The 461,373-nt window shown below is 53.4% G+C and carries 411 protein-coding genes, 10 tRNA genes, 11 pseudogenes and 1 CRISPR repeat array (2 of these 433 cut by a window edge); of the genes and pseudogenes, 187 read left to right on the top strand and 245 right to left on the bottom strand.

Annotation, left to right across the window (positions count from 1 at the left end):
- From M0644_RS08565 to M0644_RS08555, 3 genes are all read right to left on the bottom strand, one after another.
- Window positions 1-658: the 5' portion of a PstS family phosphate ABC transporter substrate-binding protein gene (locus tag M0644_RS08565; RefSeq protein WP_286625342.1), read on the bottom strand. It extends 389 nt beyond the left edge of the window; the window shows 658 of its 1,047 coding nt (coding positions 1-658); its start codon is at window positions 656-658; its stop codon lies beyond the left edge, outside the window.
- 80 nt (window positions 659-738) lie between these two features.
- Window positions 739-2,103: a glycosyltransferase family 2 protein gene (locus M0644_RS08560; protein WP_286625341.1), complete on the bottom strand. Its 1,365-nt coding sequence runs from the start codon at window positions 2,101-2,103 to the stop codon at window positions 739-741.
- Entirely contained in the window at window positions 2,024-3,031 is a 1,008-nt protein-coding gene (locus tag M0644_RS08555; protein ID WP_286625340.1) for a radical SAM protein, read from the bottom strand. Before M0644_RS08555 ends, M0644_RS08560 begins: the two co-directional genes overlap by 80 nt.
- A 256-nt stretch (window positions 3,032-3,287) precedes the next feature.
- Here M0644_RS08555 and M0644_RS08550 point away from each other — a divergent pair, with 256 nt between their 5' ends.
- From M0644_RS08550 to M0644_RS08540, 3 genes are all read left to right on the top strand, one after another.
- Window positions 3,288-3,599 (top strand): Mo-dependent nitrogenase C-terminal domain-containing protein, encoded by a 312-nt coding sequence (locus M0644_RS08550; protein ID WP_149819952.1) that lies wholly within the window; start codon window positions 3,288-3,290, stop codon window positions 3,597-3,599.
- A gap of 66 nt (window positions 3,600-3,665) precedes the next feature.
- Window positions 3,666-6,443, top strand: coding sequence for a preprotein translocase subunit SecA (secA, locus tag M0644_RS08545; protein WP_286625339.1), 2,778 nt, complete (start codon window positions 3,666-3,668; stop codon window positions 6,441-6,443).
- A 172-nt stretch (window positions 6,444-6,615) separates the two neighbouring features.
- A complete protein-coding gene (locus tag M0644_RS08540; protein ID WP_286625338.1) occupies window positions 6,616-8,271 on the top strand; it encodes a phosphodiester glycosidase family protein in 1,656 nt (551 codons plus the stop codon).
- Here M0644_RS08540 and M0644_RS08535 read toward each other — a convergent pair.
- Both M0644_RS08535 and M0644_RS08530 read right to left on the bottom strand, forming a co-directional pair.
- Window positions 8,268-9,422 carry a M23 family metallopeptidase gene (locus tag M0644_RS08535; RefSeq protein ID WP_286625337.1) on the bottom strand — a complete coding sequence of 385 codons (1,155 nt, stop codon included), beginning with the start codon at window positions 9,420-9,422 and terminating at the stop codon, window positions 8,268-8,270. The two genes, M0644_RS08540 and M0644_RS08535, sit on opposite strands and share 4 nt — an antisense overlap.
- 61 nt (window positions 9,423-9,483) lie before the next feature.
- A complete protein-coding gene (locus tag M0644_RS08530; protein WP_286625336.1) occupies window positions 9,484-10,809 on the bottom strand; it encodes a cobyrinate a,c-diamide synthase in 1,326 nt (441 codons plus the stop codon).
- Between the two features lie 156 nt (window positions 10,810-10,965).
- Here M0644_RS08530 and M0644_RS08525 point away from each other — a divergent pair, with 156 nt between their 5' ends.
- On the top strand, window positions 10,966-13,164 hold the full coding sequence (locus M0644_RS08525; protein ID WP_286625335.1) for a phosphoketolase: 2,199 nt from the start codon (window positions 10,966-10,968) through the stop codon (window positions 13,162-13,164).
- Window positions 13,165-13,170: 6 nt separating this feature from the next.
- Complete coding sequence (locus tag M0644_RS08520; RefSeq protein ID WP_190278035.1) at window positions 13,171-14,361, top strand: Coenzyme F420 hydrogenase/dehydrogenase, beta subunit C-terminal domain; 1,191 nt, start codon at window positions 13,171-13,173, stop codon at window positions 14,359-14,361.
- 72 nt (window positions 14,362-14,433) lie between these two features.
- Here the strand turns inward: M0644_RS08520 and psbA (M0644_RS08515) are convergent, their stop codons facing one another.
- On the bottom strand, window positions 14,434-15,516 hold the full coding sequence (gene psbA, locus M0644_RS08515; protein WP_149819938.1) for a photosystem II q(b) protein: 1,083 nt from the start codon (window positions 15,514-15,516) through the stop codon (window positions 14,434-14,436).
- 312 nt (window positions 15,517-15,828) lie between these two features.
- Window positions 15,829-16,911 (bottom strand): photosystem II q(b) protein, encoded by a 1,083-nt coding sequence (gene psbA, locus M0644_RS08510; protein WP_149819936.1) that lies wholly within the window; start codon window positions 16,909-16,911, stop codon window positions 15,829-15,831.
- Window positions 16,912-17,174: 263 nt separating this feature from the next.
- On the opposite strand from psbA (M0644_RS08510), the gene M0644_RS08505 reads away from it, so the two are divergent.
- On the top strand, window positions 17,175-18,362 hold the full coding sequence (locus M0644_RS08505; protein WP_286625334.1) for a TRC40/GET3/ArsA family transport-energizing ATPase: 1,188 nt from the start codon (window positions 17,175-17,177) through the stop codon (window positions 18,360-18,362).
- 19 nt (window positions 18,363-18,381) lie between these two features.
- A complete protein-coding gene (locus M0644_RS08500) occupies window positions 18,382-19,083 on the top strand; it encodes an ABC transporter ATP-binding protein (RefSeq protein ID WP_286649517.1) in 702 nt (233 codons plus the stop codon).
- Here the strand turns inward: M0644_RS08500 and M0644_RS08495 are convergent.
- Together M0644_RS08495 and purD are read right to left on the bottom strand one after the other, a co-directional pair.
- Window positions 19,080-19,373 carry a DUF3082 domain-containing protein gene (locus M0644_RS08495; protein ID WP_286625332.1) on the bottom strand — a complete coding sequence of 98 codons (294 nt, stop codon included), beginning with the start codon at window positions 19,371-19,373 and terminating at the stop codon, window positions 19,080-19,082. The genes M0644_RS08500 and M0644_RS08495 overlap by 4 nt on opposite strands.
- Window positions 19,370-20,674, bottom strand: coding sequence for a phosphoribosylamine--glycine ligase (gene purD, locus M0644_RS08490; protein ID WP_286625329.1), 1,305 nt, complete (start codon window positions 20,672-20,674; stop codon window positions 19,370-19,372). The genes M0644_RS08495 and purD overlap by 4 nt, the downstream gene beginning before the upstream one ends.
- 589 nt (window positions 20,675-21,263) lie before the next feature.
- On the opposite strand from purD, the pseudogene M0644_RS08480 reads away from it, so the two are divergent.
- Window positions 21,264-21,894 (top strand): annotated as a pseudogene (locus tag M0644_RS08480) (transposase).
- Here M0644_RS08480 and M0644_RS08475 read toward each other — a convergent pair.
- From M0644_RS08475 to M0644_RS08440, 6 genes and pseudogenes are all read right to left on the bottom strand, one after another.
- Window positions 21,847-24,715: pseudogene (locus M0644_RS08475) on the bottom strand (BPTD_3080 family restriction endonuclease). The pseudogenes M0644_RS08480 and M0644_RS08475 sit on opposite strands and share 48 nt — an antisense overlap.
- A complete protein-coding gene (locus M0644_RS08455; RefSeq protein ID WP_286625323.1) occupies window positions 24,715-26,652 on the bottom strand; it encodes an ATP-dependent endonuclease in 1,938 nt (645 codons plus the stop codon). Before M0644_RS08455 ends, M0644_RS08475 begins: the two are co-directional and overlap by 1 nt.
- A pseudogene (locus M0644_RS08450) lies at window positions 26,649-27,911 on the bottom strand (site-specific DNA-methyltransferase); the annotation flags it as partial. The gene M0644_RS08455 and the pseudogene M0644_RS08450, both read right to left, overlap by 4 nt.
- Window positions 27,912-27,938: 27 nt before the next feature.
- Window positions 27,939-28,400, bottom strand: a pseudogene (locus M0644_RS13135) (endonuclease domain-containing protein); the annotation flags it as partial.
- 810 nt (window positions 28,401-29,210) lie between these two features.
- The gene (locus M0644_RS08445; RefSeq protein WP_286625321.1) at window positions 29,211-30,044 is read right to left on the bottom strand and encodes a DNA methyltransferase; all 834 of its coding nucleotides are present in this window, start codon (window positions 30,042-30,044) and stop codon (window positions 29,211-29,213) included.
- Window positions 30,045-30,481: 437 nt separating this feature from the next.
- Window positions 30,482-33,325, bottom strand: coding sequence for a UPF0182 family protein (locus M0644_RS08440; protein WP_286625320.1), 2,844 nt, complete (start codon window positions 33,323-33,325; stop codon window positions 30,482-30,484).
- Between the two features lie 102 nt (window positions 33,326-33,427).
- Between M0644_RS08440 and M0644_RS08435 the strand changes: the two genes are divergently transcribed.
- A complete protein-coding gene (locus M0644_RS08435) occupies window positions 33,428-33,967 on the top strand; it encodes a peroxiredoxin (RefSeq protein ID WP_286625319.1) in 540 nt (179 codons plus the stop codon).
- A gap of 4 nt (window positions 33,968-33,971) precedes the next feature.
- Here M0644_RS08435 and M0644_RS08430 read toward each other — a convergent pair whose 3' ends face one another.
- Window positions 33,972-34,817 (bottom strand): lipopolysaccharide assembly protein LapB, encoded by an 846-nt coding sequence (locus M0644_RS08430; RefSeq protein ID WP_286625318.1) that lies wholly within the window; start codon window positions 34,815-34,817, stop codon window positions 33,972-33,974.
- A 122-nt stretch (window positions 34,818-34,939) separates the two neighbouring features.
- On the opposite strand from M0644_RS08430, the gene M0644_RS08425 reads away from it, so the two are divergent.
- The 3 genes from M0644_RS08425 to M0644_RS08415 all read left to right on the top strand — a co-directional run bounded on the left by M0644_RS08425 (window position 34,940) and on the right by M0644_RS08415 (window position 36,722).
- Window positions 34,940-35,167 carry a hypothetical protein gene (locus M0644_RS08425; RefSeq protein ID WP_286625317.1) on the top strand — a complete coding sequence of 76 codons (228 nt, stop codon included), beginning with the start codon at window positions 34,940-34,942 and terminating at the stop codon, window positions 35,165-35,167.
- Between the two features lie 21 nt (window positions 35,168-35,188).
- Window positions 35,189-36,214: an ABC transporter permease gene (locus M0644_RS08420; protein WP_286625316.1), complete on the top strand. Its 1,026-nt coding sequence runs from the start codon at window positions 35,189-35,191 to the stop codon at window positions 36,212-36,214.
- A gap of 70 nt (window positions 36,215-36,284) precedes the next feature.
- Window positions 36,285-36,722, top strand: coding sequence for a peroxiredoxin (locus tag M0644_RS08415; protein WP_286625315.1), 438 nt, complete (start codon window positions 36,285-36,287; stop codon window positions 36,720-36,722).
- Between the two features lie 68 nt (window positions 36,723-36,790).
- Here the strand turns inward: M0644_RS08415 and M0644_RS08410 are convergent.
- Window positions 36,791-36,877 (bottom strand) — tRNA-Ser (locus tag M0644_RS08410).
- A gap of 94 nt (window positions 36,878-36,971) precedes the next feature.
- On the opposite strand from M0644_RS08410, the gene M0644_RS08405 reads away from it, so the two are divergent.
- Window positions 36,972-37,655, top strand: a complete 684-nt coding sequence (locus M0644_RS08405) for an O-methyltransferase (protein WP_286625314.1) — start codon at window positions 36,972-36,974, stop codon at window positions 37,653-37,655.
- 33 nt (window positions 37,656-37,688) lie between these two features.
- Here M0644_RS08405 and M0644_RS08400 read toward each other — a convergent pair whose 3' ends face one another.
- Both M0644_RS08400 and M0644_RS08395 read right to left on the bottom strand, forming a co-directional pair.
- The gene (locus M0644_RS08400; protein ID WP_149819908.1) at window positions 37,689-38,042 is read right to left on the bottom strand and encodes a hypothetical protein; all 354 of its coding nucleotides are present in this window, start codon (window positions 38,040-38,042) and stop codon (window positions 37,689-37,691) included.
- The gene (locus tag M0644_RS08395; protein WP_286625313.1) at window positions 38,043-38,582 is read right to left on the bottom strand and encodes a HEAT repeat domain-containing protein; all 540 of its coding nucleotides are present in this window, start codon (window positions 38,580-38,582) and stop codon (window positions 38,043-38,045) included.
- 63 nt (window positions 38,583-38,645) lie between these two features.
- On the opposite strand from M0644_RS08395, the gene M0644_RS08390 reads away from it, so the two are divergent.
- Window positions 38,646-38,719 (top strand) — tRNA-Asp (locus tag M0644_RS08390).
- Between the two features lie 19 nt (window positions 38,720-38,738).
- Here the strand turns inward: M0644_RS08390 and M0644_RS08385 are convergent.
- The gene (locus M0644_RS08385; protein WP_149819904.1) at window positions 38,739-39,317 is read right to left on the bottom strand and encodes a M23 family metallopeptidase; all 579 of its coding nucleotides are present in this window, start codon (window positions 39,315-39,317) and stop codon (window positions 38,739-38,741) included.
- 107 nt (window positions 39,318-39,424) lie between these two features.
- On the opposite strand from M0644_RS08385, the gene M0644_RS08380 reads away from it, so the two are divergent.
- Window positions 39,425-39,688: a DUF3493 domain-containing protein gene (locus tag M0644_RS08380; protein ID WP_286625312.1), complete on the top strand. Its 264-nt coding sequence runs from the start codon at window positions 39,425-39,427 to the stop codon at window positions 39,686-39,688.
- On the opposite strand, the gene prmC is transcribed toward M0644_RS08380, so the two are convergent.
- Window positions 39,685-40,560, bottom strand: a complete 876-nt coding sequence (gene prmC, locus M0644_RS08375; protein ID WP_206200408.1) for a peptide chain release factor N(5)-glutamine methyltransferase — start codon at window positions 40,558-40,560, stop codon at window positions 39,685-39,687. The genes M0644_RS08380 and prmC overlap by 4 nt on opposite strands.
- A gap of 78 nt (window positions 40,561-40,638) precedes the next feature.
- Here prmC and M0644_RS08370 point away from each other — a divergent pair, with 78 nt between their 5' ends.
- Window positions 40,639-40,992 carry a hypothetical protein gene (locus tag M0644_RS08370; protein WP_149819898.1) on the top strand — a complete coding sequence of 118 codons (354 nt, stop codon included), beginning with the start codon at window positions 40,639-40,641 and terminating at the stop codon, window positions 40,990-40,992.
- Here M0644_RS08370 and M0644_RS08365 read toward each other — a convergent pair.
- Together M0644_RS08365 and M0644_RS08360 are read right to left on the bottom strand one after the other, a co-directional pair.
- The gene (locus tag M0644_RS08365; RefSeq protein WP_286625310.1) at window positions 40,989-41,903 is read right to left on the bottom strand and encodes a DMT family transporter; all 915 of its coding nucleotides are present in this window, start codon (window positions 41,901-41,903) and stop codon (window positions 40,989-40,991) included. The two genes, M0644_RS08370 and M0644_RS08365, sit on opposite strands and share 4 nt — an antisense overlap.
- Window positions 41,890-43,689, bottom strand: coding sequence for an aspartate kinase (locus M0644_RS08360; RefSeq protein ID WP_286625309.1), 1,800 nt, complete (start codon window positions 43,687-43,689; stop codon window positions 41,890-41,892). Before M0644_RS08360 ends, M0644_RS08365 begins: the two co-directional genes overlap by 14 nt.
- 136 nt (window positions 43,690-43,825) lie before the next feature.
- Here M0644_RS08360 and ftsH point away from each other — a divergent pair, with 136 nt between their 5' ends.
- From ftsH to purB, 4 genes are read left to right on the top strand one after another with little or no spacing between them, the layout of a single operon-like run.
- A complete protein-coding gene (gene ftsH / locus M0644_RS08355; protein WP_286625308.1) occupies window positions 43,826-45,754 on the top strand; it encodes an ATP-dependent zinc metalloprotease FtsH in 1,929 nt (642 codons plus the stop codon).
- Window positions 45,755-45,765: 11 nt separating this feature from the next.
- Window positions 45,766-47,913, top strand: coding sequence for an ATP-binding protein (locus M0644_RS08350; protein WP_286625307.1), 2,148 nt, complete (start codon window positions 45,766-45,768; stop codon window positions 47,911-47,913).
- A 31-nt stretch (window positions 47,914-47,944) separates the two neighbouring features.
- Window positions 47,945-49,033 (top strand): LOG family protein, encoded by a 1,089-nt coding sequence (locus M0644_RS08345; RefSeq protein ID WP_149819890.1) that lies wholly within the window; start codon window positions 47,945-47,947, stop codon window positions 49,031-49,033.
- Between the two features lie 56 nt (window positions 49,034-49,089).
- Entirely contained in the window at window positions 49,090-50,385 is a 1,296-nt protein-coding gene (purB, locus tag M0644_RS08340; protein WP_149819888.1) for an adenylosuccinate lyase, read from the top strand.
- Here purB and pyrE read toward each other — a convergent pair.
- Together pyrE and cysS are read right to left on the bottom strand one after the other, a co-directional pair.
- Window positions 50,382-50,951, bottom strand: coding sequence for an orotate phosphoribosyltransferase (gene pyrE, locus M0644_RS08335; RefSeq protein ID WP_149819886.1), 570 nt, complete (start codon window positions 50,949-50,951; stop codon window positions 50,382-50,384). The two genes, purB and pyrE, sit on opposite strands and share 4 nt — an antisense overlap.
- A 14-nt stretch (window positions 50,952-50,965) precedes the next feature.
- On the bottom strand, window positions 50,966-52,432 hold the full coding sequence (gene cysS / locus M0644_RS08330) for a cysteine--tRNA ligase (protein WP_286625306.1): 1,467 nt from the start codon (window positions 52,430-52,432) through the stop codon (window positions 50,966-50,968).
- A gap of 98 nt (window positions 52,433-52,530) precedes the next feature.
- On the opposite strand from cysS, the gene rpsN reads away from it, so the two are divergent.
- From rpsN to M0644_RS08315, 3 genes are all read left to right on the top strand, one after another.
- A complete protein-coding gene (rpsN, locus tag M0644_RS08325) occupies window positions 52,531-52,833 on the top strand; it encodes a 30S ribosomal protein S14 (RefSeq protein ID WP_011057663.1) in 303 nt (100 codons plus the stop codon).
- A gap of 43 nt (window positions 52,834-52,876) precedes the next feature.
- Window positions 52,877-53,164, top strand: a complete 288-nt coding sequence (locus M0644_RS08320) for a 4a-hydroxytetrahydrobiopterin dehydratase (RefSeq protein ID WP_286625305.1) — start codon at window positions 52,877-52,879, stop codon at window positions 53,162-53,164.
- An 85-nt stretch (window positions 53,165-53,249) separates the two neighbouring features.
- The gene (locus M0644_RS08315) at window positions 53,250-54,887 is read left to right on the top strand and encodes an acetolactate synthase large subunit (protein WP_286625304.1); all 1,638 of its coding nucleotides are present in this window, start codon (window positions 53,250-53,252) and stop codon (window positions 54,885-54,887) included.
- Here M0644_RS08315 and M0644_RS08310 read toward each other — a convergent pair.
- Both M0644_RS08310 and lepB read right to left on the bottom strand, forming a co-directional pair.
- Entirely contained in the window at window positions 54,884-56,623 is a 1,740-nt protein-coding gene (locus M0644_RS08310; protein WP_286625303.1) for an FAD-dependent oxidoreductase, read from the bottom strand. The two genes, M0644_RS08315 and M0644_RS08310, sit on opposite strands and share 4 nt — an antisense overlap.
- Complete coding sequence (lepB, locus tag M0644_RS08305) at window positions 56,620-57,267, bottom strand: signal peptidase I (protein ID WP_399374375.1); 648 nt, start codon at window positions 57,265-57,267, stop codon at window positions 56,620-56,622. Before lepB ends, M0644_RS08310 begins: the two co-directional genes overlap by 4 nt.
- 197 nt (window positions 57,268-57,464) lie before the next feature.
- On the opposite strand from lepB, the gene M0644_RS08300 reads away from it, so the two are divergent.
- The 4 genes from M0644_RS08300 to M0644_RS08285 all read left to right on the top strand — a co-directional run bounded on the left by M0644_RS08300 (window position 57,465) and on the right by M0644_RS08285 (window position 60,006).
- Window positions 57,465-58,019, top strand: coding sequence for a protoglobin domain-containing protein (locus M0644_RS08300; protein WP_149819878.1), 555 nt, complete (start codon window positions 57,465-57,467; stop codon window positions 58,017-58,019).
- Between the two features lie 79 nt (window positions 58,020-58,098).
- Window positions 58,099-58,494, top strand: coding sequence for a roadblock/LC7 domain-containing protein (locus M0644_RS08295; RefSeq protein WP_149819876.1), 396 nt, complete (start codon window positions 58,099-58,101; stop codon window positions 58,492-58,494).
- A gap of 17 nt (window positions 58,495-58,511) precedes the next feature.
- On the top strand, window positions 58,512-59,102 hold the full coding sequence (locus tag M0644_RS08290) for an ATP/GTP-binding protein (RefSeq protein WP_286625300.1): 591 nt from the start codon (window positions 58,512-58,514) through the stop codon (window positions 59,100-59,102).
- A gap of 22 nt (window positions 59,103-59,124) precedes the next feature.
- Window positions 59,125-60,006 (top strand): DUF4388 domain-containing protein, encoded by an 882-nt coding sequence (locus tag M0644_RS08285; protein ID WP_286625299.1) that lies wholly within the window; start codon window positions 59,125-59,127, stop codon window positions 60,004-60,006.
- Between the two features lie 84 nt (window positions 60,007-60,090).
- On the opposite strand, the gene M0644_RS08280 is transcribed toward M0644_RS08285, so the two are convergent.
- From M0644_RS08280 to M0644_RS08270, 3 genes are all read right to left on the bottom strand, one after another.
- On the bottom strand, window positions 60,091-60,954 hold the full coding sequence (locus tag M0644_RS08280) for a fructosamine kinase family protein (protein WP_286625298.1): 864 nt from the start codon (window positions 60,952-60,954) through the stop codon (window positions 60,091-60,093).
- 11 nt (window positions 60,955-60,965) lie between these two features.
- Window positions 60,966-61,193, bottom strand: a complete 228-nt coding sequence (locus tag M0644_RS08275) for a Calvin cycle protein CP12 (RefSeq protein ID WP_011057657.1) — start codon at window positions 61,191-61,193, stop codon at window positions 60,966-60,968.
- A 127-nt stretch (window positions 61,194-61,320) separates the two neighbouring features.
- Window positions 61,321-62,922: an NAD(P)H-quinone oxidoreductase subunit 4 gene (locus M0644_RS08270; RefSeq protein ID WP_149819868.1), complete on the bottom strand. Its 1,602-nt coding sequence runs from the start codon at window positions 62,920-62,922 to the stop codon at window positions 61,321-61,323.
- Between the two features lie 327 nt (window positions 62,923-63,249).
- Here M0644_RS08270 and M0644_RS08265 point away from each other — a divergent pair, with 327 nt between their 5' ends.
- The 8 genes and pseudogenes from M0644_RS08265 to M0644_RS08230 all read left to right on the top strand — a co-directional run.
- Window positions 63,250-63,591, top strand: a complete 342-nt coding sequence (locus M0644_RS08265; protein WP_149819866.1) for a cation:proton antiporter subunit C — start codon at window positions 63,250-63,252, stop codon at window positions 63,589-63,591.
- A gap of 9 nt (window positions 63,592-63,600) precedes the next feature.
- Window positions 63,601-65,025 carry a cation:proton antiporter gene (locus tag M0644_RS08260; protein WP_226972050.1) on the top strand — a complete coding sequence of 475 codons (1,425 nt, stop codon included), beginning with the start codon at window positions 63,601-63,603 and terminating at the stop codon, window positions 65,023-65,025.
- On the top strand, window positions 65,022-65,411 hold the full coding sequence (locus M0644_RS08255) for a Na+/H+ antiporter subunit E (RefSeq protein WP_149819862.1): 390 nt from the start codon (window positions 65,022-65,024) through the stop codon (window positions 65,409-65,411). Before M0644_RS08260 ends, M0644_RS08255 begins: the two co-directional genes overlap by 4 nt.
- Window positions 65,408-65,668, top strand: a complete 261-nt coding sequence (locus tag M0644_RS08250; RefSeq protein ID WP_181495024.1) for a hypothetical protein — start codon at window positions 65,408-65,410, stop codon at window positions 65,666-65,668. The genes M0644_RS08255 and M0644_RS08250 overlap by 4 nt, the downstream gene beginning before the upstream one ends.
- A gap of 14 nt (window positions 65,669-65,682) precedes the next feature.
- Window positions 65,683-65,961, top strand: coding sequence for a monovalent cation/H(+) antiporter subunit G (locus M0644_RS08245; RefSeq protein ID WP_181496944.1), 279 nt, complete (start codon window positions 65,683-65,685; stop codon window positions 65,959-65,961).
- Complete coding sequence (locus M0644_RS08240) at window positions 65,954-66,484, top strand: DUF4040 domain-containing protein (protein ID WP_149819858.1); 531 nt, start codon at window positions 65,954-65,956, stop codon at window positions 66,482-66,484. The genes M0644_RS08245 and M0644_RS08240 overlap by 8 nt, the downstream gene beginning before the upstream one ends.
- Window positions 66,481-67,140, top strand: coding sequence for a Na(+)/H(+) antiporter subunit B (locus tag M0644_RS08235; protein ID WP_286625295.1), 660 nt, complete (start codon window positions 66,481-66,483; stop codon window positions 67,138-67,140). Before M0644_RS08240 ends, M0644_RS08235 begins: the two co-directional genes overlap by 4 nt.
- 30 nt (window positions 67,141-67,170) lie before the next feature.
- Window positions 67,171-67,587: pseudogene (locus tag M0644_RS08230) on the top strand (DUF2887 domain-containing protein); the annotation flags it as partial.
- Window positions 67,588-67,623: 36 nt separating this feature from the next.
- Here the strand turns inward: M0644_RS08230 and hisH are convergent.
- A complete protein-coding gene (gene hisH, locus M0644_RS08225; RefSeq protein ID WP_149819854.1) occupies window positions 67,624-68,277 on the bottom strand; it encodes an imidazole glycerol phosphate synthase subunit HisH in 654 nt (217 codons plus the stop codon).
- A gap of 27 nt (window positions 68,278-68,304) precedes the next feature.
- Window positions 68,305-68,916, bottom strand: coding sequence for a cation diffusion facilitator family transporter (locus M0644_RS08220; RefSeq protein WP_286625293.1), 612 nt, complete (start codon window positions 68,914-68,916; stop codon window positions 68,305-68,307).
- Between the two features lie 533 nt (window positions 68,917-69,449).
- Between M0644_RS08220 and M0644_RS08215 the strand changes: the two genes are divergently transcribed.
- Window positions 69,450-70,130 (top strand): transposase, encoded by a 681-nt coding sequence (locus M0644_RS08215; RefSeq protein WP_286625292.1) that lies wholly within the window; start codon window positions 69,450-69,452, stop codon window positions 70,128-70,130.
- On the opposite strand, the gene M0644_RS08210 is transcribed toward M0644_RS08215, so the two are convergent.
- A complete protein-coding gene (locus M0644_RS08210; RefSeq protein WP_286625291.1) occupies window positions 70,113-71,018 on the bottom strand; it encodes a PD-(D/E)XK nuclease family protein in 906 nt (301 codons plus the stop codon). The genes M0644_RS08215 and M0644_RS08210 overlap by 18 nt on opposite strands.
- 340 nt (window positions 71,019-71,358) lie before the next feature.
- Between M0644_RS08210 and M0644_RS08205 the strand changes: the two genes are divergently transcribed.
- From M0644_RS08205 to fumC, 4 genes are all read left to right on the top strand, one after another.
- Window positions 71,359-73,113 carry a hypothetical protein gene (locus tag M0644_RS08205; protein ID WP_286625289.1) on the top strand — a complete coding sequence of 585 codons (1,755 nt, stop codon included), beginning with the start codon at window positions 71,359-71,361 and terminating at the stop codon, window positions 73,111-73,113.
- Window positions 73,114-73,348: 235 nt separating this feature from the next.
- Window positions 73,349-74,485, top strand: coding sequence for a hypothetical protein (locus tag M0644_RS08200; RefSeq protein WP_286625288.1), 1,137 nt, complete (start codon window positions 73,349-73,351; stop codon window positions 74,483-74,485).
- A 2-nt stretch (window positions 74,486-74,487) separates the two neighbouring features.
- On the top strand, window positions 74,488-80,220 hold the full coding sequence (locus M0644_RS08195) for a DEAD/DEAH box helicase (RefSeq protein WP_286625287.1): 5,733 nt from the start codon (window positions 74,488-74,490) through the stop codon (window positions 80,218-80,220).
- 232 nt (window positions 80,221-80,452) lie between these two features.
- Entirely contained in the window at window positions 80,453-81,856 is a 1,404-nt protein-coding gene (gene fumC / locus M0644_RS08190) for a class II fumarate hydratase (RefSeq protein WP_286625285.1), read from the top strand.
- Here the strand turns inward: fumC and M0644_RS08185 are convergent.
- The 4 genes from M0644_RS08185 to psbB all read right to left on the bottom strand — a co-directional run bounded on the left by M0644_RS08185 (window position 81,808) and on the right by psbB (window position 86,280).
- Window positions 81,808-83,073 (bottom strand): dihydroorotase, encoded by a 1,266-nt coding sequence (locus M0644_RS08185; RefSeq protein WP_286625284.1) that lies wholly within the window; start codon window positions 83,071-83,073, stop codon window positions 81,808-81,810. The two genes, fumC and M0644_RS08185, sit on opposite strands and share 49 nt — an antisense overlap.
- 3 nt (window positions 83,074-83,076) lie before the next feature.
- Window positions 83,077-84,483, bottom strand: coding sequence for a histidine phosphatase family protein (locus tag M0644_RS08180; protein ID WP_286625282.1), 1,407 nt, complete (start codon window positions 84,481-84,483; stop codon window positions 83,077-83,079).
- A gap of 146 nt (window positions 84,484-84,629) precedes the next feature.
- Window positions 84,630-84,728, bottom strand: a complete 99-nt coding sequence (locus M0644_RS08175) for a photosystem II reaction center protein T (protein ID WP_011057371.1) — start codon at window positions 84,726-84,728, stop codon at window positions 84,630-84,632.
- Window positions 84,729-84,747: 19 nt separating this feature from the next.
- Window positions 84,748-86,280: a photosystem II chlorophyll-binding protein CP47 gene (gene psbB / locus M0644_RS08170; protein ID WP_149819834.1), complete on the bottom strand. Its 1,533-nt coding sequence runs from the start codon at window positions 86,278-86,280 to the stop codon at window positions 84,748-84,750.
- A gap of 189 nt (window positions 86,281-86,469) precedes the next feature.
- Here psbB and M0644_RS08165 point away from each other — a divergent pair, with 189 nt between their 5' ends.
- Window positions 86,470-86,796 (top strand): 2Fe-2S iron-sulfur cluster-binding protein, encoded by a 327-nt coding sequence (locus M0644_RS08165; protein ID WP_286625277.1) that lies wholly within the window; start codon window positions 86,470-86,472, stop codon window positions 86,794-86,796.
- Window positions 86,797-86,800: 4 nt separating this feature from the next.
- Here the strand turns inward: M0644_RS08165 and M0644_RS08160 are convergent, their stop codons facing one another.
- Genes M0644_RS08160 through M0644_RS08150 form a run of 3 tightly spaced genes read right to left on the bottom strand, consistent with a single transcriptional unit; the run spans window position 86,801 to window position 89,418 of the window.
- Window positions 86,801-87,928, bottom strand: a complete 1,128-nt coding sequence (locus tag M0644_RS08160; RefSeq protein WP_286625275.1) for a DUF4350 domain-containing protein — start codon at window positions 87,926-87,928, stop codon at window positions 86,801-86,803.
- Window positions 87,925-88,548 carry a DUF4129 domain-containing protein gene (locus tag M0644_RS08155; RefSeq protein WP_286625274.1) on the bottom strand — a complete coding sequence of 208 codons (624 nt, stop codon included), beginning with the start codon at window positions 88,546-88,548 and terminating at the stop codon, window positions 87,925-87,927. Before M0644_RS08155 ends, M0644_RS08160 begins: the two co-directional genes overlap by 4 nt.
- A 15-nt stretch (window positions 88,549-88,563) precedes the next feature.
- Window positions 88,564-89,418, bottom strand: coding sequence for a universal stress protein (locus M0644_RS08150; RefSeq protein WP_286625272.1), 855 nt, complete (start codon window positions 89,416-89,418; stop codon window positions 88,564-88,566).
- 278 nt (window positions 89,419-89,696) lie between these two features.
- On the opposite strand from M0644_RS08150, the gene M0644_RS08145 reads away from it, so the two are divergent.
- From M0644_RS08145 to M0644_RS08135, 3 genes are read left to right on the top strand one after another with little or no spacing between them, the layout of a single operon-like run.
- Window positions 89,697-90,218 (top strand): photosystem I assembly protein Ycf3, encoded by a 522-nt coding sequence (locus M0644_RS08145; RefSeq protein WP_286625271.1) that lies wholly within the window; start codon window positions 89,697-89,699, stop codon window positions 90,216-90,218.
- Between the two features lie 10 nt (window positions 90,219-90,228).
- The gene (gene gatC / locus M0644_RS08140; RefSeq protein WP_286625270.1) at window positions 90,229-90,522 is read left to right on the top strand and encodes an Asp-tRNA(Asn)/Glu-tRNA(Gln) amidotransferase subunit GatC; all 294 of its coding nucleotides are present in this window, start codon (window positions 90,229-90,231) and stop codon (window positions 90,520-90,522) included.
- 11 nt (window positions 90,523-90,533) lie between these two features.
- The gene (locus tag M0644_RS08135) at window positions 90,534-91,004 is read left to right on the top strand and encodes a hypothetical protein (protein WP_149819820.1); all 471 of its coding nucleotides are present in this window, start codon (window positions 90,534-90,536) and stop codon (window positions 91,002-91,004) included.
- Window positions 91,005-91,007: 3 nt separating this feature from the next.
- Here the strand turns inward: M0644_RS08135 and M0644_RS08130 are convergent, their stop codons facing one another.
- Window positions 91,008-91,967 carry an ARPP-1 family domain-containing protein gene (locus M0644_RS08130; protein WP_149819818.1) on the bottom strand — a complete coding sequence of 320 codons (960 nt, stop codon included), beginning with the start codon at window positions 91,965-91,967 and terminating at the stop codon, window positions 91,008-91,010.
- Between the two features lie 162 nt (window positions 91,968-92,129).
- Between M0644_RS08130 and M0644_RS08125 the strand changes: the two genes are divergently transcribed.
- Window positions 92,130-92,729: a hypothetical protein gene (locus M0644_RS08125; RefSeq protein ID WP_149819816.1), complete on the top strand. Its 600-nt coding sequence runs from the start codon at window positions 92,130-92,132 to the stop codon at window positions 92,727-92,729.
- On the opposite strand, the gene folP is transcribed toward M0644_RS08125, so the two are convergent.
- Genes folP through M0644_RS08110 form a run of 3 tightly spaced genes read right to left on the bottom strand, consistent with a single transcriptional unit; the run spans window position 92,726 to window position 96,513 of the window.
- Entirely contained in the window at window positions 92,726-93,568 is an 843-nt protein-coding gene (gene folP / locus M0644_RS08120; protein WP_286625269.1) for a dihydropteroate synthase, read from the bottom strand. The two genes, M0644_RS08125 and folP, sit on opposite strands and share 4 nt — an antisense overlap.
- Entirely contained in the window at window positions 93,565-94,998 is a 1,434-nt protein-coding gene (locus tag M0644_RS08115; protein WP_286625268.1) for an MFS transporter, read from the bottom strand. Before M0644_RS08115 ends, folP begins: the two co-directional genes overlap by 4 nt.
- 36 nt (window positions 94,999-95,034) lie before the next feature.
- On the bottom strand, window positions 95,035-96,513 hold the full coding sequence (locus M0644_RS08110; protein ID WP_286625267.1) for a phosphoglucomutase/phosphomannomutase family protein: 1,479 nt from the start codon (window positions 96,511-96,513) through the stop codon (window positions 95,035-95,037).
- A 192-nt stretch (window positions 96,514-96,705) separates the two neighbouring features.
- On the opposite strand from M0644_RS08110, the gene M0644_RS08105 reads away from it, so the two are divergent.
- From M0644_RS08105 to cofG, 5 genes are all read left to right on the top strand, one after another.
- On the top strand, window positions 96,706-97,308 hold the full coding sequence (locus M0644_RS08105) for a superoxide dismutase (RefSeq protein ID WP_149819807.1): 603 nt from the start codon (window positions 96,706-96,708) through the stop codon (window positions 97,306-97,308).
- 203 nt (window positions 97,309-97,511) lie between these two features.
- Window positions 97,512-98,504: a CHAD domain-containing protein gene (locus M0644_RS08100; RefSeq protein ID WP_149819805.1), complete on the top strand. Its 993-nt coding sequence runs from the start codon at window positions 97,512-97,514 to the stop codon at window positions 98,502-98,504.
- Window positions 98,505-98,623: 119 nt separating this feature from the next.
- Window positions 98,624-98,869 (top strand): ferredoxin-thioredoxin reductase variable chain, encoded by a 246-nt coding sequence (locus M0644_RS08095; RefSeq protein ID WP_149819803.1) that lies wholly within the window; start codon window positions 98,624-98,626, stop codon window positions 98,867-98,869.
- 11 nt (window positions 98,870-98,880) lie between these two features.
- Window positions 98,881-99,114 (top strand): hypothetical protein, encoded by a 234-nt coding sequence (locus M0644_RS08090; RefSeq protein WP_149819801.1) that lies wholly within the window; start codon window positions 98,881-98,883, stop codon window positions 99,112-99,114.
- A gap of 58 nt (window positions 99,115-99,172) precedes the next feature.
- Complete coding sequence (gene cofG / locus M0644_RS08085; protein ID WP_286625265.1) at window positions 99,173-100,123, top strand: 7,8-didemethyl-8-hydroxy-5-deazariboflavin synthase subunit CofG; 951 nt, start codon at window positions 99,173-99,175, stop codon at window positions 100,121-100,123.
- On the opposite strand, the gene rsmI is transcribed toward cofG, so the two are convergent.
- The 3 genes from rsmI to M0644_RS08070 are packed head-to-tail and all read right to left on the bottom strand — an operon-like array spanning window position 100,104 to window position 102,046.
- Complete coding sequence (gene rsmI, locus M0644_RS08080; RefSeq protein ID WP_149819797.1) at window positions 100,104-100,949, bottom strand: 16S rRNA (cytidine(1402)-2'-O)-methyltransferase; 846 nt, start codon at window positions 100,947-100,949, stop codon at window positions 100,104-100,106. The genes cofG and rsmI overlap by 20 nt on opposite strands.
- Window positions 100,949-101,551: a precorrin-6Y C5,15-methyltransferase subunit CbiT gene (cbiT, locus tag M0644_RS08075; RefSeq protein ID WP_149819795.1), complete on the bottom strand. Its 603-nt coding sequence runs from the start codon at window positions 101,549-101,551 to the stop codon at window positions 100,949-100,951. Before cbiT ends, rsmI begins: the two co-directional genes overlap by 1 nt.
- An 18-nt stretch (window positions 101,552-101,569) precedes the next feature.
- Complete coding sequence (locus M0644_RS08070) at window positions 101,570-102,046, bottom strand: RNA-binding protein (protein WP_286625264.1); 477 nt, start codon at window positions 102,044-102,046, stop codon at window positions 101,570-101,572.
- 342 nt (window positions 102,047-102,388) lie between these two features.
- Here M0644_RS08070 and bchI point away from each other — a divergent pair, with 342 nt between their 5' ends.
- A complete protein-coding gene (gene bchI, locus M0644_RS08065; protein WP_255451636.1) occupies window positions 102,389-103,456 on the top strand; it encodes a magnesium chelatase ATPase subunit I in 1,068 nt (355 codons plus the stop codon).
- 13 nt (window positions 103,457-103,469) lie between these two features.
- Here bchI and M0644_RS08060 read toward each other — a convergent pair whose 3' ends face one another.
- Both M0644_RS08060 and ylqF read right to left on the bottom strand, forming a co-directional pair.
- Complete coding sequence (locus tag M0644_RS08060) at window positions 103,470-104,996, bottom strand: hypothetical protein (RefSeq protein ID WP_286625261.1); 1,527 nt, start codon at window positions 104,994-104,996, stop codon at window positions 103,470-103,472.
- A 43-nt stretch (window positions 104,997-105,039) separates the two neighbouring features.
- Window positions 105,040-105,888 carry a ribosome biogenesis GTPase YlqF gene (gene ylqF / locus M0644_RS08055; protein ID WP_286625260.1) on the bottom strand — a complete coding sequence of 283 codons (849 nt, stop codon included), beginning with the start codon at window positions 105,886-105,888 and terminating at the stop codon, window positions 105,040-105,042.
- Between the two features lie 412 nt (window positions 105,889-106,300).
- Here ylqF and M0644_RS08050 point away from each other — a divergent pair, with 412 nt between their 5' ends.
- From M0644_RS08050 to M0644_RS08040, 3 genes are read left to right on the top strand one after another with little or no spacing between them, the layout of a single operon-like run.
- Window positions 106,301-107,728: a form I ribulose bisphosphate carboxylase large subunit gene (locus M0644_RS08050; protein ID WP_286625259.1), complete on the top strand. Its 1,428-nt coding sequence runs from the start codon at window positions 106,301-106,303 to the stop codon at window positions 107,726-107,728.
- Window positions 107,729-107,781: 53 nt separating this feature from the next.
- A complete protein-coding gene (gene rcbX / locus M0644_RS08045) occupies window positions 107,782-108,162 on the top strand; it encodes a RuBisCO chaperone RbcX (RefSeq protein ID WP_149819785.1) in 381 nt (126 codons plus the stop codon).
- A 30-nt stretch (window positions 108,163-108,192) separates the two neighbouring features.
- Window positions 108,193-108,549: a ribulose bisphosphate carboxylase small subunit gene (locus M0644_RS08040; RefSeq protein WP_286625258.1), complete on the top strand. Its 357-nt coding sequence runs from the start codon at window positions 108,193-108,195 to the stop codon at window positions 108,547-108,549.
- A gap of 142 nt (window positions 108,550-108,691) precedes the next feature.
- On the opposite strand, the gene M0644_RS08035 is transcribed toward M0644_RS08040, so the two are convergent.
- The 5 genes from M0644_RS08035 to M0644_RS08015 form a co-directional block, all read right to left on the bottom strand.
- Entirely contained in the window at window positions 108,692-111,421 is a 2,730-nt protein-coding gene (locus M0644_RS08035) for a valine--tRNA ligase (RefSeq protein WP_286625257.1), read from the bottom strand.
- 25 nt (window positions 111,422-111,446) lie between these two features.
- Window positions 111,447-112,184: a 3-oxoacyl-[acyl-carrier-protein] reductase gene (gene fabG / locus M0644_RS08030; protein ID WP_286625256.1), complete on the bottom strand. Its 738-nt coding sequence runs from the start codon at window positions 112,182-112,184 to the stop codon at window positions 111,447-111,449.
- Between the two features lie 128 nt (window positions 112,185-112,312).
- Entirely contained in the window at window positions 112,313-113,266 is a 954-nt protein-coding gene (locus tag M0644_RS08025; protein ID WP_286625255.1) for an Rpn family recombination-promoting nuclease/putative transposase, read from the bottom strand.
- Between the two features lie 3 nt (window positions 113,267-113,269).
- Entirely contained in the window at window positions 113,270-114,259 is a 990-nt protein-coding gene (locus tag M0644_RS08020; RefSeq protein WP_286625253.1) for an Rpn family recombination-promoting nuclease/putative transposase, read from the bottom strand.
- A gap of 3 nt (window positions 114,260-114,262) precedes the next feature.
- The gene (locus tag M0644_RS08015) at window positions 114,263-115,180 is read right to left on the bottom strand and encodes an Rpn family recombination-promoting nuclease/putative transposase (RefSeq protein WP_286625252.1); all 918 of its coding nucleotides are present in this window, start codon (window positions 115,178-115,180) and stop codon (window positions 114,263-114,265) included.
- Window positions 115,181-115,302: 122 nt separating this feature from the next.
- Between M0644_RS08015 and M0644_RS08010 the strand changes: the two genes are divergently transcribed.
- Window positions 115,303-115,623, top strand: coding sequence for an MgPME-cyclase complex family protein (locus M0644_RS08010; RefSeq protein ID WP_011057339.1), 321 nt, complete (start codon window positions 115,303-115,305; stop codon window positions 115,621-115,623).
- Here the strand turns inward: M0644_RS08010 and M0644_RS08005 are convergent.
- Entirely contained in the window at window positions 115,620-119,111 is a 3,492-nt protein-coding gene (locus M0644_RS08005; protein ID WP_286625247.1) for an AAA-like domain-containing protein, read from the bottom strand. The genes M0644_RS08010 and M0644_RS08005 overlap by 4 nt on opposite strands.
- 10 nt (window positions 119,112-119,121) lie before the next feature.
- A complete protein-coding gene (locus tag M0644_RS08000; protein ID WP_149819765.1) occupies window positions 119,122-119,928 on the bottom strand; it encodes a helix-turn-helix domain-containing protein in 807 nt (268 codons plus the stop codon).
- Between the two features lie 141 nt (window positions 119,929-120,069).
- Between M0644_RS08000 and purC the strand changes: the two genes are divergently transcribed.
- Together purC and M0644_RS07990 are read left to right on the top strand one after the other, a co-directional pair.
- Window positions 120,070-120,801: a phosphoribosylaminoimidazolesuccinocarboxamide synthase gene (gene purC, locus M0644_RS07995; RefSeq protein WP_149819763.1), complete on the top strand. Its 732-nt coding sequence runs from the start codon at window positions 120,070-120,072 to the stop codon at window positions 120,799-120,801.
- 13 nt (window positions 120,802-120,814) lie between these two features.
- The gene (locus M0644_RS07990) at window positions 120,815-121,798 is read left to right on the top strand and encodes a glucokinase (protein WP_149819761.1); all 984 of its coding nucleotides are present in this window, start codon (window positions 120,815-120,817) and stop codon (window positions 121,796-121,798) included.
- 3 nt (window positions 121,799-121,801) lie between these two features.
- On the opposite strand, the gene M0644_RS07985 is transcribed toward M0644_RS07990, so the two are convergent.
- The gene (locus tag M0644_RS07985) at window positions 121,802-122,737 is read right to left on the bottom strand and encodes a DUF1517 domain-containing protein (RefSeq protein ID WP_149819759.1); all 936 of its coding nucleotides are present in this window, start codon (window positions 122,735-122,737) and stop codon (window positions 121,802-121,804) included.
- A 251-nt stretch (window positions 122,738-122,988) separates the two neighbouring features.
- On the opposite strand from M0644_RS07985, the gene M0644_RS07980 reads away from it, so the two are divergent.
- Both M0644_RS07980 and M0644_RS07975 read left to right on the top strand, forming a co-directional pair.
- Window positions 122,989-123,456 carry a DUF4079 domain-containing protein gene (locus M0644_RS07980; protein ID WP_286625246.1) on the top strand — a complete coding sequence of 156 codons (468 nt, stop codon included), beginning with the start codon at window positions 122,989-122,991 and terminating at the stop codon, window positions 123,454-123,456.
- A gap of 267 nt (window positions 123,457-123,723) precedes the next feature.
- Window positions 123,724-124,794, top strand: coding sequence for an ABC transporter ATP-binding protein (locus M0644_RS07975; RefSeq protein WP_226971912.1), 1,071 nt, complete (start codon window positions 123,724-123,726; stop codon window positions 124,792-124,794).
- On the opposite strand, the gene M0644_RS07970 is transcribed toward M0644_RS07975, so the two are convergent.
- From M0644_RS07970 to glgP, 18 genes and pseudogenes are all read right to left on the bottom strand, one after another.
- Window positions 124,791-127,025 carry a transglycosylase domain-containing protein gene (locus M0644_RS07970; protein WP_286625245.1) on the bottom strand — a complete coding sequence of 745 codons (2,235 nt, stop codon included), beginning with the start codon at window positions 127,023-127,025 and terminating at the stop codon, window positions 124,791-124,793. The two genes, M0644_RS07975 and M0644_RS07970, sit on opposite strands and share 4 nt — an antisense overlap.
- A gap of 54 nt (window positions 127,026-127,079) precedes the next feature.
- Entirely contained in the window at window positions 127,080-127,442 is a 363-nt protein-coding gene (locus M0644_RS07965; RefSeq protein WP_286625244.1) for a single-stranded DNA-binding protein, read from the bottom strand.
- Between the two features lie 132 nt (window positions 127,443-127,574).
- Window positions 127,575-128,573, bottom strand: coding sequence for an ABC transporter permease (locus M0644_RS07960; RefSeq protein WP_286625243.1), 999 nt, complete (start codon window positions 128,571-128,573; stop codon window positions 127,575-127,577).
- Between the two features lie 3 nt (window positions 128,574-128,576).
- Window positions 128,577-128,870, bottom strand: a complete 294-nt coding sequence (locus M0644_RS07955; RefSeq protein WP_190278328.1) for a DUF2103 domain-containing protein — start codon at window positions 128,868-128,870, stop codon at window positions 128,577-128,579.
- A gap of 2 nt (window positions 128,871-128,872) precedes the next feature.
- Entirely contained in the window at window positions 128,873-130,408 is a 1,536-nt protein-coding gene (locus tag M0644_RS07950) for a hypothetical protein (RefSeq protein WP_286625242.1), read from the bottom strand.
- 12 nt (window positions 130,409-130,420) lie between these two features.
- Window positions 130,421-131,506, bottom strand: a complete 1,086-nt coding sequence (locus M0644_RS07945) for a 5-(carboxyamino)imidazole ribonucleotide synthase (protein WP_399374372.1) — start codon at window positions 131,504-131,506, stop codon at window positions 130,421-130,423.
- 123 nt (window positions 131,507-131,629) lie between these two features.
- The gene (locus M0644_RS07940) at window positions 131,630-134,347 is read right to left on the bottom strand and encodes a bifunctional acetate--CoA ligase family protein/GNAT family N-acetyltransferase (RefSeq protein ID WP_149819740.1); all 2,718 of its coding nucleotides are present in this window, start codon (window positions 134,345-134,347) and stop codon (window positions 131,630-131,632) included.
- A 78-nt stretch (window positions 134,348-134,425) separates the two neighbouring features.
- A complete protein-coding gene (locus tag M0644_RS07935) occupies window positions 134,426-136,612 on the bottom strand; it encodes an amylo-alpha-1,6-glucosidase (RefSeq protein WP_286625240.1) in 2,187 nt (728 codons plus the stop codon).
- Window positions 136,613-136,765: 153 nt separating this feature from the next.
- The gene (locus M0644_RS07930) at window positions 136,766-139,231 is read right to left on the bottom strand and encodes an ATP-binding cassette domain-containing protein (RefSeq protein ID WP_286625239.1); all 2,466 of its coding nucleotides are present in this window, start codon (window positions 139,229-139,231) and stop codon (window positions 136,766-136,768) included.
- 124 nt (window positions 139,232-139,355) lie between these two features.
- The gene (locus tag M0644_RS07925) at window positions 139,356-139,955 is read right to left on the bottom strand and encodes an efflux RND transporter periplasmic adaptor subunit (protein WP_286625238.1); all 600 of its coding nucleotides are present in this window, start codon (window positions 139,953-139,955) and stop codon (window positions 139,356-139,358) included.
- A gap of 113 nt (window positions 139,956-140,068) precedes the next feature.
- Window positions 140,069-140,755 (bottom strand): two-component system response regulator RppA, encoded by a 687-nt coding sequence (rppA, locus tag M0644_RS07920; protein ID WP_286625237.1) that lies wholly within the window; start codon window positions 140,753-140,755, stop codon window positions 140,069-140,071.
- A gap of 12 nt (window positions 140,756-140,767) precedes the next feature.
- Window positions 140,768-141,622, bottom strand: coding sequence for a hypothetical protein (locus M0644_RS07915; RefSeq protein ID WP_286625236.1), 855 nt, complete (start codon window positions 141,620-141,622; stop codon window positions 140,768-140,770).
- A complete protein-coding gene (locus M0644_RS07910) occupies window positions 141,619-141,840 on the bottom strand; it encodes a hypothetical protein (protein ID WP_286625235.1) in 222 nt (73 codons plus the stop codon). The genes M0644_RS07915 and M0644_RS07910 overlap by 4 nt, the downstream gene beginning before the upstream one ends.
- Before the next feature lie 92 nt (window positions 141,841-141,932).
- Window positions 141,933-142,780, bottom strand: a pseudogene (locus M0644_RS07905) (IS630 family transposase).
- A 79-nt stretch (window positions 142,781-142,859) separates the two neighbouring features.
- Window positions 142,860-143,543, bottom strand: a pseudogene (locus tag M0644_RS07895) (efflux RND transporter permease subunit); the annotation flags it as partial.
- A gap of 59 nt (window positions 143,544-143,602) precedes the next feature.
- On the bottom strand, window positions 143,603-144,085 hold the full coding sequence (locus M0644_RS07890) for a hypothetical protein (protein WP_286625232.1): 483 nt from the start codon (window positions 144,083-144,085) through the stop codon (window positions 143,603-143,605).
- A complete protein-coding gene (locus tag M0644_RS07885) occupies window positions 144,079-144,384 on the bottom strand; it encodes a nucleotidyltransferase domain-containing protein (protein WP_149819724.1) in 306 nt (101 codons plus the stop codon). Before M0644_RS07885 ends, M0644_RS07890 begins: the two co-directional genes overlap by 7 nt.
- 12 nt (window positions 144,385-144,396) lie before the next feature.
- Window positions 144,397-146,988, bottom strand: coding sequence for an alpha-glucan family phosphorylase (gene glgP / locus M0644_RS07880; protein WP_286625231.1), 2,592 nt, complete (start codon window positions 146,986-146,988; stop codon window positions 144,397-144,399).
- A 38-nt stretch (window positions 146,989-147,026) separates the two neighbouring features.
- Here glgP and M0644_RS07875 point away from each other — a divergent pair, with 38 nt between their 5' ends.
- The gene (locus tag M0644_RS07875) at window positions 147,027-148,154 is read left to right on the top strand and encodes a hypothetical protein (RefSeq protein ID WP_286625230.1); all 1,128 of its coding nucleotides are present in this window, start codon (window positions 147,027-147,029) and stop codon (window positions 148,152-148,154) included.
- On the opposite strand, the gene M0644_RS07870 is transcribed toward M0644_RS07875, so the two are convergent.
- Window positions 148,058-149,062: an RsmB/NOP family class I SAM-dependent RNA methyltransferase gene (locus M0644_RS07870; RefSeq protein ID WP_286625229.1), complete on the bottom strand. Its 1,005-nt coding sequence runs from the start codon at window positions 149,060-149,062 to the stop codon at window positions 148,058-148,060. The two genes, M0644_RS07875 and M0644_RS07870, sit on opposite strands and share 97 nt — an antisense overlap.
- Entirely contained in the window at window positions 149,040-149,780 is a 741-nt protein-coding gene (locus M0644_RS07865; protein WP_286625228.1) for a DUF561 domain-containing protein, read from the bottom strand. The genes M0644_RS07870 and M0644_RS07865 overlap by 23 nt, the downstream gene beginning before the upstream one ends.
- Before the next feature lie 109 nt (window positions 149,781-149,889).
- On the opposite strand from M0644_RS07865, the gene M0644_RS07860 reads away from it, so the two are divergent.
- Window positions 149,890-150,834, top strand: a complete 945-nt coding sequence (locus M0644_RS07860; protein WP_286625227.1) for a GTP-binding protein — start codon at window positions 149,890-149,892, stop codon at window positions 150,832-150,834.
- Here M0644_RS07860 and M0644_RS07855 read toward each other — a convergent pair.
- Window positions 150,831-152,420, bottom strand: a complete 1,590-nt coding sequence (locus tag M0644_RS07855) for an iron uptake porin (RefSeq protein ID WP_286625226.1) — start codon at window positions 152,418-152,420, stop codon at window positions 150,831-150,833. The two genes, M0644_RS07860 and M0644_RS07855, sit on opposite strands and share 4 nt — an antisense overlap.
- A 136-nt stretch (window positions 152,421-152,556) precedes the next feature.
- On the opposite strand from M0644_RS07855, the gene recJ reads away from it, so the two are divergent.
- Entirely contained in the window at window positions 152,557-154,845 is a 2,289-nt protein-coding gene (recJ, locus tag M0644_RS07850; protein ID WP_286625225.1) for a single-stranded-DNA-specific exonuclease RecJ, read from the top strand.
- A 19-nt stretch (window positions 154,846-154,864) separates the two neighbouring features.
- On the opposite strand, the gene psb30 is transcribed toward recJ, so the two are convergent.
- Window positions 154,865-155,005, bottom strand: coding sequence for a photosystem II reaction center protein Ycf12/Psb30 (psb30, locus tag M0644_RS07845; protein WP_149819710.1), 141 nt, complete (start codon window positions 155,003-155,005; stop codon window positions 154,865-154,867).
- Window positions 155,006-155,158: 153 nt separating this feature from the next.
- On the opposite strand from psb30, the gene larE reads away from it, so the two are divergent.
- Window positions 155,159-155,971 (top strand): ATP-dependent sacrificial sulfur transferase LarE, encoded by an 813-nt coding sequence (gene larE / locus M0644_RS07840; RefSeq protein WP_286625224.1) that lies wholly within the window; start codon window positions 155,159-155,161, stop codon window positions 155,969-155,971.
- Here the strand turns inward: larE and M0644_RS07835 are convergent.
- Together M0644_RS07835 and M0644_RS07830 are read right to left on the bottom strand one after the other, a co-directional pair.
- Window positions 155,943-157,484: a helicase C-terminal domain-containing protein gene (locus M0644_RS07835; RefSeq protein WP_286625223.1), complete on the bottom strand. Its 1,542-nt coding sequence runs from the start codon at window positions 157,482-157,484 to the stop codon at window positions 155,943-155,945. The two genes, larE and M0644_RS07835, sit on opposite strands and share 29 nt — an antisense overlap.
- Window positions 157,457-158,950 (bottom strand): UDP-N-acetylmuramoyl-L-alanyl-D-glutamate--2,6-diaminopimelate ligase, encoded by a 1,494-nt coding sequence (locus M0644_RS07830; RefSeq protein ID WP_286625222.1) that lies wholly within the window; start codon window positions 158,948-158,950, stop codon window positions 157,457-157,459. Before M0644_RS07830 ends, M0644_RS07835 begins: the two co-directional genes overlap by 28 nt.
- A 347-nt stretch (window positions 158,951-159,297) precedes the next feature.
- On the opposite strand from M0644_RS07830, the gene M0644_RS07825 reads away from it, so the two are divergent.
- Window positions 159,298-159,603: a hypothetical protein gene (locus M0644_RS07825; protein WP_286625221.1), complete on the top strand. Its 306-nt coding sequence runs from the start codon at window positions 159,298-159,300 to the stop codon at window positions 159,601-159,603.
- 39 nt (window positions 159,604-159,642) lie between these two features.
- Window positions 159,643-161,523 carry a glutamine--fructose-6-phosphate transaminase (isomerizing) gene (gene glmS, locus M0644_RS07820; RefSeq protein WP_286625220.1) on the top strand — a complete coding sequence of 627 codons (1,881 nt, stop codon included), beginning with the start codon at window positions 159,643-159,645 and terminating at the stop codon, window positions 161,521-161,523.
- 123 nt (window positions 161,524-161,646) lie between these two features.
- Here the strand turns inward: glmS and M0644_RS07815 are convergent, their stop codons facing one another.
- Together M0644_RS07815 and M0644_RS07810 are read right to left on the bottom strand one after the other, a co-directional pair.
- Window positions 161,647-161,973, bottom strand: a complete 327-nt coding sequence (locus M0644_RS07815) for a 2Fe-2S iron-sulfur cluster-binding protein (protein ID WP_149819700.1) — start codon at window positions 161,971-161,973, stop codon at window positions 161,647-161,649.
- A 207-nt stretch (window positions 161,974-162,180) separates the two neighbouring features.
- Complete coding sequence (locus tag M0644_RS07810) at window positions 162,181-162,921, bottom strand: FHA domain-containing protein (protein WP_149819698.1); 741 nt, start codon at window positions 162,919-162,921, stop codon at window positions 162,181-162,183.
- Window positions 162,922-163,237: 316 nt separating this feature from the next.
- Here M0644_RS07810 and M0644_RS07805 point away from each other — a divergent pair, with 316 nt between their 5' ends.
- On the top strand, window positions 163,238-163,375 hold the full coding sequence (locus M0644_RS07805; RefSeq protein ID WP_024125599.1) for a hypothetical protein: 138 nt from the start codon (window positions 163,238-163,240) through the stop codon (window positions 163,373-163,375).
- Here M0644_RS07805 and M0644_RS07800 read toward each other — a convergent pair.
- A complete protein-coding gene (locus M0644_RS07800; protein ID WP_286625219.1) occupies window positions 163,372-166,134 on the bottom strand; it encodes an SMC family ATPase in 2,763 nt (920 codons plus the stop codon). The genes M0644_RS07805 and M0644_RS07800 overlap by 4 nt on opposite strands.
- 442 nt (window positions 166,135-166,576) lie before the next feature.
- Between M0644_RS07800 and M0644_RS07795 the strand changes: the two genes are divergently transcribed.
- Window positions 166,577-166,936 (top strand): hypothetical protein, encoded by a 360-nt coding sequence (locus M0644_RS07795; protein ID WP_286625218.1) that lies wholly within the window; start codon window positions 166,577-166,579, stop codon window positions 166,934-166,936.
- Window positions 166,937-166,947: 11 nt separating this feature from the next.
- On the opposite strand, the gene menD is transcribed toward M0644_RS07795, so the two are convergent.
- The 3 genes from menD to ftsH3 all read right to left on the bottom strand — a co-directional run bounded on the left by menD (window position 166,948) and on the right by ftsH3 (window position 170,749).
- Complete coding sequence (gene menD, locus M0644_RS07790; RefSeq protein ID WP_286625216.1) at window positions 166,948-168,636, bottom strand: 2-succinyl-5-enolpyruvyl-6-hydroxy-3-cyclohexene-1-carboxylic-acid synthase; 1,689 nt, start codon at window positions 168,634-168,636, stop codon at window positions 166,948-166,950.
- A gap of 148 nt (window positions 168,637-168,784) precedes the next feature.
- Window positions 168,785-168,855: transfer RNA gene (locus tag M0644_RS07785), tRNA-Gly, on the bottom strand.
- Window positions 168,856-168,910: 55 nt separating this feature from the next.
- Window positions 168,911-170,749: an ATP-dependent zinc metalloprotease FtsH3 gene (ftsH3, locus tag M0644_RS07780; protein ID WP_286625214.1), complete on the bottom strand. Its 1,839-nt coding sequence runs from the start codon at window positions 170,747-170,749 to the stop codon at window positions 168,911-168,913.
- Window positions 170,750-170,877: 128 nt separating this feature from the next.
- Between ftsH3 and M0644_RS07775 the strand changes: the two genes are divergently transcribed.
- Window positions 170,878-171,687: a pentapeptide repeat-containing protein gene (locus M0644_RS07775; RefSeq protein WP_286625212.1), complete on the top strand. Its 810-nt coding sequence runs from the start codon at window positions 170,878-170,880 to the stop codon at window positions 171,685-171,687.
- Here the strand turns inward: M0644_RS07775 and hisB are convergent.
- A complete protein-coding gene (hisB, locus tag M0644_RS07770; protein ID WP_286625210.1) occupies window positions 171,684-172,316 on the bottom strand; it encodes an imidazoleglycerol-phosphate dehydratase HisB in 633 nt (210 codons plus the stop codon). The two genes, M0644_RS07775 and hisB, sit on opposite strands and share 4 nt — an antisense overlap.
- A gap of 6 nt (window positions 172,317-172,322) precedes the next feature.
- Window positions 172,323-172,943, bottom strand: a complete 621-nt coding sequence (locus M0644_RS07765) for a hypothetical protein (RefSeq protein ID WP_206200315.1) — start codon at window positions 172,941-172,943, stop codon at window positions 172,323-172,325.
- 127 nt (window positions 172,944-173,070) lie between these two features.
- Between M0644_RS07765 and M0644_RS07760 the strand changes: the two genes are divergently transcribed.
- Window positions 173,071-173,985: a cell division protein FtsQ/DivIB gene (locus M0644_RS07760; protein WP_286625209.1), complete on the top strand. Its 915-nt coding sequence runs from the start codon at window positions 173,071-173,073 to the stop codon at window positions 173,983-173,985.
- A 49-nt stretch (window positions 173,986-174,034) separates the two neighbouring features.
- The gene (locus M0644_RS07755) at window positions 174,035-174,766 is read left to right on the top strand and encodes a peptidylprolyl isomerase (RefSeq protein ID WP_149819680.1); all 732 of its coding nucleotides are present in this window, start codon (window positions 174,035-174,037) and stop codon (window positions 174,764-174,766) included.
- Here M0644_RS07755 and M0644_RS07750 read toward each other — a convergent pair.
- Together M0644_RS07750 and M0644_RS07745 are read right to left on the bottom strand one after the other, a co-directional pair.
- Window positions 174,726-175,262 (bottom strand): DUF2062 domain-containing protein, encoded by a 537-nt coding sequence (locus tag M0644_RS07750; protein ID WP_286625208.1) that lies wholly within the window; start codon window positions 175,260-175,262, stop codon window positions 174,726-174,728. The genes M0644_RS07755 and M0644_RS07750 overlap by 41 nt on opposite strands.
- Window positions 175,263-175,340: 78 nt before the next feature.
- Complete coding sequence (locus M0644_RS07745; RefSeq protein ID WP_149819676.1) at window positions 175,341-176,552, bottom strand: MFS transporter; 1,212 nt, start codon at window positions 176,550-176,552, stop codon at window positions 175,341-175,343.
- Window positions 176,553-176,862: 310 nt separating this feature from the next.
- Here M0644_RS07745 and M0644_RS07740 point away from each other — a divergent pair, with 310 nt between their 5' ends.
- Window positions 176,863-178,266 carry a BCD family MFS transporter gene (locus M0644_RS07740; protein WP_149819674.1) on the top strand — a complete coding sequence of 468 codons (1,404 nt, stop codon included), beginning with the start codon at window positions 176,863-176,865 and terminating at the stop codon, window positions 178,264-178,266.
- Between the two features lie 6 nt (window positions 178,267-178,272).
- On the opposite strand, the gene M0644_RS07735 is transcribed toward M0644_RS07740, so the two are convergent.
- Both M0644_RS07735 and M0644_RS07730 read right to left on the bottom strand, forming a co-directional pair.
- Window positions 178,273-179,523 carry a hypothetical protein gene (locus M0644_RS07735; RefSeq protein WP_286625205.1) on the bottom strand — a complete coding sequence of 417 codons (1,251 nt, stop codon included), beginning with the start codon at window positions 179,521-179,523 and terminating at the stop codon, window positions 178,273-178,275.
- Between the two features lie 295 nt (window positions 179,524-179,818).
- Window positions 179,819-180,223 (bottom strand): hypothetical protein, encoded by a 405-nt coding sequence (locus tag M0644_RS07730; RefSeq protein WP_149819669.1) that lies wholly within the window; start codon window positions 180,221-180,223, stop codon window positions 179,819-179,821.
- 139 nt (window positions 180,224-180,362) lie between these two features.
- Between M0644_RS07730 and M0644_RS07725 the strand changes: the two are divergent.
- The 3 genes and pseudogenes from M0644_RS07725 (at window position 180,363) to cobA (ending at window position 182,347) form a co-directional block, all read left to right on the top strand.
- Window positions 180,363-180,846, top strand: a pseudogene (locus M0644_RS07725) (DUF29 domain-containing protein).
- Window positions 180,847-180,884: 38 nt separating this feature from the next.
- On the top strand, window positions 180,885-181,526 hold the full coding sequence (locus M0644_RS07720; protein WP_149819665.1) for an L-threonylcarbamoyladenylate synthase: 642 nt from the start codon (window positions 180,885-180,887) through the stop codon (window positions 181,524-181,526).
- Window positions 181,527-181,579: 53 nt separating this feature from the next.
- On the top strand, window positions 181,580-182,347 hold the full coding sequence (cobA, locus tag M0644_RS07715; protein WP_286625202.1) for a uroporphyrinogen-III C-methyltransferase: 768 nt from the start codon (window positions 181,580-181,582) through the stop codon (window positions 182,345-182,347).
- Here the strand turns inward: cobA and M0644_RS07710 are convergent.
- Both M0644_RS07710 and M0644_RS07705 read right to left on the bottom strand, forming a co-directional pair.
- Entirely contained in the window at window positions 182,321-184,207 is a 1,887-nt protein-coding gene (locus M0644_RS07710; RefSeq protein ID WP_286625201.1) for a chloride channel protein, read from the bottom strand. The two genes, cobA and M0644_RS07710, sit on opposite strands and share 27 nt — an antisense overlap.
- Window positions 184,208-184,280: 73 nt before the next feature.
- Window positions 184,281-184,961 carry an NnrU family protein gene (locus M0644_RS07705; protein WP_255451735.1) on the bottom strand — a complete coding sequence of 227 codons (681 nt, stop codon included), beginning with the start codon at window positions 184,959-184,961 and terminating at the stop codon, window positions 184,281-184,283.
- 175 nt (window positions 184,962-185,136) lie between these two features.
- Here M0644_RS07705 and M0644_RS07700 point away from each other — a divergent pair, with 175 nt between their 5' ends.
- Window positions 185,137-186,204 (top strand): AI-2E family transporter, encoded by a 1,068-nt coding sequence (locus M0644_RS07700; RefSeq protein WP_286625200.1) that lies wholly within the window; start codon window positions 185,137-185,139, stop codon window positions 186,202-186,204.
- 108 nt (window positions 186,205-186,312) lie between these two features.
- Here the strand turns inward: M0644_RS07700 and M0644_RS07695 are convergent, their stop codons facing one another.
- From M0644_RS07695 to accC, 7 genes are all read right to left on the bottom strand, one after another.
- Entirely contained in the window at window positions 186,313-186,501 is a 189-nt protein-coding gene (locus tag M0644_RS07695; protein WP_286625199.1) for a nucleotidyltransferase substrate binding protein, read from the bottom strand.
- 3 nt (window positions 186,502-186,504) lie between these two features.
- The gene (locus tag M0644_RS07690; RefSeq protein WP_286625198.1) at window positions 186,505-187,167 is read right to left on the bottom strand and encodes a Uma2 family endonuclease; all 663 of its coding nucleotides are present in this window, start codon (window positions 187,165-187,167) and stop codon (window positions 186,505-186,507) included.
- Between the two features lie 28 nt (window positions 187,168-187,195).
- Window positions 187,196-187,870, bottom strand: coding sequence for a Uma2 family endonuclease (locus M0644_RS07685; RefSeq protein WP_286625197.1), 675 nt, complete (start codon window positions 187,868-187,870; stop codon window positions 187,196-187,198).
- 79 nt (window positions 187,871-187,949) lie between these two features.
- Window positions 187,950-188,975, bottom strand: a complete 1,026-nt coding sequence (gene purM / locus M0644_RS07680; protein WP_286625196.1) for a phosphoribosylformylglycinamidine cyclo-ligase — start codon at window positions 188,973-188,975, stop codon at window positions 187,950-187,952.
- On the bottom strand, window positions 188,975-189,469 hold the full coding sequence (locus tag M0644_RS07675) for a low molecular weight protein-tyrosine-phosphatase (RefSeq protein ID WP_149819649.1): 495 nt from the start codon (window positions 189,467-189,469) through the stop codon (window positions 188,975-188,977). The genes purM and M0644_RS07675 overlap by 1 nt, the downstream gene beginning before the upstream one ends.
- Before the next feature lie 10 nt (window positions 189,470-189,479).
- Window positions 189,480-190,550, bottom strand: a complete 1,071-nt coding sequence (gene murG / locus M0644_RS07670; protein ID WP_286625195.1) for an undecaprenyldiphospho-muramoylpentapeptide beta-N-acetylglucosaminyltransferase — start codon at window positions 190,548-190,550, stop codon at window positions 189,480-189,482.
- Window positions 190,550-191,911, bottom strand: a complete 1,362-nt coding sequence (gene accC / locus M0644_RS07665) for an acetyl-CoA carboxylase biotin carboxylase subunit (RefSeq protein ID WP_286625194.1) — start codon at window positions 191,909-191,911, stop codon at window positions 190,550-190,552. Before accC ends, murG begins: the two co-directional genes overlap by 1 nt.
- A gap of 135 nt (window positions 191,912-192,046) precedes the next feature.
- Here accC and speA point away from each other — a divergent pair, with 135 nt between their 5' ends.
- The 8 genes from speA (at window position 192,047) to M0644_RS07625 (ending at window position 199,987) form a co-directional block, all read left to right on the top strand.
- Window positions 192,047-193,981, top strand: a complete 1,935-nt coding sequence (gene speA, locus M0644_RS07660) for a biosynthetic arginine decarboxylase (protein WP_399373731.1) — start codon at window positions 192,047-192,049, stop codon at window positions 193,979-193,981.
- An 8-nt stretch (window positions 193,982-193,989) separates the two neighbouring features.
- Window positions 193,990-194,376 carry a hypothetical protein gene (locus M0644_RS07655; RefSeq protein ID WP_286625193.1) on the top strand — a complete coding sequence of 129 codons (387 nt, stop codon included), beginning with the start codon at window positions 193,990-193,992 and terminating at the stop codon, window positions 194,374-194,376.
- Between the two features lie 49 nt (window positions 194,377-194,425).
- Window positions 194,426-195,544, top strand: coding sequence for an S-layer homology domain-containing protein (locus M0644_RS07650; RefSeq protein WP_286625192.1), 1,119 nt, complete (start codon window positions 194,426-194,428; stop codon window positions 195,542-195,544).
- Window positions 195,545-195,604: 60 nt separating this feature from the next.
- Window positions 195,605-196,429, top strand: coding sequence for a signal peptide peptidase SppA (gene sppA, locus M0644_RS07645; protein WP_286625191.1), 825 nt, complete (start codon window positions 195,605-195,607; stop codon window positions 196,427-196,429).
- Window positions 196,430-196,459: 30 nt separating this feature from the next.
- Window positions 196,460-196,891 (top strand): chorismate mutase, encoded by a 432-nt coding sequence (gene aroH / locus M0644_RS07640; RefSeq protein ID WP_149819637.1) that lies wholly within the window; start codon window positions 196,460-196,462, stop codon window positions 196,889-196,891.
- 2 nt (window positions 196,892-196,893) lie between these two features.
- Complete coding sequence (locus M0644_RS07635; RefSeq protein ID WP_149819635.1) at window positions 196,894-197,364, top strand: CBS domain-containing protein; 471 nt, start codon at window positions 196,894-196,896, stop codon at window positions 197,362-197,364.
- Between the two features lie 96 nt (window positions 197,365-197,460).
- Window positions 197,461-198,978 (top strand): CapA family protein, encoded by a 1,518-nt coding sequence (locus M0644_RS07630; RefSeq protein ID WP_149819633.1) that lies wholly within the window; start codon window positions 197,461-197,463, stop codon window positions 198,976-198,978.
- A gap of 604 nt (window positions 198,979-199,582) precedes the next feature.
- On the top strand, window positions 199,583-199,987 hold the full coding sequence (locus M0644_RS07625) for an NIL domain-containing protein (RefSeq protein ID WP_149819631.1): 405 nt from the start codon (window positions 199,583-199,585) through the stop codon (window positions 199,985-199,987).
- 1 nt (window position 199,988) lies between these two features.
- Here M0644_RS07625 and M0644_RS07620 read toward each other — a convergent pair whose 3' ends face one another.
- Entirely contained in the window at window positions 199,989-200,570 is a 582-nt protein-coding gene (locus tag M0644_RS07620) for a Uma2 family endonuclease (protein ID WP_286625188.1), read from the bottom strand.
- Between the two features lie 62 nt (window positions 200,571-200,632).
- Between M0644_RS07620 and M0644_RS07615 the strand changes: the two genes are divergently transcribed.
- The 3 genes from M0644_RS07615 to M0644_RS07605 all read left to right on the top strand — a co-directional run bounded on the left by M0644_RS07615 (window position 200,633) and on the right by M0644_RS07605 (window position 203,350).
- Window positions 200,633-201,286, top strand: a complete 654-nt coding sequence (locus M0644_RS07615) for a TIGR02281 family clan AA aspartic protease (protein ID WP_149819627.1) — start codon at window positions 200,633-200,635, stop codon at window positions 201,284-201,286.
- Between the two features lie 3 nt (window positions 201,287-201,289).
- On the top strand, window positions 201,290-201,874 hold the full coding sequence (rdgB, locus tag M0644_RS07610; protein ID WP_149819625.1) for an RdgB/HAM1 family non-canonical purine NTP pyrophosphatase: 585 nt from the start codon (window positions 201,290-201,292) through the stop codon (window positions 201,872-201,874).
- Between the two features lie 282 nt (window positions 201,875-202,156).
- Window positions 202,157-203,350 carry a hypothetical protein gene (locus M0644_RS07605; RefSeq protein ID WP_286625187.1) on the top strand — a complete coding sequence of 398 codons (1,194 nt, stop codon included), beginning with the start codon at window positions 202,157-202,159 and terminating at the stop codon, window positions 203,348-203,350.
- Here M0644_RS07605 and M0644_RS07600 read toward each other — a convergent pair.
- From M0644_RS07600 to M0644_RS07550, 11 genes are all read right to left on the bottom strand, one after another.
- Window positions 203,347-205,590: a glycosyltransferase gene (locus M0644_RS07600; RefSeq protein WP_286625186.1), complete on the bottom strand. Its 2,244-nt coding sequence runs from the start codon at window positions 205,588-205,590 to the stop codon at window positions 203,347-203,349. The genes M0644_RS07605 and M0644_RS07600 overlap by 4 nt on opposite strands.
- A 402-nt stretch (window positions 205,591-205,992) precedes the next feature.
- Window positions 205,993-208,200, bottom strand: a complete 2,208-nt coding sequence (locus M0644_RS07595; RefSeq protein WP_286625185.1) for a glycosyltransferase family 2 protein — start codon at window positions 208,198-208,200, stop codon at window positions 205,993-205,995.
- 3 nt (window positions 208,201-208,203) lie between these two features.
- On the bottom strand, window positions 208,204-209,457 hold the full coding sequence (locus tag M0644_RS07590; RefSeq protein WP_286625183.1) for an HlyD family secretion protein: 1,254 nt from the start codon (window positions 209,455-209,457) through the stop codon (window positions 208,204-208,206).
- A complete protein-coding gene (locus tag M0644_RS07585) occupies window positions 209,454-209,954 on the bottom strand; it encodes a gamma-glutamylcyclotransferase family protein (RefSeq protein WP_286625182.1) in 501 nt (166 codons plus the stop codon). Before M0644_RS07585 ends, M0644_RS07590 begins: the two co-directional genes overlap by 4 nt.
- Window positions 209,954-210,415, bottom strand: coding sequence for a tRNA (cytidine(34)-2'-O)-methyltransferase (locus M0644_RS07580; protein ID WP_149819613.1), 462 nt, complete (start codon window positions 210,413-210,415; stop codon window positions 209,954-209,956). The genes M0644_RS07585 and M0644_RS07580 overlap by 1 nt, the downstream gene beginning before the upstream one ends.
- A gap of 27 nt (window positions 210,416-210,442) precedes the next feature.
- Entirely contained in the window at window positions 210,443-211,249 is an 807-nt protein-coding gene (gene lpxA, locus M0644_RS07575) for an acyl-ACP--UDP-N-acetylglucosamine O-acyltransferase (RefSeq protein ID WP_315863029.1), read from the bottom strand.
- A 12-nt stretch (window positions 211,250-211,261) separates the two neighbouring features.
- Complete coding sequence (gene fabZ, locus M0644_RS07570; RefSeq protein WP_286625180.1) at window positions 211,262-211,723, bottom strand: 3-hydroxyacyl-ACP dehydratase FabZ; 462 nt, start codon at window positions 211,721-211,723, stop codon at window positions 211,262-211,264.
- A gap of 62 nt (window positions 211,724-211,785) precedes the next feature.
- Window positions 211,786-212,643, bottom strand: coding sequence for a UDP-3-O-acyl-N-acetylglucosamine deacetylase (gene lpxC, locus M0644_RS07565; protein WP_286625179.1), 858 nt, complete (start codon window positions 212,641-212,643; stop codon window positions 211,786-211,788).
- A gap of 11 nt (window positions 212,644-212,654) precedes the next feature.
- Complete coding sequence (locus M0644_RS07560) at window positions 212,655-214,688, bottom strand: BamA/TamA family outer membrane protein (RefSeq protein WP_286625178.1); 2,034 nt, start codon at window positions 214,686-214,688, stop codon at window positions 212,655-212,657.
- A gap of 118 nt (window positions 214,689-214,806) precedes the next feature.
- Window positions 214,807-215,388 (bottom strand): thioredoxin family protein, encoded by a 582-nt coding sequence (locus tag M0644_RS07555; RefSeq protein ID WP_149819602.1) that lies wholly within the window; start codon window positions 215,386-215,388, stop codon window positions 214,807-214,809.
- Between the two features lie 182 nt (window positions 215,389-215,570).
- Window positions 215,571-215,807, bottom strand: a complete 237-nt coding sequence (locus tag M0644_RS07550) for a hypothetical protein (RefSeq protein WP_149819600.1) — start codon at window positions 215,805-215,807, stop codon at window positions 215,571-215,573.
- Window positions 215,808-215,980: 173 nt separating this feature from the next.
- On the opposite strand from M0644_RS07550, the gene surE reads away from it, so the two are divergent.
- Complete coding sequence (surE, locus tag M0644_RS07545) at window positions 215,981-216,784, top strand: 5'/3'-nucleotidase SurE (protein WP_286625175.1); 804 nt, start codon at window positions 215,981-215,983, stop codon at window positions 216,782-216,784.
- Here surE and xth read toward each other — a convergent pair.
- Complete coding sequence (xth, locus tag M0644_RS07540; RefSeq protein WP_286625174.1) at window positions 216,734-217,555, bottom strand: exodeoxyribonuclease III; 822 nt, start codon at window positions 217,553-217,555, stop codon at window positions 216,734-216,736. The genes surE and xth overlap by 51 nt on opposite strands.
- Before the next feature lie 102 nt (window positions 217,556-217,657).
- On the opposite strand from xth, the gene M0644_RS07535 reads away from it, so the two are divergent.
- On the top strand, window positions 217,658-219,097 hold the full coding sequence (locus tag M0644_RS07535) for a DUF3084 domain-containing protein (protein ID WP_286625173.1): 1,440 nt from the start codon (window positions 217,658-217,660) through the stop codon (window positions 219,095-219,097).
- 97 nt (window positions 219,098-219,194) lie between these two features.
- On the top strand, window positions 219,195-220,262 hold the full coding sequence (gene cax, locus M0644_RS07530) for a calcium/proton exchanger (RefSeq protein ID WP_149819592.1): 1,068 nt from the start codon (window positions 219,195-219,197) through the stop codon (window positions 220,260-220,262).
- Here cax and M0644_RS07525 read toward each other — a convergent pair.
- The gene (locus tag M0644_RS07525) at window positions 220,259-221,104 is read right to left on the bottom strand and encodes a transglutaminase family protein (RefSeq protein WP_149819589.1); all 846 of its coding nucleotides are present in this window, start codon (window positions 221,102-221,104) and stop codon (window positions 220,259-220,261) included. The two genes, cax and M0644_RS07525, sit on opposite strands and share 4 nt — an antisense overlap.
- A 244-nt stretch (window positions 221,105-221,348) precedes the next feature.
- Entirely contained in the window at window positions 221,349-221,654 is a 306-nt protein-coding gene (locus M0644_RS07520) for a DUF3155 domain-containing protein (RefSeq protein WP_149819587.1), read from the bottom strand.
- A 273-nt stretch (window positions 221,655-221,927) separates the two neighbouring features.
- On the opposite strand from M0644_RS07520, the gene M0644_RS07515 reads away from it, so the two are divergent.
- Both M0644_RS07515 and M0644_RS07510 read left to right on the top strand, forming a co-directional pair.
- On the top strand, window positions 221,928-222,101 hold the full coding sequence (locus M0644_RS07515; protein ID WP_149819585.1) for a hypothetical protein: 174 nt from the start codon (window positions 221,928-221,930) through the stop codon (window positions 222,099-222,101).
- Complete coding sequence (locus M0644_RS07510; RefSeq protein ID WP_286625168.1) at window positions 222,102-223,304, top strand: anion transporter; 1,203 nt, start codon at window positions 222,102-222,104, stop codon at window positions 223,302-223,304. It begins immediately after the preceding gene.
- Here M0644_RS07510 and M0644_RS07505 read toward each other — a convergent pair.
- Both M0644_RS07505 and M0644_RS07500 read right to left on the bottom strand, forming a co-directional pair.
- Window positions 223,301-223,579, bottom strand: coding sequence for a hypothetical protein (locus M0644_RS07505; protein WP_149819581.1), 279 nt, complete (start codon window positions 223,577-223,579; stop codon window positions 223,301-223,303). The two genes, M0644_RS07510 and M0644_RS07505, sit on opposite strands and share 4 nt — an antisense overlap.
- A 68-nt stretch (window positions 223,580-223,647) precedes the next feature.
- The gene (locus M0644_RS07500; protein WP_149819579.1) at window positions 223,648-223,872 is read right to left on the bottom strand and encodes a replication restart DNA helicase PriA; all 225 of its coding nucleotides are present in this window, start codon (window positions 223,870-223,872) and stop codon (window positions 223,648-223,650) included.
- Between the two features lie 432 nt (window positions 223,873-224,304).
- Here M0644_RS07500 and M0644_RS07495 point away from each other — a divergent pair, with 432 nt between their 5' ends.
- Window positions 224,305-226,002 (top strand): N-acetylmuramoyl-L-alanine amidase, encoded by a 1,698-nt coding sequence (locus tag M0644_RS07495; protein ID WP_286625167.1) that lies wholly within the window; start codon window positions 224,305-224,307, stop codon window positions 226,000-226,002.
- Here M0644_RS07495 and rfaE1 read toward each other — a convergent pair.
- A complete protein-coding gene (rfaE1, locus tag M0644_RS07490; protein ID WP_286625165.1) occupies window positions 225,999-227,021 on the bottom strand; it encodes a D-glycero-beta-D-manno-heptose-7-phosphate kinase in 1,023 nt (340 codons plus the stop codon). The genes M0644_RS07495 and rfaE1 overlap by 4 nt on opposite strands.
- A gap of 183 nt (window positions 227,022-227,204) precedes the next feature.
- Here rfaE1 and glmM point away from each other — a divergent pair, with 183 nt between their 5' ends.
- Together glmM and M0644_RS07480 are read left to right on the top strand one after the other, a co-directional pair.
- Window positions 227,205-228,575, top strand: a complete 1,371-nt coding sequence (glmM, locus tag M0644_RS07485; RefSeq protein WP_286625164.1) for a phosphoglucosamine mutase — start codon at window positions 227,205-227,207, stop codon at window positions 228,573-228,575.
- A gap of 55 nt (window positions 228,576-228,630) precedes the next feature.
- On the top strand, window positions 228,631-229,563 hold the full coding sequence (locus tag M0644_RS07480; protein WP_286625163.1) for a methylenetetrahydrofolate reductase: 933 nt from the start codon (window positions 228,631-228,633) through the stop codon (window positions 229,561-229,563).
- Here the strand turns inward: M0644_RS07480 and M0644_RS07475 are convergent.
- Window positions 229,517-229,801 (bottom strand): DUF427 domain-containing protein, encoded by a 285-nt coding sequence (locus M0644_RS07475; RefSeq protein ID WP_286625162.1) that lies wholly within the window; start codon window positions 229,799-229,801, stop codon window positions 229,517-229,519. The genes M0644_RS07480 and M0644_RS07475 overlap by 47 nt on opposite strands.
- A 27-nt stretch (window positions 229,802-229,828) precedes the next feature.
- Window positions 229,829-230,551 (bottom strand): ABC transporter ATP-binding protein, encoded by a 723-nt coding sequence (locus M0644_RS07470; RefSeq protein WP_286625161.1) that lies wholly within the window; start codon window positions 230,549-230,551, stop codon window positions 229,829-229,831.
- 111 nt (window positions 230,552-230,662) lie between these two features.
- Here M0644_RS07470 and M0644_RS07465 point away from each other — a divergent pair, with 111 nt between their 5' ends.
- Together M0644_RS07465 and M0644_RS07460 are read left to right on the top strand one after the other, a co-directional pair.
- Complete coding sequence (locus tag M0644_RS07465; RefSeq protein WP_149819566.1) at window positions 230,663-231,793, top strand: polysaccharide biosynthesis/export family protein; 1,131 nt, start codon at window positions 230,663-230,665, stop codon at window positions 231,791-231,793.
- A gap of 16 nt (window positions 231,794-231,809) precedes the next feature.
- Entirely contained in the window at window positions 231,810-234,038 is a 2,229-nt protein-coding gene (locus M0644_RS07460; protein WP_286625159.1) for a polysaccharide biosynthesis tyrosine autokinase, read from the top strand.
- 7 nt (window positions 234,039-234,045) lie between these two features.
- Here the strand turns inward: M0644_RS07460 and M0644_RS07455 are convergent, their stop codons facing one another.
- From M0644_RS07455 to M0644_RS07425, 7 genes are all read right to left on the bottom strand, one after another.
- Window positions 234,046-235,116 carry a RuBisCO accumulation factor 1 gene (locus M0644_RS07455; protein ID WP_286625157.1) on the bottom strand — a complete coding sequence of 357 codons (1,071 nt, stop codon included), beginning with the start codon at window positions 235,114-235,116 and terminating at the stop codon, window positions 234,046-234,048.
- Window positions 235,117-235,168: 52 nt separating this feature from the next.
- A complete protein-coding gene (gene thrB, locus M0644_RS07450) occupies window positions 235,169-236,074 on the bottom strand; it encodes a homoserine kinase (protein ID WP_286625156.1) in 906 nt (301 codons plus the stop codon).
- Window positions 236,075-236,077: 3 nt separating this feature from the next.
- Complete coding sequence (gene upp, locus M0644_RS07445; RefSeq protein ID WP_149819559.1) at window positions 236,078-236,740, bottom strand: uracil phosphoribosyltransferase; 663 nt, start codon at window positions 236,738-236,740, stop codon at window positions 236,078-236,080.
- Window positions 236,741-236,798: 58 nt separating this feature from the next.
- On the bottom strand, window positions 236,799-237,548 hold the full coding sequence (gene uppS / locus M0644_RS07440) for a polyprenyl diphosphate synthase (protein ID WP_190278017.1): 750 nt from the start codon (window positions 237,546-237,548) through the stop codon (window positions 236,799-236,801).
- Window positions 237,549-237,570: 22 nt separating this feature from the next.
- On the bottom strand, window positions 237,571-238,449 hold the full coding sequence (cdaA, locus tag M0644_RS07435) for a diadenylate cyclase CdaA (protein ID WP_149819555.1): 879 nt from the start codon (window positions 238,447-238,449) through the stop codon (window positions 237,571-237,573).
- A 20-nt stretch (window positions 238,450-238,469) separates the two neighbouring features.
- Complete coding sequence (gene lysA / locus M0644_RS07430) at window positions 238,470-239,822, bottom strand: diaminopimelate decarboxylase (protein ID WP_286625155.1); 1,353 nt, start codon at window positions 239,820-239,822, stop codon at window positions 238,470-238,472.
- 131 nt (window positions 239,823-239,953) lie between these two features.
- On the bottom strand, window positions 239,954-240,793 hold the full coding sequence (locus M0644_RS07425) for a prohibitin family protein (protein WP_286625152.1): 840 nt from the start codon (window positions 240,791-240,793) through the stop codon (window positions 239,954-239,956).
- A gap of 106 nt (window positions 240,794-240,899) precedes the next feature.
- Here M0644_RS07425 and M0644_RS07420 point away from each other — a divergent pair, with 106 nt between their 5' ends.
- Window positions 240,900-241,556 (top strand): ATP-dependent Clp protease proteolytic subunit, encoded by a 657-nt coding sequence (locus tag M0644_RS07420; RefSeq protein ID WP_149819549.1) that lies wholly within the window; start codon window positions 240,900-240,902, stop codon window positions 241,554-241,556.
- Here M0644_RS07420 and M0644_RS07415 read toward each other — a convergent pair.
- The 5 genes from M0644_RS07415 to M0644_RS07395 all read right to left on the bottom strand — a co-directional run bounded on the left by M0644_RS07415 (window position 241,553) and on the right by M0644_RS07395 (window position 246,452).
- On the bottom strand, window positions 241,553-242,914 hold the full coding sequence (locus tag M0644_RS07415) for an LCP family protein (RefSeq protein WP_286625151.1): 1,362 nt from the start codon (window positions 242,912-242,914) through the stop codon (window positions 241,553-241,555). The two genes, M0644_RS07420 and M0644_RS07415, sit on opposite strands and share 4 nt — an antisense overlap.
- Window positions 242,915-243,104: 190 nt before the next feature.
- Entirely contained in the window at window positions 243,105-244,076 is a 972-nt protein-coding gene (gene sds, locus M0644_RS07410; protein WP_011057594.1) for a solanesyl diphosphate synthase, read from the bottom strand.
- Between the two features lie 94 nt (window positions 244,077-244,170).
- Window positions 244,171-245,244 carry an ABC transporter ATP-binding protein gene (locus M0644_RS07405; RefSeq protein ID WP_286625150.1) on the bottom strand — a complete coding sequence of 358 codons (1,074 nt, stop codon included), beginning with the start codon at window positions 245,242-245,244 and terminating at the stop codon, window positions 244,171-244,173.
- A gap of 3 nt (window positions 245,245-245,247) precedes the next feature.
- The gene (locus M0644_RS07400) at window positions 245,248-245,406 is read right to left on the bottom strand and encodes a chlorophyll a/b-binding protein (RefSeq protein WP_149819543.1); all 159 of its coding nucleotides are present in this window, start codon (window positions 245,404-245,406) and stop codon (window positions 245,248-245,250) included.
- 56 nt (window positions 245,407-245,462) lie between these two features.
- Entirely contained in the window at window positions 245,463-246,452 is a 990-nt protein-coding gene (locus tag M0644_RS07395) for a succinate dehydrogenase/fumarate reductase iron-sulfur subunit (protein ID WP_286625149.1), read from the bottom strand.
- A gap of 54 nt (window positions 246,453-246,506) precedes the next feature.
- On the opposite strand from M0644_RS07395, the gene M0644_RS07390 reads away from it, so the two are divergent.
- The 4 genes from M0644_RS07390 to M0644_RS07375 all read left to right on the top strand — a co-directional run bounded on the left by M0644_RS07390 (window position 246,507) and on the right by M0644_RS07375 (window position 248,723).
- Window positions 246,507-246,839 (top strand): YnfA family protein, encoded by a 333-nt coding sequence (locus M0644_RS07390; protein ID WP_315863028.1) that lies wholly within the window; start codon window positions 246,507-246,509, stop codon window positions 246,837-246,839.
- A 261-nt stretch (window positions 246,840-247,100) separates the two neighbouring features.
- The gene (locus M0644_RS07385; RefSeq protein WP_286625145.1) at window positions 247,101-248,225 is read left to right on the top strand and encodes a sodium-dependent bicarbonate transport family permease; all 1,125 of its coding nucleotides are present in this window, start codon (window positions 247,101-247,103) and stop codon (window positions 248,223-248,225) included.
- A 40-nt stretch (window positions 248,226-248,265) separates the two neighbouring features.
- On the top strand, window positions 248,266-248,598 hold the full coding sequence (locus M0644_RS07380) for a P-II family nitrogen regulator (RefSeq protein WP_149819537.1): 333 nt from the start codon (window positions 248,266-248,268) through the stop codon (window positions 248,596-248,598).
- Window positions 248,599-248,651: 53 nt separating this feature from the next.
- Window positions 248,652-248,723, top strand: a tRNA-Gly gene (locus M0644_RS07375).
- Between the two features lie 50 nt (window positions 248,724-248,773).
- On the opposite strand, the gene uvrC is transcribed toward M0644_RS07375, so the two are convergent.
- The 11 genes from uvrC to M0644_RS07320 all read right to left on the bottom strand — a co-directional run bounded on the left by uvrC (window position 248,774) and on the right by M0644_RS07320 (window position 261,302).
- Window positions 248,774-250,660: an excinuclease ABC subunit UvrC gene (uvrC, locus tag M0644_RS07370; RefSeq protein ID WP_286625144.1), complete on the bottom strand. Its 1,887-nt coding sequence runs from the start codon at window positions 250,658-250,660 to the stop codon at window positions 248,774-248,776.
- Between the two features lie 13 nt (window positions 250,661-250,673).
- Window positions 250,674-252,449, bottom strand: a complete 1,776-nt coding sequence (locus tag M0644_RS07365; RefSeq protein WP_286625143.1) for a M61 family metallopeptidase — start codon at window positions 252,447-252,449, stop codon at window positions 250,674-250,676.
- 30 nt (window positions 252,450-252,479) lie between these two features.
- Window positions 252,480-252,794, bottom strand: a complete 315-nt coding sequence (gene rpsJ, locus M0644_RS07360) for a 30S ribosomal protein S10 (RefSeq protein WP_149819531.1) — start codon at window positions 252,792-252,794, stop codon at window positions 252,480-252,482.
- Between the two features lie 100 nt (window positions 252,795-252,894).
- The gene (gene tuf / locus M0644_RS07355) at window positions 252,895-254,124 is read right to left on the bottom strand and encodes an elongation factor Tu (RefSeq protein ID WP_149819529.1); all 1,230 of its coding nucleotides are present in this window, start codon (window positions 254,122-254,124) and stop codon (window positions 252,895-252,897) included.
- Between the two features lie 17 nt (window positions 254,125-254,141).
- Window positions 254,142-256,217, bottom strand: a complete 2,076-nt coding sequence (fusA, locus tag M0644_RS07350; RefSeq protein WP_206200247.1) for an elongation factor G — start codon at window positions 256,215-256,217, stop codon at window positions 254,142-254,144.
- A 74-nt stretch (window positions 256,218-256,291) separates the two neighbouring features.
- Window positions 256,292-256,762, bottom strand: coding sequence for a 30S ribosomal protein S7 (gene rpsG / locus M0644_RS07345; RefSeq protein WP_149819525.1), 471 nt, complete (start codon window positions 256,760-256,762; stop codon window positions 256,292-256,294).
- Window positions 256,763-256,833: 71 nt separating this feature from the next.
- Window positions 256,834-257,238 carry a 30S ribosomal protein S12 gene (gene rpsL / locus M0644_RS07340; protein WP_149819523.1) on the bottom strand — a complete coding sequence of 135 codons (405 nt, stop codon included), beginning with the start codon at window positions 257,236-257,238 and terminating at the stop codon, window positions 256,834-256,836.
- Window positions 257,239-257,294: 56 nt separating this feature from the next.
- The gene (locus M0644_RS07335) at window positions 257,295-258,029 is read right to left on the bottom strand and encodes a 16S rRNA (uracil(1498)-N(3))-methyltransferase (RefSeq protein ID WP_286625142.1); all 735 of its coding nucleotides are present in this window, start codon (window positions 258,027-258,029) and stop codon (window positions 257,295-257,297) included.
- Between the two features lie 11 nt (window positions 258,030-258,040).
- Complete coding sequence (locus tag M0644_RS07330) at window positions 258,041-259,531, bottom strand: leucyl aminopeptidase (protein WP_286625141.1); 1,491 nt, start codon at window positions 259,529-259,531, stop codon at window positions 258,041-258,043.
- A gap of 55 nt (window positions 259,532-259,586) precedes the next feature.
- Window positions 259,587-260,006: a VOC family protein gene (locus M0644_RS07325; RefSeq protein ID WP_190278324.1), complete on the bottom strand. Its 420-nt coding sequence runs from the start codon at window positions 260,004-260,006 to the stop codon at window positions 259,587-259,589.
- Window positions 260,007-260,015: 9 nt separating this feature from the next.
- Window positions 260,016-261,302: an efflux RND transporter periplasmic adaptor subunit gene (locus tag M0644_RS07320; protein WP_286625138.1), complete on the bottom strand. Its 1,287-nt coding sequence runs from the start codon at window positions 261,300-261,302 to the stop codon at window positions 260,016-260,018.
- A gap of 145 nt (window positions 261,303-261,447) precedes the next feature.
- Here M0644_RS07320 and M0644_RS07315 point away from each other — a divergent pair, with 145 nt between their 5' ends.
- The 4 genes from M0644_RS07315 (at window position 261,448) to M0644_RS07300 (ending at window position 265,455) form a co-directional block, all read left to right on the top strand.
- On the top strand, window positions 261,448-262,749 hold the full coding sequence (locus tag M0644_RS07315; protein WP_149819513.1) for a valine--pyruvate transaminase: 1,302 nt from the start codon (window positions 261,448-261,450) through the stop codon (window positions 262,747-262,749).
- Between the two features lie 36 nt (window positions 262,750-262,785).
- Window positions 262,786-263,691, top strand: coding sequence for an Rpn family recombination-promoting nuclease/putative transposase (locus M0644_RS07310; RefSeq protein WP_286625136.1), 906 nt, complete (start codon window positions 262,786-262,788; stop codon window positions 263,689-263,691).
- 103 nt (window positions 263,692-263,794) lie between these two features.
- Complete coding sequence (locus M0644_RS07305; protein WP_206200238.1) at window positions 263,795-265,075, top strand: glutamyl-tRNA reductase; 1,281 nt, start codon at window positions 263,795-263,797, stop codon at window positions 265,073-265,075.
- Between the two features lie 5 nt (window positions 265,076-265,080).
- The gene (locus M0644_RS07300; protein ID WP_149819506.1) at window positions 265,081-265,455 is read left to right on the top strand and encodes a YraN family protein; all 375 of its coding nucleotides are present in this window, start codon (window positions 265,081-265,083) and stop codon (window positions 265,453-265,455) included.
- A 5-nt stretch (window positions 265,456-265,460) separates the two neighbouring features.
- Here the strand turns inward: M0644_RS07300 and M0644_RS07295 are convergent, their stop codons facing one another.
- From M0644_RS07295 to queC, 5 genes are all read right to left on the bottom strand, one after another.
- Window positions 265,461-266,888, bottom strand: a complete 1,428-nt coding sequence (locus M0644_RS07295; RefSeq protein WP_286625132.1) for a mechanosensitive ion channel domain-containing protein — start codon at window positions 266,886-266,888, stop codon at window positions 265,461-265,463.
- A gap of 125 nt (window positions 266,889-267,013) precedes the next feature.
- On the bottom strand, window positions 267,014-267,313 hold the full coding sequence (locus M0644_RS07290) for a TMEM165/GDT1 family protein (protein WP_149819503.1): 300 nt from the start codon (window positions 267,311-267,313) through the stop codon (window positions 267,014-267,016).
- A 10-nt stretch (window positions 267,314-267,323) separates the two neighbouring features.
- Window positions 267,324-267,488, bottom strand: a complete 165-nt coding sequence (locus M0644_RS07285) for a hypothetical protein (RefSeq protein WP_011057571.1) — start codon at window positions 267,486-267,488, stop codon at window positions 267,324-267,326.
- Window positions 267,489-267,693: 205 nt separating this feature from the next.
- Window positions 267,694-269,616, bottom strand: coding sequence for a molecular chaperone DnaK (gene dnaK, locus M0644_RS07280; RefSeq protein ID WP_149819501.1), 1,923 nt, complete (start codon window positions 269,614-269,616; stop codon window positions 267,694-267,696).
- Between the two features lie 125 nt (window positions 269,617-269,741).
- A complete protein-coding gene (gene queC / locus M0644_RS07275; RefSeq protein ID WP_286625128.1) occupies window positions 269,742-270,443 on the bottom strand; it encodes a 7-cyano-7-deazaguanine synthase QueC in 702 nt (233 codons plus the stop codon).
- 143 nt (window positions 270,444-270,586) lie between these two features.
- Here queC and M0644_RS07270 point away from each other — a divergent pair, with 143 nt between their 5' ends.
- From M0644_RS07270 to M0644_RS07260, 3 genes are read left to right on the top strand one after another with little or no spacing between them, the layout of a single operon-like run.
- Window positions 270,587-271,621 carry a Gfo/Idh/MocA family protein gene (locus M0644_RS07270; RefSeq protein ID WP_149819497.1) on the top strand — a complete coding sequence of 345 codons (1,035 nt, stop codon included), beginning with the start codon at window positions 270,587-270,589 and terminating at the stop codon, window positions 271,619-271,621.
- A gap of 60 nt (window positions 271,622-271,681) precedes the next feature.
- Window positions 271,682-272,119 (top strand): hypothetical protein, encoded by a 438-nt coding sequence (locus M0644_RS07265; protein ID WP_226971906.1) that lies wholly within the window; start codon window positions 271,682-271,684, stop codon window positions 272,117-272,119.
- 1 nt (window position 272,120) lies between these two features.
- Complete coding sequence (locus M0644_RS07260; RefSeq protein WP_286625126.1) at window positions 272,121-272,708, top strand: 4'-phosphopantetheinyl transferase superfamily protein; 588 nt, start codon at window positions 272,121-272,123, stop codon at window positions 272,706-272,708.
- A gap of 54 nt (window positions 272,709-272,762) precedes the next feature.
- Here M0644_RS07260 and ribBA read toward each other — a convergent pair whose 3' ends face one another.
- The gene (gene ribBA, locus M0644_RS07255) at window positions 272,763-274,406 is read right to left on the bottom strand and encodes a bifunctional 3,4-dihydroxy-2-butanone-4-phosphate synthase/GTP cyclohydrolase II (protein WP_286627175.1); all 1,644 of its coding nucleotides are present in this window, start codon (window positions 274,404-274,406) and stop codon (window positions 272,763-272,765) included.
- 232 nt (window positions 274,407-274,638) lie between these two features.
- Between ribBA and M0644_RS07250 the strand changes: the two genes are divergently transcribed.
- On the top strand, window positions 274,639-275,625 hold the full coding sequence (locus M0644_RS07250) for a methyltransferase domain-containing protein (RefSeq protein ID WP_286625125.1): 987 nt from the start codon (window positions 274,639-274,641) through the stop codon (window positions 275,623-275,625).
- Here the strand turns inward: M0644_RS07250 and M0644_RS07245 are convergent.
- The gene (locus M0644_RS07245; RefSeq protein WP_149819490.1) at window positions 275,610-276,245 is read right to left on the bottom strand and encodes a YqiA/YcfP family alpha/beta fold hydrolase; all 636 of its coding nucleotides are present in this window, start codon (window positions 276,243-276,245) and stop codon (window positions 275,610-275,612) included. The genes M0644_RS07250 and M0644_RS07245 overlap by 16 nt on opposite strands.
- A gap of 377 nt (window positions 276,246-276,622) precedes the next feature.
- Between M0644_RS07245 and M0644_RS07240 the strand changes: the two genes are divergently transcribed.
- Entirely contained in the window at window positions 276,623-277,042 is a 420-nt protein-coding gene (locus tag M0644_RS07240; RefSeq protein ID WP_149819488.1) for a photosystem I reaction center subunit II PsaD, read from the top strand.
- Between the two features lie 30 nt (window positions 277,043-277,072).
- Here the strand turns inward: M0644_RS07240 and M0644_RS07235 are convergent, their stop codons facing one another.
- From M0644_RS07235 to M0644_RS07225, 3 genes are all read right to left on the bottom strand, one after another.
- Window positions 277,073-278,161, bottom strand: coding sequence for a patatin-like phospholipase family protein (locus tag M0644_RS07235; protein ID WP_149819486.1), 1,089 nt, complete (start codon window positions 278,159-278,161; stop codon window positions 277,073-277,075).
- 2 nt (window positions 278,162-278,163) lie between these two features.
- A complete protein-coding gene (locus M0644_RS07230) occupies window positions 278,164-279,105 on the bottom strand; it encodes a diguanylate cyclase regulator RdcB family protein (protein ID WP_286625122.1) in 942 nt (313 codons plus the stop codon).
- Between the two features lie 134 nt (window positions 279,106-279,239).
- Window positions 279,240-281,648, bottom strand: coding sequence for a dynamin family protein (locus M0644_RS07225; protein WP_286625121.1), 2,409 nt, complete (start codon window positions 281,646-281,648; stop codon window positions 279,240-279,242).
- Window positions 281,649-281,976: 328 nt separating this feature from the next.
- Between M0644_RS07225 and M0644_RS07220 the strand changes: the two genes are divergently transcribed.
- Window positions 281,977-282,279, top strand: a complete 303-nt coding sequence (locus M0644_RS07220) for a DUF3181 family protein (protein WP_149819480.1) — start codon at window positions 281,977-281,979, stop codon at window positions 282,277-282,279.
- Window positions 282,280-282,281: 2 nt separating this feature from the next.
- Here the strand turns inward: M0644_RS07220 and acsF are convergent, their stop codons facing one another.
- Window positions 282,282-283,346, bottom strand: a complete 1,065-nt coding sequence (acsF, locus tag M0644_RS07215; protein WP_286625120.1) for a magnesium-protoporphyrin IX monomethyl ester (oxidative) cyclase — start codon at window positions 283,344-283,346, stop codon at window positions 282,282-282,284.
- Window positions 283,347-283,619: 273 nt separating this feature from the next.
- On the opposite strand from acsF, the gene M0644_RS07210 reads away from it, so the two are divergent.
- The 3 genes from M0644_RS07210 (at window position 283,620) to M0644_RS07200 (ending at window position 286,706) form a co-directional block, all read left to right on the top strand.
- A complete protein-coding gene (locus M0644_RS07210) occupies window positions 283,620-284,351 on the top strand; it encodes a heme oxygenase (biliverdin-producing) (RefSeq protein WP_286625119.1) in 732 nt (243 codons plus the stop codon).
- 38 nt (window positions 284,352-284,389) lie between these two features.
- Window positions 284,390-285,772 (top strand): oxygen-independent coproporphyrinogen III oxidase, encoded by a 1,383-nt coding sequence (hemN, locus tag M0644_RS07205; RefSeq protein WP_286625117.1) that lies wholly within the window; start codon window positions 284,390-284,392, stop codon window positions 285,770-285,772.
- A gap of 94 nt (window positions 285,773-285,866) precedes the next feature.
- Window positions 285,867-286,706 carry a fatty acid desaturase gene (locus M0644_RS07200; RefSeq protein ID WP_286625115.1) on the top strand — a complete coding sequence of 280 codons (840 nt, stop codon included), beginning with the start codon at window positions 285,867-285,869 and terminating at the stop codon, window positions 286,704-286,706.
- On the opposite strand, the gene M0644_RS07195 is transcribed toward M0644_RS07200, so the two are convergent.
- Window positions 286,703-287,446, bottom strand: coding sequence for a DUF928 domain-containing protein (locus M0644_RS07195; protein ID WP_286625114.1), 744 nt, complete (start codon window positions 287,444-287,446; stop codon window positions 286,703-286,705). The genes M0644_RS07200 and M0644_RS07195 overlap by 4 nt on opposite strands.
- A gap of 370 nt (window positions 287,447-287,816) precedes the next feature.
- Here M0644_RS07195 and M0644_RS07190 point away from each other — a divergent pair, with 370 nt between their 5' ends.
- From M0644_RS07190 to M0644_RS07160, 7 genes are all read left to right on the top strand, one after another.
- On the top strand, window positions 287,817-289,496 hold the full coding sequence (locus M0644_RS07190) for an alpha/beta hydrolase (protein ID WP_286625113.1): 1,680 nt from the start codon (window positions 287,817-287,819) through the stop codon (window positions 289,494-289,496).
- Entirely contained in the window at window positions 289,496-290,992 is a 1,497-nt protein-coding gene (locus M0644_RS07185; RefSeq protein WP_286625112.1) for a cobyric acid synthase, read from the top strand. The genes M0644_RS07190 and M0644_RS07185 overlap by 1 nt, the downstream gene beginning before the upstream one ends.
- Before the next feature lie 96 nt (window positions 290,993-291,088).
- The gene (locus M0644_RS07180) at window positions 291,089-291,442 is read left to right on the top strand and encodes a hypothetical protein (protein ID WP_149819466.1); all 354 of its coding nucleotides are present in this window, start codon (window positions 291,089-291,091) and stop codon (window positions 291,440-291,442) included.
- A 37-nt stretch (window positions 291,443-291,479) separates the two neighbouring features.
- Complete coding sequence (gene trpD, locus M0644_RS07175) at window positions 291,480-292,499, top strand: anthranilate phosphoribosyltransferase (protein ID WP_286625111.1); 1,020 nt, start codon at window positions 291,480-291,482, stop codon at window positions 292,497-292,499.
- Complete coding sequence (gene nadC, locus M0644_RS07170) at window positions 292,489-293,355, top strand: carboxylating nicotinate-nucleotide diphosphorylase (protein ID WP_286625110.1); 867 nt, start codon at window positions 292,489-292,491, stop codon at window positions 293,353-293,355. The genes trpD and nadC overlap by 11 nt, the downstream gene beginning before the upstream one ends.
- 53 nt (window positions 293,356-293,408) lie before the next feature.
- The gene (locus M0644_RS07165; protein WP_399373702.1) at window positions 293,409-295,052 is read left to right on the top strand and encodes an ABC transporter permease; all 1,644 of its coding nucleotides are present in this window, start codon (window positions 293,409-293,411) and stop codon (window positions 295,050-295,052) included.
- 72 nt (window positions 295,053-295,124) lie between these two features.
- Window positions 295,125-295,706 carry a DUF1997 domain-containing protein gene (locus M0644_RS07160; RefSeq protein WP_149819459.1) on the top strand — a complete coding sequence of 194 codons (582 nt, stop codon included), beginning with the start codon at window positions 295,125-295,127 and terminating at the stop codon, window positions 295,704-295,706.
- 7 nt (window positions 295,707-295,713) lie between these two features.
- On the opposite strand, the gene M0644_RS07155 is transcribed toward M0644_RS07160, so the two are convergent.
- Window positions 295,714-296,889: a hypothetical protein gene (locus M0644_RS07155; RefSeq protein WP_286625108.1), complete on the bottom strand. Its 1,176-nt coding sequence runs from the start codon at window positions 296,887-296,889 to the stop codon at window positions 295,714-295,716.
- 13 nt (window positions 296,890-296,902) lie between these two features.
- The gene (locus M0644_RS07150; RefSeq protein WP_286625107.1) at window positions 296,903-297,322 is read right to left on the bottom strand and encodes a hypothetical protein; all 420 of its coding nucleotides are present in this window, start codon (window positions 297,320-297,322) and stop codon (window positions 296,903-296,905) included.
- A gap of 203 nt (window positions 297,323-297,525) precedes the next feature.
- Here M0644_RS07150 and M0644_RS07145 point away from each other — a divergent pair, with 203 nt between their 5' ends.
- The gene (locus tag M0644_RS07145; RefSeq protein WP_286625106.1) at window positions 297,526-298,431 is read left to right on the top strand and encodes a polyphosphate kinase 2 family protein; all 906 of its coding nucleotides are present in this window, start codon (window positions 297,526-297,528) and stop codon (window positions 298,429-298,431) included.
- Between the two features lie 43 nt (window positions 298,432-298,474).
- Here M0644_RS07145 and radC read toward each other — a convergent pair whose 3' ends face one another.
- Entirely contained in the window at window positions 298,475-299,224 is a 750-nt protein-coding gene (radC, locus tag M0644_RS07140; RefSeq protein ID WP_286625105.1) for a DNA repair protein RadC, read from the bottom strand.
- A gap of 309 nt (window positions 299,225-299,533) precedes the next feature.
- On the opposite strand from radC, the gene M0644_RS07135 reads away from it, so the two are divergent.
- The 5 genes from M0644_RS07135 to M0644_RS07115 all read left to right on the top strand — a co-directional run bounded on the left by M0644_RS07135 (window position 299,534) and on the right by M0644_RS07115 (window position 305,294).
- Window positions 299,534-301,285, top strand: coding sequence for an iron uptake porin (locus M0644_RS07135; protein ID WP_286625104.1), 1,752 nt, complete (start codon window positions 299,534-299,536; stop codon window positions 301,283-301,285).
- 155 nt (window positions 301,286-301,440) lie between these two features.
- Window positions 301,441-301,776: a hypothetical protein gene (locus M0644_RS07130; protein ID WP_286625103.1), complete on the top strand. Its 336-nt coding sequence runs from the start codon at window positions 301,441-301,443 to the stop codon at window positions 301,774-301,776.
- Window positions 301,763-302,443: a 16S rRNA (guanine(527)-N(7))-methyltransferase RsmG gene (gene rsmG / locus M0644_RS07125; RefSeq protein WP_286625101.1), complete on the top strand. Its 681-nt coding sequence runs from the start codon at window positions 301,763-301,765 to the stop codon at window positions 302,441-302,443. Before M0644_RS07130 ends, rsmG begins: the two co-directional genes overlap by 14 nt.
- A gap of 179 nt (window positions 302,444-302,622) precedes the next feature.
- Window positions 302,623-302,913, top strand: a complete 291-nt coding sequence (locus M0644_RS07120; protein WP_286625099.1) for a DUF1816 domain-containing protein — start codon at window positions 302,623-302,625, stop codon at window positions 302,911-302,913.
- 95 nt (window positions 302,914-303,008) lie between these two features.
- The gene (locus M0644_RS07115; RefSeq protein WP_286625097.1) at window positions 303,009-305,294 is read left to right on the top strand and encodes a ComEC/Rec2 family competence protein; all 2,286 of its coding nucleotides are present in this window, start codon (window positions 303,009-303,011) and stop codon (window positions 305,292-305,294) included.
- On the opposite strand, the gene M0644_RS07110 is transcribed toward M0644_RS07115, so the two are convergent.
- Genes M0644_RS07110 through M0644_RS07100 form a run of 3 tightly spaced genes read right to left on the bottom strand, consistent with a single transcriptional unit; the run spans window position 305,291 to window position 307,109 of the window.
- A complete protein-coding gene (locus M0644_RS07110) occupies window positions 305,291-306,499 on the bottom strand; it encodes a GTPase family protein (protein ID WP_286625094.1) in 1,209 nt (402 codons plus the stop codon). The genes M0644_RS07115 and M0644_RS07110 overlap by 4 nt on opposite strands.
- Window positions 306,468-306,749 carry a DUF2973 domain-containing protein gene (locus M0644_RS07105; protein WP_149819439.1) on the bottom strand — a complete coding sequence of 94 codons (282 nt, stop codon included), beginning with the start codon at window positions 306,747-306,749 and terminating at the stop codon, window positions 306,468-306,470. The genes M0644_RS07110 and M0644_RS07105 overlap by 32 nt, the downstream gene beginning before the upstream one ends.
- Window positions 306,750-306,785: 36 nt before the next feature.
- Window positions 306,786-307,109 (bottom strand): DUF2605 domain-containing protein, encoded by a 324-nt coding sequence (locus M0644_RS07100; RefSeq protein ID WP_286625093.1) that lies wholly within the window; start codon window positions 307,107-307,109, stop codon window positions 306,786-306,788.
- Between the two features lie 184 nt (window positions 307,110-307,293).
- On the opposite strand from M0644_RS07100, the gene M0644_RS07095 reads away from it, so the two are divergent.
- Entirely contained in the window at window positions 307,294-307,830 is a 537-nt protein-coding gene (locus M0644_RS07095) for a phycobiliprotein lyase (RefSeq protein ID WP_190278015.1), read from the top strand.
- The gene (locus tag M0644_RS07090) at window positions 307,830-308,183 is read left to right on the top strand and encodes a VOC family protein (protein WP_149819433.1); all 354 of its coding nucleotides are present in this window, start codon (window positions 307,830-307,832) and stop codon (window positions 308,181-308,183) included. The genes M0644_RS07095 and M0644_RS07090 overlap by 1 nt, the downstream gene beginning before the upstream one ends.
- Here the strand turns inward: M0644_RS07090 and sfsA are convergent.
- Window positions 308,180-308,905: a DNA/RNA nuclease SfsA gene (gene sfsA / locus M0644_RS07085; protein WP_149819431.1), complete on the bottom strand. Its 726-nt coding sequence runs from the start codon at window positions 308,903-308,905 to the stop codon at window positions 308,180-308,182. The genes M0644_RS07090 and sfsA overlap by 4 nt on opposite strands.
- A 345-nt stretch (window positions 308,906-309,250) precedes the next feature.
- Between sfsA and M0644_RS07080 the strand changes: the two genes are divergently transcribed.
- The 5 genes from M0644_RS07080 to M0644_RS07060 are packed head-to-tail and all read left to right on the top strand — an operon-like array spanning window position 309,251 to window position 313,462.
- Entirely contained in the window at window positions 309,251-309,586 is a 336-nt protein-coding gene (locus M0644_RS07080) for a rubredoxin (protein WP_149819429.1), read from the top strand.
- A 25-nt stretch (window positions 309,587-309,611) separates the two neighbouring features.
- Entirely contained in the window at window positions 309,612-310,619 is a 1,008-nt protein-coding gene (locus M0644_RS07075) for a photosynthesis system II assembly factor Ycf48 (RefSeq protein WP_286625088.1), read from the top strand.
- A gap of 39 nt (window positions 310,620-310,658) precedes the next feature.
- Complete coding sequence (locus M0644_RS07070) at window positions 310,659-311,732, top strand: aromatic ring-hydroxylating dioxygenase subunit alpha (protein WP_286625087.1); 1,074 nt, start codon at window positions 310,659-310,661, stop codon at window positions 311,730-311,732.
- A gap of 57 nt (window positions 311,733-311,789) precedes the next feature.
- On the top strand, window positions 311,790-312,569 hold the full coding sequence (fabI, locus tag M0644_RS07065; RefSeq protein ID WP_286625085.1) for an enoyl-ACP reductase FabI: 780 nt from the start codon (window positions 311,790-311,792) through the stop codon (window positions 312,567-312,569).
- Between the two features lie 47 nt (window positions 312,570-312,616).
- Window positions 312,617-313,462 (top strand): PspA/IM30 family protein, encoded by an 846-nt coding sequence (locus tag M0644_RS07060; protein ID WP_286625084.1) that lies wholly within the window; start codon window positions 312,617-312,619, stop codon window positions 313,460-313,462.
- 6 nt (window positions 313,463-313,468) lie between these two features.
- On the opposite strand, the gene M0644_RS07055 is transcribed toward M0644_RS07060, so the two are convergent.
- The 6 genes and pseudogenes from M0644_RS07055 to M0644_RS07030 all read right to left on the bottom strand — a co-directional run bounded on the left by M0644_RS07055 (window position 313,469) and on the right by M0644_RS07030 (window position 317,051).
- A tRNA-Lys gene (locus M0644_RS07055) sits at window positions 313,469-313,540 on the bottom strand.
- A gap of 54 nt (window positions 313,541-313,594) precedes the next feature.
- Window positions 313,595-314,377: an HAD family hydrolase gene (locus M0644_RS07050; RefSeq protein WP_149819420.1), complete on the bottom strand. Its 783-nt coding sequence runs from the start codon at window positions 314,375-314,377 to the stop codon at window positions 313,595-313,597.
- 17 nt (window positions 314,378-314,394) lie between these two features.
- Window positions 314,395-314,466, bottom strand: a tRNA-Gln gene (locus M0644_RS07045).
- Between the two features lie 68 nt (window positions 314,467-314,534).
- Window positions 314,535-315,545, bottom strand: a complete 1,011-nt coding sequence (locus M0644_RS07040; RefSeq protein WP_149819417.1) for a sulfate/molybdate ABC transporter ATP-binding protein — start codon at window positions 315,543-315,545, stop codon at window positions 314,535-314,537.
- 217 nt (window positions 315,546-315,762) lie between these two features.
- A pseudogene (locus M0644_RS07035) lies at window positions 315,763-316,566 on the bottom strand (transposase).
- A 98-nt stretch (window positions 316,567-316,664) separates the two neighbouring features.
- Window positions 316,665-317,051, bottom strand: a complete 387-nt coding sequence (locus M0644_RS07030) for a hypothetical protein (RefSeq protein WP_286625081.1) — start codon at window positions 317,049-317,051, stop codon at window positions 316,665-316,667.
- Between the two features lie 448 nt (window positions 317,052-317,499).
- Here M0644_RS07030 and M0644_RS07025 point away from each other — a divergent pair, with 448 nt between their 5' ends.
- From M0644_RS07025 to M0644_RS07005, 5 genes are all read left to right on the top strand, one after another.
- The gene (locus tag M0644_RS07025) at window positions 317,500-318,039 is read left to right on the top strand and encodes a spore coat U domain-containing protein (RefSeq protein ID WP_286625080.1); all 540 of its coding nucleotides are present in this window, start codon (window positions 317,500-317,502) and stop codon (window positions 318,037-318,039) included.
- Window positions 318,040-318,220: 181 nt separating this feature from the next.
- Window positions 318,221-318,796 (top strand): spore coat U domain-containing protein, encoded by a 576-nt coding sequence (locus tag M0644_RS07020; RefSeq protein WP_286625079.1) that lies wholly within the window; start codon window positions 318,221-318,223, stop codon window positions 318,794-318,796.
- Window positions 318,797-318,902: 106 nt separating this feature from the next.
- Window positions 318,903-319,568 (top strand): molecular chaperone, encoded by a 666-nt coding sequence (locus M0644_RS07015; RefSeq protein WP_286625078.1) that lies wholly within the window; start codon window positions 318,903-318,905, stop codon window positions 319,566-319,568.
- Window positions 319,569-319,578: 10 nt separating this feature from the next.
- Window positions 319,579-321,843 carry a fimbria/pilus outer membrane usher protein gene (locus M0644_RS07010; RefSeq protein WP_286625077.1) on the top strand — a complete coding sequence of 755 codons (2,265 nt, stop codon included), beginning with the start codon at window positions 319,579-319,581 and terminating at the stop codon, window positions 321,841-321,843.
- Window positions 321,816-322,307 (top strand): spore coat U domain-containing protein, encoded by a 492-nt coding sequence (locus M0644_RS07005; RefSeq protein WP_149819404.1) that lies wholly within the window; start codon window positions 321,816-321,818, stop codon window positions 322,305-322,307. The genes M0644_RS07010 and M0644_RS07005 overlap by 28 nt, the downstream gene beginning before the upstream one ends.
- Before the next feature lie 14 nt (window positions 322,308-322,321).
- Here M0644_RS07005 and M0644_RS07000 read toward each other — a convergent pair whose 3' ends face one another.
- The 7 genes from M0644_RS07000 to M0644_RS06970 form a co-directional block, all read right to left on the bottom strand.
- Window positions 322,322-322,555, bottom strand: a complete 234-nt coding sequence (locus M0644_RS07000; RefSeq protein ID WP_149819402.1) for a DUF370 domain-containing protein — start codon at window positions 322,553-322,555, stop codon at window positions 322,322-322,324.
- Entirely contained in the window at window positions 322,549-325,851 is a 3,303-nt protein-coding gene (gene carB, locus M0644_RS06995; RefSeq protein ID WP_286625076.1) for a carbamoyl-phosphate synthase large subunit, read from the bottom strand. Before carB ends, M0644_RS07000 begins: the two co-directional genes overlap by 7 nt.
- Window positions 325,852-325,971: 120 nt before the next feature.
- Window positions 325,972-326,478 (bottom strand): DUF6790 family protein, encoded by a 507-nt coding sequence (locus M0644_RS06990; RefSeq protein WP_149819398.1) that lies wholly within the window; start codon window positions 326,476-326,478, stop codon window positions 325,972-325,974.
- Window positions 326,479-326,664: 186 nt separating this feature from the next.
- Entirely contained in the window at window positions 326,665-327,312 is a 648-nt protein-coding gene (locus tag M0644_RS06985) for a type II secretion system protein J (protein ID WP_286625075.1), read from the bottom strand.
- Between the two features lie 11 nt (window positions 327,313-327,323).
- Entirely contained in the window at window positions 327,324-327,830 is a 507-nt protein-coding gene (locus M0644_RS06980; RefSeq protein WP_286625074.1) for a GspH/FimT family pseudopilin, read from the bottom strand.
- Entirely contained in the window at window positions 327,808-328,599 is a 792-nt protein-coding gene (locus tag M0644_RS06975) for a prepilin-type N-terminal cleavage/methylation domain-containing protein (RefSeq protein WP_286625073.1), read from the bottom strand. The genes M0644_RS06980 and M0644_RS06975 overlap by 23 nt, the downstream gene beginning before the upstream one ends.
- 18 nt (window positions 328,600-328,617) lie before the next feature.
- The gene (locus tag M0644_RS06970) at window positions 328,618-330,333 is read right to left on the bottom strand and encodes a hypothetical protein (protein WP_286625072.1); all 1,716 of its coding nucleotides are present in this window, start codon (window positions 330,331-330,333) and stop codon (window positions 328,618-328,620) included.
- 402 nt (window positions 330,334-330,735) lie between these two features.
- On the opposite strand from M0644_RS06970, the gene M0644_RS06965 reads away from it, so the two are divergent.
- A complete protein-coding gene (locus tag M0644_RS06965; protein ID WP_226971901.1) occupies window positions 330,736-332,040 on the top strand; it encodes an NCS2 family permease in 1,305 nt (434 codons plus the stop codon).
- 49 nt (window positions 332,041-332,089) lie between these two features.
- Window positions 332,090-332,602, top strand: a complete 513-nt coding sequence (locus tag M0644_RS06960) for an adenine phosphoribosyltransferase (RefSeq protein ID WP_149819388.1) — start codon at window positions 332,090-332,092, stop codon at window positions 332,600-332,602.
- A gap of 18 nt (window positions 332,603-332,620) precedes the next feature.
- On the opposite strand, the gene M0644_RS06955 is transcribed toward M0644_RS06960, so the two are convergent.
- Window positions 332,621-334,318, bottom strand: a complete 1,698-nt coding sequence (locus M0644_RS06955) for a phospholipase D-like domain-containing protein (protein WP_286625071.1) — start codon at window positions 334,316-334,318, stop codon at window positions 332,621-332,623.
- A 122-nt stretch (window positions 334,319-334,440) separates the two neighbouring features.
- On the opposite strand from M0644_RS06955, the gene M0644_RS06950 reads away from it, so the two are divergent.
- The 7 genes from M0644_RS06950 to M0644_RS06920 all read left to right on the top strand — a co-directional run bounded on the left by M0644_RS06950 (window position 334,441) and on the right by M0644_RS06920 (window position 341,911).
- A complete protein-coding gene (locus tag M0644_RS06950; protein WP_286625070.1) occupies window positions 334,441-335,670 on the top strand; it encodes an acetate/propionate family kinase in 1,230 nt (409 codons plus the stop codon).
- A gap of 169 nt (window positions 335,671-335,839) precedes the next feature.
- Window positions 335,840-336,271: a hypothetical protein gene (locus tag M0644_RS06945; RefSeq protein WP_286625069.1), complete on the top strand. Its 432-nt coding sequence runs from the start codon at window positions 335,840-335,842 to the stop codon at window positions 336,269-336,271.
- A gap of 56 nt (window positions 336,272-336,327) precedes the next feature.
- A complete protein-coding gene (locus tag M0644_RS06940) occupies window positions 336,328-336,882 on the top strand; it encodes a L,D-transpeptidase (RefSeq protein ID WP_286625068.1) in 555 nt (184 codons plus the stop codon).
- Window positions 336,883-337,145: 263 nt separating this feature from the next.
- Complete coding sequence (gene pilM, locus M0644_RS06935; RefSeq protein WP_315862996.1) at window positions 337,146-338,225, top strand: type IV pilus assembly protein PilM; 1,080 nt, start codon at window positions 337,146-337,148, stop codon at window positions 338,223-338,225.
- Window positions 338,226-338,236: 11 nt separating this feature from the next.
- A complete protein-coding gene (locus tag M0644_RS06930) occupies window positions 338,237-338,938 on the top strand; it encodes a PilN domain-containing protein (RefSeq protein WP_286625067.1) in 702 nt (233 codons plus the stop codon).
- Entirely contained in the window at window positions 338,935-339,657 is a 723-nt protein-coding gene (locus M0644_RS06925) for a type 4a pilus biogenesis protein PilO (RefSeq protein ID WP_286625066.1), read from the top strand. The genes M0644_RS06930 and M0644_RS06925 overlap by 4 nt, the downstream gene beginning before the upstream one ends.
- Before the next feature lie 94 nt (window positions 339,658-339,751).
- Window positions 339,752-341,911, top strand: a complete 2,160-nt coding sequence (locus M0644_RS06920) for a secretin N-terminal domain-containing protein (protein ID WP_286625064.1) — start codon at window positions 339,752-339,754, stop codon at window positions 341,909-341,911.
- A gap of 65 nt (window positions 341,912-341,976) precedes the next feature.
- Here M0644_RS06920 and M0644_RS06915 read toward each other — a convergent pair whose 3' ends face one another.
- The 4 genes from M0644_RS06915 to M0644_RS06900 form a co-directional block, all read right to left on the bottom strand.
- Window positions 341,977-343,359, bottom strand: coding sequence for a ferredoxin:protochlorophyllide reductase (ATP-dependent) subunit N (locus M0644_RS06915; RefSeq protein WP_149819371.1), 1,383 nt, complete (start codon window positions 343,357-343,359; stop codon window positions 341,977-341,979).
- Window positions 343,360-343,392: 33 nt separating this feature from the next.
- Window positions 343,393-343,773 (bottom strand): DUF5331 domain-containing protein, encoded by a 381-nt coding sequence (locus tag M0644_RS06910; RefSeq protein ID WP_149819369.1) that lies wholly within the window; start codon window positions 343,771-343,773, stop codon window positions 343,393-343,395.
- A 44-nt stretch (window positions 343,774-343,817) separates the two neighbouring features.
- The gene (gene bchL / locus M0644_RS06905) at window positions 343,818-344,663 is read right to left on the bottom strand and encodes a ferredoxin:protochlorophyllide reductase (ATP-dependent) iron-sulfur ATP-binding protein (protein ID WP_149819367.1); all 846 of its coding nucleotides are present in this window, start codon (window positions 344,661-344,663) and stop codon (window positions 343,818-343,820) included.
- A gap of 66 nt (window positions 344,664-344,729) precedes the next feature.
- Window positions 344,730-344,987 (bottom strand): hypothetical protein, encoded by a 258-nt coding sequence (locus tag M0644_RS06900; protein WP_286625061.1) that lies wholly within the window; start codon window positions 344,985-344,987, stop codon window positions 344,730-344,732.
- A 294-nt stretch (window positions 344,988-345,281) separates the two neighbouring features.
- On the opposite strand from M0644_RS06900, the gene M0644_RS06895 reads away from it, so the two are divergent.
- Window positions 345,282-345,914 (top strand): CPP1-like family protein, encoded by a 633-nt coding sequence (locus M0644_RS06895; RefSeq protein ID WP_149819363.1) that lies wholly within the window; start codon window positions 345,282-345,284, stop codon window positions 345,912-345,914.
- Here the strand turns inward: M0644_RS06895 and dnaN are convergent.
- The 5 genes from dnaN to obgE form a co-directional block, all read right to left on the bottom strand.
- Window positions 345,911-347,020, bottom strand: a complete 1,110-nt coding sequence (dnaN, locus tag M0644_RS06890; RefSeq protein WP_149819361.1) for a DNA polymerase III subunit beta — start codon at window positions 347,018-347,020, stop codon at window positions 345,911-345,913. The two genes, M0644_RS06895 and dnaN, sit on opposite strands and share 4 nt — an antisense overlap.
- Before the next feature lie 96 nt (window positions 347,021-347,116).
- Window positions 347,117-348,685, bottom strand: a complete 1,569-nt coding sequence (gene murJ, locus M0644_RS06885; protein ID WP_149819359.1) for a murein biosynthesis integral membrane protein MurJ — start codon at window positions 348,683-348,685, stop codon at window positions 347,117-347,119.
- Window positions 348,686-348,751: 66 nt separating this feature from the next.
- Window positions 348,752-350,023 carry a HAMP domain-containing sensor histidine kinase gene (locus tag M0644_RS06880; RefSeq protein WP_315863027.1) on the bottom strand — a complete coding sequence of 424 codons (1,272 nt, stop codon included), beginning with the start codon at window positions 350,021-350,023 and terminating at the stop codon, window positions 348,752-348,754.
- A 2-nt stretch (window positions 350,024-350,025) separates the two neighbouring features.
- Window positions 350,026-352,551, bottom strand: coding sequence for a CHAT domain-containing protein (locus tag M0644_RS06875; protein ID WP_286625056.1), 2,526 nt, complete (start codon window positions 352,549-352,551; stop codon window positions 350,026-350,028).
- 38 nt (window positions 352,552-352,589) lie between these two features.
- Window positions 352,590-353,600 (bottom strand): GTPase ObgE, encoded by a 1,011-nt coding sequence (gene obgE / locus M0644_RS06870; protein WP_286625055.1) that lies wholly within the window; start codon window positions 353,598-353,600, stop codon window positions 352,590-352,592.
- Window positions 353,601-353,793: 193 nt separating this feature from the next.
- On the opposite strand from obgE, the gene M0644_RS06865 reads away from it, so the two are divergent.
- From M0644_RS06865 to M0644_RS06855, 3 genes are read left to right on the top strand one after another with little or no spacing between them, the layout of a single operon-like run.
- Complete coding sequence (locus M0644_RS06865; RefSeq protein WP_149819351.1) at window positions 353,794-355,161, top strand: LCP family protein; 1,368 nt, start codon at window positions 353,794-353,796, stop codon at window positions 355,159-355,161.
- Window positions 355,158-356,054, top strand: coding sequence for an ROK family protein (locus tag M0644_RS06860; RefSeq protein ID WP_286625054.1), 897 nt, complete (start codon window positions 355,158-355,160; stop codon window positions 356,052-356,054). The genes M0644_RS06865 and M0644_RS06860 overlap by 4 nt, the downstream gene beginning before the upstream one ends.
- A gap of 44 nt (window positions 356,055-356,098) precedes the next feature.
- The gene (locus M0644_RS06855) at window positions 356,099-356,701 is read left to right on the top strand and encodes a Uma2 family endonuclease (protein ID WP_149819347.1); all 603 of its coding nucleotides are present in this window, start codon (window positions 356,099-356,101) and stop codon (window positions 356,699-356,701) included.
- Here the strand turns inward: M0644_RS06855 and M0644_RS06850 are convergent.
- Window positions 356,698-357,861 (bottom strand): pyridoxal phosphate-dependent aminotransferase, encoded by a 1,164-nt coding sequence (locus M0644_RS06850; protein ID WP_149819345.1) that lies wholly within the window; start codon window positions 357,859-357,861, stop codon window positions 356,698-356,700. The genes M0644_RS06855 and M0644_RS06850 overlap by 4 nt on opposite strands.
- A gap of 96 nt (window positions 357,862-357,957) precedes the next feature.
- A tRNA-Glu gene (locus tag M0644_RS06845) sits at window positions 357,958-358,030 on the bottom strand.
- A 100-nt stretch (window positions 358,031-358,130) separates the two neighbouring features.
- Between M0644_RS06845 and M0644_RS06840 the strand changes: the two genes are divergently transcribed.
- Window positions 358,131-358,979 carry a glycosyltransferase family A protein gene (locus M0644_RS06840; RefSeq protein ID WP_286625053.1) on the top strand — a complete coding sequence of 283 codons (849 nt, stop codon included), beginning with the start codon at window positions 358,131-358,133 and terminating at the stop codon, window positions 358,977-358,979.
- On the opposite strand, the gene M0644_RS06835 is transcribed toward M0644_RS06840, so the two are convergent.
- Entirely contained in the window at window positions 358,976-360,970 is a 1,995-nt protein-coding gene (locus M0644_RS06835) for an elongation factor G (protein ID WP_286625052.1), read from the bottom strand. The genes M0644_RS06840 and M0644_RS06835 overlap by 4 nt on opposite strands.
- Before the next feature lie 232 nt (window positions 360,971-361,202).
- Between M0644_RS06835 and M0644_RS06830 the strand changes: the two genes are divergently transcribed.
- Window positions 361,203-362,204: a tetratricopeptide repeat protein gene (locus tag M0644_RS06830; RefSeq protein ID WP_286625050.1), complete on the top strand. Its 1,002-nt coding sequence runs from the start codon at window positions 361,203-361,205 to the stop codon at window positions 362,202-362,204.
- A gap of 3 nt (window positions 362,205-362,207) precedes the next feature.
- On the opposite strand, the gene hmpF is transcribed toward M0644_RS06830, so the two are convergent.
- The 7 genes from hmpF to M0644_RS06795 all read right to left on the bottom strand — a co-directional run bounded on the left by hmpF (window position 362,208) and on the right by M0644_RS06795 (window position 372,334).
- The gene (gene hmpF, locus M0644_RS06825) at window positions 362,208-363,893 is read right to left on the bottom strand and encodes a pilus motility taxis protein HmpF (RefSeq protein WP_286625049.1); all 1,686 of its coding nucleotides are present in this window, start codon (window positions 363,891-363,893) and stop codon (window positions 362,208-362,210) included.
- Between the two features lie 287 nt (window positions 363,894-364,180).
- The gene (locus tag M0644_RS06820; RefSeq protein WP_286625048.1) at window positions 364,181-365,377 is read right to left on the bottom strand and encodes a homocysteine biosynthesis protein; all 1,197 of its coding nucleotides are present in this window, start codon (window positions 365,375-365,377) and stop codon (window positions 364,181-364,183) included.
- 5 nt (window positions 365,378-365,382) lie between these two features.
- Entirely contained in the window at window positions 365,383-366,183 is an 801-nt protein-coding gene (locus tag M0644_RS06815) for a hypothetical protein (protein WP_286625047.1), read from the bottom strand.
- An 18-nt stretch (window positions 366,184-366,201) separates the two neighbouring features.
- On the bottom strand, window positions 366,202-366,945 hold the full coding sequence (gene rpaB, locus M0644_RS06810) for a response regulator transcription factor RpaB (protein ID WP_149821735.1): 744 nt from the start codon (window positions 366,943-366,945) through the stop codon (window positions 366,202-366,204).
- A 249-nt stretch (window positions 366,946-367,194) separates the two neighbouring features.
- Complete coding sequence (locus M0644_RS06805) at window positions 367,195-370,614, bottom strand: phycobilisome rod-core linker polypeptide (protein WP_286625046.1); 3,420 nt, start codon at window positions 370,612-370,614, stop codon at window positions 367,195-367,197.
- A gap of 221 nt (window positions 370,615-370,835) precedes the next feature.
- The gene (thiL, locus tag M0644_RS06800; RefSeq protein ID WP_315863026.1) at window positions 370,836-371,822 is read right to left on the bottom strand and encodes a thiamine-phosphate kinase; all 987 of its coding nucleotides are present in this window, start codon (window positions 371,820-371,822) and stop codon (window positions 370,836-370,838) included.
- A 2-nt stretch (window positions 371,823-371,824) separates the two neighbouring features.
- Window positions 371,825-372,334: a TIGR02652 family protein gene (locus M0644_RS06795; protein ID WP_149819327.1), complete on the bottom strand. Its 510-nt coding sequence runs from the start codon at window positions 372,332-372,334 to the stop codon at window positions 371,825-371,827.
- Window positions 372,335-372,511: 177 nt separating this feature from the next.
- On the opposite strand from M0644_RS06795, the gene thiO reads away from it, so the two are divergent.
- The gene (gene thiO, locus M0644_RS06790; RefSeq protein WP_286625044.1) at window positions 372,512-373,618 is read left to right on the top strand and encodes a glycine oxidase ThiO; all 1,107 of its coding nucleotides are present in this window, start codon (window positions 372,512-372,514) and stop codon (window positions 373,616-373,618) included.
- On the opposite strand, the gene rpe is transcribed toward thiO, so the two are convergent.
- Window positions 373,615-374,310, bottom strand: coding sequence for a ribulose-phosphate 3-epimerase (rpe, locus tag M0644_RS06785; protein ID WP_250681659.1), 696 nt, complete (start codon window positions 374,308-374,310; stop codon window positions 373,615-373,617). The genes thiO and rpe overlap by 4 nt on opposite strands.
- A 197-nt stretch (window positions 374,311-374,507) precedes the next feature.
- Between rpe and M0644_RS06780 the strand changes: the two genes are divergently transcribed.
- Window positions 374,508-375,197, top strand: a complete 690-nt coding sequence (locus M0644_RS06780; RefSeq protein ID WP_286625043.1) for a hypothetical protein — start codon at window positions 374,508-374,510, stop codon at window positions 375,195-375,197.
- A 2-nt stretch (window positions 375,198-375,199) separates the two neighbouring features.
- On the opposite strand, the gene M0644_RS06775 is transcribed toward M0644_RS06780, so the two are convergent.
- From M0644_RS06775 to M0644_RS06755, 5 genes are all read right to left on the bottom strand, one after another.
- Window positions 375,200-375,844, bottom strand: coding sequence for a tRNA-(ms[2]io[6]A)-hydroxylase (locus M0644_RS06775; protein ID WP_399373678.1), 645 nt, complete (start codon window positions 375,842-375,844; stop codon window positions 375,200-375,202).
- A complete protein-coding gene (locus M0644_RS06770; RefSeq protein WP_286625040.1) occupies window positions 375,789-376,280 on the bottom strand; it encodes a universal stress protein in 492 nt (163 codons plus the stop codon). Before M0644_RS06770 ends, M0644_RS06775 begins: the two co-directional genes overlap by 56 nt.
- Before the next feature lie 180 nt (window positions 376,281-376,460).
- Window positions 376,461-377,138 (bottom strand): bifunctional demethylmenaquinone methyltransferase/2-methoxy-6-polyprenyl-1,4-benzoquinol methylase UbiE, encoded by a 678-nt coding sequence (gene ubiE / locus M0644_RS06765; protein ID WP_286625039.1) that lies wholly within the window; start codon window positions 377,136-377,138, stop codon window positions 376,461-376,463.
- Window positions 377,139-377,147: 9 nt separating this feature from the next.
- On the bottom strand, window positions 377,148-379,430 hold the full coding sequence (locus tag M0644_RS06760) for a cache domain-containing protein (protein WP_149819312.1): 2,283 nt from the start codon (window positions 379,428-379,430) through the stop codon (window positions 377,148-377,150).
- 88 nt (window positions 379,431-379,518) lie between these two features.
- A complete protein-coding gene (locus M0644_RS06755; RefSeq protein WP_286627143.1) occupies window positions 379,519-384,216 on the bottom strand; it encodes a translocation/assembly module TamB domain-containing protein in 4,698 nt (1,565 codons plus the stop codon).
- A gap of 163 nt (window positions 384,217-384,379) precedes the next feature.
- Here M0644_RS06755 and M0644_RS06750 point away from each other — a divergent pair, with 163 nt between their 5' ends.
- Window positions 384,380-385,099: an SDR family oxidoreductase gene (locus M0644_RS06750; RefSeq protein WP_149819310.1), complete on the top strand. Its 720-nt coding sequence runs from the start codon at window positions 384,380-384,382 to the stop codon at window positions 385,097-385,099.
- On the opposite strand, the gene clpX is transcribed toward M0644_RS06750, so the two are convergent.
- From clpX to tig, 3 genes are all read right to left on the bottom strand, one after another.
- Window positions 385,096-386,418: an ATP-dependent protease ATP-binding subunit ClpX gene (gene clpX, locus M0644_RS06745; protein ID WP_149819308.1), complete on the bottom strand. Its 1,323-nt coding sequence runs from the start codon at window positions 386,416-386,418 to the stop codon at window positions 385,096-385,098. The two genes, M0644_RS06750 and clpX, sit on opposite strands and share 4 nt — an antisense overlap.
- Before the next feature lie 32 nt (window positions 386,419-386,450).
- Window positions 386,451-387,140 (bottom strand): ATP-dependent Clp endopeptidase proteolytic subunit ClpP, encoded by a 690-nt coding sequence (gene clpP, locus M0644_RS06740; protein ID WP_149819305.1) that lies wholly within the window; start codon window positions 387,138-387,140, stop codon window positions 386,451-386,453.
- 84 nt (window positions 387,141-387,224) lie between these two features.
- Window positions 387,225-388,679 carry a trigger factor gene (gene tig / locus M0644_RS06735; protein WP_286627169.1) on the bottom strand — a complete coding sequence of 485 codons (1,455 nt, stop codon included), beginning with the start codon at window positions 388,677-388,679 and terminating at the stop codon, window positions 387,225-387,227.
- A gap of 264 nt (window positions 388,680-388,943) precedes the next feature.
- Here tig and M0644_RS06730 point away from each other — a divergent pair, with 264 nt between their 5' ends.
- Entirely contained in the window at window positions 388,944-391,043 is a 2,100-nt protein-coding gene (locus M0644_RS06730; RefSeq protein ID WP_286627142.1) for a TIGR00300 family protein, read from the top strand.
- A 58-nt stretch (window positions 391,044-391,101) separates the two neighbouring features.
- Window positions 391,102-392,559, top strand: coding sequence for a glutamate--tRNA ligase (gene gltX, locus M0644_RS06725; protein ID WP_286627140.1), 1,458 nt, complete (start codon window positions 391,102-391,104; stop codon window positions 392,557-392,559).
- Here the strand turns inward: gltX and M0644_RS06720 are convergent.
- The 5 genes and pseudogenes from M0644_RS06720 to ileS all read right to left on the bottom strand — a co-directional run bounded on the left by M0644_RS06720 (window position 392,549) and on the right by ileS (window position 398,383).
- A complete protein-coding gene (locus M0644_RS06720) occupies window positions 392,549-393,043 on the bottom strand; it encodes a pentapeptide repeat-containing protein (RefSeq protein ID WP_286627139.1) in 495 nt (164 codons plus the stop codon). The genes gltX and M0644_RS06720 overlap by 11 nt on opposite strands.
- Before the next feature lie 46 nt (window positions 393,044-393,089).
- Window positions 393,090-393,894 (bottom strand): annotated as a pseudogene (locus M0644_RS06715) (transposase).
- Window positions 393,895-394,204: 310 nt separating this feature from the next.
- A complete protein-coding gene (locus M0644_RS06710) occupies window positions 394,205-394,708 on the bottom strand; it encodes a hypothetical protein (RefSeq protein WP_149819297.1) in 504 nt (167 codons plus the stop codon).
- Entirely contained in the window at window positions 394,705-395,505 is an 801-nt protein-coding gene (locus M0644_RS06705; RefSeq protein WP_286627138.1) for a site-specific DNA-methyltransferase, read from the bottom strand. The genes M0644_RS06710 and M0644_RS06705 overlap by 4 nt, the downstream gene beginning before the upstream one ends.
- 16 nt (window positions 395,506-395,521) lie before the next feature.
- Window positions 395,522-398,383, bottom strand: a complete 2,862-nt coding sequence (gene ileS, locus M0644_RS06700) for an isoleucine--tRNA ligase (protein WP_286627137.1) — start codon at window positions 398,381-398,383, stop codon at window positions 395,522-395,524.
- A gap of 97 nt (window positions 398,384-398,480) precedes the next feature.
- Between ileS and ruvX the strand changes: the two genes are divergently transcribed.
- Window positions 398,481-398,936: a Holliday junction resolvase RuvX gene (gene ruvX / locus M0644_RS06695; protein WP_149819291.1), complete on the top strand. Its 456-nt coding sequence runs from the start codon at window positions 398,481-398,483 to the stop codon at window positions 398,934-398,936.
- A 41-nt stretch (window positions 398,937-398,977) separates the two neighbouring features.
- On the opposite strand, the gene M0644_RS06690 is transcribed toward ruvX, so the two are convergent.
- Entirely contained in the window at window positions 398,978-399,703 is a 726-nt protein-coding gene (locus M0644_RS06690) for a hypothetical protein (RefSeq protein ID WP_286627136.1), read from the bottom strand.
- Between the two features lie 142 nt (window positions 399,704-399,845).
- Between M0644_RS06690 and M0644_RS06685 the strand changes: the two genes are divergently transcribed.
- A complete protein-coding gene (locus M0644_RS06685; protein WP_286627135.1) occupies window positions 399,846-401,012 on the top strand; it encodes an aminotransferase class V-fold PLP-dependent enzyme in 1,167 nt (388 codons plus the stop codon).
- 36 nt (window positions 401,013-401,048) lie between these two features.
- Here M0644_RS06685 and M0644_RS06680 read toward each other — a convergent pair whose 3' ends face one another.
- The 7 genes from M0644_RS06680 to M0644_RS06650 form a co-directional block, all read right to left on the bottom strand.
- Window positions 401,049-401,669 carry a hypothetical protein gene (locus M0644_RS06680; protein ID WP_286627134.1) on the bottom strand — a complete coding sequence of 207 codons (621 nt, stop codon included), beginning with the start codon at window positions 401,667-401,669 and terminating at the stop codon, window positions 401,049-401,051.
- Between the two features lie 148 nt (window positions 401,670-401,817).
- Window positions 401,818-402,459 carry a phosphoribosylglycinamide formyltransferase gene (gene purN, locus M0644_RS06675; protein ID WP_315863013.1) on the bottom strand — a complete coding sequence of 214 codons (642 nt, stop codon included), beginning with the start codon at window positions 402,457-402,459 and terminating at the stop codon, window positions 401,818-401,820.
- Complete coding sequence (locus M0644_RS06670) at window positions 402,449-403,684, bottom strand: S41 family peptidase (RefSeq protein ID WP_286627131.1); 1,236 nt, start codon at window positions 403,682-403,684, stop codon at window positions 402,449-402,451. The genes purN and M0644_RS06670 overlap by 11 nt, the downstream gene beginning before the upstream one ends.
- 94 nt (window positions 403,685-403,778) lie before the next feature.
- A complete protein-coding gene (locus tag M0644_RS06665; protein WP_286627129.1) occupies window positions 403,779-405,557 on the bottom strand; it encodes an iron uptake porin in 1,779 nt (592 codons plus the stop codon).
- 276 nt (window positions 405,558-405,833) lie between these two features.
- A complete protein-coding gene (locus M0644_RS06660) occupies window positions 405,834-407,516 on the bottom strand; it encodes a DUF3685 domain-containing protein (RefSeq protein ID WP_286627128.1) in 1,683 nt (560 codons plus the stop codon).
- Between the two features lie 11 nt (window positions 407,517-407,527).
- Entirely contained in the window at window positions 407,528-407,695 is a 168-nt protein-coding gene (locus M0644_RS06655) for an ion channel (RefSeq protein WP_149819279.1), read from the bottom strand.
- 21 nt (window positions 407,696-407,716) lie between these two features.
- Window positions 407,717-408,304, bottom strand: coding sequence for a Uma2 family endonuclease (locus M0644_RS06650; RefSeq protein ID WP_286627127.1), 588 nt, complete (start codon window positions 408,302-408,304; stop codon window positions 407,717-407,719).
- A 358-nt stretch (window positions 408,305-408,662) separates the two neighbouring features.
- On the opposite strand from M0644_RS06650, the gene M0644_RS06645 reads away from it, so the two are divergent.
- From M0644_RS06645 to M0644_RS06615, 7 genes are all read left to right on the top strand, one after another.
- Entirely contained in the window at window positions 408,663-409,676 is a 1,014-nt protein-coding gene (locus M0644_RS06645; protein WP_149819275.1) for a hypothetical protein, read from the top strand.
- Window positions 409,677-409,769: 93 nt separating this feature from the next.
- Window positions 409,770-410,921, top strand: a complete 1,152-nt coding sequence (locus M0644_RS06640; protein WP_149819273.1) for an NAD-dependent epimerase/dehydratase family protein — start codon at window positions 409,770-409,772, stop codon at window positions 410,919-410,921.
- A 6-nt stretch (window positions 410,922-410,927) separates the two neighbouring features.
- Window positions 410,928-411,764 (top strand): sulfurtransferase, encoded by an 837-nt coding sequence (locus M0644_RS06635; protein ID WP_286627126.1) that lies wholly within the window; start codon window positions 410,928-410,930, stop codon window positions 411,762-411,764.
- A 30-nt stretch (window positions 411,765-411,794) separates the two neighbouring features.
- Complete coding sequence (locus M0644_RS06630) at window positions 411,795-412,391, top strand: DUF3611 family protein (protein ID WP_286627124.1); 597 nt, start codon at window positions 411,795-411,797, stop codon at window positions 412,389-412,391.
- A gap of 24 nt (window positions 412,392-412,415) precedes the next feature.
- Window positions 412,416-413,120 carry an orotidine-5'-phosphate decarboxylase gene (gene pyrF, locus M0644_RS06625; protein WP_226972032.1) on the top strand — a complete coding sequence of 235 codons (705 nt, stop codon included), beginning with the start codon at window positions 412,416-412,418 and terminating at the stop codon, window positions 413,118-413,120.
- Window positions 413,121-413,172: 52 nt separating this feature from the next.
- A tRNA-Val gene (locus tag M0644_RS06620) sits at window positions 413,173-413,244 on the top strand.
- Window positions 413,245-413,298: 54 nt separating this feature from the next.
- On the top strand, window positions 413,299-413,631 hold the full coding sequence (locus M0644_RS06615; protein WP_149819267.1) for a hypothetical protein: 333 nt from the start codon (window positions 413,299-413,301) through the stop codon (window positions 413,629-413,631).
- Here M0644_RS06615 and glmU read toward each other — a convergent pair.
- On the bottom strand, window positions 413,628-414,977 hold the full coding sequence (gene glmU, locus M0644_RS06610; RefSeq protein WP_286627123.1) for a bifunctional UDP-N-acetylglucosamine diphosphorylase/glucosamine-1-phosphate N-acetyltransferase GlmU: 1,350 nt from the start codon (window positions 414,975-414,977) through the stop codon (window positions 413,628-413,630). The genes M0644_RS06615 and glmU overlap by 4 nt on opposite strands.
- A gap of 214 nt (window positions 414,978-415,191) precedes the next feature.
- On the opposite strand from glmU, the gene M0644_RS06605 reads away from it, so the two are divergent.
- Genes M0644_RS06605 through M0644_RS06595 form a run of 3 tightly spaced genes read left to right on the top strand, consistent with a single transcriptional unit; the run spans window position 415,192 to window position 417,818 of the window.
- The gene (locus M0644_RS06605) at window positions 415,192-415,920 is read left to right on the top strand and encodes an HpsJ family protein (RefSeq protein ID WP_149819265.1); all 729 of its coding nucleotides are present in this window, start codon (window positions 415,192-415,194) and stop codon (window positions 415,918-415,920) included.
- Window positions 415,921-415,957: 37 nt separating this feature from the next.
- On the top strand, window positions 415,958-417,127 hold the full coding sequence (locus M0644_RS06600) for a SpoIID/LytB domain-containing protein (protein ID WP_286627121.1): 1,170 nt from the start codon (window positions 415,958-415,960) through the stop codon (window positions 417,125-417,127).
- Window positions 417,128-417,179: 52 nt separating this feature from the next.
- Window positions 417,180-417,818, top strand: a complete 639-nt coding sequence (locus tag M0644_RS06595) for a histidine phosphatase family protein (RefSeq protein ID WP_149819261.1) — start codon at window positions 417,180-417,182, stop codon at window positions 417,816-417,818.
- Window position 417,819: 1 nt separating this feature from the next.
- On the opposite strand, the gene frr is transcribed toward M0644_RS06595, so the two are convergent.
- From frr to M0644_RS06580, 3 genes are all read right to left on the bottom strand, one after another.
- The gene (gene frr, locus M0644_RS06590) at window positions 417,820-418,368 is read right to left on the bottom strand and encodes a ribosome recycling factor (RefSeq protein WP_149819259.1); all 549 of its coding nucleotides are present in this window, start codon (window positions 418,366-418,368) and stop codon (window positions 417,820-417,822) included.
- Entirely contained in the window at window positions 418,355-419,083 is a 729-nt protein-coding gene (gene pyrH, locus M0644_RS06585) for a UMP kinase (RefSeq protein WP_149819257.1), read from the bottom strand. Before pyrH ends, frr begins: the two co-directional genes overlap by 14 nt.
- A 52-nt stretch (window positions 419,084-419,135) precedes the next feature.
- Window positions 419,136-419,209, bottom strand: a tRNA-Arg gene (locus M0644_RS06580).
- Window positions 419,210-419,274: 65 nt separating this feature from the next.
- Between M0644_RS06580 and nblR the strand changes: the two genes are divergently transcribed.
- Both nblR and M0644_RS06570 read left to right on the top strand, forming a co-directional pair.
- Window positions 419,275-419,964, top strand: a complete 690-nt coding sequence (gene nblR / locus M0644_RS06575; RefSeq protein ID WP_286627120.1) for a response regulator transcription factor NblR — start codon at window positions 419,275-419,277, stop codon at window positions 419,962-419,964.
- Window positions 419,945-420,457, top strand: coding sequence for a DUF192 domain-containing protein (locus M0644_RS06570; protein ID WP_149819253.1), 513 nt, complete (start codon window positions 419,945-419,947; stop codon window positions 420,455-420,457). Before nblR ends, M0644_RS06570 begins: the two co-directional genes overlap by 20 nt.
- A 24-nt stretch (window positions 420,458-420,481) precedes the next feature.
- Here M0644_RS06570 and M0644_RS06565 read toward each other — a convergent pair whose 3' ends face one another.
- Window positions 420,482-420,652, bottom strand: coding sequence for a hypothetical protein (locus M0644_RS06565; protein ID WP_190278275.1), 171 nt, complete (start codon window positions 420,650-420,652; stop codon window positions 420,482-420,484).
- Window positions 420,653-420,891: 239 nt separating this feature from the next.
- Between M0644_RS06565 and chrA the strand changes: the two genes are divergently transcribed.
- Window positions 420,892-422,121 carry a chromate efflux transporter gene (chrA, locus tag M0644_RS06560; protein WP_286627119.1) on the top strand — a complete coding sequence of 410 codons (1,230 nt, stop codon included), beginning with the start codon at window positions 420,892-420,894 and terminating at the stop codon, window positions 422,119-422,121.
- On the opposite strand, the gene M0644_RS06555 is transcribed toward chrA, so the two are convergent.
- The 8 genes from M0644_RS06555 to menB all read right to left on the bottom strand — a co-directional run bounded on the left by M0644_RS06555 (window position 422,118) and on the right by menB (window position 430,631).
- On the bottom strand, window positions 422,118-422,933 hold the full coding sequence (locus M0644_RS06555) for a ParB N-terminal domain-containing protein (RefSeq protein ID WP_286627117.1): 816 nt from the start codon (window positions 422,931-422,933) through the stop codon (window positions 422,118-422,120). The two genes, chrA and M0644_RS06555, sit on opposite strands and share 4 nt — an antisense overlap.
- A gap of 16 nt (window positions 422,934-422,949) precedes the next feature.
- A complete protein-coding gene (locus M0644_RS06550) occupies window positions 422,950-423,822 on the bottom strand; it encodes a ParA family protein (protein ID WP_286627116.1) in 873 nt (290 codons plus the stop codon).
- Between the two features lie 32 nt (window positions 423,823-423,854).
- Window positions 423,855-426,518 (bottom strand): ATP-dependent chaperone ClpB, encoded by a 2,664-nt coding sequence (clpB, locus tag M0644_RS06545; RefSeq protein ID WP_286627115.1) that lies wholly within the window; start codon window positions 426,516-426,518, stop codon window positions 423,855-423,857.
- A gap of 95 nt (window positions 426,519-426,613) precedes the next feature.
- A complete protein-coding gene (locus M0644_RS06540; RefSeq protein WP_190278274.1) occupies window positions 426,614-427,426 on the bottom strand; it encodes a hypothetical protein in 813 nt (270 codons plus the stop codon).
- 62 nt (window positions 427,427-427,488) lie between these two features.
- Window positions 427,489-428,013, bottom strand: a complete 525-nt coding sequence (locus M0644_RS06535) for an SRPBCC family protein (protein ID WP_286627114.1) — start codon at window positions 428,011-428,013, stop codon at window positions 427,489-427,491.
- Between the two features lie 4 nt (window positions 428,014-428,017).
- Window positions 428,018-429,337 (bottom strand): TrkA-related ion transporter, encoded by a 1,320-nt coding sequence (locus tag M0644_RS06530; RefSeq protein WP_255451725.1) that lies wholly within the window; start codon window positions 429,335-429,337, stop codon window positions 428,018-428,020.
- Between the two features lie 164 nt (window positions 429,338-429,501).
- A complete protein-coding gene (locus M0644_RS06525; protein WP_149819240.1) occupies window positions 429,502-429,750 on the bottom strand; it encodes a Ycf34 family protein in 249 nt (82 codons plus the stop codon).
- A 44-nt stretch (window positions 429,751-429,794) separates the two neighbouring features.
- Window positions 429,795-430,631 (bottom strand): 1,4-dihydroxy-2-naphthoyl-CoA synthase, encoded by an 837-nt coding sequence (gene menB / locus M0644_RS06520; protein WP_149819238.1) that lies wholly within the window; start codon window positions 430,629-430,631, stop codon window positions 429,795-429,797.
- Window positions 430,632-430,786: 155 nt separating this feature from the next.
- On the opposite strand from menB, the pseudogene M0644_RS13130 reads away from it, so the two are divergent.
- From M0644_RS13130 to rpmB, 6 genes and pseudogenes are all read left to right on the top strand, one after another.
- A pseudogene (locus tag M0644_RS13130) lies at window positions 430,787-431,014 on the top strand (hypothetical protein); the annotation flags it as partial.
- A 166-nt stretch (window positions 431,015-431,180) separates the two neighbouring features.
- Window positions 431,181-433,502: a DNA helicase PcrA gene (gene pcrA / locus M0644_RS06515; RefSeq protein WP_286627112.1), complete on the top strand. Its 2,322-nt coding sequence runs from the start codon at window positions 431,181-431,183 to the stop codon at window positions 433,500-433,502.
- 124 nt (window positions 433,503-433,626) lie between these two features.
- Window positions 433,627-434,073 carry a hypothetical protein gene (locus M0644_RS06510; RefSeq protein WP_286627110.1) on the top strand — a complete coding sequence of 149 codons (447 nt, stop codon included), beginning with the start codon at window positions 433,627-433,629 and terminating at the stop codon, window positions 434,071-434,073.
- A 62-nt stretch (window positions 434,074-434,135) separates the two neighbouring features.
- Window positions 434,136-434,219: transfer RNA gene (locus M0644_RS06505), tRNA-Leu, on the top strand.
- 59 nt (window positions 434,220-434,278) lie between these two features.
- The gene (locus M0644_RS06500; RefSeq protein ID WP_149819234.1) at window positions 434,279-434,917 is read left to right on the top strand and encodes an LON peptidase substrate-binding domain-containing protein; all 639 of its coding nucleotides are present in this window, start codon (window positions 434,279-434,281) and stop codon (window positions 434,915-434,917) included.
- A gap of 81 nt (window positions 434,918-434,998) precedes the next feature.
- Window positions 434,999-435,235 carry a 50S ribosomal protein L28 gene (gene rpmB / locus M0644_RS06495; RefSeq protein ID WP_149819231.1) on the top strand — a complete coding sequence of 79 codons (237 nt, stop codon included), beginning with the start codon at window positions 434,999-435,001 and terminating at the stop codon, window positions 435,233-435,235.
- Window positions 435,236-435,249: 14 nt separating this feature from the next.
- Here the strand turns inward: rpmB and M0644_RS06490 are convergent, their stop codons facing one another.
- Together M0644_RS06490 and psb27 are read right to left on the bottom strand one after the other, a co-directional pair.
- Window positions 435,250-435,960: a M15 family metallopeptidase gene (locus M0644_RS06490; RefSeq protein ID WP_286627108.1), complete on the bottom strand. Its 711-nt coding sequence runs from the start codon at window positions 435,958-435,960 to the stop codon at window positions 435,250-435,252.
- Between the two features lie 5 nt (window positions 435,961-435,965).
- Window positions 435,966-436,370 (bottom strand): photosystem II protein Psb27, encoded by a 405-nt coding sequence (gene psb27 / locus M0644_RS06485; RefSeq protein WP_149819226.1) that lies wholly within the window; start codon window positions 436,368-436,370, stop codon window positions 435,966-435,968.
- A gap of 171 nt (window positions 436,371-436,541) precedes the next feature.
- Here psb27 and M0644_RS06480 point away from each other — a divergent pair, with 171 nt between their 5' ends.
- Window positions 436,542-437,084 (top strand): NADAR family protein, encoded by a 543-nt coding sequence (locus M0644_RS06480; RefSeq protein WP_226972031.1) that lies wholly within the window; start codon window positions 436,542-436,544, stop codon window positions 437,082-437,084.
- On the opposite strand, the gene mutL is transcribed toward M0644_RS06480, so the two are convergent.
- From mutL to M0644_RS06465, 3 genes are read right to left on the bottom strand one after another with little or no spacing between them, the layout of a single operon-like run.
- Entirely contained in the window at window positions 437,026-438,636 is a 1,611-nt protein-coding gene (gene mutL, locus M0644_RS06475; RefSeq protein WP_286627105.1) for a DNA mismatch repair endonuclease MutL, read from the bottom strand. The genes M0644_RS06480 and mutL overlap by 59 nt on opposite strands.
- Complete coding sequence (gene coaBC, locus M0644_RS06470) at window positions 438,636-439,850, bottom strand: bifunctional phosphopantothenoylcysteine decarboxylase/phosphopantothenate--cysteine ligase CoaBC (protein WP_286627103.1); 1,215 nt, start codon at window positions 439,848-439,850, stop codon at window positions 438,636-438,638. The genes mutL and coaBC overlap by 1 nt, the downstream gene beginning before the upstream one ends.
- Window positions 439,837-440,052, bottom strand: coding sequence for a DUF2555 domain-containing protein (locus M0644_RS06465; protein ID WP_206200107.1), 216 nt, complete (start codon window positions 440,050-440,052; stop codon window positions 439,837-439,839). The genes coaBC and M0644_RS06465 overlap by 14 nt, the downstream gene beginning before the upstream one ends.
- A 144-nt stretch (window positions 440,053-440,196) precedes the next feature.
- Between M0644_RS06465 and M0644_RS06460 the strand changes: the two genes are divergently transcribed.
- Window positions 440,197-443,592, top strand: coding sequence for a bifunctional diguanylate cyclase/phosphodiesterase (locus tag M0644_RS06460; RefSeq protein ID WP_286627101.1), 3,396 nt, complete (start codon window positions 440,197-440,199; stop codon window positions 443,590-443,592).
- Between the two features lie 81 nt (window positions 443,593-443,673).
- Complete coding sequence (locus tag M0644_RS06455) at window positions 443,674-444,048, top strand: hypothetical protein (protein WP_149819218.1); 375 nt, start codon at window positions 443,674-443,676, stop codon at window positions 444,046-444,048.
- On the opposite strand, the gene M0644_RS06450 is transcribed toward M0644_RS06455, so the two are convergent.
- Window positions 444,045-444,521 carry a Dps family protein gene (locus M0644_RS06450; protein WP_149819216.1) on the bottom strand — a complete coding sequence of 159 codons (477 nt, stop codon included), beginning with the start codon at window positions 444,519-444,521 and terminating at the stop codon, window positions 444,045-444,047. The two genes, M0644_RS06455 and M0644_RS06450, sit on opposite strands and share 4 nt — an antisense overlap.
- Before the next feature lie 195 nt (window positions 444,522-444,716).
- Here M0644_RS06450 and M0644_RS06445 point away from each other — a divergent pair, with 195 nt between their 5' ends.
- The 3 genes from M0644_RS06445 (at window position 444,717) to asnS (ending at window position 449,541) form a co-directional block, all read left to right on the top strand.
- Complete coding sequence (locus M0644_RS06445; protein WP_149819215.1) at window positions 444,717-445,676, top strand: FHA domain-containing protein; 960 nt, start codon at window positions 444,717-444,719, stop codon at window positions 445,674-445,676.
- A 68-nt stretch (window positions 445,677-445,744) separates the two neighbouring features.
- Window positions 445,745-448,141, top strand: coding sequence for an endonuclease MutS2 (locus M0644_RS06440; protein ID WP_286627098.1), 2,397 nt, complete (start codon window positions 445,745-445,747; stop codon window positions 448,139-448,141).
- 11 nt (window positions 448,142-448,152) lie between these two features.
- The gene (gene asnS, locus M0644_RS06435) at window positions 448,153-449,541 is read left to right on the top strand and encodes an asparagine--tRNA ligase (protein WP_286627096.1); all 1,389 of its coding nucleotides are present in this window, start codon (window positions 448,153-448,155) and stop codon (window positions 449,539-449,541) included.
- Window position 449,542: 1 nt separating this feature from the next.
- On the opposite strand, the gene trpB is transcribed toward asnS, so the two are convergent.
- Both trpB and M0644_RS06425 read right to left on the bottom strand, forming a co-directional pair.
- Window positions 449,543-450,784, bottom strand: a complete 1,242-nt coding sequence (gene trpB, locus M0644_RS06430; protein ID WP_286627095.1) for a tryptophan synthase subunit beta — start codon at window positions 450,782-450,784, stop codon at window positions 449,543-449,545.
- A gap of 48 nt (window positions 450,785-450,832) precedes the next feature.
- Complete coding sequence (locus M0644_RS06425; RefSeq protein WP_286627093.1) at window positions 450,833-451,609, bottom strand: DUF1350 family protein; 777 nt, start codon at window positions 451,607-451,609, stop codon at window positions 450,833-450,835.
- A gap of 75 nt (window positions 451,610-451,684) precedes the next feature.
- On the opposite strand from M0644_RS06425, the gene M0644_RS06420 reads away from it, so the two are divergent.
- Window positions 451,685-452,905 carry a F420-0:Gamma-glutamyl ligase gene (locus M0644_RS06420; RefSeq protein ID WP_190278271.1) on the top strand — a complete coding sequence of 407 codons (1,221 nt, stop codon included), beginning with the start codon at window positions 451,685-451,687 and terminating at the stop codon, window positions 452,903-452,905.
- A 193-nt stretch (window positions 452,906-453,098) separates the two neighbouring features.
- Here the strand turns inward: M0644_RS06420 and M0644_RS06415 are convergent, their stop codons facing one another.
- The 5 genes from M0644_RS06415 to tyrS form a co-directional block, all read right to left on the bottom strand.
- A complete protein-coding gene (locus tag M0644_RS06415; RefSeq protein WP_286627092.1) occupies window positions 453,099-453,596 on the bottom strand; it encodes a hypothetical protein in 498 nt (165 codons plus the stop codon).
- A 94-nt stretch (window positions 453,597-453,690) separates the two neighbouring features.
- A CRISPR array of direct repeats spans window positions 453,691-456,243; the repeat unit is 35 nt; unit sequence TTTCCATTTGTTCGGCTGGGAAAGAATCCCAGCAC.
- 295 nt (window positions 456,244-456,538) lie between these two features.
- On the bottom strand, window positions 456,539-457,261 hold the full coding sequence (locus M0644_RS06410) for a cytochrome c biogenesis protein CcdA (RefSeq protein WP_149821714.1): 723 nt from the start codon (window positions 457,259-457,261) through the stop codon (window positions 456,539-456,541).
- A gap of 4 nt (window positions 457,262-457,265) precedes the next feature.
- Window positions 457,266-459,950: a pitrilysin family protein gene (locus M0644_RS06405; RefSeq protein WP_286627091.1), complete on the bottom strand. Its 2,685-nt coding sequence runs from the start codon at window positions 459,948-459,950 to the stop codon at window positions 457,266-457,268.
- A gap of 62 nt (window positions 459,951-460,012) precedes the next feature.
- Window positions 460,013-460,342: a hypothetical protein gene (locus M0644_RS06400; protein ID WP_286627089.1), complete on the bottom strand. Its 330-nt coding sequence runs from the start codon at window positions 460,340-460,342 to the stop codon at window positions 460,013-460,015.
- 57 nt (window positions 460,343-460,399) lie between these two features.
- Window positions 460,400-461,373, bottom strand: partial view of a tyrosine--tRNA ligase gene (tyrS, locus tag M0644_RS06395; protein ID WP_286627167.1) — the 3' portion only. The gene runs 253 nt beyond the window's last position; the window shows 974 of its 1,227 coding nt (coding positions 254-1,227); its start codon lies off the right edge, out of view — the gene reads right to left on this strand; it ends in the stop codon at window positions 460,400-460,402.

Genomic DNA, 461,373 nt, shown 5'->3' with positions numbered 1-461,373 from the left:
GCTGGTTCCCCAAGACATCTTGGACGAAAAACTCTACCGTTCCGCCATCTTCCAGCCGCCGTGAAAAGGGAGTAATGGCTAGATTCGGACCGCCCACTTGGCTCCAGTTCGTCAGTTTGCCCGTGTAAATATCAACCACTTGTTGCACAGTGAGACCGGGAATCTGGAGGTTGGGATTGACAGCGATCGCGATGCCATCGATCGCCACCGGTAGTTCCAGCAATTTTATCCCTTGGCTCTGCGCCTGCTGCCGCTCCTGCTCATTGAGGGGGCGGGAAGACTGGGCAAAGGCCAGTTGATTATTCATTAACATGCGAATGCCACTGCCCGATCCGGGGGTGCCGGTGGGGGGATTGGTGTAGCGCAGGCGAAAATTGGGCCAAGCTAACTGAATCAGGGGATCGACATCGCGGCGAATCGGTGCCCACGTCGTACTGCCCCCGTATTGAAACGTACCACTGGGAACATTGCTGACATCGCTGAAATTCGCAGCCGCCATCTCTGGCGTACTCTGGGGTACCCCCAAGTTTTCAGTCACCTGTTCAAGGGGATTTTGATTGCCCAGTAACCGAATCACGAGCACCGCCCCCACCCCCAATAGACCACAGGTGAGGACAAGAGACACCAGCAAAGGCAGCAGGTTGCTATTGCGAGACATGGCAGAACCAGTCAAAACTCTGCCTCTAGCCTAGCTCAAGGTTGTCCCCGCACGGATCTTTTTTTGGCCAATGTTTAGGTTTAGATGCCGTGGTGCACGGTTTTTACCCACTTGAGACGCTTGGCGCGTACGGCCATACGCAGTGTTGTTGTACTCACCACAGGCAACCAATGGAGCATGTAGAGGGTACCCCGCAAACTCTGCCAAAATAGTTGCCAAATCCCCAGCGACTGCGTTTGAGGAATCCCTCGCAGCATCCCCACCATTGAAAGCGTAAAGCTCAGTGTCGTCAGGGGTACTAGCATCGGGCTGCGGTGACGCAGTAGAGCCATCAGCAGGTCGGGAATTGTGGCCGTGGGAATGGCGTATTTGATCAAAAACCAGCAGAGCACATCCCAGCTTTTTTGCCAGCCAAGGCGATTGCGCAGCAAGGGTTGCCAGTAGTCGAGATAGCTTTGGTAGCCGCCCTCGCCCCAGCGATTGCGTTGGTGCCACAGTGCCACGAGTGTGGTCACGCCTTCTTCCTGTACCGCTGGATTCATCAGCACGTCAATCTGCCAACCGTGGAGATGTAGCTTCAGACTGAGATCCAGATCGTCAGTAATGGTTTCTTCATTCCAGCCACCACAGCGCTCTAGAGCTTGCCGCCGCACAAATTGGCCATTGCCCCGCAGTTCGCCCATACCGCCACAGGCCACCCGCTGCTGTTGATAGTAGGCATCAAGGATCATTTCTGCCGCTTGGCCTTGGGTCAGCAAATTGATGTCGGCATTACTAATTGCTTTGCGCACTTGCACCGCGCCAACACTGGCCACCTGAAAGCGGTTGACCACCTGTTGCAGTAGATCTTGGGGTACGGTGGCATCGGCATCAAAGACGCCAATAATTTCTCCCCGTGTCAAGGGCAGGACTTGATTGAGGGCACCGGACTTACCCCCGCCCGCCCCCGGCAGCCGCCGCAGCACTTTGAGGTGAGGATATTGCTTTTGTAGTTCACTCAAAATATCGGGGGTGCGATCGCTACTGTTGTCATCAATAATCCACACCTCGTAGTGGGGATAATCCAAGCGGCAAAGGTTTTTGACGAGGCGACCAATCACCGCCTCTTCATTTTTCGCCGCTACCACCAAAGACACCATTGGCTGCACACTTTCTGTGGCCTCTAATGCAGGTAGCGTTTGCGGCTTGGCTCGCCAGTAGCGCAGTGTTTGCAAGCTCATGAGCAGCGTTAGGGCATAGATCAGCCAAATGCCACCCACAATCAGATGCAGGGCGATCGTGCTCCCCCAAATCAGAGAGAGCGCTAGGAAAGCCTTGCGACGGCGACCCTCAGAACGCGGTTGTAATGGAGGACTCTCTGGGGCATCAACCCACTCCGACAGGAGTTCGTCGAGGGGATCGGCTTCGTTGTAGAAACTGTTTTCGGGCCAGGAATTCTCCGGCATAGGTCACCTGATTGAGAAACCAGTACTTATCCACTCCCTTAAAGAAGCTGGGAATGAGATAACACCACACTGTGCAGCCTTCGCAGACGGAGAGTCGGCCTTGGGAGCGGCGATACTCCTCTACCACCTTGGAGGACTTGTACAGCTCGTACAGGCGACCATTGATGGGGACTCCCTTCTGCGCAAAGTGGTAGCACGGTAGCAGCAACTCATCATTGGGGGAAATGGCAATGACTGCATCCACCGCCTTGCAACGGGGATTTTGGGTATTGTTTCCCCCCGCACGGATGAGGGCTAATGCTGCCTTATTGTAACCAACATTGTTATACTTCTTCGCATTTTGTTCAATGTGGTCGGCAATTTCAGGGGTGGGGTTCTTCTTGTCGTTGTAGTTTTCATGGGCGGTAAAAGCGGGATTCAACCAAACCCGTACCCCTAGACTTTGGGCAAATTCGGCCACCTCACCAATCCGTTCATAATTTTGGGCAGTGACGGTGTGATTCAGCACTGGATATTCACCAAGCTCAAGGGCAATTTTGACGGACTCCACCAACGTGTCAAAAATTTTCACGCCCCGCGACTGATCATGGGTGGCCGCATCAGGCCCATCGAGGGAGAAGTTCAAGAAATCCACCAAGCCCTGAATTTCCCTAGCACGGCGGGGATAGAGAATCGTATTTGTCGTCATGCTAGTCATGAAGCCGAGACGCTTGGCTTCCCGGTAGATGGCTGGGGCATCGGCACGCAGCAGCGGTTCACCCCCCGTAAAGTCCACATATTTGACCCCCAAACGTTTCAAATCGCGCAGATTGGTTTGGATGGCGCTAAAATCAGCTTCTTTGCCCGGTTCCAGTGCCCAAATGTCGCAAAAGTGGCAGCGGGCGTTACAGCGGTAGGTCAGGTAGTAGTTAGCAACCAGTGGACGCATGGAGTCTCTTCCTTAACGAATTCAAGCAAGGCCAAGATGAATAAAGCAGTCAATGAGTTTATGCAAGCAATTGAAAAATTTCTAGACAAAACTTCATCAGAGTTTGAGTTGCTGAACAGTTTAGCACTCTGCTGAGCTGAGGAATGGAGATCTATCCCTGAAGCGGCTGCAAGTTTAGCAATGCTTATTATTGATAAAGATTTTTTATATTAAAAGCGTATTACTATTTGCCTAGATTATCTTTTACCGTGAGGGTATGCGCAATTGTGAGGATAGCCCCATGAATCAACGCCTTGCCCAACGCACGCCTACTTCTTTAACGACCAAAATCCGTCAGTGGCTAATGACTTATCCGATCACAACGCCAGCGATCGCCCACCGCATTTGCCGCCTTATTCCAGCCCAATGTCCCTTTGCCCGCACCCTCTCCCTCTTTGGTCGGCCAGTCATCAGCATTCCCCCTCTGTGTAAACTCAATCCCTTTTATGAAGAAGTCGTGATGCTGCGGTTTCGTGCCCTCACCTACCTCAGCGATGTCTGCCAAGAGGACATCAGCCAATACGTCTAGGCAGCGAGGAACTTGCAGTTGCTATACGATTAAAATGTATAGCTCTGTATCCATGGTGCCCGTCGCATGCTGAAAGCCCTATTTGGCGATCCCAATCAGCGCAAGGTTAAAAAGTATCAACCCCTTGTGGTCGAGATCAACCTGCTGGAGGAGCAAATTCAGCCCCTAAGCGATAGTGAGCTACAGGCGAAAACGGCTGAGTTTCGGCAGCGACTCGACAATGGCGAGACCCTCGATGATTTACTGCCCGAGGCTTTTGCCGTGGTGCGCGAAGCTTCACGACGGGTACTGGGGATGCGCCACTTTGATGTCCAGCTCATCGGTGGCATGATTCTCCACGATGGCCAGATTGCCGAAATGAAAACGGGGGAAGGAAAAACCCTCGTGGCCACGCTGCCGGCCTACCTGAATGCCCTGACGGGGAAAGGGGTGCACATTGTTACGGTCAACGACTATCTGGCACGGCGGGATGCGGAATGGATGGGACAGGTGCATCGCTTTTTGGGTCTGACGGTCGGGCTGATTCAGCAGCACATGGCTCCCCAAGAGCGGCAGAAAAGCTATGCCTGCGATATCACCTATGCCACCAACAGCGAAATTGGCTTTGACTACCTGCGGGACAATATGGCTACGTCCATGGCTGAGGTGGTGCAGCGTCCCTTCAACTACTGCATCATTGACGAGGTGGATTCGGTACTGATTGACGAAGCCCGCACGCCCCTGATTATTTCAGGTCAAGTGGAGCGTCCCACCGAGAAGTACCTCAAGGCGGCTGAAGTTGCCCGCCTCCTGAAAAAGGACGAGCACTACGAGGTGGATGAAAAGGCTCGTAATGTCCTCATGACCGATGAGGGGTTTATCGAAGCTGAAAAACTATTGGGGGTAAGCGATCTCTATGACCCCCAAGACCCTTGGGCACACTATATCTTTAATGCCATCAAGGCCAAGGAACTCTTTCAGCGGGATGTGAACTACATCGTCCGCAATGGTGAAGTGGTGATTGTAGATGAATTCACGGGACGAGTCATGGTGGGTCGCCGCTGGAGTGATGGCCTGCATCAGGCGATCGAAGCCAAAGAAGGCCTCGACATTCAAAATGAGTCCCAAACCCTCGCCACAATTACCTACCAAAATCTCTTTTTGCTCTATCCCAAGTTGGCGGGGATGACGGGGACAGCCAAGACCGAAGAGGCAGAATTCGAGAAAATCTACAAGCTAGAAGTGACGGTGGTGCCCACCAATCGCCCCAGTCAGCGGCGGGACTTTCCCGATGTGGTCTATAAAACCGAGCGGGGTAAATGGCTGGCCGTGGCCTCTGAATGTGCCGAGATTCACGCTACGGGTCGCCCCGTGCTCGTGGGTACCACCAGTGTTGAAAAGTCGGAGCTACTGTCGCAACTGCTGCGGGAGTTGGAAATTCCCCACAACCTCCTCAATGCCAAGCCAGAAAATGTGGAGCGGGAGGCAGAGATCATTGCCCAAGCAGGGCGCAAGGGAGCGGTGACCATTGCCACCAACATGGCAGGCCGAGGCACCGACATTATCTTGGGGGGGAATGCCGACTATATGGCACGCCTCAAGGTGCGGGAATACTTTATGCCTCGCATTGTCATGCCCCCCAGTGACGACCCGATGATGCTATTGGGGCTGAAAATGGATCGCGGCGGTGGCCAAGGCTTTAGTCAGGCGGCGCAGAAAAACTGGAAAGCCTCACCGGGACTCTTCCCCTGCGAAATTAGTCAGGATGCGGAAAAGCTGCTGCGCCATGCGGTGGATGTGGCGGTCAAGACCTATGGGGAGCGCAGTCTGCCGGAGTTGCAGGCGGAGGATATGCTGGCGATCGCCTCGGAGAAAGCACCGACCCAAGATCCTGTGATTCAAGCCCTGCGGGATGCCTTTAACCGTATCCGCGAAGAATATGAGGTGGTCACCAAGAAAGAACATGAAGAAGTGGTGGCTCTCGGTGGTTTGCACGTGATTGGCACAGAACGCCATGAATCGCGGCGGATTGATAACCAGTTGCGGGGACGGGCAGGACGCCAAGGCGACCCCGGATCCACGCGCTTTTTCCTGAGCTTGGAGGATAACCTGCTGCGCATCTTCGGGGGCGATCGCGTCGCCAGTATTATGAATGCCCTGCGCGTTGACGAGGATATGCCCATTGAGTCGGGACTCCTTACCCGCAGCTTGGAAAATGCCCAGCGCAAGGTGGAAACCTACTACTATGACATCCGTAAGCAGGTCTTTGAATACGACGAGGTGATGAATAACCAGCGGCGTGCCATCTATGCTGAGCGGCGGCGAGTGCTGGAAGGGGAAGACCTCAAGGATCGGGTGCTGGAGTACGCCGAAAAAACCATGGACGACATCATTGCCGCCTATGTCAATCCCGATCTGCCGCCAGAGGAATGGGATTTAGAGGGCTTGGTGGCCAAAGTACAGGAATTTGTCTATTTGCTGTCGGATCTACGCCCTGAGCATCTGGCTCATCTCAGCGTACCGGAGATGCAGGCCTTTTTGCATGAGCAAGTGCGCACCGCCTACGAGCAAAAAGAAGCAGAAATTGAGCGCATTCAAACGGGTCTGATGCGACAAGCGGAGCGGTTCTTTATCCTACAACAGATTGACCTGCTGTGGCGGGAGCACCTACAACAAATGGATGCCCTGCGCGAGTCGGTCGGCCTACGGGGCTATGGCCAAGAGGATCCCTTGGTGGAGTACAAACGGGAGGGCTACGAATTGTTCTTGGACATGATGGTGATGATTCGCCGCAATGTCGTGTATTCTCTCTTCCAGTTCCAGCCCCAAGTGGCACCGGCATCCTCGTCCTCAGATCAGGCCTAGCTTCGTTTTCTCAGATCACCGTCTTTGGCTTGGAGCAATCTTTAACGCTGCGGGGTCAACTATACTGACGTAGTTTCAGTATGGATGTGCAGGGTTAAGTGTGGTTTCAAGGTCTGTTTGTTTAGTTTTTGGGAGTGCAATTGCTGTCGCGATCGCTCCCTCAACAATGGCAATGGCGCAGGTTATCGCCGGCGATCGCCTGAACTTAAATGGCCGCGACTATGCAGTGGCTTGGCAGCAGTGGCGCGATGACCAAAATCAACTGCGCATAGGGATTAGCGATGGTGGCCTTGCCAATCGCTTCGGGGTGCTCCTTGGGGATACTACAGACCCGTTTCAGCAACCAGTGGCTTGGTTTCAGCCGCAATTTAGCCCCTTGGCGGTGCGCTTTAGCCCCAACGGCATGTATCGCTACTTGGACATTACACCGTGGATTGAGCAATATCAGTGGCAGGTGCAACCCCAAGGCAATACGCTCCAGATCAGTACCCCCCCGGCACGGATTCTCAGTTGGCGGCAGGGACGACAACCTTGGGGCGATCGCTGGGTCTTTGAATTGGATCGCCCTACCCCTTGGCAAGTGAATCGGCTCACCTTTAGTCGTACTGGTCTCGCTCCCCGCGATCTTAGCCTGACGATTGAGGCGACGGGACAGTTGGCCACGATTCCCAATGTCAAAATTACAGCTACCCCCAATCGCACAGTCTTGGAAACACAAATTCCTAGCACAACTCGCCCAGTGGCCTCAATGCTGCTCAATCCACCGCGTCTGGTGATTGATTTTCGCAGGGATGCGCCCCCCCCGCGTACGATTCAATGGGCACCGGGGCTACGTTGGCAACAGCAAACCGTTACCCTCGGCAGTCGTCAGTTTCCTGTGGATCTGCTGATCATTAACCCTCAGCAGCCGGGGCTGCGTCTGCGTCCCCTCGGCATGACCCCCACAACCTTGGTGGGCTTAGCAACGGTGCCCGAACTGGCTCAACGCTGGCAAGCCGCAGCCGCCATTAATGCTGGATTCTTTAATCGCGATCGCCAAGCTCCCTTGGGGGCCATTCGCAGTGAGGGCAACTGGCTCTCAGGTCCGATTCTCAATCGCGGTGCCATTGGCTGGGACGATCGCGGCCAGGTGGTTGTCGGTCGCCTTAGTTTGCAGCAGCGGGTGAGGACGCCGGCCGGTACGGTGCCCATTGTCACGTTCAATTCTGGCTATGTCCAAGCCGGTCTTGCCCTTTATACCCCCAGTTGGGGCGCGAGCTACCAAGGGAAAACGGGCAGCGAAGTGGTGATTACGGTGCGCAATCAGCAGGTGGTGGGGCAGCAACCGATCAATAACAATCAAGCGATTCCTATTCCCGCAGATGGCTTTCTACTGGTGGCGCGTAACTTTAATTCCGCCTTGGCAAACTTCCCACCGGGAGCTTCCGTGCAACTGGAAACCACGGCTGTGCCCGCTGTTTTTAATAGCATTCCCAATATTGTTGGTGCAGGTCCCCTACTGGTGGATCAGGGGCGAGTGGTCTTGAATGCGGCACTGGAGCAATTTGGAGCGGGTTTAGATGCGCAGGCAGCCCCCCGCAGTGCCATGGGCAATCGCAATGATGGCAGCATTGTCTGGGTCGCCACCCACAACCGTGTTGGGGGTATGGGGCCAACCCTCGCCGAATGGGCACAAATTGTCCGCCAGTTGGGCTTGATCAATGCCGTCAATCTGGATGGTGGCAGTTCCACGGCTCTCTACATTGGTGGGGTCTTGGTGGATCGCCATTCGGTGACAACGACGCGGGTGAACAACGCCATTGGTGTCTTTTGGCAGCCAACCCCCTAGAGATAGGCCAAGGGATCGCTGGGTTCACCGTTCAGGCGCACTTCAAAGTGGAGGTGGGGGCCTGTTGAGAGTCCCGTCGAGCCAACCTCAGCAATGGGCTGTCCCTGCTGCACAAATTCACCTTCCCGTACGAGCAATCGCTGGGCATGGGCATAGAGGGTTGTCATGCCGCCGCCATGATCCAGAATCACAGTTTGGCCGTAGCCCCCTGACCAACCGGCAAAGATCACGGTGCCCGCTTCAGCAGCAAAGATGAGGGTGCCAAAATCAGCACCAAAGTCCACACCAGCATGAAATCGCCGTGTGCCTAAAATTGGGTGAATCCGCCACCCAAAGGGACTGGTCAGCGGTGCTTGAATGGGGTAGGCAAGACGACCACTGCGGGGAAGGGGTGGGGCGCCCCTAGGGACATAACCGAGGCGTTGGTTAATGAGCTGCTGAATGGCGGCACTATCACGGGCGAGTTGGGCTTCAATGGAGGCAAGGGCTTGGCGATCGCTCCGTAGGCGAGCAATGAGTTGCCGTTGGTTTGCAGCTTCGCGCTCATAGATGGCCTGTTGCTGTTGCAGTTGTTGGCGTAGGGCTTGAATGAAGCGCTGTTGCACTTGAATTTGTCGCTCCTGCTGCTGAAGTCGCTCGCGATCGCGAACCAAGGCGGCCAAGTGCTGGCGATCGCGCTCATAGACTTGACGCAGACGCCCCTGCTGCTCAAACCAGTCATTGAGCGTTTCCGCTTCAAAGATCATTGCCCACTGGGGAATCTCACGGTAGCGTTGGAGCCGCCGCAGGCGATCGCTAATCACGGCCACACTGGCTTCGTAGCGCTGGCTGAGGGTTTGTTGCTGTTCCTTGAGGTCTTTGAGCAGTTTTTCCGCTGCTTGCAGGCGATCGCTGGCCGCCATTAATTGCTGCGTTGTCGTATCCACATTGGTTTCCAAACTCTCAAGGCGATCGCTCGCCGCTGCCTCAAGGCGTTCGAGTTGTTGACGCTGCTGACCCACCGCCTGCTGGTGCTGCTGATGTTGTTGGATCACCCGCTGCCAATACGCCAAGTTTTGGGAGGGCGCCGTTGCCCAAGCCGCCAAAGTCACGCCTAGCATCACTAGCAGCCCAAGGCAAAGGTATAGCCCGTCGCGGTATTGCTTTGGCATTGACCTTCCCCAACACCACCCTACAAAAATACCTTCAAAAATTACGCTGCCGTGAGTCGCATTATCCAACCTTTGCTGCCTGCTGCAGAAAGCGAATCGCCCACTGCGGATGGCCGCCCCAATGGAGATGGAGATAACTGGCGTGGAGTTGAGAACTGCCCCAGCCCTCGGCTTGACCGTCCAATTGCCACAGCGGCGTTGGCGGCGACACACTCAAACAGGAATAGTGAAATTCATGGCCTTGAACCCTCTCTCCTGCCCGCAGACACACCGTTGTTTGCAAAGCCGTGGCTTGGCGATAGCCGAGGGTGAGTTTTCTACCCATGTGGGCAACCGTCGGCAAGTATCCCACCAAAGGATAGTAGTGTCCCTCGCAGGTTTGGATGCCTTGGCTGAGGTACATGAGGCCACCACACTCGGCATAGAGGCCTAAGCCCCCTTCAATGGCCTGCCGCAGTGATTCAAGGAACGAGTGATTCGCCGCTAGCTCTGGGGCAAACACCTCTGGAAAGCCACCCCCTAGGATCAACCCCTGTAGACCGGTGGGCAAGTGGGCATCCCGCAGGGGTGAGACCGGAATTAACGTTGCCCCTAAAGCGTGGAGCAGATCAAGGGTGTCAGCGTAGTAAAACTGAAAGGCGGCATCTTGGGCAATGCCAAGGGTGACTGGAGTCAGGGGGGAAACGCTAAAAGGGGGGGCTGCGGGGGTGGGGGCTGGGGCAAGGAGTGGCGTGAGGCGCTCCCAGTCAAAATAGGTGTTTCCTAAATGGGCAAGGCGATCGCCGAGGTGCTGAAATTCCCCTGATTCGTGGGGCGGCACTAAGCCGAGGTGGCGACTGGGGAGTGCCAAGGCCTGATCGCGATAGATGATGCCGAGAATGGGCACCCCAAGGGGGGCAAGGGCAGCTTCTAACATTTGCCGATGGCGATCGCTGGCCACGCGATTTAAGACCACGCCGGCAATCTGGAGGGAGGGATCATAGTGGCAAAAGCCATAGACCAAGGCCGCCACCGAAGCTGCCTGTTTTTGCACATCCAAAACCAGTAGGATGGGAGCCTGCAAGAGTTGGGCAATGTGTGCCGTACTGCCCTCATGGCTGCCCCCTCGGCCATCAAACAGCCCCATCACCCCCTCAATGAGCACTGCATCCATCCCCTGACTGTAATAGCCCACACAGGCGCGGACATAGTCAGCACTGGTCAAGACCACGTCAAGGTTACGGCAAGGCCGGCCACTGATAGCACTGTGAAACAGGGGATCAATGTAGTCAGGCCCCACCTTAAATGTTTGGACGCGCTGCCCCCGTGCCGTTAAGGCTGCATTCAAGGCCAAAGCAACCGTTGTTTTGCCGACACCACTGCGATCGCCCGCTATCACCAATGCCATCGTTAATCCCGTTCCCCAAGAAAAATCAATCTATGGCCACAATCCATCGCAATGCCTGCATTTCAGGGAGATTCCCTGCCCCAGCCGCCGTGAGAGCGCCCCCCACCCCTGTAAGATAGGAGACTAAGCGTGCAGTCAACAGTTGGGTCAGGGTCTATGACAGCGGTAACTTCGGTGCCCAGTTTCTGTGAAGGAATCCAGTATTTCGGCGACGATTGGCCAGATTGGCAACGGTATGGTCAAAGCCCCCTCCTCAATGACCAACAGAGCACCCTCACAGACTTAGACACCCCTGCGGCTGCCTATCAAACGCTCCTCTATGCCGACGCCCTGCGCTATCTAATTTTACAGATGACCGGCAGTAAAGCCTCAGGTCACCCCGGCGGGTTTGCCAGCCAAGCGGAAGCTTATGCCGCCCTAGTAATGCTGGGGCACAAGAACATCATCACCGAAGTAGGGCACCACGCCCCCGGCTTTTATGCCGCCCTGTTCTTGGATCGCTCCCTAGAAAAAATGGGTATTTATACGGTTCAAGACCTGCGCGATCGCTTCCGCGAAAAACATGGCCTCCTTGGCCACCTCTCTGGCTATATTCCGGGGGTTCTGGCCCCCGCTGGTCCCCTCGGACAGGGGCAGCACTTTGCCATGGCCGCCGCTTGGTTGCACCGCCAAACCCTCTTTCCCTGCACCTTGGGGGATGGTGGCCTAGGGGAACCCTATGTGATGAGCAGTATGGCCCACTTCCACACCGCTTTTCCTGAGGTGACCAACTTCCTGCCCATCCTCGTGTGGAACGGCTTTAGCCAAGAGCACCACAGTATGGTCTCCCGCAAAACCAATCCCGAAATGATGGCCTACTGGCACGGCAATGGCTTCCAAGAGGTGGTGCTGGTGGATGCCAAGGACTTTGACGACAGCGACCAAGAAGGGGATTACGTTGATAGCACGCTCTTTTCCTTTGGTCAGCGATTGGCCTTCATGCAGGCGGTGCTCAAGGGGGTACAGGAGGCGGCGCGATCGGCCCTCTCCGGCAAGTTAACGGTTTTTATCCTCAAACAACTGAAGGGCGCTGGCGTGCATGCCAAGGGGGCAAAATCCCACAATCTCTACGCCCAGCACACCCTCGACAACCCTGATATTGTCAATGCTCTCAAAGCCCGTGCCCTTTCCCCCGCTGCTTGGGAACTGGTGCGCCAAAACTGTGTTGCTGCGGCCGGTGGGCCAGCGGCGGAGGTGGTGGTTACTGAGCAGGTCTTAGATTTACCGCCCCTTGGGGAGATTGCCCTTGAGGCCTATGCCTTGGGGGAAAACAAAGTAGCCACAACGGCGATGGGGCGCATGGTGGCAGAAGTGGGACAGCGCGATCGCCGCTATCTGGTCACGAATGCCGATGGCAATGAGGCCTCTGGCATTGGCAACATCAACCAAGCCCTGAAGATCATTCACCCGACCACGGATCCCCTCTACAACCAAGTGCCCAATGGCCAAGTCTATGAACCCCTGAGCGAAGATGCCTGTGCGGGTCTGGCGGCAGGGCTGTGCTTGATGGGGAGCCGCAGCCTTTGGTGCTCCTACGAATCCTTTGCCATTAACGGCCTTCCCATTTGGCAAACGGTTACCCAAGCCATGGCTGAACTCCGTCGTCCCACACCCGCCACAGTGACCCTTTATACTGCGGGTGCCCTTGAGCAGGGGCGCAATGGCTGGACGCACCAACGCCCGGAAATTGAAGCCTACTACGCTGCCCTATTGCGCAATGGCAATGTCTTTGTCCTCTTTCCGCCGGATGCCAACAGCATTCAAGTGTGCTATCGCTGGGCACTCACAGCACAAAACAAGGGAATTGCCATCTTTGCCAGTAAAACACCCCTACCGGTGCGCACCACCTTTGCCCAAACCGAACAGGCCCTTGATGACGGTGCAGTAACCCTCTACGAGTCTGCCGCTGGTCGTGCCACATTGGTACTGGCGGTGCTGGGGGACATGATTTTGCAACCCGTGTATAATGCCCTGCCCCAGTTGGAGCAGCTTGGCTATCGGGTGCGGATTGTCTCGGTGATCAATCCCCGGCGACTGTACCGCCCCACGGATGTTGCTTGGCAAACCTGTGCTGAACCCGATGGTGGTTTTGCCGATGAGGCCACCTTCCAACGACTTTTTGGTGGTGATGCCCTTTTGGGAGTCACGGGCGGCCCTGCGGCACTGTTGGAGCCAATTCTTTTGCGTGCCACCTGTCCCCGCGATGTGTTGGCTTGGCAACGGGGAGAAACGACGGCTAGCCCCGCCGAACTCATGGCCTACAATGGCCTCACCCCCGAAGCGATTTGCGATCGCGCCCGTTCACTCCTGAAGTAAGTGCCCATGACTGCCGCCCATCAAAAAGCCCGTGCCCTCAAGCCCGGTAGCCCCCGCCCCGCCAAGGCGCTGTGCAGTGAGTGTGGTCTCTGCGACACCTACTATATCCACTACGTCAAGGAGGCCTGCGCCTTCCTCAATCAGCAGTTTGAGACTCTCGAGCAGCAAAGTCATGGCCGTGCCCGTGATCTTGACAATTGGGACGAGTGCTACTTTGGCGTTCACCAGCAGATGATAGCGGCTCGCAAAACCGAACCCATTGCGGGGGCGCAGTGGACGGGCATCGTCAGCAGTATTGCCATTGCCATGTTGGAGTCGGGACGGGTCGAGGGCGTTGTCTGCGTTCAAAATAGCGAAAGCGATCGCTTTACCCCCAAGCCCGTGATTGCCCGCACTCGTGAAGAGATTCTGGCCGCTCGCGTCAATAAACCGACCCTGTCTCCCAATCTATCGGTTCTCGAGCAGGTGGAGCAATGCGGCCTCAAACGCCTGTTGGTGATTGGGGTTGGCTGTCAAATTCAGGCGCTGCGAGCGGTACAGGACAAACTGGGTCTTGAAAAGCTCTACGTCCTGGGCACTCCCTGCGTGGACAATGTCACCCGTGCGGGTCTGCAAAAATTCCTTAAAACCACCAGCCGATCGCCCGAAACCGTGATTTACTACGAATTCATGCAGGACTTTCGGGTGCATTTCAAGCACAGCGACGGCTCCACAGAGACGGTGCCCTTCTTTGGCCTCAAAACGAATCAACTCAAGGATGTCTTTGCCCCCTCGTGTATGAGTTGCTTTGACTACGTGAATGGCCTTGCCGATCTGGTCGTGGGCTACATGGGCGCCCCCTTTGGTTGGCAGTGGCTGGTGGTGCGCAATGAGCTTGGCCAAGAAATGCTTGACCTCGTGCGCGATCAATTGGAAACGCAGCCCGTTACGAGTGCCGGCGATCGCCACGCTGCCGTGCAACAAAGCATTCCTGCCTACGATAAAGGCGTCACGCTCCCCATGTGGGCGGCGAAACTAGTCGGCCTAGTAATTGAGCGCATTGGTCCCAAAGGGCTTGAATATGCCCGCTTTTCCATTGACTCCCACTTCACCCGCAACTATCTCTATGTGCGGCGCAACTATCCCCAAAAACTGGCTGCTCACGTGCCCCCCTTTGCCAAAAAAATTGTTGATCAGTATCAACTCCCTGCTCAATAATCGCGACAAAAAAGCCCCCCTGTGGGGAGCGATATTTGGACTTATCACTAGAGAGGTTTAGGAGCGACCTGTTTAGGCTTCAATGCTTGGGGCAATCATCGCCACAGGAGCCGATTCACCGCTTGCCAAGTCGAGGGGGAAGTTGTGGGCATTGCGTTCGTGCATCACCTCAATACCAATGTTGGCGCGGTTGATGATGTCGGCCCAAGTATTGATGACATTCCCTTGCGCATCCACAACGGAGTGGTTGAAGTTGAAGCCATTGAGGTTAAAGGCCATCGTGCTAATGCCAAGGGCAGCAAACCAGATACCCACCACTGGCCAAGCGGCGAGGAAGAAGTGCAGCGAGCGGCTGTTGTTGAAACTGGCGTATTGGAAGATCAGGCGCCCAAAGTAACCGTGAGCCGCCACGATGTTGTAGGTTTCTTCCTCTTGACCGAACTTGTAGCCGTAGTTGGTGGACTCGGTTTCTGTAGTTTCACGGATCAGGCTGGAGGTTACCAGCGAACCGTGCATGGCAGAGAAGAGGGCACCGCCAAAGACGCCAGCCACACCCAGCATGTGGAAGGGATGCATCAGGATATTGTGCTCCGCTTGGAACACAATCATAAAATTGAACGTACCAGAAACCCCCAGCATCAAGCCATCAGAAAAGCTACCTTGACCAATGGGGTAGATCAACAGCACGGCAGTGGCGGCGGAAACGGGCGCAGAGTAAGCGACCGGAATCCAAGGGCGCATGCCAAGACGGTAGCTGAGTTCCCATTGGCGACCCATGTAGGCAAAGATACCGATAAGGAAGTGGAAAATAATCAGTTGGTAAGGGCCGCCATTGTAGAGCCACTCATCCAGAGAAGCAGCATCCCAAATGGGGTAGAGGTGCAAGCCAATGGCATTAGAGGAGGGTACCACTGAGGCTGTAATGAGGTTGTTGCCATAGAGCAAGGAGCCAGAGACAGGCTCACGGATGCCATCAATATCCACGGGGGGCGCCGCAATAAAGGCAATGACAAAGCAAATCGTTGCGGCAAGGAGCGTCGGGATCATGATTACCCCAAACCAGCCAATATAAAGGCGGTTTTCGGTGCTGGTAATCCAATCACAAAAACGCTCCCACAGATTCGCTGTCTGACGACGTTGCAGAACTGTAGTCATAGTCGTTATGAATCTATGAATAACAACAGAACTTAAGCAGCAGCAATGAACGCTGCAAGCTCTTATTTATTGATTATATGGTTATATTTCTGAACAGCAAGAGGTTTGAGGTCAACTTTTACAGAATCAAAAAACCTTTATCTATCCATTGACTTTTATCAATCTTTTAGATTGACGTTGGGCGGGTAGCAGCGTCTCTGAGACTTGGTTTTTTACCGTGTTGAGCGTGTTAATGCCTGTGGGCTATAACGCAATAAAAAACCGCCCCTAGTGCAGGAGCGGCTGTGTCAAAGTTCAGCAGATGAGCGTTACTTAGCCGTTGATGCTGGGAGCAATCATGGCCACAGGAGCAGACTCAGCGCTGGCCAAGTCGAGGGGGAAGTTGTGAGCATTGCGCTCGTGCATCACTTCCATACCCAAGTTGGCACGGTTGATGATGTCAGCCCAAGTGTTGATCACGTTGCCCTTGGCATCAATGACCGAGTGGTTGAAGTTAAACCCGTTGAGGTTGAAGGCCATCGTGCTGATACCCAGAGCGGTGAACCAAACCCCGACCACAGGCCAAGCGGCGAGGAAGAAGTGCAGCGCACGGCTGTTGTTGAAGCTGGCGTATTGGAAGATCAAGCGACCAAAGTAACCGTGGGCAGCCACGATGTTGTAGGTTTCTTCCTCTTGACCAAACTTGTAGCCGTAGTTGGTGGATTCCGTTTCGGTGGTTTCACGGATCAGGCTGGAGGTCACCAGCGAACCGTGCATGGCGGAAAACAGTGCGCCACCAAAGACACCGGCCACACCCAATTGGTGGAAGGGGTGCATGAGGATGTTGTGCTCAGCTTGGAACACAATCATGAAGTTGAAGGTACCGGAGATACCCAGGGGCATCCCGTCAGAGAAGCTGCCTTGACCAATGGGGTAGATCAAGAAGACCGCAAAGGCAGAGGCCAAGGGGGCAGAGTAGGCCACGCAGATCCAAGGCCGCATGCCAAGACGGTAGCTGAGTTCCCACTGGCGACCCATGTAGCAGGAGGCACCCAATAGGAAGTGGAAGACAATCAACTGGTAGGGGCCACCATTGTAGAGCCACTCATCAAGGGAAGCAGCTTCCCAAATGGGGTAGAAGTGCAAGCCAATGGCGTTGCTGGTGGGCACCACTGCACCGGTGATGATGTTGTTGCCATAGAGCAAGGAGCCAGAAACAGGCTCACGAATGCCATCGATGTCCACAGGGGGAGCAGCGATGAAAGCAATCACAAAGCAAATGGTTGCGGCCAGCAGGGTGGGGATCATAATCACACCGAACCAGCCCACATAGAGGCGGTTATCGGTGCTGGTCACCCAGTTACAAAACCGCTCCCACAAATTCGCGCTTTCGCGACGTTGGAGAGTTGTGGTCATAGTCGTGATAAGTCCAAATATATTTCCCGTTACAAACCCTTGAAAACAGTTATAAACTGCAAGGGCTTAAGCATTAACTTAATATTTGCCCCAAGGGATCGGGGAGAGGCCTAAATTATTGTTAGTAAAGCTAAATAAGTAGTTGTATTTATTTATTTTTCTTAATGATTTTATTTCCATTGATTGCGAGCGATCGCCCCCCCTGAGGACAAGCTCAAGGGTTAAGATGTTTTAAGCAACCGTGTTTAGGGCAGAGCCTTCCCATGCGCGTAATTTTAATGACTGGCAAAGGTGGTGTTGGTAAAACCTCAGTGGCGGCAGCAACGGGGTTACGCTGTGCTGAGTTGGGGTACAAAACGCTGGTGCTGAGCACCGATCCTGCCCACTCCCTTGCCGATAGTTTTGACCTCGAATTGGGGCATGTGCCTGTGCCTGTGGCCAAAAATCTCTGGGGAGCCGAACTGGACGCCCTCATGGAACTAGAGGACAATTGGGGCGCTGTCAAACGCTACATTACCCAAGTCTTGCAAGCACGCGGGCTAGAGGGCGTTCAAGCCGAGGAACTGGCAATTTTGCCGGGGATGGATGAAATTTTTGCCCTTGTGCGCATGAAACGCCACTATGACGAAGGCCAATACGATGTCTTAATTATTGACTCTGCCCCCACAGGCACAGCACTGCGGCTGTTGAGCCTACCCGAGGTGAGCGGCTGGTATATGCGTCGTTTCTATAAGCCTTTGCAGCGGATGTCTGTGGCCTTGCGACCGATTGTGGAGCCAATTTTCAAGCCCTTGGTGGGGTTCTCTTTGCCCGATCAAGAGGTGATGGATGCGCCCTATGAATTCTATGAGCAGATTGAAGCCCTTGAAAAAGTCCTCACCGACAACACCCAAACCTCAGTGCGCTTGGTCACCAATCCAGAAAAGATGGTCATTAAGGAGTCGCTGCGCGCCCATGCCTATCTCAGCCTCTATAACGTGGCCACCGACTTAGTCATTGCAAACCGTATTCTGCCGAACACGGTACAGGATCCCTTCTTTGCCCGCTGGAAAGAAATGCAGCAGCAATACCGTCAAGAAATTCACGACAATTTCCGCCCGCTACCGGTGAAGGAAGTGCCCCTGTTTGCTGAGGAACTCTGTGGTTTGGCGGCACTGCACCGCCTGAAGGAGACCCTCTACGCTGATGAAGATCCAGCTCAGGTCTATTACCAAGAGCAAACGATTCGGGTGGTGCCCAGTGATGGCCAGTACAGCCTTGAACTCTATCTACCGGGGGTACCCAAGGAAAAAATTGAACTGAACAAGACGGCAGATGAGTTGAATATCCGCATTGGTAACCATCGTCGTAATATGGTGCTCCCCCAAGGATTAGCAGCACTGCAACCGGTGGGCGCGAAAATGGAGGCGGACTACCTGAAAATCCGCTTTGCTAGTGCCACCAGTGGCTAATGCGGCTAATCAATGATTGATGAGACTTGCCACTGTGACAACAACTGGGCTGGCGATCGCCACCACCAATCTGACTAAAGTTTATCGTTCTGGCCATCACGAGACCCCTGTTCTTCAGGGCATTAACCTGCAAGTCCAGCGCGGTCATATCCATCTGCTAATGGGACCTTCGGGTTCGGGGAAAACCACCCTGCTCTCGATTTTGGCCGGCATTCTTGCCCCCACCAGTGGCCAAGTGGTTGTCTTAGGCCAAGAGATTACGCAACTGTCCAAGGCTGCACTGGCAAAATTTCGGCTGCAAAATATTGGCTTTGTCTTTCAGAGTTTTAATCTTTTCCCCGCCTTGACCGCACTGGAAAATGTTGAAATTGCCCTCAATCTTAAGGGCATTAAAGGTAAAAAAGCGAAGGAACAGGCAGCAGCGCTTCTCAAGGCCGTTGGCTTGGGCGATCGCCTTAACTTTGTGCCCGCAAATCTTTCTGGGGGTCAGAAACAGCGGGTGGCCATTGCCCGTGCCCTAGCGGGTGAGCCGCAGATTATTTTTGCCGATGAACCGACGGCTTCCCTAGATTCCCAAAATGGCCAACAGGTGATCAAAATTCTCTACAAGCTAGCAAAGCAAAAAGGCTGCACAGTGTTGATTGTTACCCATGATCCACGGATTACAGCCATTGCCGATCGCCTCACCAAAATCGAAGATGGCAAAATCAGCGACGGTTAAGCCTGTTCCCGTTGTCCCCAGCGTTCCCAAAGGAGTTGCAGCGTCAGCGCCACGAGACCCACGGCAATAATGCTAAAGACCCCCGTTGCGAGGGTACACAAGCCCACCACAAGGGTGCGCACGGCCACGGCCAAGCTATAAACCAGTTGATTGTGGTAGCTCACTGCGTGAGTGGCAAAGACGTAGGCGATCGCCCCTGTTAGCCGATAAAGGAGAATCCCCAAGGTGCCGGCAATGAGCGCACCGCTTAAACAGCGTAATGGGTTAGTTTTTGGGGGGAGAAGGGTCATGGACGGTATTCACCTTTGTGAGCCGATGATTCCAGAATACGGTAGCCAATGTCACGACGATAGTAGCAGTCAGCAAATTCAATAGCGCTGACGCCAGCATAGGCCTTGGCTTGAGCCGTGGCAAAATCAGGAGCCAAAGCGGTAATGTTCAATACCCGACCGCCATTGGTGTACCATTGCCCTTCCTGCCAGCGCGTTCCAGCATGGAAAACGAGAACCCCCTGCGCGATCGCTGCGGGAATACCCTGAATCACATCCCCCTTGCGGTAACTCCCCGGATAGCCCCCCGCCGCCATCACGACGGATAGAGCCACCTCATTGCGCCATTGCAACGCTCCCAAACTGGCTAAGCGTCCCTCGACACAGGCCAAGAGCACCTCAATCAGAGGGGTTTCCAAGAGGGGGAGGACGACTTGGGTTTCAGGATCACCAAAGCGACAGTTAAATTCTACCACGTAGGGATCCCCTGCGGACGTCACCATCAGACCGGCATAGAGCACCCCACAATAGTGGATTCCCCGATCCTGCAACGCCCCAAGGGCAGGTTCAAGAATCGTCTGTTGAATTCGTTGCATTAACTCTGGTGTCACCCAAGGGACAGGGGCATAGACCCCCATTCCTCCAGTATTTGGACCTGTGTCCCCTTCGCCAATGCGCTTATGATCTTGGGCGGGCAGCAGCGGCAGAATGGTTTTGCCATCGGTAACGGCGAGTACGGAGACCTCTTGCCCCTCTAGTACTGATTCAATGACCACCTGTTGACCAGCGGCGCCAAATTCACCCCCAAAAATCCGCTCGAGGGCAGCGATCGCCTCCCCTTCGGTGGCCGCTACCGTCACTCCTTTACCTGCCGCTAAACCATCGGCCTTAATGACAATGGGTGCCCCTTGGGCTTGAACATAACGAGAGGCCGCCTCATAAGTGTCAAACACTGCTGCTTTGGCCGTAGGAATCTGAGCCGCCTCCATGAGCGCCTTTGCCCAAGCTTTACTGGCTTCAATTTGTGCCCCTGCTTGGCTAGGACCAAAGACAGGAATCTTTAGCGCCTGTAGGCGATCGGCCAAACCCACTGCCAAGGGAACCTCTGGCCCGACAACCACTAAATCAACGTTATTCTCTTTGGCAAATTCACCAATACCCGTGAGGTCGGTGGCTGCAATGGCCACATTCTCACACCGCTCCAGGCAGGCTGTGCCCCCATTCCCCGGCAGACAATAGACCTGTGTCACGCGAGGAGAATCGAGTAATTTCCAAGCGATCGCGTGCTCTCGACCACCACTGCCAACGACAACGACCTTCACAGATGCACTCCAAAAAGATAAGCCATATTTTGAAATCAATCTTCAGGAGACTATCAAGTTTATCAGTCAATAGGCAACGTTCTCTCCAAAGGTAAAATGATTGGCTTATTCCTTTGCAGAAGTATTGAACAACAGTTTGAAGAGGTAGGAAAAAGAGAAGAAATATTGTATTCTTCCCTTAAAAGATTAAAAAACAGTCAATTTACTATGGCATCTTTTGGAGCTATTGTCAAGTCTATTCTCAGGCGCCTCAGCCCTTGCGACTATCCCGTCCTGAACTCACAACTGCTCTTCAAAATCTGGCTGACGTACATTTTGGACGCCAGCTTAAACAGTATGAGAGCCTTGTTTTATCGGCTCAATCAGTCAGGAATAACAGCCGTTTTCACAAGGATGACGAGAAACAGTAGTCTGGCTATGGCGTAAAGTTACGTCCTATCAAGATATTGACCCGAATAGGAAACGGCTGTTCAGGTAGATATAGCTATTTCGAAAGGGAGTGAGATATTTTCAAGAGGGATAGGCTATACTCAAAGCGTCATGAATGTTACTCAAGAACATGAGCTATAGCTTGGACTGACGAGAGCGGATTGTCTCCTACATCAAGCAAGGTGGCAAAATCAGTGAAGCGACTCAAATCTTTCAGGTCAGTCGCGCCACCATCCATCGCTGGCTGAAGCGAGAGGACTTAGCGCCCACGGTTGTCCCCCGTCATCCTTGGAAACTGGATTGGGCGGCCTTAGCAGCGGATGTTGCTACCCATCCCGATGACCGTTTAATCGACCGTGCCCAGCGATCGAGTGGAGTCTGAGTATGGGTGGTCAGCGCGAGGCCAACGAATTGATGGAGAGCGAGCGGGGAAGCGTCAGAAAAGAGAGAGTTGAGTCGCAGGACGGTATAGATACCAGAAAGACTTCATCGCCCCAATGCTGTTTTGCGGATACTTGAATGCGGTAGGGTTTGTGAGCTGGCTGAGTCAGTACTGTTTGCCGGCGTTAAAGAGACCGTCGTTGTTGATGATGGATAATGCACCGATTCATCCAAAAGGGGCGATTCAGGCAGTGGTGAAAGCGGCGGGTCACGCGGTGTTATTTTTACCGAAATACTCTCCTGATTTGAATGTGATTGAGCACGACTTCAGTGCGTTGAAGCGAGCGCGGATGTATGCAGGGTCAAACAGTTCGATTGATGAGGTGATTCGCAAGTATTGTGCTGGATGATGTCTCATTCTTTATTGGAATAGCTATATCCTGAATCTCACCGGGCGTCTTCGCTACTTCCGCGCGCCATCGCCCGAAGCCTCCGTGCGCGTTCACAGCTTCGCACCACTCTGCAAGATACTGACGCTTCGCCTCGTCCTGCTCCGTATCCTGACCCTTTGTTTCTAGAATCAGATGATCACCGTTCTTCAGCCGCACCAGGAAATCAGGCCGATACTTGCGCACCACACCATGATAAACGTAGAGCACTTCGAAGCCTAGGTGGTCATTCTTGACCCAGGCAGCCACCGCGTCACTGCTGTCGAGCGCGAAGGCGTCGGACGCTTCCCATGTGCTGTCGTAGACGCAGACGTTGATATGGGATTTCTCCGTGCGCTCGCAGGGCTTGCCCGTGTACCAAGTGCGCATCTCGCCTGTGGAGCGGATAGGATGATCGCGGTCGAAGACCGGCTCCAGCCGCCCGGTGGTTTCCTGCCGCACCGCCTCCCATATATGCTGCACCACCCGCGACAGGTTCAGCGTGATGATCAGCCGTCGGCGCAATTCGTCCTGCTCGAAAACAAGCGGCGAGATCACAATCCGGTCGGAGCGGATGAACTGCTCGACGATACGCACGAGCTGAGCCAACAACACCTCGCGGCTGCCCCGCCAAGTGCGCTTCATCTGGTCGAACACGTCCCGCGCGGTCTCGAAAATGATGCGTTGGGTGCGGAATTTCCCCGCCAGCCGCTCCAACTTGATGCGGTTGATCCGGGTGACGTCTGGCTTGCCTTCGAGGATCGGCGCCAGCTCGGCGACCTTCGCTGTCTGCGCCGCGTCCAGTTCCAATGGTCGCACCTTCGACCAGTCCAAGGTCAGCGTCGGTTGAAAGACGCGCTCGATGCGCACCACATTCGGCCAGCGGATCTCGAGCTGTGCCTTGGTCGGGTCTGGCTCAACGGCGGTCTTGGGCGTGGGCGGCGGTGGCGGGTCGTTCTCGCCGCCTTCGTGGGGCAAGAAGGTGAAGGGCACGCCGAAGATGTTGACGTATTCCGGCTCGAACAGCCCCGTTTCCGGGTCGACTTCGTACGAAGTGCGCCGCAAGCCGCGACCGACTACCTGCTCGCACAGCAGCTGCGACGTGAACGCCCGCAGTCCCATGATGTGCGTCACCGTCTTGGCGTCCCAGCCTTCGGAGAGCATGCCGACGGAGATGACGTTTTGGATTCTCTCGCCCGGCTGTCCCACCTTGCCCACCGTGTCCACCATCTGGCGCAAGCGCTCGGCCTGCTCTGCCTTGCTCAGCCTGCGCTCAATGGGGGCGTTATCCGAATCCGTCTCGTCTTCCTCGGTCTCCCTCTCCCCCTGAGAGAGGGCCGGGGCGAGGGCTTCTTCTTGCTTCTCCGCCTCATCGAGCACCTTCGAGTCGATATGCAGGATGCGCTCTGGGTCGCACAGTTCATCGATGTGGATGCGCCGCGAATCGAAGGCGTGCTTCACGCGCGCCGCGGTCTCGGTGCGGTTGCAGACGGTGATCATCACCGGCGGAACGGGCACTCCGGCTGTCTTCCATGCCTTCCACGTCTCGCACCAATCGTAGCCTAAAAGGTAGTAGGCGTTCAGCACTAGGTCGGGCAGCGGCTCCTCCGGCTGCGCCTTGCAGTTTAAGTCGTTCTTCACGTCCGGGTAGTTGTAGATGTGGTAAAGGTGCGACTTGTAGGTTTTAGCGTCGGGGACAGCATCGTCGCGCACCACCACGCGCGGGGTCTTGACTAGGCCAGACTCGATGGCGTCATTCAAGCCGAAGTCGCTAACGATCCAGTCGAAGAGCGCCTCTTCGCTGCTCTTTTTGCCCGAAGGCGTGAAGGGAGTAGCGGAAAAATCATAGCACCTGAGGATGCCCCGCGAGCGGTGCAGGCGATCCAGCCCACCGATCCACACCGTGGCCTCCGCGGCGCTATCCTTGAGATCCCGCTGCCGCAAATACTTTCCTTCCGCCTCCCAGTTCACACGCTAGGCGTGGTGAGCCTCGTCGTTGATGACCAGAAGGTTGCGCGCATTGGCCATCTCGCCCAGCACCTCGCGGGTATAGGCCTCGTCGCTTTTGACCCCGCGTTTGTCCACAGACTTGCGTTTCTTGATCTGTTCTTCGCTCTCCCAGGCGAGGGCGTGCCAGTTGCGCACCAGCACTTTGCCTTGGCGCAATTTCTCGAGCAAGGACGAGGGCTTCGTAGTAATTGCCGTCCGCGGCGGGGTAAAGCACTTCCAGACGCTTTTTGACCGTCAGCCCCGGGGCGATGACCAGCACGTTTTTGGAGAAACGGGCATCCTGCGGGTTGGCCACCTTGTTCAGGACCTGCCAGGCGATGACCAAGGCCATGACGATGGTCTTGCCCGAACCGGTGGCCATCTTGCAGCATTGGCGGATGTACTCGCCGCCATCGCCGAGGATTTCGATACCGATCCGCTCAGCGGGGGCGGCCTCGGTCAGCCAGATGAGCGTCTCCACCGCCTCCAGCTGGCAGAAGAAGAAGCGCCGCCGGTCAAAGTTTTCGGGGTCGGTCCAATGTTCCAGCAGCCGCCTGGTGATGCTGGTGACGCCCGGATAGCCCGCCTCGCGCTAGGCCTTGACGCGCGGGCGGATCTGGTTGACCAGCGGAATCTCGACGAAGATGCCCGGGTCATCGAAGGCTTTTGAGTCGGGCGTCGCCACCACGTACCCCGCCGGACGACGGCCTTCCACCAATTCGAAAGTGCGCGTCTCGCGGTCGTAACGCCAGTGCCGCTGCGGCTCCTCGTAGGGCGAGTTGATGATCAGGCGGTCAATGGTGGTGCTGGGCATCAATTTTCCTCTCTATTTTCATTCTTATTAGCAAACTCCATGATCTTATTGCAAAGCTTCTCGAGAGAATCCGATTTCTTGCCAGCATCCCAAGCTATCTGGAGTCTCGATGCAATGTGCAACGCGTTCTTCTGTAGATTCCCGGCAAACCCGTATTTAGCATCTGCCTCAGATCGAAACTCATCCCAGTTCTCTTTTCCAATCTCTTGCTCAACCACCTGCCCGATGTCTGAGGACCACATGACTACAGCGGCTCCCCAGAACGTACTGGTCGGGAACGGCTCAGGATCAGATACACCGCATAACTTGAGGATTGCGCTGTTGTTTCTGCGGCGTTGCTCCCTGCTTCCGTTTTTGTCCGGCTTGTCGCCGTCCGAATCCAGTACCGCGAGAGTCGGGATCTGCAGGCACCTGGCTACCGCGAGAGGTTGAAGCATCCGACTTTTTCCACCGGTGGGGACAATGTGACAGCCGAGTCGTCTGAACTCATCCCACCGGTTGAGCAAGTGAAGGTAGGTGGTCAAATATGCAGTATCCTCTAGCCCCTCGACGAATACGATCCTAGACGCGAAGAATATTTCGCTGAGCTGAGGCTGGAGTGCTTGATGGATCTTTGCCAACTGCTCGCTCGGTTCGACAGGTTGCTGGCCTTTCACAGCCGCAATTTGATTTGCCACCTCTTGATGGGTGGTCCTAGTAATAGACGAAGCACCATTGACCTTGCGGACCATCCGGACACTCTCGAATCTCTCACCTGATATGAAGTATGGACTGTGGGTTGTAACCAAGATTTGAGAGTTCTGTTCGCTCAGCTTCACGAGCACGTTATAAAGATGCCTTGCTTGTGGGGGATGCTGATAGAGCTCCGGCTCCTCACAGGCGAGAATCAGCCGTGGATCTGCGTCGTCTCTGTCAGAGAGTTCTTGGAGCAGTGCGAGAATAAACGAACGTTGAAGCCCGTGCCCGAAACGTGTAAGCTCCCCTTCAAACCCTGCCTCACCGAGAATGGCCTGAGCAAAAGGCTCATCAACACGTACCGCCTTTTCGGGGTCCTGGTACCATTGCACTCGAAGCGTTGCGTCTTGATGCGCCCACTGCACAAGCCGATTTCGCAGAGCTGTAGATATTTCGGTTAGCTGTGCCTGACTATCGGCAAGGAGTTGTCTGTACTTCTCCTGCATTTCCTTGCGGATGGGATCAAATGACTCGTTGAGGTTGACTTTGGACCGAACCGTGCGGCTCAAAAGCTTCCCTAGGGCTGTGTCCTTAGACTCTTTCTGCTCGCTAGCCGCTTCCTTCACTGCGGGCACGTACACCCACTGGATGTATTTCTCGAGAAGGTTTTTACCCTTTGATACACCATAGAACTCGTCCGCACTAGGGAGTTCTTCGCACAATTCCGGGTGCTTTTCTTCATACTCACGAAGTGCTTGGACCATTGCATCCTTTGTGCCAGGATGCGGAAGATCAGGGTACTTCTCTCGCACCCTGGTGTATATATCCTTCAGCTCAGCAACCTTTTTCCCAGCTTTTTCGGCTTCAAAAAACAGCGCGAAATCCTTGATAACCATCCGGCGACCGTACTGCTTTACTTCGGCTGTGTTTGCAACAGGATCAAATTGTGCCTCAACTGAGACAACCAATTGATCATGGCGCACATAATGCTGGAGTTCATTCTTAGCTTCCTCTGAGAAGTCTGTAAAAGTGATCGTTATCTCGATAGGATCCGTTGTGTTTTTGGCATGGAAATCCTCCTCACTGAGCGAACGCGTGTTGAGACCGGGTATCCCTGATTCACCAAAGAAGACGTTGAGGGCATGCAGGACACTTGACTTCCCTGAGCCGTTGGCTCCGACGAAGCACGTGTAGTCATCAAGTTCGATAGTCTGTTCCTTTATCGAGCGGAAGTTTCGAATGCGGACGGATTTGATCTTCATGTGTCAATCTCCATAATCTTCAAACTCTCGATCGGCTGGCCGATGAGCCAGAACGATTCGTTGCTGGCGCGCTTTTTCTTGAGGTCGTCGGTGAGCAGATCGGCGTTCATCTGCACCTTCAGAAACTGCATACCCGCGAGTTTCGGCTTCATCTCGTCAATATCCTTGGCGGCTTCCGGGTCGAACTGGAAGGCGGCGAAGACGATGAGCTTCGGCCTGGGCACCAGCGTATGCGCTTCTTCGATGGCCTGGGCCACCTGCCGCTGCTCCAGCGGTGCGTGCTCGGAACCAAAGGAGACCACCACGCGCATCGGGCTGTCGGCCGGGCCGGGCTCGCGCACCGAATCGGCACCTTCGTCGCTGGGGCGCGTCTCGCCGTCGGCGTGCAAAAAGCGGCAGCCGGGCAGCGGCTCTAGGCGCGCGAAGCGGATGTACTGCCCCGCCTTGCCGCGGATGCCGGCGCGCAGCAGTTCGTCGCGCCATTCGGCTTGGCGCAGCGTCTCGCCCGAGCGGGCGATGGATGTGTCGGCTGGTTGGGATCTGGCTTCGAGAATCTCCTCCGGCGACTTGACCGCCGGCGCGGGCACGGCCTCCACCGTGAACGGGCCAGTGACGCGCACCTTCTTGCGGTCCACGAAGGGCTGGTCGTAAAGGGTTTCCTGCGGCACGTGGCGGGCGATGGCTTCATCCATGGCTTTTTGCATGGCGCGGCGGGCGGCGTGAAATTCGTCAAAGGGCTTGCGGGCCGCTTCCGGCCAGTCGGCAGGGAACACAAAGGGCACCTCCCACTCCACCAGCTCATTGACCTTGACCACCTGGCCGGCGGGCATGGTGAAGGTGGCGCTGTCCGGCGCGGCAAAGTCCACGAATTGCCCGGCCCGGATGCCTTGCGTGACCTTGAAACGGGGATAGCCCTCACCCCCGGCCCACCTGCCCCCGTCAGGGGGTCTCCCAGCGGGAGAGGGGAGACGCAGCGCGGCGTTGAGGTCCGCCAGCGCCTGTTCGATGGCTGGGTGCATGCGGGCGTAGATGCCGTCGATCTCTGGGTTGTTGGCGATGGACTTGAGTGTCACATGCGGCACGGTCTTGTACTTGAAGCCGCTGCCCACCCCCTCTTCGGGATGCGCCAGCTCGTAGTAGTCGAAGACCGCGGTCATCAGGCGCTGGCGGGCGAGGGTGAGCGCCACGCGCGAGGTGTCGCAGGTGATCCAGCGCCGGCCCCACTGCTCGGCCACATAGGCCGTCGTGCCGCTGCCGCAGTTGTGTACGGCGCAGACTTCCGTTATAAACGAGTGAGCGTCCTCTACTTCTAAATCGTAAACCTCTTCCTCGGACAAGTCTCTAACCACCTCCACAACGCGCACGGGAACGCGGTCGGGACCGTGGAACAGGATGTCTCCCTCTTGTATCTGCTCTGCCTCCATCCACTGGGCATACTCTGGCGAAAGTTGCTCTTTACACGCCTGTTCAATAGCAGTGCAAACCCCTTCGAGATTATGCTCTACTTCTGCGGCGGGAACACGCAGCACTTTTAGATTCAGCGCGTGCATGAACTCATCGCGAACACGGTCATGTTCCATGGCGGCCGGAGTGCCATGAGCCATGGCGCCGTCCACTTCTACCACTAAGGCAGCTTCACGGCAATAGAAATCGGCGATATAGGGGCCAATAGGGTGCTGACGTCTGAAGGTAAAGCCCAACCCATTGCCTCGCAAGACTTTCCAAAGTTTCCGTTCAGGCGGAGTCATTTCCTTGCGGAGTATTTTGCTTCTGCCGCGCAGCGCTTTGGGAATACCTGACCAGTCGGAATGTCCACCCAGGCTGTGCGGTCGTCTGTGGGCCAACACCCTGTGATCGGGCGTAAGCCATAGGGTTTGCCCGCTAAGGTCGTGCCGGATGCCGATCATCACGCCGCGATACATTCGCCGTATCGTGCGCACGACGCGATGGGGCAAGCCGTCATGCGCCAGCAGGTAGTCGCCGGGGTGGATGTCTTCGATGGCGATGAGGGTAGCCCCCCTGTCATCCCCCCGCACGCGGGGGGATAGGGCTTCTCCCTCCCCACGTGTAGGGAGGGCCGGGGAGGAGCCGCAAACCCACACCCTCGTCCCCTTCCGCACACAGGTCGGGTCGAACACCAGGTCGCCAAGGTCGGTGGTCAGCGGCAGTATCATTCCAAAGGTTGTCAATCTGCTGGAGAGGAAAATCATCAAAGCATTGCTTGTATCTTGGAATGTTGCCGGTGTCGTATAGTCTGCAAGCGGTAATAAGGCGTTGCATTCCCTCCCTATGTGTGCGCCAGCTTTTCCTCTGTGCCGATATGATCCTTCCTGAGAACTCAAAGTCATAGGTGCAAGACTCGGTGTAACCAGAAGACTTGAGGTCACCCAAAGCCAGCCTCTTTGATCCTTCAATTTGGTCAAGCTCGGTTGACAATGCACGAATTGGTTTTACCTCTCCACTCGGCAACTCTACGAATCCAAACCAGGATTCATCAAGACTCTTCTCCGTGTAAAGCTGCCTATATTTCACGCCCTCCCTGTTTTTCGCATACCAAATTAATGATATCGTGAACTCTCGGTAATTCTCCAAACCCAAGAGGCGATGTTTTGCGGAAAGATATTTGTCTTACAAAAATTCCCCGCCCCGAACACCTCATCCATCAACTCCCGCACGTGGTGCACGTTCTCGTCACTGATCTGCACGAAGATGCTGCCGCTCTCGGTGAGCAGTTCCCGCGCCAGAAGCAGCCGGTCGCGAAGATACGTGAGGTAGGAGTGGATGCCCAGCTCCCAAGTATCGCGGAAGGCGCGGATCTGCTCCGGCTCGCTAGTTAAGTCCTCGTCCTTGCCGTCCTTCACGTCGCGCTTGTTGACGAAGGGCTGGAAGTTGGAGCCGTACTTGATGCCGTAGGGCGGGTCAATGTAGATCATCTGCACCTTGCCGGCCATGCCCTCCTTTTCCAGCAGCGAGTTCATCACCAGCAGCGAATCGCCGGCGATCAGGCGGTTGCTCCAGTCGTGCTTGTGTTGGTAGAACTCGACGACCTTGTGCAAGGGTTCTTGGCGCTCGACCTCGAACAACCCCAGTTGCACCGGTTCCTGTTGCCCATTTTTCTTGCGCACCGCCTCGATAATTGTGCGCGGGTCAATGCGCTCGTGCACGTGCAGCGACACCGTGGGCACTTCGAAGGAGGTATGCTCGGCTTTGCCCGCCCAGACCAGTTGCGGGTCGAGGTGCGGGTCGTAGGCGTAGCGCTTTTTCTGCTGTCCGGTGTCGGGGTCGGTTTCGGGCGTGACCAGCCCAACGGGCGGGTTGTTGACGCGCGCTTTGTCCCGATACTCGTAGGGTGCGATCGGACGCTTGGTCTCGGTCTTCTTTTTTCGGGCCATCAAGTCCTGTCTGCAGATTGGTGGTTTTGAAAGCTAAACAGTAATTAAACTGCAATAGTAGATACGTATGCAAGGACTTAATTTGTAACGATAAACAGCATAGAGACCCCATACTTAACCTGCTATCTAAGCAAAATACCCAAACAGAACAATGGCCTGAGTATCGAAAGTGAGTGCGCTTTTACCTGCATTTCTGCAACAAGTATGAGTCGGATTCTGGCAGCCTGCACTAGCTTCCAAGAGACAGACGGTGAAATAACAGGCTGAAGCCCAGCAGTCGATTGGTTATTACAGACCCCTCCTCTCGCCATTTAGTCAACCAAGGGGAAAAGCCCACTCCGAAACCATGGAATCTGTCACTGCTGATGAGAAATCAGGTGCTCCCATTACGGAAGTAATACCAATTAAACTATCTTTCAACGTTTCTGCGATGAAAGTTAATCAGGAAACAGTTTTTGCAAAGCCTCCTCTAGGGTAGGTGCCATCACAATCCGCTGGTTATCCATAACAATGACCCGTGCCAAGGTGGGCAGTTGATTTTGATCGGCTTCGAGGTAAATGGGTTCGACGTAGAGGAGCGATCGCTCGATGGGGATAATCAGAAGATTTCCCTGCACCGATCTTGACCCTTGGCGATTCCAGAGGGAAATTTGCTGTGAAATCATTGGGTCTTGATTGATCCGCGCCTCCATTTGTTCAGGGCCAAAGACCAGTTCTTGCTTGGGAAAGACGTACAGCAGGAGCTTGCCATAGTTTTGACCATCGGAGCGAGCCGCTAGCCAACCAATGAGGTTGGGGCGATTCACGGGCGTAAAGGGGACAAGCAGAATAAACTCCTCGGTGTAGCCAATGGGCAGCTTGGTAATGAGATAGTAAGGGGCAACGGCTTGGGGTTTTTCGCGGTAAATCTCCTTGGGAATTTGCCAGAGGTCTTCGCGGTTGTAAAAGACCACGGGATCCGTCATGTGGTATTTCAGGAGTTGTTCCGACTGCACCTGCATCAAATCAATGGGATAGCGAATGTGGCGGTAGAGGCGGTGGGGCATGGCACTCAGGGGATGAAAGAGGGTTGGAAAAACCCGCTGCCACGTGCGAATTATGACATCGTCGGGTTCCACCACATAAAACGTGACATCGCCGTTATAGGCATCCACCACCACTTTGACAGAGTTGCGAATGTAGTTAAAGGAGTGCTCGCCGGGATCGCCATAGGGATAGTAGCGACTGACGGTATAGGCATCAATAATCCAGTAGAGATAGCTCACCCCTGTGGCGCTAGGACTGGCGGCAATGTCCTGTTCAGAGCGTGGATCGGCGACCACAAGGTAGGGTTCACTGTCAAAACGTAAAAAGGGGGCGATCGCCCGCACCCGCTCTTGAATTAAGCGGCGAAAAAGCACCCGTGAGTCCGGTCGTAAATTGGGGGTCAACAGCAGTTGCCAGTCACCAAAATAGACACCGTAGACCAAGCGCCGCCACCAACTGGCAATGGGAACCCCCCCCGTACCGTCGTAGTGGTTATAGACATTTTCGGCGCCACGGGGAAAATCCAGCTCTGGAACCGCCGAAGGGGCAAAGACATAGGTATGGGTGAGTTCACCGTAGTAGATCCGGGGGTAGAAAAAGGGAATGCTTTCACGGATTTGCGGCGGATCGACCAGTAGCTCACCCGTATCGCCAATATCGCGGACAAAGTATTTGGGCAGACCATTGGCTTCGGCGGTATTCACGGGACTCATGGTGAAGCCATAGCCGTGGGTAAAGACCAAGTGCTCGTTAATCCAAGTACGGGCAAAGCGCTGAACCGCACTGTAGTCCACTTCGCGAGCGGCAATGAGGACTTGGCGAATTTCTGATTGGTCTTGCTCAGGGGATAGTTTGAGATAGTAGCGATCCAAAAAGGCCGCTGGAAACCGATAGTAGGAGCGCAGTTGTTGCAGTTGCCGGTTCGTTTCTAAAAGGGGGCGGGTATCCCAAAGGCGGATATTGCGGGTGGTGGCGGCGTTGGCAGCAATGATCTCGGCGTTGAGGTTATTTTCCGGCTGAAAGGGTTCGACCCGCATTTTTTCAAGGTTAAAGCCTTCGCGGGTGTGGGTAATGGTGCGTTGAATGTAGGGGAGTTCCCGTTGCAGTTGATTGGGTTGAACAATGGCCGCTTCAATGGCTGTGGGCAGGAGCCAATCGGCAATCAGGATGACCACCAAATAGCCCAATGTAAAGCCAAAGAGGCCGGGGGCGATCGGTCCTAGCCGCCGCTGCCCTTCGCCGCCCCGTCGAATCGCTGACCAAGCCAGTAAACAGGCGACGCCAAAAGCCGAGGCTGAAAGCCAACCATAGAGGGGTAAGCGTACAGTGACGTCGGTATAGCCGGCGCCAAAGGCAGCCCCATTGGTCGAATAAAGAAGTTTGTAGCGTTCTAGCCAGAAGCTAAAGGCCACTGTGGCAAAGACAAAGGCACTTAAGCCCTGTAAATGCCGCCGTTGCGATCGCACGAAGCCGAGGAATTTGCCATGACTGAGACTTTCATTGGCAAGGAGATAACCCAAGGCCGTTCCCCCTAAGCCGACAACACTGAGGTTCACCAGCCATAGGCGCAACAGTTCCCACAGGGGGATTTCAAACAGGTAAAAGCTAATGGAATGGCGAAATAGCGGTTCCGTATGGGGATCACTGGCGGCAAACAGTCCCTTGAGCACCACTGACCAGCTGAGGCTGGCGATCGCCCCCATCGCGAGGCTTAAGAGCATGCCCAATCCTTGAAAGAGGCGCACAGGCAACCACAGCCCCAGTAGCAATGCTGCCAAACTCGGCACTAATAGCCAAGGATTCTGCACCACTTGCAGTGATAGCTCTGCCACCCGCCAGACACTCAATTGCGGCAGCAGAGGGCTGTTAAAGGTGATTTCTGAACGCTGTTGCCACAGTTGCAGCGCGATCGCCCCAATGTGATAAGTAGCAACAATTAGCAGCCAAGTCAAACCGCTAGCACACAACAAAAGCCGCCACAGCCCCAGCCCCCGATAGGTACTCTGGGCGGTCAGGGTGGGATCGAGGGTTACGGTGCGTTGCCGCAGGAGCCAGCGTTGCTGCCAGCCATAGAACAGTGCCGATACCCCCGCAACCGCCAGAAACAGTAAAGCTTGGACACTCCAGCGCTGCCAGACCACCGCCAAATAGCCCAGTTGATCAAACCAGAGACTTTCGGCAATCAAGCGGCACAGCCCCACCCCAAGGGCGATCGCCAGCACGAGGCCAGAGAGCCAGCGCAACCAACGGGGCATAAACTGTATAGCGGAGAGCGACGGCATCAACCTCGAAAAATCGTTAAAACTACGGTACAGTGCAGCTAGATGCTTTCCTAAGGCCAGTTTAGCGATTTAGCCATGTTCTTGCGCTCACTACTTGTTGCCCTTTTGAGTTTGATTCTGTTTCTGGGTTCATCAGCCCCCACTTGGGCCCTCGGGGGTGAATTGCCGCCCCTCAATGCCCCAGCACCCAACTTTTCCCTTCCCAGCAGTGTCGATGGTCAGCCGATTTCCCTGAAGGACTATCGCGGCAAGTGGGTGGTGCTGTACTTCTACCCCAAGGACTTTACTGCTGGCTGTACCCTCGAAGCCCAACGCTTTCAGCGGGATATTGAGCAATTTCATGCCCACAATGCTGAAGTCATTGGCGTCAGTGCCGACTCCGTGGACTCCCACGAAGATTTCTGTGACAGTGAAGGCTTGACCTTTCCCCTCCTCTCTGACCCCGATGGCCGCGTCAGCAAGGCCTATGGCTCTTGGTTGGGGTTTGTCTCGCTGCGCCACAGTTTCATCATCGATCCTGAGGGGATATTGCGCGAGCGGTTTGTCAAAGTGAATCCCGCGATCCACAGTCAGGAAGTACTGGCTCGCCTAGAGGAACTGCAACAGCAAGTTTAGGCCTCTATTGCTGTGGCGGGGGTTCAGGGGTTGCTGGAGATTCATTTTGCACCTGCTGCGCTGCCTGCTGAATGGCATCTTTATATTTGGCGGGTGCAAGTTCCACGGCTTTGGCATACAGAGGCGCAGCTTCTGTCTTTTTCCCCTGTTCCGTCAGTGCCATCGCTTGGGCAAGCACCGGGCGAAAATCGTTGGGGTTTTCTTTGCCCAGATTTTGGAAGAGGGTCAGCGCCTCATCGTAGCGTTTTTGCGCCATATAGACATCGCCAAGGAGAAGTTGTACCGCCGTGACATCGACGCTCCCTGGTTGGACTTTGTTGGCTTGCTCTGCCCCTTTGAGGGTCTCTTCAATCAAACCAATAGCCGCTTGGGGACGATTTTCCTTGAGGTAGAGATCCACAAGCCCCCGCAGGGCATTGAGGTTCCCCGGAGATTTAGCAAGAACCCCCTGAAAGGTTTGGGCAGCCCCCTCGCGATCGCCCGTTTGCTGCTGTGCCTGTCCCAGCAGAATCGCATAATCGGTTTGTTCCGGTCGCTGCGCCGCCAAGCGCCGCAGGGGGTCAATAACACTGGCCATTTCCCCTTTGCCCAGTTGAATTAGTTGCAGCCGAGCCAGCAGCAAGCCTTCTAAAGCTGTGGCATTGTTGGGTTCACGCTCCAGCACCAGTTGGTAGCCTTTTTCTTGGGCTTGCAGTTCAGCAACTTTGTCAGTGGCGGCAGGACTGGTCACGGGGCTTGGCGTGGGTTGCGCTGGGCTAAAGGCACTGCTGAGCAGGGGCATCACCGAAATGGCGATGAAGGGAATCATCCCCAACACCAACACTAAAAGAGTGATCCATTTCTTGCGCATTCTGCCTCCTGCCCAACGTTTGCCTTGCCAGTACGATTCTAGCCTAGGGGGTAGGGCAATCATTGCCAATTTTTGCGTGGCTTCCCCTTGCTAAAATTTGAAGGATTCCTCGGAGAGCTGCCATGAGCGAACTAACGCCAGAAACGATTAATTGTGCAGAGGCCTGTGTCAATGGCTGTGTCCTTGGCGATCGCTGTCCCAACCGTGAGTACATTGCTGCCGCCACCAAGTTTATGAATGATACGCCCCTCGATCAAATTCTGCAAATTGCAGCGGATAGCTATCCCAAACGTCTTTTGGCCGCGATTGAGCGCGATCGCCAGCGAGCGGCGAACTCACCTCAAGAATAGCTATTTCCAGATGCTGTGATCATGTCTCGTCTGCGGGCATTGCAGGGGTACCTGCTCCTGCGGCTTTTACTGGCGCCGCTGATGCTGTGGACGATTGTCACCGTCGTCTTTTTGCTGCTGCGAGCCACGCCGGGGGATCCCGTGGATGCGATTTTAGGTCCCCGTGCTCCGGCGGCTGTCAAAGAGGCCTTGCGAGAACAATTGGGCTTGGCTCAACCCCTGTGGCAGCAATACTTGACTTACTTAGGGCAACTCCTGCGATTTGATCTGGGAACCTCCCTCACCAGTCAAGGGGAAGCCGTCACGAGTATCATTGCTCAGCATTTTCCTGCAACGGCAGAATTAGGCCTTGCGAGTCTGGCGATCGCCTTTGGTTTAGGGGTGCTCATTGGCAGTCTGGCTGCGGTCAAATCTGGCACTGCTTGGGATATCGGAGGGCGTCTCTTTGGCATCATCACCTATGCTTTGCCCCTCTTTTGGCTGGGGATGCTCTTGCAACTGCTCTTTGCGGTGAATCTGCGTTGGCTTCCCTTGGGTACCCGCTACCCAATCACGGAAACACCCCCCCAAGGTCCCACAGGGCTGTATCTGCTGGATGCGCTCCTGAATGGCAATCTCCACCAACTGGGAACTGCTTTTAGTTACTTGCTCCTGCCTGCGGTGACGCTGGCGATCGTCCTCAGTGGTATCTTTGAGCGCATTGTGCGGGTGAATCTCAAGCAAACCCTAGTGGCCGATTATGTGGAAGCCGCCCGTGCCCGTGGTATCCCTGAGCATCGGATTCTCATTCACCATGCCCTCAAGAATGCCCTGATTCCGGTGATCACGGTTTTGGGGCTGACCCTTGCGAGCCTCTTGGGGGGAGCCGTGTTGACAGAGGTGACGTTTTCTTGGCCGGGGTTGGGTCAGCGACTCTACGAGGCGATCGCGCTGCGGGACTATCCAACCGTACAGGGCATTGTGGTTTTCTTTGCCGTGATTGTGGTCGCCGCCAGTATTCTCGTTGACTTGCTCAATGCTTGGATTGACCCCCGCATCCACTACTAATTTTTTGGCACCTGCCGATAAAATAAAGAACAAGCAAGTAATAAAACTTAACATTAGGAGGTTATCCCCCATGGCTTTAGCCGTTGGTACACCCGCCCCCGCCTTTACTGCCAAGGACACCCACGGCAATACGGTGTCCCTCAGCGACTTTGCGGGCAAAACTGTGGTGCTCTACTTCTACCCTAAGGATGACACCCCCGGCTGCACCAAAGAGGCCTGTAGCTTCCGTGACAACTATGCCGCCTATCAGGGCAAAGAGATTGTCGTTTTGGGGGTGAGTACCGATGACGAAACCTCGCACCAAAAGTTTACCGAGAAATTCAATCTCCCCTTCCCCCTCTTGGCAGATGTGGATAAATCCATTATTAAAGCCTACGATGTGGACGGCGGCGGCTACGCCAAGCGAGTTACCTATGTCATTGACGGCAATGGCATCATTACCCATGTCTATACCAGCGTCAAAACCGATACCCACGCCACCGACCTTTTGGCGGATCTCGGCTTATAGGTGACTCTAAAAAGTCATCATTGGGTCAGGCGGCTGGAGAGGTTCTGGCTGCCTTTTTGTTGATTGAACGGAGAGAGAGGGATTCGAACCCTCGGTGACATCACTGCCACACTCGATTTCAAGTCGAGCGCATTCGACCACTCTGCCATCTCTCCCAGCATCCTATATTGTAACCTCAGCTAGGATAAGGTAGAGCCACAAGAAGTCGCTGCCGGAAATACTCCCATGAGTTTTAGTCCAGAGTACCTAATGACAACAGAAGCCTTAGCCCATAACCAGAAAAGAATGGACGGCTATTTTGGTGATTTTTTTGGCTTGATGCGGAAGGCACTTGTTGCTGGTGGCTCAGAACTGGGGTTGGGGATGACACTTTTTTCTCTGGCGGTGAGTATTCGTGCTACTCGCATCATTGAAATTGGCCGCTTTAAGGGATTTTCAACTCTCTGTCTAGCAAGTGCCCTACGATTCATTGATATTGGCTGGCAAGAACCACAACAACATAAGCAGCGACCTGACATCAATTACAACGAATTTGAAGCGCCGAAAAAACGACAACTGCTTTCAATTGATCCATTTCCAACCAAGGAAGCTGAGGAATTAATTCTTGAAGCAAATCTTGAAAACTATGTTGAATTTATTAATACCCGCTCAGATGAAGTCACGATTGACGGTTTAGTTGATCTCATTTTCATTGATGGTGATCACAGTTATGAAGGGTGCAAAGCGGATGTCTTCAATTATGTACCGTGGTATTTACGACCGGGGGGATACTTTATTTTACACGACTACTATGGCTGGTATGATGCCGCAGGGAATAATAACTCACCCGTTAAGCAGGTCATTGATGAATTGATTGCAGAGGAACTATTTGAGCATATCTTAATTGATACTGGCTATCAATCTTTTACCGTTTTTAGAAACTCCAATCCTTAGTAGACCACTTTCCTTAGCTTCTATGAGTCAACCCTAACTCTGAGATAGATATTCGTTAATGTTCAGTTCATCACTAACATTGATATTGGGGTTTTCCTCATCGGGATAGAATACAATTTCTAATCGTACTCTACCCTTATGCCAACCCGTCTTATCGAGCATCATAACTCTTGCTGAGCAACCTCTAACTAATGGTGGAATCAATCTAGCATCATTAAAAATAAGATTTAGAAATTCTTCTGGATAAGTAATATCAGTATTACGCTGTTTGTAAATAATCCTTGAGTTATCATCTTCATTCGGGATAAAACGAATGACCTCTTCGCGATCAAGAACATGGCAGTTTGTATTCATAAGTGCTGGTACAGATTTTATTGAGTCTTTCACTTAGTATAGCCTAATCCTTGTCAAAATTAGGTTTCCTGCCTCGCTGATGGCGACAATTTGGCGATCGCGCCCAAACAAGGCACATCCCACCTGTAATGACCGTCTGATGGGAGCAGCACAATGGGCATGGATATAGGTAATGGCGCGCTCATCAATGCGGTTGGCAATGTGGCTGAGAATCTCAGGTAAGGCTTGGGGAGCCATTGTTGCTAAAAATTTGAGGGCAGCCTCAACCGCTGGTGCTTGCCACACCTGATGCAGAATCTCTGGGTCTAAGCCTGCAAGGGCACAAAAGGCGGTGAGAATTTCCTGGCGAGCATCCGCAAGGTGGTGATCCGTTTCGCTGTCATGGAGCAGGCGATCGCGCAACAGGTCATGGGCTTGATCAAGGTTGACGTGCCTAAGGCTGGCAATTTGACTCACCGCAGCGTAGCGGACACGGGAATTTTCATCTTGGCTGAGGGGTTGAATGAGCCGAAAGGCATCGTTGGGGTCAAGGCTACGCAGTTGATTGATGCCCCGCAGGCGATCGCCCTGCAAGGCAAATTTAACCAGTTGACAAGGCTATGATTTTCCTGATAGTCTAAAAATCGCTCAAAAATTGGGACTGTAGTTCAATCGGTTAGAGCACCGCCCTGTCACGGCGGAAGTTGCGGGTTCGAGCCCCGTCAGTCCCGTTAGTTTTTAATCAGAAAGTTATCGCTGGGCTTGGCTACCATACATGGCCTGTAGAACCACGGCAGGGTTGACCAATTGCCCTCGGTGGCGGAGCGTCCAGTGAAGGTGAGGTCCGGTGGTGCGGCCTGTCATGCCCACGCGACCAATACGTGCCCCCGTGGGTACCCGCTGCCCCTCTAGGATGAAAAGGCCACCGGCGCGATCGACCATGGCTCGGCCTTGGGGGGTCTGCTCAACCCGCCCCATCATGTGGCAGTAAACGTGTTCCCAAGCCCCCGATTGAATTCGTACCAGTGTGCCACAGGCGGTGTGATCGGAAACTTCAATCACCTGCCCGACCCACCAATTACGGATATAGCTCCCTTGAGGAGCGGCAAAATCAAGGCCATTGTGAAATTCGGTCGTGGGTTCCCCTGTGGGCGATCGCCGGTAGCCAAAGGGAGAGGTATAGCCTTGGAAATTTTCCACAGGAAAGGAAGCATCGCTCCAGCGGAGTGTCCCTGCACCAGTATTTTGGGAGGGTTGACTGAGTTGGGGAATTGCAACCGTGCTACCCAAGGCGATCGCCAGTGCTACACTGATTCGCTGCCAATGCATATCAAACTCCTCACATCTCTTTTGGCCTACGGCCTTAGACCGTTATTGATGCACACCGTTCCCCATTGTAGGGACGTAGGATATTTTCAGGTGATGGGAAAATCAAAATGGCTACTCACAAACCCCAGCAATCGGCTGAAGTGACTCAATCAACCCTGCGCGATCGCCTGCGAGCCGAGGCAGTGGCTCCCTATCGGGGACTACGGCGCGTTTTCTATGCCGTTTTTGCCGCTTCCGGCCTCATGGGTGCCTTTATCCTTGGCCTCAAGGGATTGGCGGGCACTGCTGGTAACGATTTGGCGTGGAATCTGGCATTACAAATCGGAGTGGTTGCCCTGATGGTTGCCCTCTGGCGCTGGGATCGCGGCTAAACTGCTTGAGCGAGCAAAAAGCGATCGTGGCCACTGAGATCCCGAAGAATTTCCACTCGTTCATAGGCTTGGGTGGCCATTGCTAGCGCCGCCACAGCTTCCCCTTGGGTTGCCATCAATTCGATAAAGAGCCAGCCTTGGGGCTGAAGATACTCTGGCGCCGTCTCAACAATCTGACGAATCGCCTGCAAGCCATCCGCACCACCATCGAGGGCAAGGGGGGGTTCATGGTACTGCACCTCAGGTTGGAGAGTGGCCACTAGGCGGGTGGGAATATAGGGAGGATTACTGACGATGCCCTGCACCTGCCCTTGCAGATGGGTAAGGGGGGCAAACCAACTGCCAACATAGCAGCGCACGCGATCGCCCAAAGCGTACTTTTGAATATTGACTTGCGCAACCTCTAGGGCCTCAGGGCTACAATCTACAGCATGCACCAGCGCCGCCGCAAATAACCGCGCCAACCCAATAGCGATCGCCCCACTCCCCGTACCCAAATCCAGCCAATGCCCCTGTTGTTGCCAAGGGGGTACCGTTACTGCCACCACTTCTAGGAGTTCCTCTGTTTCTGGCCGAGGAATCAACACACTGGGGGTGACAACTAATTCCAGATCGTGCCAGTGAACCGTACCAATGAGATATTGCAGGGGAACCCGCTCCTGCCAGCGGCGTTGCCAACGCTCTTGGAGTTCTGCAAGGGGCAGTTTTAGAGGAATCTCGGGCGGAAATCGGCGCAGGGTGATGTCAAGGGGACTCAACTGTGTGAAGGCACTGAGAAATTGTTTTAACTCCCGTAGGCCACTCTCGCGCTCAGGGGCTGGAATGATCGCCTGTGCCCAGTGCCACCATGCTTGGAGTGCCTCGCTACTCACGAATATATCTTGACCCTTGTTTTCTGAGGATACTCGTATCAAAATAGCCCTAGAATTTCTAACTGTGCCTTATCCACTGTGGCAGATTTTCAGGAACAGCTTCAACGTCTGCAAGAGCAACTGCAACGGGCGCAGGCGCGAGCAAATGAACTGCCGTCACTGGTTCCTGAACCGCCCCAACCGCCTGTAGATCCCGAAGCCCCGGAATGGGCGGATGAGCGGGCACGGATTGAGGCCCGCGTGCGCAGTGAAACCTCTGTTGCCGAACTTCAGGCACAACTGATTGAAGCCCTCTTGGACAATGAACGGCTACGGCGTGCCCTAGAGGAGGAACGGCAAAATCATGCCCGTACCCGTGAGGGACTCATTACCGCCTTGGGGGATGCTTTGGATACCCTCAAACAGCGGCGGCGATCGCCGAAACCCCCCTAGGGACGAGGCCACAGTGCTACGCTTAAGCCCACCAGCACCAGACTGCCCCCCGTCATCACTGCCGTTGTCGGCACCTCACCAAACAGCAGCAGGGCAAAGAGACTCGCAGCAATCGGTTCTACCAACACCAGAAGGGTTACCCATGTGGGGGAGAGCCAACGCACCCCCCAATTGAGACTGGTGTGCCCCACCAACTGGGGGATCAAAGCCAGCAGGAGAATCGCACCATAGAGCTTCAGCGGCCAACCCGTGTAGGCAAAGCCAAGGAGGGGCGGCAAGGGGAGGAGCACCACAGCAGCAGTGGCATAGGCAACAAGGGCATAGTGGCGAATCGCCAGACCCGCCTTTTGAGCCGCTTGACCACAAATAAAGTAGGCACTGACCGCCCACGCCGCCGCGATCGCCAGCGCATTTCCGAGTAAGGGGTTCCTTGCCACAGCACTGGTCGGTTCTGCCGTTCCAATCAGGGCACTGCCACCAAGGGCGATCGCCATGCCCACCCAAGCACGGGGTTGAAGGGTTTGTCGCTGCCAAAGGTACCCGACGAGCGCCGACCAGATGGGCGTTGTGGTCACCAGCGTTGTTGAGGCTGCCACCGAGGTGTAGTTCAGTGACGTAAACCAGAGACTAAAGTGCGCCGCAAGGGCAACCCCAGCCGCCAGTGCCCAACGCAGATTTTGGCGAGTCAGGTCTAGCCACGGCCACGTGTAAAATTGCGGGATCAAAAAGAGAGCAGCCAAACTCAGGCGACCACTGGCCAAGAAAATACTCAACCCCACGGTCATGCCTAGGGAATCGGTGGCTAAACCAGCAACCCCCCAGCGCACCAGCACAGCAGCTGTAGAAACCGCCAACACGCCCACGCCGAGGACAAGGGCAATTTGCCAATGGGGCGGTCTATTTACCGACATCGGGAATGACGACGGGAGCCTCACCATCTAAACCAAAGGCCGTATGCACCGCCCGCAGCGCCCGCACCCCCTCGGATTCTGCCACCACACAACTCACGCGAATTTCCGAGGTGGCAATCATTTGAATGTTGATGTTCTCACGGGCGAGGGCAGCAAACATTTGGGCAGCAATCCCCGGCCGGTGGATCATCCCCACACCGACAATACTGACTTTGGCGATCGCTGTATCTATGAGGATGTCGCCGTAGCCCAATTGGCTCTGAACCCCCCTGAGCAGTTCCGTGGCTCGCTCGGCATCGGCAGAGGCCACCGTAAAGGCAATATCGCGGGTGATCACCCCCCCTAGGGAGCGCGATCGCTGGGATTGGATAATCATATCCACGCTAATGGCGGCATCCGCAAGGGTCTGGAAAATTGCCGCCGCCATACCGGGGCGATCGGGCACATCGCGAATCGCAATCCGCGCCTGCTTGGGATCAAGGGCAACGCCCCGCACCGCTGGGGCATCGGGGGTCTCTTGGGGGACAGTGGTGGCGGCTTCCACATCAAAGGTTTGGGAGAGAACAGCGATCGCTCGACCTGCATCCGCTGCGGCCACTGTACAACTGACATTCACTTCAGAGGTGGAAATCATTTGTAGGTTAATGCCCGCTGCCGCCAAGGCCGAAAACATCTGAGCGGCTACTCCCGGTCGGCCAATCATCCCTGCACCGGTGATACTCACCTTGGCAATGTCGGCATCCACGAGCACATCCGTCTCTTCAACCCGTGGATTCAAGCGGGGATAAAAGGCCACAGCAACAGCCTCGGCTTGTTTAAGAACGCGCTTTTGCACGGTGAAGGCAATATCGTTCGTTTGCCCTTCGTGAATGGATTGGATAATCAAATCCACATCAAGGTTTTGCCGTGCCAGTTCGCCAAAAAGCTGTGCCGCAACGCCGGGGCGATCGGCCACCCGCAGTAGTGCCACCTTCGCCTGATCCGTATCCAGCGCCACACCATCCACAGGTTTGCCCAGTTCAAGATTTTCCGCGGGACGCGGCGGCCGCGATGGTGCAATGACACGGGTACCGGGATCATCCGTCCAACTGGAGCGCACCACCAAATCCACGCCATAGTTGCGGGCAATCTCCACGGCGCGGGGGTGCAAGACCTTTGCCCCTAGGCTCGCCAACTCCAGCATTTCATCGCAGGTAATCTCGCTCATGAGTTGGGCATTGGGCACCAGTCGCGGATCGGTGGTCAAAATGCCGGGGACATCGGTGTAAATTTCGCAGCAATCTGCCCGCAGCGCCGCCGCCAAGGCCACAGCCGAGGTATCCGAGCCACCCCGCCCAAGGGTGGTGACTTCAAAATCCGCAGCAGCAGTAATCCCCTGAAAACCCGCCACAACCACCACTTGTCCTTCTTTGAGATGCCGTTCGAGGCGCTGGGTCTCAATGTGGAGAATGCGGGCACGGGTGTGGGCCGGTTCGGTGACAATGCCCACTTGGGCACCGGTGAGGGAGATGGCGGGTTCCCCCAAGGCATGGAGCGCCATCGTCAATAGGGCGATCGAGACCTGCTCCCCCGTGGAAAGCAGCATATCCATTTCCCGCTGACTGGGGCGATCGCTAATGGCATAGGCCAGTTGCACCAAGCTATCCGTAGTTTTGCCCATGGCCGAGACCACCACCACTACCTGATGTCCCGCTGCCACAGTTGCCTTGACCCTGCGGGCTACCGCTTGAATGCGCTCGACACTACCGACGGACGTGCCGCCATACTTTTGTACAATCAGTCCCATGGGCGTTCTAAAGAGAATGCTGTCCTATTTTATATTTAGGGCGGTGATTCTTGGCTGTGGCTGACCCAAGGCGCTAGGGAACTAAAAAATCGCTGTTAAACTGGAAATTAGAACTGAATTTCGGAAACGGGTGCCGATGAAATACGCTCAACGCCTTTCCCAACGGCTGAGTCAACTGGCTTTGGTCGTGGGTCTCTCGTTAGCTCCCACTCACATTGGTTTAGGGCAATCGAGCAATAACAACACCGTTTCCTACAGTCAATTCCTCAATGCCCTCAAGGCGGGTGAAGTCAGCTCCGTCGAACTCTATCAGGAACAGAGGCTAGCCAAGTTTCGCCGTAAAGATCAACCCGAACAATCTCCCCCCCAAGAGGTACGGCTCTTTGATCGCAATCCTGAACTTGTAGAACTGCTGCGCCAAGTGAGTACCCGCTATGACACGACGGTGCGGGTGGTGCCCTCTAGCAGTGATGGGGCAGTGGTTGGCGTCATTTCTAACTTGATGCTGGGCTTCTTTCTGCTGATTTTATTCCTGATGATTTTGCGGCGGGCAAGTAATGCCCCCGGCGGCCCTGGGCAGATTCTCAACTTTGGCAAATCCCGCGCCCGCTTTCAAATGGAGGCACAAACGGGGGTGACCTTTGGCGATGTGGCTGGGATTGAAGAGGCCAAAGAAGAGCTGCAGGAGGTTGTGACCTTTCTCAAGAATTCAGAGAAATTTACCTCCATTGGTGCCCGTATTCCCAAGGGGGTGCTGCTAGTTGGGCCACCAGGAACCGGAAAAACGCTCCTTGCCAAGGCGATCGCCGGTGAAGCCGGGGTTCCCTTCTTTTCCATTTCTGGTTCTGAATTTGTGGAAATGTTTGTGGGCGTCGGTGCCTCCCGTGTGCGGGATCTCTTCAGAAAGGCCAAAGAAAACGCCCCTTGTCTGGTGTTTATTGATGAAATTGATGCCGTCGGTCGCCAACGGGGTGCCGGCATTGGCGGTGGCAATGATGAGCGCGAGCAAACCCTCAATCAACTCCTGACGGAAATGGATGGCTTTGAGGGGAATACGGGCATTATTGTCATTGCGGCAACGAACCGCCCCGATGTTTTGGATGCTGCCCTACTGCGTCCGGGTCGCTTTGACCGCCAAATTACCGTGGATTTGCCCAGCTACAAGGGACGCCTGCAAATTCTCCAAGTCCATGCGCGGGACAAGAAAATTGCTCCCGAGGTGTCCCTAGAGGCGATCGCCCGCCGTACTCCCGGCTTTTCGGGTGCCGAACTTGCCAACCTCCTCAATGAAGCCGCAATTCTCACTGCTCGGCGTCGCAAACCTGCCATTACCAATGCCGAAATTGACGATGCCATTGATCGCGTGACGATTGGCATGACGCTCACTCCCCTCCTCGACAGCAAGAAAAAGTGGCTGATTGCCTACCACGAAGTGGGTCATGCTCTACTGATGACGCTTTTGAAACATGCGGATCCCCTCAATAAAGTGACCATTATTCCCCGGTCTGGGGGCGTTGGCGGCTTTGCCCAGCAGATCTTTGATGAAGAGCGGGTGGATAGTGGCCTCTATACCCGTGCATGGCTCCTCGATGAGATCACCATTCTATTGGGGGGGCGCGCTGCCGAAGTGGAAATCTTTGGCGATGCTGAAGTCACCGTGGGTGCCAGTAGCGACTTGCGAGCAGTGGCCAATCTGGCGCGGGAAATGGTAACCCGTTACGGCATGTCGGATTTGGGACACTTAGCCCTTGAAACGCCGGGCAACGAGGTCTTTCTGGGTCGAGATCTCATGCCGCGCGCTGAATATTCTGAAGCTGTGGCCGTGCAAATTGACCACCAAGTGCGCGAGATTGTTATGCACTGCTACGAGATTGCCCGCAAACTGATCCGCGAGCATCGGGTGGCCATTGATAAGCTGGTGGAGCTGCTCCTTGAGAAGGAAACCATTGACGGTGATGAGTTCCGTGCCTTGGTGCGCCAATATACTACCCTACCTGTCAAAGAACCCACTTGGAAGGCGACAGCGACACCAGTATCCTTTCGTCAGAGTGCCCAGCCGTCCTAGACAAGGAGGCAATGGTGAGCCATGAGCGGCAGGCGGTTCGCCACCTGTTAGTCCTCGAAGACAGTGAGGGGCGGCGACCCATTTTGCTAGAGGCGGCAACCTATTCCATTGGCCGTGATCCAACGAATTCGATTGTGCTTCACTCCAAGATGGTCTCACGGCAGCACGCGATTTTGTTACGGGTGACTAGTCCTGAAACCAATAGCCATCTTTTTCGCCTCATTGATGGTGATTTGCAGGGCAAGCGCAGTACGAATGGCACTTTGGTTAATGGCCAGCGGATTGTTGCCCATGATTTGCGTAGCGGCGACATGATTGTGTTTGGCGGCGATGTGCGTGCCCGCTACTTGACCTTGACCAACATGACGGATACGGAGTTTCAGGATTTTTGCCGCAGTACTGATGTCTTAGGATTTCTTTCCAAAAGCACCAATCCCTTTGCAACGCTTGTCCCCCTCAGTGACGGCAATATCGAGAATTTTAGTGAAGCGGCCTTAGTGCGTTTGGCCTCCTATCCGGAGCTGACGCCCAACCCAATTTTGGAAGTGGATTTAGAGGGGAGGGTGACGTATCTCAATCCAGCGGCAGTGATGCAGTTTCGGGATCTACAGCAACAGAAGTTGACTCATCCTCTATTGCTGGGATTGCCGGAACTCGCACGCTACATGAAGCAAACCCAAGAAAAAGTGCATATGCGGGAGGTGGAGTACCAAGGGCGCATCTACGAGCAATCGATTCACTACATCTATGAAAGTGAGCTGATCCGCAGCTATGTCATGGATGTCACCGATCGCAAGCGAGCCGAGGAACAACTGCGCAACCAAGCCCGCCGTGAGGCCATCATTAACCGCATCATTCAAGCCATGCGCACCACCATGGTGGCAGCGGAAGTCCTGCAAATTACCGCTGATTTACTCCTAGAAGCCTTGGGATCGACCCTCTGCCTGATTACGCAAACCCATGCGCCCAATAGCCCTACCTATGCCAGCCGTCCTCAATTTGTCAGCTTACCCAACCACTTGATTGCGCTGAACCAGCAGGCGATCGCCCTCTTTGAGCCTGCCCTCAGCAACGGTGAGCAGGTGGTCTTGGCGGCGAGTTGTACGGATTTACCGCAGCCGCTGCAAACGGATTTCAGAACCTTCAACGTCAACGCTTTGGTAATCACCCCGCTGATTTACCTCGGCCAACTCCTCGGCCAAATTACGCTCCTCGATTGGGAGTGGGAACCCAGTGAGGCAACGTCCGTTTTGGCGAGCGATCGCCAGCTTTGGCAACAAACTCTGCCCAAGTCTTGGACACCAGAAGATTTAAGCCTCGTCAAAACCATTGCCGATCAGTGTGCCCTCGCCATTCACCAAGCGCAGCTTTACCAACAGGTGCAAGAACTCAATGCGGATTTGGAGCGACAAGTGCGCGCCCGTACTGCCGAACTGGAACAGAAAATGCAGGAGCTAGAGCGGCTCAATGCCATTAAGGATGATTTCTTGAGCACCGTTTCCCACGAGTTACGTACCCCCATGGCCAATATGAAAATGGCCATCTATATGCTGAAGCAATTTGCCACCGACGATCGCCAGAAACGCTACCTCGACATTCTCGCCAATGAGTGCAACCGCGAAACGGAATTGATCAATGATTTGCTGGATCTGCAACGCCTAGAGGCAGGGCGCAGCCAGATTCAACAGGAGGTGATTGATCTCGACAGTTGGCTGCCCTCGGTGCTCGAACCCTTCCGCAACCGCATGCAACAGCGGCAGCAATCCCTTGAGATTTTGCGCCCCGCCACGTTGCCGCCCCTCCTCTCCAACCGCCATGCCTTAGCCCGCATCTTGGCAGAGTTACTCAACAATGCCTGTAAGTACAGCCCTGCTGGCGCACAGATTGTTGTCCGTTTTGGTCCAATCGGGGGCGATCGCCTGCAAATTCAAGTGAGTAATCCCTCAGAGATTCCTAGTGAGGAGCTACCGCGCATCTTTGAAAAGTTTTATCGCATTCCCAATGCCGATCCGTGGCAACAGGGGGGAACAGGTTTAGGCCTTGCCCTCACCCAAAAACTCGTGGAGCAATTGCAGGGTGAAATTAGCGCCGACAGTGAAGCGGGCATTACCACCTTTACCCTCAGCCTACCCACTGCATCAGGTGATCCCGCTGCCTGATAAAATAGGGTGCTAACGTTCTTAGGGTGCCATGACCCTTTCGCGAGTCGCTTTAAGTAGCCTACAGCAAGACCTTGAACAGTTAATTCGTCGCTTGGATAGTGTGCCCCACGGCGACGTGATTTACCAAGCCCTGCAACTTTTTCTGGATATTGCCGATGAGGAACTGGAACGACTAGATTGGAAGATTCTGCGTTCCTGCCTGCGGGATATGCACCAAGCCCTGCGGGTCTTTGCCCCCTATCGCCATACCCGCAAAATTTCGATCTTTGGCTCCGCCCGCACCCCCTCCACCGCGCCAGTCTATGAAATGGCGGTGCGCTTTGCTCAAGCGGCGAGTGCCACGGGGTTTATGATTATCACCGGTGCCGGGGGTGGCATCATGGAGGCTGGCAACAAAGGGGCAGGCCCCAATAAGTCCTTTGGCCTGAACATTGAACTCCCCTTTGAGCAGGGTGCCAATCCCTACATTGAAGGGGATCCGCGTCTGATTCACTTTAAGTACTTCTTTACGCGCAAGCTCTTTTTGCTCAAGGAAACCGATGCCATTGCCGTCTTCCCCGGTGGCTTTGGCACCCAAGATGAAGCCTTTGAATGCTTGACCCTCTGCCAAACGGGCAAAGCCCCCCCTAAGCCCTTGGTCTTGATGGACATTGCCGGTGGTACCTACTGGCAACATTGGGATCGGTTTATTCGTGAAGAACTGGCAGCCAAGGGACTGATTAACGGTGAAGATCAGGAACTCTACCGCATCTGCACCAGTGTTGAGGAAGGTTTAGCCTATCTGAGTGGCTTTTATCGTGTCTATCACTCTAGCCGCTATGTGGGCGATCGCTTGGTGCTGCGGTTGAACCAAGACATTAGTGATGCCGCCTTGGCAGAACTCAATCGCGATTTTCAAGACATCCTCGTGTCGGGGCAGATTGAACGCACTGAACCGTTGCCTCGGGAAGTGGAAGACGAGCAACCCATTAACCGCCCTGCCTTGACCCACACGCTCCACCTGCCGCGATTGATCCTGCACTTTAACCAGCGGGACTACAGCCGTCTTTACCAACTCATCTATCGCCTCAATGGCTTTGCCACGGCGGAAACTGTGTACCATCCCGAACGCAAATAGGCGATCGCCATTCGATTAGCTTGCAGTTTTTGATCACTCTAGATAAGCACACGCCCATGATCGAACGCTATACCCTTGCCCCAATGGGGAACCTCTGGACGGATGCCTACAAATTCAAAACATGGCTCGATGTTGAGATTGCGGTCTGCGAAGCCCAAGCCGAACTGGGACATATTCCTGCTGACGCCGTCGCTGAAATCAAAGCCAAGGCCAAGTTTGACCCCCAACGGGTGCTGGAAATTGAGGCAGAGGTAAAGCACGATGTCATTGCCTTCCTCACCAATGTCAACGAAAATGTTGGCGATGCCGGACGCTATATTCACCTTGGCTTGACCAGTTCCGATGTCCTCGACACCGGTTTAGCCCTGCAATTGGTGGCCAGTCTCAGCCTGATCCAAGAGCAGTTGGAGCAGCTCATTCAGGCAGTGCGCCACCGTGCCCAAGAACATCGCTATACGGTGATGGTGGGACGCAGCCATGGGATTCACGCCGAGCCAATTACGTTTGGTTTTAAGCTAGCTGGCTGGTTGGCGGAATTGCTGCGCCATCGCGATCGCCTGTGCCAATTGCAGCGCACCGTGGCCGTAGGCAAAATTTCGGGGGCAGTGGGCACCTATGCCAATGTGGATCCGCGTGTAGAGGCGATCGCCTGCCAAAAACTCGGTCTCCAACCCGATACCGCTTCAACACAGGTGATTTCCCGCGATCGCCATGCCGACTATGCCCAAACCCTTGCCCTCTTGGGAGCCAGCCTCGAGCGCTTTGCTGTTGAGATTCGCAATCTGCAGCGCACCGATGTCCTTGAAGTCGAGGAATTCTTCTCAAAGGGACAAAAAGGCTCCTCTGCTATGCCCCATAAACGCAATCCCATTCGTTCCGAACGACTGACCGGTCTAGCGCGGGTGCTGCGGGGGAATGCCTTGGCTGCCCTTGAAAATGTTGCCCTCTGGCATGAGCGGGATATTTCCCACAGTGCAGTGGAACGGGTGATTTTGCCCGATAGCTCAATTCTCAGCCACTTTATGCTGGTGGAAATGACTGACTTGGTGCAGACGCTACAGATCTACCCCGAAAATATGCGCCGCAATATGAACTGCTACGGCGGTGTCATCTTTAGTCAGCGGGTGCTTTTGGCGCTGGTGGAGAAGGGGCTGAGTCGCGAAGCCGCCTATGCCTTGGTGCAAAAACACGCCCATGCTGCTTGGAATCAACCCAATGGCGATTTTGCAGCCAACCTCAAAGGGGATCCAGAGATTCAGCGCTACCTGACACCAGAAGAACTCGAGGCCTGCTTTAACCCTGAACATCACCTCAAGCACCTCGAGGAAATTTACCAGCGGTTGGGAATTTAGACCGCATTGAGGTAGGCTTCGAGGTCGCTAATCCGAAAGAGCGATCGCAGGGGTATTCCTTGAGCGGCAAAGGCAGCTTCCCCGCCCGCTTGGCGATCGACAATGGCCAGAACCTCATTGACCACATAGCCTGCCTCTTGGAGCCGCAGCACCGCCTTGAGGGCAGACCCCCCCGTCGTGATCACATCCTCAAGCACCGTGACCACCGCCCCTTGGGGCAAGGGGGGACCTTCAATAAAGCTCATCGTGCCGTGGCCTTTGGCTTCCTTGCGCACAATCAGCGCTGCCCGATCCTGCCCCTGCACATTGGAGAGCACGCTCACTGCCACCACCAAGGGATCTGCCCCAAGGGTGAGACCCGCCACCGCCACCGCTTCAGGGGCTAACTGCGCCAAGAAGAGCCGCCCCACAAGGTAAGCGCCCCGCGCTGAGAGGGTCACGGGTTTGCAGTTGATGTAGTAGTGGCTTTTTTGGCCAGAGGAAAGGATAAACTCGCCGGCACGGTAGGCATCGCGGCACAGAAGCGCCAAGAGTTCCTGACGCAGGTCAGCAAGGGAATCGTGCATAGGGTTCTCCACAGTTAGGGGGTTGAGCCAGCGGGCACGCGAAACCAATGGGTGGTGCCGTCCTTTTGATCCACGAGTTTGACCCCTTGAGCCAAAAGGAGATCCCGCAGGCGATCGCTCTCCGCATAGTTCTTGGCTTGGCGGGCAGCGGTGCGAGCGGCAATCAGGTTTTGAATCTCCTCATCGGTGAGTCCCATCGTTGGCGAAGGTTTTGGCGCCTCTTTGGCCTCTAGACCCAAGACCTGAGCAAGGGCAACCAAGGTGTGCCAATCGCGACTCACCTCAGCGGGCGATCGCCCCCAGTCTCCCCCGTGGAGATAGCGATGCTGCTCACGATTCAGGATTTTGGCCAGTTCAAAGATGACCGCTAGAGCTGCTGCGGTGTTCAAGTCCTCATCCATGGCCTGACAGAAGGCTTGGGTACTGGGGTGAGCTTTTACCGCCTCTGGATCAATGACGGGCAGGGAGAGCTGCCGATTGAGCTGTAGCGCCTCCTGCAGGGTTTGCCAGCCCTTGGCAGCGGCGGTCAGTGCCTCTGGCGTGAAGTCCAAGGGTTTGCGGTACTGGGCTTGTAGAACCAACAGGCGTAGAGCCATAGGATGTACTCCCTGAGCCAAGAGGTCACGAATCGTCGTGAAGTTGCCCAAGGACTTGGACATTTTTGCGGCGTTTACGGTTACAAAGCCGTTGTGGAGCCAAAATCGCGCTAAGGGCTGCTGGGTCACTGCCTCCGATTGGGCAATTTCGTTCTCATGGTGGGGAAAAATCAAATCCATACCGCCGCAGTGGATATCCACCGTTGCGCCAAAGGCCTGCCGCACCATCGCCGAGCATTCAATATGCCAGCCGGGGCGCCCTTTTCCCCAGGGGGCTTCCCATGGCTCATAAACAGCCATTTCCTCCCGCTTTGCGGCTTTCCAGAGGGCAAAATCAAGGGGATGGCGTTTGCGCTGCTCCTCCTCTTCCTCAATGCGGCCACTGGCACCGGCCATGAGTTGCTCAAGCTGTCGCCCAGAGAGCTTGCCATAGCTGGGAAATTGTGCCACGGCATAGTAAACATCCCCGCCGGCCACATAGGCATAGCCGCGATCCAGTAGCCCTTGAATGAGGTGAATAATTTCTGGAATCACCTCTGTCGCGCGGGGATAAGCAGTGGCAGGTAGGATATTCAAGGCCGCCATGTCCTCGTGGTAGGCGGCAATGTAGCGATCGCTCACTGTGGCCATTGTCTCGCCGTTCTCATGGGCACGGCGCAAAATCTTGTCATCAATATCGGTAAAATTTTGCACATAGTGGACGTGGTAGCCCAAAAACATCAGATAGCGGCGCAGCACATCCCAAGCCACGTAGGAACGGGCATGCCCCAAGTGGCAGTAGTCATACACCGTAACCCCGCAGGCATAAATCGTCACCCGCTCTGGGTGCAGGGGCGAGAAGGGTTCAAGGCGGCGAGACAGTGTGTTGTACAGATGTAAGGGCACAGAAACACCCCGCAAGGATCAACAGTTGCAGCAACAAATCGCTCTTTGATAGGATATAGGATACCAAATTGATCATTATCGAGGACAAACACACCCCCATGGCCAAAAAAAGCATGATCGAACGGGAAAAAAAGCGGCAACGGCTTGTTGCTAAATACGCCAGCAAACGCCAAGAACTCAAGGCTCAACTGGCCAGCGCCGAAACCCAAGAAGAGATCATGAGCATCCATCGTCAACTGCAACGGTTGCCCCGCAATAGTGCCCCTTCGCGGCTGCGGAATCGCTGCTGGTTGACGGGTCGTCCTCGTGGTTACTATCGCGATTTTGGCCTCTGCCGCAATGCCCTGCGGGAAATGGCCCACCAAGGGCTACTGCCGGGGGTCGTCAAGTCCAGTTGGTAAATTACCTCTGCTACCCTAGAGCTAATAGGGTTGAGGCACAACCATGGCAGAGCGACTCTCCGCAGCCGATATTGAGGCACAACTAGCAAACCTAGCGGGCTGGAAATTGGCGGGCGATCGCCTTGAGCAAACGTTTGTTTTCAAGGATTTTCTTGGCTCCATTGCCTTTGTCAATCGTCTGGTGGATCCCGCTGAGGCGGCCGGACATCACCCTGATTTATCCATCTCTTGGAATCGGGTCACGGTCTGCCTCACCACCCATGATGCCGGCGGCATTACCCAAAAGGACATTGATCTGGCCAAGGTGATCTCCGATCTGGCCGCGGCATAAATTTCGTCAGCATTTGCCAACATTTAAGGATTGGGCGAAAAAGACAGAACTACGATAGGAAGTAGTGCCCGCGATCGCCTATCCTATGAATACCGCCGAATTACTCGTGAAATGCCTTGAAAATGAAGGCGTAGAATACATTTTTGGTCTGCCGGGGGAAGAAAATCTTGATGTCCTGCAAGCGCTGCGTCGCTCCCCCATTCAATTTATCACCACCCGCCATGAACAAGGGGCGGCCTTTATGGCCGATGTCTATGGTCGTCTCACCGGTAAAGCGGGGGTGTGTCTCTCTACCCTTGGCCCCGGTGCCACGAACTTAATGACGGGGGTTGCCGATGCCAACCTCGATGGCGCTCCTCTTGTGGCCATTACAGGGCAGGTAGGCACCGATCGCATGCACATCGAGTCCCACCAATATCTGGACTTGGTGGCCATGTTTAGCCCGGTAACCAAATGGAATGCCCAGATTGTCCGCCCCAGCATTACGCCAGAAATTGTCCGCAAGGCCTTTAAGATTGCCCAGAATGAAAAGCCAGGGGCGGTTCACATTGATGTGCCCGAAAACATTGCCGCCATGGAAGCTGAGGGCTATCCCCTCAAGCCTAGCCCGCCCGAAAAAACCTATGCCTCGTTCCAGAGCATTCTCAAGGCCGCTGAACTGATCAATGCTGCTGAGAACCCCCTGATCTTAGTGGGGAATGGCGCTATTCGTGCCCACGCTGCCGCTGCCCTCACCCATTTTGCCGAAAAGCTGAATATCCCCGTGGCCAATACCTTTATGGGTAAAGGGGTCATTCCCTATCAGCACTCCCTTGCCCTGTGGACGGTGGGACTCCAGCAGCGGGATTACATTAGCTGCGGCTTTGATCATGCTGACTTAGTGATTGCCGTTGGCTATGACTTGATTGAGTATTCCCCGAAAAGCTGGAACCCCGATGGCCGCTTGCCCATTATCCATATTGCGGCCACCCATGCAGAAATTGACAGCAGCTACATCCCTGTTGTTGAGGTCGTGGGGGATATTTCTGACTCCCTCTATGAAATTCTCAAGCGAGCCGATCGCCAAGATAAGCCCACCCCCTATGCCGTCCAACTGCGCCAAGACATTGTGGCGGACTATTGCCAATATGCCCAAGATGAGGGTTTTCCTGTCAAACCGCAAAAGCTTATCTATGACCTGCGCCAAGTGATGGGACCAGAGGACATTGTTATTTCTGATGTGGGTGCTCACAAGATGTGGATTGCCCGTCACTACCATTGCGATCGCCCCAATACCTGCTTGATTTCCAATGGCTTTGCCGCAATGGGGATTGCGGTACCGGGAGCAATAGCGGCGAAATTGGTCTATCCGCAGCGGCATGTGGTGGCAGTCACCGGCGATGGCGGCTTCATGATGAATTGCCAAGAACTGGAAACCGCCCTGCGCATAGGAACCAACTTTACAACCATCATCTTTAATGATGGCGGCTATGGCCTGATTGAGTGGAAGCAGCAGCGTTACTTTGGCGAATCCGCCTATGTCCGCTTTGGCAACCCCGACTTTGTTAAATTGGCCGCAAGCATGGGACTCAAGGGGTATCGCATTGAAACCACCGCTGACTTTATCCCAACCTTAAAAACCGCCTTGGCACAGGATGTCCCCACCATCATTGATGTCCCTGTGGACTACAGAGAGAATCTGCGCTTTAACCAACGCCTTGGGGAGCTAAGCTGCGACACTTAGGCCACGTGTTCCACCCGCATCCAAGGAGCATAGGGGTTGATAAAGCCCGTCACTGTGATCCGTTGCCCATTTCTATAGGTTTGCAGGCGATCGTTCACAGTGGGGTGCAGTGTCACCAAAGGCCAAGACTGTTGCTCAGTGCGCAGTTGATAGGCTTGCTCCCCCAGTTTGGCAAACTCGCCCGTGACAGTTTGCATTCTTGGGCTCATGGTCATCGGCGTGGGCTGGGCGATCGCCACTTCTGGGGGTAGGGGGACTGTGGGATCAAAGGTGTTTAATGTCTGGAGTTGCCAAGCTTCCCATTCGGGATGTTGCGGCGGCAGGTTAAAGAAGGGAAAGATTGCCTGTCGGCACTCCTGAATCAGGGGCTTCAGATCAAGGGTGCCCACCAGTTGATGCAGCGATTTCCCTTGGCGAATGGCTGTGGCGGCTAACCACCCTGCCCCCTGCCCAATGCCCATCACCAGCGGTTGCAAGCGGGTGGCACCATTGGCAATATGGGTCACCGAGATATTTTTCTCTGCCACTAGAAAGCCCTCTACCGTCTGGGGAATCAACGACGTATAGGCAATCACGAAGGGCGTTCCCGTCCAACGACCGCCCCAACGGATGGACTTAGGCATCAGGGGGAGTTCCATCCCCGGATAGTGGTGATCGTTCGGATAGTTGCCGATGGCAATGCCAGTGTAGTGACCTTGGGCATCAACGGGCGGTGGCGCACTGGGGAGAATATCCTGCTCGTGAATTGTGGTGACACCCATCAGGCGACGACTTTCGCGGTAATAGGGATGGAGGGCATAGGCTCCCCCCCCTAGCTGTCTGGGGAATTGGGGAAAGGTATCCTCCGCTAAACCATAGCGGCGACCCAACTGTTGCTGCACATAACGGGCAAAATCTTGGGCGTGCCAGCGTGCCTCTTGGCAAAAGGCCTGTCGCTCTTGGGCAGAGCTAATCAGCCGTTCCAGACCCACCCCATAGTCATTCCCCTGCTGCGGCCAGTTGAGCATAAAGCGGTTTCCAGGCAGGCGGCCATAGTTGAGAAAGTGCAGCGGGTCATAGCCTGCCCAAGCACCGTTAAACTTGTGCTCATCCCAAAGGGGGGAAGGGGGAATCTCTGGGGCAGTGGCACCCTCACCGTAGTCCTGTAGAACCACAATCCATGTGGGGGCTTGAACGGGATAGGTTTGAGTCAAGGCTGTGGGGGCTGACGGTGCGGAGGGTTCTTCGGTGTCTGCCTGCCACTCCCAGCCCCAGCGATGAGGAATTTCCCCCAAGGCAAGGAGATCGCCGAGTTCTGTGGCGTCAATGGTGATTTGGGCATGGAGGGTGAGGGTGGTCAATTCCACCCCGAGGATGCGATTGCCTTGGCGCAAAACCGCTTGGGGAACTTCACCAACAAGCCACGTCAGGTTGGGGGTTGCCTTGACCCACTCGGCAAAAAGATCAGCGGCGACCTTTGGCTCAAAGGTAAAGAAACTCACCCAAGCATGATCTAACCCCCCCGGCTGTCGCTGGGCGATCGCCCGCAGAAACTCGCCCCACAGCCCGGTTTGCCACGCCATGAGTTCATTGCCATCGGGCGCAGCCACCCCAGCACTCGTGAGCATGCCCCCTAGCCAAGGGGTTTCACTGACCAGCACCGTTTGTGCTCCCATGCGAGCCGCCGTTAAGGCAGCAGCTACCCCCCCTGTGCCACCACCCACAACGAGTACCTCGGTGCGCAGGGTTTGCCTCACTGTTGCGGTTCCTTGGGATCGGTAATCAACCCCCAACGATCGGGGGGCCAAAAGCGAATCGCCGCACGACCAATAATGTAATTGCGCGGTACCACGCCCCAGCAGCGGCCATCAAAGCTGTTATTGCGGTTATCCCCCAAGACCAAGTAGCTGTTGGCAGGAATCACTTGGGGTTGAGCCAGATAGGGCTGAATACCGGCACAGGTATCGACGGAGGTAAATGTCGAGGGAGCTAGATAGGGTTCGGGTAGGGGTTGATTGTTGATATAGACGCGCCCTTGGCGGAGTTCCACGCGATCCCCAGGCAAGCCCACCACCCGCTTGATAAAGGCATCACGAAAGCCTGCCTGCTGCAAGGCCGGAGTTGGATTGAAAACAATAATGTCGCCGCGATGGGGGGCATGGAAATGGTAGCTGATCTTTTCAATAATCAGGCGATCGTTAATCAGCAGGGTTTCTTCCATCGAGCCGGTGGGAATATAGCGCGCTTCTGCTACAAAGGTACGAATACCAAAGGCCAAGAGAGCAGCCAGACCCAAGGTTTTGGCCATCTCCAGCCACCAGGGTTCTGTCGTCTTTTCGGCCTTGGCTCTCATGGATTCAGGGGTAGAAGCATTTGTGGGTGGCAGTTTGCCATCGGCCATAGAAAGGAACTCCGCAAACAGTAAATCAACCCTGTACTCCACCATACCCCATCACCAAGGTAACAGCGCCCCGATGGCCAGAATCCAACAATTTTGAGAATCCAGTTAGAAGCGACAGGGTATTTACAGGCCTCAAGAAAGGTGCTAGCCTTTTGTCGGAAATTTCACGTCATCTTAGTATTGAAATCAAAAGTCCAATGGCTATCGATCCAACCGCCTTCATGGCAACTATGACTCGCCGTGTGCAGTTGACGGAAGAAGACAAATCGGTGCTTGCCCAAGCAGCACCTTGGGGTAAGGAAGTTGCCCCCGCCATGGCAGATGTCTTTTATGATTACCTTGGCAAAGATGAAGAGATGAATGCCATTCTCAACGCTACCGAAGGGCGAGTTCATCGCCTCAAACAAACGTTTGTGGAATGGTTTTACGAGATGTTTACTGGCATGGATCAGTGGGGAAAAAGCTACGCTGAACGCCGTTGGAGAATTGGACTTATCCATGTCAAGGTTGGGATTGGACCCCAGCATGTTGTACCAGCCATGGCAGTTGTAGTCAACGCTCTACGGCAAAAACTGCGCCAAGATAATCAATCGGAGGCTCTTGGGGATGCCTTAAGCAAAATTTGCATGATTGACCTTGCCTTTATTGAGCAGGCCTACTTTGAAGTCTCTTCCCAAGCAGTTCTTCAAGAGACCGGATGGACACAAGCGCTCTTTCAACGTTTAATTGCTCAAGGGGCAACCGCGATGTAGCAATTCTCTTCTTTATCTTCATTGGTATCTATTTGCTCTTGCCATCATTTATTCGATTTATTTTGGGCTAGGGGGTAAAATGGCCATTAACGCCGTCAAAATTGAAGCAATTCTGCAAAATTTTGTAGCCACTGCCAGCAATGTTCAAGGGGCAGCTCTGGTTTCTCCGGATGGCCTGACGCTTGCCGCTGTCTTGCCTAGCGGCATGGATGAAGAGCGTGTTGCCGCCATGTCAGCAGCCATGCTCTCCTTAGGTGAGCGGATTGGGCGGGAACTGAGTCGAGGACAAATTGAGCGAATTTTGGTGGAAGGCAACAGTGGCTATGGCATCCTGACTAGCTGCACCGAAGATGCAGTTTTACTGGTTCTTGCCGATGCTTCAGCCAAGCTGGGGATTATCAATCTTGAGATTAAGAACGTTATTGCCGATTTGCAACAACAACTCGTTAGTGTGAGTCCAACTGTTAGTCTCTAGCCTGAGGTCACTACCCAATGGAAATTATGCGAATCGTAGTGACCGGTGCAGTAGGCGCTGGCAAATCTACATTTATTCGCAAAATTAGCGAAATTGAGGCTGTAGACACAGATCGCAAAGCTAGTGATCATGTTGCTGATCTGAAGCCAACAACAACAGTAGCGATGGATTTTGGGCGCTTACAGTTTAGTGCTGATAAGGCACTTCATCTCTACGGTACTCCTGGCCAAGAGCGCTTTGATTTCATGTGGGACATTCTTATTCGCAAAGCCCACGCTTTCATTTTGCTAGTGAGTTCCCATCGTCCCCAAGACTTTCGGATGGCTCGGCGCATCGCTGCTTTCATGCGCCACCGCACTCAGATACCCATGGTCATCGGCTGCAGTCATGCTGATCATCCTGACGCTTGGCCGGTGGAAGAAATTGGGGTTGCCCTTGGCTATTTAGATCCCCAAAGACGACCACCAATGATGTCTGTGAATAGCTTGGATCGTTTTTCGGTTGCCACAGCGTTGACAACAGTTATTCAAGAATATGTCCGATTCCAAGCTAGACCAATCACTTCTCCGGATGCCACCGCTACAGTCAAAAGACAACAACTTGAGTGATTGAATTCAAGAGGAGATTCCCATGAAAATTAGCGGTTACTTTTCAGAATTTTCGCTAGGAGAGGTTTTTCGGTTGTTGGAACAAGGGCAGCGTACAGGATGCCTCTCCATAAAGTTGATCAATATGCCAAACATTTTAACCGTGCTACCGCAATCGCAAGAGTACTACCTCTTTTTTCGTTATGGAAACGTGGTAGCAGCAACCACTACACTCAACCAACAAGGTTTGTGGCAATTGATTGAGCAGCGGAAATTATTACACCCTTTGACCATTCAACGAGTGATGGACCGATATTCTCAAAATGTACCCTTGGGGATTTTCCTAAAATCCCAAGGAATCTTGGACACACAGCAACTTAGTTTACTATTCAGGCATCAAGTGCTGACGCCTGTTCCTTACCTGTTTAGCCTTGAAGAAGGCTATTTCGAGTTTGATGGCCGTCATCCCCTGCCGTTTTCTGAAATGACCGGTCTGAGTGCTTCACCCCAAGCGATTACCCTAGCAGGTCTGCGTTTATTACGCGACTGGACATCCTTGATGGATAAATTGCCCTCGGAGAGCTCGACGATTGTCGCTTTAGTTCATGAGCCACCCTCTGTGCAGTTAAGCGCAAAGGAGTGGCAGGTATGGGAGCAAATTGATGGCACAACAACAATTCAAGAGATTGCTAACACGCTAGGCTTGCACATCTTAGAGATTCAAAAAATCTGTTTTTGTTTTATAGTGATGGGCTTAGTAGAAGAAATCATTAGCATTTCTCCTCCGCCAGCAACTACCTTTCCTAAGCAGATTGACCTAGGCTTGTCCAATAGGGAAAGTGATAATAGGGCTGGCGCCGAATTGAGTTATTCCTTCCTTAATGGAATTGTTAGCTTTTTGAGAAACAAAGCAAAAGATAATTAAGTGTTCCCTTTCATGACATCCTTCCGATGCTTACCTAAAGTTGTGGAGCATAGGCTTACCGACTAAGAATTGCTTGGTAAGCGTCTATTGGTCAAGAATCGCAGCCATCATTTGCTCTGCTTGAGTCCCATAACTGCCGCCAAAGAGATTGAAGTGATTGAGGATGTGGTACAGGTTGTAGATAGTTTTCCGTTGCCTATAGCCAACTGCTAAGGGATAGGTGGCGTTGTAGCCCTCATAAAAGGCTGCAGGAAAGCCACCAAAGAGTTCACTCATGGCCAAGTCCACCTCGCGATCGCCATAGTAACTGGCGGGGTCGAAAATGACGGGTTCCCCCGTACGACAAAAGGCAGCATTTCCCGACCAGAGATCGCCGTGCACTAGGGTAGGGGTTGGCTCATGGTTCAGGAGTTCTGGAATGGCTGCTAGGAGCTTCTCCGCCTTGGGAAAGTGTCCACCCCGACGGCGAGCCAACTCCAGCTGATAGCGCAGGCGAGCATCGCGGAAAAACTCCCCCCAGTTGTCTGACCAAGGGTTGATTTGAGGAGTGGCACCAATGGTGTTGTTTTCGCACCAGCCGTAGCGATCGCCAGTGCCCTTGAGGTGCAACTGTGCCAGCTCTACCCCCATTTGCCACCAATCTCCGGCACTGGTGAGGGGCAAGTATTCCAACACTAAAAAACTCGCGTCCTCAACCACTCCCCATAGCAGGGGAAGGGGAACGCGAATCGCTTGAACCTTGGCGATCGCCCGCAGGGCATTGGCTTCGGCAGCAAACATGGCCTGCCGTTCAGGGCGATTGAATTTAACAAAGAGGGTTTGCTCAGGATGTTGCCACACATAGGTGGTGTTGATACTGCCGCCCCCTACCGCAAGGGCTTTACCCTCATGGAGCCGCTGACCCGTCGCTGCGGCAAATTGATCCCACAACTGTTGCCAGCGACCCACACCCTCAACCCTTAGTCGTCGTAAATGCGGCACTCAGCAGCATCAGGGTTGTCATCACAGTACTGCTGAAAGGAGGTTTTGTGATCTTGCTGCTCAGCGCGTTGGTGGGCAGCTTCCGCTTGCAGTTCCTCAAGGGCATCCCAAGCGGCGGCACACTGTCCAGAGGTTGCCCCTTCGGTATCACAGATTTTGTGGGCTTCCTCGCGGGCTTGTTCAATTTGTTTCTCGAGATTACTCATAGAGCCTTTATTGAATCACCGTATTCAGTTTATGCAATCTGCCCAAGGGCAGGAATGCCGTTACTCCACTCTAGCAATGAATGCCCTGAACTGCCAGTTGGAGACGGTGCATCCCCACCCCTCACCCCTAGAGGGTGCTGTCGGCAACAGTTGCTTCACTGACTAGGCTGGGGGCGGATTGGGTCAGTTGGGCATAGAGGGGCAGATGGTGCTGCGCTACCGCCGGCAGAGCCGCATGGACATGGCTAGCGATCGCTGTCGTGGTCACATCGTAGGTTTGGGTGGCTAGCTTGGGATACATCCCCACAGCAATAATCGGCACCAACAGGGACAGGGCAATGAAGGTTTCACGGGGATTGATGTCCAACAGCAGTTTGTCAAACATATCGCCCGCTTGTTTGCCCGTAAAGACACGGCGCACCATCGAGAGCAGATAGACGGGCGTAATAATCACCCCAACAGCGGCAAGGAAAATCACTCCCACTTTGAAACTCGTGGAGTAGGCATCACTATTGGTCAAGCCCAAAAAGACAGTGAGTTCACTGACAAAACCACTCATACCGGGCAGCGCCAGCGAGGCCATAGAGGCAGCGGTAAACAGGGCAAAGGTTTTCGGCATGGATTGGGCAATACCGCTCATTTTTTCCATGGCCAATGTGTGGGTGCGATCGTAGGTCACCCCGGCCAAGAAGAAGAGAACAGCCGCAATCAAACCGTGGGAAAGCATTTGCAGCATCGCCCCATTGAGACCAATGCCATTGAGGGCACCAATGCCCAGCAGCACAAAGCCCATGTGGGAAATCGAGGAGTAGGCCAGCCGCCGCTTCAGGTTTTCTTGGCCAAAAGCAGTCAGGGCACCATAGACAATATTCACGACCCCAAGGGCAATCAGCACCGGCGCAAAGTAGATGTGGGCATCCGGCAACATTTGCAGGTTGAAGCGAATCAGGCCATAGCCCCCCATTTTCAAGAGCACGCCTGCCAGCACCATTGACACGGGCGCCGAGGCTTCACCATGGGCATCGGGTAACCAAGTGTGTAGCGGGAAAATCGGCAGCTTGACACCAAAGGCAATCAGGAAACCACCATAGGCCAGCAGTTCCAGCGCCAAGGGATAGTCCTTGAGACCCAAGGCCGCCATGCTGAGCGTAAAGTCACCCCCATAGAAGGCCATCCCTAGGCCAGCAATGAGGATAAAGAGGGAACCAACGGCAGTGTAGAGGATGAATTTTGTAGCGGCGTATTGGCGTTTGGCTCCCCCCCAGATGGAAATGAGTAGATAGACGGGCACCAGTTCCAATTCCCAAATCAGGAAGAAGAGGATGAGGTCTTGGGCGGCAAAGACGCCAATTTGGGCACTGTAGAGCGCCAGCATCAAGAAATAAAATAAACGCGGCTTCTGCTTTACTTGCCAAGCCGCAAAGATTGCCACTGTGTTGACCAGACCCGTCAGCAAAATCAGGGGGACGGCAAGGCCATCAACCGCTAGGGACCAGTTCAGGCCGATTTGCGGCAGCCAAGGCACGGTTTCCACCATTTGGATCTGGGCGGATTGGGCATCGTAGTGCTGCCAGAAAACCATTGCCGAGAGGCCAAGTTCGAGGAGTGCGATCGCTAGGGCATACCAGCGGACTGTCTTCCCCTCACGGTCGGGCAACACGGGAATGAAAAAGGCTGCCCCTAAAGGCAGCAGTGTTAGTACAGTCAGCCAAGGAAATTGGACATTCATCAGACAACCCCCCAAGGGACGAGTCCAGTAATTCGTTCAAGTGTCTGAATAAGAATATATACCTATTTGCCAAATGTTGCAAATTGTTAAGCATTTTTCTAAATTATAAAGTTTGTGACACTGATATTGACAAAAATCTATTCTATAGAGAATTGATATTGATCTGAATAAAGTTAAGATGGGGGTTGACGGGCTTAAGGGTCCTCACCGTTGGTTGCGGCGGTGCAGTTCTATAGCAACAGGCAAGGTGTAACGGCAAAGCAGAATGTTACAGTTTGTTCTAAATACCTTTGTTCTAAATACCAAGGTGTCTGGGGGTGGGGTCTCATGATTTTCTTAGAAGCCAGTGTTTTTGTCACTATCCTCGTCGGGTTTCTAGCAACGATCGTCAAGAAAAACCTGCTAATGAAGATTGTGACGATGGATGTCATGAGCACCGGCGTAGTGGCTTTGTTTGTGGTCATTGCCACCCACAGTGGTCTGGTCACGCCCATTGCCCGTGGCGGAGCCTTTGATGCTGCCTATGCCGACCCCGTACCCCAAGCCGTGATTTTAACCGCAATCGTGATTGGCCTTTCGATTCAAACCCTGATGCTGGTGGCGGCAATGAAGCTAGCGCGGGATAACCCGACTTTAGAAACCCCAGAAATTGATCAAAAGTATCTGTAGGAAGTGGCAATGACGGCGCTGGCGATCGCTTGGATTTTGTTGCCTTTTGTGGCCGGCTTAACCCTTTATCTGCTGCCCCCCTTAGCGCGGGGTCTGACCCTAGCGATCGCCCTTGTTTCCCTCTGTGTCGGCTTAGGCATCACCATTAACCAAGTCAACACTGCGTTTGTCCTACTCGATAGCTTTGGCATTTCCCTGAGCATTGACCCCCTCAGTGGCTACTTTATTGTCACCAATGCCCTCGTCATTTTGGCAGCACTGTTACATACGTGGCAGGAGGGTTATAAAGCGTTCTTCTATGTGCTGCTGTGTCTGCTCCACGGCTGTGCCAACACCGTCTTTATTTCAGCGGATTTCCTCAGTCTCTACGTCAATATTGAGGTGCTGGGGATTGTTGTCTTTTTGTTAATTGCCTATCCCCGTAGCGATCGCCCCCTCTGGATTGGCCTACGCTACCTGATGGTGAGCAACGTGGCCATGCTCTTTTATCTAATGGGGGTGGCGCTCGTCTATCAGACAAACCATACCTTTGCCTTTAGTGCCCTGATGCAGGCACCGCCAGAGGCTGTGGCGCTGATTTTGATGGCATTGTTGGCCAAGGGCGCCATTTTCATTAGTGGGCTTTGGTTGCCCCAAACTAACGTCGTTGCTGCTCCCATTGTTGCTGCTCTCCTAGCCGGCATTGTCGAAAATGCTGGGGTGTTTAGCCTTGCTCGCGTCAGTCTGCTCTATAGCACCATTGCCGATATTGTGCGTCTGTTTGCCCTCGCCTCAATCTTTTTTGGCTTAATATTTGCCTTGGTGGCCGATGATGTACGACGGATGCTCAGCTTTAGTACCCTTGGCCAATTGGGATGGGTGATCATTGCCCCACCGGCAGCGGGTTTGTATGCCCTGATGCACGGCTTAGCCAAGGCCAGCCTTTTTTTGAGTGTGGGGGAACTGCGCCACTATCGTCTTAGTGAATTGCGCCAAGAGGGTCTGCCGCGCCCAGCGGCGATCGCCCTGATTATTGCCGGTTATGGCATTGTCGGTGTGCCCCTCCTTGCTGGATTTCCCGCTAAGGCTTTGACCCTAAGTTACCTTGACCCGTGGCAGCAGGGACTGCTCTATGGTGCTGGCTTTTTAACCGCCACAATTTACAGCAAATTCCTCTTTTTGCCTCGCTATCCTAGCAAGACCCCTATGGGCTATAGTGCCGCCACAATGGTGCTCTTGGGTGGGCTATTTCTGGCCAATGCCGGCTACATGGAAGCCTACAGTAGTGGCATGAGTTTGTTACGCGCCTTTTTGCCGCCCTTGGTGGGGTGTGGCCTAGTGGCTTTGGGGGTCTCCCGCTGGGAATCGCCATGGCGAGGGGCTTGGGAACGTCTAGAACATCTTCTAGGGGTGATGCTGTTACTCTTACTTGGCTTGGTGGGGTTAGCGCTATGAATTATTTGAACTTTGCCCTGCGCCTAACGATTTGGCTGCTGCTGACGGCGGACTTTGGCTTGGTCAATCTGGCGATTGGGATTTTGGTTTCGCTCCTGCTGCCCCAAGGGCGAGGGGGGATGGCAACACTGCGGCAGTGGCTGAGTACCCTAGGAAAAGTGGCGATGGCTGTTCCCCGTGCCTATATTGAAGCCATTGAAATGATGGTGCGTCCCCATCGCCATGAAGCGATCGTCCGTGAACCCGTTGATCCTACCCGTGCCCCCGGTCTGATTTTTCTAGATATTTTTACGATTACCTTCACCCCCAAGACGATCGTGCTGCACTACGACGAGGAGGGCTGGTTTGAAGTGCATCAACTAGTGGAGCGCAGACCCGAAAAATGACGGCCTTTTTAGTCATCATGCTGCTGATTCTGGGCATTCCCCTCTATGCTGCTTGGAAGGGGGAGCACATCTGGTCGAAGATGTTGGCCTTTGCCAGTATTGCCACAAAGGCAGCCATTATGATCTTGCTGGTGTCGGTGCAGCGGGATGATTGGATGATTGGCATTGTGGGGGTGATCATCCTTAGTGTGGGCAATGGTGCCCTGATGCTCTTGGCGCAGATTCTGCGGCGACTACGGGATGTCGCCAATCTTTAGGGAGGGGGTCAGTGATTTTACAGTGGATTAGTTATGCCTGTATTAGTTTTGGTCTCTTTCTTTGGCTGTGGGGAACATGGCCGCTGGTGGGTCGGCGATCGCCCCTCTATAAACTGCATTTTTTGTCAGTCTCCGATACCTTAGGTTCGATGGCAATCATGATCGGCGTCTTGCTGCGCATTCCCCGCGAATGGCCACTTCTGGTCTTGGCGTTGATCTCCCTCGCCCTCTGGAACACCATTCTGGGCTATGTTTTGGCCTACTGCTCCCAAGGGGAGGACACTGATGGATAGCTGGTTCATTGCTGTCACTGCACTCTTGCCTCTAACAGCTCTGATGCTGGTGTTTCAGGAGAATCCCTACCACGCCCTTGTCATTCGCGGCATTATTGGTGCGGTGGCGGCTCTCCTCTATGCCATTCTCGGCGCTGCTGATGTGGCACTGACCGAAGCCCTTGTGGGAACAATGCTCTCAATTATGCTCTACGCCGTTGCAGTACGCTCTTCCTTGGTGCTGCGATTGGGCATCTTAGCTTCGGCACTCTCCACCGATAGCTTGGATCATTTACTGGCAGCCATTCGTGAAGCCGTTGCTCCCTATCATTTGCGTGTTGAATTAATTATTTATCCCACCTTTGAGCAACTTAAAATAGCGCTCCGCGATCGCGAGATTCATGCCCTATGTGCTGAAGAAACCACTCAATTATTAACGATGACCCGTGTAGCACGCCTTTACACCATCCTCAAGCCCCACCTCACCAGTCTCACAGAACTCGTGTATTACCCCTTGCCCAGTGAAGAGGAGTCAGCGACATGATTTGGCTCTATGGCATTGCGGCAGTGCTGCTGCTGGTGAAAATGCTGATGATCCCCACCCTACCTGCGGTACCAACGCTTCCCATTGTCGAAACCCTTGTTAACCAGAGTGGCATTCCCAATGCCGTTACGGCTGTGATTTTGCGCAATCGCCTGTACGACACCATTTTTGAAGTGGTGGTATTCACTCTTGCCATCATGGGGGCACAGTATCTACTCAGCAATGAAAAACCCCTTGGCCACGTTAGCCGCTTTAATGATCAGCCCTCGATTGTTTTGGCAAGATTTGGCGCCACCATTTGCTCCCTTGTGTGTATTGAGTTGGCCTTGCGGGGGCACCTGAGTGCGGGGGGTGGATTTGCGGCTGGCGTTGCTGGCGGGACGGCGATCGGGCTTGTGGCCATTACCTCAGCTCCAGAATGGCTAGAGAGCATCTATCGTCGCTTCCATGCCGCCACATGGGAAAAAATCTCCGTGATTGTTTTCATTCTCTGCGGTGCCAGCCTGTTGATGGGGGTGGCCTTGCCGGCGGGTCAGTTTGGCACCCTCCTCAGTGGTGGCTGGATTCCTTGGCTGAATATCCTCATTGCCCTAAAAGTGGCCTTGGGGTCGTGGGCGGCAGTGCTGACATTTATTCGCTATCGCGGCCTGCTTTAATCCATGCTCCCGTGATATATTCCCTAGCCCATGCGCCGCGACTCCCTCTTTTACCAACTGTTTGCTCAACTGCCTCAGACGCTCTTTGAGCTGCTCGGAATTGACTATCCTAGAGGCTACCGCTTTGACTTCGTTGAACTCAAGCCAACCGCCTTCCGCATTGACGGTTTCTTTGTCCCCCCTGATCCCTCAGGAGTGGTCTATTTTTGTGAAGTCCAGTTTCAAAGAGATAATACCTTCTACGAACGCTTCTTTGCTGAAATCTTTCTCTATTTGCGTCTGTATCGCCAGACCTTCTCTGATGGGCAAGCCGTGGTCATTTATCCCAATCGATTACTTGCGCAGCGGAGTCAGCCAGAAACAGACCTGAAGCAGCAAGCCATAATAGAGTTAATCATAACAACTGTCCTGTACAAGTTCACCACACTAAGTCGCGAGGAGGTGCTGATGAGGTGATTCACAATTATTGTACTGGATAATATCTCATTCTTGATTAAAATGGCTATACTGGTGTTTGACGAGAGTGACAAAGTTGCGCAGTAGTTGCAGGCCGATCTTGCCCGACTTTTCGGGGTGAAATTGACAGGCAAAGATATTGTTGCGGGCGATCGCGGCTGTGACAGTTTGCTGACCATGACGGACGGTGGCGGCCACAAGCTCTGGATCATCAGGGGCGACAAAGTAGGAGTGGACAAAATACACCCAAGGGGTTGGCGGTAAATTCTGCCAGAGGGGACAGGCGGGTTGCGTTAGGGTGAGTTGGTTCCAGCCGATGTGGGGGATTGTGAGGCCGGGTTCAGACTGAAAGCGTTTGACTTTCCCCGCAAAAATACCAAGGCCGGGTTCTCTGCCTTCTTCGCTGCACTCAAACAAGACTTGCAGACCCAGACAAATCCCCAAAAAGGGCATCCCCTGCTGAATCACCCGCTGAATGACAGGCACCAGTTCCCGCTCGTGGAGATGGGTCATGGCGGGGTCAAAGGCACCGACACCGGGGAGAACCACGGCATCCGCAGCACAAATGTCACTGGCGCGATCGCTCACTAAGGGCGTTGCCCCCACGACATCAAGGGCTTTACTCACGGAATGCAGATTGCCCATATCGTAGTCAATGATGGCGATCGCTGGTCCGCTCACAGGAGACTTCCCCAAAAGTAACCCTACTTATTCTACAGGGGTGTTCATCACCGCCTGCCTTGCATCCCGCACAATACGAATTCCTCCCCAGAGCACAAGGCTGGCGATGCCAAAACCCACAATCAAATCAGGATAAGGGGATCGAAAGAGGGCGACCAGCCCGCCGGCGATAATTACGCTGACATTGGCAATCACGTCATTTTGGGTAAAAATCCAACTGGCGCGCATGTGCACCTCCCCTTGCCGATGTTTGGCAATCAAGTAAAGGCAGTAGCCATTGGCCACCAGTCCAAGGAGAGCGATCGCCATCATCCAATCGGCCTCTGGGGCACTACCGCTGACAAAGCGACGGATCACATCCAGCAAAATTAGGGCGGCTAGGGTTATTTGAAACAGGCCACTTAGACTTGCTGCACGGGTTTTCTGCTTGAGCGATCGCCCCACGGCATAGAGGGAGAGGCCATAGACGAGAGCATCGGCCAGCATATCAAGAGAATCAGCAATCAAGGCAGTGGACTGGGCAAGGACGCCAGTAATCACCTCCACAAAAAACATGAGCACGTTGATCAGCAGCACAATTCGCAGGGTTTTGCGCTCCGCCGCATTTCTTGCTTCGATGTGGCAACCACAATCGGACATGGGCTATTCCCAAACGTATCTAAATATCATGACTGAAGTAGCTATAGGGTTGCTAGACCTCGAATAGCACAATTGTTTAGCTAGTCAATGAAGATGTGACTTGCCGTACAACGGTCAGAGTTATTCTTTTAAATTAAACTGTCACAATTTTTGACGCAAAGTGGCTTTAACTAGCAGCTACAGCTACTTAGGGTACTAACCGGTATTCGATAATACAACAATAACATTGGCACTTTGATTGACAAGTAGGTCTGATTGTCACTTGATACGTTAATTTTTGTTGCAAGATTCAATATTTCTGCCTCAAATCAGATCATTTGACCATAGAATTTTTCTAGAACATCTTTTTTCAAGTGTTAAGACTGTATGACTCAGTAACACCAAGCTCTATACTGGTCAACTTTTGGGGCTATGCAGAGGTAGACTATAATGCAGAAGTGTTGAAAGGTAGTTTGAGAGGCTAGAAAAAAGGGAAGAAATGTCATATTCTTCCCCTAAAAGAAGAAAAAACAATCAACTTACTATACTATAGTATGGCATCTTTTACAACTCTTGTCAAGTCCATTCTCAATCGGCTCAGCCCCTGTGACTACCCCGTGCTGAACTCTCAATTGTTCTTCAAAATCTGGTTGACCTACGTTCTCGACCAAGGGTTAACCAGTATGAGAGCCTTATTTTATCGCTTGAATCATGCAGGGATTACAGTGGATATGTCCACGTTTTCCAAAGCCAACAAAACTCGGACAACCAGCTTATTTGAGGGGATTTACACTCAACTGATGTCTCAAGCTCAAAAGAGACATCGTACTTCAAGCATGACGCTGTTTCCTATCGATTCAACCATCATTACCCTGACCGGTAAACTCTTTTGGTTCTATAAATATCATCAAGTGAAGTTACTTACGGGATTTGATTTAACAGAGAACATCACGGGTAAAGCGGTAATTTCTTTTGGGGAGAGACATGACCTGAGCTTTCAAGAGGAGATTCTAGAAATGATCCCTGAGAATGCTGTTGTAATCATGGATAGAGGGTTTGCGAGCTGGCAATTTTTAGAGCGACTGAGTGAGAGGAAGTGCCCATTTGTTGTACGTATCAAGAATAACATGAGAATGAAGCTCAATCATGAGAGATATCGCGTGGTTCAATTTTTTGACGAGAATCAAAGGGAGTTTCGTATAGCGACAAAAGTCTCCTTACAAGCCCTCCACTGAGTCGGCATAACTATAGAGTTCAATCCCTAGCGCCTCAGCCACCGGTCGTGCGCGTGGATCAACCATTGGCGAAATCACAATTTTGCGGTCAATTTGGCGCTGGTGATGCCGCGCATAGAAATTCACCTTACGGTCAAAGATATACATCCCTGCCTTATCAATAGAAGATTTGATTTCACAGGCAATGGTTAAGCCATTTTTGATAATCAAGTCTAGCTCCACCTGATCAGGGCGACCAAAGACTTCACCCTCATGGTCGTAGAGGGTTAAGTTCAAAACCTCAACCCCAAAGGATTCCGTCAAAATGCCCGCGAGGGCGTTGCGAAAGCTGGTTTCTGAAGCAATTCCCCAGCGAGCACCAAGGGCTCCAATTGTACTGTCAAAGCGCTTGTCAAGACGCCGAATCTCTGCAAGTTGCTCATGCCACCTGCGATCCTGTTCTTCCCAACGCTTGGCCTGTTCTTGCCAGCGGCGGTCCTGTTCTTCCCAACGCTTGGCCTGTTCTTGCCAGCGGCGGTCCTGTTCTTCCCAACGCTTGGCCTGTTCTTGCCAGCGGCGGTCCTGTTCTTCCCAGCGCTTGGCCTGCTCTTGCCACCTGCGATCCTGTTCTTCCCAGCGCTTGGCCTGCTCTTGCCACCTGCGATCCTGTTCTTCCCAACGCCGGACCTGTTCTTGCCACTTGCGGTCTTGTTCCTGCCAACGGCGTGACTGTTCCTCGCGATCGCGCTGTAGTTCGCTGAGGATACGGTCAAACTTGATATCTGCCTCACGGCGAGGCAGAGAAACGTCCAAGACCATGCGCAGGATCAAATCTCTCAAGCTGGGATCTTGAGCCACAAGCTGCGGTAGCTCACGCTGAATGAGCGCAATAATTTCCTCTCGCTCCATTAAAATTAGCTACTCTGAAACCTGTAACCCTATTCTAAAGATTTTCGAGTTCGAGGTCATTGCCCTGCTGCCCTTAAAGGAGTCTGAGGAACTGGATCTAGCTGAAAAATGGTAGGGGTAAACTGTTTATTTACACATCTTAAAGGAGGAGCGTGACCGGTAAATTTAGGTCAGTTTTAATGATAGTAGCCAGCGAAGGAAAACCCGCATGGAATCTTCAAAAGAACATCAAACTATACCATTCTTCAGTCTACTCTCCATTTGCAACTGGAACTCAGTCGTCGCTGCTCGATAGTGCATTGGAGCTTTGATTGGCAGCCAGAGCTACTGGTCACTTAGGATGTTAATTTTTCTTGCAAGATTCAACACTTCTGATCCTGATCGTATGCTAAACTTCTCATATCATCAAAATTCAGTGACGGCGAGGATGAGCAATTATTCTGACTGGAATGCGTCTATCATCAGCTACTTCACCCAGAATGTGCCATATGGTACAAAAATCTACCTGAGCCTTGATGATGATACCTTAGGGAAAATTGGCAACAGTTTCAATCGCGACTGCAATCATGAATCATGGGTCACAAATTTCTGCCAAGCTGTGAGGGACGTCGTAGTAAAGGGTGAAGGAATAGACTTAGAGACTGTATCAGGCTTAGACGATTGGGGCTATCCGAAAGGGGTTGCTTTTTTAGGAATTATGGTCTTGGCGGCAAACCAAATGGCAGAAGATGAAGACAGTAAGTTAGACGAGACTAATTACTTCTCTAGGTTTCGGCAGATATTAAATTTACCTAAAGATGGGCAACCCAGCAGGCCAAAGGGATTACACATAAAACAAAATGAAGATGCTCCCGAGAAAGTGTTATGGGAAACATGGAATAGGTGGTTGCTTGAGCAGGGCTTCATTCCAACTGCTAAAGAAGGTTCTGGCAAGCAAAGAAAATACATCAACTATCCAATATCTCAATCATTACTTCGCAATACAGACAAGGATCGATTAATAAGACTCTTTACTAAAAAGCAATGGCAAACAAGATGGGATGAGCAAACATTATTTGCGAAAGTGGCTAGTGAATACTCAACATTTACTCAACATCTCAAAAAGTTAATAGATGATCGTAGTCGCTATGAATCAGTAGCTCAGGCAATTCATGAAACTTATGAAGATTGGCTGGCGAAAGGATCACCAAGCACCTTAACTGGTGGAACAAAGCATAGAGAATGGAGTCACCAGTTGTACACGGGGATATATCGCACTGAAGATTTTCTGGGAAATATTGAGTACTACCTGTATCCAAAGCAACAAAAAGGGCGATCGCTTGGTTCATTAACAGTAGAAGTCAATGGAGAACGATGGGATTTACGAGAAGATAGAGCGGGCTGGTATTTACCGATCGGACAACCTTTGTCGAGACAAGAAATATCCCAAGGCAAAACATATCAGATAAATCCCAATACCCAAGTTGAGAAGCTAATTTTACCCAAGCGAGACTTTTGGATATTAGTACCCGATCCAGATAACCCTGAATCAGGGGTATATGCAAGCTGGAGTAGTCCAAAATTGGGAGAGCAGTTTATTATCCTTTTTAGGGAATCATTATTTACAGATTTACAAAGATTGAGAGATGAAAACCTAATTCAATGGGAAGGCGATCGTGATACAAAATATCTAGTTTTTGGTGATAACTCAGATTGGTATGAGGTTTATCAGTGTCAAGTCCTTTCTAAAGCATGGGATGCAGTATTTATTCAATCAGCAGAATTGAAAAATGAACTACAACCGAAAACATCGCTATCTATTAGTTTTTCAGGAGGGTTAAGAGTACCCAAGAAGAATAATACATGGATCAGTGATCATCTCCCACAGGTAACAGTATTTGCATTTCATCCAACCGTTGCGGTAGAGATTACCAACATTACTACCAACGAAACGGTTTACTCTGATCAGTCTTTTTCAACTAATCAACGGCATTCAATTCCCAATTTGACTCAAGGTAGTTTTATAGTTAGTGCCACCTGTTCAGGGCAATCTGCTCAGGGACTAATAAAAGTTGTAACATGGGATGAAATTGATTTTACAAGTTTTAGTGCTTAATCAGCAAGGAGTTAGTCATGACCCAATCCAGACAAGAGAGAATAAGTAGACAAAGATTAGTGAGATGGTATATGGGATTTAAGCAAAGGACAAATAAATTAAAACCCGAACAGCTAATCGAAGTTATATCTAGGTCAGTTCAGTCTAGAAATCTTGTACAGTACATACCATTATTAAGAATCGAAAAAAACCAAAAGGGGAATATTACTTTTTTGTTGCCATTGAGAGCATAAAAATGGGGGATATTCCATCTGAAGTAGATAGTTTTATTAAAGACTTAAAGGAAATTTTTTTTAATTTTCCTGTTGACAAGAAACGCAACCAATTTACTATTGACGATATTAAACCAATGGTTGGGGCAGCACATGATGTCCAAGATTACACAAATCCTATTCCATACCGATCGCAACAAAAAATTATTCGTGAGAGTCCTTTAGACTTGGTTGATAGTACAAACACTCAAAACCTCAGCGATGAGCAAATTAGACAATTCTCAACTAAGCATGAACATCTGCTTTATTGGCTATCTGCTTCAGGAAGCGGCACATGGGAATCCTTTAAGAAAACCTGTGAAATTCTTGATCTCCCTGAGCCAAAGCGCATTTTAAGGCGGCTAAAACTACTGAATCATTTAATTACCTCTGATAATGGCTCTAAATGGCAAGTTAATCCGCCCTCTTTAGTACATGTGGGTACTGATTCTGAACCTAGCGATCAGACTTTTTTACTTCATGGTCAGCGTAGCCATCGCTTTTTACAGAGGCTTAGAGAATTTGGATCACTAGAGGAAAGACATCAGCCAAGAGGGGAAGCACCTCGCAGAATTGAGGTAATTTTACCTAGTCAAATTACCATTGAAATTCTAGCTCAAAAAACTGGGTATTCTATTAATTTAGCTGAATCCCCAAGTATTCTCAGTCTTAATGATTGGCAGAATAGTTTGAATAGAATTGATGGTGTTCTCCCTTTTAATTTTGATCTAAAGAGATTTGATGGAGCAAACTTTATTAATTGTATTTTCCAAAATGAAACGGGATTTTATCAGTTTTGGACAAAAGACTCTAGACAGCTTAGATATAGTTTTTTCTACAATCAAAATACACAATCATGGTTACAAGGTGATTATTATGGATTAAGATTTTTGGCAATTTTATCGCTTGGGCAGAATGTTGAGTTTTACTACGATCGCCAAGAAAAAACTTTGGCAATTCCTATATCTCAAAGGTTGCCAGAGATTTATGAATCTCATTTAGTTATGGCATCTGGCATGTTACCTACCTACCGAGATGGCTTCTTGATTTATAATAGAATTAGTTCACGGCTGGCTAGAGAAATTTCAAAAGCTCTCAAGATTACACTAACTGAGCAGTAGTTATGCATGACTTACTTGGCACATATCAAAGACTTGATCGCATTTATCAACTTTACATCAAGAGTGCATTTCCCTTGCGGTATCCTGCCCTAGGCAAAGAACGCGATCGCCGCTTGCAATTTCTTCGTGATCCCCATAATCCTGTCCTGACTATTCCACCATTAGTTGAGCCAGTACCAATTTATCCCTCATCAGGCATGAGCTTGTCTGATGCCGCAAGAAATTTACCAAGAGAATATCAAGAGTTAGACCAACTTGGACAAACTCTCTTTGATGATGGAATTCAGCTTTATCAGCATCAATGGCAAAGTTTACAAGAGGCGATTGTTAATCAAAGAGATATTGTGGTTACAACGGGGACAGGATCGGGTAAAACAGAGTGCTTTCTCTTGCCACTTTTAGCTGAGTTAGCCAAAGAATCTCAAAGCTGGACAGCACCTAATGCTAAACCTGCAAATCAACGTTGGTGGGATGAAACTGATAATCCTCGTGGTGATTGGGTTGCTCAAAGGAGCCATGAAACTCGTCCTGCGGCTGTACGCGCCTTGATTCTCTATCCCTTGAATGCTTTGGTAGAAGACCAATTACGCCGATTACGCAAAGTTTTAGATAGTCCTACTGTGCATGAATGGCTCGATCGTACTAGAGCAGGAAACCGCATTACCTTTGGACGCTACACAGGGCTTACCCCTGTACCTGGAACAAAAACTAGGCTAAACCGTAGAAATGAGCAGGTAACCAATTCAGTCAAGTTGAATGAATTAAGAACTATCATGCGAACTATGGAACAGGAATATCAAAATCTTCAAAATGGTATTGCAAGTGATCCATCAGTGCTTAATGACATGCCCGACTTACCCTTCTACTTTCCAAGATTAGATGGCGGTGAAATGCGATCGCGCTGGGATATGCAAGACCATCCCCCTGATATTTTGATCACCAACTATTCAATGCTGAATATCATGATGATGCGAAGTATCGAAAACAATATATTTGATGCTACAAAGAGATGGTTAGAAAGTAATTCAGAAAATAAATTCTACTTAATTATTGATGAGCTGCATGCCTATCGGGGTACACCGGGTACAGAAGTTGCCTACATCCTTCGCCTGTTATACTATCGCCTCGGTTTAACTGCTGATTCACCCCAACTGAGAATCTTAACGACCACAGCTAGTTTAGAAGCAGGACAAGAGGGAAACGACTTTCTGCGGCAGTTTTTTGGTCGGGGGGACTTTAGTTTGATTACTGGGGAGCAAACTCCACCTAGAGAAGGAGCACGGTTAAATATCAATCAATATAGCGATGTTTTTGCTCAGTTTGCTCGCTCAGTTCAGCCCGATCCATTTCGTCCCATGCAACCACCTGATATTGAATCATCACTGCCATACATAACTACTTTGGCAGAAAATTTAGGAACTTTCAGTAGTGACTCTGACCCACGCAGACAACTGGGTGAAGCTCTAGAAAATATAGAAGCGGCAGATGCTATCAGAGATGCTTGTAGAGCCGTCAATGGTAGTGTTCGTGCTACTGATGTAAGAGATTTAGATGATCAGCTTTTTCCCAATGCTAGAGAACTAGGACAGCTTACTTCTGATGCTATGCGAGGATTTTTAATGGCATTGGGAATGAGTACCTTGGCTAACGGCCGATCGCCCCAACCAGTGAGAGGTCATTTATTTTTTCATAACTTGCAAAATCTTTGGGCTTGTACTAATCCCAATTGTACCGATCCAGCCGTTGATCAAGAGTTACGAAATAGTCAGCCAAAACCAAGTAGACCAACTATAGGAGCAATTCATGCCAACCATAGTTTATCTTGCTCCTGCGGTTCTCGTGTCTTAGATTTAATTGTTTGTGAAGTCTGTGGCGAAGTCCTAGTGGGCGGATACAAAGCTACAAGAAAGGTAGGAAATACTACTGTGGAAATTCTCACTCCTGATCAACCTGACTTGGAAGGAATTCCAGATGCGGTTATATTAAGTCAAAAGTATGGCAACTATCGCATTTTTTGGCCCCTACCTAATGATCGCAATCCTTGGGAAACTCAACCTCAAGATGAGCAATGGACTCACAATGGAATTATGCGTAAATGGACTAAAGCAAAACTAGATCATGTAACTGGAATGCTTGATCAGTCGAATACACCGCCAAGGAAAAATCAGGTACCAGGTTGGCTTTATCAAGTGATGGGTAGTGGCTCAGATGAAGCTTCCGCTTTTCCGAGTAAGTGTCCCCGATGTGATGCAGACTACAGCAGAAGAAAAATATTTCCAACTCCACTGCATACCCATCGCACAGGTTTTCAGAAGGCTTGTCAGGTGATTGCAGGCGGCTTGTTGAGAGAAATGCCTGCACCTGCCCCTCAAAGTATTCGTTCTCCTCGTAAATTGGTGATTTTTTCTGATAGTCGTCAAGATGCGGCAAAACTGGCGGCGGGGATGGAGCGAGATCACTATCGAGATATGGTGCGATTACTACTAATTCAATCCTTTAAGGATTATTGGGGAGATTTATTATCATTTGTGAAACAAACCTGCACGAACCAAGATATTCTTGACAGAATAGAAGATTTGAATCCTAGGCTGAGAAATGATCTGAATCTACCTAATTCGTCAGATGACATGGAGCGGTACAAACGCTTTGCTAATGCCTATCCTACTCTCACAACAGAGGCACTTTTTTGGAGTATGAATCATCCTTCTGCCAACGAATCAGCAAGAAGTGAATGGCTAAGAATGCTCCGAGATTATCCAAATCGTGTCCCCCTCTTGGATTTAAGGCGCAGACTACGAGATTCTTTACTGCAGTATGGAATTTGTCCAGGTGGAACTGACTTCAGCGCCCTAAACTACTCAGTAGGTCAAAACAGTGGAAGAGAGTGGCATTATTGGTTTGAGTGCTACAACTGGGACACCGCAGTTGTTCCAATATCTCCTATTACTCCTGAACAAACTAATCATCTTGATCGTTTAGAAGGGAAGTTAGCTGATGAGATGATGTACGCTATATTCATTCATGTAGCTAGGGTACTTGAGAATATTGGACAAGAGTGGGTTAGCTATTCACCTGTCGGGAATGCCTCTGATGTTTTGGTTCAAGTCGTGGATGCTGTCATTCGCCAATTAGGTATCCGCCGACTTCATAGATACTCCAGTTATTTCCATCCAGGGACTAATCAAAACTTACCCGGCTATTCTGAAAGATATTGCAACCGTATCGCTAATGTTTCTTCCGCTGATGTTCTAAAACAGCTTGCTGGCTCTAATGCAGGCATAGCTAGTAGCCAGAGTCTTGCTCTCAATCCAGACAGACTTTATCTTGTACCTCCTCCTCCTACACAATTGAATAGTGATGGCACTCGCCCCGGTTATCGCTGTCCCCAATGCAATGCTTTTTATCTTCATCCTGCGGGTGGAATTTGTCCTGAATGCAATACTTCCAAAAATAAAAATGCGCCAATAGTAAGGCTTGAACCTAGCCAAAGCAGATCGGATTTTGATTACTACACTTATCTTTCGGAGCAGTCGGGGAATCCTTTTCGGATGAATGCGGCAGAACTCACAGGACAAACGGATAAGGATGAGCGACCAAAACGCCAGCGCTGGTTTCAAGATGTATTCATCAGTCAAGAAATTCCCAAGGTTCAAGGCATTGATCTTTTAAGCGTAACGACCACAATGGAGGCTGGTGTTGATATTGGAGCGTTATTGGCGGTGATGATGTCTAATATGCCCCCCCGCAGATTCAACTATCAGCAACGGGTAGGACGGGCAGGACGGCGTAGTGCAGGAGTTTCTCTAGCGGTTACTTTCTGTAGGGGTAGAAGTCATGACGATTTTTATTTCCAGCGTCCAGAGAGCATTACGGGTGATCCACCTCCCCCACCCTATGTGGATATGCGTAGTGAGGAGATTTTTAGGCGAGTGTTGATCAAGGAAGTTTTACGACAGTCATTTAAAGAAAAAGAGATTAGTAGCTCTTTGGAGCTAACTGATAGCGTGCATGGTGAGTTTGGCAAAGTTGAAGACTGGCATAAATACAAACCTCAAATTATTGCTTGGTTGCAGGATAATTCTAATGAGTCAAAAATTCTATCTATTTTAAAGGCATTAAAAATCCAAGTTGATTTAAGCACAGAAGACTCTCAATTTCTGACTTATCTTCGTAATGACCTTATTCCTGAAATTGATCGTATTGTGGCAGATGCTACCTACACTCAAAATAATTTGAGCGAGCGATTAGCAAATGCGGGATACTTGCCTATGTTTGGCTTTCCCACTAGGGTAAGGCTTCTCTACACCAAATGGTCAAATAAAGAAGCCATCGATCGTGATTTGGATATAGCGATCGGTCAGTTTGCGCCTGGTTCTCAGACTGTAAGAGATAAGGCAGTGCATACCGCCTGTGGAGTTGTGGAGTTAGTACCTCAAAATAATGGTAGCTATATTGATGTTAAGCCCGGTTTTTCGCCCCCTTTATCTGAGCCTAACCAAGCACTGGGGTTATGCAGTAATTGTCAAGCTGTAGTTTATCCCTATCAACCTGATCAACCTATTACTGGCAGTAACATAAATCAACTATCTGAATGCCCTGTGTGCCATCAACAAAGTTTGCGATCATTGGATGCTAGAGAACCAAAAGGTTTTTTTACGAATTTGAAACCAGAGGATTATGATGGGCAGTTTGAGTGGCAACCTCGTTCTACACGTCCCACTGTTAGTATCAATTCTCCTGCTGGTAATCCAATCTTAGTTTTGAACGCTAATGTTTCTTCTGTAAGCGATCGCATTATTTCAATCAATGATAATGGCGGGAGGGGAGGATTCGATTTTCAAAATGCCTCAGTATTCGGTAACCCCAAATCAGGAGCTTATGTAGTTGCCGATGCCATTGAAGGGAGCGATCGTGTTACTGGTTCAGGGCAGAAATATAAAATTGCACTTCTTTCACGGCGCAGAACTGACATTCTCTTGGTAAACATTGCCCGGTGGAGTGAGGGGGTATTTGCTGATCCAATGACGGTAGAAGGGAGAGCGGCATGGTATTCCTTCGCTTTTTGGCTCAGGATTGCCGCCTCTGCTTATTTAGATGTCGATCCGCTGGAATTGCAAGCAGGATTTCGTACATTAGCTCAAGATGGCAAAGTTGTAGGCCAAGCGTTTCTCTGTGACAGTTTGGAGAATGGTGCAGGCTACTGCAATTTTTTAGCCAATCCTCATCAATTTGAGAAAGTCATGGCTCAATCAGACCCTAATAATTCTCTGTCAATAGCCTACCGTTGGCTGAATTCTCAAGGTCACGGCAGAAACTGTGATACTTCTTGTAATGACTGTTTGCGGGATTATCGAAATCTTGCCTATCATGGTCTCCTAGACTGGCGATTGGCTTTGGATATGGCTCGATTGGTCAGAGACTCATCCGTTACTATAGACTTAGCCTCTAATTGGGGGAATTTCCCTAATCCTTGGCAAAGTTTAGTAACTGGTGCAATTTCTACAACTTTTCAACACCTTGGTTATGGCAGTCCTACTCAGTTTGCTAATCTAACTGGTTTTGTGAAAAATCAGAGAAACAACAGTGTGATTCGAATTATCCGCCATCCCTTGTGGAACGATCGGCATCCTGAATGGATAGAAGCTGTGGCAGATGCTAGAACACGATACCCTAACTATCAGATTGAACATGCTAATCCTTTGATTGCCCTCCGACGACCCGGAGATTATGTTTAGATGAGCACTGGTAAATTCATTTGATTTGATGAGAGATCAGGCAATAAAATCGGCTTTACAATATAACTTAAATCATTCCCAGCCAAATTTCCCGACGCTAAGTTCTCTGACTCGGAATATTGACTTAGACTATTTCAGTTGTTGCCACTCTATCTCTGATAGGTCTAAGGTAAGCATTGGCTCTTCTTCTGCAATGATGAGAGATGGGTTCTCCCCCTCGGTATGACGAATCATGACAATTGCAACTCGCCTAGAATACGACTCCCTCGGCGCCATTGAGGTACCAGCGGACTGCTACTGGGGTGCCCAGACGGCGCGCTCCCTAAAGTATTTTCCCATCAGTCACGAGCGCATGCCCCTCGAGGTTATTCATGCCATGGCACGGCTAAAGAAGGCAGCCGCGATCGCCAACCGCGATTTAGGGGTTTTAGCTACCGATAAAGCAGCATGGATTATGCAAGCAGCCGATGAGGTCATTGAAGGGCGCTGGGATGATCAGTTTCCCCTTTCCATCTGGCAGACCGGCAGCGGTACCCAAACCAATATGAATGTGAATGAGGTGATTGCCAACCGTGCCATTGAACTGGCGGGGGGCGTTAAGGGGAGCAAAACGCCAATTCATCCCAATGACCATGTGAACTGTAGCCAGTCTTCTAATGACACCTTTCCGGCGGCGATGCATATTGCCACGGTCATTGCCCTCCACCAGCGCCTGTTGCCGATGCTGTGGCACTTACTGGCGGTATTGCAGGAAAAAGTGACGGCCTTTGCCGACATTATTAAAATTGGGCGCACCCACTTGATGGATGCCGTGCCTCTCACCCTAGGCCAAGAATTCTCGGGCTATGCCAGTCAAATTGCTGCCTGTCAAGGCCATATTGAATACGCACTCCAGCATCTGTATCCCCTTGCCATTGGCGGTACGGCCGTGGGGACGGGTTTGAATACCCCCGCCGGTTTTGGCGATCGCGTGGCAGCGGAACTGGCAGAGATGACGGGGTATCCCTTCTGCAAAGCCGAGAACCCCTTTGCCGCTTTGGCCGCCCATGATCCCTTGGTGATGCTCAGTGGTGCCCTGAAAACATTGGCCGCAGCGATGATGAAAATGGCCAATGATATTCGTTGGTTGGCTTCAGGCCCCCGTTGTGGTCTAGGAGAACTGATCTTACCTGCTAATGAGCCAGGGTCGTCGATTATGCCCGGCAAGGTGAATCCCACCCAATGTGAAGCCCTAACAATGGTCTGTGTGCAGGTGATGGGCAACGACGCCGCAGTGGGCATCGCCGGCAGTCAAGGGAATTTTGAACTCAATGTTTATAAGCCCCTGATCATTCACAATGTGCTGCGCTCCATTGAACTGCTGAGTGATGCCGGGGAAGCCTTTACCCAGTTTTGTCTAGCGGGCATTGAACCCAATCGGGAGCAAATTCAGCGCCATTTGCAGCGATCGCTCATGTTGGTAACGGCCTTGAACCCCCACATTGGCTACGACAAGGCAGCAGCCGTCGCAAAAAAGGCCTACAGCGAAGGTAAAACCCTGAAGGAAGCGGCGGTGGAATTGGGGTATCTTACGGCTGAGGAATTTGATCAGTGGGTGCGGCCAGAGTTGATGCTGGGTGAAAAGGACACTAATTGACCCCGCAGGGAGTGCTGCCAAAAGGGCGTATTGTGAGCGCGCGATCGCAGGCTTTGGTGTGTCACTGTCCAAGTCACCGTCGGATCAAAAAGCACAAAGTGGCGACTGTTCAGTTCGAGGCGGGGTGGCTCAATGCTCAAAATCCGCGCCGGTGCCGTACTGAGGGCATGCCACAGGTCAAGGGCACTCAAGTATTCCTTGGCAACCAGTTCCTGCCAGAGGGCGGGTAGGGCTAATTCGAGACCAATGGCACCGGGGAGTGCCTCGGCAAAGGAAACCATTTTTTCTTCATAGAGCAAGGGGGTGTGGTCAATGGCAATCGCCTCAATAACCCCCGTTTTGAGTCCTTCGATCAAGGCTTGGCGATCGCTGGCCGTTCCTAGGGGCGGGTCAAGGCGCAGATGCGGATCGTAACTGGCTAGATCCTCAACCGTAAAGAGCAAATGTAACCACGACACACTGGCACTGACCTGTTCAGGTTTGTCCTTAGCGAGAATCTCGACACTGCGAGCGGTTGACAGGCGCATGAGGTGAATGGAGGTTGAGACGGTGCGTGCCAATTCCAAAATCGCCAATAGGGGAATGGTTTCACAGCAGACCAGTTGCTCCACCAATCCGAGACGAGTGGCTACCCCACTTTGCCGCGCCACCCCATTGGCGGCCAAGGCCGGGTCAAAGGGCCAAAGGGCAACGGGTTTGCCTAGGGGCTGGAGATAGGTGAGTGCCCGCTGCACCAAAGGCCAATGGGTCAACCCCCGATCATCACAAAAGCCAACTACCCCACTGGCGGCTAGTTCCGCTAAATCGGTTAAAGCCGTCCCTTGGCATCCTTGGGTGAGTGCGCCCCAAACCCGTACCTGTGACCAAGCGGTGGTTGGTATCTCCTGTTGCAGCGCTTGCCAAACAGCAGGATGGTCAATCACGGGGTTTGTGGTTGGTAAGAGGGTTAAATGCTGCACCCCCCCAGCAGCAGCGGCGGCCAAGAGTGTCTCAAGGGTTTCTCGCGCCTCATAACCGGGTTGACCACTGTGGCTGTAGAGATCCACTAAGGGGGGAGCCAACACCCATTCTGAGGCATCAATGATTTCGGCGTCAGCAGGCACCTCTTGGGGGGCGATCGCCACCAATTGATCCGCCGCCAGCAGCACATCGGCGCGTTGATCTTGGCGGTTGACCGGATCCAGCAGCCGCACCTGTTGCAACAGTCGCCACACCATGGCTTACAAGGCTCCCGCCGCCGTCCGATCCAGCACGCCCCCCAAATGGGTGGTGATATTCACTGCCTGCAATCGCGGCAGACCGCCCTTGAGGGGATAGTCAATTACCGTGACGCTGCCATTGCCCTGCTTAAAGAGCCAGAAGTTTTCAATGCCTAGGCCAACAATGTGGCAGAGCAAGACCTTATTAGTGGCATCATGAGCCACAACCAAAACATTGTGGGGGGTGGGAGCATTGGTTTTCCAGCGCTTCAGCCACTCTTCCCATGCCTTAACCACGCGATCGCGCACCTGTTCGAGGTTTTCCCCATTGGGCATTTGCACCAGGGCCGGGGTTGTGCGCCAGCGTTCCAGTTCCCCCGGATAGGCCGCCGCCACCTCCGGTTCAAACTTGCCCTCCCAATCCCCGTGGCTAATCTCGGCAAGGGCTGGTTCTAGCGCTAGCTCGACATCAGGGTGGTACTGCAAAATCGCCAAGGCCGTATCCTTGGGCCGCCGTAGGGGACTACTCAAGGCATGGTGAAAGGGCACCGCCTTGAGGAACTCGGCCACCGCCGCCGCTTGGGCACGGCCATTTTCATTCAGGGGCACATCAATTTGCCCTTGGAAGCGTCCCTCGCGATTCCAGTCGGTTTCACCATGGCGCACCAAAAAGATGCGCAGCGTTTGCTCCTTGAAACGGGGTTGCGGAAAGGGATCATTAAGATGGCTCGTGAGATTGAGGGCTTCTAGTTGTGCGGGTTGTCGCAAGCCGTTGCTGAAATTGAGGACACTAATGCCGCCATTGGCCTGCTGCAGCCGCAAATAGCCCTTGACCCCCAAGCCGAGACCCGTGCAAATCAGGGCACGATTCATACCGCTGTGGCCGACAATGACAATGGTTTCATTTTCGTGAGCCGTCAGCAGCGCTTCCAAAACCATGCCCGCGCGATCGTAGAGATCCAATAGCGGAAAAAACTCCTTGGTTTGGCCACTCTCCGTGGTGATTTTCATCATCAAGGTTTCTGGGGCTTCCTGCCAGCGGCGATAGTCCTCGGGAAACCGTGCCTTCACTTCGGCAAAGGGCAGATCTTCCCAAGCGGGCAGCGCAATCTCTTTGAGTAAATCAAGGGAATGGGGTGGCTTGAGTTGCGGGTCTTGGAGCTGAGCATGGATGCCCTCTGCGGTTTCCGTTGCCCGTTTCAGGGGACTGGTGTAAATCTTGCGGATGGGAATGCCCCGTAGAGCGAGACCCACTTGGGCTGCCATCCAATGACCGCGTTCCGTGAGCGAAGAGGCATCACTGTGACCTTGCACCCGCTCTTGGACATTAAACGTGCTTTCACCGTGGCGGACAATAATGACTCGGGTACTCAGAGGTTTCTCCTTAGCGATTGACAGACAACAAGCTTGGCCGTCCCACCGTGCCATAAAGACTGTACCAGAAACCGTGGCTTCAAGAGCGAAAGATTCAGGAATCGGCAGGCATCATCTCTTGAGCATCACATAAAAATCAAAAAACCGACCGCAGGGGCGATCGGCAAGTATTAAAGACCTATTCGCTGATGGATCAGAGGCTACTTCTTGGTGATCCGAGGAGGCTCACGGAAGAAGATGGCAAAGAAGAACAGCGCGATAATGCAGGCAAAGATGAAAACGTAGGTGATGGTTTCCATAGTAGTCCCCTAGGAATGACTAGACAGCTTCTTTGCGACGAGTGGTGACATCGCCCACTTTTTGGTAGAAGCCCCATTCCACTTGCTCCGGCGACAGTTCGGGATCAATCCCAGAGAAGACATCGCGGAACAGCGTGCGGGCACCATGCCAAATGTGACCAAAGAAGAAGAGCAAGGCAAACACCGCATGGCCGAAGGTAAACCAGCCACGGGGACTGGTGCGGAAAATCCCGTCGGAGTTGAGGGTTTCCTTATCGAATTCAAAGATCTCACCGAAGATAGCTTTACGGGCATAGCTCTTAACGGTGGGTGGATCGGTGAAGGTTTGGCCGTTCAATTCACCACCGTAGAAGCTGACGGTCACGCCTTGTTGCTCAAAGCTATACTTCGACTCGGCACGACGGAAGGGAATGTCGGCTTTGACAACGCCATTCTTATCGGTGAGGATGACGGGGAAGCTTTCAAAGAAGGCAGGCATGCGACGGACAAAGAGTTCTTCACCCTCTTTGTTGCGGAAGACGGCATGGCCTTTCCAAGCTTGGGCAATCCCATCCCCTTTGTTCATCGGGCCCGTACGGAAGAGACCTCCTTTGGCGGGGTTGTTGCCAATGTAATCGTAGAAGGCCAGTTTCTCTGGAATGGCTGACCAAGCCTCTTCAAGGGTGGCGCCACTGGCGAGGGAGGCCTGCACGCGGCGGTTAATTTCCTGTTGGAAGTAGCCACTGTCCCACTGATAGCGAGTCGGCCCAAAGAGTTCAATGGGCGTGGTGGCACTGCCATACCACATCGTGCCGGCAACGACAAAGGCAGCAAAGAAGACGGCAGCAATACTGCTGGAGAGTACCGTTTCAATATTCCCCATGCGCAGAGCTTTGTAAAGTCGTTGGGGTGGACGTACCAGCAGGTGGAATAAACCAGCAATAATACCGACAATGCCTGCGGCGATATGGTGAGCAACCACACCACCGGGGTTGTAGGGATTAAAGCCATCGGGTCCCCATTCGGGTGCCACAGGCTGGACACTGCCCGTCAAGCCATAGGGGTCAGAGACCCACATCCCAGGACCAAAGAGACCGGTCAGGTGAAAAGCACCAAAGCTAAAGCAGAGTAAACCGGCAAGGAACAGGTGAATGCCAAACATTTTCGGCAAGTCGAGGGCAGGCTCACCGGTGCGAGGATCGCGGAAGAGTTCCAAATCCCAATAGACCCAGTGCCAGCAGGCCGCCAAGAACAACAGACCTGACAGGACGATGTGAGCGAGGGCAACCCCCTCAAAGCTCCAAAAACCGGGGTCAATCCCTGTTTCGCCAGTAATACTCCAACCGCTCCAAGACCCCGTGACCCCCAACCGTGCCATGAAGGGCAACACAAACATTCCCTGCCGCCACATTGGGTTGAGAACGGGATCACTGGGATCAAAAATAGCTAGCTCATAAAGAGCCATCGACCCTGCCCAACCGGCGACCAATGCCGTGTGCATCAGGTGGGCCGCAATCAACCGCCCTGGATCATTGATCAGGACAGTGTGGACTCGGTACCAAGGTAGTCCCATTGACTACGCTCCTCCTATACAAAAATTTAGCGTTTGCATGAACAAATTTTATTAAGCAGCCGGATCACGGTCATAACCGCTTCCCTACTAAGAGTTTAACGGCCAATTTACCCGTAACTTCAGCTACGGTTGGGCAGTTTTTCTGCCAAAATGAGAATGTATTAAGAATGGTAACTAGCGTAGGTTCCTATGGCAAGCAAAGCTGAATTTGTGGCCACAAATATTAAGTTTGTTAACGAAAACAAAGAAATTATTGCTGCCAACGGCGCGAATCTGCGCTTAAAAGCAATGGAAGCGGGGGTTGACCTCTACACCCTCAAGGGCAAGTTCTTGAATTGTGGGGGCTACGGCCAGTGTGGCACCTGTATTGTTGAGATCGTCGAGGGTATGGAAAACCTTTCCCCCCGCACACCAGTGGAAGAACGCAAGCTCCGCCGTAAGCCAGAGAATTATCGCTTGGCTTGCCAAACTCTTGTCTATGGACCCGTGTGTGTGAAGACAAAGCCGAAGGGCTAGATTATTAGACAGCCCTTTTCAGAGCCTGTAGGGCACTGCCGGCCTGCTCTAGCCACTTGAGTAACTGAGAATCATCAATGCTGTGGGGAATACTGAGGAGGTCTTGCAGGTGTTGCGGCGATCGCCCCGTTGTGGTCTGCCATGCCTGAATGAGTTCTGAATCCCTAGGCAGATGGTGAGGATTGGCGGCAAGGCCGAGTTGGTTGGCTAAATCATAGCGAAAGCGATCTTGCAGCTGTTCTAGGACAAAGTGCCGCTGCTGTGCCCGCTCAAGAACGCCTGCGAGGGCTGCAATGTAGGCGGCACTATTACTGGCCACAGGTTCTTTTTCCAATAGGGGTGGGCCAAAACGTTGACTTTGCTGCCATAGCAAAAAGAGGAGCAAGAGGCTGAATTGCACCCCCACAGCCAGCCAAGGGGTACGACTGAAGTAGTCGAAGAGGGTTTCAGGCACCGTCTCCCTGACCACATCCTCTGGAGTGCGTTGGCGGTAGCCGTGGAGCCATTCATCAAAGTATATCGTTGCCCCTGGTTCGGCCACCTCCTGCAAGAGCTGAGCCACAACCGCAAAGTTGGCAAGGGCCGTTTCGCCGCCATAGACATTGGCCACCAACCAAGGATAGACGCCAAGGATACGCTGTTCATGGTTATGGGGACTATTAGAGCGTCTGAGATAGACAATCAAACCGTGATCATCCTTGAGGAGAGAGCGATCGCCCTGCTGGAAAGGAACGCGGCGGCGGGTTTCAATCAAGACCTTGCCCTGGGGCGTCGAGAGCCGTGCCGCAAAGGGGGCTGCGGTGGGTTCACCATGCCAGTAGAAGCGCACCAGCGTATTGCCCTGAGCCAGCCACTCCACAAGGGACGGTGACCAACCAATGGGACGACCACTAATCTGAATAAGAATGTGCCCTGTGCCCCTGAGGTTGTTATAGTTCCGCTGCCAGCGCTCCACCCGAAACCCCTGCTGCTCTAGGTAGGTATAAAACTGCTGCGTGCCCCAAGGGGAGGCATCAAAGGAGGAGCCAGCGCGGCTACTCGGCGCCGCCGCCAGAATCAGGAGGCCGACCACCAGCAGCACAAGGACAGCGAAGCCGAGGAAAAACCACTGGCGACGGTTGATCGCGATCATTGCTGGCGCTCCCGCAGGAAGGGGTCCACCTCAAAATAGGCGGCTTGACAGGTGGCTAGGGTTTGGGCATCCACCGCCTCGGCGCCATAGTAACTGCGACTGTGAACTTGAAAGAGGTGCTGAATACTCCGCCGCACGGCTGGCGATCGCTCCCCCAGTTGAAAGAGTCGCTCCAATTCCCGTAGATAGTCGCCATTGGTCCAGTGGGGCTGTAGCCGTAGCCAGCCCGCTTCCTGCAACCGATAGAGCAAGGCCATGTAGAGGGCACGACAAGCACCCCCATAATCCCCCGCCAATTGCAGGTCTTGAGCAAGTTCCAGCCACTCGCGCACAGGCCGCGGTCGCTCCTCAAGGGTAGAAACCAGTGTTGCTGAGGAGGATCGCGATCGCCGCTGCCACCATCGCCACAGGCTGCGCCCTAGGAAATAGAGGGCGAGTCCAAGGCCAACGAGCAAGACCCCTTGAAAGAACCAGCGTAGCCATGCCTCTAAGGAGGGGGAATCCTCCCAAAATGGCTCCGTTTGCTGGCGAAAGAGTTGGCGAAAGCTGTACTCAAGGGCTTCAGCCAATTGTCGCCCCTGGCGATCGCCCTGCCAGCGCAGATCATCAAAAAGGCTCACCGCCGCTAGCCCAGATTACGCCTCCAATTGTCGCACAAAGAGCACGGGGCACTCAGCATAGACCCGCACATAGTCTGAAAGGGAGGTGCCCAAGAGGCGATCTAAATCGGGCAAACTGCGGGCGATGGACGGACGCCGATCCGGGGAACCCAGAACGAGGAGATCGGCATTGGTATCAGCAGCAATGCGGCAGATTTCTTCACCGGGCTTACCGGTGGTCAGGACACACTGGTATTCCACACCCCGCTGCTTGGCCACCGTTGCGGCTTCCGAGAGAATCGGATCTTTTTCAGCAGCCGTGCTGGGGGTATCAGCATGACCCTTGAGGTCGGGATTGACGTGGGCAAGAATCAATTTACCGCCCTTGACCCCCTCCATCAGGCGTACGGCTAAGTCCAAGGAGGCCTTGGCTGCGGCGGAATTATTGAGCGCTACCATGATGCGGTTGATTTTCTTCACAAAGAGGTCATCGCGCACCAGCAACATCGGTCGGGAAGACAGTTGAAACACATACTGGCTGACGGAGTTTTCGAGAATGGATTGCAGGCGCTTGAGTCCCCGCGATCCCATGATGATTAAGTCGGCATTGATTTCATCGGCCACGTGCAACACGGTATCTTTGGGATCCCCCTCCCGCAGCATGGTATTGACACTAATCACTGGGTCAAGATGCAGTCGAGCAACGGCTTCCGCTAGGAGTTTGGCACCCGCTTGACGTTGTTCGGCCATCTCCTCGGCAGTAATTTTCGGTGGAATCACGTGCAAAACAGTGACGGCAGCCCGTTGAATCGCTGGCAACTCCATCAGCGACTTGAGCATTTGTTCGGATTGTCCAGTTCCTGAGTCTGCCAATAGAATATTTTCAATCATAAATCTTAAACTCCCAACATCTGGTGAGCATCAGGGCACGGATGGCCACTACAGCCCTTTTCCCAAGGATGGCACACGCTGAAAACAGTCAAAACTGCTGGAGGATAGGATGCTCTCCTCATTCGTACACGCCACATCTCAAGAAAAGGGCTGTATGACGATCTTAGGTCTGGGGTAGGGGCTTCTTGGTGGAATGCTACAAATCTTAGGCATTGGCTAGGGGGCGCCCTTGGGAGTGCTTTTGATACACTAAGCAAGAGACCGTTCAAGGAAGCCCTATGCCGCGATCACAACGGAACGACAATTTTATTGACAAAACCTTTACGGTCATGGCTGACCTCATTCTCAAGGTCTTGCCCACCAGTTCGCAGTCAAAAACCGCCTTTGCCTATTATCGCGATGGCATGTCTGCCCAAGCGGACGGGGAATATGCCGAGGCACTGGAGAACTACCAAGCAGCCCTAGAACTAGAGGAAGACCCCAACGATCGCAGCTACATTCTCTACAACATTGGCCTGATCCACGCCAGTAACGGCGATCATGAAAAAGCCCTAGAGTATTATCACCAAGCCCTTGAACTCAATCCCCGCATGCCCCAAGCCCTTAATAATATCGCGGTGATCTACCACTACTTGGGCACACAGGCAGAGGAGCAACAGCGTTCCGAGGAGGCTGAACAACTCTTCGATCGCGCCGCAGACTACTGGAAACGGGCGATTCAACTGGCGCCCAATAACTATATCGAGGCGCAAAACTGGCTGAAGACCACGGGTCGCTCCAGGATGGATGTTTATTTCTAAGGGAGTACACATGGCAACAAAAGTCATTACCGCAGAGGATGTGCGCAAGGTGGCTCACTTGGCTCGCCTCGCCCTTGAGGAAAGCGAGATTGAAGCCCTGACCCAGCAACTAGATAGCATCCTTGACTATGTGAACCAATTGAGTGAACTGGATGTCACGGATATTCCACCGACGACCCGTGCGATTGAAGTCAGTAATGTAACCCGTCCCGATGTGTTGGAGCCTTGGCCAAATCGCGAGGATCTACTGGCGATCGCCCCGGATCGCGAGGATGACTTTTTCCGTGTGCCCAAAATTATGTAAGGCATCAGGCTGTGCGGCGGCGTCAATCCCACCATTTACAACTGGACTTATTTCCCTTCCTCTCGATCTTGGCCTGCACCATTGGCACGCTGATCCTGCTGGTGGTGGTGATTAGTGCTAGTAGCCTTGGGCGAGAACGTACCAATGTGCAAATCTTGGCACGGGAAAATGCCCAAAATGACGGGCGTACCCCCCGCTATCTGGAGTGCCGTCGCGAGGGGGTGATCATCCATCCCCAAAAGGTGCTGGTGTCCAAAGCAGACCTCGGCAAGCCCACTTCCACGCTGGCCATTTTGTTGGCCAATCTCCGCCGTCAGAGCGATCGCGAGTACATTATCATTGCCGTGCGCCCCGATGGCTTTGACTGCTTTGAGGAGGTGCGCTACCAAGCAGAACGGGCGGGGGTGGCTCTCGGCTACGAACCCTTCAATGCGGAATGGGAGTTGTGTGTGCCGGCACCGGGGCGCAGCAATTGTCCCTAGGACTTAAATTTCCCAACCTGACCGCCGGCGTTTGGACTGGGTGATCTCGGTGGGAAAGGCGCTCAAGTGCACCACTCGCCCCTTGGCCACAAGGGCACTACCAATGACTTCGGGATGGGTGAGCCGCACATCTGTGCCTTCGGCCAAGGCCTCAAAGGTTTCAGCCGTTGCAGCCGCCACAGTCGTCAAAAAGGCTTTAGCATCGGCAGTTGTGACTTCTGAACCGTGAGAAAGAGAGGGTTTCAGGGCTTCAAGGCCGTAGCTGCGGCTGAATTTGGGGAGCAGTTTGCCAAAGGTAGCAGGGAAGTCAAAGAGTTCCAAGCCCAAAATTTGACCGTGCACGACGAAAAGCGCACCAATCTGCTGGGCGATCGCCCGAAATGCTTGGACGTACTCATCGAGGGAGTGGGCTTCTTTTTCATAAACATCAGCGAGGGCATCGGTGGCGGACTTGCAAGCAAAGAAAAGCAGATGGTCATCGACATCCGCCCAGATTTCCCCCTGATCAGCACGGCGGCTTCCCCTGTGTTTCAACGACTCTGTAACATAGCGGAGTTTCTTGGCGCGCCCTGTGGCATGGTAGGCGCGATCAGCAGCGGCAAACTCACGGCAGCGGTAGTGCCAGCGACCCCGTTCAACACAGGAGACGGGAATTTTCAGATCAGTGTGGGCAGGTACAAGTACTGTGAGGTTAAGAATACGGTTTTGCTTGGCACCGACGAGTTCTTCCCCATCCACAAGCAGTACCGAGCGATCGCTCCAGTTATGGCACAGGAGTTCAGGCACATGCCCCCCTTCAGACACCTCGGTAATCTTTAGCAGGTTTTGGTTCATTGCTTCCGTCAGCGTCCAATAGTCGGGTTCTGCCACAATCGGGCGCAGCAGGGGAAACAGCGTCATGCCACCAAAGGTTTGGGGAGTGCCAATTTCAACGGTTTGTAGGAGTTCTTGGAGAAGATTCATGGGATCACCTCGCAAGGGTATACATCTGGTTATCCATTGCTGTTGTTAGGGATATGCATCCACCCAGAAAATTTGCGATCGCCCCGCCAAACCATCTTAATTAACAGGTGCCTTTGTCCTTAGAAATCGCTTATGCTCAGGGTGAATTCTTGAGAGGTTCCAATGCTCCCAGTCGCGATCGCCTCCCTACTCTTTGGTTTTGCCACCAATATGGATAACTTTAGCGTGGCCGTTAGCTATGGTCTGCGCCGCTATCGTATGAGTTGGCTGGGGAATGTCCTGATTGCGGCTCTTTCTGGTAGCAGTACCTTTTTGGCCATGGAGTTGGGTGGGTGGGTAGAGCAGTATGTGCCGTTGATTTGGACACAGCGGCTTGGCAGTGGCTTGCTAATCGTCATGGGGGCATCGGCACTGGGGGGAGTCTTGCTCAACTTGAATCATCCCTCTAAAACCATAAAGCCGAACTTATTACCGATTCTTGACTATGCCTATGACTTCACGCTCTACCAGTCGCTGCTGTTGGGTTTAGCATTGACCCTGACGAACCTTGCCACAGGGGTAGCTGCGGGTTTGGCACAGTTACCGATCGCTAGTGCTGTGATAGCGAGTACAGTAACCAGTTGGGTCTGCATTGGCAGTGGCTTTTGGTTGGGGCAGCAACTACGGGAACAAGCCCCTCTGCACTTTACGCCCTACTTAGAAGGCGCTGCCAGTCTGTTTCTGATAGCCATTGGTCTCCTGAAGTGGTTTGAGTCCCTCTAGGGCGATCGCCAGAGCACATCGGCCATCCGACACACCTGCACCATTGCCGCCACATCGTGGACACGCACCATCTCGACCCCTTGGGCAATGGCATGACAGCAGACCGCTGCGGTACCCCAAACCCGGTCTTTAGGATTGGGCAGGTTCAGGATATCACCAATAAAGCGTTTGCGCGATGGCCCCAGCAGGAGAGGATAGCCAAGGCTGTGAAATTGCCGCAGTTCTCGTAAAAGGGTGAGATTCTGGGGCGTGGTTTTGGCAAAGCCAATACCGGGATCAATCATCAGATGCTCGGGGAGAATGCCGCTGGCAACTGCCCGCTGCGTTTGTTCCTGAAAATAGCGAAGCAAATCACCAATCAAATCCTCGTAGTCCGTTAATTGCTGCATGGTGGCTGGCGTTCCCCGCCGATGCATGAGGATATAGGGCACCCCCAATGCCGCTACCGTGGCAAACATTTCCGGATCCGCCTGCCCGCCTGAGACATCGTTGACAATATTGGCACCGGCTTCGACGGCTGCGCGGGCAACCACCGCATGGGTGGTATCAATGGAAATGGGAATCTGCGACTGCTGACGGATGCCCTCAATCACGGGCAACACCCGCGCTAACTCAGCACTAATGGGCACTTCACTGGCGCCCGGACGGGTGGACTCACCGCCGATATCAATGACATCAACCCCTGCCGCCACCATCTCAAGGGCATGGGCAACGGCACTGGCGGGATTAAAAAAGTCACCGCCATCGCTAAAACTGTCGGGGGTGATATTTAAGATCCCCATGATGTAGGTGCGCTTCCCCCAAACAAGGGCGCGATCGCCCACGTACCAGTCCTTCATGCACTAGCCTCTCCTTGCCGTTTAGCGTGCAGCCTTAAGAGAATCTCTTGGTGTACCGCTTGCGTAATGGGATAGAGGTAGGCTAAAACAATGCCAATAATGAGAAAAAAGGTTGGTAGCGGTCCAATGGCAATGCGGATTGCCAACAGTGCCGAGGGGGGCTGAACGGGGCGCGGTTCACCGGCAACGCTGGAGAGGTAGCCTGCCCACTGCAAGGCCTGACCGACGAGAAATAGCCCCAAGGCAAGACCAATTTTTTGCAGTAGCACCATAAAGGCATAGAAGATCCCCTCCCGCCGTTGGCCACTGTTGAGTTCATCGAGATCAATCACATCGGGAATCATTGACCAAGGGACAAGGTAGGCCGTTGAAACCCCAAACCCCGCCAGAATCGCGCAGATATAGACCAGCGTTGTTTGTCCCGGCTGCAATAAAAACAAGCCAGCTTGGGCAATAATCCACAGTGCCATGCCCATGTAATAGACCGCCTTCTTGCCAATACGCCGACTCACGGCACTCCAAACAAAAAGCATGATCATCGCCGTCGATTGCACCGCCAGCGCCACTTGCGTATATTCAGCGGGGGACATTTGCAACCAATCGCCAATAAAAAAGGGAATCAGCGAGGCAGTAATTTGCACCGCTAGCCAAGAACAGAGGTAAATGCCCATCACGAATAGGAAGGGCCGATTGCTAAAGACCAACCGCAGTTGCGTCTTCAAGGGTAAAAGACTTTGGCCACTGCTGGGGGTATGCCGTTCAAACTCCCGTACCCGTCCCCGTGTGCCCCAGACACACCAATAGATGGGCAGCACAGATAATACAGCGGCAATGCCCCCCAGGACAATGTACTGAGTTTTGGGTTCCTTAATGACTTGGAAGAGAATTTGCGCCAATAGGAGTGAGCCAATACTGCCGCCAATGGAAAAGGCAAAGCGAAAACTATTCAGACTAGTGCGTTCGTTGTAGTCTTCTGTCAGTTCTGGTGTTAGGGCGCTGTAGGGTAGGTTGACTGCGGTGTAAAACGTGTTAAAGAGGAGACCCATGAGAACGTAGTAGCCAAAGAGCAACCCTTGATCCGTCGTTGGTACCCACCAGTTCAAGAAAAAGCAAATGCCAAAGGGAAGGGCTGCTAGGATCATCCAGATGTGGCGGCGTCCCCACTTGCCCACAGGGGTGCGATCGCTCAAATAGCCGATGATCGGATCATTGATGGCATCCCAGATTTTGCCAATCATCAACACACTGCCTGCCAAGCCCGCATTGAGGCCAGCCACATTGGTCAAGAACACCATCAGGAAAAACACCTGTAAATTGGCAGTGATGGCGGTTCCGAGATCACCAGCACCAAAGGCAAGTTTTGTCCATAGGGAAAGGGGCGAACGGGCACTGGTGGCAGCGGAGTTTGGGCTGGATGGGTCTAATGGCATGATGCGTTGTCCATTGCGATTGTTTTTTTTTAACGATTAGCCAGCCACTGCAACTGCCCATTGACTTGCCCATTCTAAAATGCGCTGCACCTGTTCAGGCGTTTTCCCTTGGCAGTAGAGGCGCAGCAGGGGTTCGGTGCCACTAAAGCGAATCAGTAACCAACCGCCATCGGCCAGATGAAACTTGTAGCCGTCAATGCTCTCCCAGTGGCTCACGGGGCTATCCAAAATCTGGGTGAAGGGATGCGCTGCTAGGATTGCTTCTAGTTGTTGTCGCTGCGCTAAGGACGCGAGGGTGAGATCAACGCGATCGTAGGCACTGTAAAAGTTCGTGGTTGCCTGCAACTGCTGATAGTATTCCCCTACGCTCAAGCCAGATGTCACTAGGGCTTGTAGTAGGTACAGTGCTGAGAGTAAGGCATCTCGTTCAGGAAGATGATGGCCATAGCCAATTCCCCCTGATTCTTCACCGCCCAAGAGGACAGCTTCCCCTGCCAGCATGCGATCGCCAATGTACTTAAAGCCAATGGGCGTTTCAATCACCGCTAAACCATGGTGGGCGGACACTCGCGCCACTAGATCAGAACTGCTAATGGATTTGATCACGGCCCCTCGGTAGCTACTGTGTTGTGCCAGATGATCAATCAAGATGGGAATAATTTCTTGGGCAGTGTACAGCACCCCCTCGCCATCAATGACTGCTAGGCGATCGGCATCACCATCAAAGACTAAACACACTGTTGGGATGGCACTGTGTTGTTGCCGCAGTTGCTCTTGGGTTGCGGTTAAATAACGGCCAATGGGTTCAGGGGCACCTCCCCCAAAGAGGGGATCGCGATCGCGCCGAAACTCTGGTATCGCTAAATCCAACAAGCGCTCTAGCCCTCCTGCGGCCACCCCATGCATAACATCGGCACAGATCCGCAGCTTACCGCTGGCGATCGCCTCACGAATGGGGCTTGGATCAACATGAGTGCGCAAGGCCGCACAATAGCTGGGCCACGGATCAAAGACTTGATAGTCTGTTTTGGCCTCACCCACGGGTGGCGGCTCTCCCTGAGCTAACTGCGCTTCAATGGCTTGGGTGACGGTCGTGGGTACGGAGCCACCAAAGGCGCCCTTCACCTTCAGTCCCGCATAGATACCGGGATTGTGACTTGCCGTCATTACCAAGCCGCCAATGGCTCCCTCTGCTTTGACGGCCCAACTAAAGGCGGGGGTCGGTGCCGCACAATTTGAAAGCCACACCTCATAGCCTTGGCTCGCCAGTAATTGGGCAACGGCTGCGGCAAACTGTTCCGCTAAAAACCGGCGATCGTAGCCCACAATGATCCGAGGCGTTGTGCCCTTGCCATAGGTTTGATGGAGCACTGCCGCCGCTGCCTTGGCTGCCCGCAGCAGACGGTTAAAGGTAAACTCAGCGCCAATGATGCCGCGCCAGCCATCGGTACCAAAGCGAATCGGGGCATCCTCAGGAATCAAAACCTGATCTAGGCGAAGGACAGAAGCAACCATAGAACCCAAGACCCAAGAACCCCTCTGAACATATCATGCTGCGAGACAGCTCTTTTCTGAAGCGGAAAGGAGGATGATATAATTATTGCGAATTGTTAATTAGGCGATGGGCACTGCTGCTAGGTGCCTTTTGGCGATGACTGATCTCTAGTAGCCTAAACCTGCATCACCTTTAGAGAGGTATTGAGCACTATGGCATTTGTACAAGAACCCCTTCCCTTTGATCCGGGCGCCCTTGAACCCTATGGGATGTCTGCGAAAACCTTTGAATTTCACTATGGCAAGCACCATAAAGCCTACGTGGATAACCTCAATAAACTGACTCAAGATACGGAACTCGCTGACAAATCCCTTGAAGATGTCATTCGCATGACCTATGGCGATGCTGCCAAGGTGGGCATCTTCAACAATGCGGCTCAAGTGTGGAATCACACCTTCTTCTGGAATAGCCTCAAGCCCGGTGGCGGTGGCGCTCCTACGGGTGATGTGGCCGCCCGGATCAACAGTGCCTTTGGGAGCTACGACGAGTTCAAGTCCCAGTTCAAAAATGCAGCGGCGACCCAATTTGGTAGCGGTTGGGCATGGCTGGTGCTCGAAGCGGGTACGCTGAAAGTGACCAAAACCCCCAATGCCGAAAACCCCTTGGTTCACGGTCAAGTGCCCCTCCTGACGATTGATGTTTGGGAGCACGCCTACTATCTCGACTACCAAAACCGCCGTCCAGACTTCATTGATAACTTCCTCAACCAACTGGTGAACTGGGACTTTGTTGCTAAAAATCTAGCGGCTGCCTAAGTTTCCCAATTTTTTGTTCCGCTCTTACTGAATGACTTCACTGATTTCACTGATCCCCGTTCTGATCGAGCGGGGCTTTTTTTGCTGAGCCATGATTCAGCCACAACTATGGTTAAGTTAAAATTAAGATAAAAGTAACCTTGGTTAATAAACGTTAATTTAATAGTGGTATTCCTTTAGGCGTTGAGCAGGGAGGGGGTCTTATGGAAACCCTAGGGCATATCGCGTACGCCGCTTTTGAAAAGTACTACCGCAAAATTAGCAAACACGAGCCGGGGGTGATTCGCGATCGCGATGTTGAGGCAATTCACCAGATGCGGGTGGGCTTGCGCCGCCTGCGAACGGCTCTGGAGGTCTTTTGTAATACCGTACGTTTGCCCAAGGGAGTCTCCATTCAGCGGGTACGGGCGATCGCCGGCAGCCTCAGTCCCGTACGGGATTTGGATGTGATGATGCTGGCGCTCAAGGAGCAGTATTACCCTCACCTACCTCGCCCTGAGCAACAACAACTGGCAAAACTGATCAAAAAACTCGAAAAGCAACGGACAGAACTGCTACAAAAAGCCCTTCAATTGCTGCGCAGCGATCGCTATCGCAAATTGCAACAGGGGCTAGAAGAATGGCTAGCTGCCCCTCAATATCGTGAGATTGCCAACTTACCGACGGAACTGATTGCCCCAGATATTTTGTTGCCCTTGGTGTGTCAACTGTTGCTGCATCCGGGGTGGCAAGTGGCGATTGAATGGCAGGGCGATCGCCCCCTTTTCCTTGCGGTGAGTAACCCGCCCCAGTGGCTGCAAACAGCGGGTGAAGATCTCCACGATCTACGCAAGCAAGCCAAGCGGGTACGCTACCAAATGGAACTCTTTAGCAGTGTCTATGGAGACACCTTCACTGAACAGGTAGATGCCTTTGCTCAGTTGCAAGAACTCCTAGGCACACTTCACGATGGCGTTGTCCTCCATGACTTTTTCCGTACCCAACTTGGACTCAATCTTCGCCAAGCCTCTCCTTGCCTCGCAGAAATGATTGCCCTTGAGCAAACACGCCAGTGGCAAACTTGGCGCTCCGTCCAGCAGGAATACCTCAGCCCCGAAAAACGCCATCAAGTGCGCTCTCTACTCCTCATGCCACCAATGACAATAAGCGCCAATGGCAACTCCCTCGGTCATCCGATGATCTCCTCTGCCAACTGACAGAGGTCGGGCGGCAATGGTAACAATTGATGTTCAATTGTCCTAGGGCGATCGCCCTTGCCGATCCGTATGCGACGATAAAAACAAAACCCCTGCCAGTCGAGGAGAGCAAGAAACGAATGAGTGTTATGGAGCAACAAGCTTTAAGTGTCGGTCTGCGGGTACGCGTCAAGACCCCTACCATCGTCTATCACCATCCTGATCACCGTAACGAACCCTTTGACATTCAGGGCATGGAAGGGGAGATTTTCGCCATTCTCAGCGACTGGCAGGGCCGTCCCATTAGTCCCAACTACCCGATTCAGGTGCGGTTTAGTCCCAAGTTCATTGCCCATTTGCACCCCGACGAGCTGGAAGTGATTTAGGTACCCTCTATATGCCTCCCCGTTGGCCCCGTAAGCCCGATCGCCGTGATCCGAGCTATCGCCGTTTGGACGATCGCATGAATTTTGCGGTTCATGTTGCCCTTTTTGCTGCTTTTAACTCTGGTGGCTGGTTTTGGCATCAGGTGCAACCCACGGCAGTACCCTTTATGCCAACGGTAACGCTGGTGTGGTTAACGTTATTGGCAGGCCATGCCCTCTACGTGTTCGCGATCGCCCGTTATTGAGAAATTATCTCCTTGAACGCAGGGGTGCTGAGATAAGAGCACTTTTTCGTGAGTCTCCATGAGCGATGATCGCACCATCACCTATAGTCCAGCTTTTACTCTTGTACCGACGTACGAGTGTTTTAATCGCTGTACCTACTGCAACTTCCGTCAGGATATTGGCACGAGTGGTTGGTTGAGTTTAGAGGCGGCGGCTCAACAGTTGGCAGGGCTTGACCCCCAACAGGTGCGAGAAATTTTGATTCTCAGTGGCGAAGTTGCCCCCAACAGTCCCCAGCGTTCCCAATGGTTAGAGCGTCTCTATGATCTAGCCGCCTTAGCCTTGGATCAGGGATTTCTGCCCCATACCAATGCGGGTCCCCTCAATCGAGCAGAAATGGCCGCTCTCAAGGCGGTGAATGTCTCGATGGGACTGATGCTAGAGCAATTAACACCGAAGTTGTTGCAAAGCGTCCATCGCCATGCCCCTAGCAAGGATCCGCAACTGCGTTTACACCAACTGGAACAGGCCGGGGAACTGGGCATTCCCTTCACTACGGGCTTGCTCTTGGGCATTGGTGAAGAGCCGCAGGATTGGGCAGAAACGCTCACGGCCATTGCTGAGTGTCATCGGCGGTGGGGACATATTCAGGAGGTAATTTTGCAGCCCCACAGTCCCGGCCAGCAACAGGAAGCAGCATTGCCCCCCTTTGATCTGAGGCAATTACCGAACGTGGTACACTGGGCGCGATCGCTTTTGCCTGAAGACATCACGATTCAAATTCCTGCGAATCTGGTCACAGATCCAGAGGTCTTTCGGGCGTGCCTAAACGCGGGCGCTCGCGATTTGGGGGGCATCGTTCCCTTGGATCACGTCAATCCCGACTATCCCCACACCAATGTGGCAGCATTGAGGGAACAATTACAGGCGTGGGGATGGGAATTAGTGCCACGACTCCCCGTCTATCCCCAATTTGTGGATGGGTTGCCGTCGCCCTTGAGGGAGAAAGTTAAGGGGATGCCTGTTTGAGCTGGAGTCCCAGTTGATAGATGTCGCGCCGTGAAAGCCCTGTGAGATCTGCCAGTTGACGGCTGGCTTGGGTAAGAGAAAGGCCTTGGCTGAGAAGTGTCGCTAATTCGTCTGCGAGATGATTGGGATTCACGGCCACAGAGTGTTCAGGGGCACCGCCTAAAACCAGTGTGTATTCGCCACGGGGGGGATGCTCCTGTAGATAAGTGCAGGCAGTGCCGAGGGTTCCCCGCCAAAATTCTTCGTGGCGCTTTGTGAGTTCGCGGGCGAGGACGAGGGGGCGATCGTTCCCCAAGATTTGACATAACTCTGTTACCGTTTGCAGCAAGCGATGGGGGGCTTCGTAGAGAAGAATTGTGCGCGTTTCCTGTTGCAGTGCTGCTAATCGCTGCTGGCGATCGCGCCCCTTGGTCGGCAAAAACCCTTCAAAACAAAAGCGATTCATCGGTAATCCTGCGGCCATCAAGGCTGTTAAGGCAGCATTCGCGCCGGGAATCGGTGTGACCGGAATGGCTGCGGCAATACAGGCCGTGATCAATTCATAACCGGGATCCGACACCCCCGGTAACCCTGCATCGCTAACCAAGGCAATCTGTTGACCCGCCTCTAGGCGCTGAAGCAGTTGGGGCACGCGCTGTTGGGTATTGTGCTCATGGAGACTGATTTGGGGTGTGGTAATGCCAAAATGCTGTAACAGGCGGCCGGTGTGGCGTGTATCCTCCGCAGCAATGAGATCCACCGCCTTGAGAATGCGCAGGGCACGAGCGCTTATATCCTCAAGATTGCCAATGGGGGTACCCACCACCCACAGTTGCCCGCTGCCCATTAGGAAATTTTCTCGCCACTGAGAATAAAGATCGGTTCCACTGCTGCAAAAATTTGGTGGCCGCCCCGCGTTTCCAGACGATTGATCACTGATTGCACCACCTCTAGGCTGCGGGCTTGGACTGTCGCAAACCCTTCAGAGAGGGCATAGAGATTTTCTAAACTGCTGGCGATCGCCACCAAGCGACCACCGGGCGCAAGATACTCCCACGCTTGCAGCAAAACTTCCTTAATCGGGCGCCCCCCCTCGAGACAAATGCGCTGCGGTGTGCGACATAACTGGGGAAAGCAATCTGGAGCGGAACCGGCAACAATCTGCACATTCTTGACGCCAAAGCGATCGCAATTGCGCTGGATCAGATCAACCACTTCCTCGTCTCGTTCAACGGCAATCACCTGTCCCCGCTTCGCCAAGCGTGCCGCCTCAACAGCGATCGTACCCGTGCCCGCGCCCACATCCCAAAGACAAGAGTCCGGCTCAAGGCGCAAATAGGAGAGCATCAATAATCGCGTTTCCCGTTGGGTGAGGGGAATACCTGGTAAGCGCTCAAAGAGACCATCGGGGATACCCGGGGTCACAAATGGCCAGGGATCCGCCGTCATAGAAACTGCCTAAAACCTTTAAGCGTTGCTGCTTTGGGCAAGGAGTCGTTCCTTAAGCTGTGCTAGGGCATCTGCCCAGCGGGGATCCGGTTGAGCAGCTTCCGTATCCATGGAGCTATATTCAGCCGGCGCCGAATTGGCTTGGGTACGCCGCCCATTATTTTTATTATTTTTGCGATTATTGCGGTTGCTGGGAGTGGCTTTTTCGGCCACTGTTTCTTCTTTTTCCTTAGCTTCAGATTTCGGCTTGTCGTTGGCCTTCTCAATCTTGAGGGGATTGTCCTTAAAGGTGTAGCCGTTGAGTTTCTCAATCACCTGATCCGCCACTTCCTCGGATTCAACGGTGACAAAGCCGAAACCGCGGCACTTACCAGTCTTGCGATCGGTAATCAGTTTAGTGGTGCCTACTTCGCCCACTTCTTGGTTAAATAGGGCTTCTAGCTCTTCGCGGCTCAGTTCACGCGGCAGATTGCCCACATATAAACGCACGGACATAAAGAAACCTCCCTTAGGCAGCTTAAAAACAACACAATTGAAAAATGGACAGTCGGGCGTGAGAAACCGCTCGCAACTGAGGCCTACGTCCCCCAAGGGTACGCAAAGTCTCCGCCTTTATTAGTGGTGTAAAATGACTGGATGGGTTCACAGCGATTGTTGCTAATTGAGAACCTGCATGGATGTCGCAGAGCAAAAGCAATGAGAGCGCTTAAGCTCCTTAATTGTCCCTACTTAGGGTATCACAGTTCCTCCACCTAGGGCTAGGATTTTGCGGAAAAATTTTGCTGTGGCAGCGCAAGCCCAATGTGGCACAATAATCAATGCTGTTTTTGCGATGTGATGCCTGTGACTGCGACTGCTGTCCCTCGTCGGCCTGTTTTTCCCTTTACGGCAATTGTCGGTCAAGACGAAATGAAACTGTCATTGTTGCTCAATGTCATTGACCCCAAAATTGGTGGGGTGATGATTATGGGCGATCGCGGCACGGGCAAATCAACCACCATTCGCGCCCTCGCGGATCTGCTGCCGGAAATTGAGGTGGTCGCCGATGACCCCTTCAACAGTCATCCTAGCGATCCCGATCTGATGAGCGATGCGGTCAAGGTGGCCGTAGCAGCGGGTGAACCCATTCACACCATCAAGAAAAAAGTACCGATGGTGGATCTGCCCTTGGGGGCAACTGAGGATCGGGTCTGCGGCACCATTGATATTGAAAAAGCCCTTGCTGAGGGGGTGAAAGCCTTTGAGCCCGGACTCTTGGCCAAGGCCAATCGCGGTATTCTCTATGTGGACGAGGTGAACCTGCTGGATGATCACCTAGTGGATGTGCTGCTCGATGCCGCTGCCTCCGGCTGGAATACCGTTGAGCGCGAAGGCATTTCAATTCGTCACCCGGCACGCTTTGTCTTGGTCGGCTCTGGTAACCCTGAAGAAGGGGAACTGCGACCGCAACTGCTGGATCGCTTTGGCATGCACGCTGAAATTCGCACCGTCAAGGATCCAACCCTGCGGGTGGAAATAGTGGAACAGCGATCGCAATTTGATCAAAACCCCGCAGCCTTTTTGGCCAAATACCAAGCTCAACAGGAAGCGCTGCAAGCCAAGCTAGTTGCTGCCCAAGCCCTCTTGCCGAGTGTCACAATTGACTACGAACTGCGGGTGAAAATTTCCCAAGTCTGTGCCGAGCTAGATGTGGATGGCCTGCGGGGAGACATTGTTACTAACCGCGCGGCCAAGGCGCTAGCCGCCTTTGAGGGACGCACGGATGTTACCGTTGAGGATATTGCGCGGGTGATTGTCCTCTGTCTGCGCCACCGCCTGCGCAAGGATCCCCTCGAGTCCATTGACTCCGGCTACAAGGTGGGCAAAGTCTTCCAAGAGGTCTTTGGGGTGGAGATTGCTGCTTAGGCTGGGATTGGGATTACTTCAGTTGCTCTAGTCCCCACTCGTAGAGCGATCGCGCCACCCCTTTTTCTGGCATTTGTTCTTGATTGAGAACTTGGCAAAGGACATTTAACAGCCCTTGATGAATTTCACTTAGGGAGGCCTCTTCTGAAACGTCGGCTAACGCGGTTAGCTCTTGACGAGTGATTGCTTGATTCTTGTGAACAACGCCATTGCGATATTCATTGATCGTCTCCAGCTTTTTAACAAGGTCATCACCGTCCGATCGCTGCTCCACTTTTGCCCAGGCTCGCCACAGCACCCCCAATGGCAATTTCTTCGGATCACGATAGTTGCCCTCCTGCAAGAATGCCTCACCTAAGTGCCCCTGAGTGTGCCAATTTTCCTGTTCGCATCGCCAAAACAGGAGTCGTTCAATCATCTGGGCAAATTGCATAAAAGCTAGTGTATAGTTCGCCTGCTGCAAGCTCAGATCAATGAATAGCTCAAATTCCCAAATTTTCAAGAACTTGCTGGTGGCCGTTTCACTATTGGGACAGCGAGTGACCGTCGCGTCGCGCCACTGGTTCCGTTGAGCTTTGCGAGCCACTGGTCTCGTAGACTCTTGATCCAGCCAGCGTTGCCCCTGAATTCCCTTGAGAAAATCTTGAATACTCCAGTTTTTTGCTAAGGCAAGGCGATCGGCCAAGTGATAGAGCGCTTCATAGCGATCGCGATGGGCTTCAAGGAGTACCTTTGCAGCCGTAAAGTCGCCCCGTTTCCATGCTGTGGCAATCCGCTGGCGCTCTAGGGGCCAAAAGATCTCACCTAAAGAGACCACTTCAAAAGATTCAGCACTGCGAGCAGACTGATTGCTTGGATCAAAGAACGGTTTTGGCTCTGTTGGAATAATTTTGCAAACGGGATACTGACGCATGAGAACTGCTGCAATCATGTTCAAAGCATCTGCCATTTGAGGGACAGACCCCTTTGTTTGAATTTGCAACTGCCAATTGCTAGCCGCGTTCTCTGGCAAACGCTCAATATATTGCTCTAACTGCTTTTCCGTGAAGTCCCACAGGGCTTGCCTCTCATTCACATCAACTGGACAGTTCCAAACCGTGACGTTGAGGTGGGGATAGCGCTGCTGAATTGCCCCTGCCATCAACTGCGCCAGCCAACAAGTATCCATGGCGTAAAATTGCCAACCGACCGATTCTGGCTGATCCGTTCCCCAGAGAATCACGTCTGCGGTTTCCGTTGGCGTGGCATAGTGCTCCGCCAAGATTTGCTCATCCAGCAGCAAAACCACGGGTGAAAAGTCATTCTTGGCTTGACAATGCCGATAAACGATTTCACTTAAATAGCGCACGTTGTGGCGGTGCTTTGCCTCAGGATCATGAAAACCCCGTTCGATGCCAAATTCCGCGTACAACTCACTCAGGTGAGGTGGCGCATCCCCCTTACAGGCAGGATCACCATCAGCTCCAAAATTGCGCACAATACCATCCTTGCACCGCCAGCCCACCTGTCGGTTGCCCACAGTAATCATCAGTGTTTTCATGGCACAGCAATTAAAATTGCAGAAATACCTACATACTAAATACTTACATGCTATTTTGTAAAGGGGGATGCTCAAGGGCGATCGCCCCCAAGTAACCGCGGCGATAGTCTTGCAAAAGTTGACGAGCCGCCCGTTCTAAGTCCCCATGGTAGCGGCGAGTGGCGAGATCATGAAGATAGGTTTCACCCGTGTCGGTGACGGCTAGACCATAGCGATCGCTGAGGCGATCGGCCTGTCCCAACTGGTGCAGTAGCTCAACAAGAATTGGTGCCACGCGACAAGGGTCGTAGGCAGCTTGGCCAATGTCATCGCAAATGGCCAGTTTTACCGCCGCCTCTTGATTCTTAAAATTCATCGGCAAGACCCCGGGGGCATCCAAAAGTTCCAAGGTGGGAGACAAACGCACCCAACGCAGTTGCCGGGTTACCCCCGGCCGAGCGGCACTCTCGACCACCCGCTGCTGCAAGAGGCGATTGATCAGTGCTGACTTGCCCACATTGGGAAATCCCAGAACCACAGCCCGCACGGCTCTTACTTGCATGCCCCGCTGTTGGCGGCGTTGATTCATGACAGCCCCTGCCTGCACCGTCGCCTGTTGGAGACGGTAAATGCCTTCCCCACGCTGCGCATTGGTGAAAAAGACGGTTTCTCCTTGGGTCTCAAACCAAGTGAGCCACTCTTGGCGATCGCGATCGCTAATCCTGTCCATACCATTGAGCACTAAGAGGCGTTGCTTGCCACTGGCCCACTGCCGAATTTGGGGATGGCAACTGGCCAAGGGAATCCGTGCATCCCGCACTTCTAAGATCACATCCACCTGTTTCAGTTGTTCCTTGAGGGCACGTTCGGCCTTGGCAATGTGGCCGGGATACCATTGAATGATCGGACTCATAGAAATTCCACCCCCTTTTTTACAAAAACAATAGAGCGATCGCCCCCCATGAGTGCCATTCAATTGATTTCGGATAATCCTCAATCATTTTTGAATAGAGAGAAGACTATAGTTATGCGCCTCTGATTAGAAACCCATAAACAACTCTAAAGATTGATAACCCAAACCTATAGAATAATTAAGAATCTCCAAAGCAAAAGTTATTGCATTGGGTATCAACTAAGCTGATGCTAAGCATAAGACCTACGACCATATCACAGGCTTGCGGATGGTTGCATCCTCTCGCTGAGTTTTGCATTGCTCAATTTTGCCCCATTTTCGGGGAATCGTAGCGTTCACACTACCCATTGCAAAGGTTGCCCGTAGAGATTGCTCTACTTGGCACAGTAGCTGTTAAAGAGGAAAAATGTCTATGGCCTACACGCAATCTAAATCCCAGAAAGCTGGGTATCAGGCAGGGGTAAAAGATTACCGCCTGACCTATTACACCCCGGATTACACCCCCAAAGACACTGATATTCTAGCGGCCTTTCGTGTGACCCCGCAGCCGGGCGTGCCCTTTGAAGAAGCTGCTGCCGCCGTTGCCGCCGAATCCTCGACAGGGACATGGACCACCGTGTGGACCGACCTGCTGACCGACTTGGATCGCTACAAAGGTCGCTGCTACGACATCGAGCCCCTGCCGGGTGAAGATAATCAGTTCATCGCCTACATTGCCTACCCGCTGGATCTCTTTGAAGAAGGCTCGGTCACCAACATGCTGACCTCCATTGTGGGGAACGTGTTTGGTTTCAAAGCCCTCAAAGCGCTGCGCCTTGAAGACCTGCGGATTCCTGTGGCTTACCTGAAAACCTTCCAAGGGCCACCCCACGGGATTCAAGTGGAACGCGACAAATTGAATAAATACGGTCGTCCCCTCTTGGGCTGCACCATTAAGCCGAAACTGGGTCTGTCGGCGAAAAACTATGGCCGTGCCGTTTATGAATGCTTGCGCGGTGGTCTGGACTTCACCAAAGATGACGAAAACATCAACTCCCAGCCTTTCCAACGCTGGCGCGATCGCTTCCTGTTTGTCGCTGATGCCATTCACAAAGCCCAAGCAGAAACCGGTGAAATCAAAGGCCACTATCTCAACGTAACCGCTGCCACCTGCGAAGAAATGCTGAAACGGGCAGAGTTCGCTAAAGAACTGGAAATGCCCATCATCATGCATGACTTCCTCACCGCTGGCTTCACCGCCAACACCACCCTCTCGAAATGGTGCCGTGACAATGGCATGCTGCTGCACATTCACCGCGCCATGCACGCTGTGATTGACCGTCAGAAAAACCACGGCATCCACTTCCGGGTCTTGGCCAAGTGCTTGCGGATGTCTGGTGGTGACCACATCCACACCGGTACCGTTGTCGGTAAGCTGGAAGGGGATAAAGCCGTCACCCTAGGCTTTGTCGATCTGCTGCGGGAAAACTACATTGAGCAGGATCGCTCCCGTGGCATTTACTTCACCCAAGACTGGGCCTCGATGCCAGGAGTGATGGCGGTGGCTTCTGGTGGCATTCACGTCTGGCACATGCCCGCACTGGTGGACATTTTTGGTGATGATTCTGTGCTGCAATTTGGGGGCGGCACACTTGGTCACCCTTGGGGGAATGCACCGGGGGCAACTGCGAACCGGGTCGCCCTTGAAGCCTGTATCCAAGCTCGGAACGAAGGTCGTGACTTGATGCGCGAAGGCGGCGACATCATCCGCGAAGCCGCTCGCTGGAGTCCAGAACTGGCTGCTGCCTGCGAACTCTGGAAAGAAATCAAGTTCGAGTTTGAAGCGCAAGACACGATCTAGGTGGTGCAGTTGGGGTTCAATCGGAGCTACGGCAACGATTTCCCCGTAGGTCTATGGATGTCAAGCACATTGCGAAGCAAACCACCAAAACCCTGATGAGTTATCTCACCTATCAGGCCGTGCGAACCGTGATTGGGCAACTGGCCGAAACCGATCCACCGCGATCGCTCTGGCTACACCAGTTCACGAGTCAAGAAAGTATCCAAGACGGTGAACGCTACTTGGAAGCCCTCTTTCGCGAACAGCCCGATCTCGGTTTTCGCATCCTCACGGTACGCGAACATCTCGCGGAAATGGTGGCGGACTACCTGCCAGAAATGCTACGTGCGGGCATCCAGCAGGCCAATTTGCAACAACGCTGTCAACAACTGGAGCGAATGACCCAAGTGTCGGAAGCCAATGTTGAGAGCAGCAACCCAGAAACCCCTGAATAATTTGTTGACTGTGAACCAATTGAGGAACCTATGAAAACACTGCCCAAAGAGCGTCGTTACGAAACCTTCTCCTACCTGCCTCCCCTCAGTGACGCCCAAATTGCTCGCCAAATCCAGTACGCCATTGATCAGGGCTACCACCCCTGCGTAGAGTTCAATGAAAGCTCTGATGCTGAGATTCGTTACTGGACGATGTGGAAGCTGCCCCTGTTTAACTGCACCAATGCCCAAGAGGTGCTCAACGAAGTGCAGCAGTGCCGCTCGGAATATCCCAACTGCTTCGTCCGTGTGGTGGCCTTTGACAATATCAAGCAGTGCCAAGTGATGAGCTTTATTGTCTATAAGCCCAATCAGGCCAACAGCGGCTACGGCGGGTATCGCTACTAAGGCTGAGATTTTCTCAGTCCATTTCAGGGGGGAAACACCCCCCTATTTTTTATTGCTTTTTATTGCATGTTAACGAGGCGAGCGATCGCGCAAATAGGCTTCGACTGCTTGCGGTGCCGTTTTCTACTGATCAGAATTGGGTTTAGGCATCGGCACTCAGGGATTGGAGTCGGCGCTGAATAATCGTGAGTTGCTGTTGGGCAGCGGTCAATTGCGCCTGAGCCGTAGCCACCACCTCTGGTTGGGCTTTGTTAACAAAATTGGGGTTGTTGAGGCGAGCCGTTAAAGATTGAATGTCTTTGGTCAGGCGATCGCCCTCCTTCTGGAGTTTTGTTACCAAGGCCTCCACATCTACGACCCCCGCTAGGGGAATGAGCACCTCGCTTTTGCCAACCACACCACTAAACACCTGCTGCGGAATTTGCAGTCCAGTACCAATGGTTAGCGACTCGAGACGCGCTAGGTGTTGAATATCTGTCGCCCCAGCCTCAAAGATCGGTGCTTCCTCAGCACTGGCCTCAATCAAGGCCGTAATATACAACCCCGGCTTAATCCCCGCCTCTGCCCGCAGATTGCGAAGGGTGCGGATGGTTTCAATCAAAAGGCTAAATTGGGCTTCAAGGTCAGGGTCAATGGCGCGGCGATTCACTTTCGGGTAGGGTTGTACCGCTAAAACTTCCCTGTCTCCCACCTGATGCAGCGTGTGCCAAATTTCCTCTGTAATGTGGGGCATGAAAGGATGGAGCAGCTTCAGGATACCATCGAGAACCGTAGCTAGCACCTGTTGCGCCGTGCGCTTGGCTTTGGCGTTTTCCCCTTGCAAACGGGGTTTCACCAGTTCAATGTACCAGTCGCAAAAATCCCCCCAGATGAATTCGTAGAGTCCCTTGGCCGCCTCCCCAAGGCCATAGCTTTCAATGCGTTCGCGGGTGGTTTGAATGGCCGTGTGGTAGCGACTGAGAATCCAGCGATCGCTAGCCGCCAAGTCCCGCCGCCGCGGTGTCCCCAACTGGCTGGGGGTTTGCCCCTCTAGATTCAGCAGCACAAAGCGAGAGGCATTCCAAAGCTTGTTGGCAAAGTTGCGGCCAGATTCGACGGTTGCCGATTCATCGGTTTTGCGGTTGTACTCTAGGCGAATATCCTGTCCGGCGCCGACCACTTCCTTGACTAAGCTATAGCGCAGGGCATCGGTGCCGTATTTTTCAATTAAGATCAGCGGGTCAATGCCGTTGTTGGCAGACTTGGACATTTTTTTGTTGTTTTCGTCCCGCACCAAGCCGTGGATATAGACATCGCGGAAGGGGATTTTACCGGTGAAGTACTGCCCCATCATTGTCATCCGCGCCACCCAGAAAAAGATGATGTCAAAGCCGGTGACCAAGGTGGCAGTAGGGTAGTAGCAGTGATAATCTGGCGTATCATCCGGCCAGCCCAAGGTGGAAAAGGGCCATAGACCAGAGGAAAACCACGTATCCAGTACGTCCTGATCCTGCTGGAGCTGAATCTCCTTGCCAAATTGGGCGATCGCCTTGGCGCGGGCAGCGGCCTCATCCATGGCCACCACAAAGGGCGTGTCATCGCGCACTTCGCCCTCGGTTTCACTGACCACATACCAAGCGGGAATTTGATGCCCCCACCACAGTTGCCGTGAAATACACCAATCCCGTAAGTTCACCAGCCAATCGCGATAGACCTTTGCCCAGCGATCGGGGATAAAGCGGGGGGAGTGCTTTTTATCCAGTGCCTTGAGGGTGGCATCCGCGAGGGGACGAATTTTCACAAACCATTGGGTAGAGAGGAGCGGTTCAATGGGCACTTTGCCGCGATCGCTATAGGGAACGGTGTGTTTATAGTCCTCCACCCGTACCAAAAAGCCCTCTGCCTCTAGGCGAGCCACCACCTGTTGACGCGCCACAAAGCGATCCAGACCCGCAAACTCGCCAGCATTCTCATTGAGGGTGCCATCCTTATTCATCAGGTTAATCATGGGTAGGTGATGGCGTTGCCCCATGACAAAATCATTGGAATCGTGGGCTGGGGTGACTTTCACACAGCCGGTGCCAAAGGTCGGATCTACTAAGGGATCGCCAATAATGGGAATTTCCCGATTCATCAGGGGAAGCCGCAGCGTTTTGCCAATCAAATGGCGATAGCGATCGTCCTCAGGGTGAACCGCCACCGCTGTATCTCCCAGCATCGTTTCTGGCCGGGTCGTCGCCACCTCCAAATAGCCTGAGCCATCCGTCAGCGGATAGCGAAAATGCCAGAGATGCCCCTGTACTTCACGGTTTTCCACTTCTAAATCCGAGACCGCCGATTGACTGGCGGGGCACCAGTTCACCAAATACTTACCGCGATAGATCAGCCCTGCTTCATAGAGGCGATTAAAGGCGGTCAGCACCGCCCGCGACAACCCCTCGTCCATGGTGAAGCGTTCGCGCGACCAATCCACCGATAGTCCCAAGCGACGAATTTGGCCGACAATCGTATTGCCCGATGACTCCTTCCACGCCCAAGCCCGCTGGAGATAGGCCTCTCGTCCCAAGGCAAAGCGGTTGGTGCCCTCCGCCTGCAACTGTTGATCCAAAATCGTGCTAACAGCAATACTGGCATGGTCTGTCCCCGGCAGCCAGAGAACGTTGCGACCAATCATGCGGTAATAGCGAATCAGCACATCAATCAGGGCGTGCTCAAAGGCGTGCCCCATGTGCAAACTGCCGGTGACATTCGGAGGCGGAATGACAATGCAATAGGGCTTGCCGGGGTGGTTGGGATCGGCGTGAAAGACACCACTGCTTTCCCAAAGCTGTTGCCATTTGGCCTCGGTTTGCTTGGGATCGTATTGACTGGGGAGGGTAATCGCGTCGGTCATGGGTTGTTGCACTACTCCAAGGCGCCTAGGCCATCACCATACCACCATCCACATTGAAGACTTGCCCCGTAATGTAAGCGGCTGCCGGATCCAAGGCCAAAAAGCGCACCATCCCCGCCACTTCTGTGGGTTCACCATACCGCCCTAGAGGAATGAATTTAAGAATGTCCTCCGCCTTGAGTCCAGCGGTCATCTCAGTGGCAATAAAACCGGGGGCAACGGCATTCACGGTAATGCCCCGACTGGCGAGTTCTTTGGCCACAGTTTTGCTAAACCCAATCACGCCTGCTTTGGCAGCACTGTAGTTGGCTTGGCCAGGGTTGCCCATTTGCCCGGCCACAGAGGCAATGTTGATAATTCGTCCCCGCTTTTGCTTGAGCATCAGTTTACTCACCGCACGGGTACACAGGAAGACCCCCGTCAGGTTCAGGTTAATCACGGCCTGCCAATCCTCGAGGCTCATGCGCAGCAGCAGCGTGTCGCGGGTAATGCCGGCATTGTTGACCAGCACATCGACGCGGCCATAGGTGTCCACAGTTTTGGCCACAAGGGTATCGACCTGCTCAGGGACAGACACATCGGCAGCAATCGCGATCGCTGTTCCCCCTTGCTGTTCAATCATTTGCACCACTTCAAGGGCAGCTTCAGCAGAACGGGCGTAGTTAACCACTACCGTGGCTCCTGCTTTTGCCAGCTCGAGGGCGATCGCCCGACCAATTCCCCGTGAGGCACCAGTGACAATGGCAACGGCTGCTTCGCTCAAATCAGTTCTCTCCTAAGGGCAAAAATGCTGCACGTATGGATAATCCATCACAAATTTTAACAGCCGATGTTACCCCTCTTGGGTCTAGGGCATGTCAACCCAATAGATCAACACGCGAGGCAGTATTCTTAGGCGGAGTGATCGAGCCAATCAAACACTGCCTCTAGGTCAGTGAAGTCTAGGAGTGCTTCTGCCAACGCTTCGATTTGATCGGGAGAGAGCTGACGAATCCGTTCTTCAAGGTCATTGGGCACACTGCCAAACCGCCGCCTTAACTGCCGTAGGACAACGGCTGCTTCGCCTTGCTGTAGCCCTTGTTGCAATCCTTGTTGCAATCCTTGTTGCAATCCTTGCTGCAATCCTTGTTGCAATCCCTGCTGTAATCCCTGCTGTAATCCCTGCTGTAATCCCTGCTGTAATCCATCCTCTCGCGCCTCAGCATAAACCTCTTGATAAAACCGCGTCCGCTTTAGTTCCTCAGTGGTAAACCCCAGCATGCGCAGCACCTCCTCGCGACTCAGCTTGGTGAATTTGTACAACACAATGGTGGTGATCAACTCCATTATGACTTCTGGCCTTGGAACCGCCTCTATGCGAGTGCGTTCTGCCAGCAACCGTGCTGCTGTCGGCATTTCTGCTTCAGGTAACACTGTGAGCTGCATCAGCGCTAGGCTCAATGGCAACGCCTCAAGTGAACCGAGTTCATTCAAATAGACCCGACGCAGGCGATGACTATTCACCAACACCTCATAGGGGTCAAAGGACACTTGTTCTGCTTGACGATGGGGATAAATCACCACCGCTTGCCAGTCAGAAAAGGTGTGGCGATACAGCCGCAAATAGAGAAAGATTTCCGCAAAGAAGCGTTCATAAAAGGTGTTGTCCCGCTGAAACTGCACTTCACAAAAATAGACTATTCCCGAGGGGTCAGGGGGCACGAAGACGCCATCAATGCGAAAGGCCGTTTGCTTGAGTTCCACGGAGTCAAAACGATACCCCTGAGGGGTGTCTCTGCCCAAAAGGTCGAAGAGGGTTTGGGGTAGCTGGGCAAACAGTTGGTAAAAGAGGGAGTCGCGGTGCATGGGCTAGGAAGAGCGATTTAGCCACGCAAACACTGCCTCTAGGTCAGTGAAGTCTAGAAGTGCTTCTGCCAACGCTTCGATTTGATCGGGGGAGAGCTGACGAATCCGTTCTTCAAGGTCATTGGGCACACTACCAAACCGCCGCCTTAACTGCCGCAGGACAACGGCTGCTTCGCCTTGCTGTAGCCCTTGTTGCAATCCTTGTTGCAATCCTTGTTGCAATCCTTGCTGCAATCCTTGTTGCAATCCTTGTTGCAGTCCTTGTTGCAATCCTTGTTGCAATCCCTGTTGCAATCCCTGCTGTAATCCCTGCTGTAATCCCTGCTGTAATCCATCCTCTCGCGCCTCAGCATAAACCTCTTGATAAAACCGCGTCCGCTTTAGTTCCTCAGTGGTAAACCCCAGCATGCGCAGCACCTCCTCGCGACTCAGCTTGGTGAATTTGTACAACACAATGGTGGTGATCAACTCCATTATGACTTCTGGCCTTGGAACCGCCTCTATGCGAGTGCGCTCTGCCAGCAACCGTGCTGCTGTCGGCATTTCTGCTTCAGGTAACACTGTGAGCTGCATCAGCGCTAGGCTCAATGGCAACGCCTCAAGTGACCCCAGTTCATTCAAATAGACCCGATGCAGGCGATGACTATTCACCAACACCTCATAGGGGTCAAAGGACACTTGTTCTGCTTGACGATGGGGATAAATCACCACCGCTTGCCAGTCAGAAAAGGTGTGGCGATACAGCCGCAGATAGAGAAAGATTTCCGCAAAGAAGCGTTCATAAAAGGTGTTGTCCCGCTGAAACTGCACTTCACAAAAATAGACTATTCCCGAGGGGTCAGGGGGCACGAAGACGCCATCAATGCGAAAGGCCGTTTGCTTGAGTTCGACGGACTCAAAACGATACCCCTGAGGGGTGTCTCTGCCCAAAAGGTCAAAGAGGGTCTGGGGTAGTTGGGCAAACAGTTGGTAAAAAAGAGAGTCACGGCGCATGGGCTAGGAAGAGCGATTTAGCCACGCAAACACTGCCTCTAGGTCAGTGAAGTCTAGAAGTGCTTCTGCCAATGCTTCGATTTGATCGGGGGAGAGCTGACGAATCCCTTCTTCAAGGTCATTGGGCACACTACCAAACCGCCGCCTTAACTGCCGTAGGACAACGGCTACTTCGCCTTGCTGTAGCCCTTGTTGCCGTCCCTCTTCTCGTCCTTCTTCTCGCCCTTGTGCTCGCCCCTCTTGTAACCCCTCTTGTCGCCCTTCCTCTCGTGCCTCAGCATAAACCTCTTGATAAAATCGCGTCCGCTTTAGTTCCTCAGTGGTAAACCCCAGCATGCGCAGCACCTCCTCGCGACTCAGCTTGGTGAACTTGTAGAGCACAATGGTTGTGATTAACTCCATTATGACTTCTAGCCTTGGAACCGCCTCTATGCGAGTGCGCTCTGCCAGCAACCGTGCTGCTGTCGGCATTTCTGCTTCGGGTAACACTGTGAGCTGCATCAGGGCTAGGCTCAATGGCAACGCCTCAAGTGAACCGAGTTCATTCAAATAGACCCGACGCAGGCGATCGCTATTCACTAACAATTGATACGGCTCAAAACACTCTTGTTCTGTTTGGCGATCGGGATAAATAACCACCGCTTGCCAATCAGAGAAGGTCTGGCGATACAGACGCAAGTAGAGAAAGATTTCAGCAAAGAATCGTTCGTAGAAGGTGTTGTCCCGCTGAAACTGCACTTCACAAAAATAGACTATTCCCGAGGGGTCAGGGGGCACGAAGACGCCATCAATGCGAAAGGCAGTTTGCTTCAACTCGACTGAGTCAAAACGATACCCCTGAGGGGTGTCTATGCCCAAAAGGTCAAAGAGGGTTTGGGGTAACTGGGCAAACAGTTGGTAAAAGAGGGAGTCGCGGTGCATGGGCGAGGAAGAGCGATCGCTCCGACCAGAAACTTCAGAACTAGAGTGTTATGGAGGCAGGTGTTCCCCCTATGCTAAGCTGAGGACTGTATAGAATATGTTGTGGTTTTGCATAGATCCCTATGGCGACGTACTATTACATTCTCGCAAGCAAAAAGTTTTTGACTGAGGAAGAACCCCTTGAGGAAGTGTTTCGCGAGCGACAGCGTCACTACCGGGAGCAGGGTAAGGAGATTGATTTTTGGCTGGTGCCCGAGCCGGCGTTTTTAGAGCAGCCCCAGTTTGCTGAACAGAAGGCGCGTTGTCCACAGCCCGCCGCAGCCATTATCTCCACCAACCAGCAATTTATTCAGTGGCTGAAGCTACGCTTGGAGTATGTGCTAATGGGGCAATTCACCAGCGAGGAGGTTCCGAATCCCCTTGCTTCCCTTGCAAGCGTTTAGGGACAGGCTTGAGCAACAGCGGGATTTTGTTGACGGTAGTCCTTGAGCCAGTCACAGGCACTGGTTAATAACTGTCCTAGGGTGGCCAGCGGGCTAATCAAGACCTCGTCATCCTCGGTACCGATCGCCACATAAAGTTCGTCTTGGCCACTCACATCAACGCTGTAGGGAATGGCAGAAATACGATCAATCAGTGTAATGAGCTGGCCTCTTTGGTTCCAAACCCGCACACTGCGATCGGGGGAGGCGGTGGCGATCATTTCACCATCGGGGCTAAGACCGAGACTGACAATACTCCGCTGGTGAGCACGAAACACACGGGGGTTGCTGGGGGCAGTTTTGCCGTGAATTGACCACAAATAGACGGAGCCACTTTCGCCAGCCGCCGCTAGGAATTGGCCGTTGGCACTAAATTCAAGACTGGCCAGCCATCCTGCATCAGGGTTCAGGCGATAGGCAAGGCGATCGCCCTCAAAATTCCAGACCTCAATTGTGCCCGCAGACCCCGTACTCGCCAGCAGGGGGAGTGTCGGATGGAAGCTGAGGCTCCAAATTTCCCCTTCACTTTTGCGCTTTTGAATGTTCTCTGGCCGCTGGAGGTCAACAAGATAAATAGTGCCTTTTTCATCGCCTGCGGCTAAGTACCGTCGTTGGGGATCCATGGACACGGTGTAGAGGGGAGCCTCGATGGGCAGTTGCCAGATTTGCTGGGAGCGATCCGCAAGGTTCCAGATCACTAATTTTCCCCCTTTGGTGGCGATCGCCACCCGCTGGCCACTGGGACTAAAGAGCACTTGGTTGATGCCTTGAGGATCGAGAACTGGGGTTGTGGCAAGGAGCGTGCCATCCCGTCGCCAGTACTTGACGCGACCATCTTTGCCCCCCGTGACCACTGTGGCTGCTTGGGGATCTAAGGCCACTGTCCAAATACTTTCTTGATCGGCAAACCAGTGTTCCGTGCGGTGATGATCGAGGTACCACAGCGTCATTTGCCCCCCGCGATCGCTACTGAGGAGAACTGACCCCGTTGGATTAAAGCTGACGGTATTGATCAGGCGTTCATGACTCCCCAACTCAGCAATCAGTTCACCCGTTGGCTGCCACAGACGCATCGTGTTATCTGTGCTCAGGGTCAATAGACGATAGCCCACAGGAGACGTACCCACAAAATACACTGGGGCTGCACTGACACGCCATTGATTGATTTGCTGCCCCTTGGTGTTCCAAAGGCGGAGGGTGCCATCTTTGCCTACCGTCGCCAGTTGGCCATTGCTGAGATAGGTCAAACTGGTTTGGGGAACGGGAAGATCGGCTTGGACTTGCCATGCTTGGAGCAGTTCCCCCTGACGGGACCAAACCCGAATCCAGCCTTCTTCATCGGCAGTGGCCAAGCGATCGCCCCTGATGGCATAACTCAAGCTATTGATACTCTGGCTAGGGGTGGGAATAGTGGCCAGTAATTCCCCTTCAAGGCTCCAACGCAGCATATCCCCTGTAGTTGTGGTGGCCGTCAACTCCTGCCCCTCTGGACTAAAGCGAAAGTTATTGATCGGTAAGGCAGGCAAACGCCGTTCAAAGATAAGTTTTTGCACTTCGACACGCCACAGGGAAATTTCGCCCTTATTATTGAGCAGACCCACGCGATCGCCCGCAGGGCTGATCCGCGCCAGTTTGACATTGCCAATCTCCAAAGACTGGGCACTCAGTCGCTCGCCGTTCACTCGCCAAAATTCGACAAGGCCGCTTTCACTAATGCTGAACTGCTGACCATCAGCCGTCAAAAAGGCCGCCATCAGGGGGGTATTGTCACTCTGCCATTGGTTGCGGGCTTGAATGTGATCGAGGAAAAAATTGAGCACAAAGAGGGGGCGCGTCGTGGGGTATTGACTCAGGGGGCGATCGCCCACCAGTCGTTTTAAGTGGCGTCCTGCCTCAATACCTGCTAAAAGGGCGGGTAACTCTTGGGTTTGAAACTGTTCCAGAAGATCATTACTGGTTTGCTCAAGGGCTAGACTTTCTTGGGCGGCTTGCAGATTCGCATGGGTCTTTGCCAAAATTGCCGCTACCCCTAGAGAAATCACAGAAACAATACCAAGAGCCATGAGGGCGCGGCGGGTCAGACGACTGGCTTTTTGGCGAGCTGCCTCGAGAATGCGGTTGGCAGCACTGATCGCCTCCTTTTCTTGGCGCTCGAGCAGTAACGTGTCTTGAATCGCTTTCTGGTTGGCCTCCTGACTGGCAGAAAGATACTGATAATCCAGATCACTGAGACTTTTGCCACTGGCCCAGATCAACGCTTCCTCAAGGGCTTGTCCCCGCAGGAGACGGGAGCTATCACTCCCCCCAGAGCGCAGCCATGCTTGGAACTCCTCACTGTAGGGGCGCAGTTGTGCCAACTGTTGCTCCACCCACGCAGCGTCAAAAATATGGGCATAGATGGGGTTAAAGACTTGCAATTTGCCTTGGCGCTGACACACCAGTCCCGTTAGAGCGAGGGCACGCTGCTCACTACTGCCATCAAGGGGAATGCCCCCCGTTTCTAAAACCCGCTGATAGAGACCCAAGAGCCGACCGATGCGCTGTTCATCAGCCAGCAAGCGATTGCGAATGGTCTTGAGGTGTTCGGGTTCATCTTGCCGCTCCCAATCCTGAAGGATATGCTCTTGGACAAACTGGGCTAACTGCTGGGAGAGGGTTGACGTTGGCATGAATGACCCGTGGTGTTGCAGCAGGCGACAGAGTTTTTGGGTCAAGAAGGGTTGGCCACCCGTCCAATTGAGAATTTCCGCCAAGAGTTGATCGGGGTTGTCGCTAAGATGGGCAATGCCCTTGAGTAGGGGGGTGGCTTCCGCAAGGGTAAATCCCTGTAAATCAATGGCACAACCAATGTTAAAGGGGGTGCGTTGCTTATCTTGAATCAGTTGATCGGGAGTGGCCACGCCAAAGAGAGCAAAGGTTAAGCGCTGATATTCGGGATAATCTGCCCGTTGGTTGTAACAAGCGCGGATCCAAGCAAAAAAATCATCGGTGGAAAAGGGCAGACTCAACAAACTATCAATTTCATCAATAAAAATGACAAGAGGTTCACGGGTGTGGGCAAGCAGCACTGTTTCTACGAAATCACTGAGGCGCTGAATGGGTGACACCAGCTGGCGATCGCGCCACCAAGAGCGCAAGGAGACCACATCAGTTAACTGAAATCCCTGAATGAGGGCACCCACAAAGCTGGCATACCACTGCTCGGGTTGAATATTTTGGCTGCCAATTTTGGTAATGTCGAGGGCAGCACAGCGGTACCCCATTGTCATCAATTGCTGCGTCACCTGCACCCGCAAGCTGGATTTGCCCATTTGCCGCGAATTGAGAATATAGCAAAATTCGCCAGCGGTGAGGGCAGCCAACAGATCCGCATCCGCTTGCCGTCGGACATAGACTGCCGATGTGGTGGGTAAACTGCCCCCCACTTGATAGGTGGTTGCTGCATCCATTGAGGGTGACCTAGTTGGAAACGGTACGCTCAGGTGCTGTTGACGTGGTTGCCCTCTCTGAAGTGGCCTGACTAGCAAGAAATTCTTTTTCTGTCACTTCTCCCAGTTGCCCCATCGGTTGGGACGGACCATTATTGACACTCACCTTGACAGCGCCAGCATTCCCCGTGCGGACAATTAAACGTTCCTTGGCTTGCCAACTGCGCTCTGTTCCCGACTCCAAAATACCGGCATAGACAACTCGACCATCGGCTTCCACCTCGAGCCACGAGGCATCGGAGAGGGACAACTTGACCTCAACCGTTTCAGGGGTCGTAGGGCTGGGCGTCGGTGTTGCCGCTGCTGTGGGGGTGGGTGTGGGGCTGGGGGACGCGGTAGGGGTCGGTGCGGGGGCTAAATCGGTGATGCTTTGGGCTTGGGGACGAAAGAGATAGGCCAACCCAGCCACTGCCGCTGCCACGAGGGCAAAGTACATCAGGTAGAGGTGAATTGGGCGCAACTGCCAACCTATGCCACCCTTGGGAACACTGGGTTTATCGGGGCGCTCCACAGGGTCAGCCACTGTTGGAAAATTGGCGGCAATACTTTTGCCATCAAGGCCAAGGGCATCGGCAAAACGGCGAATAAATCCTTGGGTATAGACGGGTTCGGGTAACTCCTCAAGGTTGGCATTTTCAATGGCTGCAAGGATTGACTGGCGCACCAACGTTTTGGCGGCCAACTCCTCAAGACTTAGACCCACTTCCCGTCGCTTTTCGCGGAGGAAGGCACCAATTTCTGCCAGTTTTTCTGCCTGTTGATTACTGAAGTGAGGCATCGCTATCTATCTCCTGCCGTCAGTCTATGCCAATTTGCCGAAGAGGGGTTTAGCCATTGGGATTATCCTATAGCAAGCTGCTGTGGATTGGGGGACTGCCTTTGCTAGGCTAGATCTGGCTTTTAGACGCACCTCATTTTTATGACTCAGTTCTCTCCCTTGTACGAAGGCAAGGCAAAGATTATTTATGCCACAGCGGATCCAGACATCTTGCTGGCGGCGTTCAAGGATGATGCCACCGCCTTTAATGCTCAGAAGCGCGGCTCGATCCAAAACAAGGGAGTGATGAACTGCGCGATCGCCAGCCATTTGTTTCAGTATCTAGCGGCTCAGGGCATCCCCAACCATTTTATTGCCCAAGTGGCGCCAAACAAGATGCACATTCGGCGAGTAGAGATTATTCCCCTTGAGGTGGTGGTGCGCAATCGGGCAGCGGGAAGCCTTTGTCGGCAGACGGGATTGCCCTTGGGATTAGAACTCAATCCCCCCTTGGTGGAGTTTTACCTCAAGAATGATGATCTTGGTGATCCGCTGCTCACGGGCGATCGCCTGCGCCTATTGCAGATTGCCACAGATGAGGAAGTCGCAAAGATCAGGGAAATGGCCTTGGCCGTCAATACCCATCTCAGTCGCTTTTTTGCTGAGTGTGGCATTACCTTGGTGGACTTTAAGCTGGAGTTTGGCCGCAGTCCGACGGGGGAGATTCTCTTAGCGGATGAAATTAGTCCCGACAGTTGCCGCCTCTGGAATCAGGATGAAAGTGATCCTGAGAAGCGCATTCTCGATAAAGATCGTTTTCGCCAAGATTTGGGCGCCATTGAGGATGCCTACGCCCTCGTGATGCAGCGAGTGTTAGCCCATAGCGTGAGTTAGCAAGGGGTGGGCAATGACCGTTGTACTTGGCGCCGATGTGGGTGGCACAAAAACTCTCATCGAGTTATGGGATGTGGTGGGTAGCGATTGGCATTTGCTCCACAGGGCGAAATACGCCAGCCGCGATTTCCCTGACTTGACAGCTCTTTTGCAAATGTTCCTCAAGGAGAGTCCTGCCCATCCCCAGCGGGCTTGTCTGGGGATTCCGGGGCCTGTGATTGACCAAGTGGCTCAGGTAACCAATTTGGGCTGGCGGGTCAGTGGTGCTGAATTAGAAACGGCATTGCAGATCCCTTGCGTGACGCTGCTGAATGATTTTGCAGCCGTGGCCTATGGTGCATTGGTGTTACCGCCGACGGATTTTGTTGTCCTTCAGGAGCGACCGCGGCGCCCCCAGGCGCCTATTGCCCTATTGGGAGCAGGTACTGGATTAGGGGAAGCACTGATGATTTGGCAGGGCGATCGCTACCAAGTGATGCCCCTAGAGGGCGGCCACACCGACTTTCCACCCCGCAATGAACAGGAAATGGGTCTATTGCGCTATTTGTGGCAAACCTACGAGCGAGTTTCTGTGGAACGGGTGGTTTCTGGCGCGGGGCTAGTGGCAATTTACGAGTATCTCAAGAGTGTCCACTTTGCTCCCGAATCAGCAGTGGTTGCAGCAGCCATGGCAGAGGTGGAGGATCGCGCCGCCGTGATCAGTCAATACGGCCTTGAGGGGGATCCTCTGTGTGCAGAAGCCTTACGGATGTTTGTGGATGCCTATGGGGCAGAGGCTGGCAACCTTGCCCTGAAAAGTTTGCCCTTGGGGGGGGTGCTGATTGCCGGAGGGATTGCCCCGAAAATTCTGCCGAAAATGACCGATGGCACGTTTCGCCAAGGGTTTGTGAGTAAGGGACGATTTCGCCCCCTGATGGAGCAGTTGTACGTTGCAGTGATTACGAATCCAGAGGTGGGATTGCGGGGCGCGGTACATTTAGCCGCTCAGGGGGCCTAGGGGTTAGAGGTGCTTCAGTTGTGGATAGGCCATTAGCAACTCATCAGCAGTGAGGGTGTCACCAATGGCTTGGGGTTGCCAGAGCAATTCGACCGCCAGTAGGCGATCGCTACCAATGCCTCCCAACTGTTGCAGCGCTTGCCGTAGCTCTAGGTCATTATTGACTGCGGGCAGTTTCAAGCGACCCGTGGCAGCCACCACCAAAGTTACAACAATATATTCACCCACATCATTGCTCACCACAGGGACGATCGCTGTCTGCTTAATTTCACGGCGGTAGTTGGAGAGGGTTTCTGCACTGAGTTTGCTGCGCTCCGCAAGCGCCAGTTGGTTAAAGGCTGTTTCCGCTTGCAGCAGTTTCGTTTCTTGGCTGCTGGCGTGGGCATAAACCCAGTATTGGGGATGGCGCAGCAGAGCAAGCGTTGCCTCTTGCAGCACTTTGGTGAGACCTTCGGGACTTTGGGTATCAGCGGTGAGCGCTAGTTGATTCAGTTCCTCTTGGAGTTCGCGAGCTTGGGCGAGGAGTCCCACATGCAGCGTATGCAGCGAGACCACGGGGTTGTCTTGGTAGATCTCTGAGTCATCGCCGCTATTGCGGAAGTTGCGGAAGGTGGAGATCAAAATATTGGCCAGCACACCAATCATGATGATCGTGAATAGGCCGCCAAAGCCACCGCCAAAACCAAAGAAGGGAATCAGGAAGGGAAAGCCAAAACCACCGCCATAGACTGGAACAGGCTGAGCATAGCCGCCGTAATCACTGCGGGGGGCACGGTAGGAACGGGCGGGCGCCGGACGACTAAAGGAGCCACCCCCGACACGTCCACCACTGCGGGCTGCCCATGCGGCACCACTGTCAAGGACAAGATGGGCAATCAATACCCCCACTGCCACAATTGCTGTCACAGATTTGAGACGTTGCCAAAAAGTTTTCATCATAAATTGTGTTCCCAAGGATTGACACACCGAAGGAGAGGTCCTGCTCTCAGTCTAACGTTTTGTCATCTTTAGAACAGATGGGTAAACCCTACAGCCCTTTTCGCGGGGATGGAACACACTGGCAGCAGTCAAAATTACGGAAGCCTCGCGCCCCCTTGGTGTAGGCCATATTTTAGAAAAGGGCTGTATTACGATATGAAAAGCAAACTTTCGATGAATGCTTTGCCTGCCGAGTTCTGTTCACGAAAACAATGATTGAAATTCCTGAGCCTCTTAAGCCGGTGGTTACCTTTGCCCACCCGGTGCTGATGTGGATTCTTTTTGCGCTCACGCTTTATGCCATGTATTTAGGGATTCAAACCCGTCGCCTACGCTCCCTCAGCGGCGAGGAAAAGAAAGCACTGATCCAATCCAAGGTAAATATCAAACACCACCAAGTTGGCGCCATCCTATTGGCTTTGATGGTCATGGGGACGATTGGCGGGATGGCGGTCACCTACATCAATAATGGCAAGCTCTTTGTCGGACCGCACTTGATTGTCGGGCTAGGGATGACGGCATTGATTGCAATTTCTGCCAGCTTGACCCCCTTTATGCAAAAGGGCAGTGAGGCCGCTCGTGCCCTGCACATGACCCTCAACCTGTTTCTGGTGATCCTTTTTGGTTGGCAGGCGGTGACGGGTCTGCAAATTGTGCAGCGAATTCTCAATGCTAGTTAGATGCGGGTGGCAACCTAGGCAGCGAGCGTAGCAATTGCAAAATCTCTGCAACAAGCGAGGACTTTTGTGCCAGAATATGAGGAGCACTAGTTACAGCCCTTTTCACAGGGATGAATATGCTTAGCACTGCGAAAGCGCGTGTGGGTCAGCATTTCACTTACCTGACGTACCCAATATTTCAGAAAAGGGCTGTACTGCAAATAATTCCTAATGCAGTGGGTGCTCCTTCGCTTTACTGATTGCAGACAGTTCGCTTTCTGGGTGATCATGACCACACTTTCCCTGATGCCAACGCTTCAAACAGCCGTCCGGGTTGAGCACTTACATAAATCCTTTGGCCGCTTTGCTGCGATTTGCGATGTGAGCCTCTGTGTCCATGAGGGGGAAATTCTCGGGCTGTTGGGGCCTTCGGGTTGCGGTAAGACAACGCTACTGCGCTTAATTGCCGGTCTGGACACGCCAGATGCTGGGGAAATTTGGGTGGGCGATCGCTGTGTGGCAGCGGCAAATGTCTTTGTGCCCCCTGAGCAACGGTCTTTGGGCATGGTCTTTCAGGACTTTGCCCTGTTTCCCCATTTGACGGTGGCGGAGAATATTGCCTTTGGTTTGCAACAACAACGCCTGAGCAAGCAGCAAATTCAGGAGCGGGTGGCAGCAGTTTTGGCTCTAGTGCAGCTGGCGGATCTGAAAAAGCGCTATCCCCATGAGTTGTCGGGTGGCCAACAGCAACGAGTTGCCTTGGCGCGGGCGATCGCCCCCCAACCAGCGGTGATTCTCCTCGATGAACCCCTGAGTAATCTGGATGCCCAAGTGCGACTGCAACTGCGGGAAGAATTACGCACCATTCTCAAGGGCACAGGGACAACGGCAATTTTTGTTACCCATGATCAGGAGGAAGCCCTGAGTCTGTCGGATCGCTTAGCGGTGATGCGTCAAGGCAAGATTGAGCAGGTGGGTAACCCCCAAGACATTTATTGCCAGCCGGCCTCGCGATTTGTGGCAGGCTTCATTACCCAAGCCAACTTTTTGCCGGCCTGTGCCGAAGGGTCTCAGGTGCGCACGGATGTTGGTGTCTTTCCCCTGCCGGAAGCACTCCCCAAGAGGGAAGGGGAGGTGATGATTCGGGAAGAGGATGTGCAATTGCAGCCAGACACTGCGGCAACCAGCTGCTTTGTGATTCGCGATCGCCAGTTCCTTGGTCGCGAGTATCGCTACTGTATTCAACTGCCCTCCGGTCAAGATCTCCACGCCCGCCAGCCCCTTGCTGTGAATTTACCCGTTGGTACCCCTGTGAAAGTGGCCGCGCAAGCGGTGCGTTTCTTTCCCAAGGAACTCTAGTTTAGGGCACGCCCCATATATTCGCCCCAAAGAGCGGCAGCCAACCCACTACTGCCTTGGGTGGGGCTATTATCATCATTGCCCAGCCAAATTCCGGTGAGGACATCAGCAGCGGGCACGTAGCCAATAAACCAAAGGTCGCGGCCATCATTCGTGGTGCCCGTTTTGCCCGCCACGGAACGGCCAATGGCGGCGGCACGACCCGTCCCCCGGCTGACAACAGCTGTCAGCAAATGCGTCATTTCATTGGCGATCGCTGGGTCGAGCACCCGTTGAGGCCTTTCATCACTCGCGGCATAGATCAGGCGACAGGTCTGCCAGTCGTTTGTACTTTTACAATCACCGCCATCGCGCACCGAAACAATGGCATGGGGCGGAATGCGCTGTCCTTCATTGGCGAGTACGGCAAAGGCACCACTGATTTCAAGGAGGGTGACTTCACTTTGACCGAGAACAAGGCCGGGCACCGCTTGCAGAGGCGTCGTAATCCCCATTGCTCTGGCCAATCGAATGGTGGCCTCCAAACCAACGGCTTGGGCAAGACGTAAAGCAATCGGATTTTCGGAAAGGGCTAACGCTGTGGCTAAATCCATCGCACCACCGCCTGCACGACAGCCCTCAAATTGTTGCCCCTGCCAGAAGACGGGCGCGCAGGAAAAGGTTTCACCAGCCCTATGGCCTTGCAGGAGGGCTTCGGTATAGACAAACACCTTGAATGTGGAGCCCGGTTGACGCAGGGCAAGGGTGGCACGGTTAAACTGGCTTTTTTGGTAATCCACGCCACCCACGAGGGCAAGAATCAAACCATCCCTCGGCCGCAGGGTAATCAGTCCCCCCTGATGAACCCCATAGGCGCTGCCAGTGCTGGTGATAAAATTGCGCAGACTGGTTTCGGCCAGTTCTTGCCAGCGGGGGTCTAGGCCTGTCTCCACAATCAGGTTGCCCTCTTGGGCAAGGTTTTCACCGAGGAGTTGGGCAAGTTCCTGATAGACATGATCCGTGTAGTAGGGAAAGCGCTGGGAGGTGAGCAATTCCCGCGCCTTGGGACTAATTTCAATGCGGGAGCGACGGGCGCGATCGCCCTCTTCTTTGCTGATGTAGCCCTGCTGCACCATGCGCAAAATGACCCGATTGCGATAATCCACCGCCGCATCGTAGTCGCGCACCGGGTTAAAGCGGTTCGGTGCTGGCAAAATCCCCACTAGGGTGGCGGCCTCATTGAGTGTCAAGTCTTTGGCAGGCTTATCAAAGTAGAATTGCGCCGCATCCTCAAAGCCGCGATTGCCTAAGCCCAGATACACGCGGTTGAGGTAGGCCAACAGCAGCTCCTCTTTGCTGTAGAAAAATTCCAGCTTCAGGGCAACCGCCATTTCGCGCCACTTGCGGCCGAGGCTCTCTTCCATCCCCACATGGGAACGAAAGAGTGTACGTGCCAACTGCTGGGATAGGGTACTTGCTCCTTCACGTGTTTGGCGGGTTAATAGATTGGTCACCACCGCTCGCGCCATGCCCAGAGGATCAACACCAAAGTGCCAGTAGTAGCGCACATCCTCAGAGGCCAAGACCCCATGGACTAAGTAAGGGGAAAACTCATTGAGCCGTTGCAGTTCGCGGTGGGGGCGATCTTCGACTGGGTTGATCAGTTCCCCTTGGCGATCGAGGAGAATAATCGGCCCTTGCTCAATCGGAGGCAGGGGACGCACCGCCACTTTGCTAGCTTCGGCAGCTAGTAATCCCATTACAAGGCCACTGATGCCGATCGCCCCCCAAATGCTGTAGGTGACAGCATGAACCCAAGGGGGGAGTGGATTGTGGAAGCGGAGGGTAACAGCACCTTTAACCTCTGGGGGGCCAAGGGTAATGACATCGCCGTGGTGCAGTTCACTTGTTTTCAGGCGCTGCCGTTTGCGATAGATGCCGTTGGTGGAGTCTAAGTCTTGGATTTGAAAGACGCCTGTGGGGGTGAGCCGTTTGAGGCGGGCATGGGTACCACTGACAATCTCGGCATCGACAATAATATCGGCACGGCTGTGGCTACGGCCAATAACATAGCGATCGCCAACCAAGGGAAAGACTTGGCGTTGACCTTTGAACTCAACCCATAACTCGGGCGTGCGAGCATTTTCCCGCAGGGAGACCTGTTGCCAATCAAAGCGAGAGTGTACCGTTTGCACCGCTTGGGTGACGGTTTGAGTCATGGACTGCCAAAAATCTCGGGCAGGATTGGGCATGGCAGCAACGATAGGGACACTGTGATTTGACGAACAGGTAACTCGATTGTATCCCTACATTTCTGGCACATAGCCCGCTGGCACGGCACTCGGATCCGTATCCCGCTTGGAACTGAGAATATCCATTCGGTCAACTAAAATGACCGGCGAGGAGCGATCAGCCCCCGTGTTGCGATCTTGCCAGCGATCGAACTTCAGACTGCCCTTAATACCCAACAGCGTTCCCTTGCGCACATAATCAGCAGCCACCTGAGCGGTTTTTCCCCAAATTTCCAAGTTAAACCAATCGGGTTGATCGTCCTTGGTGGGGCGATTCACCGCCAATGTCAGCCGACACTTCACACTCCCCGACTCAAAATAGCGAACGTCGGGATCACTGCCGACACGACCCACTAGATGAACCACGTTTAGACCCATGGCTGACTGCCTCAAACTGCTCTTTGCCCCATTGTACATGGTTCCATTGGTGCTACTGCCTCAAAGCCCAGCCAGCGCCTTGCTCAGCTGTTGCCTCTCCATAGATTTTTGTAAAAATTGGGTTCTGCGGGGTTACCGAATGCGGGGGTCAGCCCATTTGAGCAGTAAATCCGCTAGGAGGTTGCCAATAATCAGCATCACTGCCCCCATCATCAGGCTGGCCATGACGACATAAATATCTTGGGCAGTTACCGCCTGTAAAATTAAGCGCCCCAGACCCGGCCAGTTAAAGAAAAATTCGGCAATAAAAGCACCACTGAGGAGGCTGGCAAATTCAAAACCCAACAGGGTAATGAGGGGGTTCACCGCATTGCGTAGGGCATGGACGTAGATCACCCGTGATTCCGGGAGTCCCTTGGCTCGTGCCGTTTGAATGTAGTTTTGGCGCAGCACATCTAGTAAATTCCCGCGCATGAGCCGCTGTAAACCCGCAAAGCTGGTGAGGGTGAGGGCAATAGTCGGTAAAATCAGGTGCCAGCCAATATCCAGAACTTTGCCCCACCAAGGGAGGTCGTCGTAAAACAAACTGGTCATGCCCCCCACCGGAAACAAAGGGGTGCTTTGGGCAAGAAAGAGCAGCAAGAGGGCGGTAATGAAGCTGGGAAACCCTTGGCCAATGTAACTAATGACCCGCAGCAGGCGATCGCTCCAACGATCTTGGGTCACCGCTGCCCAAATACCTAAGGGGATGGCTAATCCCCATGTGAGGAGAATCGAACTAAAAGAGAGCAGGAGAGTGGCGGGTACGCGCTCCCACAATAGGGAGGCCACCGATCGCTGATAGACAAAACTAGTACCGAAGTTGCCATAGCGAATAATTTGCCACAGCCAGCGAAAGTATTGCTCTACAGGGGACTTGTCAAGGCCAAATTGCCGCTCCAATTCCTGCAAGCGTTCCAAGGAAATTTGGGGATCCGCCTTGAGATTGTCCAGATAGTTGCCCGGTGCCAACTGCATAATGGCAAAACTCAACGCCGAGGCCAACAGCAGCGTGATCAGGGCTTCTCCCAAGCGTCGCAAAATCAGGCGGCTCGTTTCATTCCCTAAGCCTTGGCCAATGGATTTGAGCATGGATCATTTGGAAGCCAGCACGGCATCAATAGCAGCCTTGAGTTCTGCTTCACTCAGTTGGGTAATGACAAACACCTCCTGCACCGTTTTGCCTCGCCGCGCAATCACCTTAAACCCACCTTTGATGGGCACCGAAACCCGTAGGTGTAGATGGGGGGATTTCCCTTTGACAGGGGCAATGACACCGGGCGTGAGGGTACTAATCCCCGCCACTTTGGCCAATTTTTCCAAGACGGGAATCAAGCCTTCAATATGGGTAGAGTGATTCAGGACAACCCGACCCGTTCCTGCTGCCATTGTTAGGGTAACCACCGTGCGTGCAAGCCGGGTGCCAAAGGTTCTGGCATCCCAACGACAATTTTATCTTGATTTAATTCTAGGGGGAAAAGCCAAATTTGATGCTGTTGAGGGGGCAGTTGACGCGGTGGCGGGGGGGGTGCTTGGGGGTCAGTGGGCAGTTCTGCCAGATCACTGGGACTGGGGTTGACGGGGGCAGTCTCGCTATAGAGATCGCTATTATCCACCACATCGGGCATTTCCCGTCCCTCAACAGAGTCAACGGCCAATGTACGGCCATCGGGTGCCAAACTGAGGTAGAGTTCCTGCTGCGGGTCAAAATCCTTGAGCTTGAACAGTTCCTTGGTTTTCAGATCAAAGAGGGCAAGATAGGGAACTTCGCGGTAAGAGCCTTCCCCTTCAATGCGGGTGAGGATGGCATAGAGAAATTCCCCCTTGGGGTCAAATTGGCCGGCAATGATTGAGCCATTGATGGTTAGCAGTTCCCTATGCTCGCCAAAGATGTCCACCACATAGAGCGATCGCGAGAAATTGGGGTTAAACTTCACCGCTGCCACTTGCCGGCCATCGCGGCTAAAGTCCAGCACCATGCCATACTGGGGCAAAAAGTCAAAGTCACTCTCACCATTGCCGGCTTCTAGGGGCACAATCGCTAACCCCTGCCCTTGGGCAATGATTAAATGCTGGTTGTCGGGGGCAATGCGAAAATCACCGGCCGCCGCTTGGTTGAGCCGCCGAGGCTGAAAATTTTCATCGAGGAGCCACAGGGAGCTATCCGCAGGCTGGAGACGATTTACCCGCTGAACCACGATTTTGCTGCCATCATTGGCCAACTGAAAGCGCAGGTTTTGATACTCGCTATTGTCAAGGATCAGGGAAATTTCGCCCACGGGTCGAGGTTGCCGCCGGGGGGTTTCAGGGGCATTGAAGTATAGCCCGGTAGTCACGGTGTACAGTTGGGGGTCAAAACCCATTTGCTCGCCGCGCTCGCCGGCACTAAAGAGAATGCGATCGCCAGCAGGATAGGGCTGAAAGTCAAACACCCGTAGATTGGGGGGACTGAGGAAGGTCTTCTGTTGCAGCGTTAGGTTATAGAGGATGAGGCGCCCCTCTTCGACCCCGGAGCCAAGATAGACCAGCACGCGATCACGACTGCGAAACTGCCCCTGAAAGGGTTTGATCGGTTTCCCTTGGGGCACAGAAACGGCATCCTCGAGGGAGACTTTGAAGGTTTGACCGTAGGGAATCGGCTGTGTCAGCGTGTAGGCAAAACGACGCCCCGACCAACTGGCCTTGCCCTCAAGGGGTGGCTCAATCTTGAGATGCGCCGCCACCGATGACCAATCCATCAGCCGATTAAAGGCGAGGATAAAGGCGCGATCGTCAGACCCCACATCGCGGTTTTGCCATGTAAAGTCCCGCACTTGGGCTTGGGTGCGATCGCCTGCCCACAACAGCAAAAGGGTCAGCACCAGCGCCACAAGGAACACACTCAAAGCAGCGCGATCAAGGGGCTGAGGGAAGGAGTGAGAACGCATTAGCAGGAACGGTCACACAGCAACAGGCGTACTATACCAGAGGGCTTCAATGTGCTGGATCATGGGTAGGGCTGCCGCTGGTTCTGCCAACAGCACTGTAAGATGACCCAACTTGCGGCCCGCGTAGGTTTGACTTTTACCATACCAGTGAAGGTTCGCGTGGGGGAGAGCCGCCAAGGCCTGACATTTTTCCCCATAGTCAACCTGCGGTTCGGCTAAGCCCAAGAGATTTACCATCACCGCTGCCGGTACCTGCATGGCGGGACTGCCCAAGGACTGGCCACTAATGGCGCGCAAGTGCTGCTGAAATTGACTCGTGACGCAGGCATCAATGGTGTAATGCCCAGAATTGTGGGTGCGGGGCGCAATTTCATTCACGAGTACCTCACCCGTGGCTGTGAGGAAAAACTCAATGCCAAAAATACCCACAGCATCAAGTGCCGTTAGGATTTGGCGGGCAATCTGCTGAATTTGCTCACTCACTTGGGGGTCAACCGGGGCAGGGGCAATCACCCAGCGACAGATGGCAGCCACCTGCTGCGTTTCCACCACGGGGTATAGGGCAATGTCTCCTTGGGGCGATCGCGCTGCCATGATCGCCAGTTCTTTGACATAGGGCACAAAGGCTTCCACCAAAAACCCTTGGGGCGGAATTTCTGGCCAACGCTGCTGAAACTGCTGCCATGCCTGCTCATCGGAGATGACAAATGTGCCTTGGCCGTCATAGCCGTGGCGACAGGCTTTAATCACACAGGGAATGCTGGGCGGGCGATCGCCCAAATAGCCAAAGGCGGGTACAGGAATCCCCAGTTGTTGCAAAAAGTGGCGCTGCTGGTACTTGTTCAAGAGGGGAGCCAAGGAGGCAAGGCGGGGATAAAAACAAATCCCCTGCTGTTCAAGGCGCTGCAACCCCTCGAGATCGACAAACTCATTCTCAAAGGTCATCACATCAACCTGCTTAGCCAGGTGTGCTGTCGTTGCCACATCGGCAATCGCCCCATAGCAGACCCCCTCAGCAACCGCGACGGCTGGATCCGTTGCCGCAGGCGTTTGTACCCACAGCGAGAGTCCCATTTCCTTGGCCGCCAGCCCCAACATCCAAGCCAACTGACCGCCACCAATCACCCCAATCTTGGTTACGTTGTTCACGCTTCCTCTAATCGACTCAACGGAACCTATTGTCCTACACCAATGATCCTAGGGTTCTATGCTTTGTATCCCCTAGAGGGCAAGCTGCACCAACCAAACACTGGGGTCGTCACCCGCAGCAAACTCAAAGTTCAATTTGCGGCAAATACGAATCATTCCCTCGTTATCCTTGAGAACATAGGCGTGGATGGCACTGAGACCCTCATCGCGGCCAATTTGAATCAAGCGGCGTAGTAATTCAGTACCAAGGCCTTGCCGCTGCCAGCGATCGCTAATCAACATCGAAAACTCGGCTGTATTGCTAAAGTGATCCTTACTGAGGCGAGCCGCACCAATAATTTGCGGTTCACTGGCGCCTTGATGCTCCACCACCAGAGCCATCTCGCGATCGTAGTCCACAAAACAGATGCGCACTAGGCGATCGTGGGCAACCCGCTGCGACAACTTCATCAGGTGGAAATAGCGCAAATAGACACTCTGCTCCGAGAGGGTGGCATGGTACTGCCGCATTAGGGGTTCATCCTCTGGCCGAATCGGTCGAATCAGCACTGGGGTACCATCGCGCAACTGCCAAGGACTCACGTATTGGGTGGGATAGGGACGAATCGCAGGCTTGACAAAGGTGCTTTCCTCTTTGTGGAGCAGAATGCGGGCATCCAAGGCCATCAGGCGATCCGGGGGTGCCACCAAGAGGGGATTGATGTCAATTTCCTTAATCCACGGCTGCTCCACCACCAGCAGGCTAAAGCGCACCAGCAGATCTTCTAATAGGGCAAGGTTGACGGCTGGCCAGCCCCGCACGCCGGCAAAGGCACGGGAGATTTTCGTTTGCTGAATCAGACGGCGTGCCAAGGTGGTGTTCAGGGGGGGAAGGGCGATCGCGGTGTCTTCGAGGACTTCCACCAACTGTCCCCCCGTACCAAAGAGAATCACCGGCCCAAACTGAGCATCGGTGGAACTGCCCAAAATGAGTTCAAACCCCTTCCATGGGATCATCGGCTGCACGGTGACACCAGCAAAATGACCCGCGCCAGCAGCAGTGGTGACATTTTTCTCAATCTGTTGGTAGGCGGTAATGACCGCAGCGGCATCGGGAAGATTGAGGGCAACACCCCCGACATCGGTTTTGTGGGTAATTGTGGGCGAATAGAGCTTGAGAACTACGGGATACCCTAGGCGATCGGCAGCAGCCACTGCCTCTGCTTCACTGCGGGCAATACAGGTTTCCACCACCGGTAGGCCGTAGGCAGCAAGAACCGCCTTGGCTTCCCACTCCGTCAATAGGGTGCGCCCCTCACTGCGCACGTGCTCAAAGAGTTGACTGACAGCATCCCGATCCGGGGGGGTGGTGGTTAGGGGCAGCGAGGGGGTTTGGTAAAGCGCCTGCAAGTGATCGCTATAGCGCCACATATAACTAAAGATGCGGGCAGCGGTATCGGCATAGGCATAGGTGGGAATGCCCGCCTGATTGAGAATCGCTTCTCCCCCTTTGACCGTTGTGCCCCCCATCCAACTGGCCAAAATTGGCTTGGCACCACTGGGACGGTTTTTGGCATAGGTAGCGAGATCTTGGGCGATCGCCAGCGGATCCGTCATTGCTTGGGGCGTCAGCACCACCAGTAGGCCATCACTGTTGGCATCGGTTTCACAGTGTTGCAGTGCCTTGAGGTAGCGATCCGCAGTGGCATCCCCCAAAATATCCACGGGGTTACCGTGGCTCCAAGCGGGGGGGAGCACTTGATTCAGTGCCTGTAGGGTATCCCCAGAGAGGGGACTGAGTTTACCACCCGCCCGAATCAGGGCATCAGTGGCCAAGACCCCAGGTCCACCGGCATTGGTGAGAATCGTCAGATGGGGGCCTTTGGGGCGCGATTGCTTGTCCAAGACTTCGGCCATGTCAAACAAATCTTCAATGGTTTCCACCCGCAGCACCCCACAGCGTTCTAGGGCCGCATCCACCACTGCATCGGATCCCATCAATGCCCCGGTATGGGAAGCGGCGGCCTGAGCGGCGGCGGCAGTGCGTCCTGCTTTGATGACAATAATCGGCTTGACATAGGCCACTTCCCGCGCGGCGGAGAGGAACGATCGCGCATCCCCCAGAGATTCCATGTAAATAACAATGCAGCGGGTTTGCGGATCATCGCCTAGGTAGTAAATGAGGTCGCCCCAGCCCACATCCAGCATCGTGCCAATGGACACAAAGGCACTAAAGCCGACATTTTCCTGCAAACTCCAGTCCAAAATTGAGGTGCACAGGGCGCCACTTTGACTGAGAAAGCCGACATGACCCGATCGCGCCATTGTCGCGGCAAAGGTAGCATTCAGCCCCGTGGGCGGACACATTACCCCCAGACAATTGGGACCAATAATGCGCATCCGCGCCTGACGGGCGATGGCTAAAATCTCTTCTTCGAGGGCAAGACCCGCCGCCCCCACTTCCCGAAATCCCGCCGAGACAATAATTGCCCCCTTCACACCCGCTGCTGCACACTCGGCAACCACCGCTGGTACTGTAGCCGCAGGGGTGGCAATGACTGCGAGATCAACCGCTTCGGGAATCGCGGTCACACTGGCATAGGCCTTGATGCCCAACACCGAACTGCGGCGCGGGTTGACGGGAAAAACCGTTCCGCCAAAGGGGGTTTGAATCAGATTCCAGAGAAGGGTGCGGCCAACACTGCCTTCTTTTTCACTGGCACCGATGACAGCAACACTTTTGGGGGCAAAGAGGGGACGCAGGGGCTGATGACCGGCGCGCCAAATATCGTAGGCGGTGGTTCGTGTCATGCTGTTACTCGCGCTACAGAGGTTGAGAACTGAGCCACCTCTACTCTAGCGAGGGCGATCGCCCCTAGTTACGCTTCGTTACGCTGAGTGCACTTCCCAGTCACAGCCCTTCTCGCCGGTGCGCCAGAGCCGCAGATGAAAGCGACTGTCACCGACCCGCAAATTACGGAGGTGGAGTTCCTCGATACTGTTGGGCAACAGGGGCTGATGCACCAAAAACTTGCCTTGGGGCACATCCACCAGCGGCCAAGCCATGATCTGAATGAATTGAAACAGACTGCCCGTTGCCCAAGCTTGGGGAGAGCAGGCTACGGGATATTGCACCGGTTGGGGATAGGTCTGGCGATCGAAGCCACAGAAAAGTTCTGGTGGGCGCAAATCTGGCTGCCGACAGGCCATATCAAAAAGGGTATCCACTAAGGTCAGGGCAAAGTCACTATCACCAATGGCGCGCAGCCCCAAGGCAATCAGACCCGTATCGTGGGGCCAGACCGACCCCAAGTGATAGCCAATGGGATTGTAGGCAGGGGAGGTGCTGCTGAGGGTGCGAATGCCCCAACCATTGAATAGATCCGGCAGCCGCAGGCGTTGCCCTATCCGCTGCGCTTTCTCGGGGTCGCAAATGCCCGTCATCAAGCACTGCCCCGCATTAGAGGTGAGGCTATCCACCGGCTGACCGTCGCCATCGAGGGCAAGGGCATAAAAACCCTCTGATTCCAGCCAAAAGTCACGGTTGAAGCGGTCTTTGAGGGCAGCGGCTTCGTTTTGCCAGCGATCGCCCCACTCGCCATAGCCAAAGTCTCGAGCAAGGGCACTCAGACGGGTTTTGGCGGCATAGACGTAGCCTTGGACTTCACAGAGGGCAATGGGACTGTGAGCCAGTTGACCGCGACGGTTGACGATACAATTGCCAGAATCTTTCCAGCCTTGGTTGTCAATGCCCTTGGCTGCTTGGCGATCGTAGGTGAGGTAGCCCGTGGCGGCCATTTGTTGATCCACCCAGTTCATTGCCGCAAGGGCATGGGGCCAGAGCGCCTCGACCGTGGTGCGATCGCCCGTCCATGCGTAGTAGTCGGCATAGAGCATCAGCCACAGGGGGGTGGCATCCACCGTACCATAGTAGGGGGTATGGGGAATCTCGCGGTTGCGCGCCATCTCGCCAAAGCGCAGTTCATGGAGAATTTTCCCCGGCTGCTCATCGCGCTCAGGACAGACCTGTTTCCCTTGGTAATGGGCAAGGGTGCGCAGCGTATCACGGGCGATCGCTGGATTGAGGATCAGCGTCTGTATCGCCGAGATGATCGAGTCACGGCCAAAGAGCGTCGCAAACCAAGGAATCCCCGCAGTCAAAACCTTGCCATGGCCAAAGGACTGCAAGAGCATATAGAGATCCGCCATCCCCCGCCGTAGGATGCGATTCCACTGCGGATTTGAGGTGACAATTTCCGTGCAGTCTGACCACCATTGTTGCCGTTCCTGTTGCGCCGCTTGATCGGCAGCCGCTAGGGATGAAGGCACAGGGACATGGGCGGTGGGTGCCCCATTGGTAAAGGGACGGACGCAATAGTGAATGCTGTGGTAGCCTTGGGGTTCTAGCTTGAGGTGCCATGTGGCGGTGGTGTCATCAAGACGGTCGGGGGGGGTGCCCAAGAACTGCACTTGGGTCTCCATGAGGGCACCATCAAGGCCTTGGTAGGCAAAGCAGAGATCGGCGCGTCCTTTGGTGTGGCGCAATTCACAACTGACGGGTTGCAATGTCTGTCCTCGCTGCGGGCGACCACTGCCGTATTGGCGAATTTCAAATAAATCTTGAAAGTCTGCCGCAAAGGTTAAACTAATCTCCACGCTGGCCGGCTGCGCCTGATGATTGGTGATGAGAATCGTTTCAAAGAGGGCACCCCGCACCACTAGGAATCGTTCAATTGCTAAGGCCTCCGCGGGCAGAGAAGGTTGCTTGGAATTAGTGCACACCACCTTGAGCGCATGGCTACCCGTACAATGAAAACTCAGCAGAATCGGGCGATCGCCCCCCACGCGCAACTCCGCTTGACTGAGGAAGCGGGTATCCTGACAAAATAAACCTGTAATAGCCGTTTGCTGCTCATCATTGCAGATATTGCCCAATTCATCACAAATGAGCAGCACATCGTTGTCCTTGAGGACAGGAACAGTTTTCGGGTGAGTTCGAATTTTAGTAGCCGGCAGGGGCGGGGCGACAATGGGGATATAATCGCGCCCATACAGGGAAACAACATCGCTCTCCATGGGTGCGGCAGCAGTCTGTGTTCAATAGGAACAATTTTCGGTTATTCGTTAGATCATCTCGCAGGACAGCCATAATTGCAATAAGTAAATATGCACAATTGTAATGAGTAAATATGCGGTTGCCTCTGGTTGGAAGGTAAACCCCCGATGGCCTTAAGGTGGCGCTTTGCGCCATTGCAAATAGGTGGCCACGCCCGTGTAAATGAGGCTGTGGAGGATCAGCAGTCCCCAATTTAGCAGCAGATTACCCCAAGTGGGAGCATAGACAGGTGTCGGATCAAAGGGCTGAGGCGGTGGTTCAAACAGGCCAAAATCAAGGGGCGGCGGTACCATGCCATTCACGTCAATCAAGGCACCATAGGCACCCATTGTCCAACGGCCAATCGTCAGCCAAGAGAGTGCCCTTGCAATTCCCGTGAGCTTAAAGAGGACACCGGCAAAGATAATTTGCGGCAGGAGCAATGGCGGTAAAATCTTGCTCGCTTGATCGCTATTACTCACGGCAGCGGAGATCAAAAGTCCCAGACAGAGACTGGCCACCAGCGTCAGGAAGGTGGTGATGCCAAACCCCACCGGCCAAGGGAGGAGGGCACCCTGCGGCAGACCAAAGGCCAACAGTGCCACAAGGGTAATGAGCAGTGTTTGTACCAAAGCCATCCCCTTACCAAGGGTGAGTTTAGCTGCCATGTAAGCCCAGAGACTGAGATTGGCAAGACGTTCGCGGCGGTAGATGGCCACCTCTGTAATCAAGGCTTGCGCCCAGCCGGAGAGTCCCACCCAAAGACAGGCACAGGTAAAGACAAAGAGAATGCGCAGGGTTTGAGCCGCTTGCAGCAGGCCGGGGGGATCTTGGGGGACAAAGGGGGAGCGATCAATAGCAAAGCGGGTGAGCAGCAGGGCAATGGGGACGCTGATCAGATTCAAGACAAGGCTGAGGCGATCGCGCCACAGGAGTTGCCACTGGCGTTGACACAACACCCGCCATTGATAGAGGTGAAGGGGTGCTGGCTGTTGGGGAGGGGATTCGGCACTGGCACGGTTTTCGCCCCCCAAAACACTGGTGCTCTCATAGTGGTGCCCCATGCTGAGGTGGCTGGCAAGGTAGCGTTGATAGTCCGTGGATTGGCGAAATTTTTGACTCCATTCAGCACTATTTTCGGGAGTCAAGAGGGCATAGATTTCAGCCACGGAATTCAGGGGGCGATCAGGACTAAAGAATTGCCGAGCCTGATCGCCGGGGCCAAAATAGCAAAGACGCCCACCAGAGCCTAGAACCAGCAGGCGATCGCACAAATGCACATGACTCGTAGCATGGGTCACCAAGACAATCGTGCGTTCTTCATCTGCCAATTGCCGCAGCAACTGCATCAACAAAAAGTCTAGCCCCGGATCCAGACCCGAGGTGGGTTCGTCAAGGAAAAAGAGCTTGGGGTTGGCCAATAGCTCAACGGCAATACTCACCCGCTTGCGCTGACCGCCACTGAGACTTGCCACCAGTTGATCTTCAGTTCCCGTTAACTGCACTTGTTCAAGAACTCGCTGAATGGCGGCTTTGCGGTTTTGGGCATCGGTATCCGCTGGTAAGCGCAGTTGCGCCGCATAGTTCAGGACTTCGGCCACCGTGAGGCGGGCGTGGACAATATCATCTTGGGGTACATAACCAATTTGGTGACGGTAGGTGGCAAGATTGCGATGCAGATCGAGACCATTGAGTAGCACCTGTCCTGCCTGAAGGGGAGCCAGCCCCATCAACACTTTCAAGAGGGTGGATTTCCCCGTACCACTGCCACCGACAATACCCACAAGCTGCGTCGGCTCCGCCACAAAGGAGACCTCTTGCAAGAGGGAGCGATCGCCCGCTGGGGTTTTCACCCGTCGTTCCAATCCCCAAGCATCAATGCGAATGTGACTGCCCTGATCCGTAATCTCTAGGGTCTCGTGGCGGTAGAGCAGGACAAAAGGCCCAATGCGAATCTGATCCCCGTTGCGCAGCGTGTAGGGGTCTTTGAGGAGTTTGGCGTTGACATAGGTGCCGTTGCTGCTGCCCAAATCCCGTAGGACGTAGAGGCCGGCACTGGTGCGATCAATACTGGCGTGGCGCAAAGACACCGTGGGGGCATCCAGTTGCCAATGCTGATAGCTGTTGCTGGCTTCGCGCCCTAAAGTCAGCGGCCATTCTTTGAGGGTTTTGAGGACAAGGCGGCGCTGCTGCGGCAAAGGCGGTGCACTGGCCGTGCCTGAAAACTGGATCTGCACCAGCAATTGCACTTTGTTTTTCGGGTCTTGGCCAATTTCTAAGCGTAGGGTTTCCCCAAGGGCAAAGCCCTCTTCAATGCCGATGCGGCGTCGGTTGTAGAAGGTGCCATTGGTACTGCGGCGTTGATGGCCATCGCCATCCCAGAGGTAGTAGGTTGCCCCCTGTTGCTGAAAAACGGCATGGCGGCTGGAAATCACTGACCACAGTGGCTCATCGGGCACTACTAAATCCGCCCATTGGTAATCGCGTCCGAGGCGATGCTCCGGTTGGGTCAGGGAATAGGTCAACATTTTCCCCTGACTTTCGAGGGTGAGGGTGACGGTGGGGAGATCAACAACCGTTTTTGGGGGGGGCGATCGCATCACTATCTGCCTGTTCAAGGTGTTCAAAGCTCTAACTAATATCTTGCCTAGTTTGGCAGACACCCTGTCCTCGTGACGCACAAACCCCTCAGAATGGAGAAGATCGAGTGGCATTTTGCGATTTCTAAGGGTTGACCTTCGTGGGGGTAGAAGATTGAGAGGGTTCGGTATGAGCTGCGGAATTCAGCCGCTGTGTTCGATAGGCTTGCCAACCCAGACCTGCCCCAAATAGAGCGATCGCCCCAACAGCCGCCCCCAACCAAATCCACGGTGGAGAGTCTGTTTCCGGTTTTGTGTCTGAAGTAGCGGTTGAGGTATCCCCCCGCAGAGATTGGGCATAGAGTTGCATCGTACCTTGGGTAACAATACGATCGCCCCCATAAAGACCGCTAATTACTTCTACCTGATCGCCAACTCGCTGGCCAAGGGTCACTTCGACAGCTTCAAAGGCAGTACCATTCTGCACAAACACAAGGGGGGGCTGATCGACTGGCTCAACGATCGTGGACTGGGGAATCATCACGGCATTGCGAGTTTGGCGATCGTCAAAAATTTGGACAGTCGCAAAGCTACCAGGTTTGAGTTCTTGGCTGGAATTAGCCAAGCTGGCGCGTACCGCAACTCGCTGCGTGGCGGGATCAACGACACTATCAATGAGTTCAATACGACTGCGGAAAACACGATTGGGAAGTCCTGCAACAGTGATATTTACAGCTTGACCCACAGCCACCTGTGCTCGCTGTGCTTCTGTAAGGTAAGCAACCGTTGAGAATAGCGCTCATGGTGAGGGCATACCAGAGGGCAAGACGACTGCGGCTGTGGCGGAAGAGCTTATGATCAACCATGATCGACAACAAAGCGATAGCCTAACCCATGGACGGTTTCAATGCAGTGCTCTTGACCAAGGAGGGCGAGTTTGCGGCGCAGCAGGCGAATTTGTGCTGCCACTACATTACTACTGGGTTCACTGCCCACTTCCCAAAGCTGCATCATCAGTTGGTCGCTACTGAGAATCCGCTGGGGGCGTTTCATGAGGTATTCCAAGGTCTGGAATTCCTTAGCGGTTAACTGCACCTCAGTACCCGCCCTATTTCTCAGGGTGAAGGTACCATAGTCTAACGTTAATGCCCCTTGACACAATTGCTGGGGTTGGAATTGGGGCGATCGCCGCAGTAAAGCCCGCAGCCGCGCCAGCAACTCAGCCATTGCAAAGGGCTTAATCAAATAGTCATCTGCCCCCGCATCTAATCCCTGAACGCGATCGCTGAGGCCATCCCGTGCCGTCAGCAACAAAATGGGCACCGTGTAGTGGTGGATACGCAGTCGCTGACAAACCTCCAACCCCGACAGCCGAGGGACCATCCAATCCAAAATCGCAACACTGTAGTCCACCTGCAACTGCTCAATGTAGGCCCAAACCAGTTCCCCCTCCTGCGCCCAGTCCACCACATAGCCTTCCCGTTGCAACACCCGCTGAATGGCGGCTCCTAAATCCGGTTCATCTTCAAGCAGCAACACCTTCATCCGTGCAATCCCCTAATTCACCGTCACCCAAAAGGGAGCAGTAACAATTTGCTCACCCCGCTGGAACTGTCCCCAGAGCTTGTAACGTCCGGGCACAGGAAACTGGGTCATAAAACGGATCACCTCCTTAGGTTGATGATCCACGGCATGGGCATGGAGATAATCAGCAGGTTCGAGGGGAGTCGTGTCTCGCAAAATCACCAGATGCCCTGCTTCGCCAAGGTAGGGGCGCAGATCCCTAAGGGGTTGCTGGGTGGCAGCATCCCGTAGGCGAAAGGCCACTTCCACCGCTGATCCAGCCTTGAGGGGTTGAGGGAGTTTTAGTTCGACTGCCGTTGTGCCAATCACTTGGGTGGTTTGAGCGGTTGGCGTACTCGATGCGGGCGGCGTTCCTTCAGCCGCGATCGGGATCATCGCCACCGTTTCGTCAGCGCCAGCGGGTTTATAATCAGCAATGAGGGTGTAGCCTCCCCCCTGGGGCAATGTGGTTGTGACTTGAAACTGACCTTCACCCAGATAGCGGGGATGCAGGTGCTGAAACACTTGAAAATCATCACTGACGATGATCAGGTGCATTAGCGCCTCTTGAAAACGCTCAAACTGCGTCACTGCTTCACCAGTGTGGGTGCGAATCGCCAACGTAAAGGTGGTTGGTTGTTGAGGCGTAGGTGCGGGCGCATTCAGCAGTTCCATATGGGTCGTAGCAGAGCCGTCTGCGTGCTCATGGTTGGGACTGTGGTGCAGGTGATGGTGGTCATGAAGCATAGGCATTTGCCGTTGCTGGGCAATCCCAAGGGTGGCGATCGCCCCACTCAAGAGCATGGCCAGTCCCAAGAGGGTGGGTTGGATAAAGCGTGGTAGCATCATTCTTGTTTTCCTCCCTGATTGGGTTCATAACGAAAGCGAAAACGACTGTTAATGGGTTGACCATTGATGGGCCTAAGGAGAACAATACGATAGTCTCCTGCCACGGGATTGGCTAGCCGTGCGGTGTAGTGTTTGTCCCTAGGGGTATAGGTCATCGGTAGAGTGACCCGATCGCCCGTTGGCGTTTCAATATCAGCAGTAACGGTAGCAGTACCCACGGGAATATGGTCTTCCCCCTCTTGGATATAGAAGTCAATATAAGCATAATTGCTCGCTGTCCATTATAGCTATTCCAATCAAGAATGAGATATTATCCAGCACAATACTTGCGAATCACCTCATCAATCGAACTGTTTGACCCTGCATACATCCGCGCTCGCTTCAGCGCACTGAAGTCGTGCTCAATTACATTCAAATCAGGAGAGTATTTCGGTAAAAATAACACCTCGTGACCCGCCGCTTTGACCGCTTCCTGAATCGCCCCTTTCGGATGAATCGGTGCATTATCCATAATCAACAACGAAGGTCTCTTTAATGCCGGCAAACAGTACTGACTCAGCCAGCTCACAAACCCTACCGCATTCAAGTATCCGCAAAACAGCATTGGGGCGATGAAGTCTTTCTGGTGTCTATACCGTCCTGCGACTAAACTCTCTCTTTTCTGACGCTTCCCCGCTCGCTCTCCATCAATTCGTTGGCCTCGCGCTGACCACCCATACTCACACTCTACTCGAGAGTCAAACCCCGTCTCATCGATATAGACTACCGTTTCCTCCCCATGGCTCTCTACCCATGTGTCGAGCTGCTGTTGATACGCTTGCCGCTCTTCTTCACACCGTTCTTGGTAACGCATCTGTTTTTTTTTCGGGTGATGCCCATCTGGGCGAGGGCATAACTAATGGTGGAAACTTGAACGCCAAATCGCTGGGCACGGTCGATTAAACGGTCATCGGGATGGGCAGCAACATCGGCTGCTAAGGCCGCCCAATCCAGCTTCCAAGGACGACGGGGGACAACTGTGGGGGCTAAGTCGTCTCGCTTCAGCCAGCGATGGATAGTGGCGCGGCTCACCTGAAAAATTTGAGTCGCTTCACTGATTTTGCCACCTTGCTTGATATAGGAGACAACCCGCTCTCGTAAGTCCAAGCTATAGCTCATATTCTTGAGTAACATTCATGACTCTTTGAGTATAGCTTATCCCTCTTGAAAATATCTCATCTCCTTTCGAAATGGCTATAACACTGCCATCTCCCCGCGCTAAGGCAGGCCCTTTCGTGACTGTTGCCACATCCTGCACGCGAATTGGTTGGCCATTGCGGTGCGCCACAACGCCACCGCTAAATCAGCGACTGATGTTGCCCGACCAATGCCCCGCACAATTAACTCCTGATCGGGAGTGACAATGACCCCACCCGCTGCATTTTCATTGGCGCCACTCACCCCCGCCACCACGTCCTGCAAAGAGACCTGTTGTGCGGCGAGGCGATCGGAGGGCATACATCAAAATCGTGGCAATGGGGGAGGTAATCGGTGAAATTTGGGGTGAGGCATTAGGTGGTAGGCGATCGCGCACCTCCTGCAACCGCTCGGTAATCAGTTGCCGTGCTTGATAGATATTCGTTTGCCAACTAAAAACTACCTTGACAACAGATAAGCCAAGAGACGATGCAGAGCGCACAGTTTCGACCCCTGCCGTACCATTGACGACACTTTCAATGGGCAGCGTAATCAGCGATTCCACTTCCTCTGGTGCTAGGCCCGGTGCCTCCGTTTGAATTTCCACTTGGGGGGGCGCAAACTCTGGCAGTACATCAAGGGGCATTTGCCGCAGTTGAAAAATACCGAAAATCGTCAGGGCGATCGCCCCGAGCACCACCAACCAACGTTGGACAATTGACCACCAAAGAATTCGATTCAGCATTACCACAGTGTGTTACTAAGGCTGATTTTGGCAAAGGCACATGAAATAAAGATGAAAAGCTAGGAGTTGCCGGACGATTTGTGCTTTATTCGTTGGCAAAACCGAGTTGCAGTTTCAATCAGGACAGGAACAAACTCGTGGGCAGCTTGCAAACTCGTGGCTAAGATGGCTGCATCTCGAATGTAATCGTGAACCATTTGATTGCGCAGTTGCCGCATGGTAAACCAAGCATCTGCATCGGACACAAGGCCGAGCCGTTCAGCACGGTCAAGGTTTTCCAAGAAAGTCGCCACTGGTTCGCCAAAGGCACTCAGATAGGCGGGCAACAGCTTGCTCCCTAGGGTATCTTGAAGGCGACCAAAACGTGCCACAAAAGCATCCACCCGCTCCGCTAGGTCAATATCCTCCTCCAATTGTGCTGCCCGCCGTGCCGTAAATGGCTCCTGAAAGAGGCGTTGATCCGTCACCTGTAGGTGTGCCACTTCTCGCTCCACCAGTTGGCAGAGGTGATGTAGGCGTTCCTGAAGTTGAGGACTCAACATTGAAGGCGAACTCCCGTTTGTTGGGCCCAATCGTGAATCGGCTGCCGCTGGAGATTGGGTGCCCAGAGGAGAATGTCCACTTTACGACCTGCCATGGCGCGGCTGATTTTGGCACTGAGTCGAGCACTGACAAGGGCAGGATTCTCAACGGGGTGAGACAGCCGGATCAATAAATCCACATCGCCGCCCTTCAGGTCATCGTTCACCCGCGAACCAAACAACCACACTTCGGCTTCGGTACCTACCAGCGCCGCCACCGTCTGGCAAATTTGCTGCACTTGCTGATCCGTTAATCGCAACCTGATTCTCTCCTAAGCCCACAAAACCAGTCCCATTTCATAGGGATGACTCAAATAGGCGTGGCGCGGTAGCAGTTGGAGGGCAATGCCTTGGTGGCCACTCGTGTCGTAGCTCATCTCAGCGGTGTAAAGGCTACGGCCTTCAGGGGTGGTACCCACAAACGTCATCAGGGTAGGACAGGCCTCCTCTAGGGTGCCGGCCTCATTCACCCGCCCTTGGAACAAAATCACCTGCACATCGCTTGGCAATAGGGCACCGAGGGCAATCACGGCTTTGACTTCCACAAGTTCGTTAACCTCGAGGTTGTGCTCAGCCGAGGTTTCAACCCCGATAATCTGAATCGAGTACCAATGTTCAAAAATGTGGGCTTTCCAGCGAGCCAGTTCCTTGGCTGCGGCATAGTTATTTTCCTTGAGGATAAAGGAGCGATCGCTAGCAGGGAAATAGCCGCGATGGGCATACTCACGCACCATGCGGGCGGTATTGAACTGGGGCGTATTCAAAGAGAGGGCGGCTTTCATCTTTTGCACCCAGCCGCGCGGCACACCATTTTCATCGCGATCGTAAAAGAGGGGAATGACATCTCGCTCCAACCGTTCATAGAGCGCATTGGCTTCCACTTGATCTTGATAGTGGCGATCGTCATAGGTTTCGCCGTGGCCAATCGCCCAACCCGTTTTCACATAGTCCGCCTCGTCCCACCAACCGTCCAATGTACTTAAATTCGGTAGCCCATTCATAGCCGCCTTCATGCCGCTGGTTCCCGAGGCCTCCTGAGGCCGCAAAGGGGTATTCAGCCAGACATCACACCCCGCCACCATCATTTTTGCCACGTGCATATCGTAATCCGGGATAAAGGCAATGTGGTTGGCCATGCCCTCTTGGCGCGTAAAGTGAATAATTTCCTGAATCAGTTCTTTGCCGGGGTTGTCCTTGGGGTGCGCCTTCCCCGCAATCACAAACTGGACAATCGGCCGCCGCTGCTTCGCTCCCGTTTTCACCGGTACGGATCCCAATAAAATTCGCCGCAGCCGTTCCACATCCCGCAAAAAGAGAGTGGCGCGTTTATAGGTAGCAAAGCGACGGGCAAAGCCAATGGTCAAGGCGGTCGGATCCAGCACTTCTGCCGCTTGCGTCAATTCAGCACTAGAGGCGCCCTGCTCTTCAAGCATCCGTTGTAGGCGCGATCGCACAAACATCACCAACTGATAGCGGCAAATCTCATGGATACGCCACAACTCCTCATCGGGAATACTGCTGACCCGCGACCAGAGGGGATCCGCCAAGGGCGCATCAGACCACTGCGGCCCAAGGTAAATATCCAGCAGGTATTGCAATGGTTCAGAAACGCGACTGCGAGCATGGACGCCATTGGTAATCGAGGTAATCGGCACCTCCGTCGGCGGCAGATTGGGCCACAGACCTTGGAACATCTGGCGGGAGACTTCACCGTGGAGCGCGCTCACCCCATTGACAAAACTGGCGGTATGAATGGCTAGGTTCGCCATACTAAAGGGTTCTTGAAAAGCCCCCGGATTCACACGACCCAAGGAGAGAAACTCCTGCTGTGAGAGGTTAAAGGCCTCCGCATAGTGGCCGACATAGTAGGTCACTTTATCGGCAGGAAACAGATCAATCCCCGCAGGCACGGGGGTATGGGTGGTAAACAACTGGCTGGCCTTGACCACCTGCAAGGCTTCATCGTAGGTAAGCTGCTCTTCGGTGATCAGTTGGCGAATGCGCTCTAGGGATAAAAAGGCGGAGTGCCCCTCATTCATGTGATAAACCGTTGGTCGCAACCCCAAGCTGTGGAGCAGACGCACGCCACCAATGCCCAGCAACATCTCTTGATGGATGCGCATGTCCATGTCCCCACCGTAGAGGTAGTCGGTGATCTGCTGATCGTAGGTACTGTTTTCTGGCAGGTTTGTGTCTAAAAGATAAAGGGGAACCCGACCCACCTGAACTTGCCAAACCCGTGCTTGGACTTCTCGATTGGGGTAGTCCACTCGAATCCGATGCTCTTGACCTTGGCCAGTAGTGACCAGCTTGAGGGGCAGGGTATAAAAATCGTTGCTGGGATAGCGTTCCTGCTGCCAGCCATCGGCACTGAGGTACTGCGAAAAATAGCCCTTTTGATAGAGCAGCCCCACCCCCACCAAGGGCAGTCCCAAGTCACTGGCGGATTTGAGGTGATCTCCGGCCAAGACCCCCAAGCCCCCCGAATAGATTGGCAGGCACTCCGTGAGGCCAAATTCAAGGGAAAAATAGGCAATACACTCGCCGGGAGGCGCGTCCGTGCGCGTTTGCTGGTACCACGTCTGCACAGGCTGGGCATATTCTTGAAATTGGCTGATCACCCGCTCCATCTGTGCCAAAAAGCCGTTGTCGGCCGCCGCATCCAAGAGGCGATCTTGGCGAATGCGTCCCAAAAGGGCGACAGGGTTATGGTTTGTTTGCTCCCACAGTTCTGGGTCGAGGCGGCGAAAGAGGGCGATCGCCTCCGTGTTCCACGTCCAGTAGAGGTTGTAGGCCAGTTCCCGCAGGGGTTCCAAACGTTGCGGCAGGTGAGGACGAACGTTAAACGTGCGGATGGGCTTCATAGGGGCTGCCAGTGTCGTCGTTTCTATCTTAATTTCCTATGCGCTTTGAGTATGATTTGCTAATTGTGGCGGCGAGTCCTTTGGCATTGGACATTGCCTATCGGTGTGCGGCCTTGGGGCGGATTGGCCTAGTAATCCCAGCCGCTGATGCGCAGTGGCAATGGCAGTGGCAACGCTGGTGGCTGTCGCAGTTTCCCCCCCAAAGGTTGGACACTCAGCAGTGGCAGCACTTTCAAGCCCACCTCAGCCACGGACAGCGCCGCTATGCCCTTAGGGTCTTGGAATTGGTGGGGGTCGATGTGATCACAGGGGCGGGGGAATTTGTCTGGCAGCCCCGCTGTCATTTTCAGGTGGGGGGCGATCGCCTGTATGCGCAAGGCTATTTCCTCCTTGATGCGCCTGCGGCAATGGATGCTCAGGATATGGACGCCCTCAGCAGGATTGAGCTGGCCTGTTGGCACCACTGGTCTGGCAAAGCCTTGCATCCCGATGCACAAGGTCTGCCGCTTGTGGCCACAGAAGATGCGTGGTTCAACGATCGCCTGCATGCTGCCCTGAGTGGCCTCGGTCTAGGGGTTCCCCTCCTAGGAAGGCGCAAAGCCCCCGATCCAACTCCTTTGAACCTGCACCGCCTGCAGCGAGATGCTCAAGGGTGGTTGCGGATCAATTCCCAAGGGCGCACCAGTCATCCCCAAGTCTATGCCTGTGGCGGTTGGCAGCGGGGGTACCATTTGCCCTCCCTGACCTACTTTGAGGCCTTTGCGATCGCCCGCCAGATTTTGCAGCGGAAACCCATGCCCCTTGATTACTACCGTCAACCGTGGTGGATTGCCCTACCTGTTCCCATTGCCCGCGTCGGTTGGAATGCGCGGCAAGCCCAGCAACGCCTCAGGGAACCCGTTCAACTGTGGGAGATTCAGCAGTTTAGTTCCGAGGGTCAGAGCTTGGGTCAAGTGGTGATCAACCGCCAAGGACAACTGCTGGGAGCTACCTTAATGGGTCAGGACGCGATCGCCGGTAGTCGCATTTTTGGGCAGTGTTTAGGTCAAAATGCCGTTGCTGCCATTACCTATGCCGGTTGGGAATTCGATTGCCAGCGCCAGCGATCGCCCAAGGCGCAACCTTCAGCCAATTGCGGTAAAGGATTGGCTTCCCCAGACCCCTGATGCTGCCAGAGGATCGTAAAGGCGCCTGCCCCTTCTCCTTGGTGGGGCCACAGCCGATAGCAGGGAAAGGCTGCTAGATGGGATTGATAGGCCGCCAGTGCCGCCACAGGTTGAGGAACCCACTGCGGAAACCTTGCCATCAGCCAAGCCGCCACATCCTCATTTTCATCCTGACTAAAGGTGCAGGTGCTATAGAGCAACCATCCCCCCGGACGCACCAAGGCTGTTGCAGTTGCGAGAATGCGTTTTTGCCGCCGTTGGTTGTGGCGAATCGTCAATGGATGGAAACACCCTTCAGCTTTTTGCCCCTTGGCCAGCAGCGATTGCCCAGAGCAGGGAGCATCCACAATCACCACATCAGCAGCGCCTTGGAACTCAGCAGCCAGCACTTCACTATCCCAAGCGGTGACGCCCACTGGATGCACTCGACAGCGTTTGAGATTGCTAATCAGCATCCCCACCCGTTTGCCAATGGTTTCATTACAGATGAGGTAGCGGGGTTGCAGCGATCGCCACGCAAAGAGGCTCTTGCCGCCGGGCGCCGCACACACATCAATCACCAATGACGGCTCTTGGGGCAGCGTCAGCAGCGGAACCGCCGCAAACACCGATGAGCTATCCAAGCAATAATAAGCCCCGGCCTCATGGAGAGGGTGTTGACCGGTACGGCTGCCGGGGGCAAAGCGACTCACCCAAGGGGGCTGCCAAGAAAGTGGCGGCAACGGCTCAAAGGGTAAGGGGGACGCTGACTCGCGACACCACAGCACCGTGGCAGGGTAGGGCGGGGGGGTGGTGAGAGCCTCTAAAAAACGCTCCCGATCGCCGGCAGTCTCAAAGAGACGGTTGGCACAGGCCACAGCCAATCGGGAGAGCATCACCACAGGCTTAGCGGTGGACGGCGATGGCACCTTTGACCGCTTCCGCGAGGGCACGCACACTGGCCACCATAGCCACTTCACTATTGAGTTGGTTGACGGCAGAGCCGACCCCGACACCCGCAGCCCCAGCAGCGATCGCCAAGGGAATCGTCACTGTCGAAAGCCCCGAAGCACACAGCACCGGCACCGCAACGGCGCGGGAAATTTCGTAGGCTGCCGCCAATGTCGGGGCTGCTTTTTCAATGAGACCCAACGTGCCACTGTGGTGGGGTTGGCTACTGGTTCCCCCTTCGGTTTGAATCACGTCGGCACCAGCGGCCACCAAGGCCTCAGCAAGGGCAACCTGTTGATCCAAAGGCAGCGTGTGGGGCACGGTTACTGACAGCATGATTTGGGGCAGCAACTCGCGAGTTTGGCGCGTCAATACCAGCACTTCCTCAGCGCTAAACACCCGCCCCTGGGCATAGAAGCTATCGTAGTTGCCGATTTCCACCAGATCGGCACCAGCGGCAACGGCATTCAGCAGTTGTAATGGCTCCACCGCAGACACACAGATGGGCAGCATCGTTAGTTCCTTGGCAAGGCGCACCAGCTCAGGATCGGCAGCAATATCCACAAAAGTGGCACCCCCTTGATCGGCAGCAGTCACCACCGCCCGCACGCGATCGCGATCAAAATTGTTGAGGCCACTAATAATCTTGAGAACAGAACGCTGCTCAAAGGCAGCGGCTAAACGCGGATGCAGCATAGACTTGAAACTTTCCGTAGTTGTGCATTTTTTTATCCTACAGCCCTTTTCACAACGACTGTAACTGATATTTGATAGGCTCAAAGAGTCTCTAGCTGTTGTCCAGCCTATGACCGTTCCCGTTACAGTGCTCACTGGCTACTTGGGTGCCGGTAAAACCACACTCCTCAATCGCATTCTCACCCACGAACACGGCAAGAAGGTCGCTGTGATTGTCAACGAGTTTGGCGAAGTGGGCATTGATCATCAACTGGTGGTCAATACCGATGAAGAAATTTTCGAGATGAATAATGGCTGCATTTGCTGTACGGTGCGCGGCGACTTGATTCGCATTATTGGCAACCTGATGAAGCGGCGGCACAAGTTTGATCACCTTGTTATTGAAACCACGGGGCTTGCCGATCCCGCACCCGTCATTCAAACCTTCTTCATGGATGAGGACATCCGCAGCCAAACTCACCTAGATGCCGTGATTACCGTGGTGGATGCCAAGCACATTCACTACCACTGGCAAGCGGACGAAGCCCAAGAGCAAATTGCCTTTGCCGATGTGATTTTGCTCAATAAAACGGACTTGGTAAGCGAAGCAGACCTCGCCCAGTTGCGCGATCGCATTCATGCCATGAACCCCTTGGCCAAAGTGTATTGCACCCAGCAGGCCGCCATCCCCATGGAGCACATCCTCGATGTGGGGGGCTTTGACCTTGAGCGGGCCCTCGAACTCGACCCAGACTTTCTTGGCGAAGATCACCATGAACACGATGAATCTGTTGGTTCTGTGGCCATTGTTGCTGAGGGCAAATTGGATGGCGCTAAGCTGCAAACGTGGCTGAGCCAGTTGCTGCAAACCCAAGGCCCCGATATTTTCCGCATGAAGGGGATTTTGCACCTCGCGGAGCAGCCCCAGCCCTTTGTTTTTCAGGGGGTGCATATGCTCTTTGATGGTCGTCCCCTCGATCGCCCCCTTGGCCATCAGCGCAATGAACTCATCTTTATTGGCCGCAACCTTGATGAAAGCCAACTGCGCCAAGCCTTTAGAGCCTGTCTTGTTTAGAAGCTAAACGTAGTGCGGATCAGCCCTTGGAAAATGGGGCTATTGGTGGCGCTATTGTTGGCATTGGTGATTGCCATAAACACAGGCGTGATTGTGATATTATCACTGAGGGGATAGCGGAAAAAGAGTTCATAGTTGGTTTGGGTGGCATCATTGATCCCGGATGCTGATGCCAACGAGTTAATAAAGGGCTGACCCACCGCCGCTGCTAGCAATGATCCTTCCGCCAACAAGTCCCGATAGGCCAAACCCGCCATCCATGTTTGCGCGGTGGTGTTTACTTGGCCACCAGCGGGAAGGACAAAGACCCCCGGATCCACAGTAAAGGGCCCCAAGCCATTAATCGTTGCTCCATCGCCATAGAGTTTCATATCGGAGTAGGCATAGCGGCCAAAGAGGCCAAACTTACCGAGGGTGAGTTCCACATTGACACCGCCGGCATTCTGGGAAATATTCAGGGTTGAGGAGTTGGTATATTGCAGGCGCACCGCAAAGTTGTTCCGTTCATTGGCACCAAAGGCACGGGCAAACTCCAGTTCCACGGTTCCCTGATAGGGATCGCCAAAAAGACCTCCTCCCGTAGGGATACCCGTCGGTGCTCCTGCTGCAGCGGCCACATAAACACCGCGCAGTGTGAAGAATCCGCCTCCCGGATTCCATTCAATACTGACACCCGCCCCACCGGGATCATTGACGGCATAGGGCACAATCAGCGGGTTGTTGATAAAGAAATTGGAACTAAAATCCCTGAAAGAATCGTTGGCGTAGCTATTGGTATCCACAATATCACTGGGATAAAATTGCGGCCCAACGCCGATGGTCAAATCTTTTGTGGGCTTGAAGCTATAGAACAGTCGAGATAATTCCACATTTGCGCCAACACCACTGTAATCGGCAGCGCCACCGGCAATCAAGCCGTTAGTACCAATCCCCGTTGCCCCAAACGTATCTAACCCGTTGTTACCCACTTCGAGGGTCGTGGTCAGTAAATCCGTACCGCGAAAACTGGTATTGAGGTTAATCTCCACCTTGCTAATCACCGTCGGATTGTAGCTGCCCCCAGTGAACGTATTCCCAGAGACGGGGTCAACGACTTGGCGAGTATTGCCACCGGCTTGAAAGGCCATCACGGCATCCACAGAGAGCTTGGTGGTTGTTGAAAATTGCGTGGCCTCCAGAGTAGCAGTACGGGCTTCGAGGTTGTCCACCCGTCCGCGTAGGGTCGCTAGTTCAGCGGCAAATTCCTCAGAGAGCCGTTGCAAAGTGGCTAAATCTTCCTTGGTGGCAAAGCGATCGCTCACAACATCGAGGCAGGCATTCAAGGCAGCAGCCATCTCAAACCGTGTTAGGGCACGGTTGCCCCGAAAGGTGCCATCGGGATAGCCGGCAATACAGCCGTATTTTTCGACAAGGGAAGCAAGGGCTTGATAGGCCCAATCGGTGGGGCGCACATCAGACAGTTGGGAGACAGAGGTCACCTGTCCCATGCTGGCACCAGCGGACATCTGAGGTTCAGCAACAGCGGCTGGACTGAGTAGTGCAAGGTGAATGGCACCCACCATGACCGTTGTTAGGGATTTTTCCATCACTGACCTCCTTACCTCACACCAAGACACTGCCCCGGGAATTCACCAAGGCTAAATGAGAATGATAACGATTATTATTCTATTTTCTCGGCCTGTCAACCGAAGCCACGCTCAAGTTAGCATTGGGGTTATCGCTTTGCCTATCTCCCCCCGCCGCATCATGGGTGCCCTTCCCCAGCAACGTTGGCTCTTGCCACCAATTGATCCCGAGTCTTGTGACGCCTTGAGGCAGGCCTTGGGTTGTCCCGCATCACTGGCGGAAATTTATCTGCGGCGGGGTCTCACGACTCCCACAGCCGTCCGGGCGTTTCTTGAACCCGAAACCCTAGAGCTACCGCCTCCCAATACCGTCTTTCCTGACCTTGATTTAGCGGTGGAATTGTTGCAACGGGCGATCGCCCGCGGTGACAAAATGACCATTTGTGGCGATTACGATGCCGATGGCATGACCAGCACTGCCCTTCTATTGCGTGCGCTGCGCCATCTAGGCGCCGACATTGACTATGAAATTCCCTCGCGGATGCAGGAAGGCTACGGCATCAATGAGCGGATTGTTCAAGACTGCTACGAGCGCGGTGTGAAACTGATTCTCACGGTGGACAACGGCATTGCTGCCCACCAGCCCATTCTCAAGGCACGGGAACTGGGACTGACGGTGATCGTGACGGATCACCACGATGTACCGGAGCAACTGCCCCCTGCCCATGCCATTCTCAATCCAAAACTGGTGCCGCCAGCATCCCCCTACCATACCCTCGCTGGGGTGGGAATGGCCTATACCCTTGCTCTGTCCCTAGCACAGCGACTGGGCAACTGGCGCGAACTGGTGCGACCCTTGCGAGAACTGTGTACCTTGGGCACGATTGCGGATCTGGCGCCCTTGACGGGAGTGAATCGCCGCTGGGTCAAGCAGGGGTTGCAAACAATTCCCACCTCTTCTCTTGTGGGGGTGCAAGCGCTGATGCGGGTGGCGGGTTGTTTGCCTGCTCAGGATGCTGCTCTCAAGCCGACGGTGGTGGGGTTTCGCTTGGGGCCGCGCATCAATGCCATTGGCCGCATTGGCGATCCCCAAGTGGTAATTGACCTGCTGACCACAGAAGATCCGCAGCGTGCTCTGGAATTGGCCACCCTCTGCGAGGCAACGAACCACCGCCGTCAGGAACTCTGTGCTGAAATTGAGAGACAGGCGATCGCCCACCTTGAAGAGACGGGCTTTGATCCCCAACAGGAGTGGGTCTTAGTGATCGTCCAGCCCGACTGGCACCATGGGGTCATTGGCATTGTTGCCTCGCGGCTTGTGGAGCGCTACGGCGTACCGGTGTTTATTGGCACCTATGAAGATGAGACAACCATTCGCGGCTCAATTCGCAGTATTCCCGAATTCCATGTCTTTGAAGCCCTTGAAGCGACCAAGGATCTGCTCTTGAAATATGGCGGTCATAGGGCAGCCGGGGGGTTTAGCCTACGGGCAGAGCATTTAGCGACTTGGCGCGATCGCCTGCGAGCCTTTGCCCAAACCTGTCTCAAACCAGAGGATCTGCGTCCCCTTGTTACCCTTGATGCCGAAGTCTCCTTTGAGCAGCTGACGTGGGACTTTTACGCCCAAGTGGAGCAACTGCAACCCTTTGGCAGTGAGAATCCGCAGCCAATTTTCTGTAGTCGCGGGGTCAAGATTCTCGAACAAGCACCCATGGGTCAGCAGGGGGAACATCTGAAACTCACCCTAGAGCAGAATGGGCAGCAGATAACCGCTAAGGCTTGGCGCTGGGGACAATTTTTTCCGTTGCCCACCACGGTCGATATTGCCTATTACCTCACGACCCACACTTGGAATGGCGAAACCCAGTTGGAACTCGAACTCAAGGGGGTCAAACCCTCACTGGCGTGGCACGTCCCTGATCCGCCCAGTCACCCGCTTCCCCATTGGCAACCCCTACCGCCTTTGACAACCCTCCTGCCGCAGTTGCGGGACAATGTCTTGCTCTATGGCTATGGCCGCCCTGAGGTCCCCCCAAACTTAACCACGGCAATCATTCACTACGATCGCCCCCGCGATCGCTGTCGCACCCTCATTCTCTGGTCACTGCCGCCCTCTGCTACCCATTTGCGTTGGCTCTTGGCCATTGCCCAACCAGAAATGGTCTATGTAGGGTGCCAACGACCGGCGATCGCTCCGCTGACAACCCTCATCCTTTCAATTCAAAATGACCTTAAAGAACAGACTACGGTGAATCTTTTAGCCTTGAGTCAAACCTATTGGATTGCCCCCTGTACGCTTGTAGCGATCCTGCGCCATTTGGGCTATGGCTGCGAAGGATTTGCCCCCACCCTGAGCATTACCGCCGAACTGACACGATTGCAACGCTGGTATCAGCTGCAAGCTAAGGATTTGGCACGGCTAGCGCAAAGGTGGGAGACTTCCTAATTCTTGGCAAAACAATGGCCTACAAATTGCCGCGCCGCACAGCCAGTAGGAAGATAATTGCCGGCCCTGCAATGCCAATCATGGCAATCATGGTCAGTTGGGCAATCACCTCAAAGTTGATATTGCTAAGAAATTCAATAATGCCATTGAAAATTCCCATAGGTTCTCCCGAGCAATCAGCGGTTATCAGTTCGTGATTTTATTGTAGAGCAGGGGGGAGCACTCGCAGCATTTGGTTAATGAGGGCTTGAGCGTTCTTCTCTTATCCCTAAGCTAAACTGTAGGAGCAGAATTCTCGGAATATCGGTCGGTGATGGGCGTGGACAAACTAGCGGCCTTACGGGATCTCATTGGCGAACTCGATCGAGCCTTGATTGCCTACTCTGGTGGTATTGATAGTACGCTCGTGGCCAAGGTGGCTCAGGATGTCTTGGGCGATCGCGCAGTGGCGGTCACGGCGGTGTCCCCCTCATTATTTCCAGCGGATCTAGAGGATGCGCGTATTCAGGCAGCGACCATTGGCATTCGCCATGAGCTGATTGAAACCCATGAACTGGAGAACCCCAACTACGCCACTAACCCCGTCAATCGCTGCTACTTTTGCAAAAGTGAACTCCACGATCGCCTGCGGGAACTGGCTCAGGCGTGGGGCTATGACTATATTCTTGATGGCGTGAATGCCGATGATCTCCAAGACTATCGCCCCGGCATTGCTGCGGCCAAAGAGCGGGGGGTGCGATCGCCCCTTGCCGAGGTGGGGATTAGTAAACTCGAGGTGCGCGAAATTGCCAAATCCTTGGGTCTGCCGTGGTGGAATAAACCTGCTCAACCCTGCCTCAGTTCGCGTTTTCCCTACGGTGAGGAAATTACCCTTGCCAAGCTGCAACGGGTGGGCAATGCCGAATACTACCTGCGCAAGCAGGGCTGGGAACTGTGCCGCGTCCGCAGCCATGGCGATACGGCGCGCATTGAGGTGCCCCAAGAGCAGATTGCCCACTTTGTGACGATGACGGATCTGGAGAAGCTGGTGAACCACTTTCAGTCCCTTGGCTTTACCTATGTCACGTTGGATCTAGAGGGCTTTCGCAGTGGCAAACTCAACGCGGTGATTGGGCGCGATCGCTAACGCGGTTGTAGGGACTGAGACTCTGGAGAATTTCCCGGCCATAGCTGCGCTCCGTGAGCCGCCGATCCAAAATCGCCACCAGCGTTTCATCCTGACGCACAGGGGCAAGGGCACGATCCAGCACCGTCAAGCACTCTGGCAAGAGATACTGGCGAAACCAATCCTGTTTTTGCTGCTTGTGCCATTCAATGCGGGCACTTACCACCGCTTTTTCTGGCGAGGGCAAGGGCAACGTCGTTAAGACGAATAGCGCTGGGCAGGGCAACTGCGCCCCATGACGCAGCCAAAAGGTCTCCCCCGTCACTAAAATCGTGTTCGTGTCAAGGTTGGGGATCTCCACCTGTACCCGTGAACCGTAGAGGGCAGCCAATTGGGTGGCCAACTGTTCCCGTAGGGGCACATCGCTGACAAGGATCACCGCCCGCCGATGGCCAATCGTGCCAATGAGATCGTAGAGACGCCGCAGGACGGCTGGGGCAAATTCTGGGGTGTTAGGGAGAGGTAAGTCTTCAGCAATTGAGAGCGTAATCGCTTCACTGTGGCGATCGCCAGCAAATTTAATCGTGGTTTGGGGAGGAATGCCCAATTCCTGTTGCACATAGGCCAAGGGCGGGTCAGTCTCCGGACCGCTACCGATCAGAACAAAGGGAGCTTGTGACCAAATGCCTTGAAAATAGGGACGCAAATTCAGGGGGTGCCCTTGAAGCGTAAAGTAGCCCACCGTCGGGTGGCGGCGTCCCCAAATTGCCGTGTCACTGCGGTTGAGGTATTCACGCAGTTGTGACCATTGGGGAGGCAACCCCTGCGGCCATTGATTGAGTAGCTCAAGGAGCGGTTGTTGTTCCGTTGGCGTCAGCAGGTAATCGCCATAGGGGTTGTGGGGCCGTTGCAAGAGATGCTGCACCAACTGGGCATAGACTTGGCGAATGGCATCAACTGCACCGGGAAGAGCCAGTTTCAAATGCTCCCAATCGCTGGTGGTAATGGTGCAGGTCATCTGCTGCTGGGCAATTTGGGGCAAGGCTTCAATGCCATCAATGATCGTGACAACGTTGGGATGGACGGTGGTGTGGCGACACCAGTCCTCGAGGCTCATTACAAGCACCCCCTCAAAGGCTGGCTGCGGGTACTGGCTATGCTGAATCGGTTTCGCAACCGCAAGGAAGGTGAGGAGTTCAGGAATTTTTTGGTGCAGTAGTCGTGTCAGTCGCTCTTGGGGGACGACAAGCAGGGCAGGTTCAGGATACAACAGCAGCGGCAGCAGATAACTCAGGCCATAGCGATGGTGCAACACTGCCCGCTGAGTGACTTGAAGTAAACACCCCCGCTGCAGCCGTAGGGCACGGGCAACCAGCCGCGCCAAGGTGAGATGGTGAGGCCACCGGCGATCGCCACTGCTGCGTAAAAATGCCCGTAATTGGCGGTGAACCTCTGCCTCAATCACAATCTGCTCGCTGTGGAACAACAATCCCCTATTGTGGCACGTTAGCCCTGATCCGGTCGTTGTTTGCATCGCTGTTCGAGGGCAGTGCGGGCTTCCTCGCGATCGTCGAAGTGAACTTTTTCAGTCCCCAGAATTTGGTAGTCCTCATGGCCTTTGCCGGCAATGATCACGCCATCACCCGGCGCTGCGCTCAGAATGGCTTGCAGAATCGCTTGACGGCGATCGGCCTCAACAATCAGCGGCGTTTGTGGTGGGATACCGGCTAGGATGTCATCAAGAATGCGGCGGGGATCCTCGGTGCGGGGATTGTCGGAGGTCACCACCACTTGATCCGCAAGGCGAGCGGCAATGGTTCCCATCTGGGGACGCTTGGTACGATCGCGATCGCCCCCACAGCCAAAGACACAGATCAGCTTACCGGGAATAAAGGGACGGGCAGCTTTTAACAAGTTCTCAAGGCTATCGGGGGTATGGGCATAATCCACAAGAACCGTAATCTCTTGGTCTGGGCTAATGCGCACCTGCTCCATCCGCCCCGGTACCCCCGCAAAGTCACGAATGGCCTTCAGCATCGATTCTAGGGGGAGTCCCACCGCTGCCCCCATGGCGATCGCGGCCAGCACATTGGCCACATTAAACTGTCCCACCAAAGGCGAGTCTAGGGTGCCGCTACCGATAGGGGTATGAACCGTGCCCGTCACGCCATTGACACGATAGGTGAGATGCTCAGCCCGAAAATCAGCATTCTCGCCGAGGCCATAGGTCCAGTAGCGATCGCGCGGCAACTGTTGAGCCAGTCGCTGGCCAAAGGGATCATCGCCATTGAGAATTGCTCGACCCTTAAGATAGTCAGCAGTAAAGAGCTTGGCCTTAGCGGCAAAATAATCCTCCAGATCGCGGTGATAGTCCAGATGATCTTGGGTCAAATTCGTGAAAGCTGCCACCTCAAACTGGCAACCCCACACCCGATCCTGCGCCAAGGCATGGGAACTCACCTCCATGACCGCAAACCGACAGCCCGCTGCGACTGCTGCCGCTAATTGTTCCTGAAGGGTCACCGCAAAGGGCGTGGTATGACTGGCAATCTCACAGTGTCCCGGCCAACGACTATAGAGCGTGCCTAGGAGTGCCGTTGGGTAGCCCACACTGTTGAGGAGATGTTCCACCAAGTGGGTGGTGGTTGTTTTGCCGTTGGTACCCGTAACCCCTAGCAGGCTGAGATGCTGAGTGGGGTAATGATAAAAAGCAGCCGCGAGCCGACCACAGGCACGCTCAATATCGGGCACCACAATCACACAGGCATCTCCCTCACGGGGTTTGGCTTGCGGAGACACCACTGCCGCGATCGCCCCTGCCGCCAAGGCACTCGGCCAAAAATTGCCCCCGTCCACCCGCGTGCCGGGCATACCAATAAACAAAGAGCCACGCTGACACTCCCAAGAATTCGTACTCAGGGACTTCACCTCTTGATCGAGGGCAGGATGCTCAAAACTCGGCGTAATCGCTGCCGCTGTCAGGAGTTCCCGTAGGTTCATGGCTGTGCATCTCCAGTGATAGGCCGTTTAGGGTATTGTGGCACTACGGCACTCGCCGGTGAAAGATACGGAATTGAACGACCCCACTGTATGGATGAGGAATTCTGCGAGAGGAGATAAAGCCTAGGCACGTACCAGTTTGTGAAGTGTCTTGAGTTGCACTAAAAGCGCATGGACCCTAGCGGATTGGCGTAATTGCTCAACACAGCAGGTGACGGGAGTTATAGGCTGTCTCTCTGGCATCCTGTGACAATTTTTGTCCAAAGCTTGCCTTTTGTTAAAATTCCGATAATCTAGTTCATAAAAATCCAAATAACAAGATGTCATCAAGGTGTGGGTGTTGGGTGATGAGTGAGTGGCACAAAGTAGAGTGGAACATGGATGATCAAGAATGGCAAGCGATCGCCAATTCTCGCCGCCAGATTGAAACCTCTTGGCACAGGACAGTTTACCGCGTTCAGGTTCCCTCCAGAACCGCCTCGAAACCCTTAGACGCGATCACCATGCCAGCAGTTTCCCATCCGCGTTCGATTCAACCCATTGGCATTCAACCGTGGCAAGCCGAATTCACCAAAGAACGCTTTGCCTCCCGTTCGCGAATCCCCCTCAAACGGTCACAAGTGGAACTGCCGCAATTTGCTAGCCGTCGTTAGAGCACTCCTGTTTCTCTCAGCTTACGAGGTCTATAAATTATGTGTGGCATTGTTGGTTATATTGGCCCACAGCGAGCAGCCCAAGTCCTGCTTCAGGGGCTGCAAAAGCTGGAATATCGAGGCTATGATTCCGCTGGCATTGCCACACTCAATGAAGGCGAACTCCTCTGTGTGCGCGCCAAGGGCAAACTCCACAACTTGGCTGCAAAAGTTGAACAGCTTGACATTCTTGCCCATGTTGGCATTGGCCACACCCGTTGGGCGACCCACGGTAAACCAGAGGAACACAATGCCCACCCTCATCGCGACAGTCGCGATCGCCTAGCCGTGGTGCAAAATGGCATCATTGAAAACTACCGTGAACTGCGGGAGCAACTCCAAGCGCGGGGGCACATTTTCCGCTCCGAGACCGATACAGAAGTCATTCCCCACCTGATTGCCGAAGCGTTGCCTGAGACCCCCACCGCCAATGGCCTCCTAGCAGCAGTACGCCAAGCGGTTCATCAACTGGAAGGGGCGTTTGCGATCGCCGTTATTTGTGCGGATTATCCCGATGAATTGATCGTGGCCCGGCAGCAAGCCCCTCTTGTCATTGGCTTTGGCCAAGGGGAATTCTTCTGCGCCTCCGATACCCCAGCGATCATTCCCTATACCCGTGCTGTATTGCCGCTGGAAAATGGCGAACTGGCTCGGTTGACGCCCACAGGGGTTGAAGTCTATGACTTTGCGGGACATCGCCTACGCAAAACCCCTCGCACCCTCAACTGGAACCCCGTCATGGTGGAAAAGCAGGGCTTTAAGCACTACATGCTTAAGGAAATCTATGAGCAGCCGGGGGTGGTGCGCACCTGTTTAGAGGACTATTTGCGAGCCGATTGGGATGAGAACAGTTCCTGTAGCCCGGTGCAGTTGCACCTAGACCCCAGCCTCCTCGAAAATCTGCAGCACATTCAAATTGTTGCCTGTGGCACCAGTTGGCACGCTGGCCTTGTGGGCAAATATCTTCTTGAGCAAATCGCCCAGATTCCCACCAGTGTGCAATATGCCTCAGAGTTTCGCTACGCGCCGCCGCCCCTACTACCCCATACCCTCACCATTGGTGTCACCCAGTCTGGGGAAACAGCCGACACCCTTGCCGCCCTAGAGATGGAGCTAAAACGCCGCCAAGGACTCGAGGGTGCTCTCCAACCTCGTTTGCTGGGGATTACCAATCGCCCGGAAAGCAGTCTAGGGCATCTGGTGCCCCACATTATTGATACCCGTGCCGGCATTGAAATTGGTGTAGCCGCCACAAAAACATTCGTTGCCCAGTTGATGGCCTTCTATCTGCTGACCTTGGAGTTGGCATGGCAGCGGCAGTCTTGCGATCGCTCCCGCTTGGCGGAACTCGTCACTGGCTTGCGCCAATTGCCTGCCCAGATGGAGCAAATCTTAGAGAGCCAAGAACGCTATATTGAAGGTCTCTCCCATGACTTTTCCGAGACCCAAGACTTTATCTTTTTGGGACGGGGCATCAACTTTCCCATTGCCCTCGAAGGTGCCCTCAAACTCAAGGAAATTAGCTATATCCATGCCGAGGGGTATCCTGCGGGTGAGATGAAACATGGCCCGATCGCCCTGCTCGATGCCAAAGTACCGGTGGTCACGATCGCCATGCCTGGCAGTGTCTTTGAGAAAGTCCTCTCCAATGCCCAAGAAGCCCGTGCCCGCGATGCCCGCCTCATTGGTGTTACCCCCCTTGACGAAGCCGAAGCCCAGCACACCTTCGATAACCTTTTACCTGTACCCGAGGTCGATGAGCTTCTCTCCCCCATCCTGACGGTGATCCCCCTGCAACTGTTGGCGTATCACATTGCTGCCCGCCGTGGCTTAGATGTCGATCAACCCCGCAACCTCGCCAAGTCAGTAACTGTTGAATAACCTTAGTATTGCACCGACGGCAATGTCAATAACTAATAAAAGACCACCTAGCAAAACTTGTGGTCTTGCCCCTACGGGGTACTTAATTTTTGAGCGATAATAATGACGAAATTAACTAAAAGATTAAGTCAAGTTCAGTAAGTTATCTTCTTCGTGGGTTGAGATCACACAATCGGACGTGGGATAGGCTGCACACAGGAGCACAAATCCAGCATCCAACTCCTTAGGCTTCAAAAAGGAGTGATCCGACTGATCCACCGTGCCTTTGATGATCCGACCAGCACAGTTGACGCAGGCACCGGCGCGGCAGGAGTAGGGCAAAGCAATACCTTGGGCTTCGGCAGCATCAAGAATGTACTCGTCGGCATGAACACGAATGGTTTTATTCAAGCCTTTTGCTTCATTGACCAGTGTGACATTATAAACTTTGCTATGATCCCGCTTTGTCATTCAAGCTCTCCTAAAACTTGCTTTTGAAATGCCTGTCTGTTTGTCCGCTTAACCCATGGCTTTAGAGCGATCGCAACCCCACAGGCAGTTGTAGAACGCATTCTATATTGCTTTCATTTTAGCAAAGAGACTCAGGGGAACGACTGTTATACGGAATTGTTTATACTTTGAAACTATTTATCAAAGCAATGCAGGATCTGGGTTGAGCTAGTGGCGGGTTTGAGTGGCAGGTGGTGTACCCTGCGGTTGACTGGGGGAGAAGCCCGATCGCCAGACGGCTCCTGCGATAATGGCAACAACCACCAGGGCGATCGCCCCTAGACCCACGAGGCTGGTTTTTGAGCCTTGGCTCTCTTTTTCATGGACGGTTTCTTTGTTGTTCCCCTGCGGCTCCCTGTCGCTCTCACTGGCCAAGGTCTCTTTTGCGGGTTCGGCTTCAGGATGTAACTGCGTGGCTGCCGCTGCCACCAATTCACGGCTCGGGGTTCGCCGCAGTTCGCCACTTAGCTCCATACCCACAAGGGTTTCCTTGGCACCCCGCAGATCGGATTTAATGCTTTGGAAGGCAATGGATTGCAGATATTGGCTGAACTCGGTATCCGCCATCGAGAGCATGAGATAGGAAGCCTTGGCTTTACGACCAAAGAGAATCACATCGCCGTGCTGCAATTCATGGCTACTGATGCGCTTGCCATTGACAAAGGTGCCGTTGGTACTGGGCTTACCATTGGCATTGCCATCCACCAAACGATAGCGATAGCTGGTGGTACCGGGGACAGGTACCCGCAGGAGAATAGCGTGCTGGCGGGAAACGGTTTCAAAGTCAATAACAATGGCATTACTCTCATCGCGCCCAAGGGAGTAGGCCGCTGCCTCAAGGGCGATCGCCCGCCGGCCACCCACGGTATTCAAAATTAAGACGTGACGTTCCTGTTGCAGGCTATTCATTATCTCTATCCCCCGTGTTTCAACAGCCCTCAAGAACTCATCCCCTCTGCAAATCTGAACACTCCCCGCCTTCAGCTTGAGTTAGGGCAGGAGCAACGTTACAAAACGTGACACTTCAACAAGTGGTCTAGGCTGTGTGCTTACTTCTACCTTTGCCTGTTTCATCTAGGGCTGCTGTGATATTGATCACATTGAAGAGGGTTTTTAGGGAGCGCCACAAATCGTAACAAGTCGTTATCCTCAACCCCACTGCCAGAAGAACAGCCTAAAATTAATTTGGTTACTGTGGATTCAATGGTGCTTGGAGTTTATTCCTATGGCCACGGATTTTAATCGCGGCATTATGAAGTTTGATGGTGCCGACAGCCCAGCGATGATCGCGATTTCTGCCGTTTTGATTCTTGGCTTTATTGCGGCACTCATTTGGTGGGCACTCCACACGGCCTACGCCTAAGGGAGCGATCGCTCCAGATGGATCGTGTGCTCGGTGAGGGCTTCAAAGGTTGCATCGTGGCTAATCACAAAAAGTTGATGAAAACTTCTGAGATTGCTCAGGCTCTCGGCCAGTTGTTGGCGGCGCACCTGATCCATATTGGTGGTCGGCTCATCAAAGAAGGCAATGTCGGTGTTGACCAGTACCCGCAACAAGGCTAAGCGCACCGCAAGGGCAGCACACATTTGCTCACCGCCGGAGAGGCTTTTGAAGGGTCGCCAGTAGCCGCCTTCATTCACCTGAATCTCATAGTCCGATGTCCACTGGAGCGCCACATCGGGACGGTTGAGAAGTTCGCGCAGCAGGCGATCGGCTTCGCTGGAAACGGTGTGCAGATAGGCTTCACTGACGCGGGGGCCACTCTTTTTGAAAATCTCGCGGGCCGTCTCAATCAGAGAGTGGTGTTTTTGTGCCGCTACGAGCTTTTGCAGTGTCTTTTCCTGTTCGGTGGCGACTTCATCAAGATGCTTGAGGGTGACAAGGCAGGTTTGGTACTGCTTTTCTTTTTCAGGAATCGCACCAAGGAGCCGTTGATACTCGCGGTGTAGGTTTTCGTAGCGATCGCGCACGGCTTCCAGAGCGGCCAAATCCACCCGCTGCTCTTGGGCGTTGTACTCTGCTTGGACTTTGGCAAGGGCAGCTTGCAATTCATGGGCGGATTGGGTGGCTGTTCGCAGGGCAGCTTCATAGCTCTCTACTTGGGCGGCCTGCTGCTGGTGTTGGAGATAGGTATCATAGCTGGGACGCAAGCTAGCTAGTTCATCCCTAAGCTGTTGCCGCTGTTCCTCAAGGGTGGCGTAATGTTGGCGTTCCTCATAGAGGGGGGTGAGGCGAGCTTGTAGGCTGGCTTGTTCGCTGCCCAAACGTGCGTAGTCGGCTTCCAGTTGGGGGGCTGCTGCCTGCTGCTCCAGTAACAGTTGCCGCTGGGCATGGGGTTGACCAAGGTTAGCTCGTTCTTGGCGTAATTTTTGCAGGCGGCGTTCGAGATCAGGGAGTTGTTGACTCAGGGGTTCTAGGGCTTGCTGGCGATCGCCCAACTGCTTAAGCTCTGCTGCCAAACGGCTGCGTTCCTCCTCAAGGGCTTGGGCTTGCAAGAGAGATCGTTCTGCGGCGGCAGCACGGGCAATGTCAGTTTCTAACTGTTTTAACGTTTGGTTGAGGGCAGGAATAGCGGCAGGATCCGTGAGGGTTTGTCGCAGTGCCGTGAGTTGATCCAAAAGCCAACGGTAGTTCTCCTGCAGCTGTTGGAGTGCCGTTAGCCCCTGTTCAATGGCAGGGCGAACTAGAGCAAATTGCTGAGCAGCAGTGAGTTCGGCGATCGCTGCCGCTACAAGGGGATCCGTTTCCGTGGCTTGGGTTTGCGCTCTCTTGAGAATGGGATCGAGGGTAGCAGCAAAGGCATGGGCGGCGGTGGCGTGGCTGAGTTGGGCTTGGAGTCGCTCCCATTCTGCTTGTTTAGCGCTCAAGGTGGCGGCTATGGGACGCTGTTGCTCTAGGGCTTGCACCTGTTGCGCAATTTCCTCAAGGCGGGCTTGCAACGTTGCCGCTTGTTGCTTGAGGTGGCGCAGTTCTTGATCCGCCTGCTGGGCTTGTTGGTAGCGCGCCTCAAGGGGGGCAATTTCGGCATCGAGGGCGTCGGCAGCAGCAATTTGGGGTTCAAGGGCCGCGAGTTGGCTGGCAATGGTGGCGATCGCTTGACGTTGGCTTTCAATACTGGCCAATTGGGTAGCCAGCTTGTGTTGCTGTTGCTCTAGCTTGCGGATGTTCTGCTCAAGGGCAGCTCGTCCCCGCAGTTGCTGCTCGAGTTCTTGGTAGCGGCTCTCCTGCTGCCGATAGCGATCATAGTCGGATTGCAGTTGCTGGCACTGGGCTTGGCTATTGCGAGCTGCGGCCAACTGGCGCTGGCGATCGCGACACAGTTCCTCCTGCTGATGGAGTTGGGCTTCGAGGCGCTGACAGGTTTGCGCAAGACGGTTCAGGGTTTCAACGGCAGCTTCATATTGCTGTTTTTCAGTGGCTAAGGCCTGACATTGTTGGTGTAATTCCTCGCACTGCTGGCGATCGCGCTCTAGCTCCGCTGCCAAGGCGGTTGCCTGTTGTTCATATTGCGATCGCGTGGCCAGTTCTTGTTTTTGCACCGCCAACTGCCGCTCTAGGGACACCACCTGCTCTTGGGAAAAATTCACGAGGGGAAGGGCATTGTCAAAGGCTTGGCGATAGTCACTGACTTGCAAAATCGGTTCAAAAACTTGCCGCCGCTGGGCGGGTGGCTTGAGAAAATCCGCCGTGATCATCCCTTGGGGAATGCCAATGATCTGCTCAAAGAGATCCTTGAGGGGAAAGGCACTGCGGATACCAAGGTGCTCCCGCAACCATGCTTGGACATCTTCACGCAGTGATAGCCCCAGTTCTCCCACTTGGGGGTCAAAAATCGCGTACCCCATTTGCGTATTGCGCCGTACCACATAGGAGCGACCATCCACCGCTGAGATAAACTGCACCGTGGCTTCGGCACGTTTAGCGCCCTTGCGAATAATGACCTTATTAAAGCCACTGCCATACCCCGACGTAGCATCAAAGAGCACCCAAGCAATGGCTTCAAAAAGACTGGTTTTGCCCGCACCATTCTCGCCACAGATGACATTCACACCGGGCAGAAACTCAAACGTACGATCGCGGTGGGTCTTAAAGTTTTTTAGGGTTAGTCGCTGAATTTCCACTGTCCGTCTCCAAAGGCTGGGGCAGTTGATAGAACGTTGATCAACCCATATCAAACAACAAGTGAGAGAGTTAAAGCTAGCTACCCTCGCTCAGCCAAGTGTGAAGTTCTTTAGGAATATTACTTGTCGGCAGGTGTTCTGCATTGATAAAACAATCCATACTTTTACAAAAGTTTACTTGGTCTTAAGTCTTTTTGAAAAAGTTGCCATTGGCGAGTGACTTTCCCTAGGCTGGATCTATAGTAATATCCTTGTTTTTCGGCAAGCTTGGTCTCCGCACTCGATGCTCCTAGCTCTAGGCACCCTACGCTTGGAGAAATGCCTAATTTATCTTATCAAGCGTATTTCTAGTGCCTAGGGTTAGGAATGCCTTGCACCGCTATTTTCTCCAGAGGCAGTTGAGTTGACAACTACAGCATTTCACCACGAGAGGATTTGACCTGTGGATTTATTACATAAGCAGATTCTGGTTCTGAGTAACAAAATTGATGCCCTCTACCAGATCGTTGAACAACTCAACCAAAAGGTTTCTAAGGCCCTAGAGGAGGGGCGGCTCAAGCCTCTGCCCGTAACTTCCACTGAGCAGAATCCCCTGCCCAAACCTCGCCCCTTGGTGAGTACCCCAGAGCACAAGGATATTCTGGTGGATGATGACTATAGCCAAACACGCAACCTCAGTAGCGATCGCCCCCTGAGTCCAGAGATTCAAATTCAACGGCTCACGGCACAACTCACGGCGGCCTACAACCAGATTGCTGCTCTGGAGGAACAGTTGCTCTCCCACCACATCCACAGCCACTGAGATACCACAAGTCAGATCCCAAGGTGAGCCAGCACCTGCTGTCGCCATTGGGCGTTCTGGTGGCGATCGCTCCTAAATTCCAAAAGCCGTATTTTTGGCCAAGGGGCAAGGGAAAGTTGGGTTTGCACATCCGCCCAATCCTGTAAGCAGTGATAGGGAATACCGTAGGCCGCTGCAAGATGGGCAAAATTGACCGCTTGGGGGGTGGCAAAAAAGGCCTCAAAGGGTGGATCAAACTGCCGAATCGGTAGATGCTCAAAAATACCACCGCCGTTGTTATTGATCAGCAGTACAGTGAGACACCCCTGAAACTGTGGCGTGATCAGCCAACCATTGGTATCGTGCAAGCAGGCCAGATCCCCAGTGATCAAGAGGGTCGGTTGACCGCGATGGGCAACCCCAAGGGCACTAGATAATGTGCCATCAATGCCGTTGGCGCCTCGATTAAAGTAAAAACGATGGTGGCGATCGCTCGCCCGCCAAACCCTCTCAACATCGCGCACGGGCATACTACTGGCCACAAAAATCGCCGTTTGCGATGGCAACCACTGCGGCAGATGGTAAATCAGCTTGGCCTCACAGAACCAATCAATGGCCTCAAAGGTTCGCTGCAGTTGCTCATGTACTCGTTGATCGTGGTCTTGCCAGTCCTTGAGGTAGGGGTTGGGGGGTAGGGGGTCGGGGGGGCAGTCCACCGCTTGGGGGGCGATCGCCAGCGTCTGACAGCGACCATGGAGAGGATTGTTGTTATCGCCCGTGGGGTCAAAGCACCAGATCAGCGGATCGCAGGCACTCAGCCACTCCCGCAGGGTCTTACTGGTGGGCAGCGGTCCCAGTTGAATCACTGCTTCAGGACGCAAGGATTCCCGTAGGTGGGCATTTCGCAGTAGCAGATCGTAATGGGTAATACTGTGGGGCAGCCCCCGTGCGTAGGAGAGGGCATCGGCAAGCACTGGCCACTGCAGAAACCGACTCAGGCGATCAATCGCGGCAGCTTCCGCTAGAGAATCCACCCCATGACTAGGCCCCGCAATAATTAACCCCCGCTGCATCTGCTGCCATGTTTGCCAAGGGAGAGCGGTGACAACCCGAGGCGGCACAAAGGGCTGCACCTGATCAAAGAAGTTTTCAGGAAGTGCCCCATGAAAATTGGCCTCAGGGCGCAGGTCAAGGGGATCCCGCAGGGGAATATTCAAATGGACTGGCCCCGGATCTGGCCAGAGGGCAGTTTGCCAGCTATGGCAGAGGGTTTGCCGCAGGTAGGGCAGCAAAGCAAGTTCCGGCAGACTTAGTTCGCGATAGTGACGTACCGCCTGACCATAGAGATGCACCTGATCAATGGCTTGCCCCGCTTGGCAAAAGCGCAATTCGGGGGGGCGATCGGCGGTCAGCACAATTAACGGTAAATGACTGAGGCTTGCTTCAATAATCGCGGGATAGAAATTGGCCGCAGCGGTTCCTGAAGTGCAGACAAGGGCAACGGGTCGTCCCTGCTGTTGGACAAAGCCAAGGGCAAAAAAAGCTGCCGAGCGTTCGTCAAGAATCGGCAGGGCCTCAAGATGGGGATGGGCAGCAGCCGCGATCGCCAATGGTCCAGAACGTGATCCCGGCGAGAGAACGACTGTCCGCAGTCCCAAGCGATAGAGGGTTTCAAAGAGGACGCTCGCCCAGAGGACATTGAGATTTTCAGTGAGAATCATCTATCAATCCAGAAGCGCTACCCTAGCCATAGGCCACCAATAGAATAGGGTGCTAAATCCAGTTTGAGCCTATTTTGAGACTTTGAAAGAGCATCCCAGAGTCTTTGCCATACGCCAAAATGCAGGTTCTTCAAGGAGTTGAGTGTTAAGCGGGCAGCGGGAATCGAACCCGCGTCTCTAGCTTGGAAGGCTAGGGTTTTACCATTAAACCATGCCCGCAGTCCCAAGGAATACTACATTAGCACGACCCTTGGGGCGATCGCAAAGGGCAAGCCTAGGGAATCGTTGCCATCTTCACATCGTTGCGATCCAAGATGCTTTGGAGTTCCTCAGCATCGATCGTTTCTTTTTCAATCAGCACTTGGGCAATTTGGTCAAGGACATGGCGGTTGTTCACCAAGACCTCTTTGGCACGGCGATAGGCTTGCTCGACGAGATTGCGCACTTCGTCATCAATGGTGGCAGCCGTTTCCTCGGAGAAGTCCCGTTCTGCCATAATGTCGCGGCCAAGGAAGACATTCCCGGTTTGCCGTCCCAAGGCCACAGGTCCTAGGCGATCGCTCATGCCAAAGCGCGTCACCATTTGCCGCGCCACCCGTGCCACCTGTTGCAGGTCGTTTGAGGCACCCGTTGTCACCTCATCTTCGCCAAAGACAATTTCTTCCGCGATGCGACCCCCCAAGGCAACAGCCATTTGGTTTTGCAGGTAGGCACGGCTATAGAGACCCGAATCCATCTGATCTTCGTTGGGGGTAAACCAAGTCAGACCACCTGCCCGCCCCCGGGGAATGATGCTCACTTTTTGGACAGGATCGTAGTCGGGCATCAGGGCACCGACAAGGGCATGACCCGCCTCATGGTAGGCGACTAACTTCTTGCGGCGATCGCTCATGACGCGGTCTTTTTTCTCAGGGCCCGCGAGGACGCGATCAATGGCATCGTTAATCTCATCCATCGAGATTTCAGTCAGGTTGCGGCGAGCTGCCAGAATGGCCGCTTCATTGAGCAAGTTCGCGAGATCCGCACCGGTAAAGCCCGGCGTCCGCCGCGCAATTTTGTCGAGATCCACGTCCTTAGCGAGGGTTTTGCCACGGGCATGGACTTTGAGAATATCGAGGCGACCCTTGTAATCAGGACGATCCACCACCACTTGACGGTCAAAACGCCCCGGACGCAACAGCGCTGCATCTAAAACATCCGGACGATTTGTCGCGGCAATAATAATGATGCCCGTATTCCCCTCAAAGCCATCCATTTCCGTCAGCAATTGGTTGAGGGTTTGCTCCCGTTCATCATTGCCACCGCCCAGACCGGCACCGCGCTGGCGACCAACGGCATCAATCTCATCAATGAAGACAATACAAGGGGCATTGGCTTTAGCTTGTTCAAAGAGGTCGCGCACCCGTGAGGCACCCACCCCCACAAACATTTCCACAAACTCCGAACCCGAAATCGAGAAGAAGGGAACGCCCGCTTCACCAGCCACTGCCCGCGCAAGCAGGGTTTTACCCGTTCCAGGAGGCCCCACAAGGAGGACGCCCTTGGGAATTTTGGCGCCCACTTCCGTAAAGCGATCGGCGTACTTGAGGAATTCCACCACTTCCCCCAGTTCCAGCTTGGCCTGATCAATCCCAGCCACATCATTAAAGGTCACTTGGGTTTGGGGTTCCATCTGTACCCGTGCCCGCGACTTACCAAAGTTCATCGCTTGGTTGCCGGGACCTGCTTGGGCACGCCGCAGTAGGAAAAAGAGCAGTACCAAAAGACCAATGGGAACAAGCAAGCTGCTCAGGGCGCGGAACCAGAAGCCATCGTTGCTTTGGGGCAAGACAGCGATGTCCACATTGTTAGTTGTGAGAATGTCAAGGAGTTCAGGGTCATTGGGAAGATTGACGAGTACTCGCGTGCCATCTTGGGTTATAGCTTGAGCTTGGGAGCGGTCAGGGGTGATACTGACTTTGGTGATTTGCTTACTTTCGACCTGTTGGATGAACTCACTGTAGGGCCATGTCTGTTTGGTCGTGGGTTGGCGATCAAAGAAGGCAGTGGCCAAGGCCAGCACCACGATTGCAAGAAGAACGTATAAACCTGCGTTTCGCCATTGTTTATTCACCGATCGCCATCCTCCGCTAGGAAAAGTGAAAAGTCTTTACATAAGTTCATACTAACGCATTCTTTCGCAACCCTAGGTGAGCAGTCCCGTGGTTAAGATCATCAATATCCATGATAAGCCGTCAGAAAATGCTCGATTTAGACACCTGCTACCGGGTACTGGAGTTGGAGCCGGGGGCAACCCTCGAGGAAGTGAACCGAGCTTATCGGGATTTGGTGTTTATTTGGCATCCCGATCGCATCCCGAAGGACAACACACGACTAATCGAGAAGGCACAGGAGAAAATTAAGCAATTTAATGAAGCGCGGGATCAACTGCGGCAGCATATTGCCCGACACGGCAGCCAAACCTCCCAGCGGACTGCTAGCCAGCGGCAAACCTATCGTTCCTCGCCGCCACCCCCACGCTATCAATCCAATCCCTACACCTATCGCAGCTATCATGCGCCCCGTGAGCCGCAGCAAACCACGCAGCACACCTATAGTCAACACCACAACCACACCTACAGCACCTATCAACGCCAACGTACCGCAGCACCACCGCCCCCAGAACCACCGCGCACGACGCCTCCCCACAAGGATATGTCGGGGGTGAATTTACAGGGAGCCAACCTGAGTGAAAAGGACTTTGAGGGGCGCAACCTCAGCCATGCCAATCTCAGCTATGCCGATCTCAGTGATGCCTTTTTGCATCGGGTGATTCTCCACCGCGCTAACCTGCGCCACGCCAATCTCTTTCGCGCCAATTTGCTGCAAGCGGATCTCAGCTATGCGGACCTGCAAGAGGCCAATCTCATTGGTGCTGACTTGAGTGGGGCTGATCTGCGGGGTGCCGATTTACGGGGAGCAAAGATCAGCCAAGGCAATCGCCTCCTAGTGAAACTGACCGGGGCACGCCTCACGGGAGCGATTATGCCCGATGGGCACGTCCACGCCTAAGCTTGAATCACACCCTTAGAACTGGGAATTTGCTGACTGCGGCGCGGGTCAATGGCGATCGCCATGCGTAGGGCACGGGCAAAGGCTTTGAATGTCGCTTCAATAATGTGGTGGGAATTAATGCCATCCAATTGGCGAATATGCAGCGTCATGCGGCTATGGTTCACCAAAGCAACGAAAAACTCCCGCACTAGTTGCGTATCATAGGTGCCCACCCGCTGCGTGGGAATCTGCAACCCATAGCTAAGGTGGGGACGCCCCGAGAAGTCTAGGGCAACTTCCACCAAACTTTCATCAAGGGGCGCCACAAAGTGACCAAAACGATGAATCCCCCGGCGATCGCCCAAGGCTTGATCGAGTGCCATCCCCAAGGTAATGCCCACATCCTCATTGGTGTGGTGGTCGTCAATATGGGTGTCGCCTGTGGCCTGCACCCGCAAATCCACAAGGCCGTGGGAGCAAAGCTGATCCAGCATGTGATCGAGAAAGGGAATCCCCGTGTGATTGTCCGCTCGACCATTGCCATCGAGAACCAGTTCAACGTGAACGCTAGTTTCTTTGGTCTGGCGATCGATCGTGGCTTGGCGCAACAGAGGCGCGTGGCCATTACTGAGGAGAGAGTCATTCATGAAGAATTACTGACGCGGTTGGGGATTGGCAGAAGTGGCTGGCGGTGGACTCGCCGCAGGCGTTCCGGAAGGAATTGCCCCCGTACGCGGAAAGGGCACATCCACAAAACCTAATTCTAGCAATTGCTGATAGGCCTTTTGTCCCAGTTCACGGGTGGGGTTTTGGCTGCGGATAATTTCCACCAAAAGGGGCACGGCAAGCTCAGGTTGGTTATTGGCGCGATAGACCAAAGCCAGTTGAAAAGTTGCTTGATCGCGCAGTTGTGCTGCTTCTAGGGCACGGCGACGGTTGCTATCGGCAGCCGCAGTATCAATCCCCAAAAAGCTAGAGTTGAGGGACTGGTAAAAGTTCGAGAGTTGGTTCATCACCGTACGGGCTTCCAGCAGCTTGCGAGCGGCGACGGCATAATTTTGGCTATTGACTGCGGCGGCAGCCTCATCCATCAAGCGCTTGCCCCCCTCAAGGGTATAGATTGAGGAGCTGGGTGGGGGTGTGGGATTCACAATCTGGACATTGGGGCTAGAAGATTGATTCTGAGCAAACACTGCCCGCGGGAGTACCCCCAGTAGTAACACCCCAAGGAGCAGCGATGATCTTGAGCAGTGAGCAAATGTATTCAGGGGCATGGTGCGAACCCTTTACTAAGATAGAGGCAGTCAAGCGGACAATCAACATCGCGTATCTTATCACCAAGTAATGACAGCCCGTGCAGGATCCTAAGTTCCAATTTTCCTCAAGACTGAGGCCGTGGCCATGGTAAATCCCACTCCTCAGGGGACAACGGCTCATGATGCCATTCGGGAACGGCGCCGCCAATTGCAAAGTAAACGCCGCTGGCGGCAACTGGCAGGGCTTTGGCGTACCAGTGTCCTCTTGACCTTAACAGGGGGACTGGTTTGGGGACTGACGCTGCCGGACTGGGTTATCCGCCGCCCGGAGCAAGTGGTGATTCGCGGCAATCAACTGCTGAAAACGGAAGCGTTGCAGGCACAATTGCCCCTTGAGTATCCGGAGTCACTGCTGCGTTTGCGGCCACAGGAGATCATTCATGCCTTAGAAACGACGCTGCCTCTGCAACGGGTGACGATCGCCCGCCAACTCTTTCCGCCGACACTGATTGTCGAAGTCCAAGAACGCAAGCCTGTCGCAGTGGCCACCTGTAATCAATGCTGGGTAATGAGTGCAACCGGGCAGCTGCAAGGGCCTGCCAGTCGCTGGTTGGTGGATGGTCTCGGATTTGTTGCCCCGCTGAGTAGCTATCAAGCCAGTGCCGTGAAGCCAATGCCCACACTCCAGTTGCAGGGGTATTTTGTACCCGTTAAGGATGCGCCGCGCCCGCAGACATTGGCCGTGGATGGCGATCGCCAGCAGCAGTGGCAGCAAATTCACCAGATTCTCCAGCAGCAGGATCTACCGATTACGGGTTTAGATTGGCGCAATGAACAGAATCTAATTGTCCAAACCCCCCTCGCGCCGGTTCACCTTGGGGTGGTGCAGTGGCATAGTCCCACATTTAAGAAACAACTCAGTGCCCTAGCCAGCCTCAAGCAGTTACCTCAGTACTTGGATCCCCGCCAAATGGTCTTTATTGACTTGGTGAACCCCGATGAACCCTTGGTGCAACTGCGGCAGCAGCCGACACAGCAACCCCTTCCCCGCAGTCATTAAGGCGCAAGGGCACGGCATAATAGAACGGTTAGCTTGGAGTGGCTGGTCAATGAAACCCCTGAAGTTCGGCACAAGATTGCCCCGATTTCTGCCACAGTTGGTGATGGTGCTCGGTGTGCTTCTGCTGGTGAGTTGCGCGTCACTCTCCTCAGTGGCTGACACCAGTTCAATTCCAGGAGCACAAAGCCCAACCCCTATGGCCAATTTACCTCGACTCAATGGCGATGCAACGGTTGTACTGACAGTCAACGATCGCCCGATTACGATTCAAGTGAAGGGGGATGCTGCCCCGATTACCGCTGGCAATTTTGTGGATTTAGTACAGCGGGGGGTCTATGATGGCACGATTTTTCACCGCGTCGTCCGTGAACCCCGACCCTTTGTGGTTCAAGGGGGGGATCCCCAGAGCAAAGACCCCAGTGTGTCGCCGCAACTCTACGGCACGGGTTCATTCATTGACCCCGCGACCAATCGCCCCCGCTACATTCCCCTAGAAATTCTTGGTCAGGGCAGTGACACCCCCACCTATAGCCAAGCGGGCAAAGTCTCACCCGTTCTGAATCATACGCGCGGTGCGGTGGCCATGGCGCGATCGCAACTCCCCGATTCGGCCTCAGCCCAGTTTTATATTGCCCTTGATCAACTGGATTTTCTGGATGGCAATTATGCCGTCTTTGGCTATGTCACCGATGGTATGGACGTGGTGGACACGATCCAACAGGGCGATCGCCTGCAATCCGCTAAGGTTGTGGCCGGTTTAGAAAATTTACAGCAGCCATAGCAGAACGCCGCCGAAAGCGTTGCCGCAGGGTGGGTAACAGCCGCAAACACAGGGCGTAGGTGAGGAGTCCGGCAATCACGCCCACCCAAACACTGCCAAAAATCAGAATCGTTGCCATTTGCCCCCCCTGTTCGAGGAGCTTTTCCCAAGATTGCCACTCGCCAAAAGATAGGGCAGGCTGCCCCATCAGCCACCAGCCCACCTGAAAGTTAAACCAATACAAGGGCACATAGGTAAAGGGATTGCTCACCCAAGTGGCAAGGGCGGCCAAGGGCTTATTTCCCCGCACGAGGAGCGCTACACTGACCGCAATGAGCATCTGACCCCCAAAGAGGGGAAGCATGCCAGCAAAGACCCCTGCCCCAAGGCCACGGGCAATACTCTCAGTGCTACTGTGGGAGCGCATCAAGCGCAAATAGTGATAGCGGAGCGATCGTCGCCAAGCATGGAGCCAACGGGGCTGTCGAGAAGGCTGAGGAAAAGACAACCGCATCATAGGTGAGCTTCGAGAGGGTTCAAAGGTTGAAAAAATGGGCGAATAAAGGTCTTTGCTTAGCAGTTTGACATATTTTGCTTAGAGAGTGCTAGGGGTCGCATCCTTGGGCTTGCCCAATCCCAGCGCCAAAAAGCCAAGGGCGATCGCCATCATCACACTACTTTGCCAAGCGGGCGCCACCCCACCCCAGCGATCGAAGACCCACCCTGCCCATGCCGGTCCAGCAATCCCCGCCACACTTTGGAGCGATTGGCTAGCGCCAATAATTTTCCCCTGATCTTGATCTCGCACCCGATTGGAGATCACCCCTCGCAGGGAGGGCAACATGATGCCCACCCCAAAGGCCAAGCCCACAACACAGCTGTAGAGGAGCGGCACGCTGAAACTGCCCCGACTGGGAACAGCGGCAATCCCCAACAAGGCCAAGGCCACCAGTAGCAATCCCCCCAAGCTCAAGCGCTGCTCGCCAAAGCGAGGAATCAATGAGCGAATCAAGCCCGCCTGCACAATCGTACTCACCACGCCAATAATCACAAAAATGATCCCCGCTTGGGCAGGTCCCCAACTCAATTGCCGCTTCAAGAAGAGGACGAAGATGCTGGTAAAGCCAGCAAAGGCAAAGTTGAAAATAAAGAAGGCCATGAGTAAGGCTTGGAGGGTGCGTTGATTGAATAGCTCCAACCACTGCTGCTGCAAGGCAAAGCTCTTTAGGGTCAGGGGCGATCGCTGGGCTGCGGGCAATGACTCCGGCAAGATGAAGTAGGCCAACACCACATTGACCAGTGCCAAAACAGCGGCAAACCAAATCGGCAACTTGAGATCAATGGCTGCTAGACTGCCGCCAATGGCCGGCCCAAAAATGAAGCCAATGCCAAAGGCTGCCCCCGTTAAACCAAAGTTCTTAGCCCGATCTGCTGGAGCGGAGGTGTCGGCAATATAGGCCTGAGCCGTTGAAACCACGCCCCCCGTGAGGCCATCAATAATCCGCGAGACAAAGAGCAGCCAAGGCACCGTTGCCACAGCAAAGAGAATGTAGGACAGAGCCGTGCCGGCAATGCAAATCAGCAACACCGGGCGACGTCCCCAGTGATCCGAGAGGGCACCCAGTAGCGGAGCAGCAATAAATTGAGCAGCGGCAAAGGCAGAAAATAACAGCGTCAAGCTCAAGGCATCAAAGTTAAATCGCTCCACAAGGAAGGGCAAAATGGGGAAAATCAGACTCTCACCCAAACGGTCGATGACAATTGTGAGTAAAACAATGAATAATGGTGAGCGTAGGTTGATCCCCATTGATGTGATACGTCCTGATGTAATGGATGCCTGCCCTGTCGGGTTTAGACCCCCAGAAAAAAGGCAGTACAATAAAAGACTACAACTTAACACAATACAGTCCTTTTCCCATCGATTGGACACAGCCCAAAACATCCTACTGATGAGGTGATGCCACCCATGTCTGCTTATACGGAATCTTTGAAGCGATCGCTCTTTTTGACACTGATTGCCCTAGTTGTATCATTGACGATTTCCTTCTTGATGGCAATCTAAATTTGCCCTGAAAATCATTTATCATCTTCTATCAGTGATGTGAGTTGAGTGAGGTATGGCCACTCGTTCTGCCGCTGCACCCCCGCCGCTGCCCCTGTGGGTCATGTTTCGCTTGGGTCTGTTTCAGATGGCACTGGGGATGATGTCGATTCTGGTGTTGGGGGTGCTCAACCGCATCCTGATTAAAGAACTGGCGGTGCCGGCCACATTGGTGACGCTGACGATCGCCATGCATCAATTTGTCTCACCGGTGCGCGTGTGGTTTGGCCAGCTCTCCGATGCCCATCCCATTGGCGGCTATCATCGCACGGGGTATGTCTGGGGTGGGGCTTTGGCCTTTACGTTGGTCACCTACGCGATTGTTCAAGTGATCTGGCAGGTGGGGCAGAGTTTAGATCAAGCGGGCTGGAGTCTCGTCACCCAAGGGTGGATTGGCCTATTGGGATTGCTCTTTGCCGCCTATGGCATTTGTGTCAGTAGTAGCTCGACCCCCTTTGCTGCCCTGCTCGTGGATGTCTCCGAAGAGGAAGATCGGGGCAAATTGGTGGGCATTGTCTGGTCCATGTTGACCGTGGGCATTGTTGTCGGTGCCATTCTCAGTAGTGTGCTGCTGCGGCAGTTGGAGCTAGACACCCCCATTGAACTGCTGCAACAAAGTGTGAATCGCCTCTTTTTGGTGGTTTTGACAGTGGTCTTTGCACTCGCGATCGCCAGCACCTGGGGGGTTGAGGCCAAGTATTCCCGCTACCGTGTGCGCAGTCGTGCCTGTGACAACCCGGAAAACATTACCCTTGGTCGCGCCCTGAAAATTCTCACGGCCAACTCCCAAACGTGGCGCTTTTTTCTCTTCCTTGTCCTGATGACCCTGAGTTTATTTATTCAGGAACCGATTCTGGAACCCTTTGGCGGTGAAGTTTTTGGCATGACGATCGCCGAAACCACCCGCTTGAATGCCTACTGGGGCATGGGTACCCTTGTGGGTCTAAGTTTCACCGGATTTTTGATTGTGCCCCGCCTCGGCAAGATCCGCACCACCACCTATGGCTGTTGGGGGGTGGCCTTGATGTTCTTGCTCTTGATCATCTCAGGCGTCACGCAGCAGGTGTGGCTCTTTCAGTTGCAACTCTTTCTCTTTGGCATTGCCGCTGGGGTGACAACAACGGGTGCCCTCAGTCTCATGCTGGACTTAACGGCGGCGGAAACAGCGGGGACATTTATTGGCGCTTGGGGCTTAGCGCAGGCCATTGCCCGGGGATCAGCGACTGTTGTCGGCGGAACGGCCCTTGATATTGGGCGTCAACTGTTTGGCGTGCCGATCCTCGCCTATGGCTTTGTCTTTTGTCTGCCGATGCTGGGAATGCTGGCCGCTGTCTTACTTCTGAAACGAGTGGATGTCAGTCAATTTCGCCAACAATCTCAGGTGGCGATCGCCAAGGTCTTGGCTGAGGACTTGGAATAGAGTCACCTACCAGCGGGCAAAGAAGGAAAAATCCAACTTACCAAAGTGGGTGACATGGGCGATATTAAAATACTCTAGGCAATTCACCAGCCAGCGTACCTTGCCGCGACTAAAGGACTGATAGTGGTTAAACAGGATCGCAAAGCGTTTTTCAAGGTAGGGTTTTACTTTCTTGCTGAGGAGCACAACCTTGAGCAATAAGCCAATCGTTGCCGCTGTGCCGATGGTATTGAGCAAGTCAACAAAAACCAGATGGTTAGGATTTTGGGCGCTATCCACCACTAAGTAGTTGAGGGTTTGGCTACAGGTGCGCACAATCGTAAATTCATTCAGAGGTTGTGGCTGCTGAAAGATGGGCAGCGTTTCCAAATACTGGTAAAAGCGCTGGCGAAAGCGACCCCGCCCCACATCCGCTGTGGTGTCCGTCAAGTAGTGGAAGAAGGCATCCCGAAAGTCGCGGGTGGATTTCAGGCGTTGCAGCCGCTGTCCAAATTGACTGGCCAAGTCGCGATAGGTGTGGCGGCCATCCACCTTACCGACAAAGTGTTGAATCGAGGTTCTGACTTCCTCAGCAGAGAGCAACGTGGGATTTTTCACCAGTGGGATATTGTTATGCCCCTGAGCACGGCGAAACTCACTCGTGAGGTATTGACTCAGGTTCATTTCAAACTGCTGAGTGGCCTTTTGCTGAAAGTCTTGAATGTAGCGCAGGTCTTCGGGTGTCGTGTCATCGCCCACCAAGCAGTGGTTATAGAGATAGGGATAGCGGCGAATTAAGGTAGCAAGGGGGCGATCGCTATTTTGCTGAATCTGTGAAACGTCTTGGGCATCTTCTTGCAGAAATTGCACCATGCGCTGGAGCTTCTGAAAGGCTTCACTCTCTAAATAATCCTTCAGGAGCAGCCGCAGCTTACGCACAATCGGTGCCCGGCTCAGACCCCCCGCCGGCATCGCCACAGGCGTTTGCAGCATAGCCAGAAATTCGGGAACTGCCCCTTGGAGCAAAGGACGCGACTGCCAGCGGTTAATCAAAATGTGGCAGCAGCGGTTCATAAAGGGACGAAAATTATCTGCCACCCGTGCCCCCGTCACAATCCGATCCATCGCCTCTTGAATCTGGCGATCGGGATAGGTATAGCCCATGAGAAAAAGGGCACGAAACCGCTCAATGACTTGCTGCGGACTCTCGTGCTGCACACATTCCAGCAAGTGGTCGTAAATCAGTTGGTAGTCGTTTGCCTTTATCCAAGTATTCATGGGGAATATGCGCTCCTAAGCCACGCCGCTACCGACCGTGCTGGAATTCAGGGGCACAACTGCGAGGTTCTAACATACCTGCATCATAAAAGGCAACATATCGTTAACTGGTGATCGAAAGCACGTTTTTCCCGTGATCCTAATCACAAGAATGACTTAAGTACCTTTGATCGCTGACTAGCGCAAACGCCCTACTACTTTTTGATGATAAACAACAAGACAATCAATTGACAGCCGACGATAAAAATTGGTACCAAGTTCTCTCCTCATAAAGAGTTTTTAGGCTTCAAGAGCATTAGCGCCCCTGATACCCCGAAAGCTGAGCTAGACCCTCTAGGGGATAGACCCCCTCATAGCGTTTACCGTTGATTTCCCATGTGGGGTAGGCACGGATATTGGCCTGTTTGCACAGTTCTGGCTGGCCATTGGTACCGCGCGCATCGCACTCAATATAGTTGATACTTTTGAAAGCGCTGCCAAAGAGTTCTTTTTGCTTCATGCAAGCGGGACACCAGTAGGCACCGTACATCTTGGCATTGATTTTCTTGAGGTGGTTCGCCAGCCCTTGGGGGGAAATGGTTTGACTGGTTCCCTGCGCCATGACCATATCGGGAGAGTGCAAAACAGGTAAACGGGGCACAAGGGCGATCGCCAACCCCACACCCAAGCCAAACAGGAGATAGCGCAAGGAGTTTTTCATTGAGAACCATCCACTAACCCAATCTAGTGTACTGTACTCTACATAGTGCTAGAGCTAAAGACCGCGAGTACCGTCTTGTAGTTCCGCTATTCTGAAAATTGCATCTAAGAATCATGCTGGCACGCCTTATCTAGGAACAATGAAGCAGCAGTACGATCAAGATTACAGTGCATGGATTGTAGAAACAGTGGCATTATTGCGAGAAGGACGATGGCAAGAGTTGGATCTGCCCCATCTCATTGCTGAGGTAGAGGACTTGGGCAAAAGTGAACGGCGCGCCATCAATAGCCAGTTAACTCGTCTGTTGCTACACCTCTTAAAGTGGCAATATCAACCCCAGCACCGCTCTGATAGTTGGTTGGATGCGATCACGGATGCCCGCACTCAAATTGAGCTGACTATAGCTGATAGTCCGAGCTTGCGGGATTATCCAGCCAGCCAACTTGCCACAAGCTATGAGCGCGCTCGCCGCCAAGCAGCAGCGCAAACGGGTTTACCGCTGAGCACTTTTCCTGAAACCTGCCCTTATCCCCTTTTTGACCCAGAGTTGGCTCCCCGAAACGGACACTGAGTTCAAAACACTAGATGAGGTGCATTCGCCCGTGCTATTGCCGTTAAACTAAAACTACGTTATAGCGGCAGTGCCCTTGCGGATCTTTGAATGGCAGCGATTTTTGAGCTTCATCCCGTTAACCCCCAGCCCCGCACGATCGCCCAAATTGTTGAGGCTCTCAAGGAAGGGGCAGTCATGCTCTACCCCACGGATACCGTCTATGCCATTGGCTGCGACATGAACCACAAAGGAGCGGTGCAACGGGTACGCCAACTCAAGCAACTCTCCAACGATAAACCCGTCACTTTTTTGTGCTCTTCCCTTTCCAACATTGCCCAGTATGCCTATGTCAGCGATGCCGCTTATCGCCTCATGCGTCGCCTGATCCCAGGCCCCTACACCTTTTTGCTCCCCGCTACCAAACTGGTGCCCCGCCTTGTCCAAAATCCCAAACGCAAAACCACGGGGATTCGCGTACCTGACCACGTTGTGAGCCAAGCGCTGTTGACCGCCTTGGGGAATCCGATTATTTCCACCTCAGCACGACTGCCTGACGACGAGACGTATTACGTGAATACCGCAGATCTCTTCGATGCCTTTGACAAACGGGTGGATTTAATGATTGATACCGGCGACCCCCCCGGACAGCAAATGTCGAGTATCCTTGATCTCACCGTTGACCCCCCGCTACTGGTACGCAAGGGACAAGGGTGGGAAGCGCTACCGGCAGAACTGGTGACTGCTGAGTGAGCCACTCTAGCTTTTCGGCAGATAGAAACCGTTATACAAGGTTTGATTTAAGAATGACTTCATCGCAATTAATTGGCAAAGTATATTTAGTGGGCGCAGGCCCCGGCGATGTGGGGCTACTGACGGTGCGTGCCAAGACGCTACTGGAGTGGGCGGATGTGGTGCTCTACGATACGCTGATTAGCCCCGCAATTCTTAACTTGATCAACCCCGAAGCGGAAAAAATTCATGTGGGCAAGCGGCGGGGCAACCATACCCTGTCCCAAGGGGAGATTTGCCGCCTGTTGATTGACTTGGCTCAGCGCCATGCGGTGATTGTGCGCCTCAAGGGGGGTGATCCCTTTGTCTTTGGCCGAGGGGGTGAAGAGTGTCTTGCCCTTGTCGAGGCTGGCATTACTGTCGAAGTGGTGCCGGGGGTCACCAGTGGGGTGGCTGCACCTGCCTATGCGCACATTCCCCTCACCCATCGGGATTTTAGTTCTTCGGTGGTTTTTGTCACAGGCCATGAGGCTGCTGGTCGCTATCAACCGCGTGTAAATTGGTCGGCTCTGGCTACGGCGGTGGATACGATTGTGATTTACATGGGACTCCACCATCTGGGGGAAATTGTGCCGCAACTCTTGGCGGGTGGGCGATCGCCCCAGACGCCCTTGGCCTTTATTGAATCAGGGACAACACCGCAGCAACGGGTGGTGGTGACAACCCTAGAGCGAGCGATCGCCACCTATGACGAGGCACAGATTCAAACGCCTGCCCTGATTGTCATTGGCGAGGTCATTCACCTGCGCTCCCAGTTAATGGGAGGTCTCCACCAGATCTGAAGCAGCGGGTTCTAGGGGCAGCGACAGCATCGCCCACTCTAAATAGGGCAAAAGCTTACGTCGCGTTTGATCCAGAGAATAGGCAAGGCGGATATTCTCTCTGGTGAGTAGGCCTAACACCCGTTGCGGGTTCTGGCGATCGACCACGGGCAACTGCCTTAAATCCCGCGCTGCCATACGATCGAGGGCGTCCTTCAGGGGTTCATCCCCATAGGCCAGTAACAGATCTCGCGTACAGACACTCCCCACCGTTTGCGTTTGATAGGCGGTTGTTTCCTGATCTGCTTCCCAACGGGTCAGCACCCGATTAATATCCCCAAGGGTGACCAACCCCATCAAGTCCTGCTGACTATCGGTCACAAAGGCGCAGTAGGCTTTTTTTTCGATGAGTTGTAAGCCAGCTGCAACCACAGGCGTCGCTTCGCTAAGAAACAGCACCTCCGATTGCATGGCTTCCGCCACAGAAAGATTGGGGGGAATTTCCTCCTGCTCCTCCTTCTGGGTCTGAGCGCTGGGTGCCAATGCGGGCAGTTCGCCCCGTTTTTGAACACTCAAACTATTCACTAGCCAGACACTCAAGCCCACCGCTGCCATCAGAGGCAAAATAATGCGATAGTCCCGCGTCATTTCAAAGAGTAGCAAAATGGCGGTTAAGGGGGCATTGACGCTAGCGGCAAGGACGGCGGCCATTCCCACCGTTGCGTAGGCGGCAGGAGCAGCAATACTGTTGGCAAACATGGGTAGCAGGATCGGCAACACCTTACCGTAGGCAGCTCCGAGGGAAGCCCCCAGAAATAGGGCTGGTGCAAAGATGCCCCCCACCAAGCCACTGCCAAGACTCACTGCCGTCAGTACCATTTTGGCCAGCAGCAATACCAACAACAAACCGAGGGAGAGGTTCACATCCCTGAGAATTGCTTCCACCGTTTCATAGCCAACGCCCAGCACTTGCGGTAAATGCAAAGCCACAAGGCCAACACATAACCCACCCACAAGGGGACGCAGCAGTAGGGGAATGCGACCTAAAAACTGCAGGGGGGGTATCTTCCCCTGAAAGACTTGGGGGAGCGACTGGAGCAAGTGGGTATAGGCAACGGCGACACCGTAGGCCAACAGTCCCAAGCCCAAATACAAGGGCAACTCAAGGGAACTGCGCACCTCATAGGTGGGCAAATCAAAGGCGGGTTGTGCCCCCAAGCCAATTTGGGTAATCAGGGCAGAAATCACAGCGGCCAAAAGCACCACACTCACAGCCGTTGTTTCAAACGTGGTGCCCAATACCACCTCTAGGGCAAAGAACACGCCAGCGATCGGGGCATTGAAGCCTGCTGCCAACCCTGCCGCTGCCCCTGCACCGAGGAGCAACTTTTGCCGTTCTCGGGAAACCTTCAGCGCTTGACCAAGGAGAATACCGATGTTGGCGCCCACTTCCACACTGGGGCCTTCTGGACCAAGGGACGCACCTGTACCAAGGGAAATCGCCGCCGCAAGGGTTTTGGCCATGGGACGAATGAAGGGAATTTCCTTGCCCGCTTCTACGGCACCCATCAATGACACCAAGTTGGGACTAAACTCTTGGACAAACTGGCGGATGATCCCCACCAGCAAGCCCCCTAATGCAGGAACACAGGCCAGTGTCCAAGCGCCCCATCGACCCATCAGCCCCATCAAGTCTTCAAGGGCCATGTGATGAATTGTCTCAATCAGGTAACGAAACAGCAGCACACTCAGCCCTGCACTACCGCCAATCAGCACTGCCAAGACCAGTACGACGGTTTCCGGGGGCGGTTGTAATTGATTGAAAAGTCGAGTGAGGCGAGATTCAGCAGTCAGGGAAGGAGGGGAGGATGGGGAGGACACTGTTGCAAAGGGGTGAGAAAAAGTTGCTTAAAATAGCTCCATCTTCAATTATGCGGAATTTCCAATGGAGAAGCTAAAAGGGCAAAATTTGCGGCGTGACTTGATAAAAGTAAGGATGTAGCCACCACAGCAAACCGACAAAGATCGCTACTCCCCCATAGGCGGGGCGCCAAAATTCCCGCCACACGAGTTGTTGCCTACCTTCCCAAATGGCTTTGAAGGGAATGATTGAGGTGCGGGCTTTCAGAGCAGTAAACGCTTCTCCATGCCGTGCGTACCAGCGGCGATCGCCATGCCAAACCCCAAAGCAGTGATGGGCAATCAGCCCAAGGGAGGTCAGCAGTGTAAAGGACGTGCCCAACCACAGCGTATGCGCCACACACCAGATCACCTGTCCCCATAACTGCGGGTGACGGGTAATGCGAATAATGCCCGTTTCGTAGAGGTGCACTTCTGGCTTTTGTACAGCGGCAATCTCTAGCAAGTTAAATGTGGCCGGATAAAGAAAGAGAAACGAGATCGCCGATAGCCCCCACACGAGCGCCCCCATCCCCGGTACCCCTTGGAGTTGCCACAGTTGCACGCCGTCGTAGCGATGGGCCAAAAAGTAGAGAATCAAGGTTGTCGCTAAGGGCAGACTCACTAGGGCAAAAAAAATGCGATAAAGGCGGGCACCGACGCGCTTTTCTGCCCAAGGACGTAGGCTTGCCAATCCACTGTGGGCGATCGCAAACAAGAGCAATAACCCCACCATGATCCACTGCGAACTGGTTTGCCAACTGTGCTGATCCACGCCGATCTACTCCGTACGATTAAAACCCCATCCCATGATCCCAAAGGGTCAGACGCTTTGTAAAGTAATGTAACTGAGCCGCAAAACGCAGCCTATGAGCTATAGTCAAGGCGTTGAGGGCATCCGACATCAATCTATGTTCAATTGGCTCGATCGCCTCGAAAACCGCCGCCTACTGCGCCTGCTGCTGCTCTTTGCCCTTGGCTGGATTGGCGTGCAACTTTTGCACTACTTTGCCTACGTCTTACTGATCTTTCTTTTTTCGGCCATTCTGGCGTTTTTACTCAACTATCCTGTGGGCTGGCTCAAGCGTTACTTGCCCCATAGTTTGGCGGTTACCATTGTGTTTCTGGGGACATTGGCAATTCTAATCGGCTTGGGGATTACCCTTGGGTTGGCGATCATTGGCCAGTTGCAGGACTTGATCACCAATTTGCCTAGCCAAATTGATCTGTGGATTGACTCCCTTGAGAGGATGCAGCAGTTTCTGGCGCGATGGAATCTAGACATCAATTTCCAGCAACTGGAGTCAGAATTGCGCAACTTTGCCCTTGCGGGGATTCAGTTTGGCTTTGGTAAGCTCCAGTCCATCTTTGCCCTCTTCCTAAGCGGCATTATTGTTGCTGTGATTACCTTCTTTATGCTGCTGGAGGGGGAGCGGCTATGGCAGTACCTACTGAGTTTTTTGCCTGATCTGTGGCGCGATCGCGTGCCCCAAGCCTTAGAGCGGAACTTTTTGGGCTTCTTTAGTGGCCGTTTGCTTCTCTCTCTCTTCTTTGGTACCGCCACATTCCTTGTCTTGCTGGTGTTACGTGCCCCCTATGCCCTTGCCCTTGGGGCGATCGCCGGTGGCTTGGATCTCATTCCAGGGATTGGCTCAACGATGGGCATTTCCCTCATCTGCTTGATCCTGCTGCCCAAGAGTATTGCCCTGAGTGTACAAGTGCTAATTAGCTGTATTCTGCTGCAACAGGTGGAAGAAAATATTCTCATGCCCCGTGTGATGCGCAACTCCGTCAACCTGAATCCAGTGGTTTTATTTTTTTCCCTCCTAGTAGGGGCAACAGTCGCAGGAATTGTCGGTATTTTCCTTGCCATTCCGATGACGGGGACGATCGTCAGTTTGCTAGATCTCAAAGCCTTGCAGGCAAGCAGTGAGGCTGATCCGAAATCCTCGCAGGGCAAACGCATACTCAGGCAGTAGCAAGGAGATGAGCGAGGTAGTCATCGTCTGCTCTCAAACGTTTTGCCTTGACGCCGACCTTCACAAAGGTGTCCTGACGCATTCACAATTATTGTGCTGGATAATATCTCATTCTTGATTGGAATAGCTATAGTCCCTGAGCAGGTTCCACGCCAGTTCAAACGTGTACTCAAATCCTTGAATCACTCCCTGCTTTTCTATATTGCTCAAGGGGCGAGTACGGCACAGTTCCACCCCTTCCTGAAGCCTCTGAAACGCTTTTTTATAACTCTTGAGTCGCCACTGCCAGTGTTCCATGATCTATCCTTCACTGAGGGGGTGATCACTTCTTGTTGCCAACCCCTGTTGCAATGTGAGCATCACCTTTTTCATATCCCCTTGTAAAAGGGCCGGCAAGTTCAGCCAGAGGCCGGCAAATTCCTGACTACGCAGCACTCCCTCGCGATCGGGCTGTTGTTGAACGTAGCTCCCCTGCTCGCGGTGATACCAGTAAAAGGCCTGTTCTGAGACCACCCACACCAGATATTCCTTGACGCCAAAACGGCAATAGAGGTCTTTCTTGTCGTGGAGATCGTAGGCGGCACTGCTAGAGGCAATTTCAATCACTAACTCTGGTGCCCCTTCGATGTAGTCATCGGCACTAATGCGTGATTGTCCCCCCGCCGATGCCTCAAGGCGCAATAGCACATCGGGTTGGACTTCATTGCTGTCATCCAGCCGTACAGTAGCATTGTCACACATCATCAAACTGGGCATCAGTGTCGCATAGGTACCCAGCCACACAACCATGTGTCCGTGAGGTTGAGCGTGCTTTCTTACTCTAATTGGGGAGGCCACAAACACGACTCCATTGATCAGTTCCGCTTTTTTAATGTGGGGAGAGTGCTCATAGCGGTATTCAAATTCCTCGCGGGTCAGGCGATCGCCACTTTCAAGGGGGATGATATTAACTAATTGAGTCATTCCGTAGCCTCCGGGGGCAACGCTAAATTTATTGTGATTGCCGCTTTAAGGCTTCAGCAAACCGATGGCATTCAGGGGAAGCTAGCCCCTGTTGTAATGTGATCATTACGCTTTTCATATTCCCTTGTAAAAGGGCAGGCAAATTCAACCAGAGACCGGTAAACTCTTGACTACGCAGCACTCCCTCGCGATCGGGCTGTTGCTGAACGTAGCTCCCCTGCTCGCGGTGATACCAGTAGAAGGCCTGTTCTGAGACCACCCACACCAGATATTCCTTGACGCCAAAACGGCAATAGAGGTCTTTCTTGTCGTGGAGATCGTAGGCGGCACTGCTAGAGGCAATTTCAATCACTAACTCCGGTGCCCCTTCGATGTAGTCATCAGCACTAATGCGCGATTGTCCCCCCGCCGATGCCTCAAGGCGCAATAGCACATCGGGTTGGACTTCATTTTGGTGATCAAGCCGGACTGTGGCGTTATCGCAAACCATGAAGGCGCTAAATTCAATGCTGTAGTGAAAGAGCCAGCCAAGAATGTTGCTATGGGGCTGGGCGTGGTTTCTAACCCGAATTGGTGAGGCCACAAACACGACTCCATTGATCAGTTCCGCTTTTTTAATGTGGGGAGAGCGGCCATAGCGGTCTTCAAATTCCTCGCGGGTCAGGCGATCGCCACTTTCAAGGGTGAGGAGAGGAGCCGTCATTTTTCGCAACCGTCCGTGATAGCAGCCAGCACCTTTATTCTAGGCGTCAGTGAGATGGTGAATGGTACACGCGCATCAACTAAGCAGCAGGTAATCCCAGTACCTCACCGGTGCCCGCAACAACGGTGCCAATTGGCCAACTCTCAACCCCCCACTCGGCAAAGCAGGCCTGCGCCGCTGCAACCGCTGACGGCGGTAAAACCACGGTGTACCCAATCCCCATATTGAAGGTGTTGAAAAGTTCGCCCAAGCTGACTTCCCCCATCTCCCCCAGCCAGTGGAAAAGCGGTGGAATCGGCCAAGCCTGAGGATCGAGTTGAGCTGATCGCCCTTCGCCCAAGCAGCGGGGCAAATTTTCCGGCAGACCACCGCCGGTGATGTGAGCCATGCCGTGGATGGGAATCCCTTGCGCCAAAGCAGCACGAATGGGTTGGACATAGAGGCGCGTCGGTTCTAAGCACAGCTCGCCAAGGGGGGTGGAGCCAAGGGGGGTATCCTGCCAACTGAGCTGGCGATCGCCGACAATTTTGCGTACCAAACTAAAGCCATTACTGTGCAAGCCAGAACTGGCTAAACCCAACACCACATCCCCCACCTGCACCTGCGTGCCATCCAGCACCTGATCCTGCTCAACGACACCAACACAGAACCCCGCAAGGTCATAGACCCCTTCGGCATAGAATCCCGGCATTTCCGCTGTCTCCCCCCCCAAGAGGGCACAACCCGCCGCTTCACACCCTTGGGCAATACCCGCCACCACAGCGGTCATAATCTCTGGCGCCAGACAACCACAGGCAATGTAGTCCAAGAAAAAGAGTGGCTCAGCACCGCAGGTGAGGACATCGTTGACACACATGGCCACCAGATCAATGCCAACCGTATCGTGGCGATCAAGCGCCTGAGCCAGCTTTAGCTTCGTGCCCACCCCATCAGTTCCCGACACCAAAAGGGGCTGACGATAGCCCTTGGGAATTTGACATAGCCCAGCAAAGCCTCCCAGTCGTCCCACCACTTCCGGTCGTTGGGTGCGCTGCACCAAGGGGCGAATTTGCTCGACAAAGGCACGGCCAGCGGCTACATCTACACCGGCACTGCGGTAGTCCATCAATGCTGCTCCTGTAGTTGGGGGTAGTGAGCCTTGAGATACTCTAGGAGGCCTTCACAGGCATCGGTGAGCAGATCCAACACCTTCTCAAACCCCTGACGGCCACCGTAGTAGGGGTCGGGCACTTCCCTCGCGTCGTGGTGACGGCAAAAATCACACATTAACCGCACTTTATCGCGGTATTTCCCTTCGGGGTCAAGGCGCAAGATATCATAGTAGTTTTCCCGATCCATCGCCAAAATCAGATCAAATTCCTCAAAGTCGGCGGCATGAAATTGGCGTGCTCGATGGGTCAAGGGCAGTCCCCGTTGCCGTGCCGTCATCACCATGCGGGCATCCGGTGGATCGCCAACGTGAAAGTTGCTGGTGCCGGCGGAATCACACTGAATCTCATGCTCTAGGCCGGCCTTTTTGATCAGATCCTGCATGATCCCTTCGGCAGCAGGGGAGCGACAGATATTACCAAGACAAACAAAAAGCAGACGGATGGGCATAGCGCGTTTCCTAGGGGGCGGGAATCAGCGTACGAATGAGATCAGCGACCTGCTGACTGCTGTTGGGCATGGCCAATTGGCGGGCATTCTCTGCCATGGCTTGTAATTTTTGGGGCTGCCCTAGCCATTCTAAAATGATCCGTCCGAGGCGATCGCCCGTCAATGCCGACTGCGGGATCATTTCAGCAGCGCCGGCACTCACCAGCACTTCAGCATTCACCGTTTGGTGATCTTCAGCCGCATAGGGATAGGGAATCAACAGCGCTGGGGTTCCTGTGAGGGTTAGTTCCGCCAAGGCACTGGCGCCAGCTCGACTAATGACGATATCCGCGCGGTGCAGCAGGGGTCCCATGGGTTCAAAGAAGGGAAAGACGAGATAGTGGGGATGCTGAACACTTTGGGCATCGGGATCATTGTTGCCCGTGAGATGCACCACCCAAGCCCCCGCCTCGAGCCAGCGGTGAACCGTTTCCCGTACAAGGCGATTGATGGCCACTGCTCCTTGACTCCCCCCCATCACTAGAATCAGGGGTACCTCCTTGGGAATCGGCAACTCCAAGTCGCCGGGATGGAGAATATCGGGACGCACCGGCGTGCCCGTGACCCGTAGGTTCAGCCGTTTGGATTTGAGGTAGGCTAAACTCGCGGGGGTACCCAAGGCAACCAGCGTACACCAAGGCGCCAGCCAGCGGGTGACTTTGCCCGGTAGGGCGTTGGATTCATGGAGCAGGGCGACACGCCCCAAACTGCGAGCCGCTAAAATAGCTGGCGCTGCAATGTAGCCACCGGTGGTAAACACCCCTTGGAAGTGTCCCTGTTTTAATAACTGGCGCGTTTGCCAAAAAGCTCCCCAAAATTGCCAGAGGGGGCGCAGCCTTGCCCAAGGGGTCTTGCCTTGGACACCAGCGAAGTTGATCGTATGCAGGGGGTAATGGGGCGGAATTAGTTTCTGTTCAAGGCGATCGCGCACCCCCAACCAATGGATGTCATATTCAGGTAACTCTTCTGCTACTGCTAGTGCGGGAAAGAGATGCCCGCCGGTACCACTCGCTGCAATCAGTAGTTTCCTTTGCCCCAGCATTAAACATTCCAGCCCAATGTGGTCATGAGCTTATCGACAAAGTTGGTATAGACAATACCGCTGCGAAACTCTGGTGTGTCCATCACCTGCTGATGAAAGGGAATGGTGGTCGGCACCCCCATAATCGCACATTCTCTTAGGGCACGCTTCATGCGGGCAATGGCAGCGGGGCGATCGCTCCCCCACACCACCAATTTACCGATCAGCGAATCATAGTAGGGGGGGATTTCATAGTCGGTATAAACATGGGAGTCCATGCGCACCCCAGGGCCACCGGGGGGCAAATAACCGCTAATACGACCGGGATGGGGACGGAAATTGCGCTCCGGATCCTCGGCATTGATGCGGCACTCGATCGCGTGTCCGCGCAACTCAACCTGCTCTTGGGTCAAACTGAGGGGTTCCCCTTGGGCAATGCGAATTTGCTCCGCAATCAGATCCAGCCCCGTAATCATTTCTGTGACGGTGTGCTCCACCTGAATGCGAGTATTCATTTCCATAAAGTAAAAGTTGTCTTGGCCGTCGAGGAGAAATTCAATGGTGCCGGCACCGACGTAGTTAATGGCTTTGGCGGCAGTGACAGCAGCAGCTCCCATCTTGGCACGCAGTTCTGGGGTGAGGGCAGGGCTAGGCGCCTCCTCAAGGAGCTTTTGATGACGCCGCTGTACAGAGCAATCGCGCTCCCCAAGGTGAATGACATTGCCATAGCTATCCGCCAGAATCTGGAACTCAATGTGGCGGGGATTTTCAATAAACCGCTCCAGATAGACGCCGGCATTGCCAAAGGCGGCTTCCGCTTCCCCTTGGGCGGCACTGAGAGCCCGTCCTAAATCTTCAGCAGAGCGCACCAAGCGCATCCCCCGGCCACCCCCCCCAGCCGTGGCTTTAATCATCAGGGGATAGCCAATTTTGCGAGCGATCGCCCGCGCGGTTTCCTCATCCTGCACCAGTCCATCACTGCCGGGAATTGTTGGCACCCCCACCTGTTGCATCGTCGCTTTGGCGGTGGATTTATCCCCCATAGCACGCATGGCAGCGGGACTCGGCCCAATAAAGGTAATTTTGTGGTCGGCGCAGATCTCGGCAAAGCGGGCATTTTCCGCCAAAAAGCCATAGCCCGGGTGAATCGCCGAGACATGGCGGGTGAGGGCAGCAGCAATAATGTTGGGAATATTGAGATAGCTGCGGCTACTGGGGGCTTCGCCAATGCACACCGCCTCATCGGCCAATTGCACATGCAGGGCATGGCGATCTACGGTGGAATAGACGGCAACCGTTGCAATGCCCAATTCCTCACAGGTACGCAGAATCCGCAGTGCAATTTCGCCACGATTGGCAATCAAAATTTTCGTAAAGGCCATGGCGGTCAACGGTAGGGGAAGCGATCCCTAATGCTACCATGCCAGCCGAACGCTTCCGAAAAGGCGACGGCAATTGCATTGGTGCCACTGGCAAAAACAAGTTAGGATCAGCAGGGTTTTATTTGGGAGCGCACTATGGCTGCTGTGTCACCCACGATGGCCTTGACCGTTACGAAAACCAGCAATTGGACAATTGAGGACAGCGAGCAGCTCTACCGCATTCAGGGCTGGGGCGAACCCTACTTTGGGATTAATGCTGCGGGTCATGTCACCGTCTCTCCCAAGGGCGATCGCGGTGGGTCATTGGATCTCTATGAATTGGTGCAGGCGCTCCAACAGCGCAACATTGGCCTCCCCCTGCTACTGCGGTTTTCCGATATCCTTGAGGATCGCATTGAGCGACTCAATGCCTGCTTTGCCCGTGCCATTGCCCGCTATGGCTATCAGGGCACCTACAAGGGGGTCTTTCCCGTTAAGTGCAATCAACAACGCCACATCATTGAAGCCCTCGTGCGCTTTGGCCAGTCCCATCAGTTTGGCCTAGAGGCAGGATCAAAACCGGAATTGCTGATTGCCTTGGCCATGCTCAATACACCGGGGGCACTGCTGATCTGCAATGGCTATAAGGATCGCGGCTACATTGAAACGGCTATTCTGGCGCGTCGCCTCGGCCACACCCCGATCATTGTCCTTGAGCAGCCTGAAGAAGTCGCGGAAGTGATTGCTGTCAGTCAGGCTTTGGGCATTGAACCCATTGTGGGGGTGCGGGCAAAACTCAGTACCCAAGGGGTGGGGCGTTGGGGCACTTCTGCGGGCGATCGCGCCAAGTTTGGTCTGACGGTGCCAGAGATTTTAACAGCGGTTGAACAACTGCGAGAAGTAGGAATGCTCAATTCCTTGCAACTGTTGCACTTTCACATTGGCTCGCAAATCTCTGCCATTAGCGTCATTAAGGATGCCATTCGCGAAGCGGGGCAAATTTATGGCGAGCTGGTGCGCCTCGGTGCCAATATGCAATACCTCGATGTGGGCGGTGGCTTAGGGGTGGATTACGACGGCTCGAAAACCAATTTCCATGCCTCGAAAAACTACAGTATGCAAAACTATGCCAGTGATGTGGTGGCCGGCATTAAGGACGCCTGTCGGCAGCGGGGCATTCCCGATCCCATTCTCATTAGTGAGAGTGGCCGCGCCATTGCCTCCCATCAATCGGTGTTGATTTTCAATGTCTTGGGGGTCAGTGAAGTGCCCAAAATTACCCCCGAACCGGCCACGGAAGAGGAGCACCTGATTATTCGCAATCTCTACGATACCTACCAAACAATTGATGAAAACAACTACCAAGAGGCCTACAACGACGCCCTGCAATTTAAGGGAGAAGCCATCAGTCTCTTTAACTTTGGCTACTTGAGTTTGCCAGAGCGGGCACGGGCAGAGAGTCTGTTTTGGGCCTGTTGTGCCAAAATCCTCGGCATTGCTCGCCAGCAGGAATATGTGCCCGACGATCTCGAAGATCTTGAGAAAATCATGGCTTCGATTTACTACATCAATCTGTCGGTGTTTCAATCGGTGCCCGATAGCTGGGCGATCGATCAACTGTTTCCAATCATGCCAATCCACCGCCTCGATGAAGAACCCACAGAACGGGGCATCCTTGCGGATCTCACCTGCGACAGCGACGGCAAAATTGACCAGTTCATTGACCTGCGGGATGTGAAATCGGTCTTGGAACTGCATCCCTTTCGCCTAGGGGAACCCTACTACCTTGGCCTTTTTCTCAACGGTGCCTACCAAGAGATCATGGGCAACCTCCACAATCTCTTTGGGGATACGAATGCCGTCCATATCCGTCTAACCCCCAAGGGCTACGAAATTGAGCATTTGGTGCGGGGCGATACAATGCAAGAAGTCCTCGGTTATGTGCAGTACCAAGGGGATGCCCTCCTCGAGAAAATTCGCCGTCGTGCCGAGGCTGCCCTTGCGGAGCAGCAAATTACATTGGCAGAAGCGCAGCACCTACTGGAAAACTACGAGCGGAGTTTGCGCAGCTACACGTATCTATCCTCTTAGGGAAAGCCATGCTGGGAACATTTCAATCAAGCCATTTGCGCATTGAAGTGCCGGCCACCGCAGACCAACTGCGGGATTATTTGACGCAGCCAGCACAGTTACGGCAGTGGTTGTGGCCCCTACAGATTCAGACGACGGGCGATCGCCTGCAAGTGGGGGATACCTTCAGCAGTGAATTCCTGTGGTTAAAACTGGAACATCGCGTGGAACTACTCACAGCAGAGCGACTGGTATTGGTGCTGCGGCAGACCATTGAGGGCTGGCAAGAATGGTCGTGGGGAGAGGGCTGGGTACAGTCCTGTATTGAGGGGGTGACACCGCTGCCTCTAGAGTTGGGGCAGACTTTCCTTCTATGGCGGTTGAAATCAGTGCTGAGTGAAACGGTAGCAAGCTGAGGGTCGAAGAACGTTGAAGCGATCGCGCCAATTGGGATGGATCTTATTCTTGAGTGCCCTGCTTCTCAGCAGTTGTGAGGGCAGTGGGCTACAAAGTTGGTTTGCTGCTGACCCCAATGCTGATCAATGGGCGGGGAAAGCACCCACGCCAGAACCGACGACAACGCTACCAGAGAATTTACGGTTTCCTAATGCGATGCTTGTAGCCAATCAGCCCCAAGCGGGGTCACCCCAGACGACGGAAACCCGCTGGCAAGCACCCGCGCCGGCGATCGCCATCCAGCAATTCTATAGCCAACAATTTCAGCAGTCGGGCTGGCAACTGGTGGAGCAACAGGTAGCCGACAATACGATCACCCTCAGGGGGCGCAGTGCTGAACTGGAAGTGAGCGTCACCATCAACACGGTGCCAGAAAATAACCTGACAACCTTCACCGTGGCCTACACATCCACCAATAGCACCACGGCCACACCGTCTCCCCAGCCCACCCATTCCTCCCCCCAAACGTTCGCTGATCTAGAGGACGCCCCTGCCCCCCTACAGCCGGCCATTCGTGACTTGGCAGAACTGGGGGTTCTCAGCACCACGGGCGATCGCCTGCAACCCAATACCCCCATCAGTCGTGCTCAGTTTGTGCGTTGGTTGGTGACCACCTACAACCGCTTTTATGCCGATCGCCCCGCACGCCAAATCCGCTTGGGCAGCCGCAACGACACACCCATTTTCCAAGATGTGCCCCGTGATAATCCCGACTTTCCCTATATTCAGGGACTGGCGATGGCAGGATTTTTGCCCAGCCCCCTCACCGGCGATACTAGTACCCTCTTTCGCCCCAATGCTCCCCTTACTCGCGAAACGCTGTTGCAGTGGAAAGTGCCCCTTGATCAACAGGGGCGGCTCAGTCCCAGCACGATTGACCGCATTCAGCAAACATGGGGCTTCAAGGACAGTCAACGGATTGCTCCCCCCGCCATCAATGCCGTGGCCGCTGACTATCTCGCGGGGGATCTCTCGAACATTCGCCGCGTTTGGGGAGAAACCCTCTTGCTCCAGCCCCAAAAACCCGTCACCCACGCCGAAGCCGCAGCAGCCCTGTGGTATATCGGCAACGGTACCGAGGGACTCTCAGCAGCGATGGTGAAGCAAGCACCGCCCTCTGCCTCCTAGAACCTTGCTAGATTAGAAATCCGAGTCAATTGTTACGATTTGCTGAACTGATTGCTACCTATGCCTTGGCCCTTATCCCGTGGTTACCATCGTCAAATTGCCCGCCTCGAAATTACGGGGGCGATCGCTGGGGGTACTCGCCGTCGTGTCCTCAAAGCCCTGAAAACCATTGAAGAACGGGGCTATCCGGCACTACTGGTGCGCATTGACAGTCCCGGCGGGACCGTGGGGGACTCCCAAGAAATCTATGCGGCTCTCAAGCGTTTGCAGTCGAAAATGAAAATCGTTGCCAGTTTTGGCAATATCTCTGCCTCTGGCGGGGTCTATATCGGTATGGGGGCACAGCACATCATGGCCAACCCCGGCACCATTACGGGCAGTATTGGCGTCATCCTGCGGGGCAACAATTTGCAACGGCTCCTCGACAAGGTGGGGGTCTCATTCAAGGTGGTCAAGTCTGGCCCCTACAAGGACATTCTTGCTTTCGATCGCGACCTTACCGAGGAAGAAATCCGCATTCTCCAAGACCTCATTGACACCAGCTATCACCAATTTGTCCAAACCGTGGCCGAAGGCCGTAACCTCGATGTCGAAACCGTGCGCAGTTTTGCCGATGGCCGTGTCTTTACGGGTGAACAGGCCCTTGCTCTCGGACTGGTGGATCGCCTAGGAACCGAGGAGGATGCCCGGCGCTGGTTAGCGGAACTGGCCGGACTTGACCCCGACAAAACCAAGGTGCAAACCATCGAAGAACCCAAGTCCCCCTTGGCTCGGCTGTTTCCGCGTCAGCAGGAACGATTCCCCTTTCCCTGGCAAGCGGGTCTCGACTGGCTGGAATTTGAAATGGCCACCAATGGACTTCCCCTATGGCTCTATCGCCCCTAAGCTGGATACAGTACCCTTGCGGATATCTTGATGGAGGAGCACACTGTGGGCTGGCGCGTCCGAGCAATTCGTGGAGCAACTACCGCCACTGAAAATTCAATTCCAGCAATCCGTGAGGCGGTTTTGGAACTCCTCGGCGAGATTGAGCGGCGCAATGCCCTCGATTTCTCGGAAGTGATTAGTGTAACCTTCTCTGTGACCCGTGACCTCGATCAAATCTTTCCGGCGGCGATCGCCCGGGAATGTCCCCATTGGCGCAACATTCCTCTCCTCGATGTTCAACAAATGCATGTGGAGGGAGGCTTACCCCGCTGTATCCGCTGCTTGATTTACTTCAACACCCCCAACCCCGATCAACCGATTTACCATGCCTACCTGCGCCATGCCCAGAGCCTCCGTCCCGATCTGGCAATGCACGGCGACTACCATCCCCTCCATCTGTCCTCTCATTCCCTAGGTTAACTATGACCGCTCTTGTCCGTGACTACATGACCCCCAACCCCTTTACCATTCCTACCGATGCCCCGATTTCTGAGGCAGTTCGCCTGATGGAAGAAAAACAGGTGCGCGGCCTCCCCGTGGTGGATGATAAGGGCAAATTGGTGGGCTTGGTGTCTGAAGCTGACCTGATTGTGCGCGAAGCGCCTCTCGAGCCACCGTTGTACATTACGTTCCTCGGCAGCATTATTTACTTTGAGTCTCCAGAATCCTTTCATCAACACCTCAAGAAAACCCTCGGCCAACAGGTGCAAGATGTGATGACCCCCAACCCCCACACGATTAACGTCGATGCACCCATTGCTGAAGCGGCTCGCCTCATGGTGAATCACCACATTAGTCGCCTGCCGGTCTTGAATGCCCAAGGAGAATTGGTCGGCATTATTAGCCGTCATGATCTGTTGCGAGCCTTGCATACCCAAGAAACTTCTGCGTGACGTTTGTCAAATTGACCTGACACTAACTTTCAAGATTGGTGACTTCCCATAGAATAACCACAGGTTCGCTCGCGATCGCCTGAGGGTTCTTTGATCATGACCGCTTCCCTTGATTTGATTTGGCAGCAGGCACGGCAGGGTCAAGCAGAGGCCATTGCCCATTTGATGAACCGCACGCTTCAGGCCAAGGGAGTGCGTGCCCTCGTTCGGCGACGGGGTGACTGTTTACAAATTATGTTTGAAGCGGCGCGATCGCTCCCTCCCCAAGTCTGCGTTCAGTTTGTTTGCCGAGGCCTCAAGCAATTGGCGCCCCAAGGCGTTCTACGTGTACGGCTCCATGCTCGGCTCCTTGGCGAAGAATGGCCAGAATGGACACAGACCATTGACTTACAGGAGACCTTACCAGCGGCGCCGTCTGTGCAGACAAGCTCAAATCCAACGACACCTGCCACCACGCCATCCCATCAAGCGGTCAGTGCTTTTGCCCTCAGTTTATTGGCGATCGCGGGCACGGGTGCCGTTGCCCTTACCCTGCAAAATCAACTCAGTGTCGATGCCCCGCCGAGTGCGGAACCCAGTCCAGCCATTACAACCCCTGAACCCGACGTTCCCCTTGTGCCCCCCCCACCCGCCCCGAGCGATCGCCGTTTGCGGATTAAGGCCGTTGGCGATATTGTCCTTGGCACCAATTTTCCGAGTAACCGCTTGCCTGCGGATCCACAAAAGCTCTTTGCCCAAGTGAAACCCTATCTTCAGGGGGCAGATCTCCTCTTTGGCAATTATGAAAGTACCCTCACCGATCATCCCCATCCCTTCAAAAACACCAGTAGTGGTCGCAGTTTTGCCTTTCGCTCACCGCCCAGTTATGCACAGGTGTTGCGCCAAGCTGGTTTCAATGTCCTCAACATTGCCAACAACCACAGCTACGACTTTAATGAGCAGGGATTTCGCGATACGATTCGCCACATCAACGCCGCTGGCATGACCGCCATTGGTGATCTCAATCAAATTACCTACCTCGAAGTCAATGGCCTGAAAACCGCATTTATTGGCTTTGCCACCTACTACGGCCAAAATCGCATTCAAGACCTCAAGGCCGGTGCTGCTCTTGTCCAGAAGGCCAAGCAAAACGCTGATATTGTGGTTGTTAGTTTCCATGGTGGCGCCGAAGGCAGCGATCAAATTCACACCCGCGATCGCACCGAGTACTTTTATGGCGAAGACCGCGGCAATGTGGTTCAGTTTGCCCGCACCATGATTGATAACGGTGCCGATTTAATCTTAGGTCATGGTCCCCATGTCCCCCGTGCCCTCGAATTGTATAAAGGCCGCCTCATTGCCTATTCCCTAGGGAACTTTGTCGGCTATCAGACCCTGAGCAGTCACGGCACCCTTGGCAAGTCCTTAATCCTCGATGTTGAACTCGATGGTTCTGGCCGCTTCCTTCAAGGTAAAGTCATTCCTGTACGCCTCAATGCCAAGGGGATTCCCCACATTGATCAAAACTTTGCCAGTGTGCAACTGATTCGCCGTTTAACCCAAGCCGACTTTCCCAACACTCCCTTGCAGATTGAACGCCTCGGTGAAATTGTCAGCACCGATTCCCAATCCTAGTCTTCCTCTGGTCGATGAGACAACTGTTGGTGCTCAATTTTGACCGGTAGAAACTTAGGAATTTGCGTAATAAAGGATTCGGCTGTCGAACTATTTCCTCTTTGATTTCAATGTTACTCCTTGAGACATATTCAACTAACATTTCATTTCGTTTATACAATCCCCAAAACCAATATTCTTTAACTAAGCACTGGGCAGTGGCGGTCATATCTTTCGTTTCAGTGCGCTGACAACTCAACTGTACTGAAAGGGTGGGAGAAAAGTATAATTTTAAGAAAATGATTATCAAGCCAGCAAGCGTCCATAAAAGAGCCATTTCATCAGCAACGGATGAACCTTCTAGCTTGATTTGAGATTCGCTTTTCTTTGCAATGTTCATTTTTTAATAATTTATTAAATTTTGATAAAAATTCTCTATCTCATCCTATCTAGCAGGGTAACAATTTCACTTTGGAGATGGCTTTTAGGTTTATAGACTAGTAAACAAAATTTAATGGTTTTTCATTTTCAATTCCTATGAAAAGGGCTGTGCGCTAACTTTCACAGCGTTGCGAGTGTGCGATACTTGTGGAAAGGGCTGTACTGCGATGCAAAGCTTCAACCAGTGAAAAAGCGAGTCACATTGACATTCCCTCGACGGACGATTCAAATGCCCGTCACCTATCGCCTAGCCAAGGACTTTAACATTGCTGCCAATATCATCCGCGCCCAAGTGGCACCTAACCAAGTGGGCAAACTGGTTCTAGAGTTGGCTGGGGACATTGATCAAATGGAGGCCGCCCTAGAATGGTTACGACAACAGAATATTGAGGTTTCCCTTGCCAGCCGTGAAATTGTGATTGATGAGCAGGCCTGTGTCCACTGTGGCCTCTGTACGGGGGTATGCCCCACTCAGGCGCTGACGCTCCATCCAGAGACGTTTCAACTCCAATTTAGCCGCTCCCGTTGCATTGTCTGTGAGCAATGTGTGACCGCGTGCCCGATGGAGGCGATTCACACCAACTTTTAATTCAACTCCTCAACTCCTCCTCAAGGGTCACGTCTTGATAGATATCAGACAAGTGGCCTTGCCAAGCGATGCTCTTGAGTTCAACCGAATTTTGTGGCGGGGAATAGCCCTGCCAAACCCATAAGCCCGAGGTACTGCGACGAAAGGTCTCTAGCCGCTGCTGACGAGTATTGACCAGCACGTATTCCTCTAGCGTCTCAAGGCTTTGATAGTCAAGGAACTTATCGCCGCGATCAAAGGCCTCTGTTGAAGGAGAGAGCACCTCAATCACCAAGCAAGGGAAAGATTTATAGAGAGAGGTTTGCCGATCCCGTGGATCGCAGGTAACAAAAAGATCCGGATAGTAAAAGCAATTTCGCTGCTCCAGACGCACTTTCATATCTGAAATGTAGAGACGACAGCCCCGTTGGCGCACCGTTGGTCGTAGCAGAGTTGCCAAATTTAAGGCTAAGGTGACATGGGCATCGCTTGCCCCTGCCATTGCGTAGATCTGACCGTTGATGTATTCGTGCTTGACCCCACTTTGGGTTTCCCGTTGCAGATAGTCTTCAGGACTCAGTTGTGGCGAAGGTTGCGTGCTCATTGGCAGCCTAGAATAGCCAACGCTTATCTCGCTACTATTGATCCTAGGGTACGAAGAAAATTATGACCCAACAACACGGATATTGGGCACTGGCAACGCTGGCAGGGATGATGCTCCTGATTGCCCCGGCCAAGGGGGTGCCTGCGGTGGCACTGCCAGAAAGTTTTTATCGGGCGATCGCCAACCAAGACTGGGCAACAGCGGTGCAAATTCTCGATCAGGTCATTCGTGCCCATCCCCAACAGGCGCCAGCCCTTACTAGCTATCGTCAAGAATTGGTGCGGCTGCAACAACTTCCCCGAACCCCTGCTCCGCCCATGGCAACAGTGATCACCCAGCCCAGTGGCATCGTACCGATTCTGCGGCGGCAGGGAGGAATTCCCGTTATCCCAGTGATGTTTAATCAACGGTTACGGTTTGAGATGCTAGTGGATTCAGGCGCCAGTATGACAGTGATTACGCGATCGATGGCACGCGCTTTAGGCATTACCCCCGCTCAAGTGGTGGATAATCGCCTGTTTCATACCGCGAATGGTCAAGTGGTGCTGCCAGTGGTCTATGTCCAATCCATCAGCGTCGGCGGTTTTCATCGGAAGCAAGTGCCCGTTGCTGTCGCTGGGCCTGAAATGACCATTGGCCTATTGGGGCAGGATTTTCTGCAGCACTTTGATGTCAGTTTGCGGCAAGATCATATTCAGTTGCAGCGTCGTCCTTAGGAAATGCCCATTCTCGCCCAAGCGGTCTTAGCCAGTCACAATGCCGGTAAAGTCAGAGAGTTTCAAGGCTGGTTACAGCCATGGATTGGGGAGTTGCTGCCCCTGCCAGCCACGATTGAGATTGCTGAAACTGCGGATTCCTTTGTGGGCAACGCCTGTTTGAAGGCCATCACTGCCGCTCAGGAGCTGGGAAAGTGGGCGATCGCCGACGACTCGGGGCTAGCCGTTCATGCCCTTGAGGGGGCACCGGGGATCTACTCGGCTCGCTACGGTGCGACGGATGCTGAGCGTATTGAGCGTCTATTACGGGAAATGGCCGGTGTCAGCGATCGCGCCGCTGAATTTATTTGTGTCATTGCCCTCGCGCGTCCCGATGGCACGATTGCCGTTACGACCGAAGGACGGTGTGCAGGTGAGATTTTAACGGCGGCCCGCGGTCAAGGGGGGTTTGGCTACGATCCTATCTTTTGGGTGCCCAGTCAGCAGCGTACCTTTGCCGAGATGAGTCCCACTGAAAAGCAACAGGTCAGTCATCGGGGTCAGGCATTACAGCGGCTGCGGGAGTATTTGCAAACCTTTCATCCGTAGATTCACGGTTGTTGGCAGCAAGCTTTTTGTCCTACACTGACGCCAATAGTGTTCCTCAACCAACCTGTGGCTCCTATGCAAGAACGGGTCTAGCATCACAAAGTTGCATTAGACAATGCTTCCTATAGAAAGAAATTCACAGGGAATATAATGAGAACAAGGGGGCACGTCCCGTAGGCCCAGTGGCTGGTAGTCTTCTTGCCGTGATTCAAAGCAAAAACTATGGGCGATCGCGAATTAATAGACCAATTTATTAAAGACTTAATTCAGAAAAATTCGCGAATGCTCTCGAATCGGCACCTGCGCGTAGAAACAACCTTTGATGAAGTTCAGTTGATTTCCTACAAAGATGGCATCGTTGCACGGGTGAAAACAGATGCCCCTACCCTTGCCATTGAAGTACGGGATGCATCGCCCTATCGGCCTCTAATTCAAGAGGTAATGGTGGATTATGGTATCTTCCAAGTCGGTGTGGCTCAAACCCCCGGATTTTTACGTTACGAACATCGCACCGTTCCCGAAGGCTATGTGATCCAGTACACCGAAGCGGGAGTGCTGTGGAAAGACCGCTGGGCACGGGGTAAGCGACGCGGCGCTCTGACAGGGGGTAACTCCCTTGGGATGGATGCGATGATTCTCTATCGGGGTACGTGGTATCCCATTCAAAGCGTCAATGCGGCCAATGGCTTTGTTGCTATTCGTACCTTGGGCGGGGAAGCCACCTACAGTGCCTCTGACTTTTTGGTGTGGCTGAAAAAAGAGGAAAAAGACACCGCCGAGAGTCCCAGTCAGATCAGTGCCTACAAACGGGGAGAACGCATGGGAGACATTGACAGCGCCCCCACCCAAATCCTCGATGCTACGGAAATTATGGCTGCCAAGGCCAGTAGCACCCCATCAACGCCAATTGACTCCCCTGCTGGCGAACCGGAGAAGGAAGAAGATCACGCCGTCATTTTGCCGTCAGCGCCACCAGTACCTGCGGTTGCAGCAACAGTTTCAACGCCCCCTGAGCCTGCGCAACCGGTTGAAGCCACCCAAGGGTATCCAGCGGCCAACTACGAGCACGCCGTCGGCTATTCTCACCCCAACTATGATTATTCCCAAGGGTATCCAGCGGCCAACTACGAGCATTCCGTGGGTTATCCCCACCCCAACTATGATTATTCCCAAGGGTATCCAGCGGCCAACTACGAGCATTCTGTGGGCTATCCCCACCCCAACTATGACTATTCCCAAGGGTATCCAGCGGCCAACTACGAGCACTCCGTTGGCTATGCCCATCCCAGTTATGGTCAGCCCTACCCGCCCCAAACCTACCAGCACATTGATCCCAACATTCAGATGGCCTTAACCTATCTCCAATCCAGCTTGGCCTATCTGCTGCAAGTCGAGCCAAAGAATGCCAACGTTCAAGCCGCAGTTCGCGCCACTAGTATGGCGATTCAAAATCTCCTCACCCTTCTCAATGGTTAGCGGCTCTCGGCGAGGGGATGCAGGCGAAGGACACTTTGAATCATTGCCCAAGCGGTTTTAATCTCAGGCACACGAACTTCATCCCATTGGCCGGGTTGACAGTAAAGATAACGAATAAAGCGACGTTGCTTTGGCAAAGAAAAGGGAAGAAACTGCACACCAATCTCTAAAGCCGTGGCGTTTTTTCCTAACGCAACCATTCTTGACCACCGCAGTTGGATCGGTAAGCGCAAGTAGACCAAAGGGCTCGGCGCCAGAAAGTGCAGTTCGCCTCGGGGGTCATCTAACAACTCCGCCGGCAACCTATTGAGACGTATTCGTGCCCCCTCCTCAGACAGGTCAACCGTTTGTCCGCCATAGCAGTTGTCCCCAACGATGAGTTCACAGGGTTCAGAACGCAGGAACCGCGGATGTCGTCGCTGCGGCACATCAATGGCCACCAGAGCACAGACCAAAATCAAGAGAAAGTTGTAGCTAGACCAGACCATGTTAATGGCCAAACTATCGGGATTGACCAGCGTCTCTTGCAAAGGCGAACTCCGCCAAATGAGACCAAACATCATTAGAGCGGCAATGATTAACAAGGGACGAATGACTGGCCAATTAACATTGATGCGATGGGGATCCACAATCCCCTTGGGCGTGACTTTGAAGGTTTTGCCCCTAGGACTGATCAGGGTGCGGATCACTGTGATAGCCATGGGAAAAACAATGATGGTTTCATAAACATCGGACCAAAAGGCGGAGCGGCGGCCTTCGGTGAGCCAAGAAAAGGCCATGATATTGCCCAAATAGTAGGGACAGTAAAAGTACACTACCTCGTTAATTGTGGCGCGCAGCGGCGCCAGCCCAAAGAGCAAAAAGGCCAAGGGCGCCAGCAAAAAAATAACGCGGGGGATCGACAGCAGCCAATAGAGCACGCCAAGGCTATGGTAAAAACGCTGCAGGAAGTTGAGGTTAGGAATGGTAAAAAAGTTGTCCTTGAGGAACAGTATTTGCAGGGTACCTTGTCCCCACCGCAATCGCTGGTTAATATAGGCGCTGATGGTTTCTGGCGACATTCCTGCTGAGAGGGCTTCATTCAGGTATTTGATCTGATAACCACGCCCCTGCAAATAGAGTGAGGTGAGGTAGTCTTCGGTGATACTGTCGGTGGGAATGCCGCCAATTTCATCGAGGGCACTACGGCGAATCACAAAACAGGTGCCACAACACACAACGGCGTTAAAGAAATCGCGGCTGGGCTGAATGAAGCGGAAAAACAGCGTCTGCTCGTTGTTGAGAATCCCCTCTAGCCCCAGATTCACAGTCACTGGATCCTCATTGAAAAAGTGTTGGGGGGTCTGTACCATTGCCGTTTTCGCATCTTGGAAAAAACCCACCGTGCGGGTGAGAAAGTTGCGACTGGGAACAAAGTCGGCATCAAAGACGGCAATCAACTCCCCCGTGAGCGTGGGCAGTGCATGGTTAATGTTACCGGCTTTGGCATGGCGGTTGTCGGGGCGATCGCGATATTCACAGCCGAGTTCTGCAGCTAGGGCACGCACCGCCGGCCGTCGGGTATCGTCCAGCAAGTAGATGCGCTTGTGGGGGTAGTCCATGGCTTGGCAGGCAATGACTGAACGCCGCAAAATGTCCACCCCTTCGTTGTAGGTGGGCAGAATCACATCCACCCAAGGCAAATACTCCCCCCGAATCACAGCTTGGCTTAGGCGATCGGCCTCAGGGCTGCGGTCTTTAGAAAAGATACACAGGGCAAAAAAGCAAATGGTATTTGTTAGGGTCAGTAGTTCAGCGATAAATAACAGAATCGAAATCGTGCCATTGAGGGGATCATCTAGGTTGAGGCTGTTAAAAAAACGCCAGAGGATATACCGCAGTGCCAACAGGGTCAGCCCCAAACCCACAATTAAACGCGACCAAAAATTGGGCTTGGGGGAGATCTCCTTCAGGAAGAACGTAATGGCAATCCAGACTAGTGTGGGCAATAGGAGTGCTTGAAGCGTCGTGCCGTCAGCCCGCAGCAGTGCTTTCCCCTCGTGCCAAAGACCGACTAAGTTGGGTAGAAAGTTTTGCCAATCCAGTTGACTCAGCAGGACGGCCAGAAATGCGCCACTGCCCAACAGTAAAAGCCACAGATCAGGGCTAATACGTCGCGATCGCGCAGGTGCCTGTGGCGTAGGCGGCCTCGATGGCTGAGAAACCCTAGGGGATAGGTTGTTAGTTTCAAGTAGCTTCATGGGAACACAGTCAGTTGGGATGAAGCTCTACATCCTGTACTCACTCAGAGTTGAACAACGCCACGACCTCAAAATTACGATCGGGTGAGCAACTCTTTAGATTTCAACTATTTTCAATGCTTTGATCAATGAGTCTTGGATGTAGCAGTGGTGTTAATTGATTTGATGAATAACAACGCTTCTAAATGCAAGATTAATTATCAGCAAAATTTCTGACTGCCTAGAATAATTGCAGCGAATTCGTAGGCTAAAAAATATGGCCGCTTTGGCTTGACAAGAATGGGACAGATGTAATTTTTCACCATGGTGCTAATCCATTTAGGGAACTTACCTCTAGTGTACCCAATGCTTTAGCAAAACTAAGCCTATACCGAAAAATTAAAGCAAAATTTCAACAATAGGCTAGCGACTTTCGGCAAGGGGATGCAGGCGAAAGACACTTTGAATCATTGCCCAAGCGGTCTTAATTTCAGGCACACGAGTTTCATGCCATTGCCCCGGTTGGCAGTAGAGGTAGGGGATCAGGCGACGGTGCTCTGCCAAGGATAGATCCACAAAGCGAATTCGCATTTCGACAGGGTTGCTGCTCGCCCCCTGCTGAAGTTGAATCAGGCGCTCCTGATCGTGCCAGCGCAGCTCTGCCGAGAGCCATAGATCTGCGAGTTCGCTAGGAGGCAAGAGGCGAAATTGGGCACTATAGGTTCGCAATCCCTGCGGCGAAGCATGGTTTTCCTGACAAGTGTCACAGCGGCGGATTTGTAAGCGGGCGCCCTCTTCAGAAATATCCACAGTTTGCCCGACGTAGCGATCGCCCCCAACAATGAGTTCACAGGGTTCAGCCCGCAGAAAGCGAGTAAAACGGCGCTGCGGTACATCAATGGCCACCAGCATACACACCAACAGCAGCGACAGATTATAGATTGACCAGACGATATTTACCGCCAAGCTATCGGGGTTGACAATCGTATCCTGCAGGGGAGAACTGCGCCAGATCAGGCCAACAATCGTCAAAATGGCAATGATCATCAGGGGACGAATCAGCGGCCAGTTGATATTGATGCGATGGGGATCCACCACCCCTTTGGGGGTCACTTTAAAGGTTTTACCCCTCGGACTAATGAGCGTGCGAATCACCGTGATCGCCATCGGAAAGGCAATAATCGTTTCATAGACATCCGACCAAAAAGCGGAGCGGCGACCTTCGGTGAGCCATGAAAAGGCCATGATATTCCCCAGATAGTAGGGAAAGTAAAAGTAAAGAATCTCGTTCACCGTTGCTCGCAAGGGAGCAATACCAAAGAGCAAAAAGGCCAACGGTGCCAAAAGAAAGATCACCCGCGGAATGGAAAGAAACCAGTAGATAATACTCAAGGAATGGGAGAGGCGCTGCGTTAACCGCAGATTAGGGGCAGTGAAAAAGTTTCCCCCCAAAAAGAGCATTTGCAGTGTGCCCTGCCCCCAGCGCAGCCGTTGGTTAATGTAGGCACTAATCGTCTCCGGGGACATACCCGCCGCCAAGGCTTCATTGAGGTATTTGACGCGATAGCCAAGGCTTTGCAGCTTAATGGTTGTCATGTAGTCTTCGGTGATACTGTCTGTGGGAATGCCACCAATTTCATCGAGGGCACTACGGCGAATCACAAAACAGGTACCACAGCAGACAACGGAGTCCCAGTAGTCACGACTGGGCTGAATAAAGCGGAAGAAAAGGGTTTGCTCATTGTTGAGGATGCCCTCAAGGCCGAGATTGACGGCAACGGGGTCTTCATTGAAAAAATGCTGCGGCGTCTGCACCATTGCCGTCTTGGGATCTTGGAAAAAGCCAACGGTGCGGGTGAGGAAGTTGCGGCTGGGGACAAAATCAGCATCAAAGACTGCTATGAGTTCACCACTAAGGGTGGGCAGCGCATGGTTAATGTTCCCTGCTTTGGCATGGCGGTTGTCGGGGCGATCGCGATATTCACAGCCGAGTTCTGCGGCAAGGGCACGCACCGCTGGCCGACGGGTATCATCGAGCAGGTAAACCCGCTTGTTGGGGTAGTCCATGGCTTGGCAGGCAATCACCGAACGCCGCAAAATATCCACCCCTTCGTTGTAGGTCGGCAAGATCACATCTACCCAAGGCAGATACTCACCGCGAATCACCGCTTGACTGAGGCGATCGGCTTCGGGAGCGCGGTCAATGGAGAAAATACAGTGAAAGAAAAAGGCCACACTATTGAAAACCGTCAGCAATTCTGCCAAAAAGAGAACGACGGAGATCGTGCCATTGAGGGGATCATCCAAGTTCAAACTGCCAAAGAAGCGCCACAATTCATAACGGATTCCCAGTAGGGCAATGCCGATGCTGACGATCAGCCGTGACCAAAAAGTGGGTTTAGGGCAGAGTTCCTTAAGAAGAAACGTGATGGCAAGCCACACAAAGGCAGGCAACAGCAGTGCTTCAAGGGTTGTCCCCTGAGGGCGCATGATGGCTTGTCCGCCCTGCCAAAAACCGACAAGATTCGGCAGCAAATCTCGCCAATCGACTTGCCACAGCAGTACCCCTAGAAGGCCGAGAAAGCCTAGGATCAAAAGCCAGCCATCGGCTTGCAACGACTTGAGGCGCATGATTTAGCTTCCAAAGATCACTTCAACACTTTGACCCACACCACAGAAACGCTCAGCGCTTAAGTCTTCAGGTAGGTTGTTCAGTTGAACGTCAACTGCCAGTTCGTTACGTACCAAGTCGGGAGGGGGCACAGCCACATTTTCACCCACTTCGACTTTGCCCGGCCCGCCGCGAATGGCACGGACAATCCCCGTTAGCCGGCGATCGCTCCCATCCAATAAGCGCACTGTTGCTTCCTGACCCACCCGCAGGCGAGGATTATCCCGCTCCGCCACCAAGCCCGTTGCCCAAACATCGCTACAGTCGAGAATTTTAACGATCGGATCCCCTGCGGTCAGGGGAATACCCAAATCCCCTGTTTTGTGGATCACTGACCAAACCACTGCGGTCGTCGGTACTTTCACGGGGGCAAGGCGTTGCAGGGAGAGTTGCTGTTTGATATTGGCAATTTCACGGCGTAACTCGGCAATCGTTGTGGCCACTGCCAAAAGTTCAACATCAATATCAACCAGTTCAGTTTCTAAATCAATGAGGCGGATTTGGGGAAAGCTAAAAGTACGCGAAGCATCCAGTTGCAATCCTTGGCGAGCCGCTTGTAGGGCTGTTTGTTGGCGGCGCAGTTCGGCCTGTTTACTCTCAACAAATTTCGCTGCTTGCTTGGCACGGGAAACGGCTTCATCGGCGAGTTGGCGCGCCACAGCCCCTGTTTCCACTAAGCTGGTATAGCGATCGGCTTCAATGCGGGCAATGGCCAGAGCTTCTTGGGCTTGGCGCAGTTCGCCTAGGGTACGCTGCACTGCCTCTTGGGCAAAGCGAACTTCAAGGGTTTGCTGACTCTGCTGATAGCGATCGAGTTGAGAAATCAGAGCCATACGGCTGTTGCGTTTCTGTTGCAGTCCCCGTTGTTGGGAAAGGGCGACATTGAGTCGAGTTTCAAGGTTCTGGCGATCGGTTTCCAGTTGGGGATTGCGATCGTTGCGAATCGTCCCAATTTCCGTACCGGCACTCAGGAGTTCGCCAGGGCGCAGTGCTCTTAGGGTTAAGGTGCCGGGAATTCTGGCATAGAGGGTAATAATTGTGCCATTGAGGTAGCCGACCCGACTGACCACATTGCGCTGTCGCCACCACAGGACATACACAGCTAAGCCAATGAGTGTCACCCCCAAGCCAATCCGCACTATCCGAAAAATGCGGCGCCGTTTCTCAGTTTGTGGGGGTTTGGTGGCAACTGCACGGGAAGATGATGAGGTATTCATATTCGGTTTTTCCACTCCCCCAACTCAGCAACATACTCAACAGGAAGCCCATGCTCCTTTGCCCCTTGGAGAATTGTCTCTAAATAGTCGGCTGAAGGCCACAGGGTTTCATCAATAAAATCCTCCCCTGCCACATAGGTCAGAGCCGTTATCGCCTGACCCGTGGACGTTATGACTCTAACAAATTCATGGCGGTAATGTCCCCACTTAACACCTTCGTAAAAATCTAAGCGTTCAATGTCTGCTTCTGTGCAGCGATAAATCACACCCCAAACAGAACGGTGAGGATCAGGGACAACATTTGCTTTGCCAGTGCCATCATTACTGCGTTTATTGAACACAAGGCGATAGCCCCGCAGTTCAGCAACTTCAGCAGTGGGGACGGTACCGATGCGACGTTTTTTTTGGGCGGTACAGAGGTTGCTGCCGTAGGCAAAGTACCAGATACAGCCGTTGTCTAAAATATGGGAATCATCAAGGGGGAGTGATTCGGTCATCAAGCAGTTGAGGAATAGAGTTGGCGGTAAACTTCCATGAGGGCGATCGCCACCGAAGCCGAGAGATTCAAACTGCGCACCGCCGGCTGCCACATGGGAATTTTCAAAAAGGCGTCACAGGTCGCTAAGACTTCGGCGGGGATGCCATCGGGTTCGCTGCCAAAGATCAGCCAATCACTCTCAGCAAAGCTAAAGTCCCAGTAAATCTGTTGGGCTGAAGGCTCAAAGGCAATCAGACGCCCCCCGCTATGGGTGGTTTTGAGGAACGTCGGCCAGTCGGGGTGGCAGTGCAAGGTGACATAGGGCCAGTAATCAAGACCAGCTCGCTTGAGGTAGCGATCGCTGAGTTCAAAGCCCAAGGGTTCAATCAGATGCAGTGGTGTGTGGGTGGCAGCACAGGTGCGGGCAATATTGCCTGTATTCGGGGGAATTTGGGGATGGACAAGCACCACAGCAGGCATGGCGTTGAGTCAGTGGCAACTAGAGACTTAATCCGTTGTCGCCCGGCCACTGGGGGTTAAGCCGCGCCGTCCCTCTTCGCGGGCATAGGTTAAAAAGCGCTGTAGATGCTCTAAATGCTCAGAAGGGGGTAGGGTTGCTAATTGGGCGATCGCCTGGGCAAGAGGTAACTCACGACGATAGAGAATCCGAAACGCCTCCTTGAGGTCGCGCATTTCTGCGTCTGTGACGCCTGCCCGCCGCAGTCCCACCTGATTGAGGGCACGAACCCGCGCCGGATGACCTTCCACCAGCATATAGGGGGGCACATCCCGATCTACCCGTGCCATGGCTCCCACCATTGCCAAGCGACCAATATGGACAAACTGATGAATGCCCACCATACCGCCAATGCGGGCCTTTGATTCAATGCAAACATGGCCAGCGATCGAGGCCGCATTCGTAATTACCACCTGATCCTCAATCACACAATCATGGGCCACATGGACATAGGCCAGCAGTAGATTATGGTTACCAATGATCGTGGCATCCCCTTCACCATTGGCGCGGTTAATCGTCACAAACTCGCGAATCGTGTTGTAGTCACCAATGCGCAGGGCACTATTGGCACCCGTATATTTTTGATCCTGAGAAGCCGTGCCGATGATCGCTCCCGGAAAGATACGATTACCTACCCCCACCTCCGTTGGCCCTTCAATAATCACGTGGGCACCAATTTCGGTATGGGCACCAACGCGCACCTGTTCACCAATCACGGCATAGGGGCCGACCCGAACTGTGGGATGTAGCTCGGCACTGGGATGAATGACAGCAGTAGGATGGATCAGTGTTTGCATCATTGATTGTGACTAGTCCACCAGCGAGAACATCATCTCGCCCTCACAGACCAATTGACCATTCACCTCAGCCCGTCCTTGCATTTTGCCGATGCGCTGCTGCTTGACAACAAGAAGCTCGGCCCGCAGGATTAACTGATCGCCGGGGACGACGGGACGGCGAAAGCGCACCTTATCAATGCCCGTAAACACAGAAAGCTTATCCTTTGCCCAGTTCATCTGCATCAGGACAACCCCTCCCACTTGGGCAAGGGCTTCCACAATGAGCACCCCCGGCATAATTGGGCGACCGGGAAAGTGCCCTTGGAAAAAGGGTTCGTTGATCGTGACGTTTTTCAGCCCCACGGCATACTTTTCTGGCACATAGTCAATGATCCGATCCACCAGCAAAAAGGGGTAGCGGTGGGGAAGCAACTGCTGAAGATCGGTAACCGTCAGCACAGTGGTCGGTGGGGAGTCAGTCAACGTTGGCATAGGGGTAGGTGTCGGCTGCAAATCAAAGATATAAACAAATCATAGGGGAGAATGGTTTTCTACTAAACCATCTGTTGGGCGATCGCCCGTGCCAATTGGGTATGCAGATGATGACTCGCCCGATAGGCGACATAATGCGCGATGGGGGGTGTCCCTAGGAGGGCTAAATCTCCCCAAAGATCGAGTAACTTGTGGCGAACGGGTTCATCGGCAAAGCGTAACGGCGGGTTGACCCAACCACTGGCACTGCACACCAGAGCATTCTCTAAACTGCCCCCCTGAATCAGGCCTTGGCTGCGCAGATACTCCACTTGTTCGGCAAAACCAAAGGTACGGGCAGGGGCAACGGCCACCGCTAGTTCTGAAGGGGTAAAGCTACACCACTGGCGACCAATCGCCGCATAGGGGAAGTCAATGCCATAGGTGAGGCGCAGCTCAGGAGCAGGAATGGCACTGACAAAGGCTGCCCCTTCGTAAATGGTGACAGGTTCCTTCAAGATGACTGCTGGCCGAGGAATCTCCTGAGGGACAACACCGACCCTTTGAATGCCTTCTAACCAAGGTTGCGCCGAGCCATCGAGCACCGGCACCTCAGCGCCTGTGATCTCAATCGTGACATTATCAATACCAGCGATCGCCAGCGCTGCCAAGAGATGTTCAACCGTGCGCACACTGGCGCCATTGGCGACCAACTCCGTTGCCAACTGAGTGGATTGAACCGCATCAATCTGAGCAGGAATCACGGGCTGTCCCTCCAGATCAAGGCGCACAAAGTGCCGTCCCGTGTTGGCGGGTGAGGGTTTCAAGGTCACTTCAACTGATTGACCAGAATGCAAACCTACCCCTGACCATTGGGCAGCCTTTCCAAGAGTTTGCTGTGCAGTTGCAGTCGGTGCCGTTGGTACAGAGGTCGTTACCATGGGTATTTCTCCTAGAAGCGTTCGCCAATGCCAAAGCTGAAGGCGCTGCCCCCTTCATTATTCCAGCCAAAGTCAATGCGGATATTGCCTAGGGGGGTATTCACCCGCAGGCCGCCGCCATAGCCTAGCCCCTCGCCGGGTTTACCGCGCACAATCCCCGGCTGACCGGGTACGCTGCGTTGGGTACCGAGCAAACTGGCTCCATCCACAAAGAGGGCGCCACCAACAATATTAAAAATTGGGAACCGATACTCTATTGTCCCTTGCACAAAGGCGCGCCCGGAGCCGATCGCCCCCTCTTCCCAACCGCGCACAGAGTTGGCACCGCCAATCGTAAAGGATTCATAGGGGGGCAAATCACCAAAAATATTGCCCGCTTGGATATTGAAGGCAAGGGTTTGTGGCCCCTCAATCCGCAGAAACTTCACGGGGATATAGAAGCTATAACTGCCCCGCACCCGATTCATGAGAATATTGCCCGCCCCAATGGGAAGCGACTGATCTACCCCCAAACGGATCACTTGGCCACTCGTCGGCCGCAGGGGATCATTACGCAAGTCCCGCAGAATTGCTGCTTGCACCGTAAACAGGTCATTAAAACCACGGCAAACACCATTGTCTGGAAAGGTTAAGCAGTTGCCTAAAGCATCCGTATTAAAGCGGCTAAAACCACTGTCTAGGGAGGTAACCCGCTGATATTGCAGCCCCAAGGAACCGGTCCAAGCGGTGCGTATCTGATCCCGATCCTTCGTAAAGGGTCGCGTAAAGAAGACGGCACTCCCCAAGCGGTTAATCCGCGGAAAGTCACCATTGGCCAAGCGAACATCAATTGGGCCATTGGTGAAGGTGGTGGGCACTGTCAGGCGGTTAAAGGCACTCACGGTATAGGAGGTGCGGTAGGGATCCCCCTTAATCCAAGGATCGGTAAAGTTAATGTCAAAGAGAAACTCCCCTTCAGTCCCCCCTTGGGCTTCAACACCAAATTTCCAGTTGCGACCAAAGAGGTTGTTTTGTTGGAATGCCACTGTGCCAAATAGCCCTGCAGCGGAACTATACCCCGCCCCAGCGGAAATACTGCCCGTATTGCGCTCTCTGATATTGAGAATTAGGTTCACTTTGCGTGGGTCTTGACCCGGTTCAAGGGCAACTTGCACATCTTCAAAGAGTCCCAGTTCAAAGAGGCGTCGCAAATCTGCTTGCACAGTATTTTGGTTGAGGACAACGCCGGGCTGGGTGTCCATTTCACGGCTAATCACAAAGTCACGGGTACGCTGTTTTGTCGGCTCTCCTTCTTTATTAAGGAAACGATAGGTGACCGCTTCAACCACCCCTTCAGCCACCTGCAACGTCACGACGCCATCGGGATCCACTTGGGGCGTGCCAACCACCTGCCCCAAGATATAGCCATTGTCCCTATAGAACCGGTTGATTTGCTCAATGCCAGACTGTAGCTCTCTGAGGTTGAGCGTGCGACCAATTTGCGGGGCAAAAATCTCGTTGACTTTTTCTGGGGTGAGTACCTGATTGCCCGCTACTTGAACGGCTCGCAGTACTGGATAGGGGCGCACGACAAATGTAATCCGCACACCGAGGGGGGTATCGCTGGGGACGGCATTGACATCAGCAAAAAAGCCCGTGGCAAAGATGGCGTTGGTATCCTCTTGTAGTTGCGTGCGGGTGGTGGTACTGCCAGGGCGAGTGCGAATGACTTGATACACCAATTGTTCAAGTTCGGGTGTGGCACCTTCAACCACCACTTCCGCAATCAGAACTTGGGGTTCATCAGCGGGGGGCTGACTCACAGGCGGCGGGGTGGGCGGTGCTGGGGTTGCTGCGGGAGGGCTTTCAGGCGCAGGCTCTACCGCTGGTGGCGTTGGGGATACTGGAGCTTCCGCAGGTTGGTTTTCAGGCGGAGGGGCTTCTTGGCCACGACTGGGACTCAAAGGACCGAGGGCGATCGCCACGGTTGCCATTGCCACTGCTACCGTTTTCAGGGCAGCCCCCATTGGCTGCATTCGCACTGGCGAAAAAAGTTGGTTATTCACTGCTCACACCTAAAAAACAAATCGCGTCAATACAGCCAAACCCATTGGCATTGATATAACAGTAGGTTAACGACTCAAAAGCGGCAATAAAAGTGCCCCTCTCTTTACCTTTCCAACATTAGCCGTAATAGGCGGGTTCATTCCCCGGTTTCCACTTGATATTACAGCCAAGACTCGGTTTTTGATCCTCGCTGGGGGTTTGACCAGCTAACACGGCATCAATGGCTGCACGCAAGTCTTTCCCAGTCACCGGTAAGCCATTCTGGGGGCGGCTATCATCGAGCTGTCCGCGATACACAAGCTTGCGATCGCCATCAAAGAGGAAGAAGTCGGGTGTACAGGCTGCCGTGTAAGCCTTGGCCGTTTCTTGGCTCTCGTCGTAACAAAGCGGAAATGTAAACCCTAGTTCAGTGGCCATCGCCTTCAGGGACTCTGGGGCATCATCGGGATAGTTGGCAGCGTCATTGGCACTAATGGCAACAATTCCTAGGCCAGTGTCTTTGTAGTCGCGCCCCAGCTTCGCCAATTCCTCTTGGACGTGTTTTACATAGGGGCAGTGGCGACAAATAAACATCACCAGTAGGGCTTTCTTATCGGCAAAGCTACTGAGGGAAATCGTTTGCCCACTCACCACATCGGGCAGCTGAAAATCGGGAGCAACAGTACCAAGGGCAAGCATCGTGGACTCTGTCCGCGCCATAAAACCTCCTGAGAACGCTGGCAAGAGTGTTACAAATAGCAATATCGTCCCTAGTGTACTCTGTTGCGATCGTTCCTCAAAGTGGTGAGAGGAGCAACTCCCCTAACCAACGCAAAAAGCAGCAAGATCACTCCTGCTTAGATATCATAGGTTTTAATTTTTGAGCACAGAGAAAAATTGCTTTAGCCAATATAGCTTTGACGGGAGACGTGCTTCTCAAAGGTGGCTTGGGTTTGATGGAGAAGTTGCTCGCGGCTGTCGCTGGTGTGTTTCAGGGCAGGCACCAAATTGCGCGCTTGGAGTGCCATGTGCAGTTGCAAATGGGCAACGTATTCGCTGAGGTCTTCACGGAGTAACGGATGACTTTGATGCACAGACACAGTGTTCTCCTTCAACTGATGGTTCAGTAGGCGTTCCATAGATCCTATCAATCCCTAAAGGCGGTCATGTCAGGAATGGTGCGTTCAAACTGTTCGGCAGGGTGGGGTGCGTCACTTAACCCTTTTAGAGGTTAACATTTCTCAGGGAGGGTGTTGCGATTTGCAATCAACTGTAATGTTTTGCCAATACTTCACGATTCAGGGGGCAGGAAATGCGGTTACTCATTGCCAATGATGATGGGGTCTTTGCCCCCGGCATTCGGACGTTAGCAGATACGCTGGCGATCGCTGGCCATGAAGTCGTGGTTGTGTGTCCGGATCGCGAACGCTCTGCTACAGGGCATAGCCTCACGGTCTTTGATCCGATTCGCGCCGAAGTCGTTAGCGATCGCTTTCACCCTAGTATTAAGGCGTGGGCCTGCTCCGGTACCCCCTCTGACTGTGTCAAACTCGCCCTTGGTGCCCTCCTAGAGGCACCCCCAGATTTTGTCGTTTCTGGGATTAACCAAGGCTCCAACCTCGGCACGGATATTCTTTACTCCGGCACGGTGTCTGCTGCCATGGAGGGGGTGATTGAGGGAATTCCCAGTATTGCCATTAGCCTCACCAGTTTCACAGTTCATGACTTTCAGCCAGCCGCTGACTTTGCCAGTCGTCTGCTCAAGGCACTGGAAACCGCCCCCCTGCCCCCAAAGATGCTCCTCAATGTGAATGTGCCGGCTCTGCCTGCCAGTGAAATTGCTGGCGTTGTCATTACACGACAGGGGATTCGCCGCTACCATGACCTGTTCCAGAAGCGCATTGACCCTCGCGGCAAAACCTACTACTGGCTCGCTGGTGAAGTGGTTGAAGAATATCCCCAAGACCCCAATCAAGCCCCCACGGATGTGGAAGCCATTGCCCAAAATCTGATTAGTATCACACCGCTGACCTTTGATCTCACCTACGGCCAAGGGGTTCAGGATTTAACCGAGTGGCTGCGCCAGCCCACTGTACAGCCCCTTTTCAATCTCTAAAACCACCGGTGCATGGTCACTGGGTTTCGCTAACCGCCGAGGGGCAGTATCAATATAACAGTTGCAGGCACAGGCTTTGATGCCAGGGGTAATGTAGAGGTGATCAATGCGCCAGCCGTGATTGCGGCGAAAGGCATTAGTGCGATAATCCCACCAAGAGTAGTGCCCAGGCGCCTCGGTAAAGTGGCGAAAGGCATCGTGGAAGCCAAGGTCGCGAATGGCCGCTAACAGGTTGCGTTCGGCATCGGTGGCTCCCACTTTTGTGGCGCGATCGCTGGCATCAAAAAGGTCTTTATCTTCTGGGGCAATATTAAAATCACCACAGAGAATCACCTCCCCTTGGGCAGTGAGCTGCTCGAGATAGACATGGAGGGTTTTTAACCAGTGCAGCTTGTAGTGGTATTTCTCACTGTCGTACTCTCCGCCGTTGGGAATATAGACATTTACCAAGGTGACATCAGGGGCTAATTGGGCGCGAATCAGTCGTTTTTGCGTATCCAACTCACTGTGACTGGGTAATTGGGGGGCAAAGCCTGCTTCTACGCCCGCAAGGGGCTGACGACTGAGAATGGCCACCCCGTTGTAGGCCTTTTGGCCACTACAATAAACTTGATAGCCACGATCCAGAAAGGGCTGACGCGGGAACTCAGCATCTGTGACTTTGGTCTCTTGAAGACAGAGATAGTCCACTCCAGTGGTGTCTAACCAGTGGCACACATGGTCAAGGCGGGTGCGAATTGAGTTGACGTTCCAAGTAGCAATTTTTGGCATCGGTTGATTTCAGTCAAAGTGATTTGCCCAAACCGTTATAGGGGGCAGCATCGGCACATACTGTAGAAAGTATAGTTGGGGAGTGGCAGCAGTACCCGAAATATGGCTGGGTATGTTTTGGTCTTGGCCGTGATTATTCTTGGGGGCGCGATCGCGACAGTGGGCGATCGCCTAGGCTCAAAAGTGGGCAAAGCCCGATTGAGCTGGTTTAATTTGCGGCCTCGCCAGACGGCTGTCCTGATTACCATTCTCACAGGCAGCTTAATTTCTGCCTCCACCCTTGCCATCCTCTTTGCCCTCAGCCGTGAATTGCGCGATGGCGTGCTGCGCATTGATACGATTCGCCGTCAACAAGCGGCTGCGGAACAAGAACTCGCCGAAACCCGTGCCCAAAAGGATGAAATTGAGGCGGAACTGGCACAATCCCAAATTGAACTGGCCAACATTCGCCAACGCCTTAGTCAAACCAACCAAGTCCTAGAGCAGGCCGTCAATCGTCAAACCCTCACAGAAGCAGAACTCAAGCAACTTCAAGACCGCTACACCCAAGCCCAAAAAGACCTCGAAAACTTTGAAGCCCAAGGGGCACGCCTGCGGCAAGAAATTCAGCGTTTGCAACGGGAGCGACAAGCCATCCAAGGCCGCCTCGAGGATGTGGCTGGCCAAAAAGCAGCCCTAGAAACCGCCATTCGCACGGCTCAACAGCGCCTTGCCGAGGTGGAAGGTCAAAAGGATCGTCTCCAAGCAGAGATTGATCGCATTCAGGATCAACTGGCCGTTGCCAATCAGCAGCAGCAGGTGTTACGGAATCAACAGCGCACGCTTCAGCAGGAAATTGCTGCCCTTGAGGCCAGTCGCCAACGCCTTGAGGAAAACGTGAGCATCCTTTTGCTAGGATTACGGCGGGGGACGATCGCCATTCGCACGGGGCAAGTCTTGGCCTCTGCGGTGATTCAAAATGTCAAAGATTCGGCTCAAGCCACCCAAGTCATTGAAGAACTCCTGCGGCAAGCGCGGCGCAATGCCATTGTCCTGAATAGTCCCCAAAACGTCAAACCAACGGATCAGGTGATTCAAATTACCACCGAAGACGTGAACCGCCTGCGCAGCCAAATTAGTGATGGCCAGCCCTATGTGGTGCGCATTTTAGCTGCAGCCAATTATCTACAGGGAGAAAGCAATATTCTTGTAGTGCCCCAAGTGGCGCGCAATCAGGAGGTTTTCCGCGAGGGTGAGAATCTGGCTACCATTTCCTTGGATCCGAGCCAGATGACCGATGAGCAAATTTTGCAACGCTTGGATCAGTTGTTTACGGTCAGTAATCAGCGGGCGATCGCCTCTGGCGTGCTCCCAGATCCGGTCACTGGCAGTGTTGGCTCCTTTCGCCAAATTGAGCTGGTGAAATTTGTCCTCGACCTCAAAGATCACCAAGGGACGATTGATATTAGCGCGGTCACCCCCACGTCCGTTTATACCGCTGGCCCTCTCACCCTCTCCCTTGTTGCCCGCCAAAATCAGCGAGTGATCCTGCGCAGTGGTTAGGCATCAGCATCATTGCCCACGAATTGGGCTGGATTCATCAAACCGCAGGCTAGGATAGAGGAGATTTTTCTCCGTTCACCATGTAAGGGGTGCCCCCATGAAGCGACTGGTTTCGATTGGTTTTTTGGTGTTCATTCCCCTCTCCATTGCTGCTGAAAAATTGGAATGGGGCGCCCTCACGGTTTTTGTTTTGGCGGCACTGGCGATCGTGCCCTTGGCGATTTGGTTGAGCACCGCAACGGAGGAGGTGGCTCTGGCCACTGGACCAACCATTGGTGGCCTCTTGAATGCCCTCTTTGGCAATGCAACGGAACTGATTATTGCTATTGTGGCGCTGCAAGCGGGTTTAGTGGATATTGTCAAAGCCAGTATTACGGGCACCCTGATGGCGAACCTTTTGCTGGTGATGGGGTTATCCATGCTGCTGGGGGGCATTCGCTACAAGGAGCAATCCTTTGCCCCAGTGGTGGCACGGGTGAATGCTTCCTCGATGACGGTGGCGATCGCCGCGATTCTCCTACCGGCAATGGTCATTTACACCTCCAGCAGTGTGCCGCCAACCGCAATTTCCAAAATGTCAGTCGTGGCCGCAATCATTCTGATTCTGGTCTATGGACTAACGTTACTCTTTTCTTTGAAAACCCACAGCTATCTTTACGATGTCAGCCAGGTGGAACTGGGGGACGAAGCGGGGCACCATGAAAAGCCGAACCTGCCCCTGTGGATCACGGTTCTAATGATTGCCACGATTGGCGTAGCCTTTGAGTCAGAAATTTTTGTCGGCGCAGTTGAAGCAGCAACGGAGGGCTTGGGTCTAACGCCCCTATTTACTGGGGTCATCCTCTTGCCGTTGGTGGGTGGTGCAGCGGAATATGTGACTGCGGTGGGGGTTGCCCTGAAAAACAATATGGATTTGTCCGTGTCCATCGCCTTGGGTTCATCCCTCTTGGTGGCGCTCTTGGTGGCACCTGTGCTGGTGCTGATTGGCCAGTTTATTGGTCAGCCGATGGATTTAAACTTTAGTCTTTTTGAAGTGGTGACGGTGATTATTGCGGTCGTGATTGCTAATGTGATTAGCCTAGATGGCCGCTCCAACTGGCTAGAGGGGGCGCTGCTGTTGGCCACCTATGGGATTCTCGGCACCGCCTTTTTCTTCCATACTTAGGAGAGGCGCTGAATCTGTAGTTGATAGGTCATGGTTGAGGTCACCCCCTGTCCCCGCAGGGCACCTTGAATGGGGGCAGCATCTGCCGGATCAGCGGCAGCCACAAGGGCAATGTGGCGATCGCTCACCGCTAGGCCGTGGGTGGGATCATAGCCGCGCCAGCCTGCCCCCGGCAAATACACTTCTACCCAAGCATGGAGGTGCCGTTCAGGATTATCCAAGTCTCCTTCCTGATAGCCACTGACAAACCGCGCCGCTAAGCCCACAGCCCGACAGGCATGGATAAACAAGACGGCCGTATCGCGACAGGAACCCATTTGTTTTGCCCAAGTCACACAGGGGGGCCAAGGGGCACCGGTTTCACGAATTTGGTGCTGACAGATACGGTAAATTTTGTTATTGAGGTCACTGAGAAATGTGAGGACACTGCCATCGCCACTGGCTAAAATTTGCCAAGCCAATTCATAGGCAACAGGATCCACTGACGGTGATAGATAGGGATGCAGGCTAGTTGCCAGTCGCTGCGGATAGTTAAAAGGGAGGGTGACTGCCCACGAGTCAAGCAGATAGTTAAAGGGGTTGTCGCAATAGGTTTCTACTTCAGAGGTGACCTGAATCATCAGGGAGGTGGTGGGCTGTGGTGACCACCAGTAGCGTTGAATGTGATTGCCATGGACATCGAGGACAGTACTTTGGCCTTGGGGAGTTGGTAAAATTTGGAGGGAGAGCGATCGCAGGCGTTGGTGGCCATCACTACGCGGGATCAAGCGTAAATCATGGGGGGCAAGGGCAACAGGGGCGCTGTAGGTGTAGGTAGTTTGATGATAAATGCGATATTCCATTTCATATCTAAAAGGAAGCCGCCCGAACCAATAACTGTCCAGGCGGGGTGTGGTGTGAGGAGTGAACGGAAACGTGCGTCTCCGCTATTTCTATTGTAGGGGACAGTTTCCAAATTGCCATAAGTAAATGGCGCAAAAAGATCAAATCTTTAGACCACACCCTAGATCCTCTCACTACCAAAGCAAAAAGAGTCAAGAACAGATCCTGACTCCTCAATAAAACAGACGTTTGTAAAAAAACAGCCTAACGAGTCGTGGCTGCCATTTTCTCTTCTGCAAGTTCCCTTAGGCTAGGGAATAAAAAGTGGTTTTCTTCAACGTACTGCGCACCAAACAAGCCCTTTTCTGCCCAGAAGTAGCGATCGGTGGTGTGCTCATTCCGCTTAACAAGAAGTAAAGCGGGTGGGGTGATCCCCTTGGCTTGAATAAATTTTCGTGCCGCTGTCACAGGTTTATCTTCGCCACTTTCGATGCTATATTGAGGTACGCACTCAAGGATTTTGCGTCCTTCGAGACGCCGCCGGCTCTTCCGCTTCCGTCTTCTGGCCAAGTTGCCTTACCTCCTTTGCCTTCAAAGAACTGTTATTGAGTTTACAAAAGTCGCCCTTTAGTATATCTGGTGTATTCTAGAATTTCAACTTTCCTTAATTTATCGAAACACGATTTATTGACGGGACAACGATCCCCAGCTTAGGATCAACGCTTTGCTGATCCCAGTGCCCCCACTATAGCAAATTGTGCCACTTGAGAAAGTGGTTCCTTCCATTTGCCCCACAGCCAATGGGCTACCCTAGAGAACGACTGTCTAAGCTGCTGAACCCCTATGATGATCCAACGCTTAGTGCAACGGGTGCTCGAAACCCAAGTGTTAACCTCAGCCATTGAAAACCAAATTTCCCAACTGTTGTGGAAGCGGGAATATGACGGTGATGACATGGCGGCTCTTGGGGAATTGCTCGATGCCCTAGAGGCCAAGAAAATTCAAACCCAACAGTAGGTGCTGCGGTCTCTCCTGCAACTTCTGATCCTTGCCCTCAGCTACGGTGCCTTAGCCCTTGGGGGGGTGCCGGGGCTATGTATGAATCGCGCAACGATCGCCCTTGTGAGTGCGGCTCTTTTGATTGCCTTAGGGGCGATTGATCTACCCACTGCATGGCAAGCCATTGATCCCCAAGCCATCGTGTTCTTGCTCAGCATGATGATTGTCAATGCTTATCTGGGCTTGAGCGGCTTTTTTCAAATAGCGATGGTGACGGTGGTGCGCTTTAGTGGCAGTCCCTTGGGGTTGTTGGTGTTTCTCGCTGTGGCGACGGGAATGCTATCGGCGGTCTTTCTGAATGATACCCTTGCCCTTGTGACGACGCCTTTAACCCTGCGCATTACCCATGTCTTGGGCTTAAATCCAGTGCCCTATCTGCTAGCGATCGCAGCGGCAACGAATATCGGTTCTGTAGCCACCCTCAGCGGCAACCCCCAAAATATCCTCGTGGGATCGTTTTCCGAGTTAGGATATCTGCCGTTTGCCCAAGTGATGGTTCCCGTCGCAGTGCTGGGGTTAGGGCTGCAAGTGGTTTGGTTGGGGTGGCTCTATCCGGAGGTGCGATCGCGCCAACCCTGTACATTGGCTACGCTCCAACCGGTGCAGGTGCAAAAAGGGTTACTCCATAAGACACTGATTGTCTCTGGGCTGATGTTTTTGGCCTTTCTGCTCGGCTTTCCCTTGGCAGAATCCTCTCTTTTGGCGGCAGCAGCTTTACTGGTCACCCGTCGGGTGAAGCCAGAGCGCATCCTTGCTCAGGTGGATTGGTCACTATTGGTTCTGTTTGCGGGTCTGTTTATTCTTACCCGCTGTATTCAAAACTTTGATTTATTAGCCGTTTTGCGCCCTTGGGCGAATCAGCCCTTGCCCCTCGTGGTGATTACAGCACTGCTGTCAAATTTAATTTCTAACGTGCCCACGGTGCTGCTGCTCGCACAGTTTATCCCCAAAGGTGCCGATCAACTCTGGTACCTACTGGCAGCCACAAGTACCCTCGCGGGCAATCTTACGCTTTTTGGTGCTGTGGCTAATTTAATTACCGTTGAGGCCGCTGCTAGCTCAGGACAGCGGTTTTCCTTTTGGCAGCACTTGCGCTTTGGTGCACCGCTCACAGTGTTGACGCTGGCAATCGCCTACGTTTGGATCGTGAGTCAGACCTAGGGGCTAAAGGTTGGGGTCGTTGCTCCAGAGGCACTCTCAAAGTAGGCCACATCAGACATAATGACAGGCGCATCGGATTCAGGAATGGGCTGCCCTTGACTGAGATAGCCGACACAGCCATTCATCAGGCTATAGACAAAAATCACACCTCCCGCTGAGATGGCCACGAGGCCACTGGCCAGCAGTAAGGAAAAATCCCGGAGGCGGTAGGCACCGTGGAGGAGTCGCACCGACCACAGCACCAATGCCAGTACCAGTAGAAGTAAGATAGCCATATGTAAACTATCTTAACAACTCTCAGGATTTTCCTCATCAATCTTTAGATTCTTCTAATGAATTCTTGCTAGCACAGTGCCCGTGTTCGCTCTATGGTGCAGGTGAGGTTGGCGCCATACTGACCCACATGAGTAATTTCAGGCGTGTAGGCCTCTAGCACCCGTCCTGTGCGATCGCACATCGTTAGGACGTAATCACAGTGGGGACACTGGGTGTGACTCACGGAGCCATAGCGTTGGCGAAGGGCTAATTTACCACAGTGAGGACAGTGAATCGTTTGCATGGTAACCATAGTTAAATAATCCTTAAATTCTTTTTGATGGACATGAACTTGTGATAAAAGGCGCTGCGCAAACTTGCGTTTCAAAATAACAAGACCAAAGAAATAGTATTGCGCAACATTAAGGCAATTTATGAGAGAGGACATTTTTTATTATGGATGGATTTCCCAGAGATGGCAATGATCCCAATGTTAAAAAATATGCTAATCTAGCGGGGATCAACGAATTCCATAAGTAGCCTAAGAGAAAACTTTTTCTTTTTTCTGAGAAGTGATTGACTTTTATAACACTCCTTTTCACAAGGATTAAACAGAACCACAATAGGCAAAACGGCATCATGGGCACCCCGCATCTTAGAAAAGGGCTGTAATCTGAAGAAAGGATTAAGAAATGTATGAGGGTTGGGGGTAAATAGGTTGAGTTTGAGTTTCTTTGGTGCACTCATGGTGAGTTCACTCCAGCCAGCAACAGCACAGGGTTCGCTACAAGTGGTTTATCCGCCGCGAGAGCACACCACCAGTGCCCCTCAGATTTTCTTTATTGGCACAGCACCGCCACAGGTCGTGGTGACGCTCAATGGTCGAGTGATTGGCGATCGCTCGCCAGCGGGACACTTTGCCCCCAAGCTTCCCCTGCAACCCGGATTGAATCACATCACCCTCCAAGCTGGAGATCAGCGCCTTGACTTTGCCATCACCCGCACGGTGCCCCAAGTACCGACCACCCTACAACCCCTAGAGCCAACAGCCGATTTAGTGCGCCTAGCCAATGAAATTGTTTGCTTTACTGCTGCTGCCCCCAGCGATCGCGCCGTGCAAGTCCAAGTGGGCCAGCGCATTCTGCCCCTAGAACCCCTACCGCCCCAAGTGCAACTGCCCTCTAATCTGGCTGCGCTGATTCATCAAGCGGATGTGGTTACTGCTCGCCCTTCTCTCTATCGCAATTGCCTCCAGCTCACCGAAGTGGGCGACTATGGCCCGATTCAATGGCAATTAGGAAACCAACGCCAACTGGGTGCCCGCATTCGTGTGGCTGAGCCAACGCAATTACCTGTTGTTGAAGTCACCCGCTCCCTTGGGGGGGTGGCACGCACAGGTCCTAGCACTGACTATTCCCGGCTGACGCCCTTGCCAGTGGGAACACGCGCACGGGTACGCGGACAAACGGGGGATTGGCTGCATTTGGACTATGGGGGTTGGATCCGCGCCAATGAAGTGCGGTTCCTCTCCAGTGCTCTGCCGACAACAGCCACCATCCGCAGTATTACCAGCCGTCAGCTTGCGGGTTGGACAGAAATCAGCTTTCCTTTGGATGTGCCCGTACCGATTTCGATTCAGCAGGGCGATCGCCAGTTCACCCTGACGCTCCACAACACGATTCCCCAAACCGACATCATTCGCCTCAATGCCGATCCCGTCATCCAGCGCCTGGACTGGTACCCCCTTGATCAAGACCGGGTGGAGTATCGCTTGACGCTGCATCATCGCCAACAGTGGGGCTATCGCGTGGCCTATGAGGGCAATCGACTAGTGCTGCAACTGCGTCATCCACCCCAACTCCAACGGGGGACACAACCCCTGCGGGGGATTAAAATTCTCCTTGATCCCGGCCATGGCGGGCCTGAGGACTTGGGAGCACGCGGCCCAGATGGTACCCCAGAGAAGGTCGTCACATTGGCACTGGCCCAAAAACTGGCACCCGAGCTAGAACGCCTTGGGGCAACAGTCATTTTGACGCGCACAGAGGATATTGATCTGGACTTGCCCGATCGCTTTCTCGCCATTGAATCAGCCCAACCCACCCTTGCCCTCAGCTTGCACTACAATGCTCTCCCCGATGCTGGCGATGCCCGTAATACCCAAGGAATTGGCACCTTTTGGTATCATCCCCAAAGCCATGACCTTGCCGTTTTCCTAGAGGGGTATCTCAGTCAGCGACTGCGGCGGCAGCAGTATGGTGTGTTTTGGAATAACCTTGCCCTGACTCGTCCGACAATTGCCCCTGCGGTGCTGCTGGAACTGGGCTTTATGATTCACCCTGAAGAGTTTGAGTGGATTGTTAACCCCCAAGCCCAAGCCGAGCTTGCCCATACCTTGGCTCAAGGGATTCTGGAATGGTTGCAGCAGGCGACGCGGGATTAATCTTCCAGCAAATGGTGAAGGGCTGCCGCCATCTCGGCGGTGGATGTGGTGGCTGTGCCAAACTGACGTACGACAATACTGGCAGCCAAATTGCCTAAAACTGCCGCCTCCCAAAGACTGGCACCCGCCACAAGGGCAAGGGTTAAAGCAGCAACAACGGTATCGCCTGCGCCAGTGACATCAAAGACATCCGTACGGTTAAAGGCGGGTAAATGGTAGGGCGCCGCCTCGCGACTAAAGAGACTCATACCAGCATCCCCCCGCGTAATCAGCACATATTTAGCCGCCGTCAACTCCAGCAGGTCTTCCCCAGCTCGCAGTACCTCCGCCTCTGTGCGAATCGGGTAGCCCACCGCTGCCTCTGCTTCTGGCAGGTTTGGCGTAAATAGGAAAGCACCGCGATAGCGAGCTAAATCCCGTTGGGTATCAACAATCGTGCGCTCATGCTCTAGGGCAGCCGCAATCACAGGGGGCGTAAAGACACCATCGCCATAGTCGGAGCAAACCACGGCATCGGCAGTCCCCACCTGCTGACGAATAAAGGCCGCTAGCGCCTCCTGAAGGGCTGGGGCAGGCAGATCATCGGACTTGCGATCCACGCGCACAATTTGCTGCGTCACCGACTGGCGAGCATGGCCAGAAATACGGGTTTTCGTCACGGTGGGGCGATCGCGATCCCTAAAAATTCCTTGGGTATCAATTCCTGCCCTTTGAAAAATCTCACACAGGGCTTGCCCTTGAGAATCCTCACCCACCAGACCCACCGCCTGCACCTGAGCACCCAACTTGGCCAAATTGTAGATGGCATTGGCACCGCCGCCGGGCACTTGGCGGGTAAACTCATGGCGCAAAATCAGAACAGGGGCTTCCCGCGAGAGGCGTTCCACCTGACCCGTGAGGAATTCATCGAGGGTGAGATCCCCCACCACCAGTACCCGTGCTGAGGAAAAGGACTCCAAAAAGTGTAGGAGTCGCCCTTGGGACGATTGCAATTGCTGGCGCAGGTCGGGTGGTAACATTTGGCTTTGCCTCAATTCCCGCTGATCCAGAATACTCCTGTGGGGGGACGTTGATGTGGCAGCAAAGGTTCATAGAGGTGCTATAGTCCAGAGAGAGTGAATAAATGTTAAGAATCGTCTCCTGCATAGCCAAGGGGATCGACTAGAAAATAGTGAGTATTGGTGTGGCGTGAGGAATCAACCATGATTGGGCAGCAGCCGATTCGGTTCGGAACCGATGGCATTCGTGGGCGGGCGGGGGAGTTGCTAACCCCCAACTTGGCCTTAAGCTTGGGATATTGGGTGGGAGAAGTGCTGCGACAAAGGACGGATGCACCCCAAGGCCCTTTTATCATTGGTCAAGATTCCCGCAACTCCAGTGATATGTTGGCCACAGCCTTGGCCGCCGGCTTAACCGCCGCTGGTTTTGAAGTGTGGAATGTAGGCTTGTGCCCGACTCCCTGTATTGCCTATTTGACCGCCACCACAGAGGCGATGGGCGGCGCCATGATTTCCGCCAGTCACAATCCCCCCGCCGATAACGGCATTAAAATTTTTGGCAGCGATGGCAGCAAGCTCAGCCCTGATCTGCAAAAAGAAATTGAAGCCCACCTAAATGCTGGACTATTCCTCCCCTCTACCCAACAGTGGGGACATTTGCGCCATCGTCCGGAACTGCTGCAGCGCTATCGCCATGCGGTGCAAGCCCCCCTTGAGGATCGTCAACCGCTGCGGGGACTGCGGGTGGTGTTGGATTTGGCTTGGGGATCTGCAGTAGCGGTGGCACCGACGGTGTTCCATGCCCTAGGGGCTGAGGTGATTGCTCTCCACGATCGCGCCGATGGCGATCGCATTAATGTCAACTGCGGTTCGACCCATTTAGAACCATTACAACAGGCTGTCCGTGAAACCCGTGCCGCTATGGGGTTTGCCTTTGATGGCGATGCCGATCGCGTGCTAGCGGTAGATAGTCAAGGGCGGGTGGTTGATGGCGATCACATTCTCTACTTCTGGGGACAACGGCTTCAGTCGCAGGCACAACTCCCTAAGGATTTGATTGTCGCCACTGTGATGTCGAATCTCGGCTTTGAGCGAGCTTGGCAAGCGCGGGGTGGACAACTGGTGCGGGCAGCAGTGGGCGATCAATACGTCCATGCAGAGATGCTGCGCCACGGTGCCATGCTAGGGGGAGAACAGTCGGGACATATCCTCTGCCGTCACTATGGTGTGGGGGGGGATGGCTTGCTCACAGCGGTTCATTTAGCGACCCTAGTTCAGGATTCCCGTCTATCCTTGGCACAACTGCGAGACCAAAGTTTTACCGCCTACCCGCAAATTCTCCGCAATGTCCGTGTTGAGGATCGGCAGCGGCGGCTCCACTGGCAGGAGTGTGAACCTCTGCAGCAGATGATTGCCAAAGCGCAACTGGATATGGGCGATCGCGGGCGAGTCTTGGTACGTGCCTCTGGGACAGAACCCGTTATCCGTGTCATGGTGGAAGCCGAGCAGCAAAGTGTTGCTGATTATTGGACAGAGACCTTGGTGCAGACGGTGACCGCTTATTTAGCGGCCTAGGAACAGGCGTCACTAGCTTGTATGATAATTGCCTAGTCGCGCTCTAGCCATTTCCTTGTCAGTCTCGCGTTTTCAAGCTGCCTGTGAGCAGAGTGAGTTTCTCATCACCGCAGAGGTTTGCCCCCCAAAGGGTAGGGATGCCACAGCGATGTTGCGCCAAGCAGCCCATCTCAAGGGGCGGGTTCATGCGGTTAATGTCACCGATGGCAGTCGCGCTGTGTTGCGCATGAGTTCTTGGGCAGCCGCCTATTTGTTGCAACAGCAGGGGTTTGAACCCATTTGCCAGATCGCCTGTCGCGATCGCAACCGCATTGCCCTACAGGCCGATCTTATGGGCATTGCTGCTCTAGGTTTGCACAACATTTTGGCACTCACAGGAGACCCGGTCAAAGCTGGCGATCATCCCCAAGCCAAGCCCGTTTTTGATTTAGAGTCTGTACGTCTATTGCGCATTATTGGCCAACTGAATCAAGGGGTGGATAGCGAGGATCGTCCCCTACCCGATGGCGCCACTCAATTTTTTGCTGGCGCTGCGGTTGATCCTCAGTCTGCCAGTTGGTCAGGACTGCAACAACGGTTTGAACGCAAATTGGCAGCGGGTGCTCAATTTTTCCAAACGCAGTTAATTACCGATTTTGAGCGGCTAGCCAAGTTTATGGATCAGATTGCCGCTGGCTGTGGGCGACCCATTCTTGCTGGAATTTTTCTCCTCAAGTCGGCCAAAAATGCCCTGTTTATCAATCGCGCTGTGCCGGGGGCTTCGATTCCGCAGCACCTTATCGATCGCCTTGCCGCTGCCGCTGATCCCCTCGATGAAGGGATAACTATTGCTGCCGAGCAAGTGCAACAGGCACGGGAACTCTGTCAGGGAGTGCATTTAATGGCGGTGCGCCGTGAGGATTTGATTCCGGAAATTCTCAACCGAGCGGGAATTGCTCCCCTTAGTGCGTCACCTGCACCCCGCGCCAAAACGCCACATAGCCTTTGATATTGGCTGCCGCCGGCTTGGGATCGGGGTAGTACCACGCAGCATCACGATTCACCTCACCATTGACAACAACGTGGTAGTAGCTGGCTGTGCCTTTCCAACCACAAACGGTGTGGGTATCGCTGGGCTGAAAATAGGCCGGATTGAGTGCCTCTGGCGGAAAATAAACATTGCCTTCGACCAACTCATAGCGATCGCTCTCGGCCAAGGTTGCGCCTTTCCAAACTGCTTTTGCCATTGCTTTTTTTCTCAGTCGCTCCCCTTCTTAAGATAAAACAGGTGCTGTCAGCGGGGTAGGCACGTTGGGGCGATCGCAAAGAATTTGACCGTCACGAAACTGAATAATGCGGTGCGTGACAGCCGCCACATCGGGTTCATGGGTCACCATAATTACCGTCATGCCCGCCGCATTGAGTTGCCCAAAGATAGCAAGAATTTCTGCCGTGGTGTGGCTATCGAGGGCACCGGTGGGTTCATCGGCGAGCAGGAGTAGGGGCTGATTGACAATGGCGCGGGCGATCGCCACCCGTTGTTGCTGTCCTCCCGAGAGTTGATTGGGGCGATTCTCAAGGCGGTGACCCAACCCCACCTGTTCCAATGCAGCGATCGCGCGATCGCGCCGTTCCTTGGGGGGAACCTGGGCATAGACCATGGGTAGCATCACATTTTCCAGTGCCGTTAGCTGCCCCAGCAAGTAAAACTGTTGAAAGACAAAACCAATCTTGGCATTGCGAATATGGGCGAGTTCATCATCACTGAGGTGTGCCACATCTTGGCCATCGAGAAAATAGCGACCAGAGGTCGGGCGATCCAAACAGCCCATAATATTCATCATTGTGGACTTCCCTGACCCCGAAGCCCCCATAATTGCACAGTATTCTCCCCGCTGAATGTTGAGATTCACCTCCCTAAGGGCGTGAACTTCCGTTTCCCCTTGGCCATACACTTTAGAAATCTGTTCTAGGCAAATGAGTGGCGAATCCAGCATTACAATGAGGTAACAAGGCCATTTGCACTCATTCTAAAGCCTTTTTTCATGACCTTGGTGGCGAATAGATGGCGTATGGTAGAACAAACAAGTGAGTGAGGAGAATGAACCATGGGGTGCAAATCATTGCCAAGGCTACACAACACCGTCATCACGCTGGCGATCGCCAGTGGATTCACCCTTGGGGCAACACTGATGGTACCCCGCTCGGCCACTGCTCAACCCATGCCCCTCAGTCCAAGCTCCTATAGTTTTACCAGCATTAACCCCCTTCAGGACTATCTCCTGGGTGCAGGGGATGTGCTTTTCATTGAAGTGGTCAACCTGCCAGCCAGTGTTACTGGTCAGCGACAATTCACTGTTAATCTCGATGGCTCAGTCACCCTACCTTTGGCAGGGCGCGTCATGGTGGGCGGCTTAACTCTCCCCCAAGCGGAGCAGGTGATTCTGAACGCCTATAGTAAAGTCATGCGCTTTCCAGCAGTAACGGTTACATTGCAGACGCCGCGCCCCATGAAGATTTTGGTGGCAGGTGAGGTGAGCCGTCCAGGCTCCTATGTTGTTCCTTTTACTTCTGTATCAGCTTCTGCCCCCGGTATCGGCCTTTCCGGTGGCTTAACATGGCCTCGCCTGAGCCAAGTCCTTGCTCAAAGCGGTGGAATTACCCAAGAGGCCGATATTCGCAACATTGAGATACGCCGCCAACTGGGGAATGGCCAAACAGCCGTAACCAGAATTAATCTTTGGGAGATGATTCAGTCGGGGGATGCGAACCAAGATATCACGCTGCGCAGTGATGATGTGATTGTGGTGCCCAAGGCGAAGGAAGTGAATGCGGCTGAAGCCGTACGGGTGGCCTCGGCAACGTTTTCGCCACAGGTGATTCGGGTGCAGGTTGTGGGCGAAGTATTGCGACCGGGCTTGGTCGAAGTGCCAGCCAATGCCACGCTCACTCAGGGAATTGGGGCGGCTGGCGGATTCAATGTGCAACGTGCCAATATGTCTAGGGTGACGCTGGTGCGGCTGAATCGCGATGGCACAGTCAGTCGGCGACGGATTCCCTTTAGCTTGGCGGCTCAACCCAATGCCAACAATAATCCTGTGTTGCAACAGGGGGATGTGATTGTGGTGGAACGGTCAGGGCTAACGCAGGTGGGGGATACGATTGGGAATGCCCTGCGGCCGATCGGCGCCTTAGGAACCTTAGGAGTGTTCCTCAACTTAGTTAACATATTTGATTAGGAATGGCGTACTACTGATGTCGCTCCCACAAAAGATACCCAATTTACGGGTCGTTGATCGCGAAGTGCGTCCTGCGGGCGATCGCCAGCGAAATCCATCACGGTTCAGCACCAGAAAAAGTTCTAACAAGGGTGGGCTGCAAGCTTTTAGCGATCGCTGTCGGCGACGGTGGCGACTACTGTCAGGAACGGTTTTACTCTCATTCTTGGTCATGGGGGGGTATGTTTTCTGGCAACCCGAAATGTACGAGGCCTATTTTCGCCTCCTGATGGAACCAGTGAAGGAACCACAGCCTGCGCCAACCCTGACCCCCCGTGATGGCATTGCCAGTACCCTCCCCTCCCCGCCGCCAACCACACCCCCTCCAGTGGATGTGGGGGCACAGATTCTCGTTCTAGAAAGTGACAAAGTACTGGCACCCATTGCCCAGAAACTACAACAGCAGTATCCCCATCTGACCACGCGGGTCTTAGCTGAGCATCTGGAAATTCGACCAGTGGTTAGTTCCGCCACAGAGCAACTGCCGACCCAAACAAAAGTGCTAGAAGTGGCCTATCGCGATCGCCAGCCAGAAATCGTGACCGCAGTATTAAAGGCCGTGGCAGAGGCGTTTGTTGACTACAGTCAGCGCGATCGCCAAGAACAACTCAATCGCACCCTAGAGCAACTGGACAAAGACATCAATCAGCACCTTACAGAATTAGAGCAACTCCAGCAGCAACTCCAAGCCAGCCAACCCCAAGGCACGAGCCTGCAACCCTCAGAACAACTGCGCTTTTTAACAGAACAGTATCGCCAAATCCATAGCCTGCGCCAAGCGGCTCGCCTGAAGGCCGTGGAAGCCTACGGTCGTTTTCAAGGGTTTCAAGAACAACTCAAGATGACACCCGCCGAAGCCCTAGCAGCAGCGAATTTAAGTACCTCCCCTGCTTATCAGCAACAGCTGGCACGCATTCAAGAACTGGATCAAGAAATTGCCAAGAATCTAGCCATTTTTCGGGAAGGGACACCCGTTATCCAAGCTCTTGAGGAACAGCGGCGAGTTTTGGTGGAGCAATTGCAGGCGATCGCCCGCCAAGTGATTGGTGAGCAATATCAAGTGGACAACCCCACGGCTCTGGGCTTTCAGGGAACAGTGTCACAAACGCTGATTACCAACTACATTACGGCGTGGATTGAATACGAAAACCAGCGGCGCTATGACGCCGAATTGGCTGCCCCTCAAAGGACAGTTGCCCAACAATTACAACAACTGAGTAGCCAACTCCCCGCCATTGATCGCCTTGAACATCGGATTCGGACGGCCAACCTCTCCCTCGAGATGCTCAATCAAGCCCGACAGGCAGTGCAACTACAACTAGCACAGAATAACTTTGCTTGGCAGGTGTTGACGGATTTAGAGAATCCCGCTGTCCAACCCACCTTCCCGCGCTTACTGCTGTTGGTGCTAGGGGCGATCGCCAGCCTTGTGTTGGGGGTTCTGGCTACTTATGTTGCAGATGCAGCCGCCAATACGTTTGTCAGTCCAGCCCAAGTGGAAGATGCCCTAGGCTTGCCCCTCCTTGGCAAAATTCCCAAGGCAACCCCCCAAACTAACCTCCGCCTAGAGCGCGTGGTGAAGGGCAATTCAGGGCTGTGGCAGGTGACTCAAGTCCTACCCTCTGTCGGGGAATGGGTGAAGTTTCAGGAAGCCTTTCACCATGTGTTTGCCAACCTCCAGGCCGTGGGTTTGGGGCATTCGTTAGCCGTGATTTCAGCCCTACCCACTGATGGGCGCACCACCGTTGCTCTGCATCTTGCCCTTGCTGCCGCAGGCACGGGTCAGCGGGTTCTGCTGATTGATGGGGATTTACGGCGACCCCAGATTCACCGCTATCTCGGCCTGACGAATGAACAGGGCTTGGCAGATTGGTTAATTCATCGGCGGCACTGGTATAGCGTTGCTCAGGCGCGGCGCGGTCTGGCAATTTTAACCGCTGGTGAGTTGCGGCAACAGCCGATGCGGCTCCTCAGCCAAGACACGCTCAAACAGTTCATGGCTCACCTGCAAAACTATTTTGATCTGGTGATTGTGGATACACCCCCCTTGGCCAACTTTGCTGATGCCAAACTCTGGTCGGGACTGGTGGATCAGACCCTTGTGGTAGTGAATCTGAAGGCACCCCAGCAGCCGGTGCGACTAGCCTTGGCAGATTACAGTTTGGGAAGTAGTAGCGCTCTGGGCGTTGTGGTGAATCTCGCCTAAAGTTAAGCTATTCCTCAAAGAACCAAAGTTCCTTGTTGATACTCTCATCCAGCACTTGGGGGGGGCGTAAGACGAGCAGGAGTTGGCCAAGAATTGGCGCTGTAGGGGGTTCAGGAAACCAAGCCAGTTGGACAGGATCGCTGGCCCTAGGTGCAATCAACAGATAGCGATCGCGCTCCCATTCTGGAAGACCACGATCCACAATCAGGAGCACTTGTTCAATGGGGAGTCCCTCAGGCGTGGGCGGTAATTCTGTGGGTAGGTCTGCCACTGGCCAAAGCACCCCGACTGGGTCAACAGCATTCAGGAGAACCTGCCAACTGGGGAGAGCCACTAGGGTCATGGGTTGAGGAACAGCGACTAATTGAAAAGCACCTGTAGAAGTTAACTGCGGTACTTGATTAAAGGCTGCAGCAGCGAGGGGGGCTGTTCCTGCCATGGGAACGAGGTAGGGCAGGTCTTCAGCGGAATCCAAGCGGTAAAGGGGGAGTCGAGGTTGGCTAGCAGCGGGAACCACGGTCAAGTCCGTCAGCAGTTTCTCAAGCGCTTGGCGACCTGTGGCGGATTCAACAAAGCGAAAGCCCTGAGCAATAAGGCGCGATCGCTGGGCTAAATCGCGTTGCTGCCGCGCCAGTTGCCAATAGTAGCGACCAATGCGATCGCCCACACTCTCACCAAAACCTGCACTGTCATCCTTTTGATAGCTCACGGCCTTGAGGGCACGGCAGACCTCATGAACCGCAGTGACATCCAGTTGTTTCTCAACAATGAGGGTGGCTGCTGCAAGGCGATCGCCCGCTGATAAGACCCGCAGTTCATAGAGCAGATCGCTGCCCCGCGTTTGAAAATAGGCACGCACAGATTCAGGGGCTTCCCGTAGGCTCTGACTCACTTGCAGGGCAATGATCAGTTGATTTTGGTGGATGGGTTCAATGCCCGTGGCCTCAAAAATCGCTTGGGGAGATAGCCCCTGTTTTTGCAGTTGCTGGCATCCGGCCCCCCAATCCTGCCAAGTGCCCTCCTTGCGGCGTAGGCGTTGCAGCACTTCCGTTGTCAGGGCATCCTGTTCTTGACTCATTTAATCACCTCCTATTGACAGGGAAGCATGCTATACAATTGCCTAAGATTGCCTAGCGATCGCGCACCGTTGTCCCTTGGCGTTGAATGGCCAGCACCTCCACCCGTGCCTGCACATCAAACTTTGCCCAAGTCTCCTTGAGGGCAGTGGCAATGGCGGAAGCGGTAACGGGATCCCCAAGGGCTAAAAGCGTGGGGCCTGCGCCACTAATGACCAAACCGTGGGCACCCGCCTCAAGAGCCGCCCTGTGGAGGTCGGTATAGCCTTTGATCAGACTTTGGCGGTAGGGTTGATGCAGGCGATCGCCCAAGGCCAGTTGCAGCCACTCCCGTTGACCCGTTTCCAAACCCCGCAGCAGAGCACCAAGGTGACTGATATTAAAAACTGCATCACCGTAGGTACAGTGGGGGGGCAGCACTTGCCGCGCTGTTTCCGTGGCTAGCTCAAAGTCTGGAATCGCCACAATCGGCACCACATCTTGATCCCAAGGAATCTCTAGCCAATGCCATCCCCCTGCACTCCCTTGGACAGCAAGACGACAGCCCCCTAGCAAGGCCGGCACCACATTATCGGGGTGGCCTTCCATTTCAATGGCCAATTCCAGAACCTCGGTATGACTGAGGGGAAAGCCCGCCAGCCGATTGGCCCCTACTAAGCCGCCAATAATTGCGGTTGCTGAACTGCCGAGGCCCCGTGCGAGGGGAACCCCCAGATCAATCTCTAAATACACAGGTGGGGCTTCACGCCCTAGATATTGATAGAGACGGTGGTAGGCACGATAGGCCAAATTGTCGGAGCTACTGCTGACACCAGCTGCTTCAGTGCCCCGCACATTGACATGGGGGCGATCGCTCAAGGAAAAGGTAAACGTATTGGTGAGGGTGAGAGCCGCTCCCAGACAATCAAACCCCGGACCCAAATTAGCCGTTGTTGCTGGCACAGTCACCACTGTCATCATCGGTTACACTTCCTCCCCGGTACCAAAGGCGCGATCGCCCGCATCCCCCAAGCCGGGCACAATAAAGCCCTGCTCATTCACTGTCTCATCAATCGTGGCCGCATAGACTTGCACTGCGGGAAAATGGGCACCGAGTTTCTGCAAAGCTGGCGGCGCAGTGACCACGGAAATGATTCGCACCAAGGCTGGGTCAATCCCCCGCTGCACCAATTCCTGCATTGCTGTCATAATTGAACCTCCCGTTGCCAGCATCGGCTCACTAATAAGGACACGGGTTTGCGGGTCAAACTGCGGGGGCAACTTATTGAGATAGCAACTGGGTTCAAGGGTGGCCTCATCCCGCACAATCCCTAAGTGGTACGTCTTTGCTGTGGGTAAGACCCCTTGGGCACCGTCGAGCAAGGCTAAACCCGCCCGCAGAATGGGTACCACCACGACGGGTACTTGCGGATTCACCACCAGCGCTGCACAGGGGGCAAGGGGCGTTTCAACCACTGTTTCCACCGTTGGCAACCATTCCCGCGCCGCCTCATAGGCCAGCCACCGCCCCAGTTCTGTCATTGCCACCCGAAATAAGGGAGTGGGCGTGTTGCGATCGCGAGCCACCGTTAGCCAGTGTTGAATGAGGGGATGAGGGGGGACATAAATGCGCAATTGGGGGGTCACAGTATCGCTCCAATACGTACCCGGCGGGCTTTCCTATTCTCCACTGAAATCGTCCCCTTTAGACACGGCCAAATCGCCGCTGTCGCTGTTGGTAATCCCGGAGCGCCTCATGGAAAGCAGCGCGGTCAAAATCCGGCCAGAGGGTCTTGGTGACGTAAATTTCTGAATAGGCCACCTGCCACAGCAAAAAGTTACTGACGCGCATCTCGCCACTGGTGCGAATCAACAAATCGGGATCCGGTAGGCCGCCCGTGTACAAATGGCGTTCAAAGAGTACTTCATCAATATCGGCGGGGTCAAGGCGTCCCGCTTTCACTTGGGCTGCAATCGAACGGCAAGCGTGGATAATTTCCCGTCGCCCACCATAGTTGGTTGCCACCACAAATTTAATTTTTTGGTTATTGGCCGTAGCGGTCATCGCTCGCTCAATTTCCGCTTGTAGGGAGTTCGGCAAACACGCCAAGTCACCCACAAAGTGAATTTGCACGCCCTCGGCAACCATTTCCGCCAGCTCCCGCCGCAACACTCGCTCAAAGAGGGTCATCAGAAAATCCACCTCCGGCAGGGGGCGCCCCCAGTTTTCTGTGGAGAAGGCGTAGGCGGTCAGGGCTTCAATGCCCCAATCTTTGCAACAGCGCAGCAGATCCTTGAGGGTGTCCACCCCGCGTTGGTGTCCCATAATGCGCGGTAAATTGCGCTGCTTTGCCCAGCGGCCATTGCCATCCATAATCACCGCCACATGGCGAGGTAGGCGATCGCGATCCAAATCAGCGGGTAACTCAATGAGTGACTGGGGCTGTAGCGTCATAGACACATCCTACTGGCGGAAATTAGCGCAGTGGCCATACCGTTTTCCAAAATTTTAAGCTGTGCCGACGTTGACGGGGTTGTGAAGTTCCCGTTTCTTGATCCTGCACATATTGCCGCAACAATTCCCCTAGTTTACTGCTTGTGAGGGGACGTTGAAGCTCCCCCTTAAAGGCAAGGGAAATTGACCCCGTTTCCTCAGAGACCACTACACAGACACAGTGGCTAATGCGTTCGGTAATCCCTAGGGCGGCGCGATGGCGAGTGCCCAACTGCCAAGGCCCCGTGCGATCCGAGAGGGGCAGGATCAACTTTGCCGCAATCACTTCAGCACCCCGCACCCAAATTGCCCCATCGTGCAGGGGGGAACTCACTTGAAAAATTGAGGTAATGAGTTCTGGCGAAAGGCGGGCATTGAGAGCGATCCCTGCATGGGTAAAATCTTGGGGGCTGAGCTTTGTATGGGTTTCCAAGAGAATGAGTGCCCCCGTACGATCCTGAGATAATCCCTTCACGGCCGTCACAATCAAATCAACGGCATCATTGGTGAGACTCGACTCGGCCACGGGCTGCACAAAGCCGAAAAACTGTCCTCGTCCCAACTGTTCCAGAAAAATGCGAATTTCCGATTGCAGAATAACGGCTAAGGCCACCGCAGAGCCAATCACTAAGTTGTGCAGCACAAAGCTCAAAAACTGTAGCTCAATGGCACGACTGAGGGAGGTTGCCAAAAGGAGGAAGATAAAGCCCCGTATCATCCAGAGGGTTCGCCGCTCGGCCACAACCCGCAAAATAGCGTAGGTTAGGGTCAAGACCAAAACCACATCCACGACTGTTCGCACCTTGGCCAGTGTCTCCGAGGACAGCAGCAGCCACGACAAGTTACCTAGGAGGCTTATCATCCCATTGTGCTCGTCACCTCCTAGGGGGCGGGGGTGCTCAATCGCAGGGGCAAGACATCATGGGCCACCAAATCAGCGTAGGTTTCCCGTTGCAGGATCAGGTTGGCTTCCCCCTCACAGACAACTACCGCCGCCGGCCGGGGCACGCGATTGTAGTTGGAGGCCATGCTGTAGTTGTAGGCACCCGTACTGGCCACCACTAAAATATCATTGACTTGCAGGGGGGGTAGGGTGACTTGGGGCAGCAGAATATCGCCCGATTCGCAGTGCTTACCGGCAACACGTACGGTTTCTGTGGCGGCAGTGGTCATGCGATTGGCACACAGGGCTGTATATTGCGCCTGATAGGTAATGGGTCGGGGATTATCGGACATGCCCCCGTCCACCGCAATGTAGGTGCGCACTTCAGGAATCACCTTACGGCTGCCCACGGTGTAGGCCGTCACTGCCGCAGGTCCAACGATGGAGCGACCCGGCTCACAGATGAGTTTGGGTAAGGGAAGATGGTGTTGCTGACAGGCTTGGCTCAGTTGATGACTAATGGCCTTTGTCCAGTGGGCGATCGCCGGTGGATTATCGGAGTCTACATAGCGAATGCCAAGACCACCCCCCACATTCAGTTCGCGCATGGGTAGCATCGCTTCACGGGCTTGAGCCAGCCAATCCACAAGGACATCACAGAGGTCTAAATGGGGTTGTTCCTCAAAAATCTGTGAGCCAATGTGGGCGTGGAGTCCGACCCAGTCTAGTTCGGGATGCGCCTTAGCAAACTGAAGCAACTCTGGAAACTGTTGCGGGTCAAAGCCAAATTTGCTGTCTAGATGTCCAGTGCGGATATATTCGTGGGTGTGGCATTCAATCCCCGGTGTCAACCGCAACATGACGCGCGGTGGGGTCGAGAGATCATGCTCCTCAACGTAGGCAGCAAGGCGCTCTAGTTCTAGCCAGTTATCGGCAACAATCGTGCAATTGACCTCAAGGGCATAGAGGAGTTCTTGGGGGGACTTGTTATTACCGTGGAAGTAAATGTGGCTGGCGGGGACGCCGGCACTCAAGGCAGTGTAGAGTTCACCCCCGGAGGCCACATCAATCCCCAAGCCTTCACTGTGGGCAAGGGCGCAGGTGGCCAAGCAGTTCCAAGCCTTTGAAGCGTAGAGCACCAAAAATTCACCACCGTAGGTCTGCTGGAGGGTGTCTTGGTATTGACGGCAGGCGGTGCGAAAGGTGAATTCATCAAGGATGTAGAGGGGAGAGCCAAACTGAGCCACTAACTCCACCACATCACACCCACCAATGGTGAGATGGCCGCGGGCATTGGTTTGCGCAGTCAGGGGTAAAATTTGTTGATTGGCAGCAAGCGGGGTGGAGATCATGGGTCAGTATCGCGAGAAATCAAAGAATAAAAGAACAAATCGCTATTCTCAATTCTAGGGGGATTTGGGCGATCGCTCCCTTCATCTGTTGAGTCTCTGCTGAGCCTGTAGTTCATCGAACCGTTCCTCAGCTATTTTGCTGCTGTTCCTGTCCAATTGAGGAAAAAGGGGGGTAGCCCTTCTTGGCCGTTGATCACAATCACTTGGGGCACTTGGGCACCGCCTTCGCGCCATGCTTCGATCGCTTCCTTTTGCAGCACTAACTGGCCCCCCGGAGCTTTGAGGGTTTCGGCAAGGAGGCGTTGGGCTTCCGCTTTCCCTTGGGCACGGTTAATTTCCGCTTGCGCCTGTTGAGCTGCCTCTTGGGCAATATAGACCGCCCGTTGTGCCCGCTGCTCAGCAATTTGCTTATCCTCGACGGCCTTGGAAAATTCCTCGGAAAAGTCAAGGTTAACGACACTGGTATCCAGTACGAGAATGTGGTACTTGGCTAGGCGATCGCCAAGGGCATGATCAAAATCCTCCTTAAGTTCATCCCGCTTGGTAATGGCCTCCTCCGCCGTGCGACGGGCAGCAGCAATTTTGAAGGCCTCTTGGGTCTGGGGAGCAATGATTTTGGCCACGATATTTTCCAGGGTCCCTTGGGTGCGGCGCACATCCACGATGGCCATGGGGTCTAGGCGAAAGTTGATGGCAAAACTGGCGGTAATGTCCTGCAAATCTTTGGTGGCACTTTCCGCTGGCACTTCAAACTTCTGTACAGTTACGTCATAGACATCCACACTGGCAATAAACGGCGGTTTCCAGTGAATGCCCTCGAGGAGGGGAGTATCCTGAGCTTTACCCAAAATACTCAGCACCCCTGCTTGGCCAGGATTAATAATCACCACGGCATTCAAAAGGACAACCAGCAAGACAATGGCGATCGCCACCACTGAGGAGGTGAGCCGCGAACTGGGGAGTTGATTCATGACCCAAGAATTGGATTTCTGCTTTGATTATAGGCGGTGCTTCCCACCGATCCGGAAGGCAATTCCTTGCTAGAGTACAGATAGTCTGTCATTTGCTGAGCGTCCTATGCGGTTGCCCCTTACTGCTGCCCAAGCGGCCTACTATGGTGATGCCTACTATCGCACTCCACCCCCCGATCTCCCTTCACTGCTGTTGAAGGAGCGGATCGTCTATCTCGGCATGCCTTTGGTGCCAGCGGTTACGGAGCTGATCATTGCGGAACTGCTCTATCTGCAATACGACGATCCCGAAAAACCCATCCGCATTTACATTAACTCGACGGGAACCTCCCGCTACGATGGCGAACCCATTGGCTTTGAAACAGAAGCCTTTGCCATCTGCGACACCATGCGCTACATTAAGCCCCCTGTGCATACGATCTGCATTGGTCAAGCGATGGGGATGGCCGCCATGTTGCTCTCGGCCGGTACCAAGGGGTGTCGCGCCAGCTTACCCCACGCCACGATTGTCCTGCACCAAACCAAGAGCTATGCCCAAGGGCAGGCCACCGATATCCAAATTCGTGCCAAGGAGGTTCTGGCCAATAAGGCGATGATGGTGGAAATTTTGGCGCAAAATACCGGTCAACCCCCTGAGCGGATCACCCGTGATATGGATCGGCTGCTGTACATGACCCCACAGATGGCGAAGGAGTACGGCATCATTGACCGCATCCTTGAACCAGAGGCTGTTACCAAGAAACTGCCAGCAACCTTGACCTAGTGCAACACCGCCGCCCAGTCACGGCCAATGCGAATGGTGATGTCAGAGGAAAGGACGCCAGTGGAGTTAGCAGAGACACGCCCCATGCCAAGGACAGAGCGGATCATTTGGGCGGCGCTGAGGTCTCCCTGTTGGGCGACAATTTCCGTTTCAGGGGTTTGCTGATACCACTCTTCACTGATGATCACATTGGTATAGCCATGGTGGGCGAGAAAATCCGCCATATCTTGAGCAGCCTCACGACTGCCGGAGGCATTTTGCAGGGCAATCCGCAGGGTGCCACTGTCGCCCCAAGTATAGTTGACTAGTTTTGAGGGGCGATCGCTAAAGTGCTCAGCAACCACCCGATCAATGCGGTCATCGTCAGGGAGCCAGTAGCTGACCGCATAGCCATCACCACTAAAGCGTCCCGGCAGCAGAATCAAACGCAGGTTGTCTGGCTCAATGCGCAGACTAAATTGGGCGATCGCCATCAGTTCGGCAAAGGTTAAATCCGTATCCACATATTTTTGCAGGACGCTGTAGATTTTCGGCAACTGAGTCAGCATGACGGGATTGGCCAGTTTCTTTTGCAGCGCCTTGATCAGCATTTGCTGCCGCTGGGCACGGCCAATATCCCCCAGTTCATCGTAACGAAAGCGAACAAAGCCCTCTGCTTGCTCCCCGTTCAGGGTTTGCAGCCCCGGTTGAAGATCAATGTAAAGTTTTTGGGTGTGATCGGTATAAACCATTCGCTTGGGCACGTTGACCTCGACACCGCCCACTAGATCGACCAATTCTCGAAATGCCCTCGTATCAATGCGAATGTAGCGATCAATGGGGGTATAGTTGAGGATTTCGCTGACCACCCGCACCGTTAGATCGACCTCTCCATAAACATTGGCGGCATTAATTTTGTCGATGCCATGTCCGGGAATTTCCACACGGGTATCACGGGGAATACTCAAGACCGTAATCGTGCCATTTTCAGGGTTAAACCGCGCCAGCAGCATCGTGTCGGTGCGGCCACGAAACCGTTCAGGGGAGCCGGGAGGAGCCCCTAGAACCTCATCCACCCCCAATACCAAGAGGTTCACTGGCCGACTCATGCCATATTGGAATCCCCGTGTCATCATTTCCAGCCAAGAGGGATCCCGTTGGCCACGATGGTTCGTGCCCTGAAAGGGTGACATCAAAACAAATGTCATGCCCGCAAAGGCAGAGACCAAGGACACACCACTAAAGGCAGCAATCCAGCCTAGGGTACGCCATAGCGAAGGGCGCGATCGCTGACCCCTGCTTTTTTGAGATACTTTTTGCCTTCCCCGACTACCCACAGTAGAACTCACCAGTTTACGCTGTTGAACGCCTCGTGCCACAAATTCACTCCCGAAATAAAAACAAACTGCAGGCTAGTCGGGTAGACGCAATCCCTGTCTCTAGTGTAGGGGATTGATTACTGATCCCGCACTTATACCTATTGGACTGCCCCAAGCAAGGCTTGTTTCTATTTTTCGGCCAATTCCTGAGATTTATGCGCTGGGCATTGGAGACCGTTCTGCTGGCAGCTTAATAGAGCCGCTCAAGGACATAATCTGTTAACTGGCTGAGGGCCTGACGCGGTTCCGACGGGGGTAGCACTTCAAGTGCCGGTAGAGCCGCTTGGGCATATTCCTTGGCTAAATTGCGAGCGTCTTCAATGGCACCACTTTGGCGCACTAGGTTGAGGGCGGTTTCTAGATCGCCTTCTTCACTGAACTCGCGCTCGATGAGGGTATGCAGATAGGGGGCTTTGGGTAGGGCAAAAAGGACGGGTGCCGTTAGGTTGCCATCCCGCAGATCTGAGCCAGCAGGTTTCCCTAGTTCTGCGGTGGAGCGAGTGAAGTCAAGGATGTCATCCACGATTTGAAAGGCTAGGCCCAAATTTTTGCCGTAGGTGTACATGGCTTCGATGGTTTCTGGGGGCGCTTCACTGAGAACCGCTGCCGCCTTGGCACTGTTGGCAATGAGGGAAGCTGTCTTGTAGTAGGTTTTCAGTAGATAGTCGTCTAGGGTAATGCTGGTGTCAAAGCGGTTAAAGCCTTGGCGAATTTCCCCTTCAGCAAAGTCTTTGATCACTTGGGAGAGGAGTTTCACCACTTGCAGGTTATCCAAATCCGCTAAGTACCAAGAGGCTTGGGCAAAGAGAAAGTCTCCCGCTTGAATGGCCACCCGATTGCCAAAGACACTGTTGACGGTGGGCACACCGCGCCGTAGTTGCGCTTGATCCACCACATCATCGTGAAAGAGACTGGCGGTATGAATCATTTCCGTAATTTCTGCCAAGCGGCAGTGCCGGGGAGTAATCCCCTGATCGGGCAGCGTGGCTCGCGACACCAAAAAGACAATGGCGGGTCGGATGCGCTTACCACTGGCAGCAAAAAGATGTTCGGCGGCAGCAGAGAGTACGGCGTGTTGTGCTCCAATCAGTGCCTTCAGGTTCTCCGTTAGTACACAGAGATCCGCTTCGACAGGTGAAAAAAGAGAGGTTACCGAAGTCATGGACGGGCTGGCCGCAGAAGTTACGAAATTTTACAGAATCCTAGTTGTATTCTAAGCGAACCCTCCAATCTTGGGTAAGGGTTCCGATGAATTTTCAGCTAGGCTCAAAATTGAAAGCCACCCCGCTCGTAGGGTCAAACAGATAAAGATGGCAAGCCTGCAACTGGAGAGGGTCACCCATTTGAGGGATTTGGTGATTAGGGGCTAACCACAGCAGTTCTTGGGAACTATCCATGAGGCGACAGCGGACAATGGCTTCGCGGCCTAGGGGTTCAACGAGGGTGGCGATCGCCCCCAAGCCCTTCTCACTGATAGACAAATGCTCTGGGCGAATGCCCACGGTGAGGGGTTGTTCACTTTTTAGCGGCCAATGGGGGGTGTCCGGACAGGGTAAGGGCTGCTGCGCTATCCACAGGCGGCTGCCATCCCAGCGAGCGGGCAGTAAATTCATCGGTGGGGTGCCCAAAAATCGCGCCACCATGGTATTGGCGGGTTTGTCGTAGAGATCAGCAGGGGTGCCAATTTGCTGGATTTGACCGCGATCCAGCACCACAATGCGATCGCCAAGGGTCATCGCCTCCGCTTGATCGTGGGTGACATAGAGGGTGGTAATGCCCAGTTGTTGATGCAATTGTTTTAGTTCAGCACGGGTTTGTTCGCGCAATTGGGCATCAAGGTTGGAAAGGGGTTCATCGAGGAGAAACACTTGGGGCGATCGCGCCAAGGCCCTTCCCAAGGCCACCCGCTGTTGCTGACCACCGGAGAGTTGACGCGGTTTGCGCTGCAGCAGGGACTCAATCCCGAGGAGCTTAGCCACTTGGAGCACCCGTTGCTGCCGTGTGGCCGGATCAACACCGCGCATTTTCAGACCAAAGCCAAGGTTTTCGGCCACGGTCATGTGGGGATAGAGGGCATAGTTCTGAAAGACCATTGCCACATCGCGATCGCGCCCACTGCGGCCATTGACACAGGTCTCCCCAATATAAATCTCGCCACTGGTGGGTTGCTCCAAGCCAGCAATAAGCCGCAATAGGGTAGATTTGCCACAACCCGAAGGCCCGACAATCACCCAAAGCGCCCCTGCGGGCACAGTTAGAGAGAGTGGACCAATTCCCACTCCTAGAGCAAATCGCCGCGTGACTCCCTCTAAGCGCAGTGTTGCCGCCACAACCTATCGCCAGCCCACCCACGTAAAGAAATCTTGGCCAGTCACCCACTCGAGCACCAGCAGGGCAATAAAGCCAATCATGGCAAAGCGGCCATTGATCAGCTCCGCATAGCGCGACCAACCAAATTGCGGGGTCAAATCATCGGGCGTCGGTTCACTCATGGTGTTAGGTATGCAAAACAACTTCTTTAGCTTGGCATAGAGCCTTCACTTTGTAATCACATTTTAGAAGAGAGCTGTTGCTGCTGTAGGGCGGTGATCACTGCCTTAATTTGGGCTTGAGCGGCAGACTTTTCAAATCGCAGTGGAAACTTGCCGCGCCGCAATAACCGCCAGCCTAAGGGGGCAAGGCTGACAACTCCACCGACATCTCGAAAGCGATTGCCCACCACCCGTAGGCCAAATTGCCGCTCATCCACCCAGCCACCGTCTTTCACTAGTTCCAAGAGCACTTGCCGATGGCGCACAGGACGGTCTTGATTGCGGGTTGCTGTTGTTGAGCGTGCTAGGATCGCCTGCTTGATCTCACTAATGCGATCGAGGGGTTGCACGCCCACGGGACACACTATATTGCAATTAAAACAACGGGTACAGCCCCACACGCCACTGGTAGAAGTGTTGTATTGGTCTAGGCGTTGGTCAGTTTCGCGATCGCGGGTATCGGCCACAAGGCGAGCTGCTTTGGCAAGGGCATGGGGGCCAACAAAGTCGGGATTCACTTCCACGGCATTGCAGGCACCGTAGCAGGCACCACAGAGAATACAGTTACCCGCAGCATTGAGTTTGGCGCGATCGCTGGGGGATTGGAGAAACTCCCGCTCAGGCACTTGTCGTGCCGCTGTACCCACATAAGGATTGACGGCTGAAAGTTTTTGCCAAAAATCGCTCATGTCTACGACAAGGTCTTTGAGGACAGGCAAATTCCCCAAGGGGGCGATCGCAATTTGGTTGGGAACAGGACTATTGGCTAACTCGGCATGAATACTTTGCTGACAGGCAAGGGCAGAACGACCATTAATCGTCATCGCGCAACTGCCGCAGATGGTGTTTCGACAGTTCTTGCGAAAGCTAAGACTACCGTCTTGGTATCCCTTGATTTGAATGAGGGCATCAAGAATGGTGAGGGAAGGATCAATCTCTAGTTCAAAGGCTTGCCAATAGGCGCTCTTGTTGGGTGCTTGGCGGCGAATCGTCAACTGAATTGTCATATGCTGGCGTCAGCCCAATGTAGTTTCCAGTGTATAGCAAGCACTGCGGCGATGATGAAAGTTGCAAAATCCCTACTTTACTTTCTGATCACAGGCCTCCTAGAGCTGGGGGGAGCCTATCTTGTCTGGCTGTGGCTACGGGAGCATAAAAGCATTTGGTATGCCTTAGCAGGGGCGATCGTCCTTTTTATGTATGGCATGGTACCGACGCTGCAACCTGCGCATTTCGGTCGTGTTCAGGCTGCCTATAGTGGCATTTTCCTGCTGGTGGCTCTGTTTTGGGGTTGGGGAATTGATAAGGTGCGCCCCGATAAGTTTGATTTGCTCGGTGCTGGGGTTGCCCTCCTCGGAACGCTGATTATCATGTACGCGCCAAGAAGCCATTGACAGCGTCGCGATCGCCCCAAGGTCACTCTATAAGCTGGGCTTATTTAATCTATTTGAAAGTAATGTTTATTAAATGTGTGTTTTGCTGAAGAATTTGCTATAGAGTAAGGCAAGCAAATCAAAAAGATTGAATAGATAAAAGACTATATTTGCGCCGTTGACCGACGGATGCAGGGGTGGCAATCGCCCAAATAGTCTTCTATCAACTTCAACATCTACAGCCCCATGGATAGCCCCTGATAATTAAGAAGAAATAGTACTGTGGATTTTCCCGGTCAGTTTTTGCAAGATTTTGTCAAGCAATTACAGTCGCCTACCCTTGGCTTCTTGCTGGGGGGCATGGTCATTGCAGCGCTGGGCAGTCAACTTCAGATTCCCGATGCCATCTATAAGTTCATTATTTTTATGTTGCTAATGAAAGTCGGCCTCAGCGGTGGGATTGCGATTCGCAGTTCCAACCTACAGGAGATGCTCTTGCCAGCACTCTTTGCTGTGGCGATGGGGATTCTCATTGTATTTATTGGCCGTTATACCTTAGCAAAGCTGCCGAAGGTCAAAACCGTTGACGCGATCGCTACCGCAGGTTTATTTGGGGCTGTGAGTGGTTCGACCATGGCAGCAGCGCTAACGGCTCTGGAGGCGCAGAAAATTAGCTATGAACCTTGGGCAGCCGCACTGTATCCGTTCATGGATATTCCGGCTCTGGTGACAGCCATTGTCGTTGCCAGCATTTACCTCAAGAAAAAACAGGAGAAAAAGGCGCCGGCTTCCCTCAGCGCCGTTGGTGCCTATGCGGGTGCAGGGAGCGCCACAGGTTATGCCGGGAGCACGAGTGAGTACCCCAGCAGTGCCAGTGAGTACCGCAGTCAACAAAGCAAACGAGTCAGAATCTGGCCGATTGTCAAAGAAAGTCTGCAAGGGGCAGCCCTTTCGGCACTGCTGCTGGGTGTTGCTTTGGGCATCTTTACCCGTCCCGACAGTGTCTATGAGAGTTTTTACAACCCTCTGTTTCGCGGTTTACTCTCGGTGTTGATGCTCGTTATGGGGATGGAGGCTTGGTCACGCTTGGGTGAGTTGCGCAAAGTCGCTCAGTGGTATGTGGTCTATGCCGTCGTAGCACCGCTGGTGCATGGCCTGATTGCCTTTGGTTTGGGAATGATTGCCCACTATGTCACTGGCTTTAGCCTTGGGGGTGTGGTGATTCTAGCCGTGATTGCCTGCTCTAGTTCCGATATTTCTGGGCCGCCAACATTACGGGCAGGGATTCCCTCCGCTAACCCTTCCGCCTATATTGGTGCTTCCACCGCGATCGGGACTCCCATTGCCATCGGCCTAGGAATTCCGCTTTACCTTGGCCTTGCCCAAGCAATCATGGGCGGCAGCTAGTGACCCAAACGCGCCAATTTCACTCAAGGAGGAACTCAGAATGGCCAAGCCAGCAAAGAAGCTCGTGATTGTGACCGAGAAGATTCTCTTGAAAAAAATTGCCCAAATCATTGATGAGGCCGGGGCGACTGGCTACACCGTGATGGAAACCAGCGGCAAAGGGAGTCGCAATGTGCGCTCCTCTGGTCAACCCAGCGTTTCCGATACCCAAGCCAATATCAAGTTTGAGGTACTCACCCAGACGCGGGAAATGGCGGAAAAAATTGTGGATCGGGTGGCAGTCGAGTTTTTCAACGACTATGCAGGCATTGCTTACATCTACGATGCCGAAGTGTTGTACGCCCACAGCTTTTGTGGTCCTGAGGGCTGCTGAAATTTCTGGGGCTTGACAAGACGCCTCCTAATTTTTTAAGCTAAAAATCTGTTGCGGGTATAGCTCAGTGGTAGAGCGCAACCTTGCCAAGGTTGATGTCGCGCGTTCGAATCGCGTTACCCGCTTTTGAGATAGCAAGCGATCGCCCTTTTTTTGAAAAGCACTTAGCTCTTTGCTAATCGGTATCAGCATGAAAATAGCGGTAAATTTTTTCCGCTAGACGGGGGCCGACCCCATGTACCTGCGCCAACTGTTCGGGCGTGGCCATGCGGATGTAGTCAATGGAACGAAAGGTGGCGAGGAGTTCCTTTTGGCGTTGATAGCCCAAGCCGGGAATTTGGTCGAGGTGCGATCGCCGTTGGCGTTGGGCACGTTTTTGACGGTGGAAGTTCAGGGCAAAGCGGTGAGCCTCATCGCGGACGCGGCGTAGCAATTGCACCCCCGGTTGCTCTGGATCGGTCGGCAGAGGTTGGGGGTGGTGGGGTAGGAAAATCTCCTCCCGCTGTTTGGCCAAGCTGAGAAGGGTGAGATCATCTAGGAGTGGCTCCAAGACCTGAACCACGGCGGACAGTTGCCCCTTGCCGCCATCAATGAGGATCACATCGGGCCAGTCATCAGCCTCTGGAGGGTCACCCTTGCCCTCAAGATAGGGGGCAAAGCGGCGGCGGAGAATCTCAGCAAGACTGGCAAAGTCGTCGGAGTGGCCAAGTTTTACTTCAGGGTTGCGGATGTTGTAGTGGCGATAGTGCTGCTTGGCGGGCAAGCCATCAATAAAGACAACCCGTGAGGCCACGGCGTCAGACCCTTGAATGTGGGAAATGTCGTAGCCCTCAATGCGGTGGGGAAGGGTGTCAAGGCCAAGGAGTTGGGCTAAATCTTCAAGAGCCGTTTGGGTGCGATCGCTGGCCTGTTGAATGCGTGCCAATTCTAATTCTGCATTGCGTTGCACCATGGCAATCAGTTCGGCTTTTGCTTGGCGTTGGGGGACAGTGAGGGTGACGGCGCGGCCTTTCTTTTCGCTCAAGTAGGTACGCAGCAGATCCGCCTCGGGGAGGGGATGTTGCAGCAAAATTTCACTGGGAATTTCTACATCATCCACTTGGGCATAGTGTTCTTCAAGCACCCGTTGCAAAATCGTGCCGACACTGCCACTTTGGGCATCGGCAACAAAAGCCAAACGTCCCACCAAGCGACCCGCACGAATTTGAAAGAGTTGAATGGCTGCATGGCGATCGCCCAAGGCAAGGGCAATGGCATCCCGTGACACCGTGTCATCAGGCAAGGACACCTTTTGATCCACGCCTAAATGCTCAAGGCCACGAATTTGATCCCGCAGTCGGGCTGCCAGTTCAAAATTCAGATCCGCCGCCGCTTGCACCATTTGTGCCTGCAACTGTGCCACCAGTTCCCCCGTGCGCCCCTGAAAGATCATGGCCACCTTGTGCAGCGTTTGCCGATACTCCTGCGGTGAAATCAGCCCTTGGCAGACCCCCGGACAGCGGCCAATGTCATAGTTCAAACAGGGGCGATCCTTGAAAAGGGGGCGGGGACGTTGCCGCAGTGGAAAAAGCCGCTTCACAAGGGCAAGGGTTTGGCGCAGGCGAAAGCTATCCACATAGGGGCCATAGTAGCGATCCTTGGGAGCATCACTGCTGGTATCGCCGACATTACCCAATTGGCGTTTGCGGGTAATGAAAATGCGGGGATAGGGTTCTGACCACGTAATACAGACGTAGGGATATTTCTTGTCATCCTTGAGGAGAACGTTGAAGTGGGGCTGATGCTGCTTGATTAAATTGGCTTCGAGGGCAAGGGCTTCGGCTTCCGTATCGGTGACGATGAATTCAATGTCCGCCACCTGATAGACCATTAATTCAAGGCGCGGCCCCAATTGGGCTGGCTCACGAAAATAGGAGCGCACCCGCGATCGCAGGCGTTTGGACTTGCCAATGTAGAGAATTTGATCCGTCTTGTCCTTGAAAAAATAAACGCCGGGAGTCAAGGGCAGTTGCCGCAAGATCTGTTCCAAGCGATCGCGATCCTGAATCAAGGGCTGAAGCATACTGCCACCTCCCCTAGAGCTGCGCCGCTGTGGCTCCCAACCAAGCTTCTAAATGTGCCCGCTGACTCGGCGTGGCATCGGCACGGCACTGCACCTGATAGCGGGGCTGAGGGTCTCCCAACATCAATGTTCCTGAGTGCAATTGCTGATCATGGAACCATGTCAAGTGAATCGTCTCTCCCACTGGGTATTCCCGCAATCGCTCTGACCAGTCCTCCGCCTTGACGCGCCACCCATTGAGGGCAATGATTTCATCCCCAGCCACCAAGCCTGCCTGTTCAGCCGGGGAGTCCCGCAGCACTGCCTTGATTTGCAGAGCGCCATGTTCCTGCTTAAACTGAAGTCCCGTATAGGGCAGCGCGTCTTGGGGCACCAGTTCCAAACCCACTTTAGCCAAACACTCCTGAAGGGGGAGTTCTACGGTTCCTTCAATGAATTGCTCGCGCCATGTGCCAAGGTTTTCATCGGCAACGGTTTCAATCGTTTCCCACAGCTCATCGGGAGTATAGCCCTGACCTGTCTCGCAATACTGCTGCCACAACCGCCGCAGGACATCGAGGAGCGATCGCTGGTGATTAAAATTAAGGCGAATCCGCAAATCCAGCAGTAGTGCCACTAGCTCTCCCTTTAGGTAGTAGGACATCTGCGAATTAATGCTATTTTCATCGGGGCGATAGAGCTTAATCCACGCATCAAAGCTAGCAGCACTAAGGGACTGAACAAAACGACCAGGGGTGTGTAAATAGCGATTCAGACTTTCGCTCAGCAGCTTAAGATAGGCCGCAGCATCAAATAACCCTGCCCAGAGGGGAATCAGTTGGTCGAAATAACTGGTTATCCCCTCCACAAACCAGAGGCTGGTGGTGTAATTTTCGCTGTCGTAATCAAAGATTTCAAAGGCTTGGGGGCGAATGCGCTTGACATTCCAAAGATGGAAAAACTCATGGGCCACTAAACAGAGGAAGCGGCGATACTGCTCCGCTTGCTGAAAGCCAAAGCGATGGAAGATCAACGAGCAGCTATTGAGATGCTCCAGACCGCCGTAGCCCTTGTGGGTAAGGTGCAAAATAAAGACATAGCGATCGTAGGGCAGGCCGCCAAAGAAACTTGCCTCTGTTTCAATGATCCGCTGCATGTCGGCGATCGCCCGCTGCGGCTCAAAATTGCCCTTGCCCCACACCGCCAATTCATGGGGTTTACCGTCCACCTCAAAGGCATAAACAGGGTGGGTACCCACCTCAAAGGGGCTATCCACCAGCAGATCGTAATTTGCTGCCCAAAAGGTGAAGCCATCCTCGCCAAAGGGTTCAAGCGGAGTCGTCACCCGCCAGTGCGGCGGTGCAGCAATGGTTACTGTTAGGGGCCGATCGCGATATTCTGGCACATAGAGACAGACCGCTGCCGGATTGAAGTAGGCATGGCTGGGATCAAAATGATTGGTGCGCACTGACAGTTCATGGGCATAGATGGCATAGCGCACTTCTAGTTCTAGACCCGGTGTGCAGGCCACCTGCCACTGGTTCTTGGCACACTTCCACCATTCCAAGGGGGTACCGTCGGCGGCCGTTACTGTAAAGTCCTGAAGATGCCTCGCATATTCGCGCACAAGGTAGGAACCCGGCGTCCACACCGGCAAGTGCAGATCAAGAACATCGGTTTGCGGTGCCGTTAGCCGCAGCGTTACCCATAAAAGATGCGTATGCCCCTGCTGGCAGTTGATTCTGTAGGCCATGGCAGGGGGCTGAAGAGAAGACTCAGAGGGGGAAGGATGAATGATCGTATGCGTCATACCCCCCAGTGTAGTGAACTTTGGCGACGCTTACAATTTCACTTCAATATCTACGCCCGCCGGCAAGTCCAACTTCATCAGGGCATCAATCGTTTTCGGTGAAGGTTGGTAAATGTCGAGTATGCGACGGTGGGTACGGGTTTCAAAATGCTCCCGTGAGTCCTTATCCACGTGGGGCGATCGCAGGACGCAATAGATTCGACGGCGAGTGGGTAGGGGAATTGGGCCAACGGGGGAAGCGCCGGTTCTTTTTGCAGTATCGACAATGCGATCGCAGGAAGTATCGAGCAAGCGATGATCAAAGGCCTTAAGGCGAATACGAATTTTCTGTTGTAGAGCAGCCATAGGAATCTTCCTTACTTGTCAAGGTTCAGAGACAATCCGACAAAATTCAGACAAAAAAAGGCCGCCAACACCACAGAAAGGCTAGCGGCCATAAGATCAACTACTTCAGGATTTTGGAGACAACACCCGCACCAATCGTCCGGCCACCTTCACGGATGGCAAAGCGCATCCCCTGCTCAATGGCAATGGGCTGGATCAGTTCCACGGTCATTTTGATGCGGTCACCAGGCATCACCATTTCAGCGGCGCTACCATCATCAGCGGTGAAGGAGGTAATCGTACCGGTCACATCGGTGGTACGCACATAGAACTGCGGACGGTAACCGGCAAAGAAGGGGGTTTTACGGCCACCCTCTTTTTCAGTGAGCACGTACACTTCACCCTCAAATTGGGTGTGGGGCGTAATGGAGCCGGGTTTGGCAATCACCATTCCCCGTTCCACATCCTCTTTTTTCAGACCGCGCAGGAGCAAACCAGCGTTGTCACCGGCAATCCCCTCTTCGAGGCTCTTCTTGAACATTTCAATACCGGTGACCGTCGTTGTGCGAGTTTCCCGCAGACCCACGAGTTCAACCGTTTCGTTGAGCTTAATGCGACCCCGCTCAATCCGACCCGTGGCCACGGTACCCCGACCGGTGATGGAGAACACGTCTTCTACAGCCATCAAGAAGGGCTTATCCACATCCCGCTCAGGGGTAGGAATGTAGTTATCCACGGCATCCATTAGCTCGTAGATTTTATCGACCCACTCATTTTCACCGCGTTGGGTTTTCGGGTTGGCGGTCATGGCTTCAAGGGCTTTTAGACCCGAACCACGGATGATGGGCACTTCGTCACCGGGGAATTCATATTCGCTGAGGAGTTCCCGCAGTTCCAGTTCCACCAGCTCCAGCAGTTCTTCGTCGTCCACCATATCCACTTTGTTCAGGAAGACAACAATGCTGGGCACCCCCACCTGACGAGCCAAGAGAATGTGCTCTTTGGTTTGGGGCATCGCACCATCAGTAGCGGCCACCACGAGAATAGCACCGTCCATTTGGGCGGCACCCGTGATCATGTTTTTCACATAGTCAGCGTGGCCGGGGCAATCCACGTGGGCATAGTGACGTTTTTCAGTCTCATACTCCACGTGAGCCGTGTTGATGGTAATCCCACGGGCTTTTTCCTCAGGGGCAGCATCAATTTCATCGTATTTGCGAGCTTGGGCTTTCCCTTGGGCAGCCAATGTCATGGTGATGGCTGCGGTCAGTGTGGTTTTACCGTGGTCAACGTGACCAATCGTACCGATGTTAACGTGGGGTTTGGTTCGTTCAAATTTAGCGCGTGCCATGTTGTTCCTCGTATAGACTATGCGTTCCCTTTATTTTTGGCAATGATCGCCTCAGCCACATTACGGGGGACTTCCTCGTAATGGCTAAATTCCATCGAGAAAATTCCCCGACCTTGGGTATTCGAGCGAATGTCAGTGGCATAACCAAACATCCGTTCGAGAGGGACTTTTGCCGTCACTTTGGCAATGCCATTTTCCACGGTTTGTCCCTCAATTTGACCGCGACGGGAAATGAGGTCTCCCATCACTGTCCCAAGGAATTCTTCTGGAACCTCGACCTCGACCTTCATCATTGGCTCCAGCAGCACCGGATTGGCTTTCATTACTGCCTCTTTAATGGCCATGGAGCCAGCAATTTTGAAGGCCATCTCTGAGGAGTCAACCTCGTGGTAGGAGCCATCCACTAATGTGACCTTGAGGTCAATCACTGGGTACCCTGCCAAAATCCCCGATTCACAGGCTTCCTTCATCCCCTGCTCAGCAGGTGGAATGTACTCTTTGGGAACGACACCACCAACAATTTTGGAGACAAATTCAAACCCAGTACCGGGTTCGGCAGGCTCTACTTCAATCACAACGTGACCATACTGGCCTTTACCGCCACTTTGACGGATAAACTTGCCTTCGGCACGGACGGGTTTGCGAATCGTTTCGCGGTAGGCCACTTGGGGTTGGCCAATATTGGCTTCCACTTTGAACTCCCGCTGCATCCGATCCACAAGGATCTCGAGGTGCAGTTCCCCCATCCCCGCAATCACGGTTTGGTTGGTTTCAGGATCAACGCTGACGCGGAAGGTGGGGTCTTCCTCAGAGAGGGCTTGCAGGGCTTTGGAGAGTTTTTCCATGTCCTGCTTGGTTTTGGGTTCCACAGCCACGGAAATCACTGGCTCTGGAATGTACAGCGATTCAAGAATCACGGGCGAGCTTTCATCGCAGAGGGTATCCCCCGTGAAGGTTTCCTTCAGACCCAAGGCAGCTCCTAAATCGCCGGCTCGCAGTTCATCTACTTCAATCCGCTCATCGGCTTTGAGCACAATCAAACGAGAAATGCGCTCTTTCTTGCCCTTAGTGGCATTGAGGACATAGCTGCCTTTTTTGAGAACACCAGAATAAACGCGCACGAAGGTGAGGCGGCCATAGGGATCCGACATGATTTTGAAGGCTAATGCCGCTAGGGGTTGATCATCGTCGGCAGCCCGCTCTACCTCTGTGCCATCGGGCAGATGACCTTTAATCGCTGGAATGTCAATGGGCGCTGGCAGATAGTCCACCACGGCATCAAGGAGCAATTGCACGCCTTTATTTTTGAAGGCGGAGCCACAGAGCATCGGCACAATGGTGCCAGCGATCGTCCCTTTGCGTAGGGCGGCGCGGATTTCCTCTTCTGTGAGTTCTTCCCCCTCAAAGTATTTTTCCATGAGGGCATCATCGGTTTCGGCAACTGCCTCGATGAGCTTGGTGCGATACGCTTCCGCCAGTTCAGTCATCTCGGCAGGAATTTCAGTGTCTTCGATTTCCTTGCCAAGGTCGTCTTTGTAGATTTTGGCGCGCATCCGCACCAGATCAACGATGCCTTTGAACTGATCTTCAGCACCAATGGGCAACTGAATCGGCACAGCATTTGCCCGCAGGCGATCGCGAATCTGGTCATAGACTTTGTAGAAGTTTGCCCCAGTGCGATCCATCTTGTTGACAAAGACGATGCGCGGGACGCTGTAGCGATCGGCTTGCCGCCACACGGTTTCTGACTGGGGTTGCACACCACCGACGGAGCAGAATACCGCAATCACCCCATCGAGAACCCGCATGGAGCGCTCCACCTCAATCGTGAAGTCCACGTGGCCGGGAGTGTCAATAATATTGATCTGGTGGTCTTTCCAAGAGGTGCTGATGGCGGCGGCTGTAATGGTGATGCCCCGCTCCCGCTCCTGTTCCATCCAGTCGGTAACCGTGGTACCCTCGTGCACTTCGCCAATTTTGTGCACCACACCGGAATAGAAAAGAATACGTTCAGTTGTGGTTGTTTTACCCGCATCAATGTGAGCGGCAATCCCGATGTTTCGCACTCGCTCTAGCGGGGTCGTCCGTGCCACAGCTACCTCCTTGTTTGTTGCATTACGTTAGAATTCTTAAATAATTGTATCCAACTCTTGAACCGTGTGACGGTTTAGTAGCGATAGTGGGCAAAGGCCTTGTTGGCTTCTGCCATTTTGTGGGTTTCTTCCCGTTTACGAATGGTGCTGCCGGTTTCGTTGGCGGCATCCATCAATTCATTGGCCAGCTTGGCGGACATCGAACGACCGGCTCGTTTGCGGGAAAATTGCACTAACCAGCGCAAAGCCAAGGCGACGCCGCGATCGGGACGAACTTCCATCGGCACTTGGTAGGTGGCACCCCCCACACGGCGGGCTTTCACTTCCACTAGGGGCGTTGCATTTTTTACTGCACGCTCAAAAATTTGCAGAGCATCCTCGCCGGTGCGCTCCTGTACGGTTTTCATCGCGTCATAGACAATGCGGCTGGCAAGGGATTTTTTGCCATTGAGCATAATCCGCTGGATTAACATATTCACCAGCACGTTGTTATAGACGGGATCAGGGGCAGTAGGCCGTTTTTGAGCGCGAGTGCGACGAGACATAGGTGTTTGCTGTTTGCTCTAGTGAAGTTTAAGATTTCAAGGGTGGACTCAAGGAGATAGGAGAACGGAAATTACTTCTTCTTGCCGGTAGCAGCAGCCTCACCGGGTTTGGGACGCTTGGCACCATACTTGGAGCGACCTTGTTTACGGTCTTTGACGCCAGCGGTATCCAACGTGCCACGGATAATGTGGTAGCGCACACCGGGCAAATCTTTAACCCGACCGCCGCGAATCATGACCACAGAGTGCTCCTGCAAGTTGTGGCCAATTCCCGGAATATAGGCGGTGACCTCAAAGCCAGAGGTGAGACGTACCCGTGCCACTTTGCGCAGGGCAGAATTGGGCTTTTTGGGGGTTGTGGTATAAACCCGTGTGCATACCCCACGCCGTTGGGGGCAGCTTTTGAGGGCAGGAGATTTTGTTTTCTTTTTCAACAGTTCCCGCTCTTGGCGGATCAGTTGCTGGATGGTGGGCATTGCTGCTTACGTTAATTTCACCGAACTTCTAGTGTATCGAGGTAGCCGTGGCGTTGTCAATGCTGTTGTGCCGTTGCGCAGTGCCTCTCAGTGTAATGGCTCACTAAGGTCAGGCTGGCGATCGCGGCGGTGACGGCTCTCAGGGTACGCCGCCCCAAGGAAAATGCTTGCCAACCAGCGGCCAAAACTTGCTCCACTTCTGAGGCTGTCCATCCCCCCTCGGGTCCGATCGCCAGATAAATTGGCTGAGATAGATTCATTTGGGGCAAGCAGTCCCACAGGAGCTGTGAGGCATTCAAACTGGCAATGTAGCCCTTGGGGGTGAGGCTGACCATTTCGGCAACGGAGAGGGGATCACTAAGGGTGGGGACATAAAGACGCTCACTTTGCTCGGCGGCCTCTTGGAGAATGCGCTGCCAACGCTGGTATTTATTGGCACTGGGTTGCAGGAGCGATCGCGCTGTTTGAATCGGAATAATACGCTTGACCCCCAATTCCGTTGCCTGTTGCAGCACTTGCTCAAAGTTTGCCACCTTCAGTAGAGCTAGACAGAGCATAATTTCTACACTGAGCTCCGTCTTTTGCTGTTCAGCCTCCAATAATTCGACAGTCTGCCCATTCACACCAAGCGTGCCCCGCCATCGCTGTCCTTGGCCATCCAAAATCGAGATGACATCGTTATCTTTTAAGCGCAGGACATGGCGGAGATAGTGGACTTGCTCAGGAGTGAGCCACACCTGTCGGTCTTGGATTTGTGAGGGTGAGACGACTAACCGCTGGGGCGATCGCATTCAATTTCTATCTAACTGAGACTGCATAGCCACTCCACCAATGTGCGCACAGGGTAGCCCGTCCCACAGGGATTATTGTAGCCATCCTCTTTTTCAGCCCAAACAGGACCGGCAATGTCAAGGTGTGCCCAAGGGGTGTGATCGACAAATTGCTGAAGGAATAGGGCGGCGGTAATTGATCCGGCCGATCGCGGACCGGTGTTTTTCATATCGGCCACTTGGGACTTCATGCCCTCAAAGTATTTATTTTCAAGGGGCATTTGCCAGAATTTTTCACCGGAGCGATCGCTGGCCTTTTGCAGAGCTTGCGCCAATTCTGAATTGTTGCTCCAAAGACCGGCAATATTATCCCCTAAGGCAACAATACAGGCACCGGTCAGCGTTGCCAAATCAACAATGGCATCTACGCCTAGTTTTTCGGCATAGACCAAGGCATCGGCAAGGGTGAGGCGGCCTTCAGCATCGGTGTTGTTGACCTCGATGGTCTTACCGTTGGAGGCGGTGAGAATATCCCCCGGATGCAGGGCACGGCCACTAATCATGTTTTCAGTGGCAGCAATAATAAAGTGAACTTCAATGCCAGCGGGTTTGAGTTGACCGATGACCTTGGCGGTTCCCAAAACGGCTGCGGCTCCCCCCATGTCCATTTTCATGGTTTCAATGCCCCCTTGGGTCTTGAGGTTGAGGCCACCGGAATCAAAGGTTAACCCCTTGCCAATGAGGGCAATTTTCTTCTGGACATTTCCGGCGGGAGTGTAGGTGAGGTGAATAAATTTCGGCGGTAGATCAGATGCCTGGGCCACTCCCAAAAAGGCACCCATACCCAAGGCGGCACACTCATCGCGCTCCAAAATTTTTGCCGTGAGGCCGTAGGTAGCCGCCAATTGCTGAGCCGTTTCCGCAAGGGTGACAGGCGTCACTTCATTGGCCGGGGCATTCACGAGTTCGCGCGCCAAAATCACCCCATCACAAATCTGCTGGGCACGGGTCAAGGCTGCTGTTTGCTCCCCTAAACCCAACAGGCTGACGGATTCTGGATAGGGCAGGAGTTTACGAGCTTCGGGATCCGACTTAAAACGCACATCACTGTGGAGGGCAAGGAGAACTCCTTCGGCAATGGCTTGGGCAGCATCCGCCACTTCTAAAGTCTCATGGGGCAGTGCCATGCCTAATGTTTTTGCGCGTTCACGGCGAGCCGTACGGGCAATGGTCGCAGCAGTGCGGCGCAGGGTCTCTAGGTTAAAGTCATCGCGATTGCCTAAGCCGACAAGGAGGAGTTTCTTAACGGGGAAGTTGGGCAATAGGCGCATGAGCAGGGAGGTGCCAGATTTGCCTTGAAACTCCCCTTCGCTGATGAGTTCTTGTAAGAGGCCATTGAGGCGCTGATCGAGGGTCGTATAGGGATCTGTAAGGGTGAGGGTGCCTTCCGTTTGAAAGACGGCGATCGCCAGTAAATCACCAGACCAGTCTGGAATTGCCGTAGTGGTTGTTTGCAGTTGCATGCCTATGGACGACCCAAAAATCTCTCGACCCCCTTATTTTATCGGGGTTTAGACTTCAGCAGGAACCAAGACACTGCAAAAACTCAAGGGGTAGACCATCACAATCGCGGATAAAGGCGACGTGATAGAGGTGGGAACCAATCACCTGTTGACTAGGCTTCAGGAGTAGCTCAAAGGGCAATTGCTGGGCAGCCAAGGTTTGCGCCACTTGCTGGAGCCAGGTTTCTAGAGGATGCGGATGATTACTGAGATCAAAGGAGAGGTGATAGTAGCCAACATAGTGCTCATCGTGAAAAGGGTCAGCAGCAGGGTGGGGTTCAGGGACTTGCACAAGTTCAAGGCGGGTGTGCCAGCCCTTGAGCCAACAGGCAAGGGTATAGCCCGTGGTAAAGCGGACATCCATCGTAAAGCCTAGGCATTCATAGAAGGCGATCGCCCGCTGAATATTGGCGGTGCGAATGGAAACGTGGTGCAAGCCCATAAACTACTCCTGTTTTGGCCGCAGCCGTTCCGGAAAATCAATAAAGACCCGCTCACCCGCCCTCAGGCCGCTGATAATTTGCGTTTGATCCTGCCAGCTACTGCCGATGGTGACAGGGCGAAATTTTGGTCGATTGTCTTCCCCCACCACATAAACACCTGTTTGGCCACGCTCAACGGCAATGGCCACGGTGGGTACCAGCAGAGCATTGTTAATTTTTTGTCCCAGAAAATCTAAGTCCACATTCATCCCAGAGCGCAGCTTCTGCAACCCAGTAACAAGGGAGACCCGCACCTGAAAGAACGTCACATTTTGCTCCACCACGGCTTCGGGTGCCACTAAGCGCACTCGTCCTTCAAAGGTTTCCCCCGGATAGGCATCGGCACGGATTTCAACAGGTTGCCCCACAAGCACTTGGCCAATGTCCACTTCTGGGACTTCGGCAAGAATTTCTAGGCCTTGGGCTATGGCCACAATTGAGGTGGAAGTGGCAGAGGTCGTGGCAGAGGCGGTGGTGGTGGGTGTCACAAAGGCTCCCGGATTGGCGTACTTCTGGGTAATAATGCCCGTAAAAGGAGCGCGAATCACTGTATCTTCAAGAGCTGCACGGGCAGCTTGGACTTGGGCTTGGGCAGCAGCCACGGCCGCTTCCGCTTGACGGATCTCTTCAGTGCGGGAACCCCGCTGTAACAGTTGCAGACGCTTCTGGGCTTCCTGCAGACTGGCGATCGCGCTATCCCGATTGGCTTTTAATTCATCAAGGGTATCGCGGGGAATCGCACCCTCAGCCGCGAGCAATTCATTGCGTTTCAGGCGTTCTTCTGCCAATTGAGCACGGGTGGCGGCTGCTCGCACTTGGGCTTCGGCTTGGGCAATTTCCTCGGCACGGTTACCGGCAACCACGCGATCGCGACGGGCAATGGCATCGGCGAGGTTGGCTTGGGCTTGGGCAAGTTGCGCCTGCTCATCGCGGTTGTCCATACGGGCGATGATTTGACCCGCCTTGACCTGATCGCCCTGCTCAACGTAGAGTTCGGCGAGAAGACCTGCCCGTTTTGGACTGATATTGACGGTTTGTACAGGGACAACTTTGCCCGTGGCAGCGATGCGAGCGACTAAATCGCGACTGTCTTGAACGGGTACGGTGTAGCGATCTAAATCAAGGGGCGTTTGGCGCGATCGCCACAGCAGTAGGCCACCACTGCCAATCAAACCAGCAGCAATCACCCCAATCACGAGCGATCGCCAAGGGGAAGAAGGTTTACCAACAAAGGGGATAAACGCTGCCATGAATGCCTTACAGTTCTTGGCCTATTCTAACGTTATGTTACAGTGACCCACCGAATAGCAGCATTGACCGTGTCTATTGGTTCCATCTGTCCCTCAATAGAAGCGCAGATGCTATCCTAACCAATACTGTCTATGTCCTTTGCCTATGAATCCTGCACTCTCCCAGATTGGCCAGCAAATGTCCCAACTGACGGGAGTTCGGGCAATCATGAAGGATATTATTGAGACGTTGCGCCTGAATCGCGGTCAAGACCTGATTAACCTGAGTGCAGGTAACCCCCTCATTGTCCCTGAGGTGGAGCAACTATGGCGCGACTGTACCCACGAGCTAATGGCCAGCCCAGAATTTGGCCAAGTGGTCTGCCGCTACGGCACAAGCCAAGGGTATGAACCGCTAATTGCTGCCGTTGTCGATGATTTTAATCGCCGCTATGGTTTGAACCTGACGGAGCGCAATGTCCTTGTCACCCCCGGCAGTCAGGCCATCTACTTCTTTGCTGCCAATGCTTTTGGGGGCTTTAGCGCCAACGGTGAATTAAAGAAAGTCGTTCTCCCCTTGAGTCCAGAATATACGGGTTATGGTGGCGTCAGCCTTACCCCTGATACCGTTGTTGCCTATCGTCCGCGCCTTGAGATTTTTGAAGCGGATCACACCTTTAAGTATCGTCCCGACTTTCAACAACTCCACATTGATGAGACGACTGGATGCGTCATCTTCTCTCGTCCCTGCAATCCGACGGGAAATGTGCTCACGGATGTCGAGGTGCGGCAAATTGCTGATCTCGCTGTCCCCTATGGCGTTCCAGTGTTGATTGATGCTGCCTATGGCCCCCCCTATCCCAGCTTGAACTTTACGGAACTAGCACCCGTTTTTGGCGGCAATATTGTCCACTGCCTCAGCCTCTCAAAAGCAGGACTACCGGGGGAACGGGTGGGGATTGCCATTGGCGATCGCGAGATTTTGAGTGTTCTCGAAGCCTTTCAAACCAATGCCTGTATTCATGCCTCGCGCTACGGTCAGGCGATCGCGGCCTTAGCCATTGCCAATGGTGCCCTAGCCGAAGTATCCGTCAATGTCATTCGTCCCTTTTATCAGCGCAAGTTTACAGTTCTCGAAGAAAACCTACGAACTGCTTTGCCCAAGGATCTTCCTTGGTTTTTGCATCGCGGTGAGGGGGCAATTTTCGCGTGGCTGTGGCTACGGGATTTACCCATGACAGATTGGGAATTATATCAACACCTGAAGCGAGCAGGGGTGATTGTGGTTCCCGGCAGTTCCTTTTTCCCCGGTTTGACCGAGCCATGGCGCCACAAACAGGAGTGCTTGCGTATTAGTCTCACTGCCAGTGATGAGGAAATTGCCCTTGGCATGCAACGGCTCGCCGCCACTATTACACAGGTGTATCAAGAGTTCCCTAGCCGCTCCTATTCTGATGTCCTCGCTTAAGCCCTCCTTCATGGGTAAGTACTTCCTCATTTCTCAATGCGCCGTGACTCCCTCTTTTACCAACTGTTTGCCCAGCTGCCCCAGACACTGTTTGACCTTTTGGGAATCAATCCCCCGCAGGGCTACCGCTTTGACTCCGTGGAGCTGAAGCAAACGGCCTTTCGCATTGACGGCGTCTTTCTCCCCCCTGACCCCTCAGGAACCGTCTATTTCTGTGAAGTTCAGTTTCAGCGGGACACTACCTTCTACGAACGCTTCTTTGCTGAGATTTTTCTCTACTTGCGCCTGTACCGCCAAACTTTCTCTGATTGGCAAGCGGTGGTCATTTATCCCCATCGCCAAGCCGAACAAGTTTCCTTTGAACCCTATGACGTGTTGGTCAAGAGCGATCGCCTGCGGCGGGTGTATTTGAATGAACTGGGGTCGCCAGCGGAATTGCCCTTGAGCCTTGCCCTGATGCAGTTGATGGTGGTACCAGAGGCAGAGATGCCCAGAGTCGCCCGATTACTTGCCCAGCGCAGCCAGACCGAAAGAGCGCCAAACTTGGAAGCCATAATAGAGTTAATCACTACCATTGTGCTGTACAAGTTCACCAAGCTGAGTCGGGAGGAGGTGCTGCGCATGCTGGGGTTTACGACGGAGGAGCTGAAGCGGACACGGTTTTACCAAGAGGTCTATGCCGAGGCACAAGAGGAAGGGTTACAACGGGGCTTACGGCAGGGATTACAGCAGGGATTACAGCAGGGATTACAGCAGGGATTACAGCAGGGAGAGGTACTTGTTGTCTTGCGGCAGTTAAGACGGCGGTTTGGCGATTTACCAACTAGTCTTGAAGAGCGCATTCGCCAGCTCCCTCCCCATCAGATTGAAGCGTTGGCAGAAGCTCTCCTTGACTTTGCGACCCTAGAAGACCTGAGGGGCTGGCTCAGGAATCTCGGTTAGGGAGAATCCTCCTTTAGTAAAGACTTGCAAACAAGCGTGAAGGAGGCTCAAGAATCCTGATACAACAATTGATGGAGTTGCAGCCGAACGTCAACCGATTCCTATGAATATTGCTGTCATTGGCTTGAGTCACAAAACCGCCCCTGTGGATGTGCGCGAAAAATTGAGTGTGCCAGAGGATGTGCGGGAGCGGGCACTGCAACATCTATGCGGCTACGCCCATATTCAGGAAGCGACCATCCTTAGCACCTGTAACCGCTTAGAAATTTACATTGTTACTAGTGACACTGAGGTGGGCGTGCGGGAAGTGCATCAGTTTCTCAGTGAGTGGAGTCATATTCCCCTGCCCCAACTGCGTCCCTACCTCTTTATCCTGCTGCATCAGGATGCGGTGATGCACCTCATGCGGGTGGCCTCGGGTTTGGATAGCTTGGTGATTGGCGAGGGGCAAATTCTCTCCCAAGTGAAGCGCTGTCATCAGTTAGGGCAGCAGTACAAGTCCATTGGGTCTATTCTCAATCGCCTCTTTACGGGGGCGATCGCTGCCGGTAAACGGGTACGCACAGAAACCAGCATTGGGACGGGGGCGGTCTCCATTAGCTCAGCGGCGGTGGAACTCGCCGACTTGCGGTTGCAAAATCTCCAGAACTGCCGCATTGCCATTGTCGGTGCGGGCAAAATGTCCCGCTTGGTGGTGCAACACCTGATTGCCCGAGGGGTGAAAGAAATGAGCATTATCAACCGCTCCTTGGAACGGGCACAGGAACTGGCGCAGCAGTTTCCCGAAGTACGCTTTGAACTCTTTACGATGACAGATCTACTGCCGATTGTGGCAGCAATGGATTTGGTCTTTACGGGCACAGCAGCGACACAACCTCTCTTGGATCGCGAGAATTTAGGGTCGGTGCTCACAGGCGATCGCCCCCTATCCATCATTGATATTTCCGTGCCCCGCAATGTCCATGCCAACGTGACAGAATTGGCCTCCGTGCAACTGTTTAATGTGGATGATCTCGAAGCAGTCGTCGCCCAAAACCAAGAGGCGCGACGCCAATTGGCTCAAGAGGCCGAGGGTATCCTTGAGGAAGAATTAGAGACCTTTTTGGCTTGGTGGCACGCCCTAGAAACGATTCCCACCATCCGCAGTCTGCGCCAAAAAATGGAAGCGATCCGTACCCAAGAACTGGAAAAAGCCCTCTCCCGACTAGGCAGTGAGTTTGGTGAGAAACATCAAGGGGTGATTGAAGCAATGACGCGCACGATTATTAACAAAATTCTCCATGATCCAACAGTACAACTGCAATCACAGCGGGATTTAGAGAGTCGTCAACGCGCTATGCAGACCCTCCAAGACTTGTTTAATCTCGAACCCATTGAAGCCTAGGGCCTATGCGCCACGTGGGCGATCGCGGCGAAGCGGTAGTTGTCGCGTGGCTACAAACCCAGCAGTGTCAAATTTTGGCTCAGAACTGGTCTTGCCCTTGGGGTGAGCTGGATATTGTTGTCTGTGATCCGCGGGGAGTGGTGCGCTTTGTCGAAGTGAAAACCCGCCGTTCCCACAACTGGGATTATGATGGCCTTGGCGCGATTTCCCCTAGCAAGCAACGCAAACTCATTTTGGCCGCCCAAGCCTTCCTAGAACGTCAGCCCCAGTGGCAGGATCATCCCTGTCGCTTCGATGTGGCCTTGGTGCGATACCAAGCAGGTACCTATCGGCTGCATCAATACTTGGAGCACGCATTTACGCTGGACGCCACCGATTGAGCACTTTACCAACTCAGGAGTTTTTGCAGGCGATCGCGAATCCAGTTAATCGGACGACTTTGATCCGACTCTTGGCAACTCAGTTGCTGAAGCTCCTGTTGATGTTGCGCCAACACATCCTGACGGCGGGCGATCGCCACCGCAATCTCATCAGCAAGGGAAGGATGTTCTTTTAGCAACTGTTCAAATCCCTCCCGTGGTAGGACAAACAAGACCGTATCCGTCATTGCCATCATCGTTGTTGGGCAGGCCACCCCCAGCATCAGTGGTAGCTCGCCAAAGTGCTCCCCCGGGTTAAACGTCATCATCGGCTTGAGCTCGCCATTCTCTTCATAGACCGCCGCCATCTGCCCCTGCAATACGATGTAGAAGTTACTGATTGCCTCCTGAGCACGGAACAAAATTTCCTTCGCTGCCAAGTGCTTGCGGTAGCCCGATTCGATGAGAAAGCGTAATTGCAAGTCATTCATGCACTGAAAATAGCTCACCTGCTGAAGCAGCGACTTTAAGGAGGGCGTTGCCGGTGCCAAGGGCATGCCTACCATTTCGGCTGGCTCACTGAGGGGAGAGAGCGCTGGCGCATTGCGGATCCAGATGTCCCGTTGCGGGAAAGGAATCGAGATATTATGCTGCCGAAAGTAATAATCAATCTTGAAATTGAGACTGCTCTTGATGAACACTCGCCGCTCAATGGCATCCGTCCATACCCAGAGTTCAAACTTAAGGGCAGAATCGCCAAATTCACGGAAAATCACCCGAGGGGCTGGCTCCCTGAGGACATCTGGTTCAGAATGGGCAATGTTGAGCAAGACTTCCGTCACCAAAACTGGATCTGTCCCATAGGCCACCCCAATGGGAATATCAATACGACCGCGATGGGTTTCGTAGTACCAATTCAGCACCGGACTATCGGCAAGGTAGGTATTGGGCACCACCACATTTGAACCGTTAAAGGTTTGAATCACCGTGGCTCGCATCGAGACTTCCTGAACGTAGCCGCTGATGTTTTCAATTTCCACAAAGTCGCCGACACGCACTTTGCGCTCAATCAGCAGCGTCAGGCCACTGATGAGATTGCGGGTGACATCCTGCAAACCAAAACCAATCCCCACCCCCAAGCCACCGATAATCACCGCAAGGGAATCGAGATTAATCCCCACTGCTTGCAAAACAATAATGTAGCCCAGTGCTCCCCCGGCACCACTCATCACAGTGGAAATGGCCTCACGGTTGCCTAAATCCAAACCAAGGCGCGGTAGGAGTTGATTTTTCAGCACCCCCTTGAAAAAGCGCGCTAAAATGGCAACGAGGATGAGCAACAGCACCACTTGAAACAGCCAACGCAGGGAAATCGTTTCCCGCCCAAGGCGAAACAACGGTGCATCGGCAATACTAACGAACGATGACCACAGTTCAATGACTTGGGATGGCATTCTCCACAGTCTCCTCAGGGGTTCACAAACTTAGACAGTGCCTAAGCTAACCCCCTCACTTTAGCAGGGGGCGATCGTCAACTGAAGGAACTTTCTCGCGCCATTAAGTGGCGATATTTTGGTCATCAAAGGCTTGGGTGCAGCATATCCCACAATAGCCAAAGGGCGATCGCCAAGAGACTACTGCCGGTCAGTGTTTGTAATCGTTGTTCTGAGAGGTACTGTGATAGCCAGCGACCAATCAATACCCCAATCAAACTAGTGGTTACTAAGGCCAAAGCTGCTCCCAAAAACACCAACCAAGGGGAGGCAGCGCGGGCGGCCATGAAAAATACAGCAATTTGAGTTTTATCGGCAAATTCAGCCAAAAAAACGGTTAAAAACGCAACCCCGAACTCTCGCCATGGCAACGCGCGCTTGATCACCGACTGCCCTCTAGGCGTCCGTCATTTCCTCAACCGTCTCGGTGGTTTTCGTCTCTGGGCGATTCTCCGTATTTAGGCGGCGGCTGTAGCGACCCGAAGAACGCTTGCGAAACTTGCGAGCATAGGCTTGGTTACGAAGAGCTTTTTCTTTCTTGGGATTGCGGCGTTTGGCCATGCTTACCTCAATGGTGGGGTGGTCTCAGCACTCAACAAAAATTAAGGACAGAAACTTTATTGTATCGGAATTTTTCCCCTAGCACAAGAAGCCTGTGATCGAAAAAACGGTGACTATACCCCCTCACAAAAATGAGAAACCCCCTAAGCTTTCACCTAGGGGGAGGAGGAGTCTTGTTCTGGCAGAAAGTTGCCAATGGGCGGGACTATTTGGTTTCCGAGAACTCAGCGTCAATCACTTCATCATCACCGCCACTACCACTGCTACCGCTGCTGCTGGAGCCAGTTCCATCACTGGACTGCGCACTTTGGTAGACACTGGAGCCAACGCTGTAGAGGGTTTGTTGCAGATCCTGCATCAGCGATTTCACCCGTCCAAAGTCAATGGACTCAATGGGTTTCTTCTCAGCTTCAGTGCCGATTTCCGATCGCAGGTTAGCAATGAGGGAGGTGAGGCGGTCTTTGTCGTTGGTCGAGACTTTGTCACCTAATTCGGATAGTTGTTTCTCCGCTTGATAGCAGAGTTGCTCCGCTTGGTTTTTGGTCTCAATTTTCTCGCGTTTGGCTTTATCGGCAGCGGCATTCATTTCCGCTTCGCGCACCATGCGTTCCACTTCATCCTTAGGCAGCGTTGAGGCGCCGGTGATGCTAATGGACTGCTGTTTGCCGGTGCCTTTGTCGCGAGCGGTGACGTTGAGGATACCGTTGGCATCAATATCGAACGTGACTTCGATTTGGGGCACGCCACGGGGTGCCGGCGGAATGCCATCCAAACGGAAGGTACCGAGGCTCTTGTTATCGGCGGCCATTTCCCGCTCCCCTTGCAGGACGTGGATCTCCACATTGGTTTGACCATCAACCGCAGTAGAGAAGACCTCAGATTTTTTCGTCGGGATCGTGGTGTTGCGGGGAATAATTTTCGTCATCACACCCCCAAGGGTTTCCACCCCCAAAGACAGCGGTGTGACATCGAGGAGAAGAATGTCTTTCACTTCCCCTGCCAGCACCCCAGCTTGAATAGCGGCACCCACCGCCACGACTTCATCGGGGTTCACACTCTGGTTGGGGTCTTTGCCCAATAGCCGTTTGACCAGCTCTTGGATGGCAGGAATGCGGGTGGAACCGCCGACGAGCACCACTTCATCAATCTGCTCTTTGCTGAGTTTGGCATCCCTGAGGGCTTGCTCAACGGGTACGCGACAACGGTCAATGAGGTCAGAGCAGAGTTCCTCAAATTTGGCGCGGGTGAGCGTCATGTCGAGGTGCTTAGGCCCATCCTGCGTTGCAGTAATGAAGGGCAGGTTAATTTCCGTTTGCATGACGCTGGAAAGTTCAATCTTGGCTTTTTCTGCCGCTTCCGTCAGCCGTTGCAGCGCCTGTTTGTCTTTGCGCAGGTCAATGCCTTCTTGGGCACGGAAGGACTCAGCCAAGTAGTCCACAATTTTCTTGTCAAAGTCGTCACCACCAAGGTGGGTGTCCCCGGAGGTGGCGAGCACTTCAAAAACGCCATCACCGACTTCAAGGATGGACACGTCAAAGGTACCACCGCCAAGGTCAAAGACGAGGATGGTTTCATTGGCTTTTTTATCTAGGCCATAGGCCAAGGAAGCGGCGGTGGGTTCGTTGATGATCCGCAGCACTTCAAGACCGGCAATTTTGCCAGCGTCTTTGGTGGCTTGGCGCTGCGAGTCGTTGAAGTAGGCGGGCACAGTAATCACCGCTTGGGTGACTTCCTCGCCAAGATATTTGCTGGCATCCTCTTTTAGTTTGCGCAAGACTTGAGCAGAAATTTCTTCGGGGGCAAACTGTTTGCCAAGGGCAGGGCAATCCAGCTTAACGTTGCCATTGACGTTCAAAACTTTGTAGGAGACCTCGGTGGCTTCGTGGGTCACTTCATCAAAGCGACGGCCAATAAAGCGCTTCACAGAATAAAAGGTATTTTCGGGGTTCATCACTGCTTGCCGTTTGGCAATTTGACCCACGAGGCGATCGCCATTTTTGGTGTAGGCAACAACGGAGGGCGTTGTCCGAAACCCTTCAGCATTGGCAATAACCGTGGGCTTGCCCCCTTCCATGACGGCCACACAGGAGTTGGTGGTCCCCAGATCAATTCCGACAACTTTTGCCATAGCGACGAAAACTCCCTTTGCAGGCTAACTTCGATGCGGGGCACAGCACCCATATTGGGCTTAACCCTCTCTCCTTCCTATAGTGCGATCGCTGCTGCCATGAGCAAAAGGGGGATTTACCGAACCTAGAGCGGGGGGTGAACCGCGTAGGGCAAGGGATCCCCTAAACCCAACTCGGCAAAGGCCGCTAAACGCAATCGACAGGCATCGCAGCGACCACAGGCCTGTTGGTCATCGCTGTAACAGGACCAAGTTTTTTCCCAAGGAACGCCGTACTCATTCCCCAGACGAATGATGTCTTTTTTGTGAAGTTCAATGAGGGGGGTGACAATTTCAATGGGCTGGCCTTCACGCCCCTGTTTGGTACCCAAGCGATAGACCTCCTGCATTGCGGCAATATAGTCGGGGCGACAGTCGGGATAGCCAGAGTAATCGAGGGCATTGACGCCAATGTGCACAGTTTGCGCCCCTAGGGCTTCGGCATAGGCAAGGGCAACACTCAAGAAAATTGTATTGCGGGCGGGGACATAGGTAATGGGAATCTCTTGGCTCATGGTGGCCAGATTGCGATCGCGGGGCAAGTCAATCGTCAAATCAGTCAAGGCAGAGCCGCCCCATAACTGCAAATTCAAGGAGAGGATTTGATGCTGAATCACCCCCGCGGCACTGGCAATGGCGATCGCGGCTTCTAATTCCCGCCGATGGCGCTGCCCATAGTCAAAGGAGAGGGCATAGCAAGCATAACCCAGTGCCTTGGCACGAAATAACACCGTGCTGGAGTCTAACCCCCCTGAGAGCAACACGACGGCCTTTGGTGTCGTCATCATAGCTGTCTATCAAAACCTTTACATTTGGCAATGCTGTGGTAGCATCTTTCTGAAAATGTTCATTCTGTGAGTTTCTACTTACGGCGGGCGATCGCCAACACCAAGCCCTTCCCCGGTTGCGTAGAGGAGTGAAATAACTAGACATGAGTTCTGCCGTCCGTCCCCAGCCCGAACCACTGCGCATTGGCGTCATCGGTGTTGGCAACATGGGTCAGCACCACACCCGTGTTTTGAGTTTACTCAAAGATGTCGAACTTGTGGGCATCTCTGACGTGAATCTGGAGCGGGGCATTGATACCGCTAGCAAATATCGGGTGAAATTTTTTGAAAACTATGTTGATTTGCTGCCCCACGTTGAGGCGGTGTGTATTGCCGTGCCCACCCGTCTCCACCATGAAGTAGGCATTACCTGCTTGCGCCACGGGGTACATGTCTTGGTGGAAAAACCGATTGCCGCCAGTATTAGTGAAGCAGAATCCCTCGTCAACGCAGCAGCGGAGTGCCAGTGCATCCTCCAAGTCGGACATATTGAGCGATTTAACCCTGCATTTCAAGAACTGAGCAAAGTTCTGCGCACGGAGGAAATCCTTGCCCTTGAAGCCGATCGCATGAGTCCCTACTCCGATCGCGCCAATGATGTCTCAGTGGTTCTCGACTTAATGATTCACGACATTGACCTGTTGCTGGAACTCACCAATTCCCCGGTGGTGCGCCTAACGGCCGCCGGCAGTCGCTCTGCCAACTCTGGGTATCTGGACTACGTGACCGCCACATTGGGCTTTGCCAACGGCATTATTGCCACCCTCACAGCCAGTAAAGTCACCCACCGCAAACAACGGCGCATTGCTGCCCACTGCAAAAATTCCCTCACGGAGGCAGATTTCCTGAAAAACGAGATTCTCATTCACCGCAAAACCACCGCATCGTGCAGTGCCGATCATGGCCAAGTCCTTTACCGCCAAGACGGTCTCATTGAGAAGGTCTATACCAGCAATATTGAACCTCTCCATGCCGAGTTGGAGCACTTCGTCAACTGCGTCCGTGGCGGTCAACCCCCCTCGGTGGGTGGGGAGCAGGCACTCAAAGCATTGCGCTTGGCCAGTCTCATTGAGCAGTTAGCCCTTGATGGCCACAGTTGGGGACAGTTGGATGCTTCCTTGGCGGCACTGATTCGTTAGCACGCATCGCCCTCGTTTCCTTGCGCTAGGGTAGTAAGTACAGCAGCGAGGGTTGTGTCAATGACGGATCTGGAAGGTTGTGCCTTTTTGGCAGCCCAAGCAAAGGTGAAGTCCTATCTCGCCTACTGGTTTCAGCTGGGCAAACGACTGTGTATTTGGGGCGGAGCGCATACGGTGCTGCCGCAACCTGTCCTTCAGGGCGATCGCTACAGTCAAGCCTTTGAGGCCTGCTGGGCCTATGTGATCTCTGGTCAGGCAGGAGACTGCTTTCTTGAGGACACGGCGGAGACGATTACGCAACTCTTGAGCGACTGTTGGGACATTACCCCCTGTGCTCGCTGCCAAATGCCTGTGCCTCTACCCTGTCATGGGTTACCCCCTGTACACTGTCCCTGTGCCAGTCTGCCCAATTGGCCGAATTTTGAGTTACCGCTGCCCCGCAGCCCCATTAATCCCCGCACTCACCTATTGTCACTAAAAAAACGCCTCAGTCTCTAATGTGTGGGATTTCCCCCTACCCCCGATTGTTGCCCCTCAATGGCAGGCGCCACACGACAATCTCACCTTGTATTCCCATGCGCTGCATCTTTGGTGGTTAACGCTTCCCCCTGATGTGCCCCGTGAGGTTACCCTGCGCGCCTATTTACGACGCTATCAGCCGAATCTTGGCGAGAAGCCTCTACCGCGTACCGCTGGGGGTAAGCCCTATTTGGATGCTTTGGAATTTAACTGGAGCCATAGTGGTAACTTAGCAGTGTTGGCTGTGAGTGGCCGGGCGGCTGTAGGGGTAGATGCAGAGATCTTGCGCCCCTGTCCTCAGCGTTCAGCCATTAGTCGGCGGTTTTTTGGGGCGGCTCTGCAACAAAGGATATTAGAGGGGAGCGATCGCTCGTTTCTCCAGGCATGGACATACTATGAAGCGTGGCTCAAGGCTCAGGGGATCGGGGTATGGCAGCGAACAGCAGCTCAGCCTTTAGAACATTGGGCAGTCAGTTTCCCCGTGGGCGATCGCGCCATTGCCAGTGTTGTTGTGCTAACGCCAACGCCGCTCCAGTGTGTCTTTTTTCGGCCAGAAGTAGTGGGATAAATGAATGTTCACACTTGAAAACGGCGTAAATCTTCCAAGATACCCATCGACGCTTTAACCTGCTACTGCTGACCATGAATAGATGAGATGAGGCTGCCACTCACTGGGGGGCTGTTGGGTGTAGGCTTGGCGATCGAGAGCCATGGGTAGGTTGAGCATTGGATCACTGCCTGTCGCTACGAGAAACTCAAATCCCTTGAGAGTGGGCCATTGGCAAAATTGCCGCAGCAGGGTTTGCACCGCAAGCACATAGGGGTGTTCCGGCTGCTGATACCACTGGCGATCGGCCACATGGGGTTGGTCAAAGCCAAAGTGAACAATCAGGTCAGGATGTCCAAAGATGGCCTGGGCAACGGGCCGAGCTTCTTCGCGCACTAGCAAATGGACGCCTGCGGCCAGATGACGTATTTTTTCCAACCGCTCATAGCGATCGCCCGCATCTAATTGCAACTCCTGCCAGCGAAAGGCCACTGTGATCAGGTAAGTTTGTAGCAGCAGATGCCCCAGTTTCTCCGCCTTAGTCGTCAAGTAGGGGGTGTTGTAGGGCGTCGCTTCAATCAGCAGGGGCACCCGATCCACCACTTCGAGGCCATAGCCCTTGAGGCCAGCAATTTTACGGGGGTTATTGGTAATCAGGCGAATCTGCTTCACTCCCAAGTCATTGAGCATTTGGGCGCCAACACCATAGTTACGCAAATCCGCTGGGAAGCCGAGGTGCTCATTAGCTTCCACGGTGTCCATCCCTAAATCTTGCAGGGAATAGGCACGTAGCTTGTTGACTAGGCCAATGCCACGACCCTCTTGGCGCAGATAAACCACCACACCGCGTCCTGCCGCGTTAATCATTTTCAGAGCCGCTTGCAGTTGCATCCGACAATCGCAGCGCAGTGAACCGAGGGCATCGCCCGTCAAACATTCAGAATGAACGCGCACCAGCACGGGTTGCTCGCTAAACGTGGCAGGATCTCCTTTGACAATGGCGACGTGCTCCGATTGATCGAGGGAATTGCGATAGCCATAGATTTGAAATTCACCGAACTCCGTCGGTAGCTTGGCCACAGCTTCGCGGCGGACAAAACGCTCATGCTGGAGACGATAGCTAATTAAGTCGGCAATGCTAATAATCTTCAGTTGGTGGGTGCGAGCATATTCAATGAGTTGGGGCAGCCGCGACATGGTGCCGTCGGGATTTTGAATCTCACAGATGACCCCCGCTGGATACAGCCCTGCCAACCGTGTCAGATCGACGGCGGCTTCGGTATGGCCGGCTCGCTTGAGAACCCCCCCAGGGCGCGATCGCAGGGGAAAGACATGGCCGGGGCGACGTAAATCTTGAGGCTGGGTCGTCGGGTCAATGAGGGCTTGAATGGTGCGGGCACGGTCTTCGGCGGAAATGCCTGTGGTCACGCCCCAACGCGGGCCGGCATCCACACTGACCGTAAAAGCCGTTTGATTGCTATCGGTGTTTGTTGTTACCATCAAGGGCAAATCCAATTCATCGAGGCGATCGCCCTCCATGGCGAGGCAAATCAGTCCTCGGGCATGAACCGCCATAAAGTTAATCATGGCTGGGGTCACACGCTCAGCGGCACCAATGAGATCCCCCTCATTCTCACGATTCTCATCATCCACCACGACGATAACTTCACCCCGCCGCAGGGCATCCAACGCAGATTCAATGGAGTCAAACACAGGCACATCCGCCAAGGCAGTTCCTTCCAGAATTTTTAAGGCTCCTTATTATTAAGTTACAGCCTTTTTCACGAGGATTGGGTGCCCGCAGCACTAGCAGGCAGGATTGCACCAACTTTTCAAGATAGTATTGAACAGCGTACGATCTCCCACGAAAACCCATCTGTGGCTCTTTCCCTTGTGGAAATGCTAAAAACCTCGTCATCATAGTGAAAGGTTTCACCAGCCAATCTGCTACATGTCTCATCTATTGCTCATACTGGTTATCATTGTTGGCGCGTTAGTCCTCGTGGGGTTAGCGCTTTATCTCCTGTTTCCTCGCAAGTACGAGTCTGCCCGCTCTGTCGCCGAGTCCTATGACGACTGGACCAATGACGGCATTCTTGAATTTTACTGGGGTGAGCATATTCACCTTGGCCACTATGGTTCGCCCCCCCGTCCCAAGGACTTTCGCCAAGCAAAGGCAGATTTTGTCCATGAAATGGTGCGCTGGGGGGGTCTCGATCGCCTGCCGCCGGGGACAACGGTTTTGGATGTGGGCTGTGGCATTGGCGGGAGCAGTCGTATGCTAGCGCGTGACTATGGCTTTCACGTGACGGGAATTACAATCAGCCCTGAACAGGTACGGCGGGCGCGGGAACTCACTCCTGCCGATCTCAATGTGCAGTTTCAAGTGGATGACGCTCTAGCCTTGTCATTTCCAGATGCCAGCTTTGACGTGGTTTGGTCAATTGAGGCAGGCCCGCACATGCCCGATAAACAGCAGTTTGCTAAGGAATTACTCCGTGTCCTAAAGCCGGGGGGGATTCTTGTGGTTGCCGATTGGAACCAAAGGGACGATCGCCAGCACCCCTTGAACCTCTGGGAGCGGCTCATTATGCGGCAGCTCTTGGATCAATGGGCACACCCCGCCTTTGCCAGTATTGAAGGCTTTGCCGAAGCCCTTGCCGCAACAGGTTTAGTGGCTGGAGAGGTGATCACTGCTGACTGGACACAGGAAACGCTCCCCTCGTGGCTAGATTCGATTTGGCAGGGAATTGTGCGACCAGAGGGGCTGATTCGCTTTGGCCTACCGGGGCTAGTGAAATCTTTGCGGGAAGTACCCACATTTCTGTTGATGCGGCTTGCCTTTGGCATGGGACTGTGCCGCTTTGGCATGTTTCGCGCTGTGCGAGCAGAAATTCCTGCGGTCTCCCTTGACCCAGCCTCTCAAGTTAACTGCTGATAGATGATCGGATACATCATGCCCCAAATGGCCGGCTGTACGTCCTTGAGGGCGTGATCACTGTCCAATTCCACCCGACTCACCCAAGGGCGGCCTTCACAGTAGCGACGACTGGCTTCGATGGGAATCACCTCATCCTGAAGACCATGGAAAATGAGGGTGGGCACAGGCCGCTGCAGCTGGCGATCGTCGTACTCCAGTAAATCCTTGGCAAAGCCATAGCTAAGGGGCAGCAGGCGTTCTTTGGTGTAGTGATACACCTCCAGCACACCCGTTTCTTGCCAGCGGCGGTATTGATCGCCCAAGCGCGGCAGCCAATGGATCGCAAACTCAAAGGCAGGAGCAAGAAGAAAGAGTTGCACCACTTGGGGATGCTTTTCGGCTAGCCAAGCAGCCGTCAGGCCACCAAAACTGGAGCCAATCAATGTGACGGGTTCCTCTGGGGCGAGCAGCGCTTCTACCTGGTCAATTTGACGACTCAGGGTCAAGTGAAAAAAATCCCCTTGATTGAGATCAGGAATGAGTAGCGGTTGACCGAGTTCCGCAAAGCGATCGCGAAAATACTGGGCCTTCGCAGAGCGAGGCGACGAGGCAAATCCATGGAGGTAGAGATATTGCATTGCTCAACCATTCCCTGTGAGGAGTGGACATATTTTTGCTGCACTTTGTCAATAATCTTAACCAATTTGCCCTTCAAACATCGGCTTAAGACTAACGGCAATTGAGGATAGCCGTGGATCTCCATCGAAAAAGCCTATGACAGCGCCTACTTGGAGGGAACTGTTACAGTTTCTCACAACTCGCGTCAACACCGCGATTTCAATGCTACGATGCCGTTGAATCTGGCTACAGCCCTTTTCGCAAGGAGGGCAAACGCTCAAAACTGCGAAAGCCCTTGGGAGAAGATTGCATCCCCTTGATGTATCCCATATCCAAGAAAAGGGTTGTCTCTGGCCGATCTTAAAGATGAAAACGTGAGAGATTGAGGATCGAACGCATGACAACACTCACTGGGCAACCCCCGCTCTATGGTGGCAGCACCGGCGGCCTCCTCAGCGCAGCGGACACCGAAGAGAAATACGCCATCACCTGGACAAGCCCCAAAGAGCAGGTTTTTGAAATGCCGACGGCTGGGGCTGCGGTTATGCGTGAAGGGGAAAATCTTGTTTACCTTGCCCGTAAGGAGCAGTGCCTTGCCCTAGCCGCTCAGCAACTGCGTCCCCGCAAAATCAATGACTACAAAATCTACCGCATTTTCCCCGATGGCGAAACGGTGTTGATCCATCCCAAGGATGGTGTTTTCCCTGAGAAGGTGAACCAAGGGCGTGAAGCCGTCAACTCAGTGCCCCGCTCCATTGGCCAAAATCCCAATCCCTCGCAACTGAAGTTCACCGGCAAGAAGCCCTACGATCCATAGGTCGGTGCTGAGCTATCTCCTGATGACCCCCTATGGATCAACCATGGGGGGTATTGATTTTAAAGTAACGTTGTGATTGAGCAGTGCTGCTGTAGAGGTTTTTAACTCATCGGGATTCAAGAGTGCTGCCGTAGAAGCCTTTAACTCCCCATGGGTTTGGCGCAGGGTTCTCAGGTTCTGCACAAGGGTGAGGATCGGCTCAATGGCTGCCTTGGCATCGGCATACCCCTGTGCTTGCAGGGCGGCAATGCGATCGCTCCGGAAATCGAGCAAGCTTTCTAGACTCCCCAGTACAACCGTGTTTGAAGTATTCAGCACTGTCTGTGGTCGAATCTCAATGATCGTCAAATTAGGGAAGTCATAACGATTCCAAGGCACCCCATCCTCAAGGTGAATGACAATGGCATGGGTACAGCCCCGCTGCGCCAACGCTCCCAAGGGCACATTATCTTGAAGTGCCCCATCCACATAGGTTTGACCATTGACCTGTCGCTGCGGAAAGGCCAAAGGAATGGCCGCACTCGCCAGCAGCAAGTTCAATAACGTCTCTGGGTCATCCATATCCTGTGCCCGCAGCCACTCAGCTTTTGTGCCTGTCCAAACGCGACACATGTCAATCAATGTCATCAACAGGTTATAGCCCAGACCCGGAATTTGCAATGAGGGAAAAACCGTTACCCAAAGCTCCGTACCCCGTTTCAGTTGGTTGTAGTTTACATAGGAGCGCACAAGTTCTTCGATCGGGCGCGGGTCAAAGACGGAATGGCATTTGGGGAGAATCCCCGTCACTGTCAAAAAAGTATTGATCCATCCCCCAAATTCAGGTAAGGCAGATTGGATGCCATAGCTGATGAGAATGCTGAGCCAGTTGGGGTTGGCGGAGATGATATTGGCGGCACCAATCTCACGCCAAATCTCCTCGAGCTTGCTCACACCCCGAGCCAATTGCTGGGGATAGCTGGCAATGATGGCGCCATTGAGGGCACCGATACTGGTACCTGCAATAATGTGCGGTTCAAATCCCTGTTCAGCGAGGTAGCGCAGTGCCCCCACTTGGTAAGCCCCTTTGGCACCACCACCCGTGAGTACTAAACCAACTTTTGAACCAGTGTTTAGCATAATCACTCCTTGGATTTCAGAGACTGGAGGGAATGCAACGTTGCAGCGGCAGTTTCATGAACAATCCGTTGAATGACTTCTTTGGCATCTAGGGTATAAGGAGGGTGCTGAGGGACAAAGGAAGGCTGCTGTTGGCAGTATAGTGCTGACATATTGTGCAGCAAGGGATAGGAGTCTGAATAGCGGCAACTCGCCAGAATGTCGTAAACGATCTCTGTATCCTCTTGTGCTGTTGCTTGCCGAGTTACTTTTAGCAGCGTTGCGGTACTGAAGAAATGCTTGGGTAAGTCGTGCCGCTGGTGCGCCAAAATTTCATTCACCAGTAGGTCGCGATAATAAGTGACTTGTTGTTCAAGTTCTAGGTAGGCAATGGAACTGTTGTAGATTTCGCGGGCTAAAAATAGGATTTGGATAGCCCAAGGGAGATCGTGATAGCTTTGGCCACTTCGCCAGAGAGAGAAAATGCGATCGAAATCTTCCCGTGCCGTCACTCGCCGTTCAAGGGTAGCAATGCGTTTCTCTTGCTCTTGAAACTTGCGATCGCAGGTCTCAATTAAACTATTCAATAAACTATTCAATGCCTGCGTGTTGTGATTAAGCCCCTCACGAGTTTCTCGGAGAGAGTGCTGCGTAGCTACAAGACATTCACGAGTTTCTCGGAGAGAGTGTTGCGTAGTGACAAGGGCATACTCATTAAATTGCAGCTTTTCAATCAGTTCATTGGTAATGCTCAGTAATGCTTCCTGTCCTCGGGTCAAGTTTTGGGCAAGAAGGGTATCTTGCTGGTAAGTGCGACCTGTTAAACTATCCAGTAGCCTACCCCAAAAACCTCGATTGGCGCGATACGCTATCAAAGACTGATTCGTGTGAATGCTGTTAGCTAAATCAATCAGTAGTTGATCATTGGCAAGAGGGATTCGCTCTTCAATGGCTGAGTAATTCATAGAATCTACAACGCAAAAAGTACTTTAATCGACATAAATAAATCGGCATCATCTGCAGTCAGGGAGTACTGGGGGCTAGGTTAGCATAAAAGATAAAAAGTGTTGACACTGTACGGCAAGGAAAGCTAAATTAATCACTGATTAGAGAAATTTGCTGGTGAATCGCAGGAAGAACCATAATTTTCCAGAACTTCCTCTACTCGACGCGAATAAATTGGAATATCACACTTCGCTTTTTGAGCATCCTCCTCGAGTTGCTCTAGTTGCTTCATCACTTCTTCTTTTTCAACAGCAGACTTTCTCTGATATTCTTGGCTCTCAATCAGGGTTGTTCGATAATCCTTGAGATAGCTACTGAGATACTCGATGTATTGTTCTGCTTCTACTTTAAAACCGTTTTCTAAATAATTATTAACTTCTTGTTCTATTTGATTCGCTTGGGTGTCTATTTGTCGATTGATTTCCTCAACGACTTTATTGAGATAGACTACATATTCTTGAATAGTCTCTGTATAAATTTCATCCACTTCCTTAGGAATTAGCCAAAGCCAGTGCCACCAAAATCTCTTTTCCACTTTTCGAACTTTATAGACAGTCCTAGTTAAAGCTTCGGGTCGAAGTTCAGAATTGCCAAAACTAGCCTTTGAAACCTGAAAATCAGGAAGGCTTAATTGCACATTAAAAGTCATCTGGAGTCGTTCTCTTGCTTTTTCTAGGATAGGCTGAGTTTCTTCCTCTATTTCTTTCTTTAATCCAAGGATTTTTTCTCCTACAAATTTTTCAATCTTTTTCTGGGTATCACCAAAAAACTTTTCTGCTTCTTGTGAAACTAGGTTAAATATTTTTCCCTGAAAATCTTCAGCGTCATGCCTTGAGCTAAAAGGAATCCTTAAATGATCCTCACGAGACTTGTCGTTGGTTAATTTGTGTGCAAAGTCTGTGAGAAAAAGCATTACTTTTTTGAGAACATCAGCCTGCTCATACTCTTTTTGAGAAAAAAGATGACTAACGTCTGCTCTTGCCTTGTTCTTCAATTCAGAGACTTCACTGGCAATCTGATTCTTAATTTCTTTTTGATACTCCTCGATAATATTCAAAAGATTAGCCGAATTTTCAATTTTCTTAATATCTTGATTTAGTTGCTTAATTTCATTCTCAAGTGTACCTAGGGCTGCTTGATAGCTTCTTTTTCGCAAATTAATGTCTTCAAGAAGCTTATGAATAAAGCCGTGAGTGATGTTTAGAGATTCTCTGATTACTTTCGGTGCAGCAATTTTAATGAGTTCACTAATCACTTTAGTGAAAAACTGATAAAATCCTGAGCGTTCATACCACTGCTTTCTAGCTTTCTTAGTAAACGCGTCTTTGTCAATATCTTCTAAGTCTTCTTCCCAGTCATCCCCAAGAATTTCTCTTGCCAAATCTCTGGCTTCAGGTCGAGTCCGCCAGTCTTCTCCTAAGTCATGCTGCTTCAGGAAACGAGCAGCACAATAGGCCCGTTGGGCAGATAGCTCAAAAACATGAGAGCTAGGAATTCTAAATTCCTGCTGCACAAACTCCCGCACTTCTGCAGGAGTCATATCCCCTGTGCGTCGTTGATCAACTTTGTTTACGAGGGCATAGATATTTTCAGTTCCACCACGAATCTCAGCAATTGCCTGAACGGTTTCTTGAACACTTTTAGCCGCTTCGGTCTTGAGCTGGGTAAAGTCTAGGACAACCAAAATGAGACTACTACGCTCAAGTTGTTCAGCAAAAATATTCTTGATTTCTAAGTTCTCGCCTGCTTCGTTAGGACCTGGAGTGTCAATAATCACAAGGTTGCCCAAAGCGGTGTTGATAGCCTCGCCTTCAGAGGTAAAAGGTGCTACTCTGATCTGGGGTAGCTCCCGCATCCGCTTTACAGGGTTGTAGGCAGGAACTATTTGGCTGGCTAAACGTACCAAATCATTCATTAGTTGCAGGGCTTCACGCACACTTTCGACACCTGTTGTTTCTTCTTTGAACAAAGTGCCGTCATTCCTGATAATGTTTTCAAATGTGGTGTAAAGATGAGGATATTTCTGTAACTTAGCTTTAACGTTGTCACAATTCCTATTGTATTCTTGGCGGATTTTCACCGCTGCCTTTTTGAATAAAGTGAGGGTTTCTTCGGGGACAAAGAGAACAGGTTCAGGGTAGTTTGTATCTAAAACGATTTCCGTTGCAGTAGCGGTCATGGCAGTATTGCGGGCAGGCAAAAGCGGTTGACCGACAATTGCATTGATAATCGTGGATTTGCCGGCTTTCATGGGGGCGACCACGGCCATGCGTAGAGCCATTTCCTCAACGTTGGTGAGGGCTTGCCGAATCGCTGCTGTACCTGAAAATTCTGTTTTTTCTTGAGATGAATCCCTCTCTGCTGTTTTATGGAGGCTGTTGTAGCGTTCAACAATGCCAACGGTCTGTTTCAGCAAATGAATGACATCCTGGCGCAAGTTTTCTAGTAGGGTCTCACTTGGCTGAATGTCTTGGGGAATGCCGGGGGGGATAGTCGTAGCCATACAATCAGCAATTAAGAGCAATTAAAAGAGAACTGATGCCTATGGTAGCACAAAGAATAAAAACTGTTGTAATCTACAGCTCTTTCCTAAAAGAAAAAGGACATGCTCCCTGTAACCATTGATTTTGGCTGCTTTGAGCGCATTCAGCACTTAGGGAAAAGACTGTTAGGGTTTTAGTTCTTAACAAAAATTAATGATTGGCCTTCTATGGGTGAGCCTGATCCTTGTCCACAGGTGTTTTCCCGATTACTATCCCATGATCGGTCTGTTTTAGCGATCGCCCCCTTTGACTGGTACAAATAGAGTGAATGAAAAAGCGGTGTTCTAAATGAGTCGTACCCCCTTAATTGAACGTCTTGCGGCTGAAATTGGCCGTGATATCTATATGGATGTGGCCAAATGGCATCTGTATCTCGCTGATGCAAAGCTGGCAACCCCCCTCGCCGAAGCCTTTTTGCCCCTCCTAGAGCAGGGGGAGGTTAATTCGGCACAGGTCACGAGTGTTTTGCAGGAGGTTTCAGTTCCCCTCGGCGGGGGTCAGCAGTCCCTTTCCCTCGATCGCCTGATCCCCAAGGCCAACCAAGAGCTGCTGGTGGAACTGCTCAACCGTTTTCGCCAAGAGGAGCTTTAGCCCTAGTGCACGGTGCCCCATTCCTGTTGGGCATTGACGGGGGGCAACAGATAAATGCGCAGGAGATGACCCGCGATCGCCAACTGGTGAGGAAGCTTCCGCAAGGCCTTCAGCCACTTGGGTTGATTACTGGCTTCAATGGCTTGGAGTTTTTTATGGATTTCGACACAGCGTTGCAGCCGCGGATAAAAGTCAGGGTGATCGACATTGAGCACCACCGAGAAGGTGCGAGCGGCCGTTTCATTGGTTTTGGCAATGACCTCGCGATCGAATTCCGTGGCATCAAGACCAAGGGCTTCATAGAATTTGGCACGCTCATGCACCGTCAGCGTATGGGTGGCAAACACCGTCAGCAGGAAGAAGCGCATCCATAGTTTGGCACCCCAGCCTTGAATCAATTGGGGTTGGGAGTGGATCAATGCCTTGAAAATATCGCCGTGGCGGTTTTCGTCTTGGCACCAACTTTCAAAGTAGTTAAAGAGGGGATAGAAGGAATGTTCGGGGTGCTTTTCTAGGTGACGGTAGATGATGATGTAGCGCCAGTAGCCAATTTTCTCCGATAGATAGACGGTGTAGAGCACCCATGGCAGGGGGAAAAACGTGTAGGTGCGCGCCTTGGAGAGATAGCCCAAGTCCATGGCATGGCCAAAATCCATCATTGCCTTGTTGAGAAACCCTGCGTGTCGCGCTTCATCCCGTGCCATGAGGTGAAAGATTTCCGCCAAGAGGGGGTTGCGATTCTTCAGCTTGCGCGAGAGTTCCTTAAAGAGCAAAAACCCTGAAAACTCAGAGACACAGGAACGCTCAAGGTAATCAATAAAGGCTTTGTGGGTCTCTGCATCCAAGGTGTCCCATGTGCCTTTGAAGGAGTCATCGCGGACAAAGTGATGGCGGTTGTAGTCTGCCCGCATTTCCGCCAACATTGCTTCGAGTTGTTCCTGCTGGCGACTCAGGTCAAGTTTTGCTGCGTGTTCAAAATCTGTTGTGTAAAAGCGGGGGGTTAAAAGGTTTTCACGAATGGTTTTAACGCTCTGACTCGCATCGGGATTGGGGGCGATCGCCACCATAAGCTGTTCACTCCTATAGAACTAAACCTATGTAGGTCATACCGTTTTACTATACTATATCCCTCAGGACGGTCAATAACCGTCTTGACGATTTTGCAAAAGTAGGCAGTTTTGTAATGTTTTTTGAAGTTTCACTTGACAGCCATATGGTCAAAAAGTAATACTCACCCTTAGTTTGCCCTTCTGCCCCCGTTCAGCCCACGGCCATTCGCCGCTGGCAGGATGGCTTTGCCTCAAAAAAGATTGTTAAAACTGATTTCAGGAGTTACAGGTATGACCGTGCTCTCTCTTGCGCTGCGGGAAGGAACTGCTGAGGCTCACACCTTGGCCGAACACACCGCCTTCATGAAATGTTTTGTCCGCGGGTTGATTACGCCGAGCCTCTTCCGCCAGTTCTTGGCCAATCTCTACTTTGTGTACACCGACCTCGAAGCTGCCTTAGCCAGTGCTACGGGCGATCGCCTGCGAGCCATGTACTTCCCCGAACTGAACCGCAGTGGCCAACTGGCCGAAGACTTGGCCTTCTACTATGGCGAGGATTGGCGCGATCAGATTACCCCCCTCACGGCCACCCGCGTTTACCTCAGTCGTATTCATGACCTCGCCCAAAGTGATCCTCTGTTGCTCATTGCCCATTCCTACACCCGCTATATGGGGGATCTCTCTGGGGGACAAGCCCTCAGCAAAATTGTGCGTTCGCAGTTGACCCTCCCCGCAGGCAAGGGCACCGCCTTTTACGAGTTTCCAGCCCTGCCAACCCCAGAAGACAAGAAAGCCTTTAAGCAGCGCTATCGGGAAACCTTGGATAGCCTCAGCCTCGATGAGGTCGCGATCGCCCGCATTGTCAAGGAAGCCAACTTTGCCTTTGCCCTCAACTGCCACCTCATGCACGCCCTTGAGTCGGAGTTAAAAGCCACCATTGGCGATCAGATGTGGCAGTCCGTGGTGATCGAGAATCAGCCCAGTCGGCGTGAGCAATCCCGTCCTGAAGCCGTTGCCGTTTAAGGCCCACTGTTGATCTTGTTAGGAGCTTGCAAATATCCATGAGTGTGATTCAGCCGATTCAATTTGATGGGGCACTACTGCAAAAATACGATCGCCCCTTGCCCCGCTATACCAGTTACCCCACGGCTGCCGAGTTTACTGCTGACTTTGATAGCCACTGTTTCCAACGGGAACTGCTGCGGAGTAACGAAGAGCACCTGCCTCTGTCCCTCTACGTGCATATTCCCTTTTGCCAGACCGCCTGCTATTTTTGCGGTTGCAATGTCATCGTCACCCAAAGCCAAACCATTGCCAAAACCTACTTGGATGCCTTAGCAGAGGAAATTGCCCAAGTGGCGGCACGGCTGGATCGCACTCGTCCAGTGATTCAAATGCATTGGGGCGGCGGTACCCCCAACTATCTCACCATTGAGCAAGTGGAATCTTTGTGGCGGACGCTCACCCACCACTTTGAATTTGCCAAGGATGCCGAAATTTCTATTGAGGTGAATCCCCGCTATATCAACCGCGAGTATCTCTTTCGCTTGCGCGATCTGGGCTTCAACCGCATCAGCTTTGGTGTGCAAGACTTTGATCCTCAAGTTCAACTTGCCGTCAATCGGGTGCAGCCAGAGACGTGGCTGTTTCAAGTGATGGAGTGGATTCGCGCTGCCGAGTTTGAGAGTGTCAACATTGACCTGATCTATGGCCTGCCTTTTCAAACGGTGCAATCTTTTGAAACCACGATTGCCAAAACAGTGCGCCTTGACCCCGATCGCATTGCGGTCTTTAACTTTGCCTATCTTCCCAATTTGAAACCCATCCAAAAGCGAATTGACCCCGCTACCCTACCCGATGGCACGACCAAACTGGCCATTTTGCAGCGGGTCATTGAAACGCTGACTAGCCAAGGTTATCAGTACATTGGCATGGATCACTTTGCTAAGCCCACCGATGAGCTGGCGATCGCCCAAGCAGCTGGAACCCTCAAGCGCAACTTTCAGGGCTATACGATCCTGCCCCCCGCAGATTTGATTGGCTTTGGTCTCACCTCAATTAGCATGTTGCAGCAGGCCTATGCCCAAAACCAGAAGCACCTAGCCACCTACTTTAGTAACATTGCGGCGGGGCAATTGGCCACAGAACGCGGGATTCAATTACACCCTGAGGATGTGCTGCGCCGCACCATCATCATGGAGCTGATGTGTCAATTTACCTTGGACAAGGGGGCGATCGCCCGCCAGTTCAATCTCGATTTTGATACCCACTTTGCCCCTGAGTTAACTGCACTGCAGGAATTGGCTGCCGATGGTCTCATTCACTTGGGGCGCGATCGCGTGGAAGTTACCTCTGTGGGTCGGCTCCTGATTCGCAATGTGGCTGCCCTCTTTGATACCTACCTGCAACACAAATCTGGTAAGACATTTTCTAAGGCCATTTAGGCTCAGCCGAGGATTGTCTTGGTGGCTCAAATTCTCTAGATTACACTTGATTTCAACTTGCGTCTAAATCTGCAAACGGTGTTGAGGAGTGCCCATGTCATCATCCCTAGAATTCCAACCTGAAACTGCCCGCCTCAATTGGGCTTTTGTGCTTTTTTTAACGACGGTCCATGGCTTAGCCGTAGTTGCCCTCTTCTTTTTCTCTTGGTCAGCCTTGGCGGTCACCATCTTTCTGCACTGGCTCTTTGGTAGTATCGGCATTTGCTTGGGATACCATCGCCTCTTGAGTCACCGCAGTTTTCAAGTGCCCCAGTGGTTGGAGTACATCATTGCTGTTTTGGGTGCCTTGGCCATGCAGGGAGGTCCCATTTTTTGGGTTGCCGGTCACCGCTTGCACCATGCCCACACCGAAGATGAAGTCAAAGATCCCTACTCAGCGCGGCGGGGCTTTTGGTGGAGCCATATGCTCTGGCTGGTCTATCCCCACCGCCAATTTTTTGATGCTGAGGAGTATGCCCGCTATGCCCCGGATTTGACACGAGATGCCTTTTACCGCTGGCTCGATCGCTACTTTTTGCTGCTGCAAGTGCCCCTTGCGTTGCTGCTCTATGGCCTAGGGGGTTGGTCATGGCTGCTGTGGGGGATGTTTGTGCGGGCGGTCTTCCTCTGGCACAGCACTTGGTTTATCAACTCCGTGACCCACAAATGGGGCTACCGCCGCTTCGATACGCCGGATAACTCCCGCAATCTCTGGTGGGCAGCACTCCTTACCTATGGTGAAGGTTGGCACAACAACCACCACGCCTATCCCCACGTGGCCAAGGCCGGCTGGTACTGGTGGGAAGTGGATCCCACATGGTGGGTGATTCGCACGCTCCAAGGACTGGGTCTTGCTTCTAAGGTACAGTTGCCCCCGCCCACAGCATTGTCCTAATTGCCTCGGCTCCGTTGGGCGATCGCCAAATTGCTCAGGCGCTTGAGGCCAACCTCCTCAGCGGTCATTAACTCTGTCCACAGGGCATTCACCTTGGGGTTAGTTGGCTGTTGGTGCCGCAGTTTGACCAATGTCTCGAGGGCATCGTACCACAGACCATGGCTAGCCAGCAGGTTATAGCGTTCTACAGGACTGGTTTGGCGCAGTTGCTTGTTCAAGGTCGCTGGTAGTGCCACCCGCTGTACCCAACCTTCCACAAAGCGAATCTGTGATGGATCAGGATCCCGGGGATTACAAATGAGACTCACCGTCCAGCGGTAATCCACCCCCTCCTGTAGGGGCGGTACGTCACCCGCCAACGTAATACTGTCTAGGCGCGGGCGATGGGCCATCGGAAACTGCTGCTTGTAAATTTGCACCTGCGTCCCATCGGCAAGGTTCTGAAAGAGGGCAAACTCCAGAGCTTGGTAATTATTGGCGGGTAAATACCAGTAAAACGTGGGACGATTGGCTGCCGTTAAACCAATATTGCTTGCTGGTACTAAGGCGGTTAAATCCGGTTCGTTCGCCGCTGTTTGCACTCTACAGACGCCGCGAGTGGCTGCCCCCTCCCGATTCCCCGGCCGGGATAGGTTTTTCGGGGGCGTGAATCCCGCCCAACTCAGACCCGCATCGAGGATGAGTACGGCCAAGCTCCAAGGAACGAAATATCGCAGTGACGTGAACATAAGGCGTTTCATAGGTCAAGATCCTTAATGAAAAGCGGTAGCGGGAAGTGTTAGGGGGGCTTATCGTTAATCTTTGGTCATTTCCCTACCTGCCACACTACTACCATAGGAGTTGGGTGTGGGCTGCGGGGTGATAGCGCCAACGAGAGGGTGATGATGTCCATCACGTACTGGTATTGCGCTGGCTCACAACCTGAGTAGTTTTCCAGACGAGGACAGCACCCTAGCAGTTCCAAAGTGGCGCGGGCATGATGTCAGCAGCAGGCATATTAGCAAAGGGCTATCTCTATACTGGAAAGTACCTATAGAATTTTTGCGCTGAGCGCTGTTCCCACTACTTTTCTAAATTTCTTGATCTAGTGGTGTTGCGTGACTCCTCGCTGTGAACACTCTCTCCCTTAAGTGGTTTCTCTTGCCCCCCCTCAGTGTTGTGGCGGGTCTCAGCATCTTTTTGGCGGGATCAAGGGGGCTGTCGGCAACGGCAGCAGAACGGATTATTTTTCGCTATGGCCCTTTGGAGCGATCGCTCCCCATTGCTGATTTAGAACGCTTTGCTACCACTGGCCAAGCCTCCCCAGAACTCGCCAGCTATTTACGGTTATTGCCGCCTGTGCATCAGCAGCAATTGCGGTTGGCCTTACAAGAACGGCTGCGATTGTCCCCCGTGGCTGTTGCCCAACTGTTGTACTCCCCCCTAGGTCAAGAATTGATGGTGCAAGCGGGTCGGATCCTCGAAACCCAAAGCCGTCAAGAAAATGCCCTTGCCCTGCGATCAGCCCTGATTCTCGCTGCCACTGATCCCAAGGGTCTCACCGCGTTGAGTGTGATGCGCCATTACCCCTCCCGCAGTATCCGCTTTGACCTCAAGGAAGGACTCGTGATTCTCAAAAACTTCCAGCAGACAATCCGCGAAACAGAGACAATTCTGGATGTTGTTCGTCAACAGGCGATCGCAAATCAGCCAGAATCTATTCCTGCCAGTGTGCAATCACTGCTCCAACCGGGGCCTTGGCGGTGGCTAGAGATGCCTTGGACAGCAGTGGATGAATCGCCTCGGCGGTTGCAGTTGACGGGACATTCCCGCCCCATTGCAGCGGATCTCTATCTACCCATCGTTCCTGCGGGACAGCGGGTTCCAGTGGTCATTGTTTCCCATGGACTGGGGGCAAGTCGCTACAGCTATCGCTATTTGTGTCAACATCTGGCCTCCCACGGTTTTGCGGTGATTGCCCTTGAGCACGTTGGTAGCTCGACCCGGCAGGTACTGTCCTTTCCCATGGGCTATGTCAGTCCAAGGATGGCGGCCCAAGAATTTCTGGATCGCCCCCTCGATGTCACGTTTGTCCTCAATCGTTTAGGGACATTTCCTGAGCAACTCTATCCTTGGGCAGGGCGGCTAAATTTGGAGCGGGTGGCAATGATTGGTCAGTCCTTTGGCGGCTACACGGCTCTCACCCTCACGGGGGCACCGTTGGATTTTCAACAACTGCGGCGACATTGCACAAGAAGTGTTCTCGACTCGTTTAATGTGTCACTGCTGCTCCAATGCCAAGCGCAAGCATTACCACCAAAGGTCTATTCCCTACAGGATCCCCGTGTGCAAGCGGTGATTGCTGTTAACCCGATTACCAGTGCTGTCTTTAGTCCTGAATCCTTGAGGCAGTTGAAAATTCCCGTTATGTTTGTGGCTGCCAGTGACGATACGATCGCCCCAGCGGTCGAGGAGCAAATTTATCCCTTTACATGGCTGACGACGCCCGATCGCTACTTGGTGTTGATAGACGATGCCACCCATTTTTCAACCATTGGTGAGGCGGGTCAAAATGAACCGGTGTTGCCTGTGCCCCAGTCACTTGTCGGTGCCATGCCCCCGCGATCGCGCACCTATCTGCGAGGATTGAGCTTAGCCTTTTTACGCTTGCACCTTCTAGGGGATGAACAGGCACGGCAATGGCTGACACCGGCCGCAGCAATGGCGTTGAGTTCGCCCACCCATGGCCTGAACCTGACCCAATCCCTAGCCCCAGAACTGTTGGAAAAGGTTCCACAGGCAGCGAAGTAATGATCAACTCGACTGTGAATGCTAAATCCCTGATGGTAGTGGGAACCACGTCCCATGCGGGTAAATCTCTCCTCACAGCGGTGATTTGTCGTTGGCTGGCGCAGCAGGGCTACCGTGTCACTCCCTTTAAGGGACAGAATATGGCCTTGAATGCTTACGTCACCCGTGAGGGCGGTGAAATTGGCTATGCCCAAGCAATGCAGGCCTGGGCGGCAGGGATAGAACCCGAAGTGGCGATGAACCCGATTCTCCTCAAGCCCCAAGGCAACATGACCTCCCAAGTGATTCTCAAGGGGCAGGTGGCGGGGGTCACCCAAGCAGCAGACTACTATCGGGACTATTTTGAGCGGGGTTGGCAGGCGATTACCGAGGCCTTGGCGGATCTGCGACAACGCTTTGACTGGATTGTGTGTGAAGGTGCAGGGTCACCCGCAGAAGTCAATCTCAAGCACCGCGATCTCACCAATATGCGGGTGGCCACCTATCTTGGGGCACCGACGATCCTTGTGGCGGATATTGATCGGGGGGGCGTCTTTGCCCATATTGTCGGGACATTGATGCTTCTTGATCCTGCTGAGCGATCGCTCATTCAGGGGATTGTCATTAATAAATTTCGTGGCCAGCGATCGCTCCTTGACAGTGGTGTGCAATGGCTAGAGGAGACTACAGGAGTACCGGTTTTAGGGGTGATTCCCTGGCTCGAGCACCACTACGCTGCCGAGGATTCTCTCGATCTGTGGGATCCGCGTCCCCAACGCCAAGGCGCCGACCTCAAAATCACCGTCATTCGGCTGCCGCGCATTGCCAACTTCACCGATGTGGATCCCCTCCTAGCGGAACCCAGTGTTTCCCTTGAGTTTCTACCCCCCCATCGTCCCTTGGGGCAACCCGATGCCGTGATCCTGCCGGGGACGAAAACGACGATTGCTGATCTCCACGTCCTACGGCAAACGGGGATGGCAGAGCAACTACAAGCCTACGCTGCCCAAGGGGGAACCATTCTCGGTATTTGCGGTGGGTGGCAGATTTTGGGTATCACCATCAGCGATCCTCTAGGCCTAGAGGGCTGCCCCGGCACCTATAAAGGACTGGGACTCATGCCACTGCACACGCAATTGGGGGTAAGCAAATGTACCCAGCAACAACAAACCCAATCCATTTATTTCCCCTGTCCTGAGCCGATCGTGGGCTATGAACTTCACCAAGGCCAAAGTGAATACACAGGTGATCTCAACGGTTGGCAGCCCCTTTTTTCTGCTTCAGAACTCGGCCTTGTTAACACAGCGGGCACGCTTTGGGGCACCTACCTGCATGGGCTATTGGAAAATGGTGCTTGGCGTCGCCATTGGCTAAATGGGTTGCGATCGCGCCGTCAACTGCCCCCCCTACCCACAGCCATTCCCCACTATGCCGAGCAACGGACTGTTGCACTGGATCAACTTACAGAAGCCGTGATGGCTCATCTGAACCTAGAGAGCATTTGTAAATTATGTTGATGTAAAAATTTCAAATTGTTAGCAATTGTCATCCCTTGCAAATGACTCCCCTAGACTGAGGAACGATGTGCTGATGATAGGGAGTGCAAAAGAACAATGACAGTGGCTGCTTCTTGGTCAGTGGGAATCTTAATTGTTTCAGCGATCGCCGCTCTGAGTGGCTTAAGCTGGCTCTTGTACACAGCTTATCAAGAGGAAAAACAATGTCCCCTGCGGGAGTATTCCCCCCAAGAGGCCTATGGTGAAACCCTTTGGCGCATGATCTTTGTCTATTGGCTCGTCTATTGTGGTGCGCGGGGTCTGCAAATCGCTGTACCATTAGAAGGCACCGATTTAGGTCAAATGTGCAAAATCACCGCACTCTTGGCCTTTTTGCTCACCACCTCTTCGCTGCTTTGCTTACCGATGCACTATTGGCAGGCACGTCAGCGCCAGCAACAACTCAATTAAGTCTAATTCAGTCTCGATTCTCTGCCGACACAGTTCAATGTGGTCTGACCTGCTCCAACAACTCCTCGATCGCCAAGCCCTGACGCAAGAGCAGGCCACCCAGTTAATGCAAGGATGGCTGGCAGCAGAAATTCCCGATGCCCTCGCCGGTGCCATTCTCACGGCACTCCAGTTCAAGGGGCTGACAGTTGAGGAACTCACGGGCATGGCCAAGGTATTGTTGGCGCAGTCCGCTGGTGCGCCGCTAAATTTAGCCGAACCCCTCATTGATACCTGCGGCACTGGGGGCGATCGCGCGGGTACCTTTAATATCTCCACAGCGGTTGCCTTTGTTGTCGCAGCAGCCGGTGTCAAAGTGGCTAAGCACGGCAATCGTTCCGTCTCTAGCCGCGTCGGTTCAGCGGATGTCCTTGAGTGCCTTGGGATCAATCTTGCCCACAGCGATCCCGCCTTTTTGCTCAAGGAAGTGGGGATTACGTTCCTCTTTGCCCCCGGTTGGCATCCCGCCATGAAAGCCGTGGCTCCCCTGCGCCGTACCCTGAAAATTCGCACCGTCTTTAATCTCCTCGGTCCTTTGGTGAATCCGCTCCACCCCACAGGGCAGGTGATTGGTGTCTTTAGCGATCGCTATCTTGAAGCCATGGCCGGCGCCCTCCAACGTCTCGGACGCCAACGCGGGATTGTCCTCTATGGTCGCGAAGGAGTGGATGAAGCCACCCTCGGCAATATGACCGATCTTGTCATGTTTAGTAGCCCTGAGGAATCGCTGCGCCAAGAAGTCCTTGATCCCCAAGCCTTGGGACTCGCCAGTGCCCCCCTGAGGGATCTGGCTGGGGGAGATGTCCAGACCAATGCCGAGATTCTTACCCAAGTTCTGCAGGGCAAAGGCACAACGGCTCAGCAGGATGTGGTGGCGCTCAATGCCGCCTTAGCTCTCTACGTGGCAGCAGTCGTTCAAGATTGGTGGGAAGGGGTGGATCAGGCAAAGGCGATTCTGGCCAGTGGCGCCGCATGGGACAAGTTACAGACATTGGTGACGCTCTCCAATGAATCCTAGGGTGTTTGCCTATTTGCCGCCGTGGTGTGTCTTAGATCCCCTCTTGGATCAATGGTTACAGGAGGACATCGGTCGGGGCGATCGCACCACCCAAGCCCTGCATCTTCAGGATCGCCAAGGAAAAGCCCACATCCGTCTCAAAAGTCAGGGAGTGATTGCCGGTCTGCCCATTGTGGAGCGGGTGTTTCAACGCCTGACAGCAGCAGTAGTATTTACCTACGAGCAGGCTGAGGGCACCCTTTGTGAGGCGCCGACAATTGTTGCTCGCATTGAAGCTCCCCTAGAAACCTTACTCCTTGGCGAACGGCTGGCCCTCAATTGCTTGATGCGCCTCAGTGGCATTGCCACCCTCACCCATACCTATGCCCAGCAAATTGCTGACTTGCCGACGCAACTCGTCGATACCCGCAAAACAACGCCCGGACTGCGCCTGTTAGAAAAATATGCAGTGGCGGTGGGGGGCGGTGTCAACCATCGCTTTGGCCTTGACGATGCAATTATGATCAAGGACAACCACATTGTGGCAGCGGGGGGCATCACGGCTGCGGTTGAAAAAGTCCGCCAAGCCAGTCCCTTTCCCTTGGCGATTGAGGTGGAAACCGAGACCCTAGAGCAGGTGCGTGAAGCGGTTTCCCTTGGGGTGGATGGGATCATGCTCGACAATATGCCGATTCCAGAGATGGCAAAAGCCGTGGCCTTGATTCGTGCTGCAGCTCCCCACATTAAAATTGAGGCCTCTGGCAATATCACCTTGGAAACCTTGCGCTCGGTGGCCTTGACGGGGGTAGACTACATCTCCACCAGCGCGATGATCACGCGTTCCCCTTGGCTAGACTTTAGTTTGACCATTCTTTGAGTCCTGTCCACCTCTTGCCCACAACGTCAGTACCTATTTTGGGAGGTTGCCCGATGTTGAAATCCATGAGAATGCCGCAGCTGGTTCAGCTCAAACCCTGGGAGTTAGTGGTGTCGCTGATTGCAGTGGTGATTGCGGTACCGATTTTGGTCATTCTCAGTCAACTCTTTGTGAATACGGGTGACACTTGGCACCATTTGGCCACAACCGTTTTACCCGACTATTTACTCAACTCCCTCTGGCTGATGTTGGGGGTGGGAGCAGGGGTGATTGTCATTGGTGTCAGTACTGCTTGGCTGGTCACCAACTGTCAGTTTTGGGGGGTGCGCTGGTGGCAATGGCTACTGTTAACCCCCTTGGCAGCACCCGCCTATGTTTTGGCCTATACCTATACGGAGTTTTTCGCCTTTGAAGGTCCCATTCAGGGGTGGCTACGGGAGGTGACAGGCTGGGGCTACGGTGACTACTGGTTTCCCAATATCCGCTCCCTTGGCGGGGCGATCGCCATGCTCACCCTCGTTCTCTATCCCTATGTCTTTCTCTTGGCGCGGGTAGCCTTTTTGGAGCAGGCCACCTGTAGCTTAGAGGCCAGTCGTTCCCTTGGCTGTGGGCCTTGGCGCAGCTTTTGGACGGTGGCGCTGCCCCTTGCTCGGCCAGCGATCGCTGCGGGTACAAGCCTCGCCCTCATGGAAACCCTGAATGATTTTGGTACTGTGCAGTACTTTGGTGTGGATACCTTCACCGTCGGCATTTACCGCACTTGGTTTGGCATGGGCGATCGCGTGGCGGCGGCGCAGTTGGCCTCAGTTTTGGTGGTGATTGTTTTTGCCCTGCTGCTCGTGGAGAAATGGTCTCGGGGCAAGGCACGCTATTACAATCGCGGGGGCGATCGCCCCATTCCCTACGTGCTCAAAGGCTGGCGAGCCGCTTTGGCTTGGCTGGTCTGTGCCCTACCGGTGTTCTTTGGTCTTCTACTCCCCGGCGGGTTACTCCTCTACTTGGCCATCAGCTACCAACAACTGCACCTCAGCCGTGAATTTTTAGAACACGCCAGCCACAGCTTGATTTTGGCCACCCTCTCTGCGGTTTTGGCGGTGGGCATTGCCCTGCTCTTGGCCTATGGGCATCGCTTGCTGCCAACGGTTTGGGTGCGTTGGGGAACACAGATTGCGGCGATGGGCTATGCCATTCCCGGTACGGTGATTGCGGTGGGGATTCTCATGCCCTTGGGGTGGCTAGATAACGTCATTAACGATGTCACTGAGCACCTGTGGGGGGTGGAAGTGGGCTTGATTCTCAGTGGCACAATCACAGCCCTGATCTATGCCTACTTGGTACGCTTTTTGGCGGTTTCCTTGGGCAGTGTGGAGGCCAGCCTAGTGAAGATTCGTCCGTCCTTGGATGAGGTGGCGCGGACATTGGGGCGATCGCCCTGGAATATTCTGCGCACGGTTCACTTGCCGCTGATGGTGCCCGGCCTTTTTACCGCTGCCCTGATGGTCTTTGTCGATGTGATGAAGGAATTGCCTGCAACATTGGTGATTCGTCCCTTTAACTTTGATACCCTAGCCATACAGGTTTACCGCTTTGCCTCTGATGAGCAACTTCCCGAAGCCGCCTTAAGTGCTTTGGCCTTGGTGGTCGTCGGTCTCATTCCGGTCATTTGGCTGGGACGGCAAACCCGCTGGGCAGATTAGGGAGTTCGGTTTACCGTTTACCAATCTTCTTAATAATTCGTTACATTAGAAACAACGTTCGCTAGGTGTGCTATGTACTTAGAATTTAAGGCCAGCCAATCTGTGCGCCTCAGTATTGAAACACCCACGGCTCCCTTGCAGCACTACCTGCGCCAACCCCAGCGGCTTGTCTATGCCCTCACCGATCCAACCCGAGTGGAATTTTTGGGTAGCGATCGCTTTCGCCTCAAGATGCGTCCCCTTAACTTTCTCATGGTCAGCTTGCAGCCCACGGTGGATCTGGCTGTCCATGCTAATAGCGATGGCTCTTTACAATTGCGCTCCCTCGGCTGTGAAATTCGCGGCGTGGACTACATTAATCGCCGCTTTCACCTTGCCCTCGAAGGTTACTTGTCTCCCCAAGCAACGGCAAACGGCACGGATTTGATTGGTCTAGCTGACTTGCAGGTGGGCGTGGATATTCCGCCGCCTTTGGATCTCACACCGCGCCCGATTCTCGAAGCCACCGGCAATGGCTTACTCAAGAGCGTTCTGTTAACGATGAAACAACGCCTCAGTCAACACCTTGTCGCCGATTATCAACGCTGGCTCACGGAAGTGGAAACCAATGGCAGTGGCGATTGGCTCACGCCTGTCCCTGTCAGTTCCAGCTAAAACTTCCCTACAGATAGACCTGCTTGGTGCTGAGTAATTGCCCAAGGCCAAAGAGTCCCCGCTGGCAACCCCTTGCAGCAGCACCAATGGCCAAGGCATCCAAGCGCTCTAGTTGGGGGGGACGATTGACAAAGACAAGGGGGGTTTGCACCTGCTGATAAAAGGCACGGCAGTCTTCGTAGCTGCTGGCAATAATCCCACTGGCGGCGCTGCCATACTGGTGAATCCAATGCACTGCGGCGGTGAGATCCTCTTCGTAGTGCCACGCCAAGCGTTGATCCAGATAGGGGAGCGGCCACTCACTGGCGTCCACGAGGGGAATTTCGGGATAGTTGCGGTGTAAGTGCTCATCCACCCCCTGCTTGTAGCCCGCTTGGGTCAGTTCATTGATCACAAATGCCAGATGGGAGGGATTGACATTACCGAGCACAATGACCTTTTCAATGGCAAGGGCGCGATCGGGATTGGCTTGGTGGCTGTGCTGAATACAGTTGAGGACACTCTCTGGCGACACCGAACCATCCCAAACCAGATAGGTATTCCCAAGGGAAAGAGAGACCAAGGGACAGCGAGCAGCAGCGCGTTGCTCGGCCACAAAGCGGGAGCGGCCATAGACAAGGGCGAGATCAACAGCGACGGGATCCGCAAGCCAACTGGTTGGACTCAGGGAGAGGGTTTGAATGGTGGCTTTGGGCAGACTGGTTTTACTGAGGGCGGCCTCGATGAGACTGGCGATCGCCCCAGCAGTATAGCGGCTACTTTCACCACTCCAGAGCACAAGGGCATTTCCCGTTTTGAGGGCCATGCCCGCCAGCATCAAACTTAAAGTAGGTAGCCCTTCATAGACCAAGGCCACCACCCCTAGGGGCACGGCATACTGAAACCGCTCGGGTCGCGTTGGCAATGATTGCTGCCATGGATCTGCAGCATGGTAGAGGTGCTCTAGCCACTGGCGAATACGGTGCAGGCGCTCATGGGTCAGCCGTAGCCAGCCAAGAACAATCTGGGACACTGCTAAATCGCGGCTAGATTCAAGATCGAGCGTATTTTGCTCCAACAGGAGGGGTTCTGCTGTTGCCAACTCCTCAATCAATCGCCGAAGAGCGTCCTGACGGAGGGCATAGCTAACTTGGCTGAGGTGTGTACTGGCGACCCGCGCCCCCCTTAGCGGCTCAGGCAACATGGCCGTAGCGCATTCAACGACGGGAGAGGGCAATCCAGACTAGAAATGCCGGCATCAGTGCAATCAGCAGGGAGGCAATGATCCATAGCAGCCCTTCAGGTTTTAAGGACAATTGTAGAAGTAAGGGCAGCCAGAGGAGAATAGGCATCAATAAAAAGAAGCTCAGGCCAATCGCAAAATACCAATAGCTTTCTGAGAAGCCCCGCTGCAACTGATTCCACTGCAATCCTGTCCAATACCATGCGCGTTTGTAGGGATAGGTGGTGGCCAACTGCTCAATCGAATAGCCATCGGGACGGACGACAAAAATTTGCTGACAGCGCCGACAGCCAAAAGCTTCCGTGAGGGCGATCGGCATCAACTCCCCTTGGCGACGACAGGGGCAGGGGTAACTTGCATCGAGATCCAGTTTGTGAGGTTTAATCGGAGCCACGGTGGCTGTCCAAAACGCAAACGACAGAAAATGATTCGATGGCGGGCGATCGCTCGCCTACTGATACAGCATACAAAGAGAATTCTGTTTTGCCTGTGACTTATACAATTTGTTAAAGATAGCCGCGAAAGGGGGATATTTCGATTTTTCTGCAATGAGAGAATGTATGCTAGGATACAGTTCTGCCGCAACCCCTCCTGATCATGATTCCCCAAGATTTTCTCGACCAAATTAACCCCGATCGCTACATTGTTCCCGTGGGGGGGAAATTTCACTGGCAGGACTATGATCCTGCGGATACCGCTGGCCTCAAAAGCAAAGTCGAAGCCCAAGAACTCCTTGCCGCTGGCATTAAGAAGCTAGCCGCTTACCAAGATGTTCTCTATGCCCAGAATATCTATGCGCTGCTGATTATTTTCCAAGCGATGGATGCAGCGGGCAAAGACAGCACGATCAAACACGTCATGAGTGGCATTAACCCCCAAGGCTGTCAGGTGTATAGCTTTAAGGCACCGAGTGCCGAGGAGTTGGATCATGACTTTTTGTGGCGAGCCAACCGCGCATTGCCAGAGCGAGGCTGTATTGGTATTTTTAATCGCTCCTATTACGAAGAAGTTCTTGTGGTGCGGGTGCACCCCGATTTGCTCAATCGCCAGCAACTTCCCCCCGAAACCAAGACCAAGCACATCTGGAAAGAGCGCTTTGAGGACATTAATCACTACGAACGTTACTTAACCCGCAATGGCATTCTCATCCTCAAGTTTTTCCTGAATATCTCCAAAGCAGAGCAAAAAAAACGCTTTTTGGAGCGCATTAGTCGCCCGGAAAAGAACTGGAAATTTTCGATTGATGACGTGCGCGATCGCGCCCACTGGGACGACTATCGAGCGGCCTATGCCGATGTCTTTCGCCACACCAGCACTGAATGGGCACCGTGGCACATTATTCCCGCCAATCGCAAGTGGTTTGCGCGGCTGATGGTGGCTCACTTCATTTATCAAAAGTTAGCGAGTTTGAACCTACACTACCCAATTGTTAGTGAAGCCCACAAAGAGCAGTTACTGGAAGCCAAGGCATTACTGGAAAACGAACCTGACGACGAGGAATAACGGCTGCCACTGCCTCCCGAAATCGAGGAGCTTGGGAACATCCTTAGGCAGATCCATCCCCTTGGGGAACCTCTTGCCATAGGGAGGTTGTTTCCCGGAGGCTTTGGTAATCGCCATTGCCGAGAATCAAATGATCCAGCACTGGAATCCCGATGAGCTGTCCCGCTTGCAGAATTTGTTTGGTTAAGTCCAGATCCGCTTGACTGGGAGAGAGATTGCCTGAGGGATGGTTGTGGGCAATGATCAGGCGGCTCGCATTGCGACGCACCGCTTCACGGAAAACTTCGCGGGGATGGACAAGCGTTTCTGTGGCGGTTCCCACGGTAATCACATGAGACCCCAATAGGCGATGGCGCACATCCAGCAAGAGAACGGCAAAGCGTTCCGTCGGTTGCCACATGAGATCAGTACTGAGGACAGCGGCAGCAAGGGCAGGATTATCAATGATCGTTTGCTCCCCCGGTCGCGACTGAAAGACCCGCTTCCCCAACTCCACAGCCGCCAGAATGGTCGTGGCTTTGGCGGGGCCAACACCAGGGATGGCCATCAATTCCTCTGGGGTAATGTCGCGTAAAAGGCTCACGGCATCGGTACTGTTACCACTGCGCTCCCCCAACTGTTTGAGGATAAATTGTCCTAAGCCCACGGCTGAGAGTTTGCCCGCCCCTTGACCAGTCCCCAGTAAAATCGCCAACAGTTCTGCGGAACTGAGATAGCGGGCACCTTGGCTGAGTAGCTTTTCACGGGGGCGATCGCCGACGGGCAGATCAGCAACACGGAGGGAGTAGGACATGACAGCAGCGATCAACAGAGTTGCTAAAAAGCATACCAAGGTTTCCTCACAGCAGCGTTGGGACTGGTTTAGAGAAATTTGCAAGAAGTAGTTGACTTTTATTTGCAAGTAGTTCAAGCTAAAGAAAGTAAAGAAACCGTTTTCCTCTGTTCAGCCTCAATGAACGTATTGCGAATCTACTCCTAACTTTTCCTAGGGGGCAGGTGAGAGTTGCCTGTTCAGAAGTGCTGGGGGCGATCGCCCGATTGCCCTTGAATATCCTATAAATCGAGGCTTGCAGATACTTTGATCATGATTGAGGAGTGAATAATGGCGAGATCGATCGCGGTCTGGCTGGGGCTAGCTTTGGCTCCTGCGTGGGGAATGTCAGCAGCATTAGCTGCGAATCAGTTACAAGACATACCCCATACGAATGATGTGAGTGCTTCTGGATTTCTTGATGATAAGTTGCAACAAGTCACTCGTTCAGTAAAATCCCCCTTGCAAGTGGCACAAGTGCCAGCAGTGGCGGACTTAGAGGCTCAAGCTCCCCGACTCCCTGCCCCCGCGCCGTCTTTGGGAATGCAGCGGACAATGCCGCAAGTGACCTCAGTGAATCAACTCTCGGATGTGCGCCCCACGGACTGGGCCTATCAAGCCTTGGCCTCACTGGTGGAGAAATATGGCTGCATTGCCGGTTATCCCGATGGCACTTTCCGTGGCAATCGTGCCGCCACACGCTTTGAGATGGCTGCAGCCTTGAACGCCTGCTTGGATGTGATCAGCGATCGCTTTGCCAGCAAGGAAGATCTGGCCACCCTTCAGCGGCTAGCAGAGGAGTTTAGTAGCGAATTAGCGGTGATCAAGGGACGGGTGACAAATCTAGAAGGTCGCGTTGCCAACCTTGAAGCAACCCAATTTTCCACCACTACTAAACTACGCGCTTCAGTCATCTTCAATGTGTCCGATGTTCTCACAGGGACTCGCTCCCTGCCAGCACCCAATCGCGGGCCCACCATCGAGGACAATACCGTTGCTACCTACCGCGCTCGGCTGAACTTTGACACCAGCTTCTATGGCAGAGATGTCCTGCGAGTGCGTATCCAAGCGGCCAACATGCCCAGATACGACGGTGCTAATCTTACAAACACAAATATGGCGCGTCTTGGCTACGATACCAACACCAATGGGCAATTCCGAATCGACGACCTTTACTATCGCACCCCCCTTACTAGGCGCCTATTCCTTGCCTTTGATGCATCAGCAGGCAATTTCGACAAGAACGTCTTCACCTTTAACCCTCTCTTGCAGTCCGGTGAAACGGGAGCCATTAGCCGGTTTGGTCGCTTTAACCCCCTCTATCGCTTTGGTGGCGGCGCTGGCTTAACACTGCGCTATACCCTCCTTGAAAATAGAGAGCGGGGCACTGGCCTAACCCTAAATCTGAGCTATCAGGCACCGAACGCAGCTAATCCGGATCGAAATACACCAAATACTAATGGTCTCTTCGACGGTGCCTATGCCGCCTTGGCCCAACTCGACTGGCGACCTGCGAAGAACCTCGCCATGGGATTTACCTATGTGCGCTCCTTTGGTGTCGGTGTTGCTGGCGGAACGGGAAGCAGTGGGTTTGCCGGCTCTGCTGCCAACCCCATCGGCAATAACGCCAATGCAGCCGCCGATAACTTTGGCTTTCAGTTTACCTATCGCCCCATTCAAAAATTCAACATTGCAGGCTGGGTCGGCTACTCCAATGTCTATCAGGTACAAGGATTCACAGGCCCACGGCGAGAAGCAGAAGTCTTAAACTGGGCCGCCACCTTTGCTGTACCGGACATCTGGCGCAAGGGCGATGTTCTGGGTTTAATTGTCGGTCAACCCCCACAAACCATTAGCGTTCGCAATGTAGCGGGTGCACCGGGGGCAACCTTTAACTCCTATCACATCGAAGGGCTATACCGTATTCCGATCTCGCGGAATATTTCAATTACACCTGGCCTCATTGCCGTGGTCAATTCCAACAGCAACAGTAACAACGCGCCGCTGCTTCTGGGGGTTGTGCGAACGACATTTAGCTTCTAGCTGTCCCTAGCTAATGAGGAAATGGACGCCCTACCCCTAGGGGGGTGGGGTTTTTGTTTGCGAGTTGCTGCAAAAGATCAAAGGCAGCATTTGCTAAGGTAAGGGTACCAGTTGTGCAGTTATGAATGAGTGAGTACGTTTAGGAGCCTACCGCCATGTCTGAAGAACAAGTTCCACCCACAACCACTGAAGAACCGGTTGCTGCTGCCGAGTCATCCAACCCTGAGCCCGCTGGAGAAACCGTCAGTGCTGAGGAGGTGATTGAAGCAGCCAAAGAACTGCTGGCGGCTCTCCAGCGCTTTGCCGCCGCTCAGTTAAAAGCCCTGCCAGCGGATGTACAGAAAGCCCTTGAAACGGCGATCGCAGAGCTGAAGTCGAATGCTGATACCGTCTCTAGCCATGTCAAGGATTTTGAGGAGCGACTCAAAGCGGCGTGGGAGGTGCTAACAGCAAAGAAAGAGTTGCCCAGTGGTGGTGATGGCGAGTCCTAGGCCGTTATTGCTTGAGCCATTCCCTTGGCAGGAGACCCTCCAGTGGCAACCCACACCCCAACAGCAGGAACAGTTCCAACGCTTCTATGGGGCAATCCTCGCAGCCAACCAAGGGATCAACTTGACGCGGATTACGGCAGTCCCTGATTTCTGGGAGAAGCACCTCTGGGATTCGTTGCGGGGGATTTTGCCATGGCTTCAGCCTACTGGGGGAACACCTTGGGGAACTAAGATTCAACAGGTCATTGATATTGGCAGTGGCGGTGGTTTTCCGGGGGTACCGGTGGCGATCGCCCGCCCCGATTGGTCAGTGACACTCCTTGAAGCAACCCAAAAGAAAGTCAAATTTTTGCACTCTCTCCCTTCAAGTGTTGGTTTGGCCAACATTCAGCCGCAATGGGGACGGGCAGAAGCCCATGAGCGCCGCTATGATTTGGCCTTGATTCGAGCCGTCGGTGATGTGGCTCGTTGTTGTGCCTATGGGTTACCCCTATTGCGATCGGGGGGCATTTTAGTCCTGTACCGAGGTCAGTGGAGCAAAGAGGATGCCCAAACCCTAGGAACCCTGCTGCCGCGATACCGCAGTCAACTCCTAGAGATTCAGGCCTTTGCCACCCCCTTGAGCCATGCCCAGCGCCACTGCGTTTACCTTCAGCGTCAGGGTTGAATGAGTGATCTTGTCCTCGTGGGGACTCTTGATGTAAATAAATATGACAATTGATGGTTTGGAATTTTCGCCATACACATTTAGGGGGGGATCAGTTATACACAAATAGAGAGCAAACCAACAGATGTATTGAATTGATTGGTTGGGGCAATTTGGCAAGTTTCGGAGGAATACCGTCAATGTTTAGCGATAATAATACAGGTTTTACAAACTGGCTCGCCGATCTCGTCAATGGTATGGGTCTGGCATGGTGGGTCAAGATAGAAACGAAAACCCCCCCCTGCACCTACTACTTTGGCCCTTTTCTGACACCCATGGAGGCGGAAAAAGAGAAGGATGGCTACATTGAGGACTTGAAGGCTGAGGGCGCAGAGGGACTTGAGGTCAGTGTCGTGCGCTGCCGTCCTGAAGAGGTGACCATTGACGCCGAAAAAAAGACGCGGGTGCCCCTTAGTGTTGGCATGACATAGGTTAAAGTCTGAATTGGTTCTAAAACTCTGTCCCTACAGCATGATGCCGTCTTAAAGTTTCTCCTAAGTCTCTGGACGCCAACCCCAACAAGGCTATGTTCAGCATTACCAAGGCGGATGGAATTCTCTGGGCGATCGCCTTTATTACGGGGTGTGTTTTCAGTCTCTTTCAGTGGGGTTGGCTGGGGGTCTTGGCCCTAGGAGGGATGCTCTACAGCGGGCGGCGCTGGGGCGGCAAGATTTGGCTGCGCCTGCCTTCGAGTCAAAGTTTCGCGATCGCCACCGGGGTTGCCCTTTTAGCGATGGCCTATGTGTGGCTGCGCACGCCCCAGCCGGGGGTGAATGACATCAGCAGTTTAGTGCCCCGTCTTGAGGGGTTGAACCTACCGTCAACGGTGCTCGTCGAGGGGCGTGTTGAAACCACACCACTACCTAATCGCGCTGGGCGACGACGCTTTTTCCTAGGGGTGGAGCGCTATCAAAATCTCAGTCAAGTACCGGCCCAAAGTGAGGTGCTGCAAGGGAGAGCCAGTGGCCGCCTCTATGTGACACTGCCAGCAGCGGAAGGGGCAAAGCTACATCCCAGCCAACGGATCCAGATTTCGGGGCGGCTCTATCTGCCTCGTGGGGGGGGCAGTGAGTTTTTTCGTGCCTTTAACTTTCGGCGGCAGCTTCAGTTACAGCACACCTTTGCTGGCTTAGCAGGCAACAAGGTCACGATTTTGGATCAGGGATCACCTTGGGGGTTGTGGGCACTGCGGCAGCGGATTATCCAAGTCCATGCCCAAGGGTTGGGCGATCGCTATGGTGCGGTGGTCTCGGCAATGGTGCTGGGGAACCGCGCGGTGGCCATTCCCTTTGAGGTGCGCGACAGCTTTCGGCGCGTGGGGCTATCCCATGCTCTGGCGGCCTCGGGGTTTCATACGGCGATTTTGTTGGCAGTTGTCTTGGCGGTGACGCGTTTCCTGCCGCAGCAGTGGCGCTATGGTTTGGGGGCTGGGGTCTTGGTGCTCTTTGCCTGTTTGAGTGGGTTTGCCCCCTCAGCAATTCGCGCTGTGTTGATGGGCTTGGCGGGTCTGGTGGCTTTGGTGAATGGTCAAAAGGGGCAACCCCTCGTGATTCTGCTGGCGATCGCCACTGCCATGCTGATCTACAATCCCCTGTGGATTGAGGACATTGGCTTTCAGTTGAGCTTCCTAGCCACCTTGGGTCTCATTGTCAGTGCTCAACCGATCAGCGATCGCCTCGATTGGTTGCCAACACCCCTGCGCAACTTTGTCGCGGTACCCCTCGCGGCCACCCTCTGGGTACTGCCCCTCTCTTTGGCAATCTTCGGTATTTTCCCGGTGTATGGTCTGCTGGCTAATGTCCTTGCCAATCTGCCCCTGGTTCTCTTGACGGTTGGCGGCTTCATCAGTGCCATGATCGGCCTCCTCGTTCCGCCTGTGGGATCGGCGCTTGCTTGGCTCCTCTACTACCCCACAGCTTTCCTCCTGTGGCTGATTCAAACCATCGGCCAGTGGCCGGGGGCAACGATCGCCCTTGGCAGTTTGGGTTGGCTGCAAGTTGTTGTTCTCTATGGCCTGATTGTCCTTGGGTGGCTGAGTCCTCGCTGGCGGCGCCGTTGGTTTTTGCTGTTTACCCTTGGTGTCACTCTGGTTCTCGTGCCCTTTATTCTGCGCCAAAATACCCTCTTTCAAGCTACGGTTCTCGCCAATACACAGGTGCCGACACTGGTGATTCAGCAACCAGCGGGGACAGTCGTCATTAATGGGGGAGATCCCCAAGGGCTAACGGCTTTCTTGGCTCAAGAGGGCATTAACCGCATTGATTGGGCGGTGGCCAGCGATCGCCAGTACCGTCAACAACAGGGCTGGCGCGAGATTCATGGGATCACCCCAATTCGCCAGTTTACGGATGTGCCAACGGCCAAGAGTGATCCTGCCTACCGGGAAATGTTGACCACCCTCAAGGTGCCCCATCAATCGCTTCCCCTGCGGCAACCCGTTCAACTGGGTCAGGTGAAAATTACTGTCCTGCGGGCGGATCCGGCTATCTTGACCTTGGAGATGGGCAACAGTCAGTGGCTCTTTGTCAGTGATCCCAGTCGCGATGCCGCTCAAACGGATTGGCTGGCCGTGACGCCCGTGGAGCCACCGCAGGTTCTCTGGTGGTGGGGGCGAAAATTAACGCCACGCCTCTTTGAGATTGTCAAGCCGCGCAGTGTCATTCTTAGTCGCAACGCCCTTGATCCCGCGATCGCCCGCTATCTAAAGGAGAAAGAAATTCCCTATTTTGTGGTCGGAGAAGCCGGGGAAGTGCGCTGGCAGGCCGATGGCTCCCTGAAGGCCAATGCCCCTCAAAACGATGGCTTGATTTAGGACTCGCTTTGGCGCAAGCGTAAATGTGCGGTTGCCAATGTTTCTTGGAGTACCTGCTGAATGCGCTGCGGATCGGGGGTTTTGCCCCCCATCACGTCGCCAAAATAGACACAGGCGGCTTCCCCCAAGGCCCAAGTATAGGCCGCCGCCCAAGAGGCAGACAGCACCGATCCCAAACCCGGAATCAATTTAATCAACTGTTGCCCCACCAACCGCGCCACAAATCCGCCGCCAATTGTGGTCAAGATGCCCCCGGCTTGGGAAGGCGAAAGGGTCTGACCGTACAACTGCCCCAGCAGCACCACCATCACCACCTGCACCCCCACAAGGACTGGCATCGTGGCAAAGGGCAAAGGCACTGCCGCCAAGGTTCCCGCCATCACTGCAAAGGGGGCAATGTAGCGCCGCCCCACCTGACGATAGAGGGGAGCCAGTTGATCACTGAGATGGGATTGGGCGATCAGCTCGCGGAGCAGTTGGGCTTCTGCTTTGGGCAGCACTGCCTCTAGGGTTGTAGCAAGGGTCTCAAAGCCATAAAAAACAGGGGTGTAGCCGTCTTCCTCCAACGTAAAGTCAAGGGGAATGACGCGATCGCTAATGTCAGCAAAGCGCTCCTTATGGCCAGCGATCGCCAAATTAACCTCAGGAATCTCTGGGGGATAGGGGGGATGATTTTCTTGGTTGGGGGGATACAGCTCGTGCAGACAGGTAATGGCCAAAATAAACGGAATCTCTGGATGAGCCTTCTTCAGTGCCTTTGCCACTTGGTGCAGGCGATCGCCCGCAAAATCCGTTACCTTGACCGTCAAAATAATCACTCGTGCCCGTTGACTTTGCTGCAACAGGTGATCCAATTCCGCCACCACCTCAGCCGTTTGCGCTGGCGTTTCCCCCAAGCCCACTGTATCCGTGAAGGTGAGCAGTGGCAGTTCAGCCGTGGGATAGTCATAGCGCTGTGTTTGCCGCGTATGGGGACGAAACCCCGCCCCGACAATACTGGCATCGGCACCCGTCATTGCCCGCACAATCGAACTTTTCCCCGATTGAGGTTTGCCAATCAGCAAGACCTCCGTCGCCGCTAATTCCTGCCGTGCCCTAGCCAAGACCTCCGCCAGTGCCGTTGCATCCACCTGAAACCAGCGGGTCAGGAACTGCCCATAGGAGCCTAAGAATTTAGGCTTGGGTTTCTCCACGGGCGTCGTCACCGTAGCTGGGGGATTCGCGGTAGATCGCATCCAGTTGGGCACGGGCATCCTCCACACTGAGAGAGCGCATCACCAACAGGGGCTCATCAATCACATGACCATCGCTATCTAACAGTTCGGGATGGGTCACCCGTGGCGGTGAAAATTGGCGTTGTGATTCAATGCCGAGGGTCAACAAACTGCGAATCAGATTAGCCATGGCCAGTAGTGCCAAGACCGTAAAGGCAACAATATAGATCAACTGCAACATGAAGAGAGCACCTCCGAGCCAAGCGCCGAGAATGGTTTAAGCGTCACAAGATTTGGATAAGCGATAGTGGTGGGCAACCTGCCAGCACTCCATCAAGAGCGTATGCCACTGCATCAGTACCTGTGTATCAACCCCCACTTGGCCGTCCGTTGCCCGAAAGAGGCTTTGGGTAGCAATCACATCATTGAGGGCCGTCTCCACCCGTTCAAGGAGTGCCTGCTGTTCCGCCACGTTCAAGAAGGGAATCACTTCTGTCTGCAAGAGCGATCGCGATCGCGTGAACCAGTACTGAAAATCTTCGAGTAGCGGCTCCAGCAAGACCTTAAGCAGTTGAGGTTCAGGTAAATTTGAGTGCAGCATAGGGATTGATGAGGGCGACCTACTTCTATCTTAAATCTTAAACTCGTTTACATATTGTTACATTGTTAATCTTTGACTGCATCTTTCCTCAGCGCGATCGTTTGGAAGGAATCGAAGAGACGGTGTACCCTAAAAAAAGACTCAAAAATACTGCTCTTGTCCCCATTACATAGTGTGCGCAGGTATGGACATCCGCGACTTTTTTGCCCAAAGTGCTGGCCGCTGGTTTTCCCAACGTACCAGTCATCACTTGGCCTTTAAGCAAACTGAGTCAGGCAAGTCTCAGTTAACCATTGAATTACTGTCTGTGGATGATCCTGCGGTCATTGCCCTGTGTCAGCAATATGACATGGATCCCGCTTGGGCAGTGTGCGGTGCACGGGTCAGTTGGGACGGCACGATGGAATGGGACAGCGAGAAGCACGAAGGCTCAACGGTACTGGTGCCGATCATGGATCAGGGGTCACGGATGGAAGGCAAGCTCCTGCGGGAAATGGGCTATGCCGAAAAAGCACCGGTTGCCGGTCGCTTCAGTATGGGCAGTGATGGTGCCCTAACACTGATTACCGAATACGAAACCATGTACTCTGAAGAGCGCCTTTGGTTTGCCAGTCCCAATCTACGCCTGCGCACTAGTATTCTCAAGCGCTTTGGTGGCTTTAGTATGGCCTCCTTTTGCTCAGAAATTCGCTTAGGGGTGACGCAACCCGCCAATTCCTGATGGTCTTTCTCCACGTTGCTATTAACGTCACGGATTTGGAGCGAGCTGCGGCCTTCTATGAAGGGTTGCTGGGTCTTACCCCCGTCGATCGCCCCCTGAAATTCCCCGGCCGCTGGTATCAAATCGGTACGGTGCAAATTCATCTCATCCCAGCGGAGCAGGTGGTTGATCCCTGTCAAGATCAGCGGTGGGGACGTAACCCCCACTTTGCTCTTGGCGTAACTGATTTAGCCAGTCTCGAACAACGCCTAGTGGCAGCCCAAATTCCCTTGCAGCGCAGTGCCTCAGGACGAACCGCAATCTTTGTCGCAGATCCCGATGGCAATCTGATTGAACTTAGCCAAGTGTCCTAGAGTACCAGCTTGGCCGTTCCCAAAAACTGAATGCCCGTTGGCTCAATGGCAAAACGATAGGGCAAAATTTCCACCCCTTGGTTGTAGGCGGCGCGTAAGAGTTGTCCATAGGTGGGATCGGCACTGTCTCCCGGCGCAAAGCGATCGCAATCACCGCGATTAATAAAGTAGAGCATACACACACGAGTGTCAGGTTGGGTTTGCCGTAGCCATTGCAGTTCCCGCAGATGCTTTTGACCTCGCATGGTCACCGTATCAGGAAACAGGGCTAACCCCCCTTGCGCCCAAGTGGTATTTTTCACCTCAACATAGGCAGGGGGCTGTTGGGGATGATCCGCCAAGTAAAAGTCAATGCGGCTGCGCTCTTGACCATAGGCCACCTCTCGCTGCTGAGTGCCGTACCCAGCTAGTTCCGGTAGGATGCCTGCCGCCAATGCGGAAGCAATCACCCGATTCGGCAAACTCGTATTTACCCCCACCCACGTGCCATCAACGAAAATCATTTCCCACGTATAGGCCAGCTTGCGCTTGGGATCTGCATGGTAGGAGACTTGAACGGGGGCACCCACTTGGCAGATTCCTGTCATCGGCCCTGTATTCGGGCAGTGGGCTGTGATGCGATCGCCAGAGGTCAACTCAATCTCCGCAAAAAATCGCTGATAGCGCCGACAGAGAATTCCTGCTTGGAGCGGTGGATAGTGCCAACACAATGTGGGAGTCACAGGCGACCCGTAGAAAGTGCAGGTCTCTATTCTACCCCCAAAAGTAAAATGCCAGCCCCCTTGGTGATATGGAAGCCAGCATTCTACGGAATATTAAAGGAGATTTAAGGTTAAGGTCTATATGGGCTGACCTCAATTGAATACCCCTATCATGGCATCACTTCTTGGCAGGGCTGGCTTCCCTAATCTTTTCTTTATATTTATGTTGCAAAGGTCTGATCTTTCGTTACATGTCTTAGAGTTTCGCAGTATTGTCCTGAAAACTCCCCTGTCCTCATCACAAGAAACGCCCCTAAATCCCGTAGTATTAAGATGTATGTCGCAAATCTTAAAAATTTCTGAGGTATGACCGCCGAAACCCCTGATGTTGCGCCCTTAGATCGGTTTGAGTGCCGTGCCTGCGGCTACATCTATGAACCCTCAAAGGGAGACGAAAATCGCTCGATTCCGCCGGGGACAGCCTTTGCTGATCTCCCCGTAAACTGGCGGTGTCCAGTGTGCAGTGCTCCGAAAAAGCAATTTAGCAACATTGGACCTGTGGGATCCCCCTCAGGCTTCAAGGAAAATCTGAACTACGGCTTGGGTGTGAATCGCCTCACCCCCGGCCAAAAAAATATCCTCATTTTTGGTGGTCTTGCCCTTGCCGTTCTTTTTCTACTGAGTTTCTATAATGTTCGCTAAACAAATTGACAGTTATTGGCAAAAAATGAAAGGAATCAAGTTCCTGCATTGGCTACTGGTGACCGTTGTCCTCTGGATGAGCCTGAGTACCTCTGCCCTTGCCATCCCCGCCTTGGACTACAACCCTTGGGAAGCCATCCAACTACCAACCACCTCAACCATTCTCGATATGAGCTTTATTGACCGTAATCACGGTTGGTTGGTGGGTGCCAATGCCACACTGATGGAAACTCGCGACGGTGGTCAAACTTGGGAACCCCGTACGCTGGTTTTAGATAATCCCGACTATCGCTTCAACAGCGTTAGCTTCCAAGGGAACGAGGGCTGGATTGTCGGTGAGCCACCCATTATGCTGCACACGACCGATGGTGGCCAATCTTGGAGTCAAATTCCCCTCAATCCCAAACTCCCCGGCTCACCCCGCCTGATCAAAGCCCTCGGCAATGGCGCTGCGGAAATGATGACCGATGTAGGCGCCATTTACCGTACCAAAGACAGCGGCAAAAACTGGCAAGCATTAGTCCAAGAAGCCATTGGGGTCATGCGCAACCTCAACCGTTCGCCCTCTGGGGAGTATGTGGCTGTCTCCTCGCGGGGGAGCTTTTACTCCACGTGGGAACCAGGACAAACCGCTTGGCAACCCCACAATCGCACCACCTCGCGCCGTGTCCACAATATGGGCTTTACCCCGGATGGTCGGCTCTGGATGATTGTCAATGGCGGTAAAATTGCCTTCTCTGATCCAGACAATTCCGAAAACTGGGGAGAACTGCTGAGTCCCCTGCGTCGCAATAGTGTTGGCTTCCTTGATCTGGCCTATCGCACACCCAATGAAGTATGGCTAGCAGGGGGTGCTGGGGTACTGCTCTGTAGCCAAGATGGTGGCCAAACGTGGCAGCAGGATGTGGACGTGAAAAAAGTCCCCTCCAACTTTTATAAAATTCTCTTCTTTAGTCCTGATCAAGGGTTCATTATTGGCCAGAAGGGGATCTTGCTGCGGTATGTGACTGACTTGACGGCTGCTTCGGCGTAACGTAGAAAATAACTGCCGAGCATCTGGTAGAGTCTGGTTATGAACTCCCGCAGCACTTCATTCTCCCTCCATGAGGGTAGTAGTTTCTTGCGCAATATCTGGTACTATGGCCTGCCAGCCGCTGACCTCAAGCCGGGTCGCTGCCAAGCCAAGGTGCTTTTAGGGGAGCCTATTCTCTTCTGCCGTACCACTTCAGGCAAGCCCTTTGCGCTGCGCAATCTCTGCCCTCACCGTGGCATTCCCCTGCACTATGGTCACTTTGATGGGGAAGAGGTGGAGTGCCCCTACCACGGCTGGCGCTTCAATGCCCACGGCCACTGTACGCTGATTCCCTCCCTGACCAGTGATAGTGATGTGGATCTCAAGCACTTTGGTGTGTTGAGTTATCCCGTACGCGAGGTGCAGGGCAATCTCTGGATTTTTTTGCCGGCCAATGAGCGCAATGTTAGTGAACCCACGCTAGAGGTTCCCCTTGTGCCCGGATTTAGCGCCGAGACCCAACCCCAAGCGGTGCAAAAATTCATCTTTCCGGGACATCTGGATCAGGTGTTTATTAACTTTATGGATCCCTCCCATGCGCCCTTTGTCCATGGGGCGTGGTGGTGGCGCAAGCGGGGCAAGCTCTTTGAGAAGGCAAAAACCTTTGATCCGTCGCCCTATGGCTTTACCATGCGCCGCCATCCCCTGTTGCGCAAGTCGTGGGCACACCATATTTTAGGTGGCCATCCTGAGGTGGAAATTATCTATCGGCTGCCGGGGATTCGCATCGAAACCAACTATAGCGATCGCCACACCTTTTGCTTTCTGATTACCCTTACCCCCATCAACGATCAGGAGACTGAACTCACCGCCACCTACTACTGGACTTTTCCGTGGCTCGCCCCCCTGAAACCGCTACTGGCTCCCTTAGCGCGGGAATTTCTCAACCAAGATTTGCGCATTGTGGCCAAGCAAAGCGAAGGCCTAAAGTACAAGCCACCGTTGACGCTTATCAAAGAGGCCGATTACCAAGCTAAATGGTATTACCAGCTTAAGCGGGAGTACGAGAAAGCCACCCAAGAGGGACGGGAATTTGTCAACCCCTTGAAAACCCAAGTCCTACGCTGGCGCTAAAGGCAGCAGCCCCTCTGGTACGATCAGAGGGTTAGATCATTCACACTGGCTGTACCTATGCTCCTAGACCTATCGGGAAAACGCGCCCTTGTGACCGGCATTGCCAATAATCGCTCCATTGCTTGGGGGATTGCCCAACAGCTCCATGCAGCAGGTGCTGAACTGGCAGTGACGTATCTTCCCGACGAGCGGGGAAAGCTGAAGCAAAAGGTCGAGGAACTGACTGCTCCTTTAGACCCCAAACTGCTTTTACCCCTAGATGTGCAGCAACCTCAACAAATTGACGAAGCCTTTGCTGCCATTGCCTCTACTTGGGGTGGCTTAGATATTTTGATTCACTGTTTGGCCTTTGCCCAAAAAGAAGATCTCAGTGGTGACTTTTCCGCCGTCTCCCTTGAAGGCTTTAATCTCGCTCTCGACATCAGTGCCTACTCCCTGATCTCTCTCAGCCGTGCCGCTAAACCATTGATGACCAACGGCGGGTCAATCATTACCCTGACTTATTTGGGGGGTGTGCGGGTTGTGCCGAACTACAATGTCATGGGGATTGCCAAGGCAGCCCTAGAAATGAATGTGCGCTACCTCGCGGCAGAATTGGGGCCTCAGAATATCCGTGTCAACGGTATCTCCGCTGGTCCAATTCGCACCTTGGCTTCCTCAGCAGTGGGGGGCATTCTCGATATGATCCACCATGTGGAAGCCACGGCTCCGCTGCGGCGCACAGTGACCCAAACAGAGGTGGGCAACACAGCAGCTTTTCTTGCCAGCGATCTAGCCAGTGGCATCACTGGTCAAATTCTTTATGTGGATTCGGGCTACTGCATCATGGGGATGTAGAGGGCATGCGCTAGAGTAGAGTCAACGAGTTATTGACGAGGCAAAGCATGGGTTTACTTGATCGTGTCGGCATGGTGATTCGCTCTAATCTCAATGCCATTGTCAGTGCTGCTGAAGATCCAGAAAAAATCCTTGAGCAAACGATTATTGATATGAATGCCGACTTGGTGAAGTTACGCCAAGCCGTTGCTCAAGCCATTGCTGCTCAGAAACGACTAGAGCAGCAGTACGCCCAAAATCTTAAGGATGCCCAACAGTGGGAAGAGCGGGCACGCCTTGCCCTCAGTAGAGGAGATGAAGCCCTCGCGTTGGAAGCCTTGAACCGCAAGAAAACTGCCGCAGATACCGCTGCCGCCCTTAAAGCCCAAGTGGATCAAATGGCAGTCCAAGTAAAAACCCTCAAGGACAACTTGACTGCCCTTGAAAGCAAAATTTCTGAGGCGAAAACGAAGAAGGAAATGCTCAAAGCGCGTGTCCGGGCAGCCAAAGCCTCTGAGCAGATTCATCAGGCAGTTAGCAAGGTGGGCACCTCCAATGCGATGGCGGCCTTTGAACGCATGGAAGATAAAGTTCTACAAATGGAAGCCCGCTCCCAAGCGATCGCTGAACTGAGTGGCGATACTCTCGAAAGTAAATTCCAAGCGCTCCAAAGCAGCGCCAACAAACAGGATGTGGAATTTGAACTGCTGGAAATGAAGCGGCAGATGGGCTTGTTGCCCGATGCTTCCTCCGCGGGGACACTCCCCCAGACCTCCAGTGGCAGCAGTCAGTTAAATATTAATATCAACGTCTCTACTCCCGAAGTGCAGGACGCACCACGCCCCAGTTCATCCTCTCAGAGTAAATCTATTGATGACGATATGGCAGAACTCCGCCGGCTATTGGATAGCTAGTTGGAATGGGTCGCCTGGGATTCGAACCCAAGACCAATCGGTTAAAAGCCGAGTGCTCTACCGCTGAGCTAGCGACCCGCGCTGTTGCGCAGCTTTTCCAGTATAGAGAAAACCACCTTGAAAGACAAGGGGTTAGGGGCAAAGCCAGTGGGGAAATTCACAAAATTGTTCTCGGCTGAGGAGATGGATGCGCGGATGTGCCTCGGCTTGGGCGCGATCGCCAGCAGTGGTATAGCCCCATGTCGCCAAGAAGAGTTCTGTTTCCTCTAGTTCCGGTGTAGCCGCAACCTGTAACAGTGCCCCGAGGCGATCCTCAACAAACCACAGGGGAGCACCATAGGTTGACTGAAGCGCCTCAAGAATCACAGGTTTTGGCTGCTGTTGGTCTTTGCCATAGATCGCCCTTGGGGGAAAGGAGATGCCCGCTTGCTCTAGCAAATACGTAACAAAGCGCTGCTCCTTGGTGGTGACAATGGCGAGGGGTTGACCTTGAGTCTGCCAGCGTTGCAAAGCGGCTACGACACCGTCATAAAAGTCATGGAGCGCCAGCCAGCTTTGCCAGTCCGTTGCAATCCAGCGATCGCGCAGGCCGTCCACTCGTTCTCCCAAATCGGTGGCAGTGAGATGGTAGGTAGCAAGTAGGCGATCGCGCACCTTTGGCCAGTTTTGGAGAATCTCTTGAGTAGAGGTGCCTTCAACAATTGCTCGCAACAGGAGCGGCATTTCCCAACCCACCGTAATCACAGGGCGCAATTGACCAAATTGCCTTTCTAGTTCCTCTAGGGAAAGCACAAGGGGCTGCTCAGGCCACACCTGCTGATACACCTGCCAACTGGTTTGAAAATATTCTCGCAGGCCGTTGCAGAGGACGCCATCAAAATCTAAGGCCAGTAATGAAGGTAATATTCTTGGCATTGATGTCTATAACCTAACTGGGGCGGGAGGATTCGAACCCCCGAATGGCGGGACCAAAACCCGCTGCCTTACCGCTTGGCGACACCCCATTGCGTTGCTTTGTTAGCATAGCAAGTTTGACCCCCTTTGTTCAAGGGATGAACGGATTTTTTGGTGCCTAAATACTGTAGTAAAGGGGAAAGGACTTTGCCTCCCTTGGCTTAATAAAGACCTGTTGCTGGGGTTCAAGGCGCAGCTCGTCAAATCGCTCTCGCGATAGGTGAGCCATCAGCTCCTGTCCATCATCTAGGCGCAGTTCCACCTGAATTTCCCAACCCAAGTGAATGATGCGGTGAATGCGGGCTGAGACGGTGTTACCATTGGGACTCGTCTCAATGATGATGTCGCGCGGGCGCAGAAAAATATCGCAGTGGGCAGCCGTGCCTTCGCTTTGCTGAAAGACGCGGGAGCGCAAGACGTTCACAGGGCCAATAAAGCTCATCACAAAGGGGCTAGCGGGATGGTCGTAAATTTCAGCGGGGGTGCCCACCTGCTCCACTTGGCCTTTGTTCATGACAACAATTTGATCCGCGACTTCCATAGCCTCCTCTTGGTCATGGGTCACGAAGACCGTTGTCACATGGACATCATCGTGGAGGTGGCGTAGCCATGCTCGCAGTTCCTTACGTACCTTGGCATCGAGGGCACCAAAGGGTTCATCCAGCAATAGCACCTTGGGTTCTACGGCAAGGGCACGGGCAAGAGCCACCCGCTGGCGTTGTCCCCCAGAGAGCTGAGAGGGGTAGCGATCGCCCAAGCCACCCAACTGCACCAACTCGAGCAACTCCTCAACCCGAGCTTTGATCTTGGCACGGGGCACCTTGCGCAGCTCTAGGCCAAAGGCGATATTTTGGCGCACAGTCATGTGCTTAAAAAGGGCATAGTGCTGAAAGACGAAGCCAATATTACGTTCTTGGACACTTTGATAGGTGGCGTCCTTGCCCGTGAGCAGAATTCGGCCAGTGTCGGGCATCTCTAAACCCGCAATCAGCCGCAGTAAGGTTGATTTGCCGGAACCTGAAGGCCCCAACAGCGCCACCAAAGAGCCACTGGCAATATCCAAATCCACCTGCTTGACCGCTTGAAAGGAGCCAAAGGACTTAGAAACGTTTTCAATAGTGATGCCCATAGCACTGCTAGCAATACTCTAGTTTCTCTATAAGATTACCGTAGTTTTGAAGCCCTGTGTCTTTGCCCACAGGGCAAACGCATACTCAGACAATGGCATGGCAACGCACCGCCTGCGCCAACCGCTCTACCCCACCGTCAAGACTGAGTAGAATACAGATGCCGTGGATTGCCCTTGAGGCTCAAAACATATAGCTATTCCAATAAAGAATGAGACATTATCCAGCACAATACTTGCGAATCACTTCATCCATAGAACAGTTTAACCCTGCATACATCCGCGCTCGCTTCAGCGCACTGAAGTCGTGCTCAATCACATTCAAATCAAGAGAGTATTTCGGTAAAAATAACACCTCGTGACCCGCCGCTTTCACCACTGCCTGAATCGCCCCTTTTGGATGAATCGGTGCATTATCCATCATCAACAACGAACGTTTCTCTAACGCTGACAAACAGTACTGACTCAGCCAGCTCACAAACCCTAACGCATTCAAATATCCTGAAAACAGCATCGACGCTATGAAGTCTTTCTGGTGTCTATACCGTCCTGCGACTACACTCTCTCTTTTCTGACGCTTCCCAACTCGCTCTCCATTAATTCGTTGGCCTCGCGCTGACCACCCATACTCACACGCCACTCGAGAGTCAAACCCCGTCTCATCGATAGACACCACCGTTTCCTCCCCATGGCTCTCTACCCATGTGTCGAGCTGCTGTTGATACGCTTGCCGCTCTGCCTCACACCGTTCTTGGTAACGTATCTGTTTTTTTTCGGGTGATGCCCATCTGGTCGAGGGCATAACTAATGGTGGAAACTTGAACGCCAAATCGCTGGGCAGGGTCGATAAACGGTCATCGGGATGGGCAGCAACATCCGCTGCTAAGACTGCCCAATCCAGTTTCCAAGGACGACGGGGGACAACCGTGGGCGCTAAGTCGTCTCGCTTCAGCCAGCGATGGATGGCGGCGCGACTGACCTGAAAGATTTGAGTTGCTTCACTGATTTTGCCACCTTGCTTGATATAGGAGACAACCCGCTCTCGTCAGTCCAAGCTATAGCTCATATTCTTGAGTAACATTCATGACGCTTTGAGTATAGCCTATCCCTCTTGAAAATATCTCACTCCTTTTCGAAATTAATAGGAGCTGATGCAGGTGGTCTGTTCACCTGTTGCTTGAGGCCATCTATTTTTCGCTGAATACTGGAAACAGCAAAAAAGGGGAGTAACGGGATTGACCCCAAAAAGCCGATAACTAGGCAGCTAAAGACCACATCTTGCCACTGGTGTAGAATACCGTTCGCCACCAAAAATAGGGGAATAGCAGTTACACCAAGATACAGAAGAATAAATAGCCCCTGCAAAATCCTTGGCCAGACCCAGTTCCCTAGAGAAATGTCAACCACGATGACAATAATGCCCAGAACCGCCATTTCCCACTCGGTTAGGGTGTCAATATTACGCAAACTCTGAAGCAAAGCATCAAAACTTGGCAAGTCTGGCAACACAGCAATCACTCCAAATCAAAGGGCTACAAAATTTTCCTAGGCACTAGCATACACTCAAATAAAATGGGGTCAATCAACATTACAAAAATATTTTTGAGACTGCCTTCGATGGCGATCGCATGCCATCAACGATGATCCTGACGCTTGGGGGTGCCAATCTTTAGATTAACTTTTGTTGCGTAGTTAAAATTCTCTGTTCATAAGTCCTGTAAGTGGTGTAGGGTTGACAGCATCCCTCTAACGGCTGCAATTGTGAATTCGCCGCACACCTTCACATTAGGCTTGCGTAAGCTTGGCCTACGAGTCATGACTGAGTGCTCTCCAAATTCATAATTAGCAATTTGTAGGCTTCACTCTAGCAATTAAAATACTGATGAACTGTTGGGAGAAGAGTCTTATGCATCGCCCCTGTTTTCTGAGGCTAAAGCTCTACCCAATAAGTTTATTTTTGACTGCTGCCAGTGGTCTATTGCCACTCCTAACGGCTCAGCGCGCCCATGCTCAAACTTCACCTCAAACCAGTAACATCAACGTTCAGGCGACGGTGAAGGCAGCCTGTGTGATTAAGGGCGTTCAGGATATTAACTTTGGCACCTATGATCCCCTCGGTACCCACTACACCCAAGCGCTAGATGCCCAAGGTCAGGTGAGTGTGCAATGCTTACCGGGCACCCAAGCAACCATTCGGCTGAATCAGGGGAGTTATCCTGCTGCTTTGTCCAGTTGTCTTGTACCGCTGCGGCGTATGGCTTTTGGCTCCGCTCGCCTTCCTTATTTTTTGTATCGGGATAGTTCTTACTCCCCTCTTGACATTTGGGGCTGTAACTTCCTGAATGATGTGGACTACAGTGCGACCAATGCTAGCGTCAAAGACATTATCGTGTACGGCCGCATCCCATCGGGTCAAGCTCTTGCACTTTTAGGGACTCTGAATCAACTGACACCGGGTACTTATACCGATACGGTTCAGATTATTGTTTCTTTCTAAAGGAAAGATAAAACCTCCGTGAAATCACGGTAGGCAAGGGGGGTATGCTGTAGTATTGTTACTGCTAGTGTGTGTTGCAAGCTCACCGCGAGTCATCCCTAAAGGCTTGCTACATTCAGTATCAGAGTAACATCAAAGATTGAAGTGTAAACTTTTTGTTGTTCTCATAAGGGGTTTGGCGATGACTTTCTCATTCCTGCTCAAACGGATTCTTCTCAGTCTATTTCTTGCCGCTGCGGGGGGAGTGTTGCCTCTATTAATGGCACAGAGGGCAAAAGCCCAAACTTCGCCCCAAACAGCTAACATTCAGATTCAAGCAAAAGTCAACCCAGCTTGCAAAATTACGGGTACTCAAAATATCAACTTTGGCACCTATTCTCCATTGGGTGCCCACGCAACAACGCCCCTAGATGCCCAAGGCAAAGTCAGCGTTCAGTGTTTACCCAAGACCCAAGCAACTATCAAACTGAGCCAAGGAAATAATTCTGCATCAGGGTCTTCCTGCGCCAGTCCCAAGCGCCAGATGGCCAGTGGTACCGCCCGTCTTCCCTATGGACTATACAAAGATTCTGCAGCAACGGGGATTTGGGGATGCGATGCCAGTAATGATGTCGAGTACACTGCACCTAATGCCTTGCCCAAAAACTTCACCATCTACGGCCGGATTCCAGCAGGAAACAACCTACCCGCAGGCATCTTGAATCAACTGACACCGGGAACGTACGGTGATACAGTTCAGGTCATTGTCTCGTTCTAAGGTCTGTTTTCCATTCGGGTGGCGGTTTGCCCTGCTAGCTACTCTCTTTGCTCTTGGTCTGAGTTCAAGAGTAGCTGCACAATCCTCAGAGTTTTATCTGAATGCGGTGCAGGTGTTTCTCTCACCGCGTCAGCGAACGGCATTGTTGACCCTGACCAATACGGGGCAGGTGCCGATTAACTTTGAGATTAGTGTCCGCCGCTGGCAGCAAACCGCCGATGGTCGAGAAGAGCTTACAGAAAGCGATGGCAATGTCGTGGCTTTCCCTGTCTTGCTGTCGGTACCGCCGGGAGAACAGCGGACTTTACGGGTTGGGGTACGGCAACCGGCAACCACTGAAGAGCAAACCTATCGTCTGTTGGTGACAGAACTGCCCCCAGCCAATGTCTTAGAAACCCAAGGGGCAGCCATTCGCATTATCAAGACCTTTAGCTTGCCAGTTTTTGTCCAACCCGCCAATATCCAGCGCCAAGGCGAAATTTTGAATGGTCGCGTCGAAGGGGGCAAATTAAGTTTTGTCCTGCGCAATAAAGGCAATGTCCACATTCAAACCCTTGGTATCACTGTTCAGGGGCTGAATGAGCAGGGAACAGTGGTGTTCGAGCGAATGCTGGAGTCGGTGTATGTGTTGGCCGATCGCGATCGCCCCTTTAGGAATATTCCTCTACCACAAACCAACTGTGCCCAAGTGCGCCAAGTCAAATTACAGTCTGTGGGCACCAACCCCTCCCTTACAACTGAAATTTCTACTCCCAACGGCGTTTGCGCTTAGTAGCCTCCTGATGGCTGCTCCAGTCTCTGCCCAAGCAGAAGTCTCTGCCATTTATACCCTTGAGGTGAATCGCGTTACCAAGGGGGATGTGATTGTTTTGGTGCGTGGCGACGATGTGCTCATCCCTGTGCAGGATCTAGTGAATGCCGGTCTGAGGGAGATTGGCGGTCGCCGCGAAATCATCCAAGGCATTGAGCACGTCTCCTTGCAGTCGTTGGCACCGCAGATGACATTCCAGCGGGATGATGCCAACTTAGTGCTACGGTTACAGGTGGGAGCAGCCCAACTGCCACAAACGGTCATTGACTTTAACCCGAGTAATGAACCGCCGGGGATTCGCTATAGCCAACCCTTAAGTGCCTACCTGAACTATGGCGTTTTTTGGAATAACTTTGAACAACTGACGGCTGCCAGTGAAGTGGCGATTAGCTTTGGTGGCAATGCCCTTACCTCAACGCTGGGGTTGACTGCCGATGGCAACCTGCAACGGGGACTCACTGCTTTTAGATTGGATCATCGGCGCCATCTCACGACTTTGACCCTAGGGGATGCGTTTATCAGCAGTGACCTGTTGGGCGGGGGTGGCCTTTGGGGGGGCATTGTTTGGGAACGCAACTTTGGCCTTAGCCCTTACCTGATTCGCCAACCCGCCTTTGACTTTCGGGGTGAGGTAACCACCCCCAGCAGCGCAGAAATTTACCTGAATAACTTGCTGATTCGGCAGGTGACGTTACCGCCGGGGCCGTTTATTCTCAAAAATTTGCCCGCCTTTGGGGGCTTTAATCGCTTGCGAATTGTGATAAAGGATGCTGAGGGCAATCAACAGGTCTTTAGCCGTAATTTTGTCCAGTCGTTTACGTTATTGCGCCCCGGACTATCGGAGTTTATTGTGGCTGCCGGTGCCGAGCGGGAAAATTTTGGCACGGAGAATTTCAGCTACGGAGATCAGGGGCAATTTTTGGCGGCCTATCGGCAGGGCATTTTGAATAACTTGACCCTGGGGGCACGTCTGGAAGGCAATGGCGATCTTTTGAATGCGGGCTTGAACCTGAGTACGGCGATTCCCATTGGCACGCTGGATGTGGCGGCGGCGGTGAGTACCACTGAGGGAAAATTGGGGAGTGGGATTGCTGTTGGCTACAACTATCCGGGGCGGCGGCTGGCCTTTGGTGGTGGGGTGCGCCTGCTCAGTGGCAACTATGTCAATACTGGCTTGGGTTTGGGGGACGATCGCCCGCAGTTAGAGGGCTTTGCCAATGCTACCCTCAGTCTGGGGTCGCGGCTAACAATCAGTGGTCAGTACTTTTTTACCAACCCCCGCGATCAAGGGGTGCGGCAACAGGCAACGATTCTCGCTCAAGTGCAACTCCGTCGCAATCTCAGTCTATACCTGCAAGGTTCGCGCTTCCTCTCTGGCAGTGATCAGCCAGTGAACCAAATCAGTGTTACATTTAACTACTTTCTGAACAATGCGGTGACACTTAACACCGGCTGGCTGCAACAGGGAAATCAGGGGGTTCCTTTCCTCAAGGTCTCGCGATCGCTCCCAGCGGGCGTCGGCTATGGCTATCAGGGACAGGTGCTTCAGGCCAATGAGCAGGCCTTTGTCAGTGGCACATTTTCTTACAATGCCCCTTGGAGCCGCTACCAAATTGGCTACGCGCAGGCAGGGGATACAGGACAGGCGCAAGTGGTGGTGGAAGGGGGATTCGTCACAATTGGCGGTGAAGTTTTTGCCACGCGACCGGTGCAGGGGAGTTTTGTCTTGGTGGATGTGCCCAATGTGGGGGGTGTGCGCACCTACTTAAGTAATCAAGAAATTGGTCGCACGAATCGTCGCGGTAAAATTTTGATTCCAGACTTGCTGCCCTACTACGGCAATGCCTTGCGGATTGAGGATCAGGATATTCCCATTGATTTTGCCATTGGCCGCACCGAGCTACTGATTGCACCGCCTTTTCGTGGGGGAGCGATCGCCCGCTTTGATGTCCGCCCCAGTCGCAACTATGTCGGACGAGTGGTGATTTTGCGGGGCAGTGAGCGGATCATTCCCAATTTGGGACAACTCACCCTAGAACGCAACAAGGAAAAAATCCCATCGCCCCTCTCGCCAAGGGGAGAATTTTACTTTGATACCCTAGAGGCAGGAACCTACACTGCTGAAGTGACCTACGAGCAACTGCGCTGTACGTTCCAACTGACACTGCCACCCAGTGACGATCTCTTTACTGACGTAGGGGAAGTTTCATGTTCGTTGCCCGACTCGCCACGATAGGATGCATCACTGGCCTCAGTTGCCTTGGGTATTGGGCAGCCGCCCAGGCGCAGGGGACGGGTTGTCAGTTTCAAAGTGTGACCGGTTTGAACTTTGGGAGCTATGATCCTTTTTCGCCCATTCCTCTGGATACCACTGGTCAAGTCCAATTTGTCTGTGTGGGGGGTGGGGCTGGTCGCTTTAACAACCGCCCCGTAACGGTTCAACTAAGCCAAGGGGGCAGCAATAGTTTTACGCCGCGACAAATGAGCAGTGGGAGCGATCGCCTGAACTATAACCTCTACCTCGATGCTAATCGCAGTATCATTTGGGGCGATGGCACTGGGGGCACACAGCAACGGGGACCGTTTATTCCCGGCAACAATGTCCTCAATACACTGACGATCTACGGTCGCATTCCTGCCCAGCAGTGGGTTGCCCCCGGCCTCTACACCGACTCACTGCGGGTGACGATTATTTTTTGATGTTTTGGAGACGTCTAGGGGGGTGGGTTGAGTCGCGCCACCAACGTTTCAGGATGCAGCGCCGAGAGAACGACAATCTCCCCATCCAAGACCAGTACGGCACGAGTCCGCCGGCCGTGGGTGGCATCAATGAGGTGATGATGCTGCCGTGCTTCGAGAATCAGGCGTTTAATCGGGGCAGAGTCGGGGCTGACGATCGCCAGCAGTCGCTGCGGCGAGACATAGTTGCCAAAACCAATGTTTAGCATTCCGCCCGATGGTAGTCCTGAAGTGCCCGTACCCCGAGGGTTGAGGTTTGCAGGGTTTTAATGGCGGCAGCCGTCGCCTTGGCACCGGCGATTGTCGTCACAATCGGAATCTTGTAGGCAAGGGCGGTGCGACGAATCAATTGGGCATCGGTACGGGCTTCCTGACCCGAAGGCGTATTCAGAATCAGGTGAATCTGCTCATTTTTAATCGCATCGAGGACATGGGGACGCCCTTCATGAAGCTTGAGGATGAGTTCAATATTACTCAGACCCGCCTCAAGCAGAGCATTGCGGGTTCCTTCGGTGGCAATAATCCGAAAGCCGAGGGACTGCAACTCCTGCACCACGGGCACAATCGCTGCCTTGTCGCGATCGCTCATCGATACAAAAACGGTTCCTTTCAAAGGTAACCTTTGATTGGCCGCCAGTTGAGACTTGGCATAGGCAGCACCAAAGGTCATGTCAATCCCCATCGCCTCACCGGTGGAGCGCATCTCAGCTCCTAGCACCGTATCGGTACCGGCAAATTTTTCAAAGGGCAGAACCGCTTCCTTAACAGCGACATGGTTGGGAATCTTCTCATCGAGGAAATTGAGTTCTGCAAGCGTTTTGCCTGACATCAGGCGGGCAGCCATTTTAGCAAGGGGAATGCCAATCGCCTTGGAGACAAAGGGCACCGTACGGGATGCCCGCGGGTTGGCCTCCAAAATATAGACCTGCTCCCCTTGTACTGCCAGTTGTAGGTTCATCAGCCCCACCACTTTGAGGGCCTTGGCGAGGGCAATACTCCACCTGCGAATGGTCTCCAACACGGTAGGAGAAAGGGATTGGGTGGGCAAGCTACAGGCAGAATCCCCAGAGTGAATCCCGGCTTGTTCGATGTGTTCCATAATCCCGCCAATTACCACGGTACCGCTGGCATCAGCAATGGCATCCACATCCACTTCAATGGCGTTTTCCAGATACTTATCAATGAGAATCGGTCGCTCTGGCTCCACCTGAACGGCTTCGTTCATATAGCGCTCCAATTCGGCATCAGAATAGACAATTTCCATGGCGCGACCGCCGAGCACATAACTGGGGCGCACCACTACGGGGTAGCTAATGCACTGGGCAATACTCAGGGCTTCGGCATAACTGCGAGCGGTGCCATTGGGGGGTTGGGGGATATTCAGCTCCCGCAAGATTTTCTCGAAGCGTTCGCGGTCTTCGGCAATATCAATGGAGTCGGGCGAGGTACCCCAGATTTGCGTTCCGAGGCGATCGCCATGGGTTTCGAGGTACTGCTGGAGGGGTAAGGCGAGTTTCAGGGGGGTTTGACCGCCAAACTGAATAATAATGCCGATGGGGCGCTCCACCTCAATAATGTTGAGGACATCTTCCTTCGTCAGGGGTTCAAAGTAGAGGCGATCGCTGGTGTCGTAATCCGTGGAAACCGTTTCAGGGTTGGAGTTGACCATGATTGTTTCATAGTCATCCGCCCGCAGCGCGTAGGAAGCATGGCAGCAGCAGTAATCAAATTCAATCCCTTGACCAATGCGGTTGGGGCCAGAGCCAAGAATCATTACCCGCGGCTTGCGGGGGGGCAATACTTCCGATTGCGGCGGCAGGGGTTCAACCTCACCCGTCTCCGGGTTAATCTGTTCCACCGGCCGCTCATAGGTGGAGTAGTAGTAGGGGGTGTAGGCCTCAAACTCGGCGGCACAGGTGTCCACGGTTTTATAGACGGGAACAACACCGAGGGATTGGCGATAGGCACGCACCTGATCATCGGTGGTTTTGGTGGCGTAGGCAATTTGGGCATCACTAAAGCCCTGCTGCTTGACCCGCCAGAGATCATCAGCGGTGAGTTGCTCTAGTTTGCTGCGCTTGAGGAATTTTTCCGTTTCTAGGAGTCCCTGCATCTGCCGCAGGAACCACGGATCAATGGCCGTCAGTTCGTAAATCTCCTCAACGGTCATCCCCAAAAGGAAGGCGTGGCGAATGGCAAAGATGCGATCGGGATTGGGTGTGCGCAGTTTCCCCCGCAGTTGCTCAAGGCTGGGGAGTTTTTCGGGGCGATCGCACCCCCAGCCGGCGCGTCCCGTTTCCAGCGATCGCAGGGCTTTTTGCAGGGACTCTTGGAATGTGCGGCCAATGGCCATGGCTTCACCGACGGACTTCATTTGGGTGGTCAGCACCGGCTGCGAGCCGGGAAACTTCTCAAAGGCAAAGCGGGGAATTTTGGTGACCACGTAGTCAATCGTGGGTTCAAAGCTAGCGGGGGTTTTCTTGGTAATGTCATTGGGGATTTCCGGCAGGGTGTAGCCCACGGCCAATTTCGCCGCCATTTTGGCAATGGGAAAGCCAGTTGCCTTAGAAGCGAGTGCTGAGGAGCGGGAGACGCGGGGATTCATTTCAATCACGATCACTTCCCCTGTTTCCGGGTTAACGGCAAACTGAATGTTTGATCCGCCCGTTTCTACGCCAATTTCCCGAATGATTTTGATGGCAGCATCCCGCAGCCGCTGATACTCTTTATCCGTCAGGGTTTGCGCTGGTGCGACAGTGATGGAGTCCCCGGTATGGATACCCATGGGATCCACGTTCTCAATGGAGCAGATAATGACCACGTTATCGGCCATGTCCCGCATCACTTCCAGTTCGTATTCTTTCCAGCCGATCAGGGATTGCTCAATAAGGATTTGTGAGACAGGACTGGCATCGAGACCGGCAGCGGCAATTTCTTCAAATTCCTCTTGGTTGTAGGCAATGCCGCCCCCAGTGCCGCCTAGGGTAAAGGCGGGGCGAATAATCAGGGGATAAACCCCAATCTCTTGGGCGATCGCCCGCGCCTCTTCGAGGGTATTGGCCAAGCCAGAGGGACACACCCCCACACCAATGCGCTGCATTGCCTCCTTAAAGAGCTTGCGATCCTCGGCCATTTCAATGGCTGGCAACTTAGCCCCAATCAGTTCCACCCCATAGCGATCGAGAACCCCCGATTTTGACAGTGCTACCGCCAAGTTCAGGGCCGTTTGTCCCCCCATTGTGGGCAGTAGGGCATCGGGGCGTTCGGCGGCAATGACTTTTTCCACCATTTCCGGGGTGAGGGGTTCAATGTACGTGCGATCAGCGGTCTCAGGATCCGTCATGATGGTGGCGGGGTTGGAGTTAATCAGGATCACCTCGTACCCTTCCTCGCGCAACGCCTTACAGGCTTGGGTTCCCGAATAGTCAAATTCACAGGCTTGACCAATGACAATCGGACCCGAACCAATAATGAGAATTTTTGAAATATCGGTACGACGAGGCATAGGGACAACGCAGCCAAAGGATTTCAATCACGCCTTCCCTATCCTACACTCCCCCTTGCGATCGCGCCTGTTCTGTTAAGTTGAAAATCACTCGGTCACCAGCTCTGAGGGCGATTGGTGTTAGGATTTACTCACATTCCTATGAGGGTGGGACACATTCCAGCGACTGCGGCCCCACAGCAATGTCAAGATCAACGACGGTACGCCAACATCGTAAAGCCAAATCCCCCAGCCAGCATTGTAGGGGGCAAAATTTCCCAGCAACATCTGTTGGTAGTGGCCATAGGCACATCCCAACACATAGACCGAGAAACCAATCCCTGTTGCTGACCAAAACAATCCTCGTTGCCAAATACAGAGCAGGCCAAGAATCCCAAAGGCCAGATTCGCCATTGCGACCTCAAATTGGAAAGGACTCCCCGGTAACCAGCCAATTTTGCGAGCCGTCGCTGCAGCATCAAACGTATGCACCAACGCACTCATCACCCCCCCAATTCCCACAAAAATAACCAGTAGGTACAGCAAGCTGACATGGATGATCCCTGCCCGTGTACGCTGGTGAGGCTGTCGCCACAAATGCAGACCAATGCCAAGAATAGTCATCAGACTATAAAAAAGCCAAATCATGGTTGCATCCCTATAACAGCCGCAATAGAAAAACGATGACCCTTTTGTCAAACAGGGGGTACGTAAAGTAAAGGGGAGGTCATCCCGTTCCCTAGGAACTTTCACCGTTTTGAACCTATTCTATCCGAGTGAAGAGGAGAAGCTATCAGTGTTCCCAAAAGTACCTCTCAAGGAATGCTGCTGCCGCTAGGGAGTAGGGGTCGCAGATCCGGATCGCACGGCGGCAAGGGTTTCTGCTTGGTAAACCGTACCCGTTGACTCCACCAAACCGGCAATGCAGAGCTTAACGTTGCGGTTGTGCTGCACAAAAACTCGAAATCCACCCTTGTTGGTGCCACTATCCGTCGCGCCCGGCAAGTTATTGGTGCAGTTGGGACTCGTGTTGGCAATGCCATCAATTAACGCATTGGGGGTAGAGTCACCAATTTTTTGGCGATAGAGAATCATCGGGCCTCGCCACACCACATTGCTTGTCTTGGGACGGGTGTAATAGGCCACACGGGTTGTGCTGGCCAAAGTGCCGTTGTCCTGCTCCTCGAGGTTATCCGCTGGTTTTTCCATAAACATCACCAATTGGTAGCCACCACTTGGAATCGTCCAATCGGAGGGTGCCGTGGTTGAAATGCGAATGGCTGAGCGAATATCATCGGAGATAAAGTCGAGGGCGCGGCTCAGGTTCATGCGGGTAATTGCCTGCTCTTCAACACGACGATTGTTTTGCAGGATAGCCACCATTGCCCAACCACTCATGGCCACAACAATACCGCCAACGGCAGCCGCTACCAGTAACTCCGTCAATGTAAAGCCGCGATTGCCTCTGCGCCAGACCTGCATCTCCCTGCTCCTTAATCGCGCGCTTGACAGTTAGCGGCAGTTGCACCCGTGGTGTCCGTTGCGAGGTAATTGCCCGTACGCATTATCCCCAATCCTAAAGACACCACCAAACAGCGCTGAAGGGTGGGATTATTGGTAGAAGCAATGACAATAGTACCTGTACTACTGGTGCGCCCCTGAAAGCCAAACCGTACGGCGGCAGTTCCTATTCCTCGACGCAGGGTCACGTTTTCCAGTTGGCGGGAGCCATTGGGCAGACATTGGGGTGGATCCCCCGCGATAGTGGGATTGGTGCCTGTGTTAATCGTCACTCGACAGGTTTGGTTGCGCCGCATTGCCTCCCGTTGCGCTTCCCGCAGTGCCCCCTCTAGGCTTTCAAGGGCTTGGTTGACCCGCTGCGTTTCTAGCCAATAGAGAAAGCTCGGCGTGACAGCCACCGCTAAAATCGCTGCCACCGTCAGGACAATCAAGATTTCAATCAGGGTCATGCCCTGCTCACGGACAGCGGAAAAATGCATTGGGCACCACCTCGGTTGATAGTTGAGCAACGACGCGGTTGTTACTATTGCGCACAGAATAGGCCAGTTCTAGGGTTTGGAAAGGTGCCTCAGCACGGGTGGTGGGTGTGCGCGTCATCGTAAACGTGTCATTGACAATGGGGCGACTATTATTGCTGCTGTTCATCGGCGGAATCAAGGTTTGCAGGTAGGCACCAAAGCCACCATCAATGCCATTGGTTTCATTGGCTTGAATCCGACAGCGGGCATAGACACGAGTACCCGCCCCCCGATAGCCCCCTACTGGCGAGTCCAAGGTAATCGTGTTGGCTGACATAGAGAGAATACGGCGTGTGCCCGAGTCCGAACCAATGAGAACGCGATCGCCCACTCGAAACCCATCCGTGGGTGAAGTTACTGGACAGGCACCCCCGGTGCGATACTCTGGGGGCATGGCTTGATCGTAGTCACTTTCACCGGGTTCGATGAGCGCCAACGTGAGGGTTGTATCCGTGCTTTGGGCAGAAGCGGCCAATTTGCGTTGGGCAAACTTTGTCTGGCACAGATCGTAGGCAACAATTTTGATATTTTCCAGATCGTCTTGGATCCAGTGACTGGCCTCGGCAAATTTGCGGGCATCCGCTTGGAAAAAGGCGGCCACCACAATGGCCTGCATGGCAGCGATGGTAAAGAGGCTAATCACCAGAATAGAAGCCAAAACCTCCGCAAGGGTAAAGCCTTGGGAACGTTGCTTTACCAGCCAGTGGAAACAGAGTTTATGGTGAGTCATCAACATCGCCTCCGGCGTTTAGTACTGGGCTAAGCGGTTCCAGTTGCTGGCTTCCGTGGTGCGTGCCACCACAATTGAAGCATTGGTATAGTTGCCCCCTAGGGCTTCAGGCAGGCGATCGGGCACCGCAATTTCCGCATTGTTGGAACTGGAACCATTCCACTCCTTGGCCCAAACAGCCCCAAAAATATCAGGTGTTCTGCTGCCGCCATTAATCCCCACTTTGGCATCCGGGGCATAGACAAAGACACTCCCTGCTGTGGCACCACCGCTGAGAGTAAAGGATTGATCAGGCGTGCTGTTGTTGGGGTCTGGGGGGTTGCCATAGATCCGCAGACGATCCGGTGTGCCGACACCAGAGGGAAGTCCCATATTAGCGCCGGTACCGCAGGTGGAACTATTGGGGCTACAGGTGTTGTCAATCCCTGCATTACCACTGAGGGAGATGTTGCCACTGACGTAGAGGCGAATGGCATAGTTCGTCGTATTAAATGTCACCCTCTCGTTACCACTAAGGTTAATGTTGTTAATGCGGTAGGCGTAATAGACTTTCTCTGGGTTGACAATTCGCTCCCCGGGGCGTAGGGGATCAGGGATAAAGAAGGGAATGTTGGGATCGGGGTCAACGTAGGGGCGATCGTCGGGACGGGGAAAGTTTTGGTCAGTTGTCCTACCTGTAACGTCCTGTGAGTTTTGGGGAGGATTTCTGCCCTGTCCTGGAATCGGAAAGTTGGCGTAGGCACCCTGACTATAGCCGCCTGCCGCTTCTAGGGCTTCCCTAAAGTCAGTGACTTGACTGGAGGGTAACCAACTGGGCAGCGTGGTCAGGGGAACACTCCCTAGCACGGAACCACCCACCGCATTGGGTGCTTCAGGAAAAGGCGGTAGGTTAATCTTGTTGATGGCGATCGTCCCCTCAATAATCGCGTTATTGAGCGCTCCGATGGCACTGCGCAGTCCCTGTTGGGTCGGCTGGCCATTTTGGCACTGGGCTTGGGGAACCACACAGTTGGCAGGATTGGTGCAGATCACGTTGCCGTTGACGGTGCCAAAGACATCATTGTTGCCGAGGTTAATGCTTTGTGCCAGCAGGCCAGGGAAGTTGGAGGGCACGCTGCGATCCGTAATCACCATCTTTTGCAAGATGAAGGCATTCGCCGGCGAGTTATTGGGCAAGCGACCTTCGATCAACAGGTGTCCTGTTTGCGTTGGCGCATCGTAGAGATAGGAGAGAATACGGTAATTGCCCTGCACAGGGGTGCCAATTGTGCCGTTGAGGACAATCGTATTTAGGTTATCGAGGGTAAAGCAGGGGGGCGCATCAGAACCAAGGCTCGCCGCTGTCCATTCATTCACAGCAGGAACATTCAAACCCGTGGTATTGGGCTGACCCACTTTTGTTGCATCCGCTGCGCGACTGATCAGGTAGGGGCGGGCAGGATTAAAGTTCGTATTGTTAGCGGGGTTATAGGTGCGGCGCAGCAGAATCTGGTAGTTGCCATTGAGTAAGCCAAGGGTACGGGCCATACCGCCTTCAGCCACCGCAAAGGCCTGCTGAGTTTGTTTTTGCAAGCTAGCAGTGCTCACATCCAGTTGCGATCGCGAGAGCAGGGTTAGGGCAACCACAATCATGATCAGTCCCATGCCCAAGACCAAAGGCAGAGTAAACCCCCGCTGCCGATACCCCGAACGGGGATAGCGACGTTTCAGTGAGCGCACCAGTTTTTTCATCATTGGCCTGTCCTTTATTGCCCCAACCTTTGCTCTATCAATATATCTTGACTACAAGAACTTCGTTGCTGCTGATGCTGAGTTGAATATGCCCTCAATTTTTAGCTTTTATACACAGTTGATATAATTTAACCGCAAACTTGAGAGAGGTGATGTAATCTCGCTCACATCCATGTCCTGCTCCCTATATTATACCTTTCCCCAAATATTATACCTTTCCCCAAAAGGCTCCATTTCAAGAGTACTCCAGCATAGAAGTGGCGAATCTCTCTGTTAGGGACAAGTCCAAACCTTATCAAATTCACTCATACTGGGCTTCAGTGTAAATAAACTTGAATAACTCTTGCACAAAGGAGCAACCTCTTGAGGAGACATGGGTACTTACGCTTTAGGGATTGGTTCAATTTGCAGCAAGCACACACCTCACTCCCTACCGAGGCACTGGCGGCACTGACAACATTTCTAACGATGGCCTACATCCTGCCGGTGAATGCGCAAATTCTTTCCAATGCTATTTTTTTAGCGCAACCACAGGATTTGCAGGGGGAGTTAGTGATTGCAACCGCAGTATCGGCGGCAGTGGGTAGCATGCTGATGGGGATTTGGGCAAATTACCCGATTGCGTTGGCCCCCGGCATGGGGATCAATGCCTTTTTTGCTTTTGCGGTGGTGGGGCAAATGGGGTTGCCTTGGCCATTGGCGTTGAGTGCTGTTCTCCTCGAGGGCATTGTGTTTGTGCTGCTGACCCTAACGGGGGTGCGATCGCTGATTGTAAATATGATTCCCATGTCCTTGAAGGTGGCGATCGCTGCCGGGGTGGGGCTATTTATCGCCTACATTGGCCTTAGCAATGCGGGAATTATCATTGCTGATGCTGCTACGAAAACAAAACTCACCACCTTTGACACATGGCCACCCATCCTCGCTGCCCTTGGGATTCTTTTGACGGCGTTTCTCTGTGCTAAGGGGGTGCGGGGCGCGATTTTTTGGGGAGTGATGATGACTGCCTTGGCTGCATGGCTAGTGGGAGCTACCCCTTGGCCGACAGGTTTGATCCAATGGCCGCAATGGCCGTCCCATCTCTTTGGTCAAGCCTTAGTGGGTTTTGGACAATTACAACCGCAGCAGTTGGGGTCTTTTCTCTTGGTCACCTTGGTACTGCTTTTTACCGATATGTTTGACACCGTGGGCACGCTCTCTGCGGTGGGGGTACAGGCGGGGTTTCTCAATCAGCAGGGACATTTCCCCCGCGCTTTGGGAGCCTTTATGGCGGATGCAGTGGGGACAATTGTTGGCGCCCTCTTTGGCACTTCCACCGTGACCACCTATATTGAATCGGCAGCAGGCATTGCCGTGGGGGGACGGACGGGGCTAACGGCGCTGATGGTGGGGGGCTTGTTTTTGCTCTCACTGCTGTTTTTGCCGATTACGACCGCCATTCCCAGTTTTGCGACGGCACCGGCCTTGGTGCTGGTCGGTGTCTTTATGGCGCGATCGCTCCCAGACATTCCTTGGTCTGATCTCACGGAAGCGATTCCTGCTTTTTTAGTGGTGTTGGTGATGCCCTTGAGCTACTCCATCAGTGAGGGGCTAGCGGTGGGATTTATTAGCTATCCAATCGTGAAATGGGCGGCAGGCAAAGGGAGAGAAGTGCATCCTGCTCTCTGGGGATTGGCGGTTATCTTTATTGCCCACTACTTTTGGCGTTAGACAGGATCTAAGATAGGATGCTTCTGAACTGATTGGAACCTAACTACCTATGGATCTCAAATCCCTGATTCGCGATGTCCCAGACTTCCCTAAGCCGGGCATTTTGTTTCGGGATTTAACAACGCTGCTGCAAAATCAGGCGGGGCTGCGCTACGTCATTGACCAATTGGTGGAAAAACACGCCAACGATGGCATTGACTATGTGGCTGGCATCGAGTCACGGGGATTTATTTTTGGCGCTCCCTTGGCCTATCGCTTGGGAGCCGGCTTTATCCCTTTGCGCAAACCGGGTAAACTCTGCGCGCCGGTCTATGCTGTGGAGTATGAGCTAGAGTATGGGCGCGATCGCCTCGAGATGCACCAAGATGCCATTGAACCAGGGCGGCGGGTGTTAATTGTCGATGACTTGATTGCCACAGGGGGCACAGCAGCAGCGGCGGCGGGTCTGATCCAAAAAGCACAAGCTGAACTCCATGGCTTTGCCTTTATTGTTGAGCTGACGGACTTGGGAGGACGGCACAAACTTCCCAATGTGCCAATTACCACCCTTGTAACCTATTAGGTGTGGCTTGCGAGGACATTACCACGTCACGCGATCGCGCAAGCGTTCGAGGAGCTTCGGCCCGACACCGGGGACAGCATCTAGATCGGCCAAGGATTGAAAGGGCTTTTGCTCGCGGGCACGGATAATTTCAGCCGCTAGTTTTGGGCCGACGCCCGGTAGGGTTTGCAGTTCCTCTGCGGTGGCCGTGTTCAAGTTCACCCGTGTAGTCGGTGTGCTGGCACGATTTCCTGAAGAGGGGGCAGGTCGGGTGGCAATCTTACCGCCACAGGCGGTCAACTGCTGCTGAATGCGATCGCGAATATGCTGCGGCAGACCCAAACGACTATTGCTATAGAGCCGCTCAAACTCCCGTTCGTAGTGAGCTGCAACTGTAGGATGCTCGATGACCAGCAAGAATTCATCATTGCCGCGGTTGGCCGCCTCGGACCAGTTGTGGGAACCAACAATGACGGTGCGATCGTCGACCACGCCATACTTGTGGTGCAGCTTATCGCCCTCTGGTAGTAGGGGGGTGCCCACCGTTTGAATGGGGTTTTGCCATGGGCGGTTGCCGGCTTCGTAGTAACAGTTGCCTTGACGGGCTTGGGCAGTATTGGCCATCGCCACCCCCATCATATCGAGGGCTTCGCTAAAGTCACGGTAGATAAATCCTGAGTCAATGAGGGCGCGAATACTAACCCCTTGGTTATGGCGTTCCTCTAAAACGTAGGATAGTTCTTGATCTGAAAAGACAAAAAGCGCCATGTCAATTTTTTGGCGTGCCCAACGTAGTGTTTGGCCAATCAAGCCATTGGTGGAGACAGACCAAGGTTGCGATCGCGGGGTTGGCGAAAAGCGCACCGTAACCATGGCATCGCCCACCGCTACTGGTTGAGGGGGACGCACTGGCTTTTTGACCCCAAAGCGACTGTTGGGCTGACCACCGGGACCATCCCCCCACATGATGTTGAATTCCTCAGTAAATAGGCGTGCCACGGCGGGACTATCAATCACCAAGAGGGAGTTGGCATTGCCACGGGTATCGGGTCGTCCCAAGTCGCCGTGGACATCACTGAGGGTAAAGTTCGCCGTAGTCGCAATCACTTGGCGATTGTCAATCACAATAAACTTGTGGTGCATGAGCATACTGCCTTTGGAGCCATCGGCAGTGTCATCAATCCAAGGAATCTTCGCTTCGTTGAGAATCGTCTGCACATCGCGATCGCTGAGTTCGGCAGCACTGAGTTGGCCATCGCCGTTGGTATCCACCAGCGCTTTCCAGTCGTTATAGCGCTCCCGCATCCTTGGATCCATGGCACTCACCTGCCCAGCACTGTATGTTGCCCAAGGGGCAGTGTAGGTATTTTCCATCACCACCCGTACCCGCACCCCCGTCTGCTGCCGTGCTGCTAGGGCCTTGGCAAGATTGGGTAAGCGAAACTCCTGCACCGCCACATCAATCGTCTTTTGTGCCTTGGCAATCTGCTCAATCATGATTGCCTCAAGGTCTTCCCCTTCACGGGTATAGGGGCGATAGGGTTCTTGATAACTGTGGGCTTGGGAGTGATTCATGTGTACCGCGATTTGCGGATGTTGAGGCAGCGGGTCTAGGGCAGGGCGGAGAATTGGGTGCGATCGCAATTGAGTGAGCACCACAGCCGCAATCAACAGCCCCAATAGAAACAACAGCAGATACACACCGTGTCGCCGCCATTTAAGCTTTTGCCAAAACACGCTGACTTCCCCAATGCTTGTCCCAATTCTAGGGCTATCTTTTTCGCCTCAAGGTGTTCTGCGCTGCATCGGTTGCCACGGGCGCTTGGCTAGGATAGAGGCGATGCTTTTGCGGGCCTGCCATGATCACGGTGCTGGTGTTAAATGCTGGCTCTAGTAGCCTCAAAGCCTGTTTGTATCGGTTAGCACCTGAAATGGCGGCAACGGCTGCCACACCCCCCGCTCCCCTTTGGCAAGGCCTGCTCGATTGGGGACAAGACCCAACGGTGGCGCGGCTCAAGGTCACAACTGCCGACCAGCGCTACGAAGCCAGCCTAACCCACCCAGAGGGGGGAATTGCAGGCCTACGGGACTGGCTCAAAACTCTCTTAGAAACCCTCACCAGCGGTTCGACAACGCTCCTAGAAAGCCTTGCAGAGATTACGATCATTGGTCATCGCGTGGTTCATGGGGGTAGCCGTTACCAAGCAGCGGTGCGCGTGGATGGGCAGGTGAAAGCAACAATTACCGAATTTAGTGAATATGCGCCGCTCCATAATCCAGCCAACTTACTGGGAATGGAATTAATGGCCGACATTTGTCCCCAAACACCCCAAGTTGCTGTGTTTGACACCGCTTTCCATGGGCAACTGCCAGCAGTGGCGCGCACCTACCCTATTCCCTATGAATTGACCACCGCTGGTATTCAACGCTACGGCTTCCACGGCATTAGCCATCAATACGTCAGTGAACGGGCGGCCACCCTATTACAGCGTCCCTTAGCAGCGTTACGCCTAATTACCTGCCACCTTGGCAATGGCTGTTCCCTCACTGCGGTTAAGGGGGGAGTCTCGGTGGAGACCACGATGGGCTTTACACCCACGGCGGGAGTGATGATGGGGACGCGCTGTGGCGACATTGATCCGGGAATTTTGCTCTATCTGTTGCGGCGGGGCAAGACAGTTGAAGACCTCGATCGCTTGGTGAATCGGCAATCGGGCCTGTTGGGAATCTCTGGGGTGAGTAACGATTTGCGCCAGATCTTGGCAGCGATTGATCAGGGGAATGCCCAAGCGCAGTTGGCCTATGACTGTTTTATCTACTCCCTGCAACGGGGCACTGCGAGCCTTCTGCCGGCTCTTGGTGGTCTCGATGCGTTGGTATTCACAGCAGGAATTGGTGAAAATGCCGCCGGTGTGCGCCGCGATGTCTGCCGAGGGCTAGGTTGGTTGGGAATTGAGTTAGATAGCGCAGCTAACGAAGAGGGTAAAGGCGATCGCGACATTGCGCTGCCGACTGCTCCCGTACGGGTTCTCGTGGTTCAGACCCAAGAGGATTGGGCGATCGCTCGCGCCTGCATACAGCTTCTGTAAGCTGAATTTGCTGAAGAAAACATAAGAAAACATCAAGATTTATGCTCTAGCCTTGACGCCCCAAGGTTGGCGTACGTAGAATGCGGGTAATTATTCACTCCTCAGTATTCAGTTTTCAGTATTCAATCTTTAAATCGTCCAAAGACAAAAAAACATCAGGAGTTGAACTGTGTTGAATCTGCGTCGTACCGCTCTTGTTGCCTTGGCCGCAATGGCAACCTGTACCACTGTTTTACTTTCTCCCGCCGAAGCCAAGCAGGTGAAGGCTGTGCGGGGCGTTGTCACCAACATTGATGGAGATAATGTCACCCTGCGGCAACCTTGGGGTGAAGAGATTGTGGTGGTGTTTGATCGCAAGCACCGTCAGCGCCCCTTCCGCAAGGAAATTGTTGAAGGTCTGGATGTGGCAGTGATTTTGGATCCAAAGGCCAGTGTGCCCACCGCCAAAATCATCTGTGCCGCCATCGTGCCTGCCCCTGAGTATGTCGCGGTAACCCCCATTCGAGTGCCTCAAGTGGGTGGCTCAGCACCGGCTCCGCGTCCGGCTGCCATTCCCCCCGCAGCACCACCACCGGCACCGCCAACACAAATTCTGTTCTAAACATCCTGAGAGAGATCGGAGTTGTTCTCATGTTGGGCTGGGTCAGAGGAAAAACCTTGGGTTTAGCACTGGGGGCGACCGCTATCCTGCCTATGGCTGCTGTGGGTGCTGAAGAATTGAAGGTGAGCCGTGCCTCTGAGTCAGAGCCGTACTTGCCGACCACCTTAGCGCCCTTGGCACTTCCCCCCCTTGGTGAGGCAACTCCGTTTCTACCCGCTTTAGAACGCAAAATTGTCCTGCGCTTGCGGCAGCGCCGCGTCTTTCTCTATGAAGGTGATCAAGTATTAGCCAGCTATCCCGTGGCTGTGGGCAAGCCGGGCTGGGAAACGCCCCAAGGTAATTTCAGAGTGCTGCACAAAGTCGTCAATCCCCAATGGCGTAATCCCTTTACGGGGGTTTTGGTTCCGCCGGGGGGTCGCAACCCTTTGGGCGATCGCCTGATTGTCTTTGCCCCCATGGGAAATAACAACTATGCTGGCTTCCACGGCACAACGAATGAATCTTTGATTGGCCAAGCCGTTTCCCATGGCTGTGTGCGGATGCGCAACGATGATATTCGCGCCCTCTTTGAAAAAATTGAGGTGGGCACACGGGTGATTGTTCAGCCCTAGTTGATCTTAATTAAGAAAAACTGATACCATCATTGAGCGATCGCTGGTGACTTTCCCCAAGAGCGATCGCTCAAGTTTTGCATAAAGCCACTTTGCAAACCATACCAATGCATTGGAAAGAGCCGATGCACATTGGTTATGATCGCCTTAGCAACACAGGTGTTTCCATAACCCTGTCAGGTTAGGGTCTGGCCTCGTTCTGAAATTCACTCTTCACGCCATCTCGCTAATGCAAACTTGACCGTTCACTGGTGGGTGATATTGTGCTGGGAAATCTATTTGCAAAACCAAAGCAGGGCTTGGGGATTGAACTCACCCCAGAGCGGGTCAATATCGTACAGCTTCAGCGGCAAAAGCAGGGTCTGAAAATGACCGCTATGGCCTCAGTGCCCTTGAGTGAAGGCGCCATTGAAGAAGGCCGCATCATTGACACCACCGCCGTTGCCGATGCCATCCGTCAAGGGATTGAGGATAAACGCATCAAACAAAAAGAGGTGATCAGTGCTATTCCCATGAATGAAGCCGTGATTCGCCTGATTCGCCTGCCTGCGGAATTACCCGACTACGAATTGCGGGAAGTGGTTCTCATGCAGGAAGCCCCACTGTACCTTCCCTTTCCCCGTGAAGAGGCCGATGTTGACTATCAAAAACTGGGAACCTCCCTTGATGAAGATGGCATTGAGCGGGTAGAAATTTTGCTCGTGGGCACGCCCCGCGAAGTGACCGATGCCTACATCAATGCCTTTACCCAAGCCGGTTTACAACTCACCGCCCTTGAAGTGACCAATTTTGCCCTCATGCGTACCCTGCGGGATTCACTACAGCAGTTTGTGGGCGAAGCAGCAGCGATTATTGATATAGGCGACGAGGGCACAGAAATTAGCATCGTCAAAGATGGCATTCCCCAGTTCAACCGCAAAGTGCCCATTGGCAAAGAACGGATGCAAGAAGCCATTAGCCGCGCCATGAACTTGCCGCCTTCGATGGGCGTTGACCTGATTGAGAATCTGACCGTTCCCCTAGAGCCGATGGATGTGACCGGAGCACTCAACCCCAGTGGTGCCGCTATTTTGCGAGTGCTCTCCGATCTAGCAGACGAAATCCGCCGCTCTATTGACTTTTACCTCAACCAAGGGGAAAGTCTAGAGGTCTCGCAGTTGCTGCTTGCCGGTCCCGGTGCCAGTATTGGTCAAGTGGATGAGTTTTTTAGTCAGCGGCTCAACTATGCCACCACTTTGGTTGACCCCATTAGTTTGCTGGGACTGCAAACCCTAGAAGAGATTCCCCTCGAAAAACGCCCTGCCCTCGGCACGGTGATTGGTCTTGGTCTGCGTGGCGCTTAGGAGCATCCCCGATGTACTCAATTGAGATTAACCTCCTTAAAGAACGTCCCGAAGTGGGGGGCATGGCTGCTACCACAGCCGCAGCGGCAGGAATGAGTAATGTGCCGATTATTCTTGGCTCTGTAGCGGCGCTCTTTTTTGTAGGGCTTGCACTCCTCGGCTCGGTGGGTGCCAACCTCTGGCTGCAACAACTGACGAGTAAGCAAAAAAGCATTCAGAATCGCCTTGCAGCGATTTCTCCAAACCTGCAACGCATGGATGAAATTAAAAAAGAGCAGGAGCAGGTTACCGCGGAAACCAAAGCCCTAGCCTCGGTGTTTAATCAGGTCAAACCTTGGTCGGCGGTGATGCGCAATATGGCAACTCAAACGCCAGCAGGGGTACAAATTCGGCGGATTACCCAAGGCGGACAAACAGGCCAAGAGCTAACGATTGAAGGCACAGCCGTATCCTTTGATGCAGTCAGTGACTTTCTTTTGCTCTTGCAAAATCGCTCTCCCTTCTTTGATGGCAAGGCCACTCAGTTGGTGAAGGCGGAACGGGCAAATCAACAGGGTGAGGAAGAGACAACCGCAAGGGTTTCCTTCAATATCAAGACGGCGATCGCCAGCGTGCCGGCATCGGAACTCCTTGAAGAACTCGCGGCCAATGACGTTGAAGGACTGGTGGCGCGCATTCAATTTCTCAAAGAAAAAGGAGTGGTACAGGAATGACCCTAACTGGCGATTTTGGCGGCCCCCCGATTGAGGAACCCGCACCCAATTATCCGACGGTCTTTGGCATTACCCTGACACCCGTCGTCAGTGGTGTCCTTATTGCCTTGGTAGGTTTGGGAGCAGCGGTTTACTTGGGGAGTCTTCTCATTGCCCCCAAACTGGAGGAAGCGGCCAAGTTACAGGAGGAAATTGCCCAACAGGAAAATGACCTCTCCCAGCGGGAAGTGATCCTGAAGCAACTCAATGATGTAGTCGCGGGGTTAGAGCGCGCCAAGCAGCAAAATCGTGATGTGCGATCGCTCTTTGCCACACAGGAAGCCCTAGACACCCTCCTCCTTGACATTAACCGCCTGATCTTGACCAGCGGCGCCCAACTGACCACATTTGAACCCGATAGTGCAGCTTCAGGAATTGTCCAAGATGGCTCCCTTGGCCCCGAATTAAATGCCAAACTAAAACAACAGGTAACCAACGTTACGATTCAAGGGCCATTTCCCAGCATTTTGCAGATCATGCAAAAAATTGATCAGCAGCAGAACTTCCTCGTGATTAACAACCTAACGATGGAACTGATTGCTGACAAACCCGGTGAAGTGATTACCACGTTTAAGCTCATGGCCTATGTGCCCCTAACCCCTGAGGAAATTGCCGCTTTGGCCCCCCCACCCCAAGGAGGTGAGCAGCAAGGACAACCGCAACAACAACAGCAGCAATAGCGCATGGCAAGCCAAAAAGCAGCGTAGAGTGTCTTGGGAGTGAGTTGTATTCTCTTTTCATACATTTGGTGGCATTTGTGAGGAGTCAAGCATCGTGAGTCAGCTTTTACATCGTCTCGGCCTAGGGGTGGCCACAACGGCCCTTGTTGCTGCCAGTCAAACCCCCACTTGGGCCACAGCAACGGAAATTACGGGAGTTCGTCTAGTAACAGCTCCCAACGGCATTCAACTCCTCTTCAACGTGCAGGGGAATCTACGGCCAGCAGTTTTCACCGTCAATCGCGGCAATGCCTCCATCGCAGATATTACCAATAGCCAACTGCGCCTGCCCCAAGGGGGTGCCTTCCGCCAAGATAACCCCGCCCCCGGTATCTCCTCCGTCGAGGTGGTGCAACTGGACGCCAAAACCATCCGCGTCACCGTAAATGGCATTAGTGCTGCTCCCATTGGTGAAGTCATCCGCGAAGGACGCGATGGCCTGCAAATTAACTTCATTACGGCTCAAAGCCCCGCTGGTCCTCAAGTGTCCCCCAGTGGTCAACCCATGGCCATGCCCCCCGGCTCTAGTGCGGTGCCGCCTTTTCTACCGCGGCCAGTGCCACCCCCTGTTGGCGATATGCTAACTAGCCCCCTCAATGCAGATCCGGATGTCATCCAACTGGGCACGAACCAACGGATTCCCCGTTTACTCTTGCGGGAAGCCCCTGTGCGGGAAGTGCTTTCTTTACTGGCTCGCGCCGCCAATATGAACGTTGTCTTTCCGGAAGGCAATGGGGAAGCAGGCGGCGTCACCATCTCCCTCGATATTGAGAATGAATCCGTTCAAGACGTATTCAACTATGTGCTGCGGGTCACTAACCTCAAAGCCAATCGCCAAGGCCGCACTATCTTTGTGGGCCAAGCCTTGCCACCCGCTGCCCAAAACCGCATTGTCCGCACCATTCGCCTCAATCAAATGCGCGTCTTTGGAGCGGGTTCAACGACACGGGAAATTAGCTCCCTTGCCCAAACCGGCGGCACCATCGGGGGCGGAACTGGGGGTGCCCAAGCTGCAACAACCGCCCAAACTGCTCTCAACCGTGAAACTCGAGTTCGCGAGGGTGACTTACAATTGGGTGCCGTACAACTGTTGGAAATGTATGGTGCAAATTTGCCAGATACTGGTCGCCAAGATGCACCAACGGGCTGTGAACAGCTTCAAGTCCCAGCAGCAGCTGGCGGTGTGGTTAACCAAATTTGTCGTAGCTCCCTGCTAAAAGGCTTAGAAGTTGTCGGTGACCCCCGCACCAACACAGTGACATTGATTGGCACCCCCCGCAAAGTGGAAATTGCTACGCAATTGATTCAGCAATTTGACATCCGCAAGCGACAGGTGATGGTTAATGTCAAGTTTATTGATGTGAACCTGTTGCGAGGGCGGAGAGCAAATGCAGACTTAATTACTAATTTTGGCAGCAGCCTTTGGGGAGCTATCTTCAACGCTGATGGACTCACTGTTATCCGTGGCACCACACCTAACGTGGGTGGTTTGACCCCTGCCCCCCTCACTGGCGCACCAGTCAGTACACCCGTGGGGAATCTACTGAGTGACTTTTTTGCGCAGCTTCAACTTTCTATTGAAACTGGCAATGCCACAATTCTGACCAACCCCACCCTTGTCATTCAGGAGGGGAGTGCTGCGCAAGTCAATTTGACCCAAGAAATTTTCTCTGGCATTGAATCCACTGCTGATCAACAAGCCACTGGCGGCGGCGGGGCGATCGCGACTCAACAGATTCGCCCAATCCTGCGGCCTGTGGGGGTGATTTTTAATGTCACCGTAGAGCAAATTGACGATAATGGTTTTATAACGCTGCAATTGTCCCCAGAGGTGAGTGCTCCCAGCGGTACCTATGATGTGATTTTCCCAGGAGCGCCGACGGGTTCCACGGGGACACTGATCTCGCAGCGGCGGATGGAGTCGGGGCGGATTCGCTTGCGGGATGGCCAAACCTTGATGCTGGCGGGCATTATCCAAGATCAAGATCGCTCGTTGGTGAGTAAGATTCCAATCCTAGGAGACATTCCCTTGTTGGGGCGGTTGTTCCGCCGCGAGAGCAACCAGCGTCAACGCAATGAACTGGTGGTGATGGTGACGCCGAAGATTGTTGATGATACCCAAAATGCCGGCTTTGGCTATCAGTACACGCCAACACCCGGGAGTATGCCGCCAAATATTCAAAATCAGATTCTCCAACCTCCACGGCAACGCTAACACTTCTGAGTAGGGATTACCCCCTCCGAGTCTGTTCAGAGGGGGTTCATTTTTTTAGTTGGCCTTTAGTTGGCAACCAGTTTTTGCCAACCTAACCCTGCAAGGGCTTGATTGCGCCGCAGCGGACGGGTAACGAGTTCTAGAATGTCACGGGCATTGCCAAAGCCGTGAATTTGGGCAAAGGTGAATTCCACAGACCACTTGGTGCTGATGCCACGGGCTTCGAGGGGATTGGCATGAGCCATACCCGTAATCACAAGGTCGGGCTGGAGCGCCTTAATCCGCTGAAGTTGATTGTAGTTATCGGGTTTTTCAACAATGGTGGGGAGGGGATGCCCCATCTCGCCACAAGTCTTCGTCAAGAGTTCTAGCTCAGCTGCTTGGTAACGTTTATCCATGTAGGGGATGCCAATTTCTAGTACCCGCATACCACAGCGAATCAAAAACCGCGCTAGGGAGATCTCTAGGAGATTATCCCCCATGAAAAAGACCGATTTGCCTCGCACCAATTCAAGGTAGTCGCTCAGTTTTTCCCAAGTTTCGGCTTCGCGCTCCGCTAGGCCTTGGGGCTGAATCCCAAAAGTGGTACAAATCTGTTCGATCCACGCGCGGCTACCATCAGGGCCAATGGGAAAGGGAGCCGTAATGAGTTGACATTTGCGGCGGCGAATCAAGGTAGTGGCGGTACGACTGAGGAAGGGATTCACACCAGCAACGTAGTAGCCCTCATCAATCACTGGCAATTCGGTATAGCGTTTGGCAGGCAGCCATCCTGACACCTTGATGCCCTGTTTTTTTAATTCCAAGGTGAGTTGGGTCACCACGGGATCGGGCAGGGAGCCAAAGAGAATAAGGGGTGGGTGGTCGTGGTACTGGTGGGATTCAGCTTGGAGATCCTCTTTTTTCTTGCCAAAGTTGAGAAGGCGCTGGATGGGGTTGCGTTCCTCTGGATCGCTCACCGCTGTGGGCGTGGGACAACGGGCGGCCATGGCTGCTAGCACCGTATCTTCCCCTTGGGTAAAGGCATAGTCCAGACCATTGGCACGAGCCACAACAATGGGAATGCCAATTTCGGCTTCTAGTTTGGGCGCCAGTCCCTCCAAGTCCATTTTGATAATTTCCGTGGTGCAGGTGCCAATCCAGACAATGACACTGGGGTTGCGATCGCGCTTGATTTGGAGGCAGAGGCGCTTTAGCTCTTCATAATCATTGAGTTGCGCCGAAATATCTCCCTCTTCGAGCTCCGCCATGGCATAGCGGGGTTCGGCAAAAATCATCACCCCCATCGCATTCTGCAAAAAGTAGCCACAGGTCTTGGTGCCAATGACCAAAAAGAAACTGTCTTCAATTTTTTGGTACAGCCAAGCCACACAGCTGATGGGACAAAAGGTGTGGTAATTGCCCGTTTCACACTCAAAGTTGAGGGCATTGGGAGCAGTCGCAGTCATAGGGAGAGCCTCCAAATTTAGAAACGATTGGAACTAGGTTTGATGACTTTGAGCAGCCTCCTCACCGTGTTCTTCAGCCCGATTACTGACAAAGGGCTTAGGGGGTAGTAAGCGAGGTTCTGGGGGCAGTTGAGGAGGGTTATCGCCGTTGGCCCGTTCTTCGTCGGGGTTGAAGTTCAAGCCCAAGGCAGAAATAATGCGATCGGGATCGTTGCTGAGTTCGACAATGACGGGTAGAGCATCCAGTAAGCGCGGTTCCAAAGCCGTCAGCACCCCCAAAATAAAACTTGAGGAGGGGCGCCGTTGACCGCGATAGGTACTCCAAATCGCCAAGCGGACAATCCAATGGTGGTTTTCTTGGTAGTAGGCCAGCCACTTACTGCGTGCGCTTTGCCGTAATTGCTCAGGGTTCATACTCACTCCAGCGAAGGGGTTCCGTGGAGTATTCTAGGAGAGTTTTAGACCGCTGCAAGTGACCGTTCTGACCCCTGTGGGTTTAAGTAGAAGTCGGAGAGCAGGGCAAAAAGGTCGCGATCGGGGGCATCCTTGGGCACCACCCCCTCAGGCCGCGCCAAAATTTGATCGGCAATGTTCAAGTAGTAGTCACAGACATAGTTGAGACTGGGATCGCTTTCGGCCATCTCAAAGAGGGTTTTGCCCTTGACCCGTGACACGCGAATATCCTCAATCAGCGGCAGCACTTCAAGGATGGGCATGGGCACGGCTTCCACATATTTTTCAATGAGATCCCGCTTACTGGTGCGATTGCCAATGAGACCCGCAAGGCGCAGGGGGTGCGTGCGCGCTTTTTCACGGACGGAGGCGGCAATGCGATTCGCCGCAAAGAGGGCATCAAAACCATTATCGGTGACAATCAGGCAATAATCGGCATAGTTAAGGGGGGCCGCAAAGCCACCACAGACCACATCCCCCAGAACGTCAAAGAGAATGACATCGTATTCATCAAAGGCATTCAGTTCCTTGAGGAGCTTGACCGTTTCACCGACCACATAGCCGCCACAGCCTGCCCCAGCCGGGGGGCCACCCGCTTCGACACAATCCACACCGCCATAGCCTTTGTAGATCACATCCTCTGGCCAGACATCCTCGTAGTGGTAGTCCTTGGCTTGGAGCGTGTCAATGATGGTGGGAATCAGAAAGCCTGTCAGGGTAAATGTGCTGTCGTGTTTGGGGTCACAGCCAATTTGCAGGACTTTCTTGCCCCGCCGCGCCAGCGCCACTGAGATGTTGCAACTGGTGGTGGATTTGCCAATTCCGCCTTTACCGTACACTGCGAGTTTCACGTTGACTTTGCCTCCTAAGTAATGGAGCGACACGATGACCTAACTGCTATTCTCGGCCAGCGATCGCTAGAAGTCGCAGCGGTCAAGAAAATTATTTTTGTGTAATAAAAATTCAGCTGATTTGAGGATGGGCAAACGCTTTTTCGAGTTTGGGAAGTCTCTCAGGAAACTAGCGGTTCTTTGAGAAGTTATCTTTAATTTTTTTGCTGTTAGTTTTTTAGTTAAATTAAACAAAAATACAAAAATTCCCGCCGCCAAGTCATCCCCTGACCAATTGGCCTCAAGGCTAAAATTTACCTGCCCAGCGATCGCGCCAAAAAACATCTGAAAAAAGAAACGTTTCTCCTAGGGGGCGATCGCCCGCATCGTTGTAAAGAATTATTAAAAATCTCGAAAGTAAATGATTTGTTACAATTTAGACGGTTGCATCCCTTTGAGCGCTACTTTCTCTCGTTTTCCCTAGGAAGTAGTTAGAATTTGAGGGAAGGCGATTGTGCTACAGCGTTTTTCTCTGCCATCTCTCTGGACGAGCAAAATTAGCTCCTTGGAAAGGTGCAGCATCGTTAAGCTGTAGGGTAGCCTTCAGTCCGCTGTTGATACTGCCCGTAAGAATGGCCAATGAACAAAGATCAATTTGCCATGAGTGATAACCCCTACGAAAAGCTGCAAGTGCCGGAAGACGCTTCTTTCGAGCAGATTAAAGAAGCACGGGATGCGCTATTAGCGGCTCATCCGGGGGATGAACGGCAGCGTACCGAAATTGAAGCAGCCTACGATGCCATTTTGATGGATCGGCTGCGGCAACGCCAAGAGGGCAAAATCAAAGTGCCTGAGCGCATTCGCTATGCTGAGCAACTCAATGAACCGGCGCCAGCTAAGCCCAATCGCATTGCGAATCATCCCGCCCTTCAGTGGTGGCAGCAACAGTTGGACACCCCCAACCTGCGGGGCATCGCGATTACCTCAACGGTCTATGCCGTTCTGATGGCGATCGGGTTGTCTCAGGCCAATCCCGATACCTTGGCATTGGTGCTGTCACTGGGGGTTGGCTTTAACCTCGTGTGGCTGCAACGCAAAGAACAACGCCTTGGCCGTGCCTTTTTGATCACCCTCCTTGCCTTGATATTAGGCGCAGTGATCGCCGTGGGCATTTACCAGCTTGGTCTGCCGGGGGTCTTCCTCAATGTGGATCAACTGGTGGGCATTGGCGTTTTCGTCACCTTTTGGCTCACCAGCAATTTCCTGCGCTAACTGCGAATTTGAATCGGCATCACCAAGTATTTCATCTGGGCTTCCCCAAGGGGGAGGAGGATCGCGGGCTGGGTTTCGCCGTTGAGTTGCAGTTGCACCTCTGAACTATTCATCACCTTCAGTCCTTCGAGAAGATATTTGACATTGAAGGCCACCTCCATCGACTCCCCAGAAATCTGAGCCGGCACATTCTCTTCACCACTTCCCAATTGCGGCGCCTCAGCCGAGAGTTTGAGTTCTTGGGCTTCAGCATCAATGTTGATTTTGACGACGTTATTCTTTTGAGCCGCAAGAATTGCCACCCGTTCTAGGGCATCTGCTAGGGCCGATCGCTCCACCGTGACTTGGCGCGCAAAGGTTTTGGGAATGAGTTGGCGGTAATTGGGATACTGCCCCTCCAACAGACGGCTGGTAATGCGAGCATCGTTGCCAATATCAAACACCACTTGAGTCGGGTCACAGCGCAGCGCTACATCCCCGTCTTGTTTCGCCATCAGCCGCTCTAGATCCTTGAGGGATTTTGCGGGAATCGTAATCGGCGAGAGGGCTTCCGGCACAGGCTGTTCAGTCAGCGTAACGGCGAGGCGGTGGCCATCGGTCGCTGCAAACTCAAGGCGATCGACCTCAAAGGTCACATGCAACCCGGTGAGAATTTGCTTGGTTTCATCAGTGCTCGCCGCAAACAAACTCCCCTGAAGTCCCCGCCGCAATGCTTCTGCGGTCAAGGTTACAGGTGTCACATCCTCTAACGTGGGCAGAGCAGGAAATTCCTCGGCACTCATCCCCTGAATCTCAAAGAAACCGCTGCCATAGTCGAGGATCACTCGCGTATCTTCCGCCGTAATCTCAATATCGCGATTGGGCATCCGCGACACCATCTCACTAAAGAGCTTAGCAGAAACAGTAATTGCCCCCGGCACCTTGACCTCTGCATCCAGCCAGATTTGCATCCCCAAACTGAGATCAAAGACGGAGAGTCCGAGGCGGCCACCCTCAGCTTGCAGGAGAATATTCGCCAAAATCGGGTGCGACGGATTGCTCGGGGCAACGCGACTCAGGGGGGCGAGCTTACTACTGAGAACTGATTGTGAACAAACAACTTTCATGGTGTACTCCACGGCAGAGGCAGATGGGATAAGAGGCAACGGAGAGAAGAAGAAACGCGGCTCGTTATTGGCCGATCTACTAGCATACTATGCAATCTATGACTGGTATCGCTTGGGCAAAAACCGCCGTACTTTGCTCAGGAAAAACTCTAGCTCCGGTAGATTTAGGGGCGAGATAGCCGCTGCAAAAACAATCAGGCTGACACTGCCGGCGATCGCCAACTGCAACAGTTGCACCCCCAAGCCTTCCCGCCCCCAAAACAATTCCAGTCCTTTGAGGGCACCCCAACCTGCCGCACCACTGAGAACACTGGCTAGGGCAATTCCCAGCAACGGCACCATTAGCTCCCCCCAAGGTAGCCCCCCCAAACGACGGTGCAAAATCCAAGTCAGGGCAATAAACGATACGGTATTCACCCCAACCGTGGCCATTGCCAACCCAACAGCGCCAAAGGCTTGGGTAAAGAAAAAGCAAAACAGGGCATTAAATCCCAATCCCCAGAGGGTGATGTAGAGGGGTGTGCGGCCATCCTCTAGGGCATAAAAGACCCGCACAATGACATCGCGGGCAAGGTAGAAAAACATACCAACGGCATAAACCAATAGTAGCGCCGCCACAAGTTGGGAGGCCTGAAAATCAAAGGCACGCCGCTCATAGACCACCCGCACTGCCGGCAATGCCAAAGCTGCCATCATGCCACCGAGGGGCATCATACTCAAGGCAGTGAGTACCAAACTCTGGCGAATGCGTTCCTTGAGATCCGGCCAATGTTCTGGTTGTGCCAACTTTGAAAAAATGGGCATATAGGGCACAAGGATCACATTGGAGAGAATCCCTAAGGGCGTTAGAAAGAGGAGTTGGGAGTAACTCAAGGCCGACGCAGCCCCCACAGGCAACTGGGAGGCAAAGAAAAGACTGATATAGACGCTGATCAAGAGCATTCCCGAGGATAGGGTGGCAGGCCCCATGAGTTGAATTAACTCCCGCACCTCGGGACGATTGAGATCAAAACGTAATCGCAATGTACCCATGCCGGCTTGCCATTGGGCAGGAATTTGTACAAGCCATTGCAGTACCCCTCCCGCTAGGGTTCCCCAAGCGAGCACTGCTGGGCCAAATTGATCGGCAAAAAACCAAATGCCAATAATCACCGCTAAACTAGACAGCAAGGGACTAATGGAAGGCAACCAGTACTGATCGGCAGCATTGAGGGTACCAAAGCCAATGCCAATCAAACCCGAGAGCACGGCCAAGGGTGCCATAATCCGAAACTGCTCTGCGGCTAAGGCTTGAATCTCTGGACTGGCACCGGGGGCAATGAGTTGAATTAAGGGGTCAGCCAGCACCATCAAAATGGCGGTCAGCACCAGTAATAGGGCACCCACAACGGTGGTAATGGTTTCCACGAGGGGCGCGGCTTTTTCGGGCGGTTGCTTGAGAACCACACTGATGATCGAACTGTGGAACGGACCATTGATCCCCCCCAAGAGCACAAAGAGAAACCCCGGAATCACATAGGCATAACTGTAGGCATCCACTGCGGCGCCCACACCAAATTCGGCGGCGATCGCCTGCTGGCGAACCAGTCCCGCGACTTTACTCAACAGCGTTGCAACGGCAACAATGGTGGCAACATGGGCAAGCGAACGCGATTTCTTTTCCACAGTGGTGGCAATCCTAATAAAACTGACTGATTTGGGGATAACTCTGGCGATGATCGTACCAGCGATCTAGATCTCTTTTATTTCCGCTGGCAGCAGAATCGTAAAGCAGGTGCCTTGACCGACTTCGCTAGTCACCTGAATCTGACCGCGGTGGGCTTTGACAATGGATTGGGCGATCGCCAGCCCTAAACCCGTCCCTTCGGACTTTGTGCCCTGAAGGCGATAAAAGCGATCAAACAGGCGGGGCAGTTCACTGGCGGGAATCCCCGGTCCATTATCAGCAATTACGACACGGTAGAATTTACCCTGCTGATCCAACCTCACTTGAATCTGACCCCCCGCAGGGGTATATTGCACGGCATTACTGAGGATATTGGTTAACAAGCGGCTGAGATGATCGGGGTTGCCCCACAGGCGATAGGCCTCTGTCTCCGCGGTCTGGGGATCCGCAAGCTCCAACGCCAGTTGCAGTTGTTTTTGCTGGATCAGAGGTGTTTGCTCCTCAATCACCCCTAGGAGAATAGCATCAAGGTGACAGGGCTGGGCCTGCAGGGGAATCATGCCGCTATCTTGGCGAGTCAGAAAGAGCAAATCATCCACTAAGCGACTGAGGCGGCGACTAAGGCGTTCAATGACTAGGAGTTGTTGGCGTTGGGTTTCCGGATCCGCAGTGGCTAAGGCGACTTGGACATTGGTTTGAATGAGGGCCACGGGGTTGCGCAATTCATGGGAAGCATCGGCGGTAAATTGCTTCAAATAAGCATAGGACTGCTGCAGGGGGGCGATCGCCAGCCGTGACAGGAACCAACCACTAATACTCACTAGGGTCAGCGTAATTGTGATACCAACCAACAGATCCCAGAGCAGGGCTTGACTCGGCTGGGTCACCTCGAACCAAGGATGGCTGACCCGCAAATAGCCCAGTAGGCGATCGCCCACCACTAAGGCCACCGTCATCTGCCGTAGCCAGCGATCCTCCCCCACCTGCACCGTTTCTGCTGTCCGATTCAGATGCAAGGGCAGATCAAGGGGTTCTGAAAACGTGCTCCAAGCCAACTGCTGATCCGGAGTAAACCCCTCTAGGTCAATGTGATCCTCCTCCAGTGCCGCAAGGGGACTACTGCCTAAACTGGTTTGCCAATCAATGGCTTCCGCCGTGCCCGTGTCAATAATCAGGGAACGACTCACCACCTCAACAACGTGGCTGAGGGTGTCATCAATGCGCTCGATCAGGGTTCCCCGCACATAGAAAAAGAACCCCGTGGCAAAGATGAGGAGCAGGAGTGCCGTTACCCCCACATACCACAGTGCAAGACGGTATTGAATGGCACGAACCATCGTCATCGGGGCAATGCTAAGGGAGACCAATCACCACTGGAAACAAACGCCGCCCAATAGTAGGGGGATTCATCCTTGAGTCGCTGAAGCTGGACTTGCCGCAGGGCTTCTGTGCGCCCCATGCCTCGGTGCAGATTTTGGTAAAAGGCCACCATCATATCGCGGGTTACTTGATCATCCACTTTCCATAGGGTACTCACCTGCGATCGCGCCCCGGCTATGGTAAAGGCACGGCGCAGACCATAGACCCCTTCACCGTTGACCACCTCCCCCCGTCCCGTATCACAGGCCGATAACACCACTAATTCTGTGCCGCTGAGGTTCATGCCGGTCACTTCCAAAGCAGTAAGGACACCATCATCCACATCTGAACCACTCTGGCGTTGGTTAAATCCCGCTAAGGCCAACCCGGATCGCAAGAGGGGGTTGTCAAGGATGCCCTTGTTTTCTGAATTAGCTAAAAAAAAGCCGTGAGTGGCCAAGTGGAGAACTTTAGGGGAATTTGCTGCCTTAACCGCTGCTTCTGTGGCTGCTGCTTGGAGTAATACCTGAGCTTGGGGAAGGAGCACCCTCAGTGCTTGCGCTTCCTCAGTCGTCCCCGGTAGGGGAGCAAAAGTCAAACTCCGCAAATCAAGAGAGCGCACCGTTGCTGAAGGGGCATTGCCGAAGGAGCGATCGAAACTAGGGTCAGCAATAATCAAAGGAGTATGAACAGTTACAGATTGGGATTGAAGGCGCAAGAGTTCGCGCCCAGAGGTCAGCAATGTGATCATGTAAGACTCCACTAAATAGCGCCCTTGGGCATCCACAAGTGCCTGAAAGGGAATAGTATTCAACTCCCCATCCGGGGCAATGAGCAAATGAGTCACATTGCCAATCCACGGACGAATCGGCGTCATCACCCGCTCGGCAAGAACTTGAGCTGCCCGTTGAACTTCACCCTTGGGTAAGCGAGGGTCAGCCAAACGTAAGCGAGTCTGGCGTACTTGGGTATCAATTTCAGCAGCGGTGCCAAGATCTCTCCCTAGGGGCTGACCCGTGGCACGCAATACATAGACGCCATAGCGCGGCTCACCAAAGCTCTGTTTGCCCAAGTCGTAGGGGCGATAGCGAATAAACTCAATCAAAGCAGCATTAGCCGGAATCGCTCGTTGAACCGCAGCGATGGTTACGGGTTGAGTGAGTTCGCGAAAGCTAGCACTGCGCAGACTCAGTTCGGCTTCCAGTTGATTGGCCTGGGCTTGAAGCTGCTGCACTTGGGAGAAAGCTGCTGGCTTTGCTGAAGCAAAAACGAGTTTAGCGATGGTTGTGCGCAATGTGGTGAGTTGCTGGAGCTTCGCTTGATCTGGCGCCGCTAGTTGCCGTCGCAGTCGTGCTTGGTTCTGGCTGAGAAAATCCAGTAATCGCCCTTTGCGGCGCAAGAGTGTTGTCAGAGCCAAGGCGGTGGCCTCAGGATCTTGGGGCAGGTTCTGCAGGTGCAGCGTGAGAATGGCATTCGTCGTGTCTTCAAAGGTAGTCAGATACCTACGCTTGTAATCCTCAGCGCCAACGACCAGATTTTGAGTGAGGTTCTTTTCTTCGATTTCTTGAACATTGTTCAGTAGGGCAAGGGCCTGCCTCAAATCTCCCTGTTGCCAATAGACCGCAGCAAGGTTGCCGAGAGCAACGGCAGTGTTGGGATGGAGGTCTCCTAGGCGGGATTGGGCGATCGCCAGCGCCCGTTGATAGAGAGGCAGTGCCGCTGCGTAGTTGCGCTGATCAAAATAGAGCGTGGCTAAATTATTCAGGCTGGCAGCAATATCGGGGTGACCTGCGGGCAACGTTTGTTCGCGAATCTGAAGGGCACGTTGGTACAAGGGCAAGGCGTCAGCATAATTCTTTTGTTCCCGATACAGGGCTGCGAGGTTGTTCAGCGTTGTTGCCACGTAGGGACTCTTCTCCCCAAGGGTTTGCTCAAAGATCCTGAGGGCGCGTTGATACAAGGGCAGGGCGGCTGCACTCTTTTTTTGCTCAGTGTAGAGGAGACCGATGTTATTGAGAATGACCGCCACTTCGGGATGATTGAACCCTAGGGTCTTTTCGGCGATCGCCAATGCCCGCTGAAACACTGGCAACGCAGTATCATAGTTCCCTTGGGCACGATAGAGATTGGCCAAATTATTCAATGTTACGCCTACTTCTAGTTGTTCGGAACCTCCAGTACGTTCATAGATGGCCAATGCCCGCTGATAGAGGGGGAGTGCTGCTGCATAATTTCCCTGCTCAACATGGAGCTTTGCCAATTCGTTGAGACTGGCTGCCAAAAAGGGATGGTTGCTGCCCAGCGTATTTTCCACTAAGGTCACAAAGCGCTCTGCTAGGGGAATAGCAGCCTGCACATTACCTTGTTCCCGCAGTTGATCAATTTGATTGGCAAGTTCCTGAAATTGCTGGGGGGATGGCTGGGCTAGAGTTGGCGAACACAGACCAAGAATCAGACTACTTCCAAGGGCGATCGCGCCCCGGACAAGGCATCTTCTGGTGTTCATTTTTTTCCTCGGTGGTTCCTCAACAGCACCCGTCACAATCAAGAATACTGATGGGAAACGCTCACCCCCAGTTCCTGCCAAATGGCATCTAAGAGAAGCTCTAACCCCTGACGCGCCACCGCAGAGATGGCAAAAACCCGCTGACCGGCATAGGCAGCGAGGGTCTCTTGAATAGCCGTAATTTGCGAAGCCTCTAGGGCATCAATTTTATTCAGGGCAATAATTTGCGGGCGATCGCCCAAGCCGTGCCCATAAGCCACTAGCTCATCGCGAATGGTTTGGTAAGCAGCCACCACATCCTCAGCCGTGGCATCAATCAAGTGCAGCAGCAGACGTGTGCGCTCAATATGGCGGAGAAACTCATGCCCCAACCCCAGACCCGCATGGGCACCGGCAATAAGACCGGGAATATCAGCAAACACGGTTCCATCACCATTGGGTTGGCGCACCACACCTAAATTGGGCACCAAGGTTGTAAAGGGATAATCAGCGATTTTCGGTCGCGCTGCTGATAACACCGAAATTAGGGTGGATTTACCGGCATTGGGCAGGCCAATAATGCCCACTTCCGCTAGTAGTTTGAGTTCCAGCCGGAGATGCCGCTCTTCCCCCTCCAAGCCCGGTAGGGCATAGTCTGGTGCTCGTTGATGATTGCTAAGGAAGTGCTTATTCCCTAACCCCCCTTTGCCCCCCTTGGCCACCAGCAGCGTTTGACCAGGGGTAGTGAGGTCGCCCAGTAATTCCTCCGTTTCCGCATCCCAAACCATGGTGCCACAGGGCACTTCAATCACTAAATCTGCACCACAGGCACCCGTACGGTTATTCGGCCCGCCCCGCTGGCCATTTTCTGCCTTAAACACATGGGCATAACGAAAGTCCAGCAGTGTTTGTAAATTGGAGACTGCTTTGAGAATCACCGAGCCACCATTGCCGCCATTGCCCCCCGATGGCCCCCCCGCAGGCACGTATTTTTCACGGCGAAAGGCAATAATGCCGTCACCCCCCTTCCCAGCTTTGACATGAATTTCTGCGAGGTCAATAAATTGCATTTTGGCCGCAATCGGTTGCGTATGAGTTGGATATTTGAGTATTGTATCTTGCCAACTTGTTGACAGTTCTTTTCACGGGGATAGCACAGACTCCAAAGGGTGAAACTCCGTATCGAAGACGCTTGATGTACGTCATAGGAGAATAAGGGCTATATGGTAGGCTTAAGGGAATTTTTAGTGTGGCGAGGCAATAGTGTTTATTCGATGGCAACGCCGACGACGACCCGCTCCGCCTGAAGAAGGGGTTTTATTTTGGCGACTGGTGTTGTGGCTAGGGGTTGCCTTAATTTCCGGCAGCCTAGGGGCACTGTGGGGGCTATTGAGTCAGAGTACACCACTCATGCAGCGATCGCTCAGCAGTCGAGAGTGGCAGGTGTTTCAACGGGGCGATCGCTGGACAGGGGCAAGGCTCCATCAACCCTTGAATTTACTGCTTATTGGCTCCAAGGTCTTAACCTCCGACTTAGATGAACCGCCCGACCCCAACCTTACCTACCATGCCCTAGTGAATTCCGTTGAGGGGCTATCGGACTCACTTCTACTGGTGCGTTTTGATCCAGTGCAGCAACGGTTAGTGGTGCTGTCAATTCCCCGCGATACCCTCACCTTCATTCCGGGTCGGGGGGATGCCAAAATCAACGAAGCCAATGCCCTCGGTGGACCCGCACTGGCGGCGGAAACCGTGAGTGATTTGCTAGGGGATGTGCCCATCGATCGCTATTTGCGCATTAACGTTCAAGGCATTGAGAAACTCATTGATGCCCTTGGGGGGGTGACAGTGGATGTACCCATAGCCATGCGCTATCGGGATGACAGTCAGCGCCTCTACATTGATTTGCAGTCCGGACGACAACACCTGAATGGCAACCAAGCCCTACAATTTCTGCGCTTTCGCTACGATGCCCTTGGCGATATTGGCCGCGTGCAGCGACAACAGATGTTTTTGCGGGCACTAATGGAGCAAACGGCTCGCCCCGAAACCCTTGCCCGTACCCCCCAGCTTCTCAGTATTATTCGCGAAAACTTGGATACCAACTTAACGGTTGAGGAACTGATGAGCTTGGGGCAATTCCTCACTAGCTTGCCGCGATCGCGGGTGGAGTTTCTGATGCTGCCGGGGAACTTTAATGGCAGCACCGATGAAGTGGAAGTGAGCTATTGGTTGCCCAATTACCAACGGATTGCTTGGCTAACGGATCACTATTTCCGCGACACCCCTACTGCTGATCCGCGCGAGACAGGTCTGCCCCCCCCTGCCCAAGTGCGGATTGCGATTCAAAATACCACCCTGCCAGAATCATGGGTCATGCGTCTGAGTCAGCAACTGCAAATCGCCGGTTACCCCGATCCTTTGGTGGCAGAGCCATTGCCCCAACCGATGCCGATTACACGGATCATTGCTCAGCAGGGGGATTTGGCGGCAGCGCGTCGGGTGCAGTTATTGCTGGGATTTGGGGAAGTGCGGGTGGAGAGTACGGGTGTGCTAGCATCGGATGTGACGATTCAACTGGGCGACGATGCCCGCGATCGCCTGCAATTGAGACTGACAAAATCTCTGTGAGTGAACCCTACGTGATTGGTGTTGATCTTGGTGGCACTGCCATCAAAATGGGGCGCTTTAGTCCCAAGGGGGATTGCCTCAATACCCTAACGTTGCCGACCCCTCAGCCTCCCTTTCCAGAGCGGGTGATTAAGGCCATTGTGCAGGGGATTAAAGAACTGGATGGTGAGGATCGGGCGTTGGCGATCGGGATGGGCATACCGGGGCCTGTGGATGCCAGTGGTCGCATTGCCCGCCGTGCCATTAACCTTGACTGGTACGAAGTGCCCATTAGCGACAGCCTCGAACATCTGACGGGGAAACCCACCGTGATTGGTAACGATGCCAACTGTGCTGGCCTTGGAGAAGCATGGCTAGGGGCAGGGAGTCAGTTTAAGGATTTAATTTTGCTGACCTTGGGGACGGGGGTCGGCGGTGCGATTATCCTCAATGGCGATCTCTTTGTCGGTCGGGATGGTGCTGCCGGCGAGTTGGGGCTGATTACCCTCGACTACAACGGACCTCCCTGCAACAGTGGCAATCGCGGTTCCCTTGAGCAACATGTTTCCGCCCAAGCCCTGCGGCGGCGCTGGGGCTGTGAACCCCATGAGATGGCAGAGCGAGCCAACAATGGCGACCCTGAGGCGATCGCCCTCTGGCAAAGCTATGGCCGTGAATTAGCCGCTGGCATTGCGAGCCTTGTGTATGTCCTCACCCCCGAAGCAGTGATTATTGGTGGGGGGATTAGTGCCGCCAGTGACCTCTTTTTTCCCTCGATGATTGCTGAATTGGAAGAGCGGGTGCTGCCCACCTCCCGCAATCACCTCCACTGTTTGCGAGCCACCCTTGGCAATCATGCGGGCATCGTCGGTGCAGCCAAACTAGCGTGGAAATATGTGAAAGACCACCTCTAAGTTGCCTTCGCTAGGATCAAGTTATTCGGCTTAAATCAACCGTTATGACTTCTACAACACCCGTGGACAGCTCGCCGCTGCTGCTCAATGTCCGCAATGCAACGGTGCAGGTGACCCCAGAGCAGTTTGATCAGCTCTGCCGCGATAATCCTGATCTGCGCCTAGAATTGACCAAGGCTGGAGAATTGATTGTCATGCCGCCAACGGGGGGGCAAACGGGTGCCCAAAATTTTGAGCTGATTGTGGAAGTGGGGCTTTGGAACCGGCAAACGCAACTGGGGCGCGCCTTTGATTCCTCAACGGGCTATGACTTTACAGCTTTGGGGGGCGGCAAACTCTCCCCAGATGTCTCTTGGATTGCTAGCCCCCGCCTAGAGGGGGTTGATCTGACGGGCTTTATCCCTATCGTGCCGGATTTCGTTGCTGAGTTGCGATCGCCCTCGGATGCGATTGACCGCTTACGCGCCAAAATGCAGGAGTATCGGCGACTGGGGGTGCGCTTGGGGCTGCTGATCAATTCCCAAGACCGCCAAGTGGAACTCTATCGTCCCCAAGAGGACGTGGTTGTTTTAGACGCCCCCCAGGTCGTTGATTGCAGCGAGGTGATGCCGGGGTTTCTCCTACCGATGGCGCGGTTGTGGATTTAGAGCCGCTCGACAAATTTTGCCAGTCGCGTCAGGCCTTTTTCAATGGTGGCCAAATCCGTGGCGTAGGAGAGGCGAATGTGATCATCCATGCCAAAGGCTTTACCGGGAATTGTGGCCACCTTTTCTTCCTCCAGCAGGCGATCGCAAAACTCTACGGAACTTAAACCCGTTTCGCTAATATCCACAAAGAGATAAAAGGCGCCTTGGGGTTTGAGACAGCGCAGGCGAGGAATCTCAGAAATGCGTTCATACATACAGGCACGGCGATCGCGGAAGGCGGCCACCATCTCGGCCACACAGGCTTGACTTCCCTCTAGAGCCGCAAGGGCACCGTATTGGGCAAACGTACACACATTTGAGGTGCTGTGGCTCTGAATTTTCGTGGCGACTTTAATCACATCGGTTGCCCCTGCCAAATAGCCCACACGCCAACCCGTCATCGCATAGGCCTTGGCAAAGCCACTACAGACAATGGTTCGCTCAAAGGCCGCCTCACTGACAGCACCGATGCTCAGGTGTTCAGCCCCATCGTAGAGAATCTTCTCGTAAATCTCATCGGAGACCACCCACAGTTGATGCCGCACAATCACTGCCGCTAGTTCGCGAATTTCCTCGGGGGTATAGACCATGCCCGTGGGGTTGCTGGGGGAGTTGAGGACAAAGAGCCGTGTTTTCGGCGTAATTGCATCCTCCAGTTGAGCAGGGGTAATCCGATAACCGGTTTCCGGCGTGGTTGCTACAATCACCGGCGTGCCACTAGCCAAGTGCACCATTTCTGGATAGCTCACCCAGTAGGGGGCAGGAATAATGACCTCATCGCCGGGATTGATTAGGGCTAGCATCAGGTTAAAGAGCGCCTGCTTGCCGCCATTGGTGACGAGAATATTTTCAGCACGATAGGGCAGGTGGTTGTCGTTGTTGAGCTTGGTGGCGATCGCCTGCCGCAAGGCCGGTTCCCCTGCCGCCGAACCATAGCGGGTTTTGCCTTGATCGAGCGCTGTTTTTGCCGCCTCACGAATGTGGGCAGGGGTGTCAAAGTCGGGTTCGCCCGCACTAAAGCTACAGATATCCTCTCCAGCCGCGCGCATTGCCTTGGCTTTGGCATCAATCGCCAGCGTTACCGACGGCGTGACCCGCATCACCCGCGTTGCCCAGTCCATCCTTTGTCTCCTGCACTACTTTCCGTATTGTGGCACTTTGGCAGGGGAGCGGCGAATCAAATATCGACCGTTCACGTTGAGGTTGCCAGTGGAGGATACCCCCAGGGGAATTCGAATCCCCGTCGCCTCCGTGAAAGGGAGGTGTCCTAGGCCTCTAGACGATGGGGGCAAGACTCAGCATTAGTTAATGTAGCGAATGCCCTGAGCGTTTGTCAACACCTTGGGAAATTTTTGCATCGCAGCCGCTCCTAGGGAGAAAATGAGGGCGAGTGACTGAGGGACTTGCTGTGGAACTTGCTGGCCTACGTTCCTTCTCGATTGTGATGCCCGCCTACAATGTGGTGACCCAGCGGGGAGAAACGGTCTTTCGGGAAACCCTTGAGAGCATTGCCGCCAGTTGCCGCTACCTCCAACAGCACTTCCCCTACGCCACTGCGGGGGAATTGATCCTTGTGAGCGATGGCTCTACGGATCACACCTGTGATGTAGCAACTGCCCAGTGGCCGGATGTAGTGCCCCTACAATTGGTGGGCTTGCCGACGAATATGGGTATTGCGGCAGCGCGGAACATGGGGGTGCGCTTGGCCAAAGGGGAGGTGATTTTTTTCTGTGATGCCGATGATCTCTACCGCCCTGAGCATCTGTTTTTAGCCCTATCGGTGTTGAATCAGCCTTTACCAGCACCCTATGCCCCAGCGTATTTTGGGGCGGTACGCACAGGGGTCTATTGTCGCGATCGCCTGCACCCCTACTGGCACAGGAGTCTCGAGCAAACGCTGGTGCTCAATCTCGCCGTGCGCCGCGAAGTCCATGAGTTTATTGGCGGCTTTCCCGAAGAGGAGGTGTTTCGCCAATTTCGCTATGGGGCTGAGGATGTGGCCTATGCCCATTGGCTGCACCAGTTTTGCCACACTGCCCGCCTCCAGCAGCAGACCGTTGAGTACCGCCGCTTTCCCAATAGTTTCTTTGACCGTCAACTCAAGAAATTCCAAGCCGCTCCCGGTACCGTGGCTGATGATCTGGATGCGAGCGATCGCCAGCAGGAGGCGCAGATTCAGCAGATTATGGCCACACGACTGCAGGAATTGCAGGCCAAGGCGGCTCAACTGGTGGCCTAGGCTTTTTTGTGGCGCTGGACAATCGTCGCGGCCAGTTTCTCCGGTACTTCTTGAAGATGGTCAAATTGCCAATGGAAGCCACCTGTGCCCATTGTCAGCGATCGCAACTCCACCACAAAGTCATGCATTTCTGCTTGGGGTAGATAAGCCTCAATCTGTTCCCAGCCGGGCCAACCCTCCTTATTGCTGTAGCCCAAAACCTGACCGCGCCGCCCCGTCAACGCCTGCATCACCTTAGCCGTAAAAGCTTGGGGCATCCACACTTGGACTGCCATGATGGGTTCTAGGAGTTGCGGTTCACACTGGGGAATTCCCGCTTGCATGGCGAGGCGAGCCGCTTGGCGAAAGGCCTGCTCAGAGCTATCCACGGAGTGATAGGAGCCATTGGTGAGGGTCACCGCCACATCCACGATCGGAAATCCCAACGGTCCTTGGTTGAGAAATTCCCGCACCCCTTGCTCGACACCGGGGATATATTGCTTGGGCACAACGCCGCCGACAATGGTTTCACTAAATTGAAAGCCGCTGCCGCGTTCTAGGGGAGCAATATCGAGGTACACATCGCCAAACTGGCCGTGGCCACCGGTTTGATGTTTATAGCGGCCATGACTGTTTTTCGTGCTGCGGCGAATGGTTTCCTTGTAGGGGACTTGGGGGAGATGGGTTTGCATCGGTAGGTTATATTTGCGGCGCAGGCGATCAAGGGCAATCTGCAAGTGAATGTCACCCTGTCCCCAGAGAATAATTTCATGGGTATCGCCATGCTGTTCCCAGCGCAGCGCCGGATCTTCCTCAAGAAGTTTTTGCAGCGCGCTGGTGAGCTTCACCTCATCACTGCGTTTACTGGGGGTAATGGCCAAGGCATAGACGGGTTCTAGTTGGGGGGCACAGGGCAAAGGCACCGCCTGACCATTGATACTGAGGGTCTCACCCGTACGAATGCCCTCTAGGCGCGCCAAGAGAACGATGTCCCCCGCTGTGGCTTGTCCCAAGGATTCCAGTTGTGTACCTTGGGCACGGTAGATACCACCCACACGCACCCCATTCAAGCTCATACCATCGGTCAAGGTACCCTGCCAGACCCGAACGAGGGAGAGCTTGCCGCCTCCTTGGGGTAGATAGAAGGTCTTCAGTACTTGGGCGAGGGGTTCCTCACCATTAATCTGGCGATGGGCAGCAGTTTCTGTGGCATCGGGTGCTTCGCGATCAAGGGCTGCCAATAGGGGGCGCACACCGTAGTCCGTTTGCGCACTGCCAAAAAAGACGGGCACAATTAAATCGGCTCCCAACTCCCAGCGCAGATCCGCCATGATTTCACTTTCTGGCGGCGCAATATCCTCAAGGAGTTCTTCCAAAAGGTGGTCATCATAGTTGGCTAGAGCCTCCAGTAGCTCCGCCCGCGCCGCCTGTTCAACGGCTTGTAATTCCGAAGGAAAGGGAACTAAATCCGCCGCTGCCCCCGCATGATAGTGATAGGCCTGCTCCGTCACCAAGTCAATGTAGCCCAAGAGATCATCCCCCTGCCAAATGGGGTACTGGTGGGGTACCAAGGGGCGACTGGAAACTTGGCGATAGGCCGCGAGGATCTCCATGTAGGGGTCATGGGCGCGCTCCATCTTGTTGACAAAAAGAATATGGGGAATCTGCCAGTCATCGAGGAATTTGAACAGGGGGGTTAGGGTAAAGGCGCGATCGCTAAGGGGTTCACAGACAACGATTGCCATATCCACCCCCACGAGGGCATTGAGGGTTTCTTGCAGCAATTCCACCGAGCCGGGACAGTCGAGAAGCGTCAGCTCCAAGTCTCCATACTGGGTATGAACGACATTCAGTTCCACCCCCATTTGGCGATCGCGAGCCTCAGGGCTGGTATCTAGAAGACTACTGGCCTTACTGCTCGTGGCGTGGGTAAGGCGCAAAATGCTTTCTGCAAGGGTTGTTTTGCCACTGTTGTAGCTGCCCACAAGGGCAATGTTGCATCGTCTCGCCATCACACACCTACCTTTTGATTTGCCATTCGGGTCAAAATTGTCCAGAATAGAGCCTTAGTTTGCCTTAACTAGATCTCTTAACCCTTGGCGATCGCCCTTGGCGGAATTTGCAGTATCTCTTAAGAGAGCTGTAAACAACCGTTAAGTTGGGGTTAACGTTTGCGAGGAGGACTCACTCACGATGCGCTTCAATTCCCTTTTGTGGGCTAGTATTGCCAGTCTTGGCCTTTGGATGGCATCGCCAGTACACGCCAATAGCCAAGTCAGCACGCTGATGCAAGAAGGGCGACGGCTAGTGGAAGCAGGAAACTATGCCCAAGCCTTGGCCATTTATCAGCAACTGCTCCAGAGCGAGAGCCGTAATCCCCGCGTGCATTCTGCCATTGGCTACCTCTATGCCCAGCAGGGACAATTTGCCGAAGCCGCCCGTGCCTACCAACGCGCTATTGAGCTGGATCAACAAAACGCTGATTTTTACTATGCCCTCGGCTACAGTCTGGGGATGATGGGGGAAAACCACGGGGCTGCTGCCGCCTACCGCCAAGCCATTCGCCTGAATAACCGTAATGCCCAATCCTACGAAGGACTGGCGGTGATTCTCGCCCGCATGGGGGATCCCCAAGGCGCTATACAGGCCTACCGCTCCGCCCTCAGTCTTGACCCCCGCAATTGGGCGGCTCAAAAGGGATTAGGCGTTTTGCTGCTCCAACAACGCAATATTCCTGAAGCCCTCAGTAGTCTGCAACAGGCGGCAGCCCTTGCCCCTAGCAATGCCTCGATTCAACTCAACTTGGGGATGGCACTTCTGGCCGCCGGCGATCCTAGCAATGGCTGGCAAGCGATTGATCGCGCGGCTAACTTGGGTCAGCGGGATGCGGATCTGCTACAACAGGTGGCTGAACTGGCGGCTGCTGCAAATCAAACCGAGCGAGCCATTCAAGCCTATCGCCGCCTAATCACTTTGCAACCCGAACGGCTAGCCACCTACTTTAGCTTTGGCGAGTTGTTAATGCAGCAGAACAACCCCCTTGAAGCGGCGGCCATTTATCGTCAAGCCACGCAGATCAACCCTAGAGATCCCGAAGGATTTTACCGCTTGGGCAAAGCCTTGGCAGCGCAAGGGCGGCGGCAGGAGGCTCGCAGTGCCTATCAAATGGCTTTGAAACTGTACCGTGAGCAAAATAACCGCGCAGGGGAAACCAAAGTCCGAGACGCGATGCGGCAGCGCAATTAGCGACTAAGCCCCCTGTCCTAGATTCATGACGACCTGCTGCAATTCAGAAATGAGAGCACTGGGACGGCCATTGAGGATATTTTGGTTTAGTCCCTCTAGGCCTTGGTGCAGGTGATTGAGGCGATCTTGAACGGGTTGTAAAATCTCCCGCAGCAGATTCGCTTGGCCGCGCTTGGCAGCGAGTAACCGTTGCTCTTCAATCAGTGCCTGTTCTTCTTGACTGAGTTGATCTTTTTGCTGCTGTTGCAGTTTGCGGCGCTCTTCAAGGTCGTGGCGCAGACTTTCGAGATCAGTATAGGCCTGCTGCAATTCTTCCGCGAGTTGATTGACAGCCACACTGTACTCTTGAAACTGGCGCTCCAGTTCACTGAGGATGGGAATGAGGCTAATGCCCTGTTGGGAGGCGGGATCTTTGCGCGCCTCTAGCACTTGTTTGTGAATTTTGTAGATCGCTTCTTTTTCACGGATATTTTGCCGCTGTCCTTCAAGCGCCTGATTGAGCAGATTACAGCGCTGGCGTTCGTCCTCCAGTTCTCCTGCCAGTTGCAGGCGATCGAAATCACTGGCTGCTTTGACTTTTTGCTCCAGTTCTGCCAAGGACTCCAGAGCCATTTTTAGCTCTTCTTCTTGATCGTTGACAAAGGCAGAGGCACGTTTGAGGTCATTACCGCGGTTGGCGACTTCTTTTTCGAGTTCCTCCATGGGCATTTTCATCAGGGCATTCACATCCACTGCCTCTGTGAGATCACTGACCATGGCTTGGCGCATTTGCTGGATCATTTCCTCCTGTTGGGCAAGGAGGTGACGTTCTTTTTCAAGCACGGACTGTTTGTAGCGGCAGAGTTCCTCCTGCAGGGCGATCGCTCGACTGTCTTGCCAAAATTGTTCTTGAGCGGTGCGCCACGTCTCCTCCTTTGCATGGAAGGCTTGCAGTTGTTCCTCTAGGGCAGCTTGCCGTTGACTCAGCTCCTGCTCCAGTTGCTCCAGTTGCTGCCAGTATTGACTCAGCAAGGCTTGCTGCTGGTCTAAAATTTGAAAACATTCCGCGATTTGAGGACGCCCACCACTGTTGAGGGTCTCTGCCAACTGCTGCAAAATCGAGTCCACTTGGCGAATTTGCTCTGGGGATAGGCCAACGCTGTGGCTTGATTTAAGTTGTTCCCAGCGCTGCTGCTCTTGGTGCACTTGGTGGCGTAAATTTTCAAGGGCTTGGCGCTCTGCTTGAATCCGCTGTTCCTCGGCGGTCAATTCTTCTCGCAATTTGTTGAGTTGTGCTAGTTGCTCTTCAGCGCCGGCCAGTTGCGCCTCTAGTTCTTGGAGTTCTTCTCTGCGCTGCTCAAATTCCTGTTCCCGTTGATTGAGAGCTTCCGCCTGATAGGAGAGGGATTGCTTCCAGCCCTCAATTTCTTCCTCTTGACTTTGGAACCGCTCACGCATCCGTGTGAAGCCGTGCAAGATACCGGTGAGACGGCGCGTTGCTTCATCCACGTTTTGAATCTGGCGGTTGGCGGCCATTTCTACAAAGACCAACACACCATTGCCGTAGTCACGACTGTTGTCAAAGGGAATGGTTTCTTCGTTTTGGGGGACAGGGTGCCAGTAGCCCGACTGCTCACGCATCAACAACTTCAACTCGGATTTCGTCCCCATGAAACCCGTTTTTTTAATCACCTCGGCGAGATACTGCACAGCCCTTGACCTCTACCCTAACGCTGAGACTGACACACAACTAGAACATACAACAACCGTAATCATACGCATGACGGAATTAAGTGAGTGAAGGATGCAACTTTTCGTCTGTCCGCGATCGCTGGAATCCAGAACCCTATATTTTTATTAAACACCCATCGGCAAGCGTTCAGCAGTGGCCTGAATCACTCGGTCGGGGACTGGAGAATTGCCAAGGCCAAGGTGGTTGAACTATTGGTCATTATAGCGAAAGGAGGCTTGCTACCCGCCAAAAGTTATTAATGTCATTAATCATCACTGGCAGCGGGCATCCAAGGTTGCTGTGGCAGAAAGGCGCGATCGCGCGGCAGGGGGGCAATGGGTTCTGTGAGGGTAAAACGACCACTGTGGATCCAGTCTTTGAGGACTTCGGCAATGCGCTGACTAAAGTAAAGACTCGTCAGGGGAGCGGTGCGCACAGTTTTGCCTTCAATCTTGATTTTGCCTGACTTGAGTTGAGCATAGTTGACCATGCCAAAGGTGGGACGCACGCGGCGGGGAATTGAAAAGTCAATAATCGGCGCCACCACTTCCTCATCGCGAATGGCACAGCGGGCAATGACCTCTTGATCCAGCACCGGCAGCGGAACCCCCACCCCCAGCATCAGGGACGCTCCATAGTGCTTGAAATAGCAACCGCGCACCCAAAAGGGATCCATCTGTTTGGCATCACCAATCAGGGCAAGGGTGGCCGCTGGACCAATGGGGATGTCGTTGGCCAACCGTTTTTGCAAGGGGAAGTGTTGAGTGCCTTCCCACGCTACATAACCAATGCCGCCGCCGAGGAAAATGCGCGTGCCAATCCCCACCAGTCGCAAGTAGGGATCATTCAATAGAGGTGAGAGGGCGCCGCCACAGGCATAGACGGCATTCCCCAGTTGCGGTTGTAGTGGGCCAAGGTAGGTATAGAGCGGGCGATCGCCACCATTGACACCGACAATAAAATTTTGATAAAGATTGCGGGGGTTATAGAGATAGAACTGATTGATCGTCTCTTTGCTAATCACCGTTTCTAAACTGGCGCGGGGATAACAATCCGTGACATAGCCCACTGCCCGTAGGGGAATGGCTTTACCCGCAATCAAATCGGCAATGACATGGCCACCCCCTCGCTCCCGCAGACTGTCGGCTTCGCCCGCTTCGGAATTGGGATCAAGGGATTGGGCTGCCCCCAAGTACAGATCGACAGCGCCAAAACCACTATAGGCGGGAATGCCATCGAGCCAGCACTGCCGCAGTTTAATCGGCGGATCCGTCGGGCCTAAGTTAAGGATCGCCCCGGAGGACTCCATGGGTTCAAAGGTACCCGTTGTCACCACATCCACTTGGCGGGTTGCTTCCGCAATGCTCAGACTTTCAAGGCGGGCTTTGAGTTCTGCCAATGTCCAAACGGTGGCTTTGCCTGCTGTAATCTTTTCATTGATTTCGGCAATCGTGCGTTCCACAGGCGTTACCGCAGATCTTCAGGATGGCGAATTTGCCAAGTGCCATCGGGGAGCCGTGAGACCTTGCCCCCAAGGCGTTCAATATTCTCTATCGCCGTTTGCCGCGAGCGATCGCTGACCGCATTCACCAGTGCCCAAATCCAAGCATTGATCTGCGCCATCCGACTATCGGGATCCCGCCGTAGGGTTTGTGCCAACGAGCGATAATACTCTGCTGCGGCGCGGACTTGTGGATCTGGATTCATTTCTGCCCAAGCCGCCGCGCGATCGTAGGACTCTGCTGCCGCTCGCCCCTTGCCCAAAAAGAGCAATTCATCCATCGCCCGAAATACCCATGCCAAGTAAGCTGTCGGTTGATAGGCGGGATCCATCGCTGCCAGACCCCGATCCATCAAAGCCACAGAGGTTTGCGGCTGTCCTGCATACACCGTAATTGCCGTCGAGAGATAGGGATAGGTTGGGGCAAAGCGGGGGTCTTTAGCGATAATCACCTCAAAGAAAGCAGGTGCATCGTCGTAACCCGTGACTTGGCGGGCAGCGGAATCACCAAAAAACTGCAAAAATTGCAAAAACGCCCAATCGGCAACTAAATTGTCAAAACCAAAGGAAGGGAGATTTGCCAAAAGCCGCATTTGAGTAATGGTTTGGGCATTCTGGCGCTCATATTCGGCATCGGTGAATTGTTCTGCCGTTTGAGCCTGTAACTGACGCAGGGCATCCTGCTGCATAAAAGCAATAATGCTCAAGGCCACAACCGTCAGACCTAGACCCACAGCTTCTGACCAGCGCCAGCGTTTTTGAAGCATGGCTCACCCTCAAGCCAGTTAGGAATTTTTGTTGCTTGCTTCTCCCGGTTCAGTAATCCGCTGAAAGAGATAGCCTGTTCCCCGTGCTGTCAAAATTAATTCTGGATTACTGGGGTCTTCCTCTAGCTTAGCCCGCAAGCGGGAAATGTGGACATCCACCACCCGCGTATCCACATGGCGTTCTGGCGTGTAGCCCCACACCTGCTCGAGAATTTCTCCCCGTGAGAAGGGTTCCCCCGAGCGTCCCACCAGCAATTCCAAGAGCATAAATTCCATGCCCGTGAGGCGAATGCGTTCATCCCCCTTATAGACTTGGCGCTTGTTGGTATCAATGCGAATATTGCCCACCTGAATCACCCCAGAGCTAGGGATACCAGAGGTGCTGGTTTTTTCAATGCGTCGCAGCACCGAGCGAATGCGGGCTTCCAACTCCTTGGGGGAAAAGGGCTTGACCACATAATCATCGGCGCCCAGTTCCAGCCCCGTAATGCGATCGGCGACATCGCCAAGGGCAGTGAGCATAATAATGGGGACATCGGATTCTTTGCGCAGTTCTTGACAGACGCCATAGCCATCGAGTTTGGGCATCATCACGTCAAGCACGACTAAATCTGGCTGCTCCTGCCGAAATGTGGTCAGGGCTTCCTCGCCATCGGCAGCAGTGACGACGGTATAGCCAATCATTGACAGCCGAGTTTCTAAAATGCGGCGAATACTCGCTTCATCATCAACAACGAGTATCTTTTCTTTGTGGCTCTCCAAAGTAACGGACACTCCTACTCAATGAGGACAGTAATGGATAGAAATTAAAATGTGAATTTTTTGTACTCTATCATTTTTTTACTGGCTATAGAAAGACTCCCAGCCCTCACTAGGACGGGATTTTGCCGATTTTTCAGAATTGAAAATCTTTAAGATATTTTAACGTGGTCTTGTCGAGAAAAAAAGCGGACACTCCTGCAAGAGCATCCGCTAGTGTATTGATTCACCAGTGGTTAGTGGCAGCGTTCCCTAGTCGCGGTGGCTTGGCTGAATCCCCACCAACGAGGGCGAGAGGCTTGACCAAGATTGCTTGACCAAGTCGGCATCGGCCTTGACACTGCCAATGTAGTTGCCCGCTGGCAGGGTGGGGAAGCGTTTGTAGGGCACGACATCTTCGCCAAAGTAGCGGCTGTACTCAGGGCTATTCACCATCGTTTCGACAGCAGCCTTGAGGCCTTGATCCGCCAAGATTTTGTTGTATTGGCGAATTTCCGCTTGGGTGGCCGGGGCGCGACCGAGGAGGTGACGGAAGAGGAATTCAATCACCTTGGTGTTGGGATAGGGGGTGTAGAAGCGGTTGCGATAGATCTCCGAGCTGGCCAAGGTACGCACAAACTCGCGGACGGTAATTTCACCGTTGCGCAGGCGGCTCTCGAGATCAGGGCGCCGGAACTGGCTGGGCACTTGGCCACTGAAGACATCCATCACTTGGCAGTAGATGGCATTGATCAGCAGTTCCACTTCAGCACTAGGGGCACCCACGGTCATGCGGAAAATGCGAGCAGGACGGCGACGGCTGGTACCGACCCCCACTTCCACTGATTGACCATCGCCATTGCGGAAGGAGCGTCCCAATTCGATAAAGCGGGGTTTGCTGGGATCCGCTTGACGCGCTTTGGCCTCTTGCTCAGCGATCGCCCGACTGAGGAGCGGCAGCTTCGTGTTATCGAGGCGAGGTTTCACGGGTGCGAAGCTGGGCACGACAATCGCATCACTTTGCTTCGTGAGTTGATTGTGCAATTTCTCAGTGTTGGGGAAGTTGGCCGCCGGCAGGGTGGGGAAGCGACGATAGGGCACCGTATCCTCACCAAAGGCTTCAGCGTATTCAGCACTACTGACGAGGGCTTGGACAAAGGCCTTTAAGCCTTGGGTGGCCAGAATTTGGTTGTAGCGGCGAATTTCCGCTTGATCAAGGGGCGCTCGACCTAAGAAGTGCTTGGTGCCCAGTTCGATCACCTTGGTGTTGGGGTAGGGGGTGTAGAACTCCTTCTGATAGAGTTCCGAGCAACCCAAGCCCTCGATAAACTCCTTGAGGGTAATCTCGCCGTTGCTGAGCTTCGATTCAAGGGCAGTAAATTCATCGCGGACAATGTAGGGCGCCACATCCCGCTCAAAGACCTGACGATAGGCCGCCTGAATCACTAGTTGCAGATTTTGCTTGTCATTGAGATCCGTGAGCTTAAAGACCTTGGTTTGGTCGCGGCGCTTGCTCACCCCTTGATTGGCACGGAATTCAATTGCTGGCTCGGTTCGCAGTTCGGTCACCGCCCCCAGTTCGACAAAGCGAGGTGTTTCTTCTTTTTCAGGGGGTACGCCAGTTTCACCAATCGTGCCAGCGCGGAGCGATCGCAGAGCCAAACCTTGGGGCGTAATGTAGCGCTCGTAGGGAACCGTATCTTCGCCAAAGGCTTCGCTGTACTCTTGGCTGTCAATGATCGCATCCACCAAGCCATAGAGACCTTTCTTCGAGGCAATGTCGAAGTAGGCATTCATCTCTTGGCGACCATAGGTGGGACGACCCAAGAGGCGACGGTGAATATATTCAATCGCCTTCGTGACGTACAGCGGTGTCCAGTAGAGGCTGCGGAAGAGGTTTGACTTGGCCAAAATCCGCACAAATTCACGCACAGAGATTTCACCATTTTCCAGTTTGATCTCGGCCACTTTTTGGCGCTGCCCTTCATAGACATCGCGGCCAAAGACTTGCAGATAAGCGGCACGAATCACCCGCTGGGTCGAACTTTCAGCAAATTTGACACTGTCGCCGCCCGTGGCGATCGAGCGTTTGCCAATGCGGGCATTGATGCTGGGCAGCTGATCCAGTTTGAAGACTTTTGGCCCTAGGCTGCCGGGGGCGACCCCACGCGCTGCGGGATTGCTCACCTGATTGTTGATCCCTGGCCCGCGCGTAATGAGAATGCGGCGGGTGTCTTTGTTGAAGGGTTGGGGGCGAGCATTGGGATTTTTCTTCTCTTTTGGGAAGATGGCGCCAAACTGAATTTCCAAGGGATCGTTGCCCGCACCGTAGGGGTGTTGATCCGGCAGCGGCTGATCCTGAGCGGCAAAGGTGGTGATGAATTGCGGGACTTTACGGAAGGGAGCACTGTACTTGAAGAGATCCTGTTGGGCACCCCAGTTGCGGCACTCTTGAGCCTCTTGACCCAGACCCCGCAGATAGGGCACCGTCTCTTCACCAAAGTAGTCGCTGTATTCCTTGGAATCCACAAGGGCATCCACTAAGGCTGGAAGACCCCCTTTGGAAATAATGGCAAAGTAGGTTTGCACTTCCTCACGGCTCGAAGGCCCACGACCCAAAATATGGCGGAAGGCCAGTTCGAGAGCACGGCTGTTGATATAGGGTTCGTAGAAGTTTTTGCGATAGAGGGGCGATTTGGCCAGTTGGCGGATGAACTCCTTCATGGAGATGGAGCCATTTTTCACCTTGGATTCTAGATCAGAGATGCCCAAGCCGTAGGCACGGGAGATGTCGCGTTCAAAGATTTGCCGATAGGCGGCTTTGACCACTTCGTTTTTCTCGGCAGCGGATAGCCCCGGCTTCATCACAAATTTGGGACGGCGTTCGGCGGCATTGAAGTAAATCTGGGGTAGTTGCAGACCTTGAAGATCCGTGGAGTTGCGCTGCCGCACTTTATCGGAGGGGGCAGGGGCAATAAATTCGTTGATCAGAACTTCAAAGTAGGTTTCCACAATGCCCTTGGCTTCGGCGTCTTTTTCAAAGTAGCTAAGAGCCGCCCGCCGCATTTCCTGTAGGGCAGCAATGGTGGCATCAGTGGAGCAAGCAGCCTCAATAATTTCTCGCAAGCCGCGCGTATTCACCGCCAGAATGTTGGGATCGCCAGCCACAATGGCATAGGTGGTATAGCGCAGGAACCAATCCAAGTCGCGCAGGGATTTTTCCATGCGGGCAGGGCCATAGCGGGCAATGTTGATCGGCTTGAAGCCCACGGGTGCACCACCACCAGAGGCACTAAAGACGGAGCGCAAGCCCTCTAGGAATCCACCACGGGTGTCCACATAGGTTGCGGTTCCCAACTTCATGGCTTCTTTCATGTCAATGGCTTCGCCCCTTGCCCCAGTGGTGAATTGGGGGGCTTCTGCAGTTTGGGGACGGGAGAGGAAGGCCATGGGGGAACCACCGACAAAGATGCGGTTGGCAGCACGGGAAACAATGATGTCGGCGTTGCGGGTGAGGGTGGTGGCAATTTCAAGGCGTTTTGCCCCAGAGCGCAGATAAACAGCGAGTTCATCCAGTTCACCCCGATTCAGGAAGCGATCCTGCTGTTCGGCTTGGATGATCGTTGAAACGGGGACTGTTTGATAAAGTTGCGGGCGGGCAACCGAGCTTCCACCACTTGCTTTGACAACCATGGTTACTAAGAGGCTCCCTTTACTTTTAGTTAACGCGCTAACTTAGATTAGAACGATTCGGGGGTAGCTCGGTATTTTTTTAAGAAATGTATAAATTTATGGGGATTTATCGGCGATCGCCCCCAAGCTTTATGAATTTTTGTAATATTCCTTGACGGCGGTGCCCGACCTCAACACCCATGCCTGCTTCAGGCAACTAATCCGCCCCCTCAAGCGATCGCCTAAAAGTGCTGAAAAAGTTGATCGGGCTGCAGGGGCAATAATTCACCATTGAGCTTGAGTTGCACTTTCTTTTCAGGAATCATTTCCCCAACAATGGCGGCTTGCTCACCCGCTGCCCTACAGAGCTCTTGAGCCAAGTCTGGGGCAAGACACAACACCAGCTCAAAATCTTCACCGCCATAGAGGGCCCAGTTCAAGGCCTGCGGGCGATCGCTATAGCCCACCATCGGAATTTGCTCTGCCCAAAGAATCGCACCCACCCCACTGGCTTGACAGAGTTGCAAGACGGCAGCCGCTAGACCATCACTACTATCCATGCCAGCCAGACGCGGCGGGGGCACCTGTTGGCGCAACCATTGGACAATATCCAATCGCGGTTGGGGGCGTTGATGGGCTTGAATCCACGCTTGCCGTAGTTCTGCGGACACAGTACTGGCCCACTGCGGATACAAAAGGCACTCGAGACCAGCGCGGGAGGCACCATGAACCCCCGTCACGACAATGACATCCCCCACCCGAGCGCGATCGCGATAAATAATCCGTTCTGGCGGCGCACTGCCCAAGACCGTGATGCTGAGACTGAGAACGCTAGAGCGACAGGTATCACCACCGATAATACTAGTGCCGTAGGCTTGGGCACAGGCAGCCATCCCTTGGTAAATGCCCTCAATCGTTGCCACAGGACAGTTGCGCGGTGCCGCGAGACCCACCGTTAACCCCAAGGGCAATGCCCCCATGGCTGCAAGGTCGGATAAATTGGCGGCCAGCGATCGCCAGCCCACATCCACCGGCGTCATGGTCACAGGGGTATCGCCCATGCCTAAACTAAAGTGCACCCCCTCCACTAGGACATCGGTACTCACAATCAGTTGCTCCCCAAGGGGTAGCGACAAAACCGCTGCATCATCGCCAATCAATTCCCTGTGGCAATAGGGGCGCAGGCGCTCAATCAATTCCAGTTCGCCACAGTCGGCGAGGGTGAGCATCACTAGTCAAACATCCGAAAATAGGGGGGGCGAATGGGGGCGCCGGGTTCTTTTTCGAGATCAAAGTTAATCACATCCCAGCGCTCCTCTTGGCTAGCGGGGGGGCTAAACTCAACGGGCAAACCAAAGAGGCGCAGCATTTGGGGATCTGTGGGGCCTCGCCAAGGGGTACTGCGTTCGAGGTAGGCACAAAAGAGATCCCGATAGCGTTCGGCAATAATGACTTTGGTGGCACGGTAGCCTTGGGTGTAGAGGCGATCGAGGGCATCGTGAATTTCAAAGCGAATCCCGTCGGGGTGGGTGTGCTGGCGATACCATTCGCCGTCCCAGAGGCGCCAAATGCGGCCGGATTGTAGGTGCATTAATTCCCCCGTTTTGGCATCGGCTTCAAAAGGACCGTGGCGCGGGCACAGGTACGTATCGGTGAGGGTCAGGGCGGGAATGACTTGCCGACAGTGGGGACAACGGATTTCAGGACCAAAGATCGGGTAGTGAGAGCCGGATGAGATCATGAACAGTTACCACATAGCGGCAGCAAATCCACCGCGATCGCCCTTATTATAACGAGTTGACTTCAGGAGCGGAAAACAAGGCGCCGTTCCCTCTCAAGTGGGTGGTTTGGGCTACCCTTTAAGGAGTGGCAGGTGCCAAGATAAAGAAATGCGTAAATTGGGATTGAAGCGTCAAGAATGATCCTTGGGGATGAGCAGCGAGACATTTTGATTATTGGTGGCGGCACCATGGGGCTGGCGATCGCCATCGAATTGGCATTGCGGGGGGCACGACCCACCGTTCTCAGCCGCCAGTTTCGGGAAGCAGCGCTCCATGCCGCAGCGGGAATGTTAGCCCCCCAAGCAGAAGGCTTGCCCGCAGGCGCCATGTGGAATTTGTGTACGGCAAGCCGCAATCTCTATCCCAGTTGGATTGATAAGCTTGAGCAACTGACGGGCATGGATGCGGGCTACTGGCCCTGTGGTATTTTGGCACCCGTGACCGATGAGCGGCAGCGCGATCGCGCCCACCCCATGGAAGCCGACAGCCGCTGGCTCGATGCGTCTGAACTTGGGAACTATCAACCGGGCTTTGCGGAGAGTGTCCTAGGGGCTTGGTGGTTTCCCCAAGATGGGCAGGTGAATACCCGCAACTTGGCCAAGGTCTTGGTGAGTGCCGCTCGCATTCTAGGAATCGAAGTGATTGAGGGCATTAGTGTCCAGCGGTTTCAGCAAACCCCCCAAGGGGAGATTACAGCCTTGGAGAGCGATCGCGGGCGTTGGTCTGCGGGGATTTATATTCTGGCCACAGGCGCATGGGTACAAAGCCTACTTCCCCTACCCGTCACCCCCCGCAAGGGGCAAATGTTAGCCCTAAAACCGCCGGGGCAACCCCTGCTCAACCATGTGATCTTTGGCGATCAACTCTATCTCGTGCCGCGTCGCTCTGGCAAAGTGGTGGTGGGTGCCACCAGTGAGGATGTGGGTTTCCAAGAAGGAACGACGGTTGCTGGCCTGCAAGCACTGCTGAATCGTGCCACCGCCGTTATTCCAGAGTTGGCCAGTTACGAGGTGATTGATACGTGGTGGGGCTATCGTCCAGCCACCCCCGATGATTTACCGATTTTGGGGGAAGGGCCAGCGACCAATCTTTACTTGGCAACGGGGCATTACCGTAATGGCATTTTGCTTGCCCCGATTACAGCGAAGCTGATGGCCAACTTGATTTTGCATCGGACGGGCGATCGCCACCTGAAAGCCTTTTCGTGGCAGCGATTTCAAACGCCGTCAGCAACCAGTGCCTAAGCAGTCACCAACTCAGGACTAGGACGTTTGCTATGGCGGATGCCCGCGATCGCTGCTGCGTAATCCGGTGCCTTGAAGACCGCTGAACCGGCCACAATGGCATTGGCACCGGCCTCGAGAACTTGCCACGTATTGTCCACCTTGAGGCCGCCATCCACTTCAATCCATGGGTCTAGGCCGCGCTCTTCGCACAGTTGCCGTAGTCGCCGAATTTTTGGCAAAACCGCTGGAATAAATTTCTGGCCCCCAAAGCCGGGGTTGACACTCATAATCAAGACGAGGTCACAAACATCGAGGACGTACTCAATGAGTTCAAGAGGGCTAGAGGGATTGAGTACTACCCCTGCCTGTTTGCCCAGTTCGCGGATTTGACAAAGGGTGCGATGCAGGTGAGGCGAGGCATTGTGTTCAGCATGGACAGAGATAATATCTGCACCGGCCTTAGCAAAATCGGCCACATATTTTTCTGGCTCGACGATCATTAAGTGCACATCGAGGGGCTTTTGGGTCAAGGGGCGAATCGCCTCAACAATCAATGGCCCAATCGTGATATTGGGAACAAAACGACCATCCATGACGTCGACATGGATCCAGTCGGCTCCCGCCCGATCCACCGCTTGGATCTCTTCACCCAAACGACTGAAGTCCGCAGAGAGAATGGAGGGAGCAATCACGACGGGCTTAGCACTCATGACCGATTGATTCCGTAAATAACGTTACAGTTGTTCCCAGTGTACCGAGCGATCGCCCCCACAGCAACTCTCCACCACCCAGACCACTTTGGCAAGTGCCTATGCATAGTCACTGAAACCCAACGGTACATTTTATAGTAGGCAACAATAGAGTTCGTCTGCACCACCAATATCATCAGCCAAAGGTGAGACACCAAATGTTGAAACAGCGCGCCACGATCATCACCATTGCAGTTGGGTTGCTGGCCTCAGGAATGAGCGGCTGTGGCTTTATCGTCACTGAAGTTGAAATAGACCCCACCAATCAACCCGATCAACCGGTGGCGCCACCGGCAGCAGCTGCCCCAGACCTTGAACCCGAACCCCCCAGTGTCACCGCATCTGCGGTTGCGGCATTAATTCCTCCTACCAACCCTAAAACCTACATTGAGGGACTGGCAAATGTCGGTCGTGCGAATCCCTTTGCCCCGCTGCTTCCTCCCAACAGGAACGCGGGTCCCAAGGGTGAAACGCCAAACGGTGCGCCCGTCGCTACGGGTAATGCGGGTAACGATTCTCCTCAAACGCCTGCTAAGGGAACAGGTACTCCCTCTGCAGCTACTAAACCCACCCCATTACCCCCGCCGCCACCAGTGGACGCCCAAGCGGTGAAAGTTTTTGGTGTGGCTGCCGTAAATGGTCGCCTACAGGCAATTATTCGCTCACCCAAAGAGAATGTCACCCGTACGGTGCAGGTGGGGGATACAATCGCTGGCAATGTGCTTGTGCGGGCCATTGATGCCTATGACACCACACCCGCAGTGGTTTTAGAACAATTTGGTCAAACGGTGCGCCTTACGGTCGGTCAGCCCGCCACTGCGCAAGGGGCAACACCACCAGCAATCTAGGGCTAGCTGTGAATCCGCGGCAAGGGGTAGGGCGTGCTGAGAATCTCACTCTCAAGGGCAGCCAACTGCTGCAATCGCTCTGCCACCACCTCTTGGCCAAAGGACTCATAGGCCAAGTACCAATAGGTGCCATAGTGACGTGCCTCAGAGGTCACAAGGCTGGCAAAAAATTCTGCTAACTCCCGATCTGGGCAATGCTGAGCCAGCAGTTGCAATCGTTCGTGGCTGCGAGCTTCAATCAATGCGCAAACCAATAGGGTATCCAAGAAGCGCTGGGGTTCCTGCGGGCAGACAGCGGCATTCAAGCGAGAGGCGTAGGGGGGTGCACTGAGGGGGGCAAGGGAAATGTGGCGGCGTTCCAGTTGCTGATTGACTTGACGGAAGTGATCGAGTTCCTCTTGGGCAATATCGGTGAGGGCATCCACCAATCGCTTGTGGGAAGGATAGCGAAACATTAAGTTAATGGCAACACTAGCGGCTTTGCGCTCACAGTGGGAGTGATCGAGCAAAATCGTATCTAGGTGAGCGATCGCCTGCGCCACCCAATTGGCACGGGTGGGCTGCACGAGGAACTTAATGCGAATGGGCGCTTCAGGCACGGCGGCGCTGGACGGTGAGCACAGAACAGGGGGCGTTGTGGAGCACATAGTTGCTGACACTGCCGAGAAAAAATTCACTCAAGCCCTTGAGACCCCGCCGCCCCAGCACAATCAAATCACTTTCCCAATCTTTGGCCAGATCACAAATGGCACGACCCGCATCCCCTAGGGCTTGGGTAAATTCTGTGGGCACCCCTTTTTCAGTGGCAATTTGGGTGAGGTTGCGCAGCATATCCAAGCCTTTTTGCTCAAAGTTTTCCCACTGCTCCGCATAGGCACGCATCACTTCCTCGTGGAGTCCCACATAGACTCCCGACGCCAAAGGGGTGGTAAAGATCGGGTCAGGATAGGATTCATTGGTAGGTGAGAGGACATGAATGAGCATCATGCGGGCTTGGTAGTGCTGTGCCAAATCCAGCGCCGTTTGAAAGACCTGTTCTCCCAGTTCACTGTCGTCAACGGCAACGAGAATTTTTTTATACATACTGCCCTCCAAATGCCCTGTGGTTCGCCTACAGCCTTTTTCACAGCCATTGAGTATCACTGAGAGCTACTTGCCCCCATTCCTAAAAGCTGATCAGGCCTCCTCAACCGTATAGAAAAAGGCTGTACTTATAGCTTAGAGGATTGGCCAAGGAGTGAAGCCTAACATTTGTAACCTAGATTACTTTTGGGCAACAGTAATCGCCATGAGTCCCCCCAGCAGAGGGTAGTGTTTCACGCTTTCAAAGCCCGCTTGTTGAATCAGTGCACAGAGGGTAGGGGGGGTGGGAAAGGCCTGAATGCTCGGCCACAAATAGTCATACTCTGCTGCCAAGCCATACTGACGGGCGGTGGGCACGACCCACTGTTGCAAGTACCATTGCTGAAATTTCTGGAGTGCGGGGGTTTGGGGATGGCTAAAGTCAAGAATGGCTGCCCGCCCAGCGGGGACAAGCAGCCGAAACATTTCCCTGAGGGCTTGGGGAATCTCTGCCACATTGCGTAGCCCGTAGCCGATCGTGATGCCCTGAAATGTTTGATCCCCAAAGGGTACTGCTAAAGCATCTCCTTGCAGCCATTCAATTTGGGGGTAATGGTAACTGCGTTGACGGGCGATCGCCAAGGGTGCTGCCGCAAAATCCAACCCCACCACCCGCCCCTGCCGCCCCACCCGACGCGCCAGCACACGACTCAAATCCCCCGTGCCACAGCAGAGATCTAAAGCCGTTGCCCCTTCAGGCAGTTCGAGCCAGTCCACGGCCATTTGCTTCCAAACATGGTGAAGGCCAAAGCTCAGTTGATCATTGAGGCGATCGTAGAGGGGGGCAATGCGCTCAAACAGGGCTTGGATATCGGTCATGGTTTAGCCTTAGCGCTGGCGACGCTGACGCAAATAGTTCGCCTCACGGCGTAATTGCTGAAAGTACTCCGTTTCGGTAATTTCGGCCACCTGCTGCCGCCGTTTTTCGTGATCAATTTCCACCCTTAGCTCTTCGATTTGCTGCTGCATCGCTTGTTCACGCTGTTTGCGCTCAGTAATGTCCTGCACCAATCCTTCATAGTAGAGAATCTTGCCCTCGGCATCCCAGACCGCCCGCATATCCAATTCGACCCAGATGATCTGGCGATCGCGCCGATAGGCCTTGAATTCAAAATGTCCCGTTGTTCCTCCAGTCGCAAAATGATTCAGAATCTCATCACGGGTGCTGGCTTCCACATAGATTTGGTCGCGAATACTGGTGACGCTCTGCACCATTTCTTCAGGAGAGTCAAAGCCAAAAATTCTGGCCATGGCGGCATTGACCCGAATAAACCGATTTTCTGTTGACGCCTGAAAAATCCCCTCAAGGGCATTCTCAAAAATACTGCGGTAGTTTTCCTCAGCAATGCGCAGTGCTTCCTCGGCGCGAATGCGATCGCTAATATCAATACCGACGGCAACCGTATGGGTACCCTGCATGTATTTTTGCAAAGCCACGAGGTAAAATGCGGTTTGACTATTGCGCTTAACGGAGATCACCCGTGAGGCAAATTGATCGGGAGAATCCACAAACTCCTGCATAAAGGCTGCCAACTCTCTATCCTCACGCAAAAAGCCCAAGGGACGACCAATAAACGCCTCTGGTGGCAAATTCAAGGTTTCTGCCAACTTGCGATTCACCCCCTTATAGATGCCCTCGGCATTAATCCACGAGATCGTACCCGGTACAGCATTGAGTACCGCCTCAAACTGTTCATTGGCCTCAAGCAGTTCATCACGAATCTGCTCAAGGGAGCGGTTTTTCTGGGCTAACTCCTCAAAAGAAATGCGCAACTGGCGCATCATGGCATTAAAGGCATTGGCCAGTTCTCCCACCTCATCAAGGGAGTGCACCTGCACCAGTGTCGTCAAATCCCCTGCCTGCACGCGGCGGGTCGAAGTCGCCAAGGATTGAATGGGTTTGACAATGGCATTGGCCGTGAGATAGGCCCAAACACTAGCCAACAACAGGGCACCAAGGGTAATGGCAAAGGCCACCAACCGTTTCTGGGTGGTCATGGTATGAATCCACGCTTGGGACTTCCCCACAAAGGCGATACCAATGGGCGGTGGATGCGGCAAATCGAGCTGCTGGCGAAAGTCCTGCAATGGACTGTAGATCGTTACATAGGGAGAACCCAAAATGTCAGTTGTGCCGAAAAACGTTTTGCCCTGATTGAGCACTTGAGTGGCCACTTCGCGAGCAACGCGGGTACCAAGGGCGCGAGTCTGACCATCGGTGTAAGGTACATTGGTGGCAATCCGCAAATCTTGGGCAAAAATTGTTGCCACCGTATCTACCGTGGACCATTCTGTGGTGGCATCCACAAGATCCGGCATATTGTTGAGTAAAATGCCCGTCAGAATTAGCCCCTGAAATTGGTTGTTTTCATAGAGAGGCTTTGCGGCAAAGGCCAGTAAGCCAATATTGCCGTCCGCAATGGGGTAGGTACCCACAGGGGCTGGCCGTTGCTTGGCGGGTAGAGTTGCAATGGGTTGAGGACGCAATGTGATCTTGGCCTGCTGGGCTAAGCCCAGTTCTTGTAACTGCTCACGACTGAGGAGCACCAGACCGCTAATCATCTGCTGGCGATCGCGAGCCACTTGAAACATCGGTAAGTGAGCAATACTGCTGGCTTGATGTGAGCTGAGACGATAGTAGGAATGGGTTTCGGGGGTCAAGTCAAGGAGTGCCTCTCCCGTTTTAGCCAAGACCATTGTTTGCTGGGCGAGTACCTGACCACTAGCATCGCTCACCAGCATCAGATTCATGGGACGCTCAGTAGTATCCACCTCCTCAAGCAGATCGCGGATAGTGGAGGGATTCATCATACGGGTGAGGGGTTGACCCACGTGCTGCACATACATCCCATTGGCAATCAAGAGGGCTTGAATGCGGGACTCATAGGCCAAGTTATCAATTTCCCACTGCAAATCCTGCAAGCTAGAGCGCAGTTGCTGCTCAAGTTGACGATCGAAGTTATGATTACTGACCTGAATCAGGGCTTCGGTAATAATCACGGCTGGAAAGAGCGCCACAAGAGCCAAGGCCAAGGTAAATTTCCAACGCAGACTTAACCGCTGCCATGCGGTCGAGAATCGTTGAGATAAGGCTCTAGCGGAATTTTTCATCAAGATTGATACCGAGGCTACTGCAACTGCCGCAATTGTCACCTTCCAAGCTTGAGCGTTGCTGGCAGTACATTGATCTTAGACGACCTTAAAAACGGTAACGGAATTCAATAAAGCCTGTGCCCTCACCACTGGTGCTCACCTGTCCGCCAAGGCGAATCTGCTCTGTCACCTGAAACCCAAGGTTAAACCGCGTCGGATCACTGGGAGCGGTGAGCAACTGCAAGAGGGAAACCGAGGTAAAACTGTTCACTTGAAAACCCAGTTCAGCCCCTAGGGCAAGGGTTGGGGCTTGGCTTTGAGCCTGGCGATCGGGGGGCACCACCGCTGGAAACATCCGAAAGGAAGTGCGGTTGCCCGTGGCCTGATCAATCAATGCCTGTAGGTTGTTGAAAAGAGCTGATCCGGCAAGACTGGCCACCGCCGCTTCTCCCCCCACTTGGTTGAGATCCGCAATTGAACCACCGCCCATCAAGGCAAGGAGTTCGGTCGTGCTGCGCGAAGGGGTACTGGATAGCTCAAGCACCGCAGGCAAATTGGTTTGCAATTGACTGGCACGACCATTGATGCGGGCAGTAATGCGAACGGTATTCAGCGTCCCTAAACTGGTGGCTGTGAGGGAACCCGCATCGGAGAGTCGCGTCACGGTGCCGGGGGTATAAACTTCGGTGGCAGTGGCAGCAAGGGTGAGGTTGAGTTCGGGATCCAAGCCATTGGCAGGGGTAAAGAGCACATAGTTATCCGCTCGCCGCTGGAGCAAAAAGAGGGTAGTGAACAGATTCAGTTGCCCGCCTGTGAGGCGAATTTTGCCGTCAGGCTGGAGACTATCGAGACTCCCATTGAGGGTTAAACGACCAGTGGCCGTTAGGTTGAGAACGGGCGATCGCGTCACTCGCAAGGAATCTGAGATATTAATTTCTAAGTTGTCAAAGGTCAGCGGTTCAAAGGGACTGTCGGCAGGCGTGGCTAACCCATTGCCATTGACCAAACCATTGATGGCGCCTAAATCCAAACGGCCTTGGCTGAGTTGGACACTGCCCCCCAAATCAGGACTCAGGAGAGTATCCGTAATCACGAGGGTGCCCTCTACGGTGCCGCGATAGATATTGCCGGCATTCACTTGCAAGCGTCGCAAGGACGCGGTGAGGGGGGTCGCAGCATCAGGATCATCGGGGACCAAGGGAGTCTGAATCGGTAACACCCCTGCCATCGTAATTTGCCCTTGGCTAAAGAGACCTTGAATGCCATCCACCCGCAGGCGATCGCGATCGAAGCGCACCCGCGCACTGAGATTAGTCACCGGTTCCTCAAAGGCGGGAGTTTTAATCACCGCATCATCCACACTCAGGACGCCATTCACCATCGGCTCCGCCCACGTTCCCCGCAGTTGGGCTTGGAAAACTCCCTTTCCTTGTTGCCATTGCACCTGATCGGTAAAGAGGTTGATTAATGACAATCCTTCGTCCTTGACACTCACATCTAGCGCCAACTGCGGATCAACAACCGGTTGCGGGTCTAGGGGGTAGATCAAGGGAACTGAGCCACTCACCATTAGGGGTTCTGGCGTATCCAAGCGGGCGATCGCCTGAAGGGCAAGACGATTTTGGGCGTAGCGGAATGTGGCATTCGCTGCCTCCAAGGGACGTTGATTCAACCGACCCTCCGCAAGGGTCGCCTCACCGGCGAGAATGGGCTGCTGCCATGAGCCAGTCAACACCGCTTGGGCATTCACCTTACCGTCCACATCCACCCCCGGCGGCAAAAGACTTGCCACAAGACTCACAGGGAATTGCTCTAGCCGCAGTTGGGCATTTTGCTGGTTACCGCCAAGAATGCCATTGACGTTTAATTGCCCACCATTCACAAGCAGATTGAGGGTTGTCAGCACCAGTTGATTTTGGGCAAAGCGACCGCGACTCAGAAACTGCTCAACTGCGTAATTTCCCCACTGCCAATTGGCGCCCTTGAGATCAAAGCTGGCCACCAGACCCGACTGCGGGGTTTGACTCAGATTGATTTGGCCATTAAAAGTCCCCTGAAGTTGCTCCAAGGGGGGCAGCAGCTCCGGCCGCCGCACCAAAGCCGCTTGGGCTTGCAGCATCTCAATTTCGGCAAGGCGGCGAATTTGTGTTAGCACTGAGACTTGCAGACCTTCCCCTGCGGTGGGTGTGCCCAAATCTGCAGCAGTCCCCCGAGCGGTGGGTTGGCCAATCCCGAGGACGATGGCGAGTCCCGTTAAATCCGCTAAATTGCCTTGGGCAATCGTCAACTGCGCCCCCAATTGTTGAGGCTGGAGATCGGCAGTGAATTGATAGCGACTTTCCCCTTTTGTAAAAAGGCCAGATTGAATCGTCAGGCGATCGCGACTCAGACGGAATTGCGCTTGCAGGCGATCGCCCCGCCATGCCCCTAACCCCGGTCGCTCTACGGTAAAACTACCCTGCCCCCTCGTCCAATTTTGCAACTGGAGATTGCCTGAGGCCAGTCCTGCGAGAATGGCTTTTTCGGGGAGTTCCGAGAGCCGTAACCGCAGGGATTCCACAGGAAACTGCTGCAGACGCAGATCAAAGCTCTCCCCTTGGCGCTGGCCGATCAGTTGCGCCTGTTGCCGTTGAACCAGCAGTGAGCGGGGTAAGCCATCGGCATCCAAACGAAACGCCAAGCGATCGCCCCCCCCCTGTAAATTGAGGGCTGCCCCCTGTTGTTGGCTCAAGGTAACCGTGCCCGTGAGTTGAGGGGCAAAGCGCAAATCATTCACCGCCAATCCTTGGGTGAGCAGTGCCCCCTGAAACTGGAGCCTATCGAGGCGGCCTGTGAGTTGGCCTTGAAAGGACGTGGTACCTGCAAGGGTGAGGGGAACGGGGAGATTCGGTTCCAAGAAAGTGCTTAAGGTACTCAGGGGGAGATTTCTGGCTTGGATGCCCAATTGAATGTCAGTGGGTTGTAAGGCCGCTAAATCAACACCAATAGTGCCTTGGGCGCGGATCGCACCGAGGGTGGCTTCTTGCACTTGCAATTGCTGACCATCCCAGTTCACAACTGCAATCAGCGGATCACCCGTGGGGGTTTGATCCACTTGCAGATTGGCACTAGCTCGAATCGCTGGTAGCGTTAGTTGATCCACCCGTCCTTGGGCGATCGCCTGCCCACTGAGACGACCTTGTAACTCTTGATTCAACTGCCGTAGGGGAATATTCTCAGCCTGAGCCTGCAACTGCCACTGACCGGCGGCGGCTTGCACTTGACCCCGCAGACTCCCCCCTAAAAACTGCATTTGAAACTCAGGAACGAGCAGTTGAGTTTGCGTCAGACGGGCGGTGCCCCGCAGTGGATACTGAGCCGTCGGTAGTTGAAAGGCGGCATTGGCCTGCCAAGCCTCTGGGGTACGCAGATTGCCACCAAAGTCCAGTTGTGCAAACCCCTCCCCTAGGGACACGGGCGGAGCCACATCGTAGCGGCGGGCGATCGCCTGCAGATTCACCTGCTGCACTTGTGCTTGGCCACGAAACTCGCCCGTGGGTTCTACCCCAACCGTTGCCTGTACCTCACCGCCATCCACCAACTGGGCGCGAACCTCCATCAGCCTAACCCCTTGCTCAAGGGACGCCATAAACGGCAGCCGTACCTGTTGCAGTTGCAGTTGATCCACTTGGAGCGGTGTTTGGCTGCGCAGTTCACCTATGACTTGGGGATTCTCCAGATCCCCCTGCACGCGAAGGGTGGGAACTTCCACTTGACCCCGCAGGGGAACCGGTGGCGTAATCTGCAAGGCCGTTAAGGTAGGGGCGAGATCAAACCTCGGCACTTGCGCTTCAATGTTCCAGCCGCTTCGGAGACCGACGGTGCCTTGAGCCTGCCAGCGGACATTGGCGATCGCCCCGCGCAAATAGTGCAGCTTTGCCTGATTGCCCTGCAATTGCACATGGGCCTGTAATCCCTTGATGTCTTGGGGCACAAAGGCCGTGCGTAAAGTACCATCCCGCAACCAAATTTGACCCGTGACTTCGGGGGTTTCTGGTAAAGGCAGACGAACCCGTAATTGCCCCTCCAATTGGCCGCCTTGGACACGAATGGTCTCTGGCAGAATCTCATTCCCGAGCCCAAGGGGAATCTTACTGAAGCGCAAATCCAGTTGTCCTGATTCTTGGGGTTGGTTCCAGTCCCCCTGCAATCGCCATTGGCCACCCCCGGCCAGTTGTCCTTCCGCTTGACCTTCGAGGGCAAAATTCTGGCGATCGGGCGTCAGGGTCAATCCGCCATGAATTTGGTGCAGCAGGTAGGCAGGACGCCGAAAGGGTTGAACCAGCACAGAGCCATCCCGCACCTTCACCTTGATTTGATTCAGTTGAAACAAGCTCGGCTCCTCCTCTGGCAGCTGAACTTCTGTGCGCCACCACCGCCCTTGGGCATCCTGAACCACCGTGAGTTGGGGTTGGTGGAGAGTCACGTCGAGATCTAATTTTTGACCTGTCAGAAGCTGCCATGGATTAAAGGCGACTTCAATGCCATTGATTAGCGCGTTGTCCAACTCGGGAGTGCCATCTTCTGGCGTGTAGCTGGGAACCGCTGAGGAGCCAAAACGAACAACATTCAGCCCGACGTGCTCAACGCCGCCAATTTCCACTGGCCGATTGAGACGCTGTTGTAGTTGTTGGGCAATTTCAGGAGCCAATTCATAGTGCACAAACCACCACGCCCGCGTTCCACCGAGCACCACCAAGGCAATCATTCTCCATCCCCACTGACGAGACCAAAGGGTAAAGGGGGGTTGTGGTTGCTGCGTCATTCATCCCAACTCCGTCACACCTAGGCAAGACGCTTAACAGCTCAATCCTAATACGCAGAACAAAGGCTCGTCTTTCTAAATTTGATTGCCCAAGCGATGGGTAGGTTCTGGGCAATTCAAGAAACGCTAGGATAAAAGGATGAACGTAAAGAAATGTAACAAAATGAGTGTCTTAGCAGATCGTGTGGTGTTAGTGGTGGGTGCCACAGGTGGCATTGGTCAAGCCGTTGTTGAGCAACTCCAAGAAACGGGTGCCAAGTTGGTCTTAGCGGCTCGCTCGAGCGATCGCCTGCAAGCTTTGGTAGAGCAGCTTCCCTCCTCAGTCACCGTACAAATTCAGCCCTGTGACATCACCCAACCGCAGCAAGTGAGCGAATTAATGCAAGCCATCCGCAGTGAGCAGGGACGCCTCGATGTATTGATCAACGCGGCGGGGGCTGGCCTCCTCAAGCCCTATCAAAAAATTACTGCGGCTGAACTGGATCAGATGCTGGATCTAAACCTTAAGGGTTGCTTTTACACCAGCCAACAGGCTGCCGAACTCATGAAAGAGCAACAACAGGGACACATCTGCACCGTTGTCGGTATCCTCGGTAAACATTCAATGGCGATGGGGTCAGCCTACTGTGCTGCGAAATTTGGGGTGGTGGGCTTCAGCAAGTGTATGGCCGAAGAACTCAAGCGCTATGGTATTCGCTTTAGTCTGTTCTACTTTGGCGGTGTGGATACGCCCTTTTGGGATGCCGTCAGCCTCAAAATCGATCGCCAGAAACTGCTGCGACCGGCCACCGTTGCTCGTCTGATTCGCGCTACCCTAGAAACGGATCCCCATGCGGTTCCCCTTGAGTTGAGCTTGATGCCCGATAGCCACGTCTTCTTCTAAGCAGAAAGTGTAGGCAGCGAAGAAGGATGCAGGAGTAGTTCAGCCGTGGAGCGTTTTTCCACCATTTCGGGCGTGATGGTACATTCGCGGAGGTCTTTGCGGGAAGGCAGTTCGTACATCACGTCCAGCATAATCTCTTCAACAATAGCGCGCAGGGCACGGGCACCGGTTTTACGACGGTAGGCCTCTTGGGCGATCGCCTCTACCGCCGCCGGTTCAAAGCGCAACTCCACACTGTCCATGCGCATGAGTTTTTGGTACTGCTTCAGGAGCGCGTTTTGAGGTTGGGTAAGAATTTCTGCCAAGGCGGCCACATCCAACGGCTCTAGCACGGCCACCACGGGAATACGGCCAATGAACTCTGGAATCATGCCGTACTTCACCAGATCGTGGGGTTCCAGTTGCTTGAGAATATCCGCAGAGCGTTTTTCCTTGGGGAGGGGTTCGCCATCGCGGACAAAGCCCATTGCCTTCTTGCCCACCCGCTGCTCAATGGTTTTCTCTAAACCAACAAAGGCGCCCCCACAGATAAAGAGGATATTCGTCGTGTCAATTTGAATGCAGTCTTGGTAGGGATGCTTGCGCCCCCCCTGCGGCGGCACATTGGCGATCGTCCCCTCTAGCATCTTCAGCAGCGCCTGCTGTACCCCTTCCCCGGACACATCACGGGTAATTGAAGGATTTTCACTTTTGCGGGCAATCTTATCAATCTCGTCAATATAGATAATCCCCCGTTGTGCTTCCTCCACATCCATATTGGCGGTTTGCAGCAAGCGCAGCAGGATATTTTCCACATCTTCCCCCACATAGCCGGCTTCCGTGAGGGTAGTGGCATCGGCAACCGCAAAGGGAACATCGAGGAGCTTCGCCAATGTCTGAGCCAAGAGGGTCTTGCCAGAACCCGTCGGGCCAATCAGGAGAATATTGGACTTTTGCAGTTCGACGTTGTCATCGCCCCGCTGATCACCATCCAAAAGACTCAGGCGCTTGTAGTGGTTATAGACCGCAACTGAGAGGATTTTCTTAGCTTCATGCTGGCCGACCACGTGCTTATCAAGAAATTCCTTGATTTGCCGAGGCTTGGGCACTTGGCTGAGGGGCCGACTGCGGGGTGTGCTGCGGGGCGATCGCGACGGTGTGGAGTCTCGACGGGGAGCCGCCGCATTGGGAACGGTGGCCAATTCCTCATCGAGGATTTCATTACACAGTTCTACGCATTCATCACAGATATAGACCCCAGGGCCCGCGATGAGCTTACGCACCTGTTCCTGTGACTTACCACAAAAGGAGCACTTGAGGTGGGTATCATATTTGGCCATAGGGAACCTCTAGGGTTGCACGTAGGGTGTACTTAGTGGCTAGGGAGGGTCTGCCGCGTCACCACCTGATCAATCAGACCGTAGGCCTTGGCCTCTTCAGCGGACATAAAGAAATCCCGCTCCGTATCAGCTTCAATGCGCTCGATGGGTTGCCCCGTGTGTTGTGACAAGAGTTCATTGAGCTTGCGCTTGTGGTAGAGAATTTCCCGCGCTTGGATTTCAATATCCACTGCCTGACCCTGGGCACCTCCGAGGGGCTGGTGAATCATGATCCGCGCATGGGGCAGCGCCATCCGTTTGCCGGGGGTACCGCCAGACAGTAAGAAGGCACCCATACTCGCCGCCAAGCCAAAGCAGAGGGTACACACATCGGGGCGAATGTGCTTCATGGTGTCGTAGATGGCCATGCCGGCTGTAACCGAGCCACCCGGTGAGTTGATGTACAGGTAAATGTCTTTTTCCGGATCTTCGGCATCAAGGAACAGAAGCTGCGCCACGATGGAGTCAGCAACCGCATCATCAATGCCTCGGCGATCGCCTGCGCCCCCCCCTAGGAAGATGATCCGCTCCCGCAGGAGCCGCGAGTAGATATCAAAGGCTCGTTCACCCCGCCCCGACTGCTCAACCACCATCGGCACAATATTGGCATGGGTAGGCGGCAGATTGAGCGCTGGAGAGCGCAGAATGGCACTGAGGGGATGGTCGTAACGCGATTGCAGCATAGTTGCCTAGAATGACGGTTCGTTTGTAATTAATTGTAACTAGTGGTTTGTCCCCGTAGGGATCATCACTTTCATTATGCCGAACTATTCTTGGGCTGGGGCAGAACTTGCTTTTTTCCCAGAGCGTTTTTGCGGCTTAGATGGCTTTTCAGCAACGGCCTCCGTCTGGGTATCTTTGGGCGCTTTAGCAGTCGCTGTGGGCTGCTCAGTGGCTGTGTCGGACTGCACTGGCTGAAATGTATTTTGCTCTAGGAGCCAGTTGAGGGCTTCCTCCTGCTGCACTTCATCGTGGGCAAATTCGCGGAGTCGTTCTAGATCCTTGGCTGTTTGGTTGCCCAACACCTCTTTGTAGCGGTTCAGCCGTTCCTCCACTGCGTCGGGACTAGGTTCAATGCCCTCTTGACGAGCGATCGCCCTCAACAATAAACGGGAGTGCACCTCCTTCGCTGCCCCCGGCTCTGCCTCTTGACGCATTTTTTCGTAGAGTTCCTCGGTCATAATCTTGTTGAGATCAACGCCTTGGGACTGAATTTGCATCAGCGTCGTCCGCACCTTCACATCTGCCTCTTTGCGGATCAGGGTTTTTGGCAATTCAACTGGATTTTGGGCAATGAGGGTATCAATGAGGGCAGCTTCTTTCGCTTTCTTGTCTTGATTTTCAGCTCGCTCCTGATGGTTTTGTTCCAGATAGGCCCGCAATTCTGCCATCGTACTGAATTCACTGTGCTCAGCGGCAAAGGCATCGTCTAGGGGGGGCAGTTCCGGTGCTTTAATCCCTAGAAGTTCAATCTCAGCGGTCAATTGTTTGGGGATTTCTGCTTTCCCTTCCTCGACTTCCTCAGCAATAGACACCGTCACCGTTTTGGCTTCACCGACACTCATGCCGACAACAGCAGCAGGAATTTCTTTGATCAAAAAGGGTTGCTCTTCATCGAGGGACAGGGGCAGTTCATCTGCTGAGAGTTCCTTCACCACCTCCCCATTTTCATCTTTGGTCACCAGTTTTAGGGTGACATCATCGCCCCACTGAGCGGGCCGGTCTTCGACGGGAATGAGGGTGGCGTGCTCCCGTTGGTGCCGCTGCAAGAGCTTCTCAACAGTTTCGGGATTGTAGGTGACGGGATTGTACTCAATGGTTAGCCCTTTATAGGCTGTGACTGTCACTTCTGGTTCAACATCAAACGTGACGCTGAAGGAAAAGTTTTCGCCGGGCTGAAATTGCTTCAGTATTTCTGGAATGTCCCCTTGAAGTTCAAGATTACCCAAGTAGGGGATATTGTTCTTTTCGACGGCGGCTTTAACGGTATCCTCAATCAGTTTTTCCATGGCCACATAGCGCAGCCGCTCTTTGCCAATTTGCTGCAATACCAGCTGCCGGGGGGCTTTGCCCTTGCGAAATCCGCGTAGCTGTGTATGGCGAAGGAGATCATTGACCACTTGGTTATACACCTGTTGAGAGTGTGCCCCCGAAACCTCAATCGTGGCGAGGAGTTGGCTATTGGCACGGGGTTCAGTCGCCATGGAAATGATGTCAGTCACGTCAGTCAAGGTCATTCCCCTTCGCAAATGGTGTCAGTTGGCTGTGCGCGATCGCACAAATTATAATTTTAGCGCAGATTTCCCCTGCTATTTGCAAATGGAGTTGCGCTTAAAGACACAGGGCAATGGGTGTAATGTCAAGGTTTGATGACAAAACTAATCGTCAGGATCCCCACTGCCTATAGAATAAAAGTTTGTGATGGGTGCCGTGTAGCCCACACCTAGACTGTTTTCACAAATTGCAACGATTTCTAAACAACCCCTATGAGTTCAACCCTGCGATTCCTCATGTGCCCTCCCACCCATTATGAGGTGGACTATGTAATCAATCCTTGGATGGAAGGAAATATCCACAAGTCCTCCCGCGATCGGGCACAGGAGCAGTGGCAAAAACTCTACGAAATTATCCATGCTCGGGCAACGGTTGACCTGATTGAGCCGCAGCCGGGCTGGCCGGATATGGTGTTTACGGCGAATGCGGGCTTGGTGCTCGGCGATCGCGTGGTGCTCAGTCGCTTTTATCATCCAGAACGTCAAGGGGAAGAACCCTATTTCAAAGCGTGGTTTGAATCTCAGGGGTATCAAGTTTTTGAGCTACCGCAGCAACTGCCCTTTGAGGGAGCCGGAGATGCCCTCTTGGATCGTGAGGGTCGCTGGCTGTGGGCAGGGTATGGCTTCCGTTCAGAATTGGATTCCCATGCCTATTTGGCGAAGTGGCTGGATATTGAAGTCCTCTCCCTGCGGCTCATGGATGAGCGTTTCTACCACCTTGACACATGTTTTTGTCCGCTCACGGATGGCTACTTACTTTACTATCCTCCCGCCTTTGATGCCTACTCCAACCGCCTGATTGAACTGCGGGTACCAGCGGATAAACGAATTGCCGTTAAAGAGGCTGATGCGGTCAACTTTGCTTGCAATGCCGTCAATATCGATCGCACGGTGATTCTCAACTGTGCCAGCCAAGAATTGAAGTCCGCCCTTGCCCAAGTGGGCTTTGAGGTGGTGGAAACGCCCCTGACAGAATTTCTCAAGGCGGGGGGTGCAGCTAAATGCTTGACCTTGCGGGTAACCGAACCCGTGCGCGAAGAACTCCATGCCACGGCGACAATTCCCAGTCGGGTCATTCATCTGGAGGGACACCTCCTCGACTCTGGCCTTGTGAACCGTGTCCTAGACACAATTGTGGAAAGTGGCGGCAGTTTCCAAGTCCTGCAATTTAATCTTGGCGAACAACGGCAAAGTCCCTCCCAAGCGGATATTCGGGTCATGGCGCCCGATGCCGAGGTCATGGATGCGATCATGGCGCAGTTGATCACCCTCGGTGCGATTTTACCGCCCTCAGAGGTGTGTGATGCGACCCTCGAAACCGTCACCCAAGCGGGGGTTGCCCCGGATGATTTCTATGTAACCACGATTTATCCCACAGAGGTACGAGTTGCCGGCGAGTGGGTTCGGGTTCAAAACCAACGCATGGATGGGGCGATTGTGGTGCGCTCAACCCCGGAAGGCACGGTGGCGGAGTGTCGCATTCTGCGGGATTTAGAGGTGGGCGATCGCGTGGTCGTGGGCGTCGAAGGCATCCGCACGATTCGGAAAACGGAAAGCCAGCGCAGCACCCAAGAGTTCACCTTCATGGGATCAGGGGTCTCCAGTGAACGCCGCGTCGAACTGGTGGTGGAACAAATTGCTTGGGAACTGCGGCGCATCCGCGATCAGGGGGGCAAAGTGATTGTGGTGGCCGGCCCAGTGGTTATCCACACCGGCGGTGGTGAGCATTTAGCCAAGCTGATCCGTGAAGGCTATGTCCAAGGACTCCTCGGCGGCAACGCGATCGCGGTGCACGATATGGAGCAGGCGATCATGGGCACCTCCTTGGGAGTGGATATGCAGCGGGGCGTTCCTGTGCGGGGCGGTCACCGTCACCACCTGAAAGTGATCAATACCATTCGTCGCTGTGGCAGCATTGCCAACGCCGTGGCTCAGGGCATCCTCACCAGTGGCGTGATGTATGAGTGTGTGAAGAATAATGTGCCCTTTGTCCTAGCGGGGTCAATCCGTGATGATGGCCCACTGCCCGATACCCTCATGGATTTAATTGAGGCGCAGCGGGAGTATGCCCGCCTGATTCAGGGCGCAAACATGATTTTGATGCTCTCGTCGATGCTGCACTCCATTGGTGTCGGCAATATGACCCCCGCCGGGGTGAAGCTCGTTTGTGTGGATATTAACCCAGCGGTCGTCACTAAACTAGCGGATCGGGGTTCTGTGGAATCCGTGGGCGTGGTCACCGATGTGGGACTTTTCCTCAGCCTGATGGTGCAGCAGTTGGAGCGGCTGAATCGTCCCTATACCCTTGCCTAGAAGCTTTTCAGCCAATGGGGTAGGATCGAAAAGGCAATTTTTGTATTCGAGGTCAGCAGTGACAGTTCGTGTTCGTTTAGCACCGAGTCCGACAGGAAATCTGCACATTGGGACTGCCCGTACCGCTGTGTTCAACTGGCTTTACGCCCGCCATCGGGGAGGGAAATTCATTCTGCGGATTGAGGATACTGATCGCGAGCGGTCTCGACCCGAATATACCGAGAATATCCTTGAGGGCTTGCAATGGCTGGGGCTGACGTGGGATGAAGGCCCCTATTTCCAGAGCGATCGCCTTGATCTGTACCGCCAAGCGATTCAAACCCTTTTGGACAAGGGACTCGCCTACTACTGCTACTGTACCCCTGAAGAACTCGATGCCCTACGCTCACAACAAAAAGCCAAGGGACAAGCCCCGCGCTACGACAACCGTCACCGTCATTTGACCCCAGAGGAGCAAGCCGCCTTTGATGCCGCAGGACGCACCCCCGTCATTCGCTTCAAAATTGAGGACGATCGCCAGATTGAATGGCAGGATCTGGTGCGTGGTCGAGTGAGTTGGCAGGGGGCTGATCTGGGGGGCGATATGGTGATTGCGCGAGCTGCCCCCCGCGGCGAAATTGGCTACCCCCTCTACAACTTGGTGGTGGTCGTCGATGACATTGCCATGGGCATTACCGATGTCATTCGCGGTGAAGACCACATTGGCAACACACCCAAACAAATTTTACTCTACGAAGCCCTTGGCGCCACTCCCCCCAACTTTGCCCATACTCCCTTGATTCTCAACTCAGCGGGACAAAAACTCTCAAAACGAGATGGGGTGACCTCCATTTCTGACTTCCGAGCCATGGGGTATTTAGCCCCCGCCTTGGCCAACTACATGACACTCTTGGGTTGGTCGCCCCCTGAAGGGATAGGGGAACTCTTTACCCTTGATCTGGCGGCGAAGCACTTTAGTTTTGAACGAATTAACAAGGCAGGTGCCCGCTTTGATTGGGATAAGCTCAATTGGCTCAATCGTCAGTACATTCAGCAACTAGAGCCAGCAGAACTTTTGGCAGAACTGATTCCCTTATGGCAGGGGGCAGGCTATGCCTTTGATGAGGGGGGCGATCGCCCTTGGTTGCTTGACCTTGCCCAACTCCTTCAACCGGGTCTCAACACCCTCAAGGAGGCCATTGATCAAGGGGCAGTTTTCTTTGTACCCACCATTACCCTTGATGCTGAAGCAATGGCTCAGCTGAGCCAACCCCAGAATGCGACGATTTTGGCGTACCTACTAGCACACTTGCCGACAGAGCCAAGGCTCACAGTGGAGATGGGACAACACCTGATTCAACAGGCCAGCAAAGCCGCAGGGGTCAAAAAGGGAGCAACGATGCGATCGCTGCGCGCTGCCCTCACGGGTGCTGTCCACGGTCCTGATTTAATGGCCACGTGGCAAATTCTCCACCAACGGGGCTGGGATCAACCGCGACTTGCGGCAGCATTGAAACAGGCACAGGTTACTTCCTAGGGGCTGGGGGGCGATCGAAGATCGTTTGGCTTAAATTAGCCCCACTCAAATTTGCGCGATCGAGATCTGCCCCCTTCAGGTTTGCAGCCGTCAAATTCACATCAATCATGTTTGCCCCCTTCATGACCGCATTCTCCAAATTGGCACCGCTAAGATTGGCATTGACAAGGTTACTAAGGGTGAGGCGTGTTCCCACCAGTTGTGCCCCTGCCAAATTGGCATTGACCAAAATCGCTAGATAGAGACTGGCACGGTTCAAGTTTGCCCTTTCCAAATTGGCGCCAAAGAGATTCGCACCCGCCAGATAAGCGCCCTCCAAATTGGCACCTGCTAAATTCGCCTTAAACAAATTGGCATCCATTAGGTTCGCGCCCCGCAGATCACAGTTGGGACATTGGCGCGTTTCCAAGAGTTGTCGCACATGGGCAGGATTTTCAGCCTTAGCAACCGCTGGTACAACCAATTGTAGGAGGACTAGAGACAATGCTCCTGCTCGTAGCTTTATAGCTATTCCAATAGAGAATGAGATATCATCCAGCATAATACTTGCGAATCACTTCATCCATAGAACAGTTTAACCCTGCATACATCCGCGCTCGCTTCAGCGCACTAAAGTCGTGCTCAATCACATTCAAATCAAGAGAGTATTTCGGTAAAAATAACACCTCGTGACCCGCCGCTTTCACCACTGCCTGAATCGCCCCTTTCGGATGAATCGGTGCATTATCCATCATCAACAACGAACGTTTCTCTAACGCTGACAAACAGTACTGACTCAGCCAGCTCACAAACCCTAACGCATTCAAATATCCTGAAAACAGCATCGGCGCTATGAAGTCTTTCTGGTGTCTATACCGTCCTGCGACTACACTCTCTCTTTTCTGACGCTTCCCAACTCGCTCTCCATTAATTTGTTGGCCTCGCGCTGACCACCCATACTCACACGCCACTCGAGAGTCAAACCCCGTCTCATCGATAGACACCACCGTTTCCTCCCCATGGCTCTCTACCCATGTGTTGAGCTGCTGTTGATACGCTTGCCGCTCTGCCTCACACCGTTCTTGGTAACGCATCTGTTTTTTTTCGGGTGATGCCCATCTGGTCGAGGGCGTAACTAATGGTGGAAACTTGGACGCCAAATCGCTGGGCACGGTCGATTAAACGGTCATCGGGATGGGCAGCAACATCCGCTGCTAAGGCTGCCCAATCCAGCTTCCAAGGACAACGGGGGACAACCGTGGGCGCTAAGTCGTCTCGCTTCAGCCAGCGATGGATGGTGGCGCGACTGACCTGAAAGATTTGAGTCGTTTCACTGATTTTGCCGCCTTGCTTGATATAGGAGACAACCCGCTCTCGTCAGTCCAAGCTATAGCTCATATTCTTGAGTAACATTCATGACGCTTTGAGGATAGCCTATCCCTCTTGAAAATATCTCACTCCTTTTCGAAATAGCTATAGCAGTAACAATACTACAGCATCCCCCCTTGCCTACCGTGATTTCACGGAGGTTTTATCTTTCGTTTAGAAAAAAAGAATAATCTGAACGGCATCAGTACAGCTACTGGGTACTAGTTGATAGGAGTACCTCCAAGGTGTAAGTCAGAGCTGCACTTAGTACAATTGACTCGTTTGCAGGTAAATTCGATTAATTATGGGAGCTACTGCTTTGATAGACAACACGACCATGCTCCCTAGCCCAGGTTTCCGAGAAGCTGATATGGGAGATGGCATTCCGACTTTGATCAAGCTGACGATTTGCTTCGGTAAGTACATCACTGGGTTCTAGCTCGTAAATCACTTTGCAGTTGATTTGGTTTTCCTTCTCAAAAACGGCTAAGTAAATTTTTGTGTTGCGGGTAATTCGTGTAAGTGATTGGGCACGCTTTTCAGGAGGTTCCTTAAACATTCGGTCAAGCTGACCGCTTCCACCTTCTATACAAGATAAATATTCATACTTTTCACTTGGGTCGCTAATGGCATGAGCATCGGCATCACGCTTAGAATCAATTAGTTCGTGACCTAGCAGGTCAGCAATAATCATTTCCTTAACTAACCCCGGTTGCAGTAGGTTGCGAATACCAATTGTTTGAGCAAGTTGAGACGCTTGACGGATCAGATCAACAATTTGACGATAAACTTGCTGTTTCACCAATCAAAAAGCCTCCCCGCGATTTCATACTCTGCCTCACGTAATCTCTCGTTTGCTGCTTGGACAAACTTTTGATCTTGCTCAATAGCAATGAAATGCCTTCCCAAGCGTTTACAAACTACAGGGGTTGTACCGACACCGGCAAATGGATCAAGCACTAAGTCACCCTTATTAGAGCTTGCTTTGACTAAGCGTTCAATCAGCTGCTCTGGCTTTTGAATGGTATTGAGTGCTTCGCGAGCTACTAGTTCTTTTGACTTATACGTGAGCTGTTTAATATCTCCCCAGACATCTCCTGGGTTTTTACCTTCTTCATTGAATTTAGTTTTGCCATACTTACCATTAATCACTGATGGTACCCGCTCACAACGACGACGGTGCTCTAGCTCTACTAGCTGTGGTACCCGAATAGCATCTAAGTTAAAGGTTTTGGGACGCTGGCCTTTAATAAAGTAACAAATAAGATCATAGTTATTTGTGTAGTTGATCCGTCCTTGGGCTAGGCGACTGGGCTGATACCAGACAATTTTTGCCTGTAAGTTAAGAAATGGACGGTAGTCAATAAAGTCAATACAATCAGGTTTACCAAAAAGGTAGAGCGCTCCTCCCTCTTTCAATTTTTCAGCAAAGATGGTGATGAGTTTGAGGTTAAACTCTTGGATGTTAGAGATGCGATCCCATGGATTGGTGGTTACACCGTAGGGGCCGTCGCAAATAATGAGATCAATGCTCGCACTTTGAATCTGGGGCAAGAGGGTAAAAGCATCAGCTTGGTAGATACGATCGATCTCTAGCATGCTTTCGCTCAATGATCTAAAACGTCCCTTCTAGGGCGGCTTGACAGCGATCGCACAACTGGGGATGCAAGGCCGATTGTCCCACACTTTCAGAATAATTCCAGCAGCGGACGCATTTCTCACCCTTGGCATGACCAACACCAATCCATAGCCCTTCGGCTTCAAGGACATAGGGTACGTCCACCCCTGCCTGTTGCGGCATCAGCTCCACTTGGGACACCAAGAAGAGATAGCGCAATTCATCCACCCCATTGCCACTGAGGGCATCACTGGGATTCATCTCCGCAAGGCGATCGCGCCACTGTGGATCGGCAACATAGAGCCACACTTTGGCTTCCAAAGAGGAGCCAATGAGCTTTTCGGCACGGGCCTGTTCGAGCACCTTATTCACCTCTAGGCGTAGTTGCCGCAGGCGTTGCCATTCACTGGCTAGCCCCGGATCCTGCCACTGGGCAGGAAGCTGTACCCAGCCGCTTTGAAAAACCGAAAGATAGGGGGTTTTGAAGGGCAAATGCTGCCAAATATCTTCGGCTAAATGGGGAAGCACTGGAGCAATAGCACGGGCGAGGTTTTGAACCGCAATGGCAAGGACAGTTTGACAACTACGACGGCGATCGCTCGCGACAGCACTGATGTACAACCGATCCTTGGCAATATCGAGATAAAAGTTCGACAGATCAACAACACAAAGATTTTGAATCGTTTGGAAAAAGCGATAGAACTGAAAGCTATCAAAGGCCGCCGTTACTTCGCTGAAGACTTCATGCAGCCGATGTAGCATATAGCGATCCAAGGCGGGCAGTTGGGCATAGGGAATGGCATCTTGATCGGGGTCAAAGTCGTGAAGATTCCCCAGAAGAAAGCGAGCCGTATTGCGAATCTTGCGATAGACATCCGCCAACTGCTTGAGGATATTTTTACCAATGGGGACATCATTGGCATAGTCCACGGAGGACACCCACAGACGCAATACATCGGCACCATAGGCAGGGTCTTGCTTTTGGTTTTTGCCCCCCTCAATCACTTCGCGGGGATCCGTGACATTGCCGAGGGACTTGCTCATTTTCCGTCCCTGCTCATCGAGGACAAAGCCGTGGGTGAGGACTGCTTTGTAGGGGGCTTGGCCTTTAACGGCAACCCGTGTTAGCAATGAGGATTGAAACCAGCCGCGGTGTTGGTCAGAGCCTTCGAGGTAGAGATCCGCCTGTTGATCGCCGAGAACCGCCGCCCAAGAAGAGCCAGAATCAAACCAGACATCCATCGTATCGGTGCCCTTTTCGTAGCGATCGGCCTGATCTTGCAGGGATTCGGGCAGCAATTGCGCAACGGAGAGTTCCCACCAGGCATCAGACCCGCGATCGCGAATAATCGCTTGCACATGGGCAATGGTTTCTGCCGTCAGCAGGGGTTCCCCCGTTTCTTTGTCATAAAAGACGGGAATGGGCACACCCCAACTGCGCTGCCGCGAAATACACCAATCGGAACGCTCCGCCACCATTGCCGTAATGCGGTTTTCCCCTTGGGCAGGAATCCACTTCACCTCGGCGATCGCCCTGAGGGCGGCATCGCGAAAGCCTTCAACGGAAGCAAACCACTGCTCCGTGGCGCGGAAGATGGTTGGTTTTTTCGTGCGCCAGTCGTAGGGGTACTTGTGGACATAGGGTTCTTCCTTGAGGAGGGCGCCACACGCTTGCAGTGCCGCAATCACCGCCTCATTCCCTTCCTTGAGGACATTGAGACCGGCAAATGACCCCGCTTCCGCCGTAAAGCAACCATTCTCATCCACAGGCGACAGGATCGGCAAGCCATAGCGCTGACCCACGGCATAGTCCTCTAAGCCATGGCCAGGGGCAGTGTGAACCAGACCCGTCCCGGAGTCGGTCGTGACATAATCACCGCCAATGACAATTTTGCTCTCGCGCTCAAAGAGGGGGTGGCGATAGCGGCTATTTTCCAAGTCAGCCCCTTTGGCGGTGGCAACCACCTTGAGCGTACAACCGAGGGTTTGGCTGAGGCGCTCCACCAGATCCTTGGCCACAATCAAATATTTGTAGCGGGCACTGGGTTTGACTTCAACAAGGGCATAGGTGAGATCGGGATTGACACTGACGGCCAAGTTGGCGGGAATCGTCCAAGGGGTCGTTGTCCAGATAGCAACCCCCAATTTGCCTAGGGCTTTGTACCAAGACTTGGCTAAGCCTGCGGGCAACTCGATGACTTCAAAAGCGGCATAGAGACTGCGGGAGGTGTGGCCTTCGGGATATTCTAGTTCGGCTTCGGCGAGGGCGGTTTTAGAACTGGGACTCCAGTGCACCGGTTTCAGACCGCGATAGATATAGCCCCGCAGCACCATTTCGCCAAAGACACCGATTTGTGCTGCCTCATAGTCGGGGGTGAGGGTCAAATAGGGGTGCGCCCAGTCGCCCCAAACCCCATAGCGTTGGAAACTCTGCTTTTGCTCGGCAACGGTTTTGAGGGCAAATTCCTTGGCCTGTTGGCGGAGGGTGAGGGGGGTAAGCTGGGCACGCTGTTCGGGTTTCAGGTTTTGCAGTACCTTGAGTTCAATGGGCAGGCCGTGGCAGTCCCAACCGGGGCGGTAGTGTACCTTGCGGCCCCGCAGCAGTTGATACTTGTTGATGATGTCCTTGAGGATTTTATTCAGGGCATGGCCAATGTGGAGAGCGCCATTGGCGTAGGGGGGGCCATCGTGGAGAATAAAGACCTCACCCGGATTGGTTTGCTGCAGCGTTTCATAAATTTGGTGCTGTGTCCAAAAGGCCTGTAATTGGGGTTCCCGTGTGGCTGCATTTGCCCGCATTTCAAACGTGGTTTGGGGCAGGTTGACGGTGTCTTTGTAGTCGGGGGTCGCGTCAGTCATGGGTGGGTACAGCGGGGTATGATCGTTTTCAGCTAGGGAAAAAACGCATCTTGGCAATGGATTTAATTGTAGGAGAACTGTTCTTATTCACTCAAGGATGATTTCCGTTCTAGGTTTGGATCTGGGGCGCAAGCGCATTGGTGTGGCAGGGTGCGATCGCCTAGGGCAGTTGGCCACGGGCATTACAACTATCCAACGGCGGAATTTTGCCAGTGATGTGGCGCAGCTTCGCCAGATTTGCCAAGAGCGAGGGGTGGAGAAATTAATTGTGGGCTTGCCCTACACCCTCGATGGTCAACTGGGTTCCCAAGCCCGGCAGGTGCAACATCTGGCGGAAAAAATTGGTGCGGCCTTGAACTTACCCGTGGAATATATGGATGAGCGACTCACCTCATTTCAGGCGGAAGAGATTCTCAAACAGCGGCGGCGATCGCCCCGTCACCACAAGGACTTAGTGGATCAAATTGCTGCTGCCCTCATTTTGCAACAATGGCTCGATGCCCGTTCGCAAGCGGCAAAAGCAACACTGGCACCCGCTGATCCACAGCTATAACGGAGGCTGAAAAGTTGTCTGCTCAAATTCTTGGGCACGGGCTACCATGTGCGGGGCTGAAACTGCGCATCGTTGAGAATCGCCACCCCATCTCCCGACTGCGCCAACACAAACAAGCCCTGCCGATAGGCATAGCGAGCCACCTCAGGGGGCACGATCATCCCTGCCACCGCTCCCAAGAGCTGGGTGTCTCGATACTGGTGTGCCAAACGACGAAATTTCGCGATCCGCTCTAAATGCTCATCCACATCCCCTTGGCTCAGTTTGGTTTTCACCTCGACGAGAACCGCTTGATTGGTATTGACGACTAGCAGATCAATTTCTAAACTCTCATTGCCATCTTGGAGAATGACATCGCTGTAAAGCTGAGAGACGGCAATGCCGCGACTCTGAAATAGGCGCAGCACGGCGGGGCGCACCTGCCATTCCACAAATTCCCCAAGGCGATTGCCCAGTTTCCCCAGTTGCTGATTGAGTTGGCGCGCTTCTTCCCGCAACAAGCGTTCCGTTTCTTGAAATCGCCGATCCGTCTCTTGAAATCGCCGATCCGTCTCCTGAAATCGCCGATCCGTCTCCTGAAATCGCCGATCCGTTTCTTGGAAGCGGCGCTCTGTTTCTTGAAAGCGGCGCTCTGTTTCTTGGAAGCGGCGCTCTGTTTCTTGGAAGCGGCGCTCTGTTTCTTGGAAATGGCGTTCGGTTTCCTTTTGAGCTTCTAACAGCTCCCCTAGTAATCGCCAAACGTCATCAGGAGTGTATGCCTTTGTCATGACTTAATTGACAGGATTAATTTACCGAGCCGTGCTTGCAAGTGCCGCCCCTTGAGTGGGGGAATGAAAAGGGGACTTGCTACAGATCTTTATCTTAAATCCTTTGCGGTAGCATCTATCTATCGCTCTGCAATAACTATCGATGAACCTAGAGACACTGCGCGCCTACCACGACACCTACCCCGCCCTACTGAATAAGATCTACCTCAACTATGGGGGACAAGGGCCGCTGCACCAAGACACATGGCAGGCCATCATCCAGAGCGATCGCCACATTCAAGAGGAAGGCCCCTTTGCCAATCGCGTCTTTCCCTGGCTGAGTCAACAACTGCAAACCCTGCGGCAAGAACTGGCGCGGCTCTTGGGGACAAGCGCCGAGACCATTGCCCTCACGGATTCTGTAACCACTGGCTGCAATATCGTTCTCTGGGGGATCAACTGGCAAGCGGGCGATCGCCTGCTGATTTCTAACTGTGAGCATCCGGGGGTCGTGGCCATTACCGAACAATTGGCGCGGCGGTTGGGAGTGGTGGTGGATCGGGTGGCCTTTTGGCCCTGGTGTGAGGATGAGGTGGCCGCCATTGAAGCCCGACTCCATCCCCGCACACGCTTGGTGGTTCTCAGTCATTTGCTGTGGAATACCGGGAAACTTTTGCCGTTAGAAAAGATTGTTGACGTTTGCCATCGTCGCGGCATCCAAGTCTTGGCAGATGGTGCCCAGACGGTGGGCATGGTGCCCCTCAATTTACCCGCCTTGGGGGTGGACTACTATGCCTTTACGGGGCACAAGTGGTGCTGTGGCCCTGCGGGGCTAGGAGGGCTGTATATTCGGCGCGATCGCCTGCCGACGTTGGAACCCACCTTCATTGGCTGGCGCGGCATTCATCAAACCCGTGATGCCCAACCGGCAGGCTGGAAGGAGGATGCCAGTCGCTTTGAAGTGGCCACAACCACCTTTTCCTTGGTACCGGGGTTAACCACTGCCCTGCGGGTGCATGATCAATGGGGGACTGCCCAAGCGCGATATGAGCGCATTTGTGAGCTGAGTCATTATCTTTGGCAACAGTTACAGGGCATGGTGGGTTTGACCTGCTTGAGTCCCGTGCCGCCGCCGTCGGGCTTGGTGGCCTTTCAGTTGGCCAATGGTCAGCATCGCCAATTGGTGCAAGACCTTGAGGCAGAGAATATCTTGGTGCGGGAATTGCTCTATCCTGCCTCGGTGCGAGCCTGTGTGCATTACTTTACGCTGCCGCAGGAGTGCGATCGCCTTGTTGCTGCCCTCAAACACTGGCTCCAGAATCATCCTTAGGACGCTTGAGAATTGAATTAGAGCGATTAGAGTCACCTACCATATCCGAGGCTGAAACTGCGCATCATTGAGAATCGCCACCCCATCTCCTGATTGCGCCAGCACAAACAAACCTTGCCGATAGGCATAGCGAGCTACTTCAGGGGGTACGATCATCCCTGCTACGGCGCCCAAGAGCTTGGTGTCCCGATACTGGTGTGCCAAACGACGAAATTTCGCGATCCGCTCTAAGTGCTCATCCACATCCCCTTGGCTCAGTTTGGTTTTCACCTCGACGAGAACCGCTTGATTGGTATTGACGACTAGCAGATCAATTTCTAAACTCTCGTTGCCGTCTTGGAGAATGACATCGCTGTAAAGTTGAGAGACGGCAATTCCCCGACTCTGAAATAAGCGCAGCACGGCGGGGCGCACCTGCCATTCCACGAATTCCCCAAGGCGATTGCCCAGTTTCCCCAGTTGCTGGTTGAGTTGGCGCGCTTCTTCGCGCAGCAAGCGTTCTGTTTCTTGGAAACTTCGGTCAGTCTCTTGAAATCGCCGATCCGTCTCCTGAAATTGGCGCTCCGTTTCTTGGAAGCGGCGTTCTGTTTCCTTCTGAGCCTCTAATAGCTCCCCCAATAACCGCCAAACATCTTCAGGGGTGTATGCCTGCGTCATGACTGGATTAACAATTGCTCACGGATACATCCCCAATCCTAACCCGAATCAATGCTCTCCACTGAGAAAAGGATGCTGACGCAATTCCCAAGCCAATCAGAAAAAAGGGTGAACCCTCGCCCTGAGAGATCCTTCTATTGGCCAAGGATCAGCAGGAAGCTTGTGATTGCCGTGCGGCAATGTCGGCGATCGCCTGCTTGAGAATGCGGTGTTCTTGGACTTGAATGCGGGCATGGAGGGTTGCGGGCGTATCATCGGGGAGAACCGGCACCGCCGCTTGGACTAAAATTGGGCCACTATCCACTTCCTCTTCCACCAGATGGACGGTACACCCAGTAATTTTCACACCTGCTGCCAAGGCCTGCTCAACGGCACGCAATCCCCGAAAACTGGGGAGCAAACTGGGGTGGAGGTTAATTACCCGCTGGGGGTAGGCATTGAGGAGGACAGGCGTCACAATCCGCATCCAGCCCGCCATCACTACCCACTCGACCCCATAGGCTTTGAGAGTTTCGACAATGGCCGCATCCAGACTTTCGCGGTTGGGGTAGTGGCGATGGTTGAGGAGGACACTGGGAATCTGCCACTGTTTTGCCCGCTCTGCGACAAAGGCATCGGGATTGTTGTAAATCAGAACTTGAATCTGGGCAGCCAATTCCCCTTGGGCGATCGCTTCGGCGAGAGCAGCAAAGTTGGAGCCATTGCCAGAAGCTAAAACCCCTAACCGCAGGGGATGGGGCGCGGGCGCGATCGTGGGTGCCGATGGCACAACAAGAGCCTCACTGGACATGATGGGCATTACTGATTTTAGTGCTCAATAATTCTAAGGCCTTGGTCACCATTGGATCCGTGGGTCGTGCCACCAAATTCGGATTGAGCCGCAATTCCAAATCGCTACTGGGATCGACCGTCACCAGCACATCGGGGGTGATCCCCCCTGCGGCAATATCGCGACCCTTTGGCGTCAGATAACGAGCTACCGTTACCACGAGGGCAGAGCCATCCCCCAGTTCATGAACCGCTTGAACCCGCACCTTACCAAAAGTCGGTGTCCCCACCACGGTTGCGCGCCCCTGATCCTGCAAAGCAGCGGCTAAAATTTCACTGGCACTGGCGGAGGCCTGATTCACCAAGACCACAAGGGGCAACTGACTCAAGGCACGTTGGCGGGCACGAATCGTCTCTTCTCGCTGGTTTTGCTGAATGCGCACAATCACCCCAGAATCGAGCCATTGGCGGCTAATTTCAATGCCGGCTTCTAGGAGCCCCCCCGAATTGTGGCGCAAATCCAGAATGAAGCCTTGAACTTTCTCTCGTTGCAGGATTTGGATCGCCTCTTGCATCTCTTGTTGGGAGCGGCTATTAAAACCACTGAGGCGAATGTAGCCCACCCGAGGATGATTCAGAACCTGAAAATTCACTGTACGCGGAATTTCACCGGCGCGGGTGAGTTCGACACTAAAGGGTTGGGGTTTGCCCTCACGGCGCACCAGTAGGCGCAACTTACTCCCCGCTGGCCCTCGCAACGCCAGATTGGCTCGCTCCAAGGTCAGGCGATCGCTCCCCCGACCGTTAATGGCCAGAATTTCATCTCCCACTTTCAAATTCGCCTTGGCAGCCACCGACCCCGCTTGGATTGCCTGAATGCGAAAGAGTTCCCCCGACTCCACGAGGGTGAGACCCACATCCACCTGCTGGCCTTGGGTTTGCAGGAGCAGTTGACGGTACGCTTGGGGCGGCAGAAAGCGGGTATAGGGATCATTGAGGCGGACAAGGGCTTGCTGAATCACCCGATAGGCGGCCTCGCGATCGCCATAGGGTTGGGAGAGCAACTCCTGACGAATGGCCTGCCAATCCAGACGATTGAAACTGCGATCCAGATAGCTTCTGTAGATAATTTGCCACGCCTCATCCACCAAAGCCTTGGGAGCATCCTTGAGCGTACTGGTGCCCCCCAGTGCTGACGGCATTCCCAATAGTGCAACACCGACGCCGAGAATTGCCCAGTATTTCACCCCACAAATCCATTGACAACGCCTCGCCCCTATTCTATCGTCCCCACATAAAAAAATCCCCCTCACAGGGAGGGGGAAACAGGTCGGTGAGGATTTAGAAGCTAAAGGTTGTCCGCACAGCGCCAACAACGATGGGATCGTTGTTTGAGTTACTGTTGGGGTTGAAGATGGCAATCACCCCAGGGGTAATCGAGATATTGCGACTCACCGCAAAGCGGTAGAAGCCCTCTAGGTGATAGGAGTTGAAGCGCGTGTAACTTTCGCCAGGATCACCAGGGACGTTTGTGATGCTAATGAGCTGCGGGGGCTGGCCAAAAACAAGACCCAGCAGATCTCCCTTCCGCCAGAGGTCAGGGGAAGCAAAGGTAATGGCCCAGTTGACAATTTCAGCCTCACGGCGGCCACCTGCTAGAGCAGGGGGTCGAACACCATAAACATTAGCATAGCCTGCCCAGCCCGCAACATTCAACTGCTTGATCGGGCGATAGGTAAACTGGAAGCCCACCGCATCCGCTGCTTGGTTAGGCACGTTGTTAGCTGCATTCCCCAAAGGGTTTGCCGCTGAGCGGAAACCAGAGCTACCTGTTCCCCCAAAGGGATCAAGGCCATAGGAGTGGGTGTAGGTCACCCCCAAGGCGAGGTTTTTCATGGGGCGCACATCCACTTGGGCCAAGGCGGCATAGGCACCATCAAAGAGGCCATTGAGGCCATTGTTCGCAACTCGATCAGGGTCGTTGGCAAAGGGTGCAAGGTAGCCCACATTGAGGGTGACGCCGGTGCCCCGTTCCTTATTTTGGATGAGGTCGTACTTAAAGGTCACACCCGCAGCATTGGCAGCACTTCCTGCGCGGTAGATGGGATGATAACGCCCAAAGCGAGAGAGGGCACCCGTATCACTGGATTGGAGGAAGGGGTTGAAATTGTTGACATTGTCGTTGAACTCACCCCCCACAAAATCTAGGATCATTTGACCGCGACGGGTCACTGGGAAGCTGTAGAAGGCTTTTTGCAGTTCAAATTGGTTGTTATTAGTGCCATCATAGCCAAGGCGCCCCATATTGGTGCCCATCAATGCGGCATAACCAGTAATATTAGCTGCTTGCAAGCGCAACCGTAGGCGATCCTTGCCATAGAAGCTGGTATCGAGGTTGAGACGAACGCGGTTGTTAGCAACAGTGTTATCATCAATTGCGGGTTGCGCACCACCTAGACCAGGACGTAGTGCCCGCTCGTTCGTCAATATATCGGAGACGTTGAAGATAACCGTAGCGTTGAGCTTAGTGAGGGTGGCAAATTGAGTGGCTTCGAGGTTGGCGACGCGGCCTTCAAGGTTGGTGACGCGGCCTTTGATGACGGCGAGTTCATTGGCAAATTCCTGCATCAGGCGGCGCAGGGTTTCAAGGTCTTCCTTGGTGGCAAAGCGATCGCTAATTACATCGAGGCAGGCATTCAAAGCGGCTGCCATTTCATAACGAGTAGCGGCACGATTGCCACGGAAGGTGCCATCGGGATAACCGGCAATACAGCCGTATTTCTCGACAAGAGAGGCCAAGGCCTGATAGGCCCAGTCTGTAGGGCGCACATCCGAGAGTTGGCTTACAGAGGTCACTTGACCCATGCTCGATGTCGTAGGGACACGCCCCACTTCTAGTTCGGCCACTGAGGGCACAGAGAGGTTGCTGCGGCGATTTTGGGCAACAAGTGTCGTGCTGGTGGGCAGTGTGGTTAGGGATTCAGCACCAGCAGTAGGGGTTTGAAACTGAGTGCTACTGAAGTTGCTCAAAGCGGTATCAGCGGCTGTTGCTGCACCTGCCAGCACACCCAACAATAAAACAGGCGAGGTCAAAACCAACCCCGGAAAAATGCGGGACATAACGTCTTACTCCTTCACTCCTCAATGAACTTGTCCTAAAGAACGAGTCCCTAAGACAGAATTCTCCTTCAATTATTGATCCTACTGAGATGCTCGCTAAAGTTATTCATCTGCCAGCAAGCTGAGCTATCAGACTTTCTTACAGAGGCTTTAGCACATCTCATAGAAACTATCCCCCAAGGGGCAGAGATAGTTACTTACCAGCCAGATTCTAACACCGTGTTCGTTGGCTTAAGGTTATCTCAAGGTTAGGAGCCGTTTAAGAATTAGGCCAGCTCAAGGTTTGGATGAGGTTTTTTGGGCTTCAGAGCGACTCCAGCCACTGCTAACCGACTGACCAATGCCCTGCAAAATGCCCTGACCAATGAGTCCCAAACCGCGACCAATCACCTGCGTCAGCAGATACACCACTCCCTTGCCGACCCAAGCCACCACTGCCCGTACTGGGGGGGCTAAAGCATCGCGCGCCTCCAGCGCCAAGGTCAGAGCGTAGGGAATCCCCTCGAGTTGCATCAGTTCCTGATGACGGGGTACGGTCAGTGCCAGTTCCTGAATCCCCCGCTCCGTGAGCCGCAGTAAGACCAAACGACTTTCAAAGATGTTTTGCGGTTCCTTGACCCACCGTTGCCAGCGGTAATGCCAAGAGAGAGCGTTGCGAAAGCGTTCCATTTCCCGCGTTGAGGTGTATTGCGGCTGAAAAAATGTCTGTTGAATCACTGCGCTATAGCAACACCGATTCAGCAGCGGATAGACAATGCCATTGGCGACAGTGAGGAGACAATGATCAAGGAGGGCATCGAGGATTTCCAAGGCGGCAGCGGTGCCGTAGCGATAGGTCTGCTGATGAATCACGAGGGGCTGTTGCACCAGTAAATGAGCCAGCATCTCCGCCACAAAGGGGATTGGCTTCAGATAAACGCTGGCCACAGTTTCTCTTTCTGTGAGCAATTGCTCAATCAGATCGGCGTCACTGCCGAGGGCAAAACGATAGGGACGAAAAAACTCCCGCAGGCTCTGTTCCCACAGGTCTTGCAGTAGGGAGCTATCCCGCTGGTGCAGAAATTCAATACTGGGTGGTGTTGCTTGTAAAGTGCGCACGAGGAGATCCCACTGCCGCAGGATGGTATAGAGCAGTTCCCGCCGCTGTTGTAGGGTGAGCACCTCTAACTCCAAAGGCCGCGACGTTAGGTTCAAGAGATCCGACTGCATCCGTTGTAAGCAGCGATCCACCAATTGGGAAATGATCTCAATCTGCGGACGCACAGGGGGCACCACTGGCGCAGGAGGGGCTTGACTCGGGTGTGGCAAGAAACGGGAGACTAACCAGCGGGCAGCACGAATTTCCCGATGGCGACCTTCACACACCAGCCGTTCGAGGGCAGAGAGGCGCGATCGCCCCAAGTACTGATCCAAACCCTGTAACCACGCATCCATTTCCCCCAATCCCTGCTGCAGAACCTGATACCGCCAACGATCCCACGGATTGGGAAAGAGCACACTCAAGGGGGGTTTTGGGGGCGTGACGGTGTGAACGATTTCCCCTTGGGCAATGGCCAGAATTCCCGCCAAGAGATCACTCAGCGCCGTATTGCGATGGTAAATGCCTTCGACACCCGCCTGTTGGGCAAGGGAAACTAACTCAAGGGCAGCGGGTCGGACAGTGAGAATTATCCGCAGGGCAGGATAGTGCTGCTTCAACCACTGCCACAGCCAAGGGGTAGTGGCATCATTCACTGTGAGTTGGGCATCACAGAGAACAATCCAAGGCGTGCGTTCTTGATCGAGGGGCGTGTTTTCCAGATAGGTGATCAGACCATGGCCATCGTGAAAGACCAGCGGCTCAATCCCCAACTGCTGCTGAATTCCTGTCCAAAGGCCAAGGCGCACCACATCCTCTCCCTCGACAATGATGAGACCAAAGTTGGGGGAGGCATCAGCAGTGATAGGGGACATCGACATTTGCGCAAGACTTAGTTGGGGTTGGGACTATTCAGATATTGACTGACCAGCCGTGCCATGACAATTGCTGAATACATTTGACCAAAAATGGCCTCAAGATTGGCGATCGCCATCGCTAAAGGACTTGTGGCAGTAATATCGCCATAGCCCACGCTGGTGAGATGGGTAAGGCATGGCACAGGTCAGTCAAGGAATTCTTTTTAGGACTCACCTAACTCAACGTCTGCATAGAGATCACTGAGTTTTAAGGAAGTCTGTAACGAGGGCAGTAGTAGTTCCTGCGTAATATCTTGCCAAATCGTGAGCAGCCATTGATATTCAGCCTGCCGCAAATATTGTTCAACACAGGGGCGATCTTGGCTAATCAGGAGATATTCTTGCAGGGTTGGAATCTGGCGATAGTCGAAAAATTTTGTCCCGCGATCGCGATCCGCTGTCGAAGGCGATAAAACCTCAGCAATGAAAATCGGCTGCATCACCACATCGTTGCGTCCCGCCACCAAGGGCACCGGCTTCGGCGTCACCATGACATCAGGATAGTAGTACGACTGCGTTTCCGGAATCCAAAGGCGTTGATCTGTGACAAAGACGCGGTAGGGCTGTCCCTTGAGTGCCAAACTCAACAGAACAGTTAAGGAACGAACCAACTCGTTATGATTAACGCTGCCCCCGGGCATAGTGTAAAGTTCTCCTTGGCGATACTCATGACGTTCCGTTGCCACCACTTCTTGAGCTAAGTAAGCTTCCGGAGTGAGGTACGTGACCGCTGGCTCCAATACTGTGGTCATCAGAGTTCCCGTCAACGCGATAGTTCAATCCTAAGCAATTCAACGCCCCTTTCTAACATATGGGGTACACGGTGAAATGTTCTTCTACTAGGGTTTTGAGCGTGGTCAATTCTTGGGACAAAGTCTGTCAGTGAAACGTCGCCAAATCAACCGCTTACTCCTCTGGGGAAATGCAGCCTTGGTAGCCAGTTTGACCCTCCGCTAATGGTGTGAAGCCCAAACGCGGGTTCCCGATGACAGCGAATTTCACCTGTTGTTTGGGACGGCAAGGTCTATATTGCCTATATTGCCGCACGGGATGGTTATCTCTACTGTTTGGGATAGGCTATACTGCTGAAGCTGTGGTTTTCGCCGACCAATGGAGCCAACGCCTGACTTTGTTTTGCCCATTCCGGCTGCGGATACTCCCCTCTCTGAGGAGGAATTTCTTCAACAGGTGCGCCAAGCGTGGCAGGTGTGTGAGCGCTTTGATCTACAAACAGAGATCTGGCGGGGGCAAATTCTACGGGCGGTGCGCGATCGCTATCGCCATCAAGGGGATGAACGGGGGATAGGCTTTCAGCAGTGGCTCCAGGAACACGAAATCAGTAAACGCCGTGCCGATGATTTGATTCAGTTGGCCGATCGCGCCGATGAATTGCTCAAGGAACGTCCCCTGCCCCCCGAAGCCATTGCTCGCTTTAGTAAACGCGCCTTTTTGGAAACCGCCGCAGCGGATCCTGAGGTGCAAGCCCTGATTACCCAAGCCGCAGCAGCGGGCGATCGCATTACCCACCGTGAAGTGCGCCAACTGCAAGCGGAATGGACGGCTCTGCACTCTGATCTCCTACCGCCAGTGGTGCGCCAAAAGGCCAGCGATCGCACCCTTGCCCCCCGCTACATCGCTCCTCTAGTCAAAGAATTAGAAAAGCTCCCCCCCCAACAGCAGCAGGAACTCTCCCAAGAGCTGGCCAGCGACCCCAGTGTGGAAACGGTTAAGGAAATCACAGCGACGGCTCGCCAACTCAGCCGCTATCTGGAGGCCGCTCTCCAAATTCAAGCCCTCAACGCCCACCCTGTGGATCTGGAACAAGTCCTGATCGAAGCCCAGCGCCTTGAGCAACTGCAAACCGTTGCCGATCTTCTCCAGCAGGCAGCGCAACTGGAAAGCACCATTGCTCGGCTTTATACCACGTGGCAGCGCCTCAGCCATTTGAGCGATCGCCTCTACCAAGCATCGGGTGCCAGCACACCGCAATTACAGGCCCTATTAGAAGCCTTGGATTTTCTCTCTGGGGATATGGTGCAAATTGAATTAGCGGGACAAATTGTTAAACTGCATATCTTCTCAGAAAGCGAAACGAATGCCCTAGATTCTCCTCCCGAATTCTAAACCAGTGGATCACCGATGTCCCCATTACTGGTAACGTGGTATGGAAGCCATTCAATGGCTGGCGGAGTAATTATCGATTTCAGCACGGTTAGCATGAGAGTCCTCGTAATTGGCGGTGATGGTTATTGCGGCTGGGCGACAGCCCTGTACCTTTCAAATCGTGGCCATGATGTGGCGATTTTGGATAGCCTCATTCGGCGTCACTGGGATGCTGAACTCTGTGTCGAAACCCTCACGCCGATCGCCCCCATTCAGCACCGTCTGCAACGCTGGCAGGATCTCACTGGCAAAAAGATTGGCCTTTATATTGGCGATATTTGTAACTATCACTTCCTTGAGCGCGCCATGCTGGAGTTTCAGCCCGAGGCGATCGTCCACTTTGGCGAACAGCGCTCCGCCCCCTACTCCATGATTGATCGGGAACACGCCGTCCTCACCCAAGTCAATAACGTGGTCGGCACCCTCAACCTACTGTACGCTATCCATACCCACAACCCTGACTGCCACCTTGTAAAACTGGGCACCATGGGTGAATACGGCACTCCTAACATTGACATTGAAGAGGGCTACATCACCATTGAGCACAATGGTCGCAAAGATACATTGCCCTATCCCAAGCAGCCCGGTAGCTTCTATCACCTCAGTAAAGTTCACGATAGCCACAACATTCACTTTGCTTGCCGCATTTGGGGCTTGCGTGCCACCGATTTGAACCAAGGGGTAGTCTATGGCGTGCTCACCGAAGAAACGGGCATGGATGAATTGCTGATCAACCGCCTTGACTACGACGGTATCTTTGGCACCGCCCTCAATCGCTTCTGTATTCAAGCTGCCATTGGTCATCCCCTGACGGTCTATGGCAAGGGGGGGCAAACTCGCGGCTTCTTGGATATTCGCGATACCGTGCGTTGTATCGAATTGGCCGTTAACAACCCCGCCGCACCGGGTGAATTCCGCGTCCTCAACCAGTTTACAGAACAGTTTAGTGTGGGCGACCTTGCCCACAAAGTTCAAGAAGCGGGTAAAGCCCTCGGCCTCAAGGTGGAAATCCAGCACCTCGAAAACCCCCGTGTTGAAAAAGAAGAGCACTACTTCAACGCCAAAAACACCAAATTGCTGGATCTGGGACTGCAACCCCACTACCTGTCGGATTCGCTCCTTGACTCCCTGCTGAACTTTGCCATCAAATACAAAGACCGAGTGGATGTCAATCACATTCTCCCGAAAGTGAAATGGCGCGCCTAAGCTCCTATGCTCCCCTATGCCGTAACGGCCTCTTGGTTGACTGAGCATTTGGCAGATCCAACGGTTGTGATTGTGGACTGCCGCTTTGACCTCATGGACACGACGCGCGGGCAACGGGAGTATGCCCAAGGGCACCTGCCGGGTGCCTATTATCTCGACCTAGAGCAGGATCTCTCCAGCCCTCGGCAAGAACATGGCGGCCGTCATCCCTTACCTGATCCCGAGAAATTAGCAGCACGGCTGAATGAGATCGGGGTAACTCCAGAGACGCTAGTGGTGGCCTACGATGACTCACGGTTTGCCTATGCGGCTCGCTGCTGGTGGCTTTTGCGCTGGTTGGGGCACGATCGCGCAGCGGTGCTTGATGGTGGCTATCGCGCCTATGTCGAAGCTGGGTATCCGACAACCACTGAGGTTCCCTCGCCTCGGCCGGGCAATTTCCAGCCCCATCCTCATCCGGAGTGGGTAGTGGATCGCGCTGCCGTGATGGCTGCTCAAGCTGCCCCCCAGACAGTGATTGTGGATGCCCGCGAACCCCGTCGCTATCGCGGTGAAATTGAACCGATTGACCCCGTGGCAGGTCATATTCCCGGAGCAGTGAATTATCCGTGGCAGGCCATCTCCGATGAACAGGGGCGACTCAAATCGGTTGCCGAACTGCAAGCCCACTGGCAGCCCTTGGCTGCGGCTGAGCAAATCATTGTCTATTGCGGGTCGGGGGTAACCGCCTGTGTGGATATTTTGGGGCTGGCGATCGCTGGCCTGCATCAAACCAAGCTCTATGCGGGCAGTTGGAGCGATTGGTGTTCCTACTTGGCGGCACCCCATGGCCGTTCGCTATGATCAAGCCTAAGCCCTCTTCCTCACCCGACCATGGAACGTCTTCCCGGTAATGCCCCCCCACCATCCCATCGCAGTACGACCCAACCTCTCCACCGTCTTGGCCGTGAACTGCAACGCTTTGGCTGGATTGGCTTTTGGACACAGGTCGTCCTTGGCTTTGTCTCGCTGTTGATTATTATCATTGTTATCTTTAGTCGCCAATTTAATATCAATCGTCCGCAAAATGGCATGAATAGTCCCACACTGGGCTTAGTGCTGGCGATTATTGGTCTAGTGTTTTTAGGCGTGAGTATTTACTGCTGCTATCGCTATCCGCAACTGGGACGACGCTTGGATCGCCCAGAAAAACGCCCGACCAAGGAGCACGTGATCCGCAGCTTGAATATTGGTCTCTGGGTAAATATTGCTGGCATGATTTTTACGGTGGCTGCCGCCGAGTGGAATGTGGGAATGTTGTTGCTCAAGGTGCTGTCGATTCCCCAAGGGGCGGCGGTCTATGCCACTAATGTCTTGATTGAGCCGTTGGAGATTTTTGTGATTCAGGCGAAGGTGAATACGATTGCCGCTCAGTTGACGGGTATTATTGTGGCGCTGTGGTTGTTGCGCTGTGTGCGCCGTCCCCTGTGAATCGTCTGAGGAGATCCAAGAGACTTGTTTAATTCTCAAGAGGCTGTTGCCAGCAAAATTATTGTGGCCTTGGATGTGCCCAATTTGGAGGTGGCGATCGCCACTATTCATACGCTGCCCCAAGTGCAATTTTGGAAGGTGGGGCTAGAACTCTTTTGTGCCAGTGGGCCGATTATTCTCGATGTCCTCAAGGATCAGGGGAAGCGTATCTTTCTCGATTTGAAGCTCCACGATATTCCCAATACGGTGGCCGCCGCAGCCCGGGCGATCGCCCCCTATGGCGTGGACTTTGTGACTATCCATGCGGCAACGGGATTAGCGGGTCTGAAAAGCGCGCAGGCGGCTCTAGGGGGAAGCGCCACCCAACTCATTGGGGTGACCTTGCTCACCAGCATTGACGCAAACACCCTGCAGCAAGAACTCCAGATTCCCCTTGATCCGGCCACCTATGTTGAACGCATGGCTGATCTGGCCCATCAAGCGGGACTGGCGGGCATTGTCTGCTCTCCTCAGGAGGCGGCACGGGTAAAACAACGCTGCGGAGAGGAGTTCTTGAGAATTTGTCCGGGGATTCGCCCCCTTGGTACTGCCACAGGGGATCAAGCGCGATCGCTGACGCCCAATGCCGCCTTTGCTGCTGGTGCCTCTTATCTTGTGATTGGCCGTCCGATTTTACAAGCAGCGGATCCCGCCGCAACCTTTGATGAAATTTGCCGCCGCCTCGTCTGAGCGATTTACAAAAGCCTGCAAACCAAGATATGATTAAAAACTGTCTGAACTAGGGCGATTAGCACAGTGGTAGCGCACTTCCTTCACACGGAAGGGGTCACTGGTTCGAATCCAGTATCGCCCATTGCTGACTGCAAGTTATAAGATGAACTTAATCAGACGAGTTTAGGACTCTGCCATGAGTACCCCAATTCCGCCGCTTCAACTTCCCCCCTGTGGTGACTGCACTGCGGATGCGGCATGGTTGGAGGCAGCTCTTCTCGATTGGCTCAACACCGAGTATTTACCGGAAGCTGTGAATCTGGCGATCGCCCAGCGAGCCGCCCAAGTGTACCGCCGTCAGCGACTAGAAGGGGAGCATGATCTTGGCGGCATTCTCTTGGCTCTGGTCACGGAGTTGCAAGAGTTTGATTTTTCCCAAAGCTTCTATAGCGAGTTTGCGGTTGCTAATGCGGTGAGTGATCTGCTCCTGCGGCGGCTGGGCATTGAACCCTGCTGTGGGGCGGGCTAGGCTTTGGGGTGCCAGTTGGGCTTGACCACTTGACGACAGCGGGCAATGACAAGGGCATGATCCGGTACATCTTCTGTCACCGTTGAACCCGCCGCCACCGTAACATTTTCGCCGAGGGTTACCGGAGCCACTAAAACACTATTAGCCCCGGTCTTGGTGCCGCTACCGATATAGGTGGGGTGCTTGCGCACGCCGTCGTAGTTGGCGGTAATGGTTCCTGCCCCGATATTGACGCGATCGCCCAAGGTGGCATCGCCTAGGTAGGACAGATGAGAGGCCTTGGTGTCACTGCCCAACTGCGCTTTTTTTAGCTCGACAAAGTTACCAATGCGGCAGTGATCGGCAACCAGACTTTGCTGGCGGATGTGGGCAAAAGGCCCCACTTGGGTATCATGGCCAATCTCACTGTCGCTAATCACGGCATAGCGAGCCGTCACCCGTTCGCCAATCACACTGTTTTCAATCAAAGTGCCGGGGCCAATGATGCTACCACTGCCAATACGGGTTTGGCCGCGCAGGTGAGTTTGGGGTTCAATCACCACATCCGGTGCTAGCTCAACGGTGTCTTCAATCGTGGTACTGGCCGGATCAATCAGGGTCACCCCCGCCTGCATCCAAGCATTTTTGATGCGATTTTGCAGCACTTGATAGGCTGCCGCCAACTGCACGCGATCGTTAACGCCCAAAATTTCCTCATAGTCTTCCACGTCCACCGCCATCACAGGACTGAGGGCATTGACGGCATCCGTGAGGTAGTATTCCTGCTGATCATTGTTGGCTTGGAGATAGGGCAACACAGCAGCAAGTTGGGGCCAGTGGAAACAATACACCCCAGCATTGATGCGGCGGTTTTGCTTTTGGGCTGTGGTGCAGTCACGGTCTTCAATAATTTGCTTCAAGATATTCTGACTGTCACAAATCACACGGCCATAGCCCTGGGGGTTGGGAATTTGTGCCGTTAAAATGGTGGCTGCATTGTTGTGTTGCTGGTGAACTGCGAGCAAGTGTGCTAGCGTCTCGCCACGCAAGAGGGGCACATCGCCGTTAAGTACCAAAAGATGGCCTTCATAGTCCTTGAGGTGGGGCAAAAGCTGCTGTACCGCATGACCCGTTCCCAGTTGTTCGCGCTGCTCGACAAATTCCACGTGGGGTTGATCCGCTAAGGCAGCCCGCACTGTGTCTCCCCCATAACCAATGATCACAAACTGCCGTTGCGGTTGCAGAGATTGAACTTGGTGCAAAACCCAGCCCACCAGCGATCGCCCACCTAGGGGATGGAGAACTTTTGGCAGCGAGGATTTCATCCGTGTGCCTCGTCCTGCCGCTAAGACTGCCACAATGACCATGGATTTGTTGTGCCTCAATGCGCAAAGGGATGGCGAACGAGCAATACTGGGGAGAAGCAGCCCAGCCGCATCAGCGCCATGCACAATTGGAGTATACCAAGGTTGCGGTAGCCAAAGATAGCAGCGCCATAGGCGAGTCAATGGGTCCAAGATGAATCAACGGCACCAAAATCCAGTAAGGTTGATGCAGTAGTTGACGAGTCACTCACAGTCCATGACCGCTTCCAAATCAACCAAGCGACCTGTCCCCTTGGCGGCTCAGTTCCTAAAACTGGTGGGAATCATCCTGCTCCTCACCTTTTTGGTCGAGTGGGGTATCCTCTTTATTACTCCCCAGTTCAATAACAGCCAGTGGCAACTCACGGTCGTCAACCAATTCATTGAGCGCGGTGCCACCCCCTTGATTGGGTTTGTCTTTATCTACACTGGCTTTTGGATTCAAGCGGTTTCTGGCAGTACGACGCAGCCGGAGCCGGGGGAACCTGCCCTCAAGGATTGGCGATTTTGGGTCTTTGTCCTCTCGAGTTTGCTGGGATTGCTCTGCCTGCTGGGGATTCCCCTCTACCTATCGATTACGGGGCAAATTATGGAACAGGCGGTCAACCAAATCAATCAAGAGGCAGCACAGGCAGAAATTCGGGTTGAGCAGGAACAGCAGCAAATTAAACAACTGGCCAGTAGCGGTCAACTGGAGCAACTCCTGAAAAGCAATCAACTCCCCCCCGATCAACGGGCGATTCTCGAGCAGTTACAAAAAGACCCCCAAGCCCTTGATAAACAAGCGGGTCAGGCACGGGAGCGCATCCGCAACCAGCAACAAGAAGCGGTGAATCGAGCGCAACAGGAAGCCTTTGTGAATCGTCTAAGGGTAGGCATTCGTAGTTTTCTATTGGCAGTGGGCTTTATTACCATTGGTTGGAGTGGTCTGCGCGAGCACCGCTAGGCATCGTCACCATTGCCGCCTACCTGAGGAGTAGAATATGCCTTACCTCATTGTGCGTTGGCGTCTTCTGTCGCAGTCGCTGGGTCTTGGCTGCTTGATCAGCCTGCTCCTACAACTGACGGCCGCAGCAGTGGAATTGCGGGTCGCGGTTTTAGATCGGGTACGCCAAGTAACAATCAGTAGCTCCACCCCAGCGCAATTACGGGATGAGGCGGGTCGGGTGCTGACAGTGGCACCGCAGCAGAATATTACGGCGGTCCTCACGGGGGCGGGGGTACAAGCAGGGGGTGTGCGGGGGCGGCAAGTTTTCCTCGAACCTCGAGACAATGGCCTCGTCCGGGTGGGCGATCGCTGGTATCGCGGGCGGTTGCAATTGGTGAGTACCAGTGAGGGGATGATCGCCATCAACCTTGTGGATTTAGAGGAGTATCTGCCCAGTGTCGTTGGTAAGGAAATGTATCCCTCTTGGCCGCTGGAAGCCCTCAAAGCTCAAGCGGTGGCCTCCCGTTCCTTTGTCCTCTTTCGGCGCGATCGCGAACGCCGTCGTCCCGGTAGTCTTTTTGATGTGGGTGCCACCGTCACCCATCAGGTGTATCCGGGGGTCAGTTCAGAAACCGCCAGTACCCTAGCTGCCGTTGCCGCCACCCGCGGTCAAGTGCTCACCTACAATGGCCAAATCATTGAAGCCGTCTTCCATGCCTCCTCAGGGGGTCACACTGAAAATTCAGAGCACATTTGGCAAAATGCCGTTCCCTACCTGCGCGGTACCCCTGACTTTGACCAAGTCTCCCCCAACTTTCAGTGGACGGTGCGTTTCACCGCGGCACAACTGCAACAACGCCTCCCCGGTATTGGTACCATCGTTGGCTTTCGCCCCTTGCAATTGTCCCCCCAAGGGCGAGTCATGGCAGTGCAAGTGGTGGGCACAGCGGGTAGCCGCACCATTTCAGGCAGTGAACTACGGCGGGTGTTGGGATTGCGCAGTACCCTACTGACAATTACGCCAGAGTATGGCAATGTGGCCAGTCAAGGGGGGCACAGTGTGCCAGTGGCCTTTACAATTACTGGCCGAGGTCACGGTCATGGCTTGGGCATGAGTCAATGGGGGGCTTACGGTATGGCATTACAGGGCTACACCTACGACCAAATTTTGGGGCATTATTACCAAGGCGTTACATTGAGTGTATTGGACACGACTCAGCGTTGACGAGCTTTGTGCCCCTCGACTATGCTGCCCCTAGCGGTATGGGGTGAAGGTTGTGGTCTTAACACTCTATTTCTTGCGCCACGGGCAAACTAGCTTTAGTCGCGCCAATGCCTACTGTGGAGAACTGGATCCACCCTTAACGGATGCCGGTCTAGCGATGGCTGAGGCCTTTGCCGAACACTATGCTCAGTTGCCTTGGCAAGCCGTCTTTGTCAGTCCCACGTTGCGCACGCGAACCACGGCACAGTTTTTGTGCGATCGCGTCGGTCTCCAGATGCAGGTTCGCGATGGTCTGCGGGAAATTTACTATGGTCAGTGGGAAGGCCTCTCCCCGGAAGAGGTGAATGCCAAGTTCCACGATGACTATGTGCGCTGGCTGGCGGATCCGGGCTGGAATGCCCCCACAGGGGGTGAGCGGGGGATTGACATCTACTACCGCAGTAATGCCGTTCTCCTAGAAATTGAGCGGGAGTATCCCGACGGCAATGTTCTGCTGGTTTCCCACAAGGCCACCATTCGGATTATGCTCTGTGGTCTTCTGGGTATTGATGTGGGACGATTTCGCGATCGCATTGCTGCCCCAGTAGCCAGTGTCAGTATTGTCGAATATACCTCCCGTGGGCCATTGCTCCTTGCCCTTGCGGAGCGATCGCACCTGAGTCCCGAACTGCGGCACTCGCCGGGCACCTAGCCTATACGGTCATAATGTCCTTTTCTTTCTCGGCGAGCAGGGCATCAATTTTACCGATGTATTTATCGGTGAGCTTTTGCACTTTCTCTTGCAAGTCTTTCACTTCGTCTTCAGTGAGTTCGCCGGCTTTGCCCTCTTTTTTGATGTGATCAATGGCATCACGACGGATGTTGCGAATAGCAACTTTGCCCCCTTCGGCAATTTTGGCGGCAGTTTTCACCAGTTCTTTGCGTCGCTCTGTGGTCAAGGGCGGAATATTGAGGCGGACGCTGGAGCCATCGTTGTTGGGCGTCAATCCTAAGTCAGAGAGTTGAATGGCTTTTTCAATGCTGGCCAATGTGGAGCGATCGTAGGGCTGAATCAAAATCGTGGTTGCATCGGGGGTAGAGATATTGGCCAAGGAGCGCAGGGGGGTTTCCGTGCCGTAGTAGTCCACCATCACCCGGTCTAATAACGCCGCGTTGGCGCGACCCGTGCGGATACTATTAAAGTCATGCTGGGTTGCTTCAACCGATTTTTGCATCCGCTCTTCGACATCAGCTAATTTCACAGGAGCCTCCAACCATCGTACCAATGGGTTCCCCAGTCAAGGCACGGTAGATATTACCGGCCGTTTCTAAACTAAACACAATAATGGGGATATCATTATCTTTACACAGGGCGATCGCTGTACTGTCCATCACTGCTAAGTTGTGGGTAAGGGCATGGGTATAGGTGAGACTGCGGTAGCGACGCGCGTTAGGATTTTTGTGGGGATCGGCGTCATAGACGCCATCTACTTTAGTGGCTTTGAAAATGACTTCCGCATCAATTTCGGCAGCTCGCAGGGCGGCTGTTGTGTCAGTGGTAAAAAAGGGATTTCCTGATCCTGCCCCAAAGATCACTACTCGTCCCTTTTCCAGATGACGAATGGCACGACGACGAATATAGGGTTCGGCTACCTCCTGCATAGCAATGGCAGTTTGTACCCGCGTAGGGACATTCATTTGTTCGAGGGCGTCCTGCAGGGTCAGGGCATTCATAACGGTGGCAATCATACCGATGTAGTCTGCGGTCGCCCGATCCATGCCAGCAGCCGCTCCTTTCACACCGCGAAAGATATTGCCACCCCCCACCACAATGGCAGTTTGAACTCCCGCTTGCACCACCTGAGCAATTTCGTTGGCAAATGCCTGCACCACTTTTGGATCAATGCCGTAGTTCAGGTTGCCCATGAGGGCTTCACCGCTCAATTTGAGCAATACGCGGCGATATTTAGGACTCATTGCGAGGATTCTTGCACTCCAATACGCTCCCCATCAACGATAGCAGGTTAGACGCGCCCGGTTGGACTCGAACCAACGACCAATCGCTTAGAAGGCGAGTGCTCTATTCCGCTGAGCTACGGGCGCATTTTTGAACATTTTCCCACAAGGCATAAGCTGAAAGTAAGATCTTCATAGTAGGGATGATTGAGATGGAGCTAAATTCTCCCCCTTCACGTTTACTTTTGGTCTGCGCTGACAACCACTTGTCACAGCGCATGGGGCAAGACCTCCAAGCCGCAGGCTATGACCCTGTGATTGCAACAACGGAAAAGGAATGTCACTTGGCCTGCGCAGAATGGCAGCCTGCCCTGATCATCATGGACCGCTATTTGGGGCGGCTCAACAGTATGGAGTTGTGCCAGCGGTTGCGCCAGCAGGGGATTAGTTTGCCAATTCTACTGATGCTGGAGAGCGATCGCCTAGAGGATCGGGTGGCGGTGCTGGAGTCGGGTGCCGATGATTACCTACTGCTGCCCTATAGTCCCAAGCCCTTTTTGCAAATGATTCAGCTTTATCTGAAGCCGCCAGTCACCCAAAGTGAGGTGTTGCGATTTGATAATTTGACCCTTGATCTCTTGACGCGGCGGGCGGAGCGCAATGGGCGCACGATCGATCTAACGATGAAGGAGTATGAACTACTGAAGTTTCTCATGGAGCATCCCCGCGAAGTCCTTACCCGTGAGCAAATTTTAGAAAATGTCTGGGGCTATGACTTTTTGGGAGAATCCAACGTCATTGAAGTCTATATTCGCTATCTGCGGTTGAAGATTGAACCCGATGGCGAAAAACGGTTAATTCACACAGTGCGAGGAGTGGGCTATGTTCTCCGTGAAGCGTAAGATGCGCGGGTTGGTTCTGGGATTGGTCACGTTGGGGTTACTGCTGGGCTGTCAAAGTCTGAGCCAAGGGGATCCGGCCGCACCCCCGCAAATGGTTCGCGGCATTCCGCAATATCTACCCATTACGGCCAAGGCACGCATTCACGATACATGGATTCAGTTGGAAGTGGCGCGCACGCCGGCACAGCAGCAGTTGGGCTTGATGTTTCGTCCTGAATTGCCGGGCGATCGCGGGATGCTGTTTCCCATCTCTCCGCCTCAAGTGGCCAGCTTCTGGATGAAGAACTGCCTTATTCCCCTTGACTTGATTTTTCTCAGGGACGGTAAAGTAGTGGCGATCGCCCCCGAAGCTCCCCCTTGTCAAACACTCCCTTGCCCCACCTACGAATCCGGGATTCCCGTGGATGCCGTTTTAGAGCTGGCGGGTGGCCGCGCCGCTGAATTGGGACTTAAGGTCAATGATCCTGTAGAGATACAGTACTTGGCGCCTTGATTGATGGACAGGGTTCCTTAACTCTTAAGGGTTGTTATTATTCCAAAGCAATTTAATTAAATTCCGTGCTGTAGCTTTGGTAATAAACTCCCTTAGCTTCCTAGCCTCTTCTACAGCCGTTGTATCTCCTTTTTTTTCACTACTTTTTTCTTCAATTAGAGTAAAAATTAGACCCACGATGCCAATAGCGGTCATAGTCTTTAGGTAGGTCGGTGATTTAGAGAACTTGTCGAGCATAGTCTAAATTTTTGCAAGAAGTTTTGTGGCTAATATAATTTAGCCAAAATCCTAAATTAAGCGCCAAAACCCTGTCAAGGTTTGTTTCACATTTTTTACCTTATCCACAATTGCCGTTACCCCCTCTTGTTTGTTGTTTAACTATATGGCAATATAAGAAAATATAATTAGCTACAGCCATCGCGAGGGAACAAGCCATGCTGGAGTCCGAGGAAGAGTCGTCGTCCCCCCTGCCTCTGAATCTCTGGGAAATGACCGCTGTATTTCTGAAACTGGGCAGTATTGGCTTTGGCGGTGGAATTGCCATGATCGCCCTCATGGAAAATGAGTTTGTTAAGCGACGGCGGCTCTTGGCCATTGATGAATTTCTGCACGGGGTTGCCCTCAGCCAAATCCTAGGATCGTTCCCGGTCAATACGGCGCTCTTTATTGGCTATCGTCTCCATGGATTTTGGGGTGGTCTGTTGGGTAGTCTGACCTTTCTGCTGCCGTCTGTGGTGGCGGTGATTTTACTATCTTGGCTCTATTTTGGGTTTCATACGATTCCCTCGTTGCAAGGTGCCCTAGCGGGGCTAACGCCAGTGGTCATTGGCATTATCTTGGCAGCAGTCTGGTCAATGGGGCAAAAGTCTGTGCGCTCGACGGTAACGATCGCGATCGCCATTGCGGCCTGTCTCGGCAGTTTGACCCACATTAATCCCTTGCTCATCCTTGGCAGTGGTGGCATTATTGGTCTCATTCTCCAACTCAGCCCACCGACAAAAACCACAAAACTCCAAACTTCCCAAAAATCCGCCCTCGTTGGCTTACCCCTAGCGTTCCAGACCTTACCCCACCAAGCTGCCCAAATGGCCACTGCCTCTTCTCAACCCGTTCAGTGGCTGACCCTAGTGCTTACCTTCCTCAAAGTGGGCATTGTTTTCTTTGGTGGTGGCTTTGTCCTGATCCCCGTGTTGAAACAACTGTTGATTGATCAGTTGCATTGGCTAACGCAGCAGGAATTTATTGATGGTGTGGCTATTAGTCAATTGACCCCAGGGCCGATCGCTGTCATTGCCACTTTTGCGGGATTCCGTGTTGCTGGTATTGGTGGTGCTTTTTTGGCAATGGTGGCCTTATTTTTGCCCTCCCTATTATTGATGTTTGCTCTTGCCCACTACTATCAAGTGGTGAAGCATCTCCAACGGGTGAAGCAATTTTTGGCAGGGGTCAATCCTGCGGTGGTGGGTATGGTGTTGTCAGCAGCCATTAACCTTGCGCCTGCCATTCTCCACCTCGATCAGCCCGTCAGTCTCATTCTCAATAGCGTGCTCTTGGTCTTTTCCCTTGTAGCGATTACGCGCCTCAAATGGCACCCAGCGATCGCCCTTGCTGTGGGAGCAACAGTTGGATTATGCGGTGGCCAATGGTTAACTGGCACGGCCTAGAGAGGAAAACTCAAACTTGCTGGTACAGGGCACTTTTCGAGTTTTGCAAGGGTCTGAGACTTCAGTTTCAAAATTTCTTTAAGATGAATGAGAGACTGAAAGGGAGATTGAGTACGAGATTCAATAATCTTTTTGATATATTTTCGACTGCTTTTTTTACTTACTCCTGCATTTATAAGCCACTGTTGGATTTCAGCTTCGGAACCTTGATTAAGCAAGCGTATTTTTAACTGAGGTTGGTTGCGATCTGCCGAGGAGGCTGATAGCATTGTTGTTGGTGTAGACAGTGACACTTGTGACAGTGGTAAGCTATTCAGTTTGGCATTGATGTTTACTAAGGCTGCCTCCATTTCTTTTAGGGACTGAAAAATGGCTTGATTTTGCTCTAGAAGCTGCTGAAGGAGTGTCTTGGTAAGGTTTCCGCTGGAGTTGCTCGCTGGTGAGTCAAAAGCTAAAGGATCTGTAGTTTGTTCTTGCTTTTGTTCTTCTGTTACCTCAGAAATTGCGGAGTTAGGCTGAATTTGATTGAGGATGGCAGCTTCTATTTCTGGCGTGTCGTTTTCCTCAAGAATCAGGGCATTGATTTCTTTAAGATTGGCTTTTTGGGCAGCATAATACTGCTGATGACCTGACAAGAGTTTGAAGCGATGACAGGCTAAGCGATCGCCCAAACGCCGCACCACTAGCGGTGGAAAACAGATACCTGCTTTGAGAATTGAACTAGCCAGTTCCTCTATCCTTCCCTGATCTGCGGGCACAAGGTCAGGGCTCAGTTCAATCGCTGTCAATTGAATACGTTTGCTATTGACCATTGCATTTTAGGGTTGACTAGGACTGAGTGATCCAATTGAGTTCATCTACCAAATCATTGAATTCACGGGCAGAATTTGAATTGGGCTTAAAGCGAAAAATAGATTGAGGTGCTGGTATTTCACTATCACCAACTGTAATTACTCGATTGAGACTACTGGACAAATCAACACATTCTGTGATAATTGTCTCTAGAATTTTCAGAGGATACTTATTCGTAATTGCTTCTTGAACAGCAATAAACTTACTTGAATTCCTAGTTCGGCCATGAATTTTTGAGGGCAAAATTCCCACAATATCTAAGGGTTTTTTACCCAACTTTACCCGCAAGTCTGCAAATCGTCGATTAATATCTTTAACAAACGATATGACGTACTTTAGGCCTTGATTGGCAAAGGGCTTAAAATCTGAGGGAATAATTAGATAATCTGAGGCAATCAGGGCAATTTCGGCGTAGAGATCCCAAGCTGGCGGTGCATCTATGATGACAATATCGTAGGCATCCTTGAGTGCTTCTAACTTCATAAGCAGTTGTAGATGAATGGCATCAATCTCCTTCAGTAGATCACGGGTTTCAATGCTCACTAAATCAATATGGGCAGGGACAACATCAATTTCTGGGTGATTAAAAGACTGGGATTTCCTAACCACTTTTTCAATGGGATACTCATCGGCATATCTGAGCACATGGAAGATATGAGCATCCCGCAGTGTATCCTCCTCTTCAAACAGAAAACTCATTAAGCCAGTGGCAAAGGTCGTATTGGCTTGAGAGTCCATGTCAATGACCAAAACCCGCTTTTCCCGACAACGAAAGGCAGCCGCTAAGTTGACAGCAACAGTAGTTTTCCCCACACCACCCTTGTTGTGATAAATGGTAATAACTTTCACGCTTCTTTCCTGTCGAGTCGGTTACTGAAGGCTTAGGAGGCGGTGACGGTGTCGCGATCGCCTGCACCTGCGAGGTTGGCAGGGCTAAAGGTCAACTCACCATTGACCAAATCTACCAAAATCGTATCGCCGGGTGCAAAGACCTCTTCAAGGATCTTCACGGCGAGGGGGTTCTCCAATTCCCGTTGAATGGCGCGTTTCAGAGGACGTGCCCCATAGACTGGATCAAAGCCCACCGCCACCAAATGATCTAGCGCTGCCGGGGTGAGGCGCAGGCGAATTTTTTGATCCGCAAGGAGTTTCTCCACCCGTCGCAGTTGAATTTGAGCAATCTGTGCCAGTTCAGTCCGCCCTAGGCCATGGAAGAGGATCAAGTCATCAATGCGGTTGAGAAATTCGGGGCGAAAATACTTTTGCGCACTTTGGAGTACCCGTTGGCGCATTTCCTCATAGCGACTGTCATCCCCGGCCAAATCTAAAATATGCTCGCTGCCTAAGTTGCTGGTCATAATGATCACGGTATTGCGGAAGTCTACCGTTCGCCCTTGGGAATCAGTGACGCGGCCATCATCGAGCACCTGCAAGAGCACATTAAAGACTTCCGGATGGGCTTTTTCCATCTCATCAAACAGAACTACGGCATAGGGACGACGGCGAATCGCTTCCGTCAGTTGCCCGCCACTGTCAAAGCCCACATACCCCGGTGGGGCGCCAATCATGCGGGAGACGGCGTGTTTTTCCATGTACTCCGACATATCAATGCGCACAAGGGCATTTTCATCATCAAAGAGGGCTTCGGCAAGAGCACGGGCCAGTTCTGTTTTGCCCACCCCCGTAGGTCCCATAAAGAGAAAGGAACCAATGGGACGGGCAGGGTCTTTCATGCCGGCTCGCGCTCGGCGAATCGCTGCGGCCACGGCGGCCACGGCATCAGTTTGACCAATCACCCGCTGATGGAGGACTTGTTCCAGTTGCAGGAGTTTTTGCCGTTCTGAGGCCATGAGTTTTTGCAGTGGAATTCCCGTCCACTTGGAGACGATTTCGGCAATATCAGCTTCCGTAACTTGATCGCGCAAAAAGGTGCCGCCTTCGGCCTGAAGTTCCAAGAGTTGCGCTTCGGTGCTTTCCAATTCCCGTTGCAGCGTCTCGAGGCGACCATATTTAAGTTGAGCAGCTTTGTTGAGGTTGTAGTCCCGCTCCGCTTGCTCGATTTGCAGCTTTACCTGATCTTCCTCTTCTTTGAGGCTGTTGATCCGCTCTAGGAGGTCTTTTTCGGCTTGCCAGCGGGCTTGCATGGCCTGTTGTCGCGGTTGCAGTTGGGCAATTTCCTCTTCGATGCGCTGCAGGCGATCGCGGGTGGCTTGGAGTGGCGCTTGGCTCAGGGGCAGACTTTCTTCCTGTTTGAGGGAGAGTTTTTCCATCTCCAGTTGCCGCAGTCGCCGCTCAAGGGCTTCCAGTTCAGCAGGCTTGGTGGTGATTTCCATTTTCAGTTTGGCCGCCGCTTCATCTACCAAATCAATGGCCTTGTCGGGTAAAAAGCGATCGCTAATATAGCGATCCGAAAGCATCGCCGCTGCCACCAGTGCCGAGTCAGTAATTTTGACGTTGTGGTGAATTTCGTAGCGATCCTTGAGGCCGCGCAAAATTGAGATCGTATCCTCAACGCTGGGTTGGCCAATATACACCTGCTGGAAGCGACGCTCAAGGGCGGCATCCTTCTCAATATGCTTGCGGTACTCGTCTAGGGTGGTGGCACCAATACAGCGCAGTTCGCCCCGCGCCAACATCGGCTTCAGGAGGTTGCTGGCATCCATTGAGGAGTTTTGATTGGCACCGGCACCAACCACGGTGTGCAATTCATCAATAAAGAGAACAATTTGACCGTCGGAATGGGTCACTTCATGGAGAACCGCCTTGAGGCGATCTTCAAAGTCACCGCGAAACTTGGCACCCGCTACTAAACTCCCCAGATCAAGGGAGATCAACCGCCGATTTTTCAAGGATTCTGGCACATCGCCATTGATAATCCGCTGGGCAAGGCCTTCGGCAATGGCGGTTTTACCTACACCCGGTTCACCAATGAGCACGGGATTATTTTTGGTGCGGCGGGAGAGCACTTGAATGACGCGGCGAATTTCTTCATCGCGGCCAATGACGGGATCCAGTTTGCCTTGGCGGGCTGCTTCGGTGAGATCGCGACCGTACTTTTCAAGGGCAGCGTATTTATTTTCGGGGTTTTGGTCTAGGACTTTTTGGGCGCCGCGAATCGCTTTGACGGTGGCCGCCAACTGCTCGCGATCGCAATTCAAAGCGCGGAACAGACGTTGACCAATGCGGCGATCGCCCACAAATGCGAGGACAAGATGCTCAACCGAAATAAACTGATCCTCGTGCTCTTGGCGCAGGCGGTTGGCTTCATCAAGCAGGGCATCCAAACTACGGCCACAGTAAAGTTCGCTCCCCGTTGGCACGCGGGGCTGCTGCTTAGCAAACTCCATCAGCCGCTTGAGCACCCATTCAGTGTCAATATCGGCCCGTTCAAAGATCAGTTGCCCCAGTCCCTCCTCCCGCAGGAGGGCAATCATCAAGTGCTCTGTTTCCAGATATTGGCTGCGATATTCCCGTGCCACATCTTGGGACTTAACAATGGCTTCCCATGCTTTATCAGTAAACTTTGTTGGATCCGTTGGTTGCATAGTGATAATTGAGGGCAAAACCCCACCGACCGTGAATGCATTATGCCATCATCTTCAGTGTAATCAACAGGCCAGCGCCACACTCGCAGGACGACTTATAGAGGTGGCAGATAGAGAAACTGCCGCAGGAGATTAGCGAGTTTTTTCTTGCTGTCATAGCCGCTACTGTAGTACTGCCGCAGGGGAACTGTCTCACCAGAAGTGAGGTGCATCACGACGCGATAGAAGCGATCGCCATTAGAATCCACCAACTCCTCAATAGCCACTTCTTTGATGTCCTGCAAGCGCAATTCCTGTTTCGTTCGGGGGAAAAAATACCCGTGGTAAATTGTAAATGTGCCACTGCTACGATTCAGATCGAGGGTTAAGGCAGGAGCGAACACAATCAGACTCACCCCCATCACCCCCACCAAAAAGATCACCCCCACAACCATCTGAATTAGCCAAGGATTGTCCACATTAGTAGACAGTTGCATTTGGTTGGGATTGCTGAGGAACTGGTTAATTTGCTGCACAATTGCGGCGCGACTATCCCCATCTGAGGAATGCATGCCCAAGGGTATTGAGTCAGCCCCAGCCTCAAGGACAATGCTGTACATGCGATCGCCTTCGCTGTCAATGTAGTCCTCCAACTTTGCCTGTCGCAGCACCGAGAGTGGAATTTTGACCCGCCGTTGAATGACAAAGAACGGGGTGGTGGCAACACACTCATAGGGTAGAGTTTGGCGTTGACACTCAATTTTGGCAAAAGGAAGGGTACTCAAGAGGAAAACAGAACAAAGACACAACACCCCACCACCGAGCCAAAAAAACAAAGGCTGTTCCCGCAGGCGTAAGCGATACTCTGTTTGCTCTATTACCTTCATCGTTTGCTCTAGTACCTTCATCGTTTGCTTTAGTACCTTCATCGTCAACTACCCCCTTTAGCTTCTCATCCAACAATTTGCCACAGCCCCTTATCGTGCCAATCTCACCCCTTTGCCTGCAAAAATGCTGCGACACTGGCTGCCAACTGCTGAAAGTTGGGTTCAATGCGTTGGCCGAGATACTCCTCCACAGCGCGAGCAATCATGCCAGCTAGGAAGGAGGGTACCCCCGGAATGCGTTTTGGATCAATGCGTAGATGACCTCGGCTAGTGATAATTGTTGAGTCACCCACAGCAATGAATTGATTTTCCCCTTGGCAGTCAATGGCCTCGGTAAAGGCATGGGGTGCAATGCGCCAGCGAGTAAGATAGTCGCGATCGTCCCAATGGGTGTAGTCCGTCCACGAGAGCATTGCCTCACTCAGCAGTGCCCGAGCCGCTGCCGGAATTTCGCCACCCCCATGCCAGACCAGAACCATCTCTAAGATCTCAGGCTGTTCCCTGCGCTCTTGCACCTCAATTTTACGCACATTGGGCATCCAGTTGACTAACTCAGGCAGGCGATCGCGATAGGTGCGATAGACGTGCTCGCGGGGAAAAGGTAATTCTACTTGCGAGGAAATTTCCATGAGCTTATCCCCACTGTGGATACTGCCGCGCAATCACAACCACATAGTCCCCCCCTTGCAGCTCATAGTCCATTGGTGGGTTAATCTCCGTCTGGCGACGCCCCTCAATGCGACGTTCCACAGCAACTAAGAGGGCATCGTACTGCTCCTTGAGGTGTCGTTGCGCATGCCAAAAGGTTTTGCCTGCCAGCGTTGACGGCAAAGGCAGCCGATAAAATTGGTTTCCCACCTGTACTGTTAGCAATTCCGCAAAAACATCCATCGCCCCTTGATTGCGTACTGCATTGCCAATCAGGTGACCCGCCATTTCATCAGCCACCACCACATCTTCCACCCCTGCCGCCTGAAGTTGCACATTATTATTGCGATCCAAAAGCTGGGCACAGGTGTAAATCGTTGGATTGAGTTTTTCCATGGTCAGTGCAGCGAGAACCGTTCGGGCATCGCGGTCTTGATCACTGCGGGGCTGGCTGGTATCCGCCAAGAGAATGGCACGGGAGGCGTGGTAAATCTGCACCTTCTCTAAAACGTCAATGCGGGTATAGTCTCCCGAATAAAAGTAAAGGCGATTTTGATCTACTCTCCGCAACTCACTCAAGGGCAACTGTTCAAGTTCAGCAACAATGACAATCGGTGCATGGCGGGTTTGGGGATCGGTTTGCAACTCCTGCAACACTAGGGGGGCACTGCGATTCCAGCCACAGAGAATAATGTGGTTGCGCAACTCATCCAAGTCAAAGTTCTTAATGCTCATGACTGATTGCAACCGTTGCACCATGAAGGCAGACACCACCCCTGTAAACACTGCAAACAAAGTCAGCCCCGACAAAACCACCACTAGGGTAATGATCCGCCCGGCATGGGTTTTGGGATAGGCACCAATGGGTTCGGCGGACACTAAGGAAAAGAAGCTGTACCACAGGGCATCCCCAAGGGTCTCGATGTCTGGGTTTGAGGTTCCTTCGATAATATAAAAAGCCAGTCCCCCAAAGAGCATGATCAACACAATGATTAACAGTGCTGAAATTTGGGCACCGTAGAGACCAGAAATCTGGGGAGAAATGTAGTGTAGGTTGCGATTGATCAAAATCGAGGCACGGGGTAGGCGCAAAAGGGGCAGCAGACGAAACAGGGGCCACTGGGGCGGCATCGGTAAAATCGCGACTAGATCAAGCCAGTAGTGGCGGAAAAATCGTTGCTTTTTGCGGGCGATCGCAAAGCGTAGGAATAACTCAACAACAAAGCACAGCCGTAGGGGCAAATCCGCCAGCATCAGAAAAAAATTAGGGTGGCCGGGCTGTACCCAGAAAAGATCGACCACCACTAAAAGTACCCATAGTAGGAGCAAAACCAGCAGGCTAATTTCTACCTGTGGTGCGTGCAGAAATAGATCAAGCTGTTGTCTTAGCCGGCTTTGTCCCATGAGTGCCGCTAGAAGAGAACATCAAATTGCCGCGATTTGCCGCGATCGCCGGCTAACCATCAGATTTAGGTGGGAATCAATTCTCCTGGACGCAGTTTTGCCCACCGTCCCTGTTCTTCGACAAAACTGGCACAACCAACCACATCCCACTCCAAGAGAATCTCTTCCCCTTGGGTACGGATGTTGATATTGATCGTCGGCTCAATCGGGTCAAAGTCTGGTGTGAGGGTCAGATGGGGCTGTTGGTGCTGCTCTTCAACGGCATAGTATGTGGTGCAGCGATCCACAAGGGCGCAGTTAACACAGATACACATGGCGAACTCTCCCAATGCCACATGCTCCTACTCTAGCGCATCCCTTAGGGGCGCCAAGGGAACTGCTGAAAGTTGGGGGGACGTTTTTCCAAAAAGGCGTTTTTGCCCTCGGTACTCTCTTCAGTGAGGTAGTACAGCAAGGTTGCATTGCCAGCTAATTCCTGTAGGCCGGCTTGACCATCACAATCGGCATTAAAGGCCGCCTTCAAGCAGCGAATGGCCAAGGGACTTTTGGTGAGAATCTCTTGCGCCCAGCGGATCCCCTCCGCCTCCAGCTCCTCAACGGGGACAACAGCATTGACTAGACCCATCGCTAAGGCTTCCTGAGCTGTATATTGTCGACAGAGAAACCAAATTTCGCGCGCTTTTTTCTGGCCGACAATGCGGGCAAGATAACTGGCACCAAACCCCGCATCAAAACTACCCACCCGTGGCCCCGTTTGACCAAAAATGGCATTCTCAGCAGCAATGGTGAGGTCACAGACCAAGTGCAGCACATGGCCACCGCCAATGGCATAGCCGGCCACAAGGGCAATCACCACCTTTGGCAGGGAGCGAATTTGCCGTTGCAGATCCAGCACATTCAGCCGTGCTACCCCCTGATCATCCAGATAGCCTGCCTCACCCCGAATACTTTGGTCACCACCCGCACAAAAGGCATACTTACCATCGGTGTGGGGGCCTGCCCCGGTGAGCAAGACAACGCCAATCGTGGGATCGTTGCGGGCATCCTCAAAGGCCTGACTCATTTCGACAATGGTTTGGGGACGAAAGGCATTGCGCTTGTGGGGACGGTTAATCGTAATTTTGGCAATGCCCGTCGTTTTGTGGTACAGGATGTCAGTGTAGTGGTGAACCTGCTGCCAGTGGACGCTGTCCATAGAGTGTGATGGGTAAGATGGATTCTCATTGTAACCTGAGGGGTTCTCGGGTTTAGAGGGGAGCAAAATCGCAAAAAAAATTAACATCCACCACCTAGGGGAGGCTAGGAGAGCTATGTTAGGCTGTTGCTGACAATAGTTTGTGCTTCTTTGCTATGAGCGACCTCCTCAACACCTGCCCCAATTTGCAAGCGGATTGCGATCGCCTCCTTGAGCTGTTGAATGCGGAACCCAAGCTGCGCTCCTTATGATATTAGGCCAGTTCAAACTTCCCTGCGCAAGATGGTTTCGCCAACATTTGAGATTGTTTTTGCGGGGCCTTTTAGTGCTGGCAATCAATGCTCATCAATGCGCTGTTGGAGCGCGAACTCCTCTACAGTGCCCGAGATCCCCTGTGGGATGATATCGCCTCAAACCCAAGGCTGGCAGGAGGGTCAACCCATCGCCGTCTGATGCCGTGATGCCCGCAGTACTGGCGGATGGGGGGCTAACCCGTTGGCTGGTCATAACAGGTATCATAAAACTTTAGGCGAATGGGCGTAGCAGCAAATGAGTAGGGATTTTCTGGCAGGACTGAATCCATCACAACGGCGGGCGGTGGAGCACTATTGTGGCCCGATGTTGGTGGTGGCAGGCGCCGGTTCCGGGAAAACTCGCACGCTCACCTATCGCATTGCCCATTTGATTCGCCAGCATCAGGTGGCACCAGAAAATATCTTGGCGGTGACGTTTACCAATAAGGCCGCCCGCGAAATGAAGGAGCGGCTTGAAGCTCTCTTTGGTCAAGAGGTGGCTCAGCAACTCTACAGGCGAGACTGGCTGGATCTCTCTCCCCTCGAACAACAGCGGGTGCGATCGCGAGTCTATCAAACCTACACGAAGTCCCTTTGGATTGGCACGTTCCACAGCCTGTGTGCCCGACTCCTGCGCTTGGAAATAGAGGCCTATCAACATCCCCAAGGGTATCGCTGGACGCGGCATTTCACCATTTTTGATGAGTCAGATGTGCAAAGCCTGATTAAGGAAATTGCCACTGCGGAACTCAATCTCGATGAGCGCAAGCATGATCCGCGCGGTATCCGCTACAAAATTAGCCATGCCAAAAACCGAGGGCTAAGCCCCGATCAATTGGAGCAGGAACAGCGATCGCCCGCTGGCCGGGTGGCCGCAGAAGTTTATCGTCGCTATGAGGCAACCCTTGCCCAGAATAACGCCCTTGACTTTGATGATTTGATTTTGCGAACGGTGCAGCTGCTACAACAGCACCCTGAGCGCCTTGAGTATTGGCATCAGCAATTCCAACATATTCTGGTGGATGAGTACCAAGACACCAACCGCACCCAATACAATCTCATTCGGCTACTGGCCACCAATGGTACGCCACCGCAACAGTTTCAGAATTGGGGCGATCGCTCGATTTTTGTCGTCGGCGATGTGGATCAGTCCATTTATTCCTTTCGCTGCGCTGATTTCACTATCCTGATGAATTTCCAACAGGATTTTGGCGATCGCCTGCCCGATAACCACAGCCGCACAATGATTAAGTTGGAAGAAAACTATCGCTCCACAGCCAACATTTTGCAGGCCGCCAATCATCTCATTGAGCACAACAACGAACGCATTGATAAAGTGCTGCGTCCCACCAAAGGAGAAGGCGCTCCCATTCACTGCGAGTGTTGCCACACTGAAACCGATGAAGCCTCTTTTGTTGCCCGAACCATCAAAGCTTTGGGCAGTCAATCCCTCGAACCCCAATGGGGACGGTTTGCCATTCTCTACCGCACCAATGCCCAATCGCGCCCCTTTGAGGAGGCCTTAGTGCGTGCCAACATTCCCTACACTGTGGTTGGTGGTCTCAAATTCTATGAGCGCAAGGAAGTCAAGGATGTTCTCGCTTATTTGCGGCTGCTGCAAAACCCCCAAGACACCGTGAGTCTGCGGCGAATTATCAACGTGCCACGACGCGGCATTGGCAAAACCAGTTTGGATCGCCTCAGTGACGCCGCGCAAACCCTTAGCATTTCCCTGTGGGATTTAATTGCCGATACCGAATCCATGACGCCCTTGGCCGGGCGAGCCAGTCGTGCCGTGCAGCAGTTTGTGACCCTCATGACCCGCCTGCGATCGCTAGTGGACGACATTGAACTGCCTGAACTAGTGAAAACCGTGATTGAAGAGACAGGCTACCGCCGCGAACTCGAAAACGAAGGCACTGACGAAAGCCTAGAGCGACTGCAAAACCTAATGGAATTGGTTAACGCTGCCCAGCAATTTAGCGAAGAAAACGAGGGGGCAAGCCTCAGCGATTTTCTCAACAGTTCTGCCCTTGCCTCGGATTTGGATACCTTGCAGGAGGGAGAGGGCGTTGTTTCCCTGATGACCTTGCATGCCGCTAAGGGGCTAGAATTTCCCGTTGTCTTTTTGGTGGGCATGGAGCAGGGACTCTTTCCCAACTTCCGCAGTCTCAACGACCCCATGGCCCTTGAAGAAGAACGCCGCCTTTGCTATGTCGGCATCACCCGTGCCCAAGAACAACTCTTTCTCACCTTTGCCCAAAGCCGTCGCCGCTACGGTGGCAGTGAAGATACGATTCCTTCGCAATTTTTGACAGAGCTACCCCCAGAAGTGCTGACAGGGAATGTTCAACGACGACCCAAAATGGCTGCTGTCACGAAGCTATCCCCCGCACGGTTGAGCAAGGCTGCTGCCTCTCCTTGGCGGGTGGGCGATCGCATTCTCCATCCTGTCTATGGCGAAGGGGAAATTACCCATGTCTTTAACACTGGCCCGAAGCTCTCCTTGGCGATTCGTTTCCCACGTCGCGGGCAAAAGGTGGTGGATCCCCGGCTGACACCCCTTGAACGGCTATAAATCGAGCGAACCGATCCGAGCTGAACAATATGAAGTCTTATTGCAGGATGCGGCTGTTTGGGTGCCATTCACACTTTTTGAGCGTCAGGATAAGCATGAACTTATAGGAACTTAGGAACTTCCCGTGAGCAACAGCATTATTGCAGCAACCCTTCTTGCCCTCAGCGTTGGGGCGCACACCTACGCGATCGCCCCCCAAGTGCCCGCAATGGTCGCTCAGCCAGCCCAACCCGCAGGCACCACCTTCTATGCTGATATGGGCGAGGGTCTATTTCGCATCAGTGGCCGCCCGAACCAAAAAGTAACGTTTATGAGCATTGCCATTGATCCGCAAAAGGTGGCGGATATTAATATGCAACTGGCGGATGGCAACTATATTGGCTTTTCTGGCAACGTCATGCAGCAGGATGCCTACAATCTGCGGATTCGCTTGACTAGTTCTGGTATGGCCGATGCCAATGGCACCCTCAATATTCGTTATGGCAGTCAGCAGTCCATTCTCAACTTGGCGGGCAATGGTCAATTGGATGGTCAGCCCTTTGTGCTCACCTTCAGAGGCAAGATGAAATAATGAGTTGACAGAATTCCACCAAACCCAAGATAATAAAAGATCGCTGACCAAATCTATCACGAGCGGAACTGGCGGAATTGGTAGACGCGCTAGATTCAGGTTCTAGTGTCCGCAAGGACTTCGGGGTTCAAGTCCCCGGTTCCGCATCCTAGGAAGCCTGCAAAGTACGGTACGATAGAAGCATTGGCTTCTGTGCGCTGTCATTATGGCTTTTTCGTCCATTGCCGTTCGCGAACTCCCCATTTTTCCCTTGCCGGATGTTGTGCTCTTTCCGGGGCGACCCCTCCCACTCCACATTTTTGAATTTCGCTACCGCATCATGATGAATACGATTCTTGAGAGCGATCGCCGCTTTGGCATCGTGATGTGGGATCCACAGACGGGACGGCCAGCCACGGTGGGCTGTTGTGCGGAAGTGCGTCGCTACGAACGGCTTCCCGATGATCGCATGCTCATTGATTCCTTGGGTCAGCAGCGGTTTCGCATCTTGGACTACGTGCGCGAAAAACCCTACCGCGTTGGACTAGTGGAGTGGATTGAGGATGAACCCACCAGCATTGATCTGCGCCCCTTGGCCAAGGAAGTGCGGCAACTTCTTGAGGATGTGGTGCGCCTTTCAGCGAAGTTGACCGAGCAACCCATGGAGCTGCCCCCCGATGTGCCCACGGCTGCCCTTGAACTGTCCTATTGGATTGCCAGTAATTTTCGCGGTGTCGCTCAGGAGCAGCAACGTCTTCTAGAGCTACAATCCACCTACGATCGCCTACTGCGGGAAGCAGAAATTTTAACCACCACCCGCAATCACTTGGCGGCCCGCACCGTCCTCAAGGAAACCTTCAAATAGGCCGTGTGCTTCTCGGCGGAATATGTTACGCTAGAAGTCTTGGTTATTTTGCATCACATTGCCTTGCAGGGGAGAAAACCAATGAGCCGCGTTTGTCAACTGACTGGAAAAAAAGCCAATAACGCCTACGCTATTTCCCACTCCCACCGGCGGACGAAAAAACTGCAAGAAGTGAATTTGCAATGGAAACGGGTGTGGTGGCCAGAAGGCAACCGTTGGGTGCGGCTGCGCCTCTCTACCAAAGCCATTAAAACCCTTGAGCGCAAAGGCCTGAGTGCATTTGCCAAAGAAGCGGGGTTGAATCTCAACAAGCTCTAAGGGATTAGCTAGCCTTAAAGATCGATGCGGCCATAGCGAGCGAGGATGTCCCGCTGGCCAGTCTGTTGCTGCGTTTGCCAAGCCCACAACTGATCCCCAAGGGAAAAGTGCCACCACTCATTGGGATGGCGCTGAAAGCCTGCATGGCGCATTGCCTGATAGAGAATTTGGCGGCGTTGGGCAAAGCAAGCGGCATGGGTCTCTTCAGGATGGCGATCGTAAAAATCGGGAAAAGAACGTTCAGAAATTTCATCAATGACACCCCCCATCTCCAAGGGATGGCCTGCGGGGTCAGCGAGGGTAAGGTCAACGGCAGCGCCGGTACTGTGGGGGGGTGGTTGCTGAGGGTCTAAACTGGGCACCGCCCAAAATTGATCAACCTGTTGCCAAATCTCGCGGGCGATCGCTGGCTCAAGTTGCTGCGCATCATACCCCCGTTCTTGACAGAGGGTAGCAAAGGTATGCGCCACCATGAACTGCTGTACCGCAATTGGGCGATAGGCATCAAAAATCGCCAGTTGCCAGCCGTAAGGTTCTAGGAACGCTTGGGCGCGCTCAAGGGCAGCAATGACCCCCACCCGCAACCAAAAGGGAGAGGCTTTGCCATAGGGGGCACCTCGGCTTTGATAGGGATGGGGTTGCAGCCGCAGAAAGGTAGGTGGAATAGGCGCTAGGGGTTCCCCACACTCTGCAATCGGAATCTTGGTATAGGGCTTATCCCCCATTGGGACTAGGACTTGGCTTCGCGATCAAGGGCGAGTTCAACTTGCTTAAACTCTTGTTCGAGGCGGGCTTTCAGCTTCTCCGGGAGGGGACGATTGGGATAGGAACTGTAGTGACCCGCAAGGGAGTTGAGGGCAGTTTGCATCGTCATAAAGGAAGAGAGCGATCGCAGGGAGTCATCGCGACGATAGAGGGCAAAGAAGTCATTCAGTTTTTTGCGAGCCTCTGCTTGAGCGGCCTTCTTGTTGGGGTCATTATCCGGTAGGGCGATCGCTTCGCGCAGGCTACTGATCAGCGCAAGGGTATCTTCACGGAAATTTCCCGTTAGCCCCGTGGGCACATTAGCACAACTGGTCAGGAGTAGTGACACACTTAGGAAAAGTGCCCAAACCATCGCCCAAAAACGTTTCATATCAAACCCCAAAACAAAATTAGGTCTTAAGATACCCATGAGGCTGATCTTAGCAAGAATTGGCTCCCCTAACCCGCTTCTGTCTCTGCGAAAAGGGCTGTATTTGGGGCATGATGATCTCAGTCCTCATCAATGCTTAGGTGATCAAGGGGTGCGGGAACGCGGTTGGCAATGACCATCTACTTTTATCGCGTCAAGGATGCCTACGGCAGTTTTTCCAATTTCTCTCCCCACGGTTTTACCCTTGAGGGCTACTACTGGCCAACAGCGGAGCACTACTACCAAGCCCATAAATTCTTTGGCACTGCCCATGAGGCCTTTGGTCATGCCATTCGCATCGCCCCAACTCCCGAAGCGGCTGCCCAACTCGGTCGCAGTGGTCGTTACCCCGTGCATCCTCAGTGGGATCAACTGAAACAGCCAGTGATGTGGCGTGCCCTTGTGGCCAAATTTACCACCCATCCCGACCTGCGGGAACTGCTCTTAGCAACTGGGGATGAAGAATTGGTGGAAGATTCCCCAGTAGATAGCTATTGGGGTTGTGGGGGCGATCGCCAAGGCTCGAACTACCTAGGACGGCTGCTGATGCATCTGCGGCATTGTCTGCGCCAAGGGGCAGATCTTCACACTTTCACCCCTCTGCAAGATTGCCAATCTAAAGGCCATGACTTTTGCCCACCACCCAGTGACGACGGAAAAAACGGGCAAGGCTAGATTCTTGCAGTTGCAGACAGATGGGGCGACCATGGGGGCAGGTGTGGGGTTGACGGCAGCGGTACCACTGATCCACAAGGGTTTGCATTTCTGCAAGGGTGAGGGGCGTGCCGTTACGAATGGCGCTGCGACAGGCAACGGCCACCTTAGCAGCAGTTAGATCCGCCACTTGGCTAAGTTCAATGAGAGCCGCCACCACATCTGGGCGATCGCGCAATAGAGCAGGCACACGGCGCACTGCCCAAACCTGTACCCCAAAGGGGGCGATCGCTAACCCCCAGTCTTGAAAGCGTTGCACTTGCGTCTCCGTGAGGGAGTCCACCAACACCGGCTGCTCTAGCTCCACCACCTGCCAATCTGTTTCAATTTGCTCGTACAGCACCCGTTCATGGGCAATGTGCTGCTCAATCAACCAGATGCCTTCGGCGTGCTCAACAATAATGTACGTATTGTGCAACTGGCCAACCACCTTGAGGGCTGACTGGGGCGATGGACTGGGGGATAACAAGGTTCGATAGCGGCCAGGGGGTTCAGCAGCTTTAAGCAGGTGATAGCTCGTTGTGGGGACGGTTAGGGAGGCCAGCAGTTGGCCAATGCGCTCGACTAACAGAGCTTGCCATTGCTCTGGTTCCCGTAGATAGATCGTGCGCTTTTGGGGTGCTGCAGACCAATCAATCGCCGCCGGGGGTAAATGGAGATGGGCAATACACAGGGGAAAGCGCTGCCGCGGTAGACCGCGACCAAAGGCCTCAAGAATCACCTGCTGCCACGAGGGATCACTGTGCAGTTCGACCCAACGGCCATTGACAGCCACCCCTAAGCCATCGGGGCGGGGACGATGGTGGCGATCCGGCGGCGCCAAGACCAGTTCAATTTGGGCATCGCTCATTTGGCGCAGATCTTGGGGATGGAGTTGTGGGATGAGTTGCAGCAGGCGATCGCCCAAAGACGCCACCGCCGGCCAGTGGTGCCAGCGCTTTCCATCCTTAAGGAGATGCCAAGCCACCTGCGGGAAACACAGGGCAATTTCCTGAAGGCGCCGCTGAACCTGTTTGGGATTGACCCCCTGCTGTCGTTGCGGCCAGTCCTGAAAAAGTTGCTCAGCAATGACGCGAGTCCCCACGGCCATTCCTAGAGGACGCTGGCTGCGCACTTGACCCTGGGCATCATAACTCACTTGCCAACCGGTCTCCGCCTCACGGTGGCGAGTGCAAATCGTTAACTGTGCCATTTGCGCCAAACTGTGGAGGGCTTGACCGCGAAATCCCAAGGTTGTGATGTCCGCCAATTCCCCGCTGAGGGGCAACTTGCTGCTGGTGTAGGGGAGAGCCACTTGGGTGAGATCTGCCCAGCGAATCCCTTCGCCATTGTCTGTGACCTCAAGATGCCATGCTGAAGGGCGCCAGTGGAGGTGAATGCGACTCGCCCCGGCATCGAGGGCATTTTCCACCAGTTCTTGGACAACCGTGGCTAGGGAGTCGAGGGTTTCAGCGGCAGCGATCGCTTGCCGCATTGGTGCTGGTAGAGGCACCACCGTCAGGACATCGCTCATCAGAGCCATTCTTGGGCAACGTCAAAAATTTGGTGGGCCAGAATTAACTTTGGTACCTTGGCAAGGTTGCGCGATCGCCCCTGCCGATCCAGCACCACCGCTGCGTTTTCGTTGCTGCCAAAGCCACCATCGGCTTGATCCACCGCATTGGCAACTATCAAATCCAAGCCCTTGCGTTCTAGCTTTTCGCGGGCGGGCGTTACAATATCCCCCGTTTGGGCAGCAAAACCAATCAGACGTTGGTGGGGTTGGCGCATCTGAGCCACCGCTTGCAAAATATCGGGCACCGGACTCAGGGGTAAGGCGGTAGGCAACTCCGATTTCGGGAGCTTTCCCGACCACTGTTGGGCCGGGCGGACATCACCAACGGCGGCAGCCATCACCAGCCAATCTGCCTCTGGCCACACCTCAAGGACAGCTTTGCACATTGCTTCGCTACTGATTGCTTCAATAGCGCGTACCTGGGCTGGGATCGGCTCGGCGATCGCCCCATGAATCAACGTCACCTTTGCACCGCGATGCAGGGCTGCCCTTGCCAGAGCGATCCCCATTTTCCCCGTTGCCGGATTACCAATGAAGCGCACCGCATCCCAATACTCGCGGGTGCCCCCCGCCGTAATCAGCAGATGCTTGCCAGCTAAGTCTCGCTGGCCGTGGGTATAGGCCAAGGAGTCCAAATAGGCAATGATTTCCTGCGTCTCCGCCATCCGCCCCACACCGACGCTGTCACAGGCCAAGCGGCCATAGGCCGGGGGTAAGCAATGATAACGGGGCTGTTGTTGCAGTTGTTGCCAATGGCTCTGTACCGTCGGTTGCTCCCACATTGTGGTGTTCATGGCCGGTGCCACCAAGATGGGTATTTGGGAGGCCAGCACCGTACTGGTCAGTAGGTTATCCGCCAAACCCAGCGCCAGTTTGGCCAACGTATTGGCCGTGAGGGGAGCAATCAACATCAGCGTTGCCTTTTCTGCCAGTTCAATGTGTAGCGGTCGCGGCGCTTGGGGATGCCAAAAATCCGCATCTGTGAGTACCGATTGCCGGCACAGGGTCGAAAGGGTCAACGGCGTAACGAACTGCGAGGCGGTCTCTGAAAGGATGGCAGACACTTGCCACCCCGCCTTTACTTGCGTGGAGATCACATCACAGATTTTATAGGCAGCAATGCCACCCCCCACCCCCACTAATAAATGGGGAACTGCCCTAGGACTCGTCAAAGGCTTCTAAATCCAGAAGATACAAATAAGGCTCTACCAGCTCTGGCCGCTGAAAGGCAATGGAGCGCAGCAGATGCCAGTCTTCAAGGGCAGCAAAGGGTGTATCGTAATCATCCTCCTCAAGCCGTCGTGCCAAGGCAGCCACCTCCTGGGGGGTGAGGTGATTGATATACTCCTGAGTGTAGTGGTGAGTTGTTTGCATACCCCCTCCTGCAGGACGCCTAAAGAGTTGTCCTACAACACTAGTTTACATACCCCTTGGCCTCAACCCCAAGATTGAGGAGCTAGACTAAAAAAGCTACTGCCCTGCGGGGTACGATGTCCCTAGCCAGTTTTACCCCTGCCTATGACCAATCCCCAATTCTTACGAGTGGTTGCTCTGTTGAGTCTAGGGGTAGCAACAGCTGTTTTTATAGAGTGGGTTCTCGCTGCCATCACTTCCCACTCGCCTCTCTTGGTCGGTATTGATGTTTTTGCTGCCATCGCCCTTGGGTTAACCGCATTGGCCATCACCCTCATGGGATCTAGGGGCAGAGATCGAGAATTAGCATGCCTCCCCCAGCTCTGTGGCCTAGTGCTTGTTCTCATGGGGGTGGCAATTGCCGTAGCAGTTTTCAATGCTCAGGAAATCACTGCTCCGTGGCAAGCGCTGTCTTTGCCGGCCTACACCAGTTTGCTACGGCCTGTGGCCTTTATAGGGCTAGGGGTGGCCCTGTGGGGGGTCAGGGGGGAGCGAAGTTGGCAAGTGATTTTCGGTCAAGGAGGGGCAATCACAAGTGCCTGTCTGCTGTTCCTTGAGGTATTGGCCGGTCTGTACCAATTGCCGCTGTCTCTTAGTGCCTCTGCCCTTGGCCAAATCCTCGCCTGCGTTCTTCTTGGGCTGTTGAACCTCTGCCTTATGCAATGGCATCCCTCCCTAGGGGTGATGCGTTACTTCAGTTCACAAAGGATAGGTGGCCTACTCTTGCGGCGATTGTTGCCTTGGAGCATCCTTGGCCCCCTCCTCATTGGTTGGGTAATTCAATGGGTACACCACGATCGCCTATGGCTTTCGGAGCGCTTAGCCCAAGAGGTGCAGATCATCAGTATCATCGCTTTTTTGGTCACTCTTTTGGTTACGGAGGCTCAGCATCTGAACCAAGTAGAGCAGGAGCGGCAGTCATTTTGGCGCGCCTACACTGAAATGGACGAGGTGTTCCGCAACAGCCTGCTTTTATCACCGCTGCCGATGGCGTTGGTGGCGGCGGATGGTCAACTGTGGTTGATGAATCGGGCATGGCAAGAGCAAACCGGCAGCAGCCCAGAGGAAACCCCCACATGGGAGGGGTGGTTGGCAATTGCGTTTCCTGAAGCAGCGCAACGCCAGTGGGCGGCCACAGAATTCCAACGCTGCCTTATAACGCAGGCACGGGTTGAGCATGGGGATGTGTGCATCCGCACTCGCGCCAACCAAGAGCGTATTTGGCAGATGGTTTCCCTGCCCCTGCAACTGCCCAACGGCAACCAACAGTTCATTTTACTGACGGCAGTGGATGTCACGCGACAACGGCAGCTGACCCAGCAACTTGCAGCCCAGCAAACGGAACTTGAGGCGCAGGTGATTGCCCGCACCCTCGATTTGCACAACGTCAATGGGGAACTCCAGGCCGCCCAAGAAAAGCTCAATCAACTGTTGGATCGCGCCGATGCCTTTGTCAGTGAAATACGGCTCTTTCCTGATGGCTCTTGGCGCTATGAGTATCTCTCCCAAGGGCACCTGCGCATTCTCGGCTACAGCCCCCTTGACTTTCAAGAAGACCCGAATCTTTGGCGATCGCGGGTTCCTTCCGAGGACTGGGAAGCCTATCATCGTCCCTTTCGCGAGAAATTACTCCAAGAAGGCTGTGCCCACACCGAATATCGCTTTCAACATCGCGACGGCCATGAGGTGTGGATTTCCCTCAATGCCACCGCTGAACCTCAAGGGGATGGCAGTTACCTGATCACCACGGTGGGGGTGGATGTCACCCAACGCAAAAAAGCGATGCTAGCCCTAGTGGAAAGTGAAACCCGTTTTCGCCAGATGGCCGATGCCTCACCTTTGATGATCTGGCTGGCAGATAGCAAAGGCACCATTGAGTTTGCCAACCAAACCATTTGCCGCGTCTTGGGCGCCTCCTTAGACCAAATCCTTGGCTGGAACTGGTTAGACCTTGTCCATCCTGAGGATCGGGAGCGCACAGAGCAGGCCATCCGTCTTGCCGTTGAGCAGCAGCAAAGCTATGAAATTGAGCACCGCCTGCGCAATGGCCAAGGTGTCTATCGCTGGGTACTCAAGCAAGCGGCACCCCGCTATGCCGAAGACGGCACTTGCATTGGCTACCTTGGTTCCTGCTTGGACATTACCAACATCAAGCTAGCGGAGGAGAAATTGCGGCAACTGGCTTGCCAGGATAGTTTAACGAATCTCCCCAATCGCGCCTTCCTCACAGAAAAAATTGATCAACTGCTGGCTGCCTACCACCGCGGTGACATTCCGCCCTTTGCCGTTTTGTTTTTGGATTTGGATCGGTTTAAGGTCATCAATGATAGCTTGGGTCATGATGCCGGCGACGAGTTACTTCTAGAAATTGCCCATCGCCTTCGGTCGAGTATGCGCCAGCAGGAGATCGTTGGCCGATTGGGGGGAGACGAGTTTATTGCCATCCTCGAACACATTGAGGGTCTCCAGCAGATTTATGAGTATGGCGATCGCCTGCGCCGTTGCATTAGTGAACCCTATGTGCTCAAGGGCACTGAGGTAAGTGTCAGCGTCAGCATTGGCATCGCCATTGTTAATTCTCGTTACCGCACTGCCGGTGAACTGCTGCGGGATGCTGATATTGCCATGTATGCTGCCAAGGCCCAAGGGTGCAACGGTATGCAACTCTTTGAATCGGAGCACCACCAAGCGGTTTACACCCGCTTACAACGGGAACAGGAATTTCGCCGTGCCCTAGAGCAGGAGCAACTAGCGCTCTTCTACCAGCCCATTGTCAGCCTCAGTCAGGACAGCCTTGTTGGTTTTGAAGTATTAGTTCGCTGGCAGCATCCCGAAAACGGTTGGATCAGTCCGGCAGAATTTTTGCCCTTGGCTCTGGGGTTGGGTCTAGCCACAAAACTGGATCAATGGGTTCTGCAAAAGGCAATTTTCAACCTCTACCAATGGCAACAGACACTGGGTTCTCGGGCTGCCGACTTCACCCTCAGTGTCAATATTTCCAGTGCTTTCTTTAATTCTGGCCAAATGGTTCCTTTGCTCAAGCATCTGTTGCCGCTCTATGGGATTCGCGGCCAGCAAGTGATTCTGGAGATTACTGAGGAAGTGATCATGCCCGATTCAAGGTTTGCCCAAGAGCAATTGGAGGCGCTCCAAGCCCTTGATATTCGCTGTGGCATTGATGACTTTGGCACTGGCTATTCCTCCCTCAGCCGCCTGAGCCAACTGCCGTTGTATACCCTAAAGATTGACCAGTCCTTTGTCCGAGACATCGAAACCAATTTCCAAAATTTAGAAATTGTTCGTGCCATTATTAGCCTCGCCCGAACCCTGCAACTAGAAGTGGTTGCCGAAGGCATTGAACATCTCTCCCAAAAGCAGTGCTTGCAGGCGTTGGGCTGTCAGCGGGGTCAGGGGTTTCTCTTTGGTGAACCCCTCTCTGAGGAGCAAGCGCACCAGTTACTACAAGCGAGGATCACGCCTTGTCAAACGGAAAGCAAATAATTGTTGCATCAAGACCGTTATCTAGGGGTCAGCAAAGCCCCTTGGCTATCTTAGATAAAGACCGCTGAGTGGAGAAGCCTGATGACCCAGCCGCTGATTGCTAGCCTCATGCTGAGTCTTTCCCTTGGGGGAGCGATCGCCCCCTTGGCGATTGCCCAAGCAACTAATCCTGAGCCTGTCAACATTGTCGAGTTAGTTCGCGCTCGCAACTATGCCCGCCAAGCTGCAGAACGAACCAATGGCGGATTAAGTCGCTATCGAGCCGAGCAGTCCATGCATGGGCCTGTCCGTGAAGCTCCCTATGTGCGCAATGCCGACGGCTCCTACACGTTTCGGATTTTGGGCCATCGAGTCAGCAATGGCGTGCCCGCATCCCTGCCCAGTATCGAAACTGTCGTTACTGTGGCTGCCGATGGACGCACCACCATTGACTACAACGGCCCGATTCGCAACTAACTGACCAAGCCATCGCCTTTGGCTAAAAACTCCTTGAGGAACCAGCGATGTTTTTGGTGGGTTTGCACCAAACGGGTGTAGAGGTCAGCCGTACCAATGTCGCCCGCCTCAGTGGCCACTTCTGCATCTTGGTGCATCTCGGTAATGATCAGCTCATGGTTAGCGATCGCCTCCTCAATCATTTGCTTGACCGTGAGTTGGCCGCTTGAGGGGGTTACCGTTGCCACTTTGAGATAGTCTGCGGGGTCTGCCACTGGCTGGCCATCAAGCATCAAGCTACGCTCAGCCAGTTCATCAATCATGGCAAAGACTTCTGTTCCCTGTTCTTCAAACAGCAGGTGCAACTCCCGAAACAAGGGGCCATAGGTTAGCCAGTGGTACTTTTTATAGTTCAGATACAGGACAACCGCATTGGCCTGTTCCCGTTTCAGCGTGGTCAGCACTTGCTCTTTCAGCGTTGTTGTTGCACTCATAGTGGTCTCCTTTGACAGTTATCGAACTGTCCTGTCTATTTATCATACTCATAACGAGTACGTTTTAGCAACCTAGAGGGTGCTACTGCCATTCTATTGACATCTAAGATGGAGGTAGTCCCTTGCTGCTCATCAACGCTAGGATAGGCAGCATAAAAATAAGTTTGATGATTTGAGTGTTTTTTAGCTGCTGCTATGGACGCCTCAGCCAATCGCCCCGATACCTACGTTCCACACCTACAAGCACCCAGCCGTTCTGGTGAACAGCAGTGGGGGTTCATGCGTCCCAGTGAGCTGATTCTAGCGGCACCCACACCCCGGTTGTTATTGCACTCCATTTACATGCAACGTTCAATTGTGTTGGATCAGTTACCCGTTTGGCAAATTGGTCGAAGTAAAGATTGTGATATTGTCCTACCCGATCGCTGGTGTTCGCGGCACCATCTTTGTATTGAGCGGCAGGCGGATCATCGCTATCGGCTGACTGACCTCAAGAGCATGAACGGGACATTTATCGGTAATAACCGTATCCACGCGCCCCATCTCCTCAGACACGGCGATCGCATTTCCATTGGTGAGTCAGAACTAGAGTACATTGACCTACGGGATGCGCCGAGTCCTCACCCCTACACCAATCATTCCCATGGGAGTAATAGCCAAGTCACGGTCTTGATGACCCACTCTTCGCGTACCCAAGGGGAAATGTGGCGGGAATTATTGAACTCCCAAGGGATTTCGACGATTTGGGCAACATCCCACTTTGAGTTAGAAAAAATTATTGCCCATGTGGAGTCCCTCAACTGCAAAGTCAGCCTCTTGCTCCTCGATTTGGGAATGCCAAAAACCAATCCCTACGATTTTTGTCGCCAGTATCGCCAGCGCTATCCAGAAATGAATGTCATTCTCCTCAGTGGCCTGCGCACCCGTGTCCATGAATCGGAGTGCAAGTGGGCGGTCAACCAAGGCGCGATGGCACTCTTTGCGGGCTTGCCGCGCGAAAATCTGTTTGGAGATCTCACGAGTATTACCGAGCGATTGCAAACGATCGCCCAAGCCATCGAATGGACCTACTTCAATCCTGAAGCCCTCACCAGTACCCTGCTGAAACTGCAGGATGCCGTGGATGCGGAGATGTCGTCGGGGATGGTCCTCTAGAACCGCTGCACGGATTGGTGAGCAGTGCTACAGTCAGTGAAAGTAGTGTTTTCAGCAGATAGCGAACATTGGTTGTTCTCACATCACAAGTTAGTGCACTAGACAAATCCCTAGGGCGGCTGGAGTGGCCGCGTCTCTGTTATCAGTTGGCAACGTTTGCTGCTACCAAACGGGGGATGCGCCAGCTGCAGGGGGGAGAGATTCTAGGGGGCACCCAAGCAGCCAGTCAAGTGCTGTTGGCTCAAACCACTGAGGTGATTACCCTAGAAACGGTGCACCAAGTGCGCTTAGATTTTAGCCAAGTCACGGATATTGAACCTGCCCTTCGCCGGTTGGATCATGGGGGCTGTTTGCAGGGAATGGAGCTACTGGCGATCGCCCACCTGTTGAGTGCGGCGCGGCAACAGCGGCGTCAAATTGAGGAACACGCGCAACTCAATGAACTCCAACAACTAGTGGCCGGTGTCCGTACCTATCCTGAGGTGACTCAGGAGATTTACCGCTGTATTACCGATCAGGGGCAAGTGAGCGATCGCGCCAGTCCAGAATTGGCTGAGATTCGCCAGCAGCAACGGCAGTGCCGTACCCAGATCCAGCAGCAACTGCAGCAGATTCTGCAGCAGCGAGCCAGTGCTATTCAAGAGGCAGTGGTCACCCAACGGCGCGATCGCTATGTGTTGGCAGTCAAAGCCACCCACAAAGACCAGATGCCGGGGATTGTCCACGATCTCTCCGCCAGTGGTGCCACGCTCTACATTGAGCCACGGGAAACCATTGACCTGCAAAACCGCCTGCAACAACTTACCCATCAGGAGGCTGAGGCCGAACGCGCCATTTGCCAAGCCCTCTCGGATCAGTTGGCCACGATTAGTGATGATTTGTGGTATCTGCTCGATGTGCTGACCACCCTCGATATGGCGGTGGCCCGTGCCCACTATAGTCTCTGGTTGCAAGGCAACCCACCCCAGTTTGTCAGTGACACGCGACTGCACCTGAAGGCCTTGCGCCATCCCCTGTTGGTGTGGCAGGAGCACCATGAGCAAGGACAGACCGTGGTTCCCATTGACATTGAATTGCACCCCCCCACCAAGGTGGTGACAATCACTGGCCCCAACACTGGCGGCAAAACAGCAACCTTGAAGGCCTTGGGCTTGGCAGCACTGATGGCAAAAGCAGGGTTGTATGTGCCAGCGGCAGCGCCCGTAGAGTTGCCCTGGTTTACAGGGATTTGGGCAGACATTGGGGATGAGCAGTCCCTGACCCAAAACCTGTCCACCTTTTCCAGTCATATCTGCAATATCCGCGATATTCTCACAGAGCTCGAGATGACAGGGGGCAATACGTTGGTGCTCCTCGATGAAGTGGGGGCCGGCACCGATCCCAGTGAGGGCACAGCCCTAGCGATCGCCCTGTTGCGCTATCTGGCAGAGCACGCCAGTCTCACCTTTGCCACCACCCACTATGGCGAACTCAAAGCCCTCAAGTATCAGGACAGCCGCTTTGAAAATGCCGCCGTTGAGTTTGATGAGACCACCCTTGCCCCGACCTATCGGCTGCTGTGGGGCATACCGGGACAGTCTAACGCCCTAGCGATCGCCCAGCGGTTGGGGCTATATCCCAGCATTATTGAGGATGCCAAAGCCTTTCTCAGTAGCGACAGCAACCGCATCAATGAAATGATTATGGGGCTGGTGGCACAACGCCAAGCCCAAGAGGCCAAAACCACAGCGGCAGCGGCGCTGCTGCGGGATACAGAAGCCCTCTACCAAGAAATTGCCACCAAGGCTCAAGAACTGCGACAACGACAGCAGCAACTGCGCCAACAACAGGAGGAGCAGGTACGCAGCGCCCTCCATCAGGCTCAGCAGGAAATTGCCAAAGTAATTGCTCAACTGCAACGCGCCAACAGTCCCGAACAGGTACAAGCTGCCCAAACGGCCCTAGCTCAGATTGAAAAAACCTATCTCCCCCCGCCGCCGCCTGCCGAATTTATGCCGCAGCCCGGCGATCGCGTGCGTTTGCCCCAATGGCAACAGGTGGGCGAAGTCCTCAGTGTCAGCCAGCAGGGGGATATTGTCGTCCAAGTGGGTTCCGTGAAATTTACTGTGCCGCCCCACGCCGTAGAGTCCCTCAAGGGCGAACCAGTACGCACACCATCTAAACCCAAGGCCGACCCAGCTCAAGCTCCCCTCCCACCCCCTTCTCGCACCCCAACCCCAGCACCCGCCATTCGCACAGAGAGCCGTACCCTCGATCTGCGGGGCAAGCGCACCCATGAGGCGGAACCTCTCCTAGAGGAATTTCTCAACCGCCAGCAGGGAACGGTTTGGATTATCCACGGCCACGGCAGTGGTGCCCTCCGCCAGTTTGTGCATCAATTTTTAGAGCAGCACCCCAGCGTTCAAAGCTATCACCTTGCGCCTCCTGAAGAGGGAGGACGGGGAGTAACCATTGTGCAGTTATAGGAACAAGACCCATGCAGCAGCGGATTAAGGATATTCTTCATCAAGGTCAAGTGGGCGATCGCGTCACCGTCAAGGGCTGGGTGCGCACCAAACGCGAACTCAAGGAATGTACGTTTGTCAACGTCAACGATGGCTCAACCCTAGCCGGATTGCAGGTGGTCATTCCCAACACTGTGGCAGCAGCAACGCCAGCCATTAAAGACCTGACCACAGGGGCTGCCGCAGAATTCAGTGGCGAACTGGTGCGTTCTCCCGGCAAAAACCAAACCATTGAACTCCATGCCCAGCAGATTCACCTTTGGGGCAGTGCCGATCCAGAAACCTATCCCCTGCAAAAAAAACGCCACAGCTTTGAATTTCTACGCACCATTAGTCATCTCCGGCCGCGAACCAATACCCTAGGCGCAGTGATGCGAGTGCGCAATGCCTGTGCCACTGCCATTCACCAATTTTTCCAAGAGCGGGGATTCCTGTGGGTACACACCCCGATCATTACCGCCAGCGACTGTGAAGGGGCTGGGGAACTCTTTACCGTCACCACCCTGGATTTAGCGCAGCCACCCAAAACCCCAGAGGGGAATATTGACTTCAGTCAGGACTTTTTTGGCCGCCGTGCCTACCTGACGGTGAGTGGCCAACTGGAGGCAGAAATTATGGCCACGGCATTTACCAATGTCTATACCTTTGGCCCCACCTTCCGCGCTGAAAACTCTAACACCTCGCGGCATCTAGCCGAGTTTTGGATGGTGGAGCCAGAGATGGCCTTCTGTGACCTGATGGGAGATATGGAACTGGCGGAGGCCTTTTTGCAGTTTGTCTTTCGCTATGTCCTTGACCACTGCCCAGAGGATATGGCCTTCTTTCAGGAGCGGATTGATAATAGCGTCATGGCCACCGCCGAGCAGATGGCAACCCAACCCTTTGCCCGCCTTAGTTACAGTGAAGCCATTCAAGTCCTAGAAAAGAGTGGTCGCGCCTTTGAATTTCCCGTGGCTTGGGGACTAGACCTGCAATCGGAGCATGAGCGCTACCTTGCTGAGGAATACTGCCAGCGCCCGGTGATTGTCTATGACTATCCCGCCAATATTAAAGCCTTCTATATGCGCCTCAATGATGATGGCAAAACGGTGGCTGCCATGGATGTCCTTGCCCCGAAAATTGGTGAGATCATTGGTGGCTCCCAGCGGGAAGAACGCTTTGAGGTGTTACAGGAGCAGATTGTCCGCCGTGGGCTAGACCCTGCCCCCTACTGGTGGTACTTGGATTTGCGCCGTTATGGCAGTGTTCCCCATGCCGGCTTTGGGCTGGGCTTTGAACGGTTGGTGCAGTTTATGACGGGGATGGACAATATCCGTGATGTTATTCCCTTTCCTCGTACACCGGGGAATGCTGAATTTTAGCTTAGGGGGTTGGCTGTGCCTCAAAATAGCGGCCAATCGTTTCCACGTCCTTGTCGCCGCGTCCTGAACAGTTAATGACAATGCGCGGCTGCCCCGTTAATTGCGGGCATAGCGTTTCCAGATAGGCCAAGGCATGGGCGGTTTCGAGGGCAGGGAGAATGCCTTCCAACTGGGTAAGACGCACACAGGCAGCCACGGCCTCAGCATCGGTGACACTGTAGTATTCGGCACGGCCAATGTCCTTGAGGTAGCTGTGCTCTGGCCCGACGCCCGGATAGTCTAAACCGGCACTGATGGAGTGGGCCTCAACCACCTGACCATCGGCATCCTGCAAGAGATAGCTCATGGCACCGTGGAGTACCCCCACTTCCCCTTTGGTCAGGGTGGCAGCATGGTGACCCGTGTCCACCCCTTGACCCGCAGCTTCAACACCAATTAAGCGCACTTGGGGTTCCTCGACAAATTCATGGAAGAGTCCCATGGCATTGGAGCCGCCGCCAACACAGGCGAGCAGAATATCGGGCAGCCCACTCCATTTCTCAAGGCACTGCCGCCGCGTTTCTGCCCCAATGACGGCATGGAATTCCCGCACTAGCATCGGGTAGGGATGGGGCCCCGCCACTGAACCCAAGATGTAATGGGTGGTTTCAACATTGGTTACCCAATCGCGAATCGCTTCGGAGGTGGCATCTTTTAGGGTGCCTGTGCCTGCACTGACGGGGGTCACTTCTGCTCCCAATAGGCGCATCCGCAGCACATTTAACCGCTGCCGCTCCATATCCTGTACCCCCATGTAAATCACACATTGGAGGCCAAAGCGGGCACACACTGTTGCTGTAGCTACTCCATGCTGACCGGCACCTGTTTCCGCAATAATGCGCTGTTTGCCCATGCGTTTGGCAAGCAGGACTTGCCCGAGGGCGTTGTTGATTTTGTGGGCACCCGTATGGTTGAGGTCTTCCCGTTTTAGATAGATCTGGGGTTGGGCTTGATCATGGGCATAGTGGGCACTGAGGCGTTCGGCAAAGTAGAGGGGACTGGGACGACCAACGTAGTCCCGCAGCAGTTGCTGAAATTCTGCTTGGAATTCAGGGTCTTGGCGATAGTGGGCAAAGGCCGCCTCCAATTCACTGAGGGCGGGCATCAGCGTTTCGGGAACATACTTGCCACCAAAGCGACCAAAGCGACCACGGGGATCGGGGCGAGCAGCGGCACTGAGGGCAGCAGAGGGGGCAACAGTCACGGGCAAAGTCCTTTTTTCATCAAGGGTTCCTTATGTGATTGTGCCACGCTAGGGGCGGGAACGGCGGGCAGTGCCTAGGGGATTGAGCCACTCCAACAGACACTCCTCCAGAATCTGCATTTCCGGAAAGAGACTTTGCTTGATCCACTGGCCGACGGCATCTAGGGGAGAAAATTCTGCGCCGACTTGCCACTTGAGTCCTTGGCTGAGGGGGGTGAGGTGATTCCCCGGTAGCTTCAAGGCAGTGACCATATCGCCAAATTTGGCTCTGAGGAGACTGCGCAGGCGGGCTGTTTGGTCAATATCGTCCTCTTGGAAACGGATCAAGAGATTACGGCGCACAGGATAGCGCTCTTGAATCAGTTTTTCGGTTTCTGTCGGGCTGGGACTGAATTCGACACCCACGGGGGCAAGGTTTTCTATCCAAGGAATGGATTGACTGGCGGGGTAGTTGTTGAAGGCCATGAATATATTCCCAGCGCGATCGCCATCGTAGAGGCTATTGATCAGCAGGTGGAGCTTGCAGCCCATACTGTGTCCCAAACCATAGATGGGCAATGCCGCTGGGTAGCCGCGGCGATAGATCAACCAATCAAGGGCATAGTCGAGTTTATTCAGCACATCGAGGGCGATCGCCCCATGATCAAAGGTGTTCACAAAGGGCGTGGCAATAATGCCATAGCCCGCCTCCGCTAGGTGCTCCAACAAGCGCCGATAGGTCAATTGCGGTGCCGCTGCCACAAAAGCTCCCCCCAGAAAGTGAATCCACCCCAAGGGACGCTGGGGAAGACACAGCCAACTGCCGCGAACCTCTTGCCACTCCAAAATCCAGTCACTCCAAAAATGCCTAACTGACTGTAATCTAGCGAATACGGGAAATGCAGTGGTACAGGACACGTGATGATTGCAACAGTTATCGGCATAGGGGCAGCCGCCCTAGGATTCCTAGCCCTTTTGGTGGCGATCGGTTTGGAAGGGCGGTATCGCCAGCGGCCAGCCCATCCCCTTGAAGTGATCCGTGCCACTTGGAATCTGGAAATCTATGAGCCAACCCACTACCGTTTTGTCGGGCTATTGGGACTGAGCAACCCCCACCGTGGCCTTGAGGTGATGGTGCCAGACTTACGGGCAGAGGTGGTGCTATTGTCCGATGGCCGTGTCGATATGATTCAGACGGATGTGCAGGTCATCCCCCGCCACCCGGAGCCAGAGTTTCCCCCCCGTGCCGATGGCTATTGGTTTGCCTATATCGTCAAGTCCACCAAGCAAACGAATGTCGAGATTTGTGTGGATTTGCAGGGAATTGGCGTGAGCGAGGTCAAGGCTGCTTGGGTCAAGATTCACTACATTGCCTATGGCCCCCATGGTCGCTTCCTGAAAACCCATCATGAATTTATCCCCCTCAAGTTTCCGGCCACGGGAAATACAGGTGTGTGGCGACAGGCGGAGGGATGTCAGGTACTCCCCATTCGCACCCATTTACTGACGCCGTTGGATATTCCCCTAGAGGTACTCAATCGCTACGTCATGCCCCATGCCCAAGCAGGTGATATTGTCGCAATTGGTGAAACCCCCATTGCCATTATTCAAGGCCGCCTCAAAGATCCTGCCCAACTGCGCCCCGGCTGGGTAGCAACGCGGGTGTGCCAGTTCTTCTTGCCGACTTCCAGTTTGGCAACGGCCTGTGGCATGCAAGCCTTGGTCGAGGAAGTGGGAGCGCTACGGGTGCTGTTGGCCTTTTTGGGGGGGGCGATCGCCAAAGTCTTTGGTCACAAGGGCGGATTTTATCAATTGGCCGGCGAACAAGCTCGCCTCATTGACGATGTGACAGGTACTCTGCCCCCCTACGATCAATTTATTGTTATGGGACCTGTTAACCCCCAAGCCGTCGTGGAGGATCTGGCAGCAAAAACGGGTTTGGGCATCGCCATTGTGGATGTTAACGACCTAGGGGCAGTCAAGGTGCTTGCCGCTAGCCAAGGAGTCTCCCCTCACTTCCTCACGACTGCTCTGAAGAAAAACCCCGCCGGTAATGCCGATGAGCAAACACCCATTGTCTTAATCCGGCCTTGCGGTGTTTCTCCGAGCTCGACTGAGGGTTTCCTAGACAAGATGCATTAGCTCTTATGGCCAACCGTTTCCATTAGTTCGGCTGGGAAAGAATCCCAGCACACTTGAAACAACTGCCCCAGTCTCAACTCTTTGATGTTTCCATTTGTTCGGCTGGGAAAGAATCCCAGCACTCTTGTCCTGAGCATGACGTTAAACTGCATCCGTGTTTCCATTTGTTTGGCTGGGAAAGAACCCCAGCACCTTAATCTGCAGCAGTATCCACAACGTCTAAGCGTTGATACTCTGCTGGAAGCCACAGCAAAGACTGCCATGACTCCGAATAATTTAGGAGTACGTGCTTGTCAGCTTGGAGTTGCAATAAACTGATGATCTTTCCTTGTAATCCCCTAGGAAGCTTCCGAAATGCCGATGAGGTCATATTGGCAATATCACTCCAGCCTGTTTTGTCAATCAAGGTTCCGTCCCGGCTGAATTGAATGGACGGTGCCCAGTCAGACGGCAACTTGCCGTCTTTCAAAATCGCGTAAAGAATTTTGGAAGAGCTTGGTAGAAAGAACCCTAAAGGAATAAAAGTCATTTTTTGAACAAAACGCTCGTCAAGCCTAGAATAGGATGCCAAATTTGCTCCACTGTAGCGACTGTAGAGTGGGACAACAACTTCTGTGGCAAGCGTTTTCAGGGTAATAGGTGGTGATGCAGTAGCCCGTTGAAGGACTTCTCTGGCAAATAAATCATCCATATCCAACTCCAAAAGTAATAGGTGGTGATGCAGTAGCCCGTTGAAGGACTTCTGAGAATATTCCCATAATGTTTCTCCAAAAAAATAAACTCGATTTCTATTTGTTCGGCTGGGAAAGAATCCCAGCACTAACTAGTTTTAATTAATTAATTAACTAACTAGGCGTTTCCATTTGTTCGGCTGGGAAAGAATCCCAGCACCTGCTGCCCCTGAAGCGGTTGCCCCTGAAGCGGTTTCCATTTGTTCGGCTGGGAAAGAATCCCAGCACGCCAACCTCGTGTTGCAGATTCTTGTAGCGATCGACCTTTCCATTTGTTCGGCTGGGAAAGAATCCCAGCACTGTTCTCGAGGTGGTTCCCCAATACCGGGAGTTTCGCTTTCCATTTGTTCGGCTGGGAAAGAATCCCAGCACGAGGAAGGTATTCCCATTGGAATTCTAAATTTAACCTTTCCATTTGTTCGGCTGGGAAAGAATCCCAGCACAAGAGTGTAGATTAATTTTCTACACTCACGTCCTGAGGTTTCCATTTGTTCGGCTGGGAAAGAATCCCAGCACGGTAATAGATTTTTTAGAAAACCATAACAAAAAAGTTTCCATTTGTTCGGCTGGGAAAGAATCCCAGCACAACAAGTTTGCAACCCGCCTACGGGCAAAAAGCTTGTTTCCATTTGTTCGGCTGGGAAAGAATCCCAGCACAAAGGGGATGTAATGTTGTATTGTAATCCAACTCATGGTTTCCATTTGTTCGGCTGGGAAAGAATCCCAGCACCTTACTTAAAAGAACCTCAACCTATTGAAGTTCACCCGTTTCCATTTGTTCGGCTGGGAAAGAATCCCAGCACTAGCAAAAAAGGCGAATATTTTATACTTGTTATCTAAGTTTCCATTTGTTCGGCTGGGAAAGAATCCCAGCACCTGCGGTGCCAAATACGTATACCAAAAAGAGCACAAGTTTCCATTTGTTCGGCTGGGAAAGAATCCCAGCACTCTTTAAGAGCCTCAACAAGCTCTGGACTTCGAGCGTTTCCATTTGTTCGGCTGGGAAAGAATCCCAGCACGAGGAAGGTATTCCCATTGGAATTCTAAATTTAACCTTTCCATTTGTTCGGCTGGGAAAGAATCCCAGCACAAGAGTGTAGATTAATTTTCTACACTCACGTCCTGAGGTTTCCATTTGTTCGGCTGGGAAAGAATCCCAGCACGGTAATAGATTTTTTAGAAAACCATAACAAAAAAGTTTCCATTTGTTCGGCTGGGAAAGAATCCCAGCACAACAAGTTTGCAACCCGCCTACGGGCAAAAAGCTTGTTTCCATTTGTTCGGCTGGGAAAGAATCCCAGCACAAAGGGGATGTAATGTTGTATTGTAATCCAACTCATGGTTTCCATTTGTTCGGCTGGGAAAGAATCCCAGCACCTTACTTAAAAGAACCTCAACCTATTGAAGTTCACCCGTTTCCATTTGTTCGGCTGGGAAAGAATCCCAGCACTAGCAAAAAAGGCGAATATTTTATACTTGTTATCTAAGTTTCCATTTGTTCGGCTGGGAAAGAATCCCAGCACCTGCGGTGCCAAATACGTATACCAAAAAGAGCACAAGTTTCCATTTGTTCGGCTGGGAAAGAATCCCAGCACTCTTTAAGAGCCTCAACAAGCTCTGGACTTCGAGCGTTTCCATTTGTTCGGCTGGGAAAGAATCCCAGCACTTCTCACTTTAGATGAAAGAATACAACCCTCACGTTTCCATTTGTTCGGCTGGGAAAGAATCCCAGCACCATGGGTTTCAAAACCTTTTGAATTGGAAGGGTATTTTCCATTTGTTCGGCTGGGAAAGAATCCCAGCACACTATTTGCCAGACAAATTCAAGCAGCTAACGTTTGAATTTTCCATTTGTTCGGCTGGGAAAGAATCCCAGCACGCATTCAGCGTACGCACAACCGAAATTCGCCCAAAAGGCGATTTTCCATTTGTTCGGCTGGGAAAGAATCCCAGCACCTAAAGAATTATCGCCATCTAAGGCAGCTAATGCTCTTTCCATTTGTTCGGCTGGGAAAGAATCCCAGCACTGCTCTTGAGCAGCAGGATAAGATTTTCACTTTGGCTTTCCATTTGTTCGGCTGGGAAAGAATCCCAGCACTTGGAATACGCTGATCAAGCAACTTTGCAGCGGTTACTTTCCATTTGTTCGGCTGGGAAAGAATCCCAGCACCCGCCAATAGGGGGTTATTTTTGGCCACCGTTTCACGCACCTTTCCATTTGTTCGGCTGGGAAAGAATCCCAGCACATTATGGACATTTACTATATCAAGCTCAGCGAAAACCTTTCCATTTGTTCGGCTGGGAAAGAATCCCAGCACTAGATTTGCAGTGGAACCAACTGTACTATTTGCCAGACTTTCCATTTGTTCGGCTGGGAAAGAATCCCAGCACTCAAGTTACGCCTGAGGCTATTAGCTATTTGAATACTTTCCATTTGTTCGGCTGGGAAAGAATCCCAGCACAAAGAATCCCTCTTAAAAACGAGCTTGTCAAGATTAACTTTCCATTTGTTCGGCTGGGAAAGAATCCCAGCACTTATAATAACCATAACTTTCTTTTATAATACTAATACTTTCCATTTGTTCGGCTGGGAAAGAATCCCAGCACTGCGCCTTCCTAGAAGGTGCTCTACGACTACTATAGCACAGGTCATTTTCAAGCACCTAGAGAGGATCATTTTTTTGTTTTTGTAAATTTTTTAGATCCGCAGGGTCACAGGATGTGAAAGTCACTCTGGAACTGAATTTCGGGAAAATTCAAGCACCTCCAAATCTGTTAGAAATTGCTCAAAGCGTTGTGGAGACTGGGTTTGAGAAAATTGCCAAGCTGAGAGGATATTTTTGTCCAGAGGTGCTTGCATGGCTGCCGCCATCGGCTAACCACTGCCCCTTTGACTTGAGCACTAAAGACGAATGGCTAAAGCAATGACGCCAAAAGCAATGAGGAGCACACCGCTCACAGGGGTAATCCAACTCGACCACTGCCGCAGTGCCAAGAGCTTTTGCAAGGCACCGCTAAATACTCCGACTAAAATCAGCGGCGCGACATACCCTGTTGTATACGCCAACAGCAGGCCAGCCCCCACCACTAGCTTTTGGGTTGTGGCCACCCATGCCAGCAGCGTTGCCAAGACCGGCGTACTACAGGGTGCTGCCACAAGGCCAAATGTTGCCCCTAGGGTATAGGCTTGCAATCCCGCAGGAACCCGATCCGGCAGTTCCTCTAGGAAGCGACTGCGGGGAAAGCTCAGGGGCAAGGCATTGAGCAAGTTTAAGCCCATGGCGATCGCCACCAAGCTCACCACGATCGTTAACCCCCAGCCCACCTGACCGTAGATGCGACCAGCAACAGCAGCAATCATCCCCAACAGGGTTAAGGTGGTTGCGAGGCCAAGGGCAAACCAAAGAGACTGGCGCAAGACGGAGCTATTTTGCTTTGTGGCGTAGCCGGCGATGTACCCGACAGTAATTGGCAGCATCGAAAGGGTGCAGGGAGTCAGACTTGTGAGCAGTCCCGCCAAAAAGATAATCCCCACACTCATGACGCTGAGACTGCTCAGTTGACCACTCACCCATTGGTTTGCCCACTGTTCTAGTTGATAGAGTTGGAGCGTTAAGCTGGCCATGGCATCAAAGGTTAAAGGCAACAGGGGGACCCGCCGTCACAATCACCAATCGCTCTGGATCAAGGAGATCGCGTAGAGCTTGATTCACTTGCTCTAGAGTCACCGCTTGCAAGCGATCGCTAAACTGTTGTAATTCCGCCGGCGGTAAGCCCACACTGGCATTTCCCAACAGCGTCCGTGCCACCACATCGACATTGGCTAATTCCACAATGTAGGTATTGCTGAGGCTGCGCTTGGCCGCATCGAGTTCGGCAGCAGTGAATCCTTGGCGGCGCGCCTCCCGCAGGAGTTGCAGCGTGGCCTGAATGGCCTTGGCGGTATCTTCGGGAGCCGTTTGCAGTTGGATGATAAAAGGCCCTGCCTGACGACTGGCACTAAAGAAGCTATAGATGCCGTAGGTCAAGCCTTGGCGATCGCGAATCTCTGTGCCCAAGCGACTGGCCAGCGTGTCTCCCCCTAGGATGTGATTCATCAGCATCGCTGCGTAGAAGCGAGAATCGCGGCGATCGATCCCCGGCGCCCCCAGATAGGTAATCGCTTGGCTCTTACCGGCAATCACCGCATTCTTAAAGAGGGTTTGCTCGGGCGGTGAAACTGCAGGAAAGGTTAGGGACAGGGGATCCGTTTGGGGTTGCCACGAGCCAAAAATTTCATTGAGGCGCGATCGCACCTCCACTGGGTCAAAATCTCCCACGAGGGTCAAAATCGTGTGATCGGGGGTATAGGCCGCCCGATAAAAGTTCAACAGGTCTGGGCGTTGAATCGCCTGTACAGATTCAGGAGTGGCAAAGGGATGCAGGGGATGATTGGCGGGATAGAGGGTTTCTTGCAGGACGCGGCGCCCCCAGCGCACAGGATCATCCGCCTCAAGGCTCAGAGCCGTGAGATAGCGTTGTTGGCTGAGCTTAAACTCCGGTTCTGGGAAGGTGGCTTCTTGAAGGACTTCACCAAGGGTTTGCAACAGCGTGGGCAGTTCACTGGCCAAGGCATAGCCCTCAATATCCACTCCATCGCGGAAGGCACTGAATTCTAGGCTAATGCCACGATCCTCAAGGGTTTGTGCCAGCGTCAGGGCATTTTTGCGCCGCGTGCCATTGAGGAGATTGGCAGCAGTGAGGTGGGCCACCCCCGGTTGTGTCAATAGATCGTAGGCTGTTCCTGCGTCAATGCGCCCCGCCAGCGTAATGGTTGGTGTACTGCGATCCACGAGTAAGAGCACCCGCAGGCCATTTTTCAGGGTAAAGGTTTCCACCCCATTATTTTTGACCTCAGGGGCAGCCTGCCCACTCCCTTGGGGTAAATAGGCGGCAATGGTTTGCGGATCCACTGGCTCACCGACAAGATTATGGGCGGTGGTTTGGGCACCCGGCCGACCTGAAAGCTCAACATCGGCAAATTCACTGGGAATAAATTCCCCCACAATCCAGCGATCGCGCCCAAAGTAGGTTTGCACCACTCGTTGAACATCCGCAGCCGTGACTTTTTCAATGGCCGCAAGGTGGCGATCGCTAAAGCGATAATCTCCCGTCAGGGTTTCATCATTAGCCAATTGACTGGCTTGGGCATCAATGTCACGATTGCGCAGGATAAAATTGGCCTTGAGCTGTTGCTTAGCCCGTTGCAGTTCAGCGGCGCTCAAGGGATGCTCTGCCAGTTGGTTCAGAATCTGGCCAATGGTCTGCTCAATCGTCTCAAGGGATTGCTCCGGGGCCGCGATCGCGCCAATTTCAAACCAGCCCCCCGCCTGTAACGCGGCCACATAGGAGTAGGCCGAACTGGCTTGACCCGTTTCCATCAATTCCTGATACAAGTACGAACTGCGTCCGCCACTGAGGAGCATATCCAGCACATCCAAGGCCGCCTGATCTGGATGGGTCATCGCTGGAATGGGTACCAAAATCTGTAATAGCGGCGCACTCCCCGGTTCTGTGAGGCGAATTCGCTGGGCTTGACCTGCCGTTGGCGGCGGTAATGAAGGAGACTTTAGAGGGTCGGTTGGCCGAGGAATCTGCCCAAAGGTTTTCTTGACCAGTTCCAGTGCCCTTGGGGGACGAACATCGCCAGCAATCACCACAACGGCATTATCGGGGCGATAGTACTGGTGATAAAAACTCTTCACCGCTGGCAGCGTAAACTGCTCCACATCACTGGCCGTTCCCCCCACTGGCAAGCCGTAGGGATGGTGGGGATAGAGGGCGGCCATCACGGCTCGACTGAGGCGATATTCAGGACTATTTTCATAGCCTTGCAGCTCCGAGATCACCACCCGTTTTTCACTCTCAAGGGCCTCGGGGGTCATCAGGATATTGCGCAGGCGATCGGCTTCAAGGATCAGCAGTGGTTCTAGTTGGTCAGCGCGCACCGTATGGTGGTAGGCGGTCATGTCGTAGCTGGTAAAGGCATTGGAAGCACTGCCAAGGGCATAAAACAACTGACCAAACTGGACGGGACGGCTCTTGGTGCCCTTAAACATCAAATGCTCCAGTTGGTGGGCAATCCCATTTTCTCCCTTGGGTTCATGGCGAGAACCAACGCGATACCACACCTGTAAACTCACAACGGGTGCTGTGGGAATCTCTTTGATCAGCACCGTGAGGCCATTGTCTAAAACGGTTTTGGTTACACCACTACCGAGTCCTTCTACCGTGTGCAGGGGAAAAATCACCGCCAAACTGGTACTCAAGAGCATCAAGCCAATAAATAATAAGATTTTAACGAATCGTGGAACTAGCCCTAGGGTCATCGTTGTAGTTAATTCCCTTGGTGGGCGATCGCGCTCACAAGTGGTGTAATCGCCGGGGAAAGACTCGCCAGAACCACGACCGATGCTGCCGCAATAATAATCGTTGTTGCCATCCGCACCATGGCATCGGTGCCCCGCTGATAGACCTCAAACTTATACTCTTGATTTTTCACCTGAGTGGCCAACTCACTCACATCCCCTTGCAGTTTGTGCACATCAGTTTGGAGCTTTTCGACATCCGTTTGTAGTTTTTCGACATCGGTGCCGAGCTTCTCCACATCTACACGCAGCGCCTGCAACTCGCTGAGTACCTTGGCTTGAAATTCCTGCTCGCTCATCCTACACATTCTCTGCACCACCTCATCTTCATTCTGGCAGAGAATGCCAACCGCCACCTAAGGTAGAAAGCGCAGGAATTTTTTCTTACCCACTTGCAGCACTTGGTTCACATAGGGTTCCGGTGCCGTGAGGGTAAAGTCCACATCCGTAACTTTTTCGCCGTTGAGACGCACCCCACCCCCTTGGATCTGTCGGCGCGCTTCGCTGCTACTGGGGCAGAGCTTGGTGTGACTGAGCACATAAGTCAGCTTCACAGGAAACTGAAACTCCCCAAGGGAATACTCTGGAATCGATCCCGCCTGTGCCGTTTGCCCTTGGGTGACGATCGCGGCTAGTTCCGCTTGGGTTTGCAGGGCGAGATCGCGCCCATGGTACTGACTCACGACTTCTAGGGCCAAGGCCTTCTGGCGATCGCGGGGATTGGGGGGTAAACTGTCCAAGGGCAAATCCGTGAGCAACTCAATGTATTGGTTCACCAAGGCATCGGGAATTTTTTCCAGCTTGGAGTACATACTGGCTGCCGATTCCGTAAGCGCCACATAGTTGCCAAGGGACTTCGACATTTTCTGTACTCCGTCCGTGCCCACTAGGATCGGCATCAGCAGACCAAATTGCACGGTGGGCAAGCGAAAATGGCGCTGTAAATCGCGACCGACAGCAATATTGAACTTTTGATCCGTCCCCCCCAACTCGACATCTGCGGCCACCGCCACCGAATCATAGCCCTGCATGAGGGGATAGAGAAACTCATGGAGAAAAATGGGCGTTTCCTTGGCGTAGCGTTCGGCAAACCCCTCCTTGGCCAGCATTTGGCCAACAGTCATCGTTCCCAGTAGCTCAAGAATTTTCCGCAAGTCCAGTTTAGCGAGCCACTCCGAGTTGTAGCGAATTTCTAAGCGGCCGGGGGTCTCAAAATCCAAAATGGGTTTCACCTGCTCAAGGTAGGTTTGCACATTGGCAGCCACTTCTTCGGGGCTGAGTTGTTTGCGCACCTCGGACTTTCCTGTGGGATCGCCAATTTGAGCCGTAA

Source organism: Thermosynechococcus sp. B1, from assembly GCF_030322985.1.
In the GTDB taxonomy this organism is placed as follows: Bacteria; Cyanobacteriota; Cyanobacteriia; order Thermosynechococcales; family Thermosynechococcaceae; genus Thermosynechococcus.
Note: the sequence above shows the minus strand (reverse complement) of the source record. Positions and strands in the feature narration are given on the sequence as shown.

Bases quoted from the DNA above. Each gene is read 5' to 3' on its own strand.
- M0644_RS08560 (WP_286625341.1), bottom strand. From the start codon at position 2,103: ATGCCGGAGAATTCCTGGCCCGAAAACAGTTTCTACAACGAAGCCGAT.
- M0644_RS08555 (WP_286625340.1), bottom strand. From the start codon at position 3,031: ATGCGTCCACTGGTTGCTAACTACTACCTGACCTACCGCTGTAACGCC.
- M0644_RS08550 (WP_149819952.1), top strand. From the start codon at position 3,288: ATGCGCAATTGTGAGGATAGCCCCATGAATCAACGCCTTGCCCAACGC.
- secA (WP_286625339.1), top strand. From the start codon at position 3,666: ATGCTGAAAGCCCTATTTGGCGATCCCAATCAGCGCAAGGTTAAAAAG.
- M0644_RS08540 (WP_286625338.1), top strand. From the start codon at position 6,616: ATGGCGCAGGTTATCGCCGGCGATCGCCTGAACTTAAATGGCCGCGAC.
- M0644_RS08535 (WP_286625337.1), bottom strand. From the start codon at position 9,422: ATGCCAAAGCAATACCGCGACGGGCTATACCTTTGCCTTGGGCTGCTA.
- M0644_RS08530 (WP_286625336.1), bottom strand. From the start codon at position 10,809: ATGGCATTGGTGATAGCGGGCGATCGCAGTGGTGTCGGCAAAACAACG.
- M0644_RS08525 (WP_286625335.1), top strand. From the start codon at position 10,966: ATGACAGCGGTAACTTCGGTGCCCAGTTTCTGTGAAGGAATCCAGTAT.
- M0644_RS08520 (WP_190278035.1), top strand. From the start codon at position 13,171: ATGACTGCCGCCCATCAAAAAGCCCGTGCCCTCAAGCCCGGTAGCCCC.
- psbA (WP_149819938.1), bottom strand. From the start codon at position 15,516: ATGACTACAGTTCTGCAACGTCGTCAGACAGCGAATCTGTGGGAGCGT.
- psbA (WP_149819936.1), bottom strand. From the start codon at position 16,911: ATGACCACAACTCTCCAACGTCGCGAAAGCGCGAATTTGTGGGAGCGG.
- M0644_RS08505 (WP_286625334.1), top strand. From the start codon at position 17,175: ATGCGCGTAATTTTAATGACTGGCAAAGGTGGTGTTGGTAAAACCTCA.
- M0644_RS08500 (WP_286649517.1), top strand. From the start codon at position 18,382: ATGAGACTTGCCACTGTGACAACAACTGGGCTGGCGATCGCCACCACC.
- M0644_RS08495 (WP_286625332.1), bottom strand. From the start codon at position 19,373: ATGACCCTTCTCCCCCCAAAAACTAACCCATTACGCTGTTTAAGCGGT.
- M0644_RS08455 (WP_286625323.1), bottom strand. From the start codon at position 26,652: ATGAAGATCAAATCCGTCCGCATTCGAAACTTCCGCTCGATAAAGGAA.
- M0644_RS08445 (WP_286625321.1), bottom strand. From the start codon at position 30,044: ATGGCCCGAAAAAAGAAGACCGAGACCAAGCGTCCGATCGCACCCTAC.
- M0644_RS08440 (WP_286625320.1), bottom strand. From the start codon at position 33,325: ATGCCCCGTTGGTTGCGCTGGCTCTCTGGCCTCGTGCTGGCGATCGCC.
- M0644_RS08435 (WP_286625319.1), top strand. From the start codon at position 33,428: ATGTTCTTGCGCTCACTACTTGTTGCCCTTTTGAGTTTGATTCTGTTT.
- M0644_RS08430 (WP_286625318.1), bottom strand. From the start codon at position 34,817: ATGCGCAAGAAATGGATCACTCTTTTAGTGTTGGTGTTGGGGATGATT.
- M0644_RS08425 (WP_286625317.1), top strand. From the start codon at position 34,940: ATGAGCGAACTAACGCCAGAAACGATTAATTGTGCAGAGGCCTGTGTC.
- M0644_RS08420 (WP_286625316.1), top strand. From the start codon at position 35,189: ATGTCTCGTCTGCGGGCATTGCAGGGGTACCTGCTCCTGCGGCTTTTA.
- M0644_RS08415 (WP_286625315.1), top strand. From the start codon at position 36,285: ATGGCTTTAGCCGTTGGTACACCCGCCCCCGCCTTTACTGCCAAGGAC.
- M0644_RS08405 (WP_286625314.1), top strand. From the start codon at position 36,972: ATGACAACAGAAGCCTTAGCCCATAACCAGAAAAGAATGGACGGCTAT.
- M0644_RS08385 (WP_149819904.1), bottom strand. From the start codon at position 39,317: ATGCATTGGCAGCGAATCAGTGTAGCACTGGCGATCGCCTTGGGTAGC.
- M0644_RS08380 (WP_286625312.1), top strand. From the start codon at position 39,425: ATGGCTACTCACAAACCCCAGCAATCGGCTGAAGTGACTCAATCAACC.
- M0644_RS08365 (WP_286625310.1), bottom strand. From the start codon at position 41,903: ATGTCGGTAAATAGACCGCCCCATTGGCAAATTGCCCTTGTCCTCGGC.
- M0644_RS08360 (WP_286625309.1), bottom strand. From the start codon at position 43,689: ATGGGACTGATTGTACAAAAGTATGGCGGCACGTCCGTCGGTAGTGTC.
- ftsH (WP_286625308.1), top strand. From the start codon at position 43,826: ATGAAATACGCTCAACGCCTTTCCCAACGGCTGAGTCAACTGGCTTTG.
- M0644_RS08350 (WP_286625307.1), top strand. From the start codon at position 45,766: ATGGTGAGCCATGAGCGGCAGGCGGTTCGCCACCTGTTAGTCCTCGAA.
- M0644_RS08345 (WP_149819890.1), top strand. From the start codon at position 47,945: ATGACCCTTTCGCGAGTCGCTTTAAGTAGCCTACAGCAAGACCTTGAA.
- purB (WP_149819888.1), top strand. From the start codon at position 49,090: ATGATCGAACGCTATACCCTTGCCCCAATGGGGAACCTCTGGACGGAT.
- pyrE (WP_149819886.1), bottom strand. From the start codon at position 50,951: ATGCACGATTCCCTTGCTGACCTGCGTCAGGAACTCTTGGCGCTTCTG.
- rpsN (WP_011057663.1), top strand. From the start codon at position 52,531: ATGGCCAAAAAAAGCATGATCGAACGGGAAAAAAAGCGGCAACGGCTT.
- M0644_RS08320 (WP_286625305.1), top strand. From the start codon at position 52,877: ATGGCAGAGCGACTCTCCGCAGCCGATATTGAGGCACAACTAGCAAAC.
- M0644_RS08315 (WP_286625304.1), top strand. From the start codon at position 53,250: ATGAATACCGCCGAATTACTCGTGAAATGCCTTGAAAATGAAGGCGTA.
- lepB (WP_399374375.1), bottom strand. From the start codon at position 57,267: ATGGCCGATGGCAAACTGCCACCCACAAATGCTTCTACCCCTGAATCC.
- M0644_RS08300 (WP_149819878.1), top strand. From the start codon at position 57,465: ATGGCTATCGATCCAACCGCCTTCATGGCAACTATGACTCGCCGTGTG.
- M0644_RS08295 (WP_149819876.1), top strand. From the start codon at position 58,099: ATGGCCATTAACGCCGTCAAAATTGAAGCAATTCTGCAAAATTTTGTA.
- M0644_RS08290 (WP_286625300.1), top strand. From the start codon at position 58,512: ATGGAAATTATGCGAATCGTAGTGACCGGTGCAGTAGGCGCTGGCAAA.
- M0644_RS08285 (WP_286625299.1), top strand. From the start codon at position 59,125: ATGAAAATTAGCGGTTACTTTTCAGAATTTTCGCTAGGAGAGGTTTTT.
- M0644_RS08275 (WP_011057657.1), bottom strand. From the start codon at position 61,193: ATGAGTAATCTCGAGAAACAAATTGAACAAGCCCGCGAGGAAGCCCAC.
- M0644_RS08270 (WP_149819868.1), bottom strand. From the start codon at position 62,922: ATGAATGTCCAATTTCCTTGGCTGACTGTACTAACACTGCTGCCTTTA.
- M0644_RS08265 (WP_149819866.1), top strand. From the start codon at position 63,250: ATGATTTTCTTAGAAGCCAGTGTTTTTGTCACTATCCTCGTCGGGTTT.
- M0644_RS08260 (WP_226972050.1), top strand. From the start codon at position 63,601: ATGACGGCGCTGGCGATCGCTTGGATTTTGTTGCCTTTTGTGGCCGGC.
- M0644_RS08255 (WP_149819862.1), top strand. From the start codon at position 65,022: ATGAATTATTTGAACTTTGCCCTGCGCCTAACGATTTGGCTGCTGCTG.
- M0644_RS08250 (WP_181495024.1), top strand. From the start codon at position 65,408: ATGACGGCCTTTTTAGTCATCATGCTGCTGATTCTGGGCATTCCCCTC.
- M0644_RS08240 (WP_149819858.1), top strand. From the start codon at position 65,954: ATGGATAGCTGGTTCATTGCTGTCACTGCACTCTTGCCTCTAACAGCT.
- M0644_RS08235 (WP_286625295.1), top strand. From the start codon at position 66,481: ATGATTTGGCTCTATGGCATTGCGGCAGTGCTGCTGCTGGTGAAAATG.
- M0644_RS08220 (WP_286625293.1), bottom strand. From the start codon at position 68,916: ATGTCCGATTGTGGTTGCCACATCGAAGCAAGAAATGCGGCGGAGCGC.
- M0644_RS08215 (WP_286625292.1), top strand. From the start codon at position 69,450: ATGGCATCTTTTACAACTCTTGTCAAGTCCATTCTCAATCGGCTCAGC.
- M0644_RS08210 (WP_286625291.1), bottom strand. From the start codon at position 71,018: ATGGAGCGAGAGGAAATTATTGCGCTCATTCAGCGTGAGCTACCGCAG.
- M0644_RS08205 (WP_286625289.1), top strand. From the start codon at position 71,359: ATGTTAATTTTTCTTGCAAGATTCAACACTTCTGATCCTGATCGTATG.
- M0644_RS08200 (WP_286625288.1), top strand. From the start codon at position 73,349: ATGGGGGATATTCCATCTGAAGTAGATAGTTTTATTAAAGACTTAAAG.
- M0644_RS08195 (WP_286625287.1), top strand. From the start codon at position 74,488: ATGCATGACTTACTTGGCACATATCAAAGACTTGATCGCATTTATCAA.
- fumC (WP_286625285.1), top strand. From the start codon at position 80,453: ATGACAATTGCAACTCGCCTAGAATACGACTCCCTCGGCGCCATTGAG.
- M0644_RS08185 (WP_286625284.1), bottom strand. From the start codon at position 83,073: ATGGTGTGGCGACTGTTGCAACAGGTGCGGCTGCTGGATCCGGTCAAC.
- M0644_RS08180 (WP_286625282.1), bottom strand. From the start codon at position 84,483: ATGGCACGGTGGGACGGCCAAGCTTGTTGTCTGTCAATCGCTAAGGAG.
- M0644_RS08175 (WP_011057371.1), bottom strand. From the start codon at position 84,728: ATGGAAACCATCACCTACGTTTTCATCTTTGCCTGCATTATCGCGCTG.
- psbB (WP_149819834.1), bottom strand. From the start codon at position 86,280: ATGGGACTACCTTGGTACCGAGTCCACACTGTCCTGATCAATGATCCA.
- M0644_RS08165 (WP_286625277.1), top strand. From the start codon at position 86,470: ATGGCAAGCAAAGCTGAATTTGTGGCCACAAATATTAAGTTTGTTAAC.
- M0644_RS08160 (WP_286625275.1), bottom strand. From the start codon at position 87,928: ATGATCGCGATCAACCGTCGCCAGTGGTTTTTCCTCGGCTTCGCTGTC.
- M0644_RS08150 (WP_286625272.1), bottom strand. From the start codon at position 89,418: ATGATTGAAAATATTCTATTGGCAGACTCAGGAACTGGACAATCCGAA.
- M0644_RS08145 (WP_286625271.1), top strand. From the start codon at position 89,697: ATGCCGCGATCACAACGGAACGACAATTTTATTGACAAAACCTTTACG.
- gatC (WP_286625270.1), top strand. From the start codon at position 90,229: ATGGCAACAAAAGTCATTACCGCAGAGGATGTGCGCAAGGTGGCTCAC.
- M0644_RS08130 (WP_149819818.1), bottom strand. From the start codon at position 91,967: ATGAATCTTCTCCAAGAACTCCTACAAACCGTTGAAATTGGCACTCCC.
- M0644_RS08125 (WP_149819816.1), top strand. From the start codon at position 92,130: ATGCTCCCAGTCGCGATCGCCTCCCTACTCTTTGGTTTTGCCACCAAT.
- folP (WP_286625269.1), bottom strand. From the start codon at position 93,568: ATGAAGGACTGGTACGTGGGCGATCGCGCCCTTGTTTGGGGGAAGCGC.
- M0644_RS08115 (WP_286625268.1), bottom strand. From the start codon at position 94,998: ATGCCATTAGACCCATCCAGCCCAAACTCCGCTGCCACCAGTGCCCGT.
- M0644_RS08110 (WP_286625267.1), bottom strand. From the start codon at position 96,513: ATGGTTGCTTCTGTCCTTCGCCTAGATCAGGTTTTGATTCCTGAGGAT.
- M0644_RS08105 (WP_149819807.1), top strand. From the start codon at position 96,706: ATGGCATTTGTACAAGAACCCCTTCCCTTTGATCCGGGCGCCCTTGAA.
- M0644_RS08100 (WP_149819805.1), top strand. From the start codon at position 97,512: ATGGAAACCCTAGGGCATATCGCGTACGCCGCTTTTGAAAAGTACTAC.
- M0644_RS08095 (WP_149819803.1), top strand. From the start codon at position 98,624: ATGAGTGTTATGGAGCAACAAGCTTTAAGTGTCGGTCTGCGGGTACGC.
- M0644_RS08090 (WP_149819801.1), top strand. From the start codon at position 98,881: ATGCCTCCCCGTTGGCCCCGTAAGCCCGATCGCCGTGATCCGAGCTAT.
- cofG (WP_286625265.1), top strand. From the start codon at position 99,173: ATGAGCGATGATCGCACCATCACCTATAGTCCAGCTTTTACTCTTGTA.
- rsmI (WP_149819797.1), bottom strand. From the start codon at position 100,949: ATGGGCAGCGGGCAACTGTGGGTGGTGGGTACCCCCATTGGCAATCTT.
- cbiT (WP_149819795.1), bottom strand. From the start codon at position 101,551: ATGACGGCGGATCCCTGGCCATTTGTGACCCCGGGTATCCCCGATGGT.
- M0644_RS08070 (WP_286625264.1), bottom strand. From the start codon at position 102,046: ATGTCCGTGCGTTTATATGTGGGCAATCTGCCGCGTGAACTGAGCCGC.
- bchI (WP_255451636.1), top strand. From the start codon at position 102,389: ATGCCTGTGACTGCGACTGCTGTCCCTCGTCGGCCTGTTTTTCCCTTT.
- M0644_RS08060 (WP_286625261.1), bottom strand. From the start codon at position 104,996: ATGAAAACACTGATGATTACTGTGGGCAACCGACAGGTGGGCTGGCGG.
- ylqF (WP_286625260.1), bottom strand. From the start codon at position 105,888: ATGAGTCCGATCATTCAATGGTATCCCGGCCACATTGCCAAGGCCGAA.
- M0644_RS08050 (WP_286625259.1), top strand. From the start codon at position 106,301: ATGGCCTACACGCAATCTAAATCCCAGAAAGCTGGGTATCAGGCAGGG.
- rcbX (WP_149819785.1), top strand. From the start codon at position 107,782: ATGGATGTCAAGCACATTGCGAAGCAAACCACCAAAACCCTGATGAGT.
- M0644_RS08040 (WP_286625258.1), top strand. From the start codon at position 108,193: ATGAAAACACTGCCCAAAGAGCGTCGTTACGAAACCTTCTCCTACCTG.
- M0644_RS08035 (WP_286625257.1), bottom strand. From the start codon at position 111,421: ATGACCGACGCGATTACCCTCCCCAGTCAATACGATCCCAAGCAAACC.
- M0644_RS08025 (WP_286625255.1), bottom strand. From the start codon at position 113,266: ATGCACCGCGACTCCCTCTTTTACCAACTGTTTGCCCAGCTACCCCAA.
- M0644_RS08020 (WP_286625253.1), bottom strand. From the start codon at position 114,259: ATGCGCCGTGACTCTCTTTTTTACCAACTGTTTGCCCAACTACCCCAG.
- M0644_RS08015 (WP_286625252.1), bottom strand. From the start codon at position 115,180: ATGCACCGCGACTCCCTCTTTTACCAACTGTTTGCCCAGTTACCCCAA.
- M0644_RS08010 (WP_011057339.1), top strand. From the start codon at position 115,303: ATGGCGACGTACTATTACATTCTCGCAAGCAAAAAGTTTTTGACTGAG.
- M0644_RS08005 (WP_286625247.1), bottom strand. From the start codon at position 119,111: ATGGATGCAGCAACCACCTATCAAGTGGGGGGCAGTTTACCCACCACA.
- M0644_RS08000 (WP_149819765.1), bottom strand. From the start codon at position 119,928: ATGCCTCACTTCAGTAATCAACAGGCAGAAAAACTGGCAGAAATTGGT.
- purC (WP_149819763.1), top strand. From the start codon at position 120,070: ATGACTCAGTTCTCTCCCTTGTACGAAGGCAAGGCAAAGATTATTTAT.
- M0644_RS07990 (WP_149819761.1), top strand. From the start codon at position 120,815: ATGACCGTTGTACTTGGCGCCGATGTGGGTGGCACAAAAACTCTCATC.
- M0644_RS07985 (WP_149819759.1), bottom strand. From the start codon at position 122,737: ATGATGAAAACTTTTTGGCAACGTCTCAAATCTGTGACAGCAATTGTG.
- M0644_RS07980 (WP_286625246.1), top strand. From the start codon at position 122,989: ATGATTGAAATTCCTGAGCCTCTTAAGCCGGTGGTTACCTTTGCCCAC.
- M0644_RS07975 (WP_226971912.1), top strand. From the start codon at position 123,724: ATGACCACACTTTCCCTGATGCCAACGCTTCAAACAGCCGTCCGGGTT.
- M0644_RS07970 (WP_286625245.1), bottom strand. From the start codon at position 127,025: ATGCCCAATCCTGCCCGAGATTTTTGGCAGTCCATGACTCAAACCGTC.
- M0644_RS07965 (WP_286625244.1), bottom strand. From the start codon at position 127,442: ATGGGTCTAAACGTGGTTCATCTAGTGGGTCGTGTCGGCAGTGATCCC.
- M0644_RS07960 (WP_286625243.1), bottom strand. From the start codon at position 128,573: ATGCTCAAATCCATTGGCCAAGGCTTAGGGAATGAAACGAGCCGCCTG.
- M0644_RS07955 (WP_190278328.1), bottom strand. From the start codon at position 128,870: ATGGCAGCAGGAACGGGTCGGGTTGTCCTGAATCACTCTACCCATATT.
- M0644_RS07950 (WP_286625242.1), bottom strand. From the start codon at position 130,408: ATGCGTTCTCACTCCTTCCCTCAGCCCCTTGATCGCGCTGCTTTGAGT.
- M0644_RS07945 (WP_399374372.1), bottom strand. From the start codon at position 131,506: ATGTTGGGGCTGGCGGCCAAGGAAATGGGACTCTCGCTGTGGGTACAA.
- M0644_RS07940 (WP_149819740.1), bottom strand. From the start codon at position 134,347: ATGACACGAACCACCGCCTACGATATTTGGCGCGCCGGTCATCAGCCC.
- M0644_RS07935 (WP_286625240.1), bottom strand. From the start codon at position 136,612: ATGGAGAGCGATGTTGTTTCCCTGTATGGGCGCGATTATATCCCCATT.
- M0644_RS07930 (WP_286625239.1), bottom strand. From the start codon at position 139,231: ATGCGATCGCCCCCCCCAAAAACGGTTGTTGATCTCCCCACCGTCACC.
- rppA (WP_286625237.1), bottom strand. From the start codon at position 140,755: ATGAAGGTGTTGCTGCTTGAAGATGAACCGGATTTAGGAGCCGCCATT.
- M0644_RS07915 (WP_286625236.1), bottom strand. From the start codon at position 141,622: ATGATGCTACCACGCTTTATCCAACCCACCCTCTTGGGACTGGCCATG.
- M0644_RS07890 (WP_286625232.1), bottom strand. From the start codon at position 144,085: ATGTTGAGTCCTCAACTTCAGGAACGCCTACATCACCTCTGCCAACTG.
- glgP (WP_286625231.1), bottom strand. From the start codon at position 146,988: ATGAAGCCCATCCGCACGTTTAACGTTCGTCCTCACCTGCCGCAACGT.
- M0644_RS07875 (WP_286625230.1), top strand. From the start codon at position 147,027: ATGCGCTTTGAGTATGATTTGCTAATTGTGGCGGCGAGTCCTTTGGCA.
- M0644_RS07865 (WP_286625228.1), bottom strand. From the start codon at position 149,780: ATGCTGCATCCGCGTTTAGCCGCTGCCTTTGAGCAGCGTTCTGTTCTC.
- M0644_RS07860 (WP_286625227.1), top strand. From the start codon at position 149,890: ATGACCGTTCCCGTTACAGTGCTCACTGGCTACTTGGGTGCCGGTAAA.
- M0644_RS07855 (WP_286625226.1), bottom strand. From the start codon at position 152,420: ATGGAAAAATCCCTAACAACGGTCATGGTGGGTGCCATTCACCTTGCA.
- psb30 (WP_149819710.1), bottom strand. From the start codon at position 155,005: ATGGGAATTTTCAATGGCATTATTGAATTTCTTAGCAATATCAACTTT.
- larE (WP_286625224.1), top strand. From the start codon at position 155,159: ATGGGCGTGGACAAACTAGCGGCCTTACGGGATCTCATTGGCGAACTC.
- M0644_RS07835 (WP_286625223.1), bottom strand. From the start codon at position 157,484: ATGCAAACAACGACCGGATCAGGGCTAACGTGCCACAATAGGGGATTG.
- M0644_RS07830 (WP_286625222.1), bottom strand. From the start codon at position 158,950: ATGAACCTACGGGAACTCCTGACAGCGGCAGCGATTACGCCGAGTTTT.
- M0644_RS07825 (WP_286625221.1), top strand. From the start codon at position 159,298: ATGAGTGAGTGGCACAAAGTAGAGTGGAACATGGATGATCAAGAATGG.
- glmS (WP_286625220.1), top strand. From the start codon at position 159,643: ATGTGTGGCATTGTTGGTTATATTGGCCCACAGCGAGCAGCCCAAGTC.
- M0644_RS07815 (WP_149819700.1), bottom strand. From the start codon at position 161,973: ATGACAAAGCGGGATCATAGCAAAGTTTATAATGTCACACTGGTCAAT.
- M0644_RS07810 (WP_149819698.1), bottom strand. From the start codon at position 162,921: ATGAATAGCCTGCAACAGGAACGTCACGTCTTAATTTTGAATACCGTG.
- M0644_RS07805 (WP_024125599.1), top strand. From the start codon at position 163,238: ATGGCCACGGATTTTAATCGCGGCATTATGAAGTTTGATGGTGCCGAC.
- menD (WP_286625216.1), bottom strand. From the start codon at position 168,636: ATGATTCTCACTGAAAATCTCAATGTCCTCTGGGCGAGCGTCCTCTTT.
- M0644_RS07775 (WP_286625212.1), top strand. From the start codon at position 170,878: ATGCTCGATTTAGACACCTGCTACCGGGTACTGGAGTTGGAGCCGGGG.
- hisB (WP_286625210.1), bottom strand. From the start codon at position 172,316: ATGAATGACTCTCTCCTCAGTAATGGCCACGCGCCTCTGTTGCGCCAA.
- M0644_RS07765 (WP_206200315.1), bottom strand. From the start codon at position 172,943: ATGCCCCTGAATACATTTGCTCACTGCTCAAGATCATCGCTGCTCCTT.
- M0644_RS07760 (WP_286625209.1), top strand. From the start codon at position 173,071: ATGGTAAATCCCACTCCTCAGGGGACAACGGCTCATGATGCCATTCGG.
- M0644_RS07755 (WP_149819680.1), top strand. From the start codon at position 174,035: ATGAAACCCCTGAAGTTCGGCACAAGATTGCCCCGATTTCTGCCACAG.
- M0644_RS07750 (WP_286625208.1), bottom strand. From the start codon at position 175,262: ATGATGCGGTTGTCTTTTCCTCAGCCTTCTCGACAGCCCCGTTGGCTC.
- M0644_RS07745 (WP_149819676.1), bottom strand. From the start codon at position 176,552: ATGGGGATCAACCTACGCTCACCATTATTCATTGTTTTACTCACAATT.
- M0644_RS07740 (WP_149819674.1), top strand. From the start codon at position 176,863: ATGGCCACTCGTTCTGCCGCTGCACCCCCGCCGCTGCCCCTGTGGGTC.
- M0644_RS07735 (WP_286625205.1), bottom strand. From the start codon at position 179,523: ATGAATACTTGGATAAAGGCAAACGACTACCAACTGATTTACGACCAC.
- M0644_RS07730 (WP_149819669.1), bottom strand. From the start codon at position 180,223: ATGAAAAACTCCTTGCGCTATCTCCTGTTTGGCTTGGGTGTGGGGTTG.
- M0644_RS07720 (WP_149819665.1), top strand. From the start codon at position 180,885: ATGGCAGCGATTTTTGAGCTTCATCCCGTTAACCCCCAGCCCCGCACG.
- cobA (WP_286625202.1), top strand. From the start codon at position 181,580: ATGACTTCATCGCAATTAATTGGCAAAGTATATTTAGTGGGCGCAGGC.
- M0644_RS07705 (WP_255451735.1), bottom strand. From the start codon at position 184,961: ATGGTGGGGTTATTGCTCTTGTTTGCGATCGCCCACAGTGGATTGGCA.
- M0644_RS07700 (WP_286625200.1), top strand. From the start codon at position 185,137: ATGTTCAATTGGCTCGATCGCCTCGAAAACCGCCGCCTACTGCGCCTG.
- M0644_RS07695 (WP_286625199.1), bottom strand. From the start codon at position 186,501: ATGGAACACTGGCAGTGGCGACTCAAGAGTTATAAAAAAGCGTTTCAG.
- M0644_RS07690 (WP_286625198.1), bottom strand. From the start codon at position 187,167: ATGACTCAATTAGTTAATATCATCCCCCTTGAAAGTGGCGATCGCCTG.
- M0644_RS07685 (WP_286625197.1), bottom strand. From the start codon at position 187,870: ATGACGGCTCCTCTCCTCACCCTTGAAAGTGGCGATCGCCTGACCCGC.
- purM (WP_286625196.1), bottom strand. From the start codon at position 188,975: ATGGACTACCGCAGTGCCGGTGTAGATGTAGCCGCTGGCCGTGCCTTT.
- M0644_RS07675 (WP_149819649.1), bottom strand. From the start codon at position 189,469: ATGCCCATCCGTCTGCTTTTTGTTTGTCTTGGTAATATCTGTCGCTCC.
- murG (WP_286625195.1), bottom strand. From the start codon at position 190,550: ATGCTGGGGCAAAGGAAACTACTGATTGCAGCGAGTGGTACCGGCGGG.
- accC (WP_286625194.1), bottom strand. From the start codon at position 191,911: ATGGCCTTTACGAAAATTTTGATTGCCAATCGTGGCGAAATTGCACTG.
- speA (WP_399373731.1), top strand. From the start codon at position 192,047: ATGGCTGCTGTGTCACCCACGATGGCCTTGACCGTTACGAAAACCAGC.
- M0644_RS07655 (WP_286625193.1), top strand. From the start codon at position 193,990: ATGCTGGGAACATTTCAATCAAGCCATTTGCGCATTGAAGTGCCGGCC.
- sppA (WP_286625191.1), top strand. From the start codon at position 195,605: ATGCCTTGGCCCTTATCCCGTGGTTACCATCGTCAAATTGCCCGCCTC.
- aroH (WP_149819637.1), top strand. From the start codon at position 196,460: ATGGAGGAGCACACTGTGGGCTGGCGCGTCCGAGCAATTCGTGGAGCA.
- M0644_RS07635 (WP_149819635.1), top strand. From the start codon at position 196,894: ATGACCGCTCTTGTCCGTGACTACATGACCCCCAACCCCTTTACCATT.
- M0644_RS07630 (WP_149819633.1), top strand. From the start codon at position 197,461: ATGACCGCTTCCCTTGATTTGATTTGGCAGCAGGCACGGCAGGGTCAA.
- M0644_RS07620 (WP_286625188.1), bottom strand. From the start codon at position 200,570: ATGAGCACGCAACCTTCGCCACAACTGAGTCCTGAAGACTATCTGCAA.
- M0644_RS07615 (WP_149819627.1), top strand. From the start codon at position 200,633: ATGACCCAACAACACGGATATTGGGCACTGGCAACGCTGGCAGGGATG.
- rdgB (WP_149819625.1), top strand. From the start codon at position 201,290: ATGCCCATTCTCGCCCAAGCGGTCTTAGCCAGTCACAATGCCGGTAAA.
- M0644_RS07605 (WP_286625187.1), top strand. From the start codon at position 202,157: ATGCTCTCGAATCGGCACCTGCGCGTAGAAACAACCTTTGATGAAGTT.
- M0644_RS07600 (WP_286625186.1), bottom strand. From the start codon at position 205,590: ATGAAGCTACTTGAAACTAACAACCTATCCCCTAGGGTTTCTCAGCCA.
- M0644_RS07595 (WP_286625185.1), bottom strand. From the start codon at position 208,200: ATGCGCCTCAAGTCGTTGCAAGCCGATGGCTGGCTTTTGATCCTAGGC.
- M0644_RS07590 (WP_286625183.1), bottom strand. From the start codon at position 209,457: ATGAATACCTCATCATCTTCCCGTGCAGTTGCCACCAAACCCCCACAA.
- M0644_RS07585 (WP_286625182.1), bottom strand. From the start codon at position 209,954: ATGACCGAATCACTCCCCCTTGATGATTCCCATATTTTAGACAACGGC.
- M0644_RS07580 (WP_149819613.1), bottom strand. From the start codon at position 210,415: ATGCCTGCTGTGGTGCTTGTCCATCCCCAAATTCCCCCGAATACAGGC.
- lpxA (WP_315863029.1), bottom strand. From the start codon at position 211,249: ATGCAAACACTGATCCATCCTACTGCTGTCATTCATCCCAGTGCCGAG.
- fabZ (WP_286625180.1), bottom strand. From the start codon at position 211,723: ATGCCAACGTTGACTGACTCCCCACCGACCACTGTGCTGACGGTTACC.
- lpxC (WP_286625179.1), bottom strand. From the start codon at position 212,643: ATGGTAACGACCTCTGTACCAACGGCACCGACTGCAACTGCACAGCAA.
- M0644_RS07555 (WP_149819602.1), bottom strand. From the start codon at position 215,388: ATGGCGCGGACAGAGTCCACGATGCTTGCCCTTGGTACTGTTGCTCCC.
- M0644_RS07550 (WP_149819600.1), bottom strand. From the start codon at position 215,807: ATGGAACGCCTACTGAACCATCAGTTGAAGGAGAACACTGTGTCTGTG.
- surE (WP_286625175.1), top strand. From the start codon at position 215,981: ATGCGGTTACTCATTGCCAATGATGATGGGGTCTTTGCCCCCGGCATT.
- xth (WP_286625174.1), bottom strand. From the start codon at position 217,555: ATGCCAAAAATTGCTACTTGGAACGTCAACTCAATTCGCACCCGCCTT.
- M0644_RS07535 (WP_286625173.1), top strand. From the start codon at position 217,658: ATGGCTGGGTATGTTTTGGTCTTGGCCGTGATTATTCTTGGGGGCGCG.
- cax (WP_149819592.1), top strand. From the start codon at position 219,195: ATGAAGCGACTGGTTTCGATTGGTTTTTTGGTGTTCATTCCCCTCTCC.
- M0644_RS07525 (WP_149819589.1), bottom strand. From the start codon at position 221,104: ATGGAATATCGCATTTATCATCAAACTACCTACACCTACAGCGCCCCT.
- M0644_RS07515 (WP_149819585.1), top strand. From the start codon at position 221,928: ATGATGATCCAACGCTTAGTGCAACGGGTGCTCGAAACCCAAGTGTTA.
- M0644_RS07505 (WP_149819581.1), bottom strand. From the start codon at position 223,579: ATGGCTATCTTACTTCTACTGGTACTGGCATTGGTGCTGTGGTCGGTG.
- M0644_RS07500 (WP_149819579.1), bottom strand. From the start codon at position 223,872: ATGGTTACCATGCAAACGATTCACTGTCCTCACTGTGGTAAATTAGCC.
- M0644_RS07495 (WP_286625167.1), top strand. From the start codon at position 224,305: ATGGTGAGTTCACTCCAGCCAGCAACAGCACAGGGTTCGCTACAAGTG.
- rfaE1 (WP_286625165.1), bottom strand. From the start codon at position 227,021: ATGTTACCACCCGACCTGCGCCAGCAATTGCAATCGTCCCAAGGGCGA.
- glmM (WP_286625164.1), top strand. From the start codon at position 227,205: ATGATTGGGCAGCAGCCGATTCGGTTCGGAACCGATGGCATTCGTGGG.
- M0644_RS07475 (WP_286625162.1), bottom strand. From the start codon at position 229,801: ATGGCAAAAGCAGTTTGGAAAGGCGCAACCTTGGCCGAGAGCGATCGC.
- M0644_RS07470 (WP_286625161.1), bottom strand. From the start codon at position 230,551: ATGCTGGATTCGCCACTCATTTGCCTAGAACAGATTTCTAAAGTGTAT.
- M0644_RS07465 (WP_149819566.1), top strand. From the start codon at position 230,663: ATGGGGTGCAAATCATTGCCAAGGCTACACAACACCGTCATCACGCTG.
- M0644_RS07460 (WP_286625159.1), top strand. From the start codon at position 231,810: ATGTCGCTCCCACAAAAGATACCCAATTTACGGGTCGTTGATCGCGAA.
- M0644_RS07455 (WP_286625157.1), bottom strand. From the start codon at position 235,116: ATGAGTCAAGAACAGGATGCCCTGACAACGGAAGTGCTGCAACGCCTA.
- thrB (WP_286625156.1), bottom strand. From the start codon at position 236,074: ATGATGACAGTGGTGACTGTGCCAGCAACAACGGCTAATTTGGGTCCG.
- uppS (WP_190278017.1), bottom strand. From the start codon at position 237,548: ATGACGCTACAGCCCCAGTCACTCATTGAGTTACCCGCTGATTTGGAT.
- cdaA (WP_149819555.1), bottom strand. From the start codon at position 238,449: ATGATAAGCCTCCTAGGTAACTTGTCGTGGCTGCTGCTGTCCTCGGAG.
- lysA (WP_286625155.1), bottom strand. From the start codon at position 239,822: ATGATCTCCACCCCGCTTGCTGCCAATCAACAAATTTTACCCCTGACT.
- M0644_RS07425 (WP_286625152.1), bottom strand. From the start codon at position 240,793: ATGAATCAACTCCCCAGTTCGCGGCTCACCTCCTCAGTGGTGGCGATC.
- M0644_RS07420 (WP_149819549.1), top strand. From the start codon at position 240,900: ATGCGGTTGCCCCTTACTGCTGCCCAAGCGGCCTACTATGGTGATGCC.
- sds (WP_011057594.1), bottom strand. From the start codon at position 244,076: ATGACTTCGGTAACCTCTCTTTTTTCACCTGTCGAAGCGGATCTCTGT.
- M0644_RS07400 (WP_149819543.1), bottom strand. From the start codon at position 245,406: ATGAGTGAACCGACGCCCGATGATTTGACCCCGCAATTTGGTTGGTCG.
- M0644_RS07395 (WP_286625149.1), bottom strand. From the start codon at position 246,452: ATGACAATTCAGTTGACGATTCGCCGCCAAGCACCCAACAAGAGCGCC.
- M0644_RS07390 (WP_315863028.1), top strand. From the start codon at position 246,507: ATGAAAGTTGCAAAATCCCTACTTTACTTTCTGATCACAGGCCTCCTA.
- M0644_RS07380 (WP_149819537.1), top strand. From the start codon at position 248,266: ATGGCCAAGCCAGCAAAGAAGCTCGTGATTGTGACCGAGAAGATTCTC.
- uvrC (WP_286625144.1), bottom strand. From the start codon at position 250,660: ATGCTTCAGCCCTTGATTCAGGATCGCGATCGCTTGGAACAGATCTTG.
- M0644_RS07365 (WP_286625143.1), bottom strand. From the start codon at position 252,449: ATGACGCATACGATCATTCATCCTTCCCCCTCTGAGTCTTCTCTTCAG.
- rpsJ (WP_149819531.1), bottom strand. From the start codon at position 252,794: ATGGCTGCTCTACAACAGAAAATTCGTATTCGCCTTAAGGCCTTTGAT.
- tuf (WP_149819529.1), bottom strand. From the start codon at position 254,124: ATGGCACGCGCTAAATTTGAACGAACCAAACCCCACGTTAACATCGGT.
- rpsG (WP_149819525.1), bottom strand. From the start codon at position 256,762: ATGTCTCGTCGCACTCGCGCTCAAAAACGGCCTACTGCCCCTGATCCC.
- rpsL (WP_149819523.1), bottom strand. From the start codon at position 257,238: ATGCCCACCATCCAGCAACTGATCCGCCAAGAGCGGGAACTGTTGAAA.
- M0644_RS07335 (WP_286625142.1), bottom strand. From the start codon at position 258,029: ATGCGATCGCCCCAGCGGTTAGTCGTCTCACCCTCACAAATCCAAGAC.
- M0644_RS07330 (WP_286625141.1), bottom strand. From the start codon at position 259,531: ATGCAACTGCAAACAACCACTACGGCAATTCCAGACTGGTCTGGTGAT.
- M0644_RS07320 (WP_286625138.1), bottom strand. From the start codon at position 261,302: ATGGCAGCGTTTATCCCCTTTGTTGGTAAACCTTCTTCCCCTTGGCGA.
- M0644_RS07315 (WP_149819513.1), top strand. From the start codon at position 261,448: ATGAATCCTGCACTCTCCCAGATTGGCCAGCAAATGTCCCAACTGACG.
- M0644_RS07310 (WP_286625136.1), top strand. From the start codon at position 262,786: ATGCGCCGTGACTCCCTCTTTTACCAACTGTTTGCCCAGCTGCCCCAG.
- M0644_RS07305 (WP_206200238.1), top strand. From the start codon at position 263,795: ATGAATATTGCTGTCATTGGCTTGAGTCACAAAACCGCCCCTGTGGAT.
- M0644_RS07300 (WP_149819506.1), top strand. From the start codon at position 265,081: ATGCGCCACGTGGGCGATCGCGGCGAAGCGGTAGTTGTCGCGTGGCTA.
- M0644_RS07295 (WP_286625132.1), bottom strand. From the start codon at position 266,888: ATGCCATCCCAAGTCATTGAACTGTGGTCATCGTTCGTTAGTATTGCC.
- M0644_RS07285 (WP_011057571.1), bottom strand. From the start codon at position 267,488: ATGGCCAAACGCCGCAATCCCAAGAAAGAAAAAGCTCTTCGTAACCAA.
- dnaK (WP_149819501.1), bottom strand. From the start codon at position 269,616: ATGGCAAAAGTTGTCGGAATTGATCTGGGGACCACCAACTCCTGTGTG.
- queC (WP_286625128.1), bottom strand. From the start codon at position 270,443: ATGATGACGACACCAAAGGCCGTCGTGTTGCTCTCAGGGGGGTTAGAC.
- M0644_RS07270 (WP_149819497.1), top strand. From the start codon at position 270,587: ATGAGTTCTGCCGTCCGTCCCCAGCCCGAACCACTGCGCATTGGCGTC.
- M0644_RS07265 (WP_226971906.1), top strand. From the start codon at position 271,682: ATGACGGATCTGGAAGGTTGTGCCTTTTTGGCAGCCCAAGCAAAGGTG.
- M0644_RS07250 (WP_286625125.1), top strand. From the start codon at position 274,639: ATGTCTCATCTATTGCTCATACTGGTTATCATTGTTGGCGCGTTAGTC.
- M0644_RS07245 (WP_149819490.1), bottom strand. From the start codon at position 276,245: ATGCAATATCTCTACCTCCATGGATTTGCCTCGTCGCCTCGCTCTGCG.
- M0644_RS07240 (WP_149819488.1), top strand. From the start codon at position 276,623: ATGACAACACTCACTGGGCAACCCCCGCTCTATGGTGGCAGCACCGGC.
- M0644_RS07235 (WP_149819486.1), bottom strand. From the start codon at position 278,161: ATGCTAAACACTGGTTCAAAAGTTGGTTTAGTACTCACGGGTGGTGGT.
- M0644_RS07230 (WP_286625122.1), bottom strand. From the start codon at position 279,105: ATGAATTACTCAGCCATTGAAGAGCGAATCCCTCTTGCCAATGATCAA.
- M0644_RS07225 (WP_286625121.1), bottom strand. From the start codon at position 281,648: ATGGCTACGACTATCCCCCCCGGCATTCCCCAAGACATTCAGCCAAGT.
- M0644_RS07220 (WP_149819480.1), top strand. From the start codon at position 281,977: ATGAGTCGTACCCCCTTAATTGAACGTCTTGCGGCTGAAATTGGCCGT.
- acsF (WP_286625120.1), bottom strand. From the start codon at position 283,346: ATGGTGGCGATCGCCCCCAATCCCGATGCGAGTCAGAGCGTTAAAACC.
- M0644_RS07210 (WP_286625119.1), top strand. From the start codon at position 283,620: ATGACCGTGCTCTCTCTTGCGCTGCGGGAAGGAACTGCTGAGGCTCAC.
- hemN (WP_286625117.1), top strand. From the start codon at position 284,390: ATGAGTGTGATTCAGCCGATTCAATTTGATGGGGCACTACTGCAAAAA.
- M0644_RS07200 (WP_286625115.1), top strand. From the start codon at position 285,867: ATGTCATCATCCCTAGAATTCCAACCTGAAACTGCCCGCCTCAATTGG.
- M0644_RS07195 (WP_286625114.1), bottom strand. From the start codon at position 287,446: ATGAAACGCCTTATGTTCACGTCACTGCGATATTTCGTTCCTTGGAGC.
- M0644_RS07185 (WP_286625112.1), top strand. From the start codon at position 289,496: ATGATCAACTCGACTGTGAATGCTAAATCCCTGATGGTAGTGGGAACC.
- M0644_RS07180 (WP_149819466.1), top strand. From the start codon at position 291,089: ATGACAGTGGCTGCTTCTTGGTCAGTGGGAATCTTAATTGTTTCAGCG.
- trpD (WP_286625111.1), top strand. From the start codon at position 291,480: ATGTGGTCTGACCTGCTCCAACAACTCCTCGATCGCCAAGCCCTGACG.
- nadC (WP_286625110.1), top strand. From the start codon at position 292,489: ATGAATCCTAGGGTGTTTGCCTATTTGCCGCCGTGGTGTGTCTTAGAT.
- M0644_RS07165 (WP_399373702.1), top strand. From the start codon at position 293,409: ATGTTGAAATCCATGAGAATGCCGCAGCTGGTTCAGCTCAAACCCTGG.
- M0644_RS07160 (WP_149819459.1), top strand. From the start codon at position 295,125: ATGTACTTAGAATTTAAGGCCAGCCAATCTGTGCGCCTCAGTATTGAA.
- M0644_RS07155 (WP_286625108.1), bottom strand. From the start codon at position 296,889: ATGTTGCCTGAGCCGCTAAGGGGGGCGCGGGTCGCCAGTACACACCTC.
- M0644_RS07145 (WP_286625106.1), top strand. From the start codon at position 297,526: ATGATTCCCCAAGATTTTCTCGACCAAATTAACCCCGATCGCTACATT.
- radC (WP_286625105.1), bottom strand. From the start codon at position 299,224: ATGTCCTACTCCCTCCGTGTTGCTGATCTGCCCGTCGGCGATCGCCCC.
- M0644_RS07135 (WP_286625104.1), top strand. From the start codon at position 299,534: ATGGCGAGATCGATCGCGGTCTGGCTGGGGCTAGCTTTGGCTCCTGCG.
- M0644_RS07130 (WP_286625103.1), top strand. From the start codon at position 301,441: ATGTCTGAAGAACAAGTTCCACCCACAACCACTGAAGAACCGGTTGCT.
- rsmG (WP_286625101.1), top strand. From the start codon at position 301,763: ATGGCGAGTCCTAGGCCGTTATTGCTTGAGCCATTCCCTTGGCAGGAG.
- M0644_RS07120 (WP_286625099.1), top strand. From the start codon at position 302,623: ATGTTTAGCGATAATAATACAGGTTTTACAAACTGGCTCGCCGATCTC.
- M0644_RS07115 (WP_286625097.1), top strand. From the start codon at position 303,009: ATGTTCAGCATTACCAAGGCGGATGGAATTCTCTGGGCGATCGCCTTT.
- M0644_RS07105 (WP_149819439.1), bottom strand. From the start codon at position 306,749: ATGTTGCAGTTGATCTATATTGTTGCCTTTACGGTCTTGGCACTACTG.
- M0644_RS07100 (WP_286625093.1), bottom strand. From the start codon at position 307,109: ATGCTGCACTCAAATTTACCTGAACCTCAACTGCTTAAGGTCTTGCTG.
- M0644_RS07095 (WP_190278015.1), top strand. From the start codon at position 307,294: ATGGACATCCGCGACTTTTTTGCCCAAAGTGCTGGCCGCTGGTTTTCC.
- M0644_RS07090 (WP_149819433.1), top strand. From the start codon at position 307,830: ATGGTCTTTCTCCACGTTGCTATTAACGTCACGGATTTGGAGCGAGCT.
- M0644_RS07080 (WP_149819429.1), top strand. From the start codon at position 309,251: ATGACCGCCGAAACCCCTGATGTTGCGCCCTTAGATCGGTTTGAGTGC.
- M0644_RS07075 (WP_286625088.1), top strand. From the start codon at position 309,612: ATGAAAGGAATCAAGTTCCTGCATTGGCTACTGGTGACCGTTGTCCTC.
- M0644_RS07070 (WP_286625087.1), top strand. From the start codon at position 310,659: ATGAACTCCCGCAGCACTTCATTCTCCCTCCATGAGGGTAGTAGTTTC.
- fabI (WP_286625085.1), top strand. From the start codon at position 311,790: ATGCTCCTAGACCTATCGGGAAAACGCGCCCTTGTGACCGGCATTGCC.
- M0644_RS07060 (WP_286625084.1), top strand. From the start codon at position 312,617: ATGGGTTTACTTGATCGTGTCGGCATGGTGATTCGCTCTAATCTCAAT.
- M0644_RS07050 (WP_149819420.1), bottom strand. From the start codon at position 314,377: ATGCCAAGAATATTACCTTCATTACTGGCCTTAGATTTTGATGGCGTC.
- M0644_RS07040 (WP_149819417.1), bottom strand. From the start codon at position 315,545: ATGGGCATCACTATTGAAAACGTTTCTAAGTCCTTTGGCTCCTTTCAA.
- M0644_RS07020 (WP_286625079.1), top strand. From the start codon at position 318,221: ATGACTTTCTCATTCCTGCTCAAACGGATTCTTCTCAGTCTATTTCTT.
- M0644_RS07010 (WP_286625077.1), top strand. From the start codon at position 319,579: ATGGCTGCTCCAGTCTCTGCCCAAGCAGAAGTCTCTGCCATTTATACC.
- M0644_RS07005 (WP_149819404.1), top strand. From the start codon at position 321,816: ATGTTCGTTGCCCGACTCGCCACGATAGGATGCATCACTGGCCTCAGT.
- M0644_RS07000 (WP_149819402.1), bottom strand. From the start codon at position 322,555: ATGCTAAACATTGGTTTTGGCAACTATGTCTCGCCGCAGCGACTGCTG.
- carB (WP_286625076.1), bottom strand. From the start codon at position 325,851: ATGCCTCGTCGTACCGATATTTCAAAAATTCTCATTATTGGTTCGGGT.
- M0644_RS06990 (WP_149819398.1), bottom strand. From the start codon at position 326,478: ATGATTTGGCTTTTTTATAGTCTGATGACTATTCTTGGCATTGGTCTG.
- M0644_RS06985 (WP_286625075.1), bottom strand. From the start codon at position 327,312: ATGCAGGTCTGGCGCAGAGGCAATCGCGGCTTTACATTGACGGAGTTA.
- M0644_RS06980 (WP_286625074.1), bottom strand. From the start codon at position 327,830: ATGCATTTTTCCGCTGTCCGTGAGCAGGGCATGACCCTGATTGAAATC.
- M0644_RS06975 (WP_286625073.1), bottom strand. From the start codon at position 328,599: ATGACTCACCATAAACTCTGTTTCCACTGGCTGGTAAAGCAACGTTCC.
- M0644_RS06970 (WP_286625072.1), bottom strand. From the start codon at position 330,333: ATGATGAAAAAACTGGTGCGCTCACTGAAACGTCGCTATCCCCGTTCG.
- M0644_RS06960 (WP_149819388.1), top strand. From the start codon at position 332,090: ATGGATCTCAAATCCCTGATTCGCGATGTCCCAGACTTCCCTAAGCCG.
- M0644_RS06950 (WP_286625070.1), top strand. From the start codon at position 334,441: ATGATCACGGTGCTGGTGTTAAATGCTGGCTCTAGTAGCCTCAAAGCC.
- M0644_RS06930 (WP_286625067.1), top strand. From the start codon at position 338,237: ATGTACTCAATTGAGATTAACCTCCTTAAAGAACGTCCCGAAGTGGGG.
- M0644_RS06925 (WP_286625066.1), top strand. From the start codon at position 338,935: ATGACCCTAACTGGCGATTTTGGCGGCCCCCCGATTGAGGAACCCGCA.
- M0644_RS06915 (WP_149819371.1), bottom strand. From the start codon at position 343,359: ATGACTGCGACTGCTCCCAATGCCCTCAACTTTGAGTGTGAAACGGGC.
- M0644_RS06910 (WP_149819369.1), bottom strand. From the start codon at position 343,773: ATGAACCCTGAGCAATTACGGCAAAGCGCACGCAGTAAGTGGCTGGCC.
- M0644_RS06900 (WP_286625061.1), bottom strand. From the start codon at position 344,987: ATGTTTTTTGGCGCGATCGCTGGGCAGGTAAATTTTAGCCTTGAGGCC.
- M0644_RS06895 (WP_149819363.1), top strand. From the start codon at position 345,282: ATGAACAAAGATCAATTTGCCATGAGTGATAACCCCTACGAAAAGCTG.
- dnaN (WP_149819361.1), bottom strand. From the start codon at position 347,020: ATGAAAGTTGTTTGTTCACAATCAGTTCTCAGTAGTAAGCTCGCCCCC.
- M0644_RS06880 (WP_315863027.1), bottom strand. From the start codon at position 350,023: ATGGTTCGTGCCATTCAATACCGTCTTGCACTGTGGTATGTGGGGGTA.
- M0644_RS06875 (WP_286625056.1), bottom strand. From the start codon at position 352,551: ATGAACACCAGAAGATGCCTTGTCCGGGGCGCGATCGCCCTTGGAAGT.
- obgE (WP_286625055.1), bottom strand. From the start codon at position 353,600: ATGCAATTTATTGACCTCGCAGAAATTCATGTCAAAGCTGGGAAGGGG.
- M0644_RS06855 (WP_149819347.1), top strand. From the start codon at position 356,099: ATGACTTCTACAACACCCGTGGACAGCTCGCCGCTGCTGCTCAATGTC.
- M0644_RS06850 (WP_149819345.1), bottom strand. From the start codon at position 357,861: ATGGACTGGGCAACGCGGGTGATGCGGGTCACGCCGTCGGTAACGCTG.
- M0644_RS06835 (WP_286625052.1), bottom strand. From the start codon at position 360,970: ATGGCGAGACGATGCAACATTGCCCTTGTGGGCAGCTACAACAGTGGC.
- M0644_RS06830 (WP_286625050.1), top strand. From the start codon at position 361,203: ATGGCATCGCCAGTACACGCCAATAGCCAAGTCAGCACGCTGATGCAA.
- M0644_RS06815 (WP_286625047.1), bottom strand. From the start codon at position 366,183: ATGCTTCAAAAACGCTGGCGCTGGTCAGAAGCTGTGGGTCTAGGTCTG.
- M0644_RS06805 (WP_286625046.1), bottom strand. From the start codon at position 370,614: ATGGTTGTCAAAGCAAGTGGTGGAAGCTCGGTTGCCCGCCCGCAACTT.
- thiL (WP_315863026.1), bottom strand. From the start codon at position 371,822: ATGCTCACCCTCGCCGACTGTGGCGAACTGGAATTGATTGAGCGCCTG.
- M0644_RS06795 (WP_149819327.1), bottom strand. From the start codon at position 372,334: ATGATCTCATCCGGCTCTCACTACCCGATCTTTGGTCCTGAAATCCGT.
- thiO (WP_286625044.1), top strand. From the start codon at position 372,512: ATGATCCTTGGGGATGAGCAGCGAGACATTTTGATTATTGGTGGCGGC.
- rpe (WP_250681659.1), bottom strand. From the start codon at position 374,310: ATGAGTGCTAAGCCCGTCGTGATTGCTCCCTCCATTCTCTCTGCGGAC.
- M0644_RS06780 (WP_286625043.1), top strand. From the start codon at position 374,508: ATGTTGAAACAGCGCGCCACGATCATCACCATTGCAGTTGGGTTGCTG.
- M0644_RS06775 (WP_399373678.1), bottom strand. From the start codon at position 375,844: ATGTGCTCCACAACGCCCCCTGTTCTGTGCTCACCGTCCAGCGCCGCC.
- M0644_RS06770 (WP_286625040.1), bottom strand. From the start codon at position 376,280: ATGTATAAAAAAATTCTCGTTGCCGTTGACGACAGTGAACTGGGAGAA.
- ubiE (WP_286625039.1), bottom strand. From the start codon at position 377,138: ATGACCGATATCCAAGCCCTGTTTGAGCGCATTGCCCCCCTCTACGAT.
- M0644_RS06760 (WP_149819312.1), bottom strand. From the start codon at position 379,430: ATGAAAAATTCCGCTAGAGCCTTATCTCAACGATTCTCGACCGCATGG.
- M0644_RS06755 (WP_286627143.1), bottom strand. From the start codon at position 384,216: ATGACGCAGCAACCACAACCCCCCTTTACCCTTTGGTCTCGTCAGTGG.
- M0644_RS06750 (WP_149819310.1), top strand. From the start codon at position 384,380: ATGAGTGTCTTAGCAGATCGTGTGGTGTTAGTGGTGGGTGCCACAGGT.
- clpX (WP_149819308.1), bottom strand. From the start codon at position 386,418: ATGGCCAAATATGATACCCACCTCAAGTGCTCCTTTTGTGGTAAGTCA.
- clpP (WP_149819305.1), bottom strand. From the start codon at position 387,140: ATGCTGCAATCGCGTTACGACCATCCCCTCAGTGCCATTCTGCGCTCT.
- M0644_RS06730 (WP_286627142.1), top strand. From the start codon at position 388,944: ATGAGTTCAACCCTGCGATTCCTCATGTGCCCTCCCACCCATTATGAG.
- M0644_RS06705 (WP_286627138.1), bottom strand. From the start codon at position 395,505: ATGCTAGAGATCGATCGTATCTACCAAGCTGATGCTTTTACCCTCTTG.
- ileS (WP_286627137.1), bottom strand. From the start codon at position 398,383: ATGACTGACGCGACCCCCGACTACAAAGACACCGTCAACCTGCCCCAA.
- ruvX (WP_149819291.1), top strand. From the start codon at position 398,481: ATGATTTCCGTTCTAGGTTTGGATCTGGGGCGCAAGCGCATTGGTGTG.
- M0644_RS06690 (WP_286627136.1), bottom strand. From the start codon at position 399,703: ATGACAAAGGCATACACTCCTGATGACGTTTGGCGATTACTAGGGGAG.
- M0644_RS06685 (WP_286627135.1), top strand. From the start codon at position 399,846: ATGAACCTAGAGACACTGCGCGCCTACCACGACACCTACCCCGCCCTA.
- M0644_RS06680 (WP_286627134.1), bottom strand. From the start codon at position 401,669: ATGACGCAGGCATACACCCCTGAAGATGTTTGGCGGTTATTGGGGGAG.
- purN (WP_315863013.1), bottom strand. From the start codon at position 402,459: ATGTCCAGTGAGGCTCTTGTTGTGCCATCGGCACCCACGATCGCGCCC.
- M0644_RS06665 (WP_286627129.1), bottom strand. From the start codon at position 405,557: ATGTCCCGCATTTTTCCGGGGTTGGTTTTGACCTCGCCTGTTTTATTG.
- M0644_RS06660 (WP_286627128.1), bottom strand. From the start codon at position 407,516: ATGTCGATGTCCCCTATCACTGCTGATGCCTCCCCCAACTTTGGTCTC.
- M0644_RS06650 (WP_286627127.1), bottom strand. From the start codon at position 408,304: ATGACCACAGTATTGGAGCCAGCGGTCACGTACCTCACTCCGGAAGCT.
- M0644_RS06645 (WP_149819275.1), top strand. From the start codon at position 408,663: ATGGAGCCAACGCCTGACTTTGTTTTGCCCATTCCGGCTGCGGATACT.
- M0644_RS06640 (WP_149819273.1), top strand. From the start codon at position 409,770: ATGAGAGTCCTCGTAATTGGCGGTGATGGTTATTGCGGCTGGGCGACA.
- M0644_RS06635 (WP_286627126.1), top strand. From the start codon at position 410,928: ATGCTCCCCTATGCCGTAACGGCCTCTTGGTTGACTGAGCATTTGGCA.
- M0644_RS06630 (WP_286627124.1), top strand. From the start codon at position 411,795: ATGGAACGTCTTCCCGGTAATGCCCCCCCACCATCCCATCGCAGTACG.
- M0644_RS06615 (WP_149819267.1), top strand. From the start codon at position 413,299: ATGAGTACCCCAATTCCGCCGCTTCAACTTCCCCCCTGTGGTGACTGC.
- glmU (WP_286627123.1), bottom strand. From the start codon at position 414,977: ATGGTCATTGTGGCAGTCTTAGCGGCAGGACGAGGCACACGGATGAAA.
- M0644_RS06605 (WP_149819265.1), top strand. From the start codon at position 415,192: ATGACCGCTTCCAAATCAACCAAGCGACCTGTCCCCTTGGCGGCTCAG.
- M0644_RS06600 (WP_286627121.1), top strand. From the start codon at position 415,958: ATGCCTTACCTCATTGTGCGTTGGCGTCTTCTGTCGCAGTCGCTGGGT.
- pyrH (WP_149819257.1), bottom strand. From the start codon at position 419,083: ATGAGTCCTAAATATCGCCGCGTATTGCTCAAATTGAGCGGTGAAGCC.
- nblR (WP_286627120.1), top strand. From the start codon at position 419,275: ATGGAGCTAAATTCTCCCCCTTCACGTTTACTTTTGGTCTGCGCTGAC.
- M0644_RS06570 (WP_149819253.1), top strand. From the start codon at position 419,945: ATGTTCTCCGTGAAGCGTAAGATGCGCGGGTTGGTTCTGGGATTGGTC.
- M0644_RS06565 (WP_190278275.1), bottom strand. From the start codon at position 420,652: ATGACCGCTATTGGCATCGTGGGTCTAATTTTTACTCTAATTGAAGAA.
- chrA (WP_286627119.1), top strand. From the start codon at position 420,892: ATGCTGGAGTCCGAGGAAGAGTCGTCGTCCCCCCTGCCTCTGAATCTC.
- M0644_RS06555 (WP_286627117.1), bottom strand. From the start codon at position 422,933: ATGGTCAATAGCAAACGTATTCAATTGACAGCGATTGAACTGAGCCCT.
- clpB (WP_286627115.1), bottom strand. From the start codon at position 426,518: ATGCAACCAACGGATCCAACAAAGTTTACTGATAAAGCATGGGAAGCC.
- M0644_RS06540 (WP_190278274.1), bottom strand. From the start codon at position 427,426: ATGAAGGTACTAAAGCAAACGATGAAGGTACTAGAGCAAACGATGAAG.
- M0644_RS06535 (WP_286627114.1), bottom strand. From the start codon at position 428,013: ATGGAAATTTCCTCGCAAGTAGAATTACCTTTTCCCCGCGAGCACGTC.
- M0644_RS06525 (WP_149819240.1), bottom strand. From the start codon at position 429,750: ATGTGTATCTGTGTTAACTGCGCCCTTGTGGATCGCTGCACCACATAC.
- menB (WP_149819238.1), bottom strand. From the start codon at position 430,631: ATGGACAGCGTCCACTGGCAGCAGGTTCACCACTACACTGACATCCTG.
- pcrA (WP_286627112.1), top strand. From the start codon at position 431,181: ATGAGTAGGGATTTTCTGGCAGGACTGAATCCATCACAACGGCGGGCG.
- M0644_RS06500 (WP_149819234.1), top strand. From the start codon at position 434,279: ATGGCTTTTTCGTCCATTGCCGTTCGCGAACTCCCCATTTTTCCCTTG.
- rpmB (WP_149819231.1), top strand. From the start codon at position 434,999: ATGAGCCGCGTTTGTCAACTGACTGGAAAAAAAGCCAATAACGCCTAC.
- M0644_RS06490 (WP_286627108.1), bottom strand. From the start codon at position 435,960: ATGGGGGATAAGCCCTATACCAAGATTCCGATTGCAGAGTGTGGGGAA.
- psb27 (WP_149819226.1), bottom strand. From the start codon at position 436,370: ATGAAACGTTTTTGGGCGATGGTTTGGGCACTTTTCCTAAGTGTGTCA.
- M0644_RS06480 (WP_226972031.1), top strand. From the start codon at position 436,542: ATGACCATCTACTTTTATCGCGTCAAGGATGCCTACGGCAGTTTTTCC.
- mutL (WP_286627105.1), bottom strand. From the start codon at position 438,636: ATGAGCGATGTCCTGACGGTGGTGCCTCTACCAGCACCAATGCGGCAA.
- M0644_RS06465 (WP_206200107.1), bottom strand. From the start codon at position 440,052: ATGCAAACAACTCACCACTACACTCAGGAGTATATCAATCACCTCACC.
- M0644_RS06460 (WP_286627101.1), top strand. From the start codon at position 440,197: ATGACCAATCCCCAATTCTTACGAGTGGTTGCTCTGTTGAGTCTAGGG.
- M0644_RS06455 (WP_149819218.1), top strand. From the start codon at position 443,674: ATGACCCAGCCGCTGATTGCTAGCCTCATGCTGAGTCTTTCCCTTGGG.
- M0644_RS06450 (WP_149819216.1), bottom strand. From the start codon at position 444,521: ATGAGTGCAACAACAACGCTGAAAGAGCAAGTGCTGACCACGCTGAAA.
- M0644_RS06445 (WP_149819215.1), top strand. From the start codon at position 444,717: ATGGACGCCTCAGCCAATCGCCCCGATACCTACGTTCCACACCTACAA.
- asnS (WP_286627096.1), top strand. From the start codon at position 448,153: ATGCAGCAGCGGATTAAGGATATTCTTCATCAAGGTCAAGTGGGCGAT.
- M0644_RS06420 (WP_190278271.1), top strand. From the start codon at position 451,685: ATGATTGCAACAGTTATCGGCATAGGGGCAGCCGCCCTAGGATTCCTA.
- M0644_RS06415 (WP_286627092.1), bottom strand. From the start codon at position 453,596: ATGGATGATTTATTTGCCAGAGAAGTCCTTCAACGGGCTACTGCATCA.
- M0644_RS06410 (WP_149821714.1), bottom strand. From the start codon at position 457,261: ATGGCCAGCTTAACGCTCCAACTCTATCAACTAGAACAGTGGGCAAAC.
- M0644_RS06405 (WP_286627091.1), bottom strand. From the start codon at position 459,950: ATGCTCTTGAGTACCAGTTTGGCGGTGATTTTTCCCCTGCACACGGTA.
- M0644_RS06400 (WP_286627089.1), bottom strand. From the start codon at position 460,342: ATGAGCGAGCAGGAATTTCAAGCCAAGGTACTCAGCGAGTTGCAGGCG.